The 461,373-nt window shown below is 69.9% G+C and carries 405 protein-coding genes, 14 tRNA genes, 2 pseudogenes and 1 riboswitch (2 of these 422 only partly in view); of the genes and pseudogenes, 126 read left to right on the forward strand and 295 right to left on the reverse strand.

Features of this window, described 5'->3' with window-relative positions:
- Positions 1–1,194 carry the 5' portion of a M20/M25/M40 family metallo-hydrolase gene (locus tag LQ757_RS07680; RefSeq protein WP_231046636.1) on the reverse strand. 132 nt of this gene lie to the left of the window's left edge, so the window shows 1,194 of its 1,326 coding nt (coding positions 1–1,194); it begins with the start codon at positions 1,192–1,194; the stop codon falls past the left edge of the window.
- 112 nt (positions 1,195–1,306) lie between these two features.
- Here LQ757_RS07680 and LQ757_RS07685 point away from each other — a divergent pair.
- A tRNA-Leu gene (locus LQ757_RS07685) sits at positions 1,307–1,390 on the forward strand.
- A gap of 102 nt (positions 1,391–1,492) precedes the next feature.
- Here the strand turns inward: LQ757_RS07685 and LQ757_RS07690 are convergent.
- From LQ757_RS07690 to LQ757_RS07705, 4 genes are all read right to left on the reverse strand, one after another.
- A complete protein-coding gene (locus tag LQ757_RS07690) occupies positions 1,493–2,191 on the reverse strand; it encodes an SOS response-associated peptidase (RefSeq protein ID WP_231046637.1) in 699 nt (232 codons plus the stop codon).
- Positions 2,192–2,300: 109 nt separating this feature from the next.
- Positions 2,301–2,720 carry an ester cyclase gene (locus LQ757_RS07695; RefSeq protein WP_231046638.1) on the reverse strand — a complete coding sequence of 140 codons (420 nt, stop codon included), beginning with the start codon at positions 2,718–2,720 and terminating at the stop codon, positions 2,301–2,303.
- Positions 2,717–3,250, reverse strand: a complete 534-nt coding sequence (locus tag LQ757_RS07700; RefSeq protein WP_308195585.1) for an SRPBCC family protein — start codon at positions 3,248–3,250, stop codon at positions 2,717–2,719. The genes LQ757_RS07695 and LQ757_RS07700 overlap by 4 nt, the downstream gene beginning before the upstream one ends.
- 12 nt (positions 3,251–3,262) lie before the next feature.
- The gene (locus LQ757_RS07705) at positions 3,263–5,071 is read right to left on the reverse strand and encodes a helix-turn-helix transcriptional regulator (protein WP_231046640.1); all 1,809 of its coding nucleotides are present in this window, start codon (positions 5,069–5,071) and stop codon (positions 3,263–3,265) included.
- Between the two features lie 24 nt (positions 5,072–5,095).
- Here LQ757_RS07705 and imuA' point away from each other — a divergent pair, with 24 nt between their 5' ends.
- The 3 genes from imuA' to LQ757_RS07720 are packed head-to-tail and all read left to right on the forward strand — an operon-like array spanning position 5,096 to position 10,831.
- The gene (gene imuA', locus LQ757_RS07710) at positions 5,096–5,818 is read left to right on the forward strand and encodes a DnaE2-dependent mutagenesis accessory factor ImuA' (RefSeq protein ID WP_231046641.1); all 723 of its coding nucleotides are present in this window, start codon (positions 5,096–5,098) and stop codon (positions 5,816–5,818) included.
- Positions 5,815–7,368, forward strand: a complete 1,554-nt coding sequence (locus tag LQ757_RS07715) for a DNA polymerase Y family protein (RefSeq protein WP_231046642.1) — start codon at positions 5,815–5,817, stop codon at positions 7,366–7,368. Before imuA' ends, LQ757_RS07715 begins: the two co-directional genes overlap by 4 nt.
- 19 nt (positions 7,369–7,387) lie before the next feature.
- Positions 7,388–10,831 (forward strand): error-prone DNA polymerase, encoded by a 3,444-nt coding sequence (locus LQ757_RS07720; protein ID WP_231046643.1) that lies wholly within the window; start codon positions 7,388–7,390, stop codon positions 10,829–10,831.
- Positions 10,832–10,932: 101 nt separating this feature from the next.
- Here the strand turns inward: LQ757_RS07720 and LQ757_RS07725 are convergent, their stop codons facing one another.
- Positions 10,933–11,745 (reverse strand): MBL fold metallo-hydrolase, encoded by an 813-nt coding sequence (locus LQ757_RS07725; protein WP_231046644.1) that lies wholly within the window; start codon positions 11,743–11,745, stop codon positions 10,933–10,935.
- 234 nt (positions 11,746–11,979) lie between these two features.
- Between LQ757_RS07725 and LQ757_RS07730 the strand changes: the two genes are divergently transcribed.
- From LQ757_RS07730 to LQ757_RS07745, 4 genes are all read left to right on the forward strand, one after another.
- Positions 11,980–12,747, forward strand: a complete 768-nt coding sequence (locus LQ757_RS07730) for a Gmad2 immunoglobulin-like domain-containing protein (RefSeq protein ID WP_231046645.1) — start codon at positions 11,980–11,982, stop codon at positions 12,745–12,747.
- A 97-nt stretch (positions 12,748–12,844) separates the two neighbouring features.
- Positions 12,845–14,068 (forward strand): MFS transporter, encoded by a 1,224-nt coding sequence (locus tag LQ757_RS07735; protein ID WP_231046646.1) that lies wholly within the window; start codon positions 12,845–12,847, stop codon positions 14,066–14,068.
- Positions 14,069–14,077: 9 nt separating this feature from the next.
- Positions 14,078–14,947, forward strand: a complete 870-nt coding sequence (locus tag LQ757_RS07740; protein ID WP_231046647.1) for a DUF3097 domain-containing protein — start codon at positions 14,078–14,080, stop codon at positions 14,945–14,947.
- Positions 14,948–15,146: 199 nt separating this feature from the next.
- Positions 15,147–16,238 (forward strand): VIT1/CCC1 transporter family protein, encoded by a 1,092-nt coding sequence (locus tag LQ757_RS07745; RefSeq protein ID WP_231046648.1) that lies wholly within the window; start codon positions 15,147–15,149, stop codon positions 16,236–16,238.
- Between the two features lie 59 nt (positions 16,239–16,297).
- Here the strand turns inward: LQ757_RS07745 and LQ757_RS07750 are convergent, their stop codons facing one another.
- Entirely contained in the window at positions 16,298–16,774 is a 477-nt protein-coding gene (locus tag LQ757_RS07750) for an Lrp/AsnC family transcriptional regulator (protein WP_231046649.1), read from the reverse strand.
- A gap of 109 nt (positions 16,775–16,883) precedes the next feature.
- On the opposite strand from LQ757_RS07750, the gene LQ757_RS07755 reads away from it, so the two are divergent.
- A complete protein-coding gene (locus LQ757_RS07755; protein ID WP_231046650.1) occupies positions 16,884–18,119 on the forward strand; it encodes a trans-sulfuration enzyme family protein in 1,236 nt (411 codons plus the stop codon).
- A 36-nt stretch (positions 18,120–18,155) separates the two neighbouring features.
- Here LQ757_RS07755 and LQ757_RS07760 read toward each other — a convergent pair whose 3' ends face one another.
- Both LQ757_RS07760 and LQ757_RS07765 read right to left on the reverse strand, forming a co-directional pair.
- Entirely contained in the window at positions 18,156–19,328 is a 1,173-nt protein-coding gene (locus LQ757_RS07760) for a globin domain-containing protein (RefSeq protein ID WP_231046651.1), read from the reverse strand.
- A 110-nt stretch (positions 19,329–19,438) separates the two neighbouring features.
- Positions 19,439–21,235 carry a DEAD/DEAH box helicase gene (locus tag LQ757_RS07765; RefSeq protein WP_231046652.1) on the reverse strand — a complete coding sequence of 599 codons (1,797 nt, stop codon included), beginning with the start codon at positions 21,233–21,235 and terminating at the stop codon, positions 19,439–19,441.
- An 89-nt stretch (positions 21,236–21,324) separates the two neighbouring features.
- On the opposite strand from LQ757_RS07765, the gene LQ757_RS07770 reads away from it, so the two are divergent.
- Positions 21,325–22,113 carry an SGNH/GDSL hydrolase family protein gene (locus tag LQ757_RS07770; RefSeq protein ID WP_231046653.1) on the forward strand — a complete coding sequence of 263 codons (789 nt, stop codon included), beginning with the start codon at positions 21,325–21,327 and terminating at the stop codon, positions 22,111–22,113.
- On the opposite strand, the gene LQ757_RS07775 is transcribed toward LQ757_RS07770, so the two are convergent.
- Both LQ757_RS07775 and LQ757_RS07780 read right to left on the reverse strand, forming a co-directional pair.
- On the reverse strand, positions 22,092–23,372 hold the full coding sequence (locus LQ757_RS07775) for a D-alanyl-D-alanine carboxypeptidase family protein (protein WP_231046654.1): 1,281 nt from the start codon (positions 23,370–23,372) through the stop codon (positions 22,092–22,094). The genes LQ757_RS07770 and LQ757_RS07775 overlap by 22 nt on opposite strands.
- Entirely contained in the window at positions 23,369–24,187 is an 819-nt protein-coding gene (locus LQ757_RS07780) for a TrmH family RNA methyltransferase (RefSeq protein ID WP_231046655.1), read from the reverse strand. Before LQ757_RS07780 ends, LQ757_RS07775 begins: the two co-directional genes overlap by 4 nt.
- A 154-nt stretch (positions 24,188–24,341) precedes the next feature.
- Between LQ757_RS07780 and LQ757_RS07785 the strand changes: the two genes are divergently transcribed.
- Entirely contained in the window at positions 24,342–25,169 is an 828-nt protein-coding gene (locus LQ757_RS07785) for a Sir2 family NAD-dependent protein deacetylase (protein WP_231047321.1), read from the forward strand.
- A 20-nt stretch (positions 25,170–25,189) separates the two neighbouring features.
- Here LQ757_RS07785 and LQ757_RS07790 read toward each other — a convergent pair whose 3' ends face one another.
- Both LQ757_RS07790 and LQ757_RS07795 read right to left on the reverse strand, forming a co-directional pair.
- On the reverse strand, positions 25,190–26,284 hold the full coding sequence (locus LQ757_RS07790) for a glycosyltransferase family 4 protein (RefSeq protein ID WP_231046656.1): 1,095 nt from the start codon (positions 26,282–26,284) through the stop codon (positions 25,190–25,192).
- On the reverse strand, positions 26,281–27,174 hold the full coding sequence (locus tag LQ757_RS07795) for an alpha/beta fold hydrolase (RefSeq protein WP_231046657.1): 894 nt from the start codon (positions 27,172–27,174) through the stop codon (positions 26,281–26,283). The genes LQ757_RS07790 and LQ757_RS07795 overlap by 4 nt, the downstream gene beginning before the upstream one ends.
- A 127-nt stretch (positions 27,175–27,301) precedes the next feature.
- Here LQ757_RS07795 and LQ757_RS07800 point away from each other — a divergent pair, with 127 nt between their 5' ends.
- Entirely contained in the window at positions 27,302–28,003 is a 702-nt protein-coding gene (locus LQ757_RS07800; protein WP_231046658.1) for an exonuclease domain-containing protein, read from the forward strand.
- Here LQ757_RS07800 and LQ757_RS07805 read toward each other — a convergent pair.
- The 4 genes from LQ757_RS07805 to glgA all read right to left on the reverse strand — a co-directional run bounded on the left by LQ757_RS07805 (position 27,972) and on the right by glgA (position 31,084).
- Positions 27,972–28,601: a GNAT family N-acetyltransferase gene (locus LQ757_RS07805; RefSeq protein ID WP_231046659.1), complete on the reverse strand. Its 630-nt coding sequence runs from the start codon at positions 28,599–28,601 to the stop codon at positions 27,972–27,974. The genes LQ757_RS07800 and LQ757_RS07805 overlap by 32 nt on opposite strands.
- 82 nt (positions 28,602–28,683) lie before the next feature.
- The gene (locus tag LQ757_RS07810; RefSeq protein WP_231046660.1) at positions 28,684–28,932 is read right to left on the reverse strand and encodes a type B 50S ribosomal protein L31; all 249 of its coding nucleotides are present in this window, start codon (positions 28,930–28,932) and stop codon (positions 28,684–28,686) included.
- A 117-nt stretch (positions 28,933–29,049) separates the two neighbouring features.
- On the reverse strand, positions 29,050–29,844 hold the full coding sequence (locus LQ757_RS07815) for an ABC transporter ATP-binding protein (RefSeq protein WP_231046661.1): 795 nt from the start codon (positions 29,842–29,844) through the stop codon (positions 29,050–29,052).
- A gap of 52 nt (positions 29,845–29,896) precedes the next feature.
- A complete protein-coding gene (glgA, locus tag LQ757_RS07820) occupies positions 29,897–31,084 on the reverse strand; it encodes a glycogen synthase (protein ID WP_231046662.1) in 1,188 nt (395 codons plus the stop codon).
- 81 nt (positions 31,085–31,165) lie between these two features.
- On the opposite strand from glgA, the gene glgC reads away from it, so the two are divergent.
- From glgC to LQ757_RS07835, 3 genes are all read left to right on the forward strand, one after another.
- Entirely contained in the window at positions 31,166–32,413 is a 1,248-nt protein-coding gene (glgC, locus tag LQ757_RS07825) for a glucose-1-phosphate adenylyltransferase (protein WP_231046663.1), read from the forward strand.
- Positions 32,410–33,072, forward strand: a complete 663-nt coding sequence (serB, locus tag LQ757_RS07830; RefSeq protein WP_231046664.1) for a phosphoserine phosphatase SerB — start codon at positions 32,410–32,412, stop codon at positions 33,070–33,072. Before glgC ends, serB begins: the two co-directional genes overlap by 4 nt.
- A gap of 69 nt (positions 33,073–33,141) precedes the next feature.
- Positions 33,142–34,092: an SMP-30/gluconolactonase/LRE family protein gene (locus LQ757_RS07835; RefSeq protein WP_231046665.1), complete on the forward strand. Its 951-nt coding sequence runs from the start codon at positions 33,142–33,144 to the stop codon at positions 34,090–34,092.
- A gap of 26 nt (positions 34,093–34,118) precedes the next feature.
- On the opposite strand, the gene LQ757_RS07840 is transcribed toward LQ757_RS07835, so the two are convergent.
- Positions 34,119–34,829 carry a beta-ketoacyl-ACP reductase gene (locus tag LQ757_RS07840; RefSeq protein WP_231046666.1) on the reverse strand — a complete coding sequence of 237 codons (711 nt, stop codon included), beginning with the start codon at positions 34,827–34,829 and terminating at the stop codon, positions 34,119–34,121.
- Positions 34,830–34,961: 132 nt separating this feature from the next.
- On the opposite strand from LQ757_RS07840, the gene LQ757_RS07845 reads away from it, so the two are divergent.
- From LQ757_RS07845 to LQ757_RS07855, 3 genes are read left to right on the forward strand one after another with little or no spacing between them, the layout of a single operon-like run.
- Entirely contained in the window at positions 34,962–35,303 is a 342-nt protein-coding gene (locus LQ757_RS07845; RefSeq protein ID WP_231046667.1) for a DUF3099 domain-containing protein, read from the forward strand.
- Positions 35,300–35,554, forward strand: coding sequence for a hypothetical protein (locus LQ757_RS07850; RefSeq protein WP_231046668.1), 255 nt, complete (start codon positions 35,300–35,302; stop codon positions 35,552–35,554). The genes LQ757_RS07845 and LQ757_RS07850 overlap by 4 nt, the downstream gene beginning before the upstream one ends.
- On the forward strand, positions 35,551–36,396 hold the full coding sequence (locus LQ757_RS07855) for an SURF1 family cytochrome oxidase biogenesis protein (RefSeq protein WP_231046669.1): 846 nt from the start codon (positions 35,551–35,553) through the stop codon (positions 36,394–36,396). The genes LQ757_RS07850 and LQ757_RS07855 overlap by 4 nt, the downstream gene beginning before the upstream one ends.
- Positions 36,397–36,404: 8 nt before the next feature.
- Here LQ757_RS07855 and abc-f read toward each other — a convergent pair whose 3' ends face one another.
- Positions 36,405–38,003 carry a ribosomal protection-like ABC-F family protein gene (gene abc-f / locus LQ757_RS07860; protein ID WP_231046670.1) on the reverse strand — a complete coding sequence of 533 codons (1,599 nt, stop codon included), beginning with the start codon at positions 38,001–38,003 and terminating at the stop codon, positions 36,405–36,407.
- A 149-nt stretch (positions 38,004–38,152) separates the two neighbouring features.
- Between abc-f and LQ757_RS07865 the strand changes: the two genes are divergently transcribed.
- Positions 38,153–39,250 (forward strand): winged helix DNA-binding domain-containing protein, encoded by a 1,098-nt coding sequence (locus LQ757_RS07865; protein ID WP_231046671.1) that lies wholly within the window; start codon positions 38,153–38,155, stop codon positions 39,248–39,250.
- A gap of 57 nt (positions 39,251–39,307) precedes the next feature.
- Here the strand turns inward: LQ757_RS07865 and LQ757_RS07870 are convergent, their stop codons facing one another.
- The 3 genes from LQ757_RS07870 to LQ757_RS07880 form a co-directional block, all read right to left on the reverse strand.
- Positions 39,308–39,862: an NADPH-dependent FMN reductase gene (locus LQ757_RS07870; protein WP_231046672.1), complete on the reverse strand. Its 555-nt coding sequence runs from the start codon at positions 39,860–39,862 to the stop codon at positions 39,308–39,310.
- Positions 39,863–39,972: 110 nt separating this feature from the next.
- A complete protein-coding gene (locus LQ757_RS07875) occupies positions 39,973–40,539 on the reverse strand; it encodes a YceI family protein (protein ID WP_231046673.1) in 567 nt (188 codons plus the stop codon).
- Positions 40,540–40,668: 129 nt separating this feature from the next.
- Entirely contained in the window at positions 40,669–41,871 is a 1,203-nt protein-coding gene (locus tag LQ757_RS07880; protein WP_231046674.1) for a glycoside hydrolase family 3 N-terminal domain-containing protein, read from the reverse strand.
- A gap of 121 nt (positions 41,872–41,992) precedes the next feature.
- Here LQ757_RS07880 and LQ757_RS07885 point away from each other — a divergent pair, with 121 nt between their 5' ends.
- The 5 genes from LQ757_RS07885 (at position 41,993) to LQ757_RS07905 (ending at position 47,010) form a co-directional block, all read left to right on the forward strand.
- Positions 41,993–42,817: an oxygenase MpaB family protein gene (locus LQ757_RS07885; protein WP_231046675.1), complete on the forward strand. Its 825-nt coding sequence runs from the start codon at positions 41,993–41,995 to the stop codon at positions 42,815–42,817.
- Positions 42,814–43,308 (forward strand): Lrp/AsnC family transcriptional regulator, encoded by a 495-nt coding sequence (locus LQ757_RS07890; protein WP_231046676.1) that lies wholly within the window; start codon positions 42,814–42,816, stop codon positions 43,306–43,308. Before LQ757_RS07885 ends, LQ757_RS07890 begins: the two co-directional genes overlap by 4 nt.
- 107 nt (positions 43,309–43,415) lie before the next feature.
- On the forward strand, positions 43,416–44,549 hold the full coding sequence (pdhA, locus tag LQ757_RS07895) for a pyruvate dehydrogenase (acetyl-transferring) E1 component subunit alpha (RefSeq protein ID WP_231046677.1): 1,134 nt from the start codon (positions 43,416–43,418) through the stop codon (positions 44,547–44,549).
- Entirely contained in the window at positions 44,546–45,574 is a 1,029-nt protein-coding gene (locus LQ757_RS07900; protein ID WP_231046678.1) for an alpha-ketoacid dehydrogenase subunit beta, read from the forward strand. The genes pdhA and LQ757_RS07900 overlap by 4 nt, the downstream gene beginning before the upstream one ends.
- Positions 45,571–47,010 (forward strand): dihydrolipoamide acetyltransferase family protein, encoded by a 1,440-nt coding sequence (locus LQ757_RS07905; protein ID WP_231046679.1) that lies wholly within the window; start codon positions 45,571–45,573, stop codon positions 47,008–47,010. Before LQ757_RS07900 ends, LQ757_RS07905 begins: the two co-directional genes overlap by 4 nt.
- 41 nt (positions 47,011–47,051) lie before the next feature.
- Here LQ757_RS07905 and LQ757_RS07910 read toward each other — a convergent pair whose 3' ends face one another.
- Together LQ757_RS07910 and LQ757_RS07915 are read right to left on the reverse strand one after the other, a co-directional pair.
- Positions 47,052–47,552: a hypothetical protein gene (locus LQ757_RS07910; RefSeq protein WP_231046680.1), complete on the reverse strand. Its 501-nt coding sequence runs from the start codon at positions 47,550–47,552 to the stop codon at positions 47,052–47,054.
- Between the two features lie 104 nt (positions 47,553–47,656).
- On the reverse strand, positions 47,657–48,154 hold the full coding sequence (locus LQ757_RS07915; RefSeq protein WP_308195587.1) for a glutathione peroxidase: 498 nt from the start codon (positions 48,152–48,154) through the stop codon (positions 47,657–47,659).
- 177 nt (positions 48,155–48,331) lie between these two features.
- Here LQ757_RS07915 and LQ757_RS07920 point away from each other — a divergent pair, with 177 nt between their 5' ends.
- Positions 48,332–48,607 (forward strand): hypothetical protein, encoded by a 276-nt coding sequence (locus LQ757_RS07920; RefSeq protein ID WP_231046681.1) that lies wholly within the window; start codon positions 48,332–48,334, stop codon positions 48,605–48,607.
- A gap of 85 nt (positions 48,608–48,692) precedes the next feature.
- Positions 48,693–48,839, forward strand: a pseudogene (locus LQ757_RS07925) (catalase); the annotation flags it as partial.
- Between the two features lie 34 nt (positions 48,840–48,873).
- Here LQ757_RS07925 and LQ757_RS07930 read toward each other — a convergent pair.
- The 17 genes from LQ757_RS07930 to rplU form a co-directional block, all read right to left on the reverse strand.
- Positions 48,874–50,142, reverse strand: a complete 1,269-nt coding sequence (locus tag LQ757_RS07930) for an aminotransferase-like domain-containing protein (protein WP_231046682.1) — start codon at positions 50,140–50,142, stop codon at positions 48,874–48,876.
- The gene (locus LQ757_RS07935) at positions 50,135–51,130 is read right to left on the reverse strand and encodes an NAD(P)/FAD-dependent oxidoreductase (protein WP_231046683.1); all 996 of its coding nucleotides are present in this window, start codon (positions 51,128–51,130) and stop codon (positions 50,135–50,137) included. The genes LQ757_RS07930 and LQ757_RS07935 overlap by 8 nt, the downstream gene beginning before the upstream one ends.
- Before the next feature lie 2 nt (positions 51,131–51,132).
- Positions 51,133–51,798, reverse strand: coding sequence for a methionine ABC transporter permease (locus LQ757_RS07940; protein ID WP_231046684.1), 666 nt, complete (start codon positions 51,796–51,798; stop codon positions 51,133–51,135).
- Positions 51,792–52,811: a methionine ABC transporter ATP-binding protein gene (locus LQ757_RS07945; RefSeq protein WP_231046685.1), complete on the reverse strand. Its 1,020-nt coding sequence runs from the start codon at positions 52,809–52,811 to the stop codon at positions 51,792–51,794. The genes LQ757_RS07940 and LQ757_RS07945 overlap by 7 nt, the downstream gene beginning before the upstream one ends.
- A 78-nt stretch (positions 52,812–52,889) precedes the next feature.
- A complete protein-coding gene (locus LQ757_RS07950; protein WP_231046686.1) occupies positions 52,890–53,846 on the reverse strand; it encodes a MetQ/NlpA family ABC transporter substrate-binding protein in 957 nt (318 codons plus the stop codon).
- A gap of 424 nt (positions 53,847–54,270) precedes the next feature.
- Positions 54,271–54,344, reverse strand: a tRNA-Met gene (locus tag LQ757_RS07955).
- 419 nt (positions 54,345–54,763) lie between these two features.
- Positions 54,764–54,970, reverse strand: coding sequence for a helix-turn-helix transcriptional regulator (locus LQ757_RS19530; RefSeq protein WP_372459640.1), 207 nt, complete (start codon positions 54,968–54,970; stop codon positions 54,764–54,766).
- A gap of 162 nt (positions 54,971–55,132) precedes the next feature.
- A tRNA-Ala gene (locus LQ757_RS07960) sits at positions 55,133–55,208 on the reverse strand.
- Between the two features lie 92 nt (positions 55,209–55,300).
- Complete coding sequence (rsfS, locus tag LQ757_RS07965; protein ID WP_231046687.1) at positions 55,301–55,663, reverse strand: ribosome silencing factor; 363 nt, start codon at positions 55,661–55,663, stop codon at positions 55,301–55,303.
- 44 nt (positions 55,664–55,707) lie between these two features.
- The gene (locus LQ757_RS07970; protein ID WP_231046688.1) at positions 55,708–56,892 is read right to left on the reverse strand and encodes a hypothetical protein; all 1,185 of its coding nucleotides are present in this window, start codon (positions 56,890–56,892) and stop codon (positions 55,708–55,710) included.
- Positions 56,889–57,488 carry a nicotinate-nucleotide adenylyltransferase gene (gene nadD / locus LQ757_RS07975; protein ID WP_231046689.1) on the reverse strand — a complete coding sequence of 200 codons (600 nt, stop codon included), beginning with the start codon at positions 57,486–57,488 and terminating at the stop codon, positions 56,889–56,891. Before nadD ends, LQ757_RS07970 begins: the two co-directional genes overlap by 4 nt.
- A gap of 16 nt (positions 57,489–57,504) precedes the next feature.
- Positions 57,505–57,726 (reverse strand): hypothetical protein, encoded by a 222-nt coding sequence (locus LQ757_RS07980; protein ID WP_231046690.1) that lies wholly within the window; start codon positions 57,724–57,726, stop codon positions 57,505–57,507.
- A 51-nt stretch (positions 57,727–57,777) separates the two neighbouring features.
- Complete coding sequence (locus LQ757_RS07985; RefSeq protein WP_231046691.1) at positions 57,778–59,046, reverse strand: glutamate-5-semialdehyde dehydrogenase; 1,269 nt, start codon at positions 59,044–59,046, stop codon at positions 57,778–57,780.
- Positions 59,047–59,096: 50 nt separating this feature from the next.
- Positions 59,097–59,879, reverse strand: coding sequence for a glutamate 5-kinase (gene proB, locus LQ757_RS07990; RefSeq protein ID WP_231046692.1), 783 nt, complete (start codon positions 59,877–59,879; stop codon positions 59,097–59,099).
- On the reverse strand, positions 59,876–61,456 hold the full coding sequence (obgE, locus tag LQ757_RS07995) for a GTPase ObgE (RefSeq protein WP_231046693.1): 1,581 nt from the start codon (positions 61,454–61,456) through the stop codon (positions 59,876–59,878). The genes proB and obgE overlap by 4 nt, the downstream gene beginning before the upstream one ends.
- A gap of 72 nt (positions 61,457–61,528) precedes the next feature.
- Positions 61,529–61,786, reverse strand: a complete 258-nt coding sequence (rpmA, locus tag LQ757_RS08000; RefSeq protein ID WP_130352862.1) for a 50S ribosomal protein L27 — start codon at positions 61,784–61,786, stop codon at positions 61,529–61,531.
- A 27-nt stretch (positions 61,787–61,813) separates the two neighbouring features.
- Positions 61,814–62,122 carry a 50S ribosomal protein L21 gene (gene rplU / locus LQ757_RS08005; RefSeq protein WP_231046694.1) on the reverse strand — a complete coding sequence of 103 codons (309 nt, stop codon included), beginning with the start codon at positions 62,120–62,122 and terminating at the stop codon, positions 61,814–61,816.
- 236 nt (positions 62,123–62,358) lie between these two features.
- Between rplU and LQ757_RS08010 the strand changes: the two genes are divergently transcribed.
- Positions 62,359–62,652 carry a DUF4031 domain-containing protein gene (locus LQ757_RS08010; RefSeq protein WP_231046695.1) on the forward strand — a complete coding sequence of 98 codons (294 nt, stop codon included), beginning with the start codon at positions 62,359–62,361 and terminating at the stop codon, positions 62,650–62,652.
- Here LQ757_RS08010 and LQ757_RS08015 read toward each other — a convergent pair.
- Positions 62,644–65,265 carry an Rne/Rng family ribonuclease gene (locus tag LQ757_RS08015; protein ID WP_231046696.1) on the reverse strand — a complete coding sequence of 874 codons (2,622 nt, stop codon included), beginning with the start codon at positions 65,263–65,265 and terminating at the stop codon, positions 62,644–62,646. The two genes, LQ757_RS08010 and LQ757_RS08015, sit on opposite strands and share 9 nt — an antisense overlap.
- A gap of 275 nt (positions 65,266–65,540) precedes the next feature.
- On the opposite strand from LQ757_RS08015, the gene LQ757_RS08020 reads away from it, so the two are divergent.
- The gene (locus LQ757_RS08020; RefSeq protein ID WP_231046697.1) at positions 65,541–66,161 is read left to right on the forward strand and encodes a vitamin K epoxide reductase family protein; all 621 of its coding nucleotides are present in this window, start codon (positions 65,541–65,543) and stop codon (positions 66,159–66,161) included.
- 148 nt (positions 66,162–66,309) lie between these two features.
- Here LQ757_RS08020 and ndk read toward each other — a convergent pair whose 3' ends face one another.
- From ndk to LQ757_RS08045, 5 genes are all read right to left on the reverse strand, one after another.
- Complete coding sequence (gene ndk, locus LQ757_RS08025) at positions 66,310–66,732, reverse strand: nucleoside-diphosphate kinase (protein ID WP_231046698.1); 423 nt, start codon at positions 66,730–66,732, stop codon at positions 66,310–66,312.
- Positions 66,729–67,184 carry a DUF4233 domain-containing protein gene (locus tag LQ757_RS08030; RefSeq protein ID WP_231046699.1) on the reverse strand — a complete coding sequence of 152 codons (456 nt, stop codon included), beginning with the start codon at positions 67,182–67,184 and terminating at the stop codon, positions 66,729–66,731. The genes ndk and LQ757_RS08030 overlap by 4 nt, the downstream gene beginning before the upstream one ends.
- Positions 67,184–68,548 (reverse strand): bifunctional folylpolyglutamate synthase/dihydrofolate synthase, encoded by a 1,365-nt coding sequence (locus LQ757_RS08035; RefSeq protein ID WP_231046700.1) that lies wholly within the window; start codon positions 68,546–68,548, stop codon positions 67,184–67,186. The genes LQ757_RS08030 and LQ757_RS08035 overlap by 1 nt, the downstream gene beginning before the upstream one ends.
- Complete coding sequence (gene ileS, locus LQ757_RS08040; protein WP_231046701.1) at positions 68,545–71,883, reverse strand: isoleucine--tRNA ligase; 3,339 nt, start codon at positions 71,881–71,883, stop codon at positions 68,545–68,547. Before ileS ends, LQ757_RS08035 begins: the two co-directional genes overlap by 4 nt.
- Before the next feature lie 251 nt (positions 71,884–72,134).
- Positions 72,135–72,530 (reverse strand): GntR family transcriptional regulator, encoded by a 396-nt coding sequence (locus LQ757_RS08045; RefSeq protein ID WP_231046702.1) that lies wholly within the window; start codon positions 72,528–72,530, stop codon positions 72,135–72,137.
- Positions 72,531–72,658: 128 nt separating this feature from the next.
- Between LQ757_RS08045 and LQ757_RS08050 the strand changes: the two genes are divergently transcribed.
- The 7 genes from LQ757_RS08050 (at position 72,659) to LQ757_RS08080 (ending at position 81,229) form a co-directional block, all read left to right on the forward strand.
- Positions 72,659–74,326 carry an ABC transporter substrate-binding protein gene (locus tag LQ757_RS08050; RefSeq protein WP_231046703.1) on the forward strand — a complete coding sequence of 556 codons (1,668 nt, stop codon included), beginning with the start codon at positions 72,659–72,661 and terminating at the stop codon, positions 74,324–74,326.
- Positions 74,327–74,394: 68 nt separating this feature from the next.
- A complete protein-coding gene (locus LQ757_RS08055; RefSeq protein ID WP_231047323.1) occupies positions 74,395–75,285 on the forward strand; it encodes an ABC transporter permease in 891 nt (296 codons plus the stop codon).
- Positions 75,282–76,163, forward strand: coding sequence for an ABC transporter permease (locus tag LQ757_RS08060; RefSeq protein WP_231046704.1), 882 nt, complete (start codon positions 75,282–75,284; stop codon positions 76,161–76,163). Before LQ757_RS08055 ends, LQ757_RS08060 begins: the two co-directional genes overlap by 4 nt.
- A complete protein-coding gene (locus LQ757_RS08065) occupies positions 76,160–77,821 on the forward strand; it encodes a dipeptide ABC transporter ATP-binding protein (protein WP_231046705.1) in 1,662 nt (553 codons plus the stop codon). Before LQ757_RS08060 ends, LQ757_RS08065 begins: the two co-directional genes overlap by 4 nt.
- Before the next feature lie 136 nt (positions 77,822–77,957).
- Entirely contained in the window at positions 77,958–80,540 is a 2,583-nt protein-coding gene (gene valS, locus LQ757_RS08070) for a valine--tRNA ligase (protein WP_231046706.1), read from the forward strand.
- 18 nt (positions 80,541–80,558) lie between these two features.
- Positions 80,559–81,005 carry a GNAT family N-acetyltransferase gene (locus LQ757_RS08075; protein WP_231046707.1) on the forward strand — a complete coding sequence of 149 codons (447 nt, stop codon included), beginning with the start codon at positions 80,559–80,561 and terminating at the stop codon, positions 81,003–81,005.
- Positions 81,005–81,229: a hypothetical protein gene (locus LQ757_RS08080; protein WP_231046708.1), complete on the forward strand. Its 225-nt coding sequence runs from the start codon at positions 81,005–81,007 to the stop codon at positions 81,227–81,229. The genes LQ757_RS08075 and LQ757_RS08080 overlap by 1 nt, the downstream gene beginning before the upstream one ends.
- 60 nt (positions 81,230–81,289) lie before the next feature.
- Here LQ757_RS08080 and LQ757_RS08085 read toward each other — a convergent pair whose 3' ends face one another.
- A complete protein-coding gene (locus tag LQ757_RS08085; RefSeq protein ID WP_231046709.1) occupies positions 81,290–82,117 on the reverse strand; it encodes a methyltransferase domain-containing protein in 828 nt (275 codons plus the stop codon).
- 54 nt (positions 82,118–82,171) lie between these two features.
- Here LQ757_RS08085 and LQ757_RS08090 point away from each other — a divergent pair, with 54 nt between their 5' ends.
- Entirely contained in the window at positions 82,172–84,220 is a 2,049-nt protein-coding gene (locus tag LQ757_RS08090) for a M3 family metallopeptidase (RefSeq protein ID WP_231046710.1), read from the forward strand.
- 84 nt (positions 84,221–84,304) lie between these two features.
- Here the strand turns inward: LQ757_RS08090 and LQ757_RS08095 are convergent, their stop codons facing one another.
- Genes LQ757_RS08095 through sufB form a run of 5 tightly spaced genes read right to left on the reverse strand, consistent with a single transcriptional unit; the run spans position 84,305 to position 88,430 of the window.
- The gene (locus LQ757_RS08095) at positions 84,305–84,634 is read right to left on the reverse strand and encodes a metal-sulfur cluster assembly factor (protein WP_231046711.1); all 330 of its coding nucleotides are present in this window, start codon (positions 84,632–84,634) and stop codon (positions 84,305–84,307) included.
- A gap of 20 nt (positions 84,635–84,654) precedes the next feature.
- Entirely contained in the window at positions 84,655–85,428 is a 774-nt protein-coding gene (gene sufC, locus LQ757_RS08100; protein ID WP_231046712.1) for a Fe-S cluster assembly ATPase SufC, read from the reverse strand.
- 47 nt (positions 85,429–85,475) lie between these two features.
- Positions 85,476–85,802 (reverse strand): non-heme iron oxygenase ferredoxin subunit, encoded by a 327-nt coding sequence (locus LQ757_RS08105; protein WP_231046713.1) that lies wholly within the window; start codon positions 85,800–85,802, stop codon positions 85,476–85,478.
- A gap of 1 nt (position 85,803) precedes the next feature.
- Positions 85,804–86,997, reverse strand: coding sequence for a Fe-S cluster assembly protein SufD (gene sufD / locus LQ757_RS08110; RefSeq protein ID WP_231046714.1), 1,194 nt, complete (start codon positions 86,995–86,997; stop codon positions 85,804–85,806).
- 14 nt (positions 86,998–87,011) lie between these two features.
- Complete coding sequence (gene sufB / locus LQ757_RS08115) at positions 87,012–88,430, reverse strand: Fe-S cluster assembly protein SufB (protein ID WP_231046715.1); 1,419 nt, start codon at positions 88,428–88,430, stop codon at positions 87,012–87,014.
- 253 nt (positions 88,431–88,683) lie between these two features.
- Between sufB and LQ757_RS08120 the strand changes: the two genes are divergently transcribed.
- Positions 88,684–89,619, forward strand: a complete 936-nt coding sequence (locus LQ757_RS08120; protein ID WP_231046716.1) for a COX15/CtaA family protein — start codon at positions 88,684–88,686, stop codon at positions 89,617–89,619.
- A 365-nt stretch (positions 89,620–89,984) separates the two neighbouring features.
- Here LQ757_RS08120 and LQ757_RS08125 read toward each other — a convergent pair whose 3' ends face one another.
- A complete protein-coding gene (locus LQ757_RS08125; RefSeq protein ID WP_231046717.1) occupies positions 89,985–90,905 on the reverse strand; it encodes a heme o synthase in 921 nt (306 codons plus the stop codon).
- Positions 90,906–91,234: 329 nt separating this feature from the next.
- On the opposite strand from LQ757_RS08125, the gene tkt reads away from it, so the two are divergent.
- Genes tkt through pgl form a run of 6 tightly spaced genes read left to right on the forward strand, consistent with a single transcriptional unit; the run spans position 91,235 to position 99,343 of the window.
- Positions 91,235–93,328 (forward strand): transketolase, encoded by a 2,094-nt coding sequence (gene tkt / locus LQ757_RS08130; protein WP_231046718.1) that lies wholly within the window; start codon positions 91,235–91,237, stop codon positions 93,326–93,328.
- A 26-nt stretch (positions 93,329–93,354) separates the two neighbouring features.
- On the forward strand, positions 93,355–94,461 hold the full coding sequence (tal, locus tag LQ757_RS08135) for a transaldolase (protein WP_231046719.1): 1,107 nt from the start codon (positions 93,355–93,357) through the stop codon (positions 94,459–94,461).
- Entirely contained in the window at positions 94,458–96,062 is a 1,605-nt protein-coding gene (locus LQ757_RS08140) for a phosphoglucose isomerase-related protein (RefSeq protein ID WP_231046720.1), read from the forward strand. Before tal ends, LQ757_RS08140 begins: the two co-directional genes overlap by 4 nt.
- Before the next feature lie 16 nt (positions 96,063–96,078).
- Positions 96,079–97,620 carry a glucose-6-phosphate dehydrogenase gene (gene zwf, locus LQ757_RS08145; RefSeq protein ID WP_231046721.1) on the forward strand — a complete coding sequence of 514 codons (1,542 nt, stop codon included), beginning with the start codon at positions 96,079–96,081 and terminating at the stop codon, positions 97,618–97,620.
- Entirely contained in the window at positions 97,617–98,576 is a 960-nt protein-coding gene (locus LQ757_RS08150; RefSeq protein WP_231046722.1) for a glucose-6-phosphate dehydrogenase assembly protein OpcA, read from the forward strand. Before zwf ends, LQ757_RS08150 begins: the two co-directional genes overlap by 4 nt.
- On the forward strand, positions 98,573–99,343 hold the full coding sequence (gene pgl / locus LQ757_RS08155; protein WP_231046723.1) for a 6-phosphogluconolactonase: 771 nt from the start codon (positions 98,573–98,575) through the stop codon (positions 99,341–99,343). Before LQ757_RS08150 ends, pgl begins: the two co-directional genes overlap by 4 nt.
- A 74-nt stretch (positions 99,344–99,417) precedes the next feature.
- Here pgl and LQ757_RS08160 read toward each other — a convergent pair whose 3' ends face one another.
- From LQ757_RS08160 to coaE, 12 genes are all read right to left on the reverse strand, one after another.
- Positions 99,418–99,783 (reverse strand): RNA polymerase-binding protein RbpA, encoded by a 366-nt coding sequence (locus LQ757_RS08160; RefSeq protein ID WP_231046724.1) that lies wholly within the window; start codon positions 99,781–99,783, stop codon positions 99,418–99,420.
- A gap of 13 nt (positions 99,784–99,796) precedes the next feature.
- Positions 99,797–100,048, reverse strand: coding sequence for a preprotein translocase subunit SecG (secG, locus tag LQ757_RS08165; RefSeq protein ID WP_231046725.1), 252 nt, complete (start codon positions 100,046–100,048; stop codon positions 99,797–99,799).
- A gap of 85 nt (positions 100,049–100,133) precedes the next feature.
- Positions 100,134–100,922, reverse strand: a complete 789-nt coding sequence (gene tpiA / locus LQ757_RS08170) for a triose-phosphate isomerase (protein WP_231046726.1) — start codon at positions 100,920–100,922, stop codon at positions 100,134–100,136.
- Positions 100,913–102,127, reverse strand: coding sequence for a phosphoglycerate kinase (locus LQ757_RS08175; RefSeq protein WP_231046727.1), 1,215 nt, complete (start codon positions 102,125–102,127; stop codon positions 100,913–100,915). Before LQ757_RS08175 ends, tpiA begins: the two co-directional genes overlap by 10 nt.
- An 11-nt stretch (positions 102,128–102,138) precedes the next feature.
- On the reverse strand, positions 102,139–103,143 hold the full coding sequence (gene gap / locus LQ757_RS08180) for a type I glyceraldehyde-3-phosphate dehydrogenase (protein WP_231046728.1): 1,005 nt from the start codon (positions 103,141–103,143) through the stop codon (positions 102,139–102,141).
- 96 nt (positions 103,144–103,239) lie between these two features.
- On the reverse strand, positions 103,240–103,866 hold the full coding sequence (locus LQ757_RS08185; RefSeq protein WP_231046729.1) for a superoxide dismutase: 627 nt from the start codon (positions 103,864–103,866) through the stop codon (positions 103,240–103,242).
- Positions 103,867–104,051: 185 nt separating this feature from the next.
- Complete coding sequence (gene whiA, locus LQ757_RS08190) at positions 104,052–105,032, reverse strand: DNA-binding protein WhiA (protein ID WP_231046730.1); 981 nt, start codon at positions 105,030–105,032, stop codon at positions 104,052–104,054.
- 33 nt (positions 105,033–105,065) lie between these two features.
- Positions 105,066–105,944, reverse strand: coding sequence for an RNase adapter RapZ (rapZ, locus tag LQ757_RS08195; protein WP_231046731.1), 879 nt, complete (start codon positions 105,942–105,944; stop codon positions 105,066–105,068).
- A gap of 32 nt (positions 105,945–105,976) precedes the next feature.
- Complete coding sequence (gene uvrC / locus LQ757_RS08200; RefSeq protein ID WP_231046732.1) at positions 105,977–107,923, reverse strand: excinuclease ABC subunit UvrC; 1,947 nt, start codon at positions 107,921–107,923, stop codon at positions 105,977–105,979.
- A gap of 2 nt (positions 107,924–107,925) precedes the next feature.
- On the reverse strand, positions 107,926–110,814 hold the full coding sequence (gene uvrA, locus LQ757_RS08205; protein WP_231046733.1) for an excinuclease ABC subunit UvrA: 2,889 nt from the start codon (positions 110,812–110,814) through the stop codon (positions 107,926–107,928).
- A 74-nt stretch (positions 110,815–110,888) separates the two neighbouring features.
- A complete protein-coding gene (gene uvrB, locus LQ757_RS08210) occupies positions 110,889–112,955 on the reverse strand; it encodes an excinuclease ABC subunit UvrB (protein WP_231046734.1) in 2,067 nt (688 codons plus the stop codon).
- A gap of 28 nt (positions 112,956–112,983) precedes the next feature.
- Positions 112,984–113,595, reverse strand: coding sequence for a dephospho-CoA kinase (gene coaE / locus LQ757_RS08215; protein ID WP_231046735.1), 612 nt, complete (start codon positions 113,593–113,595; stop codon positions 112,984–112,986).
- A 15-nt stretch (positions 113,596–113,610) separates the two neighbouring features.
- Here coaE and LQ757_RS08220 point away from each other — a divergent pair, with 15 nt between their 5' ends.
- Positions 113,611–113,838 carry a hypothetical protein gene (locus tag LQ757_RS08220; RefSeq protein ID WP_231046736.1) on the forward strand — a complete coding sequence of 76 codons (228 nt, stop codon included), beginning with the start codon at positions 113,611–113,613 and terminating at the stop codon, positions 113,836–113,838.
- Between the two features lie 87 nt (positions 113,839–113,925).
- On the opposite strand, the gene rpsA is transcribed toward LQ757_RS08220, so the two are convergent.
- The 4 genes from rpsA to LQ757_RS08240 all read right to left on the reverse strand — a co-directional run bounded on the left by rpsA (position 113,926) and on the right by LQ757_RS08240 (position 120,751).
- Positions 113,926–115,377 carry a 30S ribosomal protein S1 gene (gene rpsA / locus LQ757_RS08225; protein WP_231046737.1) on the reverse strand — a complete coding sequence of 484 codons (1,452 nt, stop codon included), beginning with the start codon at positions 115,375–115,377 and terminating at the stop codon, positions 113,926–113,928.
- A gap of 149 nt (positions 115,378–115,526) precedes the next feature.
- The gene (locus tag LQ757_RS08230) at positions 115,527–117,200 is read right to left on the reverse strand and encodes a DUF885 domain-containing protein (RefSeq protein ID WP_231046738.1); all 1,674 of its coding nucleotides are present in this window, start codon (positions 117,198–117,200) and stop codon (positions 115,527–115,529) included.
- Positions 117,201–117,284: 84 nt separating this feature from the next.
- Positions 117,285–119,981: a DNA polymerase I gene (gene polA / locus LQ757_RS08235; protein WP_231046739.1), complete on the reverse strand. Its 2,697-nt coding sequence runs from the start codon at positions 119,979–119,981 to the stop codon at positions 117,285–117,287.
- 164 nt (positions 119,982–120,145) lie between these two features.
- The gene (locus LQ757_RS08240) at positions 120,146–120,751 is read right to left on the reverse strand and encodes an ANTAR domain-containing response regulator (RefSeq protein WP_231046740.1); all 606 of its coding nucleotides are present in this window, start codon (positions 120,749–120,751) and stop codon (positions 120,146–120,148) included.
- A 36-nt stretch (positions 120,752–120,787) separates the two neighbouring features.
- Between LQ757_RS08240 and LQ757_RS08245 the strand changes: the two genes are divergently transcribed.
- Positions 120,788–120,870 (forward strand) — tRNA-Leu (locus tag LQ757_RS08245).
- 10 nt (positions 120,871–120,880) lie between these two features.
- On the opposite strand, the gene LQ757_RS08250 is transcribed toward LQ757_RS08245, so the two are convergent.
- The 30 genes from LQ757_RS08250 to pyrR all read right to left on the reverse strand — a co-directional run bounded on the left by LQ757_RS08250 (position 120,881) and on the right by pyrR (position 155,952).
- Entirely contained in the window at positions 120,881–121,789 is a 909-nt protein-coding gene (locus LQ757_RS08250; protein WP_372459651.1) for an alpha/beta fold hydrolase, read from the reverse strand.
- A gap of 182 nt (positions 121,790–121,971) precedes the next feature.
- Entirely contained in the window at positions 121,972–123,387 is a 1,416-nt protein-coding gene (gene pyk / locus LQ757_RS08255) for a pyruvate kinase (RefSeq protein ID WP_231046742.1), read from the reverse strand.
- 72 nt (positions 123,388–123,459) lie between these two features.
- Positions 123,460–124,917, reverse strand: a complete 1,458-nt coding sequence (locus LQ757_RS08260; RefSeq protein WP_231046743.1) for a glutamate synthase subunit beta — start codon at positions 124,915–124,917, stop codon at positions 123,460–123,462.
- Positions 124,910–129,487, reverse strand: a complete 4,578-nt coding sequence (gltB, locus tag LQ757_RS08265) for a glutamate synthase large subunit (RefSeq protein WP_231046744.1) — start codon at positions 129,485–129,487, stop codon at positions 124,910–124,912. The genes LQ757_RS08260 and gltB overlap by 8 nt, the downstream gene beginning before the upstream one ends.
- 101 nt (positions 129,488–129,588) lie before the next feature.
- Entirely contained in the window at positions 129,589–130,608 is a 1,020-nt protein-coding gene (gene lgt, locus LQ757_RS08270; RefSeq protein ID WP_231046745.1) for a prolipoprotein diacylglyceryl transferase, read from the reverse strand.
- Positions 130,609–130,666: 58 nt separating this feature from the next.
- Entirely contained in the window at positions 130,667–131,452 is a 786-nt protein-coding gene (trpA, locus tag LQ757_RS08275; RefSeq protein WP_231046746.1) for a tryptophan synthase subunit alpha, read from the reverse strand.
- Positions 131,449–132,657 carry a tryptophan synthase subunit beta gene (gene trpB / locus LQ757_RS08280; RefSeq protein WP_231046747.1) on the reverse strand — a complete coding sequence of 403 codons (1,209 nt, stop codon included), beginning with the start codon at positions 132,655–132,657 and terminating at the stop codon, positions 131,449–131,451. The genes trpA and trpB overlap by 4 nt, the downstream gene beginning before the upstream one ends.
- A 1-nt stretch (position 132,658) precedes the next feature.
- Complete coding sequence (trpC, locus tag LQ757_RS08285) at positions 132,659–133,429, reverse strand: indole-3-glycerol phosphate synthase TrpC (protein WP_231046748.1); 771 nt, start codon at positions 133,427–133,429, stop codon at positions 132,659–132,661.
- Positions 133,430–133,660: a DUF6704 family protein gene (locus LQ757_RS08290; protein ID WP_231046749.1), complete on the reverse strand. Its 231-nt coding sequence runs from the start codon at positions 133,658–133,660 to the stop codon at positions 133,430–133,432.
- A gap of 36 nt (positions 133,661–133,696) precedes the next feature.
- The gene (locus LQ757_RS08295; RefSeq protein WP_231046750.1) at positions 133,697–134,413 is read right to left on the reverse strand and encodes a Trp biosynthesis-associated membrane protein; all 717 of its coding nucleotides are present in this window, start codon (positions 134,411–134,413) and stop codon (positions 133,697–133,699) included.
- On the reverse strand, positions 134,410–135,936 hold the full coding sequence (locus LQ757_RS08300; protein ID WP_231046751.1) for an anthranilate synthase component I: 1,527 nt from the start codon (positions 135,934–135,936) through the stop codon (positions 134,410–134,412). Before LQ757_RS08300 ends, LQ757_RS08295 begins: the two co-directional genes overlap by 4 nt.
- 16 nt (positions 135,937–135,952) lie before the next feature.
- Positions 135,953–136,330: a phosphoribosyl-AMP cyclohydrolase gene (gene hisI / locus LQ757_RS08305; protein WP_231046752.1), complete on the reverse strand. Its 378-nt coding sequence runs from the start codon at positions 136,328–136,330 to the stop codon at positions 135,953–135,955.
- Positions 136,327–137,088, reverse strand: coding sequence for an imidazole glycerol phosphate synthase subunit HisF (hisF, locus tag LQ757_RS08310; RefSeq protein ID WP_231046753.1), 762 nt, complete (start codon positions 137,086–137,088; stop codon positions 136,327–136,329). Before hisF ends, hisI begins: the two co-directional genes overlap by 4 nt.
- A gap of 7 nt (positions 137,089–137,095) precedes the next feature.
- Positions 137,096–137,953: an ATP phosphoribosyltransferase gene (hisG, locus tag LQ757_RS08315; protein ID WP_231047324.1), complete on the reverse strand. Its 858-nt coding sequence runs from the start codon at positions 137,951–137,953 to the stop codon at positions 137,096–137,098.
- A 44-nt stretch (positions 137,954–137,997) separates the two neighbouring features.
- Positions 137,998–138,261: a phosphoribosyl-ATP diphosphatase gene (locus LQ757_RS08320; RefSeq protein ID WP_231046754.1), complete on the reverse strand. Its 264-nt coding sequence runs from the start codon at positions 138,259–138,261 to the stop codon at positions 137,998–138,000.
- 9 nt (positions 138,262–138,270) lie between these two features.
- On the reverse strand, positions 138,271–138,942 hold the full coding sequence (gene rpe, locus LQ757_RS08325) for a ribulose-phosphate 3-epimerase (protein ID WP_231046755.1): 672 nt from the start codon (positions 138,940–138,942) through the stop codon (positions 138,271–138,273).
- Between the two features lie 34 nt (positions 138,943–138,976).
- Positions 138,977–140,461 (reverse strand): RsmB/NOP family class I SAM-dependent RNA methyltransferase, encoded by a 1,485-nt coding sequence (locus tag LQ757_RS08330; RefSeq protein WP_231046756.1) that lies wholly within the window; start codon positions 140,459–140,461, stop codon positions 138,977–138,979.
- Positions 140,458–141,375, reverse strand: a complete 918-nt coding sequence (gene fmt / locus LQ757_RS08335) for a methionyl-tRNA formyltransferase (RefSeq protein ID WP_231047325.1) — start codon at positions 141,373–141,375, stop codon at positions 140,458–140,460. Before fmt ends, LQ757_RS08330 begins: the two co-directional genes overlap by 4 nt.
- Before the next feature lie 52 nt (positions 141,376–141,427).
- The gene (locus LQ757_RS08340; protein ID WP_231046757.1) at positions 141,428–143,392 is read right to left on the reverse strand and encodes a primosomal protein N' family DNA-binding protein; all 1,965 of its coding nucleotides are present in this window, start codon (positions 143,390–143,392) and stop codon (positions 141,428–141,430) included.
- A 1-nt stretch (position 143,393) separates the two neighbouring features.
- A complete protein-coding gene (metK, locus tag LQ757_RS08345) occupies positions 143,394–144,587 on the reverse strand; it encodes a methionine adenosyltransferase (RefSeq protein ID WP_231046758.1) in 1,194 nt (397 codons plus the stop codon).
- Positions 144,588–144,651: 64 nt separating this feature from the next.
- Complete coding sequence (coaBC, locus tag LQ757_RS08350) at positions 144,652–145,875, reverse strand: bifunctional phosphopantothenoylcysteine decarboxylase/phosphopantothenate--cysteine ligase CoaBC (protein ID WP_231046759.1); 1,224 nt, start codon at positions 145,873–145,875, stop codon at positions 144,652–144,654.
- 13 nt (positions 145,876–145,888) lie between these two features.
- On the reverse strand, positions 145,889–146,146 hold the full coding sequence (gene rpoZ, locus LQ757_RS08355; protein ID WP_231046760.1) for a DNA-directed RNA polymerase subunit omega: 258 nt from the start codon (positions 146,144–146,146) through the stop codon (positions 145,889–145,891).
- Positions 146,147–146,221: 75 nt separating this feature from the next.
- Positions 146,222–147,121, reverse strand: a complete 900-nt coding sequence (gene gmk / locus LQ757_RS08360; RefSeq protein ID WP_231047326.1) for a guanylate kinase — start codon at positions 147,119–147,121, stop codon at positions 146,222–146,224.
- Between the two features lie 40 nt (positions 147,122–147,161).
- A complete protein-coding gene (gene pyrF, locus LQ757_RS08365; RefSeq protein ID WP_231046761.1) occupies positions 147,162–148,043 on the reverse strand; it encodes an orotidine-5'-phosphate decarboxylase in 882 nt (293 codons plus the stop codon).
- The gene (gene carB, locus LQ757_RS08370; RefSeq protein ID WP_231046762.1) at positions 148,040–151,330 is read right to left on the reverse strand and encodes a carbamoyl-phosphate synthase large subunit; all 3,291 of its coding nucleotides are present in this window, start codon (positions 151,328–151,330) and stop codon (positions 148,040–148,042) included. The genes pyrF and carB overlap by 4 nt, the downstream gene beginning before the upstream one ends.
- A complete protein-coding gene (carA, locus tag LQ757_RS08375) occupies positions 151,330–152,451 on the reverse strand; it encodes a glutamine-hydrolyzing carbamoyl-phosphate synthase small subunit (protein ID WP_308195617.1) in 1,122 nt (373 codons plus the stop codon). The genes carB and carA overlap by 1 nt, the downstream gene beginning before the upstream one ends.
- Before the next feature lie 130 nt (positions 152,452–152,581).
- Complete coding sequence (locus LQ757_RS08380; RefSeq protein WP_231046764.1) at positions 152,582–153,133, reverse strand: PH-like domain-containing protein; 552 nt, start codon at positions 153,131–153,133, stop codon at positions 152,582–152,584.
- Positions 153,126–154,460 carry a dihydroorotase gene (locus tag LQ757_RS08385; protein WP_231046765.1) on the reverse strand — a complete coding sequence of 445 codons (1,335 nt, stop codon included), beginning with the start codon at positions 154,458–154,460 and terminating at the stop codon, positions 153,126–153,128. The genes LQ757_RS08380 and LQ757_RS08385 overlap by 8 nt, the downstream gene beginning before the upstream one ends.
- On the reverse strand, positions 154,460–155,410 hold the full coding sequence (locus tag LQ757_RS08390) for an aspartate carbamoyltransferase catalytic subunit (RefSeq protein ID WP_231046766.1): 951 nt from the start codon (positions 155,408–155,410) through the stop codon (positions 154,460–154,462). Before LQ757_RS08390 ends, LQ757_RS08385 begins: the two co-directional genes overlap by 1 nt.
- On the reverse strand, positions 155,407–155,952 hold the full coding sequence (gene pyrR, locus LQ757_RS08395) for a bifunctional pyr operon transcriptional regulator/uracil phosphoribosyltransferase PyrR (RefSeq protein WP_231046767.1): 546 nt from the start codon (positions 155,950–155,952) through the stop codon (positions 155,407–155,409). Before pyrR ends, LQ757_RS08390 begins: the two co-directional genes overlap by 4 nt.
- Positions 155,953–156,356: 404 nt before the next feature.
- On the opposite strand from pyrR, the gene LQ757_RS08400 reads away from it, so the two are divergent.
- The gene (locus LQ757_RS08400; protein WP_231046768.1) at positions 156,357–156,713 is read left to right on the forward strand and encodes a hypothetical protein; all 357 of its coding nucleotides are present in this window, start codon (positions 156,357–156,359) and stop codon (positions 156,711–156,713) included.
- 68 nt (positions 156,714–156,781) lie between these two features.
- Positions 156,782–157,192, forward strand: a complete 411-nt coding sequence (locus tag LQ757_RS08405) for a DUF6855 family protein (protein WP_231046769.1) — start codon at positions 156,782–156,784, stop codon at positions 157,190–157,192.
- 67 nt (positions 157,193–157,259) lie between these two features.
- Here the strand turns inward: LQ757_RS08405 and LQ757_RS08410 are convergent, their stop codons facing one another.
- Positions 157,260–157,775, reverse strand: coding sequence for a DoxX family membrane protein (locus LQ757_RS08410; RefSeq protein WP_231046770.1), 516 nt, complete (start codon positions 157,773–157,775; stop codon positions 157,260–157,262).
- 250 nt (positions 157,776–158,025) lie between these two features.
- Between LQ757_RS08410 and LQ757_RS08415 the strand changes: the two genes are divergently transcribed.
- The gene (locus tag LQ757_RS08415) at positions 158,026–158,808 is read left to right on the forward strand and encodes a TIGR01458 family HAD-type hydrolase (protein WP_231046771.1); all 783 of its coding nucleotides are present in this window, start codon (positions 158,026–158,028) and stop codon (positions 158,806–158,808) included.
- Positions 158,809–158,827: 19 nt separating this feature from the next.
- Here the strand turns inward: LQ757_RS08415 and nusB are convergent, their stop codons facing one another.
- The 13 genes from nusB to LQ757_RS08480 all read right to left on the reverse strand — a co-directional run bounded on the left by nusB (position 158,828) and on the right by LQ757_RS08480 (position 171,270).
- Entirely contained in the window at positions 158,828–159,241 is a 414-nt protein-coding gene (gene nusB / locus LQ757_RS08420) for a transcription antitermination factor NusB (RefSeq protein ID WP_231046772.1), read from the reverse strand.
- Positions 159,241–159,804, reverse strand: coding sequence for an elongation factor P (efp, locus tag LQ757_RS08425; protein ID WP_231046773.1), 564 nt, complete (start codon positions 159,802–159,804; stop codon positions 159,241–159,243). The genes nusB and efp overlap by 1 nt, the downstream gene beginning before the upstream one ends.
- 130 nt (positions 159,805–159,934) lie before the next feature.
- Positions 159,935–160,390 carry a type II 3-dehydroquinate dehydratase gene (gene aroQ, locus LQ757_RS08430; RefSeq protein WP_231046774.1) on the reverse strand — a complete coding sequence of 152 codons (456 nt, stop codon included), beginning with the start codon at positions 160,388–160,390 and terminating at the stop codon, positions 159,935–159,937.
- A complete protein-coding gene (aroB, locus tag LQ757_RS08435; RefSeq protein ID WP_231046775.1) occupies positions 160,387–161,472 on the reverse strand; it encodes a 3-dehydroquinate synthase in 1,086 nt (361 codons plus the stop codon). Before aroB ends, aroQ begins: the two co-directional genes overlap by 4 nt.
- Positions 161,469–161,987: a shikimate kinase gene (locus LQ757_RS08440; protein WP_231046776.1), complete on the reverse strand. Its 519-nt coding sequence runs from the start codon at positions 161,985–161,987 to the stop codon at positions 161,469–161,471. The genes aroB and LQ757_RS08440 overlap by 4 nt, the downstream gene beginning before the upstream one ends.
- Positions 161,980–163,200 carry a chorismate synthase gene (aroC, locus tag LQ757_RS08445; RefSeq protein WP_231046777.1) on the reverse strand — a complete coding sequence of 407 codons (1,221 nt, stop codon included), beginning with the start codon at positions 163,198–163,200 and terminating at the stop codon, positions 161,980–161,982. The genes LQ757_RS08440 and aroC overlap by 8 nt, the downstream gene beginning before the upstream one ends.
- A gap of 21 nt (positions 163,201–163,221) precedes the next feature.
- Positions 163,222–164,043 (reverse strand): shikimate dehydrogenase, encoded by an 822-nt coding sequence (locus LQ757_RS08450; RefSeq protein WP_231046778.1) that lies wholly within the window; start codon positions 164,041–164,043, stop codon positions 163,222–163,224.
- 3 nt (positions 164,044–164,046) lie between these two features.
- Positions 164,047–165,495: an endolytic transglycosylase MltG gene (gene mltG / locus LQ757_RS08455; RefSeq protein WP_231046779.1), complete on the reverse strand. Its 1,449-nt coding sequence runs from the start codon at positions 165,493–165,495 to the stop codon at positions 164,047–164,049.
- On the reverse strand, positions 165,492–165,968 hold the full coding sequence (gene ruvX / locus LQ757_RS08460; RefSeq protein WP_231046780.1) for a Holliday junction resolvase RuvX: 477 nt from the start codon (positions 165,966–165,968) through the stop codon (positions 165,492–165,494). The genes mltG and ruvX overlap by 4 nt, the downstream gene beginning before the upstream one ends.
- A gap of 6 nt (positions 165,969–165,974) precedes the next feature.
- Positions 165,975–168,632 (reverse strand): alanine--tRNA ligase, encoded by a 2,658-nt coding sequence (gene alaS, locus LQ757_RS08465; RefSeq protein WP_231046781.1) that lies wholly within the window; start codon positions 168,630–168,632, stop codon positions 165,975–165,977.
- 55 nt (positions 168,633–168,687) lie between these two features.
- Entirely contained in the window at positions 168,688–168,891 is a 204-nt protein-coding gene (locus LQ757_RS08470; protein WP_231046782.1) for a hypothetical protein, read from the reverse strand.
- Between the two features lie 140 nt (positions 168,892–169,031).
- Positions 169,032–169,655, reverse strand: coding sequence for a 30S ribosomal protein S4 (gene rpsD, locus LQ757_RS08475; protein ID WP_231046783.1), 624 nt, complete (start codon positions 169,653–169,655; stop codon positions 169,032–169,034).
- Between the two features lie 214 nt (positions 169,656–169,869).
- Positions 169,870–171,270: a replication-associated recombination protein A gene (locus LQ757_RS08480; protein ID WP_231046784.1), complete on the reverse strand. Its 1,401-nt coding sequence runs from the start codon at positions 171,268–171,270 to the stop codon at positions 169,870–169,872.
- 123 nt (positions 171,271–171,393) lie between these two features.
- Between LQ757_RS08480 and LQ757_RS08485 the strand changes: the two genes are divergently transcribed.
- From LQ757_RS08485 to LQ757_RS08495, 3 genes are all read left to right on the forward strand, one after another.
- The gene (locus tag LQ757_RS08485) at positions 171,394–172,161 is read left to right on the forward strand and encodes a peptidylprolyl isomerase (protein WP_231046785.1); all 768 of its coding nucleotides are present in this window, start codon (positions 171,394–171,396) and stop codon (positions 172,159–172,161) included.
- An 86-nt stretch (positions 172,162–172,247) separates the two neighbouring features.
- On the forward strand, positions 172,248–173,480 hold the full coding sequence (locus LQ757_RS08490) for a DUF349 domain-containing protein (protein ID WP_231046786.1): 1,233 nt from the start codon (positions 172,248–172,250) through the stop codon (positions 173,478–173,480).
- Between the two features lie 99 nt (positions 173,481–173,579).
- A complete protein-coding gene (locus LQ757_RS08495; RefSeq protein ID WP_231046787.1) occupies positions 173,580–174,173 on the forward strand; it encodes a type IV toxin-antitoxin system AbiEi family antitoxin in 594 nt (197 codons plus the stop codon).
- Here the strand turns inward: LQ757_RS08495 and LQ757_RS08500 are convergent.
- The 19 genes from LQ757_RS08500 to LQ757_RS08590 form a co-directional block, all read right to left on the reverse strand.
- The gene (locus LQ757_RS08500; RefSeq protein ID WP_308195593.1) at positions 174,152–176,404 is read right to left on the reverse strand and encodes a RelA/SpoT family protein; all 2,253 of its coding nucleotides are present in this window, start codon (positions 176,402–176,404) and stop codon (positions 174,152–174,154) included. The two genes, LQ757_RS08495 and LQ757_RS08500, sit on opposite strands and share 22 nt — an antisense overlap.
- A 78-nt stretch (positions 176,405–176,482) precedes the next feature.
- A complete protein-coding gene (gene secF, locus LQ757_RS08505) occupies positions 176,483–177,502 on the reverse strand; it encodes a protein translocase subunit SecF (protein WP_231046788.1) in 1,020 nt (339 codons plus the stop codon).
- Positions 177,502–179,232, reverse strand: a complete 1,731-nt coding sequence (secD, locus tag LQ757_RS08510; RefSeq protein WP_231046789.1) for a protein translocase subunit SecD — start codon at positions 179,230–179,232, stop codon at positions 177,502–177,504. Before secD ends, secF begins: the two co-directional genes overlap by 1 nt.
- A gap of 62 nt (positions 179,233–179,294) precedes the next feature.
- Positions 179,295–179,660: a preprotein translocase subunit YajC gene (gene yajC, locus LQ757_RS08515; RefSeq protein ID WP_231046790.1), complete on the reverse strand. Its 366-nt coding sequence runs from the start codon at positions 179,658–179,660 to the stop codon at positions 179,295–179,297.
- A gap of 98 nt (positions 179,661–179,758) precedes the next feature.
- Entirely contained in the window at positions 179,759–180,817 is a 1,059-nt protein-coding gene (gene ruvB / locus LQ757_RS08520; protein ID WP_231046791.1) for a Holliday junction branch migration DNA helicase RuvB, read from the reverse strand.
- Positions 180,814–181,431, reverse strand: a complete 618-nt coding sequence (ruvA, locus tag LQ757_RS08525) for a Holliday junction branch migration protein RuvA (protein ID WP_231046792.1) — start codon at positions 181,429–181,431, stop codon at positions 180,814–180,816. The genes ruvB and ruvA overlap by 4 nt, the downstream gene beginning before the upstream one ends.
- Positions 181,428–182,039: a crossover junction endodeoxyribonuclease RuvC gene (gene ruvC, locus LQ757_RS08530; RefSeq protein ID WP_231047328.1), complete on the reverse strand. Its 612-nt coding sequence runs from the start codon at positions 182,037–182,039 to the stop codon at positions 181,428–181,430. The genes ruvA and ruvC overlap by 4 nt, the downstream gene beginning before the upstream one ends.
- A 3-nt stretch (positions 182,040–182,042) precedes the next feature.
- Positions 182,043–182,801, reverse strand: coding sequence for a YebC/PmpR family DNA-binding transcriptional regulator (locus tag LQ757_RS08535; RefSeq protein ID WP_231046793.1), 759 nt, complete (start codon positions 182,799–182,801; stop codon positions 182,043–182,045).
- Positions 182,802–182,908: 107 nt separating this feature from the next.
- On the reverse strand, positions 182,909–183,439 hold the full coding sequence (locus tag LQ757_RS08540) for a DUF1697 domain-containing protein (RefSeq protein ID WP_231046794.1): 531 nt from the start codon (positions 183,437–183,439) through the stop codon (positions 182,909–182,911).
- 25 nt (positions 183,440–183,464) lie between these two features.
- The gene (locus LQ757_RS08545; RefSeq protein WP_231046795.1) at positions 183,465–184,202 is read right to left on the reverse strand and encodes a hemerythrin domain-containing protein; all 738 of its coding nucleotides are present in this window, start codon (positions 184,200–184,202) and stop codon (positions 183,465–183,467) included.
- Positions 184,203–184,351: 149 nt separating this feature from the next.
- The gene (locus tag LQ757_RS08550; protein ID WP_231046796.1) at positions 184,352–185,089 is read right to left on the reverse strand and encodes a hemerythrin domain-containing protein; all 738 of its coding nucleotides are present in this window, start codon (positions 185,087–185,089) and stop codon (positions 184,352–184,354) included.
- 101 nt (positions 185,090–185,190) lie between these two features.
- On the reverse strand, positions 185,191–185,838 hold the full coding sequence (pdxT, locus tag LQ757_RS08555) for a pyridoxal 5'-phosphate synthase glutaminase subunit PdxT (RefSeq protein ID WP_231046797.1): 648 nt from the start codon (positions 185,836–185,838) through the stop codon (positions 185,191–185,193).
- Entirely contained in the window at positions 185,835–186,752 is a 918-nt protein-coding gene (pdxS, locus tag LQ757_RS08560; RefSeq protein WP_231046798.1) for a pyridoxal 5'-phosphate synthase lyase subunit PdxS, read from the reverse strand. Before pdxS ends, pdxT begins: the two co-directional genes overlap by 4 nt.
- Positions 186,753–186,852: 100 nt before the next feature.
- On the reverse strand, positions 186,853–187,416 hold the full coding sequence (locus LQ757_RS08565; RefSeq protein ID WP_231046799.1) for an HIT family protein: 564 nt from the start codon (positions 187,414–187,416) through the stop codon (positions 186,853–186,855).
- The gene (thrS, locus tag LQ757_RS08570; RefSeq protein ID WP_372459641.1) at positions 187,413–189,404 is read right to left on the reverse strand and encodes a threonine--tRNA ligase; all 1,992 of its coding nucleotides are present in this window, start codon (positions 189,402–189,404) and stop codon (positions 187,413–187,415) included. The genes LQ757_RS08565 and thrS overlap by 4 nt, the downstream gene beginning before the upstream one ends.
- Positions 189,405–189,680: 276 nt before the next feature.
- A complete protein-coding gene (locus tag LQ757_RS08575) occupies positions 189,681–190,208 on the reverse strand; it encodes a hypothetical protein (RefSeq protein WP_231046800.1) in 528 nt (175 codons plus the stop codon).
- Between the two features lie 301 nt (positions 190,209–190,509).
- Positions 190,510–190,584, reverse strand: a tRNA-Val gene (locus LQ757_RS08580).
- Positions 190,585–190,609: 25 nt separating this feature from the next.
- Positions 190,610–190,683, reverse strand: a tRNA-Cys gene (locus tag LQ757_RS08585).
- A 56-nt stretch (positions 190,684–190,739) separates the two neighbouring features.
- Positions 190,740–190,811 (reverse strand) — tRNA-Gly (locus LQ757_RS08590).
- 250 nt (positions 190,812–191,061) lie between these two features.
- On the opposite strand from LQ757_RS08590, the gene LQ757_RS08595 reads away from it, so the two are divergent.
- A tRNA-Val gene (locus LQ757_RS08595) sits at positions 191,062–191,134 on the forward strand.
- A 123-nt stretch (positions 191,135–191,257) separates the two neighbouring features.
- The gene (locus LQ757_RS08600) at positions 191,258–191,617 is read left to right on the forward strand and encodes a VOC family protein (protein WP_231046801.1); all 360 of its coding nucleotides are present in this window, start codon (positions 191,258–191,260) and stop codon (positions 191,615–191,617) included.
- A gap of 31 nt (positions 191,618–191,648) precedes the next feature.
- Here LQ757_RS08600 and LQ757_RS08605 read toward each other — a convergent pair whose 3' ends face one another.
- From LQ757_RS08605 to zapE, 3 genes are all read right to left on the reverse strand, one after another.
- Positions 191,649–192,212: a type II toxin-antitoxin system PemK/MazF family toxin gene (locus tag LQ757_RS08605; protein WP_231046802.1), complete on the reverse strand. Its 564-nt coding sequence runs from the start codon at positions 192,210–192,212 to the stop codon at positions 191,649–191,651.
- Positions 192,213–192,253: 41 nt separating this feature from the next.
- Positions 192,254–193,516 (reverse strand): ammonium transporter, encoded by a 1,263-nt coding sequence (locus tag LQ757_RS08610; protein ID WP_231046803.1) that lies wholly within the window; start codon positions 193,514–193,516, stop codon positions 192,254–192,256.
- Positions 193,517–193,736: 220 nt separating this feature from the next.
- Positions 193,737–194,792, reverse strand: coding sequence for a cell division protein ZapE (gene zapE, locus LQ757_RS08615; protein WP_231046804.1), 1,056 nt, complete (start codon positions 194,790–194,792; stop codon positions 193,737–193,739).
- 142 nt (positions 194,793–194,934) lie between these two features.
- On the opposite strand from zapE, the gene LQ757_RS08620 reads away from it, so the two are divergent.
- Positions 194,935–195,834: a sulfurtransferase gene (locus LQ757_RS08620; protein WP_231046805.1), complete on the forward strand. Its 900-nt coding sequence runs from the start codon at positions 194,935–194,937 to the stop codon at positions 195,832–195,834.
- Between the two features lie 47 nt (positions 195,835–195,881).
- Positions 195,882–196,334 (forward strand): SufE family protein, encoded by a 453-nt coding sequence (locus tag LQ757_RS08625; RefSeq protein WP_231046806.1) that lies wholly within the window; start codon positions 195,882–195,884, stop codon positions 196,332–196,334.
- A 6-nt stretch (positions 196,335–196,340) separates the two neighbouring features.
- Here LQ757_RS08625 and LQ757_RS08630 read toward each other — a convergent pair whose 3' ends face one another.
- Entirely contained in the window at positions 196,341–197,561 is a 1,221-nt protein-coding gene (locus tag LQ757_RS08630; RefSeq protein WP_231046807.1) for an alpha/beta hydrolase family protein, read from the reverse strand.
- An 87-nt stretch (positions 197,562–197,648) separates the two neighbouring features.
- On the opposite strand from LQ757_RS08630, the gene LQ757_RS08635 reads away from it, so the two are divergent.
- From LQ757_RS08635 to LQ757_RS08650, 4 genes are all read left to right on the forward strand, one after another.
- Positions 197,649–198,239 carry a DUF3000 domain-containing protein gene (locus LQ757_RS08635; protein ID WP_231046808.1) on the forward strand — a complete coding sequence of 197 codons (591 nt, stop codon included), beginning with the start codon at positions 197,649–197,651 and terminating at the stop codon, positions 198,237–198,239.
- The gene (locus LQ757_RS08640; RefSeq protein WP_231046809.1) at positions 198,232–199,428 is read left to right on the forward strand and encodes a ribonuclease D; all 1,197 of its coding nucleotides are present in this window, start codon (positions 198,232–198,234) and stop codon (positions 199,426–199,428) included. Before LQ757_RS08635 ends, LQ757_RS08640 begins: the two co-directional genes overlap by 8 nt.
- A 76-nt stretch (positions 199,429–199,504) precedes the next feature.
- Positions 199,505–200,710, forward strand: a complete 1,206-nt coding sequence (locus LQ757_RS08645; protein WP_231046810.1) for a thiolase family protein — start codon at positions 199,505–199,507, stop codon at positions 200,708–200,710.
- Positions 200,707–202,848, forward strand: coding sequence for a 3-hydroxyacyl-CoA dehydrogenase NAD-binding domain-containing protein (locus LQ757_RS08650; protein ID WP_231046811.1), 2,142 nt, complete (start codon positions 200,707–200,709; stop codon positions 202,846–202,848). The genes LQ757_RS08645 and LQ757_RS08650 overlap by 4 nt, the downstream gene beginning before the upstream one ends.
- A 109-nt stretch (positions 202,849–202,957) precedes the next feature.
- Here the strand turns inward: LQ757_RS08650 and dxs are convergent, their stop codons facing one another.
- A complete protein-coding gene (gene dxs / locus LQ757_RS08655) occupies positions 202,958–204,907 on the reverse strand; it encodes a 1-deoxy-D-xylulose-5-phosphate synthase (protein WP_231046812.1) in 1,950 nt (649 codons plus the stop codon).
- 159 nt (positions 204,908–205,066) lie between these two features.
- Between dxs and LQ757_RS08660 the strand changes: the two genes are divergently transcribed.
- Positions 205,067–206,248, forward strand: coding sequence for a pyridoxal phosphate-dependent aminotransferase (locus tag LQ757_RS08660; RefSeq protein ID WP_231046813.1), 1,182 nt, complete (start codon positions 205,067–205,069; stop codon positions 206,246–206,248).
- A gap of 96 nt (positions 206,249–206,344) precedes the next feature.
- Here LQ757_RS08660 and acnA read toward each other — a convergent pair whose 3' ends face one another.
- The 4 genes from acnA to dut form a co-directional block, all read right to left on the reverse strand.
- The gene (gene acnA, locus LQ757_RS08665) at positions 206,345–209,158 is read right to left on the reverse strand and encodes an aconitate hydratase AcnA (RefSeq protein ID WP_308195594.1); all 2,814 of its coding nucleotides are present in this window, start codon (positions 209,156–209,158) and stop codon (positions 206,345–206,347) included.
- Positions 209,159–209,314: 156 nt separating this feature from the next.
- A complete protein-coding gene (locus LQ757_RS08670) occupies positions 209,315–210,103 on the reverse strand; it encodes a DUF3159 domain-containing protein (RefSeq protein ID WP_231046814.1) in 789 nt (262 codons plus the stop codon).
- 2 nt (positions 210,104–210,105) lie between these two features.
- Entirely contained in the window at positions 210,106–210,729 is a 624-nt protein-coding gene (locus tag LQ757_RS08675; protein ID WP_231046815.1) for a DUF3710 domain-containing protein, read from the reverse strand.
- Positions 210,726–211,184 carry a dUTP diphosphatase gene (gene dut / locus LQ757_RS08680; RefSeq protein WP_231046816.1) on the reverse strand — a complete coding sequence of 153 codons (459 nt, stop codon included), beginning with the start codon at positions 211,182–211,184 and terminating at the stop codon, positions 210,726–210,728. Before dut ends, LQ757_RS08675 begins: the two co-directional genes overlap by 4 nt.
- A 38-nt stretch (positions 211,185–211,222) precedes the next feature.
- On the opposite strand from dut, the gene LQ757_RS08685 reads away from it, so the two are divergent.
- On the forward strand, positions 211,223–211,687 hold the full coding sequence (locus tag LQ757_RS08685) for a DUF3093 domain-containing protein (protein WP_231046817.1): 465 nt from the start codon (positions 211,223–211,225) through the stop codon (positions 211,685–211,687).
- On the opposite strand, the gene LQ757_RS08690 is transcribed toward LQ757_RS08685, so the two are convergent.
- Complete coding sequence (locus tag LQ757_RS08690; RefSeq protein WP_231046818.1) at positions 211,684–211,977, reverse strand: DUF4193 domain-containing protein; 294 nt, start codon at positions 211,975–211,977, stop codon at positions 211,684–211,686. The genes LQ757_RS08685 and LQ757_RS08690 overlap by 4 nt on opposite strands.
- 193 nt (positions 211,978–212,170) lie before the next feature.
- On the opposite strand from LQ757_RS08690, the gene sepH reads away from it, so the two are divergent.
- Positions 212,171–213,268, forward strand: a complete 1,098-nt coding sequence (gene sepH, locus LQ757_RS08695; RefSeq protein ID WP_231046819.1) for a septation protein SepH — start codon at positions 212,171–212,173, stop codon at positions 213,266–213,268.
- Positions 213,269–213,364: 96 nt separating this feature from the next.
- On the opposite strand, the gene clpX is transcribed toward sepH, so the two are convergent.
- The 6 genes from clpX to LQ757_RS08725 all read right to left on the reverse strand — a co-directional run bounded on the left by clpX (position 213,365) and on the right by LQ757_RS08725 (position 218,359).
- Positions 213,365–214,642, reverse strand: coding sequence for an ATP-dependent Clp protease ATP-binding subunit ClpX (gene clpX, locus LQ757_RS08700; protein WP_231046820.1), 1,278 nt, complete (start codon positions 214,640–214,642; stop codon positions 213,365–213,367).
- Positions 214,643–214,862: 220 nt separating this feature from the next.
- Complete coding sequence (locus LQ757_RS08705; protein WP_231046821.1) at positions 214,863–215,531, reverse strand: ATP-dependent Clp protease proteolytic subunit; 669 nt, start codon at positions 215,529–215,531, stop codon at positions 214,863–214,865.
- Between the two features lie 26 nt (positions 215,532–215,557).
- Entirely contained in the window at positions 215,558–216,145 is a 588-nt protein-coding gene (locus tag LQ757_RS08710) for an ATP-dependent Clp protease proteolytic subunit (RefSeq protein ID WP_231046822.1), read from the reverse strand.
- A 74-nt stretch (positions 216,146–216,219) separates the two neighbouring features.
- A complete protein-coding gene (locus LQ757_RS08715; protein ID WP_231046823.1) occupies positions 216,220–216,702 on the reverse strand; it encodes a tetratricopeptide repeat protein in 483 nt (160 codons plus the stop codon).
- A 72-nt stretch (positions 216,703–216,774) separates the two neighbouring features.
- Positions 216,775–218,235 carry a trigger factor gene (gene tig / locus LQ757_RS08720; RefSeq protein ID WP_231046824.1) on the reverse strand — a complete coding sequence of 487 codons (1,461 nt, stop codon included), beginning with the start codon at positions 218,233–218,235 and terminating at the stop codon, positions 216,775–216,777.
- Between the two features lie 50 nt (positions 218,236–218,285).
- A tRNA-Pro gene (locus LQ757_RS08725) sits at positions 218,286–218,359 on the reverse strand.
- Between the two features lie 173 nt (positions 218,360–218,532).
- Here LQ757_RS08725 and LQ757_RS08730 point away from each other — a divergent pair.
- From LQ757_RS08730 to LQ757_RS08740, 3 genes are all read left to right on the forward strand, one after another.
- On the forward strand, positions 218,533–222,258 hold the full coding sequence (locus LQ757_RS08730; RefSeq protein ID WP_231046825.1) for an SCO7613 C-terminal domain-containing membrane protein: 3,726 nt from the start codon (positions 218,533–218,535) through the stop codon (positions 222,256–222,258).
- A 67-nt stretch (positions 222,259–222,325) separates the two neighbouring features.
- Positions 222,326–222,396 (forward strand) — tRNA-Gly (locus tag LQ757_RS08735).
- A gap of 174 nt (positions 222,397–222,570) precedes the next feature.
- The gene (locus tag LQ757_RS08740) at positions 222,571–223,059 is read left to right on the forward strand and encodes a Dps family protein (protein ID WP_231046826.1); all 489 of its coding nucleotides are present in this window, start codon (positions 222,571–222,573) and stop codon (positions 223,057–223,059) included.
- 74 nt (positions 223,060–223,133) lie between these two features.
- Here LQ757_RS08740 and LQ757_RS08745 read toward each other — a convergent pair whose 3' ends face one another.
- The 8 genes from LQ757_RS08745 to LQ757_RS08780 all read right to left on the reverse strand — a co-directional run bounded on the left by LQ757_RS08745 (position 223,134) and on the right by LQ757_RS08780 (position 231,640).
- Positions 223,134–223,796, reverse strand: a complete 663-nt coding sequence (locus tag LQ757_RS08745) for a response regulator transcription factor (protein WP_231046827.1) — start codon at positions 223,794–223,796, stop codon at positions 223,134–223,136.
- Positions 223,797–223,891: 95 nt separating this feature from the next.
- Positions 223,892–225,304 (reverse strand): sensor histidine kinase, encoded by a 1,413-nt coding sequence (locus LQ757_RS08750; RefSeq protein ID WP_231046828.1) that lies wholly within the window; start codon positions 225,302–225,304, stop codon positions 223,892–223,894.
- Complete coding sequence (locus tag LQ757_RS08755) at positions 225,294–226,826, reverse strand: multicopper oxidase family protein (RefSeq protein WP_231046829.1); 1,533 nt, start codon at positions 226,824–226,826, stop codon at positions 225,294–225,296. Before LQ757_RS08755 ends, LQ757_RS08750 begins: the two co-directional genes overlap by 11 nt.
- A 113-nt stretch (positions 226,827–226,939) precedes the next feature.
- Positions 226,940–228,484, reverse strand: coding sequence for an amidohydrolase (locus LQ757_RS08760; RefSeq protein ID WP_231046830.1), 1,545 nt, complete (start codon positions 228,482–228,484; stop codon positions 226,940–226,942).
- Complete coding sequence (locus tag LQ757_RS08765) at positions 228,481–229,125, reverse strand: FMN-binding negative transcriptional regulator (RefSeq protein ID WP_231046831.1); 645 nt, start codon at positions 229,123–229,125, stop codon at positions 228,481–228,483. Before LQ757_RS08765 ends, LQ757_RS08760 begins: the two co-directional genes overlap by 4 nt.
- A gap of 8 nt (positions 229,126–229,133) precedes the next feature.
- Positions 229,134–230,138, reverse strand: coding sequence for an Fpg/Nei family DNA glycosylase (locus tag LQ757_RS08770; protein ID WP_231046832.1), 1,005 nt, complete (start codon positions 230,136–230,138; stop codon positions 229,134–229,136).
- Positions 230,139–230,146: 8 nt separating this feature from the next.
- The gene (locus tag LQ757_RS08775; protein ID WP_231046833.1) at positions 230,147–230,644 is read right to left on the reverse strand and encodes a ribose-5-phosphate isomerase; all 498 of its coding nucleotides are present in this window, start codon (positions 230,642–230,644) and stop codon (positions 230,147–230,149) included.
- Positions 230,645–230,653: 9 nt separating this feature from the next.
- A complete protein-coding gene (locus LQ757_RS08780) occupies positions 230,654–231,640 on the reverse strand; it encodes a DUF2332 domain-containing protein (RefSeq protein ID WP_231046834.1) in 987 nt (328 codons plus the stop codon).
- Positions 231,641–231,748: 108 nt separating this feature from the next.
- Here LQ757_RS08780 and pepN (LQ757_RS08785) point away from each other — a divergent pair, with 108 nt between their 5' ends.
- From pepN (LQ757_RS08785) to LQ757_RS08825, 9 genes are all read left to right on the forward strand, one after another.
- Positions 231,749–234,304, forward strand: a complete 2,556-nt coding sequence (gene pepN / locus LQ757_RS08785; protein WP_231046835.1) for an aminopeptidase N — start codon at positions 231,749–231,751, stop codon at positions 234,302–234,304.
- A 166-nt stretch (positions 234,305–234,470) separates the two neighbouring features.
- Positions 234,471–235,382 carry an ABC transporter ATP-binding protein gene (locus LQ757_RS08790; RefSeq protein WP_231046836.1) on the forward strand — a complete coding sequence of 304 codons (912 nt, stop codon included), beginning with the start codon at positions 234,471–234,473 and terminating at the stop codon, positions 235,380–235,382.
- Positions 235,379–236,233, forward strand: coding sequence for an ABC-2 transporter permease family protein (locus LQ757_RS08795; RefSeq protein ID WP_231046837.1), 855 nt, complete (start codon positions 235,379–235,381; stop codon positions 236,231–236,233). Before LQ757_RS08790 ends, LQ757_RS08795 begins: the two co-directional genes overlap by 4 nt.
- A gap of 10 nt (positions 236,234–236,243) precedes the next feature.
- The gene (locus LQ757_RS08800) at positions 236,244–237,527 is read left to right on the forward strand and encodes a sensor histidine kinase (protein ID WP_231046838.1); all 1,284 of its coding nucleotides are present in this window, start codon (positions 236,244–236,246) and stop codon (positions 237,525–237,527) included.
- Positions 237,524–238,228, forward strand: a complete 705-nt coding sequence (locus tag LQ757_RS08805) for a response regulator (RefSeq protein WP_231046839.1) — start codon at positions 237,524–237,526, stop codon at positions 238,226–238,228. Before LQ757_RS08800 ends, LQ757_RS08805 begins: the two co-directional genes overlap by 4 nt.
- Positions 238,229–238,264: 36 nt before the next feature.
- Positions 238,265–240,823, forward strand: a complete 2,559-nt coding sequence (pepN, locus tag LQ757_RS08810; RefSeq protein ID WP_231046840.1) for an aminopeptidase N — start codon at positions 238,265–238,267, stop codon at positions 240,821–240,823.
- A gap of 11 nt (positions 240,824–240,834) precedes the next feature.
- A complete protein-coding gene (locus tag LQ757_RS08815) occupies positions 240,835–241,953 on the forward strand; it encodes a mechanosensitive ion channel family protein (protein WP_231046841.1) in 1,119 nt (372 codons plus the stop codon).
- Positions 241,950–242,429: a globin gene (locus LQ757_RS08820; RefSeq protein ID WP_231046842.1), complete on the forward strand. Its 480-nt coding sequence runs from the start codon at positions 241,950–241,952 to the stop codon at positions 242,427–242,429. The genes LQ757_RS08815 and LQ757_RS08820 overlap by 4 nt, the downstream gene beginning before the upstream one ends.
- Positions 242,430–242,486: 57 nt before the next feature.
- A complete protein-coding gene (locus LQ757_RS08825) occupies positions 242,487–244,175 on the forward strand; it encodes an FAD-binding dehydrogenase (RefSeq protein WP_231046843.1) in 1,689 nt (562 codons plus the stop codon).
- Positions 244,176–244,276: 101 nt separating this feature from the next.
- Here LQ757_RS08825 and LQ757_RS08830 read toward each other — a convergent pair whose 3' ends face one another.
- Positions 244,277–244,954: a DUF8185 domain-containing protein gene (locus LQ757_RS08830; RefSeq protein WP_231046844.1), complete on the reverse strand. Its 678-nt coding sequence runs from the start codon at positions 244,952–244,954 to the stop codon at positions 244,277–244,279.
- Positions 244,955–245,045: 91 nt separating this feature from the next.
- On the opposite strand from LQ757_RS08830, the gene LQ757_RS08835 reads away from it, so the two are divergent.
- From LQ757_RS08835 to LQ757_RS08845, 3 genes are all read left to right on the forward strand, one after another.
- Positions 245,046–245,927 (forward strand): acyl-CoA thioesterase, encoded by an 882-nt coding sequence (locus tag LQ757_RS08835; RefSeq protein ID WP_231046845.1) that lies wholly within the window; start codon positions 245,046–245,048, stop codon positions 245,925–245,927.
- 101 nt (positions 245,928–246,028) lie between these two features.
- Positions 246,029–246,508 (forward strand): QcrA and Rieske domain-containing protein, encoded by a 480-nt coding sequence (locus tag LQ757_RS08840; protein WP_231046846.1) that lies wholly within the window; start codon positions 246,029–246,031, stop codon positions 246,506–246,508.
- Positions 246,508–247,029, forward strand: a complete 522-nt coding sequence (locus tag LQ757_RS08845; RefSeq protein WP_231046847.1) for a hypothetical protein — start codon at positions 246,508–246,510, stop codon at positions 247,027–247,029. Before LQ757_RS08840 ends, LQ757_RS08845 begins: the two co-directional genes overlap by 1 nt.
- Positions 247,030–247,049: 20 nt before the next feature.
- Here the strand turns inward: LQ757_RS08845 and LQ757_RS08850 are convergent, their stop codons facing one another.
- The 4 genes from LQ757_RS08850 to LQ757_RS08865 all read right to left on the reverse strand — a co-directional run bounded on the left by LQ757_RS08850 (position 247,050) and on the right by LQ757_RS08865 (position 250,365).
- On the reverse strand, positions 247,050–247,526 hold the full coding sequence (locus LQ757_RS08850; RefSeq protein WP_231046848.1) for an acyl-CoA thioesterase: 477 nt from the start codon (positions 247,524–247,526) through the stop codon (positions 247,050–247,052).
- Between the two features lies 1 nt (position 247,527).
- On the reverse strand, positions 247,528–249,210 hold the full coding sequence (gene ettA, locus LQ757_RS08855) for an energy-dependent translational throttle protein EttA (protein WP_231046849.1): 1,683 nt from the start codon (positions 249,208–249,210) through the stop codon (positions 247,528–247,530).
- A 5-nt stretch (positions 249,211–249,215) separates the two neighbouring features.
- Positions 249,216–249,713, reverse strand: a complete 498-nt coding sequence (locus LQ757_RS08860; protein ID WP_231046850.1) for a DUF6993 domain-containing protein — start codon at positions 249,711–249,713, stop codon at positions 249,216–249,218.
- Positions 249,714–249,795: 82 nt separating this feature from the next.
- On the reverse strand, positions 249,796–250,365 hold the full coding sequence (locus tag LQ757_RS08865; RefSeq protein WP_231046851.1) for a single-stranded DNA-binding protein: 570 nt from the start codon (positions 250,363–250,365) through the stop codon (positions 249,796–249,798).
- A gap of 241 nt (positions 250,366–250,606) precedes the next feature.
- On the opposite strand from LQ757_RS08865, the gene LQ757_RS08870 reads away from it, so the two are divergent.
- The 3 genes from LQ757_RS08870 (at position 250,607) to LQ757_RS08880 (ending at position 252,694) form a co-directional block, all read left to right on the forward strand.
- Positions 250,607–251,614, forward strand: coding sequence for an aldo/keto reductase (locus LQ757_RS08870; RefSeq protein WP_231046852.1), 1,008 nt, complete (start codon positions 250,607–250,609; stop codon positions 251,612–251,614).
- A gap of 89 nt (positions 251,615–251,703) precedes the next feature.
- Positions 251,704–251,955 (forward strand): hypothetical protein, encoded by a 252-nt coding sequence (locus LQ757_RS08875; RefSeq protein WP_231046853.1) that lies wholly within the window; start codon positions 251,704–251,706, stop codon positions 251,953–251,955.
- Between the two features lie 85 nt (positions 251,956–252,040).
- Positions 252,041–252,694, forward strand: coding sequence for a hypothetical protein (locus tag LQ757_RS08880; protein ID WP_231046854.1), 654 nt, complete (start codon positions 252,041–252,043; stop codon positions 252,692–252,694).
- A gap of 1 nt (position 252,695) precedes the next feature.
- On the opposite strand, the gene nadE is transcribed toward LQ757_RS08880, so the two are convergent.
- Positions 252,696–253,517, reverse strand: a complete 822-nt coding sequence (gene nadE / locus LQ757_RS08885) for an NAD(+) synthase (RefSeq protein ID WP_231046855.1) — start codon at positions 253,515–253,517, stop codon at positions 252,696–252,698.
- Positions 253,518–253,647: 130 nt separating this feature from the next.
- Between nadE and LQ757_RS08890 the strand changes: the two genes are divergently transcribed.
- The 6 genes from LQ757_RS08890 (at position 253,648) to LQ757_RS08915 (ending at position 257,586) form a co-directional block, all read left to right on the forward strand.
- The gene (locus LQ757_RS08890) at positions 253,648–254,868 is read left to right on the forward strand and encodes a cation:proton antiporter (RefSeq protein ID WP_231046856.1); all 1,221 of its coding nucleotides are present in this window, start codon (positions 253,648–253,650) and stop codon (positions 254,866–254,868) included.
- Positions 254,869–254,935: 67 nt separating this feature from the next.
- Positions 254,936–255,008, forward strand: a tRNA-Arg gene (locus tag LQ757_RS08895).
- A gap of 55 nt (positions 255,009–255,063) precedes the next feature.
- Positions 255,064–255,684 (forward strand): oligoribonuclease, encoded by a 621-nt coding sequence (gene orn / locus LQ757_RS08900; protein WP_231046857.1) that lies wholly within the window; start codon positions 255,064–255,066, stop codon positions 255,682–255,684.
- Positions 255,685–255,727: 43 nt separating this feature from the next.
- Positions 255,728–255,803, forward strand: a tRNA-His gene (locus LQ757_RS08905).
- Between the two features lie 148 nt (positions 255,804–255,951).
- Positions 255,952–256,299: a metallopeptidase family protein gene (locus tag LQ757_RS08910; protein WP_231046858.1), complete on the forward strand. Its 348-nt coding sequence runs from the start codon at positions 255,952–255,954 to the stop codon at positions 256,297–256,299.
- Between the two features lie 24 nt (positions 256,300–256,323).
- Entirely contained in the window at positions 256,324–257,586 is a 1,263-nt protein-coding gene (locus LQ757_RS08915) for a D-alanyl-D-alanine carboxypeptidase family protein (RefSeq protein WP_231046859.1), read from the forward strand.
- A gap of 111 nt (positions 257,587–257,697) precedes the next feature.
- Here the strand turns inward: LQ757_RS08915 and LQ757_RS08920 are convergent, their stop codons facing one another.
- The 15 genes from LQ757_RS08920 to LQ757_RS08990 all read right to left on the reverse strand — a co-directional run bounded on the left by LQ757_RS08920 (position 257,698) and on the right by LQ757_RS08990 (position 273,314).
- Complete coding sequence (locus LQ757_RS08920) at positions 257,698–257,958, reverse strand: hypothetical protein (RefSeq protein ID WP_231046860.1); 261 nt, start codon at positions 257,956–257,958, stop codon at positions 257,698–257,700.
- An 87-nt stretch (positions 257,959–258,045) separates the two neighbouring features.
- Complete coding sequence (locus tag LQ757_RS08925) at positions 258,046–258,609, reverse strand: nucleoside/nucleotide kinase family protein (protein WP_231046861.1); 564 nt, start codon at positions 258,607–258,609, stop codon at positions 258,046–258,048.
- Positions 258,596–259,375, reverse strand: a complete 780-nt coding sequence (locus tag LQ757_RS08930; protein ID WP_231046862.1) for an energy-coupling factor transporter transmembrane component T family protein — start codon at positions 259,373–259,375, stop codon at positions 258,596–258,598. The genes LQ757_RS08925 and LQ757_RS08930 overlap by 14 nt, the downstream gene beginning before the upstream one ends.
- Complete coding sequence (locus LQ757_RS08935) at positions 259,372–260,898, reverse strand: ABC transporter ATP-binding protein (RefSeq protein ID WP_231046863.1); 1,527 nt, start codon at positions 260,896–260,898, stop codon at positions 259,372–259,374. Before LQ757_RS08935 ends, LQ757_RS08930 begins: the two co-directional genes overlap by 4 nt.
- 1 nt (position 260,899) lies before the next feature.
- Positions 260,900–261,529, reverse strand: a complete 630-nt coding sequence (locus LQ757_RS08940; RefSeq protein ID WP_231046864.1) for an ECF transporter S component — start codon at positions 261,527–261,529, stop codon at positions 260,900–260,902.
- A 40-nt stretch (positions 261,530–261,569) separates the two neighbouring features.
- Positions 261,570–261,679, reverse strand: a riboswitch (TPP riboswitch).
- A gap of 54 nt (positions 261,680–261,733) precedes the next feature.
- Positions 261,734–262,090, reverse strand: coding sequence for a hypothetical protein (locus LQ757_RS08945; protein ID WP_231046865.1), 357 nt, complete (start codon positions 262,088–262,090; stop codon positions 261,734–261,736).
- A gap of 30 nt (positions 262,091–262,120) precedes the next feature.
- Positions 262,121–263,410, reverse strand: coding sequence for a DNA polymerase IV (locus LQ757_RS08950; RefSeq protein ID WP_231046866.1), 1,290 nt, complete (start codon positions 263,408–263,410; stop codon positions 262,121–262,123).
- A 64-nt stretch (positions 263,411–263,474) separates the two neighbouring features.
- Positions 263,475–264,116, reverse strand: a complete 642-nt coding sequence (locus tag LQ757_RS08955; RefSeq protein ID WP_231046867.1) for a hypothetical protein — start codon at positions 264,114–264,116, stop codon at positions 263,475–263,477.
- A 136-nt stretch (positions 264,117–264,252) separates the two neighbouring features.
- A complete protein-coding gene (gene gatB / locus LQ757_RS08960) occupies positions 264,253–265,776 on the reverse strand; it encodes an Asp-tRNA(Asn)/Glu-tRNA(Gln) amidotransferase subunit GatB (protein WP_231046868.1) in 1,524 nt (507 codons plus the stop codon).
- Positions 265,776–267,311: an Asp-tRNA(Asn)/Glu-tRNA(Gln) amidotransferase subunit GatA gene (gatA, locus tag LQ757_RS08965; RefSeq protein ID WP_231046869.1), complete on the reverse strand. Its 1,536-nt coding sequence runs from the start codon at positions 267,309–267,311 to the stop codon at positions 265,776–265,778. The genes gatB and gatA overlap by 1 nt, the downstream gene beginning before the upstream one ends.
- On the reverse strand, positions 267,308–267,610 hold the full coding sequence (gene gatC, locus LQ757_RS08970; RefSeq protein ID WP_231046870.1) for an Asp-tRNA(Asn)/Glu-tRNA(Gln) amidotransferase subunit GatC: 303 nt from the start codon (positions 267,608–267,610) through the stop codon (positions 267,308–267,310). Before gatC ends, gatA begins: the two co-directional genes overlap by 4 nt.
- 121 nt (positions 267,611–267,731) lie before the next feature.
- Positions 267,732–270,026 (reverse strand): NAD-dependent DNA ligase LigA, encoded by a 2,295-nt coding sequence (gene ligA, locus LQ757_RS08975; RefSeq protein ID WP_231047331.1) that lies wholly within the window; start codon positions 270,024–270,026, stop codon positions 267,732–267,734.
- Positions 270,027–270,119: 93 nt separating this feature from the next.
- The gene (locus tag LQ757_RS08980) at positions 270,120–270,851 is read right to left on the reverse strand and encodes a hypothetical protein (protein WP_231046871.1); all 732 of its coding nucleotides are present in this window, start codon (positions 270,849–270,851) and stop codon (positions 270,120–270,122) included.
- 93 nt (positions 270,852–270,944) lie between these two features.
- Positions 270,945–272,051 (reverse strand): tRNA 2-thiouridine(34) synthase MnmA, encoded by a 1,107-nt coding sequence (gene mnmA, locus LQ757_RS08985; RefSeq protein WP_231046872.1) that lies wholly within the window; start codon positions 272,049–272,051, stop codon positions 270,945–270,947.
- A 48-nt stretch (positions 272,052–272,099) separates the two neighbouring features.
- Positions 272,100–273,314, reverse strand: a complete 1,215-nt coding sequence (locus LQ757_RS08990) for a cysteine desulfurase family protein (protein WP_231046873.1) — start codon at positions 273,312–273,314, stop codon at positions 272,100–272,102.
- 19 nt (positions 273,315–273,333) lie between these two features.
- On the opposite strand from LQ757_RS08990, the gene glgX reads away from it, so the two are divergent.
- Together glgX and ybaK are read left to right on the forward strand one after the other, a co-directional pair.
- Complete coding sequence (gene glgX, locus LQ757_RS08995) at positions 273,334–275,415, forward strand: glycogen debranching protein GlgX (RefSeq protein WP_231046874.1); 2,082 nt, start codon at positions 273,334–273,336, stop codon at positions 275,413–275,415.
- Complete coding sequence (ybaK, locus tag LQ757_RS09000) at positions 275,412–275,924, forward strand: Cys-tRNA(Pro) deacylase (RefSeq protein ID WP_231046875.1); 513 nt, start codon at positions 275,412–275,414, stop codon at positions 275,922–275,924. Before glgX ends, ybaK begins: the two co-directional genes overlap by 4 nt.
- A 118-nt stretch (positions 275,925–276,042) precedes the next feature.
- Here the strand turns inward: ybaK and glgP are convergent, their stop codons facing one another.
- Entirely contained in the window at positions 276,043–278,613 is a 2,571-nt protein-coding gene (glgP, locus tag LQ757_RS09005; RefSeq protein WP_231046876.1) for an alpha-glucan family phosphorylase, read from the reverse strand.
- Between the two features lie 83 nt (positions 278,614–278,696).
- On the opposite strand from glgP, the gene LQ757_RS09010 reads away from it, so the two are divergent.
- Positions 278,697–280,718 carry a maltotransferase domain-containing protein gene (locus LQ757_RS09010; RefSeq protein ID WP_308195596.1) on the forward strand — a complete coding sequence of 674 codons (2,022 nt, stop codon included), beginning with the start codon at positions 278,697–278,699 and terminating at the stop codon, positions 280,716–280,718.
- Complete coding sequence (glgB, locus tag LQ757_RS09015; protein ID WP_231046877.1) at positions 280,711–282,909, forward strand: 1,4-alpha-glucan branching protein GlgB; 2,199 nt, start codon at positions 280,711–280,713, stop codon at positions 282,907–282,909. The genes LQ757_RS09010 and glgB overlap by 8 nt, the downstream gene beginning before the upstream one ends.
- An 81-nt stretch (positions 282,910–282,990) precedes the next feature.
- On the opposite strand, the gene LQ757_RS09020 is transcribed toward glgB, so the two are convergent.
- Both LQ757_RS09020 and LQ757_RS09025 read right to left on the reverse strand, forming a co-directional pair.
- Complete coding sequence (locus LQ757_RS09020; RefSeq protein ID WP_231046878.1) at positions 282,991–283,953, reverse strand: tetratricopeptide repeat protein; 963 nt, start codon at positions 283,951–283,953, stop codon at positions 282,991–282,993.
- Entirely contained in the window at positions 283,950–285,848 is a 1,899-nt protein-coding gene (locus LQ757_RS09025) for a DUF8094 domain-containing protein (protein WP_231046879.1), read from the reverse strand. Before LQ757_RS09025 ends, LQ757_RS09020 begins: the two co-directional genes overlap by 4 nt.
- 185 nt (positions 285,849–286,033) lie before the next feature.
- On the opposite strand from LQ757_RS09025, the gene LQ757_RS09030 reads away from it, so the two are divergent.
- On the forward strand, positions 286,034–287,650 hold the full coding sequence (locus tag LQ757_RS09030; RefSeq protein ID WP_231046880.1) for a DivIVA domain-containing protein: 1,617 nt from the start codon (positions 286,034–286,036) through the stop codon (positions 287,648–287,650).
- 26 nt (positions 287,651–287,676) lie between these two features.
- Positions 287,677–288,741 (forward strand): AI-2E family transporter, encoded by a 1,065-nt coding sequence (locus tag LQ757_RS09035; protein WP_231046881.1) that lies wholly within the window; start codon positions 287,677–287,679, stop codon positions 288,739–288,741.
- A 9-nt stretch (positions 288,742–288,750) separates the two neighbouring features.
- Here the strand turns inward: LQ757_RS09035 and LQ757_RS09040 are convergent, their stop codons facing one another.
- The 9 genes from LQ757_RS09040 to rpsB all read right to left on the reverse strand — a co-directional run bounded on the left by LQ757_RS09040 (position 288,751) and on the right by rpsB (position 295,425).
- Positions 288,751–289,503: an alpha/beta hydrolase gene (locus LQ757_RS09040; protein WP_231046882.1), complete on the reverse strand. Its 753-nt coding sequence runs from the start codon at positions 289,501–289,503 to the stop codon at positions 288,751–288,753.
- A complete protein-coding gene (locus LQ757_RS09045) occupies positions 289,500–289,808 on the reverse strand; it encodes an Rv1322 family protein (protein WP_231046883.1) in 309 nt (102 codons plus the stop codon). The genes LQ757_RS09040 and LQ757_RS09045 overlap by 4 nt, the downstream gene beginning before the upstream one ends.
- Before the next feature lie 35 nt (positions 289,809–289,843).
- Positions 289,844–290,509, reverse strand: coding sequence for an aggregation-promoting factor C-terminal-like domain-containing protein (locus LQ757_RS09050; protein ID WP_231046884.1), 666 nt, complete (start codon positions 290,507–290,509; stop codon positions 289,844–289,846).
- A gap of 54 nt (positions 290,510–290,563) precedes the next feature.
- A complete protein-coding gene (locus LQ757_RS09055; RefSeq protein WP_231046885.1) occupies positions 290,564–291,118 on the reverse strand; it encodes a DivIVA domain-containing protein in 555 nt (184 codons plus the stop codon).
- Positions 291,119–291,138: 20 nt separating this feature from the next.
- A complete protein-coding gene (locus LQ757_RS09060; protein WP_231046886.1) occupies positions 291,139–292,044 on the reverse strand; it encodes a phosphatidate cytidylyltransferase in 906 nt (301 codons plus the stop codon).
- 87 nt (positions 292,045–292,131) lie between these two features.
- Positions 292,132–292,686 carry a ribosome recycling factor gene (gene frr / locus LQ757_RS09065; RefSeq protein WP_231046887.1) on the reverse strand — a complete coding sequence of 185 codons (555 nt, stop codon included), beginning with the start codon at positions 292,684–292,686 and terminating at the stop codon, positions 292,132–292,134.
- A 34-nt stretch (positions 292,687–292,720) separates the two neighbouring features.
- On the reverse strand, positions 292,721–293,452 hold the full coding sequence (gene pyrH / locus LQ757_RS09070; RefSeq protein WP_231046888.1) for a UMP kinase: 732 nt from the start codon (positions 293,450–293,452) through the stop codon (positions 292,721–292,723).
- Positions 293,453–293,623: 171 nt separating this feature from the next.
- On the reverse strand, positions 293,624–294,448 hold the full coding sequence (gene tsf / locus LQ757_RS09075) for a translation elongation factor Ts (protein WP_231046889.1): 825 nt from the start codon (positions 294,446–294,448) through the stop codon (positions 293,624–293,626).
- A 23-nt stretch (positions 294,449–294,471) separates the two neighbouring features.
- Positions 294,472–295,425, reverse strand: a complete 954-nt coding sequence (rpsB, locus tag LQ757_RS09080) for a 30S ribosomal protein S2 (RefSeq protein ID WP_231046890.1) — start codon at positions 295,423–295,425, stop codon at positions 294,472–294,474.
- A gap of 261 nt (positions 295,426–295,686) precedes the next feature.
- On the opposite strand from rpsB, the gene LQ757_RS09085 reads away from it, so the two are divergent.
- Entirely contained in the window at positions 295,687–296,301 is a 615-nt protein-coding gene (locus tag LQ757_RS09085) for a M23 family metallopeptidase (RefSeq protein ID WP_231046891.1), read from the forward strand.
- 45 nt (positions 296,302–296,346) lie between these two features.
- Here LQ757_RS09085 and LQ757_RS09090 read toward each other — a convergent pair whose 3' ends face one another.
- From LQ757_RS09090 to LQ757_RS09135, 10 genes are all read right to left on the reverse strand, one after another.
- On the reverse strand, positions 296,347–297,255 hold the full coding sequence (locus LQ757_RS09090) for a tyrosine recombinase XerC (protein ID WP_372459652.1): 909 nt from the start codon (positions 297,253–297,255) through the stop codon (positions 296,347–296,349).
- A 77-nt stretch (positions 297,256–297,332) separates the two neighbouring features.
- Entirely contained in the window at positions 297,333–298,241 is a 909-nt protein-coding gene (locus LQ757_RS09095; protein WP_231046893.1) for a phosphodiesterase, read from the reverse strand.
- A gap of 64 nt (positions 298,242–298,305) precedes the next feature.
- On the reverse strand, positions 298,306–299,547 hold the full coding sequence (gene dprA / locus LQ757_RS09100; RefSeq protein WP_231046894.1) for a DNA-processing protein DprA: 1,242 nt from the start codon (positions 299,545–299,547) through the stop codon (positions 298,306–298,308).
- A complete protein-coding gene (locus tag LQ757_RS09105) occupies positions 299,544–301,097 on the reverse strand; it encodes a YifB family Mg chelatase-like AAA ATPase (RefSeq protein ID WP_231046895.1) in 1,554 nt (517 codons plus the stop codon). Before LQ757_RS09105 ends, dprA begins: the two co-directional genes overlap by 4 nt.
- The gene (locus LQ757_RS09110) at positions 301,097–301,453 is read right to left on the reverse strand and encodes a YraN family protein (protein ID WP_231046896.1); all 357 of its coding nucleotides are present in this window, start codon (positions 301,451–301,453) and stop codon (positions 301,097–301,099) included. The genes LQ757_RS09105 and LQ757_RS09110 overlap by 1 nt, the downstream gene beginning before the upstream one ends.
- A 115-nt stretch (positions 301,454–301,568) precedes the next feature.
- A complete protein-coding gene (locus LQ757_RS09115; protein WP_231046897.1) occupies positions 301,569–301,892 on the reverse strand; it encodes a DUF2469 family protein in 324 nt (107 codons plus the stop codon).
- A gap of 6 nt (positions 301,893–301,898) precedes the next feature.
- On the reverse strand, positions 301,899–302,579 hold the full coding sequence (gene rnhB, locus LQ757_RS09120; RefSeq protein WP_231046898.1) for a ribonuclease HII: 681 nt from the start codon (positions 302,577–302,579) through the stop codon (positions 301,899–301,901).
- Entirely contained in the window at positions 302,579–303,322 is a 744-nt protein-coding gene (lepB, locus tag LQ757_RS09125) for a signal peptidase I (protein ID WP_231046899.1), read from the reverse strand. Before lepB ends, rnhB begins: the two co-directional genes overlap by 1 nt.
- Positions 303,323–303,403: 81 nt before the next feature.
- On the reverse strand, positions 303,404–303,751 hold the full coding sequence (rplS, locus tag LQ757_RS09130; RefSeq protein ID WP_231046900.1) for a 50S ribosomal protein L19: 348 nt from the start codon (positions 303,749–303,751) through the stop codon (positions 303,404–303,406).
- A 208-nt stretch (positions 303,752–303,959) separates the two neighbouring features.
- Positions 303,960–304,475, reverse strand: a complete 516-nt coding sequence (locus LQ757_RS09135) for a hypothetical protein (RefSeq protein WP_231046901.1) — start codon at positions 304,473–304,475, stop codon at positions 303,960–303,962.
- 86 nt (positions 304,476–304,561) lie between these two features.
- Here LQ757_RS09135 and map point away from each other — a divergent pair, with 86 nt between their 5' ends.
- The gene (gene map / locus LQ757_RS09140) at positions 304,562–305,329 is read left to right on the forward strand and encodes a type I methionyl aminopeptidase (protein ID WP_231046902.1); all 768 of its coding nucleotides are present in this window, start codon (positions 304,562–304,564) and stop codon (positions 305,327–305,329) included.
- 7 nt (positions 305,330–305,336) lie between these two features.
- Here map and nirD read toward each other — a convergent pair whose 3' ends face one another.
- Entirely contained in the window at positions 305,337–305,687 is a 351-nt protein-coding gene (gene nirD, locus LQ757_RS09145) for a nitrite reductase small subunit NirD (RefSeq protein ID WP_231046903.1), read from the reverse strand.
- A 202-nt stretch (positions 305,688–305,889) separates the two neighbouring features.
- Between nirD and nirB the strand changes: the two genes are divergently transcribed.
- From nirB to LQ757_RS09175, 6 genes are all read left to right on the forward strand, one after another.
- Positions 305,890–308,505 carry a nitrite reductase large subunit NirB gene (gene nirB, locus LQ757_RS09150; RefSeq protein ID WP_231046904.1) on the forward strand — a complete coding sequence of 872 codons (2,616 nt, stop codon included), beginning with the start codon at positions 305,890–305,892 and terminating at the stop codon, positions 308,503–308,505.
- On the forward strand, positions 308,502–309,278 hold the full coding sequence (gene cobA / locus LQ757_RS09155) for a uroporphyrinogen-III C-methyltransferase (protein WP_231046905.1): 777 nt from the start codon (positions 308,502–308,504) through the stop codon (positions 309,276–309,278). Before nirB ends, cobA begins: the two co-directional genes overlap by 4 nt.
- Before the next feature lie 8 nt (positions 309,279–309,286).
- A complete protein-coding gene (locus LQ757_RS09160) occupies positions 309,287–310,405 on the forward strand; it encodes a uroporphyrinogen-III synthase (RefSeq protein ID WP_255681276.1) in 1,119 nt (372 codons plus the stop codon).
- Positions 310,406–310,544: 139 nt separating this feature from the next.
- On the forward strand, positions 310,545–311,936 hold the full coding sequence (locus LQ757_RS09165; protein WP_231046907.1) for an MFS transporter: 1,392 nt from the start codon (positions 310,545–310,547) through the stop codon (positions 311,934–311,936).
- A gap of 11 nt (positions 311,937–311,947) precedes the next feature.
- Entirely contained in the window at positions 311,948–314,071 is a 2,124-nt protein-coding gene (locus LQ757_RS09170) for a molybdopterin oxidoreductase family protein (protein WP_231046908.1), read from the forward strand.
- Positions 314,068–315,714 carry an FAD-dependent oxidoreductase gene (locus LQ757_RS09175; protein WP_231046909.1) on the forward strand — a complete coding sequence of 549 codons (1,647 nt, stop codon included), beginning with the start codon at positions 314,068–314,070 and terminating at the stop codon, positions 315,712–315,714. The genes LQ757_RS09170 and LQ757_RS09175 overlap by 4 nt, the downstream gene beginning before the upstream one ends.
- Before the next feature lie 102 nt (positions 315,715–315,816).
- Here LQ757_RS09175 and LQ757_RS09180 read toward each other — a convergent pair whose 3' ends face one another.
- The 6 genes from LQ757_RS09180 to LQ757_RS09205 all read right to left on the reverse strand — a co-directional run bounded on the left by LQ757_RS09180 (position 315,817) and on the right by LQ757_RS09205 (position 320,387).
- Positions 315,817–316,578, reverse strand: coding sequence for a sirohydrochlorin chelatase (locus LQ757_RS09180; RefSeq protein WP_231046910.1), 762 nt, complete (start codon positions 316,576–316,578; stop codon positions 315,817–315,819).
- Between the two features lie 133 nt (positions 316,579–316,711).
- A complete protein-coding gene (gene trmD, locus LQ757_RS09185; protein ID WP_231046911.1) occupies positions 316,712–317,401 on the reverse strand; it encodes a tRNA (guanosine(37)-N1)-methyltransferase TrmD in 690 nt (229 codons plus the stop codon).
- A gap of 7 nt (positions 317,402–317,408) precedes the next feature.
- Positions 317,409–318,083 carry a ribosome maturation factor RimM gene (rimM, locus tag LQ757_RS09190; protein WP_231046912.1) on the reverse strand — a complete coding sequence of 225 codons (675 nt, stop codon included), beginning with the start codon at positions 318,081–318,083 and terminating at the stop codon, positions 317,409–317,411.
- Position 318,084: 1 nt separating this feature from the next.
- Complete coding sequence (locus LQ757_RS09195; RefSeq protein WP_056651189.1) at positions 318,085–318,321, reverse strand: RNA-binding protein; 237 nt, start codon at positions 318,319–318,321, stop codon at positions 318,085–318,087.
- A gap of 3 nt (positions 318,322–318,324) precedes the next feature.
- Positions 318,325–318,744: a 30S ribosomal protein S16 gene (gene rpsP / locus LQ757_RS09200; RefSeq protein ID WP_231046913.1), complete on the reverse strand. Its 420-nt coding sequence runs from the start codon at positions 318,742–318,744 to the stop codon at positions 318,325–318,327.
- Positions 318,745–318,905: 161 nt separating this feature from the next.
- Positions 318,906–320,387 (reverse strand): aminopeptidase P family protein, encoded by a 1,482-nt coding sequence (locus LQ757_RS09205; protein ID WP_308195597.1) that lies wholly within the window; start codon positions 320,385–320,387, stop codon positions 318,906–318,908.
- 300 nt (positions 320,388–320,687) lie between these two features.
- On the opposite strand from LQ757_RS09205, the gene LQ757_RS09210 reads away from it, so the two are divergent.
- Positions 320,688–321,626, forward strand: a complete 939-nt coding sequence (locus LQ757_RS09210; RefSeq protein ID WP_231046914.1) for an ornithine cyclodeaminase family protein — start codon at positions 320,688–320,690, stop codon at positions 321,624–321,626.
- Positions 321,626–322,609 carry a proline racemase family protein gene (locus LQ757_RS09215; protein WP_231047334.1) on the forward strand — a complete coding sequence of 328 codons (984 nt, stop codon included), beginning with the start codon at positions 321,626–321,628 and terminating at the stop codon, positions 322,607–322,609. Before LQ757_RS09210 ends, LQ757_RS09215 begins: the two co-directional genes overlap by 1 nt.
- A gap of 77 nt (positions 322,610–322,686) precedes the next feature.
- On the opposite strand, the pseudogene LQ757_RS09220 reads toward LQ757_RS09215, so the two are convergent.
- The 12 genes and pseudogenes from LQ757_RS09220 to LQ757_RS09275 form a co-directional block, all read right to left on the reverse strand.
- Positions 322,687–324,186: pseudogene (locus LQ757_RS09220) on the reverse strand (aldehyde dehydrogenase (NADP(+))); the annotation flags it as partial.
- Between the two features lie 43 nt (positions 324,187–324,229).
- Entirely contained in the window at positions 324,230–325,231 is a 1,002-nt protein-coding gene (locus LQ757_RS09225) for a proline racemase family protein (protein WP_231046916.1), read from the reverse strand.
- Positions 325,231–326,163 (reverse strand): dihydrodipicolinate synthase family protein, encoded by a 933-nt coding sequence (locus LQ757_RS09230; RefSeq protein ID WP_231046917.1) that lies wholly within the window; start codon positions 326,161–326,163, stop codon positions 325,231–325,233. The genes LQ757_RS09225 and LQ757_RS09230 overlap by 1 nt, the downstream gene beginning before the upstream one ends.
- A gap of 90 nt (positions 326,164–326,253) precedes the next feature.
- The gene (locus tag LQ757_RS09235) at positions 326,254–327,747 is read right to left on the reverse strand and encodes an FAD/NAD(P)-dependent oxidoreductase (RefSeq protein ID WP_231046918.1); all 1,494 of its coding nucleotides are present in this window, start codon (positions 327,745–327,747) and stop codon (positions 326,254–326,256) included.
- Positions 327,744–327,995, reverse strand: a complete 252-nt coding sequence (locus LQ757_RS09240) for a (2Fe-2S)-binding protein (RefSeq protein WP_231046919.1) — start codon at positions 327,993–327,995, stop codon at positions 327,744–327,746. Before LQ757_RS09240 ends, LQ757_RS09235 begins: the two co-directional genes overlap by 4 nt.
- Positions 327,992–329,149: an NAD(P)/FAD-dependent oxidoreductase gene (locus LQ757_RS09245; RefSeq protein ID WP_231046920.1), complete on the reverse strand. Its 1,158-nt coding sequence runs from the start codon at positions 329,147–329,149 to the stop codon at positions 327,992–327,994. Before LQ757_RS09245 ends, LQ757_RS09240 begins: the two co-directional genes overlap by 4 nt.
- 25 nt (positions 329,150–329,174) lie before the next feature.
- On the reverse strand, positions 329,175–329,885 hold the full coding sequence (locus tag LQ757_RS09250) for an ABC transporter ATP-binding protein (protein ID WP_231046921.1): 711 nt from the start codon (positions 329,883–329,885) through the stop codon (positions 329,175–329,177).
- Positions 329,882–330,829 (reverse strand): ABC transporter ATP-binding protein, encoded by a 948-nt coding sequence (locus tag LQ757_RS09255; protein ID WP_231046922.1) that lies wholly within the window; start codon positions 330,827–330,829, stop codon positions 329,882–329,884. The genes LQ757_RS09250 and LQ757_RS09255 overlap by 4 nt, the downstream gene beginning before the upstream one ends.
- Positions 330,826–332,025 (reverse strand): branched-chain amino acid ABC transporter permease, encoded by a 1,200-nt coding sequence (locus LQ757_RS09260; protein ID WP_231046923.1) that lies wholly within the window; start codon positions 332,023–332,025, stop codon positions 330,826–330,828. The genes LQ757_RS09255 and LQ757_RS09260 overlap by 4 nt, the downstream gene beginning before the upstream one ends.
- Position 332,026: 1 nt before the next feature.
- Positions 332,027–332,914: a branched-chain amino acid ABC transporter permease gene (locus LQ757_RS09265; RefSeq protein ID WP_231047335.1), complete on the reverse strand. Its 888-nt coding sequence runs from the start codon at positions 332,912–332,914 to the stop codon at positions 332,027–332,029.
- Positions 332,915–332,979: 65 nt separating this feature from the next.
- Positions 332,980–334,161, reverse strand: coding sequence for a branched-chain amino acid ABC transporter substrate-binding protein (locus LQ757_RS09270; protein WP_231046924.1), 1,182 nt, complete (start codon positions 334,159–334,161; stop codon positions 332,980–332,982).
- A gap of 148 nt (positions 334,162–334,309) precedes the next feature.
- Entirely contained in the window at positions 334,310–334,972 is a 663-nt protein-coding gene (locus LQ757_RS09275) for a GntR family transcriptional regulator (RefSeq protein WP_231046925.1), read from the reverse strand.
- Positions 334,973–335,132: 160 nt separating this feature from the next.
- Here LQ757_RS09275 and LQ757_RS09280 point away from each other — a divergent pair, with 160 nt between their 5' ends.
- A complete protein-coding gene (locus tag LQ757_RS09280) occupies positions 335,133–336,302 on the forward strand; it encodes a glutamate--cysteine ligase (RefSeq protein ID WP_231046926.1) in 1,170 nt (389 codons plus the stop codon).
- On the opposite strand, the gene LQ757_RS09285 is transcribed toward LQ757_RS09280, so the two are convergent.
- From LQ757_RS09285 to ftsY, 4 genes are read right to left on the reverse strand one after another with little or no spacing between them, the layout of a single operon-like run.
- On the reverse strand, positions 336,299–337,732 hold the full coding sequence (locus tag LQ757_RS09285) for a GH1 family beta-glucosidase (RefSeq protein ID WP_231046927.1): 1,434 nt from the start codon (positions 337,730–337,732) through the stop codon (positions 336,299–336,301). The genes LQ757_RS09280 and LQ757_RS09285 overlap by 4 nt on opposite strands.
- Complete coding sequence (ffh, locus tag LQ757_RS09290; RefSeq protein ID WP_231046928.1) at positions 337,729–339,315, reverse strand: signal recognition particle protein; 1,587 nt, start codon at positions 339,313–339,315, stop codon at positions 337,729–337,731. Before ffh ends, LQ757_RS09285 begins: the two co-directional genes overlap by 4 nt.
- Before the next feature lie 39 nt (positions 339,316–339,354).
- The gene (locus LQ757_RS09295) at positions 339,355–339,834 is read right to left on the reverse strand and encodes a hypothetical protein (protein ID WP_231046929.1); all 480 of its coding nucleotides are present in this window, start codon (positions 339,832–339,834) and stop codon (positions 339,355–339,357) included.
- A 10-nt stretch (positions 339,835–339,844) separates the two neighbouring features.
- A complete protein-coding gene (ftsY, locus tag LQ757_RS09300) occupies positions 339,845–340,720 on the reverse strand; it encodes a signal recognition particle-docking protein FtsY (protein ID WP_231046930.1) in 876 nt (291 codons plus the stop codon).
- Between the two features lie 170 nt (positions 340,721–340,890).
- Between ftsY and LQ757_RS09305 the strand changes: the two genes are divergently transcribed.
- Together LQ757_RS09305 and LQ757_RS09310 are read left to right on the forward strand one after the other, a co-directional pair.
- Positions 340,891–341,859 carry a TIGR03885 family FMN-dependent LLM class oxidoreductase gene (locus LQ757_RS09305; RefSeq protein ID WP_231046931.1) on the forward strand — a complete coding sequence of 323 codons (969 nt, stop codon included), beginning with the start codon at positions 340,891–340,893 and terminating at the stop codon, positions 341,857–341,859.
- Positions 341,856–343,520 (forward strand): alpha-amylase family protein, encoded by a 1,665-nt coding sequence (locus LQ757_RS09310; RefSeq protein WP_231046932.1) that lies wholly within the window; start codon positions 341,856–341,858, stop codon positions 343,518–343,520. The genes LQ757_RS09305 and LQ757_RS09310 overlap by 4 nt, the downstream gene beginning before the upstream one ends.
- Positions 343,521–343,529: 9 nt before the next feature.
- Here the strand turns inward: LQ757_RS09310 and smc are convergent, their stop codons facing one another.
- Entirely contained in the window at positions 343,530–347,054 is a 3,525-nt protein-coding gene (gene smc, locus LQ757_RS09315) for a chromosome segregation protein SMC (protein WP_231046933.1), read from the reverse strand.
- Positions 347,055–347,227: 173 nt separating this feature from the next.
- Between smc and LQ757_RS09320 the strand changes: the two genes are divergently transcribed.
- Together LQ757_RS09320 and LQ757_RS09325 are read left to right on the forward strand one after the other, a co-directional pair.
- Positions 347,228–348,298 carry a GNAT family N-acetyltransferase gene (locus LQ757_RS09320; protein WP_231046934.1) on the forward strand — a complete coding sequence of 357 codons (1,071 nt, stop codon included), beginning with the start codon at positions 347,228–347,230 and terminating at the stop codon, positions 348,296–348,298.
- Between the two features lie 139 nt (positions 348,299–348,437).
- Positions 348,438–349,283: a class I SAM-dependent methyltransferase gene (locus tag LQ757_RS09325; protein WP_231046935.1), complete on the forward strand. Its 846-nt coding sequence runs from the start codon at positions 348,438–348,440 to the stop codon at positions 349,281–349,283.
- A 14-nt stretch (positions 349,284–349,297) separates the two neighbouring features.
- On the opposite strand, the gene mutM is transcribed toward LQ757_RS09325, so the two are convergent.
- The 10 genes from mutM to LQ757_RS09375 all read right to left on the reverse strand — a co-directional run bounded on the left by mutM (position 349,298) and on the right by LQ757_RS09375 (position 360,106).
- On the reverse strand, positions 349,298–350,236 hold the full coding sequence (gene mutM, locus LQ757_RS09330) for a bifunctional DNA-formamidopyrimidine glycosylase/DNA-(apurinic or apyrimidinic site) lyase (RefSeq protein WP_231046936.1): 939 nt from the start codon (positions 350,234–350,236) through the stop codon (positions 349,298–349,300).
- 1 nt (position 350,237) lies between these two features.
- Positions 350,238–350,951, reverse strand: a complete 714-nt coding sequence (gene rnc, locus LQ757_RS09335) for a ribonuclease III (RefSeq protein WP_372459642.1) — start codon at positions 350,949–350,951, stop codon at positions 350,238–350,240.
- Positions 350,952–350,979: 28 nt separating this feature from the next.
- A complete protein-coding gene (rpmF, locus tag LQ757_RS09340) occupies positions 350,980–351,183 on the reverse strand; it encodes a 50S ribosomal protein L32 (RefSeq protein WP_022887809.1) in 204 nt (67 codons plus the stop codon).
- A 2-nt stretch (positions 351,184–351,185) separates the two neighbouring features.
- The gene (locus tag LQ757_RS09345; RefSeq protein WP_231047337.1) at positions 351,186–351,692 is read right to left on the reverse strand and encodes a YceD family protein; all 507 of its coding nucleotides are present in this window, start codon (positions 351,690–351,692) and stop codon (positions 351,186–351,188) included.
- A gap of 74 nt (positions 351,693–351,766) precedes the next feature.
- Positions 351,767–354,094 (reverse strand): transglutaminase TgpA family protein, encoded by a 2,328-nt coding sequence (locus LQ757_RS09350; RefSeq protein ID WP_231046937.1) that lies wholly within the window; start codon positions 354,092–354,094, stop codon positions 351,767–351,769.
- A complete protein-coding gene (locus LQ757_RS09355; protein ID WP_231046938.1) occupies positions 354,084–355,499 on the reverse strand; it encodes a DUF58 domain-containing protein in 1,416 nt (471 codons plus the stop codon). Before LQ757_RS09355 ends, LQ757_RS09350 begins: the two co-directional genes overlap by 11 nt.
- 2 nt (positions 355,500–355,501) lie before the next feature.
- Positions 355,502–356,536, reverse strand: a complete 1,035-nt coding sequence (locus LQ757_RS09360) for an AAA family ATPase (RefSeq protein ID WP_231046939.1) — start codon at positions 356,534–356,536, stop codon at positions 355,502–355,504.
- A complete protein-coding gene (gene coaD / locus LQ757_RS09365) occupies positions 356,533–357,024 on the reverse strand; it encodes a pantetheine-phosphate adenylyltransferase (protein WP_231046940.1) in 492 nt (163 codons plus the stop codon). The genes LQ757_RS09360 and coaD overlap by 4 nt, the downstream gene beginning before the upstream one ends.
- Before the next feature lie 50 nt (positions 357,025–357,074).
- On the reverse strand, positions 357,075–359,279 hold the full coding sequence (locus tag LQ757_RS09370) for an ATP-dependent DNA helicase RecG (protein ID WP_231046941.1): 2,205 nt from the start codon (positions 359,277–359,279) through the stop codon (positions 357,075–357,077).
- On the reverse strand, positions 359,276–360,106 hold the full coding sequence (locus tag LQ757_RS09375) for a tetratricopeptide repeat protein (protein WP_231046942.1): 831 nt from the start codon (positions 360,104–360,106) through the stop codon (positions 359,276–359,278). The genes LQ757_RS09370 and LQ757_RS09375 overlap by 4 nt, the downstream gene beginning before the upstream one ends.
- A 69-nt stretch (positions 360,107–360,175) precedes the next feature.
- Here LQ757_RS09375 and rsmD point away from each other — a divergent pair, with 69 nt between their 5' ends.
- A complete protein-coding gene (rsmD, locus tag LQ757_RS09380) occupies positions 360,176–360,805 on the forward strand; it encodes a 16S rRNA (guanine(966)-N(2))-methyltransferase RsmD (RefSeq protein WP_231046943.1) in 630 nt (209 codons plus the stop codon).
- Here the strand turns inward: rsmD and thiL are convergent.
- Positions 360,775–361,776 (reverse strand): thiamine-phosphate kinase, encoded by a 1,002-nt coding sequence (gene thiL / locus LQ757_RS09385; protein ID WP_231047338.1) that lies wholly within the window; start codon positions 361,774–361,776, stop codon positions 360,775–360,777. The two genes, rsmD and thiL, sit on opposite strands and share 31 nt — an antisense overlap.
- 50 nt (positions 361,777–361,826) lie before the next feature.
- Between thiL and LQ757_RS09390 the strand changes: the two genes are divergently transcribed.
- Complete coding sequence (locus LQ757_RS09390; protein ID WP_231046944.1) at positions 361,827–362,345, forward strand: DUF3515 domain-containing protein; 519 nt, start codon at positions 361,827–361,829, stop codon at positions 362,343–362,345.
- Between the two features lie 21 nt (positions 362,346–362,366).
- Here the strand turns inward: LQ757_RS09390 and LQ757_RS09395 are convergent, their stop codons facing one another.
- From LQ757_RS09395 to LQ757_RS09475, 17 genes are all read right to left on the reverse strand, one after another.
- Complete coding sequence (locus tag LQ757_RS09395; protein ID WP_231046945.1) at positions 362,367–363,458, reverse strand: D-alanine--D-alanine ligase family protein; 1,092 nt, start codon at positions 363,456–363,458, stop codon at positions 362,367–362,369.
- Positions 363,358–364,497, reverse strand: coding sequence for an NAD(P)H-dependent glycerol-3-phosphate dehydrogenase (locus LQ757_RS09400; protein WP_231046946.1), 1,140 nt, complete (start codon positions 364,495–364,497; stop codon positions 363,358–363,360). Before LQ757_RS09400 ends, LQ757_RS09395 begins: the two co-directional genes overlap by 101 nt.
- The gene (locus LQ757_RS09405) at positions 364,487–365,230 is read right to left on the reverse strand and encodes a lysophospholipid acyltransferase family protein (protein ID WP_231046947.1); all 744 of its coding nucleotides are present in this window, start codon (positions 365,228–365,230) and stop codon (positions 364,487–364,489) included. Before LQ757_RS09405 ends, LQ757_RS09400 begins: the two co-directional genes overlap by 11 nt.
- A 40-nt stretch (positions 365,231–365,270) precedes the next feature.
- Positions 365,271–366,641, reverse strand: coding sequence for a UDP-N-acetylglucosamine 1-carboxyvinyltransferase (gene murA / locus LQ757_RS09410; protein ID WP_231046948.1), 1,371 nt, complete (start codon positions 366,639–366,641; stop codon positions 365,271–365,273).
- Positions 366,642–367,259: a 3-isopropylmalate dehydratase small subunit gene (leuD, locus tag LQ757_RS09415; RefSeq protein WP_231046949.1), complete on the reverse strand. Its 618-nt coding sequence runs from the start codon at positions 367,257–367,259 to the stop codon at positions 366,642–366,644.
- A complete protein-coding gene (gene leuC, locus LQ757_RS09420; protein ID WP_231046950.1) occupies positions 367,259–368,743 on the reverse strand; it encodes a 3-isopropylmalate dehydratase large subunit in 1,485 nt (494 codons plus the stop codon). Before leuC ends, leuD begins: the two co-directional genes overlap by 1 nt.
- 120 nt (positions 368,744–368,863) lie before the next feature.
- Positions 368,864–369,394, reverse strand: a complete 531-nt coding sequence (locus LQ757_RS19390; RefSeq protein ID WP_231046951.1) for an FHA domain-containing protein — start codon at positions 369,392–369,394, stop codon at positions 368,864–368,866.
- Positions 369,395–369,403: 9 nt separating this feature from the next.
- A complete protein-coding gene (locus LQ757_RS09430) occupies positions 369,404–371,698 on the reverse strand; it encodes a transglutaminase TgpA family protein (protein ID WP_231046952.1) in 2,295 nt (764 codons plus the stop codon).
- Positions 371,695–372,993 carry a DUF58 domain-containing protein gene (locus LQ757_RS09435; protein ID WP_231046953.1) on the reverse strand — a complete coding sequence of 433 codons (1,299 nt, stop codon included), beginning with the start codon at positions 372,991–372,993 and terminating at the stop codon, positions 371,695–371,697. The genes LQ757_RS09430 and LQ757_RS09435 overlap by 4 nt, the downstream gene beginning before the upstream one ends.
- Complete coding sequence (locus tag LQ757_RS09440) at positions 372,990–373,958, reverse strand: AAA family ATPase (RefSeq protein ID WP_231046954.1); 969 nt, start codon at positions 373,956–373,958, stop codon at positions 372,990–372,992. Before LQ757_RS09440 ends, LQ757_RS09435 begins: the two co-directional genes overlap by 4 nt.
- Positions 373,959–374,138: 180 nt before the next feature.
- Complete coding sequence (locus LQ757_RS09445; protein WP_231046955.1) at positions 374,139–379,463, reverse strand: Ig-like domain-containing protein; 5,325 nt, start codon at positions 379,461–379,463, stop codon at positions 374,139–374,141.
- A gap of 38 nt (positions 379,464–379,501) precedes the next feature.
- On the reverse strand, positions 379,502–384,856 hold the full coding sequence (locus LQ757_RS09450; RefSeq protein WP_231046956.1) for an Ig-like domain-containing protein: 5,355 nt from the start codon (positions 384,854–384,856) through the stop codon (positions 379,502–379,504).
- A 127-nt stretch (positions 384,857–384,983) separates the two neighbouring features.
- Positions 384,984–385,697, reverse strand: a complete 714-nt coding sequence (locus LQ757_RS09455; protein ID WP_231046957.1) for an FHA domain-containing protein — start codon at positions 385,695–385,697, stop codon at positions 384,984–384,986.
- Entirely contained in the window at positions 385,694–387,412 is a 1,719-nt protein-coding gene (locus LQ757_RS09460) for a serine/threonine-protein kinase (RefSeq protein ID WP_231046958.1), read from the reverse strand. Before LQ757_RS09460 ends, LQ757_RS09455 begins: the two co-directional genes overlap by 4 nt.
- Positions 387,412–388,569, reverse strand: a complete 1,158-nt coding sequence (locus tag LQ757_RS09465) for an FHA domain-containing protein (RefSeq protein ID WP_231046959.1) — start codon at positions 388,567–388,569, stop codon at positions 387,412–387,414. Before LQ757_RS09465 ends, LQ757_RS09460 begins: the two co-directional genes overlap by 1 nt.
- Entirely contained in the window at positions 388,562–389,434 is an 873-nt protein-coding gene (locus tag LQ757_RS09470) for a PP2C family protein-serine/threonine phosphatase (protein ID WP_231046960.1), read from the reverse strand. The genes LQ757_RS09465 and LQ757_RS09470 overlap by 8 nt, the downstream gene beginning before the upstream one ends.
- Before the next feature lie 118 nt (positions 389,435–389,552).
- Positions 389,553–390,614: a TerC family protein gene (locus LQ757_RS09475; RefSeq protein ID WP_231046961.1), complete on the reverse strand. Its 1,062-nt coding sequence runs from the start codon at positions 390,612–390,614 to the stop codon at positions 389,553–389,555.
- A 211-nt stretch (positions 390,615–390,825) separates the two neighbouring features.
- Between LQ757_RS09475 and LQ757_RS09480 the strand changes: the two genes are divergently transcribed.
- Entirely contained in the window at positions 390,826–391,572 is a 747-nt protein-coding gene (locus tag LQ757_RS09480; protein WP_231046962.1) for a TIGR00645 family protein, read from the forward strand.
- A 113-nt stretch (positions 391,573–391,685) separates the two neighbouring features.
- On the opposite strand, the gene LQ757_RS09485 is transcribed toward LQ757_RS09480, so the two are convergent.
- Together LQ757_RS09485 and LQ757_RS09490 are read right to left on the reverse strand one after the other, a co-directional pair.
- Positions 391,686–391,758: transfer RNA gene (locus LQ757_RS09485), tRNA-Glu, on the reverse strand.
- Between the two features lie 75 nt (positions 391,759–391,833).
- Entirely contained in the window at positions 391,834–392,736 is a 903-nt protein-coding gene (locus LQ757_RS09490; RefSeq protein ID WP_231046963.1) for a diacylglycerol/lipid kinase family protein, read from the reverse strand.
- A gap of 79 nt (positions 392,737–392,815) precedes the next feature.
- On the opposite strand from LQ757_RS09490, the gene LQ757_RS09495 reads away from it, so the two are divergent.
- Entirely contained in the window at positions 392,816–393,454 is a 639-nt protein-coding gene (locus tag LQ757_RS09495; protein ID WP_231046964.1) for an MBL fold metallo-hydrolase, read from the forward strand.
- 353 nt (positions 393,455–393,807) lie between these two features.
- The gene (locus LQ757_RS09500; RefSeq protein WP_231046965.1) at positions 393,808–395,658 is read left to right on the forward strand and encodes a YhgE/Pip domain-containing protein; all 1,851 of its coding nucleotides are present in this window, start codon (positions 393,808–393,810) and stop codon (positions 395,656–395,658) included.
- A 57-nt stretch (positions 395,659–395,715) separates the two neighbouring features.
- Here LQ757_RS09500 and LQ757_RS09505 read toward each other — a convergent pair whose 3' ends face one another.
- The 4 genes from LQ757_RS09505 to LQ757_RS09520 form a co-directional block, all read right to left on the reverse strand.
- On the reverse strand, positions 395,716–398,007 hold the full coding sequence (locus tag LQ757_RS09505; protein WP_231046966.1) for a transglycosylase domain-containing protein: 2,292 nt from the start codon (positions 398,005–398,007) through the stop codon (positions 395,716–395,718).
- A gap of 118 nt (positions 398,008–398,125) precedes the next feature.
- Positions 398,126–399,103 carry a cytochrome b/b6 domain-containing protein gene (locus LQ757_RS09510; protein WP_231046967.1) on the reverse strand — a complete coding sequence of 326 codons (978 nt, stop codon included), beginning with the start codon at positions 399,101–399,103 and terminating at the stop codon, positions 398,126–398,128.
- A 96-nt stretch (positions 399,104–399,199) separates the two neighbouring features.
- On the reverse strand, positions 399,200–400,060 hold the full coding sequence (locus LQ757_RS09515) for an alpha/beta fold hydrolase (RefSeq protein ID WP_231046968.1): 861 nt from the start codon (positions 400,058–400,060) through the stop codon (positions 399,200–399,202).
- A gap of 79 nt (positions 400,061–400,139) precedes the next feature.
- Positions 400,140–401,105 (reverse strand): alpha/beta fold hydrolase, encoded by a 966-nt coding sequence (locus LQ757_RS09520; protein ID WP_231046969.1) that lies wholly within the window; start codon positions 401,103–401,105, stop codon positions 400,140–400,142.
- Positions 401,106–401,158: 53 nt separating this feature from the next.
- Between LQ757_RS09520 and LQ757_RS09525 the strand changes: the two genes are divergently transcribed.
- Entirely contained in the window at positions 401,159–402,115 is a 957-nt protein-coding gene (locus LQ757_RS09525; RefSeq protein WP_231046970.1) for a helix-turn-helix transcriptional regulator, read from the forward strand.
- Positions 402,116–402,195: 80 nt separating this feature from the next.
- Here the strand turns inward: LQ757_RS09525 and LQ757_RS09530 are convergent, their stop codons facing one another.
- Genes LQ757_RS09530 through LQ757_RS09545 form a run of 4 tightly spaced genes read right to left on the reverse strand, consistent with a single transcriptional unit; the run spans position 402,196 to position 405,762 of the window.
- Positions 402,196–403,392: an ABC transporter permease gene (locus LQ757_RS09530; RefSeq protein WP_231046971.1), complete on the reverse strand. Its 1,197-nt coding sequence runs from the start codon at positions 403,390–403,392 to the stop codon at positions 402,196–402,198.
- The gene (locus LQ757_RS09535; protein WP_231046972.1) at positions 403,389–404,087 is read right to left on the reverse strand and encodes an ABC transporter ATP-binding protein; all 699 of its coding nucleotides are present in this window, start codon (positions 404,085–404,087) and stop codon (positions 403,389–403,391) included. Before LQ757_RS09535 ends, LQ757_RS09530 begins: the two co-directional genes overlap by 4 nt.
- Positions 404,084–405,160: a peptidoglycan-binding protein gene (locus LQ757_RS09540; RefSeq protein WP_231046973.1), complete on the reverse strand. Its 1,077-nt coding sequence runs from the start codon at positions 405,158–405,160 to the stop codon at positions 404,084–404,086. Before LQ757_RS09540 ends, LQ757_RS09535 begins: the two co-directional genes overlap by 4 nt.
- Positions 405,161–405,204: 44 nt before the next feature.
- The gene (locus LQ757_RS09545; protein WP_231046974.1) at positions 405,205–405,762 is read right to left on the reverse strand and encodes a hypothetical protein; all 558 of its coding nucleotides are present in this window, start codon (positions 405,760–405,762) and stop codon (positions 405,205–405,207) included.
- Between the two features lie 143 nt (positions 405,763–405,905).
- Between LQ757_RS09545 and LQ757_RS09550 the strand changes: the two genes are divergently transcribed.
- Positions 405,906–406,565 (forward strand): response regulator transcription factor, encoded by a 660-nt coding sequence (locus LQ757_RS09550; protein ID WP_231046975.1) that lies wholly within the window; start codon positions 405,906–405,908, stop codon positions 406,563–406,565.
- Positions 406,549–407,781, forward strand: a complete 1,233-nt coding sequence (locus LQ757_RS09555) for a sensor histidine kinase (protein WP_231046976.1) — start codon at positions 406,549–406,551, stop codon at positions 407,779–407,781. Before LQ757_RS09550 ends, LQ757_RS09555 begins: the two co-directional genes overlap by 17 nt.
- Before the next feature lie 96 nt (positions 407,782–407,877).
- Here the strand turns inward: LQ757_RS09555 and LQ757_RS09560 are convergent, their stop codons facing one another.
- The 13 genes from LQ757_RS09560 to LQ757_RS09620 form a co-directional block, all read right to left on the reverse strand.
- Positions 407,878–409,257: an APC family permease gene (locus tag LQ757_RS09560; protein ID WP_231046977.1), complete on the reverse strand. Its 1,380-nt coding sequence runs from the start codon at positions 409,255–409,257 to the stop codon at positions 407,878–407,880.
- A gap of 129 nt (positions 409,258–409,386) precedes the next feature.
- On the reverse strand, positions 409,387–410,418 hold the full coding sequence (locus LQ757_RS09565) for an agmatine deiminase family protein (RefSeq protein ID WP_231046978.1): 1,032 nt from the start codon (positions 410,416–410,418) through the stop codon (positions 409,387–409,389).
- A gap of 169 nt (positions 410,419–410,587) precedes the next feature.
- Positions 410,588–411,223, reverse strand: a complete 636-nt coding sequence (locus LQ757_RS09570) for a TetR/AcrR family transcriptional regulator (protein ID WP_231046979.1) — start codon at positions 411,221–411,223, stop codon at positions 410,588–410,590.
- Complete coding sequence (locus LQ757_RS09575; RefSeq protein ID WP_231046980.1) at positions 411,220–412,266, reverse strand: oligopeptide/dipeptide ABC transporter ATP-binding protein; 1,047 nt, start codon at positions 412,264–412,266, stop codon at positions 411,220–411,222. The genes LQ757_RS09570 and LQ757_RS09575 overlap by 4 nt, the downstream gene beginning before the upstream one ends.
- Positions 412,263–413,237 (reverse strand): ABC transporter ATP-binding protein, encoded by a 975-nt coding sequence (locus tag LQ757_RS09580; protein ID WP_231046981.1) that lies wholly within the window; start codon positions 413,235–413,237, stop codon positions 412,263–412,265. The genes LQ757_RS09575 and LQ757_RS09580 overlap by 4 nt, the downstream gene beginning before the upstream one ends.
- Positions 413,234–414,103: an ABC transporter permease gene (locus tag LQ757_RS09585; protein WP_231046982.1), complete on the reverse strand. Its 870-nt coding sequence runs from the start codon at positions 414,101–414,103 to the stop codon at positions 413,234–413,236. The genes LQ757_RS09580 and LQ757_RS09585 overlap by 4 nt, the downstream gene beginning before the upstream one ends.
- Positions 414,100–415,044 (reverse strand): ABC transporter permease, encoded by a 945-nt coding sequence (locus LQ757_RS09590; RefSeq protein WP_231046983.1) that lies wholly within the window; start codon positions 415,042–415,044, stop codon positions 414,100–414,102. The genes LQ757_RS09585 and LQ757_RS09590 overlap by 4 nt, the downstream gene beginning before the upstream one ends.
- Before the next feature lie 3 nt (positions 415,045–415,047).
- Positions 415,048–416,574, reverse strand: a complete 1,527-nt coding sequence (locus LQ757_RS09595) for an ABC transporter substrate-binding protein (RefSeq protein WP_231046984.1) — start codon at positions 416,572–416,574, stop codon at positions 415,048–415,050.
- 362 nt (positions 416,575–416,936) lie between these two features.
- The gene (locus tag LQ757_RS09600) at positions 416,937–417,950 is read right to left on the reverse strand and encodes an agmatine deiminase family protein (protein WP_231046985.1); all 1,014 of its coding nucleotides are present in this window, start codon (positions 417,948–417,950) and stop codon (positions 416,937–416,939) included.
- Between the two features lie 329 nt (positions 417,951–418,279).
- Complete coding sequence (locus tag LQ757_RS09605; RefSeq protein ID WP_231046986.1) at positions 418,280–418,837, reverse strand: cysteine hydrolase family protein; 558 nt, start codon at positions 418,835–418,837, stop codon at positions 418,280–418,282.
- Positions 418,838–418,907: 70 nt separating this feature from the next.
- Positions 418,908–418,982: transfer RNA gene (locus LQ757_RS09610), tRNA-Gln, on the reverse strand.
- A 121-nt stretch (positions 418,983–419,103) separates the two neighbouring features.
- Positions 419,104–420,615 carry a glutamate--tRNA ligase gene (gene gltX / locus LQ757_RS09615; RefSeq protein ID WP_231046987.1) on the reverse strand — a complete coding sequence of 504 codons (1,512 nt, stop codon included), beginning with the start codon at positions 420,613–420,615 and terminating at the stop codon, positions 419,104–419,106.
- 11 nt (positions 420,616–420,626) lie between these two features.
- Positions 420,627–421,568 (reverse strand): LysR family transcriptional regulator, encoded by a 942-nt coding sequence (locus LQ757_RS09620; RefSeq protein ID WP_231046988.1) that lies wholly within the window; start codon positions 421,566–421,568, stop codon positions 420,627–420,629.
- Between the two features lie 82 nt (positions 421,569–421,650).
- Between LQ757_RS09620 and LQ757_RS09625 the strand changes: the two genes are divergently transcribed.
- Positions 421,651–422,700 (forward strand): aminotransferase class V-fold PLP-dependent enzyme, encoded by a 1,050-nt coding sequence (locus LQ757_RS09625; protein WP_231046989.1) that lies wholly within the window; start codon positions 421,651–421,653, stop codon positions 422,698–422,700.
- 8 nt (positions 422,701–422,708) lie between these two features.
- On the opposite strand, the gene LQ757_RS09630 is transcribed toward LQ757_RS09625, so the two are convergent.
- The 3 genes from LQ757_RS09630 to LQ757_RS09640 all read right to left on the reverse strand — a co-directional run bounded on the left by LQ757_RS09630 (position 422,709) and on the right by LQ757_RS09640 (position 425,846).
- Positions 422,709–423,482, reverse strand: coding sequence for a fumarylacetoacetate hydrolase family protein (locus LQ757_RS09630; protein ID WP_231046990.1), 774 nt, complete (start codon positions 423,480–423,482; stop codon positions 422,709–422,711).
- A gap of 163 nt (positions 423,483–423,645) precedes the next feature.
- Positions 423,646–424,761, reverse strand: coding sequence for a branched-chain amino acid aminotransferase (locus LQ757_RS09635; RefSeq protein ID WP_231046991.1), 1,116 nt, complete (start codon positions 424,759–424,761; stop codon positions 423,646–423,648).
- A 23-nt stretch (positions 424,762–424,784) separates the two neighbouring features.
- Positions 424,785–425,846 (reverse strand): 3-isopropylmalate dehydrogenase, encoded by a 1,062-nt coding sequence (locus LQ757_RS09640; RefSeq protein WP_231046992.1) that lies wholly within the window; start codon positions 425,844–425,846, stop codon positions 424,785–424,787.
- 137 nt (positions 425,847–425,983) lie between these two features.
- Here LQ757_RS09640 and LQ757_RS09645 point away from each other — a divergent pair, with 137 nt between their 5' ends.
- Positions 425,984–426,238, forward strand: coding sequence for a DUF6458 family protein (locus LQ757_RS09645; protein ID WP_231046993.1), 255 nt, complete (start codon positions 425,984–425,986; stop codon positions 426,236–426,238).
- Between the two features lie 9 nt (positions 426,239–426,247).
- Here the strand turns inward: LQ757_RS09645 and LQ757_RS09650 are convergent, their stop codons facing one another.
- Positions 426,248–427,825: an MFS transporter gene (locus LQ757_RS09650; RefSeq protein ID WP_231046994.1), complete on the reverse strand. Its 1,578-nt coding sequence runs from the start codon at positions 427,823–427,825 to the stop codon at positions 426,248–426,250.
- 90 nt (positions 427,826–427,915) lie between these two features.
- On the opposite strand from LQ757_RS09650, the gene LQ757_RS19155 reads away from it, so the two are divergent.
- A complete protein-coding gene (locus tag LQ757_RS19155) occupies positions 427,916–428,482 on the forward strand; it encodes a TetR/AcrR family transcriptional regulator (protein ID WP_255681168.1) in 567 nt (188 codons plus the stop codon).
- A 156-nt stretch (positions 428,483–428,638) separates the two neighbouring features.
- On the opposite strand, the gene serA is transcribed toward LQ757_RS19155, so the two are convergent.
- The 4 genes from serA to LQ757_RS09675 form a co-directional block, all read right to left on the reverse strand.
- Positions 428,639–430,228, reverse strand: a complete 1,590-nt coding sequence (gene serA, locus LQ757_RS09660; protein ID WP_231046995.1) for a phosphoglycerate dehydrogenase — start codon at positions 430,226–430,228, stop codon at positions 428,639–428,641.
- Between the two features lie 119 nt (positions 430,229–430,347).
- On the reverse strand, positions 430,348–430,707 hold the full coding sequence (locus LQ757_RS09665) for a hypothetical protein (protein WP_231046996.1): 360 nt from the start codon (positions 430,705–430,707) through the stop codon (positions 430,348–430,350).
- Complete coding sequence (locus LQ757_RS09670; protein ID WP_231046997.1) at positions 430,704–431,183, reverse strand: DNA polymerase III subunit gamma/tau; 480 nt, start codon at positions 431,181–431,183, stop codon at positions 430,704–430,706. Before LQ757_RS09670 ends, LQ757_RS09665 begins: the two co-directional genes overlap by 4 nt.
- A gap of 83 nt (positions 431,184–431,266) precedes the next feature.
- On the reverse strand, positions 431,267–431,659 hold the full coding sequence (locus tag LQ757_RS09675) for a hypothetical protein (RefSeq protein WP_231046998.1): 393 nt from the start codon (positions 431,657–431,659) through the stop codon (positions 431,267–431,269).
- A gap of 114 nt (positions 431,660–431,773) precedes the next feature.
- On the opposite strand from LQ757_RS09675, the gene LQ757_RS09680 reads away from it, so the two are divergent.
- Positions 431,774–435,973 (forward strand): nSTAND1 domain-containing NTPase, encoded by a 4,200-nt coding sequence (locus tag LQ757_RS09680; RefSeq protein ID WP_231046999.1) that lies wholly within the window; start codon positions 431,774–431,776, stop codon positions 435,971–435,973.
- A gap of 37 nt (positions 435,974–436,010) precedes the next feature.
- Here the strand turns inward: LQ757_RS09680 and LQ757_RS09685 are convergent, their stop codons facing one another.
- From LQ757_RS09685 to LQ757_RS09695, 3 genes are all read right to left on the reverse strand, one after another.
- On the reverse strand, positions 436,011–436,454 hold the full coding sequence (locus tag LQ757_RS09685; RefSeq protein WP_231047000.1) for a hypothetical protein: 444 nt from the start codon (positions 436,452–436,454) through the stop codon (positions 436,011–436,013).
- A gap of 81 nt (positions 436,455–436,535) precedes the next feature.
- Positions 436,536–437,276 (reverse strand): copper homeostasis protein CutC, encoded by a 741-nt coding sequence (locus tag LQ757_RS09690; protein ID WP_231047001.1) that lies wholly within the window; start codon positions 437,274–437,276, stop codon positions 436,536–436,538.
- Between the two features lie 54 nt (positions 437,277–437,330).
- A complete protein-coding gene (locus LQ757_RS09695) occupies positions 437,331–437,735 on the reverse strand; it encodes a hypothetical protein (protein WP_231047002.1) in 405 nt (134 codons plus the stop codon).
- A 114-nt stretch (positions 437,736–437,849) separates the two neighbouring features.
- Here LQ757_RS09695 and LQ757_RS09700 point away from each other — a divergent pair, with 114 nt between their 5' ends.
- Positions 437,850–440,642, forward strand: coding sequence for an nSTAND1 domain-containing NTPase (locus tag LQ757_RS09700; protein WP_231047003.1), 2,793 nt, complete (start codon positions 437,850–437,852; stop codon positions 440,640–440,642).
- Positions 440,621–442,048: a PQQ-binding-like beta-propeller repeat protein gene (locus LQ757_RS09705; RefSeq protein ID WP_231047004.1), complete on the forward strand. Its 1,428-nt coding sequence runs from the start codon at positions 440,621–440,623 to the stop codon at positions 442,046–442,048. Before LQ757_RS09700 ends, LQ757_RS09705 begins: the two co-directional genes overlap by 22 nt.
- 52 nt (positions 442,049–442,100) lie before the next feature.
- Here LQ757_RS09705 and LQ757_RS09710 read toward each other — a convergent pair whose 3' ends face one another.
- A complete protein-coding gene (locus LQ757_RS09710) occupies positions 442,101–442,385 on the reverse strand; it encodes a hypothetical protein (RefSeq protein WP_231047005.1) in 285 nt (94 codons plus the stop codon).
- Positions 442,386–442,498: 113 nt separating this feature from the next.
- Here LQ757_RS09710 and LQ757_RS09715 point away from each other — a divergent pair, with 113 nt between their 5' ends.
- Positions 442,499–446,737, forward strand: a complete 4,239-nt coding sequence (locus LQ757_RS09715) for an nSTAND1 domain-containing NTPase (RefSeq protein ID WP_231047006.1) — start codon at positions 442,499–442,501, stop codon at positions 446,735–446,737.
- 101 nt (positions 446,738–446,838) lie between these two features.
- On the opposite strand, the gene ilvC is transcribed toward LQ757_RS09715, so the two are convergent.
- The 5 genes from ilvC to LQ757_RS09740 form a co-directional block, all read right to left on the reverse strand.
- The gene (ilvC, locus tag LQ757_RS09720) at positions 446,839–447,867 is read right to left on the reverse strand and encodes a ketol-acid reductoisomerase (RefSeq protein WP_231047007.1); all 1,029 of its coding nucleotides are present in this window, start codon (positions 447,865–447,867) and stop codon (positions 446,839–446,841) included.
- 71 nt (positions 447,868–447,938) lie between these two features.
- Positions 447,939–448,448: an acetolactate synthase small subunit gene (gene ilvN, locus LQ757_RS09725; protein ID WP_231047008.1), complete on the reverse strand. Its 510-nt coding sequence runs from the start codon at positions 448,446–448,448 to the stop codon at positions 447,939–447,941.
- A gap of 2 nt (positions 448,449–448,450) precedes the next feature.
- Complete coding sequence (locus LQ757_RS09730) at positions 448,451–450,256, reverse strand: acetolactate synthase large subunit (protein WP_231047009.1); 1,806 nt, start codon at positions 450,254–450,256, stop codon at positions 448,451–448,453.
- A gap of 45 nt (positions 450,257–450,301) precedes the next feature.
- Positions 450,302–451,996 (reverse strand): dihydroxy-acid dehydratase, encoded by a 1,695-nt coding sequence (ilvD, locus tag LQ757_RS09735; protein WP_231047010.1) that lies wholly within the window; start codon positions 451,994–451,996, stop codon positions 450,302–450,304.
- Positions 451,997–452,005: 9 nt separating this feature from the next.
- Complete coding sequence (locus LQ757_RS09740; protein ID WP_231047011.1) at positions 452,006–454,252, reverse strand: bifunctional alpha,alpha-trehalose-phosphate synthase (UDP-forming)/trehalose-phosphatase; 2,247 nt, start codon at positions 454,250–454,252, stop codon at positions 452,006–452,008.
- 110 nt (positions 454,253–454,362) lie between these two features.
- Here LQ757_RS09740 and LQ757_RS09745 point away from each other — a divergent pair, with 110 nt between their 5' ends.
- Both LQ757_RS09745 and LQ757_RS09750 read left to right on the forward strand, forming a co-directional pair.
- Entirely contained in the window at positions 454,363–454,683 is a 321-nt protein-coding gene (locus tag LQ757_RS09745; protein WP_231047012.1) for a DMT family transporter, read from the forward strand.
- Position 454,684: 1 nt separating this feature from the next.
- The gene (locus tag LQ757_RS09750; RefSeq protein ID WP_231047013.1) at positions 454,685–455,065 is read left to right on the forward strand and encodes a DMT family transporter; all 381 of its coding nucleotides are present in this window, start codon (positions 454,685–454,687) and stop codon (positions 455,063–455,065) included.
- 41 nt (positions 455,066–455,106) lie between these two features.
- Here the strand turns inward: LQ757_RS09750 and LQ757_RS09755 are convergent, their stop codons facing one another.
- From LQ757_RS09755 to LQ757_RS09765, 3 genes are read right to left on the reverse strand one after another with little or no spacing between them, the layout of a single operon-like run.
- Positions 455,107–457,266: a YhgE/Pip family protein gene (locus LQ757_RS09755; protein ID WP_231047014.1), complete on the reverse strand. Its 2,160-nt coding sequence runs from the start codon at positions 457,264–457,266 to the stop codon at positions 455,107–455,109.
- Positions 457,263–460,169 (reverse strand): MMPL family transporter, encoded by a 2,907-nt coding sequence (locus tag LQ757_RS09760; protein ID WP_231047015.1) that lies wholly within the window; start codon positions 460,167–460,169, stop codon positions 457,263–457,265. The genes LQ757_RS09755 and LQ757_RS09760 overlap by 4 nt, the downstream gene beginning before the upstream one ends.
- 8 nt (positions 460,170–460,177) lie before the next feature.
- On the reverse strand, positions 460,178–460,783 hold the full coding sequence (locus LQ757_RS09765; protein WP_231047016.1) for a TetR/AcrR family transcriptional regulator: 606 nt from the start codon (positions 460,781–460,783) through the stop codon (positions 460,178–460,180).
- Between the two features lie 99 nt (positions 460,784–460,882).
- Here LQ757_RS09765 and LQ757_RS09770 point away from each other — a divergent pair, with 99 nt between their 5' ends.
- Together LQ757_RS09770 and LQ757_RS09775 are read left to right on the forward strand one after the other, a co-directional pair.
- On the forward strand, positions 460,883–461,071 hold the full coding sequence (locus LQ757_RS09770; protein WP_231047017.1) for a hypothetical protein: 189 nt from the start codon (positions 460,883–460,885) through the stop codon (positions 461,069–461,071).
- Between the two features lie 104 nt (positions 461,072–461,175).
- Positions 461,176–461,373 carry the 5' portion of a hypothetical protein gene (locus LQ757_RS09775; protein ID WP_231047018.1) on the forward strand. Its footprint extends 252 nt past the window's final position, so the window shows 198 of its 450 coding nt (coding positions 1–198); it begins with the start codon at positions 461,176–461,178; the stop codon falls past the right edge of the window.

Raw genomic sequence — 461,373 nt, forward strand, 5'->3', positions numbered from 1 at the left:
GTACCCCTCGATGCCGAGCCGGCTGAGCGACTTGTTGTCGGTGCCGCCCGAGAGCAGGTAGGGGAACACGGGGGCGCCGGGATCGTGCACGCCGAGCGCGCGGGTGACCGCGTCGACGAGGGTGCCGGATGTCGCCGCCTCGAGCCCGACGTCGCGGTGCACGATCTGGATCTCGATCTCGTCGCCGACGAGCGCCTGCACCTCGGCGAGCACCGCCTCCTCTTCGCCGGGAAGCGTGCGGATGTCGATGAGCGCCTCGGCGTGATCGGGGATGACGTTGTGCTTGTAGCCGGCCTCGAGCACGGTCGGGTTGCTGGTGGTGCGCAGGGTCGCAGTGATGAATCCCGATGCCGAGCCGGTCGCGAGGGCGAGCTCGTCGGGCGAGACCTGTTCGGGGTCGACGCCGAGCACCTCGGCGATCTTGCCGAGCAGCTCACGCGTGGTTCCCGTGAGCCGGAGCGGCCATTCGGTGCGGCCGAGCGTTGCCACCGCCTCGGCGAGCTTGGTGATGGCGTTGTCGCCCACGAGCCGCGACCCGTGCGCGGCAGTGCCGCGCGCCACGAGTCGCACCCAGAGCAGCGACTTCTCGCCCGCCTGCAGCAGGTACGCCCGGCGGCCCCCGACCGTGATCGAGTAGCCGCCGACCTCGCTGATCGCCTCGGTCGCGCCCGCGAACAGCTCGGGATGATGGTCGACGAGCCAGCCGGCGCCCACTCCCCCGCCGGCCTCCTCATCGGCGAAGAACGCCACCACGAGGTCGCGTTCGGGCTGTCGGCCGCTCCGCAGGATGTCGCCGAGCGCGGCGAGCATCATCGCGTCCATGTCCTTCATGTCGACGGCGCCGCGCCCCCACAGCATGCCGTCGCGGATCTCGCCCGCGAACGGGTCGACGCTCCAGTTGCGCGGATCGGCGGGCACGACGTCGAGGTGGCCGTGCACGACGAGCGCGGACTTGGCCGGGTTGCGGCCGGGCACCCGCGCGACGACGCTCGTACGGCGCGGCGCAGGTTCGAAGAGCTGCGGGGTGAGGCCGAGCGCCGCCAGGTGCGCCTCGACGTACTCGGCCGCCTCACGTTCGCCGTTCGCCCTCCCCCCGCCGTAGTTCGTGGTGTCGAACCGGATGAGATCCCGTGCGATGATCGCCGTCTCGTCGAGCTCTGCGGACGGGTTCTCGGCGTTCGAAGGCAACGACATGCCCTTCACGCTAGCCGGGGCATCCGACGATGGCCACTGTGGCGAAAGCGCCTCGGAATCCGTGCTAATGTCTTCTTTCGGGCCACCGAGCAATCGGAAGAGCCCGACACGAGCGCGGGTGGCGGAAATGGCAGACGCGCTAGCTTGAGGTGCTAGTGCCCTAACGGGCGTGGGGGTTCAAGTCCCCCCTCGCGCACGCTTGTGTGCAGAAGGCCGGATCCATGTGATCCGGCCTTCTTGCATTTCCGGGTCGCGTCGCATTGCGGCGGATGCTGCGTGCCGCACCTCGTGCGCCGGGTCAGTGTTGCACGGGCTCGATGAGCTCGGGCCCGTTGTCATTGACGGGGCCCACCTCGTGGAAGGCGAGTGTCGGCACCATGGGCCGCGACGCGGCCACCGCCTGGTCGACGAGTGACTGGTCGCCCGCGAGGTCGGGATCGAGCCAGGCCGACCAGAACTCGGGCGGCAGCATGAGCGGGATGCGGTCGTGGATGTCGGCGAGCTCGCCCGTGGCGTCGGTCGTGATGATCGTGGCAGTGAGCACCCAACGTTCGGGGTCATCGTCGGCCTTCGACTTGTCGCGCCACCACGAGTAGAGCCCGGCGAATGCGATCGGCCCGTCTCCCTGATGGATGAAGTACGGCGTCTTCTGCTTGCCGACCGTGTGCCATTCGTAATACCCATCGGCCGGGATGATCGCCCGCTTGCCCGCGAGTGAGGCGCGGAACGCCGAACTCGTGGCGAGCCCCTCGGATCGGGCATTGAATGTGGGGTACTTGAGCTTCAGCTCCTTCGAGAACGATGGCACGAGCGACCAACGCGCCGCCTCGAGCCGGCGCACCACCGGCCCCTCCTTCTTCGACTCGAGCACGACCGGGATCGGGTCGGTGGGCCGCACGTTCCATGACGGCTCGGGCAGCCCCTCGCCCACCGTGTCGACATCGAAGATGCGCACCAGGTCGGGTGTCGTGTCTGAGATCACGAAGCGTCCGCACATGCGGCCAGCGTAACGCCGGCCTGCGACATCCGATCGGGCGGATGTCCCGAGCGCCACGTTCTGGCGTCGATGCCGTCGTGGCAACGACGGCCGGGCTGTGTCTCGATGGTCAGGCCGGAGTGGTGGTCGGCAGCGCCCCGATCTGATTCATCAGCGTGAAGAGGTCGCAATACTGGGTGATCTCTGCGACACGTCCGTCACGTATTCGCATGAGGTCCCAGGCGGCGAACCGCACGGCCCTTCCCGTGGCCGGCACGCCGGCGAACTCTCCGCCGTGCCGGCCTGCGTACACCAGCCAGGTCGAGACCAGATCACTCTCGGCCACGACGTGCCGCGGCGTGATGATCAGGTCGGGGAACGCAGCGATGAATGCGCCGATCGACGCCTTGAGTGCCGTCAGATCGGATCCCGCGCCGGCGTGACCCTGCAGGTCGGGCGAGCAGATCGCATCGAGGTCGTCGAGCGCTCCGGAGTTGATCGCTTCGTAGAAGCGAGCGACGATGGCATGGGATTCACGTGAATCGGTCACTTCAGCCGTCCTTGCTCCGTGCGCCCTTCCGCCTTGCCGGCCCGGCTCTCGATGATCTGCTTCGCCCTACGGAACTGCGCCTCGTCGGCCCGCCGGGCATCCATCGCCACCAGGGGCGTGAACATCCGAAGGATCGGTCCCTTGAGGTGCAGATCGGTGACGCACGTCATGACCGTGCTCGTGCCCGAATCGGCCTCCTCGAACGCGAAGCGGGATGTGGCGCTCAGCGCGCCACCGAATTCGATCTCGATCGACTCGGGTGGCAGGTATTCCGTGACCTCCCATGGCGTGACGAGGACGCGCCCGAGTGCACGCAACTCGTCCACGCCGGTGGTCCCGAGTTCGACGTCCTCTCCATCGAAGGTCCTGCGCAGCAGTTCCGTGCTCCACTCCGGTGCATTGCGAAGATCTGTCAGGTAGGCGAACACCTCGGATCGTGGTCGATCGATCTGGACTGTGGTCGTGATCTCAGTCATCGTCGGCCTCCTCTCATCAACGATCACGTTCCCAGAGCCGGCAGCTCCCAGCATCGGGCAGGTGCCCTATTCCTGCTCTGGTCCCGCCCCGACCTGGGACGCGTTGACCACGGCGAAGGCCGCGACCTCGGTGCGGCTGCGCAGGCCGAGCTTCTGCAGGATGCTGCTGACGTGGTGGCCGGCCGTCTTGCGGCTGATGAACAGCCGCTGGGCGATCTCGGGATTCGAGAGGCCTTCGGCGACGAGGCGCATCACCTCCTTCTCCCTGGGTGACAAGCGCCCGACATTCCGCGCCCCCGGGCCGGTCGGCACGCCCATGCCTCGCAGGAACGCGTTGGCCTCGTCCAGGTCGACCGTCGCGCCCATCCGATGGAATGCGGCGCGGGCCGCGCGTGCCTCGGCGACGGCTGACCCATGATCGGACTGCGCGACGGCTCGTGCGAACAGCAACCGAGCGCGCGCGGCCGGCAGCGCCATCGACGCCTCGCTGAATCCGAGCATCGCCGCACGCAGCTCGGCCGCAGCCGACGCTGGATCCGCTCGCAGGGTCGTCCTGCCGACGGCCAGATGCGCCTGCGCCGCATGCCGTGGGCTGCGGGTGCGGGCCGCGATCGCGGCGATCCGGACAGCGGCCTGGCCGGCGGCCGCGACATCGCCCTGAGCGAGCAGCGCATCCACCAGCATCGTGAGCAGCGGCAGAGATGCGACGGCCGCTCTCGGCAGCTGCTCAGCCGCTTCCGAGAGTCGACTGACGGCCGAGGAAGCATCGCCGGTGGCCAGGTCCAGCGCAGCCAGCGGGCGCACCGCCTCAGGCAGATCTGCGATGGACACGAGCAGTGCCGCCGCCTCCGACAATCTCCCCTGAGCGATCCGCAGGTCGGCGAGGAGCGCGCCGGGGTGGATGCAACGGGACCTCAGGCCGGACCGTTCGAGGTCTGCGATGGACGCCAGGAGGGCGTCCTCGGCATCGTCGAGGCGACCGATCGCCAGGAAGACTCCGCCGCAGCACGATCCGCAGAACGCCGAGAATGTCGCCTCGGCGCTGACCGCGCCGGCTCCCGCCAGCGGACCGAGATCCAGCTGCCGGGTCCGCATCAGGTCGGCACTCCACTGCGCCAGGGACTCGTTGCCGCCCAGGAGTTCGGTCGCGTCCATCAGCGCGCAGTAGACCTCAGCCAGCGTCCGCCGGTCGCGCGCCTCCCCGCTCATTGCCGCAGCCATCGCGCCATCCAGATCGCGGATCCCTTGGTCGGGGTCAGCTTGCCCGATGACGAGCAGGCCACGCCGGGCCAGCGCGAGGCATTCCAGATCTGCATCATCGGATGCTCGGGCCGCGGCGATCGCATCGTCGTATTCGGCGGCGGCACGCACGGCATCCGGGCTCGACTCCGCGTCGGCCACGAGCACCCATCCGAGCGCGGAAGTTCGGGGCGCTCGCGCGGCGGCCTCACGCGCGCGGACCCGCCATCCGCGGGGAACGGACCCTTCACCGTTCTGAGCGCGCTTCTCACGCGCTACCCAGGCTGCTGCACGAGCGGCCGGCTCGTAGTTGCGTTCGCGTGCGTGGGCAGCGTAGGACCGGCCGCGCACGTCAGCGGCCTTCTCCACCTCGCCGAGCCACCAGAGTGCTTCCGCCAGACCGTCGAGGCTCGCTCCGTCCGGTGCGGCTGCGACAGCCTGCACGAATGCATCCCGGGCGGCGGCGTAGTCACCCAGCGTCAAGCATTCCGCCCCACGCGCGAGGAGCGCAGAGGTGTCGGTCATCACCTCTATCGTCGCCCTGGATCGGATCGCCTGCCAGCCCCCACGGGCGATGTCGTACCCCTCGCCGATGATGTGGACAGTCGGCAACACCGACTTGCAGCATTCGAACATGTGTTCGAAACTGGATGGGTGACCATGACCGCTCCCCTCGCGCCCGCCGAGTCGTCCTCGCGCGTCGACGAGCTGCAGGCCCGCATCCGCGGCATGCAGGCGACGAGGCTCGACTCGAAGGCCGTGCCCACGCATCCGGTGTTCGAGCAGGTGCTGCCGGGCGGCACGCTTCGCGAGGGCACGGTGGTCTCGATCGAGGGGTCGACCACGCTGCTCATGGCGTTGCTCGCGGGGCCGTCGGCGAGCGGGCGCTGGGTCGCGGTGGTCGGCATGCCCGACTTCGGCGTCGAGGCCGCCGACCGGTTCGGCATCGACCTCGACCGGCTCGTGCTCGTGCCCGACCCAGGGCGACAGTGGCTCACCGTGGTGGCGGCGCTCGCCGATGTCATCCCCGTGGTCGCAGCGCGCGCGATGGGGCGTGTTGCACCGGCCGAGGCGTCACGGCTGTCGGCCCGGCTGCGCCAGCGCGGCAGCGTGCTGCTCGTCACGGGCGAGTGGCCGGGCAGCGACGCCCGGCTCGGGGTCGAGTCGAGCCAGTGGCACGGGCTCGGCGCGGGGCACGGGCAGCTCAGCGACCGCGAGGTCGTCGTGAGCGCGGGCGGGCGGGGCGAGTTCGGCCGTCGGGCGCGATCGCGGCTGCGGCTGCCCGATCGGTCGCTGGGGTTCCGGACCGCCGGCACTGCCACTGATGCCCGCGCGACACGCGAACCGTTGCGCCTCGACGACTACGAACGGCCGGCCTCATGAGCGTGCCGACCCGCACGATCGTGCTCTGGTGTCCCGACTGGCCGATCTTCGCAGCCTGCCGCGAGCTGGGGCTCGACCCCGCGCTGCCGATCGCGCTCACGGAGTCGGGGGTCGTCTACGCCTGTTCGGCCGCCGCACGCCACGACGGCGTCGCCCGTGGCCTGAAGCTGCGCGAGGCGCAGTACCGCTCCCCCGCGCTCACGGTGCTCGACTACGATGCGGCGGTCGACGTGCGCCTGTTCGAACCCGTCGTGCGCGAGGTCGAGACGACGGTCCCGGGCGTGCAGATCGTGCGCCCGGGCACGCTCGCCATGCGGGCCCGTGGGCCCGCGCGCTACTACGGCGGCGAAGATGCCGCGGCACAGGCACTGCTCGACACCATGACCCGCCTCGGAGTGCCGGGTGCCCGGGTCGGCATCGCCGACGGGCCGTTCGCGGCCGAGCAGGCGGCGCGCGCGGCGCGCGCGACGCCCGTGGGCATCGTCGCGGTCGGGGCATCCGCCGCCTTCATCGCGCCATTGCCCGTCGGGCTCGTCACCGACGCCCGCACGACCACCCTGCTCAACCGGCTCGGGGTGCGCACCCTCGGCGAGTTCGCCGCCCTGCCCGAGGCCGACGTGCGCCGGCGGTTCGGCGCTGCCGGCGCCTTCGCACACGACCGGGCAGCCGGGCGCGAGCAGACCGGGGTCATGGCGCGCACGCCACCACCCGAGTTCGAGGTGCTCCAGGAGTTCGAACCGCCGCTCGACCGCATCGACCAGCTCGCCTTCGCGTTCCGCGTGCGGGCTGAAGAGTTCATCGATCGCATGCGGGCGAAGCGGCTCGTCTGCACGGGCATCCGCGTCGAGCTCGACGACGAACGGGGCGGGCACTCGAGCCGAAGCTGGTTGCATCCGCAGTGGTTCACGCCTGCCGACGTGGTCGACCGGGTGCGCTGGCAGCTGCAGGGCACCGGCACCGCCGATGCAGGGCTCGCCTCGCCGATCGTGCGGCTCCGGGTCGTGCCCGAGCGCATCGACTCGACCGGCAACCACGAAGCGGGGCTCTGGGGCGGTGGGCCCGACGAGCGCGTGCATCACGGCCTCACCCGGGTGCAGAGCATGCTCGGCCACGACGGGGTCGTCACGGCGTCCATCGGCGGCGGCCGCATGCTCGCCGACCGGCAGGTGCTCGTGCCGTGGGGCGATCAAGCGCCCGAGCGCACGGGCGACCGGGCGGCTGGGGCGCCCTGGCCGGGCAGCCTGCCGGCGCTCGCGCCGGCGAGCGTGTTCCGCGAACGACTGCCCATCCGGCTCATGGGCGACGACGGGGCATCCGTCACGATCGACGATCGGGGGTCGATCTCGACACCGCCTGCGCGGTTCGCGGTCGGGGGCGACGGCGAATCGCCCGTGCGGGCCTGGGCCGGCCCCTGGCCCGTCGTCGAGCGATGGTGGGACGCCGAGCACGCCAAGCGCGTGCACCGGTTCCAGATCGTCGACCACGACGGGTGCGCGTGGCTGCTCGTGCGCGACGGCGAGGGCTGGTGGGCCGAGGCGAGGTACGACTGAGATGCGGCGGGAGTGAGCCATGGGCTGGAACAACCCCGAGATCCCCTGGTCGGAGCTCGAGCGCAAGCTCTCCGACCGGCGGCGACCGGGCACGACGAAGCTCATCGCCGACGGCGGCGACAGCCCGGCGTGGAGCCGCAAGCGCCACCCCTACCGTCCGGCCGAAGGGCTCGAGGCGCCGACCGGTCCCGTCGTGCCCTACGCCGAGCTGCACGCGCACTCGACGTACAGCTTCCTCGACGGCGCCTCCGGGCCCGAGCAGCTCGTCGAGGAAGCGCACCGCCTGGGGCTCTCGGGGCTCGCGCTCACCGACCACGACGGCTTCTACGGCATCGTTCGCTTCGCCGAGGCGGCCGAGAGCTTCTCCGACCTGCAGACCGTCTTCGGCGCCGAGCTCTCGCTCGGGCTGAGCGGCCCGCAGAACGGCTTCGCCGACCCCGAGGGCGAGCACCTGCTCGTGCTCGCACGGCGCGAAGCGGGCTACCACCGTCTGGCCGCGGCGATCACCGCCGGGCAGCTCGCGGGCGGTGAGAAGGGCCGGCCGGTGTACTCGCTCGAAGCGCTCGCCGAGCGAGCGGGCGGCGAGTGGGTCGTGCCCACCGGATGTCGCAAGGGCGCCGTGCGGCGTGCCCTCGCCGACGGCGGGCCCGAGGCCGCGGCGCGCGAGCTCGACCGGCTGGCCGCCCTCTTCGGCCGCGAGAACGTCGTGGTCGAGCTCTTCGACCATGGGCATCCGAACGACCAGCAGGCCAACGACGTGCTCGCGGGGCTCGCCGAGCAGGCGGGGCTGCCTCTGCTCGCCACGAACGCCGTGCACTACGCGACCCCGCCCGAGCACCGGCTCGCGTCGGCCCTCGCCGCGGTGCGCGCGCGTCGCAGCCTCGACGAGCTCGACGGGTGGCTCCCCGCGTCCGACGGGCTGCACCTGCGCAGCGGCGCTGAGATGGCCGCCCGCTTCGCCCGGTACCCCGGTGCGGTCGCACGCTCGGTGACGCTCGCCGAAGAGCTCGGCTTCACCCTGCGCAGCGCCCGCCCGAAACTGCCGCGGCAGCAGGTGCCCGAGGGGCACACGCCCATGAGCTGGCTGCGCGAGCTCACCTGGCAGGGCGCCGCCGAGCTCTACCCGGGCGTGCCCGACCACGTGCGCGAGCGACTCGCCCGCGAACTCGACGTCATCGAGCAGAAGGACTTCCCCGGCTACTTCCTGATCGTGCGCGACATCGTGCACGAGGCCAGGCGGCGGGGCATCCTGTGCCAGGGTCGCGGCTCGGCCGCGAACTCGGCGGTCTGCTACGTGCTGCGCATCACCGCTGTCGACTCGATCTTCTACGACCTGCCGTTCGAGCGTTTCCTCTCGGCGCTGCGCGACGAGGAGCCCGACATCGACGTCGACTTCGACTCCGACCGGCGCGAGGAGATCATCCAGTACGTCTACGACAAGTACGGGCGGCAGAACGCGGCGCAGGTCGCGAACGTCATCAGCTACCGGCCCAAGGCCGCGGTGCGCGACATGGCCAAGGCCCTCGGGTACTCCACCGGGCAGCAGGATGCGTGGTCGCGCCAGGTCGAGCGGTGGGGTGCGGTGGTCGAGACCGACGACCACGACATCCCCGACGCCGTCGTCGAGCTCGCAGAACAGGTGCTCACCTTTCCCCGGCACCTCGGCATCCACTCGGGCGGCATGGTGCTCACCGATCGCCCGGTCGGCGAGGTCTGCCCCATCGAGCACGCCCGCATGGAGAACCGCACGGTGCTGCAGTGGGATAAAGACGACTGCGCCTGGATGGGCCTCGTGAAGTTCGACCTGCTCGGGCTCGGCATGCTCGCCGCCCTGCAGTACACCTTCGACATGGTGCGCGAGTCGACGGGCGAGGCGTGGGAGCTCGCATCGCTGCCGAAAGAAGAGGCGGCCGTCTACGACATGCTGTGCCGGGCCGACTCGATCGGGGTGTTCCAGGTCGAGAGCCGCGCGCAGATGGGCACGCTCCCCCGGCTCAAGCCACGGCGCTTCTACGACCTCGTCGTCGAGATCGCGCTCATCCGCCCGGGCCCGGTGCAGGGCGGGGCGGTGCATCCGTACATCCGGCGGCGCACGGGCGAAGAGAAGGTGAGCTACCTGCACCCCAAGCTCGAGCCCGTGCTCGAGCGCACGCTCGGCGTGCCGCTGTTCCAGGAGCAGCTCATGCAGATGGCCGTGGCCGTCGGCGACTGCAGCGCGGCCGACGCCGACCTGCTGCGTCGGGCGATGGGGTCGAAGCGCGGGGTCGAGAAGATCGAGAAGCTTCGCTCGAAGCTCTACACGGGCATGGCCGAGAACGGCATCGAGCCCGAGGTCGCCGACTCGATCTACGCCAAGATCGAGGCGTTCGCGAACTTCGGCTTCGCCGAGAGCCACGCGCTGAGCTTCGGCCTGCTCGTCTACGCGAGCTCGTGGCTGAAGCTGCACTACCCCGCGGCGTTCCTCGCGGCGCTGCTGCGGGCCCAGCCCATGGGGTTCTACTCGCCCGCCACGCTCACCGCCGACGCGAGGCGGCACGGGGTGCAGATGCTCCGGCCCGACATCCTGCGCTCGGGAGTGCATGCGGGGCTCGAGGCGATCGACGCGGCCGAGACATCCGATCGCGATTCGAACGATGCGAATGACGGATGTCGCGCGCCGACCGGGCTCGCATCGTGCGCCGACGCCGTGCAGGAGCCCGTCGGGCCGTTCGACCGCACCGCTCCCGACCGCTCGGCCGAGCACCGTCGCGACGGAGCCTTCGCGGTGCGACTCGGCCTCGCCGACGTCTCGTCGATCGGCACCGCCGTGGCCGAGCGCATCGTCGCCGAGCGCGAGGCGCGCGGCCCCTATCGCGACATGGCCGACGTCTCTCGGCGCGCCGGGCTCGACGCCACGCAGCTCGAGGCGCTCGCCGCGGCCGGCGCCTTCGACGGGTTCGGGCTCGAGCGGCGCGAGGCGCTGTGGCTCGCCGGTGAGGCTGCCGAGGATCGCGAGGAGTACCTCGCGGGCTCGGTCGTCGTGGTGCAGCCGCCGCTGCTGCCCATGCTCACGCCAGCCGAACAGGTGATCTACGACCTCTGGGCCACGGGCATCTCCCCCGACGACCACCCGATCCGGCATGTGCGCGAGCGGCTGGACGACCGAGGTGCGATTCGCATCGACCTGCTCTCGACTGCCGAGACCGGCCGGCGCATCGAGGTCGGCGGCGTCGTCACGCACCGGCAACGACCGGCGACCGCGAGCGGCATCACCTTCCTCAACCTCGAAGACGAGTCGGGCACGCTCAACGTGATCGCGGGGGTCGGCGTGTGGAACCGCTACCGGCGCGTCGCGCGCGAGGCCCCGGCGATGGTGGTGCGGGGCATCCTCGAACGCACCGCCGAGGGGGTCACCAACCTCATCGCCGACCGATTCGAGTCGCTCACCGTGGCGGCACCGCACCGCTCGCGCGACTTCCGCTGAAATCGCTCGAGCGTTGGGTCGAAACCGGCAGCTGGCGCCGATCTGAGGCTCGCGCCGAATGACCGGCTACCCGGAAGCAGCCGCGTTCGGTTCCGCTCCCATCACTGACCGGCCATGAAGTCGGCCATGATCTGCGGGTAGCTCTTGCCCTCGACCGCAGCCTGCATGCCGAAGTCGAGGATGACGGGCATGCCGAAATCGCCGTACTTCTCCATCATCTCAGCGACAGCTGCCTCCTTCGACGGCTGCTGAGCGGCGGACATGAAGTCCCGGATATACCTCTCGTTGGCGTCGAGCAGGTCGCTACCTCCTGCTGGACCATGACCGGGCAGCACGATCTCGAGCGGGCCTGCGCTGCGGATCGTCTCGACCCCCGCCAGCGAGCCTTCGGGTCGGTACTCCACGAGCCAGACATGCACGTGCGAGAAGATCTGGTCGGCGGCGGCGATCGCCCGGATCGAGGGGACGTGGAGAGCCGTCGAGCGATCGGCCTCCCCCGGTCCGACTTCGATCACCCGGAGTTCCTCTCCCTCCAGGGTCAGCGTGTGTCCCGGCAGTGCCTCCGGTACGGCCCAGGAGTCTGCGAGGTTGTCGCCGTAGACCGGCTTGTCGGCCGCGTGATACGTCGGCGCGACCTTGGCGATGTCCTCAGCTGTGTCGCGGAACGCGACGGCCCGGGCCTCCGGGAACGCCTCGAGAATGACGGGCAGGCCGAGGAAGTGATCGGGATGAGCGTGGGTGATGTAGATGTGCGTGAGTCGCCGGTCGTGGCCGCGGATCCAATCGACGGCCTGCAGCGCATCGCTCTTCGCAAGCAGGGCATCGACGAGGACGGCGTCCTGGTCACCCATGATCAGGTGCGTGCTGGACATGAAGCTGGCTTCCGAGCTGACGAGCGTGTCGGTGGTGAGCATGGATTCCCCTTCTTCGTCTTCATCGTGGTGAAGCGTCGGGTTCATGAGTAATGATCAGGGATTTGAACACGCTTGTCCACGGGCGCATCGTTGAGCCTGAGCAATCCCGGAACGTGTGTGACCTTCTGAGGGTTCGGCGACATTCCTGTAGTGAGAGGTGCCATGGACTCGAGCGGCGGTACCGACGTCGCGTGTCCGCGAGTACGAAACAGACAAGGGGTGAGGTGACCCATCATGGCGATCCGTTCTCTGCACACGCTCGCTGTGGTCGCCGTAGTGTTGGCGGTCACTGCCTGCGCATCCGGCACGGCGTCCGGCCCGGGCCCGAGCCCGTCGCCTGTCTCGCCCACGGCGACATCCCCGGCCCCGACCCCGTCGGGGGCTCCGCAGATCACCATCGGGAGCCCGGTCGCCGACGCGACCGTCTCGGTCCCGTTCACCGTGAGCGGAGAGGCGAACACCTTCGAGGCCGCGCTCACCGTCGACGCCGTCGACGAGTCGGGCATGGTCGCCTGTGTGCGCCACGTCACGGCGACATCGGGTTCCGGCACGCCAGGCACGTGGGAGGCCACCCTGGCATTCGGGCCGGAGGAAGACGCCCTGCCAGTCAAGCTGCGTGCGTACACGCACAGCGCGAAGGACGGCACGGTCGTCGGCCTGGTCGAATTCCCGATCACGATCTCACCCGACCGACCGCCGATCATCCTCACGAGCCCGGCGTGCGGCCAAGTGTATGAGGCCGGAGGCCTCATCCTGGTGACCGGCACGGCGAACCTCTTCGAGGCCGCGCTCACGGTCGACGTGCGCGACGCGTCGGGGACGACCGTCGCCACGCTCCAGGTGACGGCGGATGAGTGCTGCGTGGAGTCGAACTTCAGCTCGAGGTTGACGCTGCCGGCCGACATTCCGCCCGGCCTCTACGACGTGGTCGCCTACAGCCTGAGCGCGAAGGACGGCAGCGTCGAGAACGAGTTCCCGGTGCAGATCGAGGTCCGCGGGTAGGTCTCGGATCTCCAAGTCTCGGCGTGTCGGTGGCGCACCGCCCGCGCGACGTCCGGTGACCACGCCGCGCGGAGGCGTCGGGCATAGGGTGGGCGGTGTGGGGATCCGCGGTCGACGATCCACGACGACAGGGGCGAACCTGCCGGCACGCGAACATGCCGAGCGCCTGTTCACGCCGGCATTCGTCGTGCTCGCGGCGGCAGAGCTGTGCTACTTCACGGCGGCGGGCGTCGCGATCTTCGTCCTGCCCCTGCACGTCACGGGACCCGTCGGCGGCGATGAGGCGGCCGCAGGCCTCGCGTTCGGCGTGTTCGCGGTGTCGGCGCTCGTTCTCCGGCCCCTCGCCGGCCGACTCGCGGACGTGCACGGCCGGCTCCCACTCCTCGTCGGCGGCGCTCTGCTCGCCGCCGCCAGCCTGGGGCTCCTCGCGGTGGCCGACAACCTCATCGCCGTCGTGGCGCTGCGCCTGCTCGCCGGCGTGGCTGAAGCCGCATTCTTCGTCGCGGGGTTCGCCGCCCTCGCCGACCTCGCACCGCCGGCCCGCATGGGCGAGGCGCTCTCGTACAACTCGCTCGGGCTGTATCTCGGCATCGCGCTCGGGCCGGTGCTCGGCGAGGCGCTCACGCAGCTCGGCGGATCGATGCTCGCGTGGTGGGGTGGGGCGGCCCTGGCCGTGCTCGCCGCCGTGCTCGTGCTGTTCATCGGCGAGACGAGGACGGGACCGCCGCCGGAGCGTTCGGAGCGCCACCTCATCCACCGGCCCGCACTGCCGATCGCGCTCGGATTCCTCACCTCGCTGCTGGCCATGGGCGGCTTCCTCGCATTCGTCGCACTGCACGCCACGCGGGTCGGCCTGCCCAATCCGAGCCTGGCGCTCTTCACCTACGGCGTGGTGGTCGTGATCTGCCGGATCGCCTTCGCGAAGGTGCCGGACCGCCTGCCGTCGCTCCCGCTCGGCGCAGCGGCGCTCACGACGATCGCGCTGGGCCTGGTCACCGTCGCCCTGTGGGCGTCGCCGGTCGGATTGATCGTGGGCGCCGTGATCACGGCCGTCGGGGTCGCGTTCTCGACCCCGGCGTTCTTCTCAGCCATCTTCGCGACGGCAGCACCGTCGCAGCGGGGCGTTGCCTCCGGTACGGCGAGCGCCGCGATCGATCTCGGCCTGGGTCTCGGCCCGATCGCGTTGGGGCTCCTGGCCCAGCCGTTCGGAATCCCGTGGGCGTTCGGTGCCGGTGCGGCGATCGCAGTCATCGGCGCTTCGTGGACCCTCGTGCTCGATCGTCGGGGCGTCGCACGCGATCGCCCGGCCGACGTCGGCTAGCCTCGACCGGTGCCCGCGACATCCCACGACGACTTCGGCCCCGATCGATACGGCAGCGACGTGCTCGCCGGTGATTGGAAAGCTCGAACGCGCAAGGTGATTCCCACGGTCGAAGCCGAGCGCGACCTCGTCGTCGAGCTCGCCGAGAGCGGCTTCTGCGGAGCGATCGTCGGGCTCGAGAAGGGCGTCGTCACCCTCGAGGATCGCTTCGGTGCGAGGCGCATGTTCCCCCTCGGCCACGGCTTCCTCGTCGACGGCGAGGCGGTGCAACTCGTCGCGCCCACGCCCAAGGGACCTGCCGGGCGACGTCGCACCGCCTCAGGGTCGTTCGCGGTCGACTCGGGACCGGCACGGGTCGCGCTGCCGAGCCGCATCTTCGTCGAGGGACGACAGGATGCCGAGCTCGTCGAGAAGGTGTGGGGCGCCGATCTGCGCATCGAAGGCGTCGTCGTGGAGTACCTGCAGGGCGTCGACGTGCTGGGCGACGTGCTCGCCGATTTCCGCCCCGGCCCCGGACGCAAGGCCGGCGTGCTCGTCGACCATCTCGTCCCCGGGTCGAAGGAACAGCGCATCGCCGATGCCGTGGCGCGCGGCCCGCACCGTGCTCACGTGCTCGTGGTGGGACATCCGTTCATCGACATCTGGCAGTCGGTGAAGCCCGCACGACTCGGCAAGGCGGCCTGGCCGGTCATCCCGCGCGGCACCGACTGGAAGCACGGGGTGTGCGAGGCGTTCGGCTGGCCGCACGCCGAGCAGGCCGACATCGCGAGGGCGTGGCAGCACATACTCGGCCGCGTGCGCGGATACGGCGATCTCGAACCCGCGCTGCTCGGACGGGTCGAGGAGCTCATCGACTTCGTCACGACCCCGGCCGCGTGAGCGAGGGATCTCGAGCGGCGGCGAATGCGTGCTGCGGCGGGCTGCTTCGGCGCTCCGAAATGCTGCCAATCCGCGTGAATCCGCCGATCTGGACATGGCCGCCCGATATCGTGGCTGACGGCCGCGAACGCGGCGGAGACGTGACGGAGCGCGAGGCCCCGGGCGCACCGCCCCGCCACGCGCTCGCGAATGGAGCACCATGACCGAGCCCACGAGTGCCACCGCGGCGGACCGCGCCAAGTGGCGCCGTTACCTTGCCGACGAGCGAGCCGAAGCCGCGGTCTACCGCGAGCTCGCCGCGCGCCGCGAGGGTGAGGAGCGCGAGATCCTGCTGGCGCTCGCCGCGGCGGAGGGGCGCCATGAGGCGCACTGGCTCCGCCTGCTCGACGGCGACGGCGAGGGGACGCCCCGTGCCGACATCCGTACCCGCATCCTCGGGTCGCTCGCACGCCGCTTCGGCTCGATCTTCGTGCTCGCCCTCGCCCAGCGCGCCGAAGCACGCTCGCCGTACGCCACCGACCCCGACGCCACGCCCGCGATGGCGGCCGACGAGCGCATCCACGGTGAGGTGGTCCGCGGACTCGCATCGCGCGGACGACGGCGTCTGGCCGGCACGTTCCGGGCGGCGGTGTTCGGCGCCAATGACGGCCTGGTCTCGAACCTCGCGCTCGTGCTCGGCATCGGCGCGACCGGCGTGTCGAGCGGGGTCGTGCTGTTCACCGGTATCGCGGGCCTGCTCGCAGGGGCCCTGTCGATGGGTGCCGGCGAGTATGTCTCGGTGCGATCGCAACGAGAGCTGCTCGAGGCGTCGGCGCCCGATCCGACCGCTCGTGAGGCACTCGTCGACCTCGACGTCGACGCCAACGAGCTCGCCCTCGTCTATCGAGCGCGCGGCATGGACGAGCAGGATGCCGCCGAGCACGCGGCGCTCGTCGTCGCACGGGTGCAGGCTGCCGGACGCGGCACCGCACCCACCGACGCGCTGACCGTCGCCGAGCACGACGACGACGCGGTCGGCACCGGACTCAACGCGGCGATCTCGAGCTTCCTCTTCTTCGCATCGGGCGCGCTCATCCCCGTGCTTCCCTACCTGTTCGGCATGAGCGGCATCGCCGCGGTCGTCACCGCAACGGTGCTCGTGAGCATCGCCCTGCTCGTCACCGGCGCGATCGTCGGCCTGCTCTCGGGCGCGTCGCCGCTGAAGCGTGCGGTGCGCCAGCTCTCGATCGGCCTCGGCGCTGCGGCGGTGACCTACCTGCTGGGCCTCGCCTTCGGGACGACGCTCGCCTGATCGGTCCGGCTCGACGGGCCGATCTCGACCTGCCGGCCTCAGCCGGCCCCAGCCGGGCCTCAGCCGACGAGCTTGTTCCACCCGTCGCCGTCGACGTGCTCGAAGATGAGGTTGGTCTCGGTGTGCGCGACGGCCGGATGCCCCGTGAGGTGGGCGAGCACGAACTCGCGAAGCTCTTCGGCGTCGCGCGCCGCGACATGCAGCAGGTAGTCTTCGGCGCCCGCCATGTGGAACACGCCGAGCACGCCGGGCAGATGCGGCACGGCGGCGCGGAAGGCGTCGATCTCACCGCGATCGTGCTTGACGAGCCGCACCGCGATGAGCGCCTGCAGCGAGACCCCGAGCGAGGCGAGATCGACATCGACGCGATAGCCGCGCACGGTGCCGAGCGACTGCAGGCGGCGTAGTCTCAACGAGACGGTCGACTCGGCGACGCCGACCTCGGACGCAAGGGCGGCACCCGATGCGCGCGCGTTCGTCGAGAGCGCGGCGAGCAGCGCACGGTCGACCCTGTCGAGTTCGGGTTTCTGCGCCATGGGCGGGCTCCTTCGGCATCGAGTTGCAGAACATTCGAGAATTCGAGTGTATCGCACTGATCCTGCATCGGTGTTTGCTGAACTCGCAAGAATCTGCTTCATTCGAGGCATGCAGACATCGTCGTCGCACCTCGAGACCCGCGCCGTCCACGGCGGCATGGCCGGCGTCCGAGAGAGCGGATCCCACGTTCCCGTCATCGACTTCTCCACCACGAACCCGCTCGGCTCCGTCGAGACAGGCGGCCTCTCCTATGAGGAACTCGCGACCGGCCACGACCTCGGCGAGGGTCGCTCGGCCGTGTACCAGCGACTCTGGCAGCCCGGCGTCGCCCGATTCGAGGAATCGCTCGCCGGACTCGAGGGCACCGAGGGCGCGGTCGCGTTCGGCTCGGGGATGGCGGCACTCGCCGCGACACTCATCGCGACCGCCTCGGCTGGACGGCCGCACATCGTCGCGGTGCGCCCCCTCTACGGCGGCACCGACCACGTGCTCGCCAGTGGACTGCTCGGCACCGAGGTGACGTGGGCGGATGTCTCGGAGATCCGCGAGGCGATCCGTCCGGACACGGGCATCGTCATCGTCGAGACGCCCGCGAACCCGACGCTCGAACTCGTCGACCTCCGCGCGATCGCCGACGCCGCCGGTGACGTGCCGCTGCTCGTCGACAACACGTTCGCAACGCCGGTGCTGCAGCGCCCCGTCGAACACGGGGCGACCCTCGTGCTGCACAGTGCGACGAAGTACATCGGCGGCCACGGTGACGTCATGGGCGGGGTCGTCGCCGCCGACCGGGAGTGGGTGGAACGCCTGCGCCAGGTGCGGGCCCTCACGGGCGGACTCCTGCACCCCATGGCCGCGTACCTGCTGCACCGCGGGCTTCGCACCCTTCCGCTTCGCGTACGTGCGCAACAGGCGAGCGCGCAGGTGATCGCCGAGCGACTGATCACGCACCCCGCGGTCGCCCGCGTGCACTACCCCGGCCTGCCCGGTCAGGATCCGGCCGGCCTCATCGGCACCCAGATTGAGGGGGCCGGGTCGATCATCGCGGTCGAGCTCGCCGGCGGATACGAGGCAGCCGCCCGGTTCACGGAGTCGTGCGAACTCATCACGCACGCCGTGTCGCTCGGCGGGGTCGACTCGCTCGTGCAGCACCCGGCCTCGCTCACGCACCGCCCCGTCGCCGGCGAAGCGAAGCCGGACGCCGCTGTGGTGCGGCTCTCGATCGGGCTCGAGCACGTCGACGACCTGACCGCCGACGTGATGGCAGCGCTCGACGCGGTCGCGGAGGCGCAGGGCCTCACCGACTCGTCGGGGCTGCTGGTGCCCGACGTCGTCGCCGGCTGACGACGCCGGGCCCGGGCCGCCCGCTGGACGTCGGCCCTAAGCTGCCAGCCAGACGTCGGGACCGAATACCTCGTAGTGGATGTCGGTGGCCGGGATGCCTGCCGTGATCGCCTGCGACCGGATGGAGCGCATGAAGGGCAGCGGTCCGCACAGGTACAGCTTGGCGCCGGTCGGCAGGTCGATGCCGTCGAGGTCCATGAACCCGGTGTGGGCGCTCTCGTCGGTCGCAGGCTCCTCGAGCCAGAGCCGGAGCTCGGCGTTCGGAAGTTGTCCGACCGCGGCGCGCATCTGGTCGGCAAGGGCCCAGTTCTCGGCGCGCTGCTCGGCATGCAAGACGAGCACACGACGGTCGGACAGCTGCTTCGCGAGCGACTGCAGGATGGACGCGCTCGGCGTGCAGCCGATGCCCGCGGTGGCGAGCACGATCGGGGCGTCGGAGTCGTCGAGCTCGATGTCGCCATATGGGTTCGACAGTTCGACGACGTCGCCGACTCGCACCGTGCCGTGGAGGAACGGCGAGACCTCGCCACCCTCGTCGAGCTTGGTCGTGAAGACCCGCTCGGTGAGCGAGTCGACGTGCTCGGAGAGCGAGTACTGGCGAGCCTGGCGGAGGCCGTCGGCGAGTCGCACGCGCACAGAGACGTACTGGCCGGGCGTGGCACGGGTGACCGGGGTTTCGTCGGCCGGGGCGAGCCGGAAGGTGATGGAGCCCGCGCCGGCGGCCTCCTTCGCGGTCACGCGCCAGGTCGCCCACATCCCGTCGTTCGCCTGTTGCGCGTAGAGCCCCTTCTCGATCTTGATGAGCGCATCGGCCATGAGCCAGTAGACCTCGGTCCAGGCCTCGGCGACCTCAGGGGTGACCGCGTCGCCGAGGTCTTCGGCGATGGCGGCGAAGAGGTGCTCGTAGACGATCGGGTAGCCGGACTCGGGGATTCCGAGTGAGGCGTGCTTGTGCGCGATCCTCGAGAGGACGGTCTCGGGGAGGGTGTCGGGATGCGCGAGCAGGTGCGAGGCGAAGGCCGCGATGCTCCCCGCGAGCGCTCGCTGCTGCGTACCGTTCATCTGGTTGGCTCGGCTGAACATGCCGTCGAGGAGTTCCGGGTGGGCCGCGAAGAGCCGGCGGTAGAACTTCGGCGTGAGCTCGCCGATGCGCTCCGCGATCACGGGCAGCGTGGCTTCGATGACGGGGCGGGACTTCTCAGACAGCATCGTTTCTCCTTGAAGGTTCGAACCGGTACCTGATTGCCAGATGCCGATTCAGTTCTACACGTTGTAGAAAACTGGTTCAAATCGCGGTCGTCCCCGCGAGCCCGATCGGTTCATCGACTGCCGAGCCGCCGCCGAAGCAGTTCGATACGCGCCTGCAGCTGCGTCACCGTCGCCTGAGCGACCGCGGGGCCGCCGCACACGCGGCGGAGTTCGGCATGCACCTGCGAGTGCGCTTCACCGGTGTGGCGCGCCCACAGCCCGACGAGGCTGTTGAGCAGCGACCGCTGCTCTTTGAGCGTGCGGTAGAGCGCCACCGGCTCGGGCGTGTCGGCGTCGGCCGTGTGCTTGCGCCGATCGCCGGCACGACGCGCCTGCCGCGCCTGACGGTGGCGCAGCAGCTCTGACACCTGTTCGGGCTCGAGGAGTCCGGGGATGCCGATGAAGTCGTACTCCTCGTCACTGCCGGGCTCGGCGAGCGTTCCGAACTCGGTGCCGTCGTAGAGCACCCGGTCGAAGGAGGCGTCGGAACCGATGGCCTCCCAGGTGCCGAGCTCGAGCTCTTCGGACGCGCGCTCCTCACGATTCGCCGACTCGAGCAGGCTGTCGTCGAGGCCGTCGTCGTCGGCGTCGCCGCCACGGCGATCGAGGGCATGATCGCGCTCGAGCTCGAGCTGCGACCCGAGGCTCATGAGCACGGGCACATTGGGCAGGAACACCGACGCGGTCTCGCCTCGACGTCGCGCGCGCACGAACCGGCCGATGGCCTGCGCGAAGAACAGCGGCGTCGACGCGCTCGTCGCGTAGACGCCGACCGCGAGCCGCGGCACGTCGACTCCTTCGGACACCATTCGCACCGCGACCATCCAGCGGCGGGTGTTCGCCGAGAACTCCTCGATGCGCGAGCTCGCCTCCTTCTCGTCGGAGAGCACGACGGTGACCTTCTCACCGCAGATCTCCTCGAGGATCTGCGCGTACGCGCGGGCGACGGTCTGGTCGGTCGCGATCACGAGTCCGCCCGCGTCGGGGATGCCGTGCCGCACCTCGGTGAGACGCCGGTCGGCCGCGCGAAGCACCGCCGGGATCCACTCGCCGGTGGGCTCGAGCGCCGTTCGCCACGCCGACGAGGTGATGTCCTTCGTGTTGTCCTCGCCGAGCTTCGCCTCCATCTCGTCGCCCGCCTTGGTGCGCCACCGCATGTGGCCGGCGTAGACCATGAAGATCACGGGACGCACGACGCCGTCGGCCAGTGCTCGCCCGTAGCCGTAGTCGTAGTCGGTCTTCGAGAGCCGCACGCCCTGCGCGTCGGGCTCGTAGTGCACGAACGGGATCGGCGCGGTGTCGCTGCGGAACGGGGTGCCCGTGAGCGAGAGCCGCTTCTCGGCAGGCTCGAACGCCTCGCGGATCGCGTCGCCCCACGACAGGGTGTCGCCGCCGTGGTGCACTTCGTCGAGGATGACGAGGGTACGGCCCGAGAGCGTGAGCTCCCGGTGCAGCGCCGGGCGCATCGCGACCTGCGCATAGGTGACGGCGACGCCGTGGAAGTGCCGGGCACTGCGGCCGTGGGCGTTGCGGAAGCCCGGGTCGAGCCGAATGCCCGCGCGCGCTGCGGCATCGGCCCACTGGCGCTTCAGGTGGTCGGTGGGGGCGACGACGGTGATGCGGTCGATGAGGCGCCGGGCGCGCAGTTCGGCGGCGAGCCGCAGGGCGAATGTCGTCTTACCGGCACCGGGCGTCGCCGCGGCGAGGAAGTCGCGCGGCAGCTCGGCGAGGTACTGCTCGAGCGCCTCGGCCTGCCAGGCCCGCAGCTTCGATGCGGTTCCCCATGCGGCCCGCTCGGGGAACGACGGTGAGAGGTGTTCGGCGGCCGACGTGCCCGGCTGGGGGCCGAAGGGGGTCGAGGTGCTCACTGGATTCGAGGGTAGCGGAGGCTTCCGACATCCCCGAACCGCGGCCTCGATCGCCAACCTCGAACCGGCGACCTTGGCACAATGGGGGGATGGTCACGCAGCAGCATCCCTGGTCCCGCTACGTCGCCCTCGGCGATTCGTTCACCGAGGGCATCGGCGACCCCGAGCCCACGGTGCCCGGCGGTCACCGCGGCTGGGCCGACCGCGTCGCCGAGGTGCTCTCGCAGGGCACCGAGGACTTCGCCTACGCGAACCTCGCCGTACGCGGCAAGCTGATCCAGCAGATCATCGACGAGCAGCTCGCGCCCGCCCTCGCGCTGCGCCCCGACCTCATCACCATCTCGGCCGGCGGCAACGACGTGATCCGCCCGGGCACCGACCCCGACGAGATCTCGGCGCGCTTCGAGTACGCGATCGAGCGGCTCTCGCGCGACCACGCGACGATCGTGCTCTTCACCGGGGTCGACGTCGGCTTCTCGCCGGTGTTCCGCGGCATCCGAGGCAAGGTCGCGATCTACAACGAGAACCTGCGCACCATCGCGCAGAAGTACGACTGCATCGTGGCCGACCAGTGGGCGCTCACCGAGGTTCAAGACCAGCGCATGTGGTCGCCCGATCGGCTGCACCTGAACTCCCTCGGCCACCACACCGTCGCACGCATGGTGCTCGCCGCCCTCAACGTCGAGAACACGCTCGAGCCGATGAAGCCCGAGCCGGTCCCCCACGGCACCTGGCGGCAGGCACGCGTCGAGGACCTCAACTGGGCTCGCGAGTACCTCGTGCCGTGGGTGCTCAGGCGCATCCGCCACCAGTCTTCGGGCGACTTCGTCACCGCGAAGCGACCCGAGGCGGCGCCCTACCTCTCGTCGACCGACTGAGGCGTCGCGACGTCGAGTGCGCCGGGGTTGGTGAGGCGCCACCACGTTCCGGGGTCGTCGATCGCGGCGTCGAGCACGAGCGGCACCGTGACCTCTTGGGTGCCCGCGCGCACGACCGCGGTGCCCACCTGCTCGCCGCTCGACGCGAGTGCCACGGGTTCGGCGTGCACCTCGACCTCGACCGGGGTGTCGCTCCAGACGATCATGGATGCCCCGTCGGCGGCCGTCGCCCGTGCCGAATCGCCCCACGGCGTCTCGTATTCGGCGAGTTGCTGCCCGGCCTCGAGCGGCGCGACCTCGTGGAACCCGGGCGCGACGCTGTCGAGCATCGCTGCGATCGCGCTGCGCAGCACGGTGTGGTTCTCGCCGCCGAGCAGCACCCCGACGACCGTCACGGTCGACGATCCCACGGCGAAGTCGGCGGAGAAGAGCAGGTTCGCCGCGTCGTCGGTCGTGCCCGTCTTGATGCCGTCGACGCCGTGCGTTCCGAGGAGCTTGTTCGAGTTCTCGAGCGTGCCGAGCTCGGGCACGTCGACGCGCTTCGTCGCGACGATCTCGGCGAGCGTGGGGTCGGCCAGGGCGAGCTTGCCGAGCTCGATGAGGTCGGTCGGCGTCGAGACGTTGTCGAGCGAGAGGCCGCTCGAGTCGGCGATTCGCGTATTCGTCAGTCCATGCTCCTCGAGCCACGCACGCGCGACCGCGAGGAACTCGTCGCCCGAGCCGAACGCCCAGTTCGCGAGCGAGATGGCGTAGTTGTTGCCCGAGGGCAGGAGCATCGCCTCGAGGCTCTCGCGAAGCGTCAGCGAGGAGCCTGCCGCGACCGGCGCGACGGAACCGTTCTGGGCGACCATGTCCCAGTAGATGTCGATGTCGGCCTCGGTGTAGGCGATCTCGGGGCCGCCCTCGCCCGGCGGGATCGGGTGCGCGTCGAGGACGACGAGTGCGGTGATGACCTTGGTGATGCTCGCACTCGGCATCGATCGATCGGCCTCGCCTGAGGCGAGCAGGCCGTCGAACCCGATCGCACCGACGGCGTAGCCGCCGAAGCCCGGCAGTGCGAGCGCCTGCGGCTCGGCCACGATCGGTTCGGGCGCGGACACCTCGGGAGCGGCGGCCGGGATGGGCGCGCCGAGCGCGTTCGAGGCGTACACGCCGCCGCTCACGAGCAACGCGAGCACGACCGCGAGGGCGCCGAACACGACGATACGCCGGCGACGGTACACGCGCCTGCGGGCGTCGGACGCAGGGTGATCGGTCATGAGCCGGACTCCGCATCGACGGCGAAGGCGTACAGCACTACCGCGGCGGCGGCAGCGACATTGAGCGAGTCGACCCCGTGACGCATCGGAATCGTCACGACGCGATCGGCGGCCTCGAGGGCGTACGTGCTGAGGCCGTCGCCCTCGGCGCCGAAGACGAGCGCGAGCCGTTCGGGCGGGGCAGCGGCGAGCTCTCGCAGCGAGATCGCGTCGTCGGCGAGGGCGAGCGCGGCGACCTCGAAACCGGCACCACGGAGCATCCGCGCCGCTTCGGGCCAGTCCGGCAGGCGCGTCCACGGAACCTGGAAGACGGTGCCCATGCTCACGCGTACGCTGCGCCGGTAGAGCGGGTCGGCGCAACGGGGGCTCACGAGCACGGCGTCGGCGCCGAGTGCCGCGACCGAGCGGAAGATGGCGCCGACGTTCGTGTGGTCGACGATGTCCTCGAGCACGACGACGCGACGCGCGCCCGCCAGCAGCTCGACCGGGTCGGGCAGGTCGGGCCGCTCGAACGCGGCGAGGGCTCCGCGATGCACGCGATACCCGGTGATCGCCTCGAGCTGGTCTGCGTCGGCGAGGTGCACGGGCACGTCGAACGGTGCGAGCGCCGATTCGAGGCCCGGCAACCACTTCTCCTCCATGAGCACCGACCGCGGCCTGTGGCCGGCGCCGATCGCGCGGCGGATGACCTTCGCCGATTCGGCGATGTAGAGCCCGTGCTCGGGTTCGTGCGCGCTGCGCAGCGCCACGTCGGTCAGCCGAGCGTAGTCGGCGACGGAATCGGATGCCGCGTCGCGGACTCGTTCGATGTGCATGGGTCTCCTCCCCTCAAGGGTGCCAGTCGACGAAACAATCCGGAAAACCGACGCGTCTAGAATCGGCCCTACCGGTCGAAGGGAGACCACCGTGGACATCGGCCTCGAGGCGCCGACGGCGACCGATGCGCTCGTCGGCGAGGCGATCGCCCTCATGCGAGGCGCCCGCGTCGCAGTGCTCACCGGTGCCGGCGTCAGCACCGACTCGGGCATCCCCGACTATCGCGGTGAGGGCGCGCCCGTGCGCACGCCCATGACCGTGCAGACCTTCCTCGCTTCCGAGCGGGCGCGCAAGCGGTACTGGGCGGGCAGCCACCTCGGGTGGCGCAACTTCGGGACCGCGCAGCCCAACCCCGGTCACCTGGCGCTCGCGCGTCTCGAGGCTGCCGGCAGCGTCTCGGGCGTGGTCACGCAGAATGTCGACGGCCTGCACCGCCGTGCCGGGGGACGTCACGTCGTCGAGCTGCACGGCAGCATGGATCGCGTGGTCTGCCTGCAGTGCGGGCAGCACTACGCCCGGCAGGCGATCGCCGAGCAGCTCGAGCTGCTCAATCCGTCGATCGACCTCGAAACGGCGATCCGCCTCGCGCCCGACGGCGACGTCGAGGTCGACGACGTCGACGCGATGGTGATCCCCGCGTGCACGGTGTGCGGCGGCGTGCTGAAACCCGATGTCGTGTTCTTCGGCGAGTTCGTGCCGGTGACGACGTTCCAGGCCGCCTCGGCGCTCGTGGCGTCGTCGGATGTGCTGCTCGTCGCCGGGTCGTCGCTCGTCGTGAACTCGGGCATGCGACTCATCGAGCGGGCGCGGCGTCGCCGGCTTCCGATCGTCGTCGTCAACCGCGGCGTCACCAAGGGCGACAGCCGTGCGGCCGTGAAGATCGACGCGGGGGCGAGCCAGACGCTCGTCGCGTTCGCAGACGCGCTGGCCGGCACTGCCGCCTCGGCCGGCACCGCCGCGCTCGACGGCAGCGGCGCGTAGCGCGCACCGCCTGATCCGGCTCACGGGCGCCGGCCGCGCCGCCGCCCTCGCGCGGCCACGGTGTCGCGCATGAGCGCGAGCAGGCGGTCGGCCGAGGCGGACCAGTTGTACGCCGCCGCCGTCTCGACCGACGCGGCCGACCGACGCTCCCACTCGCCCTCGCGTTCGAGCGACCACAGCGCCGAGACGAGCGACTCGGGGTCGTCGGGGTCGAAGAACAGGGCGGCGTCACCGCCGATCTCGCGGAAGATCGGGATGTCGCTGACGACGACCGGCGTGCCGAGGCGCATCGCCTCCACGAGCGGGATGCCGAAGCCCTCGGCCTTCGACGCGTGCACGAGCGCCGTGGCGCCGGCGAGTAGCTCGGCGTATGCGGAATCGGTCACGCCGTCATGGAAGACGAGCCGCGCCTGCGGTGCCAGCCGGGTGAGCCGCTCGCGATCGGCCTTGCCGATGCGACTCAGCAGGTGCAGCTCGTGGTCGGGCAGCGCCGCCACTGCTCGCACGAGCGTGTCGACGTTCTTGTAGGGCATGTACGAGCCCATGTACACGAGTCGATTGCCGGCCGGGCGTACGCGAGGCAGCATGGCGGGTCCGAGGTCGTCGGCCGCGTTCGGCACGACCACCACCGGGCGATCGGTGAGATGGTGCTCGTGGATGAGGCCCGCGGTCGTCTGCGAGACGGTGACGACCGCGTCGGCGCGATTCAACAACATGCGCTGCGGCCACCAGGCGAGGTGGTAGAGCCGCCACAGCAGTCGCACCGGCGCCGGCAGGTCGCGCGGCGGGGTTCGGTTCTCGTAGTAGATCAGGTCGTGCAGCGTCAGCAGAAGCTTGTAGTCGCGACCCCACGACCCCATCGTCTGCATGGGCGTGAACACGATGTCGGGCCGGAGCTTCTTGACCTGCAACGCGACGAGCGGTTCGCGGATGCTCGTCGGCCCACTCACGAGCTGCCACGGCAACGGCGGAAGCATGTCGAGTTGGCGGTGGTCGCTGACGAGCATCGTGAGCGGATGCCGCTTCGCGAGCTCGGTGACGATGCCCGCGGTGAATCGGCTGATGCCGTCGTGCTGCCCGATGCGGGTGTAGCGGCAGTCGACGACGATCCTCACGCGGTGGCCCCTTCGCGCAGGAACCGCAGGATGCGGGCGGCCGCGTCACCGGGGGTCTCGTAGTGGATGAGGTGCCCGACCTCGGGGATCACCTCGAGCTTCGCGTCGGGGAACCGGGTGACGAGGCGGTGCTGCGCGTCGAGCGGGGTGACGTCGTCGCGCTCGGCGGCGACGAGCAGCGTCGGCACGTGGATGTCGGCGGCGTACTCGCTGACATCGTGGCTCACCGAGGCGCGGAACGCCTCGAGCACGGCGTCGCGGTCGCCGAACGCCGAGAAGTAGCGGTCATGCTGGTCGTGGATCCAACGACGCAGCGACTTCTGCCGGGTCTTGGCCATCGTCACGCTCATGACGCGCACGATCGCGCCGTTGGCGAGCAGCGCGTAGCCGGCACGCTCGGGAAGAGCGGCGGCGGTGCGGTAGTAGAGCACCGCGAGCCGGGTCATGATGCCGCGGGGCCCCTCGAGCGCGGGCGCGCCGATGGGGTTCACGAGCACGAGGCGCTCGGGAGCGAGGCCGCGAGCGACGGCGGCCGACGACACGATCGAGCCGAACGAGTGGCCGAGCACGTCGTACGGCGCTTCGAGCCCGATCGCGTCGATGAACGCGGCCAGCCAGTCGGCATAGGCGTCGATGTCGTGCGGGCGCCCGGCGAACGTCGCCGATTCACCGAAGCCCGGAAGGTCGGGCGAGATGATGCGGAACCCCGGCAGCTGTGCCACGACCGGCTCGAGCCCGTGGTGGTCGCCCCGGAAGCCGTGCACGAGCACGAGCACCGGGGCATCGGCCTCGCCGTACTCCCACCAGGCGGTCTCTGTGCCGTCGACGTCGACGCGATGGGCCCGAACGGGGATGCGAGCGAGCTGCTCGGCGTACGGGGAGGCGATCATCCCAGCCATTCTACGGGCGAGCGTCGAGCGGTTCCTGCGTGCGCCCGGCGAGCGTTCGGCGTGCGGATGCCCCGGACACGCGCGCCGACGCCGAGACGATGACGGTGGGCGACCATAGCCTGACGCCATGCATGACACGAACGCCGCCCGCTGGGCCGACACCCTCGCCGTCTTCGACCTCGAGACCACCGGCATCGACGTCGACACGTGCCGCATCGTCACCGCCCACGTCGGGGTGCTGGGTGCTGCAGGAGAGGTGCTCGAACGGCGAGGGTGGATCGTCGATCCCGGCGTCGAGATCCCCACCGCGGCGTCGCTCATCCACGGCGTCACCACCGAGCGAGCGCGCCTCGAGGGGCAGCCCGCGCCGACGGCGGTCGCCGAGATCGTCGCCGCACTCGCCGATGTCGCCATGCGCGGCCTGCCGATCGTGGCCTACAACGCGTCGTACGACCTCACCCTGCTCGAGCGCGAGGCCGTCCGTTACGGCATCGCTCCACTGCCCGGCCCCGGGCCGGTCATCGACCCACTCGTCATCGACAAGGCCGTCGACCGCTATCGGCGCGGCAAGCGCACGCTCACCGCGACAGCCGAGCACTACGGCGTTCCACTCCCGAATGCGCACGATGCGGGCGCCGACGCCGTCGCCGCCGGCCGCGTCGCGCAGGCGATCGCACGGGCGTTCCCCGAGCTCGCGGCCGTCGCGGTCGCCGAGCTGCATGCTCGTCAGGTCGACTGGAGCCGCGAGCAGGCCGAGAGCTACCAGGCCTGGCGTCGCGCCAACGGCGAGCCCGAGTTCACGACTTCGGGCTCGTGGCCCGTGCGCTGAGCGGCGGCGCGATCTCGGGCCCCGATTCGGATTGCCCGCGGATGAGCGAGTAGACGAGCATGTCGCGGCGAGTGTCGCCGATGCGCATCCACGAGCGCAGGAGCCCCTCGCGCGCGAACCCAGTCGCCTCGGCGACGGCGATCGAGGCGGCGTTCGACGGTTCGATGAACAGTTCGAGCCGGTCGATCGAGGCGATGGTCCACGCCCAGTCCACGACGAGCCGAACCGCAGCCCCCGCGTACCCTTGGCCTCGCGCCGACGCCGCCAGCCAATAGCCGATGCCCGCACGGCCCGGATCATCGCGACGCGGCCACAGGCCGATCTGGCCGACGGCGCGATCGCCTGCGTCGGCGATCGCGAACGAGTACCCGGCGCCCGTCGAGAGCCTGCGGGCCTGCCGCGTGAGATACGCGCGAGCGGCCCACCGATCGGACGACGACGGCACGGTCGTGATGAGCGGGATCAACGAGTCGGCGGACGCCTCGACGATGAGCGCGAGATCCTCTGCGCGAAACGCCCGCAGACGCACTCGATCGTCGCTCAGTACCGGCAGACGACTCGGGCGACCGCCGCCGGCCGTGGGGTGCGCCGTGTTCATCCGCCGACCGTATCAGTGCCGTGCCGCAGGCACGACGAAGGGGCGGGCGACTCGCGTCGCCCGCCCCTTCGGTTCGGCTTGATTACTTGCCGAAGTTCTTGAAGCGCTGGTTGAACTTCTCGACGCGGCCGGCCGAGTCCATGATGCGCTGCTTGCCCGTGTAGAACGGGTGCGACTCCGACGAGATCTCGACGTCGATGACGGGGTAGGTCTCACCGTCGAGCTCGATGGTCTTGTCGCTCGTCGCGGTCGAGCGGGTGAGGAACGTGGCGCCCGAAGCGAGGTCGCGGAAGACGACGGCGTTGTACTCGGGGTGGATGTCGGTCTTCATGGAGACTTCCTTGGGATATCAGCGATCGGATGGTGGATACGACAACCTGCGCGCGCAGGAAAGTACAGCGGCCCTCGGGCCAGCTATCGATTCTAGCAGAACCGACGGCGACGCATGTCAGGCGGCGGCGCGCGCGGCGAATCGACTGTCGCGCTCGGTGAGCTCGATGGTCATGCCGAAGGTCTCGGTGAGCGTCTCGGAGGTGAGCGCCTCGTCGAGCGGCCCCGACGCGACGATGCCGCCGTCGGACAGCAGCAGCGCGTGGGTGAAGCCCGCCGGGATCTCTTCGACGTGGTGCGTGACCATGACGATGGCGGGTGACGAGGGCGAGGCCGCGTAGCCGCCGAGCAGGCCGACGAGCTCTTCGCGTGCGCCGAGGTCGAGGCTCGCCGCGGGCTCGTCGAGCAGCAGGAGTTCGGGGTCGGTCATCACCGATCGCGCGATCTGCACCCGCTTCTGCTCGCCGTCGGAGAGGCTGCCGAAGCGACGCTCCGAGAAGCCGTCGAGCCCCCACTCCTTGAGCACGCGCTCGGCGCGGCGCAGGTCGATGCCCTCGTACTCCTCGTTCCAGCGCCCGGTGACCGAGTACGCCGCCGTGAGCACGACGTCGAGCACGGTCTCTTCGCGCGGGATGCGACGGGCCATCGCCGTCGAAGCGAAGCCGATCATGGGGCGGAGCTCGAACACGTCGACCTTGCCGAGGGCCTCCTGCAGCACCTCGGCGGTGCCGGTGGTCGGGTGCATCGCGGCGGCCGCGATCTGCAGGAGCGTGGTCTTGCCCGCACCATTGGGCCCGAGCACGACCCAGCGTTCGTCGGAGTCGACCTTCCAGGTCACCGAGTCGAGAATCGTGTTGCCATCGCGGATCACCGACACATCGCGGAACTGCAGAACCGTACTCGCACTCGACATGCGTCCAATGCTATCGGCAGCCGAGGGTGCGATCTGACGCGCCCGACGTGCCTCAGCGGGCGAGCACGCGCTCGTAGACCTCGATCGTGCGCGCCGCGATCGCGTCCCACGCGAAGTGCGTCTCGGCGCGTCGCCGGCCCGCTCGCCCCATGGCGCGGGCCCGCTCGGGGTCGCCGACGACCGCGGCGAGCGCGTCGGCGAGGTCGCGCACGAAACGGTCGGGGTCGAGTGGTGTTCCGGTGCCGTCGTCGGCCTGGTCGATCGGCACGAGCACGCCGGTGACGCCGTCGTCGACGACCTCGGGGATGCCGCCGGTGGCGGTGCCGACGACGGGTGCGCCGCACGCCATCGCCTCGAGGTTCACGATGCCGAGCGGTTCGTAGACCGACGGGCACACGAAGGCCGTCGCCGCCGTGAGCAGCGCGGTGAGTTCGGGTCGAGGCAGATGACGGTCGATCCACACGACGCCGTCGCGTTCGGTGCGCAGCACCTCGACGAGCCCGGTGACCTCGGCCATGATCTCGTCGGTGTCGGGCGCCCCCGCGCAGAGCACGAGCTGCACCTCAGGTGGCAGCAACCGCGCCGCGCGCAACAGGTAGGGCAGCCCCTTCTGGCGCGTGATGCGGCCCACGAACACGATCGAGGGGCGGTCGGGATCGACACCGAGGCTCCGCACCGCATCGGGGTCGTCGTTCGGGGCCCAGTCGGTGAGGTCGATGCCGTTGTAGACGACCTCGACCCGTTCGGGATCGATCTGCGGATACGAGCGCAGGATGTCCCGACGCATGCCCGCGCTCACGGCGATGACCGCGTCAGCGTCGTCGAAGGCGCTTCGCTCGACCCACGACGAGAGTCGGTACCCGCCGCCGAGCTGTTCGGCCTTCCACGGCCGCAGGGGCTCGAGGCTGTGCGCGGTGACGACGTGCGGCATACCGTGCAGGCGCTTCGCGGTGAATCCGGCGAAGTTCGCGTACCAGGTGTGCGAGTGCACGACATCGGCGCCGGCCGTGTCGCCCGCGATGAGCAGGTCGACGCCCATCGTCGCGAGCGCGGCGTTCGCTCCACCGAACTCCACCGGGGTCGGATAGGCGGTCGTTCCCGCCTCGTCACGGGGTGCTCCGAAGCATCGCACCCGCACGTCGATGTCGCGGCGCAGCGCCCGCACGAGTTCGGCCGCATGCACCCCTGCGCCCCCGTAGACCTCAGGCGGATACTCGCGGGTGAGGAGGTCGATGCGCATACGGCAACGCTAGCGCAGGGGCATCCGACATGGACCGTCTTCGAAAGCCGGAAACGCGGGGCTCGTGGGTAGGGTTGGGGCATGATGACGCGCAAGGTATTCGGCATCGTCCTCGCGGGCGGCGAGGGCAAGCGACTCATGCCCCTCACCGAAGACCGCGCCAAGCCCGCCGTGCCCTTCGGCGGGCAGTATCGTCTCATCGACTTCGCGCTCTCGAACCTGCTGAACTCGGGACTGCGCCAGATCGTCGTGCTCACCCAGTACAAGTCGCACAGCCTCGACCGGCACGTCTCGCAGACGTGGCGCATGGACGGCATGCTCGGCTCGTACGTGGCGTCGGTGCCCGCGCAGCAGCGTCTCGGCAAGCGCTGGTTCTCGGGCTCGGCCGACGCGATCCTTCAGAGCCTCAACCTCATCTACGACGAGCAGCCCGACATCATCGTCGTCGTCGGCGCCGACCACGTCTATCGCATGGACTTCAGCCAGATGATCCAGGCGCACATCGATTCGGGCGCCGCAGCCACCGTCGCCGCGATCCGCCAGCCCATCGCGCTCGCCGACCAGTTCGGCGTCATCGAGGTCGACGCGAAGGATCCGACACGCATCCACCAGTTCCTCGAGAAGCCGAAAGACCCGGTCGGCCTGCCCGACTCCCCCCACGAGGTGCTCGCTTCGATGGGCAACTACGTCTTCGACGCCGACGCACTCATCGAGGCGGTGCTGCGCGACGGTGAGCGCACGGACTCGAGCCACGACATGGGCGGCGACATCATCCCCGCGTTCGTGGCCGACGGCAAGGCCGGCGTGTACGACCTGCAGAACAACGACGTGCCCGGCTCGACCGATCGCGACCGCTACTACTGGCGCGATGTGGGAACGATCGACTCCTTCTTCGAGGCGCATCAGGACCTCATCTCGGTGCTGCCGGTCTTCAACCTCTACAACCGCGAGTGGCCGATCTTCAGCCAGCAGTTGAACTCCCCGCCCGCGAAGTTCACCCGTGATGCGCGCGGCTCGCTCGGAACGGTCATCGACTCGATCGTCTCGCTCGGCTCGGTCATCTCGGGCGCGCACGTCGAGCGCAGCGTGCTCGGACCGTGGGCCATCGTCGGCTCGGGCGCGCACGTCGCCGACTCGATCCTCTTCGACCGCGCCCGCATCGAGGCGGGCGCGACCGTGCAACGGGCCATCCTCGACAAAGAGGTCGTCGTCGAGGCCGGCGCGCACATCGGCGTCGACCGCGCCGAAGACGTGGCTCGCGGGTTCATCGTGACCGACAGCGGCATCACGGTGGTCGGCAAGGGTTCACGGGTCCGGTCACTGTCGTGACGGCCGGCGCCGTCGGCCGCTCGCGCGGCCCACTCGTCGTGCTCGACGCCGATTCGACCCTCATCCGCGAGGAGGCCATCGAACTGCTCGCCGAGGCCGCCGGAAGCCTCGAACACGTCACCGAGGTCACCGAACGGGCGATGCGCGGCGAGCTCGACTTCGCCGAGAGCCTGCGTGAGCGCGTTGCGACGCTCGCCGGACTCGATGTCGGCGTGATGGCATCAGCGCGTGAACGGATGACCCCGACCGATGGGGTGCACGAGCTCATCGACCGCGTGCACGCGGCCGGCGGGCTCGTCGGCGTGGTGTCGGGCGGGTTCCACGAGCTGCTCGACCCCCTTGCACAGCGGCTCGGCCTCGACTTCTGCCGGGCCAACCGGCTCGAGACCGCCGACGGCCGGCTCACCGGGCGGGTCGACGGCGACATCGTCGATGCCAGCGCGAAGGCCGCGGCGCTCGAGGAATGGGCTGCCGTGAGTGGCATCGCGCTCGAGCGCACCCTCGCGGTCGGCGACGGCGCGAACGACCTCGAGATGCTCGGGAAGGCAGCGCTCGGCGTCGCATTCTGCGCGAAGCCCGTCGTGCGTGCGCAGGCGGATATCGCGATCGACACCCCCGACCTCAGCGCCGTGCTGCCGCTGCTCGGCCTGCGGGGCTGACCGGTCCCACCGCTGGGAGCTTCCTCCGAACCCGCACCGCCCCGCCGAACCGGTCGTAACATGTGGTCCATGTCCGGACGCATCGTCGCACGTACATTGGCCGCTGCTGCACTGACAGGGCTCCTCGCCGTCTCGGCGGCGGGCGCCGCCTCGGCTGCAGGCTCTCCGCCGGGAGGCGGTGCGGTCGAAGACCTCATCGCGTTGCCCAACGGATTCCAGCCCGAGGGCATCACCATCGATCCGCGCGGAACCGCCTATCTCGGCTCATTGGCCGACGGTGACATCTATGCCGCCGACCTGCGCACCGGCGAAGGCGAGATCATCAGCCAGGGGCCCGGCACCCCGTCTGTCGGACTGAAGATCGATCGATTCGGCCGTCTCTTCGTCTCCGGCGGGCCGTCGGGCAGCGCTCGTGTGGTCGATTCGGCTACCGGTGACGTGCTCGAGACGTATCAGCTGACCGCGGGTCCGGCGTTCATCAACGACGTCGTCCTGACGCACGACGGCGCCTGGTTCACGAACAGCTTCGCCGCAGAGCTGTACTTCCTGCCGGTGAGTCCGTCCGGCGGCCTCCCCGACGCCTCCGACGTCGTGACGCTGCCGCTCACAGGGGACTGGGTGCAGCAACCGGGGTTCAACGCCAACGGCATCGCGGAGACGCCCGATCACAAGGCGCTCCTCGTGATCCAGTCGGCGACCGCGACCCTCTTCCGCGTCGACCCGGCCACGGGCGAGGCGACGACGGTCGACCTCGGCGGAGCGACGCTCCCGAACGGGGACGGCCTGCTCGTGAAGGGCCGCACGCTCTACGTGGTGCAGAACTTCTCGAACACCGTCGCAGTCGTCCGCCTCGACGCCCAAGGCAGGACCGGCACGCTCGTCGACCAGCTGACTGACCCCGCGTTCGACGTGCCGACCACGGTCGCGGCGTACGGATCGAGCCTGTTCCTGCCGAACGCGCGCTTCGGCACGCCGCCGACGCCCGACACCGAGTACGAGGTGGTACGGATCGACCGCTGAGCCCATGCTGCGGCGATTGGCTCGGACTAGTGCCCCATGCCGAGGCCGCCGTCGACCGGGATGACGGCGCCCGAGATGTAGCTCGCGTCGTCGCCCGCGAGCCACGTGACGACGCGCGCGACCTCGGTGGGCGAGGCGTACCGGCCGAGCGGGATGCTCTTCTTGTACTCGGCCTGCTGCGCCTCGGAGAGTTCGTCGGTCATGTCGGTCTCGATGAAGCCCGGTGCGACGACGTTGGCGGTGATGTTGCGCGCACCGAGTTCGCGGGTGAGCGAGCGCGCCATGCCGACGAGGCCGGCCTTCGACGACGAGTAGTTGACCTGTCCCGCCGAGCCGAAGAGCCCGACGACGCTCGAGATGAGCACGATGCGACCGAACTTCGCCTTGAGCATGCCCTTCGAGGCGCGCTTGATCACGCGGAAGGCGCCCGTGAGATTGGTGTCGATCACGCTCGTGAACTCGTCTTCGCTCATGCGCAGCAGCAGGGTGTCGCGCGTGATGCCGGCGTTGGCGACGACGACCTCGACGGGGCCGAGCTCGGCCTCGATCTCGGTGAATGCCCGGTCGATCGACTCCGCGTCGGTGACGTCGGCCCGCACGGTGAGCGAGCCCGCGGGCCCCTCGCCCGAGCGCGCAGTGACGGCCACTCGGTGGCCCTGCGCGAGGAACTCGGTCGCGATCGCGTACCCGATTCCGCGGTTGCCGCCGGTCACGAGTACGGTGCGGCTCGTCGTCATGTCGGACTCCGTTCTGTGGGTGCGGCCGAATGGCCCGTCTCAGCATAGAGGCTCGCCGTTCGGGACATCCGCACCGCTCGAACGGACGTAGGCTTGTGGGTGGAGGAACGCCGTCGGGCCACGGCGACCACGATGAAGCATCAGTCGATCACCACGCTGCCCCCCTCGCCTGAGGAGGAGCGCCGATCGCGAATGATCAAGTACTCGATCACCATGTCGATCCGGGTGCTGTGCATCTTCGCGATGCTGTTCGTCGACGGTTGGTGGCTCGCCGTGTGCGCAGCCGGCGCGATCTTCCTGCCCTACGTCGCCGTGGTGCTCGCGAATGTGGCGAGCCCGACGCGGCGCCAGGTCGTGCTCCGCCCGGGCATGATCGTGCCCCGCACTCCCCCGACCTCCGAGCAGACGGGCGAGCCGCGCCCGGTGGCCGATGACCAGACCGACGTCCGCCCCGACGAGCAGGGTGCCGCATGATCGGGGGTCTCGGCGCGCCCCCGGCGCAGGGCACGTGCTCGCGTGCGGAGTGCCGTGAGCACGCCACGTGGCGCATCGACTGGCGCAATCCGCGCATCCACACCGACGGCCGCAGCAAGACGTGGCTCGCGTGCGACGAGCACGTGGAGTACCTGCGCGGCTTCCTCGAGGCGCGATCGTTCCCGCTGACCGTCTCGCGGTTCGACGCCGATGCGGCGATCCCGGATGCCTCGGCAGGGGGCCGTTCGTGAGCGAGTGGCGGTTCGTGCTCTCACGGCAGTGGGCGGGCTACCTCGCCCTCACCGTGATCTTCGCGATCGTGTGCTGCGCCCTCGGCACCTGGCAGTTGAACCGGCGTGCCGAGGCGCTCGCCGAGGTCGCCCGCATCGACGCGAACTACGACGCCGACCCGGTGCCCGTCGCCGAGGCGCTGCCCGACCCGGCCGCGTTCGACGTCGACCAGCGGTGGCAGGTCGTCGCCCTCTCGGGCGAGTTCCTCACCGATGAAGAGGTCGTGGTGCGCAACCGCCCGTTCGAGGGCAGTTCGGGCTTCGAGGTGATCACGCCGTTCCGCCTCGACGACGGCACGGTCTTCATGGTCGATCGGGGTTGGATCCCCCAGAACTCCGAGGGGCGACCGAGCGAGGCCGCCCCGGCGCCGAGCGGCGAGGTCGACGTCACCGCGCGCCTCAAGGCCGGTGAAGGCGGCATCGCCGGGCGCACGTCGACGGGCGACGAACTCGCGACGATCGACCTCGGCGAACTCGCCGAGCGCGTCGGCGAACCGGCCTACACCGGCGCGTACGGCGTGCTCGTGCAGTCCGGCGCCGACGTCGACGAGCCACCGCTCGCCGCCGCCCGGCCGATCCGCGACGAGGGCCCCCACCTCTCCTATGCACTGCAGTGGTACGTGTTCGCGCTGCTCGGCTTCATCGGCCTGGCGTGGGCGGCCAACCAGGAGCGCAAGGGCCTCGCCGAGGCATCCGCCGCCGGCGAATCGACGAAAGCGGCGACGCGCGAACCGAGGCGACCGAAGCGCGAGAAGCGCGACGAGGACGCCGACGTCGAAGACGGCATCCTCGACCGGCGCTGACCCGCGGTCTACGCCAGCTCGATGAGCTCCTGGTAGTCACGGCTCCAGTGGTCTTCGGTGCCGTCGGGCATGATCAGCACGCGCTCGGGGTTCAGCGCCTCGACCGCGCCCGGGTCGTGCGAGACGAGCACGACCGAGCCCTCGTAGTGCGCGAGCGCGTCGAGGATCTCGGCGCGGCTCGCGGGGTCGAGGTTGTTCGTCGGCTCGTCGAGCAGCAGGACGTTCGCGCCGGAGACGACGATCATCGCGAGCGCGAGCCGGGTCTTCTCGCCGCCGGAGAGCACGCCCGCGGGCTTGTGCACGTCGTCGCCGGTGAACAGGAACGAGCCGAGCACCTTGCGCGCCTCGGTCTCGGTGAGGTTTGGCGACGAGCTCACCATGTTCTCGAGCACGCTGCGCTTGACGTCGATGGTCTCGTGCTCCTGGGCGTAGTAGCCGACCCGCAGGCCGTGCCCGGGCTCGACGACACCGGTGTCGGGTGCGTCGACGCCCGCCAGGATGCGCAGCAGCGTCGTCTTGCCGGCTCCGTTGAGCCCGATGATGACGACCTTCGACCCGCGGTCGATGGCGAGGTCGACGGCCGCGAAGATCTCGAGCGAGCCGTAGCTCTTGGACAGGTCGCTCGCGGTGAGCGGCGTGCGGCCGCAGGGCGCGGGAGTCGGGAACCGCAGCTTCGCGACGCGATCGGCCGTACGCACCTCTTCGAGGCCCGCGAGCAGCTTCTCGGCCCGGGCGACCATCTGGTGCGCCGCGGCGGCCTTCGACGCCTTCGCCCCGAACCGCGCGGCCTGCAACTGCAGCGCCCCCGCCTTCTTCTCGGCGTTGGCGCGCTCCTTCTTGCGGCGCTCCTCGTCGGCGGCGCGCTGGCGCTGGTAGTGCTTCCAGCCCATGTTGTAGATGTCGATCATCGAGCGGTTCGCGTCGAGGTAGAACACCCGGTTGACGACTTCGCCGACGAGTTCGACGTCGTGGCTGATGACGATGACGCCGCCCTTGTAGGCCTTCAGGAACTCGCGCAGCCACACCACCGAGTCGGCGTCGAGGTGGTTGGTCGGCTCGTCGAGGATCATCGTGCCGGCGTCGGAGAACAGGATCCGCGCGAGCTCGATTCGGCGGCGCTGTCCGCCCGAGAGCGTCTTCAGCGGCTGGTCGAGGATGCGGTCGGGCAGGTTCAGGTTCGATGCGATCGACGCCGCCTCGGCCTCGGCCGCATAGCCGCCGAGCGCCGTGAAGCGATCGGTGAGGTTGCCGTACTTGCGCATCGCCTTCTCGGCGACGGCGGGGTCGTCGCTCGCCATGAGGTGCGACTGCTCGTGCATGCCGAGCACGAGGCTGCCGAGGCCGCGCGCGTCGAGGATGCGCGTGCGGGCCAGCATCTCGGGGTCGCCGGAGCGCGGGTCCTGCGGCAGGTAGCCGATCTCGCCGGAGCGGTCGATGCGCCCGTCGGTCGGCAGGGTCTCACCCGCGAGCGTCTTCGTGAGCGTGGTCTTGCCGGCGCCGTTCCGGCCGACGAGGCCGATCTTGTCGCCGTCGGAGACGCGGAAGTTCACGTGCTCCATGAGGACGCGGGCGCCGACGCGGATCTCGAGATCATGGACGGCGAGCACGGGGATCCTCCGGGAGGTTCAGGATGGGGTCTGCGTGCCGAGTGGCACAGCCGGTCAGTCTATCCCGCCGGCCTGAACCGCATGGCCCGGTGCCGAGGCTGCCGTCGTCACTGGAAGCGGATGTCGCAGGGTTCGGGCAGACTCGTCGCATGCCGAACCTCGCCACCGATGCCCAGGTGCGCGCGGCGCGCCTCACGTCGCACGGGCTCCGAGGCGGGGGTGGATTCGCCTCGATCGGCGAGGCAGTGCGGCGGCTGGGCGCCGTGCAGGCGCAAGACTTCGTGGCGTCGAAGTGGGTCGTCGGAGCGCGCGTGCCGGGGGCGACCGAGGGCGACGTCGATTCGGCCATCGCGTCACGCGAGATCGTGCGCAGCTGGCCGCTGCGGGGCACCCTGCATCTCGTACCGGCGACATCGCTTCGCCCGATCCTCGCCGTCACGGGGGCTCGCGAGCTCGCCCGGGCTGCGAAGCGGCACCGCGACCTCGAGATCGACGACGAGGTGGTTCGTCAGGCCCGCTTCATCGCCGAACGCGAGCTCACCGGCGGTCGATCGCTCTCGCGCGACGAGCTGTTCGCGCAGTGGCAGCGAGCGGGTATCGCCACCGCCGCACAACGCGGGTACCACCTCATCTGGACACTCGCACTCCAGGCCGTCGTGTGCGCGGGGCCCGTCGAGGGCCGCGGGCAGCGCTTCGTGCTGCTCGATGAATGGTTTCCCGCGGCGAAACCGGGCGACCAGCAGCGTGACGAGACGCTCGCCGCGCTGCTGACGGCCTATCTCGACGGGCACGGGCCCGCGACCGTGCGCGACTTCGCCTGGTGGTCGGGGCTGACGCTGGGTGATGCGCGCACTGCGCACGCCGCCGCCGGGGATGCCGTCGAGATGCTCGACGACGAGCGGCTCGTCATCGCAGGGGCCGATGCGTCGGCACCGGGACGATCGGGCGGCCTCGCACTGGCGCCGTTCGACGAGTACTTCCTCGGGTACGCCGACCGCTCGGCCGTATGCGACGCCCGGTACGCCGATCGAGTCGTCCCCGGTTCGAACGGTGTCTTCCAGCCGATCCTCGTCACGAACGGCCGTGTCGAGGGCGTGTGGAAGGCGAAGCAGGCTCGCGGCGGGGCATCCGTCGTACTCGATCCGTTCGAGTCGCCGATCGATGCCGCACGCTACGCGGGGGCCCTCCGGCGGTGGGCGCGATTCCGGGGCATCCGTCTCGAAGCGACATCCGTGCTCGAAGGCTGAGCTCGGCGGCAGCAGCGATGGGCGGCCCGGCCGGACCGCCCATCGAACCTGCTCGGGTCAGGCGGCGACGCGCTCGTCCTCGCGGAGCGAGAGCTCGTCGAGCATCGTCTGCAGCTCGGCAGCGAGCTCGGGCGTGGCGACGAGCGCGCCGTCTTCGGCGAGCAGCGACCAAGGGGTCTCGACCTGCAGGTCGATCGACGTGCGCTCGAGGCCGAGGTTGCCGAGCACGAAGCCGAGCTGGCCGATCATGCGGCTCTCGGGGTAGGCACCGTAGCCGACGATGCCGGCGAGCTTGCCCTTCCACTCGGCCTTGAGGAAGTCGAGCGCGTTCTTCAGCGAGCCGGGGAAGGAGCCGTTGTACTCGGGGCTGACGATCAGGAACGCGTCGGCCGCGGCCACCCGCTCGGCCCACGCGAGCGTGTGCGGCAGTTCGTACTTGCCCATCATCGGCGGGTGCGCCTCGTCGAAGAACGGCAGGTCGAGCTCCTGCAGGTCGGCGACATCGATCTCGACATCTCCGCGCTGGTGCGCGGTGGCGACGACCCAGTCGGCGACGGTGCGTCCGATGCGGGCCTGGCGGGTGCTGGCGACGATGACCATGAGCGTGGGCAAGAGTGTGTGCTCCTTGAAGCGTGGGGGAACTGAGGATCGTGGATGCCGAACAGCGTCGGCCTGTGTCCAGCGGGCGGCCCTGGGGACCAGGACCACCCGCTGGTAACCGGCTACTGCTGCAGCGCAGCCTGCAGCTCGAGGGTGATCGTGACCTGCTCGCCGAGCAGCACGCCGCCCGTCTCGAGTGCGGCGTTGTAGGTCAGGCCGAAGTCCTCGCGGTTGATGACGGTCTTCGCCGTCGCGCCGCCCTTGTAGTTGCCGTAGGGGTCGCCGCCGAAGCCGCCGAAGTCGAAGTCGAACGTGACGCGGTTCGTGATGCCGCGGATCGAGAGGTTGCCGTCGACCTTGAAGTCGCCGCCCTCGACGCGCACGCCCGTCGAGACGAAGTCGATCGTCGGGTGGGTCTCGGCGTCGAAGAAGTCGCCCGTGCGCAGGTGCGCGTCGCGGTTCGGCTCGTTGGTGGTGATCGAGGCGACCTCGGCGGATGCGGTCACGGTCGAGTCGAGCGGGTTCTCGGCGGTCACGAAGGTGGCGTCGAAGCGCTCGAACTTGCCCTTCACCTTGCTGATCATCAGGTGGCGGATGCTGAAGCCGACCTCGCTGTGAGCGGCGTCGATGTTCCAGGTGCCGGCGCGGTAGCCGGGGATCTCGATCGTGGTCGCGGTGGTGTTCGTCATGCGGTGTCTGTCTCCATGAGTCGCTTTCGGGGCAGCCGATCGGCCACGCATATGCAAACGCATGGAGATTCGGTGATTATTCCCGCCGGCGCGCAGTTCCTTCCGGTGAACTCGCGATCCGGTCGCGGATCAGGCGACGGCGAGGGTACGACGCAGCGTCAGGATTCGCTCGACGGCGTCGTCGAGCCGATCCGTCGTGATGCGGCCGTCGTCGATGGCCGCGATGATCGATGAGACGAGCCCGTCGACCGAGATCCCGAACTCAGACGGATCGGCCGGAAGCACGTACAGCAGCAGGTCGCCGCCCGCCGCGACCGCCCGGACCGCATTCTCACCCGGGTCGGCGAACTCGGCCAGCCCGTTGTGCTGCAGCATGAGCATGTCGTCGGTGACGACGACCCCGTCGAATCCGAGTTCCTCACGCAGGATGCGGTGCCACTCGGCCGAGAGCGACGCCGGCGCAGCGTCGACCGACGGATAGGCGAGGTGCCCCGTCATCACGAGCTCGGCGCCCGCGTCGATGCCGGCGGCGAACGGCAGGGCAGGGCCGGCGCGCCACTCGTCGAGCGAGAGCGGCGCGGCCGGAATGCTGGAGTGCGAGTCGCCGGGTGCGGCGCCGTGTCCGGGGAAGTGCTTCAGCGTGCTCGCGACGACCCCCCGTTCGCCGGCGACCGCGGCGGCGACGCGATCGGCCGACCCGGCGGGATCGGTGCCGAGCACCCGGCCGTGGATGAACGAGCTCGCGTCGGCCGTGACATCGGCGATGACGCCGAAGTTCACGTTCGCTCCACCCGCAGCGACGCTCGCCGCACGCGCGGCGAACGCTTCTCGCGCGGCCTCGGGCGGAGCGTCCCGCAGCGTGTCGGCGCTCGCGGCGGTGTCCCAGCCGAGTCTCGCCACCTCGCCGCCTTCCTGGTCGACGCCGAGCAGCGGCGGGAGCTCGGGGTCGGCGACCGTCGCCGCGGTCAGCGAGGCGAGGGATGCCGCGTCGCCCGCGATGTTGTCGCCCATGAGGATGAGGCCCGAGACGCCCTCCTCGATGTACGACCGCAACGGTGCCGGGTCGACGCCCGGAGCGTGCAGCATGAGCAGCGCGGCCGCTTTCTGATCGACCGACATCGAAGCCATGCGATCGTCGACCCAGGCCGCGATCGGGTCGAGCGGCGTGGGCGTCGGCGTGGGCGTCGGGGTGGGCGTCGGAGTGGCCGCCGCCGTCGCCGAAGGCGAGGGAGCCGGTGACGACGGTGCGAACGGGGCCGCCGACGCGCAGCCGCTCAACGCGACGACGAGCGTCGCGATCATGATCGGCAGAGCCGCACGGGTCGATCGCACCAGCAGAGTGTACGCTCCGTCCCCGGCACGCGGCTGAGCGGGTGTGCCGGCCGGCACGCAAAAGCCCACGAGTCATCCGCTGTCATGCGCGGGCGCTCTCCGTGGCGTACAACTGGTACTCATGCACGACCACGAACGAGACCTGTACCGGCGCCATGCCGCGGAGGGGGTGCTGCTCCTCGGCGGCGGGGCGGCGATCCTGCTCCAGCTCGCCGATCCCCGGGTCGCCCGCGGCGTCGCGATGCACAGCGACTTCCGCGACCGGCCGCTCGATCGACTTCAGGGAACCCTCGACTACGTGTACGCCGTCAGCTTCGGCGACGACGAAATGGTGACGGCCGCGGTACGCGCGGTGAACGCCCGGCATGCGCCGGTCCGTGGCCCGGCCGACGACGGCGAGCCGGCATACAGCGCTTTCGACGCCGATGCGCAGCGCTGGGTCGCCTCGACGCTGCTCGCCTCCGCGCTCACCCTCCACGAGCGCCTCCAAGGGCCGCTCGAGACCGAGACGGCCGACGCGATCGTCCGCAACTATCGGTTGTTCGGATCGAGGTTGCAGGCGTCGAGGGAGGGCTGGACCGATTCGCGCGCCGAGTTCGACGCCTGGTGGGAGGAGCGCGTCGCCGCCCTGCAGGTCGGGAACGACGCGCGAGCCGTCGCGCGATCGCTCCTCTGCGGGACATCCGCCCTGCCGTTCGGATCGCGTGCCGTGCTTCCCCCCATCCGCCTGATCACGGCCGCGCTCCTGCCGCCCGCGATCCGCGACGCCTACGGCTTCACGTGGACGCCGCGCGCCAGTCGCACGGCCGACGCATGGCTTCGCGCGATCGCGATCGTCTGGCCACGGCTCCCCCGCGTCGTCCGGCACGCGCCGCTGCACGCATCACTCCGACGCGTCGAGCGCCGCAGCCGGTACGCTGGGCTTGAGCCACGAGGACGACGATGACCCAGCAGATTCCGCACCGCAGCGAGGCGCTCGACAACATCGATCGACGCATCGTCGCCGAGCTGAGCCGCGACGGCCGGCTGTCGGTCCGCACCCTCGCCGAGCGGGTGCACATCTCACGCACGGCCGCGCACAATCGGCTGCAGCAACTGCAGCAGCGCGGCGTCATCACGGGGTTCGGCGCCCAGATCGATCGCAAGGCGATCGGCCTGCACATCTCCGCACTCGTGGTCGTGCGCATCGGCGAGGTCTCGTGGGAGTCGATCGCCGAGAAGCTCGCGACGCTCCCGTTCGTCGAGAAGGTGCAGGCGGTGTCGGGCGACATCGACATCATCCTCACGGTGAGCGCGCCCGATCACGAGCAGCTCAGCCAGGCGATCCTTCGCGACATCCACGACATGCCCGGCGTCGTGTCGACGAGGTCGCACTTGATCCTCGAGGAATTGGAGGGGCATCCGCCCGCTCAGACGCTGGACATCTGGCGCACCTGATCGCATTTCGGCGGACGAATGGCACCCTGTTCACGCCGCTGAGGCCGATCGTTCACGGTTGCTCGCGCGACCGTCCGGAGCGCGTCAAGATGGCGCACGATGGCTGCATGAGCCTCAATGTCGAGCATGCCCCGATTCGCACCCTCCCGTCCGCGAAGCCGCTGCGGCTGCTCGACAATGCCGGTCACGCGCTGACCGGTGCCGCCACCGGCGGGTTCACGCTTCCCGACCGTGAGACCCTGCTCGACCTGTACCGCAAGATGGTCATCGCCCGTCGATTCGACGTGCAGGTCACCGCGCTCACCAAGCAGGGTCGCCTCGCGACCTACCCCTCGGCGTACGGCCAGGAGGGTTGCGAGATCGGCGCGATCTCCGCGATCGGCTCCGACGACTGGTTCTTCCCCACGTACCGCGACTGCGTCGCGCTCATCACCCGCGGCCTCGAACCCGGCGAGATCCTGCAGTCGTTCCGCGGCGACTGGCACAACGGCTACGACCAGCACGCGTATCGCACGGCCGCACAGGCAACGCCCCTCGCCACGCAGGCGCTGCATGCCGTGGGCCTCTCGCACGCGGCGCGCCTGCGGCACGACCCGATCGTCGCGATGACGTTCCTCGGCGACGGTGCCACGAGCGAGGGCGACGCCCACGAGGCCTTCAACTTCGCCGCCGTCTGGCAGACGCCGACCGTGTTCGTCGTGCAGAACAACCAGTACGCCATCAGCGTGCCGCTCTCGCGCCAGACGCACGCGGCCACCCTCGCCGACAAGGCCGTCGGCTACGGCATGCCCGGTTACCACGTCGACGGCAACGACGTCGCCGCGATGTACGCGGTGACGCACGCCGCCGTCGAACGCGCCCGAGCCGGCGGCGGGCCGACCCTCATCGAGGGCGTCACCTACCGCATCGAATCGCACACCAACTCCGACGACCCCACCCGCTACCGCCAGGCTCGCGAGGTCGAGCACTGGAAGCGCCGCGACCCCATCGAGCGGCTCGAGAAGTACCTCGTCTCCGAGGGGGCGCTCAGCGAGACGGTGCGTTCCGAGATCACGGATGCCGCTGAAGCGCTCGCGGCGAAGACCCGCGAGGTCATGTCGGTCGAGGCCGAGCCCGACCCGCTCGAACTGTTCGATCACGTCTACTCGCGCCCGCGCACCGCCCTGCTCGAGCAGCGGTCGGCTCTCGAGGCCGAGCTCGCCGCCGGCGCGTTCGCCCAGCACGAGGCGGGAGACCGATGAACGCCGACACGACCACTGCCCCTCCGGCCGCGGCCGAGGCACCCGCCCCGACCCAGCTGACGATGGCCGGCGCGCTCAACGCCGCGCTCCGCGATGCGATGGCGGCCGACGACCGTGTGATCGTCTACGGCGAGGACGTGGGTCCGCTCGGCGGCGTCTTCCGCGTGACCGACGGACTGCAGGCGCAGTTCGGCGACGACCGCATCTGGGATTCGCCGCTCGCCGAGTCGGGCATCGTCGGTACTGCGATCGGCATGGCGATGTACGGCATGCGGCCGGTCGTCGAAATGCAGTTCGACGCGTTCAGCTACCCGGCATTCGAGCAGATGGTGTCGCACGTCGCGAAGATGCGCAATCGCACGAGAGGGCGGGTCACCCTGCCGATGGTCGTGCGCATTCCGTGCGCCGGTGCGATCGGCGGAGTCGAGCACCATTCCGACTCGTCGGAGGCGTACTGGACCTCGACGCCCGGACTCACGGTGGTGATGCCGTCGAACCCGGCCGACGCGTACTCGATGCTGCGCGAAGCGATCGACAGCGACGACCCCGTCGTGTTCATGGAACCCAAGAGCCGCTACTGGTCGAAGGCTCCGCTCGCGCTGCCGGTGACGACGGCGCCGATGGATCGCGCCGAAGTCGTGCGCGAGGGCACCGACGTCACGCTCATCGCCTACGGCCCCACGGTGCGCACGGCGCTCGAGGCGGCCGATGCCGCGGTCGACGAGGGGCTTTCGATCGAGGTCGTCGACCTGCGCAGCCTCTCGCCGTTCGACGACGAGACGGTCGGGGCATCCGTTCGGAAGACCTCACGCGCGGCAGTGATCCACGAGGCGGCGCAGTTCGGCGGCTATGGCGCCGAGGTCGCAGCCCGGGTCACCGAGCGCAACTTCCACCACCTCGCGGCGCCCGTGCTGCGCATCGCGGGCTTCGACATCCCGTTCCCCTCGCCGAAGCTCGAGGAGTACCACCTGCCGACCGCCGACCGCGTGCTCGCCGCCCTCGACACCTGGGAGTGGGACGCATGAGCCGCGAGTTCATCCTGCCCGATCTCGGCGAGGGACTCACCGAGGCCGAGATCGTGGCGTGGCTGGTCGCGCCCGGCGACGAGGTCGCGATCGACCAGCCGGTCGTCGAGCTCGAGTCGGCGAAGTCGGTCGTGCAGCTGCCGACGCCGTTCGCCGGTGTCGTCGAGTCGCTCGGCGGCGAGGTCGGCGAGGTCATCCACGCGGGCAGCGTGCTCATGACGCTCGCCGCCGTCGGCGCAGCGCCCACGGCCGAGGCGGAGGCCGCTCCCACGGTCGAGGCGACGACGGATGCCGCGGCCGCGCCGGTCGCCGCCGAGCCCGGCATCGCCGTGCCGACCGAGACCGCCACCGAGGAGTCGGGAGCCGTGCTCATCGGCTACGGCACCAGGCAGACCACCGTCGCCAAGCGCCACGCGTCGGCCCCCGCGCGCTTCGGACGAAAGCCGGCTGCCGGCGGCGGCTCGAATGCGCCTCGTACCGCGTCGGGCGGCTCGCGGCTGGACGCCGGCCGCCGCTCCCCCGTCGTCTCGCCGATCGTGCGACGAATCGCCCGCGAGCACGGATTCGACGCGAGCCAACTCGACGGGTCGGGGCCCGACCACCTGGTCATGCGGCGCGACGTCGAATCGTTCATCAGCGACGAGTTGGCCGCGACCGCGGCGCCGGGCGCGACATCCGCCGTGCCCGTCGCTGCGGCGACGGAACCGGCCGCGACGCCCGCGCCAATCCCGCCGTCGCCCGCCGCGGGTGATCGCCGCGTACCGCTCGATCGAACCTCGCGCGCAGCCGCCGCGCACTTCTCGCGCTCGCGGCGAGAGATCCCCGAGGCGACCGTGTGGATGGACGTCGACGCCACCGAACTCCTCGCGGCCCGCCGCCAGCTGAACGAAGCCACGGGCGAACGCTACGGCGTCACGGCCCTCGTCGCGCGATTCGTCGTCGCCGGACTCCGCAGGCACCCGTCGCTCAACTCGAGTTACGACGCCGAGCGCGAAGAGCTCGTACTGCACTCAGCCGTGAACCTCGGCCTGGCCGCGCAGACGCCGCGTGGCCTGCTCGTGCCCGTCGTGCACGGCGCAGAACGGATGTCCCTGCGCGAGCTGCGCGATGCGATCGGCGCTCGCTCGGAGCAGGCCGCTGACGGCGCCTTCCCGCCCTCGGCGCTCACCGGCGGCACGTTCACGCTCAACAACTACGGCACCCTCGGCGTCGACGGATCGGCCGCGATCATCAACCACCCCGAGGCGGCGATGCTCGGCATCGGGCGACTCGTCGAGCGCCCCTGGGTGGTCGACGGGCAGCTCGCGGTGCGAACGGTCACCGAGTTGACGATCTCGTTCGACCATCGCGTGTGCGACGGCGCCGAGGCGGCCGCGTTCCTCACGTTCGTGGCGCGCTGCATCGAGCGGCCGGTTTCGGTGCTCGCCGACCTCTGAGACGACGGTGCCCGGCCGGCTCGCTCGTCAGCGTGGCCTGCTCAGAAGAACTCGTCGGGAGTACCGGCCGCCCGCTCGACATCGCGGGTGTTCTGCCCGGCGGACCGGAGTTTCGCGACGGCGACACGCAGGCCGGACTCCATCTGCGCCGCCCACGAGTCGGACTCGCGCGCGCTCGCCTCAGCCGCCCTGGCCCTCGCCTCGGCGGCGTCGGCCGCATCACGCGCGTCGCGCACCTGACGAAGTGCGAGGGAGATGCCGTAGTACGCCGCGACCATCGTCGCGATCGGGGCGGCGATGATCGCCAGGGCACTGATCGCCTCACCGGTCGGGCTGAACGCGATGAGCAGCGCGAAGGCGAGGAAGAGCACGACGATCGCCGTGAGCACGACGAGCATGAACCGCAGGTCCCGGCTCCACGCATGCGGCTGGGCTTCTGGGGCGGGCCGAGCCGACGGTGCCGCCTCGGGCTCAGTCGCGTTGCCGAGACCGGGGTCCTCCATCAGTTCGGTTTCGATCGGACGTGTGTAGGCATCGGACATTCGCTACCCCTGCTCCCCTGGTATCGGATCGACCCCCCAATTGTGGGCCGCGTCTCACGGCGGGGTCAAGGAACCGCGCCGCGCCCGGACAGCACGGGAACGAGTCAGGCGGCGCGCCGCTCGCCGAGCCCGCGCTCGATGGCGGCGATGACCTCGGGAGCGTCGGGCTGCGTCGCCGGACGGAATCGCTGCACTTCGCCATCGGGCTGGATGACGAACTTCTCGAAGTTCCACTTCACGCGGCCGGCCTTGCCCGAGGCATCGGGCACCTTCGTCAGCTCGGCGTACAACGGGTGCCGATTGCGCCCGTTGACCTTGGCCTTCGCCATCAGCGGGAACGAGATGCCATAGGTCGTGGAGCAGAACTCCTTGATGTCGTCGGCACCGCCGGGCTCCTGCCCGGCGAACTGGTTGCACGGGAACCCGAGCACGGTGAACCCGCGGTCGCCATACTCGCGCTGCAGCGCCTCGAGCTTCTTGTACTGCGGCGTCAGGCCGCACCGCGAGGCGACGTTCACGACCATGACGACGTCATCAGCGTATTCCGCGAGCGTTGCAGGGTCGCCGTCGATCGTCGTCAGCGGGATGTCTCGGATGTCCACGTGCTCCAGCCTAAGCGCTGCCCATGGCGCGACCGGCGATCTGGGGAGACTCCCGGTCGAAGATCAGCCGGTGGAAGCCGGTGCGTCGCCGAACGCAGGTGGAGCACCTTCGGGCGTTGGCGTGTCGCGAAACTCGCGCGTATCATTCGAACACCTGTTCGAATTCGGAGGCTCCTGATGCTCCTCGCGCAACCCACACCTGTGGCCGTATGGCTCGACGCCGCCGATCGCCCGGTGCGGCTCGTCTACCGGGGCGCCCGGTACACGACGATCGACCAGCCGACGCCGCTGCCCCAGGACATCGACTGGCCACCCGGGATCACCCATCCGCCGACCGAGCCGCGCACCCCCGGTTGGCGACTGACGGCGCGCTCGACGGCGACCGGGGAGACACTCGTGTTCGACCTCCGCCAGGGCGCAAGCGGATGGCAGGTGGAGCAGGTCTACTCCTGATGGACCGAGGCGAATGGCCGGACTGCTTGTAGTTCACGAGCACGAACGCGAATGACCGGCCCTGTAGGCGCGGGTCATTCGAGGGGTGTGGCCGCACAGCGACTACCCGCTCAACCCCGTCGGCACGCTCACGCTGAACCGCAACCCGCGGAACTTCTTCGCTGAGACCGAGCAGGCCGCGTTCTCGCCCGGCAACACGGTGCCCGGCATTGCGATCAGCTCCGACAAGATCGGCGCCGGGGTGCGGTGACCCGATGGCACATCGGTCACGACGACGCCCGCCCCCGGAGTCCGCTGAGGGGCGTCGTCGCATCCCGAATGCTTCGAAGTCGAGAGCCCGGAGCGGGCGTTCGCATCTCCCAAGCTCGGTGCAGGCGGTCCGCCGCTTCCTCGAGTTGAGTGCTCGTCAGCTCGCTGAACGAGAGTCGCAGGTAGCCGCGGAAGCGCTGTTCGGTTCCGGCGGCGAACCACTCTCCTCGCTGATAGAACACCCCTTCCTCTTGGGCGAGGTCGTGGAGGCGGTCGAAATCCGTGCCCCGATCCATGAACTGAGCCCAGAGGAAGAAGCCGCCTTGGGGCTCGGTGAGCCGAACCTCGTTGCCGAACCGCGTCAGCAAGGCTGAACCTAAGACTGCCGCCTTCTTGGCATAGTGCGCGCCGGCGTTGGCGAGCGAGTCAACGTACTCCGGCCGCCGCACGATGCGTAGGGCGATCTCCTGGAGCACCCCGCTCGTCTGGCCGTCGAGCCGGTTGCGGAGTTTGATGAATTGCTCCGCGAGGTGGGCGGGGACGACGTTCCATCCGAGACGCAAGGCTGGTCCAAGTGTCTTCGAAAACGAGTTCACGGCGACCACGCGCTCGGCGTCCAGCAGCCGTGACCGATTTGCGCTTGTTCGCGGCTCGAATGGAAGGTCGCGGTACGGGTCGTCGAAGATGATCGTGAAGCCGTATCGTTCGGCAAGCTCGGCCAGCTGGGCCTCCCTGCCGGGGCTGAGCGTTGCACCTGATGGGTTCTGGAAGGTCGGTACGGTGAAGAGCGCATTCGGGCGAAGGCCGGATCGGAGCAGGGTTGCGAGTTCGTCTACGTCGATGCCGGCGCCGTCGACTCGCACCGGGACGACGCGGACCTCGAGCAGGTCGAGCAGCCTGAGGAACAGCGGATAGACCGGGTCATCGACGATGATCGTGTCTCCGTCGTCGAGGGTGCCGAGGACGGCGAGGGCGAGGCCGTGCGCGCCACCGGAGGTGATGATCACGCGAGTGGGATCCACGCCTTCGCGTTCGCCGAGCCAGGAACGCAACGCTGGGATGCCGGGCGCAGGAACGTAGCGTAAGGATGCCGCAAAGTCGGCAGCGCCCGTGAGGTCTTCGACGGCATCGCGGTAGAGGGCGACCGGGAGCACCGCGGGGTCGGGGTTCCCGCCGCCGAGATCAAGGCTTCCGGCACGGTGGCGGATGAGGCTTGCGTCACCGAAGCCGCTTCGGCCCGGCAGTGAGGAGAGGAGCCTGCTCGCTCCGGCGTTCGCGTCAACCATCAGTTCTCCTTGGCGGTTTGAGGTGGGAGTAGGGCCGGTCCGGCCGGAAGGGGTCGAGCTCATGGCTGCGGATGCCTCGAAGTTCGTCGACGACGAGCTCAGCTAGAACCGGGGCGAGCGTGACACCGCTGTGCGACAAGAGAATGTATACGGATGGCGCGACCCACCCGGTCACGGGAAGCCCGTCGAGCGCTTGTGGCCGGTTCGCTGCCCTGATCTCGAGGAATCCCGCGTCGTTCAGCTCGAGGTTGTGCTCCACTGCCCGTGCCCGGAGTTCTGGCCAGACATGCTCCCGCGTGAGCGGAAGACGTTTCGCTGCGAGACTGCGCTCGAGTGCGAGGGATTGGAGGGCGATTCGGTTCCCACCGTCTGGGCGGATGTTCAGCAGGTCCGATGCGTGGATCGTCCCGAGCTTCGCTTTGGTCGACGCTCGCAGGACGAACCCTGCCGGCCCAGTCGCGTCGCCGAGGACTCCAGGACCTTCGGTGATGCCTGCAAGCAGGACCGGTGAGTCGACACCCGCGGCGATGATCACCCGATCGACTCGAAGGTCCTCGCCCGTGTCGAGGCCGACCTGGACCGAGCAGGCGCGATCCGTCGTGGTTTTGAGGCAGCTGACTGTGACTCCGAAACGTGCCGTGCCTCCGGCCGAATGCAGCGACCCGAGCTGTGCGTTTGCGAACGCTTCAGTGTCGACGTAGCCGTCATCGGGGTAGCTCTGGGCGTCGAATTGGGCGCTGACGGGATGGAACCATCGGTTTCCCGCGTGCGCCGTACGACCGAGCTCGTTGAGCGCGGCGTAGGCGTGCGGGTGCTTGTCATGGGCATTCACCCAGGCGAAGCTTGCGGCGCTCGCACCGCGGCACGGTTCGGCCTCGCGTTCGATGAGGGTCACCTCGAACCCGGCCGCGGCGGCCTCAGCAGCAACACAGACACCGAGAACCCCTGCGCCGATGACGACGACGGTTGGTGCGGAGGGTCCGGTCATCGTCAGTCGATGAAACGGTGGGCGAGGCGGTTCCCAGCGAACTGCACGAGCTGGACGAGGCCGATGAGCACCACGATGATCAGGATCATGACCGGATAGTCGAAGCGCTGATACCCGTACGTGAGCGCGAGGTTGCCGAGACCGCCGCCGCCGACAGCGCCAGCGACCGCTGTCGCGTCGATCAAGGCGACGAAGATGAATGTCAACGACAGCAGGAGCGGCCCGAGGGCCTCTCGCATGACGAAGCCGAAGAGGATGTGCAGCGGACGCGCGCCGGCCGCGGTGGCGGCTTCGACCACTGCCGGGTCGACCGCGACCAGGTTGGTCTCGGCGACCCGGGCGATGCCGACGGAGGCGGCGATGGTCAACGGCAGAATCGCAGCCGACGGGCCGATGCTCGTTCCGATGAGTGCCCGTGTCACTGGTGTCAGTGCGATCAGCAGAATGATGAACGGAATCGGCCGCAAGGTGTTCACCATCATGTTCAGGGCGGTGTGTGCAACGCGGTTGTGGAGCAGCTGCCCCGGCCTGGTCGCGAAGAGGAAGATGCCCAGGGTGAGTCCGACGATGGCGGCGAGGAAGAAGGACAGGCTCACCATGAACAGCGTCTCAGCGAGCGCTTTGGCGACCTTCGGGATCACGACGTCGAGCTCCAGCTCGTTCACCATTCCGTGACCACCACCCGGTCAGCGAGCTCAGTCACGAATCGATCGAGGTCAGCTGCGTCACCGAGGAGGGCGAGATTGAGCTGACCGTACGGTTGGTCTTTCACTCGCGCGACAGCACCCTGGATGATGGTGAAGTCGATGTGGTGCTGGCGTGCGAGGCGGCTGATCACCGGGTCATCGTCCAGGTGTTGGCCGACCGCTACGGAGATCCTTCGCCCACGGAATTGGTTCCGCAGGCTCGACTTCTCACCCTCGGTGAGGGCGGTGCGCGTGTACGGTCCGACGAGAGCCCCGCTCACCGGGTGGTTCGGTTGTGCGAGGATCTGGTGGATGTCACCGGTTTCGACGACCCGGCCGTCGCTCAGGATCGAGACGCGATCCGCGAGACGACCGATGACGTCCATCTCGTGGGTGACGACGACGATAGTGATGCCAAGCTGGTCATTGACCGAGCGCAACAGGTCGACGATCTCGGTCGTCGTCTGCGGGTCGAGGGCGCTCGTTGCCTCGTCCGCAAGAAGAATCGACGGGTTGTTCGCGATGGCGCGCGCGATGCCGACGCGCTGCTTCTGCCCGCCCGAGAGCTGCCGTGGCCGGGCGAATGCCTTGCCACCGAGACCGACGAAGTCGAGGAGCTCGGCGACGCGGTTCCGAATCGCCTGCGACTTCCAGCCGGCGAGCTTCAACGGCGTTGCGATGTTCCCATAGACGGTTCGAGAGTTCCAGAGACCGAACTGCTGGAACACCATCCCGATCCTTCTCCGCAGTTCGCGAAGTTCGTTCGCGTCCAGCGCGCCGATATCGACGCCGTCGACGAACACCTTCCCAGAGGACGGCCGCTCAAGCCCGTTGATGGTGCGCAGCAGCGTGGACTTGCCCGCTCCAGAACGTCCGATCAGTCCGTAGATCTCACCAGCGTTCACGGTGAGGTTGATGTCATCGAGGGCCATGGATTTCGTGCCGTTGACAGTGAATTCCTTGGACACTCCGCTGAGGCGGATGCGTTGGGTCATGGTCCTGTATCTCACGGGGCGTTCGATGAGTGGACGGCTCGGTGCGGGGCGAATACGGTTCGCCCCACACCGGCGAGGTCACTGTTCGGTCAGGTCGGCGAGAGCCCTGCGGAGGTCATCGACGGGCAGCTCAACGATGGTGGCCTCCCCGCGCTTCTCCTCTTCAAGCGCGGCGACGACGCGCTCGTCACGGTAAGTCTTCTCGAGGAGCGCCCAAGCCGGGTTCTCGATGTTGTCCGCACGGGTTGCGACGACGATCGCGTACGGACTGGAAGTCTTCGCGGTGGCGTCTTCCAGTACGAGCGCGTCCTCGCTGGTCACCCCGAGTGCGGGGTCGAGGTCATCAGCGCCGAGAACCACCGCGCTGATGGTCGGGTCCGAGTACGCGGTCTGAACGGACTCGTGTGCGATGCGGACCAGTTCGATGTTCCGCGGGTTCGCGCTGATGTCTTCTTCCGTGGGAAAGACACCTGCGTCGTCGGAGACTTCCAGGACGCCTGCTGTCTCCAGGATGAAGAGGGAACGTGAGAAATTCGCCGGATCATCCGGAACCGCAACACGAGCACCTTCTGGCAGCTCCTCCGCCGCAGCGTAGTCCTGCGAGAACAGCCCCCACGTCGAGATCACCGTCGAGAACAGCGGGGTGATGTCCTCGTCGTTCGCACCGTTGAACTGGCTGAGCCAGGCCACGTGCTGGAACGAGTTCGCGTCGACCTCCCCCTCCACAAGGGCGGTGTTGGGAAGGTAGGGGTCGTCGAAGTTGATGAACTCGATGGCCAGTCCGTTCTCCCGGCCGACTTCGACGATGGCGTCCTGGAAGTCACTCTGAGCGGTGTCAGCGATCTTCAAGGCGATCAACTCGCTGCCCCCTCCCTCGGCATTCGCAGCCGAGTTCTGCAACGCGACGGCCGTGATGATTCCCGCGGCGAGCACGGCCACTGCGCCCGCCGCGATGATCGCGCCGATCTTCCGACGCTTCTTCCGAGATTCGAGATGCGCGTCGATCTCAACACTGCTTGACGGGTCGTTGGACATTCTGGGCTCCTTCTGGGCGGCGGGGGGGGCAGCCCGCTTCCGCTCCCGGGCGTCTGTATATGCTCGGGTCGGTGGGCGGGTCAGGTGGATCTGGGCACCACGCTACGGAGGCGGATCGGTGCGCACGGCCCTCCGTGTAAGGCGCGGTAACGGTCGGTCACCAGGGGTAGGACACCGTCAAACGAGGTAACACCGAATCCGCGACGACGATCCAAGACGCCACCGTGATACCCGAAGACCACGCACGCGCACGCGAGAATCGGGCGTGCGTACAGACCAGTGGTCACTGGCAGTTGCGACGGTGCGCACCGACGTGTCGTACGTCAGCGGTCATGTCCACACGAGCTTTCGCCGGCGCCGTTCTTGCGAGGCATCAGCTTCCGCCCAGTCATGCCCGGATCGGGATGTCGGCAGCCGGGCTCCGACGCGACGGCAGGATTCGAACCTGCGAATAACGGGATATGAGTCCGTCCCCTTCGGCCGCTTGGGTACGCCGCGATGCCCCAACCGTAGAACGACGCCAACCAGATGACACCACGATGACGAACGACTGCTCCGTGTTGCCACGCGTTGCAGCGCCGCAGACTCGGATCAGCGGCGCCGACCAGTGTCGCGCAACGATCACAACATGAGCTGAACAGCCATCCACGCGTGTGGCGGCGACCCAACGGGGCCGCCGCCACAGTCGTGTCTGTTGCTTCGGCGCGGCGACCGCGGACCTCGCGCACGCGGAGCGTGCCGTAGCTGCCGTCGAGGCGCCGGAAGCGCAGCGCGCGGCGCACCCGCCCGTAGGGTAGGTCTTGATACGTGATCTCGCCATACGAGCCTGGCGCGAGTTTGTTGCGTGCCATCAGTGGCGCCCTCGGTCAGAGGAGATGGGCACGATCGAGCTGGTCACCGTCGGTCCGTTCGAGACTTCAGCCACACCTCGACGTTCGCGTTCGGCTGTAGCGGAGGTGCTTGCCGAGCTTGGTGGCCTTCGGGCCAGTGCCCCCGAGATGCCAGTGGCAGATCGTCTCTTTTGAGAGCTGCAGATACTCCGCAAGCTCGTCGATTGTGAGATAGTCCCCGAGCCTCTCGATGAATCGAGCCGGCGGAGCGGTGAATGGAACGGATGTGCTCATACTCCTTAGGAGTGCGGCACAGACCCCGGTTGTTCGCTGTCCGCCGTGATCCGTTGTGGATCGCTGTGGGACGCGGGACGTTCTGAAAAAGGCCCCAAAAAGGCCCCAAGTGCCCTAGATAACGAAAAGAACCCCTGAGAACTTCCGTTCATCAGGGGTTTTTGGTGGATCTGAGGGGACTCGAACCCCTGACCCCCTGCATGCCATGCAGGTGCGCTACCAGCTGCGCCACAGACCCGTGCGCCCCGTTCGGGGCAACGAAACGAGCTTACACCAGCCCGTGCCCGCGAACGAAATCGAGGGCGCCTCAGCCGGGCGAAGCCCGTCGCTTCAGCTACTCGTCGCCAACAGCGGTGCGACCGGGAGCGCCGGGCAGTCCGCCCAGAGCCGCTCGAGCCCGTAGTACATGCGCTCTTCGCGGTGGAAGACGTGCACGACGAGATCGTCGAAGTCGAGGAGCACCCAACGGCCCGCATCGTGCCCTTCGCGGCGCCCGGCGCGGCCGAGCACCTCTTCGATGGCATCGGCGATGGCGACGACGTTGCGTTCGGAGTTGCCCGTGGCGAGGAAGAACACGTCGGCGAACGGAAGCGGGCCCGAAACGTCGAGGGCGACGAGGTCTTCGCCGCCCTTCGCGTCTGCGGCCCGCGCCGCAAGGGCGAGGGACTCGAGTGCCTGGTCGGATGCGGTCATACGCTCATTTCCGGTCTGCATTGGCTGTCGATCGGTGCCGAGGCTCAGAACAGGCCAGCGACTGCACCGATCACGAGGGTGGCGACGACGCCGAGCGCGAGCACGCCGGCGGTCACGGCGAGCACGAGCGGAACGTTCATGCCCTCCTTCTTGGGCGGGGCGATCATCGCACGGGACGCCCCCTGGGTGCTGATCGCCCGGGTCGCCGCGACGGGCGCGACGCCGGTGCCGACGTCTTCGACATGATCGAACAGACGGTCGACGTCGGAGGAGTCGATCTGGCTCGGGTGAACCCCGGTGGCCCCATAGCTGCGGGGCAGGTCGATCGATCCGGTGGCGATGATCTCGCCGGCGTTCGTGATCTGGTTGCCGAGCGGCCCCTGATCGGGCAGGGACGGGAGGATGAGCGCATTCGTCGTCGTGGGGACGCCGTGGCTGAGCGCTCCACGCGAGAGCAGCTGGTCGAACGGCTCGGGTTCATCGATCGGCACATTGAGCTGCGATGTCCAGTGACCGGCGTTCGGCGCGGACGCAGGATCGGCGGCGTGCGGGGTCGCGACGGGTTGCGGCGAGCCCGGTGCAACCGGCGACGAGGAGATCGGTGCAGCCGGCATCGGTTCAGCGGGCATCGGTGCAGCCGGCATCGGTGCAGCGGGCATCGGTGCACCAGGCGCTGCCGCAGCAGCCGGCTGCGAAGCCGCAGCCGCCGGGTGCGCAGTGGGCGCAGGAGGAGCGGCCGGAGGCTGGGCGATCGCCTCGACCTCGTCGTCGAACTCGTCGAGCGGACCGCCGTCGAGCATCGCCCGAAGTTCGCGACGGGTCAGCGTGCGCTCGGGCGTCGCCGCCGAGATCGGAGCCGCCGGCGTCGGGTCGGCGGCAGGTGCGACCGGTCGCGGTGAGAACGGATCGTACTGCGGGGCGGGAGCCGGGGCCGAAGGCGCCCCACCGAACGGCGAACCCTGAGGCACTGGGAATCCGCCGGCCGTGCGGGGCGGAGCGAACGTCGGCGCCGTCGCCGGGCCGCTGAGGGCCTGCTGCGACGGTGCGGGCGGCGTGCTGGCGGGGACTGGAGGGCTCGCGGGGGCGGGCGGCGTGAACGGTGCAGGTTGCACTGCAGGCACCGCCTGCACCTCGGGTTCTGGGGTCGCCGGACCCGTCTGCTGCTCGAGCAGACGCTCGCGTTCACGCATTTCGCGGCGCGTGAGCGGCGGTTCCTGCGACGACGTCATTCGACACTCCGGTAGAGATGGTGCTTGGAGATGTACTGGACGACCCCATCGGGCACCAAGTACCACACCGGGAAACCCCGGCGCACCCTGCTCCGGCAATCGGTCGACGAGATCGCAAGCGCCGGAACTTCCAACAAGCTTACGTCCTGCTCTGGCAAACCCGAAACGGACAGCACATGTCCCGGGCGACTCACAGCAACGAAGTGCGCGAGGTCCCAGAGCTCGTCGACGTCTTTCCAGGCCAGGATCTGCGCGATCGCATCGGCGCCAGTGATGAAGAAGAGATCGGCGTCGGGACGCTCATCGCGGATGTCGCGGAGCGTGTCGATCGTGAACGTCTCTTTCGGGCGATCGATGTCGACGCGGCTCGTCGTGAAGCGTGGATTCGACGCCGTCGCGATGACCGTCATGAGGTACCGGTGCTCGGCCGGCGTCACGACGGTCTTGTAACTCGGCTGCCCAGTCGGGACGAAGATCACCTCGTCGAGCTCGAGCGACTGCGCGACCTCGCTCGCCGCGACCAGGTGGCCGTGGTGGATCGGATCGAACGTGCCGCCCATGACCCCGATGCGTGGTCGGCGGGGCTCGCCCGTCATCGCGCGATCGCCAGCCTCAATGGCCGCCGTGTGCGTCTCCGGAGTGGCGGGCGGCGTAGGCCTCGGCCTTGGCGTGGTGACGGTTGGCGACGTCGCGGTACGAAGCGACGACGAACGCGAGGATGGCGAAGATGACGAGCGCGACGAGCCCGTACAGCCACGAGTCCATCGGCAGGTGCCTTGCGTGCACCGTCTCGGTGAGCACCGTTCCGGTCAACGCTGCGGTGGTGAGGCTCATTCGCCGTTCCTTTCGAATCCTGCGGGTGTCGCTCGTGACAGTCTAGCGAGGTCAGGCACGCACGTGCCCGGCGCCGCGCACGATCCACTTCGTGCTCGTGAGTTCGGGCAGCCCCATCGGACCGCGGGCGTGCAGTTTCTGGGTGGAGATGCCCACTTCGGCACCGAAGCCGAACTCGGCGCCGTCAGTGAACCGGGTCGAGGCGTTCACCATGACCGCCGCCGCGTCGACCTCGTTGAGGAACCGTTCGGCATTGCCGAGGTCGTTCGTGATGATCGACTCGGTGTGCTTGGTCGAATACCGCCGGATGTGCGCGAGGGCATCGTCGAGCGAGTCGACGATGCCGACCGAGATGTCGAGGCTCATGTGCTCGGTCGCCCAGTCCTCGTCGGTGACGGGCAGCGCCTCGGGTCGCAGCGCGCGTACGCGTTCGTCGGCGTGCACGGTGACGCCGGATGCCTCGAGCCGGTCGATGACCGAGGGCAGCAGCCGCTCGGCGGCGTCGCGGTGCACGAGGAGCGTCTCGAGGGCGTTGCAGACACTCGGCCGCTGCACCTTGGCGTTGTGCACGAGGTCGACCGCCCACTGTTCGGGCGCCGACTCGTCGAGGAACATGTGCACGACCCCCGCACCCGTCTCGATGACGGGTACGCGTGCTTCATCGACGACCGCGCGGATGAGGCCCGCGCTGCCGCGCGGGATGAGCACGTCGACGTAGTCGCGGGCCTGCATCAGGTGTCGGGCACCGTCGCGGCCGAAGTCGTCGACGGTCTGCACGGCCTCGGCCGGAAGCCCGACGGCGTCGAGAGCGCCGCGGAGCACGTCGATGAGCACCCGGTTGGTCTGCTCCGCCGCGCTGCCGCCGCGCAGCACGACCGCATTGCCGCTCTTCAGTGCGAGCACGGCGATGTCGATCGTCACGTTCGGACGTGCCTCGTAGATCGCGCCGACGACCCCGAGCGGCACGCGCACCTGATCGATGCGGACTCCACTCGGCAGGGTGCGGCCGCTGACCGTCTCGCCGATCGGGTCGGTGAGGCCGATGACCTCGAGCACGGCGTCGGCGATCGACGCGATGCGCCGCTCGTCGAGCGTGAGCCGGTCGAGGAGCCCCTCGGCCAGACCCGACACTCGACCCGCGTCGAGATCGAGCTCGTTCGCGGCGACGATGTCGGTCGCGCGGGCGCGCAGCAGTGACGAGACCTGCTCGAGTGCCGCGTCCTTCTCGGCGGTCGTCGCACGGGCGAGCCGGTACGACGCCTGCTTGGCCGCGGCAAGGCGTTCGTCGAGCACGGTGGTGTCGAGGGCGGTCTGCTCCATGGATCCAGCCTACGGCGCGCCGTGACGTGCGATCGCCGTGTGACGAGGGGTCAGGGGGCGGGTTCGAACCAGGTGCCGACCTCGCGGCCCGCCAGGGCGTCGTCGACGAGTGTCGTGGCGGTGATGAGCACGGCAGTGCCGGCCTCGGCCGCGATGCGTGCGGCGGACACCTTGGTCTCGGCTCCCCCGGTGCCGACCCCCGCGCGACCGACCGAACCGATCTCGACCCCGGCGAGCTCATCACCGTAGGGCACGTGCGCGATGCGCTCGGCTCCTTCGAGGTGCGGCGGTCTCGTGTACATCGCGTCGACGTCGGAGAGCAGCACGAGCAGGTCGGCGCCGATGAGCTCGGCGACGAGGGCCGCCAGCCGGTCGTTGTCTCCGAATCGGATCTCGTGGGTGGCGACCGTGTCGTTCTCGTTCACGATCGGCAGGATCCGCAGCGCGAGCAACCGATCCATCGCACGCTGGGCGTTCAGCCGAGGCGTCTCGTGCTCGAGGTCGCCCGCGGTCAGCAGCACCTGGCCGGCGAGCACCCCATATCGGTCGAGGCTCGTCTGGTAGCGCCACATCAGCACGTTCTGCCCGACCGCCGCCGCGGCCTGCTGCGTGGCGAGGTCGGTGGGTCGCCCGCCGAGGCTGAGGAACGGGATCGCCGTGGCGATGGCACCCGACGAGACGAGCACGACCTCGGCGCCGCGCGCGTGCGCCGTGGCGAGCGCGTCGACGAGCGGGGCGATCTGGTCGGCGTTCTCGCCGCTGATCGACGACGAGCCGACCTTCACGACGATGCGGCGAGCCGTGGGGATCTCGGCGCGGGAGCGCGGAGTCACCGTTCGCCCTCGCCCGTCGCGTCCTCCGAACCGGTCTCGACCGGAGCATCGGCATCGGTGGCGGAGTCGGACATCGCGGGCTCGTCCGCCCACAGCCCCGCCTCGCGCTCGCGCTGCAGCTCGGCCCGTGCCTCGGCCTTCGCGTCCATGCGCTCGTGGTACTCGCTCTTGCGCTCGGCGCGCGTTGCGCGACGGTTCTCGTCGAGCCTCACGTCAGTGCCGCGCGGCGCGGTGATGAGCTCGGCGGTCGAAGTCAGCGTCGGCTCCCAGTCGAAGACGACGCCAGAGCCCTTGCCGATGACGACGGTCGATCCTGCGACGGCACCCGCGCGCACGAGTTCGTCTTCGACGCCGAGCTTCGCGAGCCGGTCGGCGAGGAAGCCCACCGCCTCGTCATTGGTGAAGTCGGTCTGCTGAACCCATCGCTCGGGCTTCTTGCCGAGCACCCGGTAGAGCGTGCCGTAGCTGCCACCCTCGGCGCGCACGGTGAATCCGGGGTCGTTGACGAACCTCGGGCGAATGACGATGCGTTCGGCGACGGGCTCGGCAGCGGCATCCGCCCGTGCCTGGTCGACCAGTTCACCCAGCGCGAATCCGAGCTGACGCAGGCCTTCGTGGCTCACGGTCGAGATCTCGAACACGCGGTAGCCGCGCGCCTCGAACTCGCCGCGCACGAAGTCGGCGAGCTCACGCGCCTCGGGCACGTCGATCTTGTTGAGGGCGATGAGCTGCGGGCGTTCGAGCAGCGGCAGCTGCCCCTCGGGCACGGGATAGGCGGCGAGCTCGGCGAGGATGACGTCGAGGTCGGTGACCGGGTCGCGCCCAGGCTCGAGCGTCGCGCAGTCGACGACGTGCAGCAGGGCCGAGCAGCGCTCGACATGGCGCAGGAACTCGAGTCCGAGCCCCTTGCCCTCACTGGCGCCCTCGATGAGGCCCGGTACGTCGGCGACGGTGAAGCGGTGGTCGCCTGCCTGCACGACGCCGAGGTTCGGGTGCAGCGTCGTGAACGGGTAGTCGGCGATCTTGGGCCGCGCCGCGGAGAGGGCGGCGATCAGGCTCGACTTGCCGGCCGAGGGGTATCCGACGAGCGCGACATCGGCGATGGTCTTCAGCTCGAGCGTGACCTCGGTCTCGTCGCCGAGCGTTCCGAGCAGGGCGAAGCCCGGCGCCTTGCGCTTCGTGGTCGCGAGCGCGGCGTTGCCGAGGCCTCCGAGGCCGCCCGCAGCGGCGACGAATCGCATGCCGGGCTCGGTGAGGTCGGCGAGTTCGTTGCCCTCGTCGTCCTTCACGACCGTGCCGATCGGCACGGGAAGCTCGAGGGTCTCGGCCATGGCGCCCGAACGGTTGTCGCCCATGCCCGGCTGCCCGTTGTCGCTGGAGCGGTGCGGGCGGCCGTGATACCCGAGCAGCGTCGTGACCTGGGGGTCGGCGACGAGCACGATGTCACCGCCGTTGCCGCCGTTGCCGCCATCGGGCCCGCCGAGCGGCTTGAACTTCTCACGACGGACCGAGACGCACCCGTTGCCGCCGTGACCGGCGCGCAGGAACAGCGTCACCTCGTCGACGAAGCTGACCATTCCGCACCCCTCCTTCTGATGAAAACACGTGAGGGCGAGCCGAAGCCCGCCCTCACGAAGACCGTCGGTCGACTATTCGCCGGCCGCCACGATGTTGACGACCTTGCGGCCGCCCTTGTTGCCGAACTGCACCGCGCCGGCCTCGAGCGCGAAGAGGGTGTCGTCGCCACCGCGACCGACGCCCGCACCCGGGTGGAAGTGCGTGCCGCGCTGGCGGACGAGGATCTCGCCGGCGCTGACGACTTGGCCGCCGAAGCGCTTCACGCCGAGGCGCTGGGCGTTCGAGTCACGACCGTTGCGAGTGGAGCTCGCTCCCTTTTTGTGTGCCATGTCTGATTCTCCTTGCGGGCCGCTGGGCTACTTGATGCCGGTGATCTTGACGCGCGTGAGCTCCTGACGGTGGCCCTGGCGCTTCTTGTAGCCGGTCTTGTTCTTGAACTTCTGGATCACGATCTTGGGGCCGCGAAGGTCGTTGAGGACCTCAGCCGTGACGGTGACCTTCTCGAGCGACTTGGCGTCGGAGGTGATCTTCTCGCCGTCGACGAGGAGCACCGGGGTGAGCTGGACCTTGCCGTCCTTGTCAGCCTTGATGCGGTCCATCGTCACGATGGTGCCGACTTCGACCTTCTCCTGCCGACCGCCGGCGCGCACTACTGCGTAAACCACTACTCGTACCTATCTCTGGGGAACCTGGCGGTTCCGACTGTCTGATGGGGTGTCACTGCGCGGGACCCCAGCGGGAAGGAGGGTCGTCACTGCCAGAAAACTGTGTTGCAGAACGTCTGCAGACGGGCGCGCCGGGATAAGCGGCGGCACCAACGGTCGAGTTTACCGGATGACCCGGGGCCGTGCAAACGCGCGTCACCCCGGCGAGTCGCGCGCGCCCCGCGTAGGATCGCGGCATGACGGTGCTCATCGACACGCCGCTCTGGCCCAAGCACGGCACCGTGTGGTCGCACCTCGTGAGCGACGTCTCGGTCGATGAGCTGCACGCGTTCGCGCGGCGCATGGACGTGCCCCCGCGCGCGTTCGACCTCGACCACTACGACGTCCCGATCGAACGGTACGACGAACTCATCGCCGCGGGCGCCGAAGCGGTCTCGCCGCGCGAGCTCATCGTGCGCCTTCGCCGTAGCGGCCTTCGGGTGACCCCGCGAGAGCGACGCGCGCGCAATGGGCGCGACGCGTCACTCTGAGCGGTCGGATGCCTCGTCGGCGCGGTCGCCGTCGGCTCGGGTGATGACGGGGACGGCACTGCCGCCGCTCAGCGCCCCGGTCGACACCCGACGGCTGCGGGCGCGACCCTCGCCGGCCTTCTTCGGCGCGGGAAGCGCGTCGAGCACCGAGTCGAGGAGCACCTCGGCCTCGGGCACCCGTGCCGGCCGCTTGCGGTCGACGGCGGGTGCGGGCAGGTCGATGATGGGCACGTCGGAGACGCCCGGCTCGGCAGGCGAAGGCTCGGCAGCGGGCACGTGGACGGATGCGTCGGGCTCGGCCGGTGCGTCGGCACGCGGCGCAGCGGGCGTTTCGGTCGGGCTCGAGACCGTCTCACCGGCACCCTGCTCCTGCGTCACCCGACGGTGACGACCGCGTCGACGGCCCCCGGTCGACTCGACCGGCTTCTGCTCGGGCGCGGTCGATGCCGCGGTTTCGCTCGACGCCGCAGCAGGGGCATCTGCCGTCTCGGCCTTCGGCTCGCCGTGCGGAATCGTCGAAGCGGCGATCTGTGCGAGCGCGTGCTTCACGTCTTCGGTGATCGCGTGCGTGCCCGTGTGCGGCGCGGTCGACGCTGCAGGCTGCGACTGCTGCTGGCTGCCGCCACGGCCACGGCGGCGCTCGGGCTGCTGCGGAGCGCGGTGCTTCAGGATGGGCTCGTGGTGCACGATGATGCCGCGGCCTGCGCAGACCTCGCAGGGCTCGCTGAAGGTCTCGAGCAGGCCGAGACCGAGCTTCTTGCGGGTCATCTGCACGAGGCCGAGTGACGTGACCTCGGCGACCTGGTGCTTGGTGCGATCCCGCGAAAGGCACTCGACGAGGCGGCGCAGCACGAGGTCGCGGTTGGACTCGAGCACCATGTCGATGAAGTCGACGACGATGATGCCGCCGATGTCGCGCAGGCGCAGCTGGCGGACGATCTCTTCTGCCGCCTCGAGGTTGTTCTTGGTGACGGTCTCTTCGAGGTTGCCGCCCGAGCCGACGAACTTGCCGGTGTTCACGTCGACGACGGTCATCGCCTCGGTGCGGTCGATGACGAGCGAGCCGCCCGAGGGCAGCCACACCTTGCGGTCGAGCGCCTTCTCGATCTGCTCGCTGATGCGGAACTCGTCGAACGAGTCGCGCTCGCCCGCGTAGGCCTCGACCCGATCGAGCAGGTCGGGCGCCACGGCGCGAAGGTACTTCTCGATGGTCTGGCGCGCACCGTCGCCCTCGATGACCATCTTCTGGAAGTCCTCGTTGAAGACGTCGCGCACGATCTTGATGAGGAGGTCGGGCTCGGAGTGCAGCAGCGCCGGCGCCTGCACCTTCTCGAGGGTCGACTGCACGTCGGCCCACTGCGCGATGAGACGGTTGACGTCGAGCGTCAGCTGTTCTTCGGTCGCACCCTCGGCCGCTGTGCGCACGATGACGCCCTGGTTCTCGGGGAGCACCTCTTTGAGGATCTTCTTGAGACGCGCACGCTCGGTGTCGGGCAGCTTGCGGCTGATGCCGTTCATCGATCCGTTCGGCACGTACACGAGGTAGCGGCCGGGCAGTGAGACCTGGCTCGTGAGGCGCGCACCCTTGTGGCCCACCGGGTCCTTCGTGACCTGCACGAGCACTCGGTCGCCGGGCTTGAGCGCCAGTTCGATGCGGCGGGGCTGGTTCTTCTCGCCGTTCTCGGCGGCGGCGTCCCAGTCGACCTCGCCCGAGTAGAGCACCGCGTTGCGGCCTCGGCCGATGTCGACGAAGGCGGCCTCCATCGACGGGAGGACGTTCTGCACACGGCCGAGGTACACATTCCCGATGAGGGATGCGTCTTGGTTGCGGGCGACGTAGTGCTCGACGAGCACGCCGTCCTCGAGCACGCCGATCTGGATGCGGCCGCCCTTCTCGCGCACGACCATCGAGCGGTCGACCGACTCGCGGCGCGCCAGGAACTCGGCCTCGGTGATCACTGCGCGCCGGCGACCGGCGTCTCGGCCGTCACGCCGGCGCTGCTTCTTCGCCTCGAGGCGCGTCGAGCCCTTGACCTTCTGCGGCTCGGTGATGAGCTCGGGCTCGCGGGGCTTGCGCACCTTGACGACGTTGTTGGCGGGCTCGTCTGCGGCGGGGCGACCCTCTTCGCCGCTGCGGCGACGGGTGCGGCGGCGCACGCTCGACGACTCGTCGGGCGCAGGCTCGCCGCGATCGGCGCGCTCGGGCCTTTCGGCCGGGACGAGCACGGGCGGAGCGTGGAAGATCAGCGACGTGGTCGTCAGCATGGTCGGGATCGGCGAGACCGGCGCCGCAGCGTCGTCGGCGACGACTGCGCCGGCATCTTCGGTCACGGCAGGTTCGTCGGACGGCTCCGTTTCGGATGCCTCGGCCTGCACCTGCTCATCGACCGGGGCGATCTGCTCGGAGCCGCTGCGCCCCTCGTCCGCGGCGGCCTCGTGCGCCGCCGATTCGCGAGTCGGGACATCCGCCTCGATGACGGGCTGCGGCTCGGCCGGAGGCGTCTCGACGGACTTGCCGCGCCCTCGCCGTGACCCGAAGAGGCCACCGCGTCGCCTCGGAGCGTTTCCGCGCGAGTCGGGTTCGTTCGTGTTCTTCTCGTTGCCTTCCACCATCTCTGGTGCACTCCTACGCCGGTTGCGACGGCCGCGCCGTCGTTCCGTACTCTCTCGAGCGGTGCTGCGCCATGCGCAGCCCCGCCAATCCTTCATCACTGCGACCGGCAGGTTGCCTGTGTCGCCACGTCTTGCGGGTTCGTTCCCGCCCACTGCGGATGCGGTGCATCCTCGAAGCCTTCGTCGGTGTCGCGCCGGGCGCGGCCCGGACGACTCCCTCGATTATCGCATGCTCTCACGGGAGACGGTGGAACCGGCATGCCAGAATACGGAGCATGCCCGACCCCTCCCGACGTTCCCGGCCCCTCGCGTTCGCCGTGTTCCTGATCGTCGCGGGGGCGCTCGGCCTCCTCGCCGCCTTCGAACTCGCGCTCGAGAAGGTGCTCGTGCTGAGCGAGCCGGGGCACGTGCCGTCCTGCGATGTCGGCGTGCTCGTCGGGTGCGGTGTCAACCTCGGATCGGCGCAGGGCTCGGTGTTCGGGTTCCCGAACCCGTTCATCGGCCTGATGGCCTGGCCCGTCGTGATCACGATCGGCGTCGCACTGCTCGGCGGTGTGCGATTCCCGCGCTGGTTCTGGGTCGGGTTCAACCTCGGCGTCGCCGGCGCACTCGTCTTCGTCGGCTGGCTCATCGCGCAGAGCATCTACGTGCTCGACGTGCTGTGCCCGTGGTGCATGCTCACGTGGGCGGTCACCATCCCGACATTCTGGGCGGTCACGCTGTACAACCTTCGCGAAGGCAATATTCCCGTACCGGCACGTGTACGACGCCTCGCCGGAGCTTGGTTCGCATGGGTGCCGCTGATCACGATCGTCAGCTATGCGGTGGTCGTGCTGCTCGCGCAGGCGCAGATGAACGCGATCCCGCGGGTGCTGATCGACCTGCAGAACCTCTGATCCAGCTCACGCGGGCTGAGGAGCGACGAAGGCGGCGGGTCGAGGAGGCGCGCAGCGCCGTCTCGAGACCAGCGTCCCGAAACCCGGAGAACGCGTTGCGCTCCGGTTTCGAGACGGTCGCTTGCGCTCCCTCCTCAACCCACTGATCTCAGGCGAACCAGAGCGCGAGCTCGCGCTCGGCCGACTCGGCGGAGTCGGAGCCGTGCACGAGGTTCTGCTGCACCTTGAGGCCCCAGTCGCGGCCGAAGTCCCCGCGGATCGTGCCGGGGGCCGCCGTCGTCGGGTCGGTCGTGCCGGCGAGCACGCGGAAGCCCTCGATGACGCGGTTGCCCGCGACCCGGATGGCGACCGACGGACCCGACTGCATGAACTCGATGAGCGGCTCGTAGAAGGGCTTGCCCTCGTGCTCGGCGTAGTGCTTCGCGAGCAGCTCGCGGTCGGCCTGCACGAGCCGGATGTCGACGAGCGAATAGCCCTTGGCCTCGATTCGGCGCAGGATCTCTCCGCTGAGGTTGCGGGCGACCCCGTCGGGCTTCACGAGCACGAGGGTCTCTTCGATCGCACTGGTCATTGCTGTTCCTTCCCTGCCGCGGCGTCTGCCGCGTGCTGTCGGTCGATGCGGGCCCCGACGACCATGGCATACCACCACATGCCGCCGAAGATCACCCCGACGACGAACATCGCCGGGTTGAGGAAGCCTGACGCGAGGATCAGCAGCTGCAGCGTCCAGCCGAGCGCGTACGCCCACCGGTGGCGCAGCAGCCCGATCGTCACGATCAGGGCCACGATGATGACGCCGCCTGCCGCGAGGGCGACCCACGACGGCAGCACGCCTGCCGGCTCGCCCTGGGCGAGGCCCCAGATCACGAGGGCGGCGAGGAACACGATGAGCGCCTCGCACGCGAGGATGACCGCGGCGAGGCTCTGTCGCAGGGATCGCGCCGGGCGTGCCGGACGTGCCTGCTGCGCCGTCGCATCGTCGGGTGTCTCGGGTGTCGGTTCGGACGGTTCCGGCGCGGTCATCAGCGCCCCCATTCCCGGTCGTCGGCGATGATCATGGCCTCGCCGACGAGCGCGATCGAACCGGCCACGACTACTGCGCGCTTGGGGGCTTCCGCCGCCCAGGCGCGGGCCTCGTCGAGCGCGTCGTCGAGACGGGGCGCGACACTCACGCGGTCGGCGCCGATGCGATCGGCGACGAAGGCGCCGAGCTGCTCGGCAGGCACCGCACGGTCGCTCTCGGGGGCGGTCACCACGAACGGGCCCGCGCGGCGGGCGAGCGCGTCGACGATGCCGGCGACGTCCTTGTCGGCGAGGACGCCGAAGACGAACGCCACCTCGTCGAAGTCGAAGTACTCCTCGAGCCCGGCGATGAGCGCAGCTGCGCCGTGCGGGTTGTGGGCCGCATCGACGATGATCGTCGGTTCGGCACCGACGACCTGCAGGCGACCGGGCGACGTCGCCGCAGCGAGGCCCTGCGCGACGACGGAGTCGGCGAGGCGCACCGATCCGCCGCCGATGAATGCCTCGACCGCGGCCACCGCGACGGCGGCGTTCTCGGCCTGGTGCCGTCCGAAGAGCGGCAGCTGGAGGTCGGCGTACTCACCCGCGAGACCGCGGATCGTCACGAGCTGGCCGCCGACGGCGACCGTTGAGTCGACGACCGCGAACGCGTCTCCCTCGACCGCGAGCGTCGACTCGGTCAGGTCGGCCGCCTGCTCGAGGACCGCGAGCGCCTCATCGGGCTGGATGGCCGTCACGACGGAGGCCGCCGGCTTGATGATGCCCGACTTCGTGCGCGCGATCGCCTCGATGGTCGAGCCGAGCCGGCCCTCGTGGTCGAGCGCGATCGGGGTGAACACCGCGACCTGCCCATCGGCGACGTTCGTCGAGTCCCATTCGCCGCCCATGCCGACCTCGAGCACGACGACGTCGACCGGCGCGTCGGCGAAGCACGCGAAGGCGAGCGCGGTGAGCACCTCGAAGAAGGTGAGCGGTGCCTCGCCGGCCTGTTCGAGCTCGACGTCGACGATCGCGATGAAGGGGAGGATCTCCTCCCAGTTGCGAGCCACGGCCTCGTCGTCGATGGGTTCCCCGTCGATGCGGATGCGCTCGGTGAAGCGCTCGAGGTGCGGACTCGTGAGCAGTCCGGTGCGCAGGCCCGACGCGCGCAGCAGGCTCTCGATCATGCGACTCGTCGAGGTCTTGCCGTTCGTGCCGGTGATGTGGATCACCGGCGCCGCGCGGTGCGGGTCGCCGAGCAGCTCGACGGTTCGGCGGGTCGGTGCCAGCCGGGGACGGGGCGAGCCCTCGCCCACGCGTGCGAGCAGCGCCGCGAACACCGCGTCGGCGGCGGCGCGGGCGTCGTGGTCGATCTCGTCGTTCACGCCTTCTCCAATCCGATGATCAGTGTCGTGCCCCCTGCGAGCGGCTGTATTCCCGACCCGGTCACCGCGTCGAGCTCGGCGAGTTCGAGTGTCGTCGCGAGCGTCTCACCCGAGATCAGCTCGCGATGCCCCTCGGCCGACGCACGGCTCTCGTCGTCGAGCGACAGCCTGAGCCGGATGCGGTCGCCGACCTCGAGCCCGGCGGCCTTGCGCGCGTCCTGCACGGCGCGCACGATGTCGCGCGCCCTGCCCTCGGCCTCGAGGTCGGCCGTCGTCGCCGTGTCGAGGATGACGAATCCGCCGTCGGCGAGCAACGCGAGGGCGCTCTGCCCGTCGCCCGAGCCACCGGCTTCGAGCACGAGGTCGTACTCCCCCGGCTCGAGCGCGATGCCGCCCGCGACGACGGAGTCGCCGTCGAGCGACCAGTCACCGGCCCTCGCCGCCTGGATCGCCTGCTGCACCGACTTGCCGAGCCTCGGCCCCGCCGCCCGGGCGTTGACGCTCAAGCGCTTGGTGACCCCGTACGCCTCTGCGCTCGACCCGTCGAGCGAGACGAGGTCGACGGACTTCACGTTGAGCTCGTCACGCAGGATCGCTTCGAACGGAGCGAGGCCCGCGGCATCCGTCGTGACGATCGTGAGGCTCGCGAGCGGCAGCCGCACCCGGCGGCCCGCCTGCTTGCGCAGGGCGAGGGCCGCGCCGCTGATCTCGCGCACCGCGTCCATGGCGGCGACGAGCGCATCGTCGGCCGGGAACTCGTCGGCATCGGGCCAATCGGCCAGGTGCACGCTGCGGCCGCCCGTGAGCCCGCGCCACACCTGCTCGGACATGAGGGGCAGCAGCGGAGCCGAGAGGCGGGTCAGCGTCTCGAGCACGGTGAACAGCGTGTCGAACGCCTCGCGGCCGTTGCCGTCGGCGTCGACGCCCGCCCAGAACCGATCGCGCGAACGACGGACGTACCAGTTCGTGAGCACGTCGCCGAAGTCGCGCAGCTTCTGCGCGGCGAGGGTCGTGTCGAAGTCCTCGAGATCTTCGGTGACGCGGGTCACGAGATCGCGCAGCTTCGCCAGCAGGTAGCGGTCGAGCACGTCGGTCGAGTCGGTGCGCCGCTGAGCCTCGTACCCCGTGGTCGCCGGGTCGGTCGACCGGCGCGCGGTGTTCGCATACAGAGAGAAGAAGTACCAGGTGCTCCAGAGCGGCAGCATGAACTGGCGCACGCCCTCGCGGATGCCCTCTTCGGTGACGACGAGGTTTCCGCCGCGGAGCACGGGGCTCGACATCAGGAACCAGCGCATCGCGTCGGAGCCGTCGCGGTCGAAGACCTCGTTCACGTCGGGGTAGTTGCGCAGCGACTTCGACATCTTCTGGCCGTCGCTGCCCAGCACGATGCCGTGGCTCACGACGTTCTTGAACGCCACCCGGTCGAAGAGCGCCGTGGACAGGACGTGCATGACGTAGAACCAGCCGCGTGTCTGCCCGATGTACTCGACGATGAAGTCGGCGGGCTGGCGGGTGTCGAACCACTCCTGGTTCTCGAACGGGTAGTGCACCTGGGCGAACGGCATCGACCCCGAGTCGAACCACACGTCGAAGACGTCTGGGATTCGCCGCATCGTCGAACGACCGGTGGGGTCATCGGGGTTCGGCCGCGTGAGGTCGTCGATGTAGGGCCGGTGCAGGTCTGGCTCGCCGTCGGGGTTGCGCGGCAGCGTGCCGAAGTCGCGCTCGAGGTCGGCGAGCGACCCGTAGACGTCGACGCGTGGGTGTGCCGGGTCGTCGCTCTTCCACACGGGGATCGGCGAGCCGAAGTAGCGGTTGCGGCTGATCGACCAGTCGCGCGCGCCGGCGACCCACTTGCCGAACTGGCCCTCCTTGACGTTCTCGGGCACCCAGGTGACCTCCTGGTTGAGGTCGCCCATGCGGTCGCGGAACTCGGAGACGCGGATGAACCAGCTCGAGACCGCCTTGTAGATGAGCGGGTTGCGGCACCGCCAGCAGTGCGGGTACGAGTGCACGTAGCTCGCCTCGCGGAGCAGCCGCCCCTCGGCCTTCAGCAGCCGGATGAGCGGCCTGTTGGCGTCGCTCCAGAGCATTCCCGCGACATCGGTCACGGCAGGCAGGAACCTGCCGCCCTCGTCGAGCGAGATGATGACCGGGATGCCGGCCGCCTCGCCGATCTTCTGGTCCTCCTCGCCGTACGCGGGTGCCTGGTGCACGATGCCCGTGCCGTCTTCGGTCGTGACGTAGTCGGCGACGAGCATGCGCCACGCGTGCTGCACCCCGTAGGCCTCGACGTCGGCGTAGTAGTCGAAGAGGCGGTCGTAGGTGACGCCGTCGAGATCGGCACCGCGCACGGTGCGCGAGATCGCCGCGCGGGCGGTGTCGGCGTCGTCGTAGCCGAGTTCCTTCGCGTAGTTGCCGACGAGGTCGGCGGCGAGCAGGTACTCGCCGCCGAGCACCTCGGTGTCGGATGCCCCGTCGCCGGCCTTCTCGCGAAGCACGGTTGCGTCGGGGGTGCCGTTCGGCCCGGCGGGAACGACGGCGTACTCGATGTCTGGACCGACCGCGAGGGCGAAGTTCGTGGGCAGCGTCCACGGGGTCGTGGTCCACGCCAGAGCGCGCACGGCGGTGAGGCCCAGCGACTCCGCCTTGGCGCCGGTGAGCGGGAAGGTCACCGTCACGGTCTGGTCCTGCACGTCCTTGTAGACGTCGTCGTCCATTCGCAGCTCGTGGTTCGACAGCGGCGTCTGGTCGCGCCAGCAATACGGCAGCACGCGGTAGCCCTCATAGGCGAGACCCTTGTCGTGCAGGGTCTTGAACGCCCAGATCACCGACTCCATGAACGTGACGTCGAGCGTCTTGTAGTCGTTCTCGAAGTCGACCCAGCGCGCCTGCCGGGTGACGTAGTCCTGCCACTCCTTCGTGTAGCGCAGCACCGCGGTGCGCGCGGCCTCGTTGAAGGCCGCGATGCCCATCTCCTCGATCTCGCTCTTGTCGGTGATGCCGAGCTGGCGCTCGGCCTCGAGCTCGGCGGGGAGTCCGTGCGTGTCCCATCCGAAGCGGCGGTGCACCTGCCGGCCGCGCATGGTCTGGAAGCGCGGGAAGACGTCTTTGGCGTACCCGGTCAGCAGGTGGCCGTAGTGCGGCAGCCCGTTGGCGAAGGGCGGGCCGTCGTTGAAGACCCATTCGGGCGCGCCCCGCCGCTGGTCGATCGATGCCTGGAAGGTGCCGTCGGCGTTCCAGAACGCGAGCACCTCGCGCTCGATGGCGGGGAAGCTCGGCGATGGCGCGACGCCGGAGGCGGCGGACTCTGCATCCTGGCCCTTGGGGTACAACGTTCTCCTCCTGGATGGACTTGCCTGATCCACGAGGACGGCCGACTCGACGAGTTCAGCCGCGGTACCACCCCGCTTGCGCCTCGATCCGTCGACTCGCTCGGGATCGCTGCACCGCTTGTTCTTAGGCTGTGACGGGCCTGACCCGTTCGGTTCTACTGGGCGTTCGCCGTTCTTCCGAAGACTCCCCGGTGATGGCCGGTTCGATGTCGTTCCCACGAGTGTATCGGGTCGATGCGAACGACGCGCGATCACCGGGTCGGCATCGGGCGCTGCACTCCGGTCGCCTGCGGCGTCCACCGATAGGCCTCGTGGATGAGCGCGAGGAGCGCGCCCTCGGACACGTCGTGCGACTTCGCCTCGTCGACGAGGTCGTGGATCGCCCCGGCGAGCGCGGCGTGCCCCCCGATGCGGACGGCCACGACGGCGCCGCGCCCGCGGTGCAGTTCGATGAGCCGCTCGTCGCGCAGCACGTGATAGGCGCGCAGCACGGTGTGCACGTTGAGATCGAGCGCGGCCGCGAGCTCTCGGGCGGCAGGCAGCCGCTCACCGCCCGACAGCCGACCGTCGACGATCGACGCGCGTATGCCCGAGACCAACTGCTCGTAGAGCGGGGTCGCGAGCGTCGGATCGATGCGGATGAGCACTCTGAAATTCTATTCTTCTATGTGAAATAGAACAACTTGCTTGTCCGAGCTTCTGCGCGGTGTCAGGATGATTCCGGGCTCCGAATGAGCGGATGCCACTGCCACTCCCCCTCGTCGCAAGGAACTCGATGCGTGCTGCACACGTGACCGCCCCCTCGACGACGCGCAGGTCCGGCTTCCTCGCCGGCGCCGTCGCGCTCGTCACCACGATCTCGCTCGTCGGGTGCCAAGCGGCCGAGCCCGAGTCATCCGGCGATCCCGTCGAAGGCGGCACCCTCGTCTACGCGAGCGGCGACGCCGAGCCGACCTGCCTCGACCCGCACGTCGGCGGCAACTACCCGCAGGCGCTCATCGCCGGGCAGTTCCTCGAGTCGCTCGTCTCGCGCGACGAGTCGGGCGAGATCATCCCGTGGCTCGCCGAGTCGTGGGAGCCCTCCGTCGACCAGCTCGCCTGGGAGTTCACGCTGCGCGAGGGCATCGAGTTCACCGATGGCACCCCCCTCGATGCCGAGGCCGTCAAGGTCAACGTCGAGCACCTGAAGGACCCGGCGACCCAGTCGTCGACGGGCTACCTCGCGATGGGCAAGGTCGAGTCGGTCGAGGTCGTCAGCGATCGCGTCGCCCGGTTCGTGCTGAGCGCGCCCGACAGCGCCCTGCTGGAGTCGCTCGCCCAGCCGTGGACGGCGATCCAATCGCCGGCCGGCATCGCCCGCGGCATGGACGCGAACTGCCAGGCGCCCGTCGGCACGGGCCCGTTCATCGTCGACGAGTGGGTCAAGCAGGATCACGTGTCGCTCGTGCGCAACGACGACTACGCGTCGGCCCCGGCCGACGCCGCGCACACCGGCCCCGCCTATCTCGAGGGCATCGAGTGGCGGTTCGTGCCCGACTCTTCGACGCGCTACGCCGCACTGCAGGGCGGGCAGGTCGACGTGATCGACAACCCCCAGCCCGACACGATCGCCGCAGCCGAGGGCGACGACGCCTTCACGTGGATCGATGCACCGCGACCGGGCGCCTCGAACCGCATCGAGCTGAACTCCGGGCAGGCGCCGTTCGACGACGAACGCGTCCGTGAGGCGTTCATCCGCGCCGTCGCCGTGAACGACGGCATCGACTCGCTCTTCTTCGGCACCGCCGAGCGTTCGTACTCGCCGCTCTCGTCGGTCGAGCCGCTCGCCTACGCCGACGAGACGCTCTTCGCGTCCGACCTCGACGCGGCGAACACGCTCCTCGACGAAGCGGGCTGGACCGAGCGCGACGGCGACGGCACGCGCATGAAGGACGGCGTACGACTGACGCTCCGATTCCCCGTGAGCACCAACCAGTCGATCCCCGCCGAGCAGTCGCTGTTCGAGCAGGTCCAGGCCACGGCGAAGGAGGCCGGATTCGACGTGGTGATCTCGCTGCTCGACCTGTCGAGCTGGTACGGCGCGCTCTTCGCGCACGAGTACGAGATCGTGAGCGCACCGTACACGAAGGTCGGGCCCGACGTGCTGCGGATCCTGTACCACTCCGACAGCATCACGCCCGCGCCGAGCGGGTACTTCGCGAACCTCGCGCAGCTCGACGACCCCGAGGTCGACGCACTCCTCACCGGTGCGGCTTCGACGAGCGATCCGACCGAGCGCGCGGCCCTCTACGAGCAGGCGCAGCAGCTGATCCTCGGCGGACACTACCTGCTGCCGTTGTACGACCAGCAGAACAGCTTCCTGCTCAGCGCGAACGTTCAGGGTGCGCGCGCCCTGCCGACGGTCTCGACACCGAGCTTCGCCGACGCGTGGCTCATCGACTGAGCGGCGGGCGTCGCGGCGACCGGCCGCTGCGGCACTTCGTGCTCCTCCTCGGCGGTGCCGTCTTCGTCATGTGGGCGGTGGCGACGCTGACGTTCTTCGCCATCCGCCTGATCCCCGGCGACCCCGCGCAGGCGATCCTCGGCGGTCCGGGCTCGCAGGCCTCCCAGGAGGCGCTCGACCAGGTCCGGCGCGACTACGGGCTCGACCAGCCGCTGCTCCTGCAGTACTTCGCGATGCTCGGTCGCCTGCTCACTGGCGACCTCGGCGACTCGTACGCGCTGAAGATCCCCGTCGCCGAACTGCTCGGTGCGCAGATCGGCGGCACGCTGCTGCTGGCGGTGCTCTCACTCGCGCTCGCGTGGGTGCTCGCGTTGGCGCTCTCACTCGTGTCGACCGGTCGCGGACGCATCGCGACGGCCATCGGCGAGGGCGTGGAGCTGACGGCCGCCGCACTCCCCCAGTTCTGGCTGGCCGCGGTGCTCATCGCGATCTTCAGCACCGGGCTCGGTTGGTTCCCGCCGGTCGCGACCGGCACGGCGTCGGGACTCGTGCTCCCCGTCGTGACGCTCGCGATCCCGCTCGCCGGGTTCCTCGCGCAGGTGATGCGCGAGAGCCTGCTCGACGCGATGACGCAGCCGTTCGTGGTCTCGGCGCGGGCACGCGGCGAGAGCGCGGTCGGCGTGCGCCTGAGGCACACGATCCGCCACGCGGCGCTGCCCGGCATCAGCCTCTCGGGCTGGGCGCTCGGCTGGTTGCTCTCGGGAGCCGTCGTCGTCGAGACGATCTTCGCGATCCCGGGTCTCGGCAGGACGCTGCTGCAGGCGGTCACCCTGCGCGACATCCCCGTCGTCACCGGGGTGGTGCTGCTCATCGCGCTCGTGTACGTCGTGATGACCGTGCTGACGGATGTCGCCTCGCGCACCGCCGACCCGAGGCTGCGGCAGGAGGCAGGCCGATGAGCGAGCTCGAACTGCGCCAGACGACGATCGACGCCGAGGTCGCGCACGCGCCCCGCAGGCGTGCGCGGATCGCCCGCCTGCCGCGGGCGGGCACCGTCGTCGCCGGGGCGTTCGTGCTGTTCCTGCTCGCGGCGACCGTCGTCCCGGGCCTTCTCGAGACGCAGGACCCGAACCGGATCTCTCCGAGCGAGGCGTTCGATTCGCCGTCGCTCGCGCACTGGTTCGGCACCGACGAGTCGGGGCGCGACATCTACAGCCGCGTCGTCGCCGGCACGGGCACGTCGTTGCTCATCGGCGTGACGGCGACGTTCATCGGCCTCGCGTTCGGGCTCGTGCTCGGCGTGCTCGCCGGGTTCGGCGGGCGCGTCGTCGACTACGGCGTGAACCGGCTCGTCGAGGTGCTCTTCGCGTTCCCGGGGCTCCTGCTCGCGCTGCTCGTGATCGTCGTCTACGGGCCCGGGCCCGTCACAGCCACGATCGCGGTCGGGCTCTCGACCGCGCCGGGATACGCACGCATCATCCGCGGGCAGTTCGTGGCCATCCGCTCGTCGCAGTACGTCGAGGCGGCCCGCGTGCTCGGGCACTCGCGCGGACGCATCATCGCACGACATGTGCTGCCGAACGCACTCATCCCGATCTTCGTGCTCGCGACGCTCGGCGTCGGCCAGGCCATCGTGTGGGCGGCGGCGCTCAGCTACCTCGGCCTCGGTGCGCAGCCGCCCGCCGCCGAGTGGGGTGCGATGCTCGCGGCCGGTCGCACGTACCTCTCGGTCGCCTGGTGGATGACAGTGTTCCCAGGCCTCATGATCGTCGGCACCACGATCTCGACGACGGTGCTGGGCCGCGCGCTCGCCCGCCGTGGACGGGGTGACGCGTGACCAGCCCGACGACCCGACCGCTCCTCGACGTCGCCGACCTGCGCGTCGCATTCGGCGACACCGAGGTCGTGCGCGGCGTAACGTTCTCGATCGCTGCGGGCGAGTGCGTCGCGATCGTCGGCGAGTCCGGGTCGGGAAAGTCGGTGACGGCGCGCGCGCTGCTCGGCATGGCCGGTCGGGGCTCGCATACGGAGTCGAGCGTGCTGCGCGTCGGCGGTCGCGAACTCGGCGGCGCGGGCGAACGCGAGTGGCGTCGTGCACGCGGACGCGATGTCGGGCTCATCCTGCAGGACGCGCTCGTCTCACTCGATCCGCTCCGGCCGGTGGGCCGCGAGATCGACGACCCCCTGCGCATCCACGAACGGATGTCTCTGCCCGAGCGACGCGCACGCGTGCACGAACTCCTCGCGTCCGTCGGCATGCCCGATCCCGACTTCGCCGCCCGGCGACGTTCGGGCGAGCTGTCGGGCGGCTTGCGACAGCGCGCGCTCATCGCGGCGGCGATCGCGCTCGACCCGCCGCTGCTCATCGCCGACGAGCCCACCACGGCCCTCGATGCGACCGTGCAGGCGCGCATTCTCGCGCTCATCGGTGAGATCCAGTCGCGCGGTACCGGGATCCTGCTCATCAGCCACGACCTCGCCGTCGTCGGGCACCTCGCCGACCGGATCCTCGTGATGCGCGCCGGCGAGATCATCGAGTCCGGCACTGCGGCCGAGGTGCTCGGCGCCCCCCGGGAGCCCTACACGCGACAGCTCATCGCCGCCGTGCCGAGCGAGGTCCCGCGAGGCGTTCCCCTTGCGCGATCCGAACCTCCGATCCCGATCGCGGTCGACCGCTCCGCGTCGCGGTCCCCGGCGCTCGTGGCGATCGCCGCGAATGAGCCACCGCTCCTCGCGATCGATCACGTGAGCAAGACCTTCGCCGTGCCGGGCGGCCGCTTCACCGCCGTCGAAGACGTCTCGCTCGAGGTGCGCCGCGGCGAGACCGTGGGGCTCGTCGGCGAGTCGGGGTCGGGCAAGACGACGCTCGCGCGCCTCGCGCTCGGGCTCACGACGCCCGACACCGGCGAGGTGACCCTCGACGGCGCACCGTGGTCGCGGCTCGATGAGCGAACCCGGCGGCCCGCGCGTCGCCGCATCGGGGCGATCTACCAGGATCCGCTCAGCTCCTTCGATCCCCGCTGGAGCGTCGGGCGGATCCTCGCCGACGCTTGGAACGTCGGTGCTCCCGGCCGCCACCCGCGCACCGCGGACCACGCGATCGCCGAGCTCCTCGAACAGGTCGGGCTCGAGGCATCCGTCGCCCGCCGGCGACCGCTCACCCTCTCGGGCGGCCAACGACAGCGCGTGGCGATCGCGCGCGCGCTCGCCGCGTCGCCCGAGATCCTGATCTGCGACGAGCCCGTCTCGGCGCTCGACGTCACCATCCAGGCGCAGATCCTCGACCTGCTCGACGACCTGCAGCGCGAGCGCGGGCTCGCGCTGCTGTTCATCTCGCACGACCTCGGGGTCGTGGCGCACATGGCCGATCGCGTCGCGGTGATGCAGGCGGGCCGCATCGTCGAGGCCGGTGCCGCCGATCGGGTCCTCGCCGAGCCCGAGCACCCGTACACCACCCGGCTCGTCGCCGACGCGCCGCGTCTCACGCGCGCCTGAACTATCGCAGCCGCGTCGCGGAAGGCGCGCCATTCCGCGGGCTACGGTGACGGCGGCGCGCTCCGGTAGGCTGGATCGTCGCACATTCAGGCACCTCCCGATTGACTCGGTGCCGCCGATATCGAACCGGAGCATCATGACCGACACCGCTCGCATTCCCGACAAGCCCGCGCTCGAAGGCCTCGAATCGGTCTGGGGGGGCACGTGGGAGCGCGAGGGCACCTACCGGTTCGACCGCGGCACGGCCGGTCGCGAGCAGATCTACTCGATCGACACGCCCCCGCCCACGGCGTCGGGCTCGCTGCACGTCGGCCACGTGTTCTCGTTCACGCACACCGACCTCGTCGCGCGCTTCCAGCGCATGCGCGGCAAGCACGTCTTCTACCCGATGGGCTGGGACGACAACGGCCTGCCCACCGAGCGCCGCGTGCAGAACTACTACGGCGTGCGCTGCGACCCGACCCTGCCCTACGACCCCGACTTCACCCCGCCCTTCGAGGGCGCCGACGGCAAGAGCGTGAAGGCGGCCGACCAGATCCCGATCAGTCGGCGCAACTTCATCGAACTGTGCGAGCGCCTCACGGTCGAAGACGAGCAGCACTTCGAGGCGCTCTTCCGCATGCTCGGCCTGTCGGTCGACTGGACCCAGACCTACCGCACCATCGCCGACGAGGCGCTCTTCACCTCGCAGCTCGCCTTCATCCGCAACGTCGAGCGCGGCGAGGCCTACCAGGCGCTCGCGCCGACGCTGTGGGATGTCACGTTCCGCACGGCCGTCGCACAGGCCGAGCTCGAGGACCGCGAGCAGACGGGCCACTATCACCGCGTGTCGTTCCACCGCCCCGACGGCGGCGTCATCGAGATCGAGACGAGCCGCCCCGAGCTGATCCCGGCGTGCGTGGCACTCGTCGCGCACCCCGACGACGAGCGCTACCAGCCGCTGTTCGGTACGACCGTCACCACGCCCGTCTTCGGCGTCGAGGTGCCGGTGGTCGCGCATCACCTCGCCCAGAAGGACAAGGGCACGGGCATCGCGATGATCTGCACGTTCGGCGACGTCACCGACGTCGTGTGGTGGCGTGAGCTCGACCTGCCCAACCGCGCGATCATCGGGTTCGACGGCCGCATCATCGCCGAGGTCCCCCAGGCGATCACCTCCGAGGCCGGACGTGCGGCCTACGCCGAGCTCGCCGGCAAGACGACCTTCTCGGCGAAGCAGGCCGTCGTGCAGCAGCTGCGCGACTCGGGCGACCTGCTCGCCGACCCCAAGGCCGTCACGCACCCGGTGAAGTTCTACGAGAAGGGCGACCGGCCGCTCGAGATCGTCTCGACGCGTCAGTGGTACATCCGCAACGGCGCGCGCGACGATCAGCTTCGTGAACGGCTGATCTCGCACGGGCGCGACATCGACTGGCACCCCGACTTCATGCGGGTGCGCTACGAGAACTGGGTCGAGGGACTCTCGGGTGACTGGCTCATCTCGCGACAGCGCTTCTTCGGCGTGCCGATCCCGGTGTGGTATCCGCTCGATGACGCCGGCGACCCGAAGTTCGACGAGCCCATCATCGCCACGCGCGACCTGCTGCCCGTCGATCCGTCGTCGGCGCCCGCACCCGGATTCGACGAGGCCCAGCGCGGCGCGCCCGGCGGCTTCATCGGCGAGCACGACATCATGGACACGTGGGCGACCTCGTCGCTCACGCCGCAGCTCGCGGGCGGCTGGGAGCGCGATCCCGAACTCTGGAACCTCGTGTTCCCCTACTCGATGCGCCCGCAGGCTCAGGACATCATCCGCACCTGGCTGTTCTCGACGGTGCTGCGCGCCGAACTCGAGCACGGCGAGAAGCCCTGGTCGAACGCGGCGATCTCGGGCTTCATCGTCGATCCCGACCGCAAGAAGATGTCGAAGTCGAAGGGCAACGTCGTCACTCCCACCGGGCTGCTCGAGCAGCACGGCTCCGACGCGGTGCGCTACTGGGCGGCCTCGTCGCGCCTCGGCACCGACGCGGCGTTCGATCCGCAGAACCCGACCCAGGTGAAGATCGGTCGCCGCCTTGCGATCAAGGTGCTCAACGCGGCGAAGTTCATCCTCGCCTTCGACGGACGCGCCGATGCCCCCGTCACCGTGCCGGTCGATCGCAGCATGCTCGCCGAGCTCGCCTCGGTGGTCGATCGCGCCACGCGTGCATTCGACGCCTACGACCACGCCAGGGCGCTCGAGGTGGGCGAGACCTTCTTCTGGACCTTCTGCGACGACTACCTCGAGCTCGTGAAGGAGCGTGCCTACGGCGCACCGAGCTCCGAGCAGGCCTCGGCGGTCGCGGCACTGAAGACCGCGCTCGACGTGATGCTGCGGCTCTTCGCGCCGGTGATCCCGTTCGCCACCGAAGAGGCGTGGCGGTGGTCGCACGACACGTCGGTGCACCTCGCCTCGTGGCCGACGGGCGACGACCTGACCGCGCGCGGCGAGGCCGGCAGCGAGCTGCTCGAGCTCGCGAGCCTGGCCCTCACCGGCATCCGCCGCGCCAAGACCGATGCCAAGGCATCGCAGAAGACGCCCGTGCTCAGCGCGACGATCGTCGCGCCCGCGGCGTCGATCGCGCTGCTGAACTCCGTGGCGGCCGACCTGCGGGCGGTGGGCCGCATCGCCGAGCTCGGCTTCGTCGAGGGCGAGGCGTTCGAGGTTCGCGATGTCGCCCTCGAAGCGCCGTCGGAGTAGGCAGAACAAGGGGGAATCATGACGTACGAGATCCGACCCGTCACCGACGACGACTTCTTCGGCTGGATGCCGCTCTTCGAGGCGTACTGCCGGTTCTACGAGTCCGAGCTCGACGACGCCAAGGCGCTCACCGTGTGGACCTGGCTGCGCGACGAGCACGACCCGCTCGATGCGGTGCTCGCGATCGACGACGAGGGGCGGCCCATAGGCCTCGCCCACTTCCGCGTCGTGCCCGACTCGCTGCTCGCGACGAGGGCGATCCACCTCGACGACCTGTTCGTCGACCCCGAACACCGTGGCGACGGCGCCGGCCGGGCGCTCATCGAGTACGTGCACGCCCGCGCCGCCGAGCACGGCACCGGCGGCGTGCGCTGGATCACGGCGGCCGACAACGCCGAGGCGCAGAAGCTCTACGACTCGATCGCCCGTCGCACGAGCTGGATCACCTACGAGATGGACGCCTGATGCGGCTCGGAACCCGGTGGGCGTTCGGCGACGAGCCGCCGGCTTCGGTGCCCGCAGAACTGCGTCCGCGGATCGCCGCGGCCGAGGAGCGCGCGGGCGGCGACGGCAGCGGCCGGCACTGGACGCTCACGTGGCTCGAAGGGCGCCCGATCGCCGAACTCGACGACGGCACCGTCGTGAGCGACGTGATCGCCGACGCGCTCGACGGCGACGAGGACTGGTAGCGACCGGCACCCGAGGGCGAACGGGTGCGGCGATCGTCGTCGACCGTGGTGCGGGTCCGATCAGGCGCGACCGAGGATCTCGCCGTGCGGCATGAGGAACCAGCCGTTGTCGTCGGCAGCCCAGTCGCGCCACGCTGCGGCGACGCGCTGCAGCTCGTCGGGATTCGAGTGACCGGACTCGATCGCGTGCGCGGCGAACCTCGACTCGGTGGCGCGCTCGGCCCATGAGCCGCCCCACCATTCACGTTCGAGCGCCGACGAGAACACCCAGGTGCTGCCGCCGACCGCGAGATCGTGGAATCCGGCTTCGCGGGCCCATTGCTTGAGGTGGCGACCGGCGTGCGCGTCTCCACCGTTCCACTCGTGCACGTCGTGGTACAGCTCGAGCCAGCGGCTGAGCCCGACCGATGCGGGGCTCCAGATCACGCCGCCGTAGTCGACGTCGCGGGCCGCGACAAGCCCGCCCGGCTTCAATACGCGACGCCACTCGCGCATCGCGTCGACCGGTCGGGCGAGGTGCTGCAGCACCTGGTGCGCGTGGACGATGTCGAACGTGTCATCGTCGAAGTCGAGTGCGTATGCGTCGCCGACGTGGAAGTCGACATTCGAGACGCCCTCGCTGCGGGCGAGGCCGGTGGCGCGATCGACCACTTCGCTCGAGGCGTCGATGCCGATGACGCTGCCCGGGCGTACCCGCCGGGCGAGGTCGATGGTGATCGTGCCGGGCCCGCTTCCGACGTCGAGCACCCTGGCGCCCTCGCGCAGGTGGGGTGCGAGGTACGCGGCGGAATTGTCGACGGTGCGCCACGAGTGGATGCGCAGGACGCTCTCGTGGTGGCCGTGCGTGTAGGCGTCACGTGGCGCGACTTCGGGCCGTTCGATGTCCATGATCTGAGCCTAGGCTCCCACGCCCTCGCGTGGCGCCCGAAGTAGTGTTGGCGAATGACCGACGACCGGCGCAACCCGCTGCTCGAGCCGAGCCCGTTGCCGTGCGGGCTTCCGCTGTTCGCGCTCATCCGCCCCGAGCATTACCGCGAGGCGCTCGAGCTCGGCATGGCCGAGCAGCGGCGCGAGGTCGACGCGATCACGCGCGATCCCTCCCCGGCGACGTTCGTCAACACGATCGTCGCCCTCGAGCGATCGGGCGCCCTGCTGCGCCGCGTGCTCCCGGTGTTCGAGAACGCGAGCGCGGCCGTCGCCGACGCCGAGATCGACGCCCTCGAGACCGAGTTCGCCCCGCGCCTCGCCGCCCACCACGATGCGATCCGCCTCGATCCGCGTCTCTTCGCCCGCTTCGAGGCGCTTCTGGAGGAAGGCGACCGTCTCGCGCTCGACGCCGAGTCCGCCTACCTGCTCGAACGCCGCCACCGCGTCGCGATGCTGGCCGGCGCCGGTCTCGACGATACGGGTCGCGCCGAGCTCGCCGAACTCAACGAACGGATCGCCGCCCTGACGACCGAGTTCCAGCAGCGGCTCCTCGCCGACACGAATGCGAACGCCCTCCACATCGCCGACGAAGCCGAGCTCTCAGGTCTCGACGACCAGCAGCGCGGCGCGGCGCGTGCGGCAGCCGTGTCGCGGCGGCTCGAGGGGTGGCTGTTCCCCCTCGTACTGCCCACGGTGCAGCCGCTGCTGGCCGCGCTCCATGACCCCGGCGTTCGCGACCGCCTGTTCGCCGCATCGCGCGCCCGAGGATCCGGCGGCGGCCCGCACGACACCCGCGAGACGCTCCTCGAGCTCGTGCGGGCGCGAGCGCGACGTGCTCGGCTGCTCGGGGTCGACAGTCACGCGGCCGCCGTCACCGCGGACTCGACGGCCGGCTCCCCCGAAGCCGTCGACGACCTGCTCGGCCGGCTTGCGCCAGCCGCGCGCGCGAACGCACGACGAGAGGCCGTCGCCCTCGAAGCCCGAGCCGCACGCGACGGGCAGCGCCGCGTCGAGGCATCCGACTGGATGTACCTCACCGAGCGGGTGCGGTCTGACGTCCACGAGGTCGACCTGCAGGCGATGCGTCCGTTCTTCGAGTTCGACCGGGTGCTCGTCGACGGCGTGTTCCGGGCGGCGACGCTGCTCTACGGCATCGAGTTCACGGCGCGCACCGACCTCATCGGGTACCACCCCGACACGCGCGTGTACGAGGTCGCCGACCACGACGGCACCACGGTCGGCCTGTACCTTCTCGACCCGTACGCCCGCGATTCCAAGCGCGGCGGCGCCTGGATGAGCTCGCTCGTCGACCAGTCGGCGCTCGACGGCACCCTGCCCGTGGTCGTCAACAACCTCAACGTCCCGAAACCGGCCCCGGGTGACCCCACGCTGCTGACGTTCGACGAGACCGAGACCCTGTTCCACGAGTTCGGCCACGCGGTGCACGGGCTGCTCGCCCGGGTCGCCTATCCGACGTTCTCGGGCACGAACGTCTTCCGCGACTTCGTCGAACTGCCGAGCCAGGTCAACGAACTGTGGATGCTGCGCCCCGAGATCGTCGGCGCCTACGCGGCGCACCATGAGACCGGTGAGCGGATGCCCCAGCACGTCGTCTACCGCCTGCTCGCGTCGCACACCTTCAACGAGGGGTACTCGACCACCGAGTACCTCGCCGCGGCCGTGCTCGACCAGGCGTGGCATCGGCTGTCCCCCGACGAGGCGGCCGCCGTGACCGATGTCGCCGGGTTCGAGCGCGACGCCCTCACCGAGGCGGGCCTCGACGATCCGCTCATCCCGCCGCGCTACTCGAGCGCCTACTTCGCGCACATCTTCGCGGGCGGCTACGACGCGGGCTACTACTCGTACATCTGGAGCGAGGTCGCCGGGGCCGACATCATGGCGTGGTTCGAAGCGCACGGCGGCGCGACGCGTGAGAACGGCGACCGCTTCCGCGCCGAGATCCTCGCGCCGGGCGGTTCGCGCGACCCGCGGCAATCCGTGCGCTCACTGCTCGGCCGAGAACCGACCATCGAGCCGCTGCTCAGGCGGCGCGGTCTCGTCTAGCGTGTCGATCGACGGACCGCTCGGCGGGAAACGAAACGACCCTCGGCTTCCGTTCGAGGAAGCCGGAGGTCGTGTCCGGTGAGACTAGATGGCGAAGCCGAGTGCACGCATCATGTCGCGACCGTCGTCGGTGATGCGCTCGGGCCCCCACGGCGGCATCCACACCCAGTTGATGCGGAAGGCCTCGACGACGCCGTCGAGCGCCTCTGCGGTCTGCTCTTCGAGCACGTCGGTGAGGGGACATCCGGCGCTCGTGAGCGTCATGTGGATGACCAGCGCGTCGTTCTCGTCATCCCAGCCGAGGTCGTAGATGAGGCCGAGATCGACGACATTGACGCCGAGCTCCGGGTCCATGACGTCTTTCAGCGCCTCGGTGACCTCGTCGAAGCGCTCGGGCGCGAGTGAAGTGACCATGCTGCGAGTCTACCCGCGGCCTATTCGCCCGCGGCCGCGGACTCCGCGACCTGATAGCGGTCGTAGCCCTCTTCTTCGAGCCGGTCGGCGAGCTCGGGGCCGCCCTGCTCGGCGATGCGACCGGCGACGAACACGTGCACGAAGTCGGGCTTGATGTAACGCAGGATGCGCGTGTAGTGCGTGATCAGCAGCACGCCGAGGCTGGTGTTCGCCATCGCCCGGTTGACGCCCTCGGAGACGATCTTGAGCGCGTCGACGTCGAGGCCCGAGTCGGTCTCGTCGAGCACCGCGAAGTTCGGCTTCAGCAGCTCGAGCTGCAGGATCTCGTTGCGCTTCTTCTCGCCGCCCGAGAATCCCTCGTTGACGTTGCGCTCGGCGAACGCCTTGTCCATCTTCAGGTTCGTCATCGACTCGCGCACGTCTTTCACCCACGTGCGCACCGACGGCGCCGTGCCGTCGATCGCGGTCTTCGCGGTGCGGAGGAAGTTCGTGACGGTCACGCCGGGGATCTCGACCGGGTACTGCATGGCGAGGAACAGGCCCGCCCGGGCACGCTCGTCGACCGTCATCTCGAGCACGTTCTCGCCGTCGAGCAGGATCTCGCCCTGGACGACGGTGTACTTCGGGTGGCCGGCGATCGTGTAGGCGAGCGTGGACTTGCCGGAGCCGTTCGGGCCCATGATCGCGTGGATCTCGCCCTTGTTGATGACGAGGTCGACGCCGCGAAGGATCTCGCGGGTGCCCTGGTCGGTCTCGACGTTGACGTGCAGGTTCTTGATCTCGAGCACAGACATGTTCTGGTTGGTCTCTTTCGTTGGTCGGCCGCGCGAGCCGGAATGTTTCAGACGGTCAGCGTGACCGCGGGGTCGATGAGGACGTCGCCGCCCTCGATCTGCACCTGGTAGACGGGGACCGGCTCGTAGGCCGGGAGGGTGAGCGGCTTGCCGGTCTTCAGCGAGAACATGGAGCCGTGGGCCCAGCACTCGAGGGTGTCGTTCTCGACGAAGCCCTCGGCGAGCGAGATGTCGCCGTGCGTGCAGGTGTCGCCGATCGCGAAGATGTCGCCCGCGGCGTCTTTGACGAGCGCGATGGGCACGCCGTCGACGACGACTCGCGACGCCTCGTTCACGGCGAGGTCGTCGACCCCGCACACCCGAACCGCCGCCATGTCAGTTGCCCTGCAATTCGGCTTCGAGCGCGGCGATGAGCCGCTCTTCGAGCTCGGGCGAACCGATCTTCTGCACGATCTCGGTGAGGAACCCGCGCACGACGAGGCGACGCGCCTCGTCTTCGCGGATGCCGCGAGCCATGAGGTAGAACAGCTGCTCGTCGTCGAAGCGCCCCGTGGCGCTCGCATGACCGGCACCCTCGATGTCGCCGGTCTCGATCTCGAGGTTCGGCACCGAGTCGGCACGGGTGCCGTCGGTGAGCACGAGGTTGCGGTTCTGCTCGTAGCTGTCGGTGCCGGTGGCCTTCGGGCCGATGAGCACATCGCCGATCCACACGCTGCGCGCGCCCGCGCCCTGCAGCGCACCCTTGTAGGTGACGCGGCTCTTGGTGTGCGGGGCGTCGTGGTGCACGAACACCTGCTGCTCGAGGTGCTGGCCGGCGTCGGCGAAGTAGAGGCCGAGCGCCTCGACGTCGGCACCCTGCTCGGCGAGGTGGGTCGACGGGTTGACCCGTACGACCTTGCCGCCGAGCGAGACCACGATGTGCTTCAGGAACGAATCCCGGCCGAGGCGCGCGAACTGGCTCGCGAGATGCACCGAGTCGTCGCTCCACTCCTGCAGCGACACGACGGTGAGCGATGCGCCCTCGCCGACCAGGATCTCGACGTTCTCGCTGAGGCGTGCGTCGCCCGTGCCGCGGAGCACGATGAGCGCGCGGCTGAACGGCGCCGCCTCGATGACGGTGTGCGCCGCGCGCGGCGCGGTGCCGAGACCCGAACGGGTGATGACGGCGACCTTCTCGTCTTCGCCCGTGACCGACACGAGCAGCGACTCGCCGAAGGTCGACCAGGCGTTGGCGCTCGCGCGCTCCTCGGGGATGCCGGCCGACCCGATGCGGGCGTCCGTGCGGTCGATCCACGAGATCGCCACGCCCGGGACATCCGCGCCGTCCTGAGCCTGTCGAAGGGTCGTCTCGATCGTCGGGCGCGAGCCGTCGAGTTCACCGGCGGTGAGGTCGGCGAACGCCGCGACGGGCGAGAGCTTCCACTCGTGTTCGCGGCCGTTGACCGGCTCGAAGTCGTCGACGTTCACCGAGCGGAACCGCTCGGAACGCGTCTGCACCGGGACGAATGCGCCGTCGGTGTGCGCGACGAGGCCGTGCTGCTCGGCCGTGGGCATGGCTGTGCTGGTCATCTGGGCGGTCACTCCTAGCCCACCGATCCTTCCATGCCCATTTCGATGAGCTTGTTGAGTTCCATCGCGTATTCCATGGGGAGCTCGCGGGCGATGGGCTCGATGAACCCGCGCACGATCATGGCCATGGCCTCGTCTTCGGGGATGCCGCGCGACATGAGGTAGAAGAGTTGCTCTTCACTGACCTTCGACACCGTGGCCTCGTGGCCGAGCTGCACGTCGTCGACGCGGATGTCGATCGCCGGGTAGGTGTCGGATCGCGAGATCGTATCGACCAGCAGGGCGTCGCAGCGCACCGTGTTCGCCGCGTGGTGGGCGTTCGCGTCGACGCGCACCTCACCGCGGTAGCCGGCACGGCCGCCGCCGCGCGCGATCGATTTCGAGACGATCGACGACTGCGTGTAGGGCGCCATGTGGATCATCTTGGCGCCGGCGTCCTGGTGCTGGCCCGGGCCCGCGAACGCGACCGAGAGGGTCTCGCCCTTGGCGTGCTCGCCCATGAGGAAGATCGACGGGTACTTCATCGTGACCTTCGAGCCGATGTTGCCGTCGATCCACTCCATGGTGGCGCCCTCGGCAGCGGTCGCGCGCTTGGTGACGAGGTTGTAGACGTTGTTCGACCAGTTCTGGATCGTCGTGTAGCGCACGCGGGCGTTCTTCTTCACGATGATCTCGACGACCGCCGAGTGCAGCGAGTCGGACTTGTAGATCGGCGCCGTGCAGCCCTCGATGTAGTGCACGTAGCTGCCCTCGTCGGCGATGATGAGCGTGCGCTCGAACTGGCCCATGTTCTCGGTGTTGATGCGGAAGTAGGCCTGCAGCGGGATCTCGACGTGGACGCCCGGCGGCACGTAGACGAACGACCCGCCCGACCAGACCGCGGTGTTCAGGGCGGCGAACTTGTTGTCGCCGGCCGGGATGACCGTGCCGAAGTACTCCTCGAAGAACTCGGGGTGCTCACGCAGCGCCGTGTCGGTGTCCATGAAGATGACGCCCTGGCGCTCGAGCTCTTCGTTGATCTGGTGGTAGACCACCTCGGACTCGTATTGCGCGGCGACGCCGGCGACGAGACGCTGGCGCTCCGCCTCGGGGATTCCGAGCTTCTCGTAGGTGTTCTTGATGTCGTCGGGCAGGTCTTCCCAGGTCTGGGCCTGCTTCTCGGTGGAGCGCACGAAGTACTTGATGTTGTCGAAGTCGATCTCGGAGAGATCGGCACCCCAGGTGGGCATGGGCTTGCGCTCGAAGAGCTGCAGCGCGCGCTGGCGCCGCTGGAGCATCCACTCGGGTTCGTCCTTCAGCCGCGAGATGTCGGCGACCACCTCGGGCGAGATGCCGCGTCGGGCGGATGCCCCGGCGACATCGGAGTCGGCCCAGCCGAACTCGTACGTGCCGAGCCCTTCCAGTTCGGGGCGGTCGATCAGTACGTCCGTCATGCTCTCCCTCTTCTCCTCCCGTGCGACCGGCTATCAGTCCGGCTCATTCCCCGTCGCGAGTCGAGGTGCTCGCCGATCGGGAGATGATGTGCGGGTGGCGTCAGTGCGAACCTAAGATGGCTGGGTACCCGCATCGCGCGTTGTCGCGCGCCTCGCGGGAATCTCCAACCCTTCGAGTCTACAGGGTCGCCGTGTCGCCGGGTCCGACCACCCAGCACCTGCACAGGGCGCGCCCGGATCAGGATCCACGAGCGTGACCCGCACTCTCCGCATCTTCGCCTGGGCCTCGTTCATCGCGCAGGTGACGATCATCGCGACGGGTGGCGCGGTGCGCCTGACCGGTTCGGGTCTCGGATGTCCCACCTGGCCCACGTGCACACCCGATTCGCTCGTCCCGACCGACGAGCTGAGCTATCACTCGCTCATCGAGTTCGGCAACCGCCTCATGACGGGTGTCGTGGGCATCCTCGCCCTCATCGTGTTCCTGCTCGTGTGGCGCATCCGCCGTGAGCGGCGCGACCTCTTCGTGCTCTCGTTCATCGTCGGCCTCGGCATCGTCGCGCAGGCGATCGTCGGGGGAATCACGGTCTGGACGGGCCTCAACCCCTTCATCGTGGGGTTCCACTACGTCTCGTCGCTCGCGCTCGTGTGCGTGACGGCGGCGTTCCTCGCCCGCATGGACGAGCCCGCCGGACCCCGCGAGCGTGCCGTACCCGGGTGGTACGCGGGCCTCACCCACGCGACGAGCGCCGTGCTCGCCCTCACCATCGTGTTCGGCGTGCTCACCACGGGCTCCGGCCCCCACTCGGGCGACGCCGAGGCCGGCCGAACGGGATTCGACTCCGAGCTGCTCGAGCACGTGCACGCCTGGCCCGGGTACGCGCTCGTCGCGCTCACCCTTGTCCTCGCCGTCGCCGCGTGGCGCCTGAAGCTGCCCACGCTCGGCTGGGTGATCGTGCTGCTCGCCGCCGAGGTCCTGCAGGTCGCCGTCGGGCTCTACCAGGCCCGCAACGGACTGCCGGTGCTCGCCGTCGGGGTGCACATGGTGCTCGCCGCGCTCACCGCCGCGACCATGACGCTCGTCGTGCTGCGCCTCAAGCGGCCGGCTGCGACATCCGACTCGCCCGCCGAAGCGTCCTCGGCGGCGTCCGCGACCGGGACCGCCGAGGCCGGGGCTTCCGCCGCCTGAAGCCTCCCAGGGCCTGAATCCTCACGCCCCGACCTCACTTCCGACGGCCGCGCCGCAATCGCGGAGATCGCCATCAGCTCGGATCCCTACGGTCGAACCGATCCGATTCCGCGGAGTTCGCCGACATTGCGGTCAGCGCCGATGCAGCCCCTGCCCGACGGCGCGGACGATGCCGCCCTGCACGCCCGGCCAGTCGTCGGTCACCTTCGGCCGAGTCAGCCGAGCTGTACAGAGCCGGTGTGCTCAGGACGGTGTTGAGGACGGATGATGCGAACCACAGTTTCGGCGATCGCCGTACCTTCGGAACGATTGGGGCGGTTCCATCCGAAGTCGTGGTGATCGCCGGAGTACCGGCGGCGGCGCCTCTAGAACGGCAGCAGCGGGTCGATGCCGATCGCAAGGAAGAGGAGCGAGAGGTACATGATCGAGCCGTGGAACACCCGCATCGGCGAGACCTGCTCGTGCCGGATCGCGAGGTTGTACAGCCGGTGCGTCTCGTAGATGAACCAGACGCCCGTGACGAGCGCGACGGTCGAGTACACCAGCCCCATCTCGGCGATCGGGATGAGCAGCAGCGAACACGCGACCGTCGCCCAGGCGTAGAGGATGACCTGCAGACCCACCTGCGCGCGACCGCGGACGACGGCGAGCATCGGCACGCCCGCAGCGGCGTAGTCGTCCTTGTACTTCATCGACAGCGGCCAGTAGTGCGGCGGGGTCCACAGGAAGATGATGAGGAACAGGATGAGCGGCGGCCAGTCGAGGCTGCCGGTCACCGCTGCCCAGCCGATCAGCACGGGCATGCACCCGGCGACGCCGCCCCAGACGATGTTCTGCGACGTGCGGCGCTTGAGGATGAGGCTGTAGAAGACGACGTAGAGCAGGATCGCGGCGAGCGAGAGCGCCGCGGCGAGCCAGTTGGTGAACACCCCGAGCCACACGATCGACGCGATGCCGAGCCCGTATGCGAAGACGATCGCTTCGCGGTCGGTCAGTTCGCCCGTGACCAGTGGGCGGCCCTGCGTGCGCTTCATGACGCGGTCGATGTCACGGTCGATGTAGCAGTTGAACGCCCCGGCGGAGCCCGCGCTCATGGCGCCGCCGATGAGCGTGGCGACGAGCAGCCAGAGGTTCGGCAGGCCCTGCTGCGCCAGGATCATGGTCGGCGCGGTGACCACGAGCAGCAATTCGATGACACGCGGCTTGGTGAGCGCGAGGTATGCGGCGAGCTTGCGCCGCACCGTCATCTCAGGTCGCGACTCGCGGGTGTGCACGGCTGCCTTCATCGTTCCTCTTCTGGGCGCGGGCACGTCACGGCGACTCCCCACGCACCCTCATCGAGTCTAGGCCATCTCGGCACCGGGCCACGGCGGCGTGAATGCGCGCGTGCCGGGACCTCACGGCAGCCGGTTGCCGCCGTGAGACACAGCCCGTCACACAAGGCCCGGGATCCATATACTGAGGAATGCGCGCCTCGTGTCGCGGGTTCTCCCCTGACGTCATCCAGACGACGTTCCGGGGCGCTCTCCGCCCGTGGCGGAACCGCGCCAGAACGTCCTCGGCGGGTCGGGGCTGACGGTTCCCGACACGTCACGATCGGAAGGAACAGCACCTCGTGGCAAATCTCCAGTGGGAACCCATCGACGATCGGGCGGTCGACACGGCCCGAGTGCTCGCGGCAGATGCTGTCGAGAAGGTCGGAAACGGGCACCCCGGAACCGCGATGAGCCTCGCGCCCGCCGCGTACCTGTTGTTCCAGAAGGTCATGCGCCGCGATCCGGCCGATCACGCGTGGCTCGGTCGCGACCGGTTCATCCTTTCCGCCGGGCACAGCTCGCTGACGCAGTACGTGCAGCTGTACCTCGCGGGCGACGGCCTCGAACTGCACGACCTCGAGACGCTGCGCACGTGGGGTTCGAAGACCCCCGGCCACCCCGAGTACGGTCACACCGACGGCGTCGAGATCACCACGGGCCCGCTCGGGCAGGGCCTGGCGTCGGCGGTCGGGTTCGCGTACGCCTCGCGCTTCGAGCGCGGCCTCTTCGATCCCGATGCCGCCGCCGGCACTTCCCCGTTCGATCACTTCGTCTACGTGATCGCGGGTGACGGCGACCTGCAGGAGGGCGTCACGAGCGAGGCGTCGTCGCTCGCCGGCCACCAGCAGCTGGGCAACCTGGTCCTGATCTACGACTCGAACCAGATCTCCATCGAAGACGACACGAACATCGCATTCACCGAAGACGTCGCGAAGCGCTACGAGGCCTACGGCTGGCACGTGCAGACCGTCGACTGGAAGAAGACGGGCGAGTACGTCGAAGACGTCGCCGAGCTGCACGCAGCGATCGAAGCGGCGAAGGGCGAGTCCTCGAAGCCGTCGATCATCATCCTGAAGACGATCATCGGCTGGCCGAGCCCGGGCAAGCAGAACACCGGCAAGATCCACGGATCGGCGCTCGGCGCGGCCGAGCTCGCAGCGACGAAGGAGGTGCTCGGCTTCGACCCCGAGCAGAACTTCGTGATCGCCGACGACGTGATCGCGCACACCCGACTCGCCGGTGAGCGCGGTGCCGCCGCGCACGCCGAGTGGCAATCCGCGTTCGACGCCTGGGCCGCTGCGAACCCCGAGCGCAAGGCGCTGCTCGACCGCCTCGAGGCGGGCGAGTTGCCCGACGACATCGAGTCGGCGCTGCCGGTCTTCGAGGGCGGCACCGAGCTCTCGACGCGTGCCGCGTCGGGCAAGGTCATCAACGCGCTCGCCGGTGTGCTGCCCGAGCTCTGGGGCGGCTCCGCCGACCTCGCCGAGTCGAACCTGACCACCATCAACGGCGCGCCCTCGTTCATCCCGACCGAGTGGTCCACGCACGAGTTCGCGGGCAACCCCTACGGCCGGGTGCTGCACTTCGGCATCCGCGAGCACGCCATGGGCGCGATCGTCAACGGCATCGTCCTGCATGGGCCGACGCGCGCGTTCGGCGGCACGTTCCTGATCTTCAGCGACTACATGCGTCCCGCGGTGCGCCTCGCCGCGCTGATGAAGGTGCCGTCGATCTTCGTGTGGACGCACGACTCCGTCGCGCTCGGTGAAGACGGCCCCACCCACCAGCCGATCGAGCAGCTCGCGACCCTGCGCGCCATCCCCGGCTTCACGGTCGTGCGCCCCGCCGATGCGAACGAGGTCGCGTATGCGTGGCTCGAGGTCCTGAAGCGATCGGATGCCCCGGCCGGCATCGCCCTGACGCGACAGAACATCCCGGTGTTCGAGCGGGGCGACGGTGACGCGTCCGGCGACACGCTCGCCGCGGCATCCAACCTCTCGAAGGGCGCCTACGTACTGGCCGAGGCGGCCGACGGAACGCCCGACGTGATCATCATCGCGACGGGGTCCGAGGTGCAGCTCGCCCTCGCGGCGCGCGAGACGCTCGCCGCCGAGGGCGTGCGCGCCCGCGTGGTGTCGGCGCCGAGCCTCGAGTGGTTCGAGGAGCAGCCCGCCGAGTACCGCGAGCAGGTCCTGCCCGCGGCGGTCACCGCTCGCGTGTCGGTCGAGGCCGGCGTCGCACTCACGTGGCAGCGCTACATCGGCGACCGCGGCCGCGCGGTGTCGATCGAGCACTTCGGCGCCTCCGCCGACTACAAGACCCTGTTCCGCGAGTTCGGCATCACGGCGGACGCCGTCGTCGCGGCCGCCAAGGAATCGCTCGCGTCGGCCTGACGCGAGCCCGAAGAGGAGACATCCACATGACCAACTCCCCCACCGCTGCCCTCTCCGAGGCCGGCGTCAGCATCTGGCTCGACGACCTCTCGCGCGAACGCCTCGTCACCGGCGACCTCGAGCGGCTCATCGCCGACCGCAACGTCGTCGGTGTCACCACCAACCCGACGATCTTCGCCGCGGCGCTCAAGAGCGACACGTACCACGACCACCTCCACGAGCTCGCCGTCGCCGGCGCCGACGTCGACACCGCGATCTTCGACATCACGACCGACGACGTGCGCGCCGCCGCCGACGTGTTCCGGCCCGTCTACGACCGCACCGGCGGCGTCGACGGCCGGGTCTCGATCGAGGTCGCCCCGGGCCTGGCCCGCGACACCGCGGGCACGATCACGGAGGCGAAGGCCCTGTGGGCGAAGGTCGACCGCCCGAACGCGCTGATCAAGATCCCGGCGACCGTCGAGGGGCTCGAGGCGATCACGGCGGCGACGGCGGCCGGCATCAGCGTCAACATCACGCTCATCTTCAGCCTCGACCGCTACCGCGAAGTGATCCACGCGTACCTCTCCGGGCTCGAGCAGGCCGAGGAGGCGGGCATCGACCTCTCGACGATCCACTCCGTCGCGTCGTTCTTCGTCTCGCGCGTCGACACCGAGATCGACAAGCGACTCACCGCGATCGGAACCCCCGAGGCCCTCGCGCTCAAGAGCAAGGCCGGCGTCGCCAACGCCCGCCTGGCCTACCAGCTCTACGAAGCGGAGTTCGCCACCGAGCGGGCCACCGCGCTGCTCGCCGCCGGCGCGAACCGCCAGCGGCCGCTCTGGGCCTCGACCGGCGTCAAGGACCCGAGCCTGCCCGACACCCTCTACGTCACCGAACTGGTGGCGTCCGGCGTCGTCAACACGATGCCCGAGAAGACCCTCGAGGCGACGTTCGACCACGGCGTCATCGCGGGCGACACCGTCACGGGCGCCTACGCCGACGCCGGTGCCGTGCTCGACGCGCTCGCGGCCGTCGGCGTCGACTACGACGATGTGACCCTCACCCTCGAGAACGAGGGCGTCGAGAAGTTCATCGTCTCGTGGGGCGAGCTCATCGACAGCGTCCGCACCGCACTGGAGGCGGCTCGATGAGCTTCCGCATCTCGGTGTCGGGCGCCGCCGCCGACGCGGTGCGCCGAACCGTTCCCGGGCTCGTGAGCGACCTCGTCGCGAGCGGCATCACCGCGCAGGACGCGACGCTCTGGGGCCCCGAGGCCGAAGCCGAGTCGGCGAAGCGTCTCGGCTGGACCGAGGCCGTGGCCGTGTCCCGGCCGCTCGTCGCCGAGATCGAGGCGCTCCGCGAGCAGCTCGAGGCCGACGGCGTCCGCCACATCGTCCTCGGCGGAATGGGCGGATCCTCGCTCGCGCCCGAGGTGATCACCCGCACGGCGCGCGTCGGCCTCACCGTGCTCGACTCCACCGAGCCCGGGCAGGTGCTCGCCGCGCTCGGCGACCGGCTCGAGGCATCCGCCCTCGTCGTCTCGTCGAAGTCGGGCTCGACCGTCGAGACCGACAGCCAGCGACGCGCGTACGAACAGGCGTTCCGCGACGCCGGAATCGACCCGGCGAAGCGCATCATCGTCGTGACCGATCCCGGCTCGCCGCTCGACGAGTCGGCGCGCGCCGCGGGCTACCGCGTGTTCAACGCCGACCCGAACGTCGGCGGCCGCTACTCGGCCTTGACCGCCTTCGGCCTCGTGCCGTCGGGACTCGCCGGCGTCGACATCTCCGAGATCTTGGACGAGGCCGAGACGATCGAGCTCTCGCTCGCCGTCGACACGCCTGAGAACCCGGGCCTCGTGCTGGGCGCGGCGATCGCCGCGACCGCGCCGCTTCGCGACAAGCTCGCGATCGTGGCCGATGGCACGCACATCGTCGGCTTCGCCGACTGGGCCGAGCAGCTGATCGCGGAATCCACCGGCAAGGAGGGCACCGGCATCCTGCCGGTCGTCCTCGACACCGACGCACCCGAGTTGACGGCAGACTTGCCCGACGTCCAGGTCGTGCGACTCGTCGACGACGCGGGCGACCAGATCTTCAGCCATCACGACACCGGCGAGATCCGGGTGTCCGGAAGCCTCGGCGCGCAGCTGCTCGTCTGGGAGTACGCGACCGCGGTCGCCGGCCGCATCCTCGGCATCAACCCGTTCGACCAGCCCGACGTCGAGTCGGCGAAGATCGCGGCGCGTGGCCTGCTCGACGCCCGCCCCGCGCCCGAGCCCGCAGCGTTCGTCGCGAACGGCATCGAGGTGCGTGGCACGCCCGAGGTCATCGGGGCGTCGAGCGACCTCGAGTCGGCGATCGACGTGCTGCTCGAGGAGCTGCCCGAGAACGGCTACATCTCGGTGCAGGCCTACGTCGACCGCGTCGCGCACCCCGAGGTCGCCCGTATCCGCGACCTTCTCGCCGCGCGCTCGGGCCGCCCCGTCACGTTCGGCTGGGGCCCCCGTTTCCTGCACTCCACCGGTCAGTTCCACAAGGGCGGCCCCGCCGTCGGCGTGTTCCTGCAGATCACGCAGTCGCCGGTCGAAGATCTCGCGATCCCCGAGCGTCCCTTCACGTTCGGCCAGCTCATCGCCGCGCAGGCGTCCGGCGACGCCAGCGTGCTCGCTGAACACGGCCGACCGGTGCTCACTCTGACGCTGACCGAGCCCGCGACGAACGTCACGGCCCTGCTCGACGCCGTCGGCTGACCTTCGAAGGAGACGCATGCAACCGGTCTCGATCACCGCAGCGCACAACCCGCTGCGCTCGCCGAAGGACTACCGGCTCAATCGCATCGCCGGCCCGTCGAGCCTCATCATCTTCGGCGTCACCGGCGACCTGTCGCGCAAGAAGCTGATGCCGGCGGTGTACGACCTCGCGAATCGAGGCCTGCTGCCGCCGGGCTTCGCGCTCGTCGGTTTCGCCCGGCGCGACTGGGCAGACCAGGACTTCGAGCAGGTCGTCCACGATTCGGTGAAGCAGTACGCCCGCACCGAGTTCCGTGAGGATGTCTGGCGCCAGCTGGCGCAGGGCATCCGGTTCGTACCCGGCGACTTCGACGACGATGCGGCGTTCGACCGGCTCCGCGATGTCGTGCAGGAACTCGACCGCGAGCGGGGAACGATGGGCAACCATGCCTTCTACCTGTCGATCCCGCCGAAGTCGTTCCCGCTCGTCACCGAGCAGCTGAAGCGCTCGGGCCTCACCGAGCAGCGCGACGACCAGTGGCGTCGCGTCGTCATCGAGAAGCCGTTCGGCAGCGACCTGAAGACGGCGCGCGAGCTGAACGACGTGGTCGCGTCGGTGTTCCCGCCCGACTCGGTCTTCCGCATCGACCACTACCTCGGCAAAGAGACGGTGCAGAACATCCTGGCGCTCCGGTTCGCGAACCAGTTGTACGAGCCGATCTGGAACGCCAACTTCGTCGACCATGTGCAGATCACGATGGCCGAGGACATCGGCGTCGGCGGTCGGGCAGGCTACTACGACGGCATCGGCGCAGCGCGCGACGTCATCCAGAACCACCTGCTGCAACTGCTCGCCCTGACGGCGATGGAGGAGCCGATCTCATTCGAGGCCGGCGACCTGCGCGCCGAGAAGGAGAAGATCCTCGCAGCGGTGCGCCTGCCCGACGACCTCGCGACGGGCACCGCCCGTGGCCAGTACGCCGGCGGGTGGCAGGGCGGCGAGAAGGTCGTCGGCTTCCTCGACGAAGACGGTATGAATCCCGAATCGACGACCGAGACCTACGCGGCGATGAAGCTCACCATCGGCACGCGCCGGTGGGCGGGCGTGCCGTTCTACCTCCGCGCCGGAAAGCGCCTCGGCCGCCGCGTCACTGAGATCGCCGTCGTCTTCAAGCGGGCGCCGCAGCAGGTCTTCGCCGACAGCCAGACGTCGCAGCTCGGCCAGAATGCGCTCGTCATCCGGGTGCAGCCCGATGAGGGCGTGACGATCCGCTTCGGCTCGAAGGTGCCCGGCGCAGGCATGCAGGTGCGCGATGTCACGATGGACTTCGGCTACGGCCATGCGTTCACCGAGGCGAGCCCCGAGGCGTACGAGCGGCTCATCCTCGACGTGCTGCTGGGCGACCCGCCGCTGTTCCCCCGCCAGGAGGAGGTCGAGCTCTCCTGGAAGATCCTCGACCCCATCGAGGAGTTCTGGGCGACGCAAGGACAGCCCGAGCAGTACCGCCCCGGAACCTGGGGGCCGAGTTCCGCAGACGAACTCCTCGCCCGCGATGGCCGAACCTGGAGACGCCCATGATCGTCGACCTCCCCGACACCACCACCAGCCTCGTCTCGAAGACGCTCGTCAAGATCCGTGAAGAGGGCGGCGTCGTCGCGCTCGGTCGCGTGCTGACCCTCGTGATCGCCACGGCGCCCGGAGACGAGGAGGAGGCCATCGAGGCCGCCAACGACGCCTCCCGCGAGCATCCGATGCGCGTCATCGTGGTCTCCACCGAGCCGGGCACCGACACCTCCGAGGTGCCGCCGCGCCTCGACGCCGAGATCCGCGTCGGGGGCGACGCGGGTGCGAGCGAGGTGATCGTGCTGCGTGCGTGGGGCGATGCCGCTCGCGACGAGGAGAGCCTCGTCATGGGCCTCCTCCTGCCCGATGCACCCGTCGTCACGTGGTGGCCCGGCGCGGCTCCCGAAGTGCCGGGCACGTCGCCGCTCGGGCGCATCGCACAGCGGCGGATCACGGATGCCTCGACCCAAGCCGACCCGCAGGCGGCGCTCCATGCGCTCTCGGCGAGCTACCTGCCGGGCGACGCGGACTTCGCATGGACGAGACTCACGCTCTGGCGCGCCCAGCTCGCGGCCGTGCTCGACCAGCCGCCCTATGAACCGGTCACCGGAGTCCATGTCACCGGAGCGATCGACTCGCCGTCGACGACGCTGCTCGCGGCGTGGCTCCGGCTGCAGCTCGGCGCCCCGTCGGCGTGCCGGCTGACCGGCGTGGAGGCCGGTTCGCACGGCATCCACGGGGTGCGGCTCGAGCGCGCGAGCGGCACCATCGACCTCGTGCGGGACGTCCCCGGCGTCGCGACGCTTCGCCAGCCGAGCCAGCCGACGCATGACGTCGCACTCCCCCGTCGAACCCTCCGCGACTGCCTTGCCGACGAACTGCGGCGTCTCGACCCCGATGAGCTGTACGGTGAAGTCATCAGGAGCGGACTCGCTCAGCTCGCGGACGGTGTCGAGGAGGTCACTGCGTGACGAACGAACGGCGCGTGCTCGTCCACCCCGACAAGGTGAGCCTCGCGGGCTCGGTCGCGGCTCGCTTCATCACCAAGACACTCGACCTGCTCGACGCACAGGCCGTGGTGCATGTCGTCCTGACCGGCGGCTCGATGGGCGCCGCGGTGCTCGAGGCGGTCGCAGCGTCGCCCGCGCGCATGTCGATCGATTGGTCGCGCGTGCACTTCTGGTGGGGTGACGAACGGTGGGTGCCGGCGCGAGACGCAGAGCGCAATGATGAGCAGTCGCGCGTCGCCCTGCTCGACGATCTCGACCTGCCCGAGGGGAACCTGCATCCCTTCCCGACCTCCGACTCGGGGCTCACGCTCGATGAGGCCGCCGTCGACTATGCGGCCGAGCTCGCCGATCACGGGGTCGACGGCCTGCCCCACCCGATCTTCGACATCACGTTCCTCGGCGTCGGGCCCGACGGGCACATCGCGTCGCTGTTCCCGCACCGTTCGGGAATCCAGGTGACCGACCGCACGGTCATCGCCGTGCGCGATTCACCGAAGCCTCCGCCGGAGCGGCTCAGTCTCACGCGTCCCGTGATCAACGCCTCGCAGCGTGTCTGGCTGGTGCTGGCCGGCGCCGACAAGGCCTCGGCGCTCGGGCTCGCCCTCGCCGGCGCGAGCCGCGACGAGGTGCCGGTCGCGGGCATCAAGGGCCGTCGTCGAACTGTCTTCTTCATCGATCAGGACGCCGCGGCCGAGGTGCCCGAGTCGCTCATCGCGCGTGACTACTGATCGGTGCACTGAGCTTCACGCCACGAATGAGGGGGCGGCCACCGGCCGCCCCCTCATTCGTCGTTCCTTGCGCGTCAGTCCTTCGGAACCTGGCCGCGACGTGTGCGAAGCTGCGTGAGCGCGTCGTCGAGCAGCGCGGCGGCTTCGTCTTCGGTTCGGCGCTCCTTCACGTACGCGAGGTGCGTCTTATAGGGCTCGAGCTTCGAAACCGACGGCGGGTTCTCGCGGTCGCGACCAGCCGGCAGACCCGTCGACGGACTGTCGATGACGTCGGGGATCTCTTCTTCGGGCAGGTTCGCCGCGAAGTAACGGACAGTCTCGTTGCCGCGCGCGTCCCAGTAGCTGACGGCGACCCGATCCGCGTGGAAACCGCGATCCTGTTCGCCCATCGGACCGGCACCCACTCGCGAGCCGCGGATGGCGCTGTTGCCTGATGCCATTGGTGTCTCCCCGTCAGATTCCGGAGTCGAACTTGGTGATCAGCCCGAGCACCACGATGCAGGTGATCCAGACGAGCCCGAGAATGACCGTGATCCGGTTGAGGTTGCGCTCAGCGACACCCGACGCCCCGAGGCTTGAGGTGACGCCGCCTCCGAACATGTCGGAGAGACCGCCGCCACGGCCCTTGTGCAGCAGGATGAGCAGCGTCAGCAGGAGGCTCGTGAGACCGAGCAGCACCTGCAGGACGACCTGGAGAATCTCCACGGTGAACCTTTCCGGGCACGACGCAGGGGGTCGATGCCGACAATCGAGTATAGCCGCTCATCGCGGCGCACTACGGAACGACGCGTCAGGCGCCGACGTGCTTCTTGAATCGGACGATGCTCGAGAACTCGTCGATGTCGAGGCTCGCGCCGCCGACGAGCGCGCCGTCGACATTCGGCTCACGCAGGAACGAGGCGATGTTGGCGGCCTTGACCGAACCCCCGTAGAGCACGCGCGTACCCTGCGCGGTCTCATCGCCGATGAGCTCCACGAGCAGCGCACGAAGCGCCGCCGCGACCTGCTCGGCCTGGGCGGGCGTCGCCGCTTGTCCGGAGCCGATGGCCCACACGGGCTCGTAGGCGACGACGAGGCCCTTCGACCCGTCGATGCCGTCGAGTGCCGCACGCAGTTGCGCCACCGGCACGGCCCTCGGGCCGTGCGCCTCGAGGTCCTCGGCCGTCTCGCCCACGCACACGACGGGGACGAGCCCATGGCGGTGCGCGGCCTTGATCTTGGCGTTGACGTCGGCATCGGTCTCACCGTGCAGCGTGCGACGCTCGGAGTGCCCGATGATCACGTAGCCGCAGTCGAGCTGCGAGAGGAACGCTCCCGAGATCTCGCCGGTGTAGGCGCCGGAGTCGTGCGCCGACAGGTCTTGCGCGCCATAGCCGATCGGCAGCGAATCGGCGGCGACGAGGGTCTGCACCGAGCGCAGGTCGGTGAACGGCGGGAAGACCGCCACCTCGGCGTCGGCGAAATCATGCCGTGCGTCGGCGAGCGACCACGCGAGCTTCTGCACGAACGCGATCGACTGCAGGTGGTCGAGGTTCATCTTCCAGTTGCCCGCGATGAACGGGGTACGCTTCACTGCCATCCGAGGACCTCCAGTCCGGGGAGTTTCTTGCCTTCGAGGAATTCGAGGCTCGCGCCTCCGCCGGTCGAGATGTGGCCGAATCGGTCATCGTCGAAGCCGAGTTGGCGAACGGCCGCGGCCGAGTCGCCACCGCCGACGACGCTGAGGCCGTCGACATGGGTGAGCGCCTCGGCGACCGCCTGCGTGCCGGCCGCGAACGGTGCGAGCTCGAAGACTCCCATGGGTCCGTTCCAGAACACGGTCTTCGACTCGCGGATGTGCGCCGCGAAGACCGCGGATGTCTCGGGGCCGATGTCGAGGCCGAGGCCGGATGCGCCGAACGGGGTCTGCTCGATGGCGTCGGCCGCTGCGGTGACATGCTCGGCGTCGGCCGAGAACGATGCCGCCACCACGACATCCGTGGGCAGCACGATATCGACGCCGCGCTCCGCGGCCTCGGCGAGGTACCCACGGACGGTCTCTATCTGGTCGGCTTCGAGCAGGCTCGACCCCACCTTGTGGCCCTGTGCGGCGAGGAAGGTGAAGAGCATGCCGCCACCGATCAGCAGCCGGTCGACACGGGGAAGCAGGTGGGCGATGACGCCGAGCTTGTCTGACACCTTCGACCCGCCCAGCACGACCGTGTACGGGCGTTCGGGCTTCTCGGTCAGCCGATCGAGCACGTCGAGCTCGGCGTCGATCAGGAGCCCGGCAGCGCTGGGTCGCGCCAGCTCGAGCTCGTAGACGCTCGCCTGCTTGCGGTGCACCACACCGAAGCCGTCGGAGACGACGGCGTCGGCGAACGCGGCCAGCTCGCCCGCGAACGCCGTGCGCTCCGGCTCGTTCTTCGAGGTCTCTCCGGGGTTGAACCTGAGGTTCTCGAGCACGAGCACCTCGCCGTCGCCGAGCGCGGCGACCTTGCCCGAGGCATCCGCACCGACCGTGTCGGTCGCGAACGCGACCGGCGCGTCGAGCAGTTCGCCGAGGCGCGCAGCGACCGGCGCGAGACTGTACTTCGCATCGGGCGCGCCCTCGGGGCGCCCGAGATGCGAGACCACGATGACGCGGGCGCCTTGGCGCACGAGGGCTTCGAGGGTGGGGACCGACGCCCGCACGCGGCCGTCGTCGGTGATGACGCCGTCCCGCAGGGGGACGTTCAGGTCACAACGGACGACGACGCGCTTGCCGGCGAGCGGACCGAGGGAATCGATCGTTCGCAGGGTCACGGATGCTCGATTCAGAGACGCTCGGCGACGTACTCGGTGAGGTCGACGAGACGGTTGGAGTAGCCCCACTCGTTGTCGTACCAGCTCGAGAGCTTCACCTGGTCGCCGATCACGCGCAGGAGGCCTGCGTCGAAGATCGACGAGTGCGGGTCCGAGACGATGTCGCTCGAGACGATCTCGTCTTCGGTGTACTTCAGGATGCCCTTCATGGGGCCCTCGGCGGCGGCCTTGTAGGCGGCCTTCACCTCGTCGACCGTGACGGGCCGCGACGCGGTGACCGTGAGGTCGGTGATCGAACCGGTGGGAACCGGAACGCGCAGCGCGAAGCCGTCGAGCTTGCCGACGAGCTCGGGAAGCACGAGGCCGATCGCCTTGGCCGCACCCGTGGAGGTCGGCACGATGTTGATGGCGGCGGCACGGGCACGACGCAGGTCCTTGTGGGGGCCGTCCTGCAGGTTCTGGTCGGCGGTGTAGGCGTGCACCGTCGTCATGAGGCCGCGCTCGATGCCGAACGTGTCGTTGAATACTTTGGCGAGCGGAGCGAGGCAGTTCGTGGTGCACGACGCGTTCGAGATGATGTGGTGCTTCTCGGGGTCGTACTGGTCTTCGTTCACTCCGATGACGAACGTCGCGTCCTCGTCGGTCGCGGGCGCCGAGATGAGCACCTTCTTGGCGCCGGCCTCGATGTGCTTGCGGGCATCGGTCGCCTTGGTGAAGAACCCGGTCGACTCGATGACGATGTCGACGCCCAGTTCGCCCCAGGGAAGGTTCGCGGGGTCGCGCTCGGCGAACGCCTTGATCGCGGTGCCGTTCACGATGATGTTGTCGTCGTCGTAGTCGACGGTCGCGTCGAGTCGGCCCGTGACCGAGTCGTACTTCAGGAGATGCGCCAGGGTCTTGTTGTCGGTGAGGTCGTTCACCGCGACGATCTCGAGGTCGGCGCCCTGCGCCAAGGCGGCACGGAAGTAATTGCGGCCGATGCGGCCGAAGCCGTTGATGCCGATCTTTACAGACACAGATGTCTCCTGTTTCATGTTGCGCGAGGGCGCACTTGCACGGGTGAACTGATCGGACGGCGGTGTCCCCGGACGGGTCCGGGGACACCGTCGCGTTTACGACAGTAGCAGCAGCCCTGAGGTCTTCTCAGCCGCGGCCTGGAACCGCCGCTGCACGTTGTCCCAGTTCGCAATGTTCCAGAACGCCTTGACGTAATCGGCGCGCACGTTCTTGTAGTCGAGGTAGTACGCGTGCTCCCAGACGTCGAGCATGAGCAGCGGAACGAGGCCGGCGGGGAGGTTGCCCTGCTGGTCGAAGAACTGCGCGACGATCAGGCGCTGTCCGAGCGAGTCCCAGGCGAGGACCGCCCAGCCCGACCCCTGCACGCCGAGCGCCGTGGCCGTGAAGTGCGCCTGGAACTTGTCGAACGAACCGAACTGGTCGTCGATGGCCGCGGCGAGTTCGCCGGTGGGCTTGTCGCCGCCGTCGGGCGACAGGTTGGTCCAGAAGATGGAGTGGTTGACGTGTCCGCCGAGGTTGAACGCGAGGTCCTTCTCGAGCTTGTTGACATTGGCGAGGTTGCCCGAGTCGCGGGCTTCGGCCAACTGCGCAAGCGCCGTGTTGGCACCGGTGACGTAGGCCTGGTGGTGCTTCGAGTGGTGCAGCTCCATGATGGTGCCGCTGATCGAGGGCTCGAGCGCCGAGTAGTCGTAGGCGAGATCGGGCAGGGTGTAGTCAGCCATTGCTTCTCCTTGTCAGATGCGCCGGGTACCCGGGCGTCTCCCCGGCATCCGCGGCTTTTCCGAGTCTATGCCCGTTGCGCGGACGGGTGTCCGCCGTTGACATCGAGCGGAAACGAGGGTCGGCGGATGTCCCGACCGATCACGATCATCGGCAGGTGAGCATCAGACGAATGAGCCGGTGACGCTCAGACCTCGTCGAGGTCGGCGGGCAGGCTCGCCTCGGTACCGGGAACGCCGAGGTCGGCGGCGCGCTTGTCGGCCATCGCCAGGAGACGGCGGATGCGCCCGGCGACGGCGTCCTTCGTCATGGGTGGGTCGGCGTGGTGGCCGAGTTCGTCGAGGCTCGCCTCGCGATGCGCGAGCCGCAGTTCACCCGCGTACTTCAGGTGCTCGGGAATGTCGTCGCCGAGCAGCTCCATCGCCCGCTCGACACGAGCGCAGGCGGCGACCGCGGCCTGAGCAGATCGGCGCAGGTTGGCGTCGTCGAAGTTCACGAGCCGGTTCGCGGTCGCCCGCACCTCTCGACGCTGCCGCAGCTCCTCCCAGTTGCGCACCGTCGCCGTCGCGCCCATGACCGCGAGCATCGCGCTGATCGCCTCGCCGTCGCGGATGACGACCCGGTGCACTCCTCGCACCTCGCGCGCCTTGGCGGAGATCCCGAGGCGCCCGGCGGCACCGACGAGGGCCATCGCGGTCTCGTTGCCTGGGCAAGTCACCTCGAGCGCGGCGGAGCGGCCCGGATCGGTCAGGCTCCCCTGGGCGAGGAACGCGCCGCGCCAGATGGCGGCGACCTCGTCGCGCGAACCCGTCGTGAGCTTGTTCGGAAGCCCGCGGACGGGGCGCCGCCGGGCATCGAGCAGTCCGGTCTGGCGCGCGAGGGTCTCGCCGCCGTCGAGCACCCTGACCAGGTACTGGTTCGAGCGTCGCATCCCCGACGGCGCGATGACCGAGACGTCGGGGCGCACGCCGTAGATCTCGCCGAGGTCGCGTGTGACTCGCCGCGCGATCGTGGGCGTGTCGAGCTCGGCCTCGATGGCGATCCGGTTCGAGATGATGTGCAGTCCTCCGGCGAAGCGCAGGACCGAGGCGAGTTCGGCGACCCTGACGCTCGTCTTCGATACCTCGACTCGCGCGAGCTCTTCTTTCACATCAGCGGTCAGTGCCACCAGGTCGTCCAATCTGTGTTTCGGTCGTCGGCGTCATTCGCGGCCGAGGTCGCGGTGCTTGACGCTCACGGCGACGCCGGGCATCTTCGCGACGCGCTCGCTCAGTTCGCGCACGAGCGCGACCGAGCGATGCTTGCCGCCGGTGCATCCGATCGCGATCGTCGCATGTCGCTTGTTCTCGCGCTGGTAGCCGGCCATCACGGGCTCGAGCGCCTTCGCGTACGCGTCGAGGAACTCGCGCGCTCCCGGCTGGCCGAGCACGAATTCGCTGACCGCCTCGTCTTCGCCGGTGAGATGTCGGAGCTCGGGTGACCAGAACGGGTTCGGCAGGAACCTCGCGTCGGCGACGAGGTCGGCATCGGTCGGAGCGCCGTACTTGAACCCGAAACTCAACATGGTGACCCGCAGCCCGGCGTGGTCTTCGGGGGCGAACGTCTCGGTGATGAGCGTCGCGAGCTGGTGGATGTTGAGGTCGGAGGTGTCGACGACGATGTCGCTCGCCTCGCGGAGCGCCGCGAGGCGAGCGCGCTCGATGCCGATGCCGTCGAGCAGCGTGCCGTCGCCCTGCAAGGGGTGCGGGCGCCGAACCGACTCGAAGCGTCGTACGAGCACCGCATCGTTCGCATCGAGGAAGACGACCCGCACGTTGACGCCCGCCCGAAGGGCCTGGATGATGTCCTGCAACTCGTAGAAGAAGTCGCGACCGCGGATGTCGACGACCGCCGCGATGCGGGGAAGCGAGGTACCGGCTCGTTCGACGAGCTCGACGAGCGGCCGCAGCATCTGCGGCGGGAGGTTGTCGACGACGTACCAGCCGAGGTCTTCAAGGGCGTTGCCGACCGTGGTTCGCCCTGCCCCGGACATGCCCGTGACGATCAGCATCTCCTGCTGCTCGGAGTCCCCCGCGGTCATCCTGCTCCCCTTCCGCGTGTCGACATCCCAGCCTAGCGGGGCACGGGCGCGCCGTCGGCGCGCAAGTGGCCGTGCACCGTCGTCGCGAGCGCCGGGCCGATGCCCTTCACCTCGGCGATCTCGGCCTCGGACGCCGCGCGAAGTCGCTTGACCGAACCGAAGTGGCGCAGCAGCTCTTTCACCCGTGCAGGACCCAACCCCGGAATCTCGGAGAGCACCGTGCCGATGTCGCGCTTGCGGCGTTGACGCTGATGGGTGATCGCGAATCGATGCGCTTCGTCGCGGACGCGCTGAAAGAGGAAGAGCGCATCGCTGTTGCGGGGCAGGATGACCGGGAAGTCCGCGTCGGGCGTCCAGATCTCTTCAAGCCGCTTGGCGATGCCGCACAGGTAGACGCCGTCGACGCCGGACTCGGACAGGGCGCGGGCGGCGGCGGCGACCTGCGGCTGGCCGCCGTCGACGACGAGCAGGTTCGGCCGATAGGCGAACTTCTTGCGCCGACCGGATGTCTCGGTGGTGTCCGTGCCGTTCACGTCGGCAGGCTCCGACGCCGCGCCCTCATCGTCATCGACGCCGGCCGGGCGGGCGAGGTACGCCAGCCGACGAGTGAGCACCTGGTGGATCGAGTCGGTGTCGTCACTCGAGCGGGGAATCGTGAACCGGCGGTACTCGTCTTTGCGCGGGAGGCCGTCTTCGAACACGACCATCGAGGCGACGATGTTCGTTCCGCTCAGGTGCGAGACGTCGTAGCACTCGATGCGGAGCGGGGCGTCGGCCATGCCGAGCGCCTCTTGAATGTCTTCGAGGGCTTGCGAGCGAGCGGTGAAATCGGCACTGCGACGCGTCTTGTAGAGCATCAACGTCTGCTTCGCGTTCTGGGTCGCCGTCTCGAGCAGCGCCGCCTTGTCGCCGCGCTGCGCGACACGGATGCGCACCTTGCGTTCGGCGAGGGTGCCCAGCCAGCTCTCGAGCGCCTCGGCGTCGTCGGGAAGCTCGGGCACGACGACCTCGCGCGGCGGCCGGATGTCGTCGCCGTAGGCGTTCTGCACGACGAAGTCGACGAGCTCGCCCAGCGGCACGTCGAGCTCCTTGTCGACCGTCCACGACCGCACACCTCGCACACGACCGCCGCGTACGATGAACTGCTGCACCGCGGCAGCGAGCTCGTCGTGTTCGATGCCGAACACATCGAGGTCGACACCCTCGCCGAGCACCATGGCGCTGCGCTCGAAGAAGGCGTTCGCGGCCTTCAGTTGGTCACGGAATCGCGCTGCCGCCTCATAGTCCTGGGCGGCCGCCGCGGTGAGCATGCGATCGGTGAGCTCCCCCACGATGCGCCGGTCCTGGTTCTGCATGAACCCGACGAATCGATCGACGTTCTCGCGGTGCTCCTCGATCGTGACGCGACCCGAGCACGGGCCGAAGCACCTGCCGATCTGACCGGCGAAGCAGGGCTTCCCGCTGGCGATCGCGCGCCGGTAGTCGGAGTCCTTGCATGTGCGGATCGGGAAGAGCTTCAGCAGGATCTCGAGCGTGTCGTTGATCGCCCACATCTTCGGGTACGGGCCGAAGTATCGCGCCCCCGGTATCTTGCGGTTGCGCGTGACCACGGCTCGGGGTGCTTCATCGCCGAGCGTCACCGCGAGGTAGGGGTAGGACTTGTCGTCTTTGAAGCGCACGTTGAACGGCGGCTTGAAGTCGTTGATCCACGTGATCTCGAGTTGCAGCGCCTCGACTTCGCTGCCGACCACCGTCCACTCGACCGATGCGGCCGTCGTGACCATGCGCCGGGTGCGCTCCTGCAGCGTGCGCAGCGGTGCGAAGTAGTTGGAGAGCCGCGACCGCAGGTTCTTGGCCTTGCCGACGTAGAGCACACGACGCTCGGCGTCGCGGAACCGGTACACACCGGGCGAGGTGGGGATCTCACCCGCCTTCGGCCGGTACGGGACGCCTTGGGTGCTCGACGGCGCTGTGCTCATCCTCAGCTGGCGACCTCGGTGCGCGCGGCCGTGTCGAAGATCTCGCGGAGGAAGAACCCGGTGTGGCTCTCCTTCACCGCGGCCACCTGCTCGGGCGTGCCCGTCGCGATGATCTGACCGCCCCCGGAGCCGCCTTCGGGACCGAGGTCGATGATCCAGTCGGCCGACTTGATCACGTCGAGGCTGTGCTCGATGACGATGACGGTGTTGCCCTTCTCGACGAGCTTGCCGAGAACCTTCAGCAGTTTGCGGACATCTTCGAAGTGGAGCCCCGTCGTCGGCTCGTCGAGCACGTACACGCTGCGGCCGTTCGAACGCCGCTGCAGTTCGGTCGCGAGCTTCACCCGCTGCGCCTCGCCGCCCGACAGGGTCGTGGCGCTCTGCCCGAGCTGCACGTACCCCAGCCCGACATCGACGAGGGTCTTCAGGTAGCGATGGATCGCCGAGATCGGCTCGAAGAAGTCGGCGGCCTCTGAGATCGGCATCTCGAGCACCTCGGCGATGTTCTTGCCCTTGTAGTGGACCTGCAGCGTCTCGCGGTTGTACCGCTTGCCACCGCACACCTCGCATGCGACGTACACGTCGGGCAGGAAGTTCATCTCGATCTTGATGGTGCCGTCGCCCGAGCAGGCCTCGCAGCGACCGCCCTTGACGTTGAAGCTGAAGCGGCCCGGCAGGTACCCCCGCGCCTTCGCCTCGGTCGTCTCGGAGAAGAGCGTGCGGATGCGATCGAACACGCCCGTGTACGTCGCCGGGTTCGATCGCGGCGTTCGCCCGATCGGCGCCTGATCGACGTGCACCACCTTGTCGAGCTGATCGAGTCCCGTGACTCGGCGGTGCTTGCCCGGCACCTTGCGGGCGCCGTTGAGCCGGTTCGCCAGCACCCGGTAGAGGATGTCGTTCACGAGCGAGGACTTGCCGGATCCACTGACTCCGGTGACCGCGGTGAAGGTACCGAGCGGGAACTCGACATCGACGCCGCGGAGGTTGTTGGCCGCGGCTCCCTCGACGGAGATCATGCGCGCGGGGTCGATCGGGCGGCGTCGCTCGGGGATTCCGATCTCCTTGCGCCCCGAAAGGTAATCTCCCGTCAGCGAGCGCGTGTTCTTCACGAGGTCGGCATAGCTGCCGGAATGCACCACGGTACCGCCGTTGACACCTGCCCCTGGGCCGATGTCGACGATCCAGTCTGCGGTGCGGATGGTGTCTTCGTCGTGCTCGACGACGATGAGCGTGTTGCCCAGATCACGCAGCGCGATGAGCGTGTCGATCAGCCGGCGGTTGTCGCGCTGGTGCAAGCCGATGCTCGGTTCGTCGAGCACATACAGCACTCCCGTGAGGCCGGAGCCGATCTGGGTCGCCAGCCGGATTCGCTGGGCCTCACCGCCCGAAAGCGTGGCCGCCGCGCGCGCGAGGTCGAGATAGCTGAGCCCCACCCGGATCAGGAAGTCGAGGCGGACCTTGATCTCGCGCAGCACCTGGGCGGCGATGGTCTGCTCGCGCTCGGTGAGGTGCAGTCGATCCATGAAGGAACGGGCATCGGTGAGGCTGAGCAGCCCGACGTCGGCGATGCTGTGCTCGTGGATGAGTACCGAGAGCACCTCGGGCTTCAAGCGCTTGCCCTCGCACACGGGGCACGGCACCTCGCGGAGGTACTCGGCCCACCGCGCGCGCTGCACGTCGGTCTCGGCCTGCACGTACTGGCGCTCGATGTACGGCACGACGCCCTCGAACCCCGATGTGTAGCTCATCTCGCGGCCGTAGCGGTTGCGCCACCGGACCTTGACCTCGAAGTTGTCGCCGCGCAGCACCGCGGCCCGTGCCTCGGCCGGGAGGTCGTGCCACGGCGTGTCGAGCGAGAAGCCGAGGTCGCGCGCGAGCCCGTCGAGCAGCTTCTCGTAGTAGTTGTAGAGGCTCTTGCCCTGTGACGTCCACGGGAGGATGACGCCATCGGTGATGCTGAGCGACGGGTCGCCCAACAGCAGGTCTTCGTCGACCGACATGCGCGTGCCGAGCCCCGAGCACTCGGGGCAGGCGCCGAACGGCGCGTTGAACGAGAAGGTGCGCGGCTCGATCTCGGTGAGCTGGATCGGGTGCTGGTTGGGACACGAGAGCTTCTCGGAGAAGGTGGTCCAGGCATCGGGACCGGTCTCGTCGACGTAGTTGATCTGCACCAGACCGTCGGTGAGCCGCAGGGCGGTCTCGAGCGAGTCGGTGAGGCGACCGAGCAGGTCGGGGCCGGCGACGAGTCGATCGACGACGACCGAGATGTCGTGTTTGACCTGCTTCTTCAGCGCCGGCGGCTCATCGAGCCGAATGAGATCGCCGTCGACCACGGCACGCGAGTAGCCCTGGGCGGCGAGGTCGCGGAAGAGGTCGACGAACTCGCCTTTCTTCTTCGACACGACGGGGCTCAGCACCTGATAGCGAGTGCCCTCTTCGAGCTCCATGAGCTGGTCGGCGATCTGCTGCACGGTCTGCCGCTGGATCTTCTCGCCGCAGACCGGGCAGTGCGGAACGCCGATGCGCGCCCAGAGCAGTCGCATGTAGTCGTAGATCTCGGTGATGGTGCCGACCGTCGAACGCGGGTTGCGGTTCGTCGATTTCTGGTCGATCGACACCGCGGGGCTGAGCCCCTCGATGAAATCGACATCGGGCCGGTCGACCTGGCCGAGGAACTGGCGCGCATAGGCGGACAGCGACTCGACGTAGCGGCGCTGGCCCTCGGCGAAGATCGTGTCGAAGGCGAGCGATGACTTTCCGGAGCCGGACAGGCCCGTGAACACCACCATCGAGTCTCTGGGGATCTCGACGTCGACGTTCTGCAGGTTGTGGACGCGGGCCCCGCGAACACTCAGGTGCGAATGGGCATCGAGACGTGAAACTGGCACCCTACGAGTCTAAAGAGACCCACCGACATCGACGCCGGTGCCGCACCTGCTGAGAGCGAACATACGTTCGATTCCTAACCGAGGTGGCCGGCCTTCTCCATCTGTCGGAGTTCCCGCTTGAGCTCGGAGACCTCGTCGCGCAGGCGCGCGGCAAGTTCGAACTTCAACTCGCCCGCCGCTTCGAGCATCTGCCCGTTGAGGTCGCGGATGAGCTCTTCGAGATCGTTGGCGCCCTCGGCGGCGATGCCCTCGCGTCGCAGGTTGGGCACCGGCGCCTTCGTGCGTGCATCGCGGCCGGCGAGGAACCGCGCGGTGTCGGCCTCTTCGCGCGCGAGCACCTCGGTGATATCGGCGATGCGCTTTCGCAGCGGCTGCGGATCGATGCCGTTCACGCGGTTGTACTCGACCTGCTTCTCGCGGCGGCGGGTGGTCTCGTCGATCGCGGACTTCATCGAGTCGGTGAGCACGTCGGCGTACATGTGCACCTCGCCGGAGACGTTGCGGGCGGCTCGACCGATGGTCTGGATGAGCGAGGTGGACGAGCGCAGGAAGCCCTCTTTGTCGGCGTCGAGGATCGCGACGAGCGACACCTCGGGAAGATCGAGTCCCTCGCGCAGCAGGTTGATGCCGACGAGCACGTCATACACACCCGCTCGCAGTTCGGTGAGCAGCTCGACGCGGCGCAGTGTGTCGACATCGGAGTGCAGGTACCGCACGCGCACGCCCGCCTCGGTGAGGAAGTCGGTGAGCTCCTCGGCCATCTTCTTCGTGAGGGTCGTGACGAGCACGCGCTCGTCACGCTCGGCGCGGATGCGGATCTCTTCGAGCAGATCGTCGATCTGCCCCTTCGAGGGCTTGACGACGATCTGCGGGTCGACGAGCCCGGTGGGTCGGATGATCTGCTCGACGACGCCGTCGGCGATACCCATCTCGTAGCGGCCCGGCGTCGCCGAGAGGTACACGGTCTGGCCGACACGCGCCTTGAACTCGTCCCACTTGAGGGGGCGGTTGTCGAGCGCGCTCGGCAACCGGAAGCCGTGCTCGACGAGCGTGCGCTTGCGCGACGAGTCGCCCTCGTACATGGCGCCGATCTGCGGCACCGTGACATGCGACTCGTCGATCACGACGAGGAAGTCGTCGGCGAAGTAGTCGAGCAGGCAGTGCGGCGCCTCGCCCGCCTGTCGGCCGTCGATGTGGCGCGAGTAGTTCTCGATGCCCGAGCAGAACCCGATCTGCTCCATCATCTCGAGGTCGAACGTGGTGCGCATGCGCAGGCGCTGCGCCTCGAGCAGCTTGCCCTCGCGCTCGAGCTCGGCGAGTCGCTCTTCGAGCTCGATGCGGATCGTGCCGATCGCCCGTTGCATGACGTCGGTGCTCGCAACGTAGTGCGAGCCCGGGAACACCGGCACCGAGTCGAGCTTCGCGACGACCTGGCCCGTGAGCGGGTGCAGGCTGTAGAGCGCCTCGATCTCGTCGCCGAACATCTCGATGCGGATCGCGAGCTCTTCGTACACGGGGATGATCTCGATCGTGTCGCCCCGCACGCGGAACGTTCCGCGCGAGAAGTCGACGTCGTTGCGCTGGTACTGCATCGACACGAACTTGCGGATGAGCCAGTCGCGATCGACGCGCTGGCCCACCTGGAGCGGCATCATCGCCCCGAGGTACTCTTCGGGGGTGCCGAGGCCGTAGATGCACGACACGGTTGAAACCACGACCACGTCGCGCCGGCTCAGCAGCGAGTTCGTGGTCGAGTGGCGCAACCGCTCGACCTCGGTGTTGATCGACGAGTCCTTCTCGATGAAGGTGTCGGTCTGCGGAACGTAGGCCTCGGGCTGGTAGTAGTCGTAGTACGACACGAAGTACTCGACGGCATTGTCGGGCAACAACTCGCGGAACTCGTTGGCGAGTTGCGCCGCGAGCGTCTTGTTGTGCGCGAGCACGAGCGTCGGGCGTTGCACCTGCTCGATGAGCCATGCGGTGGTCGCCGACTTGCCGGTGCCGGTGGCGCCGAGGAGCACGACGTCGGTCTCGCCCGCGTTGATGCGGCCGGCGAGCTCTGCGATCGCCTGCGGCTGGTCGCCGCTCGGTCTGTACTCGCTGACGACCTCGAAGGGGCGGACGGATCGAGTGGCCTGCATGCTCCAAGTCTAGGAGCGGCCACCGACACTAGGCCCGGCTGCGCTCCTCGACGATGCGGGCCCAGAGTGCGTCGGCTTGGCTCATGGTGTGCGCCAGCGTGCCGTCGGTGTCGATGACGACGTCGGCGATCTCGAGTCGCTTCGTGTTGTCGACCTGAGCGTCGACCCGCGCCTCGGCCTGCAGCGCGTCGAGGCCGCGTTCCTCGACGAGTCGCTTCACCTGGGTGCGGCGCGGTGCGTTGGTCACGACGATGAGGTCGAACGGGTGGTCGACGGAGGCCTCGACGAGCAGCGGTACGTCGTAGACGACGACCGCCGACGGGTTCTCGGCCTCGGCCTTCGCGATGAGGCGACCGGAGAGCTCGCGGACGGCGGGGTGCACGATGGCGTTGAGCCGCGCCCTCGCGGCGTCGTCGCCGAAGATGTGCTTGCCGAGTTTCTCTCGATCGAGTGTTCCGTCGGCGCGCAGGAATTCGGCGCCGAACTGCTCGACGATGGCCGCGAGCGCCGGTGTGCCGGGCTCCACCACGCGTCGGGCGAGGTGATCGGCATCGAGGTGCACCGCCCCGTGTTCGACCAGGCGCCGCGCGACCGTGGACTTTCCAGAGGCGATGCCGCCCGTCAGACCGATGAGATACACAGCACTACTCTAATCGTGACGATCTCGAGAGGATCCCCGGTCGCGACTCCGTCGCCGACATCGCGCAGACCTCGTCCGTCCACCGCGGGCGCCGGAAGCTTCGCACTGGCCTTCGCGGCGATCCTCGCTCCCGTGCTCGTGATCCTCGGCATCGTGCTCATCGTGGTCGTCGTGATCCTCCTGGTGCGCAGGCGCCTGTCGCGGAGAACCGGGAGCACGGAGCATCCGTCGTCCGCTCGCTGATCGCGAATCGGCGGCTCGGATGCCCCGAAGTCAAGCACGAAGGCCGGCTCCCTGACGGGAACCGGCCTTCGGAATCGCGGATCGCGACTAGTTGTTGCTCGAGAGCTTCTCGCGCAGTGCCGCGAGCGACGCGTCGTCGGCGAGGGTGCCCGCGCCGGCCGAGTCGCTCGAGTACGACGCACCCGCCGAGGCGAACGAGTCGTCGGCGACCGCAGCAGCGTTCGCCTGGGCGACCTGCTTCTTGTGCGCCTCCCAACGAGCCTGGGCCGCAGCGTAGTCCTGCTCCCACTTCTCGCGCTGGGCCTCGAAGCCCTCGCGCCACTCGTTGGTCTCGGGGTCGAAGCCCTCGGGGTACTTGTAGTTGCCCTGCTCGTCGTACTCGGTGAGCATGCCGTAGAGCGCCGGGTCGAACTCGGTGCCCTCGGGGTCGACGCCCTCGTTCGCCTGCTTCAGCGAGAGCGAGATGCGGCGACGCTCGAGGTCGATGTCGATGACCTTGACGAAGACCTCTTCGCCGACCGACACGACCTGCTCGGCGAGCTCGACGTGCTTGCCGGACAGCTCGGAGATGTGCACGAGGCCTTCGATGCCGTCTGCCACGCGGACGAACGCACCGAACGGAACGAGCTTCGTGACCTTGCCCGGTGCGACCTGGCCGATCGCGTGGGTGCGGGCGAAGACCTGCCACGGGTCTTCCTGCGTCGCCTTGAGCGACAGCGAGACGCGCTCGCGGTCGAGCTCGACGGAGAGCACCTCGACGGTGACCTCCTGGCCGACCTCGACGACCTCGCTGGCGTGCTCGATGTGCTTCCACGAGAGCTCGGAGACGTGGACGAGACCGTCGACGCCGCCGAGGTCGACGAACGCACCGAAGTTGACGATCGACGAGATGACGCCCTTGCGGATCTGGCCCGGGTGGAGGTTCGCGAGGAACGTCGAACGCGACTCGGACTGCGTCTGCTCGAGGAGCGCGCGGCGCGAGAGCACGACGTTGTTGCGGTTCTTGTCGAGCTCGAGGATCTTCGCCTCGATCTCCTGGCCCAGGTACGGCGTCAGGTCGCGCACGCGGCGAAGCTCGATGAGCGACGCCGGGAGGAAGCCACGGAGGCCGATGTCGACGATCAGGCCGCCCTTGACGACCTCGATGACCGAACCGGTCACGACGCCGTCGGCTTCCTTGATCTTCTCCACGTCGCCCCACGCGCGCTCGTACTGCGCACGCTTCTTCGACAGGATGAGGCGGCCTTCCTTGTCCTCCTTCTGGAGAACGAGGGCCTCGACGGTGTCACCGACGCCGACGACCTCGCTGGGGTCGACGTCGTGCTTGATGGAAAGCTCGCGCGAGGGGATGACGCCCTCGGTCTTGTAGCCGACGTCGAGGAGGACCTCGTCGCGGTCGATCTTCACGACGGTGCCCTCGATGAGGTCGCCGTCGTTGAAGAACTTCAGAGTCTTCTCGACCGCGGCGAGGAAATCGTCAGCAGATCCGATGTCGTTGATTGCGACCTGCTTGGGCGCCTTGGTCGTTGCGGTTGTCATGTAGTGAATGCTCCGTAAAGGACAAAATCGAGCCCATCGCGCGGGAGAGCGTATGTTTGATTCCGCGATGGGCATGCGGACAGGGATGTCACACGAGTGACGCTCCATCCTAACGGAATCGCTCCCCCACCAGCAACCGCGCCGGATGCTCAGCCGAGCAGCGCCGACTTGAGCGTGTCGAGCCCGACCCCGCCGAGGCCCAGCGCCCGTCGGTGGAACTCGCGGATGTCGAACGATGCGCCCTCGCGTCGCGCGAACTCGTCGCGCAACTGCTCCCAGATGCGCTGCCCCACCTTGTACGACGGCGCCTGGCCCGGCCAGCCGAGGTACCGATTGACCTCGAAGCGCACGAAGCCATCGTTCATGTTGACATTCTGGGCGAGGAACTCGAAGGCGTAGTCGCCCGTCCACACGCCGTTGCCGTCAGGTCGTTGCTTGCCGAGGTGCACCCCGATGTCGAGCACCACGCGGGCGGCTCGCATGCGCTGGCCGTCGAGCATGCCGAGGCGATCGGCGGGGTCGTCGAGGTACCCGAGCGTCTGCATGAGCCGCTCGGCGTAGAGCGCCCACCCCTCGGCGTGACCCGACGTTCCGGCGAGCTGGCGGCGCCAGGTGTTGAGCTGCCCCCGGTTGACGACCGCCTGCCCGATCTGCAGGTGATGGCCGGGCACACCCTCGTGGTAGACGGTCGTGAGCTCGCGCCACGTGTCGAACTCGGTGACGCCCTCGGGCACCGACCACCACATGCGGCCGGGGCGCGTGAAGTCGTCGCTCGGCCCGGTGTAGTAGATGCCACCCTCTTGCGTGGGCGCGATCATGCACTCGAGCGAGCGGATCTCGGCGGGGATGTCGAACTGCGTTCCGGCCAGCTCGGCGACCGCGCGGTCACTCGTCTCCTGCATCCACCGTTGCAGGGCATCGGTGCCGTGAAGCTTGCGGCTCGGGTCGGCGTCGAGCACGGCGATCGCCTCGGCGACGGATGCCCCCGGCTTGATCTCGTTCGCGATGGACTCCTGCTCGGCGACCATGCGCGCGAGCTCTTCCACGCCCCACTCGTAGGTCTCATCGAGGTCGACCGCGGCACCGAGGAATCGGCGCGACTGCAGGGCGTAGATGTCTCGCCCGACCGCGTCGTGCTCGCCGGCGGCGGGCTGGAGCTCGACCTCGAGGAAGTCCGCGAGCCTGCCGTAGGCCGCCGATGCTTCGATCGCCCCCGCGCCGAGGTGCCGCTTGAGGGACTCGGGCAGCTCGGCGTCGCCGGCCTTCGCCGACGCTGCGAAGGTGGCGAAGAACCCGTCTGGCCGCGCGTGCTTGCGAACCTGCGCCGCAACCTCGCGCACCTGCCGTACGGCCGGGACGATTCCCTGACGAACACCCTCGCGCAGGGTCTCGACGTACCCGTCGATCGCGCCGGGCACGGCGTTCAGGCGTGTGGCGATGCGTTCCCACTCGGCGGCGTCGTCGGTGGGCATGAGGTCGAACACTTCACGGACGTCTTGCGCCGGACTCGCGATGACGTTGAGGTCGCGCAGGTGCAGACCCGCCTCGTGCTGCTCGAGCTCGAGCTCGAGCTCGCTGCCGAGGTCGGCGATCGTGATGCGATCGACGTCGTCGACGGGGGTGGCGGCACGAAGCGCCGCGAGCGCCTCGCGCGTCGCGGCGATCGCACGTTCGTGCCCGGCCGGCGAGTAGTCGGCGAGGCGCTCGTCTTCGGAGGTGCGGCCGATGTAGGTGCCGATGCCGGGGTTGAGTTCGACGAGTGTGTCGACCCACCCCTCGGCGATTCGATCGACGTCGGTCGGGGTGCGCTCACTCGAAGACATAGGTGCGAGCATAGGGCAGCGCACCGACACCGCGCATCGGCGTGGCCGGTCCCGACACCGGCGAGCTCAGCGGATCGGCTCGAGTCAGTGCGCCGCCGCGTCCCAGTTCGCACCGCGGCCGATCTCGACGTCGAGCGGCACGAGAAGATCCGCCGCGCGCGCCATGCGGTCGCGCACGATCGCCTCGAGCGCCTCGGACTCACCGTGTGCGACCTCGAAGATGAGTTCGTCGTGCACGGTGAGGAGCATGCGGCTGCCGAGCCCCTGCGTGGCGATCTCGGCCTCGACGCCGACCATCGCGATCTTCATGACATCCGCGGCCGAGCCCTGGATCGGGGAGTTCAGCGCGGCGCGTTCAGCGTTCTCACGAAGCACGCGATTGGGGCTGTTGAGGTCGGGGAACGGACGACGACGACCGAAGATCGTCTCGGTGTAGCCGTCGACCTTCGCCTGCTCGACGACACCGCGAAGGTAGTCGCGAACGGCGCCGAAGCGCTCGAAGTACTCGCGCATGAGCTGCTGCGCCTCGGCGCGCTCGATGCGCAGCTGCTTCGAGAGCCCGAACGCGCTGAGGCCGTAGGCGAGCCCATAGGACATCGCCTTCACCTTCGTGCGCATCAGGGGCGTGACATCGGCCGGGTCGACCCCGAAGACACGTGCGCCCACGAATCGGTGCAGGTCCTCGCCCGCGTTGAACGCCTCGATGAGACCGGGATCGCCGGAGAGGTGCGCCATGATGCGCATCTCGATCTGCGAATAATCTGCGGTCAGCAGCTCGGCGAACTCGGGACCGTGCCGGAACGCCTTGCGGATGCGACGACCCTCGGCCGTGCGGATCGGGATGTTCTGGAGGTTCGGGTCGTTCGACGACATGCGACCGGTCGCGGCGCCGATCTGCCCGTAGGTCGTGTGGATGCGCCCATCGGCGCCGATCGCCTTGTCGAGCGACTCGACGATCTGTCGGAGCTTCGTCGCGTCGCGATGCTCGAGCAGGTACCCGAGGAAGGGGTGCGGGTTGGACTCCTGCAGGTCGGCCAGCGCACTCGCGTCGGTCGTGTATCCGGTCTTTGTGGCTCGGGTCTTCGGCATGCCGAGTTGGTCGAACAGCACCTCTTGCAGTTGCTTGGGCGACCCGAGGTTGACCTCGCGGCCGATCTCGGCATAGGCCAGCTTCGCGAGCCCGGCGGCACGGTCGCCGAGTTCGGACGAGAGCTCCGAGAGTTCGGGGTGGTCGACGGTGACTCCGCGCAGCTCCATGGCGGCGAGCACGGGCACGAGCGGCATCTCGACCTCGGCGAGCAGGCGACGCGAGCTCTCGGACAGCGCCCGCAGCACGACCGGCGCAAGGCGCAACGAGTACCAGGCGTATTCGGGCGCACCGGCGTCGCTGCCCTCTTCGGGTACGAGCAGCGACGGATCAGCCTGCGGAACGGTCTCACCGAGGTGGAAGCGAACGAGGTCGGCGAGCGACTTCTCTTGCAGCGCCGGTCGTACCATCCAGCCCGCGACGAGTGGATCGAGCACGAGCCCGCCGAACGCGAGGCCCGACGTCGACAGCGCCTTCAACTGCCCCTTGGCGTCGGTGACGACCTTGGGGGCATCGCCGGCGAGCCACGCCTCGAACGGTGCGAGCTCGGTTTGCCCCGCCTGCCACGCAACCCGCACCGACTCGCCTGATGTGGCGATACCCGCCCCGATCACCCTGCCGTCGAGCACGTCGAGGCTGAGCCCGAGACCGGCGGGCTCGGCGGCGACCGCTTGCTCGAGCCAGCTCGCAAGCTCATCGCCGACCAGGGCGCGCGACTTCGGGGCTTCGGGCGCCGGCACGGCCTCGGCCGCGATGGGCTCGGCAGGTGCGGCAGGGGCGGCGCCGCCGTTGCCGTTGCCTTCTCCTGCCGCCAGCTTGGTCAGCCGCTCCATCAGCGTGCGGAACTCGAGCCGTTCGAAGATCGGCCGAACGGACTCGAGGTCGATCGGCTTGGCGATGAGCTCATCGATCTCGACGTCGAGTTCGACGTCGCGAACGAGTTGGTTGAGCTTGCGATTGCGTACGGCGTTCTCGCGCCCGTCGCGCAGGTTCTGCCCGACGACCCCCTTGATCTCCTCGGCGTGCGCGAGGATGCCGTCGAGGTCGCCGTAGAGGCCGAGCCATTTCACCGCGGTCTTCTCGCCCACCTTCGGGATGCCGGGCAGGTTGTCGCTGGTCTCGCCGACGAGGGCTGCGACGTCGGGGTACTGCTCGGGCCTGATGCCGTATCGCTCGATGACCGCGGCCGTGTCGTAGCGCTTGAGCTGCGAGACGCCCTGGGTGTTGGGGTACAGCAACGTGACGTCGTCGTTGACGAGCTGGATCGTGTCGCGGTCGCCCGAGACGAGCAGCACCCGGTACCCCTCGGTCGCTCCGCGTGCCGCGAGCGTGGCGAGGATGTCGTCGGCCTCGAAGTCCTCTTTCTCGAGCGTGCGCACGCCCATGGCCTTCAGCGCGTCCTGCAGCAGCGGCACCTGGCCCTTGAACTCGGGCGGGGTCTCGCCTCGATTGCCCTTGTACTCGGCGTACTCGCGCGTGCGGAACGACTGGCGCGACATGTCGAACGCGACCGCGAGGTGGGTCGGCTTCTCGTTCGCGAGCAGCAGCAGCAGCATCGAGAGGAATCCGTGGATCGCGTTCGTGTGCTGCCCGTCGCGGGTCGAGAAGCTGTCGACGGGGAGGGCGTAGAAGGCCCGGAAGGCCAGCGAGTGGCCGTCGATCACGAGGAGGGTTGGCTTATCTGCGTCCGACACCCGACAAGACTACAAGCGGCCGCCGACACTGCCTGACGACCATCGACTCCGGAATCCGCACGCGGACCGACGAGGGCGGGAACGGCGGATGCCGCGACGAGACGTCTCGTCGCGGCATCCGATACCTTGCCGTCACGTGGACCCGCACGAGCGGGCCCGACCGGTCACTTCTTCTGAGCGAGCTGCTCGATGATCGCCTGCGAGACGTCTTTCATGGTGAGGCGGCGATCCATCGAAGCCTTCTGGATCCAGCGGAACGCCTCGGGCTCGGACAGCCCCATCTTCTCGTTGAGCAGGCCCTTGGCCCGGTCGACGAGCTTGCGCGTCTCGAAGCGCTCGACGAGATCGCCGACCTCTGCCTCGAGCGCGATGATCTGCGCGTAGCGCGCGAGGGCGATCTCGATCGCGGGCAACAGGTCGTTGGGGGTGAACGGCTTCACGACGTAGGCCAGGGCACCGGCCTCGGTCGCGCGCTCGACGAGCTCCTTCTGGCTGAACGCCGTGAGGAGCACGACCGGAGCGATGTGGCCCTTCGAGAGTCGCTCGGCCGCAGAGATGCCGTCGAGCTGGGGCATCTTGACGTCCATGATGACGAGGTCGGGCCGAAGCTCGGTGGCGAGCGCGACCGCGGTCTCGCCGTCACCAGCTTCGCCGACGACCTCGAAGCCGTTGTCGCGCAGGATCTCGACGATGTCGAGGCGGATGAGCGACTCATCTTCGGCCACGACGACGCGGCGCGGTGCCGGCTGGGTAGATTCGGTGTCTGTCACGGGTGAAAGCCTACGGTATTCTGGGCGAGGCCTCTGGCCGGTGTGGCGGAATGGCAGACGCGGAGCACTCAAAATGCTTTGCCCGAAAGGGCGTGTGGGTTCGACCCCCACCACCGGCACCGAACCCCGCTACGCGCCCCGCGCGGGCGGGTGATGCACGCCCCTGTGGATCTCGTACAGGCGGGCGTGTCCGGGTTCGTTCGGGTCGTCGACGATCGGCTGATCGGCCATGAACAGCCGGATGACGTGGGCGAGCTCCCCCGAGTGGCTGAAGTTGATCGCGTGTGCGGCGCCCTCGATCTTCACGATGAGCACATGCGTGTCGGTCTGGCTGGCGACCTCCTGCACCCGCGCCGGCCCGGGCATCAGCGGGTCACGGGCCCCGAGCACGACGAGCGTCGGGATATGCAGGTCGAGCAGGCGTTCGAGCGACGGGTACTGCGTGAGCGCGCGGAACATGCGAACCGTGCTCGAGACGCCGAACCGCAGGTAGTCGGGGGTCACCACGCCCATCAGCCGCGGCGGCTCGCGTGTGCCGTCACGACTGATCTGCGCCATCGCCCGTCGGAGCGGCTGGTTGTAGATGCCGCCCGCCGGTGAGACGAGGACGGCGCGGTCGATGCGGTCGGGATGGTGGTAGGCGAACTCCGTGATGACGGGGCAGCCCATCGAGTTGCCGACGAGCGTGGCCCGCTCGACTCCCCGGTCGTCGAGGAACCTCGCCGCCGCGTGCGCGAGGTCGGGGACGTCGAGCGCGGCGGCGCCCTTGCCGCTGCGCCCGAATCCGGGCAGGTCGGGAACGAGCGTGTGGAAGGCATCGGCCAGTCGCTCGGCGGTCGGCAGCAGGTATCGGCCCGAGAGCCCGAAGCCGTGGACGTGCATCATCGCCGGGGCGTCGGGCGGCTCGGGCGATTCCCGATAGAAGACGTCGACGCCGTCGATCTCGGTCCATCGCTCGGCGAGGCTCGAGGCGGCTCGTCGCGGGGTGCGTCGAGCACGACGTCGTGATGCGCTCGACGTGGTGGGCTTCGTCGACATCGTCATCCCCCGATCCGCGCCCGACGCCCGAGCGTCGACGACTCGCACTCACATGCTCCTCCGAATCGCGGCCGTTCGCCATCCCCGGCAGAGGCATGGCGGCCGCGCGGCGACGGGATGCCGCACACCGGAATGCCGAAGGGAGCCGGCCCCCTCGGACCGACTCCCTTCGAGGGACGTGTCTACAGCACGTCACCGACGACGTGCACGCGCACGTCGTTGGTGGTGCCCGGGATGCCGGGAGGGGACCCGGAGATGATGACGACCTTCTCGCCCTTGACGGCCTTGCCGGTCTTGGCGAGCACCTCGTCGACCTGGCCGACCATCTGGTCGGTGTGGGTGACGCGGTCGACGATGAACGACTCGACGCCCCAGTTCAGCGCCATACGGCGACGGATGGCCGGGTCGGGCGTGAAGGCGAGGATGGGGATCACCGAGCGGATGCGGGACATCCGTCGCACCGTCTCGCCCGTCTCGGTGAACACGCACAGGTACTTCGCCTCGACGAAGTCGGCCACCTCGACGGCGGCCAGCGTGATCGCGCCCGCCTGCGTGCGCGGCTTCGTGCCGAGCGGCAGGATTCGGTCGAGGCCGTGCAACTCGGTGGACTCGACGATGCGCGCCATCGTCTCGACGGTGACGACGGGGTACTCCCCCACGCTCGTCTCGCCCGAGAGCATGACCGCGTCGGCGCCGTCGAGCACGGCGTTCGCGACATCCGACGTCTCCGCCCGCGTGGGAACCGGGCTGTGGATCATCGACTCGAGCATCTGCGTGGCGACGATGACCGGCTTCGCGAGGCGGCGGGCGATCTCGACCGCGCGCTTCTGCACGATGGGCACCGCCTCGAGCGGCAGTTCGACGCCGAGGTCGCCGCGCGCCACCATGATGGCGTCGAACGCCTCGGTGATCTCGTCGAGCGCGTCGACGGCCTGCGGCTTCTCGATCTTCGCGATGACCGGAACACGTCGCCCGACCTCGTCCATGATCTCGTGCACCCGGGTGATGTCGGCGGCGTTGCGCACGAACGACAGGGCGATGAGATCGGCGCCGAGCTCGAGGCCCCAGCGCAGGTCCGCCTCGTCCTTCTCGGAGAGCGCGGGCACGTTCACGGCGACGCCCGGCAGGTTGATGCCCTTGTTGTTCGAGACCGGGCCGGCGACCACGACCCGGGTCGTGACGACGACGCCGTCGGTCTCGACGACCTCGACGCGCACCTTGCCGTCGTCGATGAGCAGGTAGTCGCCGGGCTTCACGTCGTGCGGGAGCCCCTTGAACGTGGTGCCGACGATCTCGTTCGTGCCGAGGATCTCTTCGGTCGTGATCTTGAAGATGTCGCCCTCGGCGAGCTCGTGGGGTCCGTTCTCGAACTTGCCCAGGCGGATCTTCGGACCCTGCAGGTCGACCAGCACGGCCACGGCACGGCCCGAGTCGCTCGCTGCCTTGCGCACGTTCTGGTAGACGCCCTCGTGCACGTCGTACGTGCCGTGGCTGAGGTTCATGCGGGCGACGTCGACGCCCGCATCGATGATCGCGCGGATCTGGTCGTAGCTCGATGTCGCCGGCCCGAGGGTGGCGACGATCTTCGCTCGTCTCATGTGGTTGTGCTCCCGGTGTTCCGCGCCGAAGCGCTCGTGATGGTTGGAAGGCGCGCCGATCGGCGCGTCGGGTCAGATGGAGATCGCGCGGGCCGTCGCCGCGATTGGGCTCGGCAGCGAGGTGTCACCCTCAAGGTACCGGTCGACGGCGGATGCCGCAGCACGGCCCTCTGCGATCGCCCAGACGATGAGCGACTGGCCGCGGCCGGCATCGCCGGCGACGAAGACGCCCGGCTGGGCGGTCGCGTAGTCGGCCTCGCGAGCGAGGTTGCCGCGGTCGGTGACCGCGAGCTGCAACTGCTCGTCGAGGGCCCGCGTCTCGGGGCCCGTGAAGCCGAGGGCGAGGAGCACGAGATCGGCGGGGATCTCGCGCTCGGTGCCGGCCTTCGGCACACGGCGGCCGTCGAGGTACTCGGTCTCGGCGACACGGATGGCGCGGACCTCGCCGGCCTCGTTCGCGAGGAACTCGACGGTCGAGGCGAGGTACTGCCGCTGGCCGCCCTCCTCGTGGGCGCTCTGCACCTCGAAGACGGTCGGATGCATCGGCCACGGCTGGTGCTCGGGTCGCGCTTCGCCCGGCTGGCGGCCGATGGCGAGGTTCGTGACCGAGAGGGCACCCTGCCGGTGCGCAGTGCCGATGCAGTCGGCCCCCGTATCGCCACCGCCCAGGACGACGACGTGCTTTCCCTCGGCGGTGATCTGGTCGAACACCTGGTCGCCGGCGAGGTGCCGGTTCGACTGGGTGAGGTACTCCATGGCGAAGTGCACACCCGGCAGGTCGCGCCCGGGGATCGGCAGGTCGCGCGGCACCAGGGCGCCGGTGGCGACCACGACCGCGTCGTATCGCTCGCGCAGCTGCTCCCACGTGATGTCGACGCCGATGTCGACGCCCGCCCGGAAGCGGGTGCCCTCGGCCGTCATCTGCGCGAGCCGCAGGTCGAGGTGCTTCTTCTCCATCTTGAAGTCGGGGATGCCGTAGCGGAGCAGCCCGCCGATGCGGTCGTCACGCTCGTATACCGCGACGGTGTGACCCGCGCGAGTCAGCTGCTGCGCGGCGGCGAGGCCCGCGGGACCCGAGCCGACGACCGCGACGGTCTTGCCCGTCAGGCGCCCCGGCGGCTGCGGCTGCACCCAGCTGTTGCCGAACGCCTGGTCGATGATCGAGACCTCGACCTGCTTGATCGTGACGGCCGGCTGATTGATTCCGAGCACGCACGCCGACTCGCACGGCGCCGGGCAGAGCCGGCCGGTGAACTCGGGGAAGTTGTTCGTCGCGTGCAGGCGTTCGATGGCCGCGCGACCTTCGCCCCGGTACATGAGGTCGTTCCACTCGGGGATCAGGTTGCCGAGCGGGCAACCCTGGTGACAGAACGGGATGCCGCAGTCCATGCAGCGGCCCGCCTGTCGTCGCAGCTGCGCCGGGTCGCCCTGCTCGTAGACCTCTTTCCAGTCCATGATGCGCACCGGAACGGGACGCCGCTTCGGCAGTTCCCGCTCGGTGACCTTCAGAAAGCCCTTGGGGTCAGCCATTCGTCACTTCCAGAATTCTTCCCCAGACGATGTCGCCGTCGGGGTCGAGCCCCTCGTCGACCGCGCTCTGGCGGGTACGGAGCACTGCTGCGTAGTCGCGCGGCAGCACCTTGGTGAAGCGGTCGAACGCCGCGTCGCCCTCGTCGAGGAGCGCGGCCGCGACCGTCGAGCCGGTCTCGGCGAGGTGCTGCTCGAGCAGGTCGCGCACGATCTCGCGATCGGCGCTGCCGAGCGGAAGGAGTTCGAGCTCGCCGCTCGTCAGCGACTCGCGGTTCATGCGGCCCTCGCGCAAGCCGAGCACGTACGCGGTGCCGCCCGACATGCCGGCGCCGAGGTTGCGCCCGGTCTCGCCGAGGATGAGCGCGAGCCCGCCCGTCATGTACTCGAGCGCGTGATCGCCCACGCCCTCGACGACCGCGGTAGCGCCCGAGTTCCGCACGAGGAACCGCTCGCCCACGATGCCGCGGATGTACATGCTGCCGCGCGTCGCGCCGTAGCCGATCACGTTGCCGGCGATGACGTTGCGCTCGGCGACGAAGCCGCTGTCGGGCGAAGGCCGGACCACGATCTGGCCGCCCGAGAGGCCCTTGCCGACGTAGTCGTTCGAGTCGCCCTCGAGTCGCAGCGTGATGCCGCTCGGCAGGAACGCGCCGAGCGACTGCCCGGCGGATCCGGAGAGGGTGATGTCGATCGAGCCGCTGGGAAGGCCGTGCTCGCCGCGCCGGAGCGTGACCTCGTGCCCGAGCATGGTGCCGACGGCGCGCTCGGTGTTCCGGATGGGGAGGGCGATCTCGACCGTGCCGCCATCGTCGAGCACGAGACTCGACCTGCGGATGAGCTCGTTGTCGAAGTGCTGGTCGAGCTCGTGGTCCTGCGGGCGGGTGTTGCGACGCGGGTCGGACTCCGAGAAGTCGGGGCCGAGCAGCACTGGCGTGAGGTCGAGGCCCGATGCCTTCCAGTGGTCGAGCGCCCGGTCGACATCGAGCAGTTCGCGCCGGCCGATGATCTCGTCGAGCGACCGGTAGCCGAGCTCGGCGAGATACTCGCGCACCTCTTGGGCGATGAACTCGAAGAAGTTCACGACGAACTCCGGCTTGCCGGTGAATCGCTTGCGCAGCTCGGGGTTCTGCGTCGCGACGCCCACGGGGCAGGTGTCGAGGTGGCAGACGCGCATCATGACGCAGCCCTGCACGACGAGCGGAGCCGTCGCGAACCCGAACTCCTCGGCACCGAGCAGCGCCCCGATCACGACATCGCGACCAGTCTTCAGCTGACCGTCGACCTGCACGACGACGCGATCGCGCATGCCATTGAGCATGAGCGTCTGCTGGGTCTCAGCGAGGCCGAGCTCCCACGGCGTGCCCGCGTGCTTCAGCGAGTTCAGCGGGCTCGCGCCCGTGCCGCCGTCGTGCCCCGAGACGAGGATGACGTCGGCGAGCGCCTTCGCGGTGCCCGCAGCGACCGCTCCGATGCCCGATTGGCTCACGAGCTTGACATGCACGCGGGCCTTGGGGTTGGCGCGCTTGAGGTCGAAGATGAGCTGCTTGAGGTCTTCGATCGAGTAGATGTCGTGGTGCGGCGGCGGCGAGATCAGCCCGACGCCCGCGGTCGCATGGCGTGTGCGCGCGACCCAGGGGTAGACCTTCGTCGGCGGGAGCTGGCCGCCCTCACCGGGCTTCGCACCCTGGGCGAGCTTGATCTGGATGTCGTCGGCGTGCGTGAGGTACATGCTCGTCACACCGAACCGACCCGATGCGACCTGCTTGATCGCGCTGCGGCGCTCGGGATCGAGCAGCCGGTCGAGGTTCTCGCCGCCCTCGCCGGTGTTCGACTTCGCACCGAGGCGGTTCATCGCGATCGCGAGCGACTCATGCGCCTCCTCCGAGATCGACCCGTAGCTCATCGCGCCGGTCGAGAATCGCTTGACGATGGACTCGACGGATTCGACCTCGTCGAGCGGTACCGGCGCTCGCGTTCCGGTACGCAGCGCGAACATGCCGCGAAGCGTGAGCAGCTCTTCGGCCTGCGAGTCCACGAGCGAGGTGTATTCGCGGAACACGTCGTACCGACGGTTGCGCGTCGAGTGCTGCAGGCGGAACACCGTCTCGGGGTTGAACAGGTGCGGCGAGCCGTCGCGGCGCCACTGGTACTCGCCGCCGGTGGCGAGGCGTTCGTGCGCGCGCACGGCGACGTCCTCGGGATAGGCCGCCGTGTGACGGTCGAGGTTCTCGGCCGCGATCACGTCGAGGCCGACGCCCCCGAGCTTCGAGGTCGTGCCCGTGAAGTAGTCGTCGATGAACGCGTCGGAGAGCCCGATCGCCTCGAAGGCCTGCGCGCCGGCGTATGACGAGATCGTCGAGACGCCCATCTTCGACATGATCTTCAGCACGCCCTTGCCGAGCGCCTTGATCACGTTGTGCACGGCCTCTTCGGGAGTGACGCCGGTGATGACGCCCGACCGGACGAGGTCTTCGCACGTCTCCATCGCGAGGTAGGGGTTCACGGCGGATGCCCCGTAGCCGACCAGGAGCGCGACGTGGTGCACCTCGCGGACGTCGCCGGCTTCGACGACGAGGCCGACCTTCATGCGGTTCTCGGCGCGGATGAGGTGGTGATGCACGGCCGAGAGCATGAGGAGCGAGGGAATGGGCGCGAGGTCCTTGTTGGAATCGCGGTCGCTCAGCACGATGAAGGCCGCGCCCTCGTCGATGGCCTCGTCGACCTCGGCGCACATCGCGGCGAGCCGGTCGCGCATCGCGTTCGGCCCCTCGTCGAATCGATAGAGCCCGCGGATCGTGACCGCGGTCCGACGCCCGGGAGACGGGTCGATGTGCACGATCTTCGCGAGTTCGTCGTTGTCGATCACGGGGAACGAGAGCGAGACCTGGCGAGCGTGCTCGGGGCCCGCGCTCAGGAGGTTGCGTTCGGGGCCGAGCGAGGTTCCGAGCGACGTCACGACGGCTTCGCGGATCGAGTCGAGCGGCGGGTTCGTCACCTGGGCGAACTGCTGCGTGAAGTAGTCGAAGAGCAGGCGCGGGCGCTTCGACAGCACCGCGATGGGCGTGTCGGATCCCATGGCGCCGAGGGGCTCGGCACCGGTGCGCGCCATCGGCGCGAGCAGGATCTTGACCTCTTCCTCGGTGTAGCCGAAGGTGCGCTGGCGGCGGTTGACCGATGCCGGCGGGTGGACGATGTGCTCGCGCTCGGGGAGGTCGGACAGGCTGATGCGTCCTTCGTCGAGCCAATCGCCCCAGGGCTGCGCCGCGGCGAGGTCGGCCTTGATCTCGTCGTCCTCGATCAGGCGGCCCGCCTCGGTGTCGACGAGGAACATGCGGCCGGGCTGCAGCCGGCCCTTGCGGACGATGCGGCTCTGAGCGATGTCGAGCACGCCGATCTCGCTCGCGAGCACGACGAGCCCGTCGTCGGTGACGACGTACCGACCCGGTCGCAGTCCGTTGCGGTCGAGCGTGGCACCGACGAGCGAGCCGTCCGTGAAGACGATCGCAGCCGGACCGTCCCACGGCTCCATGAGCATCGAGTGGTACTCGTAGAACGCGCGCCGCTCAGGGGTGATCTCGGTCTGGTTCTCCCACGCCTCGGGAACCATCATCATGATGGCGTGCGGCAGGCTGCGACCGGCGAGGGTCAGGAGTTCGACGACCTCGTCGAACGATGCCGAGTCGCTGGCGCCCGGCGTGACGATCGGCAGGATCGGCTGCAGGTCGCCGAGTACGTCGGATTCGAGCTGCGACTGCCGAGCGCGCATCCAGTTGCGGTTGCCCTGGATGGTGTTGATCTCGCCGTTGTGCGCGATCATGCGGAACGGCTGCGCGAGCGGCCACGAAGGGAACGTGTTCGTGGAGTACCGCGAGTGCACAAGCGCCAGCTTCGACGCGAACCTTTCGTCGGAGAGATCGGGGTAGAACGGCTCGAGCTGCAGCGTCGTGACCATGCCCTTGTAGACCATCGTGCGGCACGACAGCGACGCGAAGTAGAGCTCGAGTTCGCGCTCGGCGCGCTTGCGCAGACGGAAGGCGAGGCGGTCGAGCGCGATGCCCGCCACCCGGTCGCCGGTCGACGTCGTCGCCGACGACTGCACGAAGAGCTGCTGCACCACGGGCATCGCCGCGCGGGCGAGCGTGCCGAGCTCGTCAGGCCGCACGGGCACCTCACGCCAGCCGAGGACCTCGAGGCCCTCTGCGGCCGCGAGCTCGGCGAGCTTGCGTTTGACCGTGCTGCGCGTCGTGGGGTCGACCGGCAGGAACGCGTTGCCGACGGCGTAGGAACCGGCCGCGGGCAGCGGGAACGATGTGACCGCACGCAGGAAGCCGTCGGGGATCTGCGTGATGATGCCCGCGCCGTCGCCGGTGCCGGCGTCGGAGCCGACCGCGCCGCGGTGCTCGAGGTTGCGCAGTGCGTCGAGCGCCGCCGTGATGATGTCGTGCCCCGCCGTGCCGCGCAACGTCGCGACCATCGCCAGGCCGCAGGCATCCTTCTCGGCACGTGGGTCGTACATGCCCTGGGCAGGCGGAACCGAGCCGAATCTCGCGAAGGGTGGGGTGAGCGACATGGAGACCGTCCTCATCAACTAGTTTGCAGCGGGGGACGTCGTCGGCCCTTCAGGGATGTCGCAGCGCGTGGTGCGGCGCAGCTTCGGAGAACGTTGTCGGGCTACCTCGCCGAGGAGGTGGGACGGCTCGGGCTTGTGGCCGCCGTCTCGCCATGGGGATCGTTCTCGCCCTCGACGCCATCGTCGAGAGAGTCAGAGTCGGACTCGATTTCGTCCGATTCTACCTCAGCGTCGGGTTCCTTCCATTCACGTCCGGGAATGTAGGGGCTGGGCTCGTCGCCGGTGTGCCGGCGACGCTGCACGAGGTAGATCACGATACCGAGCACGACCGCGGCGAAGGAGGCCCAGACGTTCACGCGGATACCCAGGAACATCTCACTCGGGTCGAGGCGGATGGATTCGAAGAAGGAGCGGCCCAGCCCATACCAGATGAGGTACACCGCGAAGGCTTTGCCCCACCGGAGGTTGATGCGGCGCTCGAGCAACACGATCACCGCGGCCCCGGCGAGATTCCAGATCAACTCGTAGAGGAACGTGGGGTGGAACAGGGTGCCTTCGGCGAGACCGGCCGGGAACGCGATGTTGTCGGACGGGATCTCGAGACCCCACGGCAGGTCGGTCGGCGAGCCGAACAGTTCGTGGTTGAACCAGTTGCCGAGTCGGCCGACGGCCTGGGCGACCAGCAGGCCGGGAGCGAGCGCGTCGGCGAACGACCAGAAGCGCAGTCCGGTGAACCTGCAGCCGATGATGACACCGATGGCGCCGCCGATGAGCGCGCCGTAGATGGCGTTGCCGCCCTCCCAGATGTTCCAGATGGCACCGGGCTGGAAGGGATTCCAGACATTGGCGCCCTCGAAGAAGTAGTCGTCGGGATGCGTGAGCACGTGGTAGAGCCGCGCGCCGATGATGCCGAGCGGCACTGCCCACAGGGCGACGTCGAGCACCACGCCCGGCTCGGCGCCGCGCTTGGTCAGGCGACGCGACGTGATGATGACCGCGAGGATGATGCCCACGAGGATGCAGAGCGCGTAGGTCTGAATCGTGAGGACACCCCACGGCACGGGGATTTCGAGGGCACGCCACTCGGGGCCGGGACTCGGGATGCTGAACGGGGCGATCACTCGGCTTCTTGCCTTTCCTCGTGCGACGTCTGGCCGTGAAGGCCAGAGTCAGCGTACTTCACTCGCGCCGCGCGCCGCGCGCCAGCTCCGCGGCGAGCTCGCCGACGGCGGCGACGCCACCCTCGGCCAGGGCCTTCACGAGCGCGGAACCGACGATCGCACCGTCGGCGTACTCGAGCACCTCGGCGACCTGGGCGGCCGTCGAGATGCCGAGCCCGACGCAGCTGGCCGGCGATCCGACCGCGGCGAGGCGCGCGACGAGCGTGCGCGCCGCCTCGTCGACGTCGCTGCGAGCGCCGGTGATTCCCATGGTCGAGACCGTGTAGACGAAACCGCGGCTCGACTCGACGGCGAGCTTGAGGCGTGCGTCGCTCGAGGTCGGGGCTGCGAGGAAGACGCGGTCGAGCCCGGTGCGCTCTGACGCCGCGATCCAGTCGGCGGCCTCGTCGGGGATCAGGTCGGGCGTGATGAGGCCCGCGCCGCCCGCCGCGGCCAGGTCGTCGGCGAACCGGTCGATGCCGTACTGCACCACGGGATTCCAGTAGGTCATGATGAGTACCGGCGCGTCGACGCGCTCGGTGATGCGACGTACCGCCTCGAAGCCGTCGGCGAGCCGGAATCCGCCTGCGAGCGCCTGCTGCGTGGCCGCCTGGATGACGGTGCCGTCCATCACCGGGTCGGAGTACGGCAGGCCGAGTTCGAGCACGTCGACGCCGTTCTCGACGATGGCGACCGCCGCGTCGACGCTCTCGTCGAGGCTGGGGAATCCGACCGGCAGGTACCCGATGAGGGCACCGGATGCCTCGTCGTTGCGCCGCGCGATGACCGGCCCCACCGTTCTCATTCGCCCGCCTCCTGATCGTAGAGGCCGAAGTACGTCGCAGCCGTCTCCATGTCCTTGTCGCCGCGGCCCGAGAGGTTCACGAGGATCGTCGAGTCGGGGCCGAGCTCTCGCCCGAGTTCGAGGGCCCCCGCGAGGGCGTGCGCCGACTCGATCGCGGGGATGATGCCCTCGGTGCGGGTGAGCAGGCGAAGCGCCTGCATCGCGGCGGCGTCGGTGACGGGTCGGTACTCGGCCCGTCCGATCGCGGCGAGCCACGAGTGCTCGGGACCGACGCCCGGGTAGTCCAGGCCCGCCGAGATCGAGTGCGATTCGATGGTCTGGCCGTCCTCATCCTGGAGGAGGTAGCTGCGGGCGCCGTGCAGCACGCCCGGGCGCCCCTTGGTGATGGTCGCCGCGTGCCGTTCGGTGTCGACGCCCTCACCGCCCGCCTCGAAGCCGTAGAGGCCGACCTCGGCGTCGTCGAGGAACGCGTGGAAGATGCCGATCGCATTCGAACCGCCGCCGACGCACGCGGCCACCGCTGTGGGCAGGCCACCGGTCAGCTCGAGTACCTGTGCCCTGGCCTCCTCGCCGATGACCTTCTGGAAATCGCGCACCATCTCGGGGAACGGGTGCGGACCGGCGACCGTGCCGAAGATGTAGTTCGTCGTCTCGACGTTGGTGACCCAGTCGCGCATCGCCTCGTTGATCGCGTCTTTCAGCGTGCGAGATCCGGCCTTCACCGCGATGACCTCGGCGCCGAGCAGACGCATGCGCGCGACGTTGAGCGCCTGACGCTCGGTGTCGACCTCGCCCATGTACACGGTGCACTCGAGCCCGAACAGTGCAGCGGCCGTCGCCGTTGCGACGCCGTGCTGCCCTGCGCCGGTCTCGGCGATGACGCGCGACTTGCCGATGCGCTTGGTCAGCAGCGCCTGCCCGAGCACGTTGTTGATCTTGTGCGAGCCCGTGTGATTGAGGTCTTCGCGCTTCAGGATGATGCGAGCCCCGCCCGCGTGCGACGCGAAGCGAGGCACCTCGGTGACGATCGACGGACGGCCGGTGTAGCTGCGCCCGAGTTCGGCGAGCTCGGCACCGAAGGCCGGGTCGAGCTTGGCCAGATCGTAGGCCTCGCCGAGCTCATCGAGGGCGGCAACGAGGGATTCGGGCACGAAACGCCCGCCGAAGTCGCCGAAGTACGGACCGGTCTGCGCTCTGAGCGCCATGTCACACCGCCAGGAAAGCTGAGAGGTTTGCGATGGGGTCGCCCGTGACGAGCGCCTCGCCGACGAGCACCACGTCGGCGCCCGACGCGCGATAGTGTGCGACGTCGGCCGGCGTGAGCACTGCGGACTCCGCGACGCGGACGGCGCCGTCGGGGAACCGGTCGGCGAGTCGCCCGAAGAGGTCGCGGTCGAGCTCGAAGGTCGACAGGTCGCGCGCATTGACGCCGATGAGCTGCGCGCCGAGTGCGGCCGCACGCTCGAGTTCGTCGGCGGAGTGCGTCTCGATGAGCGGGGTCATGCCGAGCGCGACGACGAGGTCGTACAGTTCGCGCAGGGTCTGATCATCGAGCGCCGCGACGATGAGCAGCACGAGGTCGGCGCCCGCCGCGCGTGCCTCGAAGACCTGGTAGGGCGTCGCGATGAAGTCCTTGCGCAGCACCGGCAGCGCCACCGCGGCACGAACGGCCTCGAGGTCGGCGAGCGATCCACCGAACTTGCGGCCCTCGGTGAGTACGCTGACCGCACTCGCGCCGCCGAGTTCATAGCTGCGGGCGAGCGCCGCCGGGTCGGCGATCTGCGCGAGTGCGCCGCGTGACGGGCTCGAGCGCTTGATCTCGGCGATGATCTTGACGTGCGTCGCCGGCCGCAGGGCAGTGAGCGCGTCGAGTGCGGGCGAGCGGTCGAGCGCCGCGGCCTCGACCTCGGCGAGCGGTCTCGTCTCGCGGCGCACGAGTGCGTCGGCGACGGAGTTCGCCGTCAGGTCGGCGAGCACTCAGTGAGCCTTCTCGGCGACCTTCGAGCCGCCGACGCCGTAGCCGGCACGCGCCAGCACCCAACCCACGAGGGCACCGACGAGGAGGAGCCCGGCCGACGCCCACACGAGCCACTGCGTGTCGAAGAAGAACGCGATCGTACCGATCGTGAAGGCCACGAGCATGATCGTGACGGCGGTCCATGCCGCGGGCGAGTGTCCGTGGCCGGGATCTGCGGTCTCAATGCTCATGATGCTCCTTCGTGCGCGGGGGTTTCGCCCGCAAGTCTAGCGGTTCGGTCGGGTCGGCCCGGTGCCATCGGCCGGCCCGGCACCATCGCCCGGCCGGGCACCATCGCCTGATTCGGTGTCATGGCCCGATTCGATGTTGTCGGTCGGGTCGTCGCCGCGGCTGAGCTCGTCCCAGTCGTCGATGGCGCGGTCGGAGGCCGGCAGGGCGGGCTCGCCCGGCCTGTGCTCCTCGAGGCGCGCGCCGCGGTAGCGGCGCGACGACGCCGGCCAGCGCGTTCCGGTCGCGAGCACGAGCACGCCGGCGAGGATCAGGACCGCCCCCGCGATGACCGCAGCCGCCGGCCAGAAGGTGGGCGTGACGCCCGCCACGAGCGCCGCGGTCGGCTCGGAACCGGCCACCCCGGTGGCATCCGTCACTGCAGGCGAGACCGCCGTCACCGGATCGCCGATCGCGACAACGGCGGCGAGCACGATCGAGCCGCCGAGCAGCACCTCGAGGACGCCGAGGATGATGCGGATGCCCGGTCCTGCGATCGCGAGGGCGGCCACGAGGGCGAGCCCGGCGAGTCCGAGGGCCGCGAGCGCCGGTGACGCGATGCTGCCGAGGACCGCGATGGCGTCGCCGGATGCCGCGCCGCCGGCACTGCTCACGAGCACGAGGTCGTACCAGGTCTGGCTCCATGAGAGCAGCGCGAGCCCCGCCCCGACGACTGTGGCGAGGATCGCGGGCAGCTTCATGCGATCGGCGCTCACGACGGGATCCGTCGCATCGCGTTCGCGACGGCGACCGCACGCAGCGGCGCAGCGGCCTTGTTGCGGGACTCCTCGAACTCGGAGTCGGCGTCGGAGTCGGCGACGAGCCCGGCCCCGGCCTGTACGTGGGCGACGCCGTCGGCGATCGTCGCCGTGCGGATCGCGATCGCGAGGTCGGCGTCGCCGCCGAAGCCGAAGTAGCCGACGACTCCCCCGTAGAGCCCGCGCTGCGCCGGCTCGAGGTCGTCGATGATCTCGAGCGCGCGCGGCTTCGGCGCTCCGGAGAGCGTGCCGGCCGGGAACGTCGCACGGAACACCTCGACTGCGTTCGTGCCGGGTGCGAGGTCGCCCTCGACCGACGAGACGAGGTGCATGATGTGGCTGAACCGCTCGACGCGCATGAACTCCGTCACCTCGACCGATCCCGCGGCGCAGACCTTGGCGAGGTCGTTGCGGGCGAGGTCGACGAGCATCAGGTGCTCGGCCTGTTCCTTGGGGTCGGCGATGAGCTCGGCCTCGAGATCGGCGTCCTCTTCAGGCGTCGCACCGCGCGGCTTCGACCCCGCGATCGGATGCGTGAACACGCGCCCGCCCTGCACCTTGACGAGCGCTTCGGGCGAGGAGCCCACGATCCAGTACGGCTCCCCCGCGACATCCTCGAGGTGCACGAAGTACATGTACGGGCTCGGGTTGAGGCTGCGCAGCACGCGATACACGTCGAGCGGGTTCGCCGTGACCTCGTGCTCGAACCGCTGGGAGATGACCACTTGGAACACGTCGCCGTCGTGGATGTGCAGCTTCGAGCGGTCGACGGCCCCGAGGAAGTCGTCGCGTTCGGTGCGGTGCCGTGGATCGGCGGCGCGCGACAGGTCGATGTCGGCGAGCCACGCCTCGGCCGGCTTCGCAAGGCCCTGCTGCATGCGATCGAGCCGGGCCTGCGCGCCCTGCCAGAGGACGTCGGCCGGCGCTCCGGCGTCGTTGAGCACCGATGCGATGAGCTGCACGGTACCCGTGCGGTGGTCGATGACGACGAGTTCGGCGACGAACGAGAACGCCTGGCCGGGGATCCTCGACTCGGCGGGCGGCCGGTTCGGCAGGTGCTCGATCTGCCGGACCGCCTCCCAGCCGATGAATCCCACGAGCCCGCCCGTGAGCGGCGGCGCACCCGGAACGTCTTCGGTGCGCCAGCGCTCGAACATCGCCTCGAGGGCCCTCAGCGGGGGCAGACCGGCCGCGTCACCCAGTGCCCGCTCCGCGTCGAGGCCGTAGTCGAGCCACTCGACCCGCTCGTCGGCCTCGGTGATGACGCCGTATGACGAGACGCCCACGAACGAGTACCGCGACCAGATGCCGCCCTGTTCGGCCGACTCGAGCAGGAACGTTCCCGGGCGCCCGTCGGCGAGCTTGCGGTAGATGCCCACGGGCGTCTCGCCGTCGGCGAACAGCTCGCGCACGACGGGCACGACGCGGCGCCCCGTGAGCAGTCGGGTGAATTCGTCGAACGTGGTCGTGGCAACGGCCAACGGTCTCTCCTCGTCGTCAGTCGGCGGGCGGGAAGCCCTGCACGACGTCGATCGGATCGCCGTCGAAGCAGGTGCGGGTACCGGTGTGGCAGGCGACGCCGATCTGCTCGACGCGTACGAGGAGCGTATCGGCGTCGCAGTCGAGTGCGGCCGATCGCACGTACTGCGCGTGCCCCGACGTGTCGCCCTTGCGCCAGTACTCCTGCCGTGAGCGGGACCAGAAGGTCACGCGCCCCTCGGTGAGCGTGCGGCGAAGGGCCTCTCGGTCCATCCATCCGAGCATGAGCATCTCGCCGGTGTCCCACTGCTGGATGACCGCCGGCAGCAGTCCCTGGTCGTTGAACACGGCTCGCTCGACGGCCTCGGCTGCGGGCGAGGCTGCGGAGTTCGTCATCGCACGATCCTCCCATCGGCCGCCAGGGCGGCCTTCACCTCGCCGATGGTGATCTCGCCGTTGTGGAACACGGATGCCGCGAGCACGGCATCGGCGCCCGCAGCCACCGCCGGGGCGAAGTGCGCGACCGCGCCGGCACCGCCGGAGGCGATCACGGGCACCCGCGAGAGTTCGTGCATGAGCGAGGTGAGCTCGAGATCGAAGCCCGCCTTGGTGCCGTCGGCGTCGATCGAGTTCACGAGCAGCTCGCCCGCGCCGAGTTCGATGGCGCGCCGCGCCCACTCGAGGGCGTCGAGATCGGTCTCGGTGCGTCCGCCGTGCGTGGTCACGACGAAGCCCGATGTCGTGCGACCCGACCGCTTCACGTCGAGCGAGAGCACGAGCACCTGCGCGCCGAACCGGTCGGCGATCTCCGCGATGAGCGGCGGGCGGGCGATCGCGGCGCTGTTGACGCCGATCTTGTCGGCGCCGTGACCGAGCAGGCGCGCGACGTCTTCGGCGGAGCGGACGCCGCCGCCCACGGTGAGCGGGATGAAGACCTGCTCGGCGACGCGCTGCACCATGTCGTAGGTGGTCGAGCGGTCGTCGACGGTCGCCGTGACATCGAGGAACGTGAGTTCGTCGGCACCCTGATCGGAGTAGCGCGCGGCGAGCTCGACGGGGTCGCCCGCGTCACGCAGGTTCTGGAAGTTCACGCCCTTGACGACGCGACCTGCGGCGACGTCGAGGCACGGGATCACACGGACGGCGAGTGACATGGCGTGCTCACAACCGCGCCGCGTGGATGGCGCTCACGAGGATCGCGCGGGCGCCCAGCGAGTACAGCTCGTCCATGACGTGGTTCATGTCGACGCGCGGGATCATGACCCGCACCGCCACCCACGCCGGATCCTGCAGCGGCGAGACCGTCGGGGATTCGAAGCCGGGCGCCGCAGCGGTCGCGCGCTCGAGGTGCTCGACCGGGATGTCGTAGTCGAGCAGCACGTACTGGCGGGCCACGAGCACGCCCTGCAGGCGTCGTACGAGCGTCGCGGTGCCGGGCTTGTCGATGCCCGAGCCGATGAGCACGCCCTCGGATTCGAGGATCACCGGTCCGAAGATCTCGAGGCCCGCCTTGCGGAGAGTGGACCCGGTCGAGACGACGTCGGCGACCGCGTCGGCAACGCCGAGGCGCACCGCCGACTCGACGGCGCCGTCGAGCTTCACGAGCTTGGACGGGGTCACCCCGTGGCCGGCGAGGAAGTCGCCGACGAGGCCCGGGTAGCTCGTCGCCACCCGAACGCCCTCGAGGTCGGCGAGTTCCGAGAACGCTCCGGCGGGGCCGGCGAAGCGGAACGTCGAGTCGCCGAAGCCGAGCGGTGCGATCTCGGCGGCGTCGGAGCCGGAATCGAGGAGGAGGTCGCGGCCCGTGATGCCGACGTCGAGCGCGCCCGACCCGACGTACGTGGCGATGTCGCGCGGGCGCAGGTAGAAGAACTCGACGCCGTTCCTGGGGTCGGCGGTGTGCAGGTCGCGCGGGTCACGGCGACCGGTGTACCCGGCCTCCCAGAGCATCTGCGCGGCGGTCTCGGCGAGCGAGCCCTTGTTGGGCACGGCGATTCGGAGTGTGGGCTGATTCGGCATTTCGCGGCCTTCGTGTCGACTGGTCTGATCGGTCATGGACGTGATCAGAGATGTCGGTACACGTCGGCGGGTGCGAGGCCCTTCGCGAGCATGAGCACCTGCAGGTGGTAGAGCAGCTGCGAGATCTCTTCGGCGGTCTCGTCGTCGCCCTGGTATTCGGCGGCCATCCACACCTCGGCCGCCTCTTCGACGATCTTCTTGCCGATGGCGTGCACTCCCGCGTCGAGCTCGCGCACGGTGCCGGAACCCTCGGGACGGGTGCGGGCCTTGTCGCTCAGCTCGACGAAGAGCTCGTCGAATGTCTTCACCCGTCTAGGCTACCGGTGCGAATGCGGGTGCGCCGCCGCGGCGTCGCGGAGCTCGGCGATGCGCTGTGCCGGGTCGTCGCCGTTGTAGACCGCGGATCCTGCCACGAAGGTGTTCGCACCGGCTTCGGCGGCGATGCCGATCGTCTCGGCGGTGATGCCGCCGTCGACCTGCAGCCACACGTCGAGCCCGGCATCCTGCACGGCGTCGGCGATGCGAGCGAGCTTGGACATCGTCTCGGGGATGAACGACTGGCCACCGAAGCCCGGCTCCACCGTCATCACGAGCACCTGGTCGAACTCGGGCAGGAGATCGAGGTAGGGCGTCGCATCGGTGCCCGGCTTGAGCGCGATGCCCGCCCGCGCCCCGATCTGGCGCAGCCGCCGTGCGAGGGCGACCGGCTCGCCCGCGGCTTCGGCGTGGAAGGTCACGGAGTGCGCGCCCGCCTCTGCGTAGCCCGGGCCCCACCGGTCGGGGTCTTCGATCATGAGGTGCACGTCGAGTGGGATGGGGCTCACCTGTGCCAGCCGCTGCACCATCGGCAGCCCGAACGTCAGGTTGGGCACGAAGTGGTTGTCCATGATGTCGACGTGCACGAGGTCAGCAGTCGAGATGCGCCCGAGCTCGCGCTCGAGGTTGGCGAAATCGGCAGCGAGGATGCTCGGGTTGATCCGCGTCGTCATGTCGTCAGCCTACCGATCGTGATCTGGCGCGGTGTCACGCGGTGCGTTCGAGCAGGGCGATGAACATCGCGTCGGTGCCGTGCCGGTGCGGCCAGAGCTGCACCGTCTCGGGCGCCCCGCCGAGGTCGAGCGGATGCCGCGACACGGCGCCGACTACGGCGTGCGTGTCGAGCTGCGCGACCGTTCCCGCGTGCCGCTCGAGCGCTGCGTTCAGGGCGCCGAAGGTCTCGGCCGTGTGCGGCGAGCACGTCACGTACGCGAGGACTCCGCCGGGCTTGAGCGATCGCAACGCGGCGTCGATCAGCTCGCCCTGCAGTCTCGTCAGCTCGGCGACATCGGCCGGCTGCTTGCGCCAGCGCGCCTCGGGTCGCCGGCGCAGTGCGCCGAGGCCCGTGCAGGGCGCATCGAGGAGGATGCGGTCGAACCCGCCCTCGGCACCGAGTGCCGCGGCGTCGATCTCACGACCGTCGAGTTCATGCACCGCGACGGGGAGCGGCACGCCGGCGATCGCCGTGCGCACGAGCTCCGCGCGAGCGGGGACGACCTCGTTGGCGGCGACCACCGCGCCGCCCGCGAGCGCCTCGGCCGCGAGGATCGCGGTCTTGCCGCCGGGGCCGGCGCACAGGTCGAGCCACCGCTCCCCCGGCACGATCGGGCGCGCCCGGGTCAGCGCGAGCGCCGCGAGCTGCGACCCTTCGTCCTGCACGCGCACGCGGCCCTGCGACTGCTCGACGAGCGCGAGCGGATGACCCGCCGTGAAGCCGAGGGGCGAGTACTCGTTCGGCGTGCCGAGGTCGTCGGGGCCCGGGATATCCGTTCCCGGAAGCGAGACGAGGTTCACGCGCGGTGCGGCGTTGTCGGCGGCGAGCAGCGCTTCGAGTTCGTCGTCGCGCTGCTCGTGGGCGAGGGCGGCGCGCAGGGCGCGGACGATCCACTTCGGATGCGACGACACGGCCGCGAGCTTCGCGTCGGCGCCGCCCGGGGTCTCGCGCACGACGTGCTCGCGCCACTCGTCGGGCGACGTGCGCGAGATGGTGCGGAGCACCGCATTCACGAAGCCGGTCGCCCCGGGGGCGATGCGCTTGGCGAGCACGACCGACTCGTTGACCGCCGCGTGCGTCGGCACGCGCGTGGCGAGCAGCTGGTGTGCACCGAGCCTCAGGATGTCGAGCACGGGCGGGTCGATGCGATCGGTCGGGCGCCCCGCCGCGAGCGCGATGACGGCATCGTAGAAGCCCTGCATGCGCAGGGTGCCGTAGCCGAGCTCGGTTGCGAGCGCGGCGTCTTCGGGGCTGAGGCGCGACCGTTCGATACGGTTCGGCATGAGCAGGTTCGCGTACGCCTCGTCGGTGCGCACCGCCTCGAGCACCTCGTAGGCGACGATGCGCGCGGGTGAGACACGCACCGGTTTCGGCTCGCGCGAGCCGTCGCGACGGGGTGGGCGCCGCCGGCCTGTGCGCCCGTCGCCCGCTCGCCCGCTGCCGGCGCTCCCGCCGCCGCCCTCGTGTCGGTCGTTCATCGTGCCACCACCTCGTCGACGCCGAGCCCTCGCCACCAGTCCGCGGCCCCCATCGCGGTGCGTCCGGCGGGCTGCACCCGCAGCAGCTCGACCGCGCCGTCGGCGGTGCCGACGAGGAGGTGCTTGCCTTCCGCGCGGACGACGCCCGCGTCGAGGTTCGCGCGACCGTCGAACGGTCGGGCCCCGAGCACCTTGAGTCGCGCGCCGCCGACCTCGGTGAAGGCGCCGGGCTCAGGAGTGACTCCGCGGAACCTCGCGTCGACCGACGCGGTCGGCTGCGACCAGTCGAGGCGGGCGTCGTCGATCGTGAGCTTCGGGGCGAACGTGGGATCACCGGCCTGCGGGGTCGCGATCGCCGTGCCCGATGCGATCGCGTCGACGACGCCGGCAGTGAGCTCGGCCCCCGTCGTCGCGAGCGCATCGAGCAACTCGCCGGCGGTTTCGCCGGCCGCGACCGCGCGCTGCACGGTGGCGAAGACATCGCCCGCATCGAGCTCGGCGACCAGCTGGAAGACGGATGCCCCGGTGGCCGCGTCGCCCGCGATGAGCGCGCGCTGTACGGGTGCGGCACCGCGCCACGCCGGCAGCAGCGAGAAGTGCAGGTTGATCCAGCCGTGGCCGGGCAGCGACAGCAGCGGCTCGCGTACGAGCCCGCCGTAGGCCACGATGACGCCGAGGTCGGGTTCGAGGGCGGCGATCGCCGCGGTCGCCCGATCGTCGAGGCGCGCCGCGTCGATGACCGGGAGGCCGAGCCGCTCGGCGGCCTGCGCCACCGGCGACGGCGTCAGCACCCGCTTGCGCCCGAGCGGCGCGGGCGGTCGAGTCACGACGCCGACGACCTCGTGTTGCCCGGCGACGAGGCGCTCGAGGGTCGGGACAGCGGGGGCCGGAGTTCCGGCGAAGACGAGACGCAAGCGGGGCACACTCCATTCTGGCGGATCGGCCGCACAGCCGACGTGCCCGCGCCTACGACACCTCGGCGTCGTCGAATCGCACACGCAATGTCGGCGCCTTCCGCACGGGCTGCCCCGCGACCGGACGGCGGCGCTCGGTCGCGACCCGGATCTGCTCGGCCTTGAGGATCTCAGCCGCGCGCGTCGCGGCGCCGTAGTCGACGCGTACGATCGCGCGCTCGAGCCCGCCGTCTTCGGGTATCGGCCCGAGCACGTCGACGGCGTTTCCGAGCTCGCCGAGGGCGGAGAGTGCATGCTCGAGGTGCTCACGCCTGGCGCGCACGGTCGCGACCCGCACGGCGGGCGGGAACCGGAGCTCCCGACGCGCGGCGAGCTCGGCGGAGGCCCACCGGTCGTGCCGCCACGTCGCGAGGGCCGTGCCGATGGCGCCGCCGACCCCCACGAGGAACACGGGCGCCCCGGGCGCCGCGAGTGCAGCGGCGTTCGACCACCACCGCAGGCAGTCCTCGGCCACACGCAGCGACTCGCGCACCAGCATCCGTTCACCGTCGAGGAGGAGCACGGCACGGTAGCCGCCCTCGGCGATGGGCTCGGCGCCGCGCGTCGCGACCACGAGCTGCGGCGTCGCGTCGACGGCGAGCACCGGGCGCTCGCCGTCGGAGCGCACGATGCGAACGGCGGGGAACGCCCGACCGAGGTCTTCGGCGGTGCGCGCGGAGCCCACGGTCGCACCGCGAAGGCGCGTGCCGTCGCAGTTCGCGCAGCGCCAGTCGGCGGCGCTGCGGCCGCAGAGCCGGCAGTGCGGCGCACCCGCTGCGGTCGGTGATGCCAGCGCTCCCCCGCACGTCGTGCAGGAGGCGGGCTCACGACACGTCTCGCACACGAGCGACGGTGCATACCCGGGCTGCGAGACCTGCACGAGCACCGGTCCGGCGCGCAGTGCCTCGGCTGCGGCTGTCCACGCCGTCGACGGGATGCGTGCTGCTCGAGCGCGTTCGTCGGCAGCCGCCTGGTTCTCGGTGAGGACGATGTGCGGGCGAACGGCGCGGGCACGCGCCACCACACGCACCCAGCCGATCTCGACGAGCCGTTGCACGTCGACACTGCGGGTGTGCCCCAGGAACAGCAGGGCGGCACCCGACTGCTCCTGCCGAACGAGCGCCGCGTCGCGGGCGTGCACGCCCGGTGCGAGCGGCTCGGCCTGCAGCGCATCGCCGTCGTCCCAGACACCGATGAGCCCCAGTCGGTGCGCAGGCGCGTAGACCGCCGACCGGTTGCCGACGATCACGCGCGCGACCGGCTCGCCCGCACGCAGGAATCCGCGGTAGCGCTCGGCTCCGGGCTGGCGTGCATCGGTGCGGATGACCCGACTCGGGTCGACCCGATCGGCGAGGGCGGCCTCGACCTGCTCCTGATCACGGTAGTCGGGAACCACGAGGATCGCACTGCGATCGTCGGCCAACGTGCGCACGGCCGCGTCGGCGAGGGTCACCGCCCACGCGCCGACCCAGGCTCCGCTGTCGAGGCGCACCGGTTGCGGGATCGCGGCGAGGGTCATCCGCTCGCCGTCGCGGATGCCCTGCTCGACGGCGCCTTCGTCGTACCCGGTGATCGGCGGCGGGTCGACGGGCAGCGGCGCGGGCTGCGCCGTATCGGCGATCCATGCCTTCTCGGCGCGTACGTACCGGCCCGGGATCGCGAGTCGTAGGATGTCGCTCGCCGTGCCCGCGGCGCGGTCGGCGAGGCGGCGAGCGAGCCGCCACACGTCGTCACCGAGCATCGGCACCTCGGAGACGACGTCGTCGAGTTCGGCGAGCCGGCCGCCGTAGTCGCTCGATTCGGCAAGCGCGACGATCCACCCCTGCGCGATGCGACCGCCCGTGCGCAGTGGGACACGGACCCGCTGCCCGGCCCGCACGACCGCCGAAAGGCGCTCGGGGACCGCGTAGTCGAACAGCTGGTCGAGCTGCGGCAACGGCGAGTCGACGAGCACCCTCGCGACGGGGCCGCCGCTCACGTCAGAGCCCGGCGGCGGCGCGCAGGTCGTCGACGCGGTCGAGCCGCTCCCACGTGAAGTCGGGCAGCTCGCGCCCGAAGTGGCCGTAGCTCGCGGTCTGCGCGTAGATGGGGCGCAGCAGGTCGAGGTCGCGGATGATCGCCGCCGGGCGCAGGTCGAACACCTCGCGGATCGCGGCGATGATCTGCTCGTCGGGCAGCGCGCCGGTGCCGAACGTCTCGACGTAGAGGCCGACGGGCGACGCCGCGCCGATCGCGTACGCGACCTGCAACTCGAGGCGGTCGGCGAGGCCCGCCGCCACGGCGTTCTTCGCGACCCAGCGCATGGCGTACGCCGCGGAGCGGTCGACCTTCGACGGGTCTTTTCCACTGAAGGCGCCGCCGCCGTGCCGGCTCGCGCCGCCGTAGGTGTCGATGATGATCTTGCGCCCGGTGAGGCCGGCGTCGCCCTGGGGCCCGCCGATCTCGAAGCGGCCCGTGGGGTTGATGAGCACCTTGAGGTCGGGCCGCGCCAGCTCGACGGTGTCGAGCACCGGCCCGATCACGAGCTCTTCGACCTCGGCGCGAAGCTGCTCGGTCGAGACCGATGGCGAGTGCTGCGTCGACAGCACGACCGTGTCGATCGTCTGCGGCCGCTGGCCGTCGTAGCCGACCGTGACCTGGGTCTTGCCGTCGGGCCGGAGGTAGTCGAGTTCGCCCTGCTTGCGCACCGCGGCGAGCCGCTCGGCCATGCGATGGGCGACCCAGATCGGCACCGGCATGAGCTCAGGCGTCTCGCGAGTTGCGAATCCGAACATGATGCCCTGGTCGCCCGCGCCCTGCTGGTCGAGCAGGTCGTCGCTCGCACGCTCGCGCGACTCGAATGCACGATCGACCCCCTGCGCGATGTCGGGCGATTGACCGCCGATCGACACGGAGACGCCGCACGAACGCCCGTCGAACCAGACATCGGACGAGTCGTACCCGATCGAGGTGATGCGCTCGCGCACGATTGCGGGGATCTCGACGTACCCCGACGTCGTCACCTCGCCGGCGACGTGCACCAGACCGGTCGTCACGAGGGTCTCGACCGCGACCCTGCTGCGCGGGTCGACCGCGAGCAGCGCGTCGAGGATCGCGTCGGACACCTGGTCGCAGATCTTGTCGGGGTGCCCCTCGGTCACGGACTCGGAGGTGAAGAGGCGGAGTGCGCTCATGTGCGGTCGGATTCCTTCGGAGTTGCTGCGGGTGCCGCGCGGTGGGCACGAGGTGGTGCGGGCGTCAGTTCAGCTTCGAGACAACCACGTCGAGGATGCCATCGGCCACCGACACCTTGCTTCCGTGAAGCCGTGTGACGATCTCGCCGTCGTCGCCGATGACGACCGCCGAGTTCTCGTCGGTCGCGAACCCCTCGGTCCAGCCGACTCGGTTCACGACGAGCAGGTCGGCGCCCTTCGCCTCGCGCTTGGCACGCCCGAGTTCGAGGATGCGCTCGTCATCGGGTTCCGTCTCGGCGGCGAAGCCGACGAGCAGGGTGCCGTCGTGCGGAGCACGACCGAGCCCGGCGAGGATGTCGGGGTTGCGCACGAGTTCGAGCGTGAGTCCGTCGTCGGACTGGTCCTTCTTGATCTTCGCCTCGCTGACCGCGGCAGGGCGGTAGTCGGCGACTGCCGCCGCCATGACGACGACGTCGGCGTCGCGCGACGCCTCGGTCACGGCGGCCTGCAACTCGAGTGCCGTCGAGACGCGGCGGATGTCGCACCCCGCCGGTTCGGCGACCTCGAGGTTCGCCGCCACCAGGGTGACGTGGGCGCCGCGGGCCCGCGCGGCCTCGGCGATCGCGATGCCCTGCTTGCCGCTCGAGCGGTTGCCGAGGAACCGCACCGGGTCGAGCGGTTCGCGGGTGCCGCCGGCGGAGACCACCACGCGACGACCGGCGAGGTCGCCGCGTTCGGTCGACGAGTCGAGCCGAGCGGATGCCGCGACCGCGAGCGCGGCGTCGACGATCGCCTCGGGCTCCTCCATGCGGCCGGGGCCGCTGTCGGCGCCCGTGAGCTGGCCCACCGCGGGACCGACGACGACGACGCCACGGGCCTGGAGCGTGGCGATGTTCGCCTGCGTGGCCGGGTGGCGCCACATCTCGGTGTGCATCGCGGGCGCGATGACGAGGGGCGCCTCGCTCGCGAGCACGGTGTTGCCGAGCAGGTCGTCGGCGAGCCCGGTCGCGAGCTTCGCGATCGTGTTCGCCGTCGCCGGTGCGATCACGATGAGGTCGGCCGACTGGCCGATCGCCACGTGGCGCACCTCGGCGACCCCCTCGTAGAGGTCGACGTGCACGGGGTTGCGTGAGATCGCCTCGAGCGTGGGAAGCCCCACGAAACGCAGCGCGCCCTCGGTGGGTACGACGTGCACGTCGTGGCCGGCGAGGACGAGCGCCCGCACGACGCCGACGGCCTTGTACGCGGCGATGCCGCCGGTGATGCCGACGACGATGTTGAGGGTCACGCGGCCCTCTGGCTCACTCGGCCAGCGGGCGGAGCCGGAGCTTGTCCTCGTTGATCTCGTGCATCGCCACCGACAGCGGCTTGTCGTCGATCGAGGAGTCGACGAGGGGCCCGACGTTGTCGAACAGGCTGCCCTCGTGGAGGTCGGCGTAGTAGTCGTTGATCTGACGCGCGCGCTTCGACGCGAAGATGACCAGCTGGTACTTCGAGTCGACCTTCGACAGCAGGTCGTCGATGGGCGGGTCGATGATGCCGGACTGCTTCTCAGCCATGGATGGGCTCCTTGATCGGGGTGCGGCTCGTGGCTCGCGAAATCGTCGTGGCGAGGGCTTCTCGGCGCAGCTTCACTACCGCCGGCCCTTGCGGGGTCTCATCAAGTCTACGACCTTCTGCGCCGCGTCGCCGACGTCGTGGTTCACGACCTGGTGGTCGAACTCGTCGACGGCCGCCAATTCGACCTTCGCGGTCTCGAGCCGACGCTGCTGTTCCAAGGGGCTCTCGGTGCCGCGGCCGACGAGTCGTCGCACGAGTTCGTCCCACGTCGGCGGCAGCAGGAAGACGAGCGTCGCTTCGGGCATGGCGCGGCGAACCGAGCGCGCGCCCTGGATGTCGATCTCGAGCAGCACGCTGTTGCCGGCCGCGATCGCCTCTTCGACGGCCTTGCGCGGGGTGCCGTAGCGCGACGCGTTGTGCACGGTGGCCCATTCGAGCAGCTCGCCCGCCTCGACCATGCGGTCGAACTCCGCGTCGTCGACGAAGAAGTAGCTCTCTCCCTCGACTTCCCCGGGTCGCGGGGCGCGGGTCGTCGCCGAGACCGACAGTCGCACGTCGGGGTGGTGGCGTCGGATGTACGACGCGACGGTGCCCTTGCCGACCGCGGTCGGGCCCGCGAGCACGACGAGCCGGTCGCCCGTGCCGCCGTGCGCGGCGACCCAGTCGGCGACGAACTCGCGCAGGCGTCGACGCTGGAGGCGTCCGAGACCGCCGAGCCGCTTCGACGTCGAGATCTCGAGGTCGGTCATGATGCGGGCGGACTTCGTCGCGCCGATCGCGGGGATCGAGGTCAGGAACTCGGTGACGCGCAGCCGACCCTCGACGCCTTCGGGCTGCTCGTACGCCTCGCGCAGCACGTCGAGCGGACTGCGAAGCCCGTCGGCGATCTGCGACTTGACCCCTGCGCGGGCGCGACGTGCCGCGACCGCGGCGCGGGATGCCGCGACCCGGTCGACCTCGGGGGGCGTGCGCATCGTGGCCGCACCCGACCGGGTGCTCGGATCACTCGTGTGCTCAGGCAATTGCCGCTCCGTACTCGTCGACTCGACGGCTGATCGCATCGACCAGCCCGTCGGGACCCGCCTCGAGGATCGAGCGGGATTCGTTCGCGATGACACCGCCGGCGAACGCGCCGAACCGGGCGCGGAGCTCTCGGGGCTGGGCGCCCTGATGCCCGAAGCCCGGTGCCAGCACCGGCAGTCCGGGACGAGGGACGTCACCGTCGATGTCGATGCCGGCGAGCCCGAGATCGGTCGTCGCGCCGAACACGACGCCGATCGAGCCGAGCGCGCGTGTCGCGGCATCCGGTCGTCCGTGATTCCACCCGATGACACCCTGCGTGATGGCGTCGGCGACCGTGCTGCCCGCGCGCGACGATTGCGCCAGCACCGCGCGCTGGATCGCCGCGGCCTCGGGGTTCGAGGTGGCCGCGAGCACGAACAGCCCCTTGCCCGCCGCGTCGGCGGTCGCCATGACCTGTTCGATCGACCCGAGGCCCTGATAGGCGCTGATCGTCATGGCATCGGCCTCGAGCGGCGAACCGGGGCGCAGCCACGCCTCGCCGTATGCCTCGACCGTCGAGCCGATGTCACCGCGCTTGACGTCGGCGATCACCAGGAGCCCGGCGTCGCGCGCCTCGCGCAGCACGCGCTCGAGCGCCGCGTACCCCGCGGCCCCGTGTCGTTCGAAGAACGCGATCTGCGGCTTCACGATGCCGATGCGGTCGGCGGCGGCCTCGACCGTGCGCAGGCCGAGCTCGCGGGCTCCATCTGCGGAATCGGGCTGACCCCAGCGGGCGAGCAGCGCCGCGTGCGGGTCGATGCCGACGCAGAGGTGCCCGTAGGCGGCGAACACGGCATCGAGCCGATCGCCGAACGAGATCAGCTCTGCATTCATGCCGGCACCGCCCTGCGCGCGGCGTACTCCTGCAGGCTGGTCACCTCGAACCCGTCGTCGACCACATCGAGCGATGCCACCGCCGCCGAGAGCTCGGCGATCGTCGTGAACAGGGGGATGTCGGCGGCGACTGCCGCGGCACGGATCTCGTACCCGTCGGCCCGCGCCGACCGGCCGCTCGGGGTGTTGACGACGACATCGACCTCGCCCCGGTGGATGAGCTCGACGATCGACGCCGCGTCGTCGGTGGGCTTGTCGCTGAACTTCAGCACCTCGCGCGCCTTGATGCCGTGACGGCGCAGCACCTCGGCGGTGCCGGCGGTGGCGGTGAGCTCGTAGCCGAGTTGCTGCAGCCGCAGCACCGGAAGCACGATGGAGCGCTTGTCACGGTCGGAGACCGAGACGAACACGGTGCCCGCCTTCGGCATGCCGCCGTATGCGGCGAGCTGGCTCTTCGCGAACGCGCGCGGGAAGTCGCGGTCGATGCCCATGACCTCGCCCGTCGAGCGCATCTCGGGACCGAGCACCGAGTCGACCATGATGCCCTCGCGGGTGCGGAAGCGGTGGAACGGCAGCACGGCCTCCTTCACGGCGACCGGGGCATCGAGGGGGATGCGCGAGCCGTCGGACGCGGGCAGCATGCCCTCGTCCACGAGCTCGCGAATCGTCGCACCGACCATGATGCGGCTCGCCGCCTTGGCGAGCGGGATGCCGAGCGCCTTCGACACGAACGGCACCGTGCGGCTCGCGCGCGGGTTCGCCTCGAGCACGTAGAGCACGCCCGCGCCGATCGCGAACTGCACGTTGAGCAGGCCCCGCACACCGATGCCCTCGGCGATCGCGCGCGTCGCCTCGCGAACCCGGTCGACCTCGGCGTGACCGAGGGTGACCGGCGGGAGGGTGCAGCTCGAGTCGCCCGAGTGGATGCCCGCCTCCTCGATGTGCTCCATGACGCCGCCGATGTAGAGCTCGGTGCCGTCGTACAGCGCGTCGACGTCGATCTCGATGGCGTCATCGAGGAACCGGTCGACGAGCAGCGGGTGGCTCGGTCCGACGATGCCCTGCCCCTCGATGCGCGCGAAGTAGTCGGCGAGCGAGGGTGAGTCGTAGACGATCTCCATGCCGCGGCCGCCGAGCACGTAGCTCGGGCGCACGAGCACGGGGTATCCGATGCCCTCGGCGACATGCACCGCGCCGGCGAGGTCGATCGCGGTGCCGTTGCGCGGCGCGAGCAGCCCGGCGCCCTCGAGGATGCCGGCGAAGAGGCCCCGCTCCTCGGCCAGGTCGATCGCGTCGGGAGTGGTGCCGAGGATCGGCACGCCTGCCGCCTCGAGGCCCTTCGCGAGACCGAGCGCGGTCTGCCCGCCGAGCTGCACGACGACGCCGACGAGCTCGCCCGACTGCGACTCCGCGTGGATGACCTCGAGCACGTCCTCGAGCGTGAGCGGCTCGAAGTAGAGCCGGTCGCTCGTGTCGTAGTCGGTCGAGACGGTCTCGGGATTGCAGTTGATCATGATCGTCTCGAACCCGGCATCGGAGAGCGCGAACGATGCGTGCACGCACGAGTAGTCGAACTCGACGCCCTGCCCGATGCGGTTCGGCCCCGAGCCGAGGATGACGACCTTCTTTCGCGTCGACGGCTCGACCTCGGTCTCGGCGTCGTAGCTCGAGTAGTGGTACGGCGTGAGCGCCGGGAACTCCCCCGCGCACGTGTCGACCGTCTTGTACACCGGACGGATGCCGAGGATGTGCCGCACCTCACGTGCGTCGGCCTCGCTGCCGAAGCCGCGCAGCTGTGCGATCTGCGCGTCGGAGAAGCCGTGATCCTTGGCGAGCAGCAGCAGGTCGGTGTCGAGCGCCTCGGCCGAGGCCACCGTCTGCGCGACCTCGTTGATGAGCACGATCTGGTCGAGGAACCAGGGGTCGATCTTCGTCGCCTCGAACGCCTGCTCGATCGTGGCGCCCTTGCGCAGCGCCTGCTGCACGAACACGATGCGCCCGTCGGTGGGCACCTTCGCGAGTTCGAGCAGCTCGTCGATGCCGCGCTCCTCGTCGCCCCAGTGGAACGACGAGCCGCGCTTCTCGAGCGAACGCAGCGCCTTCTGCAGCGCCGTCGCGAAGTTGCGGCCGATCGCCATCGCCTCGCCGACCGACTTCATGGTCGTGGTGAGGGTGGGGTCGGCCGCCGGGAACTTCTCGAACGCGAACCGCGGCACCTTGACGACGACGTAGTCGAGCGTCGGCTCGAAGCTCGCGGGCGTCACACGCGTGATGTCGTTCGGGATCTCGTCGAGCCGGTAGCCGATGGCGAGCTTCGCCGCGATCTTCGCGATCGGGAAGCCCGTCGCCTTCGAGGCGAGCGCCGACGAGCGCGAGACACGCGGGTTCATCTCGATGACGATGATGCGGCCGTCGACCGGGTCCACGGCGAACTGGATGTTGCAGCCGCCGGTGTCGACGCCGACCGCGCGGATGATGTCGATGCCGATGTCGCGCAGCTTCTGGTACTCGCGGTCGGTGAGCGTGAGCGCGGGGGCGACCGTGATCGAGTCGCCCGTGTGCACGCCGACGGGGTCGACGTTCTCGATCGAGCACACGACGACCGTGTTGTCGTGCGTGTCGCGCATGAGCTCGAGCTCGTACTCCTTCCAACCGAGGATCGACTCCTCGAGGAGCACCTCGGTGGTGGGCGAGTCGTGCAGGCCCTGCGTGACGATGCGCACGAGCTCGTCTTCGGTGTACGCGAAGCCCGAGCCGAGTCCGCCCATCGTGAATGACGGGCGCACCACGAGCGGGTAGCCGAGGTCTTCGGCGAAGGCCTTCGCCTGGTCGAGCGTCTTGGCCACGTGCGAACGGGCGACGTCGGCGCCGGCCTCGAGCACTAGGTCCTTGAAGAGCTGGCGGTCTTCGCCCTTGCGGATCGCGTCGACCTTCGCGCCGATGAGCTCGACGCCGTGCTTCTCGAGGATGCCCGCGTCATGCAGGGCGATCGCCGCATTGAGCGCCGTCTGGCCGCCGAGGGTGGGAAGGACCGCGTCGGGCCGCTCCTTGACGATGATCGACTCGATGATCTCGGGAGTGATCGGCTCGACGTACGTCGCGTCGGCGAAGTCGGGGTCGGTCATGATGGTGGCCGGGTTCGGGTTCACGAGGATGACGCGCACGCCCTCGGCCCGGAGCACGCGGCACGCCTGGGTGCCCGAGTAGTCGAACTCGGCGGCTTGTCCGATGACGATCGGACCGGATCCGATGACGAGGACGCTGTTGATGTCGTCGCGCTTGGGCATCAGGCTTTGGACTCCTTGCTCGCGATGACCATGTCGCGGAACCGGTCGAAGAGATAGTTCGCGTCGTGCGGGCCGGCCGCCGATTCGGGGTGGTACTGCACGCTGAACGCGGGGATGTCGAGGCAGTTGAGGCCCTCGACGACGTTGTCGTTGAGGTCGACGTGGCTCACCTCGACGCGCCCGAAGCCCTCGCTCGACTCGCTCACCCGGTCGATGGGCGCGTCGACGGCGAAGCCGTGGTTGTGGGCGGTGATCTCGACGCGGCCGGTGGCCCGGTCGAGCACGGGCTGGTTGATGCCCCGGTGTCCGAACGTGAGCTTGTATGTGCCGAATCCGAGGGCACGGCCGAGCAGCTGGTTGCCGAAGCAGATGCCGAAGTACGGCACCCCCTGTCGCAGCACGGTGCGCAACAGGTCGACATGGCGATCGGATGCCCCGGGGTCGCCGGGTCCGTTCGAGAAGAACAGCGCGTCGGGGTCGAGCGCGAGCACCTCATCGGCGGTGACGGTCTGCGGGAGCACGTGCACGTCGAAGCCGCGCTCGGCGAGGTAGTTCAGCGTCGAGGTCTTGACCCCGAGGTCGAGCACGGCGACCGATCCGACACGGTCGCCGGTGGCGTCGACCGTGTAGCGCTCGGCGGTCGAGACGTCGCCCGAGAGGTTGCGACCGGTCATCTGCGCGCCCGACTGCACGAGGGCGAGCTGCTCGCCGGTGCTGAGGGCGGCGTCGTCGCCCGAGAAGATGCCGGCGCGCATGGCGCCCGCCGAACGCAGGTGCCGGGTCACGGCACGCGTGTCGATGCCCGAGATGCCGACGACGCCCGACGCGACGAGGTCGTCGTCGAGGCTGCGCTGCGCCCGGAAGTTCGACACGACCCGGGAGGGGTCGCGCACGATGAACCCGGCGACCCAGATGCGCGCCGACTCCTCGTCTTCGTCGTTCATTCCGGTGTTGCCGATGTGCGGGGCGGTCATGAGCACGATCTGACCGGCGTACGACGGGTCGGTCAGCGTCTCCTGGTAGCCGGTCATGCCGGTGGCGAAGACGGCTTCGCCCAGGGTGCGGCCGCGGGCGCCGTAGGCGCGCCCCTCATAGCGCGTGCCGTCCTCGAGGACGAGCACGGCGGGCTCTGGCGTGCGGCCGATCGTGGGCACGGCGGGCTCGGTCGTGTCGACGGGCGCTGACGCGGTGCCGATCGTCGGCACAGCGGGCTCAGTCGTGCCGTCGGGCGCCGACGCGGTTGTGGGGGTCTCAGCCATCCGAGGCCTCGCTCTCGTGTTCCGGCCGCGGCACGGCGGGTGCCGCGGCGATGTCGTTGACGGCCCGGATGATCTCGGCCGCGTCGCCCGGATAGCGGGCGCGAAGGTAGCTGTCGACTCGGCGAGCCGGCTCGGTGTCGTCGGCTGCGCGCGGCGTCCAGGTGAGTGCGACGAGTCCGTCGGGTTCGACGCCGCGGTCGATCGCAAAGCTCGCGGTCGACGCACCGAGGAGCCGATCGGCCGGGATGAAGGTCGTCGACTCGCCTGCGACGCGGAGGATCACTCCCCCGGCGACGACCTCGAGGTGGGCGGCGCCGCGGAACGCGAGTCCCTGCACCGCGAGGCGCTCGAGCGGGTCGCCGACCGGAGTGGTCGCGACGTACAGCGCCTCGGCCTCGAGGGTGGGCGCGCCGATCGACTCGGGCAGCGGATACGACGACAGCGTCTCGTCGCGCACCGTGCGGCGCCGCCACGATCGGTACATGAGCCACGCGATGACGGCGACGATGCCGACGGCGACGATTCCGCCGATCCACTTATCCATCGAACGCCTCCCGCGCGAGCACGGCGACCTCGCCGGCGTCGCGCACCGCGCCGTCCGCGAAGGTCGTGTAGCCGCCGTGGAAGGTCGCCACGACCCGCCCGGGCAGACTCCGTCCGAGATAGGGCGAGTTGACGCTGCGACCGGCGAGCCGGTCGAGATCGAACACGGATGCCGCGGACGGGTCGTAGAGCGTCAACTCGGGCGCCGCTCCCACGGCGATCGCCTCGCCGTGGCCACGGAGCCGCCCGATGCGTGCCGGCGCCTGCGACATCACGCGCGCGACATCCGCCCAGCTCAGGAGACCGGTCTCGACGACGGCAGCGTGCACGACCGACAGGGCCGACTCGAGGCCGACCATGCCGTTCGCCGCAGCGTCCCACTCGCTCTGCTTCGCCTCGACCGGGTGGGGCGCGTGGTCGGTGGCGACGATGTCGATCGTGCCGTCGGCGAGCGCGGCGCGCAGCGCGAGGGTGTCTTCTGTGCGGCGCAGCGGCGGGTTGACCTTGAACCGCGGGTCGTAGTCCTTCACGAGGTCCTCGGTGAGCAGAAGATGGTGGGGGGTGACCTCGGCGGTCACGTCGATGCCGCGGGCCTTCGCCCAGCGGATGACCTCGACCGAGCCCGCGGTCGAGACGTGACAGACGTGCAGGCGACTGCCGACGTGCTCGGCGAGCAGGACGTCGCGCGCGATGATCGACTCCTCGGCGACGGCCGGCCAGCCCGTGAGGCCGAGCTCGCCCGAGAGTGCGCCCTCGTTCATCTGGGCGCCCTCGGTGAGCCGCGGCTCCTGCGCGTGCTGCGCGATGACGCCATCGAACGCCTTGACGTACTCGAGCGCGCGCCGCATGAGGAGCGGGTCGGAGACGCAGAAGCCGTCGTCGCTGAACACGCGCACGTTCGCCCGCGATCGTGCCATGGCGCCGAGCTCCGCGAGCTCGGCTCCCTTGAGGCCGACCGTGACCGCGCCGATCGGCTGCACCGTGGCGTAGCCCGCGGCCCGGCCGAGGGTCGCCTCCTGCTCGACGACACCCGCGGTGTCGGCGACCGGGAACGTGTTCGCCATCGCGAAGACGGCGGTGAACCCGCCGGCCGCGGCCGCCTGGGTGCCGGTGAGCACGGTCTCGCTCTGCTCGTAGCCCGGCTCACGAAGGTGCGTGTGCAGGTCGACGAGGCCGGGGAGCGCGATGAGCCCGTCGGCATCGAACACCGTCGCGCCGGCCGCATCGGCGATGCTGCCGACCTCGCCGATGACGCCGCCGTCGAGCAGGATGTCGGCGCGCTCGCCCGTCGGCAGCGTCGCACCCGTGATGAGGTGGCGCTCGCGCATCAGGCTTCACCCCGCTCGCTCGACAACAGCAGATAGAGGGCGGCCATTCTCACTGATACTCCGTTCGCGACCTGCTCACGCACCGTCGATCGAGGCGAATCGGCTGCTCGTGCCGAGATTTCGAGCCCGCGGTTCATCGGACCTGGGTGCATGACCATCGTAGTGCCGGGCAGCCGGTCGAACCGGGCGTCATCGAGGCCCCACGTCCTCGCGTACTCGCGGCTGTTGGGGAAGAACGCGGCGTGCATGCGCTCGGCCTGGATGCGGAGCATCATCACGACGTCGGGCGCCCCTGCGAGCGCGGCGTCGAGGTCGTAGCCGATCGTCGCCGGCCACGCGGCGGTGTCGACGGGCACGAGCGTCGGCGGTGCGACGAGTTCGACCTCGGCCCCGAGGGTCGCGAGCAGCCACACGTTCGAGCGGGCGACGCGCGAGTGCAGGATGTCGCCGACGATCACGACGCGAGCGCCGTCGAGTCCGCGGCCGCGCGACGCCCCGCCGTGCAGCCGGCGACGCATCGTGAACGCGTCGAGCAGCGCCTGCGTCGGATGCTCGTGCGTGCCGTCGCCCGCGTTGATCACTCCCGCGTCGATCCACCCGCTCGTGGCGAGCGTGTGCGGGGCGCCGGAGGCGTGGTGGCGGATCACGACCCCGTCGGCGCCCATCGCCTGCAGGGTCTGCGCGGTGTCCTTCAGGCTCTCGCCCTTCGACACGCTCGAGCCCTTGGCGCTGAAGTTGATGACGTCGGCCGAGAGTCGCTTCGCCGCCGCCTCGAACGAGATGCGGGTGCGCGTGGAGTCCTCGAAGAACAGGTTGACCACGGTCTTGCCGCGCAGGGTGGGCAGCTTCTTCACCTCGCGCTCCTGCACGGCCGCCATGTCCTCGGCGATGTCGAGCAGGTTGATCGCCTCGTCGCGCGCGAGGTCGCGGGTCCCGAGCAGGTGCATCACTCGTCGCCCCCGTCGATCGTCACGGCGTCGTCGCCGTCGATCTCGACGAGTCGCACGTTGATGCGCTCGCGCGTCGAACTCGGCAGGTTCTTGCCGACGAAGTCGGCGCGGATGGGGAACTCGCGGTGGCCGCGATCGACGAGCACCGCGAGGCGCACCGCGCGTGCCCGGCCGAGGTCGGCGAGTGCATCGAACGCCGCGCGGATGGTGCGGCCCGAGTAGAGCACGTCGTCGACGAGCACGACGGTCTTGCCGTCGATGCCGCCGGCCGGCACCTCGGTGGGCGCCGGGGTGCGGGTGCGCGTGCGGCCGAGGTCGTCGCGGTACATGGTGACGTCGAGCGCACCGGCCGGCGCGGCCGGCGCATCGGGTTCGATGCGGGCGATGATCTCGGCGATACGGCGCGCGAGGGCGACGCCGCGCGTGGGGATGCCGAGGAGGACCAGATCGGAGCTTCCGCGATTGGACTCGAGGATCTCGTGCGAGATGCGGGTGAGCGCCCGCTGGATGTCAGCCTGACTGAGCACGGCACGTGCCATCAACCGACTCCCTTCTCCGCCTCACCGGACGGCCTTAAAGGTTGTCAACTCGCACGAGTCTACCGTGTCCCGCGACTGCGGGCTGTCGCATGACCTCGTGAACGGATAGCGTGCGAGCATGCGCGCGCACCCCTCTCGTCCGTGGGCCGTCGCCACGGCGCTCATCGCGGGACTCTGGGCGTTCTTCCTGCTGCCGCCGCAGCAGACGGCATGGTCGGGGGCCGGCAGCCCGGCGTGGCTCGCCGCACTCGACTCCCAACCGGTCTACGACGGCATCCGCCTGTGGCTCGCGTCGATGGGACTGCACGACCATTACCTGGTCTTCGGCGCAGCGGCATCCGTTTCGTTCCTGCTCCTCATGGTTCGCGACCGGACCCACGTTCATCGCTCTCGGCTGGAGCGGCCGTGTGCTGGGTTGGCTGCTGCTCGTCGCGGCGCCGCTCACGCTGCTGTCGTACCTGAACCACCGGACGGATGCCCCATTGCACATCTTGTGGGGCGCCGAAGGCGTCGCCCTGCTCGCGATCTGCCTGTGGGCGATGATCGTCGCGCTCGCCGCACCGCGTGACGTCGCACGGGTCTGGGAGCGCCTGTTGCTCGCGGCGACGCTTCCGATCGTCGTCGGCGCGACGGTCCTGTTCACGTACTGGCCGCATGGCAGTCTCATCGGTCTGGGACTCGAGGCGGCCGCACTCGCCGCATGGGCGCCGCGTGCCGACGTGGAGGCGCCGACGATTTCGACGGCGGGCGCTTCGACGACCTGACCCGCGGCGGTCGCCGCCCCGGGAGTACGATCGGCTCGAGGCGGCAAGGCCGTGTGAGGGGGGCGATCATGTCCGGTTCGGGCACTGCGGAAGACCCGTGGCAGTTGAAGACGCCCCCGGGGACGTCGTCGTACACGATGCACCGCGACGAGCAGGGCGACCCGCCGGCGCTCGTGTGCGTCGTCGGGTCGACGACGCTCAAGTACCACCTGTCGGCGATCGAAGACCTCGCGGCGTGGCTGCGCGAACAGGGTGACTGGGTTCCGCTGGGTGCGGCCGACGAGCAGAAGCCCGCCGCCGACGGCACCGTCGAGGCGTGGGGGCGCTCCGAGGCGAACCCGGTCGGTGGCTGGTACGGGCTGCGGAAGGGCTATCGCGGCCGATTCGGCATGTACCTGCCGCCGTTGCTCGAAGAGCTGGGTCTGGCCGAACTCACGCACGACGCACGCAACAACCGCATGCGCGCAGTCGACGCCTGACACGACGAACGCCGCGGGCGGCCCCTGATCGTTCAGGAGCCGCCCGCGGCGGAGGTTGCGAAGGGCTTCAGCGGCGGCCGATGGGGCGCTTCAGCGCCACCGCGCCGACCACCATCGCTGCGGCGACGAGCACGACGTCCTTGAGGATGTACTGCGCCGTGAGCGTCGGGCCCGCGGTCGTGAACAGGTCGCCGGCGAAGAACACGAGCGGCGAGAAGATGCCCACGAACGTGGCGGCGAGCGCGAGCAGGCCGACGCGCAGGAAGATGCCGGTGATGAACGTCAGCCCGACGAAGACCTCGAGGGCTGCCGTGATCGCGAGCGCGGCATAGCCGTCGATGACGCCGAACGTCAGCGAGCTCCACGTGCTGCTGACGAGGCCCTCGACCGGGCTGACGCCCGGGATGAACTTCAGTGCTCCGAAGACGACGAAGACGAGTCCGAGCGAGATGCGCAGTGCGGGCTGCCCGGCCCGGGCGAGGAAGCGCTGCACGACCGCCTGCGCGGTGTTCGCACGGTCGAGCACGGCATCGAGACCCGAAGCAGTCGAGGCGCGGCCGCTGCCGATGGTGGTGGTGGACATGATGGTTCCCTTCGAAGACGGTGTGGGTTGAGTGGCCGGAACGCGGCGACTCGACCATCACACCGGGAACGCGCCCGACGGTCGCCCGGAGTCCCACTGAACTCGTGTCGGGGTGAGCCCCGACTCCCACCTCAGGGCATCGGCGCTTGATTCCCCCGTTCGAGGGGTGCGCGCGAACACCCCCGCGTGATGGGATGAACCATGGCGCTGATCGCAGGCCGCACCGGCGCGCGCCGAGGGTGAGGTGGGCATGGCGGGGCTCCTGCTCGACCTCGACGGCGTCGTGTACGTCGGCGAGGCGGCCGTGCCCGGCGCCGCCGAGGCACTCGCCTGGCTCGAGCGCGAAGGCGTGCCGTACCGGTACGTGACGAACACGAGCTCCCGACCGCGCTCGTCCCTGGTCGCGAAGTTGCGCGGGTTCGCCATCGTGGCGAACACCGACGACATCCTCACGCCGGCCGTCGTCGCTGCGCGATGGATGCGACGCGAGCACCTCGCACGTCCCGCCCTCTTCGTGCCTGAGGCGACCGCAACCGAGTTCGCGGGGTTCCACCTGGTTCCTCCGACCGCGGAGGACGGCGCCGATGCGGTCGTGATCGGCGACCTCGGCTCCGCATGGGACTTCGCCACGCTCAATCGCGCATTCCGGCTGCTCATGGCCGATCCGGCCGTCCCGCTGCTCGCGCTCGGCACGACCCGGTACTGGCGGGCCGCTGACGGCCTGCGTCTCGACGCCGGCCCGTTCGTGCGCGCGCTCGAGTCCGCCACCGGCCGCACGGCAGTCGTGCTCGGCAAGCCCGACCCCGCGTTCTACCGCACGGCGACCGACGGCATCGGCCTCATGCCGGGTGATGTGGTGATGGTCGGCGACGACGTCTACGGTGACGTCGAGGGCGCCCAACGTGCGGGATTGGTCGGCATCCTCGTGCGGACCGGCAAGTTCACGCCAGCCGACCTCGAAACGGATGTCGCTCCCGACGCCGTGCTCGACTCGATCGCCGACCTGCCGCAGTGGTGGGCGGCCCATCACTGAAACAGTGTGGCGTCGAACGCTACGCCTTCGCGTGCGAGACGGCCGCGAGCAGCCCGTTCACGAACCCGGCCGAGTCGTCGGTCGAGAGCACGGTGGCCGCCTCGACGGCCTCGGCGATCGCCACCGGGTCGGGCACCTCGTCGTTGAAGACGATCTCCCACACGCCGATGCGCAGCAGGGCGCGGTCGACGGCGGGCATGCGCTCGAGGGTCCATCCGCGCGAGTGCGTCTCGATGAGCTCGTCGATCTCGTCGCGGTGGTCGACGATGCCGTCGACGATCTCGCGGGCGTACAGCCACGATGCGGCCCGCTCGGGCTCGTTCGCGGCCTTCTCCGCCTCGACGACGAGCATCTGCTCGACGGGGACCTGGCGCATGTCGGCCGAGTACAGCAGGTCGAGCGCGCGCTTGCGCGCCTTCGTGCGCGCGCTCACTAGTCGTTCACGCGGCCGAGGTAGTCGCCCGTGCGGGTGTCGACCTTGACCTTGGTGCCCGTCTCGAGGAAGAGCGGCACCTGGATCTCGTAGCCGGTCTCGACCGTCGCGGGCTTGGTGCCGCCGGTCGAGCGGTCGCCCTGGAGGCCCGGCTCGGTGTAGGTGATCTCGAGCACGACCGAGGCGGGCAGGTCGATGTACAGCGGGTTGCCGTTGTTGAGCGCGATCGTCACGGCCTGGTTCTCGAGCATGAAGTTCGCGGCGTCGCCGACCACGGTGCCGGGCACGGTGAGCTGCTCGTAGTCGGTCGCGTCCATGAACACGAAGCCTTCGCCGTCGTTGTACAGGTAGGTGAAGTCGCGACGGTCGACGTTCTCGATCTCGATCTTCGCGCCGGCGTTGTACGTGCGGTCGACGGTCTTGCCGGTGACGACGTTCTTCAGCTTCGTGCGGACGAAGGCTCCGCCCTTGCCGGGCTTGACGTGCTGGAACTCGATGACGCTCCAGAGCTGGCCGTCGATGGAGAGGACGACGCCGTTCTTGATGTCCGCGGTGCTTGCCATGCGAATGGGATCCGTTTCAGTTGCGAAGAGGCTCGGCCGGAATCGGCCGCAGAAGTTCAGTCGATCGAGTGTAGTCGCTGTGCTGCGACGGCGCCAATGCGGCCGCCACCGGCGCGACGTGGGTTCCTCGTCAGCCGTCGGCGCGACCGGAGATCACCTCGATGAGGCGCCGCACCGCGGTCCCGTAGCCCGCGACACCCTCGCCGACGACGTGGACGACCGCGACATCCGCCACGTATGAGTGGTGGCGGAACGGTTCTCGCTTCATGACGTCCGAGATGTGCACCTCGGCGACAGGCAGCCCCACCCCCGAGAGCGCATCGCGCAGCACGACCGAGGTGTGGGTGAGCCCACCGGGGTTGATGACGATGCCCGAGCAATCGAGACGGGCCGCGTGGATCGCGTCGAGGAGGACGCCCTCGTGGTTGCTCTGCACGGCGCGCACCTCGAAGCCGAGTTCGATCGCGACCTCGGTCGCGAGCCGCTCGACGTCCTCGAGCGTGTGCGATCCGTAGATCTCGGGCTCGCGCGTGCCGAGCAGGTTGAGGTTCGGCCCGTTGACGAGCAGCAGCCGGCGCTCGGTCACGAGCCGATCTCCTGGTACGCCGCGAACAGCAGCGACTGGTCGGGGGCGAGCATCACCGTGGGCTTGGCGAGGTCGTCGAGCACGATGAACCTTAGCTGGCCGGCGCGCGCCTTCTTGTCGCGCTGCATCGTCGCGAGCAACGTGTTCCAGCGGCCGGCGGGGTAGCTCGTCGGCAGGCTGAGCAGGTCGAGCACCCGCTTGTGCCGGTCGGCGACCTCGTCGCTCAGCCGCCCGGAGAGGCGCCCGAGCTCGGCCGCGAACATCATCCCGACCGCGACCGCGGCGCCGTGCCGCCACTGGTAGCGCTCGGCGTGCTCGACGGCGTGACCGAGCGTATGGCCGTAGTTCAGGATCTCGCGCAGGCCCTGCTCGGTGAAGTCCTCGGACACGACGTCGGCCTTCATCTGGATCGCCAGCTCGACGACGCGCCGGAACTCGGGGGTCGACGGGTCGGTCGCACGCTCAGGGTCGGCCTCGATGATGTCGAGGATCTCGGGGTACCGGATGAAGCCCGCCTTCACGATCTCGGCGAATCCGGCGAGGATCTCGTTCTTGGGCAGGGTGTCGAGCAGCTCGACATCGCAGAGCACCGCGGCCGGGGCGTGGAAGACGCCGACGAGGTTCTTGCCCTCGTTCGTGTTGATGCCGGTCTTTCCGCCGACGGCCGCGTCGACCATGCCGAGCACGGTCGTCGGCACCTGCACGACGCGCACGCCGCGCAACCAGGTGGCGGCGACGAATCCGGCGAGGTCGGTGATCGCGCCTCCGCCGAAGCCGACGATCGCGTCGCTGCGCGTGAAGTCGGCCTGGCCGAGCACCTGCCAGCAGAAGGCGGCGACCTCGACGCGCTTGCCGGCCTCGGCGTCGGGAACCTCGGCGAGCAGCACTTCGTAACGGTCGCTGAGCGATTCGCGCAGCGCGGCTGCCCGTGCTCCGAGGGTGGGGGGATGCACGACGAGCACCTTCTTCGGCGAGGTGCCGAGCGTGTCGGCGAGTTCACCGAGCACGCCCGAGCCGATGACGACGTCGTACCCCGTCTCGCCCCCCACCCGGATGCTCGTGCGCGTCTGGCCTGCCGTCATCGTGTTCCTCCGAATCGCTCGGTGATGGCATCGACGATGCGTGCGACCGAGCGGCGCGACGTATCGATGGCGAGATCGGCGACGGCTTCGTACAGGGGCCGGCGTTCCTCGAGGATCGCGCTCCACCGGTCGAGCCCGCCCTCGGCGATGAGCGGTCGGTTGCCGCCCGCGAGTCTCGGGCGCACCGCCTCGCGCGAGACCTTCAGCCACACCACGGCGAGTTCCGCGAGGTCGGTCCGGGTGTCGGGGTGCAGCACCGCGCCCCCGCCGAGCGAGATCACCGCCTCTTCGCGCAGCGCCTCGGCGACGACCTCGCGCTCGATGATGCGGAAGAACTCCTCGCCCTCGCGTTCGAAGATCTCGTCGATCGGGCCGTAGCGTTCGGCGATTCGCAGGTCGGTGTCGATGAACGGGGCGTCGACGGATGTCGCGAGCCGGTTCCCGACGCGTGACTTGCCCGCGCCCATCGGGCCGACGAGCACGATCGGCAGCGCGATGCGCTCGCCGTCAGACACGATCGGTCGCGGCCTCCGCCGAGGCGACGGCCGTGCGCAGGGAGTCGGGGATCGCAGCGAGGTACGAGGTGAGGTTGCGACGGGTCTCTTCGACCGAGTCGCCGCCGAACTTCTCGAGCACCGCATTGGCGAGCGTGAGCGCCACCATCGCCTCGGCGACGACGCCGGCCGCGGGCACCGCGCAGACATCGGATCGCTGATGGTGTGCGGCGGCGGCCTCGCCGGTGGCGACGTCGACCGTGGGCAGGGCATGCGGCACGGTCGCGATGGGCTTCATGCCCGCGCGCACGCGCAGTACGGTACCCGTGGACATGCCGCCTTCGGTGCCGCCGGCACGGTCGCTCGACCGTGCGATGCGGCCGTCGACCTGGTGCAGTTCGTCGTGCGCCTCGGAGCCGCGGCGCGTGGTCGTCAGGAACCCGTCGCCGACCTCGACGCCCTTGATGGCCTGGATGCCCATGAGCGCGGCGGCGAGCTGCGAGTCGAGGCGGCGGTCCCAGTGCACGTACGAGCCCAGCCCCGGCGGCACCCCGTAGGCGAGCACTTCGACGACGCCGCCGAGCGTGTCGCCGTCTTTGTGGGCGAGGTCGACCTCGGCGACCATGGCGGCGGATGTCTCGGGGTCGAAGCAGCGCAGCGGATCGGCGTCGAGCCGGTCGACGTCGTCGGGCGTCGGCAACGCCCGGCCATCGGGTACGCGCACAGGCCCGATCGAGAGCGTGTGCGAGACAAGTCGGATGCCGAGCTCCGCGAGGAACGACCTGGCGACCGCGCCGAGGGCGACGCGCGCGGCCGTCTCTCGGGCGCTCGCCCGCTCGAGCACCGGGCGAGCCTCGTCGAAGTCGTACTTCTGCATGCCGACGAGGTCGGCGTGGCCCGGGCGGGGCCGCGTCAGCGGGGCGCCGCGACCGCGGCCGAGCGTGGCGGGGTCGACGGGCTCGGGGCTCATGACCTCTTGCCATTTGGGCCATTCGGTGTTGCCGATGCGCAGGGCCACGGGGCTGCCGAGGCTCAGACCGTGGCGAACGCCGCCCGAGATCGCCAGCTCGTCCTGCTCGAACTTCATTCGCGCGCCGCGGCCGTAGCCGAGCTTGCGGCGCGCCAGATCGGCGCGGATCGAATCGAGCGAGACGGGGATACCGGCGGGAAGACCCTCGAGGATCGCGACGAGCTCAGGCCCGTGCGACTCTCCGGCAGTGAGCCAACGGAGCATGACTCCTATCCTTCCACAGGCTCACCGCAGGGCGTCGCGCATGACGGCGAGCACATCGGCTTCGTCGTCGAGCGGGACATGCGGGTCGCCGTTCACGAAGATGCGCACCTGCAGCAGTGCCTGATGCAGCAGCATGCCGAGGCCGTGCACCACCCGTCCGCCGGCTTCGAGCCACGAGGCACCGATCGCGGTCGGCCACGGGTCGTAGGCGACGTCGAGCAGCGGCGCCGTCGACGCGAGGTTCGGGTCGGGCACCACGTCGAGGCCGGCCGAGCCGGGCAGGGTGCTGATGACGAGATCGACGTCGTCGATCTCGGCCAGCGCCGAGATCGGCGCCTCGTCGACTCGGACCCCCAGCCGCCGACCGAGTTCGAGGACCGGCTGCGCTGCGCCCGGACGCCGCACGAGCACACGCACGTCGCCGGCGCCGAGCTCGGCCATCGCGACGAGTGCCGAGAGGGCCGTCGCGCCCGCGCCGACGATCGCACCGCGGGCCACCCTGTGGACATCTGACTCCGCGAGCGCGCCCACGATGCCGCCGATGTCGGTGTTGAAGCCGCGACGCGAGCCTTCGTCGAACACCACGGTGTTCGCTGCGCCCGTGAACAACGCGACGTCATCGAGGTGATCGAGCATCGGCAGCACGTCCTGCTTCAGAGGCATCGTGAGCGACAGGCCCCGCCACGAGGCATCCAGCCCGTCGATGAAGCCGCCGAGGCGCGAGCCGTCCATCTCGATCGCCGTGTACTCCCAGTCGAGCCCGAGCCGGGCGTACGCCGCGCGATGCAACGCCGGACTCTGGGAATGCCCGATCGGAGACCCGAGCACCGCGAGTCGTCGCATGCCTCAGCCTCCGTACTCGGGGTGGTCCTCGAGCCAGGCGAGGAACCGTGCGACGGCCGCGTCGTGCTCGTCGATGGTCGCCGAGAACACCGTCTCGCCGGTGTCGAGGTCGACCGTCACGAAGTACAGCCACGGGCCGTCGGCGGGATGCAGGGCGGCATCGATCGCGAGATCGCCGGGATTGCCGATCGGCCCGGGCGGCAGGCCGGGGTGCACGTAGGTGTTGTACGCGTTCGCCGGATCGGCACGCTGCGCATCGGTCGTCGTGACGACGGAGTCGTCGCCGAGCCCGTAATGCACGGTCGAGTCGAACTGCAGCAGGCCGCTGTCGAACAGCTCGGGGTCCAGCCGGTTCTCGATGACTCGCGACACCTTGTAGTAGTCGTCGCGAAGTCCCGCCTCCCGCTCGATGAGCGAGGCCTTGACGACGGTTCGCCAGCGGTCTTCGGGCGCGACGCCGGCGGCATCGAGCGCCTCGAACGAGCGGTCGACGAGCATCTTCACGAGTGCGGGTGCGGTGATGTCGGGGTCGACCGTGTAGGTGGCGGGGAACAGGAAGCCCTCGATGCCCGTCGCCTCGGCGGGAAGCCCCAACGTCTTCACGTCGGCGGCCGCCGCCTCGAGCTCCTCGATGGGCAGGCCGGTGACGGCCGCGGCCTCGGCGAGGGCGTTCTTCGCCCACATGCCCTCTTGGATCACGAAGGTGTTCTCGAGCTTGTTCGCCGGGTCGAGGAGCGCGTCGAGCGCGGACTGCGCGCTCATCTGCTCGGCCATCAGGTAGGCGCCCGGGTAGAAGATCGGGGTCGGGTCGGCTTCGGCGAGCACCTCGGTGAACGCCTCGGCGCTCGCGACGATGTCTTCGGCGACGAGGTTGTCGGCGATCGAGGTGCCGGTGTCGCCCTCGTGGATCATGAACACGACTTCACCGGTACCCGTGCCCTCGAAGTCCTCTGCGGGCTGGAACCGATCGATGACCGCGGTGATGGGGCCCTGCAGGAAGAAGAATGCACCGACGCCGAGCGCGATCACCACGACGAGGCCGATGAGGCATCCCCATGCCCCGCGACGCCGCGGGCGCTCGGTCTCGTACTGATCCGAGGTCTCGGCACGGCGCTCGCCGCGCGACGGCGCCGCGAACTGGTCGAACGCGTCGGGCTTCGACGGCACCGTCGTGGCCGCCGCCGTCGCGGCCTCCGCGGCGGTAACCGCTGCCGCGTGCCGTTCCTCGGCCTCGATCGCCGCAGCGCGCCGCTGCTCGGCCTCCCTGGCCTCGCGACGCGTCATCGGCTGGCTCGCGTCGCGGGCGGCCGCGGGCGCTGCGGGCTGCGGCGCGGGCGGCCGGGACGCGCCGGCCTGGTCGCCGCCGGGTCGCCGCTCGTCACCGGCGAGCATGGCGTGCCAGTCGGACGTCGCCGGATCGGTGTCGTTGCGCTCTGGGGGGAGCTGGGTCACAGGGGGGATTGCCCTTCATCGGTGTCGACGGAGCGCCCGGGCGGGTTTCCGGATGCGCGCTCGGCGTCGATGGCGTGTTGCAGAATGATAACGGCTGCAACTTGGTCGACGATGGGACGCTGTTTGCGTGCCGACTTGCCCGACGCCCGAAGCGCCTGCTGGGCGCTCACCGTCGACAGCCGCTCGTCGACCAGCCGAACGGCAGCGCCGGCCGCGGCGAGCCGTTCGGCGAACGCGATCGCGTCGTCGGTCGACGGCGTCGCCGCCCCCGAGAGCGACAGCGGATTGCCCACGACGAGCTCGATCGCCTCGAACTCCTCGGCGAGCTCGAGGATGCGCCGCACGTCGTCGTCGCCGTCTGCCGACCGTGGAACGGTCTCGACCGGCACCGCGAGAAGACCGCCGGCATCGCAGCGTGACACGCCGACTCGGGCGCGGCCGACGTCGATGCCGAGCCTGGCTCCGGTACGCATGCGCCGCTATCCGGCGAGGCCGGCGCGCACCGCCGCGAGAGCCGCGGGGATCGCGGACACGTCGCTGCCGCCGCCCTGCGCGAGGTCGGGCTTGCCGCCACCGCCGCCGCCCAGCACGCCTGCCGCCGTCTTCGCGAGCGAACCGGCGTTCGCTCCGGCGTCGCGCGCCGCAGGCGAGGTCGCCACGATCGCGAGCGGCTTGCCGCCGACGTCGCCGGCGAGTGCGACGACGGATGCCGCATCGCCGAGCTTCGCCCGGACGGACAGCGCGAGCGAGCGCAGCTCATCGCCCGAACCGAGCGAGCCGACCGCCTCGGCGACGAGCAGCACGTCGCCGACCCGGGCGGCCTTCGCGGCGAGTTCGGGCACGCGGTCGTTCAGCGCCTTCGCCTCGAACGCCTGGATGCGCTTCTCGGCGGCCTTCAGGCTCGTCACGAGCTCGCCGACGCGGTCGACGAGCTGTTCGGGCCGGGTCTTGAGCGTCGTGGTCAGCTCCGACACGAGCGCGCGCTCGGCCGCGAAACGCTGGAACGCCTCGAGACCGACGAGCGACTCGACGCGGCGGTTCGACGCACCGACCGACGACTCGCCGACGATGTTGATCATGCCGATCTCGGCGCTCGACGACACGTGGGTGCCCGCGCAGAGTTCACGCGACCACGGTCCGCCGATGTCGACGACGCGGACGACATCGCCGTACTTCTCGCCGAAGAGCGCCATCGCCCCGAGCGACCTCGCCTCGTCGAGCGGCATCTCACGGGTGAGGACCTGCAGGTTGTCGCGCACGGCCACGTTCGAGATCTCCTCGATCTCGCTCCGTGTCGCGGCCGAGAGCGCCGAGTTCCATCCGTAGTCGAGGCGGAGGTAGCCGGCCTTGTTGAACGAACCCGACTGGTGGGCGTTCGGGCCGAGCACCTGTCGTAGCGCCGCGTGCACGATGTGGGTGCCCGAGTGCGCCTGGGTCGCGCCACGCCGGTAGCCCTCGTCGACGAGGCTGGTCGCGCGCGCCCCGACCCCGACCTCGCCCGACGTCACCTTGACCGTGTGGCTGATCAGGCCCTTCACGGGCTTCTGCACGTCGAGCACCTCGAGCTCGAACCCGTCGCCGACGATGCGGCCCTGGTCGGGCGCCTGCCCGCCGGACTCGGCGTAGAGCGAGGTCTCGGCGAGGATCACCTCGGCAGTCTGCCCGGCGACGGCACGGCTCGCCGGCGCGCCGTCGACGAGGATGCCGAGCACGCTCGACTCGGTCGCGAGCTCGGTGTAGCCCGTGAAGATCGTCTCGCCCTTGGCGCGGAAGTCGGCGTACACCGAGAGGTCGGCGAGCACCTTCTTCTTCGATTTCGCGTCGGCCTTCGCGCGAGTGCGCTGCTCGGTCATGAGGCTGTCGAACGCGGTGCGATCGACCGTGAGACCGGCTTCGTCGGCCATCTCGAGCGTGATCTCGATCGGGAATCCGTAGGTGTCGTGCAACAGGAACGCCGTATCGCCGGCGAGCTCTGCACGGCCGGACTGCTTGGTCTCGGCGACGGCCACGTCGAGGATCGACGTTCCGGCGGCCAGCGTGCGCAGGAACGTCTCCTCTTCGCCCAGGGCGAGCTGCTCGATGTGGGCGTAGTCGCTCGCGACCTCGGGGTACGCCGCCTTCATCGCGTCACGGGAGGCCGCGAACAGCTCGCGGAACGTCGGGCCCTCGACGCCGAGCAGGCGCATCGCACGGATGCTGCGACGCAGCAGTCGGCGCAGGATGTAGCCACGCCCCTCGTTCGACGGGCTGACGCCGTCGCTCATGAGCATGAGCGCCGAGCGGACGTGGTCGGCGATGACGCGCATGCGCACGTCGTCGTCGTGGTTCGCACCGTAGGTGCGGCCCGAGAGCTCGGCCGCGCGGTCGAGCACCGGGCGGACCTGGTCGATCTCGTACATGTTGTCGACGCCCTGCTTGATGAAGGCGACGCGCTCGAGCCCCATGCCCGTGTCGATGTTCTTCTTCGGCAGGTCCTTCACGATGCGGAAGTCGGTCTTCGACTTCACGTCGTCGATGAGGTACTGCATGAACACGAGGTTCCAGATCTCGACGTACCGGTCGTCGTCGGTCGCCGGGCCGCCGTCGACGCCGTACTCGGGGCCGCGGTCGAAGAAGATCTCGGAGCAGGGGCCGGCCGGACCGGGCTGCCCGGTGTGCCAGTAGTTCGTGTCCTTGCCGAGGCGCTGGATGCGTTCCTCGGGCAAGCCGGCGATGCGCTTCCAGAGCTCGATGGCCTCGTCGTCGTCTTCGTAGACGGTGACCCAGAGATCGCTCGGCTCGAACCCGTAGCCGCCGTCGGCCTCGGGCGTGGTGAGCAGCTCCCACGCCATCGAGATGGCACCCTCCTTGAAGTAGTCGCCGAACGAGAAGTTGCCGCTCATCTGGAAGAACGTGCCATGCCGCGGGGTCTTGCCGACCTCTTCGATGTCGTTCGTGCGGATGCACTTCTGCACGCTCGTCGCACGGGGGTAGGGCGCGGGAACCAGACCGGTGAGATACGGCACGAACGGCACCATGCCCGCGACCGTGAACAGCAGGGTCGGGTCGTCCGAGACGAGCGATGCCGAGGGGACGACGGCGTGTCCGCGCTCGGCGAAGAAGTCCAGCCAACGCTGGCGGATGTCGGCAGTCTGCATGGTTCCGTTCTGGGTTTCGCCCGGGACATCCGGGCTGTCGAAATCGTTCGAGTGGTCAGTTCGAGGGAGCCGCGTCGGCGGCGGCGCCGCGGAGCTCGGCGTCGCGCTCGTGATAGCCCTCGGCGATGGCCTGACCGAACGCGCGAGCCTTCGCATCGACCGACGAGAAGAAGTCGCGGCCCTGCTTGGTCTGGTTGACCCGGTGCGCGACGACGAATCCGGCCGCGACGCCGACGGTGAACCACAGAATGCTCTTCACGAGGTGCTCCCTGCTCGATGTCTCGCCGATGCGGTGCGCTCGGCACGCTCGGAACAGTCTAGTGGCGCGCGACGGGCGCCCGCCGAAGACGGAACAGGGGCCGCGGGAAACCCGCGACCCCTGTTCGAACGCCTGATGCGTCAGCGAGCGGCGTAGTACTCGACGACGAGCTGGACCTCGCAGGTCACGGGGACCTCGGCGCGCTTCGGGCGACGGACGAGCCGCGCCTGGAGCTTGTCGAGCTCGACCTCGAGGTAGCCCGGAACCTTGGGGAGCACGTCGACGTGACCACCGGCAGCGGCGACCTGGAACGGCTCGGTGCCTTCACTGCGCGCCTTGACGTGAACGAGCTGGCCCGGCTTCACGCGGAACGACGGGCGGTCGACGAGCTGGCCGTCGACGAGGATGTGGCGGTGCACGACGAACTGGCGGGCCTGCGTGATGGTGCGGGCGAAGCCGGCGCGCAGCACGAGGGCGTCGAGACGCATCTCGAGCAGCTCGACGAGGTTCTCACCGGTCTGGCCGGCGGTGCGCTTGGCCTCGACGTAGGCGATCTTGAGCTGCTTCTCGCGGATGCCGTACTGGGCGCGGAGGCGCTGCTTCTCGCGCAGACGCACGGCGTAGTCGCTGTCCTGCTTGCGCTTGGTGCGCCCGTGCTCACCGGGAGCGTAGGGGCGCTTCTCCATGTAGCGGGCGGCCTTCGGGGTGAGGGCGACGCCGAGCGCACGGGAGAGGCGGGTCTTGCTGCGTGACTGGTTCGACACGAATGTCCTTTCGGAAGAATCTCAAATGTACTCACGGCGCGTTGGCGCACCGGAAGTCTGTGTCAGAGGGATTCGCCAAGGGCGGATCGGCTACAGATCTCACCCATTCGCCGGTGACGCTCTCGCAGCCGCGCTCGAGTGTCAGGCTTCAGGCCAACGGAAATACTACCATGCGCACGGGCGGGCACATCGCTCTCGGGCGACGCGACGGCGTTCAGGCTCCGCCGCGCACGATGCGTCGCAGCTTCGCGAGGCGAGCCGAGACCTCGCGCTCGTTGCCGTGCTCGGTGGGCTCGTAGTAGATCGCACCGCGAAGCGCGTCGGGCAGGTACTCCTGCGTGACGACGCCGATCGCGTCGTCGTGCGGGTAGCGGTAACCCTTGCCGTGGCCGAGCCGCTTCGCCCCCGGATAGTGCGCGTCGCGCAGGTGCTTCGGTACCCGGCCCGCCTTGCCCTCGCGCACGTCGGCGATCGCGCGGTCGATGCCGACGTACGCGGCGTTCGACTTGGGAGCCGTCGCAAGATGCACGACCGCCTGCGCGAGCGGGATGCGCCCCTCGGGCATGCCGATGTACTGCACGGCGTCGGCGGCGGCGACCGCGACGCCGAGGGCGGTCGGGTCGGCGAGACCGATGTCTTCGGAGGCGAGCACGATGATGCGCCGGGCGATGAAGCGCGGATCTTCGCCGGCCTCGATCATGCGCGCCAGATAGTGCAGGGCGGCGTCGACGTCGCTGCCGCGCACCGACTTGATGAAGGCGCTGATGACGTCGTAGTGCTCGTCGCCGTTGCGGTCGTAGCGCAACAGGGCACGGTCGACGGCGCGCGCCACGATGTCGGCCGTGATGGCGGGCTTGTGCGGCGCGGCGGCCTCGCCCCCGTTGTCGGCGGTGGCGCCGGGCTCTGCCTCGTCGGCCGCGGTCGCCTCGGCCGCCGATTGCGCGGCCGCCACGGATGCCGCCTCGAGCGCCGTGAGCGCACGCCGGGCGTCTCCTGAAGCGAGCCTGATGATGGCCGCCCGCGCGTCGGGCTCGAGCTCGACCCTGCTCGCCAGGCCGCGGGGGTCGACGACGGCACGGTCGACGAGCACGCCGAGATCGTCGTCGGTCAGCAGCTCGAGCGTGAGCAGCAGCGAGCGGGACAGGAGCGGGGAGATGACCGAGAACGAGGGGTTCTCGGTGGTCGCCGCGACGAGGATGACCCAGCCGTTCTCGACTCCGGGTAGCAGTGCGTCCTGCTGCGCCTTCGTGAACCGGTGGATCTCATCGAGGAACAACACCGTGGAGACGCCGTAGAGGTCGCGGCTGGCGCGCGCCTCCTCCATGACCTGCCGCACGTCGCGGACCCCGGCGGTGACGGCCGAGAGCTCGACGAACTTGCGGCCCGACGACCTCGCGATCGCCTGCGCGAGCGTGGTCTTGCCGGTTCCGGGCGGACCCCACAGGATGACCGAGACCGACCCGGACTCGCCGGTGCGGTCGCCCGCGAGCGCGACGAGCGGCGACCCCGGGGTGAGCAGATGGCGCTGCCCGGCCACCTCGTCGAGGCTCGTCGGACGCATGCGCACCGCGAGCGGGGTCGCGCCTGAGCGCAGCCCCGGGCTCGTTTCCACCATGCGCCAAGCGTAGCTGCGGCATCCGACACCGCCGCCGGCCGCGACGCCGCGCGGTGCGGCGATTGGTGCGCACCCCGCGCGCTTGCGTAGAGTCGGCAGGCAGGATTCCCGAGAAGGAGCAGCGTGGCAACGAACGACCGACAGGCGCGCGAGGAACGAGCGCGCCTTCGTACCTACCAGGCCCGCCAGCAGGTGCACGCAGGCAAGAAGCGCCGCCGCGCGCGCGACAACGCCATCGCGAGCATCGCACTCGTCATCGTGCTCGCGCTCGCGGTCGGTGCACAGCTGTTCTTCTTCAACGGCGGGCCCGGCAGCCCCGAGCCCGTGCCGTCGGCGACGCCGACGCCCACGCCCGATGCCGCCGAGGTGCCCTCTCCCGACCTCGCCGGGGGCCGCACGTGGTCGGGCGCACTCACGATCAACGACATCCCCCTCGGAGTCGAGCTCGACGGTGCTGCGGCGCCGCAGGCCGTCTCCAGCACGATCGACCTCGTGCAGGCGGGGTTCTACGACGGTCTCAGCTGCCACCGGCTCACGAAGGACAGCATCTGGGTGCTGCAGTGCGGCGACCCGAACGGCGACGGTTCGGGCGGCCCCGGCTACAGCTACGGTCCGATCGAGAACGCGCCCGCCGACGGCGTCTACCCCGCCGGAACGATCGCGATGGCGCGCCAGCCCCAGAACGCCGACAGCCAGGGCAGCCAGTTCTTCATCGTCTACGCCGACACGACGCTCCCCGCGGACAGCGCCGGCGGCTACACCGTCATCGGCCGCGTCACGAGCGGCCTCGACGAGCTGCAGGCCGGGGTGACCGATGCAGGCCCCGCCGACGGAGCACCCGACGGTGCGCCGAGCGTACCCGCGACGATCACGTCGTTCACCGTCGAATAGACGACCGGCGACGCACTTCGACCGTGCAATAGGCTTGATGCCACCTGCCGCCTCGCGCGGCATCCGACCTACGACAGGGTGAGGCCGTGACCGAATCAGATCAGCAACCGTGGGGCCGCGTCGACGAGACGGGCACCGTCTTCGTGCGGACGAGCGACGGCGAGCGGGAGGTCGGTCAGTACCCCGACGCGACGGCCGAAGAGGCCCTCGCGTACTTCGAGCGCAAGTACGCCGACCTGGCCGGCCAGGTCACCCTCCTCGAGCAGCGCGTGCGTCGCGGGGCTCCCGCCGCCGACGTCGCCAAGGCCGTCTCGTCGCTGCGCGAGTCGGTCGCCACCGCTCATGCCGTCGGTGACCTCGAGTCCCTCGCTCGCCGGCTCGAGGCGCTCTCGGGCACCACGAAGGAACTCACCGAACAGCAGCAGGCCGAGGCGAAGGCCGCCCTCGCCGACGCGATCGCAGAGCGCACCCGCATCGTCGAGCAGGCCGAGGCGCTCGCCGCGCAAGATCCCGCGAAGACGCAGTGGAAGCAGGCCACCGCCGAGCTCGACACTTTGTTCTCCAGCTGGCAGCGCCACCAGCAAGACGGTCCGCGCCTTCCCAAGAACGAGGCGAACGAGCTGTGGAAGCGCTTCCGCGCTGCGCGTTCGACGATCGAGACGCACCGCAAGGCGTTCTTCGCCGAACTCGACGCGTCCCACCGCGACGTCCGCAGCCGCAAGCAGGCGCTCATCGAGCGCGCCGAGGCGCTCGCACCGCGCGGCGCCGACGCGGTCGGCGATTACCGCAACCTGCTCGACGAGTGGAAGCAAGCCGGCCGCGCGGGCAAGAAGCTCGACGACCAGCTCTGGGCCAGGTTCAAAGCCGCCGGCGATGTGCTCTTCAACGCCAAGGCCGAGATCGACGCGAAGGAAGACGAGGAGTATCGCGCGAACCTCGACGAGAAGCTGGCGCTCCTCACCGAGGCCGAGCCGCTGCTCACCGAGACCGACCCCAAGCAGGCTCGCGCCGGGCTCAACCGCATCCAACGCAAGTGGGACGAGATCGGCAAGGTCCCCCGCGACCAGATCCGGGTCGTCGAAGACCGACTGCGCAAGATCGAGAACCACGTGCGCTCGCTCGAAGACGAGCACTGGCAGCGTGAAGACCCCGAGAAGAAGGCGCGATCCGAGGGCATGCTCGGGCAGCTCCACGAGGCGATCGAGAAGCTCGAGGCCGAGCTCGCGGCGGCCGAGGCCGCCGGTGACGCCCGCGCCGCGGCATCCGCTCGCGAAGCGCTTGAAGCACGTCGCGCGTGGCTCAAGGCCGTCGGCGGCTGACCGCTCAGCACTCCCCCGCAGCGTTCGCGGTCGCGCCGCGTTCTCCACAGGTCGTCGTTCGCAGCACCGATCGGCGAGCGGATGCTCCACCATGAGGTCATGGCCCGGCTTCCTGCGGTGCTCGGCACCGATGACCTTCCGCTCGCCGAACTCTGCGCCGCGCGCATCGACGGCGAGCTCTTCGCGATCGACGAGGGGTGGGCGCCGATCGACGAGCCCGACCTCCCGAGCCTGCGGGCGGCCGTCGTCGCGCTGCGCGTGTCGCGCTCCCTGATCATCGAGCGCCTCTCGGCGGCCTGGGTGCACGACGCGCTCGACGCCGCACCGCGCACGGCGCAGTTCTGCGTGCCGCACCGTTCACGCATCGCGGCGATCGCCGATCGACGCATCACGGTTCGCGAGGTCGTGCTCACCGACGACGAGGTCGTCGAGCTGGGCGGCGTGCGCTGCACGACGCCCGCCCGCACCGCGTTCGACCTGCTGCGCGAGACCTCGCTGCCCGATGCCGACTCCGTAGACGTCGTGGCACGACTGCTCGCACCGCGCCCTCGACTCGCAGACCAGGTCCGCGAACGGCTCGATCGAGCGCAACGCATGCCGCACCGCGCTCGTGCGCTCGTGCGCCTCGACCACGCCGTCGCGGCCGCCGCCCTGATCGCGGCAGGCTCGATTCAGCCGTCGCTGACGCGGTAGACGTCGTAGACCGCATCGATTCGCCGCACCGCGTTCAGCACTCGGTCGAGATGGGTCGTGTCACCCATCTCGAACACGAAGCGGCTGAGCGCCAGCCGGTCGGTCGACGTCGAGACGTTCGCCGAGAGGATGTTCACGTGGTGTTCCGACAGCACGCGCGTGACGTCGGAGAGCAGTCCTGCGCGGTCGAGCGCCTCGATCTGGATCTGCACGAGGAACACGCTCTTCGAGCTCGGAGCCCAGTCGACGTCGATGATCCGTTCGGGTTCCCGCATCAGCGACTGCACGTTGTGGCAGTTCGCCTGGTGCACCGAAACCCCTGCCCCACGCGTGATGAAACCGACGATCTCGTCGCCGGGCACCGGGGTACAGCAGCGGGCGAGCTTCACGAGGATGTCGGGCGCTCCGCGCACGAGCACTCCCGAGTCGGAGTGTCGTGGGAGCGGCCGCGACCGCACGGGGATGGGAAGATCGGGCTCGTCGCCCTCGTCGATGTCGCGAACGAGCGCGACGACCTTCTCGAGCACCGACTGCGTCGAGACATGTCCCTCGCCGACGGCGGCGTACAGCGCCGAGACGTCGTCGTAGCGAAGCTGCGCCGCGACCTCGGCGAACGAGTCCTGGCTCATGAGCTTCTGCAGCGGCAGGTTCTGCTTGCGCATCGCCCGCGCGATGGCGTCGCGCCCCTGCTCGATCGCCTCGTCGCGGCGCTCCTTCGTGAACCACTGCCGGATCTTGTTGCGTGCACGCGGGCTCTTCACGAAGCCCAGCCAGTCCTGGCTCGGCCCGGAGTCGGGGTTCTTCGACGTGAACACCTCGACGACATCGCCGCTCGCGAGCTCGCTCTCTAGCGGGACCAGTCGGCCGTTGACCTTCGCACCCATCGTGCGATGGCCGACCTCGGTGTGCACGGCATACGCGAAGTCGACCGGTGTCGCGCCCGACGGAAGGCCGATCACACGGCCCTTCGGCGTGAAGACGTACACCTCTTTCGCGCCGATCTCGAAGCGCAGCGAATCGAGGAACTCGCCGGGGTCGGCGGTCTCGGCCTGCCAGTCGGAGATGTGCGCGAGCCACGCCATGTCGGTTTCGTTCTGCGGAGCCGGGCCGCCTGCGGAGCGACCGGTCGTCTGCTCCTTGTACTTCCAGTGCGCGGCGACACCGTATTCGGCGCGCTGGTGCATGTCATGCGTCCGGATCTGGATCTCGACCGCGCGACCCTTCGGACCCAGCACCGTCGTGTGCAGCGACTGGTAGAGGTTGAACTTCGGCGTCGCGATGTAGTCCTTGAATCGGCCGGGCAACGGCGTCCACCGTGCATGGATCGCACCGAGCACGGCGTAGCAGTCTCGCACCGAGTTCACGAGCACCCGGATGCCGACGAGGTCGTAGATCTCGTCGAAGTCGCGCCCGCGCACGATCATCTTCTGGTAGATCGAGTAGTACTGCTTCGGCCGGCCGACGACGCGGCCGCGGATCTTCGCCGCCTTCAGGTCGTCGTTGATGAGGTCGATGACGTTCTGCACGAACTCCTCGCGCTGCGGCGTGCGCTGCTTCACGAGGCTCTCGATCTCGGCGTAGAGCTTCGGGTAGAGCACCGCGAACGAGAGGTCCTCGAGTTCCCACTTGATGGCCTGGATACCCAGGCGATGTGCGAGGGGCGCGTAGATCTCGAGCGTCTCGGTCGCCTTGCGCGTCGCGGACTCCGCCGGCACGAATCCCCACGTTCGGGCGTTGTGCAACCGGTCGGCGAGCTTGATGATCAGCACCCGGATGTCTTTCGACATCGCGACGATCATCTTTCTGACGGTCTCGGCCTGCGTCGAGTCGCCGTACTTGACCTTGTCGAGTTTCGTGACGCCGTCGACGAGCATGGCGATCTCGTCGCCGAAGTCGGCCCGCACCTGGTCGAGCGTGTACGCCGTGTCTTCGACAGTGTCGTGCAGCAGCGCTGCCGCGACCGTCTTCGACCCGATGCCCAGGTCGGCGAGGATCTGCGCGACCGCGATCGGATGGGTGATGTACGGCTCACCGCTCTTGCGCTTCTGCCCCTCGTGGGCGCGCTCGGCGACCGTGTACGCCCGTTCGATGAGCGACAGGTCGACCTTCGGATGATGCATCCGAACGGTCCGCATGAGCGTGTCGACCGCACCCGTCGGCTGCGCCTTGGAGAAGATCCGCGGCACGAGACGGCGCAGCGAAGCCGTCGAGTTGACTCCGGCCTCGGTCACGCGTCAGCACCTCCAGACCTCAATTATCACCGTTCCTTGAGGTGAAGCCTGCCGATGGGCGCACGCCGGTCGCGAACATCACGCGGTGGGCAGCACCTCGGCGGAGGGCGAGCCCGCCCGCTCGCGCTCCTTCAGCACCTTCTGGTCGTGCCGGCGGATCTCGGGCTCGCCCTCACGCAATTGCGAGTAGAGCGGGGCAGCGAGGAACACCGTCGACCAGGTGCCGACGAGGATGCCGATGAGCAGGGCGAGCGAGATGTCGCGGAGCGTGTCGGCGCCGAGCACGCCTGCACCGAGGAACAGGATCGCCGCGACCGGCAGCGCGGCGACGACGCTCGTGTTGATCGAGCGTACGAGCGTCTGGTTCACGGCGAGGTTCACCGATTCGCCGAACGTGCGCCGCGACTCCTGCCCGTCTTCAGCCGTGTTCTCACGGATCTTGTCGAACACCACGACCGTGTCGTAGAGCGAGTAGGCGAGGATCGTGAGGATGCCGATGGTGGCGGCGGGGCTGATCTCGAGACCCAATCCCGCGTAGATGCCCACCGTGGCGACGAGGTCGGCGATCAGGGCCAGGATCGCCGCGAGCGACATCTTCCACGTGCGGAAGTAGAGCGCCATGATGATGGCTGCCAGCAGCATGAACGCCAGAAGCCCGACGAGTGCCTGGCGAGTGACATCGGCACCCCAGCTCGGGCCGATGAACGACGATGTGACCTCGGATTCGGGCACGTCGTACGCCTCGGCGAGGGCAGTCGTGACCGCCCGCGAGTCTGCCTGTTCGAGCTGGTCGGTCTGGACCCGGACGCCGTCGCCGCCGACGATCGTCACGTGCGCGGTCGCGTCGGGCACGACGGATTCCACGGCGTCGATCGCCGGCTGCTCCTCGGCGTTCTCGACGCCCGCGATCTGGAATTGCGAGCCCCCGCGGAACTCGATGCTGAAGTTGACCCCACGGAGGACCGGTACGAGCACCGAGAGCAGGAGCAGCACGGCGACGATCGTGTACCACTTCTTGCGTCCACCGACGAAGTTGAAGGAGCGCTTGCCCGTGTAGAGGTCGTTACCGAAGGTCGTGAGACGGTTGGCCTTGGCCATCAGGACTCCTTCCCGTCGTTCGAGGTATCGCCCGCGCCGACCGTTGCGGCCGCCTTGCGTTCGGCGATGGTCTGGCGCCGCTGCGCCTCCTTCGCGCTGGACGCTGCCTTCTTCGCCGTCACCGCGACGGGCTTGCGGAACTCCGCACGCCCCCGGTACACCGCGCCGAGCGCCTCGGGGTCGAGGCCCGACCACGGGTTACCGCTCGAGAAGAACCGGGTCTGCGCGAGCAGCTGCAGCATCGGATGCGTGAACAGGATCACGACGACGACGTCGATGATCGTGGTGAGTCCGAGCGTGTAGGCGAAGCCCTTCACGCTGCCGACCGCGAGGATGAAGAGCACGATCGCCGCGAGCAGGTTCGTGGCCTTCGACGCGAGCACCGTGCGGAAGGCTCGCTTCCAGCCGGCCTCGACGGCGCTGACGAGCTGACGACCGTCTCGGAGCTCGTCGCGGACGCGTTCGAAGTAGATGATGAACGAGTCGGCGGTGAAGCCGATCGCGACGATGAGGCCCGCGATGCCGGCGAGTGAGAGGCGGTAGCCCTCGCGCCACGACAGGATCGTGATCATCAGGTATGTGATGATTCCCGCGATCACCAGTGACGCGATCGTGACCGATGCGAGCGCCCGGTACTGGAAGATCGTGTAGATCACGACGAGGATGAGGCCGATGAGGCCGGCGATGAGGCCGGACTGCAGCTGCGACGTTCCGAGCGTCGGCGAGATCGTGTCGGAGGACTGCACCGTGAAGCTGAGCGGCAGCGCGCCGAACTTCAGCTGGTCGGCCAGCGACTTCGAGGTCTCCTGCGTGAACTGGCCGGTGATCTGCGGCCGGCCGTCGGTGATGGCCGCGTTCATCGAGGGCGCGGTGAGCACGGCCCCGTCGAGCACGAAGGCGAACTGGTCGCGGGGCGTCTGGCCCTGCAGGCCGAAGAGCCGGGTGCTGACCTCGGTGAAGTCCTGGGTGCCCTGCTCGTCGAACACGATGTTGACCGCCCACTGCCCGGTGCTGGCGCCGGTCTGCGTGGTCACCGTGCCGTTCGTGGCGTCGACGATGTTCTCGCCGCTCGCCTCGACCGGCCCGAGGAGGTACTTGGCGGCACGCTCGCGGTCACAGGTGACCAGTGGCTCATCTGCCGGTGCGACGTTCGTCGCGGCGTTGTCGAGCTCGGCGCAGTCGAAGTTGTCGAACTGATCCTGCAGCGCCGGGGTGATCCAGGCCGGGTCGCTGCCGTCGGTGGGCTCGACGGTCGGCGTCGACTCGGGCTCTTCGGTGGGCGACGGGGTCTCGGTCGGGCTGACCGCGGTGTTCGTCGCCGCGTCGGCGAGCAGCACCGCTCGCAGCTCGAGCTTTGCCGACTGCTCGATTCGGTCCCGAGTCTGGTCGTCGAGCTCACCCGGGATGCGGACGACGACGTTCTCACCCTCGGTGTTGATCTCGGACTCGGCGACACCCGAGGCATCGACACGCTGCCGGATGATCGACACGGCCTGGTCGAGCTGCTCCTGCGAGACGTCGGCTCCGGTCTCGACCTTCGGCGCGAGGATGATCTGCGTGCCGCCCTCGAGGTCGAGCGCGAGCTTCGGCGTCCACGATCCCCCGCCCCAGATGACGCCGGCGGCGTTGATGCCGAACAGGAGCGCGATGATGACACCCAGCCAGGTGAGGGAACGCCATGCCTTGCGGACTGGCGTCGGCCGGGATGACCGCTTCGATGGTGCAGCCACGTTTCTGCTTTCTCTGCAAGAGCCCGCGCATCAGCGCACGAGCCGAGCCTCGGTGATGAGTGCTAGTCGTCCGACTTCTTGGTGTCGGGCGTCTCGTCGGTCGTCGACGGGGTTTCGGTGTGCTCGTCGGCGACACGCTCGCCGAACTCGGGCTCTCCGCCGACCGACTCGGCGGACTCGTCGGCGGCCACCGGCTCGACCACGCGTGCGACCGTCTGCCGGTGCACGGTGAGCACCGTGCCGGGCGAGGTCTCGAGCAGCACCTGGTTCTCGTCTTCGTCGATCGAGAGGATCGTGCCGAACACTCCGAAGTTGGTCATCACCTTCGCGCCCGGCTGCACCTTCGCCTGCAGCTCCCGCGCGTCGGCCTGACGCTTGCGCGAGTTCCGGAACATGAAGAAGATCAGCACCGCCAAGACGGCGAGCATGATGATAGTGAACGGATCGAACGTCATGAGGGAGAGTTACCTTCCGGTGTGCGTTGTGCGCACGAAGTCAGAGGCGCTGAGGGCGTCGCCTCAAAGGATTATAGGTCATCGATCGGAAGCGCCGCTGACGCGGCCGGTGCGCTCTCGGAAAGGCCGAAATGCCGCCAGGCCGACGGTGTGGCGACGCGGCCCCGCGGCGTGCGGGTGATAAGCCCGATTCGCACGAGGAACGGCTCGACCACCGCCTCGATCGTCTCGGCCTCTTCGCCGACCGACACTGCGAGCGTGTTGAGGCCGACCGGCCCGCCGCCGAACCGCGTGAGGATGGTCTGCATCACCGCCCGGTCGAGCCGGTCGAGGCCGAGCGGGTCGACGTCGTAGAGCTCGAGCGCCGCCTGCACCGCATCGAGGTCGGCGCGGCCGCCGTGTACGAGCGCATAGTCGCGCACGCGCCGCAGCAGCCGGTTGGCGATGCGCGGGGTGCCACGACAGCGCCCCGCGATCTCGGCGAGTGCCTCTCGGTCGGCATCGAGCCCGAGCATCGACGCCGCACGCTCGAGTACCCGCTCGAGCTCGGCCTCGTCGTAGAACTCGAGGTGTGCCGTGAACCCGAATCGGTCGCGCAGCGGATTCGGCAGGAGCCCGGCGCGCGTCGTCGCCCCGACGAGCGTGAAGGGCGCGAGGTCGAGCGGCACCGACGTGGCGCCTGCCCCCTTGCCGACCATGATGTCGATGCGGAAGTCCTCCATCGCGAGGTACAGCATCTCTTCGGCCGAGCGGGCCATGCGGTGGATCTCGTCGATGAACAGCACCTCGCCCGGCACGAGCGAGCTCAGGATCGCCGCGAGGTCGCCGGCGTGCTGGATCGCCGGACCGCTCGACATGCGCAACGGCCGACCGCCCTCGTGGGCCACGATCATCGCGAGGGTCGTCTTGCCGAGACCCGGTGGGCCGGCCAGCAGGATGTGGTCGGGCGTGCGCTGCTGCAGCATCGCCGCGGTGAGGAGGAGTTGGAGCTGCCCGCGCACACGGGTCTGCCCGACGAACTCCTCGAGGCTCTTCGGGCGCAACGCCCCCTCGAATGCGAGCTCGGCCTCTGACGCGAGCACCGGGTCGGTGAGGTCGAGATCGCCACCGTGCATGTCGCTGGTGCTCATCGCGAGCGCCCCGCCTGCTGTGCAGGCCCGAGCCTCGACAGCGTGAGGCGCAACAGGGTCGGCACGGACGCCGCCTCGGTGTCGGACGCGGCGGCCATGGTCTCTTCGACGGCATCGGCGGCGACGCGCTCGGACCAGCCCAGGCCGGTGAGGGCCGCGAGCACGCTCTCGGCGGCGCCGCCCGTGACCACGGCCGGTCGAGCGGTCGCGGCGGGCGCGACGAGCTTGCCCGCGAGCGAGACGGTGATGAGCTTCGCCGTCTTGGGCCCGATGCCGCTGACCTTGCGGAACACCGCGTCGTCGTCGCGCTGCACGGCCTCGGCGACCTGCTCGGGCGAGAGCGCCGACAGCACGCCGAGCGCCGATTTGGGGCCGACGCCGGTGACGCCGATGAGCAGGTCGAACACGTCGAGCTCCTCGCGAGTGCCGAACCCGAACAGGGTGAGCGAATCTTCGCGCACGACCAGCGTCGTGTGCACGTTGGTCTCGCTGCCTTCCCGGCTCGCGAGCGCGAGCGCCGGGGTCGTGTTGACGTGGAAGCCCACGCCGCCGACCTCGAGCACGATCGAGTTGCCGCCCGCTGCGAGCACGCGGCCGCGAAGAGAGGAGATCACTCCTTCAGCCTACGGGCCGCCCCCGACACCGCCGCAGAACGCTCCGCGGCGAGCCACGCCCGCTGAGCGGGGGTCAGGCTCGACGCCTCGGCCTGAGCCGGGGCATCCTGGATCGCGGCGCCCGCCGCTCCCCCGGTGCGCCACGCGTGACAGATCGCGAGCGCGAGCGCATCGGCGGCATCAGCGGGCTTCGGCACCGCCTCGAGCCCGAGGATGCGGGCGACCATGGCGCCGACCTGCTTCTTGTCGGCGCGCCCGTACCCGGTGATCGCGGCCTTCACCTCGCTCGGCGTGTGCAGGGCGACTGGAAGCGCCCGGCGAGCCGCGATCAGCATCGCGACACCCGAGATCTGGGCCGTGCCCATGATCGTCGACACGTCGCTGCGGGCGAAGACCCGCTCGAGCGCGACGGCCTGCGGACGATGCTCCTCGAGGATCGCCTCGAGCCCGTCGGCGATGCGGGCGAGCCGGCGCGGTGTGTCGAGGTCGGCGGGCGAGCGCAGCACGACGACGTCGACGAGCCTTGCGGTGCGGTCGGGCTCGACGTCGACCACGCCGACGCCGCATCGCGTCAGGCCGGGGTCGATGCCGAGCACGCGCACGGCGATCGGCTAGTCCTCGGCTTCGAGCTCGGCCTGCACCTCGGGGCTCAGGTCGAAGTTGCTGTAGATGTTCTGCACGTCGTCGCTGTCTTCGAGGGCGTCGATCAGGCGGAACACCTTTCGGGCGGTCTCGGCGTCGATCTCGACCTTCAGGTTCGGCACGAACGCGGCGTCGGCCGAGTCGTAGTCGATGCCCGCCTCCTGCAGCGCGGTGCGAGCCGCGACCATGTCGGACGCCTCGGTGACGACCTCGAAGGTGTCGCCCTCGTCGGTGACCTCTTCGGCGCCCGCATCGAGCACTGCGGCCAGGATATCGTCTTCGGTGGTGCCCTCGGCGGGCACCACGATGACGCCCTTGCGTGCGAAGTTGTAGGCGACCGAACCCGGGTCGGCCATCGTTCCGCCGTTGCGGCTCATGAGCGTGCGCACCTCGGCCGCGGCGCGGTTCTTGTTGTCGGTCAGGCACTCGATGAGCAGGGCAACCCCGTTGGGACCGTAGCCCTCGTACATGATGGTCGTGTACTCGACGGACTCGCCGGTGAGCCCCGCGCCGCGCTTGATGGCGCGGTCGATGTTGTCGTTCGGGACCGAGGTCTTCTTCGCCTTCTGCACGGCGTCGACGAGGGTCGGATTGCCCGAGAGGTCGGCGCCGCCCATCTTTGCGGCGACCTCGATGTTCTTGATCAGCTTGGCGAACGACTTGGCTCGGCGTGCGTCGATGACCGCCTTCTTGTGCTTGGTCGTGGCCCACTTGGAATGCCCGGACATGCGTCTCCTGGATCGGTTTCGCGGCGGGTGAGCCCGCCGACAGACCATTCTAAGCCAGCGTGGGCGGACACCCCGCGATCGACGAACGGATGCCCCGGGGCCGGTGTTCAGCCCAGGATCTTCAGCAGCGCGCGGAGGTTGCGATTCGTCGTCACCGACTTGTACTTCGCCTTGCCGATGAGCTTGGCGAACGGAGTGCCGACGGTGGTGCCCTTCACCGGGTTCCAGTAGAGCACTCCGTCGTCCGCAACCAGCGGGTCGACGTCGGGGTCGACACCGTCGGCGGCCGTCTGGAGTTCGTCGATCACGGCGGGATCGGAAACGAAGATCACCCAGGGCTGTCGTCGCGCGTCTGTCGCATCGAAGGGGAACCCGTCGACGGCCCGCTCGAGTTCTGCGCGCGTCACGAGCACGATCCACGCGTCGTACGCGAAGCGATCGCCGAGCGCCTGCTCGATCCGTCGCTTCAGAACAGCGTGCGGTTCCCGGGTCGCGGTCTCGAAGACGACGTTGCCGCTCGCGAGCACCGTGCGAACCTCGTCGAACCCGAGCGACACGAACAGCTCGCGCAGGTCGAGCGACTTGATCGTGATGCCGCCGACGTTGACGCCGCGCAGCAGGGCGATGTAACGGACCATGAACCGAGCGTACGACGGGCTGCCGTCATGGGATCGGCGGCACGGGCCGGCCTTCGTACAACTCGGCCATCGCATTCTCGTATCGTCGCTTCAGGAGCAGCGAGTAGAGCAGCCGCACCGGGGCGGGCAGGTTCGTCTTCATCCATCCGGGGCGCTCGTCGGCCGGCACCGTCGCGAGCATGAGGCCCAGCTGCACCGCCATGACGTCGCGCGGCAACTGCTTCCGGGACTCCTGGATCGCGGCGTTGGCGTGCTCGCCCATCTCGTCCCACTCCGACTGGGTCAGCACCGATGTCGCGACCGGCACGATGTGCTCCTCCTCGGGCGCGAGGTGACCGACGAGAGTGTCCCGCAGATGCTCGACACCCGCCGCCAATCGGTCTCGGGTCGCGGCATCCGCGCGCGTGCGCCATTGCTCGAGCAGCGGCTCGACCTCCGCGAGTTCCACCGCCACCTGCGCATGCTGGGCCTTCATCTGGTCGACGTGCGCCCCGCAGCCCGGCGACCGTTCCACGAGCCGATCCCAGAGCACCAGATCCTCGGTCTCGTGGTGCAGATGCAGGCCGAAGAAGTCCATGTGCGCGTAGTCGGCGACGACGGATGCCCGACGGACGTCGCCGTCATCCACTCCGCGGATCAGTCCGGGCAACTCGCGGTACAACCATCGGAAGATCCGGTGCACCTGCAACAGGTCGGATGTATCGCAACCGATCGGTTCGCCGGCCGGAAGCGGTTCGGACGAACTCGGCAGCCTCGTGACCATGTCAACCCCTGCTCCGCGCCGCGCTGCGTGCGTAGGGGTCACCGTCGTTGGCGCATGTCGTGGACTGCGGACGTGGCGAAATATACTCGCCGCACGATTCATCCGCCACAGCGCCGTCACTCAGGCGCTGGGTGGAACGGACGCCGCGATCAGACCGCCGATGCCGTCGCGGGAACCGCGGCTCGAGTCCGATCCGTGCGGAGCCTCCGGATCGCGCGCTCGTACTGGCGCCGGCCGACCATTCGGTACGCGACGCGGATCGGCGCGGGCAGCTCCTTCTCGAACCAGGCGTCGCGCTCCGACTCCGGAACGCTGTCGATCATGAGACCGAGCAGGACGAAGATCGGCAGCGGCGGCTTGTGGCGCCGGGCGTGCTTGTGGATGTCGTCCCACTCCGCGTCGGAGAGGATCGCGTCGAGCACCGGGAACGCCTCGCGCTCCTCGTCTGCCAGATGCTCGACGAGCAGCCGGTCGATCTCGTCGAGGTCACCCGCGAGCCGATCGGCGAGGGCGTCATCCGCCGTGCGCGCCCACCGGTCGACGACCGCATCCGCGACGTCGAGTCGATCGGACACCACACCGTGCTGGCGCCGCATCAGTGCGACGTGCATTCCGCAGGCAGGGGCTCGCTCGCCCATGACGTCCCAGAAGTACTCGTCCTCGGTGCGGTGGTGCACGTGGAGGAGAGCGATGATGCCGTGCAGGTGCTTCGCGACGTACCGGGCGTGCGCGGTGTCGCCGGGGGCGACATCCCGCACGAGGTCGGGTGCCTCGGCGAACAGGCGGCGGAAGAGCCGGTGGATGACGACGACCTCGTCGCTGCGACAGGTCGCGGCGGGGCCGGCGGCGATCTCGGATGCGCCCGTGCTGGGAAGTCGAGTGGTCATGCACGCAAGGCAAACGGACGACGCGCGGCGCCGCGCCCGGGACATCCCGCACATCTGCCCGGGACATCCCGCTGATGCGGCCCGGGTTCGCCCTGACCTTGCTACGCGGCCGTCGCCGCGGCGCGCACCTTCGTGAGGAAGTACTCGTGGAAGCGGAATTCGCCGTTGATCTCGGGATGGAAGCTCGTGCCGAGTAGATTCCCTTGCTCGACGGCGACGACACGGCCGTCGGAGATCGTCGCGAGCGCCTTGGCGCGGGGTCCGACCGACTCCACGACCGGACCGCGGATGAATACGGCGTGCACGGGCCGCTCGCCGAGGGCGGGGATGTCGAGATCGGTCTCGAACGACTGGTTCTGCGAGCCGAAGGCGTTGCGGCGCACGACGACGTCGAGCCCCCCGAGCGACTGCTGCCCGGCGATCGCGTCGAGCACCGTGTCGGCGAGCATGATGAGGCCCGCGCAGGTGCCGTAGACGGGCAGGCCCGCTGCGATCGCGGCCTTCAGCGGCTCGGCCAGGCCGTAGGCGCGCGACAACTTGTCCATGACGGTCGACTCCCCGCCGGGGATCACGAGGCCCTCGATGGCGTCGAGCTCGTCGGGCCGGCGCACGAGCGACACGCTCGCGCCGAGCTTCGTGAGCACGTGGGCGTGCTCTCGGAAGTCTCCCTGAAGCGCGAGAACGCCGACGCGGGGGCCGGTCGAAGCCGCCGCCCCCGCGTCGAGTGATTCGGTACGGAGCGTCGTCACCAGCCGCGCTCGGCCAGGCGGTGCGGCGCAGCCAGGTCGCCGACGTTGATGCCGACCATCGCCTCGCCGAGACCGCGCGAGACCTCGGCGATCACCGACGGGTCGTCGTAGAACGTCGTGGCCTTCACGACCGCGGCGGCACGGGCCTCGGGGTTGCCGGACTTGAAGATGCCCGAGCCCACGAACACGCCGTCGGCACCGAGTTGCATCATCATCGCGGCGTCGGCCGGAGTGGCGACACCGCCCGCAGTGAACAGCACGACGGGCAGCTTGCCGGTCTCGGCCACCTCGAGGACGAGCTCGTAGGGTGCCTGCAGTTCTTTCGCGGCGACGTAGAGCTCGTCACGGGTCATGGACTTGAGCGCGTTGATCTCGGAGGTGATCTTGCGGATGTGCTTGGTCGCCTCGGAGACGTCGCCCGTGCCGGCCTCACCCTTCGAACGGATCATCGCGGCACCCTCGTTGATGCGGCGCAGCGCCTCGCCGAGGTTGGTCGCTCCGCAGACGAACGGCGTGTTGAACGCCCACTTGTCGATGTGGTTCACGTAGTCGGCGGGCGAGAGCACCTCGGACTCGTCGATGTAGTCGACGTCGAGCGCCTGCAGCACCTGCGCCTCGACGAAGTGGCCGATGCGGGCCTTCGCCATGACGGGGATCGACACCTCGGCGATGATCGCCTCGATGAGGTCGGGGTCGCTCATGCGGGCGACACCGCCCTGGGCGCGGATGTCGGCGGGTACGCGCTCGAGCGCCATGACGGCGACGGCGCCGGCGTCTTCGGCGATGCGAGCCTGCTCGGCGGTGACGACGTCCATGATGACGCCGCCCTTGAGCATCTCGGCGAGGCCGCGCTTGACCCGGCTGGAGCCGGTCTGCGAGGTCGCGGCGGGCGCGGGGACGGAAGCTTCGGTCATGGAGTCAATCCTAATCGTCGGGTAGGGTGCGCACTGCGCCGCGATGGAGGCCGCACGGCAGTGCAGTGGACACCGCGTCCAGCGGACGCGGCCGGTCGGTTCAGGCGGGCCAGGCCTGGGCGATCTCCTGCCGAACCTCGCCGAGCAGGCGGGGCAGCGCCTTCGTTCCGGCGATGATCGGGAAGAAGTTCGAGTCGAGCGCCCAGCGCGGCACGATGTGCTGATGCAGGTGCTCGGCGATACCGGCGCCGGCGATGCGGCCCTGGTTCATGCCGATGTTGAAGCCGTCACAATGCGAAACCTGCTTCACGACGCGCATGGCGACCTGCGTGAGTTCGCCGATCTCGGCGACCTCATCGGGCGACGCTTCGTCGTAGGTGGCGACATGGCGATACGGACAGACGAGCAGGTGCCCGCTGTTGTAGGGGAACAGGTTGAGCAGCACGTACGCGTGGCGACCGCGGGCGACGATGAGCGACTGCTCGTCGTCCATCTCGGGCGCCCTGCAGAACGGGCACGCGTGCTCGTCGGGCTGCTGGCCGTGCTGGATGTAGACGAGTCGGTGGGGCGTCCACAGTCGCTGGAACGCGTCGGGCACGCCGGCCAGGTCGGCCGAGGCGTCGGTCGGGACCCCGTCGAACTCGTCGTGCCGGTAGCTCGTCATGCGAAGAGGTCGTCGCGAGTCGTGACCTGGCGCCGCTCGTCGATCGCCGCGCGGATGTGCGCGACCGCCTCGTCGATCGCCACGCCGTTCTCCTGCGTGCCGTCGCGGAACCGGAAGCTCACCGTCTCGCCGGCGCGGTCGTGCTCGCCGGCGATGAGCTGGAACGGCACCTTCTGGGTCGTGTGGGTGCGGATCTTCTTCTGCATGCGGTCGTCGCTGGTGTCGAGTTCGGCGCGCACGCCGGACCCCCGCAGCAGTTCGATGATCGCCCCGAGGTACGGGACGTATTCGTCGGCGACCGGGATGCCCACCACCTGCACCGGTGCGAGCCACACCGGGAACGCGCCGGCATAGTGTTCGAGGAGGATCGCGAAGAAGCGTTCGATCGAGCCGAACAGGGCGCGGTGGATCATGATCGGGCGCTTCTTCTGCCCGTCTCGGTCGGTGAACTCGAGATCGAATCGCTCGGGCAGGTTCGGGTCGACCTGCACGGTCGAGAGCTGCCACGTGCGGCCGATCGCGTCGCGCGTCTTGAGGTCGATCTTGGGCCCGTAGAACGCGGCCTCGCCGGGCATCTCGGTGAGCTTGAGCCCGCTCGCACGGGCCACGTTGCGCAGTGCGTTCGTGGAGTACTCCCAGAACTCCTCCGAGCCGATCCACTTGTCGCTCGCATCGTCGCGCATCGACAGCTCGAGCTCGAAGTCCTCGAGGCCGAAGTCGCGCAGCATCGAGATGACGAAGTCGATGACCTTCGTGGCCTCTTCCTCGAGCTGGTCGGGAGTGACGAACAGGTGCGAGTCGTCCTGCGTGAATCCGCGCACGCGGGTGAGTCCGTGCAGCGCGCCCGAGAGCTCGTTGCGGTACACGGTGCCGTTCTCGGCGAGTCGCATCGGCAGGTCGCGGTAGCTGCGCCCGCGCTCCTTGTAGATGAGGATGTGCATCGGGCAGTTCATGGGCTTCAGGTAATAGTCCTGGCCCTGCTTCGTGATGTTGCCATCGGCGTCGCGCTCCTCGTCCATCTTGATGGGCGGGAACATGCCCTCTTTGTAGGTGACGAGGTGGTTGGACTGGAGGAAGAGGTCCTCCTTCGAGATGTGCGGGGTGTACACGTAGGTGTACCCGTCGGCGATGTGGCGACGACGGGCGTGCTGCTCCATCTCCATGCGCACGACGCCACCGCGCGGATGCCATACCGAGAGTCCCGAGCCGATCTCGTCGGGGAAGCTGAACAGGTCGAGTTCGCGCCCGAGCTTGCGGTGGTCGCGCTTGGCCGCCTCCTCGAGGCGGTGCTGGTACGCGCGCAGCTCGTCTTTCGTGGTCCACGCGGTGCCGTAGATGCGCTGCAGCTGCGGGTTCTTCTCGGAACCCCGCCAGTACGCCGCGGCGAGTCGCATGAGCGCCCAGCCGTTGCCGATCATGCGGGTGTTCGGCAGGTGCGGTCCGCGGCAGAGGTCCTTCCAGACCGTCTCGCCGGTCTTCGGGTCGACGTTGTCGTAGATCGTGAGCTCGCCGGCGCCGACCTCGACCGACTCGTGGTCGTCGCCGCTGCCCTCACCGTGACCGGCATTGCCCTTCAGCCCGATGAGCTCGAGCTTGTAGGGCTCGTCGGCGAGCTCGGCGCGTGCTTCGTCGTCGGTGACGACGCGCCGCACGAAGCGCTGGCCCGAGCGGATGATGCGCGCCATCTCCTTGTCGAGCGCCTTGAGCGCTTCGGGCGTGAACGCCTCGGCCACGTCGAAGTCGTAGTAGAAGCCGTCGGTGACGGGCGGGCCGATGCCGAGCTTTGCCTCGGGGTTGATCGTCTGCACGGCCTGGGCGAGCACGTGCGCAGCAGAGTGGCGCAGGATGTTCAGCCCGTCGGGCGAATCGATCGTCACCGGCTCGACGTCATCGTCGTCGGTCACCGTCGTCGCGAGATCCTTGAGTTCGCCGTTGACGCGCATCGCGACAACGGATCGGTCGGTGAAGAGCGCGAAGCCGTCGGCCACCTTGATCCACTCCTTGGATTCTCGAAAACGAACCCTTCAACTGTAGTGGTGCGCCGGATGCCGCCCTGCGCGAGCGCGCCCTCGCCGGTGCGAGCGCCGCGGCGCCGTGCGGCGATCGGATGCACCCCGGGCGATGGCCGAACCCGCTGAGTACCGCCCCCGGCCGACACGCTCGACGACGAGCGGATGCCACGGCGCGACGCCGTGGCATCCGCTCGTCGTTCGCAACAGCGCGGCGGCATCCGCCGCCCTGCCGCAGATCGCCGGGCGCTGGTGTCAGCCGGCCAGGCGTCGCTTGACGGCGACGCGCTCACCCACGACGACGGAGCCGAGCGCGAGCGCACCGAGACCGGCTACGAGGAGCCAACTGCCGTCGAATCCACCACCGCCACCCGACGAGGTCGAGTCGATCGGCACGATCACCGCACTCGACGCCGACGGTGTCGGCGTGGGTGTCGACACCGGCTCGAACGAGTACGAGTAGTGGCTGATGCCCTTGCCGGACGGATGTTCGAAGGTGAAGGTCTGCGAGGGCGGGTCGACCGGGATGATCACGAACCCGTTGCCCTGATTCGCCGAACCGGCCTTCACGCAGACCTCGGTGATGACGAATCCGTCGGGGACCGTGATCGTGATCGACGTGACCTCGGGGTTGCTGGGGACGTCGATCTTGCCGGAGTCGAGCCCGGGGCAGATCTGGCCGGCGGGTGGCACGGCGTACGCCGGCGCAGCGCTGAACACGACGGCGCCGGCAGCAAGCAGCAGGGCAACGCCGATGGCACGTCGGGTCAGTCGGGTGGTCATGAGAAGGCTCCTCACTTCGTCGTGAGCGCAGCACTGGTGTGCAACGCAGGTGCACGGTGTGCGCTCAACTCGGGTTCGGCGCCTTGTGGACGGCGGTCGGGTATCGCTCCACAACGATCACGGTGCCCAGACTACGAGGATTCCTCAGTTACTATCACCCCCCGAAGAGGGCACACACTCGGCCGAGCAGGCACACGCCGCTCATCGTGCGCGCGTGAGTGGGAATGCGTGCCGAACTGGCACAGAGATGGCATGGAAAACAAGAAAGGCCCGGAATACCGGGCCGAACCTGCTCTGTGTCTGGTGGGCGATACTGGGATCGAACCAGTGACCTCTTCCGTGTCAGGGAAGCGCGCTACCGCTGCGCCAATCGCCCAGAGTCGCAATGATTCTCGCGACTTTGGAGGTGGATACGGGATTCGAACCCGTGTATACGGCTTTGCAGGCCGCTGCCTCGCCTCTCGGCCAATCCACCGTGTATGGGTTCACCACCAGAAGAACAGGAATGAACTTGCGCTCATTCCCGATCAGAGCGGATGACGAGATTCGAACTCGCGACCCTCACCTTGGCAAGGTGATGCGCTACCACTGCGCCACATCCGCGTTGCCCGCATTTCTGCGTGCAGAGAGACTCTAACGGATTCGGTGAACGAATCACAAACTGAGCCGACCGCATGGCACGTTCCCCCCGGTCATTCCCAGATTCGGTCCCGGAAACCCGGGCGTGTCGAGCTGAGCCGGCCCGCCGGAGCGACATCCTGACGCGCTCGCGCGCTGCGCCGATGTGCATTCGCCCGGCTCCGTCGGCTAGTATCGAGTCCGCGGTCACCGCACGTGACTGCGAATCCCACATGGGCGATTGGCGCAGCTGGTAGCGCGCTTCCTTCACACGGAAGAGGTCGTCGGTTCGAGCCCGGCATCGCCCACGAGACGCCCCCACTCCACTGGGGGCGTTCTTCGTTTCCGCGCTCGGTCAACCCCGTTGCGGCACCCGAGCCCTCGGTCTAGCGTGGCCGCCATCTGGCCCGCATCGACGCGAGGAGCATTCCATGTCCGGTGAGATCTCGTTCATCGAGTTCGGAGCGGCAGACGCCATGACCGCCCGCACCTTCTACGGAAAGCTGTTCGGCTGGTCGTTCGAGCCCGGACCCGGCGGGGACGGCTACGTGATCGACGGCGCGGGGGTTCCGGCGGGTGTCCACGGCGGCGATCAGGGCGCCGCGCCGTACGTCTTCTTCAGGGTCGACGATCTCGATGCCGCCACCGCCGCAGTCGAGCGACTCGGCGGAACCGTCGAGACGATGGCGGGCGACGACGATGAGGCCTCAGCGGCGATCTTCGGCGAGTTCCGCATGTGCCGCGACGACCAGGGTTCGCCCTTCGGCCTGCACCGCCCGCCCCTCCACTGAACGCCACGAACCGCGACGGCGAGCGGCGACGTCAGCCCCAGCCGTACCGAGCGGCGAGGGCGTCGGCGACAAGCGAATAGCGCCGCGAATCGAGGGATGACGCTTCACGGCGCATCCCGCCGGCGCGGACCCGGAACACCCGATCGATGCGCGCCCAGCTCGGGCGGCCCTCGCGGTCCCACGCGCCGTCGCCGAGGGAGACGAAGTCGCGATCGCCGTCGTGGGCCTTGCTCGTGAGCTGCACCGCGAGGAAGTCGCCTGCGTTCGACGCCGCGACGATGACGACGGGGCGGTCCTTGCCGCGCCCGTCGCGTTCTTCGTATGGCACCCAGGTCCACACGATCTCGCCCGGGTCGGGCTCCCCGTCGCGCTCGGGCGTGTAGGCGAGACGAACCTTGCGCAGGCGTTGCGGGTCGACCTCGACCGTTGCGTCGTCACCGACCTGCCCCGGAGACACCTCGACCTTCCCCGGCGTCACCCGCGCGGTGGCCGCGCGGCGCGGTGTCGCGACATCCGCTCGTTGCTTCGAACCGCTCGCGAACAGGGGCCGCAGCACACGACCGAGGGCGGTGAGGAAGCGGCTGGTGTCTGTCACACCGGCACACTACCCCACCGCCCTCAGGCGGTCAGGACCGCTCAGACGGTCTCGAGCTTGTAGCCCTCCTCGCCGTGCACGACGGTGTCGATGCCGGCGATCTCGTCCTCGTCCTTCACCCGGAAGCCGATCGTCTTCTGGATGGCGAAGCCGATGACATAGGCGAGCACGAACGAGTACGCGAGCACGGCGAGCGCGGCGATCGCCTGCACCATCAGCTGCGTGAGGTTGCCGCTGTAGATGAGGCCGGTGCCGTTGGCGAAGATGCCGAGGTAGAGCGTGCCGATGAGGCCGCCGACGAGGTGGATCCCCACCACGTCGAGCGAGTCGTCGAAGCCCCACTTGAATTTCAGGTCGATCGCGAGGGCGCAGACCGCACCGGCGACGATGCCGAGCACGATGGCCCAGATCGGGGTGAGCGAGGCACACGCCGGCGTGATCGCGACGAGGCCGGCGACTGCGCCCGAGGCGGCTCCGACGGAGGTCGGCTTGCCGTCGCGGATCTTCTCGACGACGAGCCAGGCCAGGAGTGCTGCAGCCGGCGCAGCGATCGTGTTCACGAACGCGAGTGCCGCGGTTCCGTCGGCGGCGAGCTCGGAGCCCGCGTTGAAGCCGAACCAGCCGAACCACAGGAGGCCGGCGCCGAGGAGCACGAACGGTGGGTTGTGCGGGACATGGGCGCCCTTCGAGAAGCCGACGCGCTTGCCGAGCACGAGCGCGAGGGCGAGGGCGGCCGCACCGGCGTTGATGTGCACCGCGGTGCCTCCGGCGAAGTCGATGGCACCGACGCCGAACCACTCCTGCATGCCGTACGTGATCCAGCCGCCGTAGGCGAAGCTGCCGTCCTCGGCGAGACCGAAGTTGAAGACCCAGCTCGCGACCGGGAAGTAGACGATGGTCGCCCACAGTGCAGCGAACACCATCCACGCGCCGAACTTCGCCCGGTCGGCGATCGCACCCGAGACGAGCGCCACCGTGAGGATCGCGAACGTCGCCTGGAACGCCACGAAGGCGAGCGGCGGGTACGCGGCGCCCTCGGGGACCTCGAGCAGGCTGGTCAGGCCGATCGCCGACCAGTCGATGGACCACGGCGCGCTCAGGCCCTCGGCGGAGGGGAACGCGATGGCGTAGCCGTAGAGCACCCACAGGACGCCGATGAGACCCAGAGCACCGAAGCTCAGCATCATCATGCTGATCACGCTCTTGGCCTTGACGAGACCGCCGTAGAAGAATGCGAGTCCGGGCGTCATCAACAGCACGAGGGCTGCCGCTATCAGCAAGAACGCGGTGTTGCCTTGATCCATCTCGAACCTCTCTCAGATGCAGGGGTTGGGGGAAACCTGTGCCGCCCAGTCTCATGACGGGACGTTTCGAGAGGGATCGCGTGATGTTTCGGGTTCGTTACGGCCTGGGCCGCTGAGGTAAACAGCAGGTTTCGTCGGGCCGGGCAGCCGCCGTGAGTCCGGCGCGGTTCTCCCGCGTCTCGCGTACTCGTCGGCGAAGGGGCGGATGCCGCGACGCGGCTCAGTCGTGCGGCGGGAGCTCACCCGTGGTGAGGGCGATCATGCGAGACATCGCACGAAGGTACTTCTTGCGGTAGCCGCCGTTCATCATGTCGCCGCCGAAGACCTCGTCGAGCGGGAGCCCGCTCGCGACGATCGGCACCTCCGCGTCGTAGACGCGGTCGATGAACGCCACGAGGCGCAGGGCGGCGTTCTGGTCGGTGAGCTCGTGCACGCCGTCGAGTGCGATGACCTCGATGCCGTCGACGAGCTTCACGTACTTCGAGGGGTGCACGGTCGCGAGATGCGCGACGAGGTCGTCGAACCCGTCGAGCGATACGGCGTGCCCGCGTGCAGCGAGCGCGTCGGCGGTGTGCGCAACGTCGTGGTCGGGGCCGAGGGACGCAGCGTGTCCCTCGGTGTCGCGGCGGCGGTAGTCGAGTCCGTCGATGCGCAGCGTCTCGAAGTTCGACGACAGCGCGTGGATCTCCCGGAGGAAGTCGGCGGCGGCGAAGCGACCCTCGCCGAGCGCGTTCGGGGGCGTGTTCGACGTCGCGGCCACCCGCGTGCCGCCGGCCATCAGTTCGCCGAGGAAGCGGGTCATCAGCATCGTGTCGCCCGGGTCGTCGAGTTCGAACTCGTCGATGCAGATGAGCCGCGCGCCCTTGAGGAGCTGCACGGCCGGCGCGTACCCGAGTGCGCCGACGAGCGCGGTGTACTCGATGAACGTTCCGAAGTATTTCGGCCCGTGGGCGACGTGCCAGAGCGCGGCGAGCAGGTGCGTCTTCCCGACGCCGAACCCGCCGTCGAGGTAGACACCGGGCAGCTCGATGCGCGCCGGGCGCTTGCGCGAGAAGAACCCGCCGGGCCGCTGCGCGGCACGCCACGCCCCGGCGAACTCGTTGAGCCGGTCGAGGGCCGCCTGCTGCGAGGGGAAGTCGGGGTCGGGGCGGTACGACTCGAACGATGCGTGCTCGAACTGCGGTGGCGGCGTGAGCTCCGATGCGATCTCGGCGCCGGAGATCGTGGGATTGCGATCGACGAGGCGGACGAGGGTCTTGCTCGGTGCCGAGGTCATGCTGGTGGAGCTCCCGTATTGCATCGGATGACGGGCCTGGTGACTTCGCCCCGCGCGCCGCGTAGATTCGTGGTGGACAGGTCATCAGCCTAGTCCGCTCCCCCACTCGTCCCCGCCCGACCGGGCGATCCAGGAGGCAGTCATGTCCGCCGAGTTCGACGCAGCCCCGAAGCTCGCCGAGTACGCCCACCCCGAGCGGCTCGTCACGACCGATTGGCTCGCCGCGCACCTCGGCGAACCCGGCCTCGTCGTCGTCGAATCCGACGAAGACGTGCTGCTCTACGAGACCGGGCACATCCCGGGCGCGGTCAAGATCGACTGGCACACCGAGCTCAACGACCCGGTCGTGCGCGACTACGTGAACGCCGAGCAATTCGCCGCCCTCCTCGGCTCGAAGGGCATCTCCCGCGATTCGACGGTCGTCATCTACGGCGACAAGAACAACTGGTGGGCCGCATACGCACTCTGGGTATTCACACTTTTCGGCCACGAAGACGTGCGCCTGCTCGACGGCGGCCGCGACCTCTGGATCGCCGAGGGCCGCGAGCTCACCACCGCAGCCCCAGACGTGACGCCCGTCGAGTACCCCGTCGTCGAACGAGACGACCGTGCCGTGCGCGCATTCAAGGACGACGTGCTCGTGCACCTCGGCAACCCGCTCATCGACGTCCGCTCCCCCGAGGAGTACACCGGAGAGCGCACGACCGCCCCGGCCTACCCCGAGGAGGGCGCGCTCCGTGCGGGCCACATCCCCACCGCGGCATCCGTACCCTGGGCCCGTGCCGCCGCCGCCGACGGCACGTTCAAATCCCGCGACGAACTCGACGCGATCTATCGCGGCGAGGTGGGGCTCGAAGACGGCGACGACGTCATCGCCTACTGCCGCATCGGCGAGCGTTCGAGCCACACCTGGTTCGTGCTCACCCACCTGCTCGGCTTCGAGAAGGTACGCAACTACGACGGCTCATGGACCGAATGGGGCAGCGCCGTGCGCGTGCCGATCGTGACCGGGGCCGAGCGCGGCGAGGTACCCGCACGCTGACGCCGCCTCAGGGCGGCGTCGGCTCCGGCCATGGGAGAATGGGACGGATGGACCCGACGACCCTTCCCGCGACCCTCGCCGAGACGCGCGACGACTTCCTCGCGCTCGAGGTGCCCGACCGGCTCCAGTTGCTGCTCGAGTTCTCGAACGAGCTCCCCGAGCTGCCCGAACGGTACGCCGACCACCCCGATCTGTTCGAACGCGTCGTCGAATGCCAGTCGCCGGTGTTCATCTTCGTCGAGGTCGTCGACGGCATCGTGCACCTGTTCGCCACGGCGCCCGCAGAAGCCCCGACCACGCGTGGATTCGCCTCGATCCTGGTGCAGGGTCTCGACGGCCTCACCGTGCAGCAGGTCCTCGACATCCCGGCCGACTATCCTCAGTCGCTCGGGCTCGGCGCGGCGGTGTCGCCGCTCCGCGTCCGCGGCATGACCGGCATGCTCGCGCGCGCCAAGCGGCAGCTGCGCGAGCGCGTCGCCGCGCAGGTCGCCGGCGCGTAGGCAGACTCAGCCCACGATCTCGGCCTCGTCGCCGAGCTGTTGGGTGCTCTCGGAACGTCGTTCCAGCCAACCCGTGATGAGCGCAGTCCAGCGCGCAGGATCGTGGTTCCAGAGTTTCGTGTGACGCGCGCCCTCGAACACCTCGAACTCGATGAGATCGGGTCGGGATGCCGCGAATCGGCGTGACCCGTCGATGGGCACGAACCCGTCGTCGACGCTGTGCATGAGCAGGATCGGCACGTCGAACTCGTCGGCTCGCACAACGGGATCGAGCTCCTCGAGGCTGATCGGAGCCGCCACGCCGGTGAGCCCGCCGCTGAACGGGCCGCCGAGCAGTTGCGACACGCTGTCGCCGATCGCGCGGGGCAGGCCCAGCGCGCTGCCCTGGAAGCGCAGGATGTCGACCCAGTCGATCGCCGGCGAGTCGAGCACGACGCCGACGAGCCGCTCGCGGGCCTTCGCGGACCGCAGCACGGCCTGAAGCACGGTGGCGCCGCCCATCGACCAGCCCATCAGCACGATCTCCCGGGCGCCCCGCTCCTCGGCGAAGCGCACCGCGTCGACTGCGTCGGCCCACTCGGTGCCGCCGAGGCCGTACTTGCGGTCGGTGCTCTCGGGCGCCTCGCCGTCGTTGCGGTACGAGATGAGCAGTGTGCTCCAACCTGCCTCGTGTGCCGGTTTCACGGCGCGCAGTCCCTCGGTGCGCTTCCCTCCCCGACCGTGCACCTGGATCACCCAGCGGCGTTCGTCTGCGGAGGGAACGAACCAGGCGGGCGCGGGCCCGAGCGTCGTATCGACGATCACGTTCTCGTACGGGAGGTCGAGCTCCCACGGCCCGAGGTGGAACGCGCTGTCGATGCGGCCCCGAGACGCGCGCTCGAGCCGCCCGAAGTCGATCGACTCGATGCGCCGGCGCACCGCGCCATCGTCGCTGACGACGACATCGCCGAACCGAGCGTGCCCCGAGTCGCGGTCGAACCAGAACCCGTAACGTCCGCGCATGCGCGCCTCGTCGGAGTCTTCGAGCACGATCTCGCCGGCTTGCCGGTCGACCTGGAGGATTCTGACGTCCTCCTCGCGCCGCGCGGGCGGCGTCACGACCCGGCGGGCCATCACCACGGTGAGCACCGCGGCTGCCGTGGCCGCGGCGGCGACGCCGGCTGCCAGGAGCGCGGCGGCGGCGGTCGCGACTCCGATCACTCCGACCTTGCGGTCGCGTCGAACCATGCGATCCCCCTCCCGACGTGGGCTCAGGTGCACCGGGGCGCGGCGTGCCGCCCACGTGCGTTCCGATCGAGACTCTAGTCTGCAGACGTGCCCGACGATGCGATCCAGACGCCGGCCGAGTTCGAGGCCGCACTCGCCTCGCTGCGCGCCGCGACGCCCCGCAAGGAGCTGGCGATCTCCGAGATCACCGCCCCCGCATCGCTCGCTCCCTTCGCGGTCGCCCTGTCGGCGGATGTCGCACCCTCGAGGCATGGCGACGACTCGGAGCTGGGCACCGGCCGCTTCATCCTGCTGTACGACCCGACCGAGCCCGAGGCATGGGGTGGGCGTTTCCGCGTCGTGTGCTTCGCGCAGGCGCCGCTCGAGACCGACATCGGCCTCGACCCGTTCCTGGCGGATGTGGCGTGGTCATGGCTCATCGACGCGCTCGATGCGCGGGGAGCCCGCTACATCGCCGCCTCGGGCACCGCCACCAAGATCCTCTCGACCGGGTTCGGCGAGTTGGCGCATCAGGGAGACGGCGCCCAGATCGAATTGCGCGCCTCGTGGACGCCCCTCGACGCCGCGGTGGGTCCGCATGTGGAAGGCTGGGGTGAGTTGTTGTGCATGCTTGCAGGGCTCCCACCCCACTCGGAAGGGGTGACCGCACTGCCACGTCGGAGGTCGCACCGTGGATGAGTTCCGGGTGATCGAGACGCCCGCCGAGTTCGACGACGCCGTTCAGCGTCTCCTCGACGGCGACGGTCCCGTCGCGGTCGACGCGGAACGGGCGAGCGGGTTCCGATACTCGCAACGCGCCTACCTCATCCAGATGTACCGACGCGGTGCGGGCACCTTCCTGTTCGATCCGCCGCAGATCCCCGATTTCTCCGCGCTCGAGTCGGCCATCCGCACCGATGAGTGGGTGCTGCACGCGGCGAGCCAGGACCTCGCCTGCCTGCGCGAGGTCGGGCTCGACCCCGACCGCATCTTCGACACCGAACTGGCTGCGCGACTGCTCGGGATGCCGCGGGTCGGCCTCGCTTCGGTCGTCGAGGAGTTGCTCGACATCAAGCTCGCCAAGGAGCACTCGGCGGCGGACTGGTCGACGCGGCCCCTGCCGCAGTCATGGCTCAAGTACGCGGCGCTCGACGTGGAGCTGCTCGTCGATGTGCGCGACCGGCTGGCCGAGCGGCTCGACGAGGCGGGCAAGGCCGACCTGGCGGCACAGGAGTTCGACGCCGTGCTGCACCGTGCCGCGAAGCCCCCCGCCGCCGAACCGTGGCGACGGCTCTCAGGCATCCACGCCATGCGGAGCCCTCGCAATCTCGCCGTGGCCCGTGAACTGTGGCTGTCGCGCGACGCGCTCGCGGTCGAGCTCGACAGTGCACCCGGACGACTCGTCCCCGACGCCTCGATCCTCGCCGTGGCGCGCACCCTCCCATCGACGCGGCGCGCGCTCGCCGACATGCGCGACTTCACGGGGCGCGCCAGCCGCACCGAGATCGACCGGTGGTGGACTGCGATCGAACACGGGCTCACCACCACCGAGCTGCCCGCCGTGAGGGTGCCGAGCGACTCGCCGCCACCGCCGCGCGCATGGGCATCGCGCAACCCCGAGGCCGACGCCCGCCTGCGCGTCGCGAAGGGGGCCGTGGCCGAGGTGGCCGAGTCGTTCGGCATGCCCGTCGAGAACCTGCTCACCCCCGACTTCCTGCGTCGCGTGGCCTGGACGCCGCCCCCGCATCCCGACGCCGCATCGATCGGGGCGGCGCTCGCCGAGCTCGGCGCACGCGCCTGGCAGGTTGAGGCAACCTCACAGACAATCGCCGATGCCTTTGTCGAGGCATCACAATCCCTGCGGGACGCCACCTCGACCGATTCGTAGGTTCCATCAACCGATTCCGTCGCGTTCACGACGGGTTCGTAGGATCGGTGCATCCTGATCGAAAGTGAGCTGCAGCGTGGCTGATCAAGCTGAAGTCGTATTCGTCGACGGGGTCCGCACCCCGTTCGGCAAGGCCGGCGACAAGGGCATGTACTGGAACACCCGGGCCGACGATCTCGTCGTGAAGGCGATCGTCGGACTGCTCGAGCGCAATCCGAACGTGCCGAAGGACCGCATCGACGACGTCGCGATCGCGGCGACGACCCAGAGCGGCGACCAGGGCCTGACCATCGGCCGCACCGCCGCGATCCTCGCCGGTCTCCCGAAGACCGTGCCCGGATTCGCGATCGACCGCATGTGCGCCGGCGCGATGACCTCCGCCGCGATGATGGCCGGTTCCATCGGGTTCGGTATGTACGACCTCGCGATCGCCGGCGGCGTCGAGCACATGGGGCACCACCCCATGGGCTCGGGAGTCGACCCGAATCCTCGCTTCCTCAGCGAGCGGCTCGTCGGTGAGGACGCCCTCGTCATGGGTGCGACCGCCGAGCGCATCCACGACCGGTTCCCGCAGCTCACCAAGGAGCGCAGCGACCGCTACGCACTCGCGAGCCAGCAGAAGACCGCAGCGGCGTACGAGGCGGGCAAGATCCAGCAGGACCTCGTCCCGGTCGCGATCCGCACCGAGGAGGGATGGGGCCTCGCCACGCGCGACGAGGTCATGCGCCCCGAGACCACGCTCGAGGGGCTCGCCGGTCTGAAGACCCCGTTCCGCCCGCACGGACGCATCACGGCCGGCAACGCCTCGGGGCTCAACGACGGCGCGACCGCCGCGATCCTCGCCTCGGGCACCATCGCGAAGGAGCTCGGACTCACCCCCAAGATGAAGCTCGTGAGCTACGCCTTCGCGGGCGTCGACCCCGAGATCATGGGCATCGGGCCGATCCCGGCCACCGAGAAGGCGCTTCGCAAGGCCGGTCTGACGATCGACGACATCGATCTGTTCGAGATGAACGAGGCGTTCGCCGTGCAGGTGCTCTCCTTCCTCGACCACTACGGAATCGCCGACGACGACCCCCGGGTCAACCCGTGGGGCGGCGCCATCGCCGTCGGCCACCCGCTGGCGTCGTCGGGCGTGCGCCTGATGAACCAGCTCGCGAGCCAGTTCACCGAGCGCCCCGACGTGCGCTACGGCATCACCAGCATGTGCGTCGGCCTCGGCCAGGGCGGCACCATGATCTGGGAGAACCCCAACTTCAACAAGAAGGCGAAGAAGGCGTGACCGACTACTCGACCATCGATTTCGACTCGCTCGTTGCCCTCGCGGGTGAAGACGAGGTCGTCACGCACTCGTTCGTGCGCGACATCCCCCTGACGGCCGGCAAGACACTCGCGCTCATCACCCTCGACAACGGTCGCGACCACACGCGACCGAACACGCTCGGAGCGGCGACGCTGCTCGAGTATGCGACGACGCTCGACGGGCTGAAGGCGCGCGCCGCCGCAGGCGAGATCCACGCGGTCGCCGTCACCGGCAAGCCGTTCATCCTCGCCGCCGGTGCAGATCTCTCGAAGGTCGCCGAGATCCCCGACAAGGAGACGGCGAAGAAGTTCGTGCAGCTCGGTCACTACGCGCTCGCGAAGCTCAGCGAAGTCGGCGTGCCGTCGTTCGCGTTCTACAACGGCCTCGCGCTCGGCGGCGGCCTCGAGATCGGACTCCACGCCGACTACCGCACGGTCGATGCCTCCGCGCCGGCGCTCGCACTGCCCGAGGTCTTCCTCGGCCTCATCCCCGGTTGGGGCGGAGCCACGATCCTCCCCAACCTCATCGGCATCGAGAACGCCCTCAAGGTCGTCATCGAGAACCCGCTGAAGCAGAACCGCACGCTCAAGGGGCAGGACGCCCTCGACCTCGGTATCGCCGACGCGATCTTCCCGTCGGTCACCTATCTCGAGGACTCGCTGCGCTGGGCCGATGACGTGATCTCGGGTCGCGTGAAGGTCAAGCGGCCGAACGAGCCCGGCAAGGTGGAGCGCCTCGTCAAGTGGGATGCCGCGATCGGGATCGCGACGAAGATGCTGAAGAGCCGCATCGGTTCGGTGCCGCAGTCGCCGTACGCCGCGCTCGACCTCATGAAGGCCGCCAAGAACGGCACCCGCGCCGAGGGTTTCCAGCGTGAAGACGAGGTGCTCGCGGACCTCATCGCGGGCGACCAGCTGCAGGCTTCCGTGTACGCGTTCAACCTCGTGCAGAAGCGCACGAAGCGGCCCGCCGGCGCGCCCGACAAGGAACTCGCGAAGAAGGTCGCCAAGGTCGGCGTGATCGGTGCGGGGTACATGGCGAGCCAGCTCGCCCTGCTCTTCGTGCGACGCCTGCGCGTGCCCGTGGTCATCACGGACATCGATCAGGAGCGCGTCGACAAGGGCGTCGCCTACATCGCGGGCGAAGTCGACGCCCTGCTCGCCAAGGGTCGCATCTCCCCCGACGAAGCGAACCGCCTGAAGGCACTCGTCACGGGAACGACCGACATGGCCGACTTCGCCGATTGCGACTGGGTCATCGAGGCCGTCTTCGAAGAACTCGAGATCAAGCAGAACGTCTTCGCCGAGATCGAGCCCCACCTCTCCCCCGAGGCCGTGCTCGCCACGAACACGTCGTCGCTCTCGGTCGAGCAGATCGGGGCGAAGCTCGCGCACCCCGAGCGTCTGGTCGGCTTCCACTTCTTCACGCCGGTCGCCGTCATGCCGCTGATCGAGGTCGTGAAGACGCCCCACACCGATGACGCGACGCTGTCGACCGCGATGGTGACGGCGAAGAACCTCAAGAAGAACGCAGTCATCACCGCCGACACCCCGGGCTTCGTCGTCAACCGCCTGCTCGCCGTGCTGCTCGGCGAGGCGATGCGTGCGGTCGACGAGGGCACCTCGTTCGAGACCGTCGACCAGGCGATCGCACCGCTGGGCCTTCCGATGGCGCCCTCGACGCTGCTCGACCTCGTCGGCCTCAAGGTGGGCGCGCACGTGCTCGACACGCACCATGCGGCGTTCCCCGACCGGTTCTACCGCAGCGAGAACCTGCACAGGCTCGCCGACTACGGCAAGCTCCTCGAGAAGGACGACAAGGGCAAGGTCAAGGGCTTCGACAAGGGCGCGATGAAGATCGTCTCCGGCGGCAAGAACGCCCGTAGTGCCGACGACATCCTCGTCAGCCTGCAGGACGGTCTGGCCCGCGAGGTGCGGCTCATGCTCGACGAACACGTGGTCGCTGCGCCTGAGGACATCGATCTCTGCATGATCCTCGGCGCCGGCTTCCCATTCCAGATGGGTGGCGTGACCCCCTACCTCGACCGCGTCGGCGCATCCGAGCGGGTCTTCGGCGACACGTTCCACCACCCGCCGATCGCTGGCGTGGGCGCGTAACGCTCGATGTGACACCGAATGGGGCCCTCGACGAGGGCCCCATTCATGCATCCGGTACACCGCGACGCCGGGACATCCGCTACTCGGATACGCGACGCGACGGCGCAGGTCAGACGCGCGGCTGCGGGCGCGTGTCGGTCGAGACCCCCGACTCGGCACCGGCTCCGCGGGCGTGCGGCAGCTTGGACCCGAGCACCATCGCGGTCACATCGCGGGCGATGTGCTGCGGCGTGAGGCCGACGCGCTCGAGGATGTCACCTCGAGCGCCATGGTCGAGGAACTCGTCGGGAAGACCGAGCTCGGTGACCGCGGTGTCGACGCCCGCCTCTCGGAGGTCCTGACGGATGCGCGTGCCGATGCCGCCGACGCGGATGCCGTCTTCGAGGCTCACGACGATGCGATACTCGGCCGCGAGCTCGACGAGGCTGCGCGGCACGGGGACGACCCAGCGCGGGTCGATGACCGTGGCGCCGATGCCCTGCGCTTCGAGTCGTTCAGCGACCTCGAGTCCGGTGCCGGCCATCGGTCCGACGGTCACGAGCAGCACGTCCTTGCGCTCGGACTCCACGAGCACATCGACGCCATCGTCGGTGCGACGGACCGCGTCGTAGTCGACGCCGACGGTGCCCTTCGGGAAACGGAGCACAGTGGGCCCGTCGTCGACCGCGACCGCCTCGCCCAGCTCTTCGGCGAGTCGCACCGAGTCGCGAGGCGCGGCGATGCGGATGCCGGGCACGACCTGCAGGATCGAGAGATCCCACACGCCGTGATGACTCGGGCCGTCGGGCCCGGTGACCCCGGCACGGTCGAGCACGAAGGTCACGCCGGCCTTGTGCAGCGCAACGTCCATGAGCACCTGGTCGAACGCCCGGTTGATGAACGTCGCGTAGACCGCGACGACCGGGTGGAGGCCGCCGAACGCGAGACCCGCCGCCGACGTCGCGGCGTGCTGCTCGGCGATGCCGACGTCGAGGACACGGCTCGGGAATCGCTCGGCCATGCGGTGCAACCCGGTGGGCCGCAGCATGGCGGCCGTGATGCCGACGAGGCGGTCGTCGCGCTCGGCGAGACGCACGAGCTCATCGGCGAACACCGAGGTCCACGACGGGGCTGAAGGCGACTCGAGCGACTCGCCGGTCTCGGGATCGATCTGACCCACGGCATGGAACTGGTCGGCCGCATCGAGGCGGGCGGGCTCGTACCCACGGCCCTTCTCGGTGATCGCGTGCACGATGACCGGTGCTCCGTAGTCCTTCGCCTGGCGAAGCGCCCACTCCATGGCGTGCTCGTCGTGGCCGTCGACCGGTCCGATGTACTTGATCTCGAGGTTCGAGTACAGCGCCTCGTTGTCGGTGAACCGACTGAGGAACCCGTGCAGGCCGCCGCGAACGCCTCGGTAGAACGCGCGGGCGGGCTCGCCCATGCGATCGAACGCTCGACGGCTCGACAGGTGCAGGTTGCGGTAGCTCTGCTGTGTGCGCACGGTGTTCAGGAAGCGGGCCATGCCGCCGATGGTCGGCGCGTACGACCTGCCGTTGTCATTGACGACGACGACCAGGTTTCGGGTGTTGTCGTCGGAGATGTTGTTCAGGGCCTCCCACGTCATGCCGCCCGTGAGGGCGCCATCGCCGACGACGGCGACGACGTGGCGGTCGTCTTGACCCGTCATCTCGAAGGCGCGCGAGATGCCGTCGGCCCACGACAGCGAGCTCGACGCGTGCGAGCTCTCGACGATGTCGTGCTCGGACTCGGAACGCTGCGGGTACCCCGCGAGACCGCCCGTCGCACGCAACGTCGAGAGGTCGCGGCGGCCGGTGAGCAGCTTGTGCACGTAGGACTGATGCCCGGTGTCGAAGACGATCGCGTCGCGCGGCGAGTCGAAGACGCGGTGGATGGCGATGGTCATCTCGACGACGCCGAGATTCGGACCGAGGTGACCCCCGGTCTTCGACACCGACTCCACGAGGTAGTCGCGGATCTCCCGTGCGAGCTGGTCGAGTTGCTCTTGACTCAAAGCGTCGAGATCGCGCGGTCCCGAGATGGTCTCGAGCAGGGTCATGCGGAAACCGCCTTTCACGAAGCCCCGGAAGGGCGGGGCACCCGACGATTCTACGCGCCCCGGCATTCAGCTCCCTCGCGCGCTGGCGGGTCCGCGAGGGCGGGAGGAGAATCGGAGACGACGCCTCCGCGGCCCGACGGTGCGCCGAGAGGGGGCACCATGCGCACCCGACCGCAACGACTCGCGGATGTCGCAGGCTTCAACATCGATCGCGTCGCCGACGCCGCCGGAAGCGATCCGTCAGTGCTGCGCCTCGAGAACCTCGACACGGATCTGGGTCCGCCGACCGAAGCGATCACGGCCACCATCGCGGCGGCAGGGACGCTCGAGGCGAACTCCTGGCTGCCGTTCACCGGCAAGCCCTCGATGAAGGAGGCGATCGCAGCACGGGTGGCGCAGCGGTCCGGAGTGGCATACGACCCGGCGACTGAGGTGGTGGTGAACTCGAGCGACGGGGAGGCCCTGCTCGACGCGCTGCTCGCGCTCGTCGACCAGGGCGACGAGGTCGTGCTCACCGATCCGACGTACGCCGGCCTGCTCAACCGTGTGCGTCTGGCCGGGGCGGTGCCGCGGCTCGTGCCGCTCCTCTCGGCATACGGCGAATGGCGCCTCGACCTCGACGCACTCGAGCGGGCCGTCTCTGCGGCGACCCGCGCGATCCTCGTGGCGAACCCGGCGTTCCCGACCGGCATCGTGCTGTCCGACGCGGAGTGGGTCGAGCTCGCGCGCCTCTGCGTCGAACACGACATCTGGCTCATCTATTGGGCGTGGATGGAGGGGATCGTGTTCGACGGTCGGCCGATCCGGCACCCCGCATCCCTGCCCGGGATGCGAGAACGCACGATCATCGTCGGCAGCGCTTCGTGCGAGCAGCGGATGATCGGCTGGCGACTGGGATGGATCGTCGCGCCCGAGGCGGTCATGCCCGACCTCTCGGTCGTGCAGATCTACAACGGCCTCGTCGCCGGGGGCATTGCCCAGGCGGCAGGCGTTGCCGCGCTGACGGCGAGTGATGACGGGCTCACCCGCTGTGTAGCCGAGTGGCAGCGGCGACGCGATGTCGTGGGTCGCCAGCTCGCCGGACTCCCCATGATCCCTGCCGCAGGCGGATGGTCGCAGCTGGTCGACACCCGCGCACTCGGCGTGGAGCCTGCCGCGCTGTCGCGAACCCTGATCGAGCACGGCGTCGCGGCGACGCCGATGACTGGATGGGGCGGTGACATCGCCGACCGGCACCTGCGCATCGTGTTCAGCCGCGAGCCCGAGGACCGCCTCGAGTTGCTCGGCGATCGGTTCGCGGCAGCCCTGCGCGCAGTCGGCGCGGGATCCAGTCTCGGCTAGGGTCCTTTCCGAGCAAACCAGTATGCAGCGCGCGAGGCTGAGAACGACATCGGCGCACACCCTCGATCGAGGGTGCGCGCCGATTCGGATCGTTCGTTACGCGACGAGCGAGCGCAGCACGTACTGCAGGATGCCGCCGTTGCGGTAGTAGTCGGCCTCGCCAGGGGTGTCGATGCGCACGACCGCGTCGAACTCGACGGGCTGCTTTCCGGCGGGCGAGTGCTCGCTCGGCGCGGCGACGACGCGCACCGTCTTGGGGGTGACGCCGTCGTTCAACGCCTCGAGGCCCGTGATCGAGACGACCTCGGTGCCGTCGAGCCCCAGCGACGCCCAGCTCTCACCTGCCGGGAACTGCAGCGGGACGACACCCATGCCGATGAGGTTCGAGCGGTGGATGCGCTCGAAGCTCTCGGTGATGACCGCCTTGACGCCGAGCAGGCTCGTGCCCTTCGCGGCCCAGTCGCGCGACGAGCCCGAACCGTACTCCTTGCCGCCGAAGATCACGAGGGGCGTGCCCTGAGCCTGGTAGTTCTGGCTCGCGTCGTAGATGAACGACTGCGGGCCCTCGGCCTTGGTGAAGTCGCGCGTGTACCCGCCCTCGACGCCGTCGAGGAGCTGGTTCTTGAGGCGGATGTTCGCGAACGTGCCGCGGATCATGATCTCGTGGTTGCCGCGACGCGAGCCATAGGAGTTGAAGTCCTTGCGCTCGACACCGTGCTCGGTGAGGTACTGACCTGCCGGGCTGTCGGCCTTGATCGAGCCGGCCGGGCTGATGTGGTCGGTCGTGACCGAGTCGCCGAGCTTGGCGAGCACGCGCGCGCCGGCGATGTCGGCGACCGGCGTCGTCTGCATCGTCATGCCGTCGAAGTACGGGGGCTTGCGGACGTAGGTGGATGCCTCGTCCCATTCGAACACCGAACCGGTCGGCGTTTCGAGGTTGCGCCACCGCTCGTCGCCCTCGAAGACGCTCGCGTACTGGTGGGTGAACATGTCCTTGTCGATCGAGTCGTCGATCGTCTGCTGCACCTCGGCGGCGTCGGGCCAGATGTCGCGGAGGAACACGTCGTTGCCGTCGCCGTCCTTTCCGAGCGCGTCGACCTCGAAGTCGAAGTTCATCGAACCCGCGAGTGCGTAGGCGATCACGAGCGGCGGGCTCGCGAGGTAGTTCATCTTGACGTCGGGGTTGATGCGACCCTCGAAGTTGCGGTTGCCCGAGAGCACCGCGGTGACCGCGAGGTCCTTCTCGTTGACGGCCGCGGAGATCTCGTCGATGAGCGGACCCGAGTTGCCGATGCAGGTCGTGCAGCCGTAGCCGACGGTGTAGAAGCCGAGGTCCTCGAGGTCCTTCGTGAGTCCGGCCTTCTCGTAGTAGTCGGTGACGACCTTGGAGCCCGGCGCGAGCGTGGTCTTGACCCACGGCTTCGCCTTGAGACCCTTCTTGGCGGCGTTGCGGGCGAGCAGGCCGGCCGCGAGCATGACCGAGGGGTTCGACGTGTTGGTGCACGAGGTGATCGCCGCGATCGCGACCGCACCGTGGTCGAGCGTGAACTTCTCGCCGCCGGCGAGGGTGACGGGCGTGGGGTTCGAAGCCGTCGCCGGGGCGTGGCTGCGGTGGTGGTGCTCGTGGTGGTTGTACTCGTCTTCGGGTGTGTTGCCGGGCGGGTCGGATGCCGGGAAGGACTCGGAGATCTCGAGGTCGACGAGGTCGTGGTCGACCGTCGCGTAGTTCAGCAGGTCCTTCTCGAAGGCGGTCTTCGACTCGGACAGCTCGATGCGGTCCTGCGGGCGCTTGGGCCCCGCGATCGACGGTACGACCGTGCTGAGGTCGAGCTCCATGTACTCGCTGAACGCGGGCTCGTTGTCGGCGTCGTGCCAGAGCTTCTGGACCTTCGAGTACGCCTCGACGAGGGCGACCTGCTCTTCGCTGCGGCCGGTGAGGCGCAGGTAGTCGAGCGTGACCTCGTCGATCGGGAACATCGCTGCGGTCGAGCCGAACTCGGGGCTCATGTTGCCGATGGTCGCGCGGTTCGCGAGCGGCACCGACGCGACGCCCGTGCCGTAGAACTCCACGAACTTGCCGACCACGCCGTGCTTGCGCAGCATGTCGGTGATCGTGAGCACGACGTCGGTGGCCGTGACGCCGGTCGGGATCGATCCCGAGAGCTTGAAGCCCACGACCTTGGGGATGAGCATCGAGACGGGCTGGCCGAGCATGGCCGCCTCGGCCTCGATGCCGCCCACGCCCCAGCCGAGCACGCCGAGGCCGTTCACCATCGTGGTGTGCGAGTCGGTGCCGACGCAGGTGTCGGGGTACGCGCGGAGCACGCCGCCGACCGTGCGGGTGAAGGTGACCTTCGCGAGGTGCTCGATGTTCACCTGGTGCACGATGCCCGTGCCCGGGGGGACGACCTTGAAGTCGTCGAACGCCGTCTGGCCCCACCGCAGGAACTGGTAGCGCTCGCCGTTGCGCTCGTATTCGATCTCGACGTTGCGCTCGAGCGCGTTCTCGGTGCCGAAGAGGTCGGCGATGACCGAGTGGTCGATGACCATCTCGGCGGGTGCGAGCGGGTTGATCTTCGACGGGTCTCCGCCGAGCGCGACGACCGCTTCGCGCATCGTCGCGAGGTCGACGATGCAGGGCACGCCGGTGAAGTCCTGCATGACGACGCGAGCCGGCGTGAACTGGATCTCGGTGTCGGGCTCGGCGGTGGGCACCCACGAGCCGAGTGCCTCGATCTGCTGCTTGGTGACGTTCTTGCCGTCTTCGGTTCGGAGCAGGTTCTCGAGCAGCACCTTGAGGCTGAAGGGAAGCTTCTCGTAGCCCGGCACGGTGTCGAGCCGGAAGATCTCGTAGGTCTGGTCACCGACCTGGAGCGTGTCCTTCGCCCCGAAACTGTTCACTGCTGACACGATGCCCTCTCCTTCGCGGATGCCGCCGAACACGCGGTCGACACTCCATCTTCCCTGTCGGCCGTGGGGCTGATCCAGCAAGGGTAACCTAAGCCGTTCGCCCGCCGACAGGCTTCGCACGCGGTGCGAATTTATCTTGACGTCGAGATAACTGTATCACTCCGCGGAGCGGGTCGCCGACGGGTAGACGGCACGCACGACGAGCCACGAGAACACGAGCACGAGCGCGTAGAGCGGCACGCCCATGAGCAGCCGGGTGGCGCCGAGCGCCTCGACGTTGTCGACGAGGTACAGGGGCACCTGCACCAGCAGGCGGCCGACGAAGAGGCCGATCCACACCAGCGTGAGGAACTGCGCCGCACGGTACTTGCGGCGATCGTGCTTCCACGCCACGCCGTCTCCCATGAGGAACCCGACGATGAGCCCGATCGCCGGCCACCGCACGAGCAGCGAGACCATGAGGGCGAGCGCGTACGCCGCGTTCGTGAAGAAGCCGAGCACGTAGTTGTCGCGGGCATCCCCGGTCCACAGCGCGAGCGCCGCCGAGGCGATCACGCCGATCAGGCCGGCGATCGCCTGCGTGGGCTGCCCTTTCGTCGCGATGCGAACGATCGTGAAGACCACCGCCAGTCCGACGGATGCCCCGAGCGCGGGGAACAGCGCGGCCTGCGGGTCTTGGCCGCCGAAGCTCGTGAGCGAGCTGTACACGACGAGGAACACGAGGCCGGGCAGCAGCGCCTCGAGGATGCCGCGCACTCCCCCGACTGCCACGAGCAGATCGCGGCCGCTCAGCTTCTCATCGCGCGCGAGCGCGCCGAGGCCGCTCTTCTCCGCGGCCGCGGCGAACTGGCGGCCGAACTCCGACGCTTCGGGCGAACTCGGTGCCGAGGCATCCGCTCGCTCGTCGTCGTGCTCGGAGCCGGGCGAGCCCGCGGAATCGCTCATCGTCACTGGGGGGTCGGCGCGCCGGTGGATGACGCGGGCATGCGAAGCGGGATAAGGTCACGCGGCGGCATGGGCGTCGAGCCGCGAACGACGACGATCGAACGGAACAGGTCTTCGACCAGCGCCGCCGATGCGGGGTCGACCGCAGCCTCGCCCGCGATGACGCCGCGGAGGAACCAGCGAGGACCGTCGACGCCGATGAAGCGGGCGAGCCGCATCTGGCCGGCCTGGCCCTCGGCGGCCGCGACCGGGATCTGGGCGAGCAGCTCGGGGCCGAACGCCCCTTCGCGCACGGTGGTGGTGCCGCCCTGACGCGCGATCTGGTCGGCGATCTGCGCTCGGATCTCGTGCCAGAGCCCGCTCGAGCGCGGCGCGGCGAACGGCTGCACCTGCAGCGTCGAATTCGCGTAGTCGAGGCCGATCGCGACCACGCGCTTCGTGCCCTCTTCGACCTCGAGGCGAAGGTGCAGGCCTTCGCGCGGAAGGACCTTCACACCGCCGAGGTCGACATATGGACGGACCGGATTGGCCTCGGACTCGTCGAACGGCCCCGCCGACGCACGGTCGTCGGGGGCGGACTTGGGTTGCTCGGCGGGCGTTCCGCCGGTGTTCTCGATGTCGCTCACGCGTTCACTCCTGACTTGTGCTCCCCGAATCCGGTGGAGCCGAACCCACCCTCGCCGCGCATGCTGTCGGGCAGTCGCTCGACCTCGACGAACCGGGCTCGCGTCACCGGCATCACGACGAGCTGGGCGATGCGATCGCCCGCCTCGATCGTGTACGGCTCGCGGGCGTCGGTGTTGAGCAGCGAGACCTTGATCTCGCCACGGTAGCCCGCATCGACGGTGCCCGGTGCGTTCACGATCGTGATGCCGTGCTTGAACGCGAGACCCGACCGCGGCACGACGAACGCGACGTAACCGTCGGGGAGGGCGATCGCGACTCCGGTGCCGACTGCGGCGCGCTCGCCCGGGGCGAGCACGACGGACTCGGAAGCATGGAGATCGGCGCCCGCGTCGCCCGCGTGGGCGTACGAGGGAAGGCGCTCGGCGGTGATCAGCACGTCGACGGAATCGGTCACTGTTCGAGGGTAGTGCAGAAGTCTGGTGGGATAGAGCCATGCCCGACTACCGCGAGAAACTCTGGCCGACACCCTGGATCTACGTCGCCAGCCTGCTGCTGATTCCCGCGAGCATCCTCGTGCTCGCGCCCGTCTCGATGCCGGCCGGAATCGTGACCGGAGTCGTGCTCTACGTCGGGCTCGTCGGCTCTCTGGCGCTGACCGCCCCGCTGATCGAGCTGCACGGAGGGAGGCTTCGCGCCGGCCGAGCCGAGATCGCGCTCACCGACGTCGGCGAGGCCGTGCCGGCCGACGAGGAGCAGGCCCGCGTCGAACGCGGAACCGGTCTCGACGCCCGTGCGTTCCTCGTCATCCGCGGCTGGATCAAGCCCGTCGTGCGGATTCCCGTCGTCGACCCCGCCGACCCCACGCCGTACTGGCTGGTCTCGACTCGACGACCGAAAGAACTGGCCGCCGCGATCAATCGATCGCGACGGCCTGATGTGCAGGAGTCTGGCGCCTAGGCCGCACACTCCAGGCAGATCGGTCCGAGCTTCGTCTCGTGATCGATCTGCGAACGGTGCTTCACGAGGAAGCAGTTCACACACGTGAACTCGTCAGCCTGCGGGGGCAGCACCACGACGTCGAGCTCGACGTCGGAGAGGTCGGCACCCGAGAGGTCGAAGCCTCCGGGGTTGTCGGCGTCTTCGACGTCTACCACGCCCGACATCTTGTCGGGGACGCGCTCCTTGAGGGCCTCGATCGACTCCGAGTCGTCGTCGGTCTTCCGCGGTGCGTCGTAATCCGTTGCCATTCCCATCCATTTCCTCAGCGCCGGAGATTCGGCGGGCATAGTCTGCATCAAATCGGTTGCCGAAGCAAACCGTTTTACGCGGGTGTTCCCGCTGCTACCTGCTCAACTTCCGGCGCGCCCGGGCTATTCCCGCCGGGTCTCCTCGACGCATGGCATCCTTGGGCGGAGACGAAGGCACGGAAGGGCTTGTCCCATGCAGGAACTGAAGGTAATCGGCGTCGAGAACGGCGCCTTGCTCGCCGCCTCCGACGATGGCGCACGCTTCCGGATCGAGATCGACGAGGTGCTCCAGTCGCGGATCCGGCAGGCGCAACCCGAACAGCACACCGGGCCCAAACCGTCACCTCGTGAGATCCAGGCGCACATCCGCTCGGGCCTGTCGGCTGAAGAGGTCGCCGAGGTCACCGGCGCCGCCGTCGAGTACATCCGCCGGTTCGAGGGGCCCGTGCTCGCCGAACGCGAGCACGTCGTCACGAGCGCCCTGGCCGTGCCGGTCAATGCGACGCTCGAAGGCGACTCCGCCGACGAACCGGCGTCGTTCGGCGCAGTCCTGCGGGAACGTCTCGCGAAGCTCGGTGCGGAGGGCGAACGGTGGGCGAGCTGGAAGGACGAGGAGCGCGGCTGGATCGTCAAGCTCGAGTTCACGGCCGACACGATCGACCACGACGCCCGCTGGAGCTTCGAACCGCGCAAGCAATCGCTGCAGCCGCTCAACTCCGAGGCGATCACGCTCTCGCAGCAGGGCGAGCTGAAGGGCGGACTCATCCCACGGCTGCGCGCGGTGAGCCCCGACTCCGACGAATCGCGCTTCGACAGTGGTGCGTTCACGTTCGATGAGCACGAGCAGAGCGACGCCGACACCGCGCCGCACCTCGAGCCCCTCCCCTATGCACGAACGCCGCAGACCTCGAGTCCAGCCGTCGCACGCGCCGCGATCAAGCGCGCCGACGAGCCACGGCAGTCGCTCGGCGAAACCGCCGACCTGCTCGAGGCGCTGCGCCGACGACGTGGCGAGCGGGAGGCAGCGGGCGACGCCGAGTCGTCGCCTGCGCAGCCGCACCAGCACCCCGCCCCTAAGCCGGCTCCGCCCGCCGCTCAGACTGCCGCCGAGACGCCCCAGCTGCCGATCGAGGCGGCCGCCGACGAGAAACCCGGGACCGGCGCACGGAGCATCTGGGGCAAGGCGGCCAACGGGCCGACCGGAAACCGCAGCGCGAAGAAGGGTCGGGCCTCGATGCCCAGCTGGGACGAGATCGTCTTCGGCGCACGCACCGACGACGACCTGGCCTGACTCCGCCGGGCCGAGTACCCGGAAGCGCACGTGTCACGCGCGGAACGACGTCTCGCGCGCGCAACACCGACGCGTCGGACTCCGCGCGCGACCGCGTTACGCCGACTTCTCGGCGCGGCGCGGCTTGTGCGGCACGATGGTGGGTGCGGCGTTGTCGAGCACCGCTGCCTTGGTGACCACCACGCGTGCGACTCCGGTCGTCGACGGCACCTCGAACATGATCGGGCCGAGCACTTCCTCCATGATCGCGCGAAGCCCTCGAGCACCGGTCTGACGCAGCACCGCGAGGTCGGCGATGGCCTCGAGCGCCGCGCCCTCGAAGTCGAGCTCGACGCCGTCGAGCTCGAACATGCGCTGGTACTGCCTGACGAGCGCGTTCTTCGGCACCGTGAGGATCTCCATGAGCGCCTCGCGATCGAGCGGCGTGACCGTGGCGACCACCGGCAGTCGGCCGATGAACTCGGGGATGAGCCCGAACTTGTGGAGGTCTTCGGGCAGGACCTCGCTGAAGATGTCGGCTTCGTCTTCCTTGTTGTGCAGAGGGGCACCGAACCCGATGCCCCGCTTGCCCGCCCGTGACGAGATGATGTCCTCGAGGCCCGCGAACGCACCCGCGACGATGAACAGCACGTTCGTGGTGTCGATCTGGATGAACTCCTGGTGCGGATGCTTGCGCCCGCCCTGCGGGGGCACCGACGCCACGGTTCCCTCGAGGATCTTGAGCAATGCCTGCTGCACGCCCTCGCCCGAGACATCCCTCGTGATCGACGGATTCTCGGCCTTGCGGGCGATCTTGTCGACCTCGTCGATGTAGATGATGCCCGTCTCTGCCCGCTTCACGTCGTAGTCGGCGGCCTGGATGAGCTTCAGCAGGATGTTCTCGACGTCTTCGCCGACGTAGCCGGCCTCGGTGAGCGCCGTCGCGTCGGCGACGGCGAACGGCACGTTCAACTGCTTCGCGAGCGTCTGCGCGAGGTAGGTCTTGCCGCAACCCGTCGGGCCGATGAGGAGGATGTTCGACTTGGCGATCTCGACGTCGTCGTGGGCGCGATCGGCGGTCGTCAGCGTGGTGCGGGCGCGAACTCGCTTGTAGTGGTTGTACACCGCGACGGCGAGCGCCTTCTTCGCGGCCTCTTGACCGATGACGTACTCCTCGAGGAAGGCGAAGATCTCTTTCGGCTTGGGCAGTTCGAACTCGCCCGACTCCGACTCGCCCGCCTCTGCGAGACGCTCTTCGATGATCTCGTTGCAGAGTTCGACGCACTCGTCGCAGATGTAGACGCCAGGACCGGCGATGAGCTGCTGCACCTGCTTCTGGCTCTTTCCGCAGAAGGAGCACTTGAGCAGATCGGCGCTTTCCCCGATGCGTGCCATCAGTGCCTCCCTCTCGACGAGCCTGTTCCGAGCCTAGCCCGAGATCGGGCGGTTGGCGGGTAAGGCTGTGGAATCGACACGATGTCGCGTTCGTCTGTCGCGAACTGACGCATACACGCCGGATCGGGTTCGCTGCGGGACATCCGTTCGCAGAAGAAACGCGACGGATGTCGCGGGCTGGGGTTCAGCCGCGACATCCGCCGCGTCAGCATCGTGAGCGTCAGCGCGCGATCGCCGGAAGGCTCTTGCGCGAGGTCAGCACCTGGTCGATGAGGCCGTACTCGAGCGCCTCCTCGGCCGAGAGGATCTTGTCTCGGTCGATGTCGGCGTTCACCTGCTCCTGCGTGCGGTTCGAGTGGCGCGAGAGCGTCTCTTCGAGCCACGAGCGCATGCGCAGGATCTCGGCGGCCTGGATCTCGATGTCGCTGGCCTGGCCGTGGCCGGCCTCGCCCATCGCCGGCTGGTGGATCAGCACGCGGGCGTTCGGCAGCGCCAGGCGCTTTCCGGGCGTGCCCGCCGAGGCGATCACCGCTGCGGCCGAGGCGGCCTGTCCGAGGACGACCGTCTGGATCTGGGGACGGATGTACTGCATCGTGTCGTAGATCGCGGTCATCGCGGTGAACGAGCCACCGGGCGAGTTGATGTAGAGGATGATGTCGCGGTCGGGGTCCATCGACTCCAGCACGAGCAGCTGCGCCATGATGTCGTCGGCCGACGCGTCGTCGACCTGCACGCCGAGGAAGATGATGCGGTCCTCGAAGAGCTTCGCGTAAGGGTCTTGCCGCTTGTACCCGTAGGCCGTGCGCTCTTCGAAGCTCGGCAGGATGTAGCGCGAGCTCGGGGCCTGGACGCCGTTGAAGGCGGTGCCGCCGAAAGCAGGGATGTTCATTCGCTCGTTCTCTCTTCTCTCGGCGCCTACGCCTGGTCGGTTCCGCCGCCGCCGGACACGTCGAGTGCCGACTCGCGGATGTGGTCGACGAAGCCGTACTCGAGCGCCTCTTGTGCGTTGAACCAGCGGTCGCGGTCGCCGTCGCGGTTGATCTGCTCGACCGACTTGCCGGTCTGCGCCGCGGTGATCTCGGCGAGGCGCTTCTTCATGTCGAGGATGAGCTGCGCCTGGGTCTGGATGTCGCTCGCGGTGCCGCCGAAGCCGCCGTGCGGCTGGTGCAGCAGCACGCGCGCGTTGGGGGTGATGTAGCGCTTGCCCTTGGTGCCCGCGGTGAGGAGGAGTTGGCCCATCGAAGCCGCCATGCCGATGCCGACCGTGACGATGTCGTTCGGCACGAACTGCATGGTGTCGTAGATCGCCATGCCCGCCGTGATCGACCCGCCCGGTGAGTTGACGTAGAGGTAGATGTCCTTCTTCGAGTCCTCAGCGGCGAGCAGCAACAGCTTCGCCGCGATCTCGTTGGCGTTCTCGTCGCGTACCTCGGACCCCAGCCAGATGATGCGGTCCTTCAGCAGTCGATCGAAAACACCGGGGCTGGGTGTCGCTTCGGCCATGTGTCGCTCCGTTTCGGTTGTCGCGTTGAAATCGAATCTATCCGTTGCAACGCACGCGAACGGGGCTGTTCGCCCTAGGCGGATGCCGTCAGCGCTTCGGCATATGCGGCGAGTGATCTGCGATACCTCGGCAGGTGCGCGGCGAGCGCCGCGAGGGCATCGGATGCCGCACGCCGGGCATCGCCCGCATCGACGAGCGCGAGGGCGCGGAAGGCGACGACGGCGTCGTGCAGCTCGCCCGCCTCGGGTGCGATCGCGTCGAGCAGCGCGATGGATTCGAGCGGCCGGCCGAGGTTGCGGATCGTGGACGCGAGCTGGATGTGCGCTTGCACGCGCTCGGAGCCGGTGAGCCCGCTCGCGATCGCCGCCGTGTACAGCGGTTCCGCCTCGGCCTCGAGTCCTGCCGAGTCGCGGGCGCCGGCCCGCTCGAAGAGCGCGTTCGGATCATGCTCGGGCCGCTCGGCAGCGAGCTCGTCGATGCGTCGGACCACCTCGGCGTCGCCGAGCTCATGGGCGCTCGCCCAGACCGCGTCGACCCGAGCCTGCCAGTCGGACATCGGGAACCTCCCCAGACCACGAACGGGGCCGGGCGATGTGCCCCGGCCCCGTTCACGCGATTCGCTCGACGACTACTCGGCGTCGGCCTTCTTGGTGGCGCGCTTCTTCGGCGCGGGCTTCTCGGCGGCCTCTGCCTCGTCGGCAGTGGCGGCCTTCTTCGGCGCACGCTTCTTCGGCGCGGGCTTCTGCTCTTCGACCGGAACTTCGGCCTCGTCGGCAGCGGATGTCTCGTCGGCAGCGGCCTCGTCGGCGTCGCTCACGGCAGTGAACTCGCTGAGGTCGACCGCATTGCCCGCGGCGTCGGTGACCTTCGCCTTGCCGAGCGCGATCGCGAGCGCCTTGTTGCGCGCGACCTCGCCGACCATGGCGGGGATCTGGCCCTGCTGGCTGAGGATCTGCACGAACTCGTTCGGGTCCATGCCGTACTGGGCGGCACCCTGCACGAGGTACTGGGTCAGTTCGTCTTGGCTGACCTGCACCTTCTCGGCCTCGGCGATGGCGTCGAGCACGATCTGCGTCTTGAACGCCTTCTCGCTCGCCTCGACGACCTCGGCACGGTGCGTGTCGTCTTCGAGCCGGCCTTCGCTCTCGAGGTGACGGTGCACCTCGTCATCGATGACGCTCTGCGCGACCGGCACCTCGGCGAGCTCGAGGAGCTTGTCGACGAGGAGGTCACGAGCCTGGCTGCCCTGGCCGAACGACTTGTTGCGCGCGACCTGCTGCTTGAGGCTGTCGGTCAGCTCGGCGAGCGTGTCGAACTCGCTCGCGATCTGCGCGAAGTCGTCGTCGGCCTCGGGGAGCTCGCGCTCCTTGACCGCGGTCACCGTGACGGTGATCTCGGCGGTCTCGCCCTCGTGGTCGCCGCCGAGCAGCTTGGAGGCGAACGTGGTGGTCTCGTCTGCCGAGAGGGTGTCGAGCGCCTCGTCGATGCCTTCGAGCAGCTCGCCGGAGCCGAGTTCGTAGGAGATGCCGCTCGCGGTGTCGACCTCGGTGCCGTCGATGACGGCGACGAGGTCGAGGGTCACGAAGTCGCCGGTCTTCGCCGGGCGGTCGACCGTGATGAGCGTGCCGAACCGGCTGCGCAGGCGGTCGAGCTCTTCGGTGACCTCGTCGTCGCCGATCTCGACCGAGTCGACCGTCAGCTCGAGGCCGTCGTACGCGGGCAGCTCGATGTCGGGGCGCACGTCGACCTCGATGGCGAGCAGCAGGTCGCCCGAGAAGTCCTTCTCGCTGGGCCACTCGACGATGTCGGCCTCGGGCTTGCCGAGCGGGCGGAGCTCGTGCTCGGCGACCGCGGCGCGGAAGAAGCCGTCGAGGCCCTCGTTGACGGCGTGCTCGAGCACGGCGGCCTTGCCGACCCGCTGGTCGATGATGGGCGGCGGCACCTTGCCCTTGCGGAAGCCGGGCACGTTGACCTGCTCGGCGATGTGGCTGTAGGCGTGGGTGATGCTGGGCTTCAGCTCCTCGGGCGTCACCGAGATGGTGAGCTTGGCGCGCGTCGGGCTCAGCTTCTCAACCGAAGTGGTCGGCATGTGGAAGATCTCCTGATTGTGTGGAAGTTCGTGTCGAGTCGTGCAACTCGTCGGGGCGACAGGATTCGAACCTGCGACCTCCCGCTCCCAAAGCGGGCGCTCTACCAAGCTGAGCTACGCCCCGAGTCGCCGACTCAACTCGTCGATTCACCCGCGCAGGCATGCCGAAACACGCGTCGGACGGGTGGACCCCCGAAAGTCTACTGCACACGGCGACGGCGTCGCTGTGCGGTCGCCCGACGGCGCGCCCTGTGGAGGGCGTGCCATCACGGGTCACCTGCGTGGCAGAGTGTGCGCATGACCGACAGTCCCTCGACTGCACCGCACGATCTGCGCCGGTGGCCGACCGAACCCGGGCAACTCGTCGACACGTCGCTCTGCCCGGCGTGCTTCACCGTGTTGACCACGGCTCGCTGCTCGCGATGCGACCTCGATCTCGCGGTTCCCGAGGCATCCGAACTGCTCGCGATCGGCAGGCGCATCCATGACGACGAGTCGAGCCGCCAGCGGGTGATCACGCAGATGCGCGCGGCGCAGGCTGCGCGGCCGCAGACGCTCGCGACCGCGCCCGCGATTCCCGCTGCCGCGTCGATCGATGTCGTGGTAGCGCCGACGGCTCCCGCACCCGAGACCAGCCACGCCCCTCGGGCACGGCACGGGGAAACGAGCACGATCGCGGATGCCTCGCCGCCCGCGTCGCTCGTCGGCGAAGCGTCGCCCTCGCCCACTCGCGGTGGGCGGTCGGGCGTGCAGGTGCTGCTGCTCACGCTCGGCGTGGTGCTCATCTCGGTCACGGCGATCGTGTTCCTCTTCGTCGCCTACCTCGTCGCGAGCCTCGAGGTGCGCTCGGTGATCATCGCGGCGGCGAGCGTGCTCGTGCTCGCAGTGGCATGGCTGCTGCGGGCCCGGCGCCTGCCCGGCACGGCCGAAGGCGTGGCATCGGTCGCGATCGTGCTGCTGTTGCTCGATGTGTGGATCGTTCGCGTCAACGAGTTGTTCGGCACCCACGAACTCGATGCCGCGGCCTATGCGGGCGGCGCCCTGCTATCCGTGGCCGCGATCCTGGCCGGCACCCGGGCGGTGAGCGGCATCCGGGTGACCGGGTTCGCGGCGGGCGCGCTGATTCCGCCGGCTGTCTTCCTCCTCGTCTTCAGCGCCGCTCCGGCGGACGAGTTCGCCACGGGCGCATGGATGGGCGCGCTCGCGACCTCGCTGGTCGGCACCGCCGCATTCTTCGCGCCGCGCATCCCCGAACGGGCGATTGTCGCGGGCGCCGGGTACGCCGGCGGCGCGATCGCGCTGATCGCGGCCGGCTTCGCGATGCCCGATCTCCCGTGGCACCACGTCTGGGCCTTCCTCGCCGGAGCAATCGCCTGGGGGGCAGCCCTCGTCGTCGTGCGACTTCGGTCTGCGTCCGTCGCGGCCGGTTGGGCCGCCGTCGCCGCACCGACGCTCGGCGTGAGCGCCGGGCTGACTGCGACCGTCGCCGTCTTCACCGAGCTCCAGCCCGGTGTCGCCCTCTGGCTCGCACCGCTGACCTCAGGGGTCGTCGCCTGCACCGCTGCGGCCCTGACGCGGCGACCGGCGCCAGTGGGTGTCGATGCAGTCCGTGCCTTCTCCGGGGCCGGCGCCGTGGCGATCGCCGCCGCCGCACCGGCGCTCTCCCTCGGCGGCCTCGCGCTGATGCGGCCGATGGTCGCGAGCATTCCCCCGTGGCAGCACGACGTGCTCCCCGCGCCCGTCGAGTTCGCCGATTCCAGGCTCGCCGTGCTCGCGACACCCTTCATCGTGGCTGCGGGGCTCACCGCTGTGCTCGCACTGCTCCGGCGCCTCCCGCGACGTGCCGTGCTCCCCGCCGGTGCGGTGCTGGCGGGGGCACTCATCGGCGGCGCGATGGCCGACGACGCGTGGGTGGCTGCTCTTGTGATGATCGCGATCGCGCTCGTGGCGCTCGTCATCGCGACGGTTCCACGCATTACACGGGTTCGCGGCCTCGTGCCGGTGCTCGCGGCAGGCGGCATTGTCGGCGCGGCCCTGGCATTGATGCTGGGGTACGTGAGCGCCGCGGTGTGGCCATGGACGACAGCAGCCGTGCTCGCGCTCGCTGTCGCGGGGCGCGTCCTCGCCGGGCGCGTCTGGCGAAAGGCGGGCGTGACCGGGATCGGCGCGGCGCACGTCGCCATCGCATCGGCGCTCGCGATGGTCGCGCTCCTCACGGTCGTACCATGGCTCGCGACATCCGATCTGCGTCTCGCGGCGCCGTGGGACGCGCTGTGGATGTGGGTCGCGACCGGAGGCGCGCTGCTGCTCGCCGGTGCGTCGTTCGCGCGCCTCGGCAATCCGGCCGACCGCATCGCCCTCGCCCTGCCGGCGCTGCTCGCAACCGTGACCTCGCTCGTCGCCGCACTGCTGGCAGCGCCCGAGGCCGGATGGCGGTGGGTGCCGGCCGTCGTGCTCACCGTCGCCGGCTTCGGGTGGATGCGCGCATCGAATCCGCTCGTGATCCGGATCCTCTTCGCGGCGTCGACGCCGCTCGCGCTCGGGTACGGCTTGGGCACGTTCGCGGCGCAGCTGTTCGGCGACGGGATCGTCGGCGTCGGGGTCGCCGCTGCAGCCCTGCTCTCGGCGGCACTCGCGCACGTCGTCGCACCCGGTGCCCGGCGGGCACCGTCGATCATGTGGGTCGTCGCGGTCGCGATTCTCGGCGCGGTCGCACTCGGCTACGCAGCCTCAGCGGCTCCCGAGCCGTGGCTCGTGCTCCTCATCCTGTTCCCCGTCCCGATCGTGCTCGCAGCCCTCCGGGGCGACCCGTTCACGGCGACCGATCCGATGCGTCATCTCGCGTGGGTCAGCCTCGCGCTGGCCGTCGTCGCGGTCTGGGCATGGCTTGCTGGCGATGGCGTCGACGACGTCGAGGCCTACACGCTGCCGCTCGCGGCCGCGCTCGCCGCGACCGCGGGGCTCATCACCTGGCGCCGCGCGCCTGACGGTTCGACGGCATCCGGGCGCACGGCGCTCGTCGGCGCGGCTACGGCGGTGGCCGTGCTGCCGAGCGTCGCGTCGAGCGCTGATTCCGAGGTGCGCACGCTGGTACTGTGCGCGGCCGGCGCCGTCGTCGCCCTCGCCTCGATCTTCCTGCCCGACGCGGCCCGTGGCGTGCCGATTCGACTGCTCGTCACCGCGGCCGGGTGGACCGCCGTGACCGGTGCGGCCCTGATGCGCGGCGGCGCGGTCGCTGCCGGCATCGACGACAGCGTTGTGCCGGTCGAGTTCTGGCCGCTGATCGCGCTCGCGACGGGCGTCGTCGTCGCCATCGCGTGGGCCCGCGACCACACCCGGCCCGCGGTGTTCGGCGAAACGCTGTTCGCGGCATCCGTCGCCATCGCCACGGTGCCGACGCTCATCGCCATCGTGTTCGGCGAACAGAGTGACCTGCGTGCCGCCGTGCTGTTCCCGGCGATCGCCGCGGCACACATCGCGGGCGGGGCAACTGCCGCCCGCCCGATCGCCGGCCCGATCTTCGCGTGGACGACGCGCGGGGCGCTCGTGATCGGCGGTGCCATCGCACTCTCGAACGGCAACGTCGACCCGTTCGACATCGTCACGGCTTCAGCCGGCGTGGCGTTCATCGGGTGGGGTGCGCTCAGCATGCGCCGCTCCCCCGAACTCGGAAGCTGGACCGCGCTCGGCATCGGACTCGCCGTGCTCCTCGTGCCGCCGCTCATCGCCGACTTCACCGACCCCGAACTGTGGCGCATCGTCGCCCTCGGACTCGTCTCGGCGGCAACCGTGCTCATCGGCGCCGTCCGGCGCCTGCAGGCGCCGCTTGTGTTCGGCGGCGCCGTGCTGCTCGTGCACGCGATCGCACAGCTCTGGCCCGTGATCACCTGGCTCTACGAGGCCGTGTGGTGGTGGCTCTGGCTCGGCATCGCGGGAGTGATCCTGGTGGTGCTCGCCGCGACCTACGAGCGCCAGCTCCGCTTCGCGAGAGGAACGATCGGCGCGATCACGACATTGCGCTGACGTCACGCCGTGCACGAACCTGTCCACGGCGTGTACTACGATGATGCAGTGCCCGCGAGCGGGTCACGGGGATGTAGCTCAATGGTAGAGCCTCAGTCTTCCAAACTGATTACGCGGGTTCGATTCCCGTCATCCCCTCCGATTCTCCTCCATCGTCGTCCTGTGGCCCCGGGCGTTCTCGCATGATGAACGGATGTCGCGACATCCGCTCGACCGAAGGTCGAACCCAATCAGCCGAGCCTTCCCTTCCTTGAAATACGGGGGCATCCGCGTAGCGTTGAAGACGACAACGAGACAGGGAAGGTTGACACGATGACCGACATCCAGACCGCACCGAAGACCGGATCGAACGCCGACGTCGCCGCAGGCGTCGCCCAGTACCTCACCCCCGTCGTGCACGAACTGATCGCCCTCGCCGTCAACGGCAAGCAGGCGCACTGGCATGTGCGCGGCGCGAACTTCATCGCCGTGCACGAACTGCTCGACGACGTCGTGGCTCACGCGCAGGACTGGTCCGACATCGCCGCTGAGCGCGTCGTGGCCCTGGGCCTGCCGATCGACGGGCGCCTCGCGACCGTCGCCGCGAAGACCGGCGCCGAGAACCCCAAGCTCGGGTTCCTTCCGTACGACGAGGCGATCGCCGGCGTCGTCAGCCAGATCGATCTTGCGACCGAGAAGGTCAACGCCGCGATCGACGGCCTCGCCGAGCTCGACCCCACGAGCCAGGACGTCGTGATCGAGATCCGGCGCGGCCTCGACAAGGACCGCTGGTTCCTCTTCTCGCACATCGCCGTCAAGTAGTGATCGCGGGCTGACGGGCCCGGGTGCAGATCGCCGCTCCGACGGCGGCTGCACCCGGGCCCGAGTCGTCTCTGCTAGCGCTGCAGCCAGGTGAGCACCGCGAGCACGCGACGGTGGTCGGTGCCCGAGTCTTCGAGGCCGAGCTTCTGGAAGATGGAGGTGACGTTCTTCTCGACCGCACCGACGCCGATGAAGAGCTGCTTCGCGATGCCCGCGTTCGTGCGACCCTCGGCCATGAGCTCCATGACCTCGCGCTCACGCGGCGTCAGCGACGCGAGCGGGTCGCTGCGCCGAGAGAGCAGTTCGCGCACGACCTGCGGGTCGAGCACGGTGCCGCCTTCGCTCACCCGCTCGACCGCGTCCTCGAGTTCGTCGAGCGACGCCACCCGGTCTTTCAGCAGGTACCCCATGCCGCCCTCGCCCGACGAGAGCAGCTCGTGGGCGTAGGTTCCCTCGACGTACTGGCTGAGCAGCAGCACGCCGACCGAGGGCATGCGCCGGCGAAGCTCGATCGCCGCCCGCACCCCCTCGTCGCGGAACGTCGGCGGCATGCGCACGTCGAGCACGGCGAGGTCGGGCCGGGTCTCATCGAGCGCCGCCAGCAGGGAGTCGGCCTCCCCGTATGCGGCGACGGTCTCGAACCCGGCCTCGTCGAAGAGCCGGACGAGCCCCTCGCGCAGCAGCATCGAATCCTCGGCGAGCACGATGCGAAGCGGGCCGCGGGAGGGTTCGGTCATGCCCCCACACTAGCGGCGGCGGTTATGCCCGCCGGTCGAGTAGCGAGCGTATCGAGACCCGCACCGGGATCTCGATACGCGTCGACTACGTCGGGCTACTCGATCGACGGCGGCGGCGAAACGGATGCCACGACTGGGGTGTAGGGGATGTGCGCGCCGATCGTGGTGGGACCGCCGACGGGGCTGTCGACCACGAACATTCCGCGAAGGCCCTGCACCCGATCGGCGAGCCCGGCGAGCCCATGCCCCGGCAAGGGGGAGGCGCCCCCACGACCGTTGTCGGTCACCCAGACGTCGAGCCAGTGCCCGGCGGCGCCGGTGTCGCGGGTCGAGGCCACGAGCCGGATGCCTCGCGCCTCGGCGTGCTTCGCGGCGTTCGTGAGCAGTTCTGCGGCGACGAAGTAGGCGTTGCGTTCGATCGAGGCCGGCACCGAGGCATCCGACGGCAGGTCGACCTCGACGGTGACCGGCACGGGGCTTCGCGTGGCGAGCGACTGCAGGCCGACCGCGAGGCCGCGGTCCTGCAGGATCGGCGGGGCGAACCCGCGTGAGAGCGCGCGCAGTTCGTCGAGGGTCTCGCGGGCCTGGTCGCGGGCCTCGCCGAGCAGTTCCCGAGCATGCTCGGGGTCGCGTTCGAGCTTGCGCTCGATCGTCGCGAGGTCCATCTGCAGGCGCACGAGGCGCTGCTGGGGACCGTCGTGGATGTCGCGTTCGAGGCGACGCAGCGACGCGTCCTCGGCCTGCACGGCGGCGCCGCGCGATGCCGAGAGTTGCGCGACCTCGCGCTCGAGCGCCTCGGAACGCCAGGCACTGAGCGTGCCGCGGGCGATCACGTCGTGCAACAGGGTGAGCCCGCGGAACACGAACGGCAGCGTCGCGAGGAAGATGAGCCCGACGATGAACTCGAAGATCGCTTCGCCGAGCAGCGGGTCGATCTTCCACGTGTTGCCCGGGAACAGGAAGTCGATCACGACGTCGTGCAGCCAGAAGTCGGTGTCGTTGCGCCCGTCGGGAATCGTGCGGTACCAGATCCAGGCGGTCGTGCCGCCGAGCGCCACCGAGGTCCACGCGACCGTGATGCTCCACGAGATCACGCTGACGATCGGGTTGATGATCATGCCGTGCAATAGGTAGAGCCAGTAATGACCGTCGATGAACGGGGCCCACATCGTGCGCCAGAAACCCTGATTGCGATCGGAGTGATCCCAGGCGGGTCGGGTGATGCGGGGCCGGCCCGCCCACTCCAGCCGGACGAGCTCGAGCGTGCCGAAGCCTCGGGCGACGAACATCGCCGCCACCACGATGAAGATGCCGAACACGATGAAGATCAGGCCGAGGCCCGTGAAGAAGATGGTCGCGAGCAGGCTCAGCCCGATGATCGCGATCGGCATGGTGAGGATGAGGAAGGCGAACTCGCGCGGCACGGTCGCCCACAGCGACCAGTAGACGCGGCGCTTCGGCGGGGCGCCGTCGGTCGGTGGCTGCGCGAGTGTCGTGTCAATGCTCATCGTGGGTTCCTCCAGTCATCGTGGCAGACTGCCCGGGCTCGACGACGGCGAACTGGCCCATCATGCCCTGATCTTCGTGCCACAGCAGGTGGCAGTGGTACATGTACGGGGTGTCGGCGTCGGCGTAGTCCTCGAAGCGCATCAACAGCTCGTACTCGGTCTCGGGTTCGGTGAAGATGGTGTCCTTCCACCCCGCGAGCTCAGGTGGCGGCGCCTGCCCGTCGATCGTGGCGATTCGGAACTGCACGTCGTGCACGTGGAAGCTGTGCGGCACCTGCGTCGTGTTCGCGACGACCCACCGCTCGAGCGTGTCGACCGTGACCGTCTCGTCGATGCGGCCCATGTCCATCGCCTCGCCGTTGATCTCGAAGCTGTCGCTCAGCTCGAAGCGGCGGGTCGTCGCGACGTCGGCCGGGTCGAAGTCGTTGATCGTGTTGAGCCGCGCGGGCACGGCCGCGGCCGGGTCGAGCCTCTCAGCGGCACGCACTTCGAGCACGTCGAACGCGTCGCTGCCGCCGTTCGTCGCGGCGACCGGCCCGACGAGCCCGGCGGTCTCGGGCGTCATCTTCGACTGCAGCACGAGGCGCTCGCCGGGCGTCAGCCGCACGAGCACCTCGGCGCGCTCGCCGGGCGACAGCCGCACATGGTCGAGTGAGATCGGTGCCTCGAGCAGTCCGCCGTCGGTCGCGATGAGGTCGACCGATCGGCCATCGCTCCACGTGAACGCATACGTTCGTGCCGTCGACGCATTGAGGAGGCGCAGGCGCACGAGCTCGTGCGAGACATCGAGGTACGGGCCGCGGGTGCCGTTGACGATGAGCTCGTCCCCGAGACCGCCCGCGTAGCCGCGCTGCTTGCTCTCCTGCTCGCCGTCGGCGGAGAAACCCGAGTCCTGCACGATCACCGGGATGTCATCGACGCCGTACTCCCCCGGAAGCCCGAGCGAGCGTTCGTGCTCGTCGCGCAGCATGAACATGCCGGCGAGGCCACGGGCGACGTGGTCTTCGGTCTCGCCGTGCAGGTGCGGGTGGTACCAGAGGGTCGCCGCCTGCTGGTCGATGTCCCATTCGGGCGACCATGCGGCACCCGGATCGACCATCTGGTGCGGGCCGCCATCCATCTCGGCGGGAAGGTGCATGCCGTGCCAATGCACCGTCGTCGGCTCGTCGAGGGAGTTCGTCACGTCGACGCGCACCCGCTCGCCACGGTCGGCGACGAGCGTCGGGCCGAGGTAGCTGCCGTTGAATCCCCAGGTGTCGCTCGCGACGCCCGGCTCGAACTCGGTGGTTCCCGCCTGGGCGTCGAGCGCGAAGACCCGGGTGCCGTCGGCGTCGACCGTCGACTCGGCGAGCGGCGGGATCGCAAGCGGTGTGTCGAACTCGACGTCGCCGATCGTCGAGACGGGCCCGGGTCCGACGATGCCGCACCCGGCGAAGGCGACGGCGACGAGCCCGCCGGCGGCGATGGTCGCGAGCGTCATGGCGACCGTCGCGCGTGGTCTGCGTAGGGAGGTCTGAAGCATGACTCCAGCCTCACCATCCGCGCGCGCCCGCCCCAGCATGCGAGCGCCCGAATGCCGCCGGGGGTTATCCCCCGCGCGCCGTGTTCTCGATACCCGGCGGGCTTCGCCCGACGCTACTCGATCACCGAATGGGTGAAGCGGCCGGCGAGCAGCGTCGCCGCGACCGGCAGGGTGCGAAGGTCTTCGGCGGATGTCGCGAGCGGGTCGGCCTCGACGACCGCGAGGTCGGCAGGGCCGCCGCCCGTCGGCAGGGTGCCCCGACCGCCGGTCGATGCGGCGAGCGCGGCGCGCGCTTCGATCGCCTGTTCGGGATGCCACGGCGCACGGCCGTCGCGCGCGCGGCCGACCGCCGCCGAGATCGCGATCCAGGGGTCGAGCGGCGCGACGGGTGCGTCGGAGCCGAGTGCGAGCTCGACCCCAGCCTCGGTGAGTTCGGCGAGCATGAACGCCCGATCGGTGCGTCCGGCCCAGTAGCGGTCGGCGACGTCGCGGTCGTCCATGGCGTGCTCGGGCTGGACGCTCGCGATGATGCCGAGTTCCGCGAAGCGGGCGACATCCGTTCGCCGCAGCAGCTGTGCGTGCTCGATCGAGCCGCGCACGCTCGCGCCTCGCCCTCCCTCTGTGCGTGCGGCGAGCGCCTCGAACGCGTCGAGCACTCTCGCGTTGGCCCGGTCGCCGATGGCGTGCACCGCCGGGGTGATGCCGGCGTCCGCGGCGCGGATCATGAGCGGCACGAGTTCGTCGTAGGGCACGGTCGCGAGTCCGTAGGGGTGTTCGCCGCCCTCGAGCCCTGGGTACGGGTCGAAGCACCACGCGGTGCGCGTGTTCAGCGAGCCGTCGGTGATGACCTTGTAGCCGCCGACCGTGACGAGCCCGCCGGTCGCGGCGATGACATCGCCGGTGTGCATGCCCTCGGCGATCGCCCGCTCGAGATGCTGGGTGTAGATGCCGAACGACACGCGCAGCGCATCGAACCCTGATGCGGCGCGACGAGCCCAGTCGTCGCGGTTCCAGCGCATCTCGTAGTCGGTGATGCCCACGACCCCGCGTGCGGCGGCACGTGCGGCCGCCTCGGCGACCCAGCCGTCGAGCACCTCGTCGGCGACGTCGTCGATCTCGCGGACGAGCCGGAAGCAGTCGTCCTCGCGCAGCACGCCACTCTCGTCGGTGGCGTGCTCGACGCCGTGGCGGCGGAGCGCGGCCGTGTTCAGCCAGCACGCGTGCAGATCGGCTGAGACGAGCACGACCGGCACGTCACCCGAGACCGCGTCGAGCACCGCCCGGCTCGCCGGCTCGGGCCAGAGGCTGTCGCGATACCCGAATCCGATCACCTCGTCGGCGCCGCCGGCGACGGATGTCGCGACGAGCGCCGCGACCTCGGCCGCGGATGCGGTACCGGCGAGGTCGAGGCGTCGCGACACCATGGCCCATTGCGAGAAGTGCACGTGGCGGTCGTGGAGCCCCGGAACGACCCATCGGCCATCGAGGTCGACACGACGGATGCCGGAGGTCGCCGCAACCGCGCCCGAAGGTGCGATCGTCGCGACCACGCCCCCGTCGACGTGCAGGTCGAAGAGGCCCCGCTCACCCGCGAGGCGAGCGCCGACGAGCAGCATCGGCGCCGCGACATCCGTGGGGCTCGAACCGGCCGCCGTCATCGGCGTGCCGCCCGCAGCACCTCGTGCGTGCGGCGCATCTCGGCGGCGAGCGCGGGACTGGCGTACGGCCCGTCGCCCTCGAGTTCGGCGATGATGCGGTCGACGGTCGCATCGGGCCGGTTCTGGCTCATCTTGTTCTTCGCGACGAACCGGGTGATCGGAATGCGCAGCCCGACCGTGCCCGCGGCGATGCGGTCGGCGTACTCGGAGTTCTCGGTCGTTCCGCGCATGCGGCGCGGTTCGGGCATCGCGTCTTCGAAGTGGTCGACGAGGGCTTCGAGCACGCGCAGGTTCTCGTCGGCGTCGAGCACCTCGGGGGTGCCGTGCAGGTGCGCCGTGACGAAGTTCCACGTCGGAACGGCGGGGTTCTGGTCGTACCAGCCGGGCGAGATGTACCCGTGCGGCCCTTGCACGATGACGAGTACCTCATGACGCCCGAGCTCGTGCACGAGGTCGTCGGGCTTGCCGACGTGCGTGAGCAGCACGATGCCGTCGGCGTCTTCGTCGAGCAGCACCGGGTAGTGCGAGGCGACGAGCCCCGAGGCATCCGTCATGCTCACGATGGTCGCCCACGGATGCGCGCGGACGAGGTCCTTCACGCCCTCCTCGCTCGCGAGGGTGAAGCTCGGGTTCTGTCTCATGGTTCTCCTCATGCCTGGCAGTAGGGGCACCAGTAGAGCTTGCGGCCGCCGAGCTCCTCGAGTGCGATGTTCGTTCCGCAGACCCGGCACGGCAGGCCCTCGCGTTTGTACACCCAGTGGCGGTCGTCGCGGTTGGCCATGGCCGCGCGGTATGCCTCGGGGTCGAGGTCGTCCATCGTCATCATCTGCCCGGTCTCGACGCCGATGCGAAGCAGCTTCGCCCAGTCGCGCCAGAGGTGTCGCACGTGCTCCTCGGGCACGTGTCTGCCCGGGGTGTGCGGGTTCTGCCGCGCCCTGAAGAGCAGCTCGGCGCGGTAGACGTTGCCGATGCCGGCGACGACGCTCTGGTCCATGAGCAGCAGCGCGATCGCCGTGGGCTTCTTGCGGATGACACTCGTGAAGCGTTCCTCGGCTCCGGGCCCCGCGTCGATCAGCGGGTCGGGACCGAGCTTGCCGACGACCGTCTCGACCTGCGCCGGGTCGAGCACTTCGCACGCGGTCGGGCCGCGCAGGTCGGCGACGATCGTGTCGGTGAGCAGGCGTACCCGCACCTGGCCGATCGGCTCGGGCGGGAACGTGTCGAGCGCGTTGCCCTCCTTCTCGGACTCCGACATGCGCAGCCGCGTGCGCCGCGGCGCCCCGATCGAGTGGAGCGAGTTCTCGCCGGCGGTGTCGAAGACCACGGCGTCGGGGTTCGGCCCTTCGAGGAACGTACCGGTCTGGTTGGTCTGCCCCATGCGTCCGTTCGCCGACGCGATCGTCGCGTCCATGAGGATGTCGCCCGCGAAGTCCCACGCGCCGTACATGCCGAGGTGCACCCGCAACCACACGTCGCCCTCGAATCCGAGGAACATCTGCTTGCCCACGGCGCGGGCATCGGTCATGCGTCGCCCGTCGATCTCGGCAGCGCCGACCGCGAACCGGCCCTGCGGGCTCGAGGCGTGCACGACATGGCCGACGAAGTTGCGCTCGAACTGGCGCGTGATGCGATGGACGGAGTGGCCCTCGGGCATGGCGCCTCCTAGGCGTCGAAGCGGTCGACGCCCTTGCCTGCGATATCGCCCGTGGTCTCGTACTCGAAGAGCTGCGCGATGCGCCGCACGTGCCGATCGTCGCCCGAGAACGGCTCGGCGATGAACGCGTCGATGTAGCGGATCGCCTCTTCGACGGTGTGCTGGCGGGCCCCGATCGAGATGACGTTGGCGTCGTTGTGCTCGCGGGCGAGGATCGCGGTGTCCATGCTCCAGACGAGTGCGGCGCGGATGCCCTGCACCTTGTTCGCCGCGATCTGCTCGCCGTTGCCCGACCCTCCGAACACCACGCCGAGCGTGCGCACGCCCGCGGCCTGGTCGCGTGCGACGGCCTGCGCCGCGTTGATGCAGAACGCCGGGTAGTCGTCGAGCGCGTCGTACTCGGTCGGCCCGTGGTCGACGACCTCGTGACCGCCATTGGTCAGGTGGTCGACGAGCGTGCGGCTGAACTCGAGGCCGGCATGGTCGGTCGCGATGTGGATGCGCATGGGCCAAGTCTAGGGATTCGGCACCCACGTGAGCGCGCGCCCGTGCGGTTGCGCCCACGCCCGCTGCACCCCGTCGACCGCGAGCACGAGGTCGGTGCTGTCGTTCGCGACGTCATCGCGCGCGCGGATGCCGGGCAGCACCGTGCGCGGCTCGACCGAGAGCCAATGGCCCGGAAGGGCGCGCACCGTCTCGACGAAGCGCCCGCGGCCTGCCTCGTCGAGGTACATCAGCACGACCGTGTGGAAGACGACGAGGGTCGCGTCGGCCGGCGCTTCTGCGGCGAGCGCGGCGAGTCGTTCGTTGAGGTCGCCTGCGACGATGCGCGGCGGGTCGGTGGCGGCGATTCGAACGGCTGCCTGCAGGCGGGCCCGCCGGTCGTCGTGCTCGGGCCAGATGAGCGCGTCGAGCCAGGCGACATCGTGGGGGCGGGTCACATCGAGCGGGTGGAGGTCGATGCCTGCGCGCCAGACGACCTCGGGCAGACGGTCGGGTACCGGCACCGCGCCGTCGGTCGCGCAGTCGAGCACCACGGGGCTCGGCCCGTCGGCCGGATCGAGCCGCTGATGCCCCGGATAGCGGTAGCTGTACCGGTCGGGATACAGACAGAGACCGGCGGATGTCCCGACCTCGAGCAGCGCGAGCGGCCCGTCGGTGCCGGCGAGCGCCGGAACGTGCAGCGCGCAGCGGCCCGCCTCGTTCGTCTGCGTCGCATGCGTCTCGGCGGTGGCCCGCACCTCGACCCAATGGGTGTGCAACCAGTCGCGGAACACTCCGTAGGGGCCGAGCGGTGCCCCTTGGAAGCGGGCGGCCGAGAAGACGAGGTTCGGCTGCCGCTTCGCTGCAGGCAATCCCTCGACGAGGGCGATCGTGCCCGGGTCATCCGCCACACCGAGCGCCCATGCCTCGTAGGTGGCCGACATCCCCCGCGCCTCGACCTCGGCGAACACCCGATAGCGCTCGGAAGTGGGCGCGTTGGAATCGACGCTGGTGTGCATGGTGTCACGCTACTCTCGCGCCGATCCCAGCCCCGGGGCGGTCGTCCGGTCTAGGCTGGGTCACGTTGCCTGCGGCCACGAGCCGCGTCGATCTGCGAAGGAGCGCACGTGCCCGGAGAGAACCTCACCCGAATCGAAGCCGAGGAGCGCGCGGCGCTCGTGACGGCGCACGACTACGACGTCGTGCTCGATGTCACCACCGGACCCGAGGTGTTCAGGACCACCACGACGGTGCGGTTCGCGGCGACGACGCCGGGTGCCTCGACGTTCATCGACGCGATCACCGCGGCGGTGCACTCGGTCACGCTGAACGGCGTCGAACTCGACCCCGCCGAGGTGAGCGACGGCGTGCGCATCCAGCTGCCGAACCTCGCCGCCGAGAACGAACTCGTGGTCGTCGCCGACGGCAACTACATGAACACCGGTGAGGGCCTGCACCGCTTCGTCGACCCCGTCGACGACGAGGTCTACCTGTACACCCAGTTCGAGGTGCCCGACTCGCGCCGCATGTTCGCGGTGTTCGAGCAGCCCGACCTGAAGGCGTCGTTCCGCTTCACGCTCACCGCGCCCGACCACTGGGAGGTCGTGTCGAACTCCCCCACGCCCGAGCCGGTCGACGCCCATGAGGGCGCCAAGACCTGGGCGTTCACGCCGACTCCTCGTATCTCGAGCTACATCACCGCGCTCGTCGCGGGCCCGTACCACGTGGTGCGCGACGAGCTCACGAGCGCCGACGGCCGCGTCATCCCGCTCGGCGTGTTCAGCCGCAAGAGTCTCGCCGAGCACCTCGACGCCGACTACATCTTCGAGAAGACGAAGCAGGGCTTCGAGTACTTCGAGGCGAAGTTCGACGTTCCGTACCCGTTCGAGAAGTACGACCAGATGTTCGTGCCCGAGTACAACGCGGGCGCCATGGAGAACGCGGGCGCGGTGACGTTCACCGAGTTCTACGTGTTCCGTTCGAAGGTGACCGATGCCGTGCGCGAGCGCCGCGTCGTCACGATCCTGCACGAGCTCGCGCACATGTGGTTCGGCGACCTCGTCACGATGAAGTGGTGGAACGACCTGTGGCTCAACGAGTCGTTCGCCGAGTGGGCGTCGACGATCGCCACGGCCGAGGCCACCGAGTGGACCGAGGCGTGGACGACGTTCAACGCGATGGAGAAGAGCTGGGCCTACCGCCAGGACCAGCTGCCCTCGACGCACCCGGTCGTCGCGACGATCAACGACCTCGAGGACGTGCAGGTCAACTTCGACGGCATCACCTATGCCAAGGGCGGGTCGGTGCTCAAGCAGCTCGTCGCATGGGTCGGTGTCGAGGCGTTCTTCGCCGGCGTCTCGGCGTACTTCAAGAAGCACAGCTGGGGCAACACGACACTCGCCGACCTGCTCGCCGAGCTCGAGACCGCGAGCGGCCGCGACCTGTCGGCATGGTCGGGACTCTGGCTCGAGACCGCGGGCGTCAACACCCTGCGCCCTGAGATCGAGACGGATGCCTCGGGCACGATCACCTCCTTCGCCCTGCTGCAGTCGGCCACGGCAGAGCACCCGACCATCCGACCGCACCGCCTCGCGATCGGGTTCTACAACCTCGCCGCCGGCAAGCTCGTGCGCGACCACCGCGTCGAACTCGACGTCGACGGCGAACGCACCGAGGTCGCCGAGCTGGTCGGGCGCACACGCCCCGACCTGGTGCTCCTGAACGACGACGACCTCGCCTACGCGAAGATCCGCCTCGACGACGCCTCGCACGGCGTCGCGCTCGCGAACCTGTCCGAGATCGACGCGCCGCTCGCGCGAGCACTCGTGTGGAGCTCGGTCTGGGACGCCACGCGTGACGCCGAGACCCGGGCGACCGACTACCTCGCGCTCGTGCTCGGCAACGTCGCGAGCGAGACCGAGTCGACGACGCTGCGCATCGTGCTCGCCAACGCCAACCTCGCGGCGAGCGCGTACACCGCCCCCGAACGTCGCGCCGAGGCGCGAGCCGGCCTGGCCGACGGCTTCTGGAAGCTCGCCCAGGAGGCGGCCCCGGGCAGCGACGCGCAGTTCCAGTTCGTGATGAACTTCGCCGCGATCGCCGAGGCGGGGTCGCACGTCGACGACCTCGCCGCCCTGTACGACGGCTCGCGTACGCTCGAGGGACTCGAGATCGACACCGACCTCGGCTGGGAGCTGCTGATCGCGCTCGTCGCGGCGGGTCGCGCCGGGGACGCCGAGATCGACGAGCGCCTCGCGAGCGACAACACTGCGACCGGCCAGCAGTCCGCCGCGCATGCTCGCGCCGCCATCCAGACGGCCGAGGGCAAGGAGCGCGCGTGGGCATCGCTCATCGACGTCGACACGGCGACGAACACCGTCGTGCGCGAGACGGCCGAGGGCTTCCTGCGCGCCGACCCCGCTCTGCTCGAGCCGTTCGTCGAGCGCTACTTCGAGATGCTCGAGCGCATCTGGGAGGACCGCAGCTACGCGATCGCCGAGAAGCTCGTCGACGGCCTCTACCCGTCGCCGCTCGCGAACCGCGCGCTCGCCGACGCGAGCCGGGCATGGCTCGACGCGCACCCCGCGGTGCCCGCGCTGCGCCGACTCGTCATCGAGCGGCTCGCGGGCGTCGACCGCGCCCTCGCGGTGCAGGCGCGCGACAGCATCTCGTCGGTCGAGTAGCGAAGCGTATCGAGACCCCTCGCGAGGTCTCGATACGGCGCTGGCGCGCCTAGCCGAAGTCGTCCCACGGGGCGGCGGGCGTGGTACCCCGGTACCATCGCCCGCCGCCCCGAAACCGTTCCGGAGTCCGATGTGCCCGGGTCGAGGCATCCGTAATTTCGATGTCATGATCACCGCAGAAGGACTCACCAAGCGCTTCGGCGCGAAGACGGCCGTCGACGACATCTCGTTCACCGTTCCCCCGGGGCAGGTCACCGGCTTCCTCGGGCCGAACGGGGCCGGCAAGTCGACCACGATGCGCATGATCGTCGGCCTCGACCGCCCCAGCGGCGGCAGCGTGACGGTCAACGGCGAGCCGTACGCGCGGCACCGCGCCCCGCTCCGCGAGGTCGGCGCCCTGCTCGACGCGAAGGCCGTGCACACCGGCCGCACCGCCGAGAACCACCTCCTCGCGATGGCCGCCACACACGGCATCAGCAGGCAGCGCGTGCGCGAGGTCATCGAGCTCACCGGACTCGAGTCGGTCGCCCGCAAGCGGGTCGGCGGATTCTCGCTCGGCATGGGCCAACGCCTCGGCATCGCGGCCGCGATGCTCGGCGATCCCGCCACGCTCATCCTCGATGAACCCGTCAACGGGCTCGACCCCGAGGGCGTGCTGTGGGTTCGCCGCTTCGTGCGGCACCTCGCCGCCGAGGGGCGCACCGTCTTCCTCTCGTCGCACCTCATGAGCGAGATGGCCCTCACCGCCGACCACCTCATCGTGCTCGGCAAGGGGCGCATCATCACCGATGCCCCGATGGCCGACGTCATCGCGGGTGGCACCCGGTCGCGCGTGCACGTGCGGTCGCCGCACGCGTCGCAGCTCGCCGACCTGCTCGCCGGGCCCGACATCAGCGTCATGCGCTCCGAGGCGGGCGTGCTCGAGGTCACCGGCCTCGAGGCATCCGGCATCGGCGACCTCGCCGCACAGCACTCGCTCACCATCCATGAACTCACCCCCAAGAACGCGTCGCTCGAAGAGGCCTACATGGCCCTCACCGCCGACGCCGTCGAGTACCGTACGGAGGCACTCCGATGACCACGATCGCCCCCACAACCCCGGGAATCGAAGGGCTCGACCAGCAATCCGGGCGACTCAGCTTCGTCGGCATCCTCCGCTCCGAGTGGATCAAGCTGCGAAGCCTGCGTTCGACCGTCTGGTCGTACCTGTCGGTCGTCGTCATCATGCTCGGCCTCGCGCTCATGCTGTCGCTGACCATCGCCAACGAAGGCTTCAACGCTCCCGACGCCCCCGGCGGCTCAGCCGCCGACCAGGCCGGCCTGTTTGTGCAGTCCTCGACGTTCGGCGTGTTCCTCGCGCAGCTGGTCGTCGCCGTGCTCGGCGTGCTCGTCATCACCGGCGAGTACAGCACCGGCATGGCCCGCTCGACCTTCACCGCGGTGCCCAAGCGCCTCCCCGCGCTCGCCGCGAAGGCGACCGTGCTGTTCGTCGTGACCTACCTCGTCAGCCTGGCGGCCGGCATCGGCGCCTACTTCGTCTCGGCCGCTGTGTTCGCCGGTCACGATGTGTCGGCGAGCCTCACCGACCCCGACGTCCTCATGCCGATCCTCGGCGCCTCGCTGTACCTGTCGCTGCTCGCCGTGTTCGCGCTCGGCGTCGGCACCATGGTGCGTTCGAGCGCCGGCGGCATCGGCATCGTCCTCGCGCTCATCCTCGTCGTGCCGACGATCCTGCAACTGGTGCCGGCCGAATGGGCCCAGGACATCTACCCCTACCTGCTCTCGACGGCCGGCACGAACATGTTCGCGCCCACCGAGGTCACCGGCACCGAGGTCCTCACGGCCTGGCAGGACCTGCTCGTCGTGCTCGGCTGGGTGGGCGCCTCGGTGGCCGGCGCAGCCACGCTGCTCGTGAAGCGCGACGCGTAGAGTCCTGTCCATGACCCAGTCGTGGCTCGCCCCCGACCACCCGGATGCGGTGGCCGGGGGCGAGCCACGCCTGCCCAAGCCTCCCGGCGTGTTCCGCCGGTTCTGGGCGCGGCATCCACGGCTGACCGACGGACTGATCGCCGGCGTCTACGGCGTGCCCACGATCGTGAGCGTGATCATCACCGCCCTCCAGTACGGGCTGCCGCTCTGGCTGACCCTGCTGCAGTTGGCGGTGGTGCTGGGAGCCGCCGCGGCGATGCTGCTGGTGCGCCGCACCCGCCCATGGCTGGTACTGGCGCTCGGGTGGCTCGCGTGCCTGGTCTCAGCCGCGTCGGGATCGCTCGAGATCTTGGCGATCCTGATCGCCCTGTACGCGCTCGCCGTGTACGCGTCGACCCGCGCAGCATGGATCGGCTTCGGCGTCTCGGTCGCGGTCGGCGCGATGGGCTCGTACCTGGCGACGTGGCTCCGCGACACGCTCATCGTGGAGCCCTTCGATTTCGAACCTTTGGGCTCGTCGATCGCGTTCGGGCTGTTCATGCTCATCGCGACGCTCATCGGCGTGACGGTGGGCAATCGCCGCCGGTATCTCGACGCGCTCATCGCGCGCGCCCACGACCTCGCCAGGGAACGCGACCAGCAGGCCGAACTGGCCGCGGCCCAGGAGCGATCGCGCATCGCCCGCGAGATGCACGACATCGTCTCGCACGGCCTGACGGTCATGATCACCCTCGCCGAGGGCTCGGCGGCGACCGCCGGCCGAGACCCCGAGCGCGCCGCCGACGCGATGCGCCACGTCGCCGACGCCGGTCGCGACGCCCTCGGCGAGATGCGCCGCATGCTGGGCGTGCTGACCGGGCCGGCCGGGGCCGCCGCCGACCGTTCACCGCAGCCGGATGTCGCCGCCGTCCCCGCGCTCGTCGACGGCTTCCGCGAAGCGGGGCTACCGGTGCGGCTCACGACGTCGGGCGCCGCGGTGACCGAGCACACGCTGCAGCTCACCGTGTATCGCGTCGTGCAGGAGGGCCTGACGAACGCCCTGCGTCACGCCACGGGAGCGCAGCACGTCGACGTGCGCATCGAGCGGCGCGACGACGACGTCGTCGTCACGGTCGAAGACGACGCGCGGCACACTGCACCGCAGATGGTGGGCGCCGGTCGCGGCCTCGCGGGCCTTCGTGAGCGCGTCGCACTGTACGGAGGCACCGTCGAAGCGGAGCCCCTGCCCGGGGGTGGCTGGCGCCTCCGGGTGACGCTCCACGCGGCATCCGATCGAATCGAAGAGGACGCATGACCGTCGACCGGCCCTCTCCGATCAGCATCGCGATCGTCGACGACCAGGCGCTCGTGCGCACCGGCTTCCGCATGGTGCTCGAGGCCGAGCCCGACCTCGAGGTCGTCGGCGAAGCCGGCGACGGCGCGGCCGCGATCGACCTGGCACGATCCACGGCGATCGACGTCATGCTCATGGATGTACGGATGCCCGGGGTCGACGGCATCGCCGCGACGGCCGCGATCACGGCGAGCGAGCACCCGCCGCGGATCATCGTGCTCACGACCTTCGACCTCGACGAGTACGCCTTCGCCGCGATCCGCTCGGGCGCGAGCGGTTTCCTGCTGAAGGACGTGCGCCCGCAGGAGCTGGTCAGTGCCATCCGCACCGTGCACGCCGGCGACGCGGCCCTCGCCCCGCGCGTCACGCGACGGATGATCGAGATGTTCGCCGACGAGCTGCCGGACGCCGGTGCCGCTGCCGCGCAGCCGCCATCGTTGCTCGACGCGCTGACGCCGCGCGAACGTGAGATCCTCGTCGCCATCGCCGAGGGCCTCAACAACACCGACCTCGCATCGCGCTTCCACCTGTCGGAGTCGACGGTGAAGACCCACGTCGGACGCATCCTGCAGAAGCTCGACGCACGCGACCGCGTGCACCTCGTGATCATCGCGTACGAGCACGGGCTCATCCCACCGGGAACGCTCGGCGGGCGTGGGTAGGCTGGCTGGGCACATCGACGCGAAGGGGTCTCATCCATGCCGGCTGCCAATCTCACTCGGAGCGAGGCCGAAGCCCGCGCCGCGGCCATCGACGTCCGTGACTACAACGTCACGCTCGATCTGACCCGCGGCACCGAGACGTTCGCGAGCGAGACGGTCGTGCGCTTCACCGCGACCCCGGGCGCGTCGACGTTCATCGAGGCGACGACGCGCGACGTGCACGAGATCGTGCTGAACGGACATCCGCTCGATCTCTCGGCGAGCGACGGTGCGCGCATCCGACTCGAGGGACTCGCCGCCGAGAACGAGCTCAGGGTGGCCGGCACGTTCGCCTACACGAACACCGGCGAGGGCCTGCACCGCTTCGTCGACCCAGTCGGCGGCGAGACCTACCTGTACACCGAGTTCGCAGTCGCCGAGGCCAACCGGGTCTTCGCGGTGTTCGACCAGCCCGACCTGAAGGCGTCGTTCCGTTTCACGGTCACGGCGCCCGCGCACTGGCAGTTCCTGAGCAACGCGCCGACGCCCGACCGCGTCGTCGACGCCGCACGAGCCACCTGGGCCTTCGAAGCCGGCCCGGTGATGTCGAGCTACATCGTCGCGCTCGTCGCCGGCCCCTACGCGTCGTGGCGCGACCGGGCGACCAGCGTCGACGGCCGTGAGATCCCCCTCGGGCTCTTCACGCGCGCCTCGCTCGCGCAGTACGCCGATCCCGAGGTCATGTTCGAGACGGTGAAGGCCGGCCTCGCGTTCTACGAGCAGGCGTTCGGCGTTCCCTACCCCTTCGGCAAGTACGACCAGATCTTCGTGCCCGAGTACAACTGGGGCGCCATGGAGAACGTCGGCGCGGTCACGTTCAACGAGTCGTACCTCTTCCGCGCGCGCGTCTCGGACGCCCGGCGCGAGCAGCGGGCCATCGTCGTGCTGCACGAGCTCAGCCACATGTGGTTCGGCAACTCGGTCACCATGAAGTGGTGGAACGACCTGTGGCTCAACGAGTCGTTCGCGACGTGGGCGTCGACGCTCGCGACGTCGCAGATCACCGAGTTCACCGGGGTCTGGGCGACGTTCGCGAGCGACGAGAAGACGCACGCCGCCGAACAGGACCAGCTGCCGTCGACGCATCCGATCGTCGCCGTCATCGACGATCTCGCCGATGTCGAGGTGAACTTCGACGCGATCACCTACGACAAGGGCGCCTCGGTGCTCAAGCAGCTCGTCGCGTTCGTCGGCCTCGACGCGTTCCAGCGCGGCGTCGGCGCCTATCTCGCCGCACACGCGAGCGGCAACGCCACGCTGCGCGACCTGCTCGACGAACTCGAACGCGCGAGCGGGCGCGAGCTGACCCGGTGGTCGCAGCTGTGGCTCGAGACCGCGGGAGTGAACACGCTGCGTGCGGTCGTCGAAACGGATGCCTCGGGCACGATCACCGCCGCACGAGTCGAGCAGTCGGCGGCCGCCGAGCATCCGACGCTGCGCCCCCATCGGGTCGCGATCGGCTCGTACACCCTCGACGGGTCTGCCCTCATCCGCACCCATCGGGTCGAGCTCGACATCGACGGCCCGAGCACCGACGTGCCCGAGCTCGTCGGTCTGGCGCGGCCCGACCTGCTGCTCGTCAACGACGACGACCTGACCTACACGAAGGTGCGGCTCGACGACCGATCCTTCGCGGTCGCCACCGAGCACCTCGCCGGGATCGCCGACCCGGTCGCCCGAGCCGTCGTGCTCGGCTCGGCCTGGGACGCGGTCCGCGACGCCGAGCTCGCTCCGCACGCGTTCGTGCGCCTCGTGGTCGCCAACATCGGCCGTGAGACGCAGTCGGCGGCGCGCGGTCTCGCGCTCGGCCACCTCGAGACGGTGCTCGGCCGGTACCTCGCCGAAGAGCACCGCGAGCAGGTCGCCGCCGAAGCCGGCGATGCCGTCTGGGCGCTCGCCGAGCTCGCGGCCGAAGGTTCCGACACGCAGCTGCAGTTCGTGAAGGCGTTCACCCGCATCGCGTCCACGGCGGCGCACGCCGACGTGCTCGGCAGCCTGCTCGACGGGTCGATCAGGCTCCCGGGGCTCGAGGTCGATCTCGACCTGCGCTGGGAGCTCGTCATCGCCCGTGCCGTGCTCGGCGCGGGCACCGATGAGGAGCTCGCCGACGCCCTGCACCGCGATGACACCGCCAAGGGGCGCCAGCTCGCCGAGACCGCGCGGGCGGCCCGTCCCGATCAGGCGTCGAAGGACGCCGCGTGGCAGAGGGTCATGACCGACACGACGCTCTCGAACGACCTGGCTCGCGCGATCGCCGACGGCTGGCGACGCACGACCTCGCCCGAGCTGCTCGCCTCCACGGCGGCGGAGTACTTCGATCGCCTGCAGGCGGCGTGGGCGGAGCGCGGCTTCACGATGGGACGCATCATCGCGACGAGGCTGTTCCCGTCGCCGCTCGTCACCGCCGAGCTCGCCGACGTCACACGAGCCTGGCTCACCGCGAACCCCGAGCCCGCCCCGCTGCACCGGCTCATCGCCGAGCAGCTCGCCGAGCTCGACCGTGCGCTCGCCGCGCAGGCGCGCGATGCCAGCGAGCTCTCGGTCGCGGCTCAGTAGACTTTCGCACCATGTTCGCTTCTGAGACTCCACCGCCTGAGCCCACCCCGGTGAGCGGCGACTTCTGGGCGGGCATCGTCGACTACTGGGTCACGAACTGGGACGACGTCCTCGGCACCCTGATCTCGATCGTCGTCATCATCGCGATCGCCCTGCTGATCCGCTGGGTGCTGCACTTCGTCATCGACCGCGTCGTTCAGCAGATCGTCACGGGGGTGAAGAGAAAGCAGGACGTCACCGACACCCAGGCGCTGCAGGCGTCGCCCTCACCCCTCGCCGCGGTGCGGCTCGTGCAGCGCACCCGAACGCTCGGTTCGGTGCTCACGAACATCGTCAACGTCACGCTGTTCATCATCGTGACGCTATTGATCGTCAACACGATCAACGAGGCGATCCTCGGCTCGTTCGCCCTGCTCACCGCCGCCATCGGTGCCGGTCTCGGCTTCGGTGCGCAGAACATCGTGAAAGACGCCCTCAACGGGCTCTTCATGGTCGTCGAAGACCAGCTCGGCGTCGGCGACATCGTCGACCTCGGGCCCGCGACGGGCATCGTCGAAGCCGTGCAGATCCGCATCACGAAGGTGCGCGACGTGAACGGCACGCTGTGGTTCGTGCGCAACGGCGAGATCCTGCGGGTCGGCAACATGTCGCAGGGCTGGGCCCGGGTCATCCTCGATCTGGCCGTGCCGTACGACACCGACGTCGACGCGGTCGAAGCCGAACTCCTGCGCACCGCCACCGAGATGTCGCAGACCGGCAAGTGGCGCTCGCGCATCCTCGAGAAGCCCGAGGTCTGGGGCCTCGAGTCGATCACCGAAGACGCGCTCATCATCCGCGTCGTCATGAAGGTGCGCTCGTCGGCGAAGGACGACGTGGCTCGCGAACTGCGCATGCGGTTGAAGAACTCCCTCGACGCGATGGAGGTCAAGCTGCCGAGCCTCTCGAGTGTCGTGCCGACCGGGTTCGAGGGTGCGACCCGCGTCAAGGGCGCGAAGCCACCGCGAACCGCGCCGAGCGCCGTCGTCGCGGGCGCTCCCCCGGCGAAGGCACGCACGGCCCGACCGGCGCGCACGCCGCGTGCGCCCCGCGCGCCGAAACCCCCGACACCGCCCACCGGAGACCTGTCATGACCGAACACCGCCTGCCCGAGGCATCCGCGCCGCAAAACGCATCGAACGTGCCGCCCGCGAACGTGCCGCTGCGCGGCAGCGAGCACGGCGAGGCGCTCGGTGTCTCGTTCTACGACACGGTCGGCGGTCGTGCCACGTTCGAACGCCTCGTCGCCGAGTTCTACCGCCACGTCGCCGACGACCCCGTGCTGCGGCCGATGTACCCCGAGGAAGACCTGGGGCCCGCCGCCGAACGGCTCACGATGTTCCTCGTGCAGTACTGGGGCGGGCCGGGCACGTACAGCGAGCAGCGCGGGCACCCGCGGCTGCGGCTACGGCACCAGCCGTTCAAGGTCAACCCCGAGGCACGCGACCGCTGGCTCGCGCACATGCGCGCGGCCGTCGACTCGCTCGAGTTGCCGCCGCTCGCCGACGCGACACTGTGGGATTATCTGCAACGGGCCGCATTCGCGATGGTCAACACCTTCGACGACTGATCACCAGCGGGCCGCCCGTCCGCGACGCGCCGCACCACCCGAGACGAAGGAGTCCACGTGGCCGCAACCCCCGCACCAGCCGACCGTACGACCGCCACGACGCCAGACCCCGAGGTGATCATCGTCGGCGCCGGCCTCTCGGGCCTCGTCGCGGCTGCAGAACTCGTCGACGCGGGCAAGCGCGTCGTCATCGTCGAGCAGGAGCCCGCCGCGAGCCTCGGCGGACAGGCGCACTGGTCGTTCGGCGGCCTGTTCCTCATCGACTCCCCCGAACAGCGGCGCATGGGCGTCAAGGACTCGCTCGACCTCGCGAAGCAGGACTGGGACGGCACGGCCGGCTTCGACCGCGACGACGACGATTGGGGGCGGCGCTGGGCCGAGGCGTACCTCGACTTCGCGGCCGGCGAGAAGCGCGCCTGGCTGCACGAGAAGGGCGTGCGCTTCTTCCCCGTCGTCGGCTGGGCCGAGCGGGGCGGTTACAACGCGATCGGCCACGGCAACTCCGTTCCGCGCTTCCACATCACCTGGGGCACCGGTCCCGGACTGCTCGCCCCGTTCATCGCGCGCGTGCAGGCGGGCGCGGCTGCCGGGCTCGTCGAGTTCCGGCACCGGCACCGCGTCGACGAACTGATCGTCGAGTCGGGTGTCGTCGTCGGCGTGCGCGGCGCAGTTCTCGCAGCAGATGCCGCGGGGCGGGGCGAACCCTCGAACCGCGAGGCGGTCGGCGACTTCGAGGTGCGGGCCGGTGCGGTGGTCGTGGCTTCGGGCGGCATCGGCGGCAACCACGACCTCGTTCGGCAGTTCTGGCCCGAGCGCATGGGTGCAGCACCCGCCTCGATGCTCTCGGGCGTGCCCGCGCACGTCGACGGGCGCATGCTCCCCATCGCCGAACAGGCGGGCGCTCGACTCGTCAACGGCGACCGCATGTGGCACTACACCGAGGGCATCACCAACTGGGATCCCGTGTGGCCGATGCACGGCATCCGCATCCTGCCCGGCCCGTCATCGCTGTGGTTCGACGCCGAGGGCAAGCGGCTCCCGGTGCCGCTCTTCCCCGGATTCGACACGCTCGGCACGCTCGAGCACATCGTCGCCACCGGGCACGCGCACTCGTGGTTCGTGCTCACCCAGAAGATCATCGAGAAGGAGTTCGCGCTCTCGGGCAGCGAGCAGAATCCCGACCTCACGGGAAAAGACCTGAAGCTGCTCGCACAGCGCCTCGGATCGGGGGCGCCGGCACCCGTCGAGGCGTTCAAGCAGCACGGGGCCGACTTCGTCGTCGCCGACACGCTCGACGAATTGCTCGACGGGATGCGCGCCCTCTCACCCGAGGTCGAGATCGACGCCGACAACGTCACGCGAGAGATCGTCGCGCGCGATCGCGAGGTCGACAACGAGTTCTCGAAGGACCTGCAACTGACGGCCGTGCGCGGCGCTCGAAAGTACCGCGGTGACAAGCTCATCCGCGTCGCGACGCCGCACAAGATCCTCGACCCCGCAGCGGGGCCGCTCATCGCCGTGAAGCTGCACATCCTCACCCGCAAGAGCCTCGGCGGCATCCAGACCGACCTCGACTCGCGCGCGCTCGGCGCCGACGGCGCGCCCGTGCCGGGGCTCTTCGCCGTGGGCGAGGCCGCCGGCTTCGGCGGCGGCGGCGTCCACGGCTACCGCGCGCTCGAGGGAACCTTCCTCGGCGGATGCCTCTTCACCGGACGTGCCGCCGGCCGGGCCATCGCCCGGGGGTGAGCTGGTTGAGGAGCGAGCGCCAGCGAGCGTCTCGAAACCCCGATGCTCGTGTGCCCGGGTTTCGAGACGTCGCTGCGCTCCTCCTCAACCCGCCGGTGGCACTACGCCTTCAGGGTCCAGGGCTTACGTCGCACGAGCACATGCCCGCGACGCGTCGTGAGCCTCGTCCACGGCCCGGTCTCGAACAGCCGCACCGGATCGTCTCCGAGGAAGCCGAGGCTGAATGTCGCGAAGGCGGCACCGGCGGGCACGTACTCGAGCCCCTCGACGCCGCGACCCCACACCTCGGAGCGCACGCGCTGCACGAGCTGCTCACCCGTGCCATCGGGAATCGCGGCGGCGACCTCGGCGATGCCGGCACGTGCGGCGGCCTCGAGTCTCTCGGCATCCGTCTCACCGAGCGCTCGCCAGCCGCCCCTGGGCGGTGAGATCCCCGCCCAGGTCACCGTGTTCACCTCGGGCGGGCGCGACATGCTCACGACTCGCGACTCGTCGTCGCCGACCTCGGCGCGGGCGCGCACGATGCGTTCGACGAGCGAACGCATGGGAACGACCGAATCGAACTCGGCGTCGTCGGCGAGCGCGAAGGTGCGCAGGCCGAGCACCGTCGGGCTCTCGTCGAGGATGCCGCGGGGATAGAGGATCGCCGTGTAGACGGCGAGGATGCCGGAACCGGCGACGAGCCGCACCGAGCCGTCTTCGACGCGGCCGGCGCGTTGCAGGTAGGTGTGCAGGTCGCCGAGCGACAGGCTGTCGGCGAGCGTGAGTTGTTGAGCCATCTCCTGTCTAAACTACCAAGGGCGCGCCGACGCCTCGGGCGGATGGCGCCGAACGGCGACGGGCACGGTCGCTCACCGACACGGAGGAACGATGAACGGTCCCATCGACGGCCTGCTGAGCACGTTGAACCTCACCGACACCGGCGCCCGCACTCGCGAGGACATCTTCACCGGGCCCTCGCAATGGATGCCGCTCGGGCGCGTGTTCGGCGGGCAGGTGCTGGCACAGTCGCTCGTCGCGGCCATGCACACCGTGCCGACCGACCGCACCATCCACTCGATGCACGGCTACTTCCTGCGCCCCGGCGATGTGCAGCATCCGATCACCTTCTCGGTCGACCGCCTGCACGACGGCCGCTCATTCACGACGCGCCGCACGCAGGCGTACCAGAACGGCGAGCCGATCCTCTCGCTCATCGCGTCGTTCCAGACGCACGACGAAGGCGTCGAGCACCAGGTCGACATGCCCGACGACCTGCCCGACCCCGAGGGTCTGCCCTCGACGGCCGACGTGCTCGGCGAGTTCGATCACGACGTCGCGCGGTACTGGTCCAGCCAGCGCGCATTCGACGTGCGTCATATCCCGTCGCCCATCTACCTCACCGTCGACGGCGAGCGTGCTCCGCGGCAGGCCGTGTGGATGCGGGCGTTCGGCCGTCTGCCCGACGACCCCAACCAGCACCGGGCGGCGCTCGCCTACGCGAGCGACTACTCGATCCTCGAGCCGGTGCTGCGCGCCCATGGCATCGCGTGGTCATCGCCCGGCCTGAAGGTGGCGAGCCTCGACCACGCGATGTGGTGGCACCGCGACGCACGGGTCGACGAGTGGTTGCTCTTCGTCCAGGAATCGCCGTCGGCGAGTGGTGGGCGCGGCCTCACGTTGGGCCGCATCTACACCCGAGGCGGGGTGCTGGTCGCCAGCGTCGCCCAGGAGGGCATGGTGCGGGTCCCCCGGCCCGACGAATTCGCCTGAATTCTTGCTGTGCAATCCCGACGCGACGCCCTCGATTGGCCCATGATGGTGGTTCAGACGCGCATCGTGCGCGGGCGACGCGAGGTGAAGGAGCTCAGGCGATGACCGATCCCACCGATCTCACGAGACGCGCGGTGCTGACCGTCGGGTCGCTCGGCGCGTTCGGCGGCGCACTCGTGCTCGCCGGCTGCGCGGCAGACCCCGACGGTTCGACCCCGACCCCCTCCCCCGAAGCGACCGACGAAGCGCCGACCGAGCCGAGTGCCACGCCAGATGCTCCGGCGGCCGGCGGCGACATCGCCGCTCTTGCCGACGTCCCCGTCGGCGGCAGCATCGATGCCACCATCAACGGCGAGGCCGCGCTCGTCTCGCAGCCGACGGCCGGGCAGGTGGTCGCATTCAGCGCCATCTGCACCCACCAGGCGTGCGTGGTCGCCGCGGCCGGCAACGAGTTCCACTGCCCGTGCCACGGTTCGATCTACGACGCCGCGACCGGCGAGGTGCTCAACGGGCCCGCGATCAACCCGCTCCCCGAGATCGCCGTCGCCGTGTCGGGTGACCGCATCATCGCGGCGTCGTGATGGACTACGAGTTCGCAGGGCTTCCCCTGCATGTCCTGCTGGTGCACGCCGTCATCGTGCTCGTGCCCCTGCTGGCACTCCTGCTCGTGGTCATCGCCGCATGGCCCGCCGCCCGTCGCGTGATGTGGCTGCCCGCGCTCATCGGCGCCGCGGTGCTGCTTCCCCTCGGCCTCGTCACGATCGAGGCCGGAAAGTGGCTCGAGGATCGGGTTCCGAAGACCCCGCTCATCGAGGCGCACACCGACATCGGCGAGGACATCGTGCCGTGGCTGATCGGCCTGCTCGTGCTCGCCGCGGTCATCGCCGCATGGGCGGTCGTCGAACTGCTCGCGCGTCGTCGGGCGGGCGACGACGAGCCTGCACGACCGGGGAAGGGCATCCGAATCGCGGTCGGCACCGTGCTCACGCTCGCCGCGGTCGGCGTCGCGGTCGGCTCGTCCTGGACGGTCGTGCTCATCGGCGAGGCGGGCAGCCGCGCCGTGTGGGAGGGCTCGTACAGCGACGTCCCGCTCGAGGACTGAGCAGCCGCGGGCGGCCGAGCTCAGCGTCGGCGGAACGCGATCGGGTCTTCGAGGTACGGCTCCCACGCGGTGCGTTCGGCATCGCTGATGCGCCGAGGACGTTCGGACGCGGCGTCGACGACGACGATCGTCGTGACTGCACGCGTGTACAGCACGCGGGACTGGGCATCGGTGGGCGAGAAGACCTCGTAGCAGACATCGAGGCTCGCGCCGCCGATGTGCCCGATCCACAGCTCGATGTCGAGCGGCTGACGCTGGTACGGGATGGGCGCGAGGTACTCGACCTCTTGGCGGGCGATGAGCGTGATCGTGTTCGCACCCGGGCTCGCGTCGAGTACGGCCGTCGAAGCGCCGACGGCGTGCTCGGACGTGTCGTCGCTCACCCAGAACGCCTGGATGCGCGCCTCTTCGAGGAGGCTGAGCATGCGGGCGTTGTTCACGTGGCCGTAGGCGTCGAGGTCGCTCCATCGGAGCGGGGTGGGCACGTGCAGGCGCACGTCAGTCCCTCGTGAGCTTGCGGTAGGCCGAGCGGTGCGGCTTCGCCGCTTCGGGCCCGAGCCGCTCGATCTTGTTGGCCTCGTACGACTCGAAGTTGCCCTCGAACCAGTGCCAGTACGACGGGTTCTCGTCGGTGCCCTCGTAGGCGAGGATGTGCGTGGCGATGCGGTCGAGGAACCACCGGTCGTGGGTGATGACCACGGCACAGCCTGGGAACTCGAGCAGCGCGTTCTCGAGGCTCGACAGCGTCTCGACGTCGAGGTCGTTCGTCGGCTCGTCGAGCAGCAGGAGGTTGCCGCCCTGCTTGAGCGTGAGCGCGAGATTCAGGCGGTTGCGCTCACCGCCCGAGAGGATGCCGGCGCGCTTCTGCTGGTCGGGGCCCTTGAACCCGAACGTGGAGACGTAGGCGCGGCTCGGCACCTCGGTCTTGCCGACCTGGATGTAGTCGAGCCCGTCGGACACGACCTCCCACAGGGACTTGTTCGGGTCGATGCCGCCGCGGGACTGGTCGACGTACGAGATCTTGACGGTCTCGCCGATCTTGACGTCGCCGCCGTCGCTCGGCTCGAGGCCGACGATGGTCTTGAACAGCGTGGTCTTGCCGACGCCATTCGGCCCGATGATGCCGACGATGCCGTTGCGCGGCAGCGAGAAGCTGAGCCCGTCGATGAGGGTGCGGTCGCCGAAGCCCTTCTTCAGCTTCTTGACCTCGAGCACGATGTCGCCCAGACGCGGTCCTGCCGGGATCTGGATCTCTTCGAAGTCGAGCTTTCTCGTGCGCTCCGCCTCGGCGGCCATCTCTTCGTAGCGGGCCAGTCGGGCCTTCGACTTGGCCTGGCGACCTTTGGCATTGGAGCGAACCCAGTCGAGCTCGTCGGCGAGGCGCTTGGCGAGCTTCGCGTCCTTCTTGCCCTGGACGGTGAGACGCTCCTGCTTCTTCTCGAGGTACGTCGAGTAGTTGCCCTCGTACGGGTAGAGGCGTCCGCGGTCGACCTCGCAGATCCATTCGGCGACGTGGTCGAGGAAGTACCGGTCGTGGGTGACGGCGAGCACGGCGCCGGGGTACTTGGCGAGGTGCTGCTCGAGCCAGAGCACGCTCTCGGCGTCGAGGTGGTTGGTGGGCTCGTCGAGCAGCAGCAGGTCGGGCTTCTGCAGCAGGAGCTTGCAGAGCGCGACGCGGCGCTTCTCACCGCCGGAGAGCACCGAGACCTGCTCGTCGCCGGGCGGGCAGCGCAGCGCGTCCATCGCCTGGTCGAGTTGCGAGTCGAGGTCCCACGCGTCGGCGGCGTCGATCTCTTCCTGCAGCGTGCCCATCTCGGCGAGGAGCGCGTCGAAGTCGGCGTCGGGTTCGGCCATGGCGTGCGAGATCTCGTTGAACCGGTCGAGCTTGGCCTTGATCGGCCCGACGCCCTCTTGCACGTTCTCGAGCACCGTCTTCGACTCGTCGAGCACGGGCTCCTGCATGAGGATGCCGACCGAGTAGCCGGGGCTCAGGCGCGCCTCGCCGTTCGACGGCTGGTCGAGACCCGCCATGATCTTCAGGATCGTCGACTTACCGGCGCCGTTCGGGCCGACCACGCCGATCTTCGCCCCGGGCAGGAACGCCATCGTCACGTCATCGAGGATGACCTTGTCACCGACCGCCTTGCGGGCGCGAACCATCGAGTAAATGTAGTCAGCCATATCGCCTACCAGTCTATGGGTCGAGTCCGGCCCACGAGACAGCCACCGGTGCCGAGGGCGGGCCGCACTGCGCCGTGGTACCCACCGGACGCCGGCCCGTACTGCCCGACGAGGCAGCCGTCGCCCATCAGCACCGAGAACTGCACCGAACCGGCCTGCAGGTCGACCGTGGTGCGGTCGGCGGTGACCTGCATCGCAGAGCGGTCGAATCCGGCGGCCGTGAGGGCGTCGATGAATTCACGACCGCCGGCGGAATCGTTCGCGGCGACGACCGCGGCGTTCACCGAGTCGAAGAACGCGAGGTTCTCGGCCGCCGGGAGGTCGGGTCGCAGACCGGACGCCTCGGTCGCCACGGGTTCTTCGGATACCGCCGGCGCGGCCGCCGACGGTGTCGTGCCCGAGGTCGGCGCCGTCGGCTGAGACAGCACCGCGCAGCCCGACAGGACGAGGGCCACGAGCACGCCGACGAGCGCGGCCGCTGTCGCGCCGATCGGTTGTGCCATCGTTCTCCTCAGCTGTCGCGCCGGCCACCCGAGCCGAGTCTATGCAGTCTCGTCGACGACCCGGGTGACCGTGCCGACCGGCTCAGTCGGCCGCTCCTGCGGTGGCCAACACCTCTCCCGTGCGCTCGTCGGCGTCGCCGTACTCGCCGAACGGCTCATCGCCCTCGGTGGCTCCGGGGCCGGTCGACGTCCAACCGCCGACGTCGCCGTCGGCGCCATCGGCCCCGAACCCGATCGGCTGCTCGATCGCCGCGTCGTCGATCGCGTCGCCTTCGGCGGCACCAGCGGTGCGCGCCTTCTCGAGGCGACCGTATGTCGTGACGCACCACGAGAGGTCGTGCCCGATCGAGTCGGCCTCGATCTCGACGGTCGTGCCGGACTTGGTGCCGTTGTCCCACTCGCGCTGGCGAAGGCGGCCCCGGACGACGAGCCGCTCGCCCTTGCGCACCGAGAGACTGGTGTTGACCGCGAGCTGCCGGAACGCCGAGACGGTGTACCAGTTGGTCTCCCCGTCCTCCCACGATCCCTTCGTGCGGTCGAAGTACCGGTGCCGCGAGGCGAATCGGAACGAGGTGATCGCGAGCCCCTGGTTGGTGACGTGGTGTCGCGGGTCGCTTCCCACGATGCCGGTCAAGGTGATGGTGTCGGTCATTTCTGCACTCCTCGGATCGGGCGCCGCCGCGGATCGGCGGCTCGCGGTTCCGGGGCGACCTCGTGCCGGACGACGCCCCGGAACCGCGTGACTCGAGCCTCGTGCGCGTGGCGGGGCATCCGTCGGTGCATTCGCGCACCGGTGCAGAACCGCGTTCGGGGCGTCGCTGTCGAGGACGAGTGGCCGACGTCGTCGCGGACAGGCGGAAAACCCGGCCCCGCGGTCACCGTAGAGTGGCCCGATGAGCTTCGTCGCGCACCCCGAACGATATGACCGCATGCAGTACAACCGGGTCGGCCGCAGCGGCCTGAAACTCCCCGCGCTCTCGCTCGGCCTCTGGCACAACTTCGGTCACGACCGCGCCTACGACACGCAGCGCGCGATCGTGCGCCGCGCGTTCGACCTCGGCATCACGCACTTCGACCTCGCGAACAACTACGGGCCGCCCGCGGGCAGCGCCGAGGAGAACTTCGGCCGGATGCTCGCGACCGACCTCACCCGGTACCGCGACGAGCTCATCGTCTCGTCGAAGGCCGGCTACGACATGTGGCCGGGCCCGTACGGCGAGTTCGGCTCGCGCAAGTACCTGCTCGCTTCGCTCGACCAGAGCCTGCGTCGCCTCGGCCTCGACTACGTGGACATCTTCTACTCGCACCGCCCAGACCCCGAGACGCCCATCGAAGAGACCATGGGCGCGCTCGCCACCGCCGTGCGCCAGGGCAAGGCGCTCTACGTCGGCATCTCGAACTACGGGCCCGACGAGACCCGTGCCGCCGCCGCGGCGCTCGAGGCCGAAGGGGTGCCGCTGCTCATCCACCAGCCGCGCTACTCGATGTTCGACCGGCACATCGAGGACGGCCTCTTCCCGGCGCTCGAGGAGGTCGGTGCGGCGAGCATCGTGTTCTCACCGCTCGCGCAGGGCCTGCTGACCGATCGATACCTCACCGGGGATGTCCCGGCCGGGTCCCGCGCCGCGACCAGCCGGTTCCTCTCCCCCGACCGCATCAGCGGCGAGTACCTCGAGCGCGCCCGCGCCCTCGACGCCATCGCGAAGGAGCGCGGGCAGTCGCTCGCCCAGCTCGCGCTCTCGTGGGTGCTCCGCCAGCCGCTCGTCACGAGCGCGCTCATCGGCGCGTCGAGCGTGACCCAGCTCGAGCAGAACGTCGCCGCACTCGACGCGGCACCGCTCACCGAGGCCGAGATCGCACGCATCGAGCCGTTCGCCGCGCACGGCACCGCGCTCGGCTGACAACCGCTCATCGAGCGGTCGGGATGTCGGTGGGTCCGCGTATCGTCGCAGGCACACCGCAGGGCCGGCTGCACGATGAGAGGAGCGACATGAGCACGGCAGTTCTCACACGAACCCGCGAACCCTATCCCGTCGTCGTACGCGGCCTCACGATCTCGCCTGCGGCGCCCGACCTGTGGCGGGTCGCGCGAACGAGCGGCGCGATCGTCGGCCACATCGAGCGACAGGGCCGTGACGACCACGTGCGGTACCGGGCTCGGCGCGCGCTGCATGGCGGCATCCGTTCGATCGAGCTCGGCGAGTTCTGGTCGCCACGCGAGGCCGCCGAACTCTTCCGCTGACGACGGCCAGTCCTGCGTGCGGTGAATTCCGGGCGCGCCGTGGCCGCGCCTCAGGGCCACACCGACCGGGCGATAGCCTGCGGCCATGCAGTGGTGGAACGACTTCATCTCATGGATCACGTCGAGCGACGCCCAGCCGGCGGTCTTCACGGCCGCCCTCCTGTTCGTCGCGGTGCTCGCCGCGGGCCTGCTCGCCGCATGGATCTCGAGTGGCTCGATCAAGCGCGTCGTCGCCCAACGCGACCGCGAGGCGAAGACGGCGGCGATCGCCGCCCTCATCGACGCCGCGACCGAGGCATCGGTGTGGAACTCGCTCACTCCGCAGGAACAGGTGCTCGCCGACCGGGTCGTCGGGCAGGCCGACATCCAGGTGCGGCTGCTGCCGATCCGCGGCTCCGACGTCGCGGCGAACTGGGCGGCGCACCAGTTGCACGAGCTCAAGCGGGCATCCGCGACGTTCGGCTACCAACTCGATCCCGCGGTCGTCGAGTTCCGCGACCGTCTGCTCGAGTGGCAGCGGCACCCGGGGCGCACGCGTAAGCAGTTCCAGAACGACCTCGAACGCTGGCGCACGCAGCGAATCGAGCAGCCCGAACTCGAGACCGTCGACCAGCAGGACGCGTGGGTCGCAGCACAGCACCACGAGCGCTACAGCGAGACGGTCCCGCTCCGTGAGAGCACGGCCGATGCGGCGACCGGGCCGACCCAGACGGTGCCCACCGACGTTCCCAACCGCTGAGTCAGCGCCACCAATCGTCGAACATCGAGACGGGCACGGTGCGCTTGTGTCGCGTCTGCTGGAACCGGGCCTCGATCTTCTCGGCGATCTCGGGATCGATGTCCTCACCCTCGAGGAACGCGTCGATGTCGCGATACCGCAGTCCGAGATTGGCTTCGTCGGACTGACCCGGGTCGCCGTCGAGCAGGTCCGCGGTCGGCACCTTGAGGAAGAGCCGGTCGGGCGCGCCGAGGTGTTCGAGCAGTGAGCGGCCCTGCCGCTTCGTGAGACCGCTCAAGGGCAGGACGTCTGCTCCCCCATCACCGAACTTCGTGAAGAATCCCGTGACGGCCTCGGCGGCGTGGTCGGTGCCGACCACGAGCAGCCCCCGCTCGCCCGCGAGCGCGTACTGGGCGACCATCCGCATGCGCGCCTTGACATTGCCCTTGCCGAAGTCGCTGATCGGGACATCCATCGCTTCGGCGAAGTCCGCCGAGAGCCCGTCGACGCCGCCCTTGACGTTGAAGAGGACCGTCTCCTGCGGATCGATGAAGTCGAGGGCGATCTGCGCGTCGCCCTCATCATGCTGCACCCCGTAGGGAAGCCGCACCGCGACGAAGGTCGCCGCACCTCCCTCGGAGAGGACCTCTTCGACGGCGAGCCGGCAGAGACGTCCGGCGAGCGAGGAATCCTGCCCGCCGCTGATTCCCAGCACGAGGCCCTTCGCGCCGGTTGCGCGAAGGTAGGCCTTGAGGAAGTCGACCCGTGCACGCACCTGCTCGGCCGGATCGATGGCTGGGGTGACATGGAGTTCGGCGATGATTCGCGCCTGGACGTCTCGCATGCCCCGACGATACCGTCGGCGTGTTTCGCGCAGGAAACGCGCCTCGCCGTGGCGTCGTCGGCCCGCACGGCGACTCGACTCCCACTAACATCGCGACTGGGGTGCGGTCGCGCCCCGTCGGGAGGGACCCATGGAAGTCTCGCTCAGCACGATGGTGCTCGTGCCGGCGATCGCCGCAGTGGCGCCGCTGCTCGTTCGCGGGATCGGGCGATGGTTGGCGATACCGCTCGTCGTGTTCGAGATCGTGCTCGGGCTGCTGCTCGGTCCCGCCGTGCTCGGCTGGGTGGTGCCCGACGCCTTCCTCGACCTCCTGTCGGAGTTCGGCCTGGCGATGCTGTTCTTCCTCGCGGGCAACGAGATCGACTTCCGCGCGATCCGTGGCCGCCCGATCAGCAGGGCGGCGATCGGCTGGATCATCTCGCTCGCCGCGGGCTTCGGCATCGCCGCACTCATCGCCGTCGACCTCCCGTCGGCCGCGTTCATCGGCATCGCGCTCACCTCGACCGCGCTCGGCACGATCCTGCCGGTGCTGCGCGACTCGGGTGACCTCAAGACTCCGTTCGGCATCTCGGTGATCGCGCTCGGCGCTGTCGGCGAATTCGGGCCGCTCCTGGCGATCTCGCTCTTCCTGAGCGGACGCTCGCCGCTCGTCGCGGCCCTCGTGCTGCTGCTCTTCGCACTCCTCGCAGGCATCGCGATCTGGTTCGCAGCGAGGGGTCTGGGCGAGCGCCTGCACCACGCCATCACGACCACACTCCACACCAGCGGACAGTTCGCGGTGCGGCTCGTGTTGTTCGTGCTGCTCGCACTCGTCGCCCTCAGCATGCTGCTCGATCTGGACATGCTCCTCGGTGCATTCACCGCGGGGGTGATCTATCGCCTGCTGATGACCGGCGCACCGAAAGCCGACGCCGAAGCCGTCGAATCGAAGCTCGAAGCGGTCGGCTACGGCTTCCTGGTGCCGGTGTTCTTCATCAACACCGGCGTGGAGTTCGACCTCGCGGCGCTGTTCGCCGACGGTCGCACGATCGCGATGCTGCCGTTGTTCCTGGTGCTGCTGCTCGTCGTGCGCGGACTCCCGTCACTCCTCGCCACGCCGCCCGAGGCGACTCCTCGCGACCGTGTCGCGACCGCCCTCTTCGGGTCGACCGGACTGCCGATCATCGTCGCGGTCACGGCCATCGGCGTCAGCCGCGACGAGCTCGACAGCGGAACCGCCGCCGCACTCGTCGGTGCGGGAATGCTCTCGGTGCTGCTGTTCCCGCTCATCGCCCTCGCCATCAGAGACGGCAGCAGAAGATCGCGTCGGCGCACGCGCACCGACGATGTGGGCATGCCCACAGAAGGCTGAGCCCTCTCGGCGAGCACGGCCGATCACCACTCGGTGGCTATGCTGTCTGAAGCACGGTCCATCCTCACCCCCCGTAGCTCAGTGGACAGAGCAGGTGGTTTCTACCCACTTGGTCGGGAGTTCGAATCTCTCCGGGGGGACTCCACCCGCATCGGCTCGGCGCCTCGTGTCGGCACGCCCCGCTAGACTCGCCGCATGGCTTCCTCGAGTGACCGACTGGTCTGGATCGACTGCGAGATGACCGGACTCGACCTCGAGGTCGACGAACTCGTCGAGATCGCGGTCGTCATCACCGACTACGACCTGACCCCCGTCGACGCGGGGCTCAGCATCGTCATCAAGCCCGATGCGAGCGCGCTCGAGTCGATGGGCGAGTTCGTGCGGGCGATGCACACCGAGTCGGGCCTCCTCGAAGAGATCCCCAACGGGGTGAGTGTCGCCGATGCCGAGTACCAGGTGCTCGAGTACGTGCTGAAGCACGTCCCCGCCGAGCAGAAGGCGCCCCTCGCGGGCAACTCCATCGGCACCGACCGCGCATTCCTCACGAAGTACATGCCGCGCCTCGACGCGCACCTGCACTACCGCAACGTCGACGTCTCGTCGATCAAGGAGCTCGCGAAGCGCTGGTACCCCCGCGCATATTTCAACGCCCCCGCGAAGAACGGCGGGCACCGGGCGCTCGCCGACATCCTCGAGTCGATCAGGGAGCTGCACTACTACCGGCGCGCGGTGTTCGTCGCCGACCCCGGGCCGTCGAGCCAGGAGCTGCAGACCCTCGCAGCGTCGGTCGTGGACGAGTTCGCCCCCAAGGTGTAGTAGTCTCTTCTAGTTGCCATATCGCTTCGGCGGTGGGCACATGGTGGGTATAGCTCAGTCGGTAGAGCGCCTGGTTGTGGTCCAGGAGGTCGCGGGTTCAAGCCCCGTTACTCACCCCAAGAGCGCCTGGTTGCGGTACAGCATCCGGAGATGCTCGCGGGTTCGAACCCCGTAAGATACCCAATACCGCAGAACGCGGGTCCACCCGGGCCCGCGTTTCGCACATCTGCAGAACAACGCAATGTTGACAGCCGACAGGGGCGACTCGTGGAACTCGATGCCGAAGCCTTCGAAGCCCTGGTCATCGATGAGCTCGACAAGTTGCCCGACGACATGGTCGAGGGCCTCGAGAACCTCGTCTTCGTCGTCGAGGATCGTCCGGAAGACGGCTCGCTCGACACACTCGGCCTCTACGAGGGGTGGGCGCTCACCGAACGCGACCGGTACGGCTTCGGCGAGATGCCCGACCGGATCATCCTGTTCCGCGAACCGCTGCTCGCCATGTGCGACGACGAAGACGAACTCCGCGATGAGATCCACGTGACCCTCGTCCACGAGATCGCGCATTTCTACGGCATCGACGACGACCGGCTGCACGAGCTGGGCTGGGCCTGAGCCCGACCGGGTTACCCTGAATCCATGAAGTTCAGCCCCGGCCGCGTCGTCGGCATCACCCTCGGGGCAGTCGCGATCCTCGCGGTCGGGGTCTACGGGCCCGCGATGCTCCTCGGCCCGCTTCCCGAGCCCTCGGTGCACCTCGCGACAGTCTCGGGTGGGTCATCCGATGCGGGCGCCGCCGCGCCCATCGTGCTGCCCGAGACCGGCGCGAGTGCGCTCGCCCTCGTGTCCGACGAGGGTGAGGCGGAGGCGCTCGCAGTCGCGGGCGACACCGAAGCGGTGCCGATCGGCGGCGCCGTGAAGCTCGTCACCGTGCTCGCGACGCTCGAGTCGCTGCCGCTTCCCGCCGATGGCGACGGACCGGGAGTGCGCATCGGGCCGGCCGACTACACCGACTACCTCCGCTACGAGGGCGAGGGCTCGCGCACCCTGCAGGTCTCCCCCGGCGACACCTGGTCCGAGCGCGATGTGGTGCGCGCCGTGCTGCTGGCCTCGAGCAACAACCACGCCGACACGCTCGCCCGCTGGGCGTTCGGCAGCGTCGATGCCTGCGTCACGGCCGCGAACGACTGGCTCGCCCAGCAGGGGTTCACCGCAACGCGCGTCGCCGACGCGACCGGCCTCTCGGGTGACAACGTCGGCACCGCCGAAGAGCTCACCCGCCTCGCTGCGCTCGTGCTCGCCGACCCCGAACTCGCCGAGATCTACGAGACTCCCGATTCCGCCACGCTCGGCGCGCGCGACGTGCCCGACGTCGTCGACCGGCTCGGCGACGAGGGCATCCGCGCGATCGCTCGCAGCTACACCGACCAAGCGGGCGTCAGCTTCATCTACGCGACGACCGTGACCGGCGGCGAGGGCGAAGAGCCGCGCCGCGTCATCGGCGCGATGACGCTCATCCCCGACTACGACACCCTCGACGCCGCCGTCGTGCAGACGAAGGAATCTGTGTCGGCGGCGGCGCAGCCGATCAGCGTCATCACGGCCGGCACGAGCTACGGCCGAGTCGAGTCGGCGTGGGGCGACTCCGCCGAGCTGATCGCGACCGCAGATCGAACGGATGCCGCGTGGGGCAGCGATCCCGGGGAGGCATCGGTCACGGTGGAGCGGTTCATCACGGCGCCGGCCGGGCGGGTGGTCGGCAGCGTCGCGGTTTCGACTGCCGACGGTGACCTCACCTCGGAACTCGAGCTCTCGAGCGGAATCGGCGACCCGGGCCCGCTGTGGCGCCTCGCGAACCCCGTCGCACTCATCAGCGCCTTCATCGCCGACCAGTCGAGCTGAGGCCCGATCGTCGCGCGGGTCGCACTCGCAGGCGCACTGTCTCGGGCGCACCCTCGGCGGCGCACGCGATGTGCGCGGCGCGATGGGCGCCCGGCGCACGAGTCGGCGGCGTCAGTCGTTGTTGTCCTCGTCGAACTCGACGGGATCGGAATCGCCCGCGTCGAATCGGAACCGCACGCGGAGCTGCCCATTGACGTGGTGCTCGTCGACCGCGTCGTACCAGAAGAGCGACTCCAGCCCGTCGACCGCGGCGACCATGCCGACCCGCGACTCCGGCTTGCCGGAGATGAGGATGCGGTGCTCGAACTCCCCCTCGAGCGGGCCGTCGATGAACTCTGCGACGTACTGGGCGCCTGACGTATCTCCACTCATGTCACTACCGTAGTCCTCCCGGCTCGCTGACGGCAGGAACACGCGAGCGACGCGACGGACGTCCCGGGGCGCAGCGCCGCGCGGCAGTCAGGCACCGACTGTGCGCAGCCGGACGGCGACGCCCGGCGCGGGAGCCGTGCGGCGAACATGGCGACGCCACTGCGCGTCCCACATCTCCCAGTAGGGGTCGAACCGCCCCTCGTCGCGGTCGAGCGCGCGCTGCCTTCGAACGCGATCGGATGCCTCGACCCACACCCGCACGGCGCGCGATGCCGCGCGCCCCGCGGTGAAGGCGCCGCACCCTTCGATGACGAGGGCGTTGCCGGGCCGGCTCATCTCGACCGCTCCGGGTCGACCGGCCGCCCAGTCCCATCGCCGCCAACGGCCGACACCGCCACGCAGGAGCGGTGGCACGAGCGTGCGTGCGAGGTGCTCGCCCGCTGCATCGAGCCCCGACCACCCCGGGTAGACGTCGTCGAGGCGCACGAGGGTCGGCGCCGTGCCGGGCCAAGCCTCGACGAGCGCGTCGGCGAGGGTCGACTTGCCGGCACCGCTCGGCCCGTCGATGAGCACGATCGGTGTTCGGCGTCCTCGCACGGCGCTGACGATCGCCGCGACCGCCGGCGTCGCGACTCCGTCACGACCAGACAAGGTTCCAGGCCCCGGTGAGGATCGCCGCGGACACCGACACGACGGCGACGAGGCATCCGACCGCGATGACCCGCCACTCGGGTGCGCCGAACGTCGCCTCCCGGGCCCAGGTTCGTGGTCCGGGCGCTCCGAATCCGCGGGACTCCATCGCGGTGGCGAGGGTGCCGCCGCGGCGGATGGCGAGCACGAGCAGGGCGAAGGCCTGGCCGAGGCTGCGGCGGATGACGCCCTTGTCGGCGACACCGCGCGCCCGACGGGCGAGCGCGAGCGTGCGCCAGTCGTCGATCGACGACCCCACGAGCCGCAGTGCAGCGAGGGCTCCGAGCACGAATCGCGCGGGGAGCCCGAGCGTCTGCGCGAGGCCGTCGGCGAAGTCCGTGGGATCGATCGTGAGGAACAGCACGACCGCGGGAAGGGCGATCGCGATCACCCGGGTCATCGTCGCGAGCCCGATCGCGATCGAGCCGTCGCTGACCTCGATCAGGCCGAACTGCCAGTACGTCGTGCCCGACGGAGCGCCGTAGAGCACCATGCTGATGCCGGTGAGCGGCGCGGCGATCCAGACGGGCAGGGTTCGCGGCGACCACAGCAGCGGGCCCAGCCCCACCGCGGTGAACACGATGAGCTCGCAGACGATCGCGACGCCCGCCGAGACCGGGTCGAGGGTGAGCACGAGACCGATCGAGAGCGGTATCGTCGCCGCGACCTTCGCGACGGGGTTGATCCCCGCGAGGGGCAGGTCGGGGCGCACGGTGGCGATGCTCATTCCGACACTCCCCCGGCGTTCGAGCGGCCGCGGCCCCCGGCATCGGACATCGCGGCGTCGCCGTCGACGCTCAGTTCGAATCGAGTGTCGGCGACCGCGTCGATGAAGGTCTCATCGTGCGTCACGGCGATCACGCCGACGCCGTCGTCGCGCAGGTCGGTGATGAGCCGCGCGAGCTCGCGCCACGTGTTCGCGTCCTGCCCGAACGTGGGTTCGTCGAGGACGAGCATGCGCGGGCGCGTCGCGAGCACCGTGGCCACCGAGAGGCGTCGCTTCTCTCCCCCCGAGAGCGTGAACGGATTCGCCGACGTGAGCGCTTCGAGTCGCAGTGCGGTCAGCAGCGGTTCGATGCGCTCGCGGCGCTCGCGCGGCGGCATCTTGAGCGCGCGCGGCCCGACCTCGAGCTCGGCGAGCACCGAGCCCATGAGGAATTGGTGCTCGGGATGCTGGAACACGGTGCCGATGCGGGTGAGCAGGTCTCGGGAGCGCCACCGCCAGGGCTCGTTTCCACGCGCACCCGCCATCGCCGCCCCGGGCTCGAGCCGGCCCCCGTCGGGACGCAGCAGCCCTGCCATCGTGAGGGCGAGGGTCGATTTGCCGGCGCCGTTCGGCCCCGTGACGGCGGTGACTCGTCCCGAATCGATGCGCAGGTCGATGCCGCGCTGCACCGGGGTTCCGGGCACGCGGGCCACGTCGAGCCGATGCGCGGTCATGAGCGGCTCGACACCTCGCGCCGTCGAGGGGTGGGCTCGCCATGGGACATCCGATGGCAACCACACGCCCGCCGCCCGAAGCGACGCCGCCTGCCCGACCAGCACGTCATCGGGGCTGCCGTCGGCGATCACCCCGCCGTGGCCGAGCACGACCACCCGGTCGACGACCGGCATCCACACCGACACGCGGTGCTCGATGACGACGAGCGTCGCCCCGGTCTCGTCGGCGACCCGCGCCACCGCGTCGCGCACCTCGTGCACCCCGTCGGGGTCGAGGTTCGCGGTCGGCTCGTCGAGCAGGATGAGCCCGGGGCGCATCGCGAGCACGCCCGCGAGCGCGAGACGTTGACGCTGCCCGCCCGAGAGTGCCGCCGTCGAGTGCTCGAGCGGCAGGCGCAGCCCCACGGCGTCGAGCGCAGCGCCGACGCGGCCCCAGATCTCGTCGGCAGGAACGCCGAGGTTCTCGAGGCCGAATGCGACGTCGTCGCCGAGTCGGGCCATGACGATCTGCGAGTCGGGATCCTGCAGCACGAGACCCGAACGACCCCGAGCGGCCGATGCCGGACGTCCGTCGATGGTGAGTTCGCCCAGCGACTCACCCTCGTCATCGCCACCGAGTACGCCCGCGAGCCCGTGCAGCAGGGTCGACTTGCCCGCGCCCGACGCGCCGAGCAGGAGCACCCGCTCGCCCGGCGCGACGCGCAGGTCGAGGCCGGAGACGGCGGGCACACGCCTGCCGCCGTGCCGCCACCCCCAGCCCCGTGCCTCGATCGAAGCGGGTGCGGAGGCGGCGATCGCGCCGCCCGTCATGTCAGACCGCCTGCAACTCGCGCCCGGCCGCGAATCGGCCGAGGGCGCCGGCACGCGCGAGACCGCGAACCGCGAGCCACGACAGGCCACCCGCGATGAGCGCACCGCCGATGACCGCCGACACCGTGTAGATCGTGGCGAACGCCGGCGCCGCGCCTGCGTACCAGAGGATCAGGTCGTTGATGGCCATGCCGAGGCCCGCCGCGGCGCCTGCCAGCAACGCGACCGGGAACCGCCAGTAGCGGTACAGGAAGAGCGCGAAGACGAGTTCGGCGCCGAGACCCTGTACGAGACCGGCCTCGATGGTCAGCAGGCCACCCCATTGGCTGCCGATGAGCGCAGAGACGACCGCGGCGACGAGTTCGGTGTACAGCGCAGCGCCGGGCTTGCGGATGATGAGCCCGCCGAGCACCCCGGCGATGAGCCAGACCGCTGCCGGCGCGGCCTGCAGTCCCGGAAGCACGGCCTCGATCGGCGCGGAGATCGGCCCCCAGGCGACGCCCCAAGCCCAGAAGACCACGCCGACGGCGACGCCGATGACGCTCGCGACGACGATGTCGACGACGCGCCAGCGCAGGCGCGGCGCTCCATTCGTCGTGGCGGAACCGGATGCGGAAGTGGTTGCGTGCACGTGTCGTGCCCTTTCTACTCGTGGAAAGAGGCACGGGAATATGAGAAGTTGCTGGCCTCCCTGCGCTGGCATTACCCAGATCAGGTTCGACGGTCGAAGGTTGAGAACCTTCCTCTCAGCCCGGCTCACCGGACTCCCGTGTTCAGCGTCGAGTATACGCCGCTGCGTCGGCGGCGGCGGGACCCTGCGGCCGAACGGCCTTCGTCAGCGCTTGAGCGCTCGGATGACCCAGCGCAGCGCCTTGCCCGTGACCCACACGAGCGGGGTCGCTACGAGCAGCAGCCCGATGAGGTTCGGCTCGAACCGGACGTCGCCACCGCGCCCCACATATGCGCCGAGGGGAATGGAAACGCCGCCACCGCCACCACCACTGCCGCTGCCCTGCCCGTGGATCTCTTTGCTGCCGACACCGTCTCCGGTGCCGCTGCCACCTCCGAACCCGTAGTAGCCGAGCGCGACGGGCACGACCTTGGTGCCGTCGATGTCGACCGGCTCCCCGTATGAAGTCTTGACGCCGACGCCGGCGACGGTCTGGGCGAGTTCGAGAACGAGATCAGCCATGCGGGCAACGCTACCCGCCGTGCTCGCGGGTTACCACCCCCACCCGGCGGCGGCCTCGGCTGCGTCATCGTCGCCGGTGCTCGGGCGCGGCCGATGGGCACGTCGGTCACCGCCACGACGCACGAGCGTGGCCGGCGTGATCGCACCCCGGCCGAACTTCGCGGCGACCTCGTCGATGGTGCGCTCTGCGTCGCGCCAGTCTTCATCGGGATCCCAGAGCATCGCCCCGCTCGTCGACACCCGGAGGTGCTCGGCACGCACCCCGATGAGGCGCACCCGCTCACCATCGCCGATGAGTTCGCCGAGCGCATCGGAGACCTCGTCGTAGATGCGTCGGGCGACGTCGGTCGGCTCGGCGAGCGTGCGCGACCGGGTGACCGTGCGGAAATCGCCGTAGCGAAGTTTCAGCACGACGGTGCGACCGACCATGCCCGCCTTGCGCAGTCGCACCGCGACGTTGTCGGAGAGGCGCAGCAGTTCGCGGCGCAGGTCGCGCGGATCGGTGAGGTCGTGGCTGAACGTCGTCTCGTGGCCGATGCTCTTCTCGGTGCGCGTGGTGTGCACGTGGCGCGGGTCGATGCCGTTCGCGAGGCTGCCGAGTTTCGCCGCGAGCGCGGGCCCCACTGCGCGCTCGAGCGCGGCGGGCGGCATGTTCGCGACGTCGCCGACGGTGCGAAGCCCGAACCGTGCGAGCGATTCTTCGGTCACCCGGCCCACGCCCCAGAGCGCCGCCACCGGAAGCGGGTGCAGGAACTCGATGGTTTCGGCTGCTGGCACGACCAGCATGCCGTCGGGCTTCGCTCGACTCGATGCGACCTTGGCGACGTACTTGGTCGCCGCGACGCCGATCGAGCACGTGAGACCGGTCTCTTCGAAGACGCGCCTGCGGATCGTCCAAGCGATCTCGGCAGGGCTGCCGTGCAGCCGGCGTGCCCCCGAGACATCGAGGAAGGCCTCGTCGATCGAGAGCGGCTCGACGAGCGGTGTGATCTCTTCGAAGACCGCCATGACGCGCTTCGAGTACTTCGAATAGCTCGCGTAATCGCCGTGCAGCACGACGGCGTTCGGGCATCGCTGCAAGGCGACCGACATCGGCATCGCCGAGTTCACGCCGTACCGACGCGCCTCGTAGCTCGCCGCAGCGACCACGCCACGCCCGGCGGTGCCGCCGACGAGCACCGGCTTGCCGCGCAGGTCGGGCCGCTTCAGCAACTCGACCGACACGAAGAACGCGTCCATGTCGACATGCAGGATCGGGGTCGCCGAATCGTCGACCGGGCCGGTGGTGACCTGGCGCGACGAGCCGTCCTGCTTGCTCATGCTGCGACCCTAGCGGTTGCCACCGTCACGGCTGACGTGCCGCCGCGGCGATGTGGCCGGGTGATCAGAAGCCGCCGAAGTCTCCTCCGCCACCGAAGTCGCCGCCTCCGAAGTCGCCACCACCGCCGAAATCGCCCCAGCCGCCGTCGCCACCCGAGGCGTCCGCGGCGCCCGCATCGGCGGCACCGGCATCACCCGAGCCGGCGTCGCCGCTCGGCTCGCCACCCGCCTCGAACGCCGCGGGGTCGGGCAGGAATGCCTGCGCGATCGCCGACCCGATCACGACACCGGCGATGGTGCCGAGCATCGAACTGCCGATCATCTGCCCCATCGACGGCCCGCCCTGCGCGCGGCCGCCCTGGGTGTTCGCTCCGTTGAAGGCGCGCTCCATGCTGCCGGGCGAACGCAGTTCGGCCCGCGTCGCCGCACGCGCGAGCGCGCTCGGCTCGTCGGAGACGAGCCGCTCCCCGGCGGGCATCTGTTCGGCGAGCGAGCGGTACACGGCCTGACGCTGCTCGGGAGTGAGCTTCGCGAACGCCTCGGTGTGCACCGCCTCGATCGACTCGGGCGGTGCCGTGCGCAGCAGATACCGATAGCGCTCGACCGCGAGTTCGTCGTCGCTCAGCTGCCGAGCCTGGGGAACCGGCGGCGCGGGGCGCTGATCGCGCGAGTCGCCGCCGCCGAAGAGTCGATCCAAGAAGCCCATGATGTCCTCGCCAATCGTTCAGGGGACGTTCAATCTATGACCGCGAGCATCAAGCCCGCTGTGAGTCGGTCGCGAAGCGCCGAACGACGCCACTACCTCACCGGATCGCGCCCCGACACCAAACAGAACGCGCCCGCTACTCGACGGGAGCGGAGGCACGCTCGAGCACGAGCTCGCGCACGCGCGCCGCATCGGCCTTGCCGTGCATCGCCTTCATGACCGCACCGATGACCGCTCCGGCGGCCTGCACCTTGCCGTCGCGGATCTTCGCGAGCACGTCGGGTTGCGACGCGAGCGCCTCGTCGATCGCCGCGATGAGTGCACCGTCGTCGGAGACGACCGCGAGTCCGCGTATGTCGACGATCTGCTGCGGCGATCCCTCGCCCGCGACGACGCCCTCGAGCACCTGCCGGGCGAGCCGGTCGGTGAGGCTGCCGGAGTCGACGAGCTGCGCGAGCTCGGCGACGTGCACGGGAGCGACGAGGCTCGCGGCATCCACGCCCGCGGCGTTCGCGAGGCGGGCGATCTCGCCCGTCCACCACTTGCGCGCGGCGGCGGGCGTCGCGCCTGCCTTCACGGTCTCTTCGAGCTCGACGAGCAGACCCGAGTTCGCGACATCCTGGAATTCGAGATCGGTGAAGCCCCACTGGGCCTTCAGTCGGCGCCGATGCGCGGCCGGGGCCTCGGGAAGCGCCGCCCGCAGCTTATCGATCAGCTCGGCCGACGGCACGACCGGCAGCAGGTCGGGCTCGGGGAAGTAGCGGTAGTCGTCGGCGTCGGACTTCGGCCGGCCCGGGCTCGTGGTGCCCGTGTCTTCGTGCCAGTGCCGCGTCTCTTGCGTGATCGAGCCGCCCTTCGCGAGGATCGCCGCCTGCCGCTGGATCTCGTAGCGCACCGCCCGCTCGATCGAGCGGAACGAGTTGACGTTCTTCGTCTCGGTGCGGATGCCGAGCTGCTCGGCCCCGCGCGGGCGCAGCGACACGTTCGCGTCGCAGCGCAGGTTGCCGCGCTCCATGCGAGCCTCGGAGATGCCGAGCGAGAGCGCGATGTCGCGGATGGTCGACACATAGGCCTTCGCGAGTTCGGGCGCGTCGGCCTCGGCTCCGAAGATCGGCTTCGTCACGATCTCGACGAGCGGCACGCCGGCACGGTTGTAGTCGACCAGCGAGTACTCGGCACCCTGGATACGACCGGTCGAACCGCCGACGTGCGTGAGCTTGCCCGCATCTTCTTCCATGTGCGCGCGCTCGATCGGCACGTCGAACACGCGTCCGTTGGCGAGCTCGACCTCGACCGAGCCCTCGAAGGCGATCGGTTCGTCGTACTGCGAGATCTGGTAGTTCTTCGCGAGGTCGGGGTAGAAGTAGTTCTTGCGCGCGAAGCGGCTCGACGGTGCGATCGAGCAGCCGAGTGCGAGGCCGAGCGAGATCGACGAACGAACCGCATCGCCGTTGACCACCGGCAGCGAGCCGGGCAGGCCGAGGCACACCGGCGACACCAGGGTGTTCGGCTCGGCACCGTGATACGCCGAGTTCGCCGGATTCGGAGCCGGCGAGAACATCTTGGTCGTCGTGTTCAACTCGACGTGCACCTCGAGGCCGATCACGGGCTCGAAGAGCTCGAGCGCCTTGTCGTAGTCCATCAGTTCAGCGCGGGCCATCAGAGTGCGCCTTCCTCGGTCGCGGTGAGCTCATGGGTCGAGAGGTCGGGTGCGCTGCCGAGCAGCGGGCCGCCCCATTCGGCCTCGAGCAACTGCTCGAGCGCGCCGCCGACGTTGTAGAGACGAGCGTCCTGACGCGCGGGCGCGAGGAACTGGATGCCCACGGGCAGGCCGTCTTCGGGCGCCAGGCCCGCCGGCACCGAGATGCCGGGAACGCCGGCGAGGTTCGCGGGGATCGTCGCGATGTCGTTGAGGTACATCGACAGCGGGTCGGCGAGCTTCTCGCCGAACCTGAACGCCGTGGTCGGCGCGGTCGGCGAGGCGAGCACGTCGACCTGCTCGAAGGCGGCGTCGAAGTCGCGCTGCACGAGCGTGCGCACCTTCTGGGCGCTGCCGTAGTAGGCGTCGTAGTAGCCGGCCGAGAGCGCGTAGGTGCCGAGGATGATGCGACGCTTCACTTCAGGCCCGAAGCCGGCCTCGCGCGTGGCCGCCATGACCTGCTCGACCGTGCCGCCTCCGTCGGGCGTGACACGAAGGCCGAACCGCACCGAGTCGAACTTCGCGAGATTCGACGACGCCTCGGCGGGCAGGATCAGGTAGTACGCCGCGATCGAGTACTCGAAGTGCGGGGCCGAGACCTCGACGATCTCGGCACCCTGCTTCGCGAGCAGGTCGAGCGACTCGTGGAACCGCTGACGGACACCAGCCTGGAATCCCTCGCCGTCGAGCTCCTTGATGACGCCGATGCGAAGGCCCGAGACATCCGATCGCCTGACGGCCTCGGCCATCGACGGCCAGGTCTCGGGGATCGAGGTCGAGTCGAGCGGGTCGTGCCCGGCGATGACGTCGTGCAGCAGCGCGGCGTCGAGCACCGTGCGGGTGACCGGGCCGATCTGGTCGAGCGATGAGGCCAGGGCGATCGAGCCGTAGCGGCTGACCGCGCCGTACGTGGGCTTGACGCCGACGGTGCCGGTGACGTGCGCAGGCTGGCGGATGGACCCGCCGGTGTCGCTGCCGAGCGCGAGCGGCGCCTCGAACGCCGCGACCGATGCAGCCGAGCCGCCGCCCGAGCCGCCCGGGATGCGCTCGAGGTCCCACGGGTTGTGCGTCGGGCCGTAGGCGGAGTGCTCGGTCGACGAGCCCATGGCGAACTCGTCCATGTTGGTCTTGCCGAGGGGCACGAGACCCGCCTCGCGGATCTTCGTGACCGGGGTCGCGTCGTAGGGCGGGATCCACCCCTCGAGGATGCGCGAGCCCGACGTCGAGGGCATGCCCTTGGTGACGAGCACGTCTTTCACCGCGATCGGCACGCCCGCGAGCGGACCGAGCTCGTCACCGGCGGCGCGCTTCGCGTCGACGGCGGCGGCGGTCTCGAGCGCGTGCTCGCCCGCGACGTGCAGGAACGCGTGCACGGCGCCGTCGACGGCGGCGATGCGGTCGAGGTGCGCACGGGTCGCCTCGACCGACGAGACCTCGCCCGCGGCGAGCTTGGCGCCGAGATCGGCGGCGGACAGGCGGATCAGGTCGTCGCTCACTGCTCTTCTCCCAGGATCGCCGAGACCACGAACCGCGAGCCGTCGGACTCGGGGGCACCCGCGAGCGCCTCGTCGACGCTCAGCACGGTGGCGCCGACCACGTCGTCGCGGTACACGTTCTGCATGGGGATCGGGTGGCTGGTCGGCGGCACGTCTGGCGTGGCCACCTCGCTCACCTTCTCGACCGCGTGCATGATCTGGGCGAGCTCGGTCGTCAAGTGCCCGATCTCTTCGTCGGTGAGCGCGATGCGTGCGAGGTTCGCGAGGTGCGCGACCTGCTCCGCACTGATTTCGGACATGCTGCTCCGTCGTCTCGTGGTGGGGATCAACCGATTCTATCGGGGTGGGTCGAGGCAGCGGATGCCGCGTGCCGGCCGCTCGCGCACCCGGCGGTACGGCCGGGGTCGACGACCGGCGGCGTCACCCGTCGAGCGCCGCCGGCCCCGCGGTGACGAGCACCGCGAACTGCGCGGCGTCGAGCACCCGGATGCCGAGTTCTTCGGCCTTGGCGAGCTTGGAACCGGCGCCCGGGCCCGCCGCGACGAAGTCGGTCTTCTTCGACACGCTCGAGGCCGCCTTGCCGCCTGCCGCGATGATCGCCTCTTGCGCGCCCTCGCGCGTGAAGCCGTCGAGGCTGCCGGTCGCGACGACCGTGAGCCCGGCGAGTACGCCGCTCGCGTCGGCGGCCCGGCCAGGGCCGGGATGACCCGGCGTCGCGAACTGCACGCCCGCGGCCGCCCACCGCTCGACGATCTCGTGGTGCCAGTCGACCTCGAACCAGTCGAGCAATGAGTCGGCGATGATGCCGCCGACGCCCTCGACCTCGGCGAGCTCCTCGCGGCTCGCGGCTCGGATCGCGTCGAGCGAGCCGAAGTGGTCGGCGAGCGCACGCGCGGCGACCGGGCCGACGTGGCGGACGTTGAGCGAGACGAGGATGCGCCAGAGCGGCTTCGTCTTCGCCTTCTCGAGTTCTTCGAGCAGCTTGGTCGCGGCACCCGACGGCCCGTACTCGGCGGGCCGGGACTTGGTCGCCGGTCGGGTGGTCTTCTGGAACGGTGCCCGCCGCACCGGTTCGCCGGTCTTCTGGTCGACTCGTGGCTCACCGGTCTCGGGATCGCGCACGACGACCACGATCGGCACGAGCTCATCGACGGTCAGGTCGAAGAGGCCCGCCTCGGTGACGAGCGGCGGGGTGGACGGCACAGTCGGCTGCGTGAGCGCGGCGGCGGTGACCTCGCCGAGGACCTCGATATCGAGTGCGCCCCGCGACCCGATGTGCTCGACGCGCCCTCGCACCTGCGCCGGGCATGATTCCGCGTTCGGGCAGCGGAGGTCGATGTCGCCCTCTTTCATCGGTCGCAGCGGCGTACCGCACTCGGGGCAGAGTTCGGGCATGCGCCACTCGCGCTCGGTGCCGTCGCGGAGCTCTTCGACGGCGCCGAGGATCTCGGGGATCACGTCGCCGGCCTTGCGCAGCACGACGGTGTCGCCGATGAGCACGCCCTTGGACTTCACGACGTCTTGATTGTGGAGCGTCGCCTGCTCGACGGTGCTGCCCTGCACCTTCACGGGCGCCATGACCGCGTAGGGCGTCGCACGCCCGGTGCGGCCGATGCCGACGCGGATGTCGAGGAGCTTGGTGTGCACCTCCTCGGGCGGGTATTTGTACGCGATCGCCCAGCGGGGCGCCCGACTGGTCGCGCCGAGCTCGTCGTGCAGGTCGAGCTCGTCGACCTTCACGACGATGCCGTCGATCTCGTGTTCGACGTCATGGCGGTGCTCGCCGCGATCGGCGATGAACGCCGTGACCTCGTCGACCGTCTCGAACACGCGCGAGTGCGGAGACACCGGCAGGCCCCAGCCGGCGAGGAGCCCGTAGATCTCGGACTGGCTCGAGACGGGCGGGTTCTGCCACGCGCCGATGCCGTGCAGGTACAGCGAGAGCCTGCCGAGCCGATCGCGCATGAGTTCGAGTTGCTGCGCCGACTTGTTCTCGCGGCGCTGGCGGAGGCTGCCCGCGGCGGTATTGCGCGCGTTGGCGAACTCGGGGTAGCGCGTCGGGATCGCGTCTTCGGCACGGCCCTTCGCTCGCTGTTCGGCGGCGAACTCGGCCTGCAGCCGATGCTGTCGCTCGTTGAGCGCCTCGAAGTCGCCCGGCCGGAGGAAGACCTCGCCCCGCACCTCGAAGAACGGCGGATACGCCTCGCCCGCGAGCCGCCGAGGGATCGCCGGGATGAACTCGATGTTCTCGGTGATGTCTTCACCCACCCGGCCGTCGCCACGGGTCGTCGCCGTCTCGAGCACGCCGTCGCGGTAGGCGAGGCTGATGGCCAGCCCGTCGATCTTGAGCTCGCTGAGCCAGCGCACCGCTCGCCCGGCGGCAGCCTGGGCCTTCGTCGCCCACTCGGTGAACTCGTCGAGCGTGAACACGTTGTCGAGGCTCAGCATGCGCTCGGCGTGCTCGTGCGACGGGAACCCGACCGACACGAGCGCCGCACCGACCTGCTGGGTCGGGCTGTCTTGGCCGGCGAGTTCGGGGAAGGCCCGCTCGAGGGCCTCGAGCCGATGGAAGTCGACGTCGTACTCGGCGTCGCTCACGAGGCTCACGCCCTCGGAGTAGTAGGTGGTGCGGTAGCGCTCGATGCGTTCGGCGAGCGCCTCGGCCTCGGCACGCGCAGTTTCGAAGTCGGTCGGGATGTCGCTCACAGGCGCCATCCTAAGGGCGACCACCGACGGCGGCACGGATGCGCTCGTCTCGACCGTCCGGCCGCGTCGGAGGGGGCTCGCCCCTCCGACGCGGTTGTGCGGCTACGCCTCGAACCCGACGCGATCCACCTTGCGGTGGTAGCGGACGCCGGTGTGGCCGCCCAGGATGGCGCCGCCGAGGCTCACGGCGACGGCGACGACCGCGGCGACGATGATCGCGATCATCAACAGGTCTTCGGGCACGGGGATGCGCGGGAACGCGTCCAGGTAGCCGACGAGGTCGTACCGTCCGCCCAGCACGACGCCGGCGAGCACGACGACGATCGCGATCACGAGCGCCCACACCCAGACGGCGAGGCCCTGCACGATGCCGCTGAAGCGTGCCATGCGGCCGGCGACGTAGCCGCCGCACATGAACGCTCCCAACAGCAGCGCGAGCAGTGCGCCGATGCTGATCCAGCCGACCGTGTCGGCGTCGAGCGGGATATCGCGCGCCAATGCCCGCGGGCTCTGGATCACGTCGAGCCCGAGCGCGACGCCCGCGACGGCGGCGACCCCGATGACGATCGCCGCGACGCCCATCGCGATGAGCCACCCAAAGAACGCCGAGCCGACCTTCAGGCCGCCGAATCGCTCGCGCTGGCGTTCGACGACCTCCTCGGACGTGGGAGCGATCGAGAGGGCCGGGTCGACCCAGTCGTCGGCGCGCGGCTCGATGACCATCGTCGGGCTCGTCCTGGGCGCAGGATCCAGGTTCCGGAACGGCGCGGCCGGGTCTTCGTTCGGGTCGGCTTGATATCGGTTCGGGTCGAGGGTTTCGCGTGGGTAGTTCATGGTGGCTCCTCGTCAGATTCAGGACGCCGGGGATGCGGCGCCACCACGGAAGAATCTACGCGATCCGCCCCCCGAACGGGGGACATGATCTGGTCAGACCCCTGCCGGCACCGCGCTCACGGTGCGGTCGATCGTGAACTGCCCGAGCACGCGCGTGCCGACGTAGATGACGGCGGTCTGGCCGGGCGCGACGCCGTCGAGCGGATGCTCTGGGGTGACGACGAGCTCGTCACCGTCGAGCACCGTAACCGCGGGAACCGGGTCGGCATGCGCGCGGATCTGCACGTCGCAGTCGAACGGCGTCGCCGGGTCCGTGGGCGGCAGGCCGGCCCACGAGAACCGCGATCCCGCGATGAGCGCCACGGCGAGCGCCTCTTTCGGGCCGACGACGACCGTGTTCTCTTTCGGCCGTACCTCGAGCACGAAGCGGGGCTTGCCGTCGGGTGCCGGGGTGCCGAGGCGCATCCCGCGTCGCTGGCCGACCGTGAAGGCGTGCGCCCCCTCGTGGGATCCGACGACGGCTCCGGCGCGGTCGACGATGTCGCCGGCCGCGGTGCCGACCTTCTCGGCGAGCCAGCCCTTGGTGTCGCCGTCGGGGATGAAGCAGATGTCGTAGGAGTCGGGCTTCTGCGCGACACTCAGCCCGCGCCGCGCCGCCTCTTCGCGCACGAGCGCCTTCGACGGCGTGTCGCCGAGCGGGAAGTAGGCATGGGCGAGCTGCTCGGCCGTGAGCACGCCGAGCACGTAGCTCTGGTCTTTCGCCTCGGCACTCGCCCGGTGCAGCTCGCGGTGGCCGTCGGCGTCTTCGACGATCTTCGCGTAGTGGCCGGTGGCGACGGCGTCGAATCCGAGGGCGAGCGCCTTCTCGAGCAGGGCCGCGAACTTGATGCGCTCGTTGCAGCGCATGCACGGGTTCGGCGTGCGGCCCGCCGAGTACTCGGCGATGAAGTCGTCGACGACGTCGGCCTTGAACCGCTCCGAGAAGTCCCACACGTAGTAGGGGATGCCGAGCACGTTGGCGGCCCGCTGCGCGTCCATCGAGTCCTCGATCGTGCAGCAGCCGCGGCTGCCGGTGCGCAGGGTGCCGGCGTTGCGGCTGAGCGCCAGGTGCACCCCGACCACGTCGTGGCCGGCCTCGACGGCGCGCGCGGCAGCGACGGCGCTGTCGACGCCGCCGCTCATCGCTGCGAGAACCTTCACCACTCCAGTGTAGGCAAGGCCTCCTGAGCGGATGCCCCGTGCCCGGTGTCAGCGGTCGAATGAGGTCGCGCGGGCGGCGAGGCCGGCGCGAGCGGCCTGCGCGTGCGCGGCGGGGAGCGCCGCGAGGAACGCGTCGACGTCGGCGTCGGTCGACGTGTGCCCGATCGTGATTCGCAGGGCCCCGCGCGCGTCGGCCTCGGTGCGGCCCATGGCCACGAGCACGTGCGACGGCTCGGGCACCCCGGCCTGGCACGCGGATCCGGTCGACACGGCGACGCCGGCAGCGTCGAGCAGGAACAGCAGCGAGTCGCCCTCGCAGCCCGGGAACGAGAAGTGCACGTTGCCCGGCAGCCGCCCGGCGGGGTCGGGGTCGCCCGACAGCCGAGCCGACGGCACCGCGTCGAGCGCACCCGCGATGAGCCGGTCGCGCAGCGCGGCCATGCGGGGCGCGTCGTCGTCGAGGCGTGCGGCGACGACCCGCGCCGCCGCCGCGAACGAAGCCGCCGCCGCGACGTCCTGCGTGCCCGAACGCACCTTGCGCTGCTGCCCGCCACCGTGGATGAGCGGCTCGACGGCCGCGGTGCGGTCGAGCACGAGCGCACCGATGCCGGCGGGGCCGCCGATCTTGTGCGCGGAGGCGCTGAGGGCGACGAGACCGGCGCCGCCCGGGGCATCCGTCACCCGTCGCAGGCCGTGGAAATCGATCGGAAGCTGCCCATACGCCGAGATCGCGTCGACGTGCAGGGGAACGCCCGCGCGAGCGGTGAGCCGGGCCACCTGCTCGACCGGCTGGATGGTGCCGACCTCGTTGTTGGCCCACAGCATGGTCACGAGCGAGACGGATGACCCATCGCCGAGCGCCGACTCGAATGCATCGAGCCGCACGCGCCCGACCTCGTCGACCGCGACCTCGTCGATGACGGCACCCTCGTGCTGCGCGAGCCACTCGACGGTGTCGAGCGTGGCGTGGTGCTCGCCCGCCGGCATGAGGATGCGTCGGCGGGCAGGCGTCTGCCGCTGCCACCAGATGCCCTTGATCGCGAGGTTCACGGCCTCGGTGCCGTTGCCGGTGAGGATCACCTCGATGCCGTCGGCGCCGAGCGTCGCGGCGATCTGCTCGCGCGACTCCTCGAGCAGGCGCTTGGCCTGCTGGCCCGCGCTGTGGATCGAGGAGGGGTTGCCGACGACGGCGAGGGCAGCCGTGAGCGCCTCGACGGCTTCGGGAAGCATCGGGGTCGTGGCGGCGTGGTCGAGGTAGACCATGTGTCCTACTGTAGAACCCATGCCTGCGCCCGATCCCCTGCATGACCTCGGTGTTCGCGCCGGGGCCGACGGCGGTGGGATCCGCATCTGGTCGGAGCACGCGACATCCATCGACCTCGTGGTCTTCGACGCCGACGACCTCGACTGGGCGACCGAACGCACGCCGCTGAGCCGCGACGAGCACGGCGTGTGGAGCGGCGCCTCGGCGTCGCTCACGCCGGGTGCGCACTACGGCCTGCGCGTCGACGGCCCGGCCGGCTTCGACCACGCGTTCAACCCCGTGCACTCGCTGCTCGATCCCTACGCCAGGGGCTTGGCGAAGGCCGACGACGGCTCGTGGCGCGGCGTCGCGCTCGCCTCGCTCACCGAGACCGGCTTCGACTGGGGCGGCGTCGACAAGCCGCGCACACCACTGGACCATTCAGTGTTCTACGAGGCGCACCTGCGCGGGTTCTCGAAGCTCAACACCGCGATCCCCGAGCCCCTGCGCGGCACCTACGCGGGTCTCGCGCACGATGCGTCGCTCGAGTACCTCACCGCGCTCGGGGTCACGGCCGTCGAACTGCTGCCCGTGCACGCCTTCGTGGCCGAAGATCGGCTCGTGCGGCAGGGCAAGCTCAACTACTGGGGCTACAACACGCTCGCGTTCTTCGCTGCCCACGCGCCCTACGCCTCGGCCGCGGCCCAGGCCGAGGGCGCCGCGGCGGTCCGGCGCGAGTTCGCCGGCATGGTGAAGCGCCTTCATGAGGCGGGGCTCGAGGTCATCCTCGACGTCGTCTACAACCACACCGCCGAAGAGGGCCGGCAGGGTCCGACCTACTCGTTCCGCGGCATCGACAACGCGGCCTATTACCGGCATGACGCGCACGGCCGGTACGTCGACACCACCGGGTGCGGCAACTCGCTCGACTTCGGCCGCGAACCGGCCCAGCGACTCGTTCTCGACTCGATGCGGTACTTCGCCGAAGAGCTGCAGGTCGACGGGTTCCGCCTCGACCTCGCCGCGACCCTCGGCCGCGACGACCGCGAGCAGTTCACGCCCGGGCATCCGCTGCTGCAGGCGATGCTCGCCGACCCCGTGCTCAGCGCCTCGAAGCTCATCGCCGAGCCGTGGGACGTCGGCCCCGGCGGCTGGCAGACCGGCAACTTCCCCACCGGCTTCAGCGAGTGGAACGACCGCTACCGCGACCGCATGCGCGACTTCTGGCTGGGCGACCTGCGCCGCGAGCGTGCGAACGACCCGGGCGTCAGCGGCATCGGCCGGTTCGCGACCCGCCTCGCGGGCTCGTCGAACACGTTCTCGGCCGAGCGCGGGCCGCTCGCGAGCCTCAACTTCATCACCGCGCACGACGGTTTCACCCTCGCCGACCTCACCGCCTTCGACGTGAAGCACAACCGGGGCAACGGCGAGCAGAACCGTGACGGCACCGACAACAACAACTCGTACAACCACGGCGTCGAGGGCGAGGCGGCCGACCCGGCGATCCGCGCGGCGCGGCGTCGCAGCATCCGCAACCTGCTCGGCACGCTGCTGCTGTCGGCGGGCGTTCCCATGCTGACCGCCGGCGACGAGTTCGGACGAAGCCAGCGCGGCAACAACAACGCGTACTGCCACGATTCGCCGTTGACCTGGATGGCATGGGACGCCGACGAGCGCCCGCGGTTCGGGCCCGACCTGCTCGCGACCACCCGGCACCTCATCCGGCTGCGCGCCGAGAACCCAGCGCTGCGTCCCGTGCACTTCGGGCGGCTCGGCGAGACCACGAAGAACGCCTCGCAGATGGACTGGTTCAACGCCGAGGGCGGCACGATGACCATCGACGACTGGAACGACCCCGGCGAGCAGACGCTGCAGTTCCTCGCGGCGTCGACGCCCGAGTTCGAGGAGTACAACCGCATCCTGCTCGTCGTGCACGCGAGCGAGTCGGCCGCCGAGGTCATCCTCCCCTCGCACGAGGGCGTCACCGGGTACACGCTGCTGTGGGATTCGGCCGAGGAGTCGCCCGGCTACGGACTCGGCGGCGAGCACGCGCCGGGCGAGCAGGTCACGATCCAAGGACCGTCGATGCGGCTGTTCCGCGTCGACGGAACGCCGGCATGACGAAGCGGTCGGATGCCGCGTCCGCGACGTCGGCGGCGACCCCGGCGACCCTCGCCCTCACGAGGGCCGGCATCCCCTTCACGGCGCGCTCGTACGACCACGACCCGCGGGCCGCCGCCTACGGGCTCGAGGCCGCCGAGAAGCTCGGCGTCGAACCCGACCGGGTGTTCAAGACCCTGCTCGCGAGCATCGACGGCGAGCTCGCCGTCGGCATCGTTCCAGTCGCACTGCAACTCGACCTGAAGGCGCTCGCGAACGCGCTGGGCGGCAAGCGCGCCGAGATGGCCGACCCGAAGGTCGCCGAACGCAAGACCGGCTACATCGTCGGCGGCATCAGCCCCATCGGGCAGAAGACCGCGCTGCCGACGGTGCTCGACGAGTCGGCGATCCTCAGCGAGACGATCCTCGTGTCGGGGGGTCGCCGCGGCCTCGACCTCGAGCTCTCCCCCGACGACCTCATCGCCGTGACCTCGGGCCGCTACGCCCCGATCGCCCGCGCTCGGTCGTAGCCGTCCCGAAAACAGGAAGACACGCCGGCTCGGCACCGAAAACAGGCGCGGGCGCGGCGTGTCGCTCGCGAGTTCCTGTTTTCGGGACGGATACGAATCTGTGCGCGGGGTGAGCTGCTCAGCTTGCGACGGCGACGAGGCCGAGCTCGGCGGCTGACAGGAGCAGCGGATGCCGCGGCACGGCCCGTACCGTGTAGCCGAACGCACCCGCCCGATCGAGGGTGACCGTACCCGTGTAGAGCCGGGGTCCCGACGGGGCGGCCGGGGCATCCGACACCGCAGCCGGCTGCAGCGGCGCGCGCCGCACCGCGTCGATCGTGTCGTCGGCACGGCTGCGGCCGTAGACGACCTCGACCGCCACGTCGTCGGGCGAGAGTCCGTCGAGTTCGACGTGGGCGCGCAACTGCAGCTGGTCGCCGACGTGCGGACTGTCGACGCCGCCCGATTCGACATGCGTGACCTGCACGTTGGGCCACGAGCTGCGTACGCGCGCCGTCCAGGCGGCGAGCTCGCGGGCACTGCGGGCGCCGTCGGCGATCATGACGGCGGCGTGCTGGGCAGCCGGCCGGTAGAGCTCTTCCACGTATTGGCGCACCATGCGATCGGCGCCGAGTTCGGGAGCGAGGGTCGCGAGCGTCTGCCGCACCCGGCGCACCCACTCGACCGGAACGCCGTCGCCGTCGCGCTCGTAGTAGCGGGTGGCGACGTGGTGCTCGAGCAGCTCGTAGAGCGCCGCCGCCTCGAGTGCGTCGCGCTCGCCCGCGTCGCCCGCGGCATCGGCCGACGGGATGACCCAGCCGTAGTCGTCGCCCGCGAACTCGGCCCACCAGCCGTCGAGGATCGACAGGTTGAGCGCACCGTTCATCGCGGCCTTCATGCCCGAGGTGCCGCACGCCTCGAGGGGGCGCAGCGGGTTGTTCAGCCACACGTCGCAGCCCGGGTAGAGCACCTGCGCCATGCCGATGTCGTAGTCGGGAAGGAAGACGATGCGGTCGCGCAACTCGGGCTGCTGGGCGAACTGCACGAGCTGCTGGATGAGGCGCTTGCCCTCGTCGTCGGCCGGATGCGACTTGCCGGCGATCACGAACTGCACCGGCCGCTCGGGGTCGGTGAGGATCGACTTCAGCCGCTCGGGATCCTGCAGCATGAGGGTGAGCCGCTTGTAGGTCGGCACGCGGCGAGCGAACCCGACGGTCAGGGTGTCGGGGTCGAGCACCTTCGAGATCCACTTGGGAGCCGGGGAGCCCGAGTGCTGCTCGCTCCACGCCGACGCGAGGCGGCGGCGGGCGTCTTCGACGAGCTGCAGGCGCATGCGGCGCTTGACGTTCCAGAACTCGGCGTCGCTGAGGGCGTCGCTGCGCCAGTCGGCGTGCTCGGTGTCACCGGTGCCGAGCGTCGATTCGGCGACGCCGAGCAGGGCGGCGTCGGTCCACGTGGGTGCGTGCACGCCGTTCGTGATGGAGGTGATCGGCACGTCGTCGTCATCGAAACCGGGCCAGAGTTCGCCGAACATGCGGCGGCTGACCTGGCCGTGCAGCTTCGAGACGCCGTTGGCGTGCCGCGCGAGGCGCAGGCCCATGACGGCCATGTTGAACGCGCTCGTCGCGGGATCGGCACCGGGCTCGACGCCGAGGGCGAGCGCATCGGCGGGCTCGACGCCGGGAAGCAGCGAGCTCGTGAGGTACCGCTCGACGAGTCCGCGGTCGAACCGGTCGATTCCCGCGGGCACGGGCGTGTGCGTCGTGAACACGGTGCCGGCGCGAACGAGCTGCAGCGCCTCGGCGAACGTGAGGCCCTCGCCGATGTACGTCGCGATGCGCTCGAGGCCGAGGAACCCGGCGTGCCCTTCGTTCATGTGGAACACGTCGGGCGCGGGTGTCCCGCTGAGCGACGTGAACGACCGCACCGCACGGGCGCCGCCGATGCCGAGCAGCAGCTCCTGCAGCAGCCGGTGCTCGCCGCCACCGCCGTAGAGCCGGTCGGTGACGGTGCGCAGCCCGTCGCTGTTCGCGGGGATGTCGGTGTCGAGCATGAGCAGCGTGATGCGCCCGACCGAGGCCTTCCAGATGCGTGCGTGCAGGCTCGCGTCGTCGGGCAGGGCGAGCGTGATCTGCACCGGCGAACCGTCGGGATTGCGCAGCACCGACAACGGCAGGCCGTCGGGGTCGAGCACCGGGTAGCGCTCCTGCTGCCAGCCGTCAGGCGAGATCGACTGCGAGAAGTACCCCGACTTGTAGAAGAGGCCCACGCCGATCAGCGGAACCCCCAGATCGGATGCCGCTTTCAAGTGGTCGCCCGCGAGGATGCCCAGGCCGCCCGAATACTGGGGCAGTGCCTCGGTGATGCCGAACTCGGGCGAGAAGTACGCGATCGCGGCCGGCACTTCGGCGCCGAGCGACTGGAACCATCGTGGCTCGGACAGGTACTCGCGCATTCCCGCCCGTTCGCGCTCGGCCCACTCGACGTAGCCGCCGTCGGCTGCGAGCTCGTCGAGGCGTGCCGGGTCGACCTCACCGAGGAACGCGACCGGGTCGCGCTCGCAGGTGCGCCACAGCACCGGGTCGATGTGCTCGAACAGGCGCCGCGTGGGTTCGTGCCACGACCAGCGCAGGTTGCCGGCGAGCTCTTCGAGGGCGCTCAGCGAGCCGGGAACGACGGCACGAACGGTGAACTTGCGGATCGGCTTCACGGGGTCAACCCTATGGGCGGTGCATGACGAACGTGTGAACCGCAGGTCACGCCGATCGTGCGATTCCGCGCTACGGTCGAACCGTGACGACCGCCCCCGTGCTCGCCGGCCGCATCCCCGTGACGCGGCTCACCCCGTCCGTGCCCGATGTCCGCTGGCGCCCCAAGGCCTTCGAGGGCGAGGTGGTGCCGTTCCGCGCGACCGTGTTCCGCGAGGGCCACGACAAGGTGGGCGCGATGCTCGTGATCACGAGCCCGTCGGGCGTCGAACGACGTGAGCGCATGTCGCCGATGGCGCCGGGCACCGATCGTTGGGAGGCGAAGGTGCTGCTCGACGAGGTCGGCGAGTGGCACTGGCACGTCACGGGCCTCGACGACGAGATCGCCACATGGCGGCACGACGCCGCGCTCAAGATCGATGCGGCCGTCGACGTCGAGCTCATGTACGAGATCGGTGCGCGGCTCCTCGATCGCGCGGCCGCCGAGAAGTCGCGCACCCGCGCGACCCGCGCGAAGCTCGACGGCCTCGCGAGGGCGCTGCGCGACCCCGCGACATCCGCCCCCGAACGCCGCGCCCTCGTCGACCACCCGCTGCTCGCCGAGTTCATCGGCCGCCCACTCGCGCGCCTCACGACCGACTCCCCCGAGCACTCGATCCTCGTCGAACGCCGGCATGCGGGCGTGGGCTCGTGGTACGAGTTCTTCCCCCGTTCAGAGGGCGCGAAGCAGTTCAAGGACGGGCGGTGGAGGAGCGGAAGCTTCCGCACCGCGATGCGCCGGCTCGACGGCGTCGCCGCGATGGGCTTCGACGTCGTGTACCTGCCGCCGATCCACCCGATCGGCCTCACCAATCGCAAGGGCCCCAACAACACCTTGACCCCGGGCCCGCACGACCCCGGCTCACCGTGGGCGATCGGCGGGCCGTCGCGCGACGGCAGCGCCGGCGGACACGACGCCGTGCACCCCGACCTCGGCACGCTCGCCGACTTTCGCGCGTTCGTGCGACGGGCGAACACGCTCGGCATCGAGATCGCTCTCGATCTGGCGCTGCAGGCGTCTCCCGACCACCCGTGGGTCGCCGACCACCCGGACTGGTTCACGCAACTGCCCGACGGCACCATCCGCTTCGCCGAGAACCCGCCGAAGAAGTACCAGGACATCTACCCGGTGAACTTCGACGACGACGCCGAGGGCATCTTCTCCGAGGTGCTGCGGATCGTGCGGCACTGGATGACGCAGGGCGTGCGCATCTTCCGCGTCGACAATCCGCACACGAAGCCGCTGTGGTTCTGGGAGCGATTGATTTCGACGATCAATGCGGATGACCCGGGCGTGGTGTTCCTCGCCGAGGCGTTCACCCGCCCCGCCATGATGCAGGCGCTCGCGATGGTCGGGTTCCAGCAGTCGTACTCGTACTTCACGTGGCGCAACACGAAGTCCGAGCTCGAGGAGTTCCTCACCTCGGTGTCGCAGGAGACCGCCGACTTCATGCGGCCGAACCTGTTCGTGAACACCCCCGACATCCTCACCGAGTACCTGCAGTTCGGCGGGCCGGCGGCGTTCACCGTGCGCGCGACGATCGCCGCGACCGCGGCCCCGCTCTGGGGCGTGTACGCGGGGTTCGAGCTGTTCGAGTCGGTCGCTCGGCCCGGGGCCGAAGAGGCGATCGACAACGAGAAGTACGAGTACAAGCCGCGCGACTTCGCCCTTGCCGAGGCCGAGGGTCGATCGCTCGCGCTGTACCTCGGCATCCTGAACCGCATCCGGTCCGATCATCCGGCGCTCGGGCAGCTCCGCAACATCCGATTCCACCACAGCGAAGACGACTCGGTGCTCGTGTACTCGAAGCACCTCGAGGGCCGCTTCACGGGCGACGGCGTCGACGACACGATCATCGTCGTCGCGAACGTCGACCCGCACTCGGTGCGTGAGACGACCGTGCACCTCGACCTCGCCGACATCGGGCTCGAGCCCGGCGCGCGCTTCGAGGTCGAAGACCTCGTCACGGGTACGGTCTGGGAATGGGGTGCGTCGAACTACGTGCGGCTCGACGCGTTCACCCGCCCCGCGCACATCCTCCACGTGAGAAGGGGCCTGCATGCCTGAACGAGTCGCCGCACCCGTCATCGCCGACGAGGTGCTCGCCGCGGTCGCCGAGGGCCGTCACTCGGATCCGCACTCGGTACTCGGGCAGCACGGCTTCGACCTGGCGCACCAGCCCGGCCCGTTCACCGTGATCCGCACGCGACGCCCCCTCGCCGACTCGGTCGACGCGATGCTTGCCGACGGCACCGCCCTGGCTCTCGAACACGTGGGACACGGGGTCTGGGCGGGCGCCGGCGCATTCGGACCGACCGACTACCGCGTCGTCGCGCACTACAACGGCGACACCGAGTGGTCGGCCGACGACCCGTACCGTTTCGCCCCGACGATCGGCGAGCTCGACCTGCACCTCATCGGCGAGGGCCGGCACGAAGAACTCTGGAAGAGCATGGGCGCCCGCTACCGCGAGCACTGGGGCATCGCCGGCGCAGTGCGGGGCACCGCGTTCACCGTGTGGGCGCCGCACGCCCGGGCCGTGCGCGTCGTCGGCGAGTTCAACCGGTGGGACGGCGCCGGCCACGCGATGCGCAGCATGGGCTCGTCAGGCGTGTGGGAGCTGTTCGTGCCCGACCTCGAGCCCGGCACGATCTACAAGTTCGAGATCCTCACGAGCTCGGGTGCGTGGGTCATGAAGGCCGACCCCATGGCCCGCCAGGCCGAGATCGCGCCGGCGACCGCGTCGGTCGTGAGCGTCAGCTCCCACGAATGGCACGACGGCGAGTGGATGTCGCGGCGAGCCGCCGCCAACCCGCACGAACTGCCGATGTCGATCTACGAGCTGCACCTCGGCTCGTGGCGCCCCGGCAAGGGATATCGCGAGGTCGCCGACGAGCTCATCGAGTACCTCGACTGGCTGGGCTACACGCACGTCGAGTTCATGCCGCTGGCGGAGCATCCGTTCGGCGGTTCCTGGGGTTACCAGGTCACCGGGTACTTCGCCGCGACGAGCCGCTACGGCTCCCCCGACGACCTCCGGTACCTCATCGACCGGCTGCACCAGGCGGGCATCGGCGTGCTCATGGACTGGGTGCCCGGCCACTTCCCCAAAGACGACTGGGCCCTCGCCCGCTTCGACGGTGAACCGCTCTACGAGCACGCCGACCCGCGTCGCGGCGAACAGCTCGACTGGGGTACCTACGTCTTCGACTACGGCAACCCGCGGGTGCGCAACTTCCTCGTCGCGAACGCGCTGTTCTGGCTCGAGGAGTTCCACGTCGACGGACTGCGGGTCGACGCGGTCGCCTCGATGCTCTACCTCGACTACTCGCGCGAGGCCGGCCAGTGGGAGCCGAACATCTACGGCGGCCGCGAGCACCTCGAAGCCATCGGCTTCCTTCAGGAGGCCAGCGCCACGGCCTACAAACGCAACCCCGGCGTCGTCATGATCGCCGAGGAGTCGACGTCGTGGCCCGGCGTGACCGCGCCGACCGGCTCGGGCGGGCTGGGCTTCGGCTACAAGTGGAACATGGGATGGATGCACGACACCCTGCAGTACATCCAGAAGGACCCGATGTACCGCTCGCACCACCACAACGACCTCACGTTCTCGTTCCTCTACGCGTTCAGCGAGCACTTCGTGCTGCCGATCAGCCACGACGAGGTCGTGCACGGCAAGGGCTCGCTCATCCGCAAGATGCCCGGCGACCACTGGCAGCAGCTCGCGAACATGCGCGCCTACCTGTCGTACATGTGGGCGCACCCCGGCAAGCAGCTGCTGTTCATGGGCCAGGAGTTCGGCCAGCTGTCCGAGTGGAGCGAGGAGCGCGGCCTCGACTGGTGGATCCTCGACCAGCCCACCCACAAGCAGCTCGCCGAGTTCGTCGGCGCGCTCAACCGCCTCTATCGAGCGATGCCGCAACTCTGGCAGCTCGACGACGACTCGGCCGGCTTCGAGTGGGTCGAGGGGGGCGCGGCCGCCGAGAACGTCATCGCGTTCCTGCGCTACGACCGCGAGCGACGGCCGTTGCTGTGCATCGTGAACTTCGCCGGGCGCCCGCACGACGGCTTCCGCATCGGGTTGCCGCTCGCCGGACGCTGGCGCGAAGTGCTGAACTCCGATGCCATGGAGTTCGGCGGTTCGGGTGTGGGCAACCTCGGCGGCGTCGAGGTGACGGATGCCCCGTGGGCCGGCCGCCCCGCGTCGGGCGTGTTCACCCTGCCCCCGCTCGGCGCGGTCTGGTTCACGCTCGACTGAGTGCGGGTCGCGGAGGCGCGAAGCGCCGTCTCTCCACCGTGGGTTGAGGAGGCGCGCCAGCGCCGTCTCGAAACCCCGGTCTCAGTACAACAGGCTCGCAAGACGGCGACGTGCCGCGCCGACTCGCGGGTCGTCGGTGCCGACGACCTCGAACATCTCGACGATGCGCTCGCGCACGAGCTTCTTGCCATCGGCGTCGAGCGACGGGAACAGGTTCAGCAGGCGATCGAACGCGTCATCGATGTGACCGCCCGAGAGGTCGAGGTCGGCCACGTCGAGCTGAGCGCCGAGGTCGTCGGGTGCGGATGCCGCAGCCGAACGGATCTCGTCGAGCGTCTTGCCCTTGAGGCGGCCGAGCAGGTTCACCTGAGCGAGCCCGGCGGTCGCGAGCGAGTCGCGGGGGTCCTGCGCGATCGCGGTGCGATAGGCCGATGCCGCGGCGTCGTAGTCGCCCCGCTCGATGGCGTCGTACGCCTCTTGGTGCAGCGGAGGCAGCGGCGGCTCGACCGGCTCGGCGCCGGCGCCCTCGGCACCCGTCTCGCCCGCCTCGCCTGCCTCGATGCGGCCGGTGACGCCGTGCTGTGCGGCGAGCTCGAGCAACTGGTCGAACAGCTGCCCGATCACGTCGTCGGGCTGCACGCCCGCGAAGAGCGGCACGGGCTGGCCGGCGACGAGCGCGACGACGGTCGGGATCGACTGCGCCTGGAAGGCCTGCACGAGCTGGGGGCTGCGATCGGCGTCGGCCGCCGCGAGGACGAGTTGTCCGTCGTGGGCGCGCACCAGGCGCTCGAGTGAGCCGAGCAGCACCTTCGACGGCTCGCTCCATGACGCCCAGAGCGCCACGACGACCGGAACGGTGCGGGAGAGCTCGAGCGTGTGGCCGAAGGCCGCGTCATCGGTCTCGAAGACGATCTGGTCGCCCGGCAGCGACGAGGAGTGCGCGCCGTGCTCGGGCTGGGAGCCCTGCTGCTGACGCTGGACGAGGGCCGACAGGTCGACCGCTCCACGAAGGGCGGCGCCCGTCGGCGGAATCGCGTTCGTCATGGGATCTCCGATGCTGCGATGAGGCTCTCGGACCAGCCGAGCAGCCGGATCTGCTGATTCTCGTCGCCGGTGCCGACGCCGGGCACGTAGAAGAGCAACTGCATGCCGATCTCGCGCTGCACGCCCTTGGCGCTCTTCTCGGTGAAGCCCGAGAGTGCCGCACCCGGCGCACCGGCCTGGAATCCGATCGTACCGCCGTCGTTCGGCACGACCTTCTCGATCTGGTTGATCGAGACGGTCACGAGCGCCCCGGCGTCGTTCGTGGCCAGCGCGACCGTGGGACTGTCGGCGACCGCGTTCGAGAAGGTCGCGTCGGCCGTCGCCGGAAGATCGTCATTGATCGCCTGTTGACCCGTGACGCCGAGCTGCTCGCGCAGCAGGTCGCCCTCGGGATCGAAGGCCGTCGCGAACTCCGACTCGTCGCCCTTGAGCAGCACGTCGGCATAGGCGGAGGCGACCTGGCCGGTCGGCATGACGAGGCCCTTGAACTCGGGAGAGATCGGCGCGGCGCCGATCGAGGCGGGCGCGACCTCGGGCACGTCGGCCTCTGGCGCCAGCGCCATCGAGTAGAGCACGTGGTAGTTCTCGCGCGGCGACTCCTGCACGAGCACGAGCGCTGTGGGGGCGATCGTCGGATCGTCGGCGTTCTTCGCGATCGTGAGCACGGTGCGCGGCCAGCCCGTGACCTGCTGCGGCAGGGTCAGGGTGAGCGGGGAAGCCGGGATCGCGGGCGGCGCCGGGTGATCGGGCAGCGAGCCGCGAATCGTGTAGTTCGCGGCGCGGGCCTCGAGCGCGGGGCCGGTGAACCGCTCGGCGGCGAGCGTCGCATCGCGGGCCTCGTCGACCTCGCCCGTGAACACGGCCAGACGGCGCATGATGCGCTCCATCTGCGGAACCGTGACCGCCGGCTCGACCGTGGGCTCGTCGGGCTCGACGGTCTCGGCAGGCTCACCGGATGCCGCCGGCGTGGCCGGGGCCGACGTCGCCGGCGCCTCGCCCTGGTCGAAGCTCGGCCAGTAGTCGGCCGAACAGGCGCTCAGTGCGATCGCGGGAACCAGCAGCACCGGTACGAGCGCGACCCGCTTCGCACGACCGATCGCGCGCTTGCCACCGGCGACCTGGCTGCGCCGCGGCGGCCTCGGCGCGCTCGGCAGCTTGCCGCGCGGCCCCTTGGGCAGATTGCGGCGGGGACCACGAGAGCGGCGGTGGTGCACGAAGCCGGAGATCACGAGGCCGATGCCCACGAGGAACACGAGAGCGCCGCCTGCGAGGAGCGGCCCCGCCATCGGGGTGGCATTGTCGAGCGGCCAGTCGAGCTCGAGTCGCGTGGGTGCCGGGCTGAGCCCGTCGGATGCGATCAGCACCGAGATGTCGTCGGGGACGTCGATGGTCGTCGTGAGCGTGCGCTCGGCGGTGAACTCGTCGAGCCACAGGTCGGATCCGACCGGTGTCGCCGCGGCGAGCGCCTCGGGATCGGGCGCCGCCTCCGCCTCGGGCGTCGGGGTCGGCGTCGGAGTCGGCGTCGCTGTCGCAGGGGCGGGCTCTGCCGGCAGCGGGTCGTCGACCGGCGCGACCGTCACGACCTCGGTCGCGAGCTCTCCGCTCTCGGCGTCGTAGGACACCGACTGGTACGGGGTCTCACCGAGCCACGCCTCGACGTCGGCGCTGCGGCCATACGAGACGAACACCGTGTCGCTGCCCGACGCCGAAATGGTCTGCTTTCCGGGCTGCGCCGCGAGCGCCTCGGGCTCGACCACGATGAACGCGGTCTCGCCGCTGAACTCGGCCGACAACGCCGCACGGTCGGGTTCGAGGAACACGGTGCGCTGGGCGATGCCGAGCCCGATCATCACTGCCGCAGCGATGAACGCCACGATTGCGAAGACGAAACGCACGAACTACCTCCAAAGGCCGCATCAGCGGCGCCGACAAAAGACATTCCACACTACTGGTGGTGTCTGGGAGTCTCCTAACCACCGGCTGAGCATTTCTGTGTCGGGGCGCCCCGCCGATCCGCCGTACAATCGGACACATCCCGCATGAGCCCCCCACAAACGCGGGTCAGACCCCGGAGGAAGAATTGGCCGTCGAAGAGACCGAGTTCACGCAGGTGTTCCGCGGATACGACAAGGATGAGGTCGACAAGGCGCTCAATACCCTTCGTCGCGACATCATCAACGCGAACACGCAGGCTGCCGACAACACGAAAGAGAACAAGCGTCTGCTCGCGCGCATCGAAGAGCTCACCGCCGAGCTCGAAGAGGTCGGCAGCCCCACCTTCTCCGGTCTCGGCACCAAGCTCGAGAACACCCTCCGCGTCGCCGAAGAGCAGTCGACCCGCCTGATCGCACAGGCCGACATCGATGCCGAGAAGCTCCGCCGCGCCGCCGAAGACGAGGCGCACCTCATGCGCTCCGACGCGCACGAGCTCGCCGAGCGCACGCTCACCGAGACCCGCGCCCAGGCGAACCGGCTGCTCGAGAACGCGCGTGCCGAGGCCGACGACATGGTCTCGCGTGCACACGAGACGAGCGAGCAGCTGCGTCAAGACGCCGCCCGCGACGCCGCGGCGATCCGTGGTTCCGTCGCCACCGAGGCCGCAGAACTGCGCTCGAGCGCGAAGCGCGAGTCCGCAGCTTCGGTGTCCGCTGCCGAGCGCAAGGCCTCCGAGATCCTGACCGCCGCCAACACCGAGGCCAACGAGGCACGGGCGACGGCGGCCGGCCTCGCGCAGGAGACTGAGCAGACCCGTGCCGAGGTCGCCATCGAGCTCGACCGCGCCCGTGCCGACCTCGCCCGCGAGACCGAGCAGGCGCGCATCGACCTCGCAGCCGAGACCGAGCAGGCACGCCTCGACCTCGAGCGAGAGTCGGCCGAGGCACGCTCCGACATCGACGCCGAGGTCACCGAGCGTCGAGCAGCGCTCGTGCACGAACTCGAGCAGGCGCGCACCGACCTCGAGCGCGAGCTCGAAGCGTCGCGCGCCGAACTCGTCGAGCAGCGTGAGCAGACCGCGGTCGACCTCGAGCGGGAGGCCGAGGCGGCGCGACTGAAGCTCCAGCACGAGCTCGAGCGCATCCGCGCGAAGCACGCGGCCGACCTCGACCAGATGCGCGCCGACCTGGCGCTCGAGCAGGAGCAGGCGCGCGCCGACTTCGACGCCGAGTCCGAGCAGGCCCGCATCGACCTCGACAACCAGCTCACGGCGCTGCGCAAGAAGACCACTCACGAGGTCAACCGGCAGCAGCGCGAGATCGAGAAGGCTCGCCTCGACCTCGAGTCCGAACTCACCGCCAAGCGCGACGAGGCCGAGCAGGAGCTGCTCGTGGCCCATCAGGACGCCGTCGCACAGACCCAGACGTTCCTCGCCGACGCCAACGCCGAACTCGCCGACGCGGTCGCCCGCACCGCCGAGAGCCGCGCCGAGGCCGACCGCCTCGAGTCCGAGGGTCGCGCCGAGATCGCCAAGGTTCGCGACAGGGCCGACGAAGAGGCACGCGAGCGCATCGCTGCGGCGCACGACCAGGCCCGCAAGCTCATCGCCGACGCCGAAGAGCGCACCCGCGCCCTCGTGGCTGACGCCGAAGACCGGCTGTCGCAGATTAGGATCGAGCGCGACGCGGTCGCCGGGTACTTCGAGAGCCTGCGCGGCGTGCTCACGCAGGCTGAGCAGGTGGCGGCAGACACGAAGAAGTAGTCCGGCGAAGGGAGCGCGGCGGTTCCATGAAGATCCAGAACGCGTTCCGCATCGGGCTGCTCGGCACCCTCGGCGTGGGTGTCGGCCTGCTCATCATCACCTCGATCGCGAATCTCTCGACGATCATCACCTACATCGGCGCGGCTCTGTTCCTGGCCCTCGGCCTCGACCCGGCGATCAGCTGGCTCGAGCGCCGAGGGCTTCCGCGTTGGGCCGCGATCGTCATCGTGATGACCGGCGTGGGACTGCTCGTCGCCGCCCTCGTGCTCGCCGTCGTCCCCATCATCGTCGAGCAGGTCAGCCAGCTCGTCGAGGAGATCCCCCGAATCGTCGAGCGTGTCAGTTCGCAGGAGTGGATCGACACGCTCAAGCAGCAGTTCCCGCAGATCCAAGTCGATGTGGTGATCGAGCAGGTCACGACCGGGCTCACCGACTTCGTCACCAACCCCGACAAGCTGAGCGAACTCGCGGGCGGCGTGCTGCTCGTGGCCTTCGCGATCGGCAGCGGCATCTTCGCCGTCATCGTGGTGTTCATCCTGATGCTGTACTTCACGGCATCGCTGAACGCGATGAAGCGCGCGACCTACCAGCTCGTGCCCGCATCGAAGCGCGAGCGTTTCGCCGACCTCACTGAGCAGATCACGCAATCGGTCGGGCGATTCGTGCTCGGGCAGGCTTCGCTCGCGGCCGTGAACGGCGTGCTGAGCTTCATCTTCCTGTCGATCATCAACGCGCCGTTCCCCGCGGTGCTCGCGTTCCTCGCGTTCCTGTTCTCCCTCGTACCACTGGTCGGCACGCTGACGGGCTCCGTGATCATCGTGCTCGTGTGCCTGATCCCCGGGCTCGGTTCACCGCTCACCGCGCTCGTCGCAGCGATCTACTACATCATCTACATGCAGGTCGAGGCATACGTGCTCAGCCCTCGCATCATGAACCGAGCGGTGAAGATCCCGAGCGCTCTCGTCGTCATCGCCGCGCTCGCGGGCGGCGCGCTCGGCGGCATCCTCGGAGCGCTCGTCGCGATTCCGGTGGCCGCCGCCGGCCTCCTCATCATCAAGCAGGTCGTGATCCCCCGCCAGAACGAGCGCTGACGCGGCGAGTCAACCGGTCGTCGAATCGGATGTCGCGGGCCACACGGTCGGCAGCGGCAGAGCCGCGGGGTTCACCGCCGCCACGATCTCGTCGAGAACGCGCCGCGTCTGAGACTCACCGACCCACAGGTGCCTGCCTCCGGCGACATCGATGCGGCGCAGCTTCGGTAGCCCGGCGAACCGCTCGGCGGCCTCCGGCGGCCGCAGGTAGTCGTCGTGCTCGGGAATGAGCGCCACGAGCGAGGGGGCGGCACCATGCCAGCGGGCGAGTTCCTGCTCACTGGTGCGGTGCAGCGGGGGCGACAGCAGGATCGCGCCGTCGATACCGTGGTCGAGCCCGTACTTCAGCGCGAGCTCGGTGCCGAACGACCAACCGACGAGCCACGGATGCGGCAGGGCGCGCGCCTCGACGAACGACATCGCCGCCGCGACATCCGCTCGCTCGTCGATGCCCTGTCCGAACGAGCCTTCGCTCGTGCCGCGTGGCGAGGTCGTGCCGCGCGTGTTGAACCGGAGTACCGCGAGGCCGGCGAGCGCCGGAAGGCGCGCTGCCGCCTTGCGGATGATGTGGGAGTCCATGAAGCCGCCCGCGGTCGGCAGCGGGTGCAGCGTCACGAGGGTCGCCACGGGCGGCCGGTCGACGGGCGTCGCGAGCTCGCCGACGAGCGTGAGCCCGTCTGACGTGTGCAATTCGATCTCTTCGCGGATCGCGGGCAGTTCGACGCCCGCCCGGATCTCGACTGGTTCGTTCGCGCCGGTCATCGTTCGCCGATCCTCCAACAGTGGATGTGCCAGTGCCGGCGCGCCGCGAGGTCGGCAGCGTCACCGAGCACGCCGTCGGCGCGCCACGCCACGAGGTGGGCGACGCCTCGCGCGACCTCGAGCCCGCAACCCGGGCATAGGTACGCCTTGACGGCCTGGCCCTCGGAGACCGGCTGCACGTTCCATTCGCGGCCGCCACGCACCTCGGTGCGGCGCCAGCCCGACGTCAGCCGATCGACGTCGAGCTCGGGATGCCCCTCACGTGCACGAGCCGCCCGTCCCCGGGATCGGTTCGCGCGCGCCATGCCCCCAGTCTACGGGGCGAGCGACGAGCGGTCGGTCAGTACCAGCCCACGGACTGGGAGTGCCCCCAGGCCCCGCACGGCGTGCCGTAGCGACCCGAGATGTACCCGAGACCCCATTCGATCTGGGTGGCGGCATTGGTCTCCCAGTCGGCGCCCGCGGAGGCCATCTTCGACCCGGGGAGCGACTGGGGAATGCCGTAGGCGCCGCTCGAGGCGTTGTAGGCGTTCACCCGCCAGCCTGACTCCTTGTTCCAGAGGGCGACCAGGCAGTCGAACTCGGACGACGGCCAGCCGCGAGCCGCGACCGCTCCGGCGGCATACGCCTGCGCGGAACCGGGGTCGGGCGTCACCGCCGGCGGCGCCCAGCCCGACCCGCTCGATGCGGGCTCGAGGACCGGCTCGGGCTTCTCTTCGACGACGTAGTTCTCGGAGCCGCCGATGGCGATCTCGTAGTCGCCGCCGGCCGCCACCGACTGCGCCGCCTGGCCGCCGAAGCGTTCTCCTTCGGCCGCGAAGTCGGGTGATGCCGTGGCGCCGCTGTAGGGATCGACGATGTTCACGAGCAGGAAGCTCGACGCCGCGCAGAAGGCGAACACGACCGTGACGGCCTGCTTGACCGCGCCGCGCGGGCTCGAACGGGTGGCCGACGGCGCCGACGGCTGCGCTCCCGCCGTCTCGCCTGCGCCTGTATGCCTACCCACGATTCGTCGAGTGTATCGGACGCGTCGGGCGCTCGGCGAACGCCGCCCGGCAGGTCACCGAACCGCCAGCATGACATCGACGACCGCATCGAGGACGAGGTCGACCTGCGCCTCCCGATAGCCTCCTCGCTGCGTGGTGAACACCACGGTGCGCACGTCATCGACCGAGATGGGCCATCCGTCGCGGAAGTACCGCGTGAGCTTGTCGGCGAAGCGATCGACCTCGCGAACGTTGTACCCGAGCACCAGCGGGTTCATGCGGTCGAAGCGCTGGGACTCGGGTCTCGCGAGCCGGTTCGACACGACCTGCGCCGTGGTCCGGGCCTCGCGCAGCCATGCCTCGTCACCGTGCAGCCGTGAGGCGACCTGCCGCTCCTGCGCCGCGAAGGCGTCTTCGAGGCGTTCGAGGGCGGCGTCGACGTGGGAGGTGGAGTATCCGCCCTTCTGCATGGCGAAGGCCGTCAGGCGGATCTTCTCGGACGTGAGCGGAGCGTCGCCGGCGATCGGGTTGCCGTCGTAGGCGCGGCGCGCGACCTTGAGGAACTCCTCGACCTGGGCGGTGTTGTAGCCGAGCCGCGGCTTGCGCGCGTGCGGGAAGATGGAGTCCACCGCACCATTATCACCGACGCTCACCCGAACACGAGGAAGGCCACGTACGCGACCGCCGCAGACGGCAGGATCGAATCGAGCCGATCGAGGAATCCGCCGTGGCCAGGAAGCCACGAGCTCATGTCCTTGATGCCGATGTCACGCTTGATGAGCGACTCGGCGAGGTCGCCGAGCGTGGCGCTCAAGAAGATCGCGGCGCCGAAGATGAGGCCGAACCACCAGGTGTTGCCGAGCATCAGCGTCGACAGCAGCACGCCGGCGACGAGGCTCGCTCCGGCACCGCCGGCGAAGCCCTCCCACGTCTTCTTGGGGCTGATGATCGGCGCCATCTTGTGCTTGCCGAACATCAGGCCGAACGCGTAGGCGCCGGTGTCGGCGGCGACCACGATCACGATGAACGCGAGGGTCCACCATTGCCCGCCCTCAGCCGCGGTGAGCACGACGGTGAACGTCGCGAGAAGCGTGACGTAGCCCTGAACGAACGCACCCGCGGCGAGATCGCGCACGAACGCCACGGCGCCGGTGCGATGTTTCGGCACCGCCTGCTCGGCGAGTCGCCACAGGGTGACGATCGCGATGCCGCCGAGCACCGCGAGCAGCTGACCCCCCGCACCCCCGTAATACGCGAGCGGCACGGCCGCCACGGCGACGACGGTCGACGGGATGCGCGGCACGTGGGAGCCGCCCTTGCGCAGCGCCTGTAGGAGCTCGTAGCTCGCGAAGCCCACGAGGACGCCCGCGAACAGCATGAACAGCTCTTTGATGACGAGCAGGCTCAGGAGCAATAGCCCGCCGAACGCGAGCCCGATCAGGATCGCGACGATGAGGTTGCGCCCCGTGCGCGCCTCGATCTTCTGCTGCGCCTCGTCGAACTGCGCCTTCGAAGCCTCGAACTGGCGCTCGAGGTCGGCCCTGCGCGCGTGCACCTGGGCCTTGAAATCCTCACGCGCGGTTCGTTCGTGGCCCCCGGCGTCAGACTGATCGTCTTCTGGGACGCCCGACATGATCGTGCCTCAGACCTCGAGGAGTTCGGCTTCCTTGCGCTTGAGCGCGTCGTCGATCGCGTCGACGTTCGACTTGGTGATCTGCTCGAGCTCCTTCTCGCCGCGAGCGACCTCGTCGTCGCCGACCTCGCCCTTGAGCGCGTCGAGGTCGTCCTTCGCCTTGCGGCGGATGTTGCGCACCGACACCTTCGCATCTTCGGCCTTCGTGCGCACGATCTTCACGTACTCCTTGCGACGCTCTTCGGTGAGCTCGGGCAGCGTGACGCGGACGATGTTGCCGTCGTTCGTCGGGTTCGCGCCGAGGTTCGGAGTGTCGCGGATCGCCTGCTCGATGTCTTTCAGAGCGGACTTGTCGTAGGGCGTCACGACGAGGGTGCGCGCCTCGGGATTCTGCAGCGACGCGAGCTGCGACAGCGGCGTCGGCGTGCCGTAGTAGCTCACCATGATCTTCTGGAAGAGCTGGGGGTTCGCCCGTCCCGTGCGCACCGTGGCGAAGTCGTCTTTCGCGACCTCGACCGCCTTGTGCATGCGGGTTGTGGCATCGGAAAGTACATCCGCGATCACGGGAACTCCTTTACGGTTCGCTACTTCGGTCAGTCTATCGACTGGAGGGCTCGACGCCGTTGCTGACGACCGTGCCGAGATCGGCGCCGAGGATGGCCGCGGTCACGTTGCCGGCAGGCTCCATGCCGAACACCTGCATCGGCATGCCGTTGTCCATGCAGAGGCTGAACGCCGTCGAGTCGACGACCTTGAGGCCGCGCTGCAGCGCCTCCTGATAGCTGATGCGGTCGATCTTGTGCGCGTCGGGGTTGGTGCGCGGGTCGTCGGAGTAGACGCCGTCGACGCCGTTCTTCGCGACGAGTACGACGTCGGCGTCGATCTCGAGGGCGCGCTGCGCGGCCACCGTGTCGGTCGAGAAGTACGGAAGGCCGGCGCCGGCGCCGAAGATGACGACCCGGCCCTTCTCGAGGTGACGCTCGGCGCGCCGCGGGATGTACGGCTCGGCGACCTGCGTCATCTCGATGGCCGACTGCACCCTGGTCTCGGCGCCGGCCTGTTCGAGGAAGTCCTGCAGGGCGAGCGAGTTCATGACCGTGCCGAGCATGCCCATGTAGTCGGCCCGACCGCGGTCCATGCCGCGCTCGGAGAGTTCGGCGCCGCGGAAGAAGTTGCCTCCGCCGACGACGATCGCCACCTCGACCGTGCGCGCCGCATCGGCGATCTCGCGAGCCATCGCGCTGACCACGTCGGGGTTCACCCCCAGCGCTCCCCCGCCGAAGGCCTCTCCGGAGAGCTTCAGCATCACCCTGCGCTTGCGTTCCGTCATCGCCGACCCCGATCTTCCCTTGCCCGTGTCAAAACTAGTGGTTCATCCGGTGCGGCGCAGCCGATTCCGGATGTCTCGTGCGCGGCGTCGCGGCCGAGGCTCGGCTCGCGACATCCGCGCATGGAAAAGGGAGTCCGGATCGCGGGTGCGATCCGGACTCCCTCATTGCGGCTAAGCCGTGGCCTTGAAGCGGGCGAACCCGTTCACGGTGAGACCCGCGTCGGCGAGGACCTTCTTCACCTGCTGCTTGTCATCGCGGGCGTAGGCCTGCTCGAGCAGCACGATCTGCTTGAAGAAGCCGGTCAGACGACCCTCGACGATCTTGTCGAGCATCGCCTCGGGCTTGCCCTCGTTGCGGCTGATCTCGGTGACGATGTCGCGCTCCTTCTCGACGAGCTCGGCCGGCACGTCCTCGCGGGCGAGGTACTGCGGGTCGAACATCGCGATGTGCTGCGCGACCGCACGCGCGGTCTCGGCGTCGGCGCCCGAGTAGGCGACGACGACGCCGATCTGGGGCGGGAGGTCCTTCGAGGTCTTGTGCAGGTAGACCGCGAACTCGTCGCCCGAGAGCGTGACGACCTTCGAGAGCTCGACCTTCTCGCCGAGCGTGGCAGCCTGCTCGTCGATGACCTCGCCGACCGTCTTGCCGTCGGCCGGAGCCGCGAGCGCGGCCTCGACATCGGCGGCACCGGCAGCGGCGACCGCGTCGAGCACCTTGTCGGCGAGGGCGATGAACTTCTCGTTCTTCGCGACGAAGTCCGTCTCGCACGCGAGCTGGATCATGGTGTAGCCCGCGGGCGACTCCTTGGCTGCGATGAGGCCTTCGCTCGTGGAGCGGTCGGCGCGCTTGGCGTTGCCCTTCGCGCCCTTCAGGCGCAGGATCTCGGTGGCCTTCTCGAGGTCGCCGTCAGCCTCTTCGAGCGCCTTCTTGGTGTCGACCATGCCCGTGCCGAGCTGCTCGCGCAGGACCTTGATGTCAGCAATGCTGATTGCCATGTCTGGCTAACTCCTTCGGGGTCTTATTCAGCGGGGGTGGCGGCGGCGTCGGTGGCCTCGGCCTCTTCGACGACCTCGGTGGCCTCGGCCGCTTCGACGACCTCGGTGGCCTCGGCCGCTTCGACGACCTCGGTGGCCTCGGCGGACGCCTCGACCTCAGCCTCGGCGACCTTCTCGGTCTCGGCCGACGACTGGGCGGGGGTGGTCTCGGTGCCGGCCTGGAGCAGCTCTTGCTCCCACTCTGCGAGCGGCTCGACGGCCGAGACGTTGCCCTCGGCCTCGGGCTTCTGGTGACGCTCGATGAGGCCCTCGGCGGCGGCGTCGGCGATGATGCGGGTGAGCAGGCTCACCGAGCGGATCGCGTCGTCGTTGCCCGGGATGGGGTACTGCACCTCGTCGGGGTCGCAGTTGGTGTCGAGGATGCCGATGACGGGGATGCCGAGCTTCTTGGCCTCGTCGATCGCGAGGTGCTCCTTCTTGGTGTCGACCACCCAGAGCGCCGAGGGGGTCTTCGACAGGTTGCGGATGCCGCCGAGCGACTTGTGCAGCTTGTCGAGCTCGCGCTTCTTGATGAGGAGCTCCTTCTTGGTGAAGCCGCTCGTGGTGCCCTCGAAGTCGAGCTCCTCGAGCTCCTTCATGCGCGCGAGGCGCTTGGAGACCGTGGTGAAGTTGGTGAGGAGGCCGCCGAGCCAACGCTGGTTGACGTAGGGCTGGCCGACGCGGGTCGCCTGCTCGGCGATCGACTCCTGGGCCTGCTTCTTCGTGCCGACGAAGAGGATCGTGCCGCCGTGGGCGACCGTCTCCTTGACGAAGTCGTACGCCTTGTCGATGTAGGCGAGCGACTGCTGCAGGTCGATGATGTAGATGCCGGAACGCTCGGTGAAGATGAAGCGCTTCATCTTCGGGTTCCAACGGCGGGTCTGGTGCCCGAAGTGCACGCCGCTGTCGAGCAGCTGGCGGATGGTGACGACGGCCATGAGCCGTACTCCTTTGTTCTCAGTTGTCGCTCGCGCCGGCGGCGCGGAGCCCTGGTGCCCGGCACGGCTCCGCCCTCTGCGAGGAGTGGGACTGAGTGGAGTCGGTGGCCGAATGGCACGCGTAGTCACCCCGGCAGGCCGAGGTGCTGTCGATACTCTACCATCGGCACTCCGCCTCCCCAACCACGGCGGACGGTGTCGGGCTGCACAGATCCGCGCGCTCGACCTGCGCTCGTCCCGCTCCGGGCCAGCATCGGACGCATGACCGATTCCCGCGCCCCTTCCCGTTCCGTTCGTCGCGCGCGCCTCGGGCTTCGCCTCGAGGTGGGCGCGGCCCTGGCGCTGATCGTCGCACTCGGCGGGGGGCTGGTGGCGATCTCTCCGGCCGCGGCGAGCGCGCTCGGGTTCGCGCCGGCCGCGGTGTCGACGACGGGGGCCGGCGCTGCCGCCGCCCCGTCCACCGGCTCCCATGCATGGACCTGGCCCGTGCCTGCGCCGATCCGGGTGGTTTCGCCGTTCCGCGCCCCGCCCACGCCGTACAAGGCCGGGCACCGCGGCATCGACCTGCTCGTCGAGCCAGCCGCCACGGTCGTCGCGGCCGCACCCGGCACGGTGAGCTACGCGGGCATGGTCGCCGGCCGCGGGGTCGTGGCCATCGACCACGGTGACGGGGTGGTGAGCTCGATCGAGCCGGTGGCGGCGTCGGTGGCTCGCGGCGAGGTCGTGTCGGCCGGCGACGTGATCGGCACGGTCACACAGGGCGGGCACTGCACGGGCGACTGCGTGCACTTCGGGGTGCGGGTGCACGGTGAGTACGTGTCGCCGTTCCTGTTCCTCGGCGGACTGCCACGAGCCGTGCTGTTGCCGATGGAGTGATGCCAGGGCGCTCTGAGGGTGAAGCCTGGGCCGGCGCCGGCTCGGTCACGCGCGGGGATGCGCCGTGCGGTAGCTCTCCTTGAGCCGCTCGGCCGAGACATGCGTGTAGATCTGGGTCGTGCCGAGGCTCGCGTGGCCGAGGAACTCCTGCACCGCGCGCAGGTCGGCCCCGCCGTCGAGCAGGTGCGTCGCCGCGGTGTGCCGGAATGCGTGCGGCCCGCTCGGGCCGGTGCCGGGGATCTGCTCGAGGATCGAGGCGACGAGCCGGTACACGCTGCGCGATCCCATGCGCGCGCCCCGAGCCCCGACGAAGACGGCCGGGGTCGCCGCGCGACCTGCCAGCATCGCGGGTCGCGCCGACTCGAGGTATCGATCGATCGCCCGCGCCGCCGGGGCACCGTAGGGCACGACCCGTTCCTTCGAGCCCTTGCCGGTCACGCGCACGGTGCGGCGCCGGCGGTCGAGGTCGCCAAGGTCGAGGCCGACGAGTTCCGAAACGCGCAGGGCCGACGCGTACAGCAGCTCGATGATCGCGAGATCGCGTACGGCGACGGGGTCGTCACCCGCTGCACGGGCCGCGAGGCGTGCGAAGGCGCCGTCGAGCGCGGGCGCCCCGACGACGCGCGGGAGGGTGCGCTGGGCGCGCGGTGCCCTCAGTCGCGCACCCGGGTCGTTCGCGAGGTCACCGCGTCGAGCCATCCAGTGCGTGAATCCCCGAGCGGATGCCGCGCGCCGGGCGATCGTGGCGCGCGCGAGGCCGCGCTCGGTCGCGACCCACAACCAGTCGCGGAGCACGGTGAGGTCGATGCCCTCGGTGGTCGTGACGCCGCGCTCCTCGGCGAAGGACAGCAGATCCACGAGATCGGCCCGATACGCCGCGACGGTGTGGCTCGAGTACCCGCGCTCGGTCGTGACGTGCGCGAGGTAGTCGTCGAGGATCGCGTCGAGGCCCACCCTCTCAGACTGCCCGCTCATGGGGCCGACGGCACGACGGCGCGCTGACTCGGGCCGGCTTCGCGGCTGCGGACGACTCAGGGCGTGGGCTTGCGCGAGAACCGTTCGAGCCGCTCGTCGGGCGCGAGCGCTTCGACCTCGGCGAGCAACTCGTGGCCCAGGTGGGAGACCACCGGGAACGACCCGACCGGCACCACCGACGTCACGACGCCATCGTCGAACAGGTGCACGAGGTTGAACGATCGACCGCCGTCGACGCCGACGAGTTCACGCGGCGCTGCCGACGCGTCGATCGTGTAGGCCGTCGCCCCGGCGACCGCGACCGGGATGCCGGCGAAGCTGCCGTTCGTCGGATAGTGCAGGTGTCCGCCGAGGATGAGCCGCACGTCGCGGTCGCGCACGACCCCGGCCAGTTCGTCTTGGCCGCGCAGCTCGAGCACGTCCATGAGCGCGACCGGGGTCGCGATCGGCGCGTGGTGCATCGCGAGGATGGTGCCGTTCGGCGCCGGGGCTTCGAGGGCGGCATCGAGCCATGCGATCGCGGCCTCGTCGAGCTCGCCGTGGTGGTAGCCGGGCACCGTGGTGTCGAGCGCGATGATGCGGAGCCCGTCGACGTCGACCATGTGGTGCACGGGCCCCGGGTCGGCGGCCGGGGTGTCGAGCAGGTCGCGTCGGAACGGCGAGCGTTCGTCGTGGTTTCCCATGACCCAGACGAGTCGAGCCTCGGCAGCTGCGGCGATCGGCTCGAGCACGGCGCGCACCCTCGCATACGCGTCGGCCTCGCCGAGGTCGGCGACGTCACCGGTGACGACGATCGCGTCGAGCGCGGTGCCGAATCGTTCGAGCTGTCGCGCCGTCTGCGAGAGGGCGCTCACCGTGTCGGCGACCCCGCCGAGCGGAGCCCCGCCGTCGAGCAGGTGGGTGTCGCTCACGTGCGCGATCACCTGCCTCGCCACCGGATACCTGCCGAGTTGCGGTTGCACCATCTCGCCCTCCCCCGGTCAGCCTAGAGTGTGCCTCCGATGCGGCGGGGCGAGGCGCGCGCTCGAATCAGCACGCGGTGCGCCGCCGCAGCCAGCGTCCGTCTCGTCGTACGACGACGCCGTCGGCTTCGAGTTCGCCGAGCACCGACATCACCTTCGACGAGACCACCCCGCTGCGCTGCACGATCTCGCCGAGCTCGCGCGGAGTGCGTGTGCTGAGTTCGTCGAGCACGCGCATGCCGTCGGGTGTCTCCCCTACGCCGCCCCAGCCGGGTCCGAGGCCCGCGAGCGTCGGTGTCGCAGCGCCGATCGCGAGCTCGGCCATCTGTGCGGCGTCGACCACGCAGACCGCGTCGTATTCGCGCAGCAGCCGGTGGCACCCTGCCGACGCGGGGCTCGTCACCGGTCCGGGCACGGCGCCGAGCGGACGGCCGAGGGCCGAGGCGTGGCCGGCGGTGTTGATCGACCCCGACCGCAGTCCCGCCTCGAGGACGACGGTCGCATCGCTCGCCGCGGCGATCAATCGGTTCCGTTCGAGGAACCTCCACTTGGTCGGGGCGGTGCCGCACGGGACCTCGGAGACGACCGCTCCGTTGCTCGACGCGATGCGCGTCAGCAGCGACTCGTGCCCCATCGGATAGAACCGGTCGATGCCGCCGGCGAGGAACGCGACCGTCGTGCCGTCGCTGGCGAGGGCCGCCCTGTGGGCCATGCCATCGATGCCGTACGCCCCGCCCGACACCACGACGAACCCTCGATCGGAGAGTCCGGCCGACGCCTCACCGGCGACGTGCTCCCCGTATCCGGTCGCGGCCCGCGCCCCCACGAGCGCGATCGACGGGGCACCGCCGGCGAGCACGTCGATGCGCCCGCGTACCCAGAGACCGAGAGGTGCGTGCCGTTCGAGATCGTGCAGGCCGGCCGGCCACTCGGCGTCGCCCGGAAACAGGAACCGTGCACCGACCCGCGAAGCCTGGCCGATCGATCGCGTGAATCGCATCTGGTCGACGCGTGGCGTCCAGCGTTTGAGGCCGTCCTCGGCTTCCTTCGGTGAGATCGCCTCACCGGCGTCGCCCACGACATCGACGAGCTTCTGCGCCGAGCACCGCGCGAGCAGCAGCTCGGCGGCACCGACCGCGCCGACCGCGGACACCACGCGTCCGAGCACGCCGTCGCCGGGTTCGGCGAGCACGCCGAGCACGATGCGCGCGGTCGGCTCGAGCGACTCGCGAAGGTCCCTCACCGCTCGGGGCCGCAGCACGGCGAGCACCTCCCGGTGCTCGGAAGCGAGCCTCTGGATCGTGTTCATCGCTCGATTCCCTTCTTGAAGAACAACGCCCGGGTGACATGCTCGGCGCGAGGCACCGCCGCGCCGTCGAGATCGGCCAGGGTCCACGCGACCTTGAGCACGCGGTCGTAGCCGCGCATCGTGATGCCGCCGCGTTCGAGGGACCGATCGAGCGCCGCGGTGGCGCGGCCGCCCGGATGGAGTCGCCCGGCGCCGCGGAGCCACGGACCGGGCATCTCCGCGTTCGTGCGCCAGGGGGTTCCCCGCAGTCGCTGGGCGGCGACCGCTCGCGCGTCGATGACCTTCGCCTGCGCGTCGGCGCTCGACATGCGGGGCTTCTCGCCCGCCGCGCGCAATGCCGCAAGGGTGATGCGCGGCACCCGCAGTTGCACGTCGACGCGATCGAGCAGTGGGCCCGAGATGCGCCCGAGGTACCGGCGCCGAGCGATCGGCGGACACGTGCACTCGGCCGTTCCGTCGTTGCCGCACGGACAGGGGTTCGCGGCGAGCACGAGCTGGAATCTCGCCGGGAAGCTGGCGACGGCATTCGCCCGGTGGATCGCGATCGTGCCCGACTCGAGCGGTTGGCGCAGCACGTCGAGCACGGCGGACGGGAACTCGGGCGCCTCGTCGAGGAACAGCACGCCGTGCGACGCACGGGCCGCGGCACCCGGGCGGATGAGGCGGCTGCCGCCGCCGACCATCGCCGCGGCGGTCGCCGTATGGTGCGGGGCTTCATACGGCGGTCGGAACGAGAGCCCCGACGCGGGTCTCATCCCTGCGAGCGACCGGATGGAGGCGACTTCGAGCGCCGCGTCGGCGTCGAGATCGGGCAGGATGCCGGGCAGTCGCGACGCGAGCATGGTCTTGCCCGCGCCGGGAGGGCCGAGCAGGTACACGTGGTGGCCGCCGGCCGCAGCCACGAGCATGCCCTCGACGGCGTCATCGTTGCCGCTCACATCGGCGAGGTCGCCGGGAACCTCGATTCCGGTGTCGGCCGCCGTCGGCCCCGTGGCCGTCGTCGCCGAGGGCACCGTCTCGACCTCGCGTTCGTCGTATTCGCCGCCGTGCCAGATCGCCGCCTCGAGCAGCGATGCGACCCCGACGACGCGGATTCCGGGAACGAGCGCCGCTTCGGTCGCACTCCCGGCCGGCACCATGACCGTTTCGTGGCCGGCGCGCGCCGCTGCCAGCACCGCAGGGAGGATGCCGTCGATCGGACGCAGCCGACCATCGAGGCCGAGCTCGCCGAGGTGCACGACGCGATCAACGGACTGGGGCGAGATCTCGCCGGCCGCCGCGAGGCAGGCGACCGCGATGGCGAGGTCGAACCCCGAGCCGTGCTTCGGCAGCGCGGCCGGCGAGAGGTTGACCGTCAGCCGACGCGATGGCAGCGGGCAGCCGGCGTTGATCGCGGCCGACCTCACGCGGTCGCGGGCCTCGCCGAGCGCCGCATCGGGCAGGCCGATGATGATGAAGGCGGGCAGTTGCGACGACAGGTCGGCCTCGACCTCGACGATCGAGCCGGCGAGCCCGAGCAGGGCGACCGAGCGCGTGCGGGCGACGGGCATCAGCTGATCCCCTCGAGGTGCTCGATGAGCGCGGGGGCCTCGGCGGGGACCAGCACGGCGACCGCGTCGATGCGGATGCGCACCGCCGACGACTCGCTCGCCTCGCACCAGGCGATGGCCAACCGCCGCAGCCGTGCGAGCTTGATCGGCGTGATCGCTTCGAACGGATGCCCGTAGTCGCCGTTCGAGCGTGTCTTCACCTCGATGAAGACGAGATCGCCGCCGTCTTCGGCGACGATGTCGATCTCACCCAGCCGGCATCGCCAGTTGCGCTCGAGCACCGACATGCCCCGTGCCTCGAGGTGGTCGACTGCGAGCTGTTCGCCGCGCCGACCGAGTTCCGCGTTGTGCGCCATGTGCACCTCCGCGAACAGCGTCGCGGAGGGACATCCGTCGGCCGGATCGCAGCGGTCTCACCGTGCAGAACCGACGCCCGGCTCCGACTGTCGAGGACGAGTGCGGCGGCGAGCGCTACTCGTCGAGCGCGAGCTCCTTCGGGAGCTCGAACTCCCGGGTCGCGAGCTCTTCGACGTTCACGTCCTTGAAGGTGAGCACGCGCACGGCCTTGACGAACCGGTCGGCGCGATAGACGTCCCAGACCCAGACGTCTTTCATCGTGAGCTCGAAGTAGAAGTCGTGCTCGGTGTCGCGTCGTACGAGCTCGACCTCGTTCGCGAGGTAGAACCGTCGCTCGGTCTCGACCACGTACTTGAACTGCGCGACGATGTCGCGGTATTCGCGGTACAGGGCCAGCTCGACCTCGCGGTCGTAATCTTCGAACTCGTCCTCATCCATCGGCATTCATCCTACGCTGAGGTCGAAGAGCGTCGGCGCCTCGGGCCCCCGCTCGTGCAGCCAGGTCTTGCGGTGCAGCTCGCTCGCGCCGTGCTCGTCGATGGCCGCGAAATGGGCGCGGCTCGAGTAGCCCTTGTTCTCGTCCCAGGCGTACAGCGGGGTGGCATCGTGCGCGCGGCGCATGCCGCCGTCGCGGTGCACCTTGGCGATGACGGATGCCGCTGCCACGGACGCGCAGTCGCGGTCGGCCTTGATGCGCGTCGAGACCCGGGCCCGGTGCTCGATGGCGCCGCTCAGCCAGTCGTGGTTGCCGTCGAGGATGAGCGGAAGCTCGATCGCGTCGACGGGCAGCTCGAGGGCTGCGAACGCCCGCGCGCCGGCGAGCCCGAGGCAGGCCATGATGCCGAGTTCGTCGATCTCTGCGGCACTCGCCTCGCCGACCGACCACGATCGCACCCATGCGGCTGCACGAGGCGCCATCGCCTCGCGGCGCGGCTCGGTCATGAGCTTCGAGTCGCGAAGGCCGGCCGGCATTCGGCGCACCCCGGCGTCGATGACCACCATGCCGACCGCGACCGGACCGGCGAGCGCACCGCGACCCACCTCGTCGCACGCGAGCACGAGCGGCGCACCCTCGTCGAACAGCACGCGTTCGACGCGCAGGTTGGGGATGACGGAGGGCGACATCAGCCCGCCGCCTCCTCGACGCCGTCGAAGACCGCCGGGTAGTTGTCGAGCCACGCCCAGTGCGAGATCGGCCAGCTCACCACGAACGCTCGGCCGACGACGTTGTCGACCGGGACGAACCCCTCGAGCGGGGTTCCGCCGTTGTAGCGCGAGTCCTTCGAGTTGTAGCGGTTGTCGCCCATGACCCAGAGCGAGTCGTCGGGGACGGTCACGTCGAAATCGAGCTCGGACACCTTGGTCGTGCCGGGCGGCAGGGCGACGTACGGCTCGTCGAGGGGCACGCCGTTGACGCTCATCTGGCCGAGGGCGTTGCAGCACACGACCTCGTCGCCGGGCATGCCGATGACCCGCTTGACGAGATGGTCGTTCGAGTCGGGCGCCGAGAGACCCACGAAGGCGAGGAACCAGTCGACCGCGGCGACGAGCGGCGGCTGCGAGGGGTCGACCCTCGCCGGCAGCCACCCGCCCGGGTCCTTGAACACCACGACATCGCCGTGCTGGATGGGCGCCAGGTCGGGCACGAGCTGATTGACGATGATGCGATCGTCTTGCACGAGCGTCTGCTCCATCGATGCCGATGGGATGAAGAACGATCGGATGAGGAACGTCTTGATGAGGAACGACACCAGCACCGCCACCAAGAAGATGACGAGGAGGTCGCGGAAGAACAGCAGCGTGCTGCGCTTCCTGCGTGCTGATGCCGAGCCCGCGCGTTCAGTACGCGTGCTTGTGTCTTCTGTCATTTAACCGCCCGAGCTCCCCACCATTCTAAGGTGGGGAGCCCGGGTTCGAGTTCGCGTGGCGTGCGATTCGCGCGAGGCGGATCAGCTGTCGCGCTTCTCCTTGATCTTGGCCTTCTTGCCGCGGAGCTTGCGCAGGTAGTACAGCTTCGCGCGACGCACGTCACCGCGGGTGACGATCTCGATGTGATCGATGACCGGCGAGTGCACGGGGAACTTGCGCTCGACGCCGACCTGGAAGCTGACCTTGCGGACGGTGAAGGTCTCGCGCACGCCCTCGCCCGAACGGCCGATGACGACGCCCTGGAAGACCTGGATGCGCGAACGCGTGCCTTCGATGATGTTCACGTGCACCTTGACGGTGTCGCCGGGGCGGAAGTCGGGGATGTCCGACTTCAGGCTCGCGGCGTCGACGTGGTCGAGGATGTGCATGATGGTTCGCTCTCTGCGCCCGCCACCGGTCGAACGCGGATCTGGAAATGGAAGTGTCTGGTGCCGCCCGCGCGAACACTCGATGAACGATCGCGCTGTGCGTGCTCCCCGGAGGCAGAGCTCTGCGGCGGCACAATCGTCCATTCTGCCATGCCGGGTGCCCGTCAGGCAAAGCGGGCGAGCGGATGACCCGGGCGCGAGGCTCCCGTCAGTCGCGCACCTCGTGCACGATGATGACCTCGCCGTCGTCGTCGGGCCCTCCGCCCGTCGACGACCCGCCGGCGCCGGCGGGCCCGCCCGGCGCACCCTGCTGCTGGGCGGCGAGTCGTTCGAACTCGGCCATCGAGGCCTTCATTCGCTGTGCGCCGTCGGAGATGAGCTGCCACAGCGAGAACCAGAATGCCGCGATCGCGCCGATGACCGCGAACACCGCGAACCAGGCGCCGCCGGAACCGTAGAAGCCCGTGGCGATGATGGACGCGTGCCAGGCGCCGAGCACGCCGACGTCGATCCATGAGACCGCACGTTCGGCGCGCACCGTCGGGCGGGCGTTGACGAGCAGCGCCACGATGCCGAGCGCGATGAACGCCACGGGCACCACGATGGCCAGGCCGAGTGTGCCCCAGCCGCCCGAGCCGAACACGGCCCAGCCCACGAGAAGCCACACCGGCAGCGCGATGATCGCGATGAACTGCCAGCGGTAGAAGAGGCGCCGGAGGAGCATGTGCCAAGGCTAGCGGCCGCTGCTTCGAGCCGGCCGGGTGTTCACTCAGGGCGGAGCCGCCAGAATGGACTGCGGAGAGGATGGGCATGATCGAACTGAGGACCCCTGCCGAGATCGAGGAGATGCGCCCCGCGGGCCGCTTCGTGGCGAGCGTGCTCGAGGCCACCGCGGCTGCGGCGAGCGTCGGCGTGAACCTGCTCGAGCTCGACGCGCTCGCGCACGAGATGATCAGGAAGGCCGGCGCCGACAGCTGCTACATCGACTACCACCCCTCGTTCGGCGCGAGCCCCTTCGGCAAGGTCATCTGCACCTCGGTGAACGACGCCGTGCTGCACGGGCTCCCCCACGACTACCGGCTGCGCGACGGCGACCTGCTGAGCCTCGATTTCGCGGCGTCGGTGAACGGCTGGGTCTCGGACTCGGCCCTCTCGATCGTCGTCGGCACCCCGCACGACGGCGACCTGCGGCTCATCGACACCACGCAGCGCGCACTCGAGGCCGGCATCTCGGCCGCGCGGGTGGGCAACCGCGTCGGCGACATCTCGCGCGCCATCGGCGACGTCGCGAAGGCCGGCGGCTACACGGTCAACACCGACTTCGGCGGCCACGGCGTGGGCCGTACGATGCACGGCGACCCGCACGTGCCCAACAGCGGGCGCCCCGGGCGCGGCCTGCCGCTCAAGCCCGGCCTCGTCATCGCGATCGAGCCGTGGTTCCTCGAGACGACCGACCGCATCTTCACCGACCCCGACGGCTGGACCCTGCGCAGTGCCGACGGCTCGCGCGGCGCGCATTCCGAGCACACGATCGCGATCACCGACGGCGACCCGATCGTGCTCACGCAGCGCGGCTGAGCGCGCGTCAGGCGTCGAGCTCGATCTCGACCATGCCGCCGACGATGCGCGTGCGGTAGGTGCGCAGCACGAGCGACGCATCGGTGAAGCACTCCCCGGTGCCGAGGTCGTAGACCTCCTTGTGCAGCGGTGACGCGATGGTCGGCCGCTCGCCCCGCGACCCGACGATGCCCCGCGCCATGACCGGCGCGCCGGTGTGCGGGTCGTGGTGGTCGACGGCGTACACCTCGTCGGCGGCGACACGCACGAGCGCGACCTGCGCCATGCCGATGAGGGCGACCTCGCCCCAGCCGTCCTCGAGCTCGTCGACGTCGCAGGCGGGGTTCCAGGTGGTGGTGCGTTCGATGGCGAGTGACATCCCTGCTCCTCTCGTGTCGTGCCTGCGACGCTACGGCGCGGCTGTTTCGCCCGGGACATCCGCCTGTTTCGACGACGTGAAACCCGGCTCACACGACCCGCCCGGCCCTGTGCGGTCGAGGTGCGACGCGGTTACGTCGCCGTAACAGGGCCGAAACGGCCCGGCCGTACGCTCGCAGCCAATCGAGCCACGGAGGGCCGCAATGACCCACACCACTCACATCGGAACCGGCGTCCGCGATGTCGTCGTCGTGGGCGGCGGGCCCGCCGCCCACCGCCTCGCCGACAGCCTGCACGCACGCGACGGCGGCCGCACCCTGCGGGTCACGGTCGTCGGCGAGGAACTGCACGCACCGTACGACCGGGTCGCCCTGAGCACCCGGCTGGCGGATGTCGCGACCGACCTGACCCTGACGCCGACCTCGATGTGGCACGAGGGCAGCGTTCGCCTGCTCACCGGCGAGCGGGTCGTGGCGATCGACCGCGAAGCGCGTACGGCGACGACCTCGGGCGGCCTGGTGCTGCCGTGGGACGACCTCGTGCTCGCGACCGGATCGAGCGCGCCGGTGCCCGACCTTCCCGGGCGTGCGCACGCTCGGGTCTATCGCACGATCGACGACGTCGACGCGCTCGTCGCCGAGGTGCGCGACCTCTCCGCGTCGCACGGCCGGCCGGCGCGCGTCGTCGTCGCGGGCGGCGGACTGCTCGGGCTCGAGGCCGCGGGCGGTGTCGCGAACCTCGGCGCACACGCCGCGGTCGTGCACTCGGGTGGCTGGCTCATGTCGGCCCAGCTCGATGAGGGCGCGGGGCGTGCCCTCGGGCGCATCATCTCCGGTCAGGGCATCGGTCTGCACCTCGGTGCCCGGCCATCGGCGGTGGTCGTCGAGGACGACGCCGTCGTCGCAGTGGAGCTGACGAACGGACGCCGCATCGAGTGCGACCTCATCGTGTTCGCGATCGGCATCAGCCCCCGCGACGAACTCGCCCGCGAGCTCGGGCTCGACCTCGGCCCGCGCGGCGGCGCGGCGATCGACACGTCGTGCGCGACCTCGGCCCCCGGCATCTGGGCGATCGGGGAGGTCGCGAGCTTCGAGGGGCGGTGCACCGGGCTCGTCGCCCCGGCGAACGCGATGGCCGAGGTCGTGGCCGACCGCCTCCTCGGCGGCGCGGCCGAGTTCACGAGCGTCGACGACGCGACGAAGCTGAAGCTCTCGGGCGTCGACGTCGCGAGCTTCGGCGACGCGCTCGCCCGCACCGAACAGGCGCTCGAGATCGTCTACGCCGACCCGGCGCGCGGCCTCTATCAGAAGCTCGTTGTGACCTCCGACGCGAAGACGCTGCTCGGCGGCATCTTCGTCGGCGACGCCACCCCCTACGCGTCGCTGCGGCCACTCCTCGGCACGCAGCTGTCGAGCGAGCCGGCCGCGTACCTCTCGGCATCGGGCATGGAGGCGCCCGCCGGCGACGAGCTGCCCGCCGCCGCCCTCGTGTGCGCGTGCAACAACGTGACCGCCGGAACCATCCGCGACGCCGTCACCGGCGCGCACGCGGCGCACGACGATGGCTGCACGGAGCTCGGCGCGCTGAAGACGTGCACGCGGGCCGGAACCCAGTGCGGTTCGTGCGTGCCCCTCGTCAAGAAGCTGCTCGAGTCCGAGCTGAAGAAGGCGGGCGTCACCCCCTCGCGTGCGCTCTGCGAGCACTTCGAGCTGAGCCGCCAGGAACTGTTCGAGTCGGTGCGGGTGCTCGAGCTCGCCTCGTTCGACGAGATCATCGCGCGCCTCGGCACCGGGCGCGGCTGCGACGTGTGCAAGCCCGTCATCGGCTCGATCCTTGCCACGCAGCACGGCTCGTACATCCTCGACGGCGGCCGCGGCGGCCTGCAGGACACGAACGACCGCGCCATGGCGAACATGCAGAAGGACGGCACCTATTCGGTCGTCCCCCGCATCCCCGCGGGCGAGATCACGCCCGACAAGCTCGCAGTCATCGCCCAGGTCGCCATCGACTACGGCCTGTACACGAAGATCACGGGCGGACAGCGGATCGACCTGTTCGGCGCACGACTTGATCAGCTCCCCGAGATCTGGCGGCGGCTCGTCGACGCCGGGTTCGAATCGGGCCAGGCGTACGGCAAGGCGCTGCGCAACGTGAAGAGCTGCGTCGGCTCGACCTGGTGCCGCTACGGCGTGCAGGACTCGGTGGCGATGGCCGTGCAGCTCGAACTGCGATACCGCGGACTGCGTTCGCCGCACAAGCTCAAGTTCGGCGTCTCGGGCTGTGCCCGCGAGTGCGCCGAGGCGCGCGGCAAGGACGTCGGGGTCATCGCCACCGACCAGGGCTGGAACATGTACGTCGGCGGCAACGGCGGATTCCAGCCGGCCCACGCGCAACTGCTCGCGAGCGACCTCGACGACGAGACGCTGCTGCGCTACATCGACCGCTACATCATGTACTACGTGCGCACGGCCGACCGCCTGCAGCGCACGGCGCGCTGGATCGAGGACATCGAGGGCGGCCTCGACCACGTGCGCGACGTCGTCGTGAACGACTCGCTCGGCCTCGCCGACGAGCTCGAACAGGCGATGGCGAGACACGTCGACACCTACAAGGACGAGTGGGCGGCGACGCTCGCCGACCCCGAGCGGCTCCGCCGGTTCCGCTCGTTCGTGAACGCGCCGAACCAGCCCGACCCCTCGATCGCACGAGTGCCCGACACTCGCGGGCAGTTCCGCCCCGCGACCGCCGAGGAGCGCGAGCGCGGCGATGCCGTGCTCGTCGCGGGAACGACGATCCCCGTGCGGGGGGCCGACGAATGACCGGCCACGTGACGCTCGTCGGCGGCGGCCCCGGCCGCGAGGACCTGCTGACCCTCGCGGCGGTGCGCGCCCTCGAGGCGGCCGATGTCGTGCTCTACGACCGGCTCGCCCCGCACGAGGGCCTCGGCAGGCTCGCGCCGACCGCCGAGCTCATCGACGTCGGCAAGCGCCCGGGTCACCACGCGATTCCGCAGCATGAGATCGAGGAACTGCTCGTCGAGCATGCGCTCGCCGGCCGCCACGTCGTGCGGCTCAAGGGCGGCGACCCGTACGTCCTGGGTCGCGGGGGCGAGGAGGTGCTCGCGTGCCACCGGGCCGGCATCGCGGTCGAGGTGATCCCTGGCGTGACGAGCGCCGTGGCCGTCCCCGGCACCGCAGGGATCCCGCTCACCCACCGCGGCATCAGCCACCTGTTCACCGTCGTGTCGGGCCACGCCCCGCTCACCGACGACGAGCTCACGCACCTCGCGGGACTCGGCGGCACGATCGTCGTGCTCATGGGCGTGAATTCGCTTCCCTCGCTCACCGCGGGCCTCGCCCGGCACGGCATGCGGGTCGACATGCCCGTCGCGATCGTCGAACGCGGATTCCAGCCCGGCCGGCGCACGACGATCGGCAGCCTCGCCGACATCGTGTTCGCCGCCGGACGGGCGCAGGTGACCTCGCCCGCGATCATCGTCATCGGCGAGGTCGTGCGCCTCGCCCACGACGGCGATGCCGAGGCATCCGAGCTCATGCGACGAGCGACGGCATTCACGGCGGTGTCGACGTGACCGACGTGATGGAAGCACCGCCGGCATTCCGGCCCGACCAGCTCGCCGGATTCCGCATCGGGGTCACGAGCGATCGCCGGTCGGCCGACCTCATCGACGCGCTCGCGCGCCGCGGTGCGCACGTGCTGCACGCGCCGACGCTGCGCATGGCCAACGCGATCTCCGACGATCCCGTGATCGCCGACACGCGCGCGATCATCGATGCCCGGCCCGACGTGCTGCTCGCGACGACCGCGTACGGCGTGCGCCGGTGGTTCGAGGTCGCGGATGCCGCGGGCCTCGGTGAGGACCTCGTCGAGGCCCTCTCGGGCACGGCGATCCTGGTGCGCGGGCCGAAGGCGCGCGGCGGGATTCGGGCGGCCGGGCTCAACGATGTCGGAATGAGCGCCGAGGAGACGACCGAATCGCTCATCGACGAGGTGCTCGCCACCTATCCCGAGGGCCTGACGATCGCGGTGCAGCTGCACGGATTCCTCAATCCGGCGCAGCTCGTGCGACTGCATGCGGCGCACGCCCGCGTGCTCACCGTCGAGCCGTACCGGTGGATCGAGACCGATGAGACCGACGACCGGGTCGACCGCCTCATCGACGCCGCGTGCTCGGGCGGTCTCGACTGCATCACGTTCACGAGCGCACCCGCGGTGCACGCGCTGTTCATCGCGGCCGAGGCACGCGGTCGCTACGACGACCTCATCGACGCGATGTGCGGGCCGGTCGTCGCGGCCGCCGTCGGCCCCGTCACGGCCGCGCCGCTCATCGATGCCGGCGTGATGCCGATCCAGCCCGAACGCTTCCGAATGGGCGCGCTCATCCGGCTCGTGTGCGAGCATCTGGAATCGGCGCGGGTCGTGCGTCTCGACACCCGGCACGGACCGATCGCGTTGCGCGGTTCCGTCGTCGACGTCGACGACCGCCGGGTGGCACTCGCGCCCGTCGCGCTCGGGATCCTCCGCGCACTCGTGCAGGCGCGCGGGTCGGTCGTCGCCCGCGACCGGCTCGCCGCCGGCCTGCCCGGCACGAACGACGCGCACGCACTCGAGGTGGCACTGAGCCGGCTTCGCCAGACGATCGGCGTGCCCGGCCTCATCGCCACGGTCGTCAAGCGGGGATACCGGATCGATGTCTGACGGCGACCTCACACGGCGGGCCCCTTCGGGTGAGCAACTGGAGACGCAGGGTTCACACCCCGACCGAGTCGCGGAAACACGGCGCGAATAACGTCGGCAGCACATGCTCCACCCGTGACCGACACCCCCGGAGGCACTGATGACCGAGACCCTCAGCACCGCTCCCCCGCAGGACGACCAGGCCGTCGCACCGGCGACGACCGCCCTCGCCACGAGGCCCGGCCGGTGGATCGACCACTGGAACCCTGAAGACGAGGGGCAGTGGCGCACCGAGGGGCGCAAGATCGCCCGCCGCAACCTCAACTGGTCGATCTTCGCCGAGTTCCTCGGCTTCGTCGTCTGGCAGCTCTGGAGCATCGTGGCGGTGCAGCTTCCGGACGCCGGCTTCGACCTCGGCACCGGAGAGATCTTCTGGCTCATCTCGATCCCGAGCCTTGTCGGCGCCACGCTGCGCATCCCCTACTCGTTCTTCGTCCCGATCTTCGGCGGCCGGAACTGGACGATCATCTCGGCGGCCCTGCTCCTCGCACCGACAATCGCGCTCGCCGTGTGCGTGTCGAACCCCGAGACGCCGTTCGGCGTGCTGCTCGTGGCCGCCGGCCTCGCCGGCTTCGGCGGCGGCAACTTCGCCAGCTCGATGTCGAACATCACCTACTTCTACCCCCAGCGGGAGAAGGGCTGGGCGCTCGGCCTCAACGCCGCCGGCGGCAACATCGGCGCCGCTGTCGCCCAGTTCGTCGTGCCGATCGCGATCACCATCGGCGCGGGCGCGACCCTCAACCTCCCGGTCGCCGGTTGGATCTGGATCCCGTTCATCCTGCTCGCGATGTTCGGCGCCTACCGCTACATGGACAACCTCTCGAATGCCAAGGCCGACCTCTCCGGTTCCGCCGCAGCGCTCAAGGAGCCGCACCTCTGGCTGATGTCCATCCTCTACATCGGCACCTTCGGCTCGTTCATCGGCTTCGCCAGCGTGTTCCCGAAGCTCATCGCCGACCAGTTCCCCGAGTTCTCGGCCATCGCCGTCGGTGGTGCCTCGATCTCCCTCGCGTTCCTCGGAGCGCTCGTCGGATCGCTCTCACGCCCCTTCGGCGGCCGACTCTCCGACCGGTTCGGCGGTGCCCGCATCACCATGATCGCCTTCGCGGCCATGGCGACGATCACCGTCGGCGTGCTGCTGACCCTGCCGCTCGGCAACTTCTGGCTGTTCCTCGGCCTCTTCCTCCTCCTCTTCGCGGCGGCGGGCGTGGGCAACGGCTCGACCTACCGCATGGTGCCGATCGTCTTCGCCCTCCGCGCGTCGGGCGACGACACCGCCCGCAAGCGCAAGGCGGCAGCCGCGCTCGGCCTGATCTCAGCGATCGGCGCCTACGGCGGCTTCCTCATCCCGCAGGCGCTGAACCTCTCGTTCCAGGCCACCGGCGGCTACGCCGGCGCGTTCATCGGCTTCATCGCCGGCTACGCCGCGCTCCTCGTGCTCACGTACGTCGTCTACGTGCGGTCGGGCGGCCTGCGCGAGCACAAGATCTGAATCGAGGCCGCATGTCCCGTCCCGCCGACTCGCACTGCCCGTACTGCGCACTGCAGTGCGCGATGACCCTCACGCCGACGGATGCCGCAGCGGATGCCGCTGCACCTGCCGTCGCGCCCGTGACGGTCGCCGGCCGCGACTTCCCGACGAATCGCGGTGGGCTGTGCAAGAAGGGCTGGACCTCGGCGGAACTGCTCCGCGCACCCTCGCGCCTCGGCGCCCCGCTCGTGCGGGGCGCCGACGGCGCGTTCCACGAGACGAGCTGGGACGAGGCGCTCGACCTCGTCGCGGCGTCGTTGCGCGGCATCCGCTCGGCGCATGGCGCGGACGCGGTCGGCGTGTTCGGCGGCGGCGGCCTCACCAACGAGAAGGCGTACCTGCTCGGCAAGTTCGCGAGGCTCGCGCTCGGCACGAGCCGCATCGACTACAACGGCCGGTACTGCATGTCGTCCGCCGCCGCCGCCGGCAACCGGGCGTTCGGCGTCGACCGCGGGCTGCCGTTCCCGCTCGAAGACCTCGACGGGGCCTCCACGATCCTGCTCCTCGGCACGAACGTCGCCGAGACGATGCCGCCGTTCATCGGACACTTGGCGGGCGCGCAGGCCGCCGGCGGTCTCGTCGTCGTCGACCCGCGCCGCACGGCGACCGTGCGGCTGACCGACGACGGCAGGGGCCTGCACGTGCAGCCCGCACCGGGCACCGACCTCGCGCTGCTGCTCGGGCTGATCCACGTGGTCATCGCAGAGCGCCTCGTCGACGACGAGTACGTCGCCGCGCGCACCGTCGGGTTCGACCGGCTGCGCCGCAGCGTCGCCTCGTGGTGGCCCGAGCGCGTCCAGTCGGTGACGGGCGTGGCCGCATGGACCCTGCGCCGACTGGCCCGCCGGCTCGCGTCGGGCGAGGGCACGTACATCCTGACGGGCCGGGGCGTGGAGCAGCACGTCGACGGCACCGACACCGCGACGGCCGCGATCAACCTCGCGCTGCTGCTCGGCCTGCCCGGCCGGGCAGGCAGCGGTTACGGCACGCTGACCGGCCAGGGCAACGGCCAGGGCGGCCGAGAGCACGGCCAGAAGTGCGACCAACTGCCCGGCTACCGCAAGATCGTCGACCCCGAGGCCCGCGCCCACGTCGCGCGCGTGTGGGGGGTCGACCCCGACGTCATCCCGGGCCCCGGCGTGCCCGCGGTGGAGCTGCTGCAGTCGCTGGGGCAGCCCGGCGGCGTGCGGGCCCTCATGGTGCACGGCTCCAACCTCGTCGTGTCGTCGCCGAACGTCGACGCGGTGCGCGCGAGCATCGAGCGGCTCGACCTGCTGGTCGTGTGCGACTTCTTCCTCTCAGAGACCGCGGCGATCGCCGACGTCGTGCTGCCGATCACGCAGTGGGCCGAGGAGGAGGGCACGATGACCTCGCTCGAGGGCCGGGTCATCCGCCGCCGCCGGGCCATCACCCCGCCCGCCGGCGTGCGCGATGAGCTGTGGATCCTCGCGGAGCTCGCGCGCCGCCTCGAGTGCACGGCGGCCTTCGACACCGACCCGGAGCAGGTCTTCGAGGAGCTGCGGCTCGCGTCCGAAGGCGGCATCGCCGACTACTCGGGCATCGACTACGCCATGCTCGACCGCGGCGAAGCCGCCTTCTGGCCCTACCCGCGCGGCAGCTCCGGCACGCCCCGGCTCTTCATCGAACGCTTCGCGCACCCCGACGGCCTCGCGCGGCTCATCCCGGTGTCGGTGCGCGAGTCGGCGCGACCGCGGCCCGCGGACGACGAGGTCACGCTCGTCACCGGGCGCCTGCTCGAGCACTACCAGAGCGGTGCGCAGACGAGGCGCGTACCCGAGCTGCTCGACGCCCAGCCCGAGGCGCTCGCATCGATGCACCCGGCGACGGCCGACAGGCTCGGCATCGCCGACGGCGATGAGATCGGGGTGGCGAACCATCGGGGCACGGTCCGCGTGCGAGCCCGGCTCACGCCCGACATTCGGCCCGACGCGGTGTTCATCCCGTTCCACTACGGCGACGAGCAGGCCGCGAACCTGCTCACCTCCGACGCGGTGGATCCCATCTCATCGATGCCCGAGTTCAAGACCAACGTCGTGCGCGTCACGCGCCTCACGGAAGCCGGGGTCCCCGCATGAGCGCACTCAGGATCGTCCTCATCGGCTACGGGCCCGTCGGAGCCCGGTTCGTGGAGGAGCTGCTGCCGTCGGTGCGGAACGGCTCGGTCGAGCTCACGGTCGTGGCCGGGGAGAACGTCGAGGCGTACAACCGCGTGCTCGTCGCCGAGTACGCGGTGGGCAACACCGACCTCGATGCGATGCTCGTCGGCGACCGGGAGACGGCCGAGGAGGCCGGCGCGCGCGTGCTGCTCGGCGTGGCGGCGACCTCGATCGACCGAGCCGCGAAGGTCGTGCGACTCGGCAGCGGCGAGGAACTCCCCTACGACCGCCTCGTGCTCGCCACGGGATCGCGGGCGAACGTGCCCACCCTCGACGGCGTCGAGCGGCACCGCCGCGACCTCGCCTCGCTCGAGAAGTACGGGTCGTCGCTCGTCGCACGTGACGACGACCTGCCCGAGGGGATCACCGCGCTGCGCGACCTGGCCGACGCCGAGCGCGTGCTCGAGGCGGTGCGCGATCGCCGTCGCATCATCGTGCTCGGCGCGGGCGTGCTCGGGCTCGAGCTCGCGCTCGCGGCCGCCCACGCGGGCGCGCAGGTGTGCGTCGTGCACCACGGCCCCCACCCGATGCCGCGCAACCTCGACCGCGGCGGCGGGCAGGTGTTGCGTGCCGCACTGCGACGCACCGGCATCACCGTCATCGCGCACAGCCGCGCCGAGGCGGTCGCCTACCGCACCGACGATGACGGCACCCGACGCTTCGACATGCTCGTCACGGCCGACGGCAAGCAGTTGCGCGGCGACCTGCTCGTGCTCTCGTGCGGCGTGAGCCCGCGCACCGAGCTCGCGACACTCGCCGGACTGCGCACCGGGGTCGGTGTCGTCGTGCACCCGGACCTGCGCTCCTGGACCGACCCGAGCATCTTCGCGATCGGCGACTGCGCCCAGGTCGTCGAGCGCACCGAAGAACTCGCAGGCCAGCGAGTGCTGCCAGGCGCGCCCTCAGGGCTCATCGGCCCGGGTTGGCGTCAGGCGGACTGGCTCGCCGGCGCCCTGACCGCCGAAGCCGAGCTGATCGTCGCAGCGGACGGGGATGACGGCGCAGGGTCATCCGATCGCTCGCCGGCCGCTGCACCCGCCGAACGCGAGTCGATCGTGATGCTGAAGGCGGAGCACATCGACGTCGTCGCCGTCGGCGATGTCACCGCCGACCCGTGGGACGACGACGCCCTCTATCCCAGGCGGCGCGTCTCGCAGTGGGCCGACCCCGAGCACCTGCGCTACGTGAAGATGGTCACCGACGATGGCGCACTGACCGGCTTCGTGAGCGTCGGCATGCCGCGCACGGCCGCCGAGCTCACCCTGCTCTTCGAGCGGCGCGGCGAGCTGCCGGCCGACCGGTCGCTGCTGCTGCGCTTCGACGGACCCGACTACGACCCCGCCGCCGATGCCGACGCCTTCGCGCCGACGACGACGGTCTGCTGGTGCAACGGCGTCACGGTGGGCCGCATCGAGGAGTCCGCGGCCTGCGGCAACACGACCGTCGAGTGCGTGGGCCGCGACACCCGTGCGGGCACCGGCTGCGGCGGGTGCAAGGGTCGGATCGCCGAGGTGCTCTCACGCGCCGCCGAGCCCGACGGCACGCCGACCCTCACGGCCTGAGGCGGCCGAGTCGCTGCCGGTCACCCGTGACCTGTCAATCGCGACGCTCAGCGCGACGCGGCGGCTCAGCGCGACGCGACGCTCAGCGCGACGCTCAGCGCGTCAGGCAGGCTCCCAGTCGTTCGCGTCGACGGCGGCGTAGCGCGCGAGCACGAGCTCGACGAGCTCATGCGGCGCCGCATGGTCCGGCAGCAGCAACGGGTCGGCGATGACGTCGCCGCCCGCGCCGGCGGCGGCGTCGTAGAACGTGCCGGGGGCGAGCAGGTACGCGCCGACGAGCACGCGCGTGCCCGGGTGCACCTCGCGGATCATCTCGATCGCGTCGGGGAGCCGCGGAATCGCCGCCGCGATGAACCCGACCGTCACGGGCCGCCCGAGTCGCTGCCCCAGGCGCCGAGCCGTCTCGAAGCACTCCCGTACCGCGCGCGGGTCATTGGATCCGGCGGCCGCGAGCACCACGGTGTCGTCGTCATCGAGGCCGAGGTCGAAGAGGCGGCGGGCGAGCACCGCGACGATGCGATCGTCGGGCCCGAGCTCATCGGCGAGCTGTGCGCCGCCGCCGAGGCGATCGAGTCCCAGCGAGAGTCCGGTGCGCACGTGGAAACCCGCCGAGAGCACGAGCGGCACGATCACGGCATCCGGTTCCGCCGTCGCCGCGAGCGACGCCGCGACATCGCGGTTCGCGGCGTCCACGAAGCTGATGGACACGTCGAGCTCGGGGCGCTCAGACGCGACGGCGTCGACGAGGCGGATCACCGCCTCGCGATTTTCAGGCGAGGGGGCGCCGTGGGTGACCGCCACGAGCCGGAGGGGGTGGATGCCGGGTACGTCCGCCGGCACGCCCGAGCCGCTCGTCCCGACCATGTTCCGCCCCGCGCTCTCCGGCGGAATCCGGTCTCAGCCGCCGGTTTCGACGGTATGCACGGCGTGTTTCACGGGTCGCACCCGCATGTTTCGGGAACGTGAAGAGTCCCTCACGCGGCGAGCCCGGCGAGGTTCAGTCGTCGAGCAGTTCGGGCCGTACGCGACGGGTTCGCTCGACCTGCTGCTCGTGTCGCCACGCGGCGATCGCCCCGTGGTTGCCCGAGAGCAGCACGGGGGGCACGTCGAGGCCGCGCCACGCGGCCGGCTTCGTGTAGCTCGGGTACTCGAGCAGCCCGTTCTCGTGCGACTCCTCGACGAGGCTCTCGGGGTTGCCGACGACACCGGGGACGAGGCGCCCCGCCGCTTCGATCATCGCCATGACGGCGACCTCGCCGCCGTTGAGCACGTAGTCGCCGAGGCTGACGAGCCGCACGCGCATGCGCGTCGCGTAATGGTCGACGACGCGCTGGTCGATGCCCTCGTAGCGACCGCACGCGAACACGAGGTGCGGCTCTGCGGCGAGTTCGCGCGCGAGCTCCTGGGTGAACGGCTCGCCCGCCGGCGACGGTACGACGAGCAGCGCGTCGGATGCCCCGTCACCGACGATCGCGTCGAGGGCCTCGCCCCACGGCTCGGGTTTCATGACCATGCCGGCGCCGCCGCCGTACGGCGTGTCGTCGACGGTGCGGTGGCGGTCGTGGGTGAAGTCGCGCAGGTCGTGCGCGGTCACCTCGATGAGGCCGGACTGTCGGGCCCTGCCGAGGAGCGACAGGTCGAGCACGTCGAAGAACGACGGGAAGATCGTGACGATGTCGATCCGCATGGGCGACCTACTCGGCGTCGTCGGTGGTGCGGTCGGATGCCCCGGACTCGCCCTCGGCCGAATCTTCGGCGGTACCGGCGACGGGTGCGGCGGTGGCCTCGTCGGCCGCGTCCTCGTCGGCCACGTCCTCGTCGGCCACGTCCTCGAAGAGCCCCGCCGGCGGCGTCACCGTCAGGGTGCCGGCCTCGAGGTCGACCTCGGGCACGATGGCGGCGACGAAGGGCACCATGACCTCGCGCGCCTTGGCACGTTCCTCATCGACGCGGACGATGAGCAGGTCCTGCGCGGGCAGGTGGTCGACATGCGTGACCTCGCCGATGCGCTCGCCGTCGCGAATGACCGCGAGGCCGATGAGCTGGTGGTCGTACCAGGCGTCGGGCTCGGCGGCCTCGTCGTCGGTGTGCGAGACCCAGAGGATCGCCTTCGCGAGGCTTTCGGCTGCGGTGCGGTCGTCGACCCCTTCGAAGAAGCCCACCGGATGCCCGTTGTACCAGCGCAGCTCGCGCAGGGTGAGGTGCTTGCCGTGCCACGGCGAGCTCTCGGGCACCTGAAGCGAGAACTCCGCGCCGGGCACGAAACGGCGCTCGGGGTCGTCGGTGTAGAGCTCGAGCTTGATGGCGCCCTTGAGGCCGTGCGCCTTCGTCAGGCGGCCGACCCGCAGTTGCGTGCCTGCGTCGGCCACGTCAGTCGTCGGTGTCGACGACGTCGACGCGCACGCGGCGACCGTCGGCGAGAGCCGTGACGAGGGTGCGGAGCGCTTTCGCGGTACGGCCGGCACGGCCGATGACGCGACCGAGGTCCTCGGGGTTCACGTGAACCTCGAGGACCTCGCCGCGTGCGCTCGACGCGGAGACGACCTTCACATCGTCAGGGTGATCGACGATCCCCTTGACGAGGTGTTCGAGCGCGGACTGGAGCAAGGTCTACGCCTCGTCCGTCGCGGCCTCGGCCTCAGCCTCGGCAGGCGCCTCTTCGGCCTTGGGGGCCGGCTTCTCGGCCTTGGGCTTGAGCACCGGCTTCTTCTTCTCGTCGGCCACGAACGCGACCTTGGCGTCCTTCACCTGGACCTTCGAGACGGCGTTCTCGTCGCCCTTGAACTTGCCCCAGTCGCCGGTGAGCTTGAGGATCGCCGTGACCTGCTCGGTCGGCTGCGCGCCGACGGAGAGCCAGTACTGGGCACGCTCGGAGTCGACCTCGATGAACGAGGGCTGCTCGGTGGGGTGGTACTTGCCGATCTCCTCGATCACGCGACCGTCGCGCTTGGTGCGCGAGTCGGCGACGACGATGCGGTAGTAGGGCGCGCGGATCTTGCCGAGGCGCTTGAGACGAATCTTGACAGCCACAATTCTCCTGAATGTGTAGAAAAGGTTGAACCGATCGCCTGGAGCGTGGGGTGCACACCCGGCGGAAGCTCGAATTGGGTGGACCACGGCCGGATAGAGGGTCGGGCGGCGGTCCAACCGCCTATTCTGCCAGATTCAGTGAGCGCCCGCGAACCGGCGCCTCACGCGAGTCGGGCCATCCATGATTCGATGCCGGCGACATCGATCGGCAGCGCCGCCGACAGCACCTCGCTGCCGCCGTCGGTCACCACGAGGTCGTCCTCGAGGCGGACGCCGACCCCGCGGAGCTCGGGCGGAAGGGTCTCGTCGAAGGCGTGGAAGTAGAGCCCGGGCTCGACGGTCAGGACCATGCCGGGGCGCATCTTCGCCCCCTGATAGGCGGCGTGGCTCGCGGTCGAGCAGTCGTGCACGTCGATGCCGAGGTGGTGGCCGACCCCGCACACGATGTAGCGGCGGTGCTGCTGCCCGCCGGGCGAGAGCGCCTCGTCGACCGAGACCGGCAGGAGTCCCCAGTCAGCGAGCCCGCGTGCGAGCACCTCCATGCAGGCGGTGTGGAAGTCGGCCCAGTCGCGACCCGGCCCGACGGCCGCGAGGCCCGCGCGGTGCGACCGCTCGACGAGGTCGTGGACCTCGCGCTGCGCCGTCGAGAACCGTCCCGACGCGGGCAGGGTCCGCGTGACGTCCGCGGTGTAGCCCGAGCGGCGCTCGACGCCGAGATCGAGCAGCAGCAGGGCCTCGGGGTCGACCTCGCCCTCGGCGCGCACCCAGTGCAGGATGGGTGCGTGCGCGCCGGAACCGACGATCGACGCGTAACCCACACCTGCGCCGAAGGTGCGCGCGTGCCGGTCGAAGGTGCCCTGCAGCCAGCGCTCGCCGCCGCGGCGCACCGCCTGCGGGATCTCGAGCGCGGTCGCGGCGAACCCGTCGACCGTCGTGTCGACGGCCGCGCGCAGCTCGGCGAGCTCCCACTCGTCCTTGATCATGCGGAGTTCGGCGAGCACCCGGTTTAGCTCGGCCGAGCGGGGGCGGGCGCTCAGCGCGGCGGCCGGGCCCGAGGCGGCGGGCGTGCCGGCCAGCAGGGCGTCGGCGGACAGCTCGAGCTCCTCGAGGCGCCGGGTGCGAACGCCGAGCGCGTCCCCGTACTCGCGGAGACCGGGCATCGGGCCGACCCAGAGCTCGCCCCGCAGCGGATCTGCGAAGAAGCCGTCGTCGCCCGGACGGAACGGTGCGGGCAGGTAGAGCGTCGCGTCGTGGCCTCCCGCGACCGGTTCGAGCACCAGCACGGCGTCCTCGATCGGGGCTCCGACGAGCCAGAGGAAGTCGCTGTCGGCACGGAACTCGTGCGCGTTGTCGTTCACGCGCATGGGCGCCCGGCCCGCGGCGACAGCGAGCACGCGACCCGGTAGCGCCTCCCCCAGCCGTGCCCGGTGCCGAACGCCCGCCTCGGCGGCGCCCGACGGGACGCCGGGCGTGCGATCGGCCTCGCCCCAGCCCTGGAGCATCCACTCGCGGAAGCCCGGTGCCTCGGCGAGGCGCGGCATGCGCGGATCGGGCTCGGCCGCCTGCGGCATCGATCGCGCGGGCGCCGCCGCTGCGGGCACGACGAGTTCGGCTACGGCATCGGGGGTGTCATTGCTGGTCATCGGGTCTCCTCCCGGCCCGCGGTGCGCGGGCCATCCGTTGCTGGTGCCGTGCCGAGGCGAACCTCGGGTGCGGTGAACAGTTGCTCGGCGAATCGCCCCGATGCAGGCCGTCGTGCTCGAACTCATTGGTGATCCACGCCTCGAGCACGACGACGCGTGCGGCCGTCTCGAGCGAGAGGCCCGCATCGACGTACAAGTCGTCGTGTAGACGGCCGCCTGGAAGGGTACCTTCGCGGCGAGGCGGGCGCGTCATCATCCGCGATGTGTGGCATGTTACACATCACACAGTAGGATGTCGACATGACCGATGTCATCGCCGCCATGCGGGTCCTCGATGCCGCGGCGATCCGCGCCCGCGTCGACCTCCCCCGCGCCGTCCGAGCCCTCCAGGATGCGCTCCGGGCCGGGTTCGATCCCGACGACGATCCGCCGCGATCGATCGTCGACGTCCGGCACGGGCAGCTCCTGCTGATGCCGGCCGATCTCGGCCGCTACGCCGGGCAGAAGCTCGCGACGGTCGCCCCCGCGAACCCCGGGCGCGGCCTCGAACGCATCCAGGCCGTCTACATCGTGCTCGACGCCGAGACCCTCTCGCCCGTCGCCCTCCTCGACGGCACCGAGCTCACGAACCTGCGAACCCCCGCGATGTCGGCCGCGATGCTCGACCTCGTCGCCGAGCCCGACGCCGCGAACCTCGTCGTGTTCGGCACCGGCCCGCAGGGCGTCCGCCACGTCGAGGCGATGCGGGCCATCCGCCCGATCGCGCGGGTGCGCTTCGTCGGCCGCGACCCGGGGCGGGCCGAACGCGCGGTGGCCGCCTTCGCGGCATCCGGTCTCGACGTCGCCGTCGGCACCGACCGCGACGTCGCCGACGCCGACCTGGTGGTGTGCGCGACGACCGCGCGCGAACCGCTCTTCGACGCGGCCCTCGTGCGCGACCGCACCGCGCTCGTCGCGGTCGGATCGCACGAGCGCGACGCTCGCGAGCTGCCCGGTGCGCTCCTCGGGCGCGCGCAGGTGATCGTGGAGACCGAGCGGGTGTCGCGCACGGAGGCCGGGGATGTGATCATGGCCGTCGAGGAGGGGCATCTCTCCCCCGGCGACGTCGTGCCGATGGCGCGGATCGCGACCGGCCACGTCGCCGTGGCGCGGGACCGTCCGCGGGTCGTGAAGACGTGCGGCATGGGATGGCAGGATCTCGCGGTCGCGCAGGCCGCGATCGAGAAGGAGGGCGCGTGATGCGTTGGAGCACCGAGGACTGGCACACCGCCGGCGAACCGTTCCGGATCGTGGAGGGCGTCGCGACCGAGGGCGCTACCGTGGCCGAGCGGCGGGTCCACGCGATGACCGGTGAACCCGATGCCGTGCGCCGCTTCCTCTGCCTGGAGCCGCGCGGCCACGACGACATGTACGGCGGGTTCATCACGCCGCCCGACGACGACGGCGCCGACTTCGGCGTGCTGTTCTGGCACAAGGACGGGTTCTCGACCGCATGCGGGCACGGCACCATGGCGCTCGGCGCCTGGGCCGTCGCGAGCGGTCGCGTCGCGGCACCCGACGACGGCGAGGCGGTCGTCACGATCGACGTGCCGAGCGGACGCGTCGAGGCGCGGGTGCAGCGCGAGGCCGGACGGACGACCGGGGTCGTCTTCCGCAACGTGGCCTCCCGGGTGCTCGCCCGCGGCATCCCGCTCACGACGCGCCGCGGCGAGGTGCTCGTCGACCTCGTCTTCGGCGGCGCCGTCTACGCGACCCTGCCGGCGGCCTCGCTCGGGCTCGAGGTCGCCCCCGCCCACACGACCGAGCTCATCCGCCTCGGTCGTGAGATCAAGTGGGCCCTGAACGACCACCCCGCGGCGCGGCTCGACGACGACCGCCTCTCGGGCGTCTACGGCACGATCCTCGTCGACGACCTGGGCCGCACCGAGTCGGGCCCGTGGCAGCGCAACGTGACCGTCTTCGCCGACGGCGAGGTCGACCGGAGCCCGTGCGGCTCGGGCACCGCCTCGCGGGTCGCCCTCCTCGCGCACACGGGCGAGCTCGCCGACGGCGAGACGCTGACGCACGACTCCATCATCGGCACCCGCTTCCTCGCACGGGTCGCGGAGCGCACCGCCGACGGAGTGATCCCCGAGGTCACCGGACAGGCGTACCGGGTCGGCCGCTGCGAGTTCGAGCTCGACCCGGCCGACCCGCTCGCCGAGGGCTTCAGCCTGCGCTGACCGCCGCTGACCGCACGAAGCGACGAGGGCGGATGCCTCGGGGCCGGCCCCGAGGCATCCGCCGTCGTGTTTCGTGCTCAGTGCTCGCCGGTGAGGCTCCCCCACCCGGGTGAGCGGCCCGCTGCGCTGCGCCGTTGCGGTACGCCCCACGGGTTGTCGTCGCGGAGCGGTGCCGGCAGCAGCGCCTGCGGCGCGTTCTGGTAGGCGACGCCGCGCAGGAAGCGGGTGATCGCCGCGGTGCCGACGCTCGTGGCGTCGCTCGTGGTCGCGGGATACGGGCCGCCGTGCTGCATCGCGCTCGTCACGGAGACGCCCGTCGGCCAGCCGCCGAACAGCACCCGGCCGCTCGTCTCGGCGAGGGCGTCGACGAGGTGCGCGAGTCCGCCGCCCGCGAGCTCGGCGTCGCTCGCGTGCAGCGTCGAGGTGAGGTTGCCCGGGAACAGCTCGCGCTGCACCTCGGGCAGTTCGGCCGCGTCGTCGTAGCGGACGACGATCGAGAGCGGACCGAACGACTCCTCGAGCAGCTCGTCGCGGTGCTCGCGCAGCGTCGCGAGGTCGACCTCGACGACGGTGGGCGTCGCGAAGCGCTGCTCGGCGTCGTCGACGCGCACGGCGCCCTCGGCGAGCACGGTGACGCCCGGTGCGCCGAGCACGGCGGTGCGGCGCTCCTCGAAGGCGCGACCGATGCCCGGGTTCAGCAGACGGTGCTCGGCGAGCGACGCGGCGGTCTCGCCGACGGGAACGAGCACCGCTTCGCGCGGCACGAAGAGGAAGCCGGGCTTGGTGCACAGCTGCCCGGCCGATCCCGAGACCGACGTGAGGAAGCCCTGCAGCAGCTCGGGGTCCTCCGCCACCGCGCCCGCCGTCGCGTAGACGGGGTTCACGCTGCCGAGCTCACCGAAGAACGGGATCGGCCGCTGCCGCGATGCGGCGATGTCGGCGAGGAGCCGGCCGACGTGCGTCGACCCGGTGAAGGCGCCGGCGCGGATCCGCTCGTCCTTCAGGAGGGCGACCCCGGCTTGCTGCCCGGCGACCACCTGGAAGACGCCCTCGGGCATGCCCGCCTCAGCGAGCGCGGCGGCGACGATCTCCCCGGTGCGGCGCGAGAGGTCGGGATGCCCCGAGTGGGCCTTCACGATGAGCGGGCAGCCCGCCGCGAGGGCCGCGGCCGAATCGCCGCCGGCGACCGAAAACGCGAACGGGAAGTTCGATGCCGCGAAGTTCAGCACCGGGCCGACGGGCTCGAGCACGCGCCGCACGTCGGGGCGCGGGCCGATCACGTAGCCGGGGTCGGCGTCGTCGATACGCGCGTCGAGGTAGCCGCCGTCGACGATCACCTCGGCGAACAGTCGCAGCTGGTTCGTCGTGCGGCGCACCTCGCCGGTGAGGCGAGCCTCGGTGAGGCCGGTCTCGCGCATCGCGATGGCGATGAGTTCGGCGGATGCCGCGTCGAGCGCGTCGGCGACGGCGACGAGCGCGGCGGCGCGGTCCCTCGGCAGGGTGTCGGCGAAGGGTCGCGCGGCGCGCGCGGCGTTGCCGGCGACGTCGTCGAGGTCGATCTCGGTGGTCATGCGTGGGTCTCCAACTGGTCGATTCGGATGGCTGCCCCGGCGGGACGGGTCAGAAGACGAATCCCTCGGGGAACGGGTCGTCGTCGTCGAGCAGGTACTGGCCGAGGCCGGTCACCCAGGCGCGGCCAGTGATCGTCGGGACGACGGCCGGGATGCCGCCGACCTCGGTCTCGCGGATGAGGCGCCCCGTGAACTCGGTGCCGATGAACGACTCGTTGACGAAGTCGGCGTCGAGTGCGAGCTCGCCCCGGGCGAAGAGCTCGGCCATGCGCGCGCTCGTCCCGGTCCCGCAGGGCGAACGGTCGAACCACCCGGGGTGGATGGCCATGGCGTGCCGGGAGCGGACGGCGTCGGATCCGGGTGCGATGAACTCGACGTGGTGCACATGGTTCGCGCCGGCGATCACGGGATGCTGCGGAGGCGCCTGCGTGTTGATCGCCTCCATGATCGCGAGTCCCGCGCGGAGGATGTCATCCTGGTGCGCGCGGTCGAACGGCAGGCCGACGGCGTCGAGTTCGACGAGCGCGTAGAAGTTGCCGCCGAAGGCGATCGAGTACGGCACGTCGCCGTACCCGGGCACCTCGATCGAGGCATCCAGCCGCTCGGTGAAGCTCGGCACGTTCTCGATGGTGACGTGCTTCGCACGACCGCCCTCGACTGCAACGCGCGCGATGACGAGGCCGGCCGGCACGTCGAGCCGGATCTCGGTGACGGGCTCCGTCACCTCGACCATGCCGGTCTCGACGAGCACGGTCGCGACACCGATCGTGCCGTGCCCGCACATCGGCAGGAACCCGGAGGCCTCGATGAAGACCACGCCCCAGTCGGCGTCGTCTCGCGCGGGCGGCTGCAGGAGCGCGCCCGACATCGACGCGTGGCCGCGGGGCTCGTTCATGAGCAGGCCCCGCAGCCCGTCGAGGTGCTCCATCGCGTAGAGCCGGCGGTCGTTCATGGTCGCACCGGGGATCCGGCCGACGCCGCCCGTGACGACACGGGTCGGCATGCCCTCGGTGTGGGAGTCGACGGCGGACAGAACCCGGCGCGCGCGCATCAGGCGAGCACCGCCTGGCGTGCCGCGAGCGCCGCGAGCGCGCGCTCGGTGTCGGCGGTGACCTGGGCGTGCTGCTCTGCCGAGAGCGGGCCGCGCGGCGGGCGGGTCGGGCCGCCGTAGGAGTTGCCGCAGATGTCCATCGAGAGCTTGATCGCCTGCACGAACTCGGTGCGCGAATCCCAGCGGAAGACGGCGACGAGCTGCTCGTAGAGCGCCTTCGCCTCGTGCCACTTGCCGTCGGCGCAGAGGTTGTAGAGCTCGACCGCCTCCTTCGGGAAGGCGTTCGGGTAGCCCGCGAACCAGCCGACGGCGCCGTTCACCATGAGCTCGAAGAGCACGTCGTCGGCACCGGCGATGACGTCGATGTCGCACTGCTCCTTGATCTCGTAGACACGGCGCACGTCGCCCGAGAACTCCTTGATCGCGACGACCTCGGGGATCTCGGCCAGCTTCGCGACGAGCGAGGGCACGAGGTCGACCTTGGTGTCGAAGGGGTTGTTGTAGGCCATGATCGGCAGCCCGACCTTCGCGACCTCCTGGTAGTGCGCGATGACCTCGGCCTCGTTGGCGCGGTAGAGCGTCGGCGGCAGCATTAGCACGCCGTCGGCGCCGTCCTCCTGGGAGATCTCGGCCCACTTGCGCGCCTGGTGGCTGCCGACGCCGTGGACGCCGGCGATCACGATGCCGCGGCCGTCGACGGCTTCGACGGCGACCTGGATCACCTTGCGGCGCTCCTCGTCGGTGAGCGAGGAGTACTCGCCGAGCGAGCCGTTCGGGCCGACGCCGCGGCAGCCGTTCGACATGAGGAAGTCGACGTGCTCGCCGAACTTGTCGTAGTCGACGGCGAGCCCGGCGGGAGCCGCGGGATCTTCACGGAAGGCGAGGGTGGTGGCGACGACGACACCGCCCAGGTCCATGTTCTGCTCGGTCATTGGGGTTCCATCCTGTCGGTCTCGATGCGGGTCTGGGACGGTCTCGGGATGATCACGGGACCTCTTCGACCTCAAGTAATGTGTAATATATCACGCACTACACCCGCTGGGCCACGCCTCGTTCCGATTCTCGTCGCTCGCCGGCTCCGTCGGCTCGGCCAGTTCGCCGAGGCGAACGGGCGCGAGCAGCGGCCGACGGTCGAATCCGACGGCGCCATCGCCCTGGGCACCCGCGTTCGCGCCGCCAACGGCCTCCCCCGCTGCTCCGGTGACGGCCGCCGACGCCCGCGCCTCGGCGACGATCGCCTCGACCGCGCGCCCGCAGGTCCGGGCCTGGCACGGGCCGAGCCCGGCCCTCGTCGCGAGGCGCATCGCCCGCAGCGGCACCTCGGCGCGCTCGGCGATGGCGCCTTTCGTGACCGCCTCGCAGCGGCAGACGATCGTGTCGTCGTCGAGCCAGGCCGTCCAGCCGGGCCGGATGCCGTGCGCCCTCTCGAGTCGCCGCGCCAAGCGGCGCATCCGATCGCGGACGCGGAGCGCGTCGCGCAGCCGCGGATCGTCCTGTGCGAGTCCCGCCGCGCGGAATCCCGCGATCGCGCCCTCGGCGAGGGCGGCGTCGGCGCCGCCGATGCCCGTCACCTCTCCGGCCGCGAACACCCCCGGCATCGTCGTGCGCTGCGCGTCGTCGACGACGACGAACCGCCCTCGCCGATCGCCCTCGACCTCGCAGCCGAGCATGATCGCCGCCTCGAGCCGTGGAGTGAAGCCATGGCCGAGCGCAACCGCATCGCACTCGATCACGCGTTCGGTTCCGGGGACCGGCCGCCACTGCGTGTCGAGCTGGGCGACGACCGCACCCTCGACCCGCTCGACGCCGAGCACGCGCACGACCCCGCTGCCGATCCGGTACGGGATGCGGTGCCGCACGAGCGCGCCCACGTACTCCGCCAGCTCCCCCGACTTGCCGAGGAGCTCCCACGGCTTCGGCAGCCATCCACGGGCGAGCGCTCCGGTTCGGGATGCCTCATGCACGCCGACGACCGTCGCGCCGACGAGTGCGAGGGACTGGGCGACGGGCAGCAGGAACGGCCCCGCTCCCGCGACGAGCGTTCTGCGCCCCACCGATACCCCGTCGCGCTTCGCGAGCGCCTGTGCGGCCCCTGCGGTCGTCACGCCCGGCAAGGTCCAGCCGGGCACCGGCAGCGCGAGGTCGTGCGCGCCCGTTGCCACGACGACCGCATCGGCCTGCACGACGACGGGGCGCCGATCCGCCGCGTCAGCGTCGCCGACGACCGCCCGCAGCACGATGCGCCCCCCGCCCCCGTCACCGCCGTCGCGCAGCTCCGCCGACCACACTGCGGCACCCGAGTGGACCTCGGCACGTTCGAGCGAGCCGAGGAGTCGCTCGAACCGCTCGAAGCCGTGCTGCATGCGGGGGTCGGTGATGCCGGCGTGGTGCCGCCAGAACTGACCGCCGAGGCGTCCGCCCTCGTCGAGCAGCGTCACCGCGGCACCGGCGGCGAGCGCAGCCTGCGCGGCCGCGAGTCCAGCCGGTCCGCCGCCCAGGATCGCGACGTGCGTCACGATCGCACCTCCCGTTCGATGCGGTCGCCCTCGACCGCCCGGCGTTGGCATGCACGTACACCCTCCACGCCGTTCACCGTGACGAGGCAGTCGTGGCAGACGCCGATTCCGCAGAACACGCCGCGCTCACCATGCTGCGCAGTCCGCCACGCGATCCGCCCCGATCCGATCAGCACACCGGCGATCGTCTGGCCGTCGCGGCCGCTGATGAGCTCGTCGTCGACGACGATCCTGACCGTGCCGCTCATGCCGCGACTCCGAGTCCCGCGCGGCTCGGCAGGAACGGCGCCGGATCGAGCGTTGTCTGCGCACCGAGCACCGCGTGGGCGACGAGTTCGGCCGTCGCAGGGGCGAGGCCGATGCCGGCGCCCTCGTGTCCGGTGGCGTGGAAGAGGCCCCCGATTCGCGGGTCCTCGCCGATCACCGGCAGGTGGTCGGGCGCGTAGGGGCGGAAGCCGAAGTAGCTGCGGAGCAGGGCGGTGTCCGCGAGGAAGGGGAAGAGCCGGATCGCCTTGGCCGCGATCGCCCGGACGGGGTCGACCCCGGGGTGGTCGTCGAAGCCGACGCGTTCGCGACTCGAGCCGATCAGCACCGTTCCGCCCGGGGTGGATTCGACAACGGTCGAGGTCTGCAACGCGGCATCTCCCGAACCGACGGCGCCCACATAGTCGGCGTCGTACACCTTGTGGAAGACGCGCTGCGGCATCGGCGTCGTCACGAGGATGACACCTCGGCGGGGCCGGATATCGAGCGGCGCGCCGAGGCGCTCGCCGAGCTCGCCTGCCCACGGACCGGCGCAGTTCACGACCGCGTCGGCGGCGATGCGGCCCGTGGTCGTCTCGAGCGCCGCGATTCGCCCGCCCTCGGTGCGGGCGCCGGTCACTTCGGCGACGACGAGGCGGGCGCCCCGGCGGATCGCCGTGGCGGCGAGCGCCTGCGTCGTGTTCGAGGGCTGCAGCTGGGCGTCGTCGGGGTAGTGGATCGCGAGCGCGACCTCGGGTGAGAGATTGGGCTCGGTCGCGCGCAGCCGGTCCGCGTCGAGCTCCTCCGCGCGGATGCCGATCTCGCGTTGGGTCGCGGCGAATCGACGCAGTTCCGCCTCGCCCCCCGGGAAGGCGACGACCACGCCGCCCTTCGCCTCGAACTCGGTCGCGGGCTGCCCGCCCGTGCGTGCCTCGTCGAGCCGCGCGGCGAGCGAGCGCCACTGTTCATTCGAGTGGATCGCGAGGTCGGCTTCGGGCCCTGGTCCCTTGTCGCTGACCAGGAGATTCCCCTCGCACCGGCTGGAGGTCTCGCCGGCGACGCCGACGCGGTCGATGATGACGACCTCGGCGCCGCGCTCTGCCAGTTCGAGCGCGCACGCCGCGCCGATGATGCCGGCACCGATCACTGCGATCCTCATCGCATGCCCCCCTGCATCGGCGACCTCATGCGCCGAGGTACGCCTCGACGACACGGGCGTCCCGGGCGAGCTCCGACGCGGGACCCGACAAGGTCGTCCGGCCGGTCTCGACCACGTAGGCGCGGTGCGCGATCTTCAGCGCGGCCCGCGCGTTCTGCTCGACGAGCAGCACGGTCGTGCCCTGCGCGTTGATCGCCGCGATGATCTCCATCACCTGTTTCACGACGAGCGGCGCGAGCCCCATCGAAGGTTCGTCCAGCAGCAGCAGCTTGGGTCCCCCGACGATGGCCCGCCCGATGGCGACCATCTGCTGTTCACCGCCCGACAGCGTGCCGCCCTGCTGTCTGCGCCGTTCCGCGAGTCGCGGCATGAGATCGTACACCTGCTCGATGCGTTCGTCGACGGCGCGATTGTCGCGCACCGTGTAGCCGCCGAGCAGCAGGTTCTCGTGCACGGTCATGGTGGAGAAGATACGCCTCCCCTCCGGTACGTGGATGAGCCCCGAGGACACGATGTTCCACGGCTTCTCGGTCGCGAGATCCATGCCGTTCCAGCGCACCGACCCCGACTTCGGGCGCACCAGCCCCGACAGCAGGTTCATCGTGGTCGACTTGCCGGCCCCGTTGTTGCCCAGCAGGCAGACGATCTCACCCTCCTCGACGGTGAAGCTCAGCTGCCGCAACGCGTGCACACGGCCGTAGTAGACGTGGACGTCCTGGACTTCGAGCGTGGTCATCGCTCATCACCGCCATTCCCGCGGGATGACTCGCCCGCGTCCACGAGCGCCTCAGCGATCGCCGCCGCCGAGACGGCAGCGCTTCGCAGCCTCGTATCATCGATCGGCTCGGTGTCGTCGTCGACGCCGAGGTAGGCCTCGATGACGACCGGGTTCGCCTTGATCTCCGCGGGCGTGCCGTCGGCGATCTCCTTGCCGTAGTTCAGCACGACGATACGTTCGGCGAGCTCCATCACCATGCCCATGTCGTGTTCGATGAGCACGACCGCGACACCGAGGTCGCGCACTTTCCTGATGAGGCGCACAAGCGACTGCTTCTCTGAGAAGTTCAGGCCCGCCGCGGGCTCATCGAGCAACAGGAGCTTCGGACTCGTCGCGAGCGCGCGAGCGATCTCGACCCGTCGCTGCTCACCGTACGGCAGCTGCGTCACGTACAGCTCCTCGTCGTCCTCGAAGCCGACGAAGTCGAGCCAGCCCTGTGCCTCACGCGCGCATGCCGCCTCGGCGCGCCGGTAGCCCGGGGTGTGCAGCAGCGTCGACCAGAAGCCCTCGCGCAGGTTGGCGTGCATCGCCGTCTTCACGTTGTCGAGCACGGAGAGCTCGCGGAAGAGCCGCAGGTTCTGGAACGTCCGGGCCATCCCCCACTTCGTCACGCGCGATGGAAGCACACGGTAGAAACCGAACCTCTGCAGCAGCTGGACCAGCCGCAGCGTGTGCCAGATCCGCGGCACTTCGCGCACGATGTGCATGCCCCGGAAGACGACCGACCCTGACGTCGGCAGGTAGAACCCCGAGATGCAATTGAACGCGCTCGTCTTGCCCGCGCCGTTCGGTCCGATGACGGCGAGGATCTCGCCCTCGCGCACCTCGAAGCTCAGCCCGTCGACGGCTTTGACGCCTCCGAACTGCAGGCGGAGGTCGGTGACCTCGAGCAGCGCGCTCATGCCCGCCTCCCTTCCTCGGCGTCGGTCGCGGGCAGCCCGTCGACCGATTCCATGACGCTTGGTTCGACGGCAGGTTCATTCGGTTCGTACGCGCCGACGGCGGCGGTGAATGGCGGCGGTGTCGGGCGGCGCTTCTTGAGCCACGGCAGCACCGCGGTGGCGGGCCACAGCCCCGCCGGACGGAACAGCATGACCACGACGAGCAGGATGCCGAAGATGAGGTAGCGCCACTCGGCGAAGTCGCGCAGCAGTTCGGGCGCGAGCGACACGAACAGCGCGCCGATGATGACACCGGGAGTCGATCCCATTCCGCCGAGCACCACCGCCATGAGGATCAGCGCCGAATACAGGAACTGGAAGCTGTTCGGACTGATCGCCGACAGATGTGTCGCCATCAGCTGCCCGGCCATGCCCGCCCAGACTGCACCGATGATGTATGCCGAGATCTTCGCGATGTAGGTGTTGATGCCCATCGCCTCGGCGGCATCCTCGTCATCGCGCACCGCCTTCCAGGCACGGCCGAGCTTGCCCTTGCCGAGCCGCCCGGCGCCGATCACACCGACGACGATCACCACGAGCGCGACGAAGTAGTAGAACACGACCCGCTCGGGGAACTCGAGGCCGGCGATCGTGAAGCCGTCGGCGAAGCTCCAACCGAGGAATTCCCAGGTGGGGATGCCGTGAATGCCGGACGGCCCGCCCGTGATGTCGAGGTTGTTCGCCGTGATCCGGATGATCTCACCGAAGCCGAGGGTCACGATCGCCAGATAGTCGCTGCGGAGCCGCAGGGTCGGGGCGCCGATGATGATGCCCGCGATGATGCAGGCCGCGATCGTCGCGGGAAGGGCGAGCCACATCGGGAATCCGAGCACGGTCGTGAAGATGCCCGAGACGTAGGCGCCGACCGCGAAGAACGCGATGTAGCCGAGGTCGAGGAGGCCCGCGTAGCCGACGACGACGTTGAGGCCCATGCAGAGCATGACGTAGATGAGCGCGCTCGTGGCGATCGAGATGGTGTACGGGGATGCGTCGAGGAACGGGAGCACCGCAACGAGGACGACGACGAGACCGCCGAGGGCGCGCATGAAGCCGCGCTGCGAGTCGAAGATGCCGCCCGCGGCACGTGGTCGTTCGAACAGGGGGGCTGGGGCGCGCAGCGGCGCGTGCTTCAACGCGCCGGCGAGGTCGCGTGCCATGTCACATCCTCTCCACGACGCGAGCGCCGAGCAGGCCAGTCGGTTTGAAGGTCAGGAAGAGGATGAGGAACGCGAACGCGAACACGTCGCGCCACTCCCCTCCGAACCAGGCGGCGCCGAATGATTCGAGCAGGCCCAGCAGCAGCCCCCCGAGCATCGCCCCGTAGAGATTGCCGATGCCCCCGATGACGGCGGCCGTGAACGCCTTCAACCCGATGATGAATCCCATCAGGAAGTCGATCGAGCCGTAGTACGCCCCGGCCATGACCCCGGCGGCCCCCGCGAGCGAGGATCCGATGAAGAACACGATCGCGATCACCCTGTTCACGTTCACGCCCATGAGTTGGGCGCCCTGAGGATCGAGCGCTATCGCGCGCATCGCGCGTCCCTGACGGGTGCGCTCGACGATGTGCGCGAGCACCAGCATGAGGGCGGCGGCGATGACGACGAGCACGATCTGCGATGCCGTGACCCGTACGCCCGCGATGTCGAAACCCGCCGATTCGAGGCGGATGGGGAACGCCTCGGGATTCGGACCGAAGATCTGACGCACCCCGTACTCGAGCGTGAACGAGACACCGATCGCGGTGATGAGCACCGCGAGCCGTGGGCTCTTGCGCAACGGTCGGTAGGCGATGCGTTCGATGCCGACGCCGATGAGTCCGGTCGTCACCATCGACAGCAGGAGGATGACCAGCAACAGCGGGATCGACGTCTCGTTCGAGATGCCGAACGCCGAGAGCGTGAAGAACCCGACGAAGGCGCCGAGCATGTAGATGTCGCCGTGCGCGAAGTTCAGCAACTTGATGATGCCGTAGACCATGCTGTAGCCGAGCGCGACGAGGGCGTAGAACGAGCCGACGATGAGGCCGTTCCAGATGAGCTGCATCACGGGTGATGGAGTCCTTTCGTGCGGAACCGGGCGGGGCGCATGACACGCCCCACCCGCTCGCGTCAGCCCTGCAGGTCGTCCTCGAGCACGAAGACTCCGCTGGCGGGATCGATCGAGACGATCACGAACCCGCCGCCCGAGAGCGTGTGGTCGGGGGTGAAGGTCAGTGGGCCGGCGAACGTGTCGAAGTCGGTCAGGTCCTCGAGACCGCCGACGACCGCATCGAACTCGGTGCTGCCTGCGTCATCGATCGCCTGCGCCATGACTCGGACCGCGTCGTACGACTGTGTCGAGTACGGGCCGGGTGCGTCGCCGGCGAGGTCGGTGTAGTCGGCGATCCAGGCGTCGGCGCCCTCGATCATGTCGGGCGTCTGAGTGAACGTGCCGACGACGTTCTCCGTGTAGCCCGTGCCTGCGATCTCGGCGAACTTGGCGTCGACCGATCCGTCGGCGACCATCAACACGCCCTCGAAACCGGCGTCGGCCGACTGACGGGCGATGAGTCCGCCCTCCTGGTAGTAGCCGGTCCAGTAGACGATCTCGGGCTTCGCGCTCGCGAGCTGCGTCGCGACCGCCGAGTAGTCGTTCTCACCGGGCGTCACCGTGGCGGTGACGTCGACGGCGAGGCCGGCCTCGGTCGCCTGGGCCGTGAATGCATCGGCGAGGTCGGCCGAGTAGCTCGTGGCGTCATCGATGACGGCGACCTTCTTCGCTCCGATCTGCTCGGCGTACTGCACGGCGGCGGCGGCCTGCTGGTCGCCCGTGCCGTTGATGAGGAAGACGCCGGGCAGGCCCTGGTCGACGAGTTCGTTCGAATTCGCGGCGGGGATCACCATCGGAATGCCGGCCTCGTCGAAGATCGGCAGGGTCGGCAGCGTGGCGCCCGAGCAGTAGCCGCCGACCGAGGCGACGATGCCCTCCGTGACGAGCTTGTTGGCTCCCGAGACCGCGGTGGTCGCGTCGCACGCGTCGTCCTCGACGACGAGCTCGATCTGGCGGCCGAGCACTCCACCCGCCTCGTTGATCTCGTCGACGGCGAGCTGGGCGCCGTTCTGCATGTAGGCGCCGAACGCCGACTCGCTGCCCGAGAACGGGGCGAGCATGCCGAACTTGATCGGCCCGTCGCCGGAATCGGCGCTGGCTCCGCTGGCGAGACCACTCGAACAACCCGCGGTGAGTGCGAGCACGCTCGCCGCGACGGCGATCTGGAGGACGCGGCTGCGACGTCTGGATCCGAACTGCATTGGGGACACTCCTCGTATGCGACACTGCATGGCCACCGGATGGCGGTACGTGACATATTACACATGATGCGCCATCGCTCAAGGGCAGTCGGAACGTCGGATGTCGCAGACGAAGCCGCCGCGACGGCGATCAGGTCGACCTCCGAGCTCAGCCGACCTCGTCGCGACCGCTCCAGATCCCCTCGACATGCCCGATATGACGTCGCATGAGCGCCTCCGCCGCGGCCCCGTCGCCAGCTGTGAGCAATCCGAGGAGTTCCGCATGCTCGAGCGACGACTGAGCCAGGGCTTCGGTCCCCGCGACCTTGACGAGACCGGTGAGCCGCGTCTGCGCGCGCAGTTCGCGCACGACCGCGACGAGTTGCACGTTGCCCGTCAGTTCGAGCAACGACAGGTGAAAGGCGGTGTCGGCCTCGAGATAGTCCTGGAATCGCTGCTCACGAGCCGCCTGGACGATCTCATCGGCCAGGGCATGCAGCCGCTCGGCGACATCGTCGGGAACCCGGCCGGCGATCTGCCGCATGGGCGGCGCCTCGAGCAGCATGCGCACCTCGCCGAGCTGATGGAGTTCATCGGGCGAGACTTCGGTCACGCGGAAGCCGCGATTGCGGATCGGGCTGAGGAATCCCCGCCGCGCGAGGTTGAGCATCGCCTCGCGCACCGGCGTTGCGCTGACTCCGAACTCCGCAGCGAGCGTCGGGACGGTGAGCACCGCGCCAGGGGCGAACTCGCCTGCGACGATGCGCGATGCGAGGGCACGCTCAACCTGCTCGCGCAGGCTCACGACCTCGAGGAGCTTGGTCGGATGCATTATCGCGCACCTCCCGGGTGATGTGTCATGCGGCACAGCGTACCGTCATCGCCTCCGAACGTCCCGGCGCGACGCCCCGTGACATCAGCTCGCCACGAAGCGCCGCTCACGTGCCATGATGTCCCCACATCGGCTCGCGCTGAGGGAACGGGGGCTCTGCATGGCCATCGAGTTCGCGCGGTCCGCGCGCTCCACCGTCGGCATGGAATGGGAGATCGCGATCGTCGATCGCGCCACCGGAGAACTGGCCTCGGTGGCCGATCGGGTGCTCGAGGTGCTCGATGCGGGCAGCCCTGGCGAGCATCATCCGTTCATCACGTCCGAACTGCTCACGAACACCGTCGAACTCGTGAGCGACGTGCACACGACCGTCGCCGCGACGGTGGCCGACCTCGAGGGCCAGCTCGCCGAAGTGCGTGCCGTCATCGACGAGCTCGGCGAGTACGAGCTCATCTGCAGCGGCTCACATCCGTACAGCCAGTGGTACCACCAGCAGCTCACCGACAAGGCCCGCTACCACAAGCTCATCGAGCGCACCCGCTGGTGGGGGCGCAACATGATGATCTGGGGCGTGCACGTGCACGTCGGCATCGAAGACCGCGACAAGGCGCTGCCGATCCTCGACGGCCTGCTCGCCTACCTGCCGCATCTTCAGGCACTGAGCGCGTCGAGCCCGTTCTGGGCCGGCGTCGAGACGGGCTACGCCTCGAATCGCGCCCTCATGTTCCAGCAGCTGCCCACGGCAGGGCTTCCCTACCCGCTCGCCGACTGGGCCGCCTACGAACGCTATGTCGACGACCTCATCCGCACGGGCGTCATCGAGGACCACAGCGAGGTGCGTTGGGACATCCGTCCGTCGCCGCGCTGGGGCACCGTCGAGGTGCGGGTGTGCGACGGCGTGTCGACCGCCGCCGAGATCGGCGCGATCGGCGCGCTCGTGCAGTGCCTCGTCGAATGGATGAGCACCCGGCTCGATGCGGGCGAGACGCTGACGGTACTGCAGCCCTGGTATATCCGCGAGAACAAGTGGCGTGCCGCCCGGTACGGCATGGACGCCGAGGTGATCACGGATGTCGCGGGCACCGAGCGTCCCGTCGCCGACGACCTGCGCGACCTCCTCACGACCCTCGCGCCCATCGCCGACCGGCTCGGGTGCGCGGCCGAGCTGCAGCAGGTGCGAGCCTCGCTCGACGGCGGCGCGAGCTACCAGCGCCAGCTTCGCGTCGCCGAGGCCGCCGACGGTGATCTCACCGCCGTCGTCGCGCACCTGGCGCGGGAGCTCCGCGAGGGAGTCGCCTCGATGCCGGGCACCGGCCCGTCGAGCAGCTAGGCAGGAATCGCACGGGTGCGGATCAGCTCGGCGTACCACTTGGCGCTGTCTTTCGGCAGCCGCTCGAGCGTGTCGTAGTCGACGCGCACGATGCCGAACCGCTTCGAGTAGCCGTAGCCCCACTCGAAGTTGTCCATGAGCGACCACACCTGGTAGCCGCGCAGGTCGACGCCGCGTGCCATGGCGCGGTGCGCCGCCGTGAAGTGTCGCCGCAGGTAGTCGATGCGGTCGAGGTCGTGCACGGCCGGCCCGTCGGGGGTCTCGCTCACGACGTCGTCGAACGCGGCCCCGTTCTCGGTGACCATGAGCGGCAGGGCCGGGTAGGCCTCGTGCAGCGCGACGAGCAGGTCTTCGAGGCCCGAGGGGTCGATGTTCCAGCCCATCGCGGTGTAGGGACCCGGCTGTACGAGGAACTCGACGTGCTCGGAACCCGGCCAGGGAGTGCCGCCCATGTCCTTGTGCCCGTCGGCGTTCGACCGCGGCGACAGGCCGTCCCACATCTCGACCGTGACCGTGGAGTAGTAGTTCACGCCGAGCAGGTCGAGGGGCTGCCGGATCAGTTCGGTGTCGCCCGGCTTCACGAACGACCAGTCGGTGACGTCGGCCGTGTCGGCGATCACGTCGGCCGGGTACTCGCCGTCGAGCAGCGGCCCGAGGAACACGCGGTTCGCGAGCCCGTCGATGCGACGCGCCGCCTCGGCGCCGGTCGGGCCGTGAGGGCGGATGACGTGGAGGTTCAGCGTGATCGAGTAGCCGGGGTCGTTCGTGACGACCTCGCGCAGGGCGGCGATCGCGAGACCGTGCGCGAGGTTCAGGTGGTGCACGGCCGCCAGCGCCTTGGCGCCGTCCATGAGCCCCGGTGCGTGCGCGCCCGAGCCGTAGCCGAGGTACGCGCTGCACCAGGGCTCGTTGAGCGTCGTCCAAACGGCGATGCGGTCGCCGAGCCGCTCGCCGATGATGCGGGCGTACTCGGCGAACGCCTCGGCCGTCGCGCGGTTCGCCCAGCCGCCCTCGTCTTCGAGTGCCTGGGGAAGGTCCCAGTGGTACAGGGTCGCGATGGGTCGGATGCCCCGGGCGATGAGTCCGTCGACGAGGCGTTCGTAGAACGCCAGCCCTGCCTCGTTGGCGGGGCCGCGCCCGGTGGGCTGGACGCGCGGCCACGCGATCGAGAACCGGTACGCCTCGAGGCCGAGGGCGGCCATGAGGTCGAGGTCGGACTCGAGGCGGTGGTAGTGGTCGTCGGCGACATCGCCGGTGTCGCCGTTCCAGACCTTGCCCGGCGTGTGGCTGAAGGTGTCCCAGATCGACGGGCCGCGGCCGTCTTCGGTCACGGCACCCTCGATCTGGTACGACGCGGTCGCGGAGCCGAACAGGAAGTCGGCGGGGAATTCGAGGCCGGCGTCTCGGTACTCGGCGTCCCCGATGGTCATCGGCCGAGGAACTTCTGCAGCGAGGCGAGCTCTTCCTCGGTCGGGGCGTTCGGGGCGCCCTTGCCGGCGCCGAGGCCGAAGCCCGAACCGGTGGGCGCCGAGCCCTGACCCCCAGGTGTCACGCCCGAAGCGATAGCCGCATTCTCGGCGGCGCGCTTGGCCGGGTTGCCCGACCGTGAGCCCGACGACTTCTTCTTCGCCTTGGCGGCCTGGCGCTTGCCGCCGCCGTAACCGCCGCCGCCGGGGATCGGGCCCATTCCGGGGATCTGCGGCATGCCACCGCGCGCGACCGTCTTCATCATCTTCGCGGCCTGCTCGAAGCGCTGCACGAGCTGGTTGACGTCGGTGACGGTCATGCCCGAACCCTTCGCGATGCGCAGTCGCCGCGAGCCGTTCAGGAGCTTGGTGTTCTTGCGCTCGGCCGGCGTCATCGACTGGATGATCGCCTCGGTGCGCACGATCTCGCGCTCGTCGAAGTTCTCGAGCTGCTGCTTCATGCCGCCCGCGCCCGGCAACATGCCGAGCATCTTCTTGATCGAGCCGGCGCCGCGAAGCTGCTGCATCTGCGCCAGGAAGTCGTCGAGCGTGAACTGCTCGCTCGCGAGCTTTTCGGCGACCTTCAGGGCCTCTTCCTCGTCGAAGGCCTGCTGGGCCTGTTCGATGAGGGTGAGGATGTCGCCGAGGTCGAGGATGCGGCTCGCCATGCGGTCGGGGTGGAAGGGCTCGAAGTCGTCGAGGCCCTCGCCGGTCGAGGCGAAGATGATCGGACGCCCGGTGACGGACGCCACGCTGAGGGCCGCGCCGCCTCGCGCGTCGCCGTCGAGCTTCGAGAGCACGACGCCCGTGAAGTCGACGCCCTCCTGGAAGGCCTTCGCCGTGGTGACGGCGTCCTGGCCGATCATCGCGTCGATGACGAACAGCACCTCGTCGGGACTCGTCGCCTTGCGGATGTTCGCGGCCTGCTTCATCATCTCGGCGTCGACACCGAGGCGGCCGGCCGTGTCGATGATGACGACATCGTGATGGGCGCGCTCGGCCTGCTTGACCGCGTCTTTCGCGACACGCACCGGGTCGCCCACGCCGTTGCCCGGCTCGGGTGCGAAGACCGGCACACCGGCCTGACCGCCGACCACCTGGAGCTGGTTCACGGCGTTCGGACGCTGCAGGTCGGCCGCGACGAGCATCGGCGTGTGGCCGTCTTTGACGAGCCACTTCGCGAGCTTGCCCGCGAGCGTCGTCTTGCCGGCGCCCTGGAGGCCCGCGAGCATGATGACGGTCGGCGGGTTCTTCGCGAACTGCAGTCGACGCTGCTCACCGCCCAGGATGCGCACGAGCTCTTCGTTGACGATCTGCACGACCTGCTGCGCCGGGTTCAGGGCCTTGTTGACCTCGTCGCCGAGGGCGCGCTCGCGCACATGGGCGGTGAACTGCTTGACGACGTCGAGCGAGACGTCGGCGTCGAGCAGGGCGCGACGGATCTCGCGCACCGTGCCGTCGACGTCGGACGCCGAGAGCTTGCCCTTGGTGCGAAGGTTCTTGAACGTCTCCGCGAGGCGGTCAGACAGGTTTCCGAAGGTTGCCATGGTGCCTTCGATTCTAAGCGAGCCGACGGATGCCCCGGATCAGGCGTCGAACCGCACGTCGACGATCTCGCGCCCCATGTCGATGGAGGCGACGAGGCGCGCGTCGGTGTCTTCGGGCGCGAGCCCGTACTCGAACTCGGCGAACACGTCGCCGTCGCGATCGGCATCGGGACGCAGGTCGACCCGCACGAGGCTCAGGGAGCGCAGGGCGTCGATGTGCCGGTCGCCCGACTCGCGCGTGATGGCCGCATCGGCGGCGTCGGCCTCGTCGCCGTCGAGCACCGCGGTGAGGAACTCGGTGACGGGTCCGCGCCCGTCGAGCTGGCCGACGAAGACACTGCGAAGTTCATCGTCGACGAGTTCGAGCTCGCCGACCATCGTGGCGGCGGCATCGAGCGCCGCCGTGGAGACGAGGTCGGCGTCGGCGTCGAGGACGACCTCGACCTCCTGGTCGCCGTACTCCTTGCGCTCGGCCCAGTAGTCGCCGATGAGTCCGAAGTAGTCGTGTTCGATCGACATGCGATGCCCCCTACCCCACGAGTTTCTGCGCGAAGACGTGCGGCGTGAAACCGGTCAGGTCGCCGATGCCCTCGCCCTGGCCGATCAGCTTGATCGGCAGGCCCGTCTTCTCTTGCACCGCCAGCACGAAGCCGCCCTTCGCGCTGCCGTCGAGCTTGGTGAGCACGAGACCCGTGACTCCGCCGTGCTGGATGAACGCCTCGGCCTGCGCGAGCCCGTTCTGACCCGTCGTCGCGTCGAGGACGAGCAGCACTTCGCTGATCGGAGCCTGCTTCTCGACGACGCGCTTGATCTTGCCGAGCTCGTCCATCAGCCCACCCTTGGTGTGCAGCCGGCCGGCGGTGTCGATGATGACGATCTCGGTTCCGTCCTGCTTCGCCTTCTCGACGGTCTGGAAGGCGACGGATGCCGGATCCTGCCCTTCGCGCTCGGGCCGGACGATGCCGACTCCGGCCCGCTCGGCCCACGTCGCGAGCTGGTCGACCGCCGCGGCACGGAAGGTATCGGCGGCGCCGACGAGCACCGAGCGGTCGTAGCTGCGCAGGAACCGCGCGAACTTGCCGATCGTGGTCGTCTTGCCCACGCCGTTGACGCCGACGACGAGCACGACCGCGGGCCGCTCGGTGAGCTTCAGGGTCGGGTCGTACTTCGACAGCCGCTCTTCGACGTTCTCGCGGAGCATGCGCTGCACGTCGCGCGGGTCGGTGGTCTTGTACCGCTCGACCTGGGCCTTGATGGCGTCCACCATCTCTTCGGTGACCGACGGGCCGAAGTCGGCGCGGATCAGGGCGGACTCGAGGTCGTCCCACGTGTCCTCGTCGATCGTCTTCGCCCCGAAGACCCCGCGAAGTGCGGCGCCGAGCGACCAGGATGCGCGTTCTGCCATGCCACCAGCCTAGGCGCACGCGTCGCCCTCGGCCCGCGCGCCGGACGCGTCGCCACGCCGGCCCTGCCGTCGTGCGCGTGCCCGCTGCACAGGCACCGTGACCTGCGCAAGGGGTTGCCGATTCGGCCGGGTGCGGGAATCGTCGGGGACGGTACGGAAGGAGTGCGCGCATGACGATCCTGGGATTCCACGCCTCCCACGAACAACTCCCGCCGAGCCGCTTGCTCGACGCCGTCAAGCATGCCGAGCAGGCGGGCTTCGACGCCGCGATGTGCAGCGATCACCTCGAACCGTGGAGCGTGCGCCAAGGCCACTCGGGCTACGCCTGGAGCTGGCTCGGGGCGGCACTCGAGGCCACGAAGTTCTCACTGGGCGTCGTGACGGCGCCGGGTCAGCGGTATCACCCTGCCGTCCAGGCCCAGAAGATCGCGACGCTCGCCGAGATGTACCCTCGCAGGTTCTGGGCGGCGATCGGCAGCGGCGAGGCGATCAACGAACACGTCACCGGCGACCCCTGGCCCGAGAAGGAGGAGCGCGACGCCCGGCTCCTCGAGACGATCGACGTGATGCGTCGCCTCCTCCGCGGTGAGGAGGTCTCGGTCGACGGCCGCATCCGAGTCGACCGCGCCCGCATCTGGAGCCTGCCCGAGGCCCCGCCGCCGCTGTTCGCCGCCGCGGTGAGCACCGAGACCGCCCGCGACGCCGCGCAGTGGGCCGACGGGGTCATCACCGTCGAGCAGCCGCCCGGGGCCATACGCGACCTCATGGACTCCTACCGCGACGCCGGCGGTCGCGGGCCCATCGCCGTGCAGGTGCATCTGAGCTGGGCGCCCACCGACGAGGAGGCGCTCGCGATCGCCCACGACCAGTGGCGCCAGAGCCTCGTTCCCGCACCCCTCGCCTGGGAGCTCGACTCTCCCGAGGCCTTCGACGAGCGCACGGCCGACGTCAGCGCCGAGCAGGTCGCCGAGACCCTCCTCGCGTCGTCCGATCCCGCCCGCCACCTCGAGCACCTCGCGGGGATCGCGGACCTCGGCGTCGACCGCATCTACCTGCACCACGTCGGAGCCGAGCAGCACCGCTTCATCGACCTCTTCGGGGAACGCGTGCTGCCCGCCCTGCGGAGCGCCGCCCGATGAGGATCACCGACCGCAGCGACCTCTGGTGGAAGACCGCCGTGGTCTACTGCCTCGACGTCGAGACCTACATGGACTGGAACGATGACGGGTACGGCGATTTCGAGGGCCTCGCGCATCGGCTCGATCACCTCTCCGAGCTCGGCGTGACGGTCATCTGGCTCATGCCGTTCCAGCCGACTCCCGACCGCGACGACGGCTACGACATCACGGACTTCACGAACGTCGACCGACGCCTCGGCTCCCTCGGCGACGTGGCGGAGTTCGTGCGCACCGCACGAGATCGCGGCATGCGGGTGATCATCGACTTCGTCATGAACCACACGTCCGACCGGCATCCGTGGTTCACGTCGGCGCGCCGGAGCCGCACCGCACCGTTCCGCGACTTCTACGTGTGGGTCGACGAACCGCCGAAGCAGCAGGCGCAGACCGTGTTCCCCGGCGAGGAGGACAGCGTCTGGGAGCACGACGAGCGCACCGGCCAGTACTACCTGCACACCTTCTACGGCCACCAGCCCGATCTGAACATCGCGAACCCCGCGGTGCGCGACGAGATCGCGAAGACGATCGGGTTCTGGCTGGAGCTCGGCGTCTCGGGGTTCCGGGTCGACGCGGTGCCGTTCCTCATCGAACCGCCGGTCGGCGTCGACATCGGTGATCCGCACGAGTTCCTCCGGGACATCCGACGGTTCCTGCAACGGCGATCGAGCGAGGCAGTGCTCCTCGGCGAAGTGAACCTGCCGTTCGACCAGCAACTCGAGTTCTTCGGCCGCCCCGGCAACCCCGCCGAGCTCACCATGCAGTTCGACTTCCTGGGGATGCAGGCGCTCTACCTCTCGTTGGCGCGGGAGGACGCGCGCCCGCTCGCCGCGTCGCTCGCGGAGCGGCCCCAGCTCGAGCCAGAGGCGCAGTGGGCCAACTTCGTGCGCAACCACGATGAGCTCACGCTCGACAAGCTCACCGACGCCGAACGCGAGGAGGTCTTCGAGGCGTTCGCGCCCGAGGAGTGGATGCGCGTCTACGGCCGCGGCATCGTGCGGCGGCTGCCGCCGATGCTCGAGGGTGATCCGCGCCGGATCCGCATGGTGTACAGCCTGCTGTTCTCGCTGCCCGGCACCCCCGTGCTCTTCTACGGCGAGGAGATCGGCATGGGCGAGAACGCGGCCGAGCGCAAGCGCCTCGCCGTACGAACGCCGATGCAGTGGACCGACGAGGCGAACGGGGGCTTCTCACGCGCTGCGCCGCGCAAGCTCGCCTCGCGACCGCCGACCGACGGCTACGCCCCCGAGCACGTGAACGTCGAGGCGCAACGGCACGATCCCGACTCCCTGCTCGGCGTCATCCGGGGCTTCGCGGCCGTGTACCGAAGTTCGCCCGAGATCGGGTGGGGCCGCTTCGAACTGCTCGAGCACGGCCAGGACGCCGTGCTCGCCCACCGCATCACGGCCGACGTCGGCCGCTTCGTCGCCGTGCACAACTTCGCAGCGGTGCCGACCGTCGTGACCCTCGAGCTCGGCGAGGTCGCACAAGACTCGAAGCTGTCCGACCTGTTCGCCGTCGACGCGTTCGACCTCGACGCGTCCGGCCGCATCGACGTGCACCTCGACGCCTACGGATACCGGTGGTTCCGCATCGTCGAGCCCGACGACCGGCGTCTCACGTGAGCGGAGACCTCAGCTCGCCCTCGCCTCGCGATCCTCGCGCACCCGCTGCCCGACGACGGCGGAGACGCCGTCCTGTCGCATCGAGACGCCGTAGAGCGCGTCGGCGATCTCCATCGTGCGCTTCTGGTGCGTGATGACGATGAGCTGGCTCGAATCGCGGAGGTCCTCGAAGGTCGAGAGCAGCCGGCCGAGGTTGGCGTCGTCGAGCGCCGCCTCGACCTCGTCCATGATGTAGAACGGGCTCGGGCGGGCCTTGAAGATCGCCATCAGCAGGGCCACGGCCGCGAGCGATCGCTCCCCGCCCGAGAGCAGCGAGAGCCGCTCGATCTTCTTGCCGGCGGGCTTCACGCTCACCTCGATGCCGGTCGTGAGCATGTCGTCGGGATCGGTCAGCGAGATGCTGCCCGAGCCGCCCGGGAAGAGCACCGGGAACACCTCGGCGAACGCCGCCTGCGTGTCATCGAAGGCGCTGCGGAAGATCGCCTCCATCTTGGTGTCGATCTCCTCGATGATCGTGATGAGGTCCTTGCGGGTGTTCGCCAGGTCGGTGAGCTGCTCGCTGAGGAACTGGTGACGCTGTTCGAGGGCCGCGAACTCCTCGAGCGCGAGCGGGTTCACGCGCCCGAGCTGCGCGAGCTTGCGCTCCGCGGCGGCCAGGCGCCGCTGCTGCTCGTCGCGCTGGAACGCCCGCGGCTCGCCGCCCTCCTCTTCGGCCGGGATCTCCTGATCGGGGCCGTACTCGGCGACGAGCACGTCCTCCGTGAGGCCGAGCTCGGATTCGGCGCGCTCGACGAGCCCCCCGACGTGGAGCTTCTTCTCGTAGATGCGCAACTCGAGGCCGTGGACGTCTTCGGTGACGGTGTGCAGACGCTGCCTGACCGCCGCCTCGTCGCGCCGAACCGCCTGAAGCTCCTCGTTGCGACTGGCCCGCTCGGCCTCGGCGCGGCCCAGGGCCACGCGAGCCTCGGCGACCGACGCGTCGACCGATGCGAGCGCCTGCGGCAGCACATCGGCGACACGACGCGCCGCCTCGAGCTGCGCACGACGGACGACCGCCCGTCGCGCAGCGTCGGCGGCGGCCTGCCGCTCGGCGTCGAACTGCGCCTGCATCGCCCGGATGCGCGCCTCTTCGGCACGCACCCGCTCCTTCGCCGTCTCGAGCTTGAGCTTCGCCTCGACCTCGGCCTCGCGCGCCGACTCGAGCGCGGCGAGCGCCCCGTCACGCGCCGCCGTGTCGAGTACGGGTCGGGGCGTCTCCCGCGCGGTGTCGACGGCGTGCTTCGCTGCTGCGGCGGCGTGCTCGGCGTCGGCGACCCGTTCCTCGGCGTTCGCCGCGGCCTGCCGCAGGCGCTCGGAGTCGGCCTCCGCCGCCTCGGCCTGGACGCGCGCCCGGTTGAGCTGCTCGGTGCGCTGGGCGAGTTGCGCGTCGAACTCGCGCAGCGCCGCGAGGGCGCGCTTGGACTGATCCTTCGACTGCTCGACGATCTGCCGCTGCTCGGTGAGCTCAAAGCGGCTGCGCTCGATCTCGGCGCGCACCTCCTCGAGGCGCGCCGCCGCACGGTCGCGCTCGGCGATGAGCTCGATGCGGCTCTGCTTGCGCCCCGAGCCGCCGCGCAGCACGAATCGCCCGACGACGGTGCCGTCCTTCGTGATCACGGTGGCGGGCCGCGTCGACGCTGCGATCGTCTGCTCGGCGGCGCGCGCTGCAGCGAGATCGTCGGCGATGAGCACCTCGGCGAGCAGTCCCCGCACGCCAGGGGGCGCAGTGACGACGGACGAGGCCGCGGTGAGTCCGTCGAGCGCCGGCATCGGTTCGGCGACCGCGGTCGATCCGGCATCGGCGAGGGCCAGCGCGACCCTCCCCAGCTCGCCCGTCTCGGCCTTGTCGAGTGCGCGGTACGCGGCGTCGCGATCCTCGACGAGCACGGCGTCGGCGAGCGAGCCGAGGGCCGCCGCGATCGCCGTCTCGTAGCCGGGCTGCACCTGCATCGCCTCGGCGAGCAGGCCGCGAACGCCGTCGACGCCCGCCGCCACGAGCGCCGCCGAGCCGTCCTTCTGGTCGAGTGCGAGCGACAGGGCCTGCGTGCGCGCCCCGAGGGCACCGTGCTCGCGCTCCCGCCCGTGCAGCTCGTCGCGGATGCGCTCGATCTCGGCCTCGGCCTCGAACACCGCAGCCTGCGCGAGCTCGTAGGCCTCGTCGAGGTCGGTCTCGGCCGTCTCGCGGGTGTCGGCGACGGCCTCGGCCTCGGCGAGGGCGGCGGCGGCACGGGAGCGGCGCTCGGCCGATGCCTCGAGCGCGTTCTCGTGGCGCAGCACCTCGCCGCGAACGGCCGCCAGCTTCGACGCCGCCGAGTCGGCCTGGCCCGCGAGCTTCGAGAGCTCGAGATCGTACGCCGAGACGAGCGCGCTCTGTCGTGCGATGCCCTCGTCGACGGTGTCGAGTTCCGCCCGGCGGCGCATGGTCGCCTCATGGGCGTCGTCGAGGGCGGATGCCGCAGCACCGACACCGTCGCGGATGCCGTCGAGCTCGGCCACAGCGCTGTCGATCATCTCGCGGGTGACGCTCGGCGAGGCATCCGTCTCTTCGGACGCGCTCTCGAGCAGCGCGATGCGCTGCCGCGCGAGCGAATCGAGGGACCGCAGGTTGCCCTGCGCCTGCTCGAGCGCGAAGCTCGTCGACCTCGCCCGGTCGACGTCATCGCCCGACTGCGCCGCCTCGAGCCGCGCGACCTCGGCCTGGTGGCGCTCGAGCCGGTCCTGCAGGCCGAGCCGTTCGGCGTGCCGTTCGTGCTCGCTTCGACCGTGCTCGTCGAGGGCCCGGCGCAGGCCCACGACCTCGTCGGCGAGCAACCGCGCCCGGGCGTCGCGCACGACGGCCGCGATCGTCGCCGCCTCGCGAGCGACCTCGGCCTGGCGGCCGAGCGGCTTCAGCTGGCGGCGGATCTCGCCTGCGAGATCGGAGAGCCGGGTGAGGTTGGCCTGCATCGCATCGAGCTTGCGCAGGGTCTTCTCTTTGCGACGCCGGTGCTTGAGGATCCCCGCGGCCTCCTCGATGAAACCGCGACGGTCTTCGGGGGTGGCGCGCAGCACCTGGTCGAGCTGGCCCTGTCCGACGATGACGTGCATCTCTCGGCCGAGCCCCGTGTCGCTCAGGAGCTCCTGCACGTCGAGCAGGCGGCACTGCTCGCCGTTGATGGCGTATTCGCTCGTGCCGTTGCGGAACAGCGTGCGCGAGATCGTGACCTCGCTGTACTCGATCGGCAGCGCGCCGTCGCTGTTGTCGATCGTCAGGCTCACCTCGGCGCGACCGAGCGGGCCGCGCGTCGATGTTCCGGCGAAGATGACATCCTCCATCTTGCCGCCGCGCAGCGTCTTCGCGCCCTGCTCGCCCATGACCCACGCGAGGGCGTCGACGACGTTCGACTTGCCCGAGCCGTTGGGGCCGACGATGCAGGTCACGCCCGGTTCGAATGCGAACGAGGTCGGCTGGGCGAAGGACTTGAAGCCCTTGAGCGTCAGGCTCTTGAGGTACACGTCCCACCCTCCCCTGTCCGCGAGAACGCTGCGGACTACGGTATCCGAGGTTCGCACCGCTCGAGCGCACGCGCGCCGTGCGCGGGCGAAGCCGCCCTTGCCGCGAGCCCGGCGCATCGATAGTCTGGGCGGCTGCCCGAACGGCGGCGCACGACGACCACAGGAGGTCCCGCATGGCGGTCGAGATCCGACCGATCACCTTCCCCGACCGGCTCGGCACCCCCGAGGCCGTCGAGTTCGAGCGCTACGCCGAGTTCGCGATCGACATCGAGGTCGAGCGGTGGGGCGACGACCGGCTCGCATACACGCCGGCCGAGATGCTCGCGATGTACCGCGACGAGCGGTACGAGATGCGGCAGGCGTTCGCGGCGTGGGACGGCGATGCGTGCATCGGACGCACGATCAGCTGGTGGGAGCGCGACCCGGCGGCGAGGACGGGCACGGTCATCGTGGAGGTCGCGCCGGCGTACCGTCGCCGGGGCCTCGGCACTCGGCTGCTCGAGCACGCCGAGGGCGTGATCACCGACCTCGGGCGGTCGATCTACCTGGGTTGGGTCGACTACCCGCTGAAGGAACTCGACCTGCCCGGGCCGCGGCTGGCCGCCCCCGAAGGCGACGCCACGATCCCCGCCGAGCTGCCGAGCGTGCGATTCGCGACCCATCACGGCTACGTCATCGGGCAACTCGAACGCTCGAGTGCACTCGACGTCGACGGCCGGGTCGAGGACTTCCGCGCCGAATCCGCGCGACGCGAGTCCGGGACATCCGACTACCGCCTCGTCGGCTGGATCGACCACGTGCCCGACGCGCTCGTCGACAGCTATGCCGCGGCACGCGCGCGGATGGTGCTCGACGTCCCCGCCGGCGGCCTCACGATCGACGAAGAGCATTGGGACGCCGATCGCGTGCGAACCCACGAAGTGCAGGCGATCGCGGGCGGGCGCACACTGCTCGTGCAGGCGGCCGTCGCACCTGATGGCACGATCGCCGGGTACACCGAGCTCGAACTGCCTCCCGGCAAGGCCGTGGCGTACCAGTCCGACACGCTCGTCGTCGCCGCGCACCGGGGCCACCGCCTCGGCATGCGCATGAAGCTCGCGAACCTCGTACGGCTCGGCGAGGTCGCCCCCGAGCGCACGACGATCTACACCTGGAACGCCGACGAGAACGAGCACATGCTCGCCATCAACATTGCGCTCGGGTTCGAGCCGCACGGCATGTCGGCCGAGTTCCAGCGCGGCTGAGGCGCCGGCACCCCGGCACTCGATTCGGGTACACACAACTGCGCACGCCGACCCGCGCGGAATGGGTGGTTCGGCCGATGCGGCCCGGTCTGCGCCCGACTAGCGTCCTCGGTGAGGTCGCAGGAGCGGGAGCGGGAAGATGACGAAGCGGCAGCGGGATTCGGCGGGCCAGTCCGCGCCCGTCGAGGCTTGGGATGCGATCGCGGCGCAATACGACGAGCACGTCGCGCCCGGCGAATCCGAACTGGCAACGGCCGGACTTCGACTGGCGGGGCTGAAACCGGGCGACTCCTTCCTCGATGTCGCCGCCGGAACAGGCGGCTTGAGCCTCCCAGCGGCGCGATCGGGCGCGAAGGTGCTGGCGACCGACTGGTCACCGAAGATGATCGACCGCTTCAACGCGCGCGTCATCTCCGAAGGACTCGATGCCGAGGGCCGGGTGATGGACTGCCACGCACTCGACATCCCCGACGACAGCTTCGATATCACCGGATCGCAGTTCGGCGTCATGCTCGTTCCCGATCAGGCGAAGGCCCTGCGTGAGATGGTGCGCGTGACGAAGCCCGGTGGACGCGTGCTCATCATCGCGTACGGGGATCCCGCGGAGTTCGAGGCGCTGCACTTCTTCGTCAGGGCGGCGCAGGCGGTCGTACCTGAACTCGAGGGACCACCCGACGACGAACCGCTGCTCGAGTTCCAGCTCGCGGACCCCGACGTCCTCCGACAGCGGCTGATCGCCGCCGGCCTGTCGGACGTCGTCGTCCACACGAACCACCGGGAACGCATCACCGTCTCGACAGGACGTCGACTCTGGGACTGGACCCTCGGCGGCAACCCGATCGCCGGCCAGCTCCTCGGCGATCTCACCGACCGGCAACGCGCGGACATCGTCGACGTCCTCGATGAGATGATCCGCGACAGCTCCGCCGGTGACGGACCGCTCGTCCTCACCGCCCCACTCAACATCGGCATCGGAACGAAGTAGGACCTACAGGAAGGTCACGCGCCGTTCGATGGGGCACGGCTCGGCATACGCCGCCGCTGGCACCGCGGGCACCGGTGCGACGAGCGGTTCATGAACGGCTCGCGCACCATCGGCGTACCGCAACGCGGGCAGGGCAGTCCGGCCCGTCCGTAGGCGTTCAGCGAGTGCGCGAAGTAGCCGGATGCCCCGTTGACGTTGACGTACTGGGCATCGAAGCTCGTGCCGCCCTCGGCGAGCGCCTTGGCGAGGACCTCGCGCACGGCGGCGAGGAGTTCGCGTGACCGCCTGGCGCTGATCGACGAGGCCGGCTGCTCGGGGTGCAGTCGCACCGCCCAGAGCGACTCGTCGGCGTAGATGTTGCCGATGCCGCTGACGACTCCCTGGTCGAGCAGGACGCGCTTCACCCCGCTCGAGCGTCGGGCGACGGCCGCGACGAACGCGGCGTCGGAGAATGCCGGGTCGAGCGGGTCGCGGGCGATGTGCGCGACCTGCGTCGGAATGCTTCGCGACCACTCGCCGGTGACGCCCGCCGAGAACCCGGCGGACTCGCCATCGACGGTCGCGACGAGCCGGTCGACGGCCAGCGAGCCGAACGTGCGCTGGTCGACGAAGTCGACTCGCAGCTCACCGTGCTCGGGGTGTTCGAGATGCAGGCGGATGCGAGCGTGCCGATCGTCGCCCGCATGGTCGGGCGTGCGCAGCAGGATCTGGCCGCTCATGCCCAGATGCCCCACGATCGCGCGCTCGCCGCCGATCGGCAACCACAGGAACTTGCCGCGACGCACCGCCGCCTCGATCCGTGCACCCGTGGCGAGCGCCTCGAACGCACCCAGGGAGGGATCGTGTCGGGTGAGCGCCCGCTCGTCGAGCACCTCGACCGCTGCGATCGTCGCGCCGGTCACCGCCGGGGCGAGCCCCGCACGCACCACCTCGACCTCGGGAAGCTCGGGCATGTCAGCGCGACGGGTTGAGCCGGGTCCACGCCTCGAGCGCGGCGGCCATCTCGGCCTGCTTCTTGCTCGAGCCCTCACCCGACGCCTCGACGAGGTCGCCGACGCTCACCGTGGCGACGAAGTGCTTGTGGTGATCGGGACCGCTCTCGGCGACCGCGTACGACGGGGCCGGGGCGCCGCGGCGCGCCGCGATCTCTTGGAGGCTCGTCTTCGGGTCCATCGCCGCACCGAAGCGCGAGGGGTCCTGCATGAGCGGACCGACGAGGCGCAAGACCAGCTCGGTCGCGGCGTCGCCCCCGGCATCGAGGTACACGGCGCCGATGATGGCCTCGACCGTGTCGGCGAGGATCGACGGCTTGTCGGCGCCGCCGGTCATCGTCTCGCCCCGACCGAGGCGCACGTACGGCCCGACGCCGATCGCGCGACCGACCTCGGCCAGCGCGACACTCGAGACGAGGCTCGCGCGACGCTTGGCGAGCTCACCCTCGTCGAGTTCCGGATGATCGCGGAACAGCTTGACCGTGACGGCCTGCCCGAGGATGGAGTCGCCGAGGAACTCGAGGCGCTCGTTGGTCGGTATGCCGCCGTTCTCGTACGCGAACGACCGGTGCGTGAGCGCGAGCAGCAGCAGGGCCGGGTCGATCTCGACCTGCAGCGTGCGCTGCAGTTCGTCGAGCGTGCGATCTTCGGCCTGCGTGCGCTCCGTTCGCGTCACGACCGGTCGTCGGTGCGTCTCGGGCCGACTAGACGTCGGCGACCTTGCGGCCCTTGTACTCGAGGAAGAGCGGGGTGCCCGCCGAGTCCTCGACGACCTTGGCGCGGTGGGGAAGGCTGTAGGTGACCTTGCCGTTCTCGACGGTCTTGACGAGGGTGGGGACCTCGGCCTTCCACTGCGACCGGCGCGCGTGGGTGTTGGCGCGTGACTTCTTCCGCTTGGGAACAGCCATGACTATCTCTCTTCTCTCTGCTGGGCAGCACCGGATTCGTGCTCCGTGCCGTTGTCTTCGGAAGCCTGCAATCCCGCGAGCGCGGCCCATCGGGGGTCGCGGTGCTCAGGGGTGACGAGTTCCGGATGATCGGCCAGTCGGAGCCCGGTCTCAGGGTCGAGACCAGGGCAGTCCGGTCGGCACACCGGCTGGAACGGCAGTGACAGCACTACCGCATCTCGGATGAGTGATTCAAGATCCACGTGGTCATCTTGAACCTCATACTCGATGGCTTCTCCAGAATGATACGCGAAAAGCTCTTGGAACTCGACTTGGACGGGGAGCGCGATGTCGATGAGGCACCGCCCGCACTCGCCTTCAGCCGTCGCATCGACCTCGGCGGTGACGAGGATGCCCTCGTGCACCGACTCGAGTCGCGCGTCGAGCTCGAGCTCGGATTCGGCGCGCACCGACACGAGCCCCTCGCCCATGGCATGGTCGACGACGACGGTGAGCCGCTCCTCCCGCATCTCGCCGGGACGATTGACGAGGTCGCGCACGTTCAGACGGTACGGAGAATGCTTGATGGCCACGATCGACGATTCTACGTGCCGGGCGAGAGACGTTCGCTGAACGCCGCCTGTGCGCGATCGACGAGCGAACGGGGAATGAGCACGGCCCGTATCCTGTCGACCGCTCGCTCGTCGTCGGCGAGCGCCGCCCGTGCGGTTTCGAGCGCGCCGATCAGGTCGGCGTCGGGCACGCCGGTGCGCAACGCGGGACCGTAGCGTTCCCGTTCGACGGCGTCGCGCAGCACGATCAGCGCCGCCCCGGCCTCGTCGGCGGCGAACCCCTCGCGATCGGCGATCCTCGAAGCGACCGCACGCGGAGTGTCGGCGATGCCCACGTCGACGCCGAGGTCGCGCGCGGTCGCCGTCAATTCGCTCCACGCGGCATCCGCGGGCCGTTCGCCGCGCGCGATTCGACGCAGGCGGCTCGCCCGCTGGCCCGCACGGAGCGCAGCGGGCGCGAGGAGGACGGCGGCGGCGAGCAGGGCGATCACACCGCCGCGCAGCCACCAGCTGTCGGCCAGTGCGAGACCGCCGCCGGTGCCGGTGATGCCGCCGCCCGGGTCGGCCGCCGCCCGGCCGCTCGCGCTCGGCGCAGCACTGCCGGACTGCGGAATCGGCGGGCCGGCGCCCTCACCGGCGCCGGGTCGCGAATAGTCGGGAACCAGTCCACGGCCAGGCGTCGGTTCGAACGGCACCCACCCGACGCCCTCGAAGTAGAGTTCGGGCCACGCATGCAGGTCGTGCGAGTCGACCTCGATGCGTTGCAGCCCGCCGACGCGTTCCTGCGAAGGACTCCCCTGGGTGTAGCCCACCGAGATTCGAGCCGGGATGCCCACCTCGCGCGCGAGCACCGCCATCGTCGACGCGAAGTGCACGCAGTACCCGGCGCGACTCTCGAGGAACTGGGCGATGACGTCGAAGCCTCCGCCGTCGTAGCCGTCTTCGACCGGTGCCTCGGTGGAGTACTCGAAATCAGGCGAACGCAGGAAGGCCTGGATCGCGACCGCTGCGTCGTACGGCGTCGCAGCGGTGCCGGTGACCTGGGCCGCCGTGTCGGAGATGACCTGCGGCAGGTCGTCGGGCAGCGCGAGGAACCGGGTGAACTCGTCGGAGACCCGGCGATCAGCGGCTCGCAACTGCGCCGGGGTCGGGTCCACCTCGAGCCAGTTCGCCTGGTAGCGCTGCCCCGCGGTGTCGGCATCGATGCCGCGCACCGCGAGCGAGCCGTCCTCCCAGAACCACGAGCCGCGCAGGCCGTCGACCCGCGTCGTCGGATACGGGACGGGCAACCAGGTCGTGCGCACCTCGTCGATCGTCACGTCGATCGGATGCTCGTCGGCCCGGACCTCGCTCGAGAGACCCTCGGGTCGTGGCATCGCGTCGACGGTGTTGTCGCCGTCGATCGCCGTGTCGGTCACTCCCCATGTCGCCCCCTCGAATCGGTCGAGCGTGAGCAGCGTGAAGTACGGCCGCTCGCCGTCGGGCGAGAAGTAGTGGAATGCCGGGCTGGGGTCGGGCCGGCGCAGGTCACGGCCCAGGTCGATGAACGGGCTGACGCCCCGCCCGAAGATCGTGCTCGGATTCCCCGTGCCGAGCAGCAGGCTCGTCGAGATGCTCGGGGTCGACGCGGCGAGCACCGCTGCGACGACGAGTCCGGCTCCCGCCAGCCCGAGCGTCGCACCGAGCGTCGACGCGATGGGCACCCGCGCCGGAGAGATCACGGTGGCGGCATCGTCGCCCTCGTCGCCCGCCATGATGCGTGCGCGTCGTCGGACGCGCACGTCGACGCGAAGCAGCAGCAGGTAGGCCGCGGCGGCCAGCACGAGCGTCGGCGCCTCGGCGCCGGCCTCGATGATGAACCCGGGAATGAGGATCGGCACGAGCGCCGGTGCTGCGGCGAGGGCGGGCATGCGCACCGTCTGCACGAGGATGTCGATGCAGACCGCGAGCACCCCGACGCCGAGCGCGAGGGCGAACGTAAGCGCCGGCACGGGTATCGCGGGCACCGACTGCTGTTGGATGGTGCGTTCCGCGCCGCCGAGCAGCTCGCCGAACTCGGTGAACGTGCCGGTGGTCGGCACGATGAGCGCGAAGCTCGTCGTGCCCCCGAACAGCAGGGTCAGCAACAGCACCAGGATCACGAGCTCGAGCACCGGTACGAGGGAGGCCGGAGTTCGGATCGCCCGCAGGCCGGCCCCGCCGAAGAGCGTGCCGGCCGCGATGAAGGCGCACATCCACCACCAGCCGCTGCCCGAGATGAGCGGGCCGAGCGCCATGCTCGCCACCGCGATCAGGGCGAAGGACGCGGCGGTGAGCGCGAGTCGCTGGCCGCGTGAGAGGGCGATCGTGTCAGGACGCATCGGCTCGCCCGTCGTGCCCGTTCGAGCGGGCGGTACCCGACGGCGCAGGTCGTGCATCGCCGGTCGCGGCGATCCGATCGTTCGCCACTGCGGCGCGCCCGCGAACCGCCGATCCCGACCATGCTCCGCCGATCTCGGTCGGCCGCCGCACACGCACGACGCGCCAGTCGGCCTCTTCGAGCGCGTGGACGACGCGGGTCGCGGTGCTCTCGGTCACGAACGCCACCGCGGGCTCGAACCCCGGCCGAAGGGCGACCAGGTTCGCGGTGTCGTGCTCGTCGGGCTCGACGAGCACCGCGAACCCGGGCATGCGCGCTTCGCGGGCTCGCGCCGGAGCGGACGAACCTCCAGTCGTCGCACGCCGCGCCGGGGCGTCGCTGCGGGTCGGCGAGTCGAGGCGGGCGAGGTCTTCGAGCAGGCCCTGATCGCCACCCGGCATGTGGTATTCGCCGTCGCTCGTCGAGGCGATGCCGCCGCGAGCAGGGTCGGCGACGGCGTCGCACCGCACCTGGTATCCGAGGTCGAGCAGGTGCACGCCGATCGAGGCGGCCACCTCGATTCCCAGTTCGAACCCCGCGTGCACGCGGTCGTCGAACTCGTGCTTCGAGCCGCGCTGGTGTGCCGACAGCGTCGTGTCGAGCAGGATGCGCGCCTCGGGGTCTCCGCGCTGCTCCTCTTCGCGCACCATCAGCTCGCCGCGCCGGGCGGTGGCCGCCCAGTTCACGCGGCGCAGCGGGTCGCCGTAGCGGTACTCGCGGGCGATCAGCTCATCGGAGTTGGGGTGGGTACGACGTTGCAGCCCGTGGAGCACGCCGTCGACGCTCGCCGCCGTGCCGAGCGCGGCATCGAGCGGTGTCACGCGCGGCGTCACGACGAGCTCGCGGGCGCTGCCCGCATCGCGGTCGATGCGGGCGAGCGCGAACGGGTCGGTGACGCCGACCCGCAGCGGGCCCACGACGTACACGCCCCGCCGTGAGACCCGGAGGCGGTATTCGAGGTGTGCGGTGTCGTCGCCCGACGGCAGCATGCGCTCAAACGGCCCGATAGCGGGCAGCACCGCGTCGGGCGGTGCCGTGAGATGGTCGGGCACCCGGTCGCGCCAGTGAGCGCCGTCGAACGTGCGCTTGGAACGGTTCTTCACCGAGAGCGACACCCAGGTCGACGTGCCCGCCGCGATGGTCGACGGAGTGAACGTGCGGTATACCGCCAACCGCGGCGGGCGGAGCGAGACGAACAGGGCGGCGATCGCCGGCATCGCGATCGCGACGAACGCGAGCAGCAGGATGTCGCGCAGGTCGAACCAGAGTGACACCGACACGAGCACCACACCCATGAGCACGAGCGCGCCGCCACGCCTCGTGAGTCGCGGCCAGGCGGCGACTCGGGCGAAGCTGGGGCGCCTCATGATCAGTTCCTTCGAGCGCTGCCGACCGGAACCGGCGTCTCCCCCACGATGCGGCGCACGATGGCGTCGATGAGCGGCCCGCTGTCACGGTCATGGCTGCCGAGCGCACGGCTCGTGGGTACCAGGCGGTGCGCGAGCACCGGCACGGCGAGCGCGTCGACGTCGTCTGGCAGCACGAAGTCTCGGCCGTGCATCGCCGCGTGGGCCTTTGCCGCGCGGATGAGCTGGAGCGTCGCGCGGGGGCTCGCCCCGAGGCGCAGCTGGCGGTCATCACGCGTGGTGCGTGCGAGTTCGACCGCGTACTCCTTGACCGGTTGCGAGGTGAACACGTGCTGCACGGCGCTGATCATCGCCCGGAGCTCATCGAGCCCGACGACCGCGGTGAGATCGTCGATCGGGCTCGAGGTCTCACGGGTCGCGAGCATCGCGAGCTCGTCGGCCGACGAGGGGTAGCCCATCGAGATGCGCGCCATGAACCGGTCGCGCTGGGCCTCGGGCAGCGGGTACGTGCCCTCCATCTCGACGGGATTCTGCGTGGCGACGACGGTGAAGGGCGCATCGAGCCGGTAGGTCGTGCCGTCGGCCGTGACCTGGCGCTCCTCCATGCACTCGAGCAGCGCCGACTGCGTCTTGGGGCTGGCGCGGTTGATCTCGTCGCCGATGACGAGGTTCGCGAACACGGGGCCGCGCTTGAACTCGAACTTCCGGCTCGCCTGGTCGAACACCGAGACGCCCGTCACATCGCTGGGCAGCAGGTCGGGAGTGAACTGGATTCGGCTGACGGTGGCGTCGACCGAGCGGGCGAGCGCCTTCGCGAGCATCGTCTTGCCGACCCCGGGAACGTCTTCGATGAGCAGGTGTCCCTCGGCGAGCACCACCGTGAGTGCCGACGTGATCGCCTCGCGCTTGCCGGCGATGACGGTCTCGACGTTCTGCACGATCGCGGCCGCGCGCGAGCCCACGTCGTCGATGCTCAGTGTCGCGCCGGGCGCGACCGCCGTTCCCGACCCGCCCATTGCCGCGATCGCCTCGCTCATGCCGTCATCGCCGCCTGGAGGTAGTCGCCGACCACGGCGGGCACGTAGGGGGCGACGTCGCCGCCGAGCGCGGCCACCTGGCGCACGAGGGAGCTCGAGACGTGCGCGTTGGCCGGATCGGGGAGCAGGAACACCGTCTCGACTCCGGCGAGGTGCCGGTTGACGATCGCCATCGGCGTCTCGTAGGCGACGTCGAGTTGCGAGCGGATGCCCTTGACGAGCACCGATGCACCGACGTCGGTGCAGTAGTCGACGAGCAGGCCCATGCTCCACGAGGCGACGACGATGCGCCCCTCGATGCCGGCGTCGGCGATCGACCGCTCGATGAGCGACACGCGCTGCGCGATCGGCAGCAGCGCCGACTTGTCGGGGTTGTGCACGACCACGACGTGCAACTCGTCGTAGAGCCCCGCGGCCCGTGCGATGACATCGATATGGCCGAGCGTGACGGGGTCGAACGATCCTGGGACGACGGCGATCCGCTGCATACGCCCAGCGTAATGCCCGACGGGCGCCGTTTGCCCCCGCGAGCACAGTCTCAGCCCTTGCTCAGGTAGCCGCTCGTCTCGTCGTCGAGCCGCCGACGCACGGCCGCCGCGAGCGCGGGATGCCCGGTGAGCCGCGGATCGCCCGCGAGGAGCGTCTCGGCGACATCGCGGGCATCGGCGATGAGGTCGCCGTCGCGCACGACGCGGAGGAGCTTGAGCGACGACCGCCCGCCCGACTGGTCGGCGCCGAGCACGTCGCCCTCCTGGCGCAGCTCGAGGTCGACCTGCGCGAGTTCGAAGCCGTCGAGCGTCGCCGCCACCGCTTCGACCCGCTGCCGGGCGACCGATCCCGGCTCCGAGCTCGTGACGAGCAGGCAGAGCCCGGGCACACTCCCACGGCCGATGCGCCCGCGCAGCTGGTGCAGTTGCGACACCCCGAATCGCTCGGCGTCGACCACGACCATGACGCTCGCGTTGGGCACGTCGACGCCGACCTCGATGACGGTCGTCGCGACGAGCACGTCGATCTCGCCTGCAGCGAAGGCGCGCATCGTGCCGTCTTTCTCGTCGGCGCTCATGCGACCGTGCAGCGGCGCCACCCGCGCGTCGGCGAATCGCGGGTGCGCCGCGAGCTCGGCGAGCACCGAGGCAACGGATGTCGCGGGCCCCGCGACGTCGGCCGGCGCATCGCTCTCGCCGTCGTCTTCGACCACCTTCGGCTCGATGGCCGGGCAGACGACGAACCCCTGCCTGCCGAGCGCGAGCTCTTCGGCGAGCCGCTCCCAGACGCGCGGCCGCCATGCCGGCCGCTCCGCGAGCGGAACGACGTGCGAGTCGATGCCGGCACGACCCGCAGGCAACTGCCGGATGGTCGAGACGTCGAGGTCGCCGAACACGGTCATCGCGACCGTGCGCGGGATCGGCGTCGCGGTGAGCACGAGCACATGCGGCGGCTCGGCGCCCTTGAGGCGCAGCGCCTCGCGCTGCTCGACCCCGAACCGGTGCTGTTCGTCGACGACCACGAGGCCGAGGTCGGCGAACGACACCTGGTCGCCGATGAGCGCGTGCGTGCCGACCACGATGCGCGACTGGCCGGCGGCGGCGCGCAGCAGCGCCTTCTTGCGCTCGGCGGCCGGCAACTGCCCCGTGAGGAGGGTCGGCATGAGCTCGACCGAGAGGTCGGGACCGAGCATTCGGACGATCGAGCGCAGGTGCTGCGCCGCCAGCACCTCGGTGGGCGCGAGCAGTGCCGACTGGCCGCCCGAGTCGGCGACCGCGAGCATGGCGCGCAGCGCCACGACGGTCTTGCCAGAGCCGACCTCGCCTTGGACGAGGCGGTTCATCGGCACGGGGTGCTCGATGTCGTCGGAGATCTGGGCGCCGACGTCGAGCTGGTCGCCGGTGAGGGTGAACGGGAGCGCGGCGTCGAACTGCTCGAGGAGGCCCCCGGCCCGGGGTCGCCGTGCGACGGCGCGGTGCGCGCGCAGCTCGGCCCGCCGCTCGAGCAGTGCCGTCTGCAGCACGAACGCCTCGGTGAACCGCAGCGTGCGCCGCGCCGCCTTCCAGTCGGCCTCGCGTTCGGGGCGATGCACCCCCTCGAGCGCCTCGCGCTGCCCGTGCAGGGCGCGAGCGGCGCGCACCTCGACGGGTATCGGGTCGTCGACCGCCCCGAGCCCGTCGAGCAGGAACGCGACCGACTTCGCGATCTGCCAGCTCGCCAGCGTCGAGGTCGCCGGGTAGATCGGGATGGGCGCCTCGACCCACCGCCTGGCGGCGGCGCCGTTCGCGTCGAGCTCGACCGATTCGTCGAAGAGCTCGTAATCGGGGTGCGCCAGCTGTCGCGCGCCCTTGTAGTCGCCGACCTTGCCGGCGAAGATGCCGCGGCGCCCGGGGCGGAGGTCGCGCTCGCGCCACTTCTGGTTGAAGAACGTCAGCGTGAGGATGCCGGTGCCGTCGGAGATCTTCGCCTCGACGATCGACCCGCGGCGCTGGCGCATGTCGCGCACCCGCACCTCGAGCACCTCGGCCACGATCGTGACGTTCTCGTCGAGCGGGAGGCTCGCGAGCGCGGTGAGCTCACCGCGCAGCGCGTACCGGCGCGGATAGTGCGCGAGCAGGTCGCCGACCGTGCGGTGGCCGAAGGCTCGCTCGAACGCCTGCGCCGTGCGCCCGCCGAGCGCGCCCGACAGCTTCGTGTCGAGCGTGTAGCCGCCCGGGACCGCCTCGGCCGGGACATCCGCCTCTCGCGCCGTCATTCCTCGATCGTAGGCTCCACCGCCGTCAGCGACTCGATCTCCGCCTGGACGTACCGGTCATCGGGTCGGGCGGCAGCGAGCTCGCGCTGCATCGCGAGCGCCTCGTCGGTGCGGCCGAGGCTGCGCAGGCACCGCGCCACCGACCAACGCGCGACGTGACGCTGCTCGGCGGTGCCGTAGGCGTCGGCCGACGCGACCGCCTGCTCGAACTGCAGGAGCGCACCGGTGAGCCGGCCCGAGTCGTGCAGGGTCCACCCGAGGTTGTTGTGCAGGGCCACGCCCCAGCGCAACACCCGGGGGTCGCGTGACCCGGCGAGCACGTCGAACCCCTCGGTCGCCCACTCCTCTTCGTGCCCGGCGTCGTTGAGGGCGAGCATGTGCAGTGCGTCGAGCACGAGGAAGGTCGACCCGGCGAGCGCCGCCTCGCGCACGCCGCGGGTCAGTTCGGGAACGGCGTCGCCGGGACGGCGATCGGATGCCGCGATGCGGCCCCGCTCGATCGACACGCGTGCCCGCAACTCGGCGGCGTACGACTCGGGGTCTCCGGGCGCCGAACCTGTCGCGGCGACGGCGTCGAGCACCGCGAACGCCTCGTCGGTGCGCCGCTGGATGCCGAGCGCCCGCGCGAGCTGGGTCGACATCACGGCACGCAGGTGCGGGCTGTGCGCATCGTCGTCGGCCGCCTCGCGGAACCGCTCCTCGCTCGCCTTCGGATCGCCGAAATCCCACAGTCGGTCGATCAGCTGCTGTTCACTCCCCCGGTGCTTGGACGGTTCGGCGGGCGGTGCGTCGGTCGAGCCGGTCTCTTCATCAAACAGTGCAGGCACGCTTCCATCATGGCAGCGGTACGACCGCTCATGGCAGCGGTACGACCCCGCCGTTATGCTTCCGGGAGCATGACGCGCATCATCGCCGGCTTCGCCGGCTCCCTCAGCCTGCAGGTGCCCCGCTCGGGCACCCGTCCCACGAGCGACCGGGTGCGTGAGGCGATCTTCTCGGCCCTCGAGGCGCGCGACGCCATCGACGGCGCGACGGTGCTCGACCTGTACGCGGGCTCGGGCGCCCTCGGCCTCGAGGCCGTGAGCCGCGGTGCCGCCGAGGCCGTGCTCGTCGAACGGGCGAAGCCCGCGGCCGACATCTGCCGCCGCAACGCCGACGCCGTGAGGCGCAGGGCGCACGGCGCCGCGGCCCGCGTGAGCGTCGTGCAGCGTGCGGTCGCCGCGTATCTCGAAGGAGCCCGCGGACCGTTCGACCTCGTGTTCATCGACCCGCCGTACGACCAGCCCGAGGCCGCGCTCACGCACGATCTCGCGCTGCTCGCCCCGCTGCTGGCCGGCGACGCGGTCGTCGTCGTCGAACGCAGCTCGCGCTCCGCCGAACCCGAATGGCCGGCAGGCATCGCACCCGACCGCCGCCGCGACTACGGCGAGACCGCCCTCTGGTGGGCGACCGCCGAGGTCGTCGTCGACGACGACGTGGTCGACGACGACGCCGATCAGCCCGCGCGGCCGTCCCACCCGGCGTAGGGGTCCCAGCCGTCGGCGGGAACGGCGGCGCCGTCGACGAACAGCCGGCCGGCGTCGTCGACCACCCGCCCGATGACCTCGAACGCGTCGGGAAGGCTGACGTGCGGCGGGAACGTCGCGAGGAGGCCGTGGTCCTCGGCGCCGGCGAGCGCGAGCGCCACGTCGGCGCCGAGCGCACGCGCGTCGAGGTCGAGGCCGACCCCGCTCGCCTCGGCGAGCCGGCGGGCATCGCGAGCGAGCCCGTCGGAGACGTCGAGCATCGCGGTCGCGCCGGCCAGTGCCGCCGCCACGCCCGCCGACACCGGCGGGCTGGGGGCGAGTTGTGCTGCGATGAGCTCGGGATGCCGCGCACGCACGGCCGCGGCCAGCTCGCGATCGGGCTCGCCCGAGGCATCCGTCGCCTCGGCGAACAGCAGACGGAGCCCGCGCGCCGCGTCGCCGCGCACCCCGGCGTGGGCGACCACGTCGCCGACCCGCGCGCCCGATCGCAGGATCGGGGCGCGGCCGTCGAGGTCTCCGAACGCGGTCACCGCGATCGTGAGCACCGATGACGCCGAGAGGTCGCCGCCGACGACGCCCGCACGGGGCGCGAGCCGGGCGAGCCCCTCGCGCAGGCCGTCGGCGATGCCTTCGAGCAGGGCGACGGGCGTCGTGGGCGGCGCGGCGATGGCGACGACGAGCGCCGTCGGGCGCGCACCCATCGCGGCCACGTCGGTGAGGTTCGTCGCCGCGGCCTTCCAGCCGAGCTCGAACGGCGTCGACCACGCGAGCCGGAAGTCGGGGCCGTGCACCATGAGGTCGGTCGTGACGACGAAACTCCCGTCGGGCGCGCGGACGACCGCGGCATCGTCGCCGGCACCGAGCAACGCGGCGTCGCCCGACGAGAGGCGGGGCAGGATGCGCGCGAGCACCGCCGACTCGCCGAGCTCGGCGACCGTCGACGGGTCGGCGGGCGCGGAGTCGGGGCTCATCGAGTCGGACACCAGCTCAGCGTATGCCAATGCCGGATACGCTGAGGGTGATGGAACACGCAGTCGCGCCCGCCCGCCGAAGGCGGCTCACCACCGCCCTCATCGCCCTCGGCGTCGTGCTCGCGACCGCAGGATGCAGCCAGGCGGTGCCGATGGACGCCGCCGCCGATGCGGAGAATCCCGACTGCGCCGCAGTCAGCGTGCGGCTGCCCGACCTGCTCGCGAGCGGCACCTCCGCCGAGCAGGCCGAGCGCGAGACGAACGCGCAGGGCACGGGCGCTTGGGGTTCGCCGGCGTCGGTGCTGCTGCGTTGCGGCGTCGCAACCCCCGGACCCACCACCGATCGCTGCGTGAGCGTCGACGGCGTCGACTGGGTGATCGACGAGTCGGACGCCCCGCGCTACCGTTTCACGACCTACGGCAGGACGCCCGCCGTCGAGGTGCTCGTCGACAACGAGGTGGTCTCGGGAACCACGGTGATCGCCGAGCTGTCGCCTGCCGTCTCGGTCATCCCCGCCACCGGCGAGTGCACGACCACCGGCGCCTCGATCGAGGACGCCATCGGGTGACGGCCCGCGGCGCCGACGACGCTAGCGGCGCCCAGCCGCGTATCCGACCTCGATGAGCTCGGTGATCAGGTCGGCGTAGCTCAACCCCGAATTCAGCCAGCAGGTCGGGAACATCGAGATCGGCGTGAACCCCGGCATGGTGTTGATCTCGTTGACGACGAACCCCTCGCCCGTGAGGAACACGTCGACGCGCGCGAGCCCCTGCCCGCCGATCGCCTCGAAGGCGCGACGGGCGATGCGCTGCAGCTCGAAGAGTTCGCCGTCGCCGAGGTCGGCCGGGCAGATGAGCTCGACCCCCGCGGCGTCGAGGTACTTCGCGTCGAAGTCGTAGAAGTCGCGGCCGGTCACGACGACCTCGCCCGCGACGCTCACCCTCACGCCGTCACCCGGCCGGCCTTCGAGCACGCCGCACTCGATCTCGCGCCCCACGACCGCCGACTCGATGAGCACCGCGCCGTCTTCGGCGAATGCGATGTCGAGCGCGCCGTGGAGCTCCGACCAGTCGGACACCTTGGTGACGCCGACCGATGAGCCCGCGCGGGCCGGCTTGACGAAGACCGGAAGGCCGAGGCCGTGCACCCGGCGCTTCCAGAGCTCGGGGTCGTCGTCGAGGGCGGACCGCGTCAGCGTGACCCACGGCGCCACCTCGATGCCGGCGCCCTGGAGCACCGTCTTGGTGAAGTGCTTGTCCATGCCGACCGCCGAGGCCAGGACGCCGTTGCCCACGTACGGCAGCCCGGCGAGCTCGAGCACCCCTTGGACCGTGCCGTCTTCGCCGAAGCGCCCATGCAGGATCGGGAAGACCACGTCGACGTCCCCGAGCGACCGCTCGCCCGAAGCATCCGTGACCCTCAGCTCACGCGACGACGCGCTCTCGGGCCACCGCACCCGGGTGCCGTTGTCGACCACCTCGGGCAGGTGCTCGGGATCGAGACCGAACCGGGCCGGGTCGTCGGACTCGAGCACGTAGGCGCCGTCGCGGGTGATCCCGACGGGGATCACCTCGAAGCGGTCACGGTCGATCGCTCCCAGCACCCCGCCCGCCGTGGCGCAGCTGATCGAATGCTCGCTTGAACGCCCGCCGAACAGCAGAACCACCCTCAGCTTGTCCATCCTTGGTCCTTTCGCCCTGCGGCTCGTCGTCGGTCGTGAGGTGGGGCGCGATGTCCTTCGGGTCGAGGGTGCCCGCGAGCACCTGCCGAACTTGCTCGACGATGGGCATCTCGACGCCCTTCGCCCGCGCGAGCTCGAGGATCGGCCCGACCGAGGCGAGTCCCTCGGTGGTCTGCTGCATCTGGTTCACGACATCGTTCAGATGGTAGCCCTGGCCGAGCAGCCGCCCCGCCGTGTTGTTGCGCGAGAGCGGCGACTGGCTCGTGGCGATGAGGTCGCCGAGCCCGGCGAGGCCCGAGAGGGTCTCGGGGTGCGCACCGAACGCGACCGCGAAGTCGGTCATCTCCACGAGGCCCCGCGTGATGATCGACGCCTTGGTGTTCTCGCCGTAGCCCGCACCGTCGACGATGCCGATCGCGACGGCGATGAGGTTCTTCAGGACGCCGCCGAACTCGGTGCCGATGACGTCGGTGTTCACGAACGAGTGGAAGTAGCGGTTTCGGGCCACGGATGCCACGGCCTGGGCGGTCTCGAGGCTCGTCGACGAGACGACCGCCGCCGTCGGCTGCTCCTTCGCGATCTCGAGCGCGAGGTTCGGCCCCGAGATGACGGCGATCTGCGACTCGTCGATGGGCAGCACCTCGGCGATGACCTCGCTCATGCGCATGCCGCTCGACTTCTCGACGCCCTTCATGAGCGAGATGACGATGGCGTTCGCGTTCAGGTGCGGGGCGAACATCTTGAGGTTGTCGCGCAGCGACTGGCTCGGCACCGACACGTACACCTGCTCGGCGCCGGCCAGGGCGAGGTCGAGCCGGCTGGTGGCGCGAACGCCCAGCGGGAGGTTGACCCCGGGAAGGTAGTCGCTGTTGCGCTTGGCCTCCTGGATCTCTCGAGCGACCTCGGGCCGACGCGCCCACATGACCACGTCTGCGCCGGCGTCGGCGAGGATCTTCGCGAACGTCGTGCCCCAGCTTCCGGCGCCGAGCACCGCGACGCGCTTGCCCGCGATCTTGCGAGCGTGGGTTCTACTCTTCAAGGCGACCGGTCTCCTTCTGACCGTGCGCGGCCGGATCCCAGCGCTCGGCCGGAGCCTGCTCGTAGCGCACCTCGGCGAGCAGCGCCGCGATCGCGTCCATGAGTTCGCCGGTGGCCTTCAGCAGGGTCGCCTGATCGAGCGGCTTGCCGCGGTACGCGCTCAGGTCGAGCGGGTCGCCGACGATCACGTCGATCGTCTTGCGGGGGAACAGGCTGACCTTCTTGCCGTAGCGCGGCATGAGCGCCTGGGTGCCCCAGTGGGCGATGGGGACGATCGGGATGTCGCGTTCGAGAGCGATGCGCACCGCCCCGGTCTTGCCCCGCATCGGCCAGAGGTCGGGATCGCGGGTGAGCGATCCCTCGGGGTACACGATCACCACGCGCCCCTTCTCGACGAGTTCTTCGGCCGCGCGCAAGGCCGCGTGGCTCTTGCTGCCCGCGCGCTCGACCGGGATCTGCCCGGACGTGCGCAAGAACCAGCCGAGCACCGGGTTCTTGAAGAGCGACGCCTTCGCGAGGAACCTGGGGGCACGACCGAGCTTCCAGGTGGCGGCACCGATGACGAGCGGGTCGATCTCGCTGTAGTGGTTCGGTGCGAGCACGAGGGCGCCGGTCTGCGGCATGCGCTCGCGATGGTGGAACCGGTACTTGACCGCCAGGTTCAGGATCGGCAGCACCAGCCCGGCGAGCACCCAGAAGAACGATGGCCGGCGGGTCTCGGAACGTGGCTTCACCGAGGCGTTCTGAGACGAGTCGTCGTGTGGCACTCCCCTATTATGCTTCGAGCTCGAAGTCCGCTCCGAGCAGCTCGAGCTTCGTGATGAAGTTCTCGTACCCGCGTGCGATGATGCCGACGTTGGAAACGGTCGACCGGCCCTCGGCCGTGAGGGCTGCGATGAGGTGGCTGAAGCCGCCGCGCAGGTCGGGCACCTCGATGTCGGCGCCTGAGAGCTTCGACGGCCCCGAGATCACCGCGGAATGCTGGAAGTTGCGCTGCCCGAACCGGCAGGCCCCCGCCCCGAGGCACTCTTTGTGCACGTCGATCGACGCGCCCATGTCGACGAGCGCGTCGACGAAGCCGAATCGCTGCTCGTACACGGTCTCGTGCACGATCGAGACGCCGTGCGCCTTCGTGAGCGCGACCACGAGCGGCTGCTGCCAGTCGGTCATGAACCCCGGGTGCACGTCGGTCTCGATGATGACCGGCTTCAACTCGCCGCCGGGGTGGAAGAAGCGGATGCCGTCTTCCTCGATCTCGAAGGCGCCGCCTACCTTGCGGAAGACGTTGAGGAACGTGAGCATCTCAGCCTGGCGGGCGCCGCCGACGAAGATGTCGCCGTCGGTCGCGAGCGCCGCGGCCGCCCAGCTGGCGGCCTCGTTGCGGTCGAAGAGGGCGCGGTGCGTGTAGCCGTCGAGCTTGTCGACGCCCTCGATGCGGATGACCCGGTCGGTGTCGACCGTGATGATCGCGCCCATCTTCTGCAGGATGTTGATGAGATCCATGATCTCGGGCTCGATCGCCGCGCCCGAGAGCTCGGTGATGCCGTCGGCGAGCACCGCCGTGAGCAGCACCTGCTCGGTCGCCCCGACGCTCGGGTACGGGAGCGAGACCTTGGCTCCGTGCAGCCCGTTGGGCGCCGACATGCGGATGCCGCTCGGAAGCTTCTCGACGATGGCGCCGAAGTTGCGCAGCACCTCGAGGTGGTAGTCGATGGGGCGGTCGCCGATGCGGCAGCCGCCGAGGTCGGGGATGAACGCCTCGCCGAGCCGGTGCAGCAGCGGGCCGCAGAACAGGATCGGGATGCGGCTCGACCCCGCGTGCGCGTCGATATCGGCCATGTGCGCAGTCTCGACGGCCGACGGGTCGAGGACGAGCTCGCCCGCTTCGGCTCCCTCGGTGACGGTCACGCCGTGCACCTCGAGCAGGCCGCGCACGATGCGCACATCGCTGATGTTCGGCACGTCTTTCAACACGCTCGGGGTGTCGCCGAGGATCGCCGCGACCATCGCCTTCGTGACGAGGTTCTTCGCGCCCTTCAGCTCGATGCGGCCGCGGAGCGGCTTGCCGCCGTTGATGGTGATCCGATCGACCGGAAGCCCGACGGCGGAACCGTGCTGCTTGGCATCATTCACGAGGGTGTTCACTCAGCTCCCAGATTCTGCAGGCTCCCGGATGGGGAGCGTCTTCGGCCGCCACGCCGCTCGATGTGCCTCGAACTCGGCGATGGCCTCTTCGTCTCGAAGGGTGAGGCCGATGTCGTCCAGACCCTCGAGAAGCCTCCACCGAGTGTAGTCGTCGATGTCGAAGGCGACCGTGAGCGCGCCTGCGCTCACCGTTCGTGCAACAAGGTCGACCGTGACGGCTATTCCCGGGTCGGCCTCGACGGCCTCCCAGAGTCGCTCGACGTCTTCGTACGCGACCTGCGCCGCGAGCAGGCCCTGCTTGCCGGAGTTGCCCCGGAAGATGTCGCCGAACCGCGAGCTCACCACCACGTCGAATCCGTAGTCGCGAAGTGCCCACACGGCGTGCTCGCGGCTCGAGCCCGTGCCGAAGTCGGGGCCCGCGATGAGGATCTTCGCGCCCTCGTACTCGGGGCGGTTCAACACGAACTCGGGGTCCTTGCGCCACTCGTGGAAGAGCGCGTCGTCGAACCCGGTCTTGGTGACCCGCTTCAGGAACACCGCGGGGATGATCTGGTCGGTGTCGACGTTCGAACGGCGCAGCGGCACGGCGCCGCCGGTGACCACGGTGAACTTCTCCATCAGCGCGCCTCGCCTTCGGTGGTCGAGTGGGCCGCCAGGCCCGTATCGAGACCCAGATCCCACGGACTCGACAGCGTGCCGCGGATCGCGGTGGCCGCCGCGACGAGCGGCGAGACGAGGTGCGTGCGACCGCCCTTGCCCTGCCGACCCTCGAAGTTGCGGTTGCTCGTCGAGGCGCATCGTTCGCCGGGTGCGAGCTGGTCGGGGTTCATGCCGAGGCACATCGAGCAGCCCGCGAAGCGCCATTCGGCGCCGAACTCCTCGATGATCTTGTCGAGCCCCTCCGCCTCGGCCTCGAGGCGCACGCGAGCGGAGCCGGGGACGACCATGACCCGCACGCCCTCGGCCTTCTGCTTGCCTTTGATGATCGATGCGAACGCGCGGAGGTCTTCGATGCGGCTGTTGGTGCACGAACCCATGAACACGGCGTCGACCCTGATCTCCTTCAGCGGGGTGCCTGCCTCGAGGTCCATGTACTCGAGTGCGCGCTCGGCGGCGGCGCGCTCGTGCTGGTCTTCGATGGTCGCCGGGTCGGGCACGGCCTCGGAGAGCGAGACGCCCTGGCCGGGGTTGGTGCCCCACGTCACGAACGGCTCGAGTGCGTCGGCGTCGATGGAGACCTCGGCGTCGAACACGGCGCCGTCATCGGTGGCCAGCGTCTGCCAGTAGGCGACCGCGTCGTCCCAGTCGTCGCCGGCGGGCGCGTGGGCGCGGCCGCGCAGGTACTCGTAGGTGGTGTCGTCGGGTGCGACCATGCCGGCGCGGGCGCCGGCCTCGATCGACATGTTGCAGATGGTCATGCGGCCGTCCATCGAGAGGGCGCGGATGGCGCTGCCACGGTACTCGAGCACGTAGCCCTGGCCGCCGCCCGTGCCGATCTTGGCGATGACCGCGAGGATGATGTCCTTCGCCGTGACGCCCGGTCGCAGCGTGCCCTCGACGTTGATGGCCATGGTCTTGAACGGCTTCAGCGGCAGGGTCTGCGTCGCGAGCACGTGCTCGACCTCGCTCGTGCCGATGCCGAATGCCATGGCGCCGAAGGCGCCGTGGGTCGAGGTGTGCGAGTCGCCGCAGACGACGGTGATGCCCGGCTGGGTGAGCCCCAGCTGCGGGCCGACGACGTGCACGATGCCCTGCTCTTTGTCGCCGAGCGAGTGCAGTCGGATGCCGAACTCGGCGGCGTTCCTGCGAAGGGTCTCGATCTGGATGCGACTCGTGGGATCGGCGATCGGCTTGTCGATCGCGAGCGTCGGGGTGTTGTGGTCTTCGGTCGCGATCGTGAGATCGGGACGGCGCACGGGCCGGCCGGCCATGCGGAGCCCGTCGAAGGCCTGCGGGCTCGTGACCTCGTGCACGAGGTGCAGGTCGATGTAGATCAGGTCGGGCTTGCCGTCTTCGCCCTTCTTCACGAGATGGGCGTCCCAGACCTTCTCGGCCAGGGTGCGCGGCCGCGCGGTCGTAGCGCTGTCGATGGGTGCGTTCATGCGTTCGTCTTCCTCAGGTTCTCGGTTCAGCCGACGACGGACTCCGCGGCGGGGACGGCCTCAGAGTGAAGCCCCGCCGCGGCGACGAAGCAGAAGTCGTGGCACGCGCACCCCTTCAGGTTACACCGTGTCGATCGAGAGCCGGTCGACGCGCAGGCCGAGCTCGCCGAGGAAGAGGGTCGATCCGGCGGCCACTTCGGTGGGCGTGCCCGGCGCCGGATCGATGATCTCGCCCGAGGGTGGCTGCACTCGAACACCGTTGGTCGAGTGCAGGTCGATGACCGTCACGACGCCGGTGCGGGCGTCGAGAACGGCATGGGTCTTGGAGACCGAGCGGGCCGGGTCGATCACGGAGATCGGCCTCGCGTCGGCGTGGGCGCCGGCCGCGACCGGGTCGCGGCCGATCACGATCGGCACGGTCAGCAGCACTTCGAATCCCCCCGGTCCGCTCAGGCGGAACGGACCGGGCGAGGCGGATGCCGCGGGCGCGGGCACGGGCGGGCCGGCGGGCACCGGGGTGAACGTCGGCAGCACCCGCGCGGGCGCGCGGACCGTGCGCTCGGGCTCGGTCGTCGTCGAAGGCGGCGCGGCAGGCTCGGGCGCGTTCGGGATCAGCCCCGGCGGGGGGACGATGAAGTCCGGCGCAACCACGCCACCACTCTACCGCCGTGAACGCAGACGGTATCGGGCGACGATCCTGCGTACGCGACCGACCGCCGCCGAGACCGCGAGACCCGCGGCATCCGCCTCGGTCCATCGCTTCGCGACCGCCTCATCACTCACCGACTCGCCGTCGAAGACATCGCGATCGATCGTCGCTGCCAACGTCGTCAGGCCGAGGGGCCGGCCCTCATCGGTCGTGGCGGCCACGCCCTGCTCGACGAGCTGGCGATCGAGTTCGTGCGCGGTCTGCAGGCGAGTCGACTTCGCCGGCGGCTCGAACCCGAGCTCGGCGTACCGGTCGACGAGTTCGTCCCACGCACCCGCGGCACCCCGATCGTTGGGCCCATTGCGGCGCTTCGCGCGCCGACGCCGCTTGGCGAGCGCGACGAACAGCAGCGGCAGCAGCACGACCGCGGCCGGGATGCCCACTGCCGCCGCCGTGACCCACACCCACGCCGGGATCTGGAACGGCCGGTCGCGGTCCTCGTCCTCGGTCTCGTCGATCTCGACGGTCGTCAGCAGCTCGTCCTCGACGTGCTCGGAGCGAGGGGGCTGGCGCACCTGCGGCTGTGGTTCGGACTTCGGCTTCGGCGTCTGCTCCTGCGGTACGTCGACCTGGTCTGGGGTCGGCCGGAACGAGATCCACCCCACCCCCTCGAACGGCACCTCGACCCACGCGGTGACGTCGGCCCCGACGACCTCGACCTCGTCGCCCCCCTCGGCGATGTCGGGGGCGAAGCCCATGACCACGCGTGACGGGTAGCCGAGATGACGCGCCATGAGCGCCATCGCCGCGGCGTACTGCTCTTCGTCGCCGACCATCTGGGTGCGCGTGAACAGCTCGATGAGGCGATCGGCACCGTGGCCTGCGCGCGACGCGGCCGAGTCGGAGGCGAGTCCGTGGCTGAGGAACCCGTTGGTCTTGAGCGCGCGCTCGATGTTGCGCAGCTGCTCGATCGGGCTCGTCGCCTCGCCCGCGTATTCCTCGGCCTTGGCCGCGACCACGTCGGGCAGGTTCTCGACGGGTGTGAGGTCGAGGGACGCGACGGGGGTGTCGATGAGCTGCTCGGTGTCGGGCTCCCGCTGGATGCGCGCCTCGAGGCGATACCGGGCGCCCTCGTCGATGCCGCTCGTGAGCACCGCCGTACCCGCCGCCGCGTTGTAGCGCAGGTCGCCCGCACGATCAGCGCTCGCCCCGTCGAGCAGTCGCAGGGAGGAGCCGTACCCGACGGTCGGCAGCCAGACGTCGCCGTACGCCTCGACCGAGATCTCGACGTCGCGCGAGCTGCCGAGGCTCGCGAGCTCGGGCGCGGGCAGCGTCTCGCCGACGATCGCGTACCCGCCGTCGGCGGCGGACGATCCGGGCCCGGCCACGTTCCAGAGCCGGCCGGTGTACGAGTCCATCGCGGCGAGCCGCAGGGTGTCACCGGGCTCGAGGCCGGTCGCGGTGAAGAGGGGCTCCTCGGCGAGGTCCTTCGTGTAGTTGCGGAACCCGGCGAGCGGGCTCGGGAACTCGAGCGGATCGAACGGCGGCACGATCTCGTCGCGCAGAACGAATCGCTCGGGCGCGATCGGCGCCACGGCGAAGCCGGCCACGGCCCCGAGCGCGACGGCGCCCGCGACGACGACCGCCGACCCGCGCAGCTTCTGCGCGCGCAGGCGCTTGGCGCCGTCGCCGCTCGCCTCGACATCGGCACCGCGGCGCCACGCGAGCCACACGAGGGCGATGGTGGCGAACGCGACCCCGCGCACGCCGGCGAGGTACGCCTCGTCGGTGCCGAGCAGGATGCCCGAGAGGTAGAGCAGCACCGGCCCGATGAGCAGCACGCTCGACCGCAGCACCGTGCGCCGCTTCGGCAGCCAGCGGATGACGAGCATCGCGCCGACGAGCGAGACGAGCCAGGCGGCGAAGTACGGAACCGCGGCGATGTAGTAGGGCGCCTCCACGGGCGTGCCGATGGTGACGATGTCGGCCCAGCCGTAGACCGCGCCGAGCGCGAGCCCCGTGAGCGATGCGAGGCTCGGGAGCACTCCGAAGAGGGCCATGGCGGGCATCGTGAACGGCGTGCCGAGCACGAAGTACGCCGCGAGACCCAGCAGCACGGTCGTCAGCACGCCGAGCCGCAGCAGCGAACCGGCCACGGCGACGAGGGTTCCGACGACGATGCCGGCCACAGCCGCGACGAGGAAGTTGAGGTCGCCGAAGCTCGTCTCGTACCCGGCGATGCCGAGCAGCGAGAGCACCGACAGCACGATGAGGTCGGTGACGACGGTGCGGGGAAGCCGGCTCATGGACGAACCCTCCGCACGAGTCGTTGCAGCTCGTCGAGCGCCCCCACGGTGACGACCGTCGTACCGGCGATGCTCGTGATGCGCGACGCGGCGCCCGACTCGACGCGGAATGCGATCATCTGCGTATCGGGCCCGAACACCGTCTCGACCGACCGGAAGTCGGCGAGGGGCACGGCCGAGCCGCCCACCACGATCGCGATGCTGGGGGCGGCGAGCCGCTTGGTGCCGTCGCGCACGAACTCGCGCAGCGAATCGTGTGCGCCGCTCACCGTCTCGATGCGGCTCGTGTCGTCGAGCAGCACCGTCGGCGTCGCCGTGCGCAGCTTTCGGCCCTCGGTGACGACGTCGAGGCGCGTTCCGTCGCGGATGACCTGCACGCCGAGCGAGGCGAGCACCGAGACGCCGAGCTCGAACTCGTCGTCGGAGGCGTAGTGCGAGCGCTCGGTCGATTGCAGGAGCACGAGCTGCGACCGCCGGGTCTCCTCATACTGGCGGACCATGAGCTGACCGGTTCGCGCCGACGTCCGCCAGTGCACGTTGCGCAGCGCGTCGCCCGGCTCATAGGCCCGCAACGCGTGGAACGAGATGTCGTTGTCGGTGATCGTCTTCGTGACCTCGCCCTCGAGGTCGCGCACGAGCCCGGCCGCCGAGGGCTGGAGCCTCGCGGTGACCGGGTGCACGAAGAGCTCGACGGGATCGGTCCAGCGGACGACGCGACGCAGCAGCCCCAGCTGGTCGCCGCGCACCGATGCCGCAGGCCCGGCCACGATCACGGCGCGCCGGTTGGTCGGCACCGCGAAGAGCTCCTCATGCTCGGCTGCCGGTGCGATCGCCGGGATCACGAACTCCGCGAGACCCGCACCGACCGGCAGTTCGAGCCGCGACGGGATCGACGGTGCGCTGCCGACGTTCTCGACCACGAGCCGGCCGAGGGCCCGTTCGCCCGCCACCACCCGACTCGGCTGCAGCGCGATGTCGACGCGGTACTGCATGCGACCGAAGACGAACGGCACCGAGACGAGCACCGCGGCCGCGAGGGTCGCGCCGAGGAACGCGAACTCGATCCAGCCGAATCCCCACGCGAGCGCGAACGATACGACGACGGCGCCGAGCACGAGCCATCCGGTCGTCGAGACGACGCCGGTGACGGGCGCCGACCACTCGGCTGCACGCTTCGCGGTCGCCGCCAGACGGCCGCCGGTGGAACGAACGGATGCCGCGACCGCGCGCCCGGCGGCACGGAATGCGATGCGCGCCTGTGAGGGAGCCCGCGGCGCACGGGTCTCGGCCGTCATGCCGCCCGGTAGGCCGGCGGAGCGACGTCGACGAGCACGCCCGACACGATGTCTTCCGCGGCGACGCCGGCGAACTCCGACTCGGGGTCGACGATGATGCGATGCGCGAGCACCGGGACGGCGAGGTCGCGAACGTCGTCGGGGGTCACGTACGTGCGACCGTGCGCGATCGCCCACGTCTTCACCGTTCGGGCGAGTGCGAGCGCCCCGCGCATGCTCACGCCGAGCGACGAGTCCTTGTGCGCGCGCGTCGCGGCCACGATCTGGTTGAGGTACGACAGCACGGCGGCGTCGACGTAGACCTCGGAAGCCAGTTGTGCCATCGTCGTCACCGAGCTGGCGGCGATGATCGGCGAGACCTTCGACGCACGGGCGCGGTTCGCCGAGTCGAGCAGCAGGGTCACCGCGGTGTCGTGGTCGGGGTAGCCGAGCGAGGTCTTGATGAGGAAGCGGTCGAGCTGCGCCTCGGGGAGCGAGTAGGTGCCCGCCTGCTCGACGGGGTTCTGCGTCGCGATCACCATGAACGGGCTGCCCACGTCGTAGCTCACGCCGTCGACGGTGACCCGGCCCTCCTCCATGACCTCGAGCAGTGACGACTGCGTCTTCGGGCTCGCCCGGTTGATCTCGTCGGCGAGCACGATCGACGCGAAGATCGGGCCGCGATGGAACTCGAAGTGCCCCTTGCCCTGGTCGTAGATCGTCACGCCGGTGACGTCGGAGGGCAGGAGGTCGGGCGTGAACTGGATGCGCGAGTGCGTGCCGTCGAGGGTGTTCGCGAGCGCCTTGGCGAGCACGGTCTTGCCCGTGCCGGGGAAGTCCTCGAGGAGCACGTGCCCATCGGAGAGCAGCGCCGTGATGACGAGTTCGATGACCTCCCGCTTGCCGAGGATCGCCTGGTCGATGTTGTCGACGAGCTTCGAGAAGGCGTCCTGGAACCACTGCGCCTGTTCTTGGGTCACTGCCACGTTCGTTCTCTCCTCATGCTGGCGACGCGACGGGCGCGCCGAACGACTTCAACTGAACCGGGAGTCGCGGCCGGCCCCCACCGCATGATCGCGGCGCCACGGACGACGCGCGAATCACGCTAACACGGTGCCCGCCATCCCCAGAACGGGGACCACTGCCCACCACGTGCTCGAATCGGCTCAGCAATCGGCCACGCTCCGTCCGGCGCGGTTCGTGTCGCTCGCGCGGATGAACCATCCGTCGTACGCACGTGACTCCTGGCGCATGTAGAACCAGTCGGACCCGTTGCGCTGCGAGCGGCAGACGGCGTCGATGACGGTGCCGGCCGGGATCCGTCCGGCCGGATTCATGGTGCACCCGAGGTCGAGGTTCGTGGGCGGGTTGTTGTAGGTCGAATCGGGCTCGGGACAGGCCGCGGTCGTGACGACCGTGTGGTTCGTCGGAGTCCACGGCGCCGTCGCCGTCGCCACGTTCGACGCGGTCCAGGCACCGCAGGCGCGGGCGTTGCACGCCTGCACCTCGTAGCGATGCGCGACGCCGATCGCCGCACTGCCGGTGTGGCTCAGCCCCGAGGTCGAGCCGCTCATCGAGCTGTTCAGGATCATGCGCCAGTTGTAGCTCGTCACGGCGCGACCCCCGTCGAACGACGGCGGCGTCCAGGTGAGGGTGATGCGGCCGGATCCGTCGCTCGATGCGTCGAGCCGGGCGCTCGTCGGTGCGCCCGGCGTGCCGAACGGCACCGCCGTGCGGCTGGGCGCGGAGGTCTCGGAGGTGCCGATGCCGTTCGTCGCAGTGACCCGGAAGATGTACCCGGTGCCGTTGGACAGGCCCGTGATCGTCTGCGGTGCGCCGTCGGCGGATGCCGGGAAGCCCCGGCTCGACGCGCCGTAGCTCACCGTGTAGCCGGTGATGGGCGAGTTGTTCGAGGCGTTCGCCCGCCAGGTGAGCGTCACGGCGCCGTCGCCGTCGGAGACCGCGGTGATCGTCGGGGCATCGGGCCGATCGCGCACGATGACGGTCGCTCGCCCCTGGGTCTGGCGTGCGACATCCCCGGTCGCATCCTCGATGCGGTAGACGATGCTCAGCGTGCCGCTGAACGCGGGCCCCGTGCGCACCGTGATTCCGGTCGAGGTGTGCGAGACGCTCGCATCATTGCCGACCCCGGTCGAGTCGATCGCGGCATCGACGACCCGCAACGGCCGGTCGGCGTCGAACGGGTTGACGTCGTTGTCGAGCACCGCGATCGGCAGGGACTCGCTGCGCCGCATCTCGAGAGGCCCATCGTCGACCGCGCGTGGCTTCGGCCTCGTGGACGACACGACACGGATGTCGACGTGGCCCGGCACGCTGAACGCATCGAACCCGACGTCGAAGGTGAGTCGAACGCCGGTTCCCGGTTGCACGCCGATCGGCGAGGAGACGCGCAGGATCGAGCCGTCGATGATCTCGGCGGCGACGTCGGAGGTCGCCCCGTCGAGGCCGGTGAACTCGAGCCGGTCGACGATCTCCGGGTTCGGGTGGTCGCTCGAGGCCCGCAGGTCGATCTCGAGCGGCGCTTCGCCCGCCTCGATCGTCTCGGACCGGGGAGTGAAGCTCGGCGGCGTGTCGCGGAAGCCCGGGTCGCCGACCGTGATCGGGATCGTCAGGATGGCACGCCGGCCGAGGGGGTCGCCCGCCCCGTCGCCGTCGGTCACCTCGAAACTGACGGACGCCTCCCCTCGGAAGCCGTGCTCGGGAACGAAGCGCAGGGTCTCGGCGTCGACGAACGGCGACGACTCCGCTCGCATGGCGGTCGCGGCCAGGATCGTGGCGGGCTTGCCGCTCGGCACCTCCACGAGGTCCGCGACATCCCACTCGATGCGTCCGTTCATCGGCACCACGACGTCGCCGAGGTCCTTGAGGTGCGGAGACGCGAACTTCGCGCGCTCCTCGGCGAGCAGTTCCTCGGGCGTCTTCTCGCGCTCCTCGAGTGCCGCCGGCCGGTCGCCGTCGGGAACCGCGGGTACGACGACGAACGCCCTCGCGCTCAGGTCGTCGACCTCGTTCGTCAGCCGGTACGCGACGGCGTAGCGCCGCGCGCCGGGTTCGACGTCGATGCTGCCGTCGGCGAGCACGGTGGCACGGGACGCGTTCGGGCCCTCGACGCTGACGGCGAGATCCTCGACGAGACCGCCCGGGTTGGTCGCGTCCCGCAGCGGTCGCACATTCGTCGATTCGCCCGCGACCACGTCCTCGGGCTCGAGCACCTGGTCCTGCGCGGTCGGCGGGTCGATGACCGCGTCGTCGCTCACCGTCACCTGCACGAACGCCGTGTCGACCCCGCCATGTCCGTTCGAGATCTCGTAGCGGAACGAGAAGCTCCCCTCGCGGTCGGGCGCGCGCACCACGATCCGGCGTCCCTGCCGCACCTCGGCATCGAGTTCAGGGGCGACCTCGCCCAGGTCGGCGACCTCGATCGCGTGGCCGTTGGGGTCGGAATCGTTGAGCAGCACCTCGATCGAGGCCGTGCGCCCGGGCCGCAGCTCGACGATGTCGTCGACCGCCGTCGGGGGCGACTGCACCGCAGCGCGCGGGATCACGCCGATGCGCACGACGCCGGTCGCGGTCGCGCCGTGCGTGTCGCGAACCTCGTACCCGAACGTGTCGGTCCCGCTCGAACCGGCGAACGCTTCATAGGTGAGCTGCGTGCTCGTGCGCTCGACGATGCGACCGAGCGTCGGCGGCGTCGAGATCCCCGTGAGCACGACCGAGTCGCCGTCGGGATCGAGCCCGTCGAGCGGCACATCGATCTTCACCGCCGAACCCGTGAAGGTGCGCGACGTCAGCGGGGTCGGCAGGGGCGGACGATTCTCGGCTTCCTCGCCGATCACGTGGAATCGGACCGTCGCCCTCGCGTGCTGCTCGAAGTCGTCGCTCACCGCGTAGACGACCGAGTACTCGCCCGGTTGCGTGGGCGCCTGGAATCGCACGGTGTCGCCGTTCACGAACGCGAGGCCCTCGCCGACCAGCGCGTCGCCGAGCTCGCCGTCGAGGTGCATGGCCGCGGCATCCGGATGGTGGTCGTTGCGAAGCCCGGCGACGCGGGCGATATCGCCGGCGCGAACCGTGACGCGGTCGTCGACCGCGACGGGCGGCTGGTGCTTCACGATCGGGGGCACGGGCACCACGGTGACCGTCGAGCCGGCGCTGTTGACGCCGTCGGAGATCGTGTACGCGAACTGCAGCGGCCGGTCGAGCGCTTCGGTTGCGCTCACCCGCGCGACCGTGTTGGTGAGCAGTTCGACCGACACGAGGCCGGCGGTCGCCGAATCGTCGACCGACTGCACCGCGAGCACCCGCCCCGAAGGCGAGACATCGTTGGCGAGCAGCGACACCGAAGCGGGCTCGCCGGGTCGCAGGTACGCCGTGTCCCTCACTGCCACCGGCGCCGGGACGTCGTCGGGCTCGTCGACGACGTCGACGCGGATGAGGCCCGTGCTCACCGCGGACCCCGCCATGAGGTCGTAGAGGAACAGGTACGATCCCTCGACGTCGCTCGCGAAGGCGATCGTCCCGCGCTCGAGGTTCGGGGTGACGCGAGCATCGACCGGAACATCTTCGACCGCGGCGAGACCGAGTGCGGCACCCGACGGGGAGAGGTCGTTCGCGAGCGGATCGAGCTCGATGGTCTCGCCGGTGAACACCCGGGCGTAGTCGGGCGTGCCGACCGGGTCGGCGCTCCCCGACGGCCGCACGTCGACGGCGAGCGTTCCGGTCGCGCTCGTGGTGCCGTCGGAGACGACGTACGCCACCTCCTTCGCGCCGGGCGTGCCGGACCGGTGCTCGAAGGTGAGCTCTCCATCGGGGCTGAATCGGACCGCGTCGCCTCCGACCGGCGACGCCGAGACGAGCGACAGGTCATCGCCGTCGGGGTCGATCCAGTCGGCGAGCACGTTCGTACCGAGCCGCTGGCCCGACTCGACGGTGATGCCCGTCGTCCGCACCGCCGTGGGTGCGGCGTTCTCGGACTCGGGCACGATGCGGATGTCGACCGACGCCTCGGCGATGCCGCCCCGACCGTCATCTGCGGTGTACCGGAACGAGGCCGTGCCCGCGAAGCCCTCGGCCGGCGTGAACTGCAATGCCCGCCCGCCGTCGATGGACTCGAGCCGACCAGCCGACTCGGCGAGATCGGGCACTCCGTCGACGACGAGCACGTCGCCGTCGGGGTCGGTGTCGTTGGCGAGCAGGTCGACGATCGTGGCACGGCCGGGTCGTGCGCCGAGCGAGTCGTCTCGCGCCAGCGGTGCACGGTTGCGGTCGGTCCGCTCGGCCAGCGTGTCCTCGAAGGTCTGCTGGGAGCTCTTCTCCTCGCCCTCCTCGGCGTCGGATTCCTCAGGGGGCGTCACCTCGTCCCAGTTGTCGACCAGCCGCATGTCGGAGTCGACGAGCCAGGCGTCGCCGTTCGCGAGGTTGTTGAGGGCGATCACGTCGCGGTTCACACGGAACTCGAGGTCACCGCCGATCACGGCTTGATCGATCGACGAGGCCTTCGGTTCCGCCTCGTCGCACGCCGCCAGGTAGGTGCCATCGGCGGCCCAGGCACCGTGCGCGCAACCGCCGAGGCGCACCGGGGCGGCGACCGCGTCCGCGCTCGCGGCACCCGCTTCGCCCGCGCTCATCCCTGCGTCGCCCGCGCGCCCCGCCCGGTCGTCGGCCGGCACGGTGCGCACGTCGCCCCCGCCGAGCGGCACGGCGATCAGGCCGTCGGATGTCGCGACCCACGCATCGCCGGCGGGCGGTCCGCTCTGCTGCAGGCGGATGCCGGGTTGCGGCAGGTCGACCGTTCGCCCGCGCACGATCACCTGCTCTGACTCGGTGTCGAGGATCACCGGCTCGTCGCCGACCGCCGAGAGCTCATGCGCGCCGATCGCGGGGATCTCGACGAAGCGCGCCGGCGAGTCGAGCAGCACGGTGTGCAGTCGCCCGGCCGAGGGCTCGCTCGCGAAGACCGTCCCGGTCGACGAGACCGCGACGCGACTCTCGGTGTCGAGCTCGAGCAGCCGATCGATGCCGTCGGCGTCGAAGCTGAGCTCCCCGCCCACGTGGGTCGTCCAGAGCTCGCCCTTCGGCGAGAGCACGGCGAGCACGTCGCCGCCGTAGGCGAGTCGCGAGCCGGGCGGAACATCGATGCGCTGGGTGAGGGTCGTGTATGCCGGGTCGACCCGCTCGACCGATCCGACGGTGCGGTCGTAGAGCAGCACATCGTCGCCGTCCTGGAAGACGTCGACCTCGTTCGACACCACGGCGACGGCGGCGTCGAGCTCCTCGATCTGGCGGTTCAGCCGCCCGGCCATCAGGTCTTGGGCGTTCGTCACCCACACGTCACGGGCGCGCAACTCGGGGTCGGTGACCGGGAATCCCTGATGAAGCACGGCGATCGCGAGGGGGCCGCCGACCAGCACGGCGAGGCAGGCGACGGTCGCGATCGACCGCCGCCCGCCGAACCTCCCCGTGCGCATCATGTTCCTACGGTGTGTGCGGGCTGCGCCGTGTCACGCGGTCACCACGTGTTGTAGCCGATGTTGTTCCACTGGGATCCGCTGATCGCACCCAGCGTGCGCGACGTGCCTCCGCTGACGTTCTCGAAGCGCACGGCGATCGTCTCGCCCGCGGAGCGTCGCCCGAGGTGATTCTCCAACTCCAGACGCCCGTTCGCGCCGACGTCGTAGGTTCCCTTCCAATTGCCCCACGAGCCGTTGACCGTCACGTAGACCTGGTAGCGACCCGGGTCCATATCGGTCCAGGTGATGCGCACGTTCGCGCACCCGCCGCCGCCGCTGTCGCACGCTTGGCTGCCGCCCTTGCCGATCGAGCCCGATGGCACCGGCGGCGGAGCGTTCTGCACGCCCACATTGACCGATGCGATGGTGCTCGTGCCACCGCCGTTGTTGTTCACGGCGCGCACGTCGACCCGGTGGGTGCCGGCACCGATCCCGCCGAACGAGGTCGACGTGCCGCTCACGTTCTTCCAGTTTCCGCCGGCGATACGGGCTTCGTAGTCCACTCCGCCGCCCCCGGTATTGCTCGGAGCGTTCCAGTAGACGTTCACGGTCGTCGGCGCGTATCCGGCAGCGTCGGCGCGCAGGTTGCGCGGCTCGCTCGGACGCCCGTACGGCGTCGCAGACGTACCGCCCGATGGCGCACCCCACCCGATGCCGTTCTCGGCGCGAACGGTGAACCGATACGTCGTGCCGTTGGTGAGCCCGCCGATGGTCTGGTCCACACCCGCAGCCGAGGCGTCGAACATCTGCGAACCGCCGTTCCACTGCACTTCGTATCGAGTGATCGGCGAGTTGTTGGTCGCCGGCGCTGCCCAGCGCACGGTCGCCGTTCCCTCGGCCGCCGAGACCACCGGGGCGTTCGGAGCGTCGGGCTCGTCGCGCACAGTGACCGTGACGCGGCCCTGGGTCTCGCGGGCCGGATCCCTCGTGCCGTCCTGGATGCGATAGATGACGCTGAGCGTGCCGGTGAACGCCGCACCCGTGCGCACCGTGATGCCGGTCTCGGTGAAGCTCACCGACGCATTCGACCCGACATCGACCTGATCGATCTCGGCGGCGACGACGCGCAGCGGCACCCCGTCTTGCTCGAACGGGTTGAAGTCGTTCGCGAGCACGTCGACGGGGGTCGACTCGCCGCGCTGCATGTACACGGGGCCGTCGTCGTTCGCCTTCGGCAGCGCGCGGGTCGACGAGACCACCTTGATGTCGACGTAGCCGGGCACGGTGAACTCGTTGAAGTTCACGTCGAACGTGAGCCGGGTCGCGGCGCCGGGCTGCACGCCGAGCGGCGACGACACGCGCAGCGTGGCCCCGTCCACGATCTCGGCCGTGATGTCACCGGTCGTTCCGGCGAGGTTCGTGTACGTGATGCGCTCGATGTTGTCGGGGTTCGGCTGATCGCTCGACGCGCGCAGGTCGAACTCCCTCGGCGCCTCGCCGGCCTCGATCGTCTCGGAGCGCGGTGTGAATGTCGGCGGCGTGTCGTTGAAGTCGGGGTCGCCGACGGTGATCGGGATCGTGAGCACCGCCTTACGGCCGATCGGGTCGTCGGCGCTCGAACCGTCGGTGACCTCGAACGTCAACGACGCCTCGCCGCGATAGTCCTGCGCTGGTGCGTACCGCAGGGTCGTTCCGTCGACGAACGCCGGTTCGCGCGCGTTGGTCGACGACGCCGTCAGGATGAGCGCCGGATTGCCCGACGGCACCTCGACGAGGTCGGAGACGCTCCACTCGATCTGCCCGTTCATGGGCACGATGACCTGGCCGATGTCCTTGAGGAACGGGGCGGGGAACTTCGCGCGCTCTTCGGCGGCGAGCTCTTCGGGCGTCTTCGGCTTCTGCGTCTCGGTGACGGGCTGCTCCTCGCCGCTCGGCACCGGCGGCACGATCACGAACGCCATCGCGTCGAGATCGTCGAGCTCGTTCGTCAGTCGATAGGCGACGGCGTAGCGCTGGCGACCGGGCGTCACGTCGATCGTGCCGTCGTCGTGCACCTCGGCGCGGTCGGCGTTCGGCCCCTCGACGGTGACGGCAAGGTCTTCGACGAGGCCGCCGGGGTTCGTGGCATCGCCCAGCGGGCTGACGGTGATGGGCGTGTCGTCAACGACCTGTTCGGGCTCGATGACCTGGTCTTCGGCCGTCGGCGGCAGGATCACCGCGTCTTCAGTGACCGCGATCTGTAGGAAGGCCGTGTCTGCGCCGCCGTGGCCGTTCGAGATCTCGTAGCGGATCGTGTACGCGCCTTCGGCGTCGGGCGCCTCGACGACGACCCGCCGGCGGTCGCGGATCTCGGCCGAGATCCCCTCGTCGACCTCGGGCAGGTCGGCGACGTGCAACTGGAACCCGCTCGGATCGGAGTCGTTGAGCAGCACCTCGACCGACGCCGTGCGCCCGGGCTTCATCTCGATCGTGTCGTCGACGGCCTTCGGGGGCAGCTGCACCGCCGGACGCGGGATCACACCGATGCGGATCGTTCCGGTGGCGGTGGCGCCGAGCGTGTCGCGCAGCTCGTACGAGAACTCGTCGGTGCCGGCCGAACCCGAGAACGCCTCGTACGTGAACGACGTGCTCGTGCGCTCGATCACGCGACCGAGGTTCGGGGCGACGGTGATGCCGGTGAGCATGACCGAGTCGCCGTCGGGGTCGAGGCCGTCGAGCGGCACGTCGATCTTGACCGCCGACCCTGCGAAGGTGCGTGAGGTGAGCGGGGTGGGCAGCGGCGCGCGATTCTCGCCGGCATCGCGCGCCACGACCGTGAAGCTCACGGTCGCACGGGCGGTCTGCTCGAAGTCGTCGCCGATGGTGTACACCACGGTGTGGACACCGGGCTCCTCGGGAGCCTGGTAGCGCACGGTGTCGCCGTCGACGAACGCGAGGCCGGCGAGCGCGTCGGTGTCGGCGAGGTCGGGCAGGACGTGCAGTGCGGCGGCGTCGGGGTGGTAGTCGTTCGCGAGCACGGGAACGGTCACGATGTCGCCGGCCCGCACGTTGACGCCGTCGTTGATCGCCACGGGCGGCTGGTGCTTCACGAGCGGCGGCACCGGCACGACGGTGACGGTCGCGGTCGACGAGTTCACGCCGTCGGAGACGGTGTACGCGAACTGCAGCTGCCGGTCGAGGGCTGCCGATGCGGTCACGCGCGTCACGGTGTTGGTCAGGATCTCGACCGACACGAGCCCTTCGGTGGCCGCGTCGTCGATGGACTGCACGGCGAGCACCCGGCCTGACGGCGAGACGTCGTTGGCGAGCACCGGCACCGAAAGCGGTTCACCGGGTCGCAGGTATGCCGTGTCCTTCACGGCGATCGGCGCGGGAGCGGCGTCGGGCGGTTCGGTCACCTGAACGCGCAGCAGGCCGACGCTCACGGTGGCACCCGCGCCGAGGTTGTAGAGGAAGATGTACTCGCCGGGCTCGCCGCCCGAGAACGCGATCGTGCCGCGTTCGAGGTTCGGCGTCACGGATGCGCCGTCGGGCACGCCTTCGACGCCGAGCAGCTCGAGCGCCGCGCCTGAAGGTGACAGGTCGTTGGCGAGCGGCTCGATGAGCTCGGTCTCGCCGACGAACACCTGGGCGAAGTCGGGAGTGCCGATGGGGTTGAGCGAACCGGTCGGCTTCACGTCGACGACGAGGGTTCCGGCCGCGGTCGCCTGCCCGTCGCTGACCGTGAACTTCACCTCCTTGAGGCCGAGCTCGGCCGACTTGTGCTCGAACGTGAGGAAGCCGTCGGGGCTCGATCGCACCGAGTCGCCGCCGGTCGGCGACGCGTTCACGAGGTAGAGGTCGTCGCCGTCGGGGTCGTTCCAGTCGGCGAGCACGTTGTACGAGATCTTCTGGCCCTGCTCGACGCTCACGGCACCGGAGCGCATCGAGACCGGTGCCGTGTTCTCGGATTCGGGAACGATGCGCACGTTGACGGATGCCTCGGCCACACCCGCGCGGCCGTCGTCGACCGAGTACCGGAACGACACCGAGCCCGCCGCGCCCTCTGCCGGCGAGAACTGCAGGGCGCGCCCGCCGTCGATGAGCTCGAGCCTGCCGGAGGCCTCGGACACGTCGGTCGTCGAGGCGACCGTGAGCACGTCGCCGTCGGGGTCGGTGTCGTTCTCGAGCACCTCGAGGATGGTCGTGCGGCCCGGGCGCACGCCGTACTCGTCGTCGCGGGCGAGCGGAGCCCGGTTCTGGTCGGTGCGCTCGGCGAGCGTGTCCTCGAAGGTCTGCTGCGAGCTCTTCTCCTCACCCTCCTCCTCTTCACTCTCTTCGGGAGGAGTCACCTCTTCCCAGTTGTCGACGAGCCGCAGGTCGGAGTCGACGAGCCACGCGTTGCCGTTGGTGAGGTTGTTCAGCACGATGACGTCGCGGTTGACGCGGAACTCAAGACGGGACCCGCCGGTCGGCTGCTCGATGTCGAGCAGCGTGGGCTCGCCGTCGCCGCACGCGGCGAGGTAGCGGCCGGTCTCGGCCCACGCGCCATGCACGCAGCCATCGAGCTGCACCGGCGCCGCGACATCCGCAGCATTCGTCGTCGACCCCGGCGAGCCGTTGTCGAGTTCGCGCACCTCGCCGCCGTCGAGCGGCACCTCGAGCAGGCCCGCCGCGGTGGCGACGTACGCTGCGTCGTGCTCGGCACCCGACTGCTGCAGCCGCAGTCCTCCTTCAGGGAGCTCGATGCTGCGGTCGTCGACGATGAGGGTGTTCGATTCCTCATCGAACACGACCGCGCGCTCCCCGACCGCCGCGAGCTGGTGCGCGCCGAGCTTCGGCACGGCCCGCTCATGGGGTTCGTCGGCGCCGCGCTCGAATCGCAGCAGCGTCGACTCGCCGTCGGCGGTCGCGAACACCGTGCCCTTCGGGCTGACCGCGACGTGTCCTTCGCCGCCGAGCTCGACGATCGGGTCGGTACCGCGCCAGTCGAACGACAGCTGGTCGCCCGCGGCGACCGTCCAGAGCTCGCCCTTCGGCGACAGCACCGCCAACACGTCGCCGCCGTACGCGATCTGCGAGGACGGGGGCACGTCGATGCGCTCGACGAGCGTCGTGAACGACGGGTCGATGCGCTCGATCGACCCCACGCCCGGGTCGTAGAGGAAGGCGTCGCTGCCGTCCTGGAACACGTCGACCTCGTTCGAGGCGGTCGAGACGGCCGCGTCGAGCTCTTCGATCTGACGGTTCAACCGACCCGCGAGGAGGTCTTCGGCGTTCGTCACCCAGACCTCCCGGGCGTGCAGCTCGGGATCGGTGACGGGGTAGCCCTGATGCAGTACCGCGAACCCCAGCGGCACACCGGCGAGCACGGCGATGGCGGTTCCCGAGGCGATCGATCTGCGCGCGCGAACCCACGCGGTGAATCGGCTCAAGATCGTCTCCCCGGGGGCGTCCGTCGGTAGGGTTCGTCGGATGGGCACGCTCAGACACGCGGGCCGGGCATCAACCTAACATGTGCCGTTCGTCCCCCGATATGGGGAGGTCTCCCCGTCGCCGTGTTCACCCATCGTTCACCGCAGACGCGTCGCCGTCGCCGTCGAGGAGCACCAGGTCGTCGACGCTCACGAGCCGTGTCGCCACGGCGTACTCGACGAGGCGCGCGCGACGGTTCGTCGCGAGCCTGCCGCGTCCGCCACGCAGCCCGTCGACGCCGAGCTTGTCGAGCTTCTCGCACACGTTGTCGAGCTTGCGGTTGAAGGTCGTCATGCTCCACCCGAGGCGCGCGGCGGCTTCGGCGGAGCTCGGCACGGGAGCGCGGCCCGCGGTCGGCTGGGCGAGCACGTTCTCGGCGAGGGCGACGACGAGCTGGCGCTGGCTCGTCGTGAGCGTCACCGGCAGCACCGTGGTGCTGCCCGCCGCGCTCGTCGCGGTGAGCGAGGTGTTGTAGAAGTCCTCTTCGGCGTGCACGGTGAAGTCGTAGGTGGTCGCGCCGGCGCTGAACATGACGTGCACGGTCTGGAACACGAGCGGCAGCTTCGCGCCGGGGGCGACCCATGCCTGCACGCTGCCGGTGGCGTCGGAAACGGTCGCCGAGAGCAATTGACCGACATTCGCGAGCCACCACAGCCCGTACTCCGACGAGAGCGTCAGGAACGTTCGGTGCAGGTACGGGTTGTCGTCGATCGTGAGGTCGGACTCGCGGCCGATGGTGAACGGCGCGCCCGCCTCGACGGTGTACCACTCGCCGCAGTACTCGACCTTCAACGGCCTCATCCGGAGCATCCCCTCACCGGCTCTGACGTCTTGCTTCCGCGCTGCACCTGCACGTCGATGCACACGCTCCCCGCGCCGGCATCGGCCACCGTGATCGTCGGCCCTTCTGCCACTTCGGTCTGCCCGCTGCCGTCGGCGCGCTTCCAACGGTATCGGTCGCCGTCTTCGGCGCCCTCGTGCGAGACGGCGAAGGCGACAGATGTCCCGTCGGCGCTCGTGACGCCCGGTTCGACGATGGGCGCCGGAACCGTCGCGGCGATCACGGCGTCCTCGCCGGGCGATGTCGGCCCGGTCTCGGCAGTGGGGGGCGAGACGCTTCCCGACAGTGCGATCGCCACGCCGATCACCGCTGCGACGATCAGCGCGGCGGCAACCCCGATGATCAACCCGAGCCTCGAGCGCCGCGGTGCGGTGTCGTCGCCGGACCCGCTCCCCGCGGGAGGCGCGGTGAGCGCCGTTGCCGTCGGCGCCGCCCCGGTTCGGCGGGGCCGCACCACCGTGGCGTCGGTCACATCGCCGGCGGGCGCGTCCGCTCCGACGGACGCTCGCGTGCGCACGACGGTGCCGTCGTCGACCGGCGCGGCGGATGCCGATGCGATGCCGCCCGGCAGCGGGGGCTGAGCTGCGATCTGCTGGGGGGCTCGGGGACGCGTGCGGTCGTCGTCGTGCGCAGGGGCCGGCGCGATGGGAACGGGCGCGATCGGCGCGCTGCGCGGCGACTGCGCCTCGACCGTGCGGACCGATCGCGCGCGCGTGGCATCGGCCGCGTCGTCGTCGGACGGTGCCTCGCGCGAGGTCGCGAGGTTCGGCACCTCGATGCTCGTGGCGGCATACCCGAGCTCGAGTTCGACGCGCTGCAGCGCCCGGGCGAACTCGACCGCGCTCGGGAATCGGTCGTCGCGGCGCGTGGCCATGCCCTTGGCGAGGACCGCCGTGAGGCTGCGCGGCACGTCGGCGCGGTCGATGGGCGTGATCGCGCCGCGCTCGATGCGCCCCATGAGGTCGAGCGAGCCGTTGGGCCGGCCCGGGATCTCGAACGGCGTACGACCCGCGACGAGTGTGTACACCGTGGCGGCCAGCGAGAACACGTCGCTGCGGGTGTCGGGCTTCGGGTCGTCCTCGAACATCTCGGGCGGCGACCACGGCACGCTCATGCCCACCGCCGACTGGCCCGATCCGGTCGCCGAGGCCTCGGGGGCGGTGACGGTGTGCACCGGGAGCTCGCCGTCGAGGTTCGACGAGATGCCGAAGTCGGTGAGCGCCGGCCACCCGTAATCGTTCGTCAGCACGTTCGCGGGCTTGATGTCGCGATGCAGGATGCCGGCGGAGTGGGCGGTGGCGATCGCGCCGGCGAGCCGCACGCCCGTGCGCAGGGTGTCTTCGATCGTGAGCGGCTGGCGCTTGTATCGCTCCGAGAGGCTCGGCCCCGAGCAGTACTCCATGACGAAGTAGGGGCGGCCGTCGGTCGAGACGTCGGCGTGGAAGATCGTGACGATGAACGGGTGGGCCGACAGCTGCGCCATGAGGTTCGCCTCGGCCACGAACTGCGCCCGCGTGTCACGGCCGAGCTCTTCGGTGAGGAGCACCTTCACGGCGACCTTTCGCCGTGGCAGCTTCTGCTCGTAGAGGAACACGTCGGCGAAGCCGCCGGAGCCGAGCAGGCCGAGCGAGGTGTAGCCGGGGAGGTCAGGCGGTGTCGACGGTGCCCGGCGCATCAGGCGCCGACCACCTGGAGCGTGCAGCCGCCGCCGAGATCGACGACGGTGCCGATGAGCACCGGCGTCGGCTCCCCCGCGCGCAGCTTCACGGGCGGCTTGCCCGGAGCGACGACGAGCGTGCCGTTGCGGGAGTGCAGGTCGGTGACGACGACGGTGCCGCCCTCGAGCGCCAGTCGCACATGGCTGCGCGAGATGTCGGGGTCGCCGTGGCCGATCGTGACCAGGCGCGGAAGGCGCCCACCTGAGACCTTGCTGACGCTGGGCGCGCGGCCCAGCACGAGCTCGTGGCCGATGGGTTCGAGCGCACCGTCGGGCAGCCGCAGTTGCGGCTGCGGCGCGGGGGGTTCGGCGCTCTCGCCGCCCTCAGTGGGCACGAGGGTCACGTCGCCGACCTTCGACGCATCGTGCTCGGCTCGCAGCCGGCGGATGTCGACGCTCGCTATGGTCAGGCCATCGTGGTCGCCCGGGTCGCGCTGGTCGCTCGCCGCCGCGAGCGTCGGCGCGGGGATCGGCTCGATGAAATCGGTCACGGTCGCTTCGTCGACGGACGCGATCGTGTGCTCGGATGCCGCGACCACGGCCGGTGCGACGAGGGTCGCCGATTCGGAGGAGATCGGGTCGGGGGCCGGAACGGCGCGAGGCGCGGGCGGCGCAGACGCGCCCGTCACGGGCGCGGGCGGCGTGGCTGCCTCCGCAGGAACGACCGGAGCTGCGGACGTCGATCTCGCGGGCACGGCCACTCGCCCGGCAGGCACGACGCCGTCGACGATCGGGAACCACGCTTCACCGGCTTCGGCGCCGAGCGCCGCGATCTCGACCTCGGCTGGTGCCTCGAGCAGGCGCTCGGTCCAGGTCGACACGTCGACCCCTGAGATCCGCGTGCTCCCGGCGGTGACCTCGAAGCCGCCCCGTACGAGCACGCGCACCGTGCCGGCTGCGGTGGGCCGGGTCCACGTGACGAGCGCGAAGTCGGGGGTGCTGCCCAGGCCGCGCGCGGTGAGCCGCTCGATCACGGCCGTCGTCGAGTCGGGCGACAGCGCCGGCCAGAGCTCGCCGACCGTGGCCGCGGCGTCGTCGCCCGCGACGACCAGCACGACACCCGGCCGTACCCCGGCCACGCGCCGTCCCGACCCATCGGACAGGTAGTCAGCCATCTGCGCCCCCTTCGCCTCGCGGCCTCGTGGTCTCGACCGATTCGTGACCGCGATCACGCGTCGCCTCGCCGTCGTCGTCGCCCTCACCGATCATCGACTCGACGACGACGACGCTGACGTTGTCGCGTCCGCCGTGCTCGAGCGCGGCATCGACGAGTTCGCCCGCCATGCCCGCAGCGTGCACGGCGTCGCCCGCGAGGATCGCGGCGACCTGCTCGTCGTCGAGCTCTTTCGTGAGCCCGTCGGAGCACACGAGGAACATCTGCCGCCCGGCCGCCGGAATGAGCCAGATGTCAGGATCGACGACCTCGTCGGCCCCGAGCGCGCGCGTGATCACGTTGCGGTCGGGGTGCCGTTCGGCATCATCGGGGCCGATCAGCCCCGCATCGACGAGTTCCTGCACGGCCGAGTGGTCGACGCTCAGCTGCTCGAGCCGGCGGCCGTCCCACGCGTAGACGCGCGAGTCGCCGATGTTGAAGACCATCCAGTGGAAACCGACACCGTCGCCGGTGTCGACGAGCACGACGCCCGCGAGGGTCGTGCCGGCGACCGCCGTGCCCTCTTCGCCCTCGTCGCTGAGCGCCCGGACCGCCTCGTTCGAGGTGTGGATCGCGTCGAGCACCTGTTCGGGCGAGGGCGGGACGCCCGGCTCGAGGTGCCGCCGGAAGGTCGCGACGACGGCCTGGCTCGCGGCATCGCCCTTGGCGTGCCCGCCCATGCCGTCGGCGACGAGGTACACCGGTGCCTCGGCGAGGAACGCGTCCTCGTTCACCGCGCGCACGCGGCCCACGTCGGAGCGGGCGGAGTGCGCGATGCGCGCCGACCCGCGCGTCAGTGAGACGACGCCCTCGACATCACCTGGCACGGGTCTCCTCTGAGGGGGTTCGGGACGGACTGCGATCGTCGGCACTGCGACCGGTGCCGCCGCGTCGCCCATACACGCTAGCAACTCCTGCGCGGGTGCGCGGCCCCCTGTGGAATGCCTACCGCTCGGCGCGGTCGGCCTCGTCGGCGCGATCGGCCTCGGCGGTGAAGTGCGGCACCTCGTCCATGAGCTTGTGCCCACGGCTCTTCGCATCGACACGTGCCTTCACGAGGCTCGCGATCGTTGCGACGGCCATGGCCGCGACGATCACGCCGAGCGAGACCCACGTCGAGATCTCGGGCGCCCACTCGATGTGCTCGCCGCCGTTGATGAAGGGCAGCTCGTTGACGTGCATCGCGTGCAGCACGAGCTTCACGCCGATGAACGCGAGGATGAACGCGATGCCGTACTTGAGGTACTCGAGCCGCTCGAGCAGGCCGCCGAGCAGGAAGTAGAGCTGTCGCAGACCCATGAGCGCGAACACGTTCGCCGTGAAGACGATGAACGCGCTCTGGGTGATGCCGAAGATCGCGGGGATCGAGTCGAGTGCGAAGAGCAGGTCGGTCGTGCCGATCGCGATGAAGACGATGAGGATCGGCGTGAACATGCGGGTGCCGTCGACCGTGGTCTTGAGCTTGATCCCGTCGTAGTCGTCGGCGATGCGCACGCGCTTGCGGAGCATCCGGATCAGCGCGCCCTCGTTCTCCCCTGCGTTCTCCTCGCGGTGCAGGAACGCCTGCTGGATCGCGGTCCAGATGAGCCAGGCGCCGAAGATGTAGAAGACCCAGCTGAAGTTCTCGATGAGCTGCGCGCCGAGCAGGATGAAGATGCCCCGGAAGAGCAGAGCGAGCAGGATGCCCACCATGAGCACCTCCTGCTGCATCTTCTTCGGCACCGCGAATCGAGCCATGATGATGACGAACACGAAGAGGTTGTCGATCGAGAGGCTGTACTCCGTCAGCCACCCTGCGATGAACTGCCCGGCGAACTCACCGCCCGCGAACACGAGCATCAGCACCGAGAAGATGAGCGCGAGCACGACGTAGAACACGACCCAGAGCGTCGACTCGCGGAACGACGGGATGTGCGGGCGCTTGATGACGAGCAGCAGGTCGGCGATGAGGATCAGGGTCAGGACGACGAGCGAACCGACTTCGAACCAGACGGGAAGTTCGAGCACAGGGAGCCTTTCGGGGATTCGGGGACGGCGGAGGTCCGAAAGTCTCTCCCAGCTCCGCCGTGACGGCCCCCGCGACCGGAGCGCCCTCAGCGGCGCTCGTATTGACGATCGTGGGTCGAGGCGGTGGCCCCGCGGGATACTCCCCTTCGCATCGGGAAGTCTATCGGATGCCGCGCCGTAGACTCGTACCCCCTCGAGAGCAAGGAGACACGTGAGCGCCCAGACGACGCCCTCACCCACCAGCACGCCGCAGACTCCCCCGCGAGCGCGAGCGATCGGGCTGTTCATCTTCACGAGCCGTTGGTTGCAGGCACCGCTCTACCTCGGGCTGATCGTCGCCCAGGCGATCTACGTCGTCGTGTTCATGATGGAGCTGTGGCACCTCGGCGAAGAGGTGCTGGCCGACCCGACGCACCTCGACGAGGCGAGCATCATGCTCGCCGTGCTCGGCCTCATCGACGTCGTCATGATCGCGAACCTGCTCATCATGGTGATCATCGGCGGCTACGAGACCTTCGTGTCGAAGATCGGCGTCGACGGACATCCCGATCAGCCCGAGTGGCTCTCCCATGTGAACGCGAACGTGCTCAAGGTGAAGCTCGCGATGGCGATCATCGGCATCTCGTCGATCCACCTGCTGAAGACCTTCATCGAGGTGGGGCCGATGACCGATTCGGGAGTCGGCAACGGCGAGGAGAAGTACACGCCGACGGGCGTCATGTGGCAGGTCATCATCCACTGCGTGTTCATCCTGTCGGCGCTGGCGCTGGCAGCGATCGACCGGATGTCCCAGCACGCGGCGCCTGCCGCGCAGGCGGCCGAGCAGTCGCACGTCGTGCTGCACCCCGAACCCGGTGCCGCCCACCTGGCAACGCATCACCACGCAGCGCCGCACGCCCAGCCCGCAGCACCGGCGGTCGCGACCGGCCGCGAGCCTGGGGCCGGCAACGTGCGCTGAACGGATGTCCCGTCGAGCCGGTCGTTCGCGCGGACCGGCTCGACGGCCCGCGGCCCGATGCCGCGCCCTGGAAATGCAGAAAACCCCCGGGTGACCGGGGGTTTTCGCTGTTGTGACCCCAGCGGGATTTGAACCCGCGCTGCCGCCGTGAGAGGGCGGTGTCCTAGGCCGCTAAACGATGGGGCCGAATCGACAACTTGAAGAGTATGACACAGGCCCGTGGGCTCCGCCAAATCGACCACCCCGGGACATCCGACGATGTCAGGCGAACACCGAGATCGCCCCCGGGACGACCTCGATCTCGATCGGGAGCTTGCCGATGCGCTCACCGTCGGCGTAGGCGATGACGTCGTCGGCCTCGATCACGAAGTGTCCCCCGGTCAGGAACTCGACCGCCGGGTGATCGACGTGCGTGCCGGCGAAGACCTTGGGGAACACGGCGATGAACCGCGCGCGCGAGAGCGGGTGCACGATGAGCACGTCGAGCGTTCCATCGGCGAGATCGGCGTGCGGCACGATGCGCATGCCGCCGCCGAACGACGAGTTGTTGGCGACCGAGACGAGCATCGCGCGCTGCTCGCGGCGGATGCCGTCGATCGTCAGCGTGTACCTGCGGGGACGGAACGTGGCGAGTTCGCGCAGCATCGCGAGCGTGTAGCGACTCGGCCCTCGCGGACGGGACATCCGATTCGCACGCTCGTTGACGACCGCGTCGAAGCCCGCCGAGACCACGCTCGCGAACCACGTCGAGCCCACGCCGTGGCGGATGAGCCCGGCGTCGATGCGCCGCGGCGGTCGCCCGAGGCGATCGACGAGCGCGTCGATCGCCTCGGCCGGGTCGTCGAACGGCAGGCCGAGGCCGCGTGCCAGGTCGTTGCCGGTGCCCGCGGCGACGATGCCGAGCGGGATCTCCGACTGGGCGACGAGGTTCACGCCGAGCGACGCCATGCCGTCACCGCCCACGACCACGACGCCGTCGGTGCCCTGCGCGACGGCGGACTCGGCCTCGCGCCGCAGCAGTTCGATGTTCGCCTCGCGCAGCATCGACACCGCATAGCCCTCGGCCAGCAGCCGCTCCACGACAGCCGCGCCGACCCACCGATTGCGCCCGAACGACGCCGCCGGGTTCACGGCGACGACGAGGTGCGCAGGCGTATGCGACATGGTGTGATTCTGGCAGGCACGCGGGGCTGCGCCGCGCAACGGGTTGCGCCGCGTCGCGACCCGGGTGTTGGCTCTGAGCATGCGCCTCACGAAACTCGAACACGCCGCCCTCGTCATCGAGGACTCGGGCGACCGGCTCTTCATCGACCCCGGCAAGTTCACGACGCCGATCACCGAGTCCGCGGGCGCCGTGGCCGTCGTCATCACCCACCAGCACGACGACCACTGGACGCCCGACCAGCTCCGTCGCATCATCGAGGCGAACAGCGAGGTTCGGCTCTTCGGCCCGGCGGGCGTCGCTGCGGCGGCATCGGACTTCGGCATCGAGGTGGTCGACGCCGGCGACGAGGTCGAGGCCGGACCCTTCCGACTGCGATTCTTCGGAGGGCGGCACGCGGTCATCCACCCATCGATCCCCGTCATCGACAACGTGGGTGTGCTCGTGAACGACGCGCTCTACTACGCCGGCGACTCGTTCACCGTGCCCGAGGGCGTCGCCGTCGAGGTGCTCGCCGTGCCGGCCGCCGCGCCGTGGATGAAGATCAGCGAAGCCATGGACTACGTCGAGGCCGTCGCGCCGCGCCGAGCGTTCCCCACGCACGAGATGCTGCTCTCGCTCGCCGGAAAGGCGCTGTCGAACACGCGACTCGCCTGGGCGACCGAGCAGGGGGGCGGGGAGTTCCTGGCGCTCGAACCGGGTGACACGATCGACTTCTGACCACGGGTCGTCATCGGCCCCGACTGTGGGTTCACCCGCAGCAGCGTCGCCGCCATGTCGGACATCGACAACGATCGGCGAGTTCACCGCCGGATCGTTTGGTGAACAGCACACAACTTCGGCCGTGAACCCTGCGGGAACCTCCAGCGCTGCTACATTCATGCCACCCTCAGGGACTGCGGTACCCGGCGGCACCGACGATGGCGCCGCACGATTCGCATGTCGGCCCTCCTGACGGCGCGACATCCCGCAGATCGCGCGATGCGCACTCGATGACCCGCACCGTCATCGTCTTGCACCCACCCCGGGCGATGACGCGCGCCGTCGTGCCCGAGCGACCACAGGAGCCCTCAATGACGAGAATCGATTCCACAGCACACCAGCACGGCACGGGGGTGAAGGTCACGGCGGTGATCCTCGCGATCGCCCTCGTCGCGCTCGCCGCGTTCTTCCTGCTCACGACCGGCAAGCTGCACGACGGCGCCACGCTGCTCTCTTCGGGCGCGGGGCAGGCCGACGACGGCGCCACGCAGGTCGCCGACGGCGCCGCCCAGCTCTCGACAGGCGCGGGCGACCTCGAGGAGGGCGCCGCGAAGGCCGATGCGGGTGCCGACAAGCTTGCCGCAGGGGCCACGTCGGCTGCCGCGGGTGCCGCCAAGCTCCAGGCGGGTGCCGACAAGTCCGCTGCAGGCGCCTTCGCGTTGGCCGACGGCGCCGCGACGAGCGCGAACGGAGCGTCGGAACTCAGCAACGGCGCCGACCGGCTCGTCGCCGGCGCCGGTGACCTGAACAGCGGCGCACAGCGATTGAATGCGGGGATCGGCGCGGCGAACTCGGGCGCCACGCTGCTCTCGGCCGGCATCGGCGCCGCGAAGATCGGCGCGGGCAAGGTCGCGGCCGGCAGCGCGAGCATCGCCGTCGGAACCGGCGATGTGGCGGCAGCGAATGCCGCACTCGCAACCGGTGCGGCGAAGCTGTCGGGCGGCGCCACGCAGTTGTCTGCCGGCGCGGCGCAGCTGTCTACCGGCGCGGCGCGGCTGGCTGCCGGCGTCGAGCAGGTCTCCGCCGGAACGGCGCAGGCGAAGACCGGCTCGGGCGCGCTCGCGGGCGGGCTCACGTCGTTGAGGTCGGGCACCGCCACGCTGCAGGCGAGCGGCGAACAGCTCAAGACCGGAGCCGCGGCACTCGGCGCCGGAGCCGGCCAACTCGAGGCTGCGAACGCGCAACTCGCTGGCGGGCTCAGTGCACTGCATGACTCGCTCATCGCAGCGGGAGCTGATTCCGCCCTCATCGCTCAGGTCGCACAGTTGCGCGACGGCGCGATCAGCGCGCGCACCGGCTCGACGTCGCTCTCCGACAACGCCGACACCCTCGCCTCGGGCATGTCTGCACTGCAGGGCGGCATCACGTCGACGAAGAGTGCAGTCGACTCGCTCCAGGTCGGTGCAGCCTCGCTCTCGTCGGCGCTCAACCGCCTCGCCGTCGGCGCGGCCGAAGCCTCGAACGGAGCCACTCTGCTCTCGGACAACGCCGTGCTCATCGCCGCCGGGTCGGGGCAGCTCGCCACCGGGTCGGGGCAGCTGGCCGATGGCACGGGGAAGGTCGCGGCGGGCTCCGAGCAGGTCGCCGCGGGCGCGAGCGCACTCCGCGCCGGTGCGGGCAGCCTCGCCGCCGGCACCAACACCCTCTTCACCAAATCCGGCGAACTCGCCGCAGGCACTGACACCCTCTTCACCAAGTCGGGCGAACTCGCCGCAGGCACGGACCGCCTCGCGACGAAGTCATCCGAACTCGCCGCAGGGGCCGGGCGGCTGGCCGACGGCACGCAGCGGCTCTCCACCGGGGCGGGCACCCTGTCGGTCGGCGCGAGCGCGCTGAGCGCAGGTGCGGGCAACCTCGCCGCAGGCACGAGCACCCTCTCGAGCGGCGCAGCCGAGCTGGCCGACGGCACGCAGCAGCTCGCCGACGGGAGCGCGACCCTCGCGTCAGGGGCCGGCGAACTCGCCGCCGGCGCCGGCGACCTCAGTGACGGCAACGGGCAGCTCGCCACCGGCACCGAGACCCTCGCCGCGGGCACGTCGACGGTCTCGCCGATGACGTTGCTCCCCTGGCTGCTCGTGCTGCTCGGCGTCGCGGCCGCCGCGATCGCCGCGTGGATCGTGCACCGCGTGCGGTTCCGCAGCGCGGACACCGCGACCGTCTAGTCACCACACCCGAACGGGGCGGTCGAGATCCTCGACCGCCCCGTTCGCGCGCCGCGTTCAGTCGTTGCCGCCGCCTCCACCGTTGCCGTTGCCGCCGTTGCCACCATTGCCGTTGCCCTGGCCGCCGCCGGGCCCGTCGCCACCGCCGTCGGTGCCGCCACCGCCGTCGGAATCGCCTCCGAACGACTCGACCGGGCCGGGCGCGGCCTCGGTGAAGACGCCACCGCCGTACTTCGCCGCGGCGACCGACATCACGACCGGCCACATGCGGTGCCGTGCGGTCGCCGCCTGCCCGCTGTCGAAGAACGTGCCGCGCTGATTGCGGTCCCCCGTGACGCTGACCACGGCCGCCACGGTCGCGACCTTCGTGCTCGCGCCGGCCATCCACGTGTCCTTGGCGCCGTCCGTCGTTCCGGTCTTGCCGATGAGCGGCACGTACGGCACGGTGTTCTGGTCTGACTGCTGCGCCGTACCACTCGTCATGACCCGTCGCAGCGCGTAGTGCATGCTCGCGGCGACTTGGGGCGAGACCGATGTCGCGCACGTCGACTTCGGCGGCGCGACCTCCTTGCCGTCGCGGCCGATGATGCGATCGATCGCGATCGGGGTGCACGTGACGCCGTTGTTCGCGATGCCGGCGAACGCGACGGCGAGGCTCAGCGGCGCGATCTCGTTCGTGCCGATCACGGTCGAGGGACTCTGCTCGAGCGGGTTGCCGTTCGCACGGTGCATCCCGAACGCCTCGGCGGTCTTTCGGATGCCGCAGAGGTCGAGTTCCTTCGCCATGCCGACGAACCCGGTGTTGATCGATGCGATCGTCGATTCGAGCGCCGAGTAGTTGCCACCCGATTCGTCGGCGTCGTTCCTGGGGTTCCAGGCTTCGGCATTGGTGTTCCAGTCGCCCAGGCAACTGTCGCGGAAGGTTCCCCAATTCGACTTCGGCGCCGAATCGACGCGCTCGCTGAGCGAATGCCCCTCGTTCAGCCATTGCGCGAGCGTGAAGACCTTGTAGGTCGACCCCGGCTGGAACCCGCTCGACCCGCCCTTCGAGAAGTCGGTGTTGTAGTTGACGCTCGTGTACTGCGGACCCCTCTGCAGCACGAGCGGATCTTGGCTGTACAGCTTGTTCTGCACCATGGCGAGCACCCGACCCGTGCCGACCTGCACGCTCGAGATCACTCCGCCGACGTCCCATCCGGGGTAGGTCATGGGCACGTTCTCGCGCATCGCCCGGTCGGCGGCGGCCTGCAGCTCGAGGTCGAGCGAGGTGTAGACGTCGTAGCCGCCGCGGCGGAAGTTCAGCATGCGCGTCTCGGCGTCTTCACCGAAGATCGGGTCGGTCTGGAGGATGTTCTTCACGTAGTCGCAGAAGTACGCGTTCGCGCCCGCCGTGTGGCAACCGGTGCTCGGCTCGACGATCTTCGGCTCGACCGGGGTGGCGACCGCCTCGTCGTACTGTTCGCGGGTGACCTTGCCGAGGGCGAGCATGCGGCCGAGGATGTAGTTGCGCCGGCCGAGGTTCTGCGCGTAGCCGTTCGCGACGCCGTTGGTCTCGCTGTTCGGCTTGTCGAGCTGGAACTTCACGGGATTGTTCACGATCGCCACGAGCGACGCCGCCTGCGCGAGCGTGAGGTTCGACGCCGAAGCGCCGAAGTAGTAGTTCGCCGCCGCCTCGATGCCGTAGACCGTGCCGCCGAAGCCCGCGATGTTGAGGTAGCCGAGCAGGATCTCGTCTTTGCTGTAGCGCTTCTCGATGCCGATCGCGAGCCGCATCTCCTTGATCTTGCGGTCGATGGTCGTCTCGGTGACCGCGTCGTAGCAGTCCTCTTGGACGGCCTCGTCGGGATTCAGCTCGCACTCCTGCACCCGCACGTTCTTGACGTACTGCTGGGCGATCGACGAACCGCCCTGCGTCTCACGCCCGCTCGCCGTCGTCACCGCCGCACGCAACGTGCCCTGGATGTCGACCCCGCCGTGTTCGAAGAACCGCGGGTCCTCACTCGCGATCGTCGCGTCCTTCACGTCCTGATCGATCTGGCTCCATCCGACCTCGACGCGGTTCTGGTCGTAGAACGAGGCGAGCAGCACCGGCTTGCCGTCTTTGCCGGTGGCGTAGATGTTGCTCTTCTCCGACAGCTCGTCGATCTCGAGGTACCCCGGCAGGTTGTCGAACATTCCGATCGTGCCGGATGCCGCGAGCCCGACCATCGCGATCGCCGGCGTCGCGGCGGCCACCACGAGGGCAGCCACTGCCGTGCTCGCCGCAAGGAGCCCGACGAACCCGCCGATGACGCCGACCGGGGTCCGCGTCTCGGCGAAGTCCCGGTTGCGCTTGTTCCGTTCGACCATGGGCAGGGTCCCCCGCGGTGAGTGTGCGATCGTTCTCCATCAATGCAACCTCAGCGAGCGCGCGCTGTCCAGCAGCGAACGACGTGAGTCGCTGCGCATCGGCCCGCCGCGGCTGTGCTCAGCGCTGGGTTGCCGGCGGCTGCTCCGCGGACTGCTGCGGCTGCGGCATCCGTCGCACGGTACCGAATCGCTCGGCGATCGGCACCAGCAGCAGCGGCCGGGCGAGGACCCACCCGCCGATCATCGCGACGATCGACAGCGCGAAGATCGCGAAGCCGATCCAATCGTCGCCCTCGCGCGCCGCGTACATGTGGTTGAGGTTGCGCAACGCGCCCGTCGCGAGCACGAGCACGACGTGCACGAACGTGAACAGCAGGAAGAACAGCATGACCGGGTAGTGCACCGCTCGGGCGAAGCGCTCGGGCGGGGCCTTCGCGAGGGCGCCGCGCATCGGCCATCCCGGCGAGAGCCGAAGCCCCGTGAGGATCGCGAGCGGGGAGGCGATGAAGACGATCGCGAAGTAGGCGAGCACCTGCGCGTCGTTGTACGAGACCCACGAGTTCTCGACGGGCCATTCGAGCGAGAGGTACTGCAGCACGACCGAGATCGAGTTCGGCACCACCGACCAGTCGGTCGGGACGATGCGCATCCACTGGCCCGTGGCGAAGAGCAGCACGACGTAGACGACGCCGTTCAGCACCCAGAACGCGTCGACGACGAGGTGCAGCCACACCGAGATGCCGAGGCGGCGCGGGGCGCCGTCGGTGCGCGGCCATCGGGTGTTGTCGCGCGTCCAGAACGCGGGCGGGCGTTCCTTCGACCGCACGATCAGTCCCGTGCGCACGATCATCACGAGCAGGAAGGCGTTGAAGAAGTGCTGCCATGCCAGCCAGGCCGGAATGCCCACCGGCGCGCCGTCGGGCAGGTCGGCGTGGCCGGGATACTCGGCGATGAACGCCTGCACCTCGGGCAATGTGCGCAGACCGCGAGCAATGAGCACCGCGATGCCGAGCAGGAGCACGGCGCCGCCCGCGATCAGGAGGAGGCGCTTCACGGAGAGGCCCGCGAAGAACACGGAGCGCGAGGATGACGGCACGCCTCACAGCGTGACAAACGCGGCTGCCCGATGCAAACCCGGATGTCACGGAAGCTCGCATGCCCGGCGAGTGGCATCGCGGGGTGCCGCTTCGGCTCAGCCCTCGGGAGCCACGTCCTGCCACCCGGCGCCCGCGGGTGCGTCGAGGAACGTCGTGACGACGTCGCGGACGAGGTCGGTGCGGGCGAGCCCGAAGAAGTGGGTCGTGCCCGGGAACACCGCGAGCTGCGAGGCGGGGACGCCTTCGAAGTCGCCGTTCACGTCTCCCCCGCGCAACTGCAGGAATCTCACCGCATGGTCGAGCCTGACCATGTCGCAGTCGCCGACCGTGATGAGGGTCGGGGCGGCGATTCCGCGGATCTCGTCGTCGGTCCATCCGTTCTCGCCCGCGCCGTACCGTGAGATCTTGTCGAGCAGTCCCTGCAGATGCTCGAGGTCGGGGTGCGGCGACACCGCGAGGTAGCGCTGCTCCATCGGCGTGCCGGCGATCATGTCGACGGTCATCTCGGAGGCGGCCTCGGTGTTGTCGCCCCGGTCGCCCTCGGGCCGGAACGACACCGACGACACGACCAGCCTTCGCACGAGCTCGGGATGATGGACCGCGAGGTGCAGGGCGACGGCACCGCCGACGCTGAATCCGAACACGTCGGCCCGGTCGACGCCGAGGTACGCGAGCAGCGCGACGACATCGGACGCCAGCGCGGCAGTGCCCAACGGTCGATCGATGTCGTTGGTGCGGCCGTGGCCCTGGAAGTCGGTGGCGATCACGCGGCGACCGGCCGAAAGGCCGGGGATCAGCGCCCCGAACTGCTGTTCGATGTCGAAGAGCCCTCCGTGCAGCAGCACGAGCGGCGTGCTCTGCTCCCGGTCTCCGTCGCCGTGCACTTCGTAGTACATCTGCATTCCGTCGACCGTCGCGTAGCCGGTCTCGGGTGCTGCGGTGTTCTCGTTCGGCATCGGCACTCCCTCGTCTCGTCGATGGACTCATCCCACCTTGACACTGCAGGAGTGCCGACGCGAGGGCCGGCCTGAGCCGCTAGCTGGCATCCTGTCGTTCCAGCCACTCCAGCATCACCCGGCTCGTCTCTTCCGGCCGCTCCTCCTGAATCCAGTGACCGGCATCCAGGTTGGCGACCTCCACGTTCGGCACGAACTCCGTCAGCCGTTCAGACCTCGCAACCGCATCCCGGTCGCCGTAGATCATGAGTGCGGGCTGGTGGATGATCGGATCGACGTCGGCCAGCAGGCGCCAGTTGCGGTCGAGGTTCCGGTACCAGTTGATGCCGCCCGTGAACCCTGACGCTTCGAAGGCGGAGACGAAGACGGCCAGTTCGCGGTCGCTCATCAGCGGCTCGCCGAGCGGCGTATCGGCTCTGGCGAGATTCATGAACGCCATCCCCGGCTGAGGCGCCATGGGAGGCTCGTTCTTCCGGTACAGGTTGCGAAGGAAGCGGGCGGTGTTCTCGTCGAGTACCGCGTCTGCAACGCCCGGCTGTCGATTGAAGTGGACGAAGTAGAAGTCGCCGCCGAGCACCTCCTCCATGAACTCGATCCAGGGCTTCTCCCCGCGCTCCTGGTAGGGCAGGCTCAGGTTGATCACCCTGTTCACACGGTTCGGATGCAGCAGGGTCAGCCCCCAGACGACGAAGGCACCCCAGTCGTGCCCGACGAAGGTGGCATCCTCGTAGCCGTAGTGATCGAGCAGCGCGACGAGATCGCCCGACAGGTGTTCGATGTCGTAGTCCGTGACCTCGCTCGGACGGGACGAGTTGCCGTACCCCCGCTGGTTCGGGGCGATGACGTGGTAGCCCGCAGCGACGAGCGCGGGCACCTGATGGCGCCAGGAGAAGGCGAGCTCCGGCCAGCCATGGCAGAGCACGATGGGCTTTCCTGCGTTCTGGCGGCCAGCTTCGAAGACCTCGAGTTCCACCCCGTTCACGCGAACGGGGGTGGGCTCGGGAAACTCGATTGGATGGGCAATGGGGCTCGTCGAGAGTGTCATGTCGCCACGCTATCCACCTGAACCGGTCACCTCATGACCGGTTTTCTGTGAAAATGTTGTCCGTGCGAACCGACCGACTGGTGGCCATCCTGCTCATGCTGCAGCGGCGCGAACAGGTGACCGCAGCTGAGGTCGCTCGAGAGCTGGAGGTCTCCGAGCGCACCGCCCGCCGCGACCTCGATGCCCTGGCGATGGGCGGGGTGCCCGTGTACTCCGTGCAGGGCCGAGGCGGCGGCTGGCGCCTCCTGGGCGGCGCCCGCACCGACCTGTCCGGGTTGACCGCGGGTGAGGCCCGCGCCCTGTTCCTGGTCGCCGGCCCGGCCTCGGCCGCGACGCCGGCCGTGAGAGCCGCGCTGCGCAAGCTCGTCCGCGCCCTGCCCGAGCCCTTCCGGGCGCAGGCCGAAGCCGCAGCGTCGTCGTTGGTCATGGACCCGGAACGGTGGGGGTCGAGTCGGGTCGAGCAGCGACCGCCTCGCTTCCTCGACGAACTCCAGGACGCGGTGATCCGCGGCGTCCAGGTGCGGCTCGGCTACGTCGACCGCACCGGCGCCGAGACCGAGAGAACCGTCCACCCGCTGGGCATCGTCGCCAAGGGACCGTCATGGTACCTCGTCTCCGACACCGAGGCCGGGCGGCGGACCTTCCGGATCGACCGCGTGTCATCCGTCGACCCGACGGACGATCCCGTGCACCGCCCCGAGGGCTTCGACCTCGCCGAGAGCTGGCGCGAGATCGCCGACGAGGTCGACCGCAGGCGAACTCCCCTCGAGGCACAGGCGGTGTGCGTTCCCCATGGGATCAGCGTGCTCCGGATCGCATTCGGCGGTCGGCTCGAGGTGGGTGGCTCGACGACCGACGGCCGCATCGAGGTCGTGATCCGCGGCCACGACGAGTACATGCTCGCCGGCGAGCTCGCCGGGCTCGGCGAATGGGTCGAGGTGACCGGCCCCCCAGGTGTGCGCGACCATCTGGCCTCGATCGGCAACGCGCTCGTCGAGCGATACGGCTGAGACCGTCCCAGCGCCTCCTGCGCCGCAACAGACGGATGCCCGATGGCGGGGCGTGCCGGCGTTGATGGCGGATCGGATCGTCACCCCGAGAGGGCCGTGGTCGGCGAGGTGCGTGCCGCCCGGATGGCGGGGAGCACCCCGGCCACCGCTCCGACGACGACCGTGACGACCACGCCTGCCACGAGCACCAGCGGCGGGATGGCGACGATCCAGCCGTTGGCGCGTGCGACGAGGGCTGTGATGAGCCAACCGATCACCGTTCCGACGAGTCCGCCGTAGGCGGCGAGCAGCATCGCCTCGACGAGGAACTGCGAGCGGATGTGCCGGCGGGTGGCTCCGAGCGAGCGGCGCATGCCGATCTCCCGACGGCGTTCGAGGACCGAGATCACCATGGTGTTGGCCACGCCGATGCCGCCGACGAGCAGTGCGATGGAGCCGACCCCGACAAGCAGTCCCGTGAACGCCTGGTCCACGGTGTTCTTGGCCGCGAGCGCGTCGGATGGACGGCTCACCTTCACCTCGTTGGGCGATTCCGGGTTGATGGCGCCCGGGAGCAGGTCGCGGACGTCGGCGACGAGCGCATCGTCGGAGCGCTCGTAGATCGTGGTCGGCGAGCCGTCGAAGTCGAAGAGTTCCATCGCGATGTCCGGCCCGATGATGGCGGCCGAGTCGAGTTCAGGTGCGAGCGGCGAGCGATCGAGTATCCCGACGACAGTGAACTGGTTCCCGCCGATCCACACGCTCGAGCCGACATCGCGGATGCCGAGCTTCTGCGCGGCGCGCTCGCCGAGGACCACGGCGGGATAGCGTTCGGTGGCCGCGTTCAGCCGGGAGCCGCGGATGAGTTTCGAGCTCGTGGCGTCGAGAAGCGCGTTCTCGCCGACGACGACGGTGAGTCCGCCGGTCGCACCGGGGTCGACGGCGGCGTTGCGGTAGACGTTCACCTTGTCGAGTGTCGCGATCCAGCTCGCGGTCTCGACGCCGTCGATGCGGCGCACTCGTTCCACCGCGTCGGGCGGGAGCTTCGCGTCCTCGCCGAAGAAGTCGGTACCCGCGGACGCGGTCAGCATGTTCGTGCCGAGTGACGCGAGCTTCTCGCGGACGAGGGCCTCGCTCGAGGTCGAGATGCCGATGACCGCGATCATCGCGGCGATGCCGATCGCGATGCCGAGCGCGGAGAGCGCAGCCCGCATCGGATGGGCTTTCAACCCGTGGCTGCCGAGGCCGAGGAGGTCACCGAATCGCAGTCGTGATCGTCGTTCGGTCGCCGGCATCATGCCACCTCCAGCGTTCGGTCGTGCTGGTCGAGTTCGATGCGTCCGTCGCGGATCGAGACCCGGCGCGGGAGACGCGCGGCCAGCTCGACGTCGTGGGTGATGACGACGACGGTCGTGCCGGACCGGTTGAGCTCGTGGAGGATCTCGACGACGGCCGCGCCGGAGCGCGTGTCGAGGCTCCCGGTCGGTTCGTCGGCGAGCAGCAGCGGCGGCTCGCCGACGACGGCGCGGGCGATGGCCACGCGCTGCCGCTCCCCGCCCGACAGTTCGCTCGGGCGATGCCCCAGCCGATGCCCGAGCCCGACACGTTCGAGGGCGACGGCCGCGCGTCGCCGTCGTTCGGCGAGCGGCACCCCGGTGTAGAGCAGTCCGGTCGCGACGTTCTCGACCGCGGTGACGCCGTCGGCGAGGTGGAACTGCTGGAACACGAATCCGATGGTGTACGCCCGGAGTCCCGAGAGTTCGGCATCCGTGAGCGTCGTGGTGTCTTCGCCGGCGATACGGATGTCTCCGGAGCTCGCTCGGTCGAGCGTGCCCATGAGGTTCAGCATCGTGGACTTGCCCGAGCCGCTGGGCCCGACGATCGCGAGCATCTCGCCTCGTTCGACCCGGAGGTCGACCCCGGCGAGCGCCACGGTCGGAGGGCTCCCGTAGCTGCGGGTCACCCCGTGCAGTTCGATGATCGGCTCGGTCATTCGCCCACCACCACCCTGTCGCCCTCCTCGAGATCGCCGCCGGTCACCTCGACCATGCCGTCGGCGAACGCGCCGAGCTCGACGTCGACCATCTTGGTCTGCTTCCCGTTCACGACCTCCACGGCGAATCCGCCGCCGGGCCGGGCGAGCAGGGCGAGTACTGGCACCTGAAGGGCGTCCTCGGCCCTCACACGGGTGACGATGACGCTGACACTGACGTTGTCCAGACCGTCGGCGACCGCGAGGTCGTCCAGGGTGATCGTCAGCGGCAGTTTGAGCTTCTTCTCACCGCTCGTCGGGTCATCCTGTTCAACCGGCGTGCCGACGCCGGCGACCTTGCCCTTCGCCTCTGCGCCGTTCGGCAGCACCACGATCACCTCGGACCCGGCCGTTGCGATGGCACCGAGGTTGGGATCCACGGAGACGCCGATCTCCTTGCTCGTACCCGAGACGCCGAGCACTCCCGCGCCGGCTGCCGAGCCCACAGCGATCTTGTGCTGCGCGACACGCACGTCGGTCGGCGAGAAGACGATGCGGCCGAGCTCGATCGAGCCGGAATCGTCGAGGCCGAGAGACTCCTGCCATTCCTCGATCGCCCAGGCAGTGCTCTCCGCGAACTCCTGGTCGGGTTCGCGGTCGAAGAAGCCCAGATCCTTGAGGTTGCGTTCGAGCTGGAACACATCCGCCCCGTCCTCCATGCCGCTCTCGAAAGACCGCCACATCGGCAGCTCGCCCCGGAATAGCACCACGGGCCGGTCGTCGACCCGGAACAGCTCACCGCCGACGCCGACCACGCTGCCCACCCCAGGCAGACCGGTGATCGTGCCGGCGAGATTCGTGCCGAGATCGCGCGGGTCGCCGAAGCCCAGCTTGCCGCTGGCGCGCACCAGTTCGGTGAGATCCCCGCGTACGACGTCGGCGCTCTCGACGTTCACTTCCTTCCGATCCTCGGCTGCCGCCGTCGGCCAGGTGAGGTACCCGATGGCCGCCACCACCCCGATCGCGGCGACCGCCGCCGCGCCCATCAGGATGGGCTTGCGACGCGACCGACCCGGCGGGGGCGACTCGCTCACCCCACGCTCGAGTTCGGCGGAGTCCGGCCTTCGCGTCTCCATCATCACGCCTCCCCGCCGATCGAGCCGGCGACGCCGACGCCGGCCTCGCCCATGCCGGCCTCCTTGCTGCACCGATCGATGTCGGCCGTGTCCCAATCGGCCGGCATCGCCGGGCTCATCGCGACGCCGCCGTTCGGGTCGATCTTCGGGTCGGGGTAGTCGTAGCCGGCCTCCCGCATGCACTTCGCGAACGCGAGCATCTGCTCGTTGATCTCCTCGTTCGACGGCACGTCGGGGTCGGCCGGCGGCTCGCCGACCTTCTCGTAGCACGCGTTCGCGGCCTCATTCAGCGCATCGGCATCGTCGGCTTCCAGCACGCCGCTCGAGAGGTCGAAGCCCTTGTCCTTCATGCAGTCCTGGAACTTGTCGTTCCACTCCGCAAACATCGCGTCGGCGTCACTGCTCTTGAGTTCGCCGCCGGCCCCGGCGCTGGATCCGGTCTCGGCACCGGCACCTGCGCCGGGGGTCGTGGCCGAGCACCCGGCGAGAGCCACGGTCACGGCGACGGCGGCGAGGAGGGCGGCTGCGAAGCCGCGACGCCTGGTACGGATGGTGGTCATGATCGGTCCTTTCGGTACGTCCCCAGTGATGGAGCGATGACCAGTTCAGGCGATCGGCGGTTACGAGGCGGTAAAGCACGGCTCTGACGATTCCTTTACCGGGCGGATGCTTGAATGGCCGTCACCGAGAGAGGGGAGCGCGGATGCGCGTGCTCATCGTGGAAGACGAGGCCTACCTCGCCGAGGCCATCCGCGCCGGACTCGCCCTGGAGGCGATCGCCGCCGACGTCGTCGGCGACGGCGACGCGGCGCTCCTCGCCGTCGACGTGAACGAGTACGACGCGATCGTGCTCGACCGCGACATCCCCGGCACCCACGGCGACGAGGTGTGCCGCATTCTCGCGAGCCGCGACGCCCGTCCAGCGATCCTCATGCTCACGGCGGCCAGACGATTGCACGACAAGGTGGGAGGCTTCGAGCTCGGCGCCGACGACTACCTCGCGAAGCCGTTCGAGTTCCCCGAACTCACCGCGCGGCTGCGCGCCCTGGGTCGGCGCCGATTCACCGCACTTCCACCGCAGCTGGAACGAGCCGGTCTCACCCTCGATCCGTTCCGCCGGGAGGTCTTCCGCGACGGGCGGCACGTCGCGCTCAGCCGCAAGGAGTTCGCGGTGCTCGAGGTCCTGCTCCGCGCGGACGGCGGCGTCGTGAGCGCTGAGACGCTGCTCGAGAAGGCGTGGGATGAGAACGCGAACCCGTTCACGAACACCGTGAAGGTCACCATCTCGACGCTCCGCCGCAAGCTCGGCGAGCCGTGGGTGATCCGTACCGTCCCAGGGGTCGGCTATGCGGTCGACGAGTGAGGCGGGCGGCCGCGGTCTCGCGGCCCCGCACCGCTATCGGCTCACCGTGCGGATGCGCCTCGCCCTGACCTATGCGACACTGCTCACCGTCGCCGGGCTGATCATGCTCACGATCGTCTTCGTGTTTCTGGGACTCCTCACCACGTACGAGTTCGCGGCTCCGCTCTCCCCGGCGCTTCCTGCCGACCCGGCGACGCCGGCCGTCGGCGAAGGCGAGTTCGTTCCCGGCCCTGCCGTCCCCGCGGAGACCACCGAGGCGCTCGTCGTGAGTACGCGCAGTGAGGTGCAGACGCTCCTCCTGATCGTCTCGGGGGTGGTCCTGGTGCTGCTCGCAGTCGGCGGCATCTGGGCGGGGTGGCTCGTGGCCGGGCGGATGCTCCGCCCGTTGCAGTACGTCGGCGCGGCGGCCCGCCGGGCCGCACGCGGGCAGTTCGATCACCGCATCGCCTTGGCCGGCCCGCGCGATGAGATCACCGACCTCGCCGAAACCTTCGACGAGATGCTCGGCGAGCTTGAACGCTCATTCGATTCGTACCGCCGATTCGCGGCGAACGCCTCGCATGAGCTGCGCACTCCCCTCGCCACGACCCGGGCGATGCTCGACGTCGCGCTCGCCTCGGCCACCGAGGCCGAACGGCCACTGCTCACGCGCCTGCGCACCGCGAACGAACGCAGCGTCGACACCGTCGAAGCGCTCCTCGACCTCTCCGAGATCGAATCCGTCGCCGCCCGGAGGGAACCCGTCGAGCTCTCAGACCTTCTTGCCGAGGCCGTCGGCGAGGTCACCGCAGAGGCGAAGCACTCCGGGGTCTCCATCGAATCCCGGCTCGTGCCAGCGACCGTCGACGGCGACCGCTCCCTCCTCCGCCAACTCGCTCTGAACCTCCTCCAGAACGCAATCCGTCACAACGCGCCTGGAGGTCATGTGCACGTGAGCATCCGGTCGGGCGGCGGCGGACCCACGACCCTCGAGGTCATCAATGACGGAGACGCGGTTCCCGCCGACCTCGTCGAGCGGCTCGCCGACCCGTTCGTCCGGGGCGCGGGTCGCACGAGTCGGGCGTCGACGGCGGGCCGCGGCCTCGGCCTCGGCCTCTCGATCGTCGCGGCGATCGTCGATCGCCACGGGGCCGCGTTGCGACTCAGCCCGCGTGCGGAAGGTGGTCTCGAGGTGCGAGTGACCTTCCCAAGCCGACGGGCGCACCGGCCGGAGTGATCGCCGGCTCGTGGAGCGCGGGTTCCCGGCGCCCCGACACCGAGGTGGCGGATGCCACGGCGCGCGGCCGTGGCATCCGCCCATCATCACCTCAGATCACTCCTTCAGGTCGAGCATCGGCGTCGGCCGGCGGAACCCGCGGGTGACGATCGCGAGGATCACGACGCCGACCGCGAGCCACGACAGGCCGACGAGGAAGGTGCGCGGCGAGAGACTCGTCCAGAGCCACACGGTGAGTGCGAAACCGATCAGCGGCAGCACGAGGTTGTTCAGCATCGCTCCGCCCGTGCGCTCCTTGCGATCGAGGAAGTAGTGCTTGACGACCGAGAGGTTCACCGCCGAGAACGCGATGAGCGCGCCGAAGCTGATCATCTCGGCGAGGAGAGTGAGGTTGAACACGATCGCGAGCAGCGAGATCGCCGACACGATCGAGATGGCGATCACCGGCGTGCCGAACCGTTCGGAGAGCCGGCCGAACACCCGGCGCGGGAGCACGCCGTCGCGGCCCATCGCGAAGAGGATGCGCGAAACCGACGCCTGCGAGGTGAGCGCAGAGCCGAGCGAGCCGGCGATGTACCCGGCGGTGAACAGCACCGCGAGCAGCTGGCCGCCCGCGGCCTGCACGACATCGAGCGCGGCGGCGTCGACCGAGGTGAACGCGTTCGACGGGAACACGAGCTGGGCGAGATAGGACAGTCCGGTGAATGCAAGGCCGGCCGTGACGGTGGTGATCATGACGGCGCGCGGCACGGTGCGGGTCGGCTCCTTCGCCTCCTCCGCCAGGGTCGACACCGAGTCGAAGCCGAGGAACGACAGGCAGAGCACCGCGGCGCCCGCGAACAGCACCCCGAAGCCCTCGACGCTGCCGTCGCCGGTGAACGGCGCCAACGGGTCCATGGTCTGTCCCGAGAGCGAGACGAGGCCGAGCACGAGGAAGAGGGCGATGAACACGGCCTGCACGGCGATGATCACGAAGTTCGTGCGCGTCACCGAGACGATGCCCACGACGTTCAGCACGGTGACGACCGCGATCGAGGCGAGGATGAACACCCATGCCGGCACGGCAGGGAACGCCGCCTCGAGATAGATGCCGATGAGCAGGTAGTTGATCATCGGCAGGAACAGGTAATCGAGCAACAGGGCCCAGCCCGCGAGGAACCCGACTCCGCCGCCGAAGCTGCGCTGCGTGTACACGTACGCCGAGCCCGCGTAGGGGTACGCCACCGACATCCGTGCGTACGAACGCGCCGTGAACACCATCGCGACGAGGGTGATCGCGTACGCCATCGGCACCCGGCCGCCGGTGAGCTCGGTGACGATGCCATAGGTCGTGAACACGGTCAGCGGAACCATGTAGACGAGCCCGAACAGCACCAGCGAGGGCACGCCGAGGACGCGCTTGAAGCGGCCTCGGGTGACCTGCGCGGTGGCGGTGGTGGGCGAGATCAGCGGCTCGGGAGCTCGTGCCTCGGTCATGGCGGTTCCTTTCGGGTTGACCGCGACGCTTCAGTGCGGCGCGGAATCGGGGGCTTCCTGCGAAAGCGGTGGCACGGACCGGATGCAGGACACGGCGCGACGGGGATGCCTCGCGCCGTGCCGAGCGGGCTACTTTCCGGCGACGACTCCCGCGGGAACCTGCTGGGTGATGCAGTGCGGGCCGCCGCCGCCGAAGGCGATGGTTGCGCCGGGGACACCGACGATCGTCCGGTCGGGGTAGACCCCGCCGAGGAAGTCGAGCACGTCGGCGTCGTGGCCGTTGTCGCCGATCGGGACGATCACGGCGCCGTTGGCGAGGTAGTGGTTCGCGTAGGAGACCTCGGCGTCGAGGTGCGGGTCGAGGAAGTCGATGTCGAGGGAGCGGCCCGCCGCGTCAGGGGTCTCCTGCAGCCGGGCGAGGTTGGCGCGAGCGCGCTCGTACTCGGATGACGCGCGATCGGACGGCACCTCGAGCAGAACCCGCCCCGGCGCGATGTATTGCGCGACGCCATCGATGTGCCCGTCGGTGCCCGCGGGGCCGACGTCCAGGCTGTGCCCGTACGGCAACCAGGTGATGGTTGAGACGCCGAGGTAGTCCCTGAGGCCCTGTTCGATCTCAGCCTTCGTCAGGTGCGGGTTGCGGTTCGGGTTGAGCAGGCACTGCTCGGTCGTGATGAGGGAGCCCTCGCCGTCGACGAAGAACGCGCCGCCTTCGAGCACGAACGGCGCACGGAAGAGCGGCACGCCGAAGTGCGCGGCGAGGCGGTCGGGGATGAGGGCATCCTGGTCGTGCGGATGCCAGCGGTTGCCCCAGGCGTTGAAGCCGAACTTGACGGCGGCGACGTCGCCGTTGTCGTTCGTGACGAAGGCCGGGCCGCTGTCGCGCGCCCAGGAGTCGTCGACCGGCACTTCGAGCGGTTCGACGCCGGTGCCGCAGAGGTCGACGACCTCGGCGGCGAGGCCGGGGTTGCACAGCATCACGACCGGCTCGAAGGCGGCGATCGCCCGCGCCACCGCCGCGTAGTCCCGCTTGGCCTCCTCGAAGCGGTCCTGCCACAGCTCGCGGCGCGCCGGCCAGACCATGACGCAGGCGGCGTGCGGCGACCATTCGGCCGGCATCGAGAAGCCGGCCTCGGCCGGGGTGGGCATCGTCTCAGTCACGAGGGACCTCCATTGGTACGTGGCGTTCTCGCCCATTTTGGATGACAACCAATTTTATTGCAAGCGCGGTTCTCCGCCGGGAACAACCGTGCTGCGGGCATGCTGAAGCACGCCGCTGCGCGGGTCGCAGGGCGTCGGATCAGGCAGACTCGGGTCGGACCGGGCCGGGTCAGGCCGCGTCGATGGGCGCCGGCGCGGCCAGGAGTGCCGCACTCGCCCGGGCGCACATCTCCAGCATGCGATCGCGATCGAGGTGCGGCGCTCCGACAGTGAGCTGGATCGAGAGTCCGTCGATCGTGGCGGAGATGAGTTCGGCGATCACGTCCAGGTCGTCGAACGCGAAGTCGCCGCGCTCACGGCCGTACTCGAGCACGCTGATGAGGATCTGCCGCCAGCGGTCGTCGAGTTCGTTGTGCACCTCGGCGACGGTGTCGTCGGTGGCGGCATCCGACCAGACCTGGAACCAGAGGATCCAGCCAGGGTCGCCGCGCCCGTTCGACGCCGAGAGATCGATGAGCCGCTCGAGCCTCGTCCACGGGTCGGCGATGCCGTCGAGCTCGGCCTCGACCTGTTCGACGAGCGCTTCCTCGCTCTGCCGGATGGACAGCATGAGGAGTTCGGTCTTCGAGGGGAAGTAGTAGGTGACGTGGCCCGGGGTCATCCCGGCGCGTTCGGCGATGTCGGAGACCCGAACGTTCGCGAGCCCGAGCTCGGCGATCGCCTTGGCGGCGGCATCCATGACGAGCTCTTCGCGTGCCTTGCCCTTCGCGCGCCGCCCTGTCACTCCCGTCGTCCTTCCGCTCATCGCGTCACCATCCTAACCAGCCGGCCCTGATCTGGTTCTCCCCCACCTCGATGCGCGCTCTCGTCCGGCCGGTTCGTCCAGGCGAAGTGGCAGGCCGCATGCTGTGCCGCGGTCGGGCCGAGCAGCGCCGGCTCGGTCTCGCGGCAGAGGTCCTGCGCGATCGGGCACCGCGGATGGAAGCGGCATCCCGACGGGATGCTGTGCAAGCTGCCCGGCTCACTGCCCAGCGCCGTGTCGCCCGATCGCCGCTCGACGCCCATTCGCGGTGCAGAGGCGAGCAGCGCCGCCGTGTAGGGATGGCGCGGGTCTCGGAACAGGTCTTCGGTCAGCCGGTCTTCGACGACCTTGCCGAGGTACATCACGACGACGCGGTCGCTGATGTGGCGCACCACGGCGAGGTCGTGCGAGATGAACAGCAGGGTGAGCCCGAGCTCCGTCCTGAGCTTCTGGAGCAGGTTGAGGATCGCGGCCTGCACGGAGACGTCGAGCGCCGCGACCGACTCGTCGGCGACCAGGACCTCGGGTTCCAGCGCGAGGGCACGGGCGATGCCCACGCGCTGTCGCTGCCCGCCCGAGAGCCGGCGCGGGTAGGCGTTCAGGAGCGAGACCGGCAGTTCGACGAGCTCGAGGAGCTCCCCGGCGCGCTGGTGCACCTGCTCGGCCGGCACCATGTCGTGCACTCGGAGCAGTTCGCGCAGCGTCTGTCCGATCGTCATCGAAGGGTTGAGGGATGCGCTCGGATCCTGGAAGACCATCTGGATGCGACGCGTCTGCTGCGGCGTGCGGCGCGTGCCCAGTTGCTCGCCATCGAGCGCGAACGTGCCGGCGGACAGCGGGGCCAGCCCCACGAGCGCCTTGGCCAGCGTCGACTTGCCGCAGCCGGATTCACCCACGATGCCAACCGATGCGCCGCGTTCGACGACGAGGTCGATTTCGTCGATGGCATGCACGACCGGGTCGGGTCGGCGGCGCAGGCGCGCCAGCGATGCGGACCCGACGCGATAGCTCACGGTGAGCCCGCGGGCGTCGATGATCGGGCTCATGCGCTCGCCTCCATCAGTACCTCGGGGTGGATACACGCCGTGGCACGGTGTTCGTCGCCGGCAAGCGTGTAAGGCGCCTGACGGCAGTCATCCCGTGCGAACGCGCACCGCGCAGCGAACCGGCAGCCGCTCGGGAACTCCCGTGGATCGGGCGGGGAGCCCGGGATCGTCGCCAGCGCTCCCCCACCACCCTGGAAGGACGGGGCCGACGCGAGCAGCGCTGCGGTGTACGGATGCCGCGGCGAACGGAGCACCTCGTCCACCGGGCCGGTCTCGACGATCCGTCCGGCGTACATCACGGCGACTCTGTCGCACACCTCCGCGACGACCGCGAGATCGTGCGAGACGAAGACCATCGACATACCGCGTTCCTCCCGGAGGCGCCGAAGCAGGCCGAGGATCTGGTCCTGGATCGTCACGTCGAGCGCGGTGGTGGGTTCGTCGCAGAGCAGCAGCTCGGGCTCGGTCGCGAGCGCGGCGGCGATCATGACACGCTGCCGCAAGCCGCCGGAGAGCTCGTGCGGCCACATTCGGGCTCGCCGTGCGGGGTCGGGGATGCCGACGCTCGCCATCAGTTCGATGACCCGTGCCTTCGCGGCACGGCGCGACAGCCCGCTGCGAACGCGGACTGCCTCAGCGATGAGGTCGCCGGCCCGCATGGTCGGGTTCAGTGCGGTCATCGGCTCCTGGAAGACCATCGCCACTCCGTGGCCGCGCACCTGTTCGACATCGCCGCTGATCTCGCCGCGCTCGAATGCGAATCGGATCGACCCGTCGGACTCGCCGCCAGAGGGCAGGAGGCCGAGGACCGCGCGGAGCGAGAGGCTCTTGCCCGAACCGGACTCGCCGACGATGCCCAGCGACTCGCCGGCCGCGACGTGGAAGGATACGCCGTCGACGGGGCTCAGCGTGCGGCCGCCGAGGGTGAGCTGCACGTGGAGGTCGTCGACGCTCAGCACGGTCCGGCTCATTTCCTCGTCCATTCTTCGATTCCCTCTCCGATGAGGCTGAGACCCAGCCCGAAGCCGACGACGACCAGCCCGGGCACGGTCGAGAGCCACCACTGCTCACGGATGTACGGTTGGCCGGCCGCGATCATCGCACCCCACTCCGGGGTGGGGGCTTGGATGCCGAGTCCGAGGAACGACAGCGCGGCAAGGCCGAGCGTCGCGCCGACGATGTCGGATGGCAGGTACACCAAGGTCTGTCCGACCGAGTTCGGGAACACGTGGCGCCAGAGGATGCGTCCCGGCCGCAGCCCCGATGCACGCGCCGCGGCGACGTAGTCGAGGCTCCGCACACGGAGCACTTCGGTGCGGATGAGGCGTGCGTAGGCGACCCAGGCGATCAAGGTGAAGGCGACCAGGATCGAGGTCACCCCAGGGCCGAGCACGAACACGAGCGCGATGATCAGGATGTACGTGGGGAAGGCCTGCACGACGTCGGAGATGCGCATGATCACGCCGTCGACCCAGCCGCCACGGAAGCCGGCTACCGCCCCGAGCACGGTGCCGAGGATCGCGGGGAGCGCGGCGCCGAGGAACCCGACCAGCAGGTCGACGCGCGACGCGAAGATCAGCCGGGAGAGCACATCACGGCCGAGCTCATCAGTGCCCAGCCAGTGCGCCCAGCTCGGCGACGCCAGCGCGTTCACGATGTCCTGCTCGAGCGGGTCGTACGGTGCGATGAGAGGCGCGAACACGGCAACGAGCACGTACGCGGCGACGATCAGCGCTCCGACCCAGACGCGACGCGGCATCCGAACCCGCTCGACGCCGGCGATCGCGTGGCTCGGAGTTGCTGCGGCCGCGATGGCCGCGGTGGATTCCACACTCATGACTCCACCTCCAGGCGTGGATCGGCGATCGACGTGATGATGTCGGCAATCAGGAACACGAGGACAACGACGATGGCGAACAGCAGGGTGTACCCCTGGATCGAGGGGATGTCGCGCTGGCGGGCAGCGAGCACGATGCCCTGGCCGATCCCGGGGAGGGCGAACGTCGTCTCGATCACGACCGCCCCGAACAGCAGGTACCCGATGTTGAGAGCGAGGATGGAGACGGTGGGCGGTGCCGCGTTCCGCAGGACGAACTTCGACATGATCCGGCCGTGGCCGACACCCAGCGACCTGGCAGTGGTCACGTACTCGGCGCCGAGCACCGCGATGATGCTCGCCCGCAGGCTCCGCACCTGCAGCGGCGCGATGGAGAGTGCGAGCGTGAGCGCTGGCAGCACGATCGAGCGCAGATGCTCCGTGGGTGTCTCGCCGAAGCCGCCGACCGGGAACCAACCCGTCGGCAGCGCGATCGTGAGGATCAGGATGATGCCGACCCAGAATGATGGCATGGCGAGCGCGACCAGCCCGAACCCGCGCGTGGCGTGGTCGAACGCGCGGTCGGGGCGTCGCGCCGAGGTGATCGCCAGCGGCACCGAGATCGCGAGCGAGAGCAGTGCGCCGAAGCCCAGGAGCCAGATCGTGACTGGGAGGCGTTCGGCGATGATGCTCGTCACTGCCTCGTTCGACTTGAACGAGTAGCCGAGGTTTCCGGTGAGCACGTCACCGATGTAGCGGAAGTACTGCACGATCGCCGGATCGTCGAGGCCGAGCTGGTCGCGCACGAGCTGCAGCTCGGCCTCGGAGGCGCGTAGGCCCACGATCAGCCGGGCCGGATCGCCCGGGGTGACCTTGAGAATGAGGAAGACCAGGAGCACGATGCCGAAGAGGAGCGGTATCGCCAGCGCCAATCGTTTGGCGATGAACAGGTAGCGGTTCATTCCTTACTCGGCCACCTTGATCGTGTCCCAGTAGTACATCCCCCACGGCGCTGCTGCGAACCCGGAGACCCGCTCGCTCACCCCGTGCAGTACCTGGAACTCGGACAGGCTGATCGCCTGGGCGTTCTCGAGTGCCTCGTTCTGCACGGCCTCCACGATCCGCTGCTTCTCCTCGGCCGATTCGGTCGCGGAGTAGGCGAAGAACTGCTGCGTGACGGTATCCGTCTCGAACCCGGTGAACAGCCACGACGTGCCCTGGATCCAGCCCAGTGGGTCGACCACGTCCGGCGAGACGGCGCCGTACGACCAGAGCACCAGGTCGGCGTCAACCCCGTAGGCCCGGCTCAGGAACGCTCCGGTCTCCAGGGCCGTGAGCTTCACTTCGATGCCGATCTCCGCGAGGTTCGCCTTGATGACCTGCCCCACGAGGTGGTCGGTCGCGTTGGCGGCGTCGTAGATCAGTTCGAGCTCGCCGACGTTCGGGTCGGCCGACTCGGCCAAGAGGTCCTTCGCCCGCTCCAGGTCCATCGTGAACGGCGCCTCGCTCGGCGGCGCCCAGTTTGCGAGGTTCGGGGGGATGATCCCGCGCGGTGCGGATCCGTAGCCCTTGAAGGCGCCCTCAGTGATCGAGTCATAGTCGATGGCGTAGGCGATCGCTTTGCGCAACTGAGGGTCGTCGAGGGGCGCCCGGGTGGTGTTGAAGCTCAGGTGCTCGACCTGGCCGACGGGGAGCGCGACGAGCGCGTCGCCGTACTGCTTGGCATCGATCGACGAGACGTACTCCGAGATGTCAACCTGGCCGGCTTGGAACTGCGCCCCGCGTTCGGTGGCATCCGGGAGGACATCGATCACAACCTTCTCGAGATATGGACGGCCCTCCTGGTAGTAGTGCGGGTTCTTCTCGAGGGTGATCTGGCCGCCCGGTGACCAGTCGGCGACGGTGAACGCACCGGCCGCGACGGGCTTCGCGAAGTATTCCTTCTTCGTGCGCCCCCCGAAGTCCGCCGGGAAGATGGCGGACGACGACCAGGTCATCAGCACCGGAAGCGTCGTGTCGGGCTGCGCGAGCGCGAACACCACCGTGCGGTCATCGGGTGTGGTGACGCCCGTGATCTTCTCGTAGAGGGAGCCGTAGTTGGAGCCCTCCGCCCACACGCCCGCCGAGAACACCACGTCGGCCGAGGTGAGTGGGGTGCCATCGCTGAACCGGGTGTCGTCCTGGAGCACGAACGTCCAGGTCATCGCGGCGGGGTCGTACGTCCACGACTTCGCCAGGCCCGCCTCGACTTCGGTTCCGTCAGCGCTGAAGCGGAGCAGCGGCTCGAGCACGCCCTGCAGGGTCTGGTACGTGGAGTAGGCCGCCGCCTTGTCGGGGTCCCAGCCGTCGAACGACTCGGAACGGGCCACGTGCAGGGTGCCGTCGGCGTCGGCAGGGTCCGACGCTCCGTCTCCGGGGCTGCATGCCGCCAGTGCGGCGACCACGAATGCGGCCGTCAGGGCCGACAGCGCCTTCGTCATGGAGGGGGCCATGATGACTCCTGTCTCCGATGACGACGTCGTCATCGGAACGAATTTGGATGATATCCAAACATGATCATCGCGATCCGCCCGGTTGTCAACTCGTTCGGTCGATCTTCCGCGCCCGCCCCGTATCAGTCGTTGCTGGTGGTCTCGGTCCGCACGCCGACCACCGCGGTGAACACGCGGACCGCGATGATCGCCTTCGCCCGACGATGGCGAGGGGGTCCTCGCTCGCGAGAGGCCGCCCTCGGCGGTGAGCGACCCCGCGGCGTGACGAGGAGTCGCAGCACGCGTCGTCGATCGCGGCGTCGGTGCGGAGCCGAGCACCGCTCGGGGGTGGTCACCTCGACTGCGGTGCGGGCACCGCCGGCTCACCGGTCTTCGGCGCCTCCCGGCAGATCGTGCGTCGCGCAGTGGATTCCGCCGCCGCCGGACGCGATCGTGTCGATCCGCACCGGCACGATCTCCCGGTCGGGGAACTGGTCCTGCAGGATGTCCTGGGCGCGCCGGTCGGCGCTCCGATCGCCGAACTCGGGCACGAATACCGCCCCGTTGGCGATGTAGAAGTTGACGTAGGACGCGAGGAAGTCGTCGCCGCTCCCTCGGATCTTCGAGAAGTCGGGCTGCGGAAGCTCGACGACCTCGATCGCCCGCCCCGTGGCATCCAACGCCCCATCGAGCACCGAACGCGCCTGCTCGCTCGACTGCGCCCAGACGTCGTCGGGCGCTCCCGGCCCGGGAACGTCGAGCAGCACGACGCCCGGTGCGACGAAGCGCACGAGGGAGTCGATGTGGGCGTCGGTGATGTCCTCGTCGTAGACGCCGTCGAACCAGATCACCTTCTTCATGCCGAGCAGCTTCATCAGGCGCTGCTCGATCTCGTCGCGCGAGAGCCCCGGGTTGCGGTTGTCGTTGACGATCGAGCTCTCGGTGATGAGCAGGGTGCCGAGCCCGTCGGTCTCGATCGACCCGCCCTCGGCGACGAGATTCGCCTGCACCCCGGGGATCTCGAACTCGCGGAGTACCGCCGCGGCGACGCCGGCGTCGTTCGGATGCTCCTGCTTGTCGCCCCAGCCGTTGAAGTTGAAGTCGACCCCCTCGAGGCCGTCGGGGCCCTCGACGAAGACCGACACGGTGTCGCGCGCCCAGAGGTCGTCGACCGGCACCGTGATCACCTCGACGCCCGAGCCGGCCTCGTACGCCGCATCCTCCTCGTCACCCGGCGAGGCGACCAGCACGACCGGTTCGAACTCCGCGATCGTGCGCGCGAGCCTCGCGATGTCGTCGCGCACGTACGGAAGGTCCTCGCCCCAGATCAACGCCGTCGGCCACGACATGACCGTGAGTTCGTGACTCTCCCACTCCGCTCCGAGCCGTCGCCTCATGCTGGCCTCCTCGTCATCGGGTCCGCTCGATCGGTTGGCGCCGGGGACGCTCACGGGAGCGCAGCCCGCCCCGCCGATACCAAGCAAGCCGAAGCCTGCGACGGCGAGTGCACCCCTGCGGGAGATCGGGAACCCGGTCATGCTCATCCTCCTGTATATTGGATGTCGTCCAATATACAGGTGCGCATCTGACGATCTCCTGGCATTCGCGAGGCGACCCTACGCGTAGGTGCGCGGGCGCCTCACCGAACGCGCCGGGGGCGAGGAGCCAATATTGCGGATCTCACGCGAGCGACTCCGCTGCGCTGCGTGTCCGACCGGTCGACCGGTCAGCGCGTCGGTCCCGCCGCGATGACCTCGTCGGCGCTCAGGACGGTGGCATAGCCGTCTGCGAGCGCCGCCATGAAGGCGCCGTGCACCTGCGAGCCTGGGATCACCACGCCGCCGAACTCGAGGTCGGGCGCAGCGCAGGCGTCGTGTGCGACCGTCACGGTGTAGCCGCGGTCGGATGCGGCGCGCACCGTCGCGTCGACGCACATGCTCGACATCATCCCGACCACGATGAGCTCGGCCGGAGATGCCGCCTGCAGGCGCTCGCCGAGGTCGGTGCCGAGGAACGCGTTCGGCGCCGCCTTCACGACGACCGATTCGTCGCCCTCGGGCGCGACGAGCGGATGGATTTCGACGCCCGGCGTGCCAGGACGGAAGAACGCCGCGTCTGGCGCATCCCACACGTGCACAACGTGGATGACCGGCTCGCCCGCCGAACGAAACGCGGAGAGGAGCCGGGCGGCGGCCGCGGCCACGGCATCCGGTCCGACGAGCGGATGGGCGCCGCCGGGGAAGTAGTCCTGCTGGATGTCGATGACGAGGAGGAGCCGGGTCACAGTGACACCGTAGCGGTTCCGGTATCGACGACGGCGAGGGTGACTTTGCCGCGGAATTCCGCGCCTCGTATGGCTGGGGTACCTGGACTCGAACCAAGAACAACTGAACCAGAATCAGCCGTGTTGCCAATTACACCATACCCCAATGGCCTGAAACCGAAGCCCCGGGCCGAGAGTCAACTGTAGCCTACTGCGCTGCCCCGGCCAAACCGAGGTGGTCTCGATTCGCGTGGCCTCCGCGGCGCTCCTCGACCGGCGAGGAAGGCTCAGCCGACGAGCGCAGCGAGCCGATCGATGCGGGCGAGCGAGTCGACCTTGCCGAGGATCTGCATCGACTCGAACAGGGGCGGTGAGACGCGCCGCCCCGAGATCGCGGTGCGCACCGGGCCGAAGGCCACGCGCGGCTTCAGTCCGAGTCCGTCGATGAGGGCTCCGCGCAACGCTTCCTCGATCTCGGTGTGCACCCAAGCCGAGGCGGGCAGCGCATCGAGTGCCTCGCGGGCAGCGGCGAGCACAGCAGGCGCGTCGGCGGGAAGCGCGCCGACGGCTGCTTCCTCGAACTCGAGCGATGCGGCATCCGTGAACAGGAAACCGAGCATGCCGGGTGCCTCGCCGAGCAGGCCGATGCGCTCCTGCACGAGCGGAGCGGCCTCGGTGAGGATCGCCTCTTCACCCGGCGTGATCGGCGTCGAGACCGCACCCGCCGCCTGCAGGTAGGGCACGGTGCGTGCGGCGAATTCTCCGATGTCGAGCTGGCGGATGTGGTCGCCGTTGATGGCCTCGGCCTTCTTGAGGTCGAACCGTGCCGGGTTGGGGTTGACGTTCTCGACATCGAACGCTTCGACGAGTTCCGCCCGCGAGAACACGTCGCGGTCGGCCGAGAAGCCCCAGCCGAGGAGCGCCAGGTAGTTGAGGAGGCCCTCAGGGATGAACCCGCGGTCGCGGTGGTGGAACAGGTTCGACTCGGGGTCGCGCTTCGAGAGCTTCTTGTTGCCCTCGCCCATGACATAGGGCAGGTGGCCGAAGCGCGGGATGAACGAGGTCACGCCGATGTCGATGAGTGCGTGGTACAGCGCGACCTGGCGCGGCGTCGAGCTCAGCAGGTCTTCGCCGCGGAGGACGTGCGTGATGCCCATGAGCGCATCGTCGACGGGGTTCACGAAGGTGTAGAGCGGCACGCCGTTCGGGCGCACGGCGACGAAGTCGGTCGTCGAGCCCGCCGGGAAGTCGATGCGCCCGCGCACGAGGTCGTCGAAGGCGAGCTCGACGTCGGGTACGCGCATGCGAAGCGCGGGCTCGCGACCCTCGGCGCGGAACGCCGCGCGCTGCTCGTCGGTGAGGTCGCGGTCGAAGTTGTCGTAGCCGTGCTGCTTGGGCCGGCCGTTGGCCTCGTTTCGGGCGTCGATCTCTTCGGCGGTCGAATAGCTCTCGTAGAGGTGGCCCGCCGCCTTCAGCTGCTCGATGATGCCGTCGTAGATCTCGCCGCGCTGCGACTGCCGGTAGGGCTCGTTCGGGCCGCCGATGCCGATGCCCTCGTCCCAGTTCAGGCCGAGCCAGGTGAGCGCGTCGATGATCTGCTCGTAGCTCTCCTCGCTGTCGCGAGCGGCGTCGGTGTCTTCGATGCGGAACACGAACGTGCCGCCGGTGTGGCGTGCGTAGGCCCAGTTGAAGAGGGCGGTGCGCACGAGGCCGACGTGCGGCGTGCCGGTCGGTGAGGGGCAGAAGCGCACACGGATGTCGCTGCCGGTGGCCTGGGTGAAGGGGGCTGTCTCAGACATACCCCTCAATGCTATCGACCGGCGAGCGCCTCGAGCGCGGCGATCGCGGCACCCACGGCGGGCACCCGCTCGGCGCCCTTCGCGGTGACGAGATGCAGCGACCGCACATCGGCGTGTGCGGTCGGCCGCACGACGACGCCGCGGTGGCGCGGCGACGCGGCGAGCGCGAGGTCGGGCAGCAGTGCCACGCCGAGCCCCTGCGCCACCATGCCTTCAACGGCGACGAAGTTGTCGGTCTCGAAGGCGATGCGCGGCACGAAACCCGCGGTGCCGGCCAGCTCGAGCAGATGGCCGCGGCAGCGCGGACACCCGGCGATCCAGGGTTCATCGCGCAACCGCTCGAGGCCGACGACGTCATCGACGGCGGCGGGATGCTCCGTCGGCAGCACCAGCCGCATCGGCTCGTCACCGAACGGGCGAACCTCGAGGCCGCGGGCGCTCGCGCGGTGGGGGTCGTCGCGGTCACCCGGGTAGCTGAAGGTGAGCGCGAGGTCGGCGCGATCGGCACGCACCGCTGCCACCGCCTCGGGCGGCTCGGCCTCGACGTACGTGAGATCGAGGCCCGGATGCGAGGCCGCGAGCGTCGCGATCAGACGCGGCACGAGGGTCGCCGACGCCGACGGGAAGGCGACGAGCCGCACGCGTCCCGTGCGAAGGCCCCGGATCTCGGCGAGTTCGCCGGCCGCTTCCTCGAGCGCGGTCGCGACCGCGTTCGCATGTCGCGCGAGCACTCTGCCGGATTCGGTGAGACGGATGCCACGGCCCACCCGCTCGACGAGCGCGATGCCCGTGCGCTCCTCGAAGCGACGCAGCTGCTGGCTCACGGCCGGCTGGCTGTAGCCGAGCGCCTCGGCGGCTGCGGTGAGCGAACCGTGCTCGGCGATCCGGCGCACGACGCGCACGGTCTGCAGGTCGAGCGCGCCCGCGAGCGCTTCGGTCGAGGCATCCGACATGCCTGAATCATAACCCGAAGGAATATATTTGATCGCATACTGGTGGTTGTCGAATGAATGCCGTGGGCGAAGACTGGACCGCATGCACCATTCACGTGATCGTTTCGCTGCCGGTCGCGGCTATCTCGCGGCCTGCACCCTCGGGCTGCCCGTCGATGTCACCCGCGATGCCGTGCGCCGTGACCTCGAACGCTGGTCGGCCGGCGAGGCGACGGCCGCCGACTACTCATCAGCGCTCGAGCGCGCTCGCGGTCACGCCGCGACACTGCTCGGAACGAGCGCCGGGCGCATCGCGACCGGTTCGCAGGTCTCGGTGTTCGCCGGGCTCGCAGCAGCGTCGGCGCCCGCCGGCGCCGAGGTGCTCTGCGTCGACGGCGACTTCTCGTCGGTCGTCGCGCCGTTCCTCGCCCGCGGCGACCTGCGGGTGCGGCACGTGCCGCTCGATACGCTCGCCGATGAGATCACTCCGTCGACCTGGCTCGTCTCGTACTCGCTCGTGCAGTCCGCCACGGGCGAGGTCGCCGACGCGGCATCCGTCACCGAAGCCGCTCGCGCGGCCGGTGCCCTCATCCTGCTCGACACCACGCAGGCCACGGGGTGGATGCCGACGACCGACCTCGACGCCGACCTCGTGGTCTGCCACGCCTACAAGTGGCTCGGCGCGCCGCGTGGTGCCGCCTTCGCCGCGGTCAGCGACCGCGCCGTCGACGAGTTCGTTGCGCACACCGCGGGCTGGTACTCGGGCGACGACCCGTGGGCGTCGTGCTACGGCCCCGGACTGCATCTTGCGCGGGGCGCGCGCCGGTTCGAGGTCTCCCCCGCGTGGCACGCCTGGGCGGGGGCCGAGGCTGCGCTCGGGTTCGCCGCCTCGCTCGACATGGCGGACGTGCGACGCCACGACGTCGCGCTCGCGAACACGTTCCGCGAGCGGCTCGGGCTCGAGGCATCCGACTCGGCCATCGTGACGTGGCCCGACGCCGACGGCAGCGCCCTCGCCGCCCTCACCGCGTCGGGCGTGGTCGCCTCGGGGCGCGCCGCTCGCGCGAGGGTCGCGTTCCACCTCTGGAACGACGAGGACGATGTCGAGTTCGCCGTCGATGCGCTCGGGCTCACCGCGCGCAGCGCGAGGTGACGCTTCATTCAGTTGGCGGCGCGCACCGAGTTCGAGAGGGTGCCGAGGCCTGAGACCGTCACCTCGACGGTGTCGCCGTCGACGATCGGGCCGACGCCGGCGGGGGTCCCGGTGAGGATGACGTCGCCCGGAAGCAGGGTGAACACGCTCGAGGCGTAGGCGACGATCGCGGGCACCGAGTGCACGAGGTCGGCGAGGCGCCCCTCCTGCTTGCGCACGCCGTTGACGCTCGTCTCGATGGTGCCGTCGACGAAGTCGACGTCGGTGTCGATCACGGGGCCGAGCGGACAGAAGGAGTCGAACCCCTTCGCCCGCGTCCACTGCCCGTCACGCTGCTGCAGGTCGCGGGCGGTGACGTCGTTCGCGATCGTGTATCCGAAGATCACCTGGTCTGCGTCGGCCTCGCTGACGTTCTTCGCGATGCGCCCGATCACGACGGCGAGCTCGCCCTCGTGCTCGACTCGCTCGCTCTGCCTCGGCAGCACGATCGCATCGTCGGGGCCGATCACCGACGTGTTGGGCTTCAGGAACAGCAGCGGTTCGGCCGGCGCCTCGCCACCCATCTCGGCGGCGTGGTCGTGGTAGTTCTTGCCGACGGCGACGACCTTCGAGCGCGGGATCACGGGAGCAAGCAGCTTCGCGTCGGCGAGAGCCACACGCTCCCCAGTGGGCTCGTAGCCCGCGAACATCGGGTCGGCCTTCAGCACGACGAGTTCGTCCTCCTCCTCGTCGACGATGCCGAACGAGATGGTCTCACCGTGGCTGAACCGCGCGATCTTCATGCGACTCAGCCTAGGGCTTGGCCCGTGCCGAGGCATGCGCTCGCGCACCTCGGTTCGCGATGTCGCGCGAACTGCGGTTCGGGCGGAGGGATGCGCGCAATTCGCGCGACATGACGGCACTCTGCGTCGGCCCGGCCCAATGGTCGGATGACCGTGCCGGACCTCACGCGTCGAGGCGCGTCAGCCAGCCGTGGCGATCTTCGACGCGGCCGTACTGGATGCCCGTGAGCTCCTCGCGCAGCGAGAGTGCGAGCTCTGCCGCGGCGTCGCCCTCGTGCACGATCTCGAAGTCCTCCGCGAGCAGGCGCCCGATCGGCGTGATCACTGCGGCCGTGCCGCACGCGAACGCACCCACGATCTCGCCCGAGGCCGAGCCCTCACGCCACTCGTCGATCGTGACCCGCCGGCTCTCGACGGCGTGCCCACGGTCGCGGGCGAGCTGCAGCACCGAGTCGCGGGTGATGCCCTCGAGGATCGAGTCCGACTCGGGCGTGACGAGCGTGCCGTCTTTGTAGACCAGCACGACGTTCATGCCGCCGAGTTCCTCGAGATACGTGCCCTCGTCGAGGAACAGCACCTGCTGGCAGCCGTGCTCGGCGGCCTCTGCCTGCGGCAGCAGCGACGACGCGTAGTTGCCGCCGGTCTTCGCAGCGCCCGTGCCTCCCTTGCCGGCTCGCGCGTACTTCGTCGACAACCAGATCGACACCGGCTGCACGCCGCCGTGGAAGTACGCTCCGGCGGGGCTCGCGATCACGTAGTACGCGACCTTCTTCGCGGGGCGCACGCCGAGGAACGCCTCTTTCGCGAACATGAACGGACGCAGGTACAGGCTGGTCTCGGGAGCACCCGGAACCCAGTCGGCGTCGACCGCGATGAGCTGCTTGAGCGACTCGATGAAGATCTCGCTCGGCAGTTCGGGCAGGGCGAGCCGCGCCGCCGAGCGCTGCATGCGCGCCGCGTTCTCGAACGGCCTGAACGTCCAGATCGATCCGTCGGTGTGCCGGTAGGCCTTCATGCCCTCGAAGATCTCCTGCGCGTAGTGCAGCACTGCAGCCGACGGGTCGAGTGCGATCGGGCCGTACGGCGAGACGCGCGGGCGATGCCAGCCGCCCTTCTCACTCCAGCAGACGTCGACCATGTGGTCGGTGAAGTGGTTGCCGAAACCGGGGTCGGCCAGGATCGCGTCGCGTTCGGCCGGCGTCTTCGCCTGCTCGTTGCGGGTGACCTGCCAGATGAGCCCTGCGGCCGATGGAGCCTGGAGCGGAAGGTTGATCGTCATGATGTCTTCTTTCGTGCGCTGGATCAGTCGAGTGCGCCGATTCGGGCGACGATCGCGTCGCCGACCTCGGAGGTCGATCGTTTCGCGTCGCCGCGTTCGGCGACATCGGCGGTGACCGCCTGCCGGACCTTCGACGCGATCTCTGCCCGACCGAGGTGGTCGAGCAGGAGTGCGATCGAGAGGATCGCGGCGGTGGGGTCGGCGATGCCCTTGCCGGCGATGTCGGGTGCAGAGCCGTGTACCGGCTCGAACATGCTGGGGAATCGGCCGTCGGGGTTGATGTTGCCCGAGGCTGCGAGGCCGATGCCGCCGCTGATCGCGCCGGCCAGGTCGGTGAGGATGTCGCCGAAGAGGTTGTCTGTGACGATGACATCGAATCTAGCAGGATCGGTGACGAGGAAGATCGTCGCGGCGTCGACGTGCAGGTAGTCGACGGTCACATCGGGGTGCTCGGCCGCGACGGCATCGACCGTGCGCTTCCACAGCGAGCCGGCGAAGACGAGCACGTTGGTCTTGTGCACGAGGGTGAGCCGCTTGCGCGGGCGAGCGGATGCCGCGGCGAATGCGTATCGAACGACCCGTTCGACCCCGTAGGCGGTGTTGACCGAGACCTCATTGGCGACCTCGTGCGGCGTGCCCGCACGGATCGCGCCCCCGTTGCCGACGTAGGGCCCCTCGGTCCCCTCGCGAACGACGACGAAGTCGACGTCACCGGGGCTCGCGAGCGGGCTCGCGACACCGGGGTACAGTACCGACGGCCGCAGGTTGACGTAGTGATCGAGCTCGAAGCGCAACTTGAGCAGCAGCCCCCGCTCGATGTTGGCGCCGACGAGTCGCGGATCGCCGGGCACGCCGCCCACGGCGCCGAGCAGGATCGCGTCGTTCCCCTTGATCTCGTCGAGGTCGTCATCGGTCAGCACGTCGCCGGTGTCGAGGTAGCGCTGGGCACCGAGTGAGAAGCGAGTCTGCTCGAACGTGAGATCAGTGCCCTCGGAGACCGCGGCGAGCACCCTCAGCGCCTCGTCGACGACCTCCGGACCGATCCCGTCACCGGGAATCACCGCGAGCTTGACCGCTTCACCCATGAATGCTCCTCCGAAAAGTCAACCCCTCCAGCGTACTGTCCACGAGCACGGGCGCATCGATACACTCGGCCTCAGGACGAGGTATCCGCCTCATCGAAACGCGGCCGGGCCGGCCGCCGGAGAGAAAGCAGGACCACATGAGTATCGGCCTCGGTATCGTGCTCGTCGTCATCGGTGCGATCCTCACGTTCGCGCTGAACATCACCGTCGAATGGATCAACCTGCAACTCGTCGGCTACATCCTCATGGGCGCCGGGGTCGTGGTGATCATCATCGGCATCGTGCTGCTGGCACGCCGTCGTCGCACGGTGGCGACGTCTCGCACGAGCGTCGACCCGGCGACGGGCGACCAGGTCACCCGCAATGAGCGGTCCACGCCCGAGGAACCCTGACGGTTCCGCTCACTCCGCCTGGGATTCCGCACGCGCCGCGGTCGGATTGCGCAGGGCGACCGCACCGATGATCGCGGCCGCGATCATGAGCGCGACCCCGATCAGGGACGTCACGACGACCCCCTCGTCGAAGGCGAGCGCGGCGGATGTCGCAAGCTGGTCGGCGATCGATGCGGGCAGCTGCTCGGCCACGGTGACGGCGCCCGCGAGCGTCTCGCGAGCCGTCGCAGCCTGCGCCGCCGTGAGCGCGCCGGGCAGTTCGATCGCCGCGCGGTAGTGCGCCGCGAGGATCGATCCGAGGGCGGCGGTTCCGAGGACGGCGCCGAGCTCGTAGGCGGTCTCGGAGACCGCTGACGCCGCGCCCGCCTTCGCGGGCGGTGCGCTCGAGAGGATGAGCTCGTTCGAGACGGTCTCGGCGGCGCCGATTCCGACGCCGAGCAGCACGAACGCCATGACGACCGGTGCGATCGAATCGGCGGTCGCATTGAAGGCGACGATCGCATAACCCGCAGCCGAGAGCGCGAGCGCGACGGGGACGAGCACGCGCGGCCGCACCCGCCGCGCGATCGGCACGACGACGAGCCCCGCGAGGATCATCGCGACGAGCCCGGGCAGCAGCGCCACCCCTGCGGCGACCGGGGCGAGGCCCGCGATCAGTTGCAGGTGCTGCGAGACGAAGAAGAGGAAGCCGACGAGCGCGATGACGCTGAACAGGTTGATGAGCACCGCGCCGCCGAACGAGCCCTGCCGGAACAGGCGCACATCGAGCATCGGCGAGCTGCTGCGAAGCTGACGGCGCACGAACCATGCACCCGCGGCGACGCCGACCGCGATCATGAAGAGGCCTCCCCCGGTGACGCCCTCGGTCGCGAGCGACTTGATGCCGTAGACGACCGGGCCCATCGCCGCCAGGGACAGCAGCGTGCTGAGAAGATCGATGCGGCCCGGCGCGGGATCGCGGCTCTCGGGGATGAGCAGCGGCACGAGGATGAGCATGGGCACCAGCACCGGCACCGCGAGCAGGAAGACCGAGCCCCAGTGGAAGTGCTCGAGCAGCACGCCGCCCACGATCGGGCCCAGAGCCGAGCCGGCCGCGAAGCCCGACGCCCAGATCGCGATCGCGAGCCGTCGGTGCTCCCGGTCGACGAACACCGTGCGCAGCAACGAGAGCGTCGACGGCATCAGCATCGCGCCGAAGAAGCCGAGCGCGGCGCGGGCTGCGATCAACGCCTCGGCGGTGGGCGCGAACGCCGCCGCGACCGACACCACGGTGAAGCCGATCGAGCCGACCAGCAGCATGCGCCGGCGACCGTAGCGGTCACCGGCGCTGCCCATCGCGACGAGCAGTCCGGCGAGCACGAGCGGGTAGGCGTCGATGATCCAGAGCTGCTGCGCCGCCGTCGGCGCGAGGTCGCGCGAGATCGCGGGCAACGCGAAGCTCAGCACGGTGTTGTCGACCGAGACGAGCAGCGTCGGCAGCATGAGCACGGCGAGTGCGATCCATGCTCGGCGAGGCGCTCGGGTGCGGGCGCCGGCGGGCGGTGCCTGTTCTGGCGCGGAGTGTGTCGTCTGGGTGAGGTCGGTCATGCTCTACTCGTTCGTCGTGGCTTCGGTTACTATACCGTCCGGTTGGTATAGTAACAGCATGAGCATCACGACGTCGACCACAATGGGGTCATGAGTCGCCCCCCAGCCGCCCGCGAGGCGGTGCTCGACGCCTTCGAGCGCATCATCATCGCCGAGGGCGAGCGCACCGCAACACTCGACGCCACCGCCCGGGCCGCCGGCGTCTCGAAGGGCGGCCTGCTGTACCACTTCGGCTCGAGGCACGCGCTGATCGCCGGACTCGTCGAGCGGCTGCATCGACGCATCGACGACGACGTCGACCGCATCCACACCGCTCCCGACGGAGCGATCTCGTACTTCGTGCGCTCGTCCGTTGCGCTCGAGACCCCGCTCGACCACAGCTTCGTCGCCACGGTGCGCCTCGCGCAGGGCGGCGACCGTCAGGCCGCCGAGGCGATCGGCGCCGTGCGATCGCGCTGGCTCGTCGAGATCGGCCGGCATGTCGCCGATCCGTCGCTCGCCCTGGCGATCACGCTCATCGGCGACGGGCTCTACTACCACTCGGCACTGCAGGCCGACCTCGCCACGCGCGCGGGCGTCATCGACGACGAGATCGGAAAGCCCGAGATGAACGCCCTCGTCGCCCTGCTCGAGCGGATCGCCGGCGAATCACGCTGACCCCGATTCACGCTTACCCCGATTCACGCTGACCCCGATTCACGCTGACGCGACGGATGCCTCGGCACCAGCGCTGCGGGCAGCGCCGCGCCGAGGCATCCGGAACCTCGATGGTCTCGATACGGCCCATGCGGGGCTACACGACCGACGACCCGACTACTCGGTGATGTCGACCTCGACGAAGAGGTCCGCGTCGATGGCCTCGCGCACGCGATCGAGCACGTCGGTCGGCACGGGCGAGTCGACCGTGAGCACGCTGAGCGCCAAGCCGCCGGCCTCGCGACGCGCGATCTGCATGCCGGCGATGTTGATGCCGGCGTCGCCGAACTCCTGGCCGTAGACGGCGACGATGCCCGGACGGTCGGTGTACTCCATGATGATGTGCGTCGTCGCGATGGGAACCTCGATCTCGAAGCCGTTCACCCCGACGAGCTTCTCGATCTGCTTGGGCCCGGTGAGCGTGCCCGCGACCGAAACCTGCGTGCCGTCGGCGAGCGCGCCCGTCAGGATGATGACGTTGCGGTACTCGGGCGAATCGGGCGACGTGATGAGACGCACCTCGATGCCGCGCTGCTCGGCGAGCAGCGGCGCGTTCACGTACGACACCGTCTCGCTCACGATGTTCGTGAACAGGCCCTTGAGGGCCGCCAGCTTCAGCACGCTCACGTCGTAGTCGACGAGCTCGCCGCGCACCTCGACATCGATGCTCGTGAGCCGCCCGTGAGCCAGGCCCGCGAACAACTGCCCCAGCTTCTCGACGAGCGGGATGCCCGGACGGACATAGGGGTCGATGACGCCGCCGGCGACGTTGACCGCGTCGGGGACGAGCTCGCCGGCGAGGGCGAGGCGCACCGACTTCGCGACCGACACGCCCGCCTTCTCTTGCGCCTCGTCGGTCGAGGCGCCGAGGTGCGGCGTGACGATGACGTTGGGCAGCCCGAGCAGCGGCGACTCGCGCGGCGGCTCCGAGACGAACACGTCGAGGCCGGCACCGCCGATGCGCTTCGCGACGAGCGCGTCGTGCAGCGCCTCTTCATCGATGAGCCCGCCGCGCGCGACGTTCACGATGAACGCGGTGGGCTTCATCTTCGCGAGCTGCTCGGTCGAGATCATGCCCGTGGTCTCGGGGGTCTTCGGCATGTGGATCGTGATGAAGTCGCTGCGCTCGAGCAGCTCGTCGAGGCTCACGGTCTGCACGCCGAGCTGCTGTGCGCGAGCGGCGGTGATGTAGGGGTCGTAGGCGATGATCTCGGTGCCGAACGCCTGCAGGCGCGCGGCGATGAGCGCCCCGATGCGGCCGAGGCCGATGATGCCGATGGTCTTCTCGTAGAGCTCGGTGCCCGTGTAGTGCGACCGCTTCCACTCCCCCTGGGCGAGCGCGGCGTGCGCGGCGGGGATGTGCCGGGCGAGGCTCAGGATGTGCCCGACGGTGAGCTCGGCCGCCGAGATGATGTTCGACGTCGGGGCGTTCACGACCATGACCCCCGCAGTCGTCGCGGCCTTAATGTCGACGTTGTCGAGCCCGACGCCGGCACGGGCGATGACCTGCAGCTTCGGAGCCGCCGCGATCGCCTCGGCGTCGACCTTCGTCGCCGACCGCACGAGGATCGCGTTCGCCTCGGACAGCGCGTCGAGCAGGGCGGGTCGGTCGGTACCGTCGACGGTGCGGATCTCGAAGTCGGGCCCCAGGGCGTCGACGGTGGCGGGCGAGAGTTCTTCGGCGATCAGCACGACCGGCTTTGACACGAACGGTTCCTTCGGGACGATGCGCGACTCGCGCGCTGACGAGAGCGCCCCCGCCTTTGGCGGCGCCGATACCGGCACTACTTTACGGGAGAGGCACGACCGCGGCCGACTCCGTGACGTCAGGGGACGACGATGCCGCCGGCGACCCCGAGCAGCACGGTCAGCGTGAGGAACAGCGCGGCCGAGACGGCGAGACCAGCGAGGTACAGCGCCGCCTTCGCGATCACGCCGCGCCGCCGGCCGAGCGCGAACGCCGCGGCGAACGAGGCGACTGGGGCGATCAGCGCCGCGACGAGCAGCACCCAGCCGACTGCCGAGAAGGCGAGCCCGAGGCCCGTGAGCTGCACGATCGACCCCACGACCTCCCACACGTCGTAGGCGAAGAACAGCCCGAACAGCACCGCGAGCGCCACGTCGAGCCAGAGCGGGGTGCGCGCTGCTGCGGCCGGTGGCACCACGCCTGCCGTCTCTGCGGTCATGCGGTCACCCCCAGCACGAACGGCACGGGAACGAGCACGAGTGCACCGCCGATGAGCCACAGCAGGCGCGATCGCCGACCTCGTGAGAGCCAGAACGCCAGCCCGAGCCAGAGCGCCGGTGCGAGCACGGCGAGCCAGAGCCCGAGCGTGTACATCGCGTCGTCGACGATGCCGAGGCCGGGTGCCGGGGTGCGCAGCGCGGTGATGAACCAGCCGATCGTGTACAGCAGGTAGATGCCGCCGAGGATGCCGAGCACGACGAGTTCGACCGAACCGGTCTGCGGTGCAGCGGCGGTTTCGCCGTCGGATGTCGCGGCACGTGCGTCGCCGTCGAGCGTCGGGCTCGAGTCATCCGTAGCCTTCTCAGGCGTGCCCTCGAGGGGCACCGGCGCGCCGACGGCCTTCCAGCCGGGCGCGAGCGTCGGGTCGTCGTCACCCTCCCAGCGCAGTGCGTCGTCGTCGGGATCGCGGGCCATGCGACCAGCCTAGCCAGTCGCATGCGCCGCGACCTGACGTCGACTCATTGCCCGATCCGGAGGCGGCGCTCGGCCTGGTTGAGTTAGCCCGCGGAACGCTGCTCGGCGAGCTCGCGATACATCTGGGCGCGAGCCTCGGCGAGGTCGAGCATTCCCTGGTCCTGCCCCGCGAGGGCCGCGGCACGCTGCTCGGCCAGGTCGCGAGACATCTGCGCACGACTCTCGGCGAGATCGTGCAGGCCGCCTGCTTGTTCGGCGTTTGCAGTGGCACGCTGCTTCGCGAGCTCGCGAGACATCTGCGCCCGGCTCTCGGCGAGATCGGCGAGGCCCGAGCGCAACTCGGCGACTTGTGCGTTGGTGAGTTGCTGGACGGGTTCGGGAACAGTTCGCTGCGCGCACGAGGCGAGTGCGAGCCCGGCGGTGACCGCGAGGATCGCGGTGGCGATGATGCGCTGGGTGTTCTGCGTGGTGTTCATGCTTGCACCGTCTCGTGCACCGGTACTCGTCGCGCTCGCGATCGGTACTCATCGGGTACTCATGGCCACCTCTCGTCGTTGACACCCCCGGCCCGCCGGTTCGACACTTTTCTCGTGGGCATTCGCGTGCTCGGCGCAGTCGAGATCGACGAAGGACCGCTCAGCCCGCGAGATCGGGCGGTGCTGTCGGTGCTGGTGCTACGCCGCGGTGAGTCCGTCGCGCCGGCCGTGATCGCCGACGCTGTGTGGGGCGAGCGTCCTCCGGTCACCTGGCCGAAGCAGGTGCAGACCACGATGGTCCGGCTGCGCGCGAGCCTCGGGCGTTCGTCGATCGCCACGTCATCGATCGGGTACGTACTCGACGTCGACCCCGAGGCGATCGATGCGGTCCGGTTCGAGAAGTTGGCACACTCGGCTGCTGAGCTGCGCTCGCGCGGCGACCCCGAGCGCGCCGTCGACGAGTGCCAGCGCGCCCTCGCGCTGTGGCGCGGCACCGCGTACAGCGCGATCCCGTCATGGGAGCCCGCGATGATCGAGGCGGCGCGCCTCGAGGAGGTTCGGAGTACCACCGAGGAGGAGCTCGCAGCGGCGCACCTCGACTGCGGCGAGCAGCATAGCGTGATCGCGGGCGCCGAAGCCCTGGTTCGCGAGCAGCCGCTGCGCGAGCGCCGGTGGAGCCTGCTCGCGACCGCGCTCTATCGCAGCGGACGGCAGGCCGACTCGCTGGCCGCGCTGCGGGCTGCCCGCGTCCGGTTCTCGGCCGACCTCGGGATCGAGCCCGGCCCAGAGCTCACCGCTCTCGAGGCCGCGGTCCTGCATCAGGATCCCTCCCTCCTGCCGCCGCCGCGCAGTCCGCAACCGAGCGCGGACTGCCCGTACAAGGGCCTGCACCCATACGGGATCGATGACGCGGAAGAGTTCTTCGGTCGGGACGCGGACATCGCGGCCATCCTCGCCCGCCTCGACCGTGCGCGATTCATCGCGGTCTCGGGCCCATCGGGATGCGGCAAGTCGTCGCTCGTCCTCGCGGGCGTCGTCCCCGTCCTAGCCCGTCGGGGCCTTTCGGTCCAGGTGGTCTCACCCTCCCCTACGATCGCCGCGCAGCTTCGCGACGCGCTGTACAGCCGACGGAGCGCCGATGTCGTCGTCGTCGACCAGCTCGAGGAGCTGTTCCACGTCGGGTTCCCGGCCGACGAGGTGCACGCGGTGTGCGGGCTCATCGCCGAGGCGACTGAATCCCGGATCGTCGTGGCGACCGTGCGGTCCGACTACTTGGACGAAGGCAACGCGGAGCCGTCACTTGCGCCCCTGCTCTCTGAGAGCGTGCACCTCGTCGCCGCGATGAGCGAAAACGACCTTCGCGCTGCGATCGAAGAGCCGGCACGAAGGGCCGGACTGCGGCTCGAGGCCGGCCTGTCGGAGTTGATCCTCCGCGACGCCGCCGGGCACAGCACCGCGCTCCCGCTGCTCTCTCACGCACTCGTCGAGACATGGCTCCGGCGTGAGACGAACGTGCTGACGATTGCGGGCTACGAGGAGGTCGGAGGACTGACCGGTGCGATCGCCCGCACCGCCGAGCAGCTGTTCGACGATCTGACCTCGGCGCAGCGGGACGCCTGCCGGTCGACGATGCTCCGACTGGTCGAGCTCGGCCCCGACGGGCGGCCGATACGCCGGTACGCGAGAACGAGCTCACTGAACGACGACCCGATGCGGGCTGCTGTGGTGGCCCGCCTCATAGGGGCGCGACTCCTGAGCGCATCCGACGACACCGTCGCCGTGACGCACGAACTCCTCGCCTTCGCCTGGCCGCGTCTGCACGACTGGCTCGAGGAGGACGCCGCGGGTGCGCGACTGCTCGGCAAGTTGACGATCACGGCCGACGCCTGGGAAGCGGACGGCGAGCGGGAGGACGACCTCTACCGGGGCGTCCGCCTCCAGAACGCCCTCGACTGGCGCTCGATGTCGAAACCCGACCTGACCTCGACCGAGTCGCGATTCCTCGACGCGGCAGAGCATCGGGCCCGTCGCGAGGAGGCCGAGGCGCGTCTTCAGCTGCAGCGCGATCGGCGGCAGAACCGCCGCCTTCGTGTCCTGTTCGGAGCGACGGCCTCGCTCCTCGGGCTCTCGTTGCTCGCCACCATCCTCGTCGTCAGGGCGACCCAGGAGGCTGATCTCCAGCGCGAAGCCGCCGTCGTCGAGGCCACCGTCAGCACGTCGTTCGCGCTGCGCGGGTCTGAGCGTGACGTCGCAGCACTCATTGCAGCCGAGGCGTACCGACGGTGGCCCGACGACCCACGCACGCGGAGCGCCCTGCTCGGCGTCTTCACCTCCGCCCAGGGATTCCTCGGGAACACGTACCTGCCGGAGACGGACTCGATCGCCGGAGCGGTGATCGGGAATACCGGTCACGCGGTCATCGTTCGCGACGACGAATCGGTCGCCGTCGTCGACATGGAGTCCGGGCGCTCGGTGCGGGAACTCGACGTCGACGCGCCGCCGACAGCAGTCGAGCTCCCCCCGCTCGTTCGGGTGAGCTCTGACGGGCGATTCGCCGCGATCCTCCGCCCCACCGAATCGTCGCCGATACAGACCTGGATCCCGGGTCATGGCCCCACCCGGAGCTCAGAGTTCCTGCTCGTCGACTTGGCGTCGGGTCGTACTCGACTGGGGCCCATCACGCTCGACCTCGGTGTGGGAGCCCTCGCACTGAGCCCCGACGGCCGACACGTCGCAGTCGCGGATTCGTGGCGCGAAGTCACCGTCACGACGATCGACCTCGAGTCTGGCGAGCTCCGTCGGATCGAGGGAATTCCTCAGTCCACCGAACGGCTCACCCCCTCTGCCGCCATCGCATTCGCCCACGATGGGCGACTCGTCGTGGGTACGGGCGCGGCACAGCTCTCCGTCATCGACCCGGAGTCGGCCGGCATGATCGCGAGCATTCGGATCCCGGAGGCGTCAGCGAATGCCGCCATGGCGGCGACAGACGACGGGCGGCTGATCGCCAGTGGCGACGACGCGTTCGTCGCGGTGGATCTCGCGACCGGCGGCCTGCTGTGGTCGCGGGAATTCGAGACCGCACATCCCGCGCCGTGCCCGTGGCTCGCGGTAGCGCAGTCGCGGTCGACGGTCTTCTGCGGCGACCGCTGGGGCGGCATCGAGGAGCGCTCGCTCGACTCGGGAGTCCCGACCGGTCAACGGTTGGATACGCAGCTCGGCGCGGTCGGCCCGCTCACCGTTTCCCCGGACGACGACGAACTCATCGCGATCGGCGCGGGGTCCTCTGCGATCTCGCGTTGGCGTCTCGACGGCTCGGGACCCATCACTCGGATGATCGCTCGCGGACAGGTGACCGTGGACGGCTACGATCCGTCGGGAACCTCGATTCTCGTGGCAGCGCGTCCCGCGTGGGTCGAGAACGTGAGCGATCTCATCGAGTACTCGGTGTGGGATCCGCGCACGGACGCCCCGCGTCTGCGTGTTCCGGGCTTCGGCCAATACGTCCACTGGGCGGGCACCGACGCGCTGCTCGGTGCTTTCGACGCGATCGACGGCTACGGGTATCTCGATGCATCCACGGGGGCGCACCTCGAGGGCGACCCCGTGACGTGGTTCGCACACGGCTGGCTCCTCGAATCCGGGCGTCGCATCTACATCGCCTCCAACACAACCTCCGCTGCCATAAAGCTGGTCGATGCGAGCACTCGGAAGTACCTCGAGTCGGAGATAGATGTCGACGGTGCGACCGTCGCGATCAGCGCGAGCACGGATGCCGCAATGCTCGCTGTCACGACGGAGAAGGACGGTATCACGACCACCCGGCTCGTCAACGCTGCGACCGGCACGGCGATCTCGCCTGAGCTCACAGGGCCCGAACTCACCGTGCTGGCAGGACCCGGCGAGCTCATCGCGGCTGACGACAACCGGCTGCTTCGGTACAGCGTTCCTCAGTTGGACCCGATCGAGGCGCTCCCCGGCGTCAAGGGAGGCCTCGCGAGCCTGCAGGTCAGCGACGACCGCCGTACCCTCGTGGCGGGAGCCAACGACGATACCGTCACCCTCTACGACCTCGCAGCCGGGATCCGGCTCGGCGATCCGATCCCGAGCGAATCGCCGCTCATCACCCCCGGGTACCTGCGGCCGGACGGCCGCGAGTTGCTCGTGAACATGCGCGACGGTGTCGCCGCGTGGAACCTCGACCCCGACACCCAGTTCCGCGCGGCATGCCGCCTTGCCGGGCGCGACCTCTCCCGCGAGGAATGGGCAACGCACTTCGGCGCCATCGCACGGTACCGTGCGACCTGCGGCTGAGGCGAGCGGCCGTCACGCACGCGCGACGCAAGGCGCATCACCGGCTGTCCTCCTCCATCAACTGCCGCAGTGTCTTGTCAGCCGATCGGGGGGACACCTCGGAGGGAGGGTCGTCCTCGACGACTGGAAGCTGGACAGCCGTTCGGGGCGGCGCGTCTGGCGCCCGGTCTTCCTCCATCATCTGGCGCAGCGGCTTGTCGGCCGGTCGGGACTGCATCGCGACTGCTGCACGGTCTTCCTCCATGACCTGCCGCAGCGATTTGTCGGCCGGTCGGACCAACACCGCGGGCGCACGGTCGGTCTCGACCAGCTGCCGCAGGTTCTCGGTCGCCGCGAGCACGATGTCGGGTCCGGACGGCACGATCGCCGGCGCGGCACCGGCCTGGTTTGCATGAGCGGCGATCGGCGTCGCGGCGAGAGCGAAACCGAGAAGGATCGCGGTCGCGGTGCCCGACCTGTGGGTGTTCTTCGTGGTGTTCATGTTGCCGACGATCCACCTGGGCGGTATGCGACCGCGGTTCGCCCGGTATGCGAACGGTATGCGCCCCCGCGCTGCGCCGAATCAGCGGCTGATCTGTGCCGCCGCGACCGCGGCACGCACGAGTCCGGGGTCGGTCACGTCGAATCCCGCGACTCCCCCGCCGGGGCCGCTCAGCCCGCCGCGCGTCGTCGTGCCGCGCGCCGAGAGGTGCACGGCGTCGACGCCGGCGGCGGCGAGGTCGGTGATGTCGGGGATACGCACGCCGCCGCCCGCCATGACCTCGAGGTCGCCCGATTCCGCCACCATCGCCCGCAGCGTCGCCAGGCCCGCACGACAGTCGGCGGCACCGCCGGAGGTCAGCACTCGGCGCACGTCGAGTTCTGCGAGTGCGGCGACGGCCTCGAGCGGCCGTGCCGACGCGTCGACCGCGCGATGCACCGTGACGTCGGCATCGCCCGCCGCATCGATGAACCGCCCGATCCCCTCGAGGTCGAGCTCGCCCGCGTCGGTCAGCGCACCGACCACAACGCCATCTGCGCCGAGCGCCACCGCCACGCGGATATCGCGCGTGATGGTGTCGAGCTCGTCGGCCCCGTAGACGAATCCGCCGCCGCGCGGCCGCACCAGCACGTGCACGAAACCGGCTGCTTCCGCCTCAGCGGCAGCGGCGACGGTCGCCTCGATGAGGCCCGCCGAGGGGGTGAGTCCCCCGAGCCCGAGCGCCTGGCACAGTTCGACACGGGTGGCGCCGGCTTCGAGCGCGATGCGCGCACCCGCGACATCCTGAACGGCGATCTCGACGGAGAGTGCAGCAGCGACCATTCCCGACAGCGTAGCGGCCGCGCCGCGGGCGCTCGAACGTCGAGCCGCGCCGCCTCATCGGCGGGATTGCGGCAACCGGTGGTGACCGCGTGGGTCGTCATCGCTCACGAGCGGCGGCGCCGGCCGTCCGAATCCATCCGCGCCCTCGATCGCGGGGAGCTTGTGGTGGCCACGCGGATCGTTGTCGTTCACGCGCGGAGTCGGTGACGGCTCGGGGCTCGGCGATTCGGATGTTGGGGTCGGCATGCCGGTGACGCCGCTGATCGAAGCACGGCCGTGGTAGCCGCGCGGGTCGTTGTCGTTCTGCAGGATCGCGGCGCCGCGGTCGAGCGGCGCGGACGGTGCTCGCTGCGGAGCGGGCTCGGGTGGTGCGGCGGCCGGAGTGGTCGCGCATCCGCTGAGCGCGAGCACGACGATCGTCGCGGCGGCGAGGCTGTGGTGTGTTCGTGTGGTGTACATGTTCACCACGGTCATCACCCGCGGTATCCGTGCGCCGGCGCAACGGTATCCGTTCGGTATCTGCCCCGTTCGCGGTGATTGACGCGCCACCGTGGCTGCGAGCACAATTCGATCGTGAGTGTGAGCGTCCTCGGGGCGGTCGTCGTCGACGGGAGCCCGATCAGTCCGCGGGAGCGAGCAGTACTCGCCGCGCTGGTGCTGAGAGCAGGCTCGGCGCTCTCTCCCGACGAACTGGCGGACGCGCTCTGGGGCGAGAATCCGCCGGCGACATGGACCAAGCAGGTGCAGATCGCTGTCGCACGCCTCCGGCGTCATGCCGGGGTACCCCCGATCGAGACCGTCGCCGAAGGGTACCGTGTCGAGGTCGCCCCCGACTCTATCGACGCCGTCAGATTCGAGCGCCTCGTCGACGCGGGCCTCACCCACGCCCGCGATGGCGATCCTGATCGCGCCGAGTCCGAGTTCTCGCGGGCGCTCGAGCTCTGGCGAGGCCGCGCCTATGCCGATCTGCCCGACTGGCCGCCCGCGGTCGCCGAAGCACAGCGCCTGGTGGGACTCCGCGCTGTCGCCGAGGAGGAACGCGCCAGGATGCGACTCGAGCTCGGGCGGGATGCGGGAGTCGTCACCGAGGCCGAACGGCTCGTGCAGGAGTCACCGCTCCGCGAACCTCGATGGGGAATCCTGGCGCTCGCGCTCTACCGAAGTAATCGACAGGCCGATGCACTCGCTGCCATCCGCGAGGCGCGGCGGCGCCTCGACGATGAGCTCGGCATCGACCTCTCCGATGAGCTCGCGGCGCTCGAGACCGCCATCCTGCGGCACGACCCCACCCTCGACGGGGCACCGGCCCCAGAGGCGGGCAGCGACACCGCATGCCCGTACCGAGGTCTCGATGCATTCGATGTCGACGATGAGGCCGAGTTCTTCGGCCGCTCACGCGACATCCTCGCCGCGCTCGCGCGCGTCGATCGCTCGCGTTTCGTCGCACTCGCGGGAGCGAGTGGCTGCGGAAAATCCTCGCTCGCACGCGCCGGGGTCGTCCCCGCCCTGCGTCGGCAGCGGCGGCGCGTCGACATCATCCTGCCGCGTCGGTCGTCGGCCATGATCGTGCGCGACCGAGTCACCTCGGTGCGGGCAGGTGACGTCTTGGTGGTCGACCAGTTCGAGGAACTCCTGCACCTCGACCTCGTCGACGGCGCAGTCGATGACCTCTGCGCTGCGCTCGCCGAGTTCATGCACGGGGGTGGCACGCTGCTGCTCACCGTTCGCAGCGACTTCCTCGACGAGTGCGCCCGGTTGCCGCATCTCGGACCTGCATTCACCGACGGGGTGCACCTCGTGCCGCCGATCGGCTCCGACGGCCTGCGGGAGGCCATCGAGGGTCCGGCGCGACAGGCCGGGCTCCGGCTGGAACCCGGTCTCACCGAACTGATCCTGCGCGACGCCGCGGGGCAGGCCGGCGCACTTCCGCTCGTCTCCCACGCGCTCGTCGAGACCTGGCTGCGCCGCGACGGATCCACCCTCACGGTCGCCGGCTACGAGGAATCCGGCGGCCTGTCGGGGGCGATCGCGCAATCAGCAGATCGGCTCTATCAGCGGATGAGTCCCGCCGAACGTGCGCTCTGCCGGTCGACCATGCTCAGGCTCGTGTCGCTGAGCGCGGACGGCAGCCCGGTTCGCCGAACGCTGGCGATCAAGTCGCTCCACGACGATGACGCACGCGACCGGGTACTCACGATGCTCGAAGCGGCACGCCTGGTGAGTGCCGACGAATCGACGATCGTGGTGTCGCACGAGGCGCTCGCCGACGCGTGGCCCCGCCTCCGCGGTTGGCTCGAGGAGGATGCCGACGCCCAGCGCACGATGCACGCCCTTTCGAATGCGGCGGAGTCGTGGGATGCCGACGGACGACCCGCCGAGGACCTCTATCGCGGGGGTCGACTGCAGACCGCGCTCGATTGGGCCACGGACGATCGCGACCTCACGAGCACCGAGCGTGAGTTCCTCGATGCGTCCGCCGCGCTCGAGAGCTCGGATCGCCGTGCGCTCGCGCAGCGCGAACACCACGAGCGCCGCCAGAATCGGCGGCTGCGAGCATTGCTCGTCGCGGCGAGCGCGCTCATCCTGCTGCTCGTCGGCGCGGGCACGTTCGCCGGCGTGTCGGCGAACGAGGCCGAGCGACAGCGCGCGGCGGCGAGCATCGAGGCGCTCGTCAGCACCGCGCTCTCGCTCCGCACATCAGAGCGGGATGTCGCGGCGCTGCTCGCGGCAGAGGCCTACCGCCGCTGGCCGGACGACCCGCGCACCCGCAGTGGTCTCATGGGCGTGCTCACGTCGGCTGAGGGCTTCCTGGGCAACGCATTCGTTCCCGACACGGAGGGAATCTTCGGCGCCGTCATTCCCGCAACCGACCGCGCCTTCACCATGACGATGGAAGGGAGCGCGGACATCCGCGACCTCGAGACCGGTGAAGTCGTGCGCTCGCTCGAGGGCAGTTACGAATTCTCGGGTTGGGCGCCGTACCCGCTCGTCGAGGTGAGCGCCGACGCGCGAGTGGGCGTTGTGCTCTGGCCTGCCGAGACCGACCAGGTGAACGGCCCCGCGTGGTACGGCACCTCGCTCAGCGCCGATCTGCTCGCGTTCGACCTCGAGAGCGGTGCGCGGGTTCTCGGCCCGATGCGCATCGATCAGGGCGTCGGCGCGCTCGCCGTATCGCATGACGGCTCCACGATCGCCGTGGGCGACGCCTCCGACGGTCGAGTGGTGCTCTACGACCTCACGGGTGACGCGCGAGACGTCACCGGACAGTCGCTCGTCGAACTGACGCGGACTCATTCGCCGTCGCACTCGCGTTCGACCCGGTCGGCCGCTTGCTCGCCGGAAGGATGGGGGACCGCATCGACGTGATCGACCCCGCGATCGCGCGGGTCGTCGCTCAGCTGGTCGTACCGACCGATTCCACCCACGTCGCTCTCGAGATCACGCCGTCGGGCCTCGTCGTGGCGAGCGGGGATGAGCAACTCGTCGCACTCGACCCCGTCGACGGCATCGTTCGCTGGTCGCACGCCTTCCATGCCCCCTACCCCGGCGTCTGTCCGGCGATCGCGGTTTCGGAGCTGGCAGGCGCCGTGTACTGCTCGGGAATGTTCGGCCGCATCCGTGAGTACGACCTTGCCGAGGGCACGCCGGTCGGCCGGTCGAAGGATGTGCTGTTCGGCACCGTCGGTCCACTCGCGGTCTCGCGGGACGGCACTGCACTGACGGCGATCGGCGGATCGGACCCCGTGATCTCCCGCTGGCGACTCGATGGCAGTGGACTCACGAATCGGCTTGTCGGACGGGGTTCGTTCGCAATCGCCGGCTATGAGCCGGCGGGCACCGAACTGTTGATCGCGCCACGGGACAAGAGCCCCGGCGAGGGAGGGATTCAGCAGGATGTCTCGCTGCTCGACACCGCGACGGGTCGGATCATCCGAACGTTCGAAACGCCGATGGCCGAAGCTGCGTGGGCCGGCAAGGGACGGTTGGCCGCGTACATCGAGCCCGACGAAGACCGCGGAATGCGACTCTTCGATGCGACCGAGGAACCTGCGACCGGGATGCTGCTTCACCGAGCTGAACGTATCTGGGTGACCGACAACGGTGACCGGCTGAACGTGTACGCATTCGGAAAGATCATCGCGCGTGACCCGCAGACCGGCAGCAGAGTCGCGCCCGCGATCAGCATCGACGGCTACGCCGTCGCGCTGATCGGCTCGCCGAACGGACGGGAGATCGCGGTGAGCTCGCTGATCGAGGGGCGGCGCACCCTGGTATCGATCTTCGATGCCGCAACCGGTGACCTGAAGCGCAGCGACGACCTCATCGCCCCCGCTGCCGTGCTGCTCGACGACGGTCAGATCGTCATCGCCGACGACAACCGCCTCGTGCGGTGGGACTCCACGACGACGCCGTTCACCATGACGGGCACCCTGTCGGGCTCTGCCGGGGGCTTCGGCATCCCCACCCTGAGCGACGACGGTCGCACTTGGCTCATGACCTCGGCCAGCGGTTCCGAGATGCTCTACGACATGCCGAGCGGCGTGCGGATCGGGGACCCCTTCGAAGCCGACACCCCGAATCTGAACGGCGCGCACCTGCGATCGGACGGGCGCGAACTCGCCGTGAATGTCGCTGACGGCATCATGCTCTGGGACCTCGATCCTGAGCATCAATTCACGGCAGTCTGCCGCATCGCCGGACGCGACCTCACCGCTCACGAGTGGAGCACCTACCTGCCGGGCCTCGGCGAGCCGCGCAGCACGTGCGGGTGAACCCCTGTGACGGGCAGCCACGCGCGGCCCGCTCTGCATGACGGGCGCAGAGTCAGTGGCCGCGCACACGGGGCATCTCGATGTCGATGGAGGGCAGGGCGGCGTCTTCCCCCGCCGCCAACCGGGCGCGTACCAGCAATTCGCGCACGTACCGGCCGGCCTCCTCGCGAACCAGCGTGCGGTGCATGGCTGAGGTGACGACGACCTGGATCGCGACCTGGGAACGGGACTCGCCGGACGACGCCTGCTCGGCGTTCGCACACCCGGCGAGGGTCACCGCGAGTGCGACGACGGACGCCGCTGCGGTGAGGCGAAGGGGTGTGGATGTGGTGTTCATGCCCCCAGGTTGCGCCGACGGGGTATGCGACCGTCTCCGGCCGGTATGCAGTCGGTATGCGCGGTATGTGCGGTTCGTTGACGGCCGGCTGCAAAGGGCGAACAATGCGGAGCATGAGCGTGGCAGTGTTCGGCCCGCTCACCCTCGAGGGGGTGACGCTCAGCCCGAGGGAGCGAATCGTGCTCTCGGTGCTGGTGCTCGGCGCCGGGCGACCGGTGACCACCGACGAGCTTGCCGACGCCCTCTGGGGCGACGAACCGCCGGGGACGTGGCCGAAGCAGTTGCAGGCGTCGATCGGCCGCGTGCGAAGTGCGATCGGACGCAACGCGATCGAGACGACCCCGGGCGCGTACACGCTGCGCATCGACCCCGACACGGTGGATGCGGAGCGATTCGAACGGTTCGCGGCATCCGCCCGCGAGCACCTCGACGACGACCCCACGCGCGCCGTGGATGCGGTGGACCGCGCACGCGCTCTGTGGCGCGGAACCCCGTACGCCGACCTCGCATCGTGGCCGCCCGCGGTCGTGGAAGCGGAGCGGCTCGACGAGGTGCGCATGGAGCTCGAGGAGATCCGGGTCGAGGGGAACCTCCGTCTCGGCGAGCACGCGGCAACCGTCGGAGACGCCGAGCGTCTGGTTCGCGAGGCCCCGCTGCGCGAACGCCGTTGGGTGCTCCTCGCCACCGCCCTGTACCGGAGCGGGCGCCAGGCAGATGCGCTCGCGGCCATCCGGGCGGCACGCGAGCGACTCGCCGACGAGCTCGGCGCCGAACCCGGCGCCGAGCTCTCGGAGCTGGAGCTCGGCATCCTGCGACACGACGACTCGCTCGAGCCGCGCATCGCCACGACGAGCACGAGCACCGCATGCCCCTACCGCGGGCTGCAGCCGTTCGGCGTGGACGACGAGGAGGACTTCTTCGGTCGCGACGTCGATATCGAGGCCGCACTGGCCCGACTCGCCACGTCCCGATTCCTCGCCGTGTCCGGAGCATCGGGCAGCGGCAAGTCCTCGCTCGTGCGCGCCGGCGTGGTTCCCGCCCTGCAACGGCGCGGCGATCGCGTCGTGATCCTGACGCCCGAGCACGCCCTCGACGCGCGGATCCGCGAGGCGGTGTGGTCCGGGCGTGCTGCCGACGTCGTGGTCGTGGACCAGTTCGAGGAGGTGTTCCACGCCGGCGAGGCCGACGTCGACGCCGCCGCGCGCGCGATCGCCGAGGCCGCGGTGACGGGCACGACCATCATCCTCGTCGTGCGCTCGGACTTCCTCGATGACTGCGCCGGGCACCCGGACCTGGCGCCCCTCGTCGCCGAAAGCGTGCATCTCGTCGGCCCGATGGCGCCCGCCGCGCTGCGGGAAGCCATCGAGGCGCCCGCCCGGCGCGCCGGCCTGCGCCTCGAGCCGGGGCTGGTCGAGCTCATGCTGCGGGACGCGACGGGCGAGGCCGGGGCACTCCCCCACCTGTCGCACGCGCTCGTCGAGACCTGGATCCGGCGTGAGGGCGCGACACTCACCGTCGCAGGGTACGAGGCCTCCGGCGGGATCTCGGGCGCGATCGCCCAGTCGGCCGACCGCCTCTACCAGGCGATGGACCCTGACCAGCGCGTGACGTGCCACTGGCTCCTCTTGCGACTGGTGGCACTGGGGCCCGACGGTAGCCCCGTCCGTCGCAGGGTGCCGTCCAGGCCACTGCGAGCGGATGCCTCGCGGGAGCAGGTGCTCTCGATGCTGGCCCGATCGAGGCTCGTGAGCGCGGGAGCCGACTCGGTCGAGGTGGCGCACGAATCGCTGGCGACGGCGTGGCCGCGCCTTCGGGCGTGGCTCGAGGAGGATGCCGACGGCGCGCGCATCCTGACGGCGGTCGCCGCCGCCGCCGAGGCGTGGAACGCGGCCGGTCGTCCCGAGGATGACCTCCTCCGCGGCGCACGCCTTCAAGCCGCCATCGAATGGCGGGACGCGGCGCCCCGAGACCTCACGGATGTCGAGCTGGCGTTCCTCGACGCATGTGAGGCCCGCGCCACCGCCGAGCGCGAGCAGTTCGAGGAGCGCGCGCGGCGGGACCGTCGGCAGAACCGGCGCCTGCGCGCCATGCTCGGCGTCGCGGCCGGCCTGGTCGTACTGCTCGCCGGCGCCGGATCGGTCGCAGTGGTCTCCTCGCGGGAGGCGAGCGCGCAACGAGACAGCGCCACGATCGAGGCACTGGTCGGCACGGCGCTCGCGCTCCGATCGTCGGAGCGGGACGTGTCGGCGCTCCTTGCCGCCGAGGCCTTTCGACGGTGGCCCGAAGACCCCCGCACGCGTTCCGGACTGATGGGCGTGCTTCAGGGCGCCGGCGGATTCCTCGGCAACGCCGTCCTCGCCCAGAGCGGGAACGCCTATGGCAGCCTCATCCCGGGGACCGAGGAGATGCTCGTCGTGATGGCCGACGGCGAAACCGCTGTTCGGGATGCCGAGACCGGAGGGGTAGTGCAGGAGCTGGATCTCGGCTTCCGACCAGGTCTCGACGAGCCGCGCCCGCTCGTCGAGGTCAGCGGCGACGGTCGAGTGGGAGCGATGCTGTGGCCGGCGGAGACGCAGCCGATCGGCGTCACCTGGTATGGCACGTCGCCGCAGTCGGACCTCGTGGCGTTCGACCTCGTTCGCGGCGAACGCATCCTCGGTCCCGTGCGATTGCAGGCCGGCACAGGAGCGCTCACCGTGAACGCGGACGGCTCGATCATCGCTGTCGCCGACGCCCGTGACGGGACGGTGACGCTCGTGACCAGCCCGGGTGGCGCGATGCGCGAGATCGCCGACGATCATCCGGTCGCGCTCGATCGCGACTCGATGGCGGCGGCGCTCGCGTTCGACCACGGGGGTCGACTCGTCGTCGGTCGGCTCGACGATCGCGTGGACATGATTGATCCGGCGTCCGCGACGATCTCAGCGTCGTTCCCGGTCCCCGACTCCTCGGCTCACGTCGCCATCGCGTTCGGCGAGGCTTCGGGGATCGCCGTCGCCTCCGGCGACCGAGGACTCGTCGCCTTCGAGCCCGACGACGGACAGGTGCGGTGGTCGACGCCCATCGGCCGTCCCTACACCCGACCGTGCAACGGACTCGCTGTTTCGGAGCGGATGCAGCGGGTGTACTGCGGGACGCCGTTCGGACGGATCGAGGTGTTCGATCTCGCCGACGGCGCGCCGCTCCGTGAGGAGGAGCTCGGCCCCCTGTACGGCGCGGTCGGACCGATCGACGTCGATTCCGATGGCATGGAGCTCACGACCATCAGCGCGAGCCACCCGATCATCTCCCGGTGGCGGCTCGACGAGAACGGCCCCGGGCGTCGGCTCGTCGCGCCGGGACGGATGGTAGTCGGACCGTACTCGTACGATGGCGCGTCGATCCTCGTCGCCCCGCAGGCCGTCATCCCGTCGGACGGCTGGGTCGTCGAGGGCACGACCGTCATGGACGTTGCCACGGGGGACGATACGTACCGCTTCGACGAGCCGGCGATGAACATCGGCTGGGCGAGCGAGGACCGCCTCTTCGCGCAGTCCGCCGACGACGAGGTGACCCGCCTCGTGGACACCTCGCGCGGAGAACCGGTCGGGAAGTCGCGATGGGGGCTCTGGGCGCTCTGGCCGTCGCCCGAGGGCACGACGCTGTACGCGGTGCGACGGGACGGTTGGATCCAGGACGTGGATCCACGCACCGGCCAGGCGGTGGGCGATTCGTGGCGCGTCGAGGGGTTCCCCGTCTGGATCTCCGTGTCGCCCGACGGCGACCGCCTCGCCGTCACATACTGGACCGATGGAACGTCGGAGGATGTCGAGGACGGGTCGGCGAGCGATGAGCGCGGGTGGGCGCTGGCGATCGTCTCGGCTGCCGAGCACCGAGTCCTCTTCGACGAGCCTGTGAGGCTCGGGGCGCACGTCCTGCTCGAGGACGGTGGCCTGATCGGGCTGGAGGACAACCGCATGGGCCGATACGAGACCGAGCCGATCTCGCGAGTGGGCACAGTCCCCGGCGTTGCGGGCGGCCTCTACCAGCCCTCGCTGAGCCGCGACGCGCGGACACTGCTCGTCTCGACGGCCGACGGGAACGGTCTGCTCTACGACGCGCCGACGGGTGAGCGCCTCGGCGAGCCGTTCCCCACGGACGACAAGACCCTCGCCGGCAGTATGCTTCGCCCCGACGGCCTCGAGGTTGCGATTTCGATGCCCGAGGGCATTGTGGTGTGGGACATCGATCCCGACCACCAGTTCGAGTACGTGTGCCGGCTCGCGGGGCGCGACCTCACCGAGAACGAGTGGCGCACGTACCTGGGGCACTTCGGCGAGCCGCAGAGCACGTGCGGGTTCAGCGAGGAGTGAGCCGCCGAAGCGGCCTCGCGACGCCGAACGGCCCGCCCCGGAGCATCCGGAGCGGGCCGTTCTGGTCTCGATACGCGCTACTCGACCGACGTGAGTCGCGACTAACGCGCGACCTCGCCGTCGACGTAGTCGTCGTCGTTCGACGCGTTCCACGCGAAGAGCTTGCGCAGCTCGCGGCCGGTGGCCTCGATGGGGTGCGCCTCGCCCTTGGCACGCAGCTCGAGGAACTCCTTCTGCCCATTGTCCTGGTCGGCGATGAAGCGCTCGGCGAACGCCCCCGACTGGATGTCGGCGAGCACGGCCTGCATGTTCTCCTTGACGTGCGGGTCGATGACGCGCGGGCCCGACACGTAGTCGCCGTACTCGGCCGTGTCGGAGACCGACCAGCGCTGCTTGGCGATGCCGCCCTCCCACATGAGGTCGACGATGAGCTTCAGCTCGTGCAGCACCTCGAAGTACGCGACCTGCGGCTGGTAGCCGGCCTCGGTGAGGGTCTCGAAGCCGTACTGGATGAGCTGCGACACGCCGCCGCACAGCACGGCCTGCTCGCCGAACAGGTCGGTCTCGGTCTCTTCGGTGAAGGTCGTCTTGATGCCGCCGGCACGCAGGCCGCCGATCGCCTTCGCGTACGAAAGGGTGAGCGGCCAGGCGTTGCCCGAGGCGTCCTTCTCGACGGCGACGATCACGGGCACGCCGCGACCGGCCTCGTACTCGCGACGCACGGTGTGGCCCGGGCCCTTCGGAGCGACCATGACGACGTCGACGCCCTCGGGCGCCTCGATGTAGCCGAAGCGGATGTTGAAGCCGTGGCCGAAGACGAGCGTCTTGCCCGCCGTCAGGTTGTCCTTGACCGACTCGGCGTAGATGTGCCGCTGGTACTGGTCGGGCGCGAGGATGACGATGACGTCGGCACCGGCGGCCGCGTCGGCGACGCTCAGCACCTGGAAGCCCGCCTCCTCTGCCTTCGGCTTCGACTTCGAGTCGTCCTTGAGGCCGATGACGACCTCGACGCCCGAGTCGCGCAGGTTCTGCGCGTGTGCGTGGCCCTGCGAGCCGTAGCCGATGACGGCGACCTTCTTGCCCTGGATGAGGGCGAGGTCGGCGTCCTTGTCGTAGTAGATCTCAGCCATGTGCTGTTTCTTTCTCCTCGTTGTGGTTCAGATGACGGATGCCGCGACACCGTGCCGCGGCATCCGTCGGTTCAGTTCTTGAAGACGCGTTCCGTGATGGACTTGCCACCACGGCCGATCGCGAGCAAGCCCGACTGCGCGATCTCCTTGATGCCATAGGGCTCGAGGACCTTGAGGAACGCCGTGGTCTTGCCGGAATCGCCGGTGACCTCGATCACGAGCGCCTCGGTCGACACGTCGACCACGCGTGCGCGGAAGAGGTTCACGGCCTCGAGCACCTGCGAACGCGTCGTGTTGTCGACCCGCACCTTGATGAGCAGGTGCTCGCGATGCACCGACTGGTTGGGGTCGAGCTCGACGATCTTGATCACGTTGACGAGCTTGTTGAGCTGCTTCGTCACCTGCTCGAGCGGCAGGTCTTCGACGTCGACGACGACCGTGATGCGCGAGAGCCCCTCGATCTCGGAGTGGCCGACCGCGAGCGACTCGATGTTGAAGCCGCGGCGGGCGAACAGCCCGGCGACTCGGGTGAGCAGACCCGGCTTGTCCTCGACGAGGAGTGAGAGCACGTGGGTCGACATGGTCAGTCCTCCTCTTCGCTGAACGCCGGCGAATGATCGCGGGCGTACTGGATGTAGCTGTTCGACACGCCCTGCGGCACCATCGGCCACACCATCGCGTCGGACGAGACCACGAAGTCGATGACGACGGGCCGGTCGTTGGTCTCGAGCGCGAGCTTGATCGCCGCGTCGACCTCCTCTTTCTTGGTGACGCGGATGCCGAGGGCGCCGTAAGCCTCGGCGAGCGTCACGAAGTCGGGGATGCGGACCGTGTCGTGCCCAGTGTTCAGGTCGGTGTTCGAATACCGGCCGTCGTAGAACAGGGTCTGCCACTGCCGCACCATTCCGAGCGAGGAGTTGTTGATGACCGCGACCTTGATGGGGATCTCGTTGAGCGTGCAGGTCGCGAGCTCTTGATTGGTCATCTGGAAGCATCCGTCGCCGTCGATCGCCCACACGACGCGATCGGGTTCGGCGACCTTCGCGCCCATGGCCGCGGGCACTGCATACCCCATCGTGCCGGCGCCGCCCGAATTGAGCCACGAGTTCGGGCGCTCGTACTTGATGAACTGCGCGGCCCACATCTGGTGCTGACCGACGCCAGCGGCGTACACGCCCTCGGGCCCGGTGAGCTCGCCGATGCGCTCGATGACGTACTGCGGCGCGAGCAGTCCGTCGCTGGGCTCGGTGTAGCCGAGCGGGAACTCGCTGCGCAGTCCGTCGAGCGTCGCCCACCACTCGTCGAGATCGGGCTGCTCGGTGGCGGTCGCGTCGCGGTAGGCGGCGGCGAGGTCGACGAGCACGTCTTTCGCGTCACCCACGATCGGCACGTCGGCCGTGCGGATCTTCGAGATCTCGGCGGGGTCGATGTCGACGTGCACGACCTTCGCGTTCGGGGCGAACAGCGCGGCCTTGCCGGTGACGCGATCGTCGAACCGCGCACCGAGCACGACCAGCAGGTCGGCCTCCTGCAGCGCGATCACCGCGGGAACGGTGCCGTGCATGCCCGGCATGCCGAGGTGCTGCCGGTGCGAGTCGGGGAACGCGCCGCGTGCCATGAGCGTCGTGACGACGGGTGCGTTCGTCAGTTCGGCGAGCGCGAGCAGTTCGTCCGATGCGTGCGAGCGGATGACCCCACCGCCGACGTACAGCACGGGCCGCTTGGCCTCGGCGAAGAGCTGGGCGGCCGCGGCCACCTGCTTGCCGTGCGCCTTCGTGATCGGCCGGTAACCCGGCAGGTCGACCTTCGGCGGCCAGCGGAAGCTGAACTTGGCCTGCTGCGCGTCTTTCGTGATGTCGACGAGCACTGGGCCGGGGCGACCGGTCGTGGCGATGTGCACCGCCGCCGCGATGGTCGCCGGGATGTCCTCGGCGTGCTTCACGAGGAAGGAGTGCTTCGTGATGGGCATCGTGATGCCGACGATGTCGGCCTCCTGGAACGCGTCGGTGCCCATGAGGTTCGAGAACACCTGGCCGGTGATCGCGAGCATCGGCACCGAGTCCATGTGGGCGTCGGCGATGGCGGTGACGAGGTTGGTGGCACCCGGGCCCGACGTGGCGATCGCGACGCCGAGCTTGCCGCTCGACGAGGCGTAGCCCTCGGCCGCGTGCCCGGCGCCCTGCTCGTGACGCACGAGGATGTGGCGCAGCTTGCGGCTGTCGAGCAGCGGGTCGTAGACGGGGAGGATCGCGCCGCCGGGGAGCCCGAAGACGTCGGTGATGCCGATCATCTCGAGTGAGCGGACGACCCCTTCGGCACCCGTCAGTTCCACGGGCGCGCCTGGCGGCACTGCGGCGGGCGATGGCACGGGGTTGGATTCCGTGGTCATTCGATTCCTGTTCTGGTGGACGGTGTGTGCGGGGAAGCGCAGCACTCAGCCCGTCGTGGCGCCTTCGGCGGCGGAACGCACGAGCTTCGAGTACTTTGCGAGAACGCCTCGGGTATAGCGCGGAGGAAGCGGCGCCCAGCCATCACGGCGGGCTGCCAGCTCGGCCTCGTCGACCAGTAGGTCGATGGACCGGGCCGCGATATCGACCCGAATCAGATCACCATCGCGCACCAAGGCAATAGGACCTGCGTCTACTGCTTCGGGTGCCAGATGGCCGATGCACAGGCCGGTTGTGCCGCCTGAGAATCGACCGTCAGTCAACAGTAGTACATCTTTTCCGAGCCCAGCGCCCTTGATGGCGGCGGTGATCGCGAGCATCTCGCGCATGCCGGGGCCGCCCTTGGGTCCTTCGTACCGGATCACCACCACGTCGCCGTGCTTGATCTCGCCGGCGGTGAGCGCGTCCATCGCGGCGCGCTCGCGCTCGAACACTCGTGCGGGCCCCTCGAAGGTCGCCGCGTCGAAGCCGGCGGTCTTGACGACCGCGCCCTCGGGTGCCAGCGAACCGTGCAGGATCGTGAGTCCGCCGGTCTCGTGGATGGGGTTGTCGAGGGAGCGCAGGACCTCGCCGTCGAGCGGCTCGATCTGCATCTCGGCGAGGTTCTCGGCGAGCGTCTTGCCGGTGACGGTCATGCAGTCGCCGTGCATGAGGCCGGCGTCGAGCAGCGCCTTCATGAGCACAGGGAGGCCGCCGCGCCGGTCGACGTCGTTCATGACGTACTTGCCGAACGGCTTGAGGTCGCCGATGTGGGGCACCTTCGAGCCGATGCGGTTGAAGTCGTCGAGGGTGAGCTCCACCTCGGCCTCGCGCGCGATGGCGAGCAGGTGCAGCACGATGTTGGTGGAACCACCGAGCGCCATGCCCACGGCGATGGCGTTCTCGAACGCCTCCTTCGTGAGGATCTGCCTGGCGGTGATGCCGTGCTTCAGCAGGTTCACGACCGCCTCGCCCGAGCGGTGCGCGTAGTAGTCGCGGCGACGGTCGGCGGAGGCCGGGGACGCCGAGCCGGGCAGTGAGAGCCCGAGGGCCTCGGCGACGGAGGCCATCGTATTGGCGGTGTACATGCCGCCGCAGGCACCCTCGCCGGGTGCGAACGCGCACTCGATGCGCTTGGCGTCGGCCTCGCTCATCGTGCCGGCCTTGACTGCGCCGACCGCCTCGAAGGAGTCGATGATCGTGATGTCCTTCTCGGTGCCGTCGGAGAGCCGCACCCATCCGGGCGCGATCGACCCGGCGTAGAGGAAGACCGAGGCGAGGTCGAGGCGCGCGGCGGCCATGAGCATGCCGGGGATCGACTTGTCGCAGCCCGCGAGCAGCACCGAGCCGTCGAGGCGCTCGGCCTGCATGACGACCTCGACCGAGTCGGCGATGACCTCGCGCGACACGAGCGAGAAGTGCATGCCCTCGTGGCCCATCGAGATGCCGTCGGAGACGGACACCGTGCCGAACTGCAGCGGGTAACCTCCGCCGCCGTGCACGCCCTCCTTCGCGGCCTGCGCGAGGCGGCCGAGCGAGAGGTTGCAGGGAGTGATCTCGTTCCACGAGCTCGCGATGCCGATCTGGGGCTTGTCCCAGTCGGCATCGCCCATGCCGACGGCGCGGAGCATGCCCCGGCTCGTCATGGCTTCGATGCCGTCGGTGACGGTGCGGCTGCGCGGTTTGGGATCGAACTCAGGCATGGGTCGAGTCTATGACCAGTGCGACGAGCGCCCGCGTTCCGTGTCACGCACTGCAGCGAGGTGCTCGAGCAGGATCGCGACGTCCTCGGGGCTCCGCAACCGGTAGGCCGCGACCGACTTGCCCTGCCCGACCTTGACGCCCACGTCATCGCTCTCGAGGGCGGCGAACGCGTCTTCGTCGGTGACGTCGTCGCCCACGTAGATCACTGCGCTCGCACCCGCGTGCTGACGCAGCCGCGTGAGCGCCTCGCCCTTGTCGGTCGAGCGGACCGCGAACTCGAGCACGCCCTTGCCGGTACGCACCGACAGGTCGGAGACCTCGCGCTCGATGCGTTCGCGGGCGATGCGCTGCAGCTCGGTCGCCTCCGGCGCGAGGACCTTGCGGGTGTGCAGGGCGCGGCCGGCCGGCTTGTGCTCGACCCATGCCCCGTCGGCTCCTGATGCCACCTCGTCGAGGATGCGCGTGAGGCGCTCGAGCGCATCGAGCTCGCCGTTGCGCAGGTCGATCGTGACGACTCCTCCGTCGAGCTGCAGTTCGACGCCGTGCGACCCGCTGAGCAGGGCGCCCGCCGGCGGGTCGGCGACCTCGCGCAGGCTCGCGAGGGCCCTGCCCGAGACGATCGCCACGCGCGTGTCGTCGGTCGCGGCGAGTCGCTCGATCGCGGCGCGAGCACGCTTGGTCGCTCGCGCGTCTTCGGGTCGGTCGACGAGCGGCGCGAGCGTTCCATCGAAGTCGAGCGCGACGAGCAGCCGCTCGGTCGACGCGATGCCGGTGACGGCGCTCTCGAGCACGTCGGGGACCCCCGGTGCGATGATCCCGGCGCCCGTGAGCGTCTTCAGGAAGGTCGCCGACCACCTGGCGACGTCGTTGTCGCTCACGCGCCTGCGAAGCGCGCGCATGCGCCGCGTGCGTTCGCGCTGGGGCATCTCGACGGCCTCGACGATCGCGTCCTTGAGTCCTTCGATGTCATGGGGGTTCACGAGGACGGCCTGCCGCAGTTCATCGGACGCGCCGGCGAACTCGCTGAGCACGAGCACGCCGTCTTGATCGAACCGGCACGCGACGTACTCCTTCGCGACGAGGTTCATGCCGTCGCGAAGGGCGGTGACGAGCATGACGTCGGCGGCGAGGTAGAGCGCCACCATCTCTTCGCGCGGGTAGCCGTGATGCAGGTATGCGATCGCCTGGTGCCCGAGCGTGGAGAAGTCGCCGTTGAGCCGACCGACCATGAGTTCGATCTCGTCGCGGAGCTGCCGGTAGGTCTCGACACGCTCGCGCGAGGGGCTCGCGACCTGCACGAGCGTGGCCCGTTCGACCGAGAGCCGGTCGTCGCGCAGCAGCTCGCCGAACGCCTTGAGACGGTGCCGGATGCCCTTCGTGTAGTCGAGCCGGTCGACGCCGAGCATGATGATCTCGGGGTCGCCGAGGCTCGCGCGGATCTCGCGCGCCCGCGCCTGCACCGCGGGTCTGCGGGCGATCTCCTCGAATCCGGCCGCGTCGATCGAGATCGGGAAGTGACGGGCGACGACGCGTCGCACCTCGCTGTCGTCGGTCGGCACCTCGATGAGCGTGCCGCGCGTCGTGTACCCGAAGAGCCGTCGCACCGCGCGGGAGAAGTTGCCGGCATCGGCCGCACGCTGGAACCCGATGACGTCGGCACCGAGCAGTCCGCTGAGCACCTGCCGACGCCAGGGCAGCTGGGAGTAGATGCCGTATGCCGGGAAGGGAATGTGGTTGAAGAAGCCGATGACGAGGTCGGGCCGGCTCTCGCGCAGCATCTTCGGTACGAGCTGCAACTGGTAGTCCTGCACCCAGACGACCGCACCCGGCGAAGCCGCTCGCGCAGCCGCCTCGGCGAACCGCCGGTTGACGCGCACGTACGCGTCCCACCATTCCCGGTGGAACGACGGCGGGGCGATCACGTCATGGTAGAGCGGCCACAGCGTGTCGTTCGAGAAGCCCTCGTAGTACTCCTCGAGCTCCTGCGCGGCAAGCGGCACGGGGATGATCGAGATCCCGTCGTGCTCGAACGGGTCGAACTCGCGGTCGGCGACGCCGGTCCAGCCGATCCAGGCGCCGTCGGCGGCGCGCATGACGGGTTCGAGCGCCGTGACGAGCCCGCCGGGCGAGCTCCGCCAGAGCGTCTCGCCGTCGGGACCCTCCTGGTAGTCGACCGGGAGCCGGTTCGAGACCACGATCATGTCGTAGGCGCCGTCGACGTAGAGGTCGTCGCCTGTCGGCTCGGCAGCGTTCATGAAGCGGATGTCCCTCCTCGCGCTCCGATCAGGCTAACAGTCGGCACCCCGCGCTCGGGCCGTGTACGTGGGAGCATGGGCGGTATGGCTGCGCTCTTGGGGGGCCGAGCATGGAATGGGTGATCCTGATCGCGTCGGGTGTGCTCGAGGCGGTGTGGGCGACGGCGCTCGGGGCATCGAAGAACTTCCGCCGCCTCTGGCCGACGGTCGTCTTCGTGGTCGCGCTCGTGCTCAGCATGGCCGGGCTCTCGATCGCGATGACCGCGATCCCGGTCGGCACGGCGTACGCCGTCTGGGTCGGCATCGGCGCCGTGCTCACGGTCGCGTATGCGATGATCTTCGGTCTCGAGAAGGCGAGCATCGTGAAGATCCTGCTCCTGCTCGGGATCATCGGGTGCGTCATCGGGCTGAAGCTCGTCGGGGAGGCCTGAGATGTACTGGCCGATCCTCATTCTGAGCGCGGAGCTCGAGGCGGTCTGGGCGACCGCGCTCGGGTACTCCGACGGATTCTCGGTGTTCGTGCCGACGCTCGTGTTCTTCGTCGCGCTGGCCGGCAGCATGGCGGGCCTCGCCTACGCGATGCGCGGCATCCCGCTCGGCACCGCGTACGCCATCTGGACGGGGCTCGGTGCGGCGCTCACGGTGACCTACGCGATCGTGTTCGGCGGCGAGTCGGCGAGCGTCGCGAAGGTGCTCTTCCTCGCGGGCATCATCGGCTGCGTCGTCGGCCTGAAGCTCGTGCACTCGCACGAGGAGACGGTCGCCGCCGAGGTCGGCGCGATGCCGCCGCCCGACGAGCCGCCGGGCGCCTGACGCCGCGTAGGGCGTCGGGAAGGCCGGGAGTCGCAGGGTGGTCAGCCGAGCGCGGCCGCCGCGAATCCGATCGAGCGGATACCGCGACGGCGGCCCACGACGATCGTCGTGCCGACGACGCCGATCAGTCCGAAGAGCGCGATCACGCCCGAGGCGGCGGCGACCGCTCCCCCGGCGGCACCCGCGACGATCAGCTGCATGCCCTGCACCGCCCACGTGAGCGGCAGGAACGGGCTGATCACCTGGAACGGACCGCTCAGGATCTCGACCGGGTAGAGCCCGCCCGAGGCCGCCAACTGCAAGGCCACGAGCACGAGCGAGACGAGCAGTCCCGCCCGACCGAGCCAGACGGTGAGGAAGGCGTGCAGGGCCGTGAACGCGAGCGCGAGCAGCGCGGCGAAGGCGAGGGTCTGCGGCAGCAGGCTCCAGTCGACGCCGAGCGCACCGTGGAGCAGCAGGACGACGGCGACCGCCTGGGCGAGCGCGAGCAGCCCGGCGCGGGCGAGCGCGCGCCACACGAGTCCTGCCGTCGACGCGGTGCTGCGAAGCGCCTCGCGGCCGAACGGCCGGAACACGAGGAACAGCGCCATGGCACCGAGCCACAGGCCGATCGGCACGAACAGCATGCCGATGACCTCACCCGTCGACTCGATCTCGTGATCGCGTGTCGCGTCGACCGTGACCGGTTCGGCGACGACCTCGGCGGTCGTCGCCGCGTCGATGTCGGTGAGGGCGCTCGCCTCTTCGGCACCCGATGCGAGCCCCTCGGCCAGCGTGTCGGCACCGTCGGCGAGGCGGGTCGCGCCGGTCGCAGCATCGGAGGTGCCCGTGTGCAGCGAGCCGAGCCCGCCGGCGAGTTCGCCGACGCCTGACGCGAGTCCGTCTGCGCCGGAGCGCAGTCCGTCGGAACCCGACGAGAGCTGCGCGGCGCCGCCGGCGAGTTCGCCGATCCCGCCCTGCAGTCCGTCGATGCCCGCGCCGGTCTGCGCGACGAGGGTGTCGCCGCCCTGAGCAAGGCTCTCGAGCCCGGCCCCGGTCTCGGCGGCGAGCGCATCGCCGCCGGCGGCCAGCTGCTCGAACGCGGTCCGATTGCCCGCGGTGAGCTCGTCGGCGCCGTCGGCGAGCGCGCGCACCTGCGCGGCGTACTTGGCGACCTCCTGCTGCGCCGCGGCCCCGGTCGGGTCTGCGGCCACCAGCTGCGGAATGGAGGCGGCGAGCGTGTCGCCTCCTGCGGCGAGGAGGTCGGCTCCCTCCGCGTACGCCTCGGTGCCCGCGGTGAGAGCCGCGCCCGTGCCGCGCACGCCGTCGTCGACGTACTGCTGGATGCCGCCGCTCACGCCCGCGCCGGTCTGACGCACACCCGTCACGTACTGTGACATGCCGTCGGTGATGCCGTCGAGCCCACCGGCCTGCTGCGACAGGGTCGCCACGCCGCCGGAAATGCCGTCGACCCCGTTCGTGTATTGTGCGACGCCGTCCGCGTACTGCGCGGCCCCGTTCGCGGCATCCGTCGCCCCGGACGCGGCCGAACCGACCCCGTCGGAGAGCGTGCCGAGTCCGCCCGCGAGCGAGTCGACGCCCGACGACAGCTGGGTCGCGCCGTCGGCGGCGTCGCCGAGTGCGCCGCCCATGGTGGCGAGGTTCTCGTAGAACCCCTCGAGGTATTGGGTCGTGAGCTCCCGGCCGAAGGCTGTCGACATCGCATCGCCGACCGATTGCGCGACCGAGCCGGCGAGGTAGCCGTGGGCGTCGTCGGTGCGGATGTCGAGGTTCGCCTGCGTCGGGGCGTCACCCGAGATCGAGGTCACCGACTCCGAGAAGCCGGCGGGAATGGTGAGCACCGCGTACGCGTCGCCGGAGGCGAGCATGTCGGCTGCCTCGTCGTCGTTCGAGATGGTCCACGCGAACCCGGCGGTGTCGGGACCGGTGAGCTCGGTGACGAGCTGACGGCCGGCGAGCACGGGCTGCTCGGTGCCGTCGGGCAGCGTCATCGTGACCATCTCGTCGTTGTTCACGACCACCGCGGGGATCTGCTCGAGGTTGTCGCCCGCGCCGCCGAGGGCGCCCGACATGAGGCCGGCGACCGCGAGCGGCACGGCGATGACGGCTGCGACGAGCACGCCGTAGCGGGTGCGGCGCTGCGCGGGCGTCGTGCCGAAGAGTCGGGAGAGTCGTGTGCTGGTTGACGAACGGAGTCTCATCGCAGTGCCTCCAGGTTGGCGTGGACTCGGTCGGGTGCGGAGTCGGGTTCGATGGTTCGGATGCCCCGTGCCGCGAGTTCGCGCGAGACATCGGGCGGGGTCGCCGCGGCGCCGAGGCCGACGACGAGGGTGACGGTGGCGGGAACGAGTCGGGCCAACGCGTGCCACAGCCCGGAGTCGGCCTCGCTCGGGTCGTCGTCGAGGTCGATCACGACGACCCTCGGCCGCTCGGCGAGCGCCGCCGCGACGGCGACGACCGCACGCGTCTCGGCGCCGAGCGACGCGATCGGCGTCTCGACGCCGAACGGGGGACCGTCGGGCGCGTGTCCGATGGCATCGGCGGCTCGGGTCGCCCACTCGTCGACGAGCGCCGACGACGGACGCAGGCGATACCAGGGACGGGTCGCGTCGAGCCGTGCGGCGATGAGTTCGCCGACGGTGCCCCCGGTCGGGACATCCGTCGCCCCCTCGGCGATCGCGACGACGCGCATGACCTCGCCCGCACCGGTCGGCAGCGGCGATCCCTGCACGGCGAGCCTGCCGTCGACGAGCGGGAGCCGGCCCGCAAGCGTCGCCGCGACGACCCGGCGATCCACGGGTTCGCCGCGCACGACGAGCACACCGCCTGCGGGGACCTCGACCGTCAGCGGTCCGATCGGCCGATCGGCGAGCCCGAACACGGCGTCGTCGGCGTTGATCGCCGCCGGACGCGCGGCCGCCCACTCCTCTTGTTCGAGGTGGGCACGCAGGCCCTCGCCCTCGATGTCGACGTTCGGCAGCCGGGCCGCGAGCCACTTCGGCAGCCACCAGGCGGCCTTGCCCGCGAGCACCATCGCCGCCGGCACGAGCGTCATGCGCACGAGGAACGCGTCGAACGCGACGCCGATCGCGAGGGCGAACGCGATGGCCTTGATCGCCCCCGAGCCCTCGGGAACGAAGGCGAAGAAGACGAAGAACATGATGAGGGCTGCGGCGGTGACCACGCGTGCGGCGTGCTGGAAGCCGTGCACGACCGAACCCCGGGGCTCCCGGGTCTTGACGAACTCCTCGCGCATGCCCGACACGAGGAAGACCTCGTAGTCCATCGCGAGGCCGAAGAGCACCGCGATGAGCAGGATCGGCAGGAAGCTCAGGATGGGGCCGGGCTCGATGTTCAGGAGCTCGGCCGCCCAGCCCCACTGGAACACCGCGACGCTCACGCCGATCGCGCCGAACGCCGACAGCAGGAAGCCGAGCGCCGCCTTGATCGGCACGAACACCGAGCGGAACACGAGCAGCAGCAGCACCACGGAGAGTCCGACGACGATGAGCGCGAACGGCACGAGGGCGTCGTTCAAGCGGTTCGAGATGTCGATCGAAACGGCGGTGTAGCCGGTCACCGCGATCGGCGTGCCGAAGTCCTCCTCGATCTCGGGCTGAAGGTCGCGGATGTCCTGCACGATCTGCTTCGTCTCGGGGTCGTTCGGGGCGCTCTCGGGGATCACCTGGATGATCGCGGTGTCGACCGTTTCATTGGGCAGGCCGTCGCCCACGTACACGACCCCGTCGACCTCGGCGAGTCGTGCGCCGATCGCATCGAGGTCGTCGAAGATGTCGGTCGTCTGGGTGATGTCGACCGTCACGATGAGCGGGCCGTTGTAGCCGGGCCCGAACCCGTCGGCGATCATGTCGTACGCCTCGCGCTCCTGGCTGCCCGCTTCGGCGGTCGCGCCGCTCGGCAGGTTCAGGTCGATGCTCGCCGCGGGGATCGCCGCGGTGCCGAGCACGCCGACGACGAGCACGAGGAACACGACCGGGGCCTTCAGCACGAGGTCGACCCAGCGGCGACCCATCGTGCGGGTGCCGCCGTCGTCGGCGGCGTTGGCACGCCGGTGGGCGCGGCTGCCGGGCTTCGGGATCATGCGCCGCCCGAGCAGGCCGAGCAGGGCCGGCAGCAGGGTGACCGCCGCGGCCACCGCGACGAGCACCGCGAAGGCGGCGGCGACGCCCATGACGCTGAGGAAGGGGATGCCGACGACGAGCAGCCCCAGCAGGGCGATGATGACCGTCAGCCCGGCGAACACCACGGCGCCGCCCGCGGTCGCGACCGACTCGGCCGCACTGTCTTCGGGTTCCTGCCCGCGGGCCAGCTGGGTCCGATGGCGCGACAGGATGAAGAGGGCGTAGTCGATGCCGACCGCGAGGCCGATCATGACCGCGAGCATCGGCGCGGTCGACGACACGGGTGCGAACGCCGCCACGATCGAGATCCCGCCGAACGCGATGCCCACGCCCACGAGTGCCGTGAGCAGCGGCATCCCGGCCGCGAGCAGCGACCCGAACGCGATGATGAGCACGACGCCCGCGAACACGACGCCGAGCACCTCGGTGACCGTGAGCCCGAAGCTCGTGTCCTGGAAGACCTCGCCGCCGAACGCGACGCGCAGTCCCGCGTCTTCACCGACGCCGCCCGTGGCGACGACCGCGTCCTTCGACTCGACCGTGACCTCGGTCGTCGGCCCGTCGAACTGCACCTGGATGTAGGCGGTGCGGCCGTCGTCGGAGACCTGCTTGCCCGCGAACTCGTCGAACGGCCCGAGCACGCTCACCACGCCGTCGACGTCTTCGAGCGCCGACTCCATGTCCGTGATCGCGTCACGGTACGGTACATCGTCGACGGATGACCCGTCGGGGGCCTCGACGACCGCTTTCGCCGACGCGCCCGCGGTCTGCGGGAAGACCGCGGCGAGCTGGTCGATCGCGGTCTGCGACTCGGTGCCGGGAATGGCGAACGAGTCTTTCAACTGACCGCCGAGGCCGAGGCCGACGCCCAGGACGGCGCCGAGGGCGAGCACCCACGCGACGATGACGAGCCACGCACGCCGATAGGCGAAGCGTCCGATGCGGTGAAGAAGGAGGGCCACGGTCTCTCTCAGTCGGTGGTGGTCGGGCGGGGGCGGTCGCGGGGCGCGAGCAGTTCGCCGAGCACGACGTGCAGCACGTCGCGGAGCTCGTCGTCGGCCGGGAGCGCGTCGGCGTCGGCGAACGAGCGGCCGGCCGTCAGGAGGAATGCGGCACCGCCGAGGCCGATGCCGAATCGGACCTGGTCGACGACGCTCTCGCGCTCGTCGCCGATCGCCTCGGCGAGCCGGCGCACGGCGGCGTTCGCCCGCGCGATGATGGGCAGCTCGGCGAGGCTCGGCCCCTGGATGAGGAAGACGTGCACCGCCTGCCGGTTCTCGAGGAGCAGGTCGACGACGCGGGCGACGAGCGTGCGCCGTCGGCCGCTGCCACGGCCCGCGATGAAGTCGTCGAGCACCGCCTCGAACTCCGAGATGGCGGGCTCGATCGCGGCCTCGAGCAGCGCCTCCTTCGATGCGAAGTGGTAGAGCACGCTCGACTTCGAGTAGCCGGCGTGGTCGGCGATGTGCTGCAGCGAGGTTCCTGCGAAGCCGACCGTCGCGAATTGATCGAGGGCGACCTGCTTGAGTTCGTCGGCCGCACGCACGCGCGTCGTCGGTTGGGCATCGGTGGGCATGTCGTCGACGCTACTTGACCGATCGGTCAGATCCTGCACGATCGGTCAGATTCACGGATGACTCACAGCGCCGCTGCACCGCACGGTAGCGTTGCCGTCATGCGCAAGTACCTCTTCAGCGGGGCCGTCATCGGCGCCGTGCTCAGCGGCATCGGCATCGTGCGCGCGACGATCGCGGGCCCCCGTGATTGGCGCCTGCTGCTCACCTGGGTGGCCTGGGCAGCGAGTCTCGCCATCGCGATCGGCACGGTGTCCGAAGAGACCAAGCGCAGCGAACTCGGCGAATAGGGCGACGCAGCCGGGCTCGCGCGGCGTGTCTCGCGAGATCCTCGCCGTCGTGCCCGAAACTGGGACGAACGACCCGAAAGAACGATCCACGAGAGAGGTCACCGATGTTCCGCCGCTGGCGCCGTGCACGACTCGCCGCTCAGGCGTCTGCCCATGCTGCCGCTCCCACACCTCGCAAGACGTCGGCCGACCTGCGCGGCGAACACCTCTTCGAACTCCTCAACGCGAAGCTCTCGGAGTTCATCGGCCCGGGCGGCACCTGGTCGCTCGTGCGCCGCTCCCCCGAAGACACCGACCAGATC

The sequence above is a fragment of the Agromyces cavernae genome (genome assembly GCF_021044935.1).
GTDB lineage: Bacteria > Actinomycetota > Actinomycetes > Actinomycetales > Microbacteriaceae > Agromyces > Agromyces cavernae.

Coding starts and splice junctions, on each gene's coding strand:
- LQ757_RS07690 (WP_231046637.1), bottom strand. CDS start 2,191: ATGTGCGGACGCTTCGTGATCTCAGACACGACACCCGACCTGGTGCGC.
- LQ757_RS07700 (WP_308195585.1), bottom strand. CDS start 3,250: ATGCTGGGAGCTGCCGGCTCTGGGAACGTGATCGTTGATGAGAGGAGG.
- LQ757_RS07705 (WP_231046640.1), bottom strand. CDS start 5,071: ATGTTCGAATGCTGCAAGTCGGTGTTGCCGACTGTCCACATCATCGGC.
- imuA' (WP_231046641.1), top strand. CDS start 5,096: ATGACCGCTCCCCTCGCGCCCGCCGAGTCGTCCTCGCGCGTCGACGAG.
- LQ757_RS07715 (WP_231046642.1), top strand. CDS start 5,815: ATGAGCGTGCCGACCCGCACGATCGTGCTCTGGTGTCCCGACTGGCCG.
- LQ757_RS07720 (WP_231046643.1), top strand. CDS start 7,388: ATGGGCTGGAACAACCCCGAGATCCCCTGGTCGGAGCTCGAGCGCAAG.
- LQ757_RS07725 (WP_231046644.1), bottom strand. CDS start 11,745: ATGCTCACCACCGACACGCTCGTCAGCTCGGAAGCCAGCTTCATGTCC.
- LQ757_RS07730 (WP_231046645.1), top strand. CDS start 11,980: ATGGCGATCCGTTCTCTGCACACGCTCGCTGTGGTCGCCGTAGTGTTG.
- LQ757_RS07745 (WP_231046648.1), top strand. CDS start 15,147: ATGACCGAGCCCACGAGTGCCACCGCGGCGGACCGCGCCAAGTGGCGC.
- LQ757_RS07750 (WP_231046649.1), bottom strand. CDS start 16,774: ATGGCGCAGAAACCCGAACTCGACAGGGTCGACCGTGCGCTGCTCGCC.
- LQ757_RS07755 (WP_231046650.1), top strand. CDS start 16,884: ATGCAGACATCGTCGTCGCACCTCGAGACCCGCGCCGTCCACGGCGGC.
- LQ757_RS07760 (WP_231046651.1), bottom strand. CDS start 19,328: ATGCTGTCTGAGAAGTCCCGCCCCGTCATCGAAGCCACGCTGCCCGTG.
- LQ757_RS07770 (WP_231046653.1), top strand. CDS start 21,325: ATGGTCACGCAGCAGCATCCCTGGTCCCGCTACGTCGCCCTCGGCGAT.
- LQ757_RS07775 (WP_231046654.1), bottom strand. CDS start 23,372: ATGACCGATCACCCTGCGTCCGACGCCCGCAGGCGCGTGTACCGTCGC.
- LQ757_RS07780 (WP_231046655.1), bottom strand. CDS start 24,187: ATGCACATCGAACGAGTCCGCGACGCGGCATCCGATTCCGTCGCCGAC.
- LQ757_RS07785 (WP_231047321.1), top strand. CDS start 24,342: ATGCGAGGCGCCCGCGTCGCAGTGCTCACCGGTGCCGGCGTCAGCACC.
- LQ757_RS07795 (WP_231046657.1), bottom strand. CDS start 27,174: ATGATCGCCTCCCCGTACGCCGAGCAGCTCGCTCGCATCCCCGTTCGG.
- LQ757_RS07800 (WP_231046658.1), top strand. CDS start 27,302: ATGCATGACACGAACGCCGCCCGCTGGGCCGACACCCTCGCCGTCTTC.
- LQ757_RS07805 (WP_231046659.1), bottom strand. CDS start 28,601: ATGAACACGGCGCACCCCACGGCCGGCGGCGGTCGCCCGAGTCGTCTG.
- LQ757_RS07810 (WP_231046660.1), bottom strand. CDS start 28,932: ATGAAGACCGACATCCACCCCGAGTACAACGCCGTCGTCTTCCGCGAC.
- LQ757_RS07815 (WP_231046661.1), bottom strand. CDS start 29,844: ATGTCGAGTGCGAGTACGGTTCTGCAGTTCCGCGATGTGTCGGTGATC.
- glgA (WP_231046662.1), bottom strand. CDS start 31,084: ATGCGCATCGACCTCCTCACCCGCGAGTATCCGCCTGAGGTCTACGGG.
- glgC (WP_231046663.1), top strand. CDS start 31,166: ATGATGACGCGCAAGGTATTCGGCATCGTCCTCGCGGGCGGCGAGGGC.
- LQ757_RS07835 (WP_231046665.1), top strand. CDS start 33,142: ATGTCCGGACGCATCGTCGCACGTACATTGGCCGCTGCTGCACTGACA.
- LQ757_RS07840 (WP_231046666.1), bottom strand. CDS start 34,829: ATGACGACGAGCCGCACCGTACTCGTGACCGGCGGCAACCGCGGAATC.
- LQ757_RS07845 (WP_231046667.1), top strand. CDS start 34,962: ATGAAGCATCAGTCGATCACCACGCTGCCCCCCTCGCCTGAGGAGGAG.
- LQ757_RS07850 (WP_231046668.1), top strand. CDS start 35,300: ATGATCGGGGGTCTCGGCGCGCCCCCGGCGCAGGGCACGTGCTCGCGT.
- LQ757_RS07865 (WP_231046671.1), top strand. CDS start 38,153: ATGCCGAACCTCGCCACCGATGCCCAGGTGCGCGCGGCGCGCCTCACG.
- LQ757_RS07875 (WP_231046673.1), bottom strand. CDS start 40,539: ATGACGAACACCACCGCGACCACGATCGAGATCCCCGGCTACCGCGCC.
- LQ757_RS07885 (WP_231046675.1), top strand. CDS start 41,993: ATGCACGACCACGAACGAGACCTGTACCGGCGCCATGCCGCGGAGGGG.
- LQ757_RS07890 (WP_231046676.1), top strand. CDS start 42,814: ATGACCCAGCAGATTCCGCACCGCAGCGAGGCGCTCGACAACATCGAT.
- pdhA (WP_231046677.1), top strand. CDS start 43,416: ATGAGCCTCAATGTCGAGCATGCCCCGATTCGCACCCTCCCGTCCGCG.
- LQ757_RS07900 (WP_231046678.1), top strand. CDS start 44,546: ATGAACGCCGACACGACCACTGCCCCTCCGGCCGCGGCCGAGGCACCC.
- LQ757_RS07905 (WP_231046679.1), top strand. CDS start 45,571: ATGAGCCGCGAGTTCATCCTGCCCGATCTCGGCGAGGGACTCACCGAG.
- LQ757_RS07910 (WP_231046680.1), bottom strand. CDS start 47,552: ATGTCCGATGCCTACACACGTCCGATCGAAACCGAACTGATGGAGGAC.
- LQ757_RS07920 (WP_231046681.1), top strand. CDS start 48,332: ATGCTCCTCGCGCAACCCACACCTGTGGCCGTATGGCTCGACGCCGCC.
- LQ757_RS07930 (WP_231046682.1), bottom strand. CDS start 50,142: ATGGTTGACGCGAACGCCGGAGCGAGCAGGCTCCTCTCCTCACTGCCG.
- LQ757_RS07935 (WP_231046683.1), bottom strand. CDS start 51,130: ATGACCGGACCCTCCGCACCAACCGTCGTCGTCATCGGCGCAGGGGTT.
- LQ757_RS07940 (WP_231046684.1), bottom strand. CDS start 51,798: ATGGTGAACGAGCTGGAGCTCGACGTCGTGATCCCGAAGGTCGCCAAA.
- LQ757_RS07945 (WP_231046685.1), bottom strand. CDS start 52,811: ATGACCCAACGCATCCGCCTCAGCGGAGTGTCCAAGGAATTCACTGTC.
- LQ757_RS07950 (WP_231046686.1), bottom strand. CDS start 53,846: ATGTCCAACGACCCGTCAAGCAGTGTTGAGATCGACGCGCATCTCGAA.
- LQ757_RS19530 (WP_372459640.1), bottom strand. CDS start 54,970: ATGAGCACATCCGTTCCATTCACCGCTCCGCCGGCTCGATTCATCGAG.
- rsfS (WP_231046687.1), bottom strand. CDS start 55,663: ATGACCGCATCCGACCAGGCACTCGAGTCCCTCGCCCTTGCGGCGCGG.
- LQ757_RS07970 (WP_231046688.1), bottom strand. CDS start 56,892: ATGACGTCGTCGCAGGAACCGCCGCTCACGCGCCGCGAAATGCGTGAA.
- nadD (WP_231046689.1), bottom strand. CDS start 57,488: ATGACGGGCGAGCCCCGCCGACCACGCATCGGGGTCATGGGCGGCACG.
- LQ757_RS07980 (WP_231046690.1), bottom strand. CDS start 57,726: ATGAGCCTCACCACCGCAGCGTTGACCGGAACGGTGCTCACCGAGACG.
- LQ757_RS07985 (WP_231046691.1), bottom strand. CDS start 59,046: ATGGAGCAGACCGCCCTCGACACCACCGTGCTCGACGAACGCCTTGCC.
- obgE (WP_231046693.1), bottom strand. CDS start 61,456: ATGGTCAGCTTCGTCGACGAGGTGACGCTGTTCCTGCGCGCCGGTCAC.
- rpmA (WP_130352862.1), bottom strand. CDS start 61,786: ATGGCACACAAAAAGGGAGCGAGCTCCACTCGCAACGGTCGTGACTCG.
- LQ757_RS08010 (WP_231046695.1), top strand. CDS start 62,359: ATGACGGTGCTCATCGACACGCCGCTCTGGCCCAAGCACGGCACCGTG.
- LQ757_RS08015 (WP_231046696.1), bottom strand. CDS start 65,265: ATGGTGGAAGGCAACGAGAAGAACACGAACGAACCCGACTCGCGCGGA.
- LQ757_RS08020 (WP_231046697.1), top strand. CDS start 65,541: ATGCCCGACCCCTCCCGACGTTCCCGGCCCCTCGCGTTCGCCGTGTTC.
- ndk (WP_231046698.1), bottom strand. CDS start 66,732: ATGACCAGTGCGATCGAAGAGACCCTCGTGCTCGTGAAGCCCGACGGG.
- LQ757_RS08030 (WP_231046699.1), bottom strand. CDS start 67,184: ATGACCGCGCCGGAACCGTCCGAACCGACACCCGAGACACCCGACGAT.
- LQ757_RS08050 (WP_231046703.1), top strand. CDS start 72,659: ATGCGTGCTGCACACGTGACCGCCCCCTCGACGACGCGCAGGTCCGGC.
- LQ757_RS08055 (WP_231047323.1), top strand. CDS start 74,395: ATGTGGGCGGTGGCGACGCTGACGTTCTTCGCCATCCGCCTGATCCCC.
- LQ757_RS08060 (WP_231046704.1), top strand. CDS start 75,282: ATGAGCGAGCTCGAACTGCGCCAGACGACGATCGACGCCGAGGTCGCG.
- valS (WP_231046706.1), top strand. CDS start 77,958: ATGACCGACACCGCTCGCATTCCCGACAAGCCCGCGCTCGAAGGCCTC.
- LQ757_RS08075 (WP_231046707.1), top strand. CDS start 80,559: ATGACGTACGAGATCCGACCCGTCACCGACGACGACTTCTTCGGCTGG.
- LQ757_RS08080 (WP_231046708.1), top strand. CDS start 81,005: ATGCGGCTCGGAACCCGGTGGGCGTTCGGCGACGAGCCGCCGGCTTCG.
- LQ757_RS08085 (WP_231046709.1), bottom strand. CDS start 82,117: ATGGACATCGAACGGCCCGAAGTCGCGCCACGTGACGCCTACACGCAC.
- LQ757_RS08090 (WP_231046710.1), top strand. CDS start 82,172: ATGACCGACGACCGGCGCAACCCGCTGCTCGAGCCGAGCCCGTTGCCG.
- LQ757_RS08095 (WP_231046711.1), bottom strand. CDS start 84,634: ATGGTCACTTCACTCGCGCCCGAGCGCTTCGACGAGGTCACCGAGGCG.
- sufC (WP_231046712.1), bottom strand. CDS start 85,428: ATGTCTGTGCTCGAGATCAAGAACCTGCACGTCAACGTCGAGACCGAC.
- LQ757_RS08105 (WP_231046713.1), bottom strand. CDS start 85,802: ATGGCGGCGGTTCGGGTGTGCGGGGTCGACGACCTCGCCGTGAACGAG.
- sufD (WP_231046714.1), bottom strand. CDS start 86,997: ATGACCAGCACAGCCATGCCCACGGCCGAGCAGCACGGCCTCGTCGCG.
- sufB (WP_231046715.1), bottom strand. CDS start 88,430: ATGACGGACGTACTGATCGACCGCCCCGAACTGGAAGGGCTCGGCACG.
- LQ757_RS08125 (WP_231046717.1), bottom strand. CDS start 90,905: ATGAAGGCAGCCGTGCACACCCGCGAGTCGCGACCTGAGATGACGGTG.
- tal (WP_231046719.1), top strand. CDS start 93,355: ATGACCAACTCCCCCACCGCTGCCCTCTCCGAGGCCGGCGTCAGCATC.
- LQ757_RS08140 (WP_231046720.1), top strand. CDS start 94,458: ATGAGCTTCCGCATCTCGGTGTCGGGCGCCGCCGCCGACGCGGTGCGC.
- zwf (WP_231046721.1), top strand. CDS start 96,079: ATGCAACCGGTCTCGATCACCGCAGCGCACAACCCGCTGCGCTCGCCG.
- LQ757_RS08150 (WP_231046722.1), top strand. CDS start 97,617: ATGATCGTCGACCTCCCCGACACCACCACCAGCCTCGTCTCGAAGACG.
- LQ757_RS08160 (WP_231046724.1), bottom strand. CDS start 99,783: ATGGCATCAGGCAACAGCGCCATCCGCGGCTCGCGAGTGGGTGCCGGT.
- tpiA (WP_231046726.1), bottom strand. CDS start 100,922: ATGGCAGTGAAGCGTACCCCGTTCATCGCGGGCAACTGGAAGATGAAC.
- LQ757_RS08185 (WP_231046729.1), bottom strand. CDS start 103,866: ATGGCTGACTACACCCTGCCCGATCTCGCCTACGACTACTCGGCGCTC.
- rapZ (WP_231046731.1), bottom strand. CDS start 105,944: ATGACCGCGGGGGACTCCGAGCAGCAGGAGATGCTGATCGTCACGGGC.
- uvrC (WP_231046732.1), bottom strand. CDS start 107,923: ATGAGCACAGCGCCGTCGAGCACCCAAGGCGTCCCGTACCGGCCGAAG.
- uvrB (WP_231046734.1), bottom strand. CDS start 112,955: ATGCAGGCCACTCGATCCGTCCGCCCCTTCGAGGTCGTCAGCGAGTAC.
- rpsA (WP_231046737.1), bottom strand. CDS start 115,377: ATGACAACCGCAACGACCAAGGCGCCCAAGCAGGTCGCAATCAACGAC.
- LQ757_RS08230 (WP_231046738.1), bottom strand. CDS start 117,200: ATGTCTTCGAGTGAGCGCACCCCGACCGACGTCGATCGAATCGCCGAG.
- LQ757_RS08250 (WP_372459651.1), bottom strand. CDS start 121,789: ATGTCGACGAAGCCCACCACGTCGAGCGCATCACGACGTCGTGCTCGA.
- pyk (WP_231046742.1), bottom strand. CDS start 123,387: ATGAGACGAGCGAAGATCGTCGCCACCCTCGGGCCGGCGACATCGAGC.
- LQ757_RS08260 (WP_231046743.1), bottom strand. CDS start 124,917: ATGGCTGACCCCAAGGGCTTTCTGAAGGTCACCGAGCGGGAACTGCCG.
- gltB (WP_231046744.1), bottom strand. CDS start 129,487: ATGTCGCTCACCCCACCCTTCGCGAGATTCGGCTCGGTTCCGCCTGCC.
- trpA (WP_231046746.1), bottom strand. CDS start 131,452: ATGAGAACGGTGGGGCCGGTCATCGCGCGGCGCAACGACGAGGCATCC.
- trpB (WP_231046747.1), bottom strand. CDS start 132,657: ATGGCGCTCAGAGCGCAGACCGGTCCGTACTTCGGCGACTTCGGCGGG.
- LQ757_RS08290 (WP_231046749.1), bottom strand. CDS start 133,660: ATGAGCATTGAGACCGCAGATCCCGGCCACGGACACTCGCCCGCGGCA.
- hisI (WP_231046752.1), bottom strand. CDS start 136,330: ATGACGAACTCCGCAGCCTCGCCCGCAGCCGAGGCCGTCGAGCGAGCC.
- hisF (WP_231046753.1), bottom strand. CDS start 137,088: ATGTCACTCGCCGTCCGTGTGATCCCGTGCCTCGACGTCGCCGCAGGT.
- hisG (WP_231047324.1), bottom strand. CDS start 137,953: ATGCCGAATCAGCCCACACTCCGAATCGCCGTGCCCAACAAGGGCTCG.
- rpe (WP_231046755.1), bottom strand. CDS start 138,942: ATGACGACGCGGATCAACCCGAGCATCCTCGCTGCCGATTTCGCCAAC.
- LQ757_RS08330 (WP_231046756.1), bottom strand. CDS start 140,461: ATGAACGACCGACACGAGGGCGGCGGCGGGAGCGCCGGCAGCGGGCGA.
- metK (WP_231046758.1), bottom strand. CDS start 144,587: ATGAGCGCACTCCGCCTCTTCACCTCCGAGTCCGTGACCGAGGGGCAC.
- rpoZ (WP_231046760.1), bottom strand. CDS start 146,146: ATGGCTGAGAAGCAGTCCGGCATCATCGACCCGCCCATCGACGACCTG.
- gmk (WP_231047326.1), bottom strand. CDS start 147,121: ATGCGCACGCCCCCCGAGGTCGACCGGGTCGCGGCATCCCGCGCCGCG.
- pyrF (WP_231046761.1), bottom strand. CDS start 148,043: ATGAATGCAGAGCTGATCTCGTTCGGCGATCGGCTCGATGCCGTGTTC.
- carB (WP_231046762.1), bottom strand. CDS start 151,330: ATGCCCAAGCGCGACGACATCAACAGCGTCCTCGTCATCGGATCCGGT.
- LQ757_RS08380 (WP_231046764.1), bottom strand. CDS start 153,133: ATGGATAAGTGGATCGGCGGAATCGTCGCCGTCGGCATCGTCGCCGTC.
- LQ757_RS08385 (WP_231046765.1), bottom strand. CDS start 154,460: ATGCGCGAGCGCCACCTCATCACGGGTGCGACGCTGCCGACGGGCGAG.
- LQ757_RS08405 (WP_231046769.1), top strand. CDS start 156,782: ATGTCCGGTTCGGGCACTGCGGAAGACCCGTGGCAGTTGAAGACGCCC.
- LQ757_RS08410 (WP_231046770.1), bottom strand. CDS start 157,775: ATGTCCACCACCACCATCGGCAGCGGCCGCGCCTCGACTGCTTCGGGT.
- LQ757_RS08415 (WP_231046771.1), top strand. CDS start 158,026: ATGGCGGGGCTCCTGCTCGACCTCGACGGCGTCGTGTACGTCGGCGAG.
- efp (WP_231046773.1), bottom strand. CDS start 159,804: ATGGCAAGCACCGCGGACATCAAGAACGGCGTCGTCCTCTCCATCGAC.
- aroB (WP_231046775.1), bottom strand. CDS start 161,472: ATGACGGCAGGCCAGACGCGCACGAGCATCCGGGTGGGGGGCGAGACG.
- aroC (WP_231046777.1), bottom strand. CDS start 163,200: ATGCTCCGTTGGCTCACTGCCGGAGAGTCGCACGGGCCTGAGCTCGTC.
- LQ757_RS08450 (WP_231046778.1), bottom strand. CDS start 164,043: ATGCGACGACTCGCGGTGCTCGGGTCTCCGATCGGGCATTCCCAGAGT.
- ruvX (WP_231046780.1), bottom strand. CDS start 165,968: ATGCGTACCGGAGCCAGGCTCGGCATCGACGTCGGCCGCGCCCGAGTC.
- alaS (WP_231046781.1), bottom strand. CDS start 168,632: ATGCAGACTGCCGACATCCGCCAGCGTTGGCTGGACTTCTTCGCCGAG.
- LQ757_RS08480 (WP_231046784.1), bottom strand. CDS start 171,270: ATGGTGGAAACGAGCCCGGGGCTGCGCTCAGGCGCGACCCCGCTCGCG.
- LQ757_RS08495 (WP_231046787.1), top strand. CDS start 173,580: ATGGCCCGGCTTCCTGCGGTGCTCGGCACCGATGACCTTCCGCTCGCC.
- secF (WP_231046788.1), bottom strand. CDS start 177,502: ATGGCCAAGGCCAACCGTCTCACGACCTTCGGTAACGACCTCTACACG.
- yajC (WP_231046790.1), bottom strand. CDS start 179,660: ATGCTCGCCGTCTTGGCGGTGCTGATCTTCTTCATGTTCCGGAACTCG.
- ruvB (WP_231046791.1), bottom strand. CDS start 180,817: ATGAGCACCAGCGACATGCACGGTGGCGATCTCGACCTCACCGACCCG.
- LQ757_RS08535 (WP_231046793.1), bottom strand. CDS start 182,801: ATGTCCGGGCATTCCAAGTGGGCCACGACCAAGCACAAGAAGGCGGTC.
- LQ757_RS08540 (WP_231046794.1), bottom strand. CDS start 183,439: ATGGTCCGTTACATCGCCCTGCTGCGCGGCGTCAACGTCGGCGGCATC.
- LQ757_RS08545 (WP_231046795.1), bottom strand. CDS start 184,202: ATGGTCACGAGGCTGCCGAGTTCGTCCGAACCGCTTCCGGCCGGCGAA.
- LQ757_RS08550 (WP_231046796.1), bottom strand. CDS start 185,089: ATGACCACTCGACTTCCCAGCACGGGCGCATCCGAGATCGCCGCCGGC.
- pdxS (WP_231046798.1), bottom strand. CDS start 186,752: ATGACCGAAGCTTCCGTCCCCGCGCCCGCCGCGACCTCGCAGACCGGC.
- LQ757_RS08565 (WP_231046799.1), bottom strand. CDS start 187,416: ATGACGAGCTACCGGCACGACGAGTTCGACGGGGTCCCGACCGACGCC.
- LQ757_RS08575 (WP_231046800.1), bottom strand. CDS start 190,208: ATGACCACCCGACTGACCCGACGTGCCATCGGCGTTGCCCTGCTGCTT.
- LQ757_RS08600 (WP_231046801.1), top strand. CDS start 191,258: ATGTCCGGTGAGATCTCGTTCATCGAGTTCGGAGCGGCAGACGCCATG.
- LQ757_RS08610 (WP_231046803.1), bottom strand. CDS start 193,516: ATGGATCAAGGCAACACCGCGTTCTTGCTGATAGCGGCAGCCCTCGTG.
- zapE (WP_231046804.1), bottom strand. CDS start 194,792: ATGACCTCGGCACCGAGCAAGACCCTCGTCCGCCTCGTCGATCGCAAT.
- LQ757_RS08620 (WP_231046805.1), top strand. CDS start 194,935: ATGTCCGCCGAGTTCGACGCAGCCCCGAAGCTCGCCGAGTACGCCCAC.
- LQ757_RS08625 (WP_231046806.1), top strand. CDS start 195,882: ATGGACCCGACGACCCTTCCCGCGACCCTCGCCGAGACGCGCGACGAC.
- LQ757_RS08630 (WP_231046807.1), bottom strand. CDS start 197,561: ATGGTTCGACGCGACCGCAAGGTCGGAGTGATCGGAGTCGCGACCGCC.
- dxs (WP_231046812.1), bottom strand. CDS start 204,907: ATGACCCTGCTCGAGACCATCTCGGGACCGCGCGATCTCGACGCTTTG.
- LQ757_RS08660 (WP_231046813.1), top strand. CDS start 205,067: ATGCGCACCCGACCGCAACGACTCGCGGATGTCGCAGGCTTCAACATC.
- LQ757_RS08670 (WP_231046814.1), bottom strand. CDS start 210,103: ATGAGCGATTCCGCGGGCTCGCCCGGCTCCGAGCACGACGACGAGCGA.
- LQ757_RS08685 (WP_231046817.1), top strand. CDS start 211,223: ATGCCCGACTACCGCGAGAAACTCTGGCCGACACCCTGGATCTACGTC.
- LQ757_RS08690 (WP_231046818.1), bottom strand. CDS start 211,977: ATGGCAACGGATTACGACGCACCGCGGAAGACCGACGACGACTCGGAG.
- sepH (WP_231046819.1), top strand. CDS start 212,171: ATGCAGGAACTGAAGGTAATCGGCGTCGAGAACGGCGCCTTGCTCGCC.
- clpX (WP_231046820.1), bottom strand. CDS start 214,642: ATGGCACGCATCGGGGAAAGCGCCGATCTGCTCAAGTGCTCCTTCTGC.
- LQ757_RS08705 (WP_231046821.1), bottom strand. CDS start 215,531: ATGAACATCCCTGCTTTCGGCGGCACCGCCTTCAACGGCGTCCAGGCC.
- LQ757_RS08710 (WP_231046822.1), bottom strand. CDS start 216,145: ATGGCCGAAGCGACACCCAGCCCCGGTGTTTTCGATCGACTGCTGAAG.
- LQ757_RS08715 (WP_231046823.1), bottom strand. CDS start 216,702: ATGTCCGACTGGCAGGCTCGGGTCGACGCGGTCTGGGCGAGCGCCCAT.
- tig (WP_231046824.1), bottom strand. CDS start 218,235: ATGCCGACCACTTCGGTTGAGAAGCTGAGCCCGACGCGCGCCAAGCTC.
- LQ757_RS08730 (WP_231046825.1), top strand. CDS start 218,533: ATGACCGACAGTCCCTCGACTGCACCGCACGATCTGCGCCGGTGGCCG.
- LQ757_RS08740 (WP_231046826.1), top strand. CDS start 222,571: ATGACCGACATCCAGACCGCACCGAAGACCGGATCGAACGCCGACGTC.
- LQ757_RS08745 (WP_231046827.1), bottom strand. CDS start 223,796: ATGACCGAACCCTCCCGCGGCCCGCTTCGCATCGTGCTCGCCGAGGAT.
- LQ757_RS08750 (WP_231046828.1), bottom strand. CDS start 225,304: ATGAGCATTGACACGACACTCGCGCAGCCACCGACCGACGGCGCCCCG.
- LQ757_RS08755 (WP_231046829.1), bottom strand. CDS start 226,826: ATGCTTCAGACCTCCCTACGCAGACCACGCGCGACGGTCGCCATGACG.
- LQ757_RS08760 (WP_231046830.1), bottom strand. CDS start 228,484: ATGACGGCGGCCGGTTCGAGCCCCACGGATGTCGCGGCGCCGATGCTG.
- LQ757_RS08765 (WP_231046831.1), bottom strand. CDS start 229,125: ATGAGACAGAACCCGAGCTTCACCCTCGCGAGCGAGGAGGGCGTGAAG.
- LQ757_RS08770 (WP_231046832.1), bottom strand. CDS start 230,138: ATGCCCGAGGGCCACTCCGTCCATCGCATCACGCGCCAGTTCGAGCGC.
- LQ757_RS08775 (WP_231046833.1), bottom strand. CDS start 230,644: ATGCGCATCCACATCGCGACCGACCATGCCGGCCTCGAGTTCAGCCGC.
- LQ757_RS08780 (WP_231046834.1), bottom strand. CDS start 231,640: ATGCACACCAGCGTCGATTCCAACGCGCCCACTTCCGAGCGCTATCGG.
- LQ757_RS08790 (WP_231046836.1), top strand. CDS start 234,471: ATGATCACCGCAGAAGGACTCACCAAGCGCTTCGGCGCGAAGACGGCC.
- LQ757_RS08795 (WP_231046837.1), top strand. CDS start 235,379: ATGACCACGATCGCCCCCACAACCCCGGGAATCGAAGGGCTCGACCAG.
- LQ757_RS08800 (WP_231046838.1), top strand. CDS start 236,244: ATGACCCAGTCGTGGCTCGCCCCCGACCACCCGGATGCGGTGGCCGGG.
- LQ757_RS08805 (WP_231046839.1), top strand. CDS start 237,524: ATGACCGTCGACCGGCCCTCTCCGATCAGCATCGCGATCGTCGACGAC.
- pepN (WP_231046840.1), top strand. CDS start 238,265: ATGCCGGCTGCCAATCTCACTCGGAGCGAGGCCGAAGCCCGCGCCGCG.
- LQ757_RS08815 (WP_231046841.1), top strand. CDS start 240,835: ATGTTCGCTTCTGAGACTCCACCGCCTGAGCCCACCCCGGTGAGCGGC.
- LQ757_RS08820 (WP_231046842.1), top strand. CDS start 241,950: ATGACCGAACACCGCCTGCCCGAGGCATCCGCGCCGCAAAACGCATCG.
- LQ757_RS08830 (WP_231046844.1), bottom strand. CDS start 244,954: ATGGCTCAACAACTCACGCTCGCCGACAGCCTGTCGCTCGGCGACCTG.
- LQ757_RS08835 (WP_231046845.1), top strand. CDS start 245,046: ATGAACGGTCCCATCGACGGCCTGCTGAGCACGTTGAACCTCACCGAC.
- LQ757_RS08840 (WP_231046846.1), top strand. CDS start 246,029: ATGACCGATCCCACCGATCTCACGAGACGCGCGGTGCTGACCGTCGGG.
- LQ757_RS08845 (WP_231046847.1), top strand. CDS start 246,508: ATGGACTACGAGTTCGCAGGGCTTCCCCTGCATGTCCTGCTGGTGCAC.
- ettA (WP_231046849.1), bottom strand. CDS start 249,210: ATGGCTGACTACATTTACTCGATGGTTCGCGCCCGCAAGGCGGTCGGT.
- LQ757_RS08860 (WP_231046850.1), bottom strand. CDS start 249,713: ATGGCACAACCGATCGGCGCGACAGCGGCCGCGCTCGTCGGCGTGCTC.
- LQ757_RS08865 (WP_231046851.1), bottom strand. CDS start 250,365: ATGACCGACACCATCACCTTGACCGGCATCGTGGGAAGCGACCCGCGA.
- LQ757_RS08870 (WP_231046852.1), top strand. CDS start 250,607: ATGAGCTTCGTCGCGCACCCCGAACGATATGACCGCATGCAGTACAAC.
- LQ757_RS08875 (WP_231046853.1), top strand. CDS start 251,704: ATGAGCACGGCAGTTCTCACACGAACCCGCGAACCCTATCCCGTCGTC.
- LQ757_RS08880 (WP_231046854.1), top strand. CDS start 252,041: ATGCAGTGGTGGAACGACTTCATCTCATGGATCACGTCGAGCGACGCC.
- nadE (WP_231046855.1), bottom strand. CDS start 253,517: ATGCGAGACGTCCAGGCGCGAATCATCGCCGAACTCCATGTCACCCCA.
- LQ757_RS08890 (WP_231046856.1), top strand. CDS start 253,648: ATGGAAGTCTCGCTCAGCACGATGGTGCTCGTGCCGGCGATCGCCGCA.
- orn (WP_231046857.1), top strand. CDS start 255,064: ATGGCTTCCTCGAGTGACCGACTGGTCTGGATCGACTGCGAGATGACC.
- LQ757_RS08915 (WP_231046859.1), top strand. CDS start 256,324: ATGAAGTTCAGCCCCGGCCGCGTCGTCGGCATCACCCTCGGGGCAGTC.
- LQ757_RS08920 (WP_231046860.1), bottom strand. CDS start 257,958: ATGAGTGGAGATACGTCAGGCGCCCAGTACGTCGCAGAGTTCATCGAC.
- LQ757_RS08930 (WP_231046862.1), bottom strand. CDS start 259,375: ATGAGCATCGCCACCGTGCGCCCCGACCTGCCCCTCGCGGGGATCAAC.
- LQ757_RS08935 (WP_231046863.1), bottom strand. CDS start 260,898: ATGACGGGCGGCGCGATCGCCGCCTCCGCACCCGCTTCGATCGAGGCA.
- LQ757_RS08945 (WP_231046865.1), bottom strand. CDS start 262,090: ATGGCTGATCTCGTTCTCGAACTCGCCCAGACCGTCGCCGGCGTCGGC.
- LQ757_RS08950 (WP_231046866.1), bottom strand. CDS start 263,410: ATGAGCAAGCAGGACGGCTCGTCGCGCCAGGTCACCACCGGCCCGGTC.
- LQ757_RS08955 (WP_231046867.1), bottom strand. CDS start 264,116: ATGGGCTTCTTGGATCGACTCTTCGGCGGCGGCGACTCGCGCGATCAG.
- gatB (WP_231046868.1), bottom strand. CDS start 265,776: ATGGCCCGCGCTGAACTGATGGACTACGACAAGGCGCTCGAGCTCTTC.
- gatC (WP_231046870.1), bottom strand. CDS start 267,610: ATGTCCGAAATCAGTGCGGAGCAGGTCGCGCACCTCGCGAACCTCGCA.
- ligA (WP_231047331.1), bottom strand. CDS start 270,026: ATGGCGCCTGTGAGCGACATCCCGACCGACTTCGAAACTGCGCGTGCC.
- LQ757_RS08980 (WP_231046871.1), bottom strand. CDS start 270,851: ATGAACTACCCACGCGAAACCCTCGACCCGAACCGATATCAAGCCGAC.
- LQ757_RS08990 (WP_231046873.1), bottom strand. CDS start 273,314: ATGGTCTACCTCGACCACGCCGCCACGACCCCGATGCTTCCCGAAGCC.
- glgX (WP_231046874.1), top strand. CDS start 273,334: ATGCCTGCGCCCGATCCCCTGCATGACCTCGGTGTTCGCGCCGGGGCC.
- ybaK (WP_231046875.1), top strand. CDS start 275,412: ATGACGAAGCGGTCGGATGCCGCGTCCGCGACGTCGGCGGCGACCCCG.
- glgB (WP_231046877.1), top strand. CDS start 280,711: ATGCCTGAACGAGTCGCCGCACCCGTCATCGCCGACGAGGTGCTCGCC.
- LQ757_RS09020 (WP_231046878.1), bottom strand. CDS start 283,953: ATGACGAACGCGATTCCGCCGACGGGCGCCGCCCTTCGTGGAGCGGTC.
- LQ757_RS09035 (WP_231046881.1), top strand. CDS start 287,677: ATGAAGATCCAGAACGCGTTCCGCATCGGGCTGCTCGGCACCCTCGGC.
- LQ757_RS09040 (WP_231046882.1), bottom strand. CDS start 289,503: ATGACCGGCGCGAACGAACCAGTCGAGATCCGGGCGGGCGTCGAACTG.
- LQ757_RS09045 (WP_231046883.1), bottom strand. CDS start 289,808: ATGGCGCGCGCGAACCGATCCCGGGGACGGGCGGCTCGTGCACGTGAG.
- pyrH (WP_231046888.1), bottom strand. CDS start 293,452: ATGACGGAACGCAAGCGCAGGGTGATGCTGAAGCTCTCCGGAGAGGCC.
- tsf (WP_231046889.1), bottom strand. CDS start 294,448: ATGGCAATCAGCATTGCTGACATCAAGGTCCTGCGCGAGCAGCTCGGC.
- rpsB (WP_231046890.1), bottom strand. CDS start 295,425: ATGGCCGTCGTCACCATCCGCCAGCTGCTCGACAGCGGCGTGCACTTC.
- LQ757_RS09085 (WP_231046891.1), top strand. CDS start 295,687: ATGACCGATTCCCGCGCCCCTTCCCGTTCCGTTCGTCGCGCGCGCCTC.
- LQ757_RS09095 (WP_231046893.1), bottom strand. CDS start 298,241: ATGGTGCAACCGCAACTCGGCAGGTATCCGGTGGCGAGGCAGGTGATC.
- dprA (WP_231046894.1), bottom strand. CDS start 299,547: ATGAACACGATCCAGAGGCTCGCTTCCGAGCACCGGGAGGTGCTCGCC.
- LQ757_RS09105 (WP_231046895.1), bottom strand. CDS start 301,097: ATGCCCGTCGCCCGCACGCGCTCGGTCGCCCTGCTCGGGCTCGCCGGC.
- LQ757_RS09110 (WP_231046896.1), bottom strand. CDS start 301,453: ATGGCGCACAACGCGGAACTCGGTCGGCGCGGCGAACAGCTCGCAGTC.
- LQ757_RS09115 (WP_231046897.1), bottom strand. CDS start 301,892: ATGGATGAGGACGAGTTCGAAGATTACGACCGCGAGGTCGAGCTGGCC.
- rnhB (WP_231046898.1), bottom strand. CDS start 302,579: ATGTCGCCCTCCGTCATCCCCAACCTGCGCGTCGAACGCGTGCTGTTC.
- lepB (WP_231046899.1), bottom strand. CDS start 303,322: ATGACAGAAGACACAAGCACGCGTACTGAACGCGCGGGCTCGGCATCA.
- rplS (WP_231046900.1), bottom strand. CDS start 303,751: ATGCACATCCTCGACCACGTCGACGCCGCGAGCCTGAAGTCGGACATC.
- LQ757_RS09135 (WP_231046901.1), bottom strand. CDS start 304,475: ATGCTCCTCCGGCGCCTCTTCTACCGCTGGCAGTTCATCGCGATCATC.
- map (WP_231046902.1), top strand. CDS start 304,562: ATGATCGAACTGAGGACCCCTGCCGAGATCGAGGAGATGCGCCCCGCG.
- nirD (WP_231046903.1), bottom strand. CDS start 305,687: ATGTCACTCGCCATCGAACGCACCACCACCTGGAACCCCGCCTGCGAC.
- nirB (WP_231046904.1), top strand. CDS start 305,890: ATGACCCACACCACTCACATCGGAACCGGCGTCCGCGATGTCGTCGTC.
- cobA (WP_231046905.1), top strand. CDS start 308,502: ATGACCGGCCACGTGACGCTCGTCGGCGGCGGCCCCGGCCGCGAGGAC.
- LQ757_RS09160 (WP_255681276.1), top strand. CDS start 309,287: ATGGAAGCACCGCCGGCATTCCGGCCCGACCAGCTCGCCGGATTCCGC.
- LQ757_RS09165 (WP_231046907.1), top strand. CDS start 310,545: ATGACCGAGACCCTCAGCACCGCTCCCCCGCAGGACGACCAGGCCGTC.
- LQ757_RS09170 (WP_231046908.1), top strand. CDS start 311,948: ATGTCCCGTCCCGCCGACTCGCACTGCCCGTACTGCGCACTGCAGTGC.
- LQ757_RS09175 (WP_231046909.1), top strand. CDS start 314,068: ATGAGCGCACTCAGGATCGTCCTCATCGGCTACGGGCCCGTCGGAGCC.
- LQ757_RS09180 (WP_231046910.1), bottom strand. CDS start 316,578: ATGGTCGGGACGAGCGGCTCGGGCGTGCCGGCGGACGTACCCGGCATC.
- trmD (WP_231046911.1), bottom strand. CDS start 317,401: ATGCGGATCGACATCGTCACGATCTTCCCGTCGTTCTTCGACGTGCTC.
- LQ757_RS09205 (WP_308195597.1), bottom strand. CDS start 320,387: ATGACCAGCAATGACACCCCCGATGCCGTAGCCGAACTCGTCGTGCCC.
- LQ757_RS09210 (WP_231046914.1), top strand. CDS start 320,688: ATGACCGATGTCATCGCCGCCATGCGGGTCCTCGATGCCGCGGCGATC.
- LQ757_RS09215 (WP_231047334.1), top strand. CDS start 321,626: ATGCGTTGGAGCACCGAGGACTGGCACACCGCCGGCGAACCGTTCCGG.
- LQ757_RS09225 (WP_231046916.1), bottom strand. CDS start 325,231: ATGCGCGCGCGCCGGGTTCTGTCCGCCGTCGACTCCCACACCGAGGGC.
- LQ757_RS09230 (WP_231046917.1), bottom strand. CDS start 326,163: ATGACCGAGCAGAACATGGACCTGGGCGGTGTCGTCGTCGCCACCACC.
- LQ757_RS09240 (WP_231046919.1), bottom strand. CDS start 327,995: ATGAGCGGCACGGTCAGGATCGTCGTCGACGACGAGCTCATCAGCGGC.
- LQ757_RS09245 (WP_231046920.1), bottom strand. CDS start 329,149: ATGAGGATCGCAGTGATCGGTGCCGGCATCATCGGCGCGGCGTGCGCG.
- LQ757_RS09250 (WP_231046921.1), bottom strand. CDS start 329,885: ATGACCACGCTCGAAGTCCAGGACGTCCACGTCTACTACGGCCGTGTG.
- LQ757_RS09255 (WP_231046922.1), bottom strand. CDS start 330,829: ATGAGCGCGCTGCTCGAGGTCACCGACCTCCGCCTGCAGTTCGGAGGC.
- LQ757_RS09260 (WP_231046923.1), bottom strand. CDS start 332,025: ATGGCACGCGACCTCGCCGGCGCGTTGAAGCACGCGCCGCTGCGCGCC.
- LQ757_RS09265 (WP_231047335.1), bottom strand. CDS start 332,914: ATGCAGCTCATCTGGAACGGCCTCATCGTCGGCTCGTTCTACGCCCTC.
- LQ757_RS09270 (WP_231046924.1), bottom strand. CDS start 334,161: ATGCAGTTCGGATCCAGACGTCGCAGCCGCGTCCTCCAGATCGCCGTC.
- LQ757_RS09275 (WP_231046925.1), bottom strand. CDS start 334,972: ATGCATCCGACCAAGCTCCTCGAGGTCGTGAGCCTGCGCGAGCAGGTT.
- LQ757_RS09280 (WP_231046926.1), top strand. CDS start 335,133: ATGGCCATCGAGTTCGCGCGGTCCGCGCGCTCCACCGTCGGCATGGAA.
- LQ757_RS09285 (WP_231046927.1), bottom strand. CDS start 337,732: ATGACCATCGGGGACGCCGAGTACCGAGACGCCGGCCTCGAATTCCCC.
- ffh (WP_231046928.1), bottom strand. CDS start 339,315: ATGGCAACCTTCGGAAACCTGTCTGACCGCCTCGCGGAGACGTTCAAG.
- LQ757_RS09295 (WP_231046929.1), bottom strand. CDS start 339,834: ATGTCGATCGAACACGACTACTTCGGACTCATCGGCGACTACTGGGCC.
- ftsY (WP_231046930.1), bottom strand. CDS start 340,720: ATGGCAGAACGCGCATCCTGGTCGCTCGGCGCCGCACTTCGCGGGGTC.
- LQ757_RS09305 (WP_231046931.1), top strand. CDS start 340,891: ATGACGATCCTGGGATTCCACGCCTCCCACGAACAACTCCCGCCGAGC.
- LQ757_RS09310 (WP_231046932.1), top strand. CDS start 341,856: ATGAGGATCACCGACCGCAGCGACCTCTGGTGGAAGACCGCCGTGGTC.
- LQ757_RS09320 (WP_231046934.1), top strand. CDS start 347,228: ATGGCGGTCGAGATCCGACCGATCACCTTCCCCGACCGGCTCGGCACC.
- LQ757_RS09325 (WP_231046935.1), top strand. CDS start 348,438: ATGACGAAGCGGCAGCGGGATTCGGCGGGCCAGTCCGCGCCCGTCGAG.
- mutM (WP_231046936.1), bottom strand. CDS start 350,236: ATGCCCGAGCTTCCCGAGGTCGAGGTGGTGCGTGCGGGGCTCGCCCCG.
- rpmF (WP_022887809.1), bottom strand. CDS start 351,183: ATGGCTGTTCCCAAGCGGAAGAAGTCACGCGCCAACACCCACGCGCGC.
- LQ757_RS09345 (WP_231047337.1), bottom strand. CDS start 351,692: ATGCGGGAGGAGCGGCTCACCGTCGTCGTCGACCATGCCATGGGCGAG.
- LQ757_RS09350 (WP_231046937.1), bottom strand. CDS start 354,094: ATGCGTCCTGACACGATCGCCCTCTCACGCGGCCAGCGACTCGCGCTC.
- LQ757_RS09355 (WP_231046938.1), bottom strand. CDS start 355,499: ATGAGGCGCCCCAGCTTCGCCCGAGTCGCCGCCTGGCCGCGACTCACG.
- LQ757_RS09360 (WP_231046939.1), bottom strand. CDS start 356,536: ATGAGCGAGGCGATCGCGGCAATGGGCGGGTCGGGAACGGCGGTCGCG.
- coaD (WP_231046940.1), bottom strand. CDS start 357,024: ATGCAGCGGATCGCCGTCGTCCCAGGATCGTTCGACCCCGTCACGCTC.
- LQ757_RS09370 (WP_231046941.1), bottom strand. CDS start 359,279: ATGACGGCGCGAGAGGCGGATGTCCCGGCCGAGGCGGTCCCGGGCGGC.
- rsmD (WP_231046943.1), top strand. CDS start 360,176: ATGACGCGCATCATCGCCGGCTTCGCCGGCTCCCTCAGCCTGCAGGTG.
- thiL (WP_231047338.1), bottom strand. CDS start 361,776: ATGAGCCCCGACTCCGCGCCCGCCGACCCGTCGACGGTCGCCGAGCTC.
- LQ757_RS09390 (WP_231046944.1), top strand. CDS start 361,827: ATGGAACACGCAGTCGCGCCCGCCCGCCGAAGGCGGCTCACCACCGCC.
- LQ757_RS09395 (WP_231046945.1), bottom strand. CDS start 363,458: ATGGACAAGCTGAGGGTGGTTCTGCTGTTCGGCGGGCGTTCAAGCGAG.
- leuD (WP_231046949.1), bottom strand. CDS start 367,259: ATGGAGAAGTTCACCGTGGTCACCGGCGGCGCCGTGCCGCTGCGCCGT.
- leuC (WP_231046950.1), bottom strand. CDS start 368,743: ATGAACGCACCCATCGACAGCGCTACGACCGCGCGGCCGCGCACCCTG.
- LQ757_RS09430 (WP_231046952.1), bottom strand. CDS start 371,698: ATGAGCCGGCTTCCCCGCACCGTCGTCACCGACCTCATCGTGCTGTCG.
- LQ757_RS09435 (WP_231046953.1), bottom strand. CDS start 372,993: ATGACGGCCGAGACCCGTGCGCCGCGGGCTCCCTCACAGGCGCGCATC.
- LQ757_RS09445 (WP_231046955.1), bottom strand. CDS start 379,463: ATGATGCGCACGGGGAGGTTCGGCGGGCGGCGGTCGATCGCGACCGTC.
- LQ757_RS09455 (WP_231046957.1), bottom strand. CDS start 385,697: ATGAGGCCGTTGAAGGTCGAGTACTGCGGCGAGTGGTACACCGTCGAG.
- LQ757_RS09460 (WP_231046958.1), bottom strand. CDS start 387,412: ATGCGCCGGGCACCGTCGACACCGCCTGACCTCCCCGGCTACACCTCG.
- LQ757_RS09465 (WP_231046959.1), bottom strand. CDS start 388,569: ATGGCTGACTACCTGTCCGATGGGTCGGGACGGCGCGTGGCCGGGGTA.
- LQ757_RS09490 (WP_231046963.1), bottom strand. CDS start 392,736: ATGTCGCATACGCCTGCGCACCTCGTCGTCGCCGTGAACCCGGCGGCG.
- LQ757_RS09495 (WP_231046964.1), top strand. CDS start 392,816: ATGCGCCTCACGAAACTCGAACACGCCGCCCTCGTCATCGAGGACTCG.
- LQ757_RS09500 (WP_231046965.1), top strand. CDS start 393,808: ATGACGAGAATCGATTCCACAGCACACCAGCACGGCACGGGGGTGAAG.
- LQ757_RS09505 (WP_231046966.1), bottom strand. CDS start 398,007: ATGGTCGAACGGAACAAGCGCAACCGGGACTTCGCCGAGACGCGGACC.
- LQ757_RS09515 (WP_231046968.1), bottom strand. CDS start 400,060: ATGCCGAACGAGAACACCGCAGCACCCGAGACCGGCTACGCGACGGTC.
- LQ757_RS09520 (WP_231046969.1), bottom strand. CDS start 401,105: ATGACACTCTCGACGAGCCCCATTGCCCATCCAATCGAGTTTCCCGAG.
- LQ757_RS09525 (WP_231046970.1), top strand. CDS start 401,159: ATGTTGTCCGTGCGAACCGACCGACTGGTGGCCATCCTGCTCATGCTG.
- LQ757_RS09530 (WP_231046971.1), bottom strand. CDS start 403,392: ATGATGCCGGCGACCGAACGACGATCACGACTGCGATTCGGTGACCTC.
- LQ757_RS09535 (WP_231046972.1), bottom strand. CDS start 404,087: ATGACCGAGCCGATCATCGAACTGCACGGGGTGACCCGCAGCTACGGG.
- LQ757_RS09545 (WP_231046974.1), bottom strand. CDS start 405,762: ATGACCACCATCCGTACCAGGCGTCGCGGCTTCGCAGCCGCCCTCCTC.
- LQ757_RS09550 (WP_231046975.1), top strand. CDS start 405,906: ATGCGCGTGCTCATCGTGGAAGACGAGGCCTACCTCGCCGAGGCCATC.
- LQ757_RS09555 (WP_231046976.1), top strand. CDS start 406,549: ATGCGGTCGACGAGTGAGGCGGGCGGCCGCGGTCTCGCGGCCCCGCAC.
- LQ757_RS09560 (WP_231046977.1), bottom strand. CDS start 409,257: ATGACCGAGGCACGAGCTCCCGAGCCGCTGATCTCGCCCACCACCGCC.
- LQ757_RS09570 (WP_231046979.1), bottom strand. CDS start 411,223: ATGAGCGGAAGGACGACGGGAGTGACAGGGCGGCGCGCGAAGGGCAAG.
- LQ757_RS09575 (WP_231046980.1), bottom strand. CDS start 412,266: ATGAGCCCGATCATCGACGCCCGCGGGCTCACCGTGAGCTATCGCGTC.
- LQ757_RS09580 (WP_231046981.1), bottom strand. CDS start 413,237: ATGAGCCGGACCGTGCTGAGCGTCGACGACCTCCACGTGCAGCTCACC.
- LQ757_RS09585 (WP_231046982.1), bottom strand. CDS start 414,103: ATGAGTGTGGAATCCACCGCGGCCATCGCGGCCGCAGCAACTCCGAGC.
- LQ757_RS09590 (WP_231046983.1), bottom strand. CDS start 415,044: ATGAACCGCTACCTGTTCATCGCCAAACGATTGGCGCTGGCGATACCG.
- LQ757_RS09595 (WP_231046984.1), bottom strand. CDS start 416,574: ATGGCCCCCTCCATGACGAAGGCGCTGTCGGCCCTGACGGCCGCATTC.
- LQ757_RS09600 (WP_231046985.1), bottom strand. CDS start 417,950: ATGAGGCGACGGCTCGGAGCGGAGTGGGAGAGTCACGAACTCACGGTC.
- gltX (WP_231046987.1), bottom strand. CDS start 420,615: ATGTCTGAGACAGCCCCCTTCACCCAGGCCACCGGCAGCGACATCCGT.
- LQ757_RS09620 (WP_231046988.1), bottom strand. CDS start 421,568: ATGTCGGATGCCTCGACCGAAGCGCTCGCGGGCGCGCTCGACCTGCAG.
- LQ757_RS09625 (WP_231046989.1), top strand. CDS start 421,651: ATGCACCATTCACGTGATCGTTTCGCTGCCGGTCGCGGCTATCTCGCG.
- LQ757_RS09630 (WP_231046990.1), bottom strand. CDS start 423,482: ATGAAGATCGCGCGGTTCAGCCACGGTGAGACCATCTCGTTCGGCATC.
- LQ757_RS09635 (WP_231046991.1), bottom strand. CDS start 424,761: ATGACGATCAACCTTCCGCTCCAGGCTCCATCGGCCGCAGGGCTCATC.
- LQ757_RS09640 (WP_231046992.1), bottom strand. CDS start 425,846: ATGGGTGAAGCGGTCAAGCTCGCGGTGATTCCCGGTGACGGGATCGGT.
- LQ757_RS09645 (WP_231046993.1), top strand. CDS start 425,984: ATGAGTATCGGCCTCGGTATCGTGCTCGTCGTCATCGGTGCGATCCTC.
- LQ757_RS09650 (WP_231046994.1), bottom strand. CDS start 427,825: ATGACCGACCTCACCCAGACGACACACTCCGCGCCAGAACAGGCACCG.
- LQ757_RS19155 (WP_255681168.1), top strand. CDS start 427,916: ATGAGTCGCCCCCCAGCCGCCCGCGAGGCGGTGCTCGACGCCTTCGAG.
- LQ757_RS09665 (WP_231046996.1), bottom strand. CDS start 430,707: ATGACCGCAGAGACGGCAGGCGTGGTGCCACCGGCCGCAGCAGCGCGC.
- LQ757_RS09670 (WP_231046997.1), bottom strand. CDS start 431,183: ATGGCCCGCGATCCCGACGACGACGCACTGCGCTGGGAGGGTGACGAC.
- LQ757_RS09675 (WP_231046998.1), bottom strand. CDS start 431,659: ATGAACACCACGCAGAACACCCAGCGCATCATCGCCACCGCGATCCTC.
- LQ757_RS09685 (WP_231047000.1), bottom strand. CDS start 436,454: ATGAACACCACGAAGAACACCCACAGGTCGGGCACCGCGACCGCGATC.
- LQ757_RS09690 (WP_231047001.1), bottom strand. CDS start 437,276: ATGGTCGCTGCTGCACTCTCCGTCGAGATCGCCGTTCAGGATGTCGCG.
- LQ757_RS09695 (WP_231047002.1), bottom strand. CDS start 437,735: ATGTACACCACACGAACACACCACAGCCTCGCCGCCGCGACGATCGTC.
- LQ757_RS09705 (WP_231047004.1), top strand. CDS start 440,621: ATGGGGGACCGCATCGACGTGATCGACCCCGCGATCGCGCGGGTCGTC.
- LQ757_RS09710 (WP_231047005.1), bottom strand. CDS start 442,385: ATGAACACCACATCCACACCCCTTCGCCTCACCGCAGCGGCGTCCGTC.
- LQ757_RS09715 (WP_231047006.1), top strand. CDS start 442,499: ATGAGCGTGGCAGTGTTCGGCCCGCTCACCCTCGAGGGGGTGACGCTC.
- ilvC (WP_231047007.1), bottom strand. CDS start 447,867: ATGGCTGAGATCTACTACGACAAGGACGCCGACCTCGCCCTCATCCAG.
- ilvN (WP_231047008.1), bottom strand. CDS start 448,448: ATGTCGACCCACGTGCTCTCACTCCTCGTCGAGGACAAGCCGGGTCTG.
- LQ757_RS09730 (WP_231047009.1), bottom strand. CDS start 450,256: ATGACCACGGAATCCAACCCCGTGCCATCGCCCGCCGCAGTGCCGCCA.
- ilvD (WP_231047010.1), bottom strand. CDS start 451,996: ATGCCTGAGTTCGATCCCAAACCGCGCAGCCGCACCGTCACCGACGGC.
- LQ757_RS09740 (WP_231047011.1), bottom strand. CDS start 454,252: ATGAACGCTGCCGAGCCGACAGGCGACGACCTCTACGTCGACGGCGCC.
- LQ757_RS09745 (WP_231047012.1), top strand. CDS start 454,363: ATGGAATGGGTGATCCTGATCGCGTCGGGTGTGCTCGAGGCGGTGTGG.
- LQ757_RS09750 (WP_231047013.1), top strand. CDS start 454,685: ATGTACTGGCCGATCCTCATTCTGAGCGCGGAGCTCGAGGCGGTCTGG.
- LQ757_RS09755 (WP_231047014.1), bottom strand. CDS start 457,266: ATGAGACTCCGTTCGTCAACCAGCACACGACTCTCCCGACTCTTCGGC.
- LQ757_RS09765 (WP_231047016.1), bottom strand. CDS start 460,783: ATGCCCACCGATGCCCAACCGACGACGCGCGTGCGTGCGGCCGACGAA.
- LQ757_RS09770 (WP_231047017.1), top strand. CDS start 460,883: ATGCGCAAGTACCTCTTCAGCGGGGCCGTCATCGGCGCCGTGCTCAGC.